The organism is Streptomyces sp. NBC_01723, from assembly GCF_036246005.1.
Classification (GTDB): domain Bacteria; phylum Actinomycetota; class Actinomycetes; order Streptomycetales; family Streptomycetaceae; genus Streptomyces.
This window is the reverse complement of the sequence record NZ_CP109171.1, coordinates 2,202,095-2,663,467: the sequence shown is the minus strand read 5'-3', so window position 1 is coordinate 2,663,467 and position 461,373 is coordinate 2,202,095. Positions and strand designations below refer to the sequence as shown.

General features: G+C 71.9%; 375 protein-coding genes, 6 tRNA genes, 1 other RNA gene, 11 pseudogenes and 1 riboswitch (2 of these 394 only partly in view). Of the genes and pseudogenes, 211 read left to right on the top strand and 182 right to left on the bottom strand.

Translation table 11 applies throughout. The features are described 5' to 3' along the window. The 7 genes from mreC to OIE75_RS12340 form a co-directional block, all read left to right on the top strand. A protein-coding gene (gene mreC / locus OIE75_RS12370; protein WP_329470821.1) for a rod shape-determining protein MreC crosses the window boundary here: on the top strand, positions 1 to 685 show its 3' portion. It extends 368 nt beyond the left edge of the window; the window shows 685 of its 1,053 coding nt (coding positions 369–1,053); its start codon lies beyond the left edge, outside the window; the stop codon is at positions 683 to 685. Positions 686 to 698: 13 nt separating this feature from the next. Next, entirely contained in the window at positions 699 to 1,370 is a 672-nt protein-coding gene (gene mreD / locus OIE75_RS12365; RefSeq protein ID WP_125493040.1) for a rod shape-determining protein MreD, read from the top strand. 112 nt (positions 1,371 to 1,482) lie between these two features. Next, positions 1,483 to 3,774: a penicillin-binding protein 2 gene (mrdA, locus tag OIE75_RS12360; RefSeq protein WP_307012059.1), complete on the top strand. Its 2,292-nt coding sequence runs from the start codon at positions 1,483 to 1,485 to the stop codon at positions 3,772 to 3,774. Beyond that, positions 3,771 to 4,970, top strand: a complete 1,200-nt coding sequence (gene rodA / locus OIE75_RS12355) for a rod shape-determining protein RodA (RefSeq protein WP_307012057.1) — start codon at positions 3,771 to 3,773, stop codon at positions 4,968 to 4,970. Before mrdA ends, rodA begins: the two co-directional genes overlap by 4 nt. 85 nt (positions 4,971 to 5,055) lie before the next feature. Next, the gene (locus OIE75_RS12350) at positions 5,056 to 7,005 is read left to right on the top strand and encodes a TIGR03960 family B12-binding radical SAM protein (protein ID WP_329470818.1); all 1,950 of its coding nucleotides are present in this window, start codon (positions 5,056 to 5,058) and stop codon (positions 7,003 to 7,005) included. A 22-nt stretch (positions 7,006 to 7,027) separates the two neighbouring features. Continuing rightward, positions 7,028 to 7,210: a hypothetical protein gene (locus OIE75_RS12345; protein ID WP_329470817.1), complete on the top strand. Its 183-nt coding sequence runs from the start codon at positions 7,028 to 7,030 to the stop codon at positions 7,208 to 7,210. Between the two features lie 634 nt (positions 7,211 to 7,844). Further along, complete coding sequence (locus tag OIE75_RS12340) at positions 7,845 to 8,633, top strand: class I SAM-dependent methyltransferase (RefSeq protein ID WP_329470816.1); 789 nt, start codon at positions 7,845 to 7,847, stop codon at positions 8,631 to 8,633. A gap of 190 nt (positions 8,634 to 8,823) precedes the next feature. Here the strand turns inward: OIE75_RS12340 and OIE75_RS12335 are convergent, their stop codons facing one another. Continuing rightward, the gene (locus OIE75_RS12335) at positions 8,824 to 10,386 is read right to left on the bottom strand and encodes a recombinase family protein (protein ID WP_329473970.1); all 1,563 of its coding nucleotides are present in this window, start codon (positions 10,384 to 10,386) and stop codon (positions 8,824 to 8,826) included. A gap of 393 nt (positions 10,387 to 10,779) precedes the next feature. Between OIE75_RS12335 and OIE75_RS12330 the strand changes: the two genes are divergently transcribed. From OIE75_RS12330 to OIE75_RS12295, 8 genes are all read left to right on the top strand, one after another. Then, positions 10,780 to 12,678 (top strand): trypsin-like serine protease, encoded by a 1,899-nt coding sequence (locus OIE75_RS12330; protein ID WP_329470814.1) that lies wholly within the window; start codon positions 10,780 to 10,782, stop codon positions 12,676 to 12,678. Between the two features lie 37 nt (positions 12,679 to 12,715). After that, positions 12,716 to 13,717, top strand: coding sequence for a hypothetical protein (locus tag OIE75_RS12325; RefSeq protein WP_329470812.1), 1,002 nt, complete (start codon positions 12,716 to 12,718; stop codon positions 13,715 to 13,717). A gap of 48 nt (positions 13,718 to 13,765) precedes the next feature. Continuing rightward, positions 13,766 to 14,542: a TIGR03936 family radical SAM-associated protein gene (locus OIE75_RS12320; protein WP_122620130.1), complete on the top strand. Its 777-nt coding sequence runs from the start codon at positions 13,766 to 13,768 to the stop codon at positions 14,540 to 14,542. 275 nt (positions 14,543 to 14,817) lie between these two features. Beyond that, positions 14,818 to 18,774, top strand: coding sequence for an Rne/Rng family ribonuclease (locus OIE75_RS12315; RefSeq protein WP_329470811.1), 3,957 nt, complete (start codon positions 14,818 to 14,820; stop codon positions 18,772 to 18,774). A 273-nt stretch (positions 18,775 to 19,047) separates the two neighbouring features. After that, a complete protein-coding gene (gene rplU / locus OIE75_RS12310; protein WP_003976204.1) occupies positions 19,048 to 19,368 on the top strand; it encodes a 50S ribosomal protein L21 in 321 nt (106 codons plus the stop codon). A gap of 14 nt (positions 19,369 to 19,382) precedes the next feature. Continuing rightward, positions 19,383 to 19,637, top strand: coding sequence for a 50S ribosomal protein L27 (gene rpmA / locus OIE75_RS12305; RefSeq protein ID WP_003976205.1), 255 nt, complete (start codon positions 19,383 to 19,385; stop codon positions 19,635 to 19,637). A 110-nt stretch (positions 19,638 to 19,747) separates the two neighbouring features. Further along, positions 19,748 to 21,184, top strand: coding sequence for a GTPase ObgE (obgE, locus tag OIE75_RS12300; RefSeq protein ID WP_307012045.1), 1,437 nt, complete (start codon positions 19,748 to 19,750; stop codon positions 21,182 to 21,184). Positions 21,185 to 21,374: 190 nt separating this feature from the next. Continuing rightward, positions 21,375 to 23,414, top strand: a complete 2,040-nt coding sequence (locus OIE75_RS12295) for a glycosyltransferase family 4 protein (RefSeq protein WP_329470810.1) — start codon at positions 21,375 to 21,377, stop codon at positions 23,412 to 23,414. Positions 23,415 to 23,491: 77 nt separating this feature from the next. On the opposite strand, the gene OIE75_RS12290 is transcribed toward OIE75_RS12295, so the two are convergent. Together OIE75_RS12290 and OIE75_RS12285 are read right to left on the bottom strand one after the other, a co-directional pair. Further along, the gene (locus tag OIE75_RS12290) at positions 23,492 to 27,055 is read right to left on the bottom strand and encodes a bifunctional glycosyltransferase/CDP-glycerol:glycerophosphate glycerophosphotransferase (RefSeq protein WP_329470809.1); all 3,564 of its coding nucleotides are present in this window, start codon (positions 27,053 to 27,055) and stop codon (positions 23,492 to 23,494) included. Between the two features lie 23 nt (positions 27,056 to 27,078). After that, on the bottom strand, positions 27,079 to 29,313 hold the full coding sequence (locus OIE75_RS12285) for a bifunctional glycosyltransferase/CDP-glycerol:glycerophosphate glycerophosphotransferase (protein ID WP_329470808.1): 2,235 nt from the start codon (positions 29,311 to 29,313) through the stop codon (positions 27,079 to 27,081). 343 nt (positions 29,314 to 29,656) lie between these two features. Between OIE75_RS12285 and galE the strand changes: the two genes are divergently transcribed. Then, positions 29,657 to 30,628 carry a UDP-glucose 4-epimerase GalE gene (gene galE, locus OIE75_RS12280; RefSeq protein ID WP_329470806.1) on the top strand — a complete coding sequence of 324 codons (972 nt, stop codon included), beginning with the start codon at positions 29,657 to 29,659 and terminating at the stop codon, positions 30,626 to 30,628. 24 nt (positions 30,629 to 30,652) lie between these two features. Here the strand turns inward: galE and OIE75_RS12275 are convergent, their stop codons facing one another. Then, entirely contained in the window at positions 30,653 to 32,815 is a 2,163-nt protein-coding gene (locus OIE75_RS12275; protein ID WP_307012036.1) for a hypothetical protein, read from the bottom strand. A 207-nt stretch (positions 32,816 to 33,022) separates the two neighbouring features. Here OIE75_RS12275 and proB point away from each other — a divergent pair, with 207 nt between their 5' ends. The 5 genes from proB (at position 33,023) to OIE75_RS12250 (ending at position 37,977) form a co-directional block, all read left to right on the top strand. Beyond that, a complete protein-coding gene (gene proB, locus OIE75_RS12270; RefSeq protein WP_307017894.1) occupies positions 33,023 to 34,129 on the top strand; it encodes a glutamate 5-kinase in 1,107 nt (368 codons plus the stop codon). A gap of 141 nt (positions 34,130 to 34,270) precedes the next feature. Then, complete coding sequence (locus OIE75_RS12265; protein WP_443078445.1) at positions 34,271 to 34,789, top strand: hypothetical protein; 519 nt, start codon at positions 34,271 to 34,273, stop codon at positions 34,787 to 34,789. A 97-nt stretch (positions 34,790 to 34,886) separates the two neighbouring features. Next, a complete protein-coding gene (locus OIE75_RS12260; RefSeq protein WP_122620139.1) occupies positions 34,887 to 36,173 on the top strand; it encodes a glutamate-5-semialdehyde dehydrogenase in 1,287 nt (428 codons plus the stop codon). 79 nt (positions 36,174 to 36,252) lie between these two features. Next, positions 36,253 to 36,822 (top strand): SCO2584 family spore wall biosynthesis protein, encoded by a 570-nt coding sequence (locus tag OIE75_RS12255; protein WP_307012032.1) that lies wholly within the window; start codon positions 36,253 to 36,255, stop codon positions 36,820 to 36,822. An 84-nt stretch (positions 36,823 to 36,906) separates the two neighbouring features. Further along, entirely contained in the window at positions 36,907 to 37,977 is a 1,071-nt protein-coding gene (locus tag OIE75_RS12250) for an SCO2583 family membrane protein (protein ID WP_307012030.1), read from the top strand. 15 nt (positions 37,978 to 37,992) lie between these two features. On the opposite strand, the gene OIE75_RS12245 is transcribed toward OIE75_RS12250, so the two are convergent. Next, a complete protein-coding gene (locus OIE75_RS12245; RefSeq protein ID WP_307012029.1) occupies positions 37,993 to 39,135 on the bottom strand; it encodes a M48 family metallopeptidase in 1,143 nt (380 codons plus the stop codon). Positions 39,136 to 39,276: 141 nt separating this feature from the next. On the opposite strand from OIE75_RS12245, the gene OIE75_RS12240 reads away from it, so the two are divergent. From OIE75_RS12240 to OIE75_RS12200, 9 genes are all read left to right on the top strand, one after another. Then, positions 39,277 to 39,438, top strand: coding sequence for a hypothetical protein (locus tag OIE75_RS12240; protein ID WP_185832559.1), 162 nt, complete (start codon positions 39,277 to 39,279; stop codon positions 39,436 to 39,438). A gap of 127 nt (positions 39,439 to 39,565) precedes the next feature. Then, positions 39,566 to 39,733, top strand: coding sequence for a hypothetical protein (locus tag OIE75_RS12235; protein ID WP_107420146.1), 168 nt, complete (start codon positions 39,566 to 39,568; stop codon positions 39,731 to 39,733). A gap of 59 nt (positions 39,734 to 39,792) precedes the next feature. Further along, entirely contained in the window at positions 39,793 to 40,488 is a 696-nt protein-coding gene (gene nadD / locus OIE75_RS12230; RefSeq protein ID WP_122620144.1) for a nicotinate-nucleotide adenylyltransferase, read from the top strand. Positions 40,489 to 40,504: 16 nt separating this feature from the next. After that, positions 40,505 to 42,235, top strand: a complete 1,731-nt coding sequence (locus tag OIE75_RS12225; protein ID WP_307012025.1) for an LCP family protein — start codon at positions 40,505 to 40,507, stop codon at positions 42,233 to 42,235. 106 nt (positions 42,236 to 42,341) lie between these two features. Next, positions 42,342 to 42,788, top strand: a complete 447-nt coding sequence (rsfS, locus tag OIE75_RS12220; protein ID WP_329470794.1) for a ribosome silencing factor — start codon at positions 42,342 to 42,344, stop codon at positions 42,786 to 42,788. Then, positions 42,785 to 43,456, top strand: a complete 672-nt coding sequence (locus OIE75_RS12215; protein WP_307012021.1) for a histidine phosphatase family protein — start codon at positions 42,785 to 42,787, stop codon at positions 43,454 to 43,456. The genes rsfS and OIE75_RS12215 overlap by 4 nt, the downstream gene beginning before the upstream one ends. A gap of 121 nt (positions 43,457 to 43,577) precedes the next feature. Further along, positions 43,578 to 43,650 (top strand) — tRNA-Ala (locus tag OIE75_RS12210). A gap of 378 nt (positions 43,651 to 44,028) precedes the next feature. Beyond that, the gene (locus tag OIE75_RS12205; RefSeq protein WP_019523121.1) at positions 44,029 to 44,262 is read left to right on the top strand and encodes a hypothetical protein; all 234 of its coding nucleotides are present in this window, start codon (positions 44,029 to 44,031) and stop codon (positions 44,260 to 44,262) included. A 96-nt stretch (positions 44,263 to 44,358) separates the two neighbouring features. Beyond that, positions 44,359 to 44,431, top strand: a tRNA-Ala gene (locus tag OIE75_RS12200). A gap of 58 nt (positions 44,432 to 44,489) precedes the next feature. Here OIE75_RS12200 and OIE75_RS12195 read toward each other — a convergent pair. After that, complete coding sequence (locus OIE75_RS12195; RefSeq protein ID WP_329470792.1) at positions 44,490 to 46,100, bottom strand: NADH-ubiquinone oxidoreductase-F iron-sulfur binding region domain-containing protein; 1,611 nt, start codon at positions 46,098 to 46,100, stop codon at positions 44,490 to 44,492. Continuing rightward, positions 46,097 to 47,329: a ferric reductase-like transmembrane domain-containing protein gene (locus OIE75_RS12190; RefSeq protein ID WP_307012016.1), complete on the bottom strand. Its 1,233-nt coding sequence runs from the start codon at positions 47,327 to 47,329 to the stop codon at positions 46,097 to 46,099. Before OIE75_RS12190 ends, OIE75_RS12195 begins: the two co-directional genes overlap by 4 nt. Positions 47,330 to 47,845: 516 nt before the next feature. On the opposite strand from OIE75_RS12190, the gene leuS reads away from it, so the two are divergent. The 9 genes from leuS (at position 47,846) to holA (ending at position 59,961) form a co-directional block, all read left to right on the top strand. Further along, positions 47,846 to 50,746 (top strand): leucine--tRNA ligase, encoded by a 2,901-nt coding sequence (leuS, locus tag OIE75_RS12185; protein WP_329470791.1) that lies wholly within the window; start codon positions 47,846 to 47,848, stop codon positions 50,744 to 50,746. Between the two features lie 296 nt (positions 50,747 to 51,042). After that, positions 51,043 to 51,777: a hypothetical protein gene (locus tag OIE75_RS12180; protein WP_307012012.1), complete on the top strand. Its 735-nt coding sequence runs from the start codon at positions 51,043 to 51,045 to the stop codon at positions 51,775 to 51,777. A 73-nt stretch (positions 51,778 to 51,850) separates the two neighbouring features. Further along, a complete protein-coding gene (locus OIE75_RS12175) occupies positions 51,851 to 52,696 on the top strand; it encodes a DegV family protein (protein WP_307012010.1) in 846 nt (281 codons plus the stop codon). Positions 52,697 to 52,833: 137 nt separating this feature from the next. After that, positions 52,834 to 53,883 carry a ComEA family DNA-binding protein gene (locus OIE75_RS12170; protein ID WP_329470789.1) on the top strand — a complete coding sequence of 350 codons (1,050 nt, stop codon included), beginning with the start codon at positions 52,834 to 52,836 and terminating at the stop codon, positions 53,881 to 53,883. Between the two features lie 383 nt (positions 53,884 to 54,266). Further along, complete coding sequence (locus OIE75_RS12165; RefSeq protein ID WP_329473969.1) at positions 54,267 to 56,804, top strand: ComEC/Rec2 family competence protein; 2,538 nt, start codon at positions 54,267 to 54,269, stop codon at positions 56,802 to 56,804. Positions 56,805 to 56,808: 4 nt separating this feature from the next. Continuing rightward, a complete protein-coding gene (locus tag OIE75_RS12160) occupies positions 56,809 to 57,645 on the top strand; it encodes an arylamine N-acetyltransferase family protein (RefSeq protein WP_329470788.1) in 837 nt (278 codons plus the stop codon). 86 nt (positions 57,646 to 57,731) lie between these two features. Then, positions 57,732 to 58,613 (top strand): YceI family protein, encoded by an 882-nt coding sequence (locus OIE75_RS12155; protein WP_329470787.1) that lies wholly within the window; start codon positions 57,732 to 57,734, stop codon positions 58,611 to 58,613. 46 nt (positions 58,614 to 58,659) lie between these two features. Continuing rightward, positions 58,660 to 58,905, top strand: coding sequence for a hypothetical protein (locus OIE75_RS12150; RefSeq protein ID WP_234954578.1), 246 nt, complete (start codon positions 58,660 to 58,662; stop codon positions 58,903 to 58,905). A gap of 66 nt (positions 58,906 to 58,971) precedes the next feature. Then, positions 58,972 to 59,961: a DNA polymerase III subunit delta gene (gene holA, locus OIE75_RS12145; RefSeq protein WP_202558298.1), complete on the top strand. Its 990-nt coding sequence runs from the start codon at positions 58,972 to 58,974 to the stop codon at positions 59,959 to 59,961. 223 nt (positions 59,962 to 60,184) lie between these two features. Here holA and rpsT read toward each other — a convergent pair whose 3' ends face one another. Continuing rightward, on the bottom strand, positions 60,185 to 60,451 hold the full coding sequence (gene rpsT, locus OIE75_RS12140) for a 30S ribosomal protein S20 (RefSeq protein ID WP_055416861.1): 267 nt from the start codon (positions 60,449 to 60,451) through the stop codon (positions 60,185 to 60,187). A 286-nt stretch (positions 60,452 to 60,737) separates the two neighbouring features. Between rpsT and lepA the strand changes: the two genes are divergently transcribed. From lepA to hemW, 4 genes are all read left to right on the top strand, one after another. Next, a complete protein-coding gene (lepA, locus tag OIE75_RS12135; RefSeq protein WP_307012000.1) occupies positions 60,738 to 62,606 on the top strand; it encodes a translation elongation factor 4 in 1,869 nt (622 codons plus the stop codon). 313 nt (positions 62,607 to 62,919) lie between these two features. Then, positions 62,920 to 64,797 carry an AMP-dependent synthetase/ligase gene (locus OIE75_RS12130; protein ID WP_307011998.1) on the top strand — a complete coding sequence of 626 codons (1,878 nt, stop codon included), beginning with the start codon at positions 62,920 to 62,922 and terminating at the stop codon, positions 64,795 to 64,797. Between the two features lie 186 nt (positions 64,798 to 64,983). Next, the gene (locus OIE75_RS12125) at positions 64,984 to 66,918 is read left to right on the top strand and encodes a SpoIIE family protein phosphatase (RefSeq protein WP_329470784.1); all 1,935 of its coding nucleotides are present in this window, start codon (positions 64,984 to 64,986) and stop codon (positions 66,916 to 66,918) included. 72 nt (positions 66,919 to 66,990) lie between these two features. After that, positions 66,991 to 68,223, top strand: a complete 1,233-nt coding sequence (gene hemW / locus OIE75_RS12120) for a radical SAM family heme chaperone HemW (protein WP_307011995.1) — start codon at positions 66,991 to 66,993, stop codon at positions 68,221 to 68,223. A gap of 111 nt (positions 68,224 to 68,334) precedes the next feature. On the opposite strand, the gene OIE75_RS12115 is transcribed toward hemW, so the two are convergent. After that, complete coding sequence (locus OIE75_RS12115) at positions 68,335 to 69,135, bottom strand: DUF3097 domain-containing protein (protein WP_064727826.1); 801 nt, start codon at positions 69,133 to 69,135, stop codon at positions 68,335 to 68,337. Positions 69,136 to 69,169: 34 nt separating this feature from the next. Further along, positions 69,170 to 69,904, bottom strand: coding sequence for an MBL fold metallo-hydrolase (locus OIE75_RS12110; protein ID WP_122620554.1), 735 nt, complete (start codon positions 69,902 to 69,904; stop codon positions 69,170 to 69,172). A gap of 172 nt (positions 69,905 to 70,076) precedes the next feature. Here OIE75_RS12110 and hrcA point away from each other — a divergent pair, with 172 nt between their 5' ends. The 11 genes from hrcA (at position 70,077) to OIE75_RS12055 (ending at position 83,069) form a co-directional block, all read left to right on the top strand. Next, entirely contained in the window at positions 70,077 to 71,093 is a 1,017-nt protein-coding gene (gene hrcA, locus OIE75_RS12105) for a heat-inducible transcriptional repressor HrcA (RefSeq protein ID WP_122620162.1), read from the top strand. After that, positions 71,094 to 72,230 (top strand): molecular chaperone DnaJ, encoded by a 1,137-nt coding sequence (gene dnaJ / locus OIE75_RS12100; RefSeq protein WP_114530671.1) that lies wholly within the window; start codon positions 71,094 to 71,096, stop codon positions 72,228 to 72,230. Between the two features lie 99 nt (positions 72,231 to 72,329). After that, entirely contained in the window at positions 72,330 to 73,415 is a 1,086-nt protein-coding gene (locus tag OIE75_RS12095; RefSeq protein WP_122620163.1) for a nitronate monooxygenase, read from the top strand. After that, positions 73,412 to 74,161 carry a 16S rRNA (uracil(1498)-N(3))-methyltransferase gene (locus tag OIE75_RS12090; protein ID WP_329470778.1) on the top strand — a complete coding sequence of 250 codons (750 nt, stop codon included), beginning with the start codon at positions 73,412 to 73,414 and terminating at the stop codon, positions 74,159 to 74,161. Before OIE75_RS12095 ends, OIE75_RS12090 begins: the two co-directional genes overlap by 4 nt. 69 nt (positions 74,162 to 74,230) lie before the next feature. Then, positions 74,231 to 74,746 carry a hypothetical protein gene (locus tag OIE75_RS12085; protein ID WP_329470777.1) on the top strand — a complete coding sequence of 172 codons (516 nt, stop codon included), beginning with the start codon at positions 74,231 to 74,233 and terminating at the stop codon, positions 74,744 to 74,746. A gap of 72 nt (positions 74,747 to 74,818) precedes the next feature. Beyond that, a complete protein-coding gene (locus OIE75_RS12080; protein WP_329470775.1) occupies positions 74,819 to 78,034 on the top strand; it encodes a S41 family peptidase in 3,216 nt (1,071 codons plus the stop codon). A 74-nt stretch (positions 78,035 to 78,108) separates the two neighbouring features. Continuing rightward, the gene (locus tag OIE75_RS12075; RefSeq protein ID WP_329470773.1) at positions 78,109 to 78,462 is read left to right on the top strand and encodes a histidine triad nucleotide-binding protein; all 354 of its coding nucleotides are present in this window, start codon (positions 78,109 to 78,111) and stop codon (positions 78,460 to 78,462) included. Positions 78,463 to 78,468: 6 nt separating this feature from the next. Then, positions 78,469 to 79,374 carry a ribonuclease Z gene (locus tag OIE75_RS12070; protein ID WP_307011983.1) on the top strand — a complete coding sequence of 302 codons (906 nt, stop codon included), beginning with the start codon at positions 78,469 to 78,471 and terminating at the stop codon, positions 79,372 to 79,374. A gap of 20 nt (positions 79,375 to 79,394) precedes the next feature. Next, positions 79,395 to 80,393, top strand: coding sequence for an adenosine deaminase (locus tag OIE75_RS12065; RefSeq protein WP_329470771.1), 999 nt, complete (start codon positions 79,395 to 79,397; stop codon positions 80,391 to 80,393). Positions 80,394 to 80,532: 139 nt separating this feature from the next. Then, complete coding sequence (locus tag OIE75_RS12060) at positions 80,533 to 81,828, top strand: glucarate dehydratase family protein (RefSeq protein WP_329470769.1); 1,296 nt, start codon at positions 80,533 to 80,535, stop codon at positions 81,826 to 81,828. 107 nt (positions 81,829 to 81,935) lie between these two features. After that, a complete protein-coding gene (locus OIE75_RS12055; RefSeq protein WP_307017890.1) occupies positions 81,936 to 83,069 on the top strand; it encodes a carbohydrate kinase family protein in 1,134 nt (377 codons plus the stop codon). Between the two features lie 145 nt (positions 83,070 to 83,214). Here the strand turns inward: OIE75_RS12055 and era are convergent, their stop codons facing one another. The 9 genes from era to OIE75_RS12010 all read right to left on the bottom strand — a co-directional run bounded on the left by era (position 83,215) and on the right by OIE75_RS12010 (position 90,736). Further along, entirely contained in the window at positions 83,215 to 84,168 is a 954-nt protein-coding gene (era, locus tag OIE75_RS12050; RefSeq protein ID WP_161341751.1) for a GTPase Era, read from the bottom strand. A 60-nt stretch (positions 84,169 to 84,228) separates the two neighbouring features. Beyond that, on the bottom strand, positions 84,229 to 84,582 hold the full coding sequence (locus OIE75_RS12045) for a cytidine deaminase (protein WP_307011976.1): 354 nt from the start codon (positions 84,580 to 84,582) through the stop codon (positions 84,229 to 84,231). Positions 84,583 to 84,616: 34 nt separating this feature from the next. Then, entirely contained in the window at positions 84,617 to 84,976 is a 360-nt protein-coding gene (locus tag OIE75_RS12040) for an MmcQ/YjbR family DNA-binding protein (protein ID WP_329470766.1), read from the bottom strand. Further along, on the bottom strand, positions 84,973 to 86,277 hold the full coding sequence (locus OIE75_RS12035; RefSeq protein ID WP_329470763.1) for a hemolysin family protein: 1,305 nt from the start codon (positions 86,275 to 86,277) through the stop codon (positions 84,973 to 84,975). Before OIE75_RS12035 ends, OIE75_RS12040 begins: the two co-directional genes overlap by 4 nt. After that, positions 86,274 to 86,771: an rRNA maturation RNase YbeY gene (gene ybeY / locus OIE75_RS12030; RefSeq protein WP_307011973.1), complete on the bottom strand. Its 498-nt coding sequence runs from the start codon at positions 86,769 to 86,771 to the stop codon at positions 86,274 to 86,276. Before ybeY ends, OIE75_RS12035 begins: the two co-directional genes overlap by 4 nt. A gap of 12 nt (positions 86,772 to 86,783) precedes the next feature. Next, positions 86,784 to 87,863 carry a PhoH family protein gene (locus tag OIE75_RS12025; protein WP_307011971.1) on the bottom strand — a complete coding sequence of 360 codons (1,080 nt, stop codon included), beginning with the start codon at positions 87,861 to 87,863 and terminating at the stop codon, positions 86,784 to 86,786. 106 nt (positions 87,864 to 87,969) lie between these two features. Continuing rightward, entirely contained in the window at positions 87,970 to 89,313 is a 1,344-nt protein-coding gene (locus OIE75_RS12020) for a GH1 family beta-glucosidase (RefSeq protein ID WP_329470760.1), read from the bottom strand. 64 nt (positions 89,314 to 89,377) lie between these two features. Beyond that, positions 89,378 to 89,644 (bottom strand): protealysin inhibitor emfourin, encoded by a 267-nt coding sequence (locus OIE75_RS12015; RefSeq protein ID WP_125491726.1) that lies wholly within the window; start codon positions 89,642 to 89,644, stop codon positions 89,378 to 89,380. Positions 89,645 to 89,665: 21 nt separating this feature from the next. Next, positions 89,666 to 90,736, bottom strand: coding sequence for a M4 family metallopeptidase (locus OIE75_RS12010; protein ID WP_307011968.1), 1,071 nt, complete (start codon positions 90,734 to 90,736; stop codon positions 89,666 to 89,668). Between the two features lie 334 nt (positions 90,737 to 91,070). On the opposite strand from OIE75_RS12010, the gene leuA reads away from it, so the two are divergent. After that, on the top strand, positions 91,071 to 92,792 hold the full coding sequence (gene leuA, locus OIE75_RS12005; protein WP_307011966.1) for a 2-isopropylmalate synthase: 1,722 nt from the start codon (positions 91,071 to 91,073) through the stop codon (positions 92,790 to 92,792). A 183-nt stretch (positions 92,793 to 92,975) separates the two neighbouring features. Then, positions 92,976 to 93,671, top strand: a complete 696-nt coding sequence (locus tag OIE75_RS12000; RefSeq protein WP_307011964.1) for a TerB family tellurite resistance protein — start codon at positions 92,976 to 92,978, stop codon at positions 93,669 to 93,671. Here OIE75_RS12000 and OIE75_RS11995 read toward each other — a convergent pair. After that, positions 93,643 to 94,227 (bottom strand): GNAT family N-acetyltransferase, encoded by a 585-nt coding sequence (locus tag OIE75_RS11995; RefSeq protein WP_307011962.1) that lies wholly within the window; start codon positions 94,225 to 94,227, stop codon positions 93,643 to 93,645. The two genes, OIE75_RS12000 and OIE75_RS11995, sit on opposite strands and share 29 nt — an antisense overlap. 270 nt (positions 94,228 to 94,497) lie before the next feature. On the opposite strand from OIE75_RS11995, the gene OIE75_RS11990 reads away from it, so the two are divergent. The 9 genes from OIE75_RS11990 (at position 94,498) to OIE75_RS11950 (ending at position 105,439) form a co-directional block, all read left to right on the top strand. Next, a complete protein-coding gene (locus OIE75_RS11990; protein WP_307011960.1) occupies positions 94,498 to 95,253 on the top strand; it encodes an SCO2525 family SAM-dependent methyltransferase in 756 nt (251 codons plus the stop codon). Between the two features lie 54 nt (positions 95,254 to 95,307). Beyond that, the gene (locus OIE75_RS11985; RefSeq protein ID WP_307011958.1) at positions 95,308 to 97,152 is read left to right on the top strand and encodes an SCO2524 family protein; all 1,845 of its coding nucleotides are present in this window, start codon (positions 95,308 to 95,310) and stop codon (positions 97,150 to 97,152) included. Between the two features lie 2 nt (positions 97,153 to 97,154). Further along, positions 97,155 to 98,072 (top strand): SCO2523 family variant P-loop protein, encoded by a 918-nt coding sequence (locus tag OIE75_RS11980; protein ID WP_307017888.1) that lies wholly within the window; start codon positions 97,155 to 97,157, stop codon positions 98,070 to 98,072. Then, a complete protein-coding gene (locus OIE75_RS11975; protein WP_329470756.1) occupies positions 98,069 to 99,034 on the top strand; it encodes an SCO2522 family protein in 966 nt (321 codons plus the stop codon). Before OIE75_RS11980 ends, OIE75_RS11975 begins: the two co-directional genes overlap by 4 nt. Before the next feature lies 1 nt (position 99,035). After that, entirely contained in the window at positions 99,036 to 100,016 is a 981-nt protein-coding gene (locus OIE75_RS11970; RefSeq protein ID WP_329470755.1) for an SCO2521 family protein, read from the top strand. 72 nt (positions 100,017 to 100,088) lie between these two features. Next, positions 100,089 to 101,204: a hypothetical protein gene (locus OIE75_RS11965; RefSeq protein WP_307011952.1), complete on the top strand. Its 1,116-nt coding sequence runs from the start codon at positions 100,089 to 100,091 to the stop codon at positions 101,202 to 101,204. Positions 101,205 to 101,356: 152 nt separating this feature from the next. Beyond that, positions 101,357 to 103,435 (top strand): MMPL family transporter, encoded by a 2,079-nt coding sequence (locus OIE75_RS11960; RefSeq protein ID WP_329470753.1) that lies wholly within the window; start codon positions 101,357 to 101,359, stop codon positions 103,433 to 103,435. Between the two features lie 67 nt (positions 103,436 to 103,502). Then, positions 103,503 to 104,774, top strand: coding sequence for a sensor histidine kinase (locus tag OIE75_RS11955; RefSeq protein WP_307011949.1), 1,272 nt, complete (start codon positions 103,503 to 103,505; stop codon positions 104,772 to 104,774). After that, positions 104,771 to 105,439 carry a response regulator transcription factor gene (locus OIE75_RS11950; RefSeq protein WP_329470751.1) on the top strand — a complete coding sequence of 223 codons (669 nt, stop codon included), beginning with the start codon at positions 104,771 to 104,773 and terminating at the stop codon, positions 105,437 to 105,439. Before OIE75_RS11955 ends, OIE75_RS11950 begins: the two co-directional genes overlap by 4 nt. 110 nt (positions 105,440 to 105,549) lie before the next feature. Here the strand turns inward: OIE75_RS11950 and OIE75_RS11945 are convergent, their stop codons facing one another. Further along, a complete protein-coding gene (locus OIE75_RS11945) occupies positions 105,550 to 107,046 on the bottom strand; it encodes an alpha/beta hydrolase (protein WP_307011945.1) in 1,497 nt (498 codons plus the stop codon). 163 nt (positions 107,047 to 107,209) lie between these two features. Between OIE75_RS11945 and recO the strand changes: the two genes are divergently transcribed. Together recO and OIE75_RS11935 are read left to right on the top strand one after the other, a co-directional pair. After that, positions 107,210 to 107,959 carry a DNA repair protein RecO gene (gene recO, locus OIE75_RS11940; protein ID WP_125491737.1) on the top strand — a complete coding sequence of 250 codons (750 nt, stop codon included), beginning with the start codon at positions 107,210 to 107,212 and terminating at the stop codon, positions 107,957 to 107,959. A gap of 42 nt (positions 107,960 to 108,001) precedes the next feature. Beyond that, a complete protein-coding gene (locus OIE75_RS11935) occupies positions 108,002 to 108,838 on the top strand; it encodes an isoprenyl transferase (protein WP_307011943.1) in 837 nt (278 codons plus the stop codon). A 71-nt stretch (positions 108,839 to 108,909) separates the two neighbouring features. Here the strand turns inward: OIE75_RS11935 and OIE75_RS11930 are convergent, their stop codons facing one another. The 4 genes from OIE75_RS11930 to OIE75_RS11915 all read right to left on the bottom strand — a co-directional run bounded on the left by OIE75_RS11930 (position 108,910) and on the right by OIE75_RS11915 (position 112,086). Continuing rightward, a complete protein-coding gene (locus OIE75_RS11930) occupies positions 108,910 to 109,329 on the bottom strand; it encodes a Fur family transcriptional regulator (RefSeq protein ID WP_122620198.1) in 420 nt (139 codons plus the stop codon). A 62-nt stretch (positions 109,330 to 109,391) separates the two neighbouring features. After that, entirely contained in the window at positions 109,392 to 110,294 is a 903-nt protein-coding gene (locus OIE75_RS11925; RefSeq protein ID WP_122620199.1) for a metal ABC transporter permease, read from the bottom strand. Positions 110,295 to 110,314: 20 nt separating this feature from the next. After that, positions 110,315 to 111,088, bottom strand: a complete 774-nt coding sequence (locus OIE75_RS11920; protein WP_329470747.1) for a metal ABC transporter ATP-binding protein — start codon at positions 111,086 to 111,088, stop codon at positions 110,315 to 110,317. Between the two features lie 20 nt (positions 111,089 to 111,108). Then, positions 111,109 to 112,086, bottom strand: coding sequence for a metal ABC transporter substrate-binding protein (locus tag OIE75_RS11915; RefSeq protein WP_307011936.1), 978 nt, complete (start codon positions 112,084 to 112,086; stop codon positions 111,109 to 111,111). 227 nt (positions 112,087 to 112,313) lie between these two features. Between OIE75_RS11915 and OIE75_RS11910 the strand changes: the two genes are divergently transcribed. From OIE75_RS11910 to OIE75_RS11895, 4 genes and pseudogenes are all read left to right on the top strand, one after another. Further along, complete coding sequence (locus OIE75_RS11910) at positions 112,314 to 113,696, top strand: glycine--tRNA ligase (protein ID WP_234954510.1); 1,383 nt, start codon at positions 112,314 to 112,316, stop codon at positions 113,694 to 113,696. Between the two features lie 159 nt (positions 113,697 to 113,855). Next, positions 113,856 to 114,068 (top strand): annotated as a pseudogene (locus OIE75_RS11905) (MmyB family transcriptional regulator); the annotation flags it as partial. Between the two features lie 100 nt (positions 114,069 to 114,168). Next, positions 114,169 to 114,936: a histone H1-like repetitive region-containing protein gene (locus tag OIE75_RS11900; protein WP_329470743.1), complete on the top strand. Its 768-nt coding sequence runs from the start codon at positions 114,169 to 114,171 to the stop codon at positions 114,934 to 114,936. 9 nt (positions 114,937 to 114,945) lie between these two features. Beyond that, entirely contained in the window at positions 114,946 to 119,310 is a 4,365-nt protein-coding gene (locus tag OIE75_RS11895; protein ID WP_329470741.1) for a cation-translocating P-type ATPase, read from the top strand. Positions 119,311 to 119,499: 189 nt separating this feature from the next. Here OIE75_RS11895 and OIE75_RS11890 read toward each other — a convergent pair whose 3' ends face one another. Next, positions 119,500 to 120,945 (bottom strand): MFS transporter, encoded by a 1,446-nt coding sequence (locus OIE75_RS11890; protein ID WP_307011931.1) that lies wholly within the window; start codon positions 120,943 to 120,945, stop codon positions 119,500 to 119,502. 107 nt (positions 120,946 to 121,052) lie between these two features. Between OIE75_RS11890 and dusB the strand changes: the two genes are divergently transcribed. Beyond that, a complete protein-coding gene (gene dusB, locus OIE75_RS11885; protein WP_329470739.1) occupies positions 121,053 to 122,219 on the top strand; it encodes a tRNA dihydrouridine synthase DusB in 1,167 nt (388 codons plus the stop codon). Here the strand turns inward: dusB and OIE75_RS11880 are convergent, their stop codons facing one another. Next, positions 122,220 to 124,124 (bottom strand): CDP-alcohol phosphatidyltransferase, encoded by a 1,905-nt coding sequence (locus OIE75_RS11880; RefSeq protein WP_443078334.1) that lies wholly within the window; start codon positions 124,122 to 124,124, stop codon positions 122,220 to 122,222. Positions 124,125 to 124,628: 504 nt separating this feature from the next. On the opposite strand from OIE75_RS11880, the gene ppdK reads away from it, so the two are divergent. Together ppdK and OIE75_RS11870 are read left to right on the top strand one after the other, a co-directional pair. Continuing rightward, positions 124,629 to 127,358 (top strand): pyruvate, phosphate dikinase, encoded by a 2,730-nt coding sequence (ppdK, locus tag OIE75_RS11875; protein ID WP_329470737.1) that lies wholly within the window; start codon positions 124,629 to 124,631, stop codon positions 127,356 to 127,358. 240 nt (positions 127,359 to 127,598) lie between these two features. Then, positions 127,599 to 128,807 carry an acyltransferase family protein gene (locus tag OIE75_RS11870; protein WP_329470736.1) on the top strand — a complete coding sequence of 403 codons (1,209 nt, stop codon included), beginning with the start codon at positions 127,599 to 127,601 and terminating at the stop codon, positions 128,805 to 128,807. Positions 128,808 to 128,838: 31 nt separating this feature from the next. On the opposite strand, the gene OIE75_RS11865 is transcribed toward OIE75_RS11870, so the two are convergent. Continuing rightward, a complete protein-coding gene (locus OIE75_RS11865) occupies positions 128,839 to 129,306 on the bottom strand; it encodes an excalibur calcium-binding domain-containing protein (RefSeq protein WP_307011925.1) in 468 nt (155 codons plus the stop codon). 198 nt (positions 129,307 to 129,504) lie between these two features. Here OIE75_RS11865 and OIE75_RS11860 point away from each other — a divergent pair, with 198 nt between their 5' ends. Continuing rightward, positions 129,505 to 130,443 (top strand): oxidoreductase, encoded by a 939-nt coding sequence (locus OIE75_RS11860; protein ID WP_329470731.1) that lies wholly within the window; start codon positions 129,505 to 129,507, stop codon positions 130,441 to 130,443. Here OIE75_RS11860 and OIE75_RS11855 read toward each other — a convergent pair. The 6 genes from OIE75_RS11855 to OIE75_RS11830 all read right to left on the bottom strand — a co-directional run bounded on the left by OIE75_RS11855 (position 130,440) and on the right by OIE75_RS11830 (position 137,444). Further along, on the bottom strand, positions 130,440 to 131,594 hold the full coding sequence (locus OIE75_RS11855) for an alkaline phosphatase PhoX (protein ID WP_329470729.1): 1,155 nt from the start codon (positions 131,592 to 131,594) through the stop codon (positions 130,440 to 130,442). The two genes, OIE75_RS11860 and OIE75_RS11855, sit on opposite strands and share 4 nt — an antisense overlap. A gap of 128 nt (positions 131,595 to 131,722) precedes the next feature. Beyond that, entirely contained in the window at positions 131,723 to 132,490 is a 768-nt protein-coding gene (locus OIE75_RS11850; protein WP_329470727.1) for an SDR family NAD(P)-dependent oxidoreductase, read from the bottom strand. 93 nt (positions 132,491 to 132,583) lie between these two features. Continuing rightward, a complete protein-coding gene (locus tag OIE75_RS11845) occupies positions 132,584 to 133,168 on the bottom strand; it encodes a TetR/AcrR family transcriptional regulator (protein ID WP_307011918.1) in 585 nt (194 codons plus the stop codon). A gap of 60 nt (positions 133,169 to 133,228) precedes the next feature. Then, a complete protein-coding gene (nirD, locus tag OIE75_RS11840) occupies positions 133,229 to 133,579 on the bottom strand; it encodes a nitrite reductase small subunit NirD (RefSeq protein ID WP_122620232.1) in 351 nt (116 codons plus the stop codon). After that, positions 133,576 to 136,185, bottom strand: coding sequence for a nitrite reductase large subunit NirB (gene nirB, locus OIE75_RS11835; protein WP_329470724.1), 2,610 nt, complete (start codon positions 136,183 to 136,185; stop codon positions 133,576 to 133,578). Before nirB ends, nirD begins: the two co-directional genes overlap by 4 nt. Beyond that, entirely contained in the window at positions 136,185 to 137,444 is a 1,260-nt protein-coding gene (locus OIE75_RS11830) for an NAD(P)/FAD-dependent oxidoreductase (RefSeq protein ID WP_329470722.1), read from the bottom strand. The genes nirB and OIE75_RS11830 overlap by 1 nt, the downstream gene beginning before the upstream one ends. Positions 137,445 to 137,650: 206 nt before the next feature. Between OIE75_RS11830 and OIE75_RS11825 the strand changes: the two genes are divergently transcribed. Both OIE75_RS11825 and OIE75_RS11820 read left to right on the top strand, forming a co-directional pair. Continuing rightward, on the top strand, positions 137,651 to 138,433 hold the full coding sequence (locus tag OIE75_RS11825; protein ID WP_122620235.1) for a sulfite exporter TauE/SafE family protein: 783 nt from the start codon (positions 137,651 to 137,653) through the stop codon (positions 138,431 to 138,433). 74 nt (positions 138,434 to 138,507) lie between these two features. Beyond that, positions 138,508 to 139,050, top strand: a complete 543-nt coding sequence (locus OIE75_RS11820) for a hypothetical protein (RefSeq protein WP_307011912.1) — start codon at positions 138,508 to 138,510, stop codon at positions 139,048 to 139,050. Positions 139,051 to 139,054: 4 nt separating this feature from the next. Here the strand turns inward: OIE75_RS11820 and OIE75_RS11815 are convergent, their stop codons facing one another. Then, positions 139,055 to 139,954 (bottom strand): NAD(P)-dependent oxidoreductase, encoded by a 900-nt coding sequence (locus OIE75_RS11815; protein ID WP_329470719.1) that lies wholly within the window; start codon positions 139,952 to 139,954, stop codon positions 139,055 to 139,057. A gap of 105 nt (positions 139,955 to 140,059) precedes the next feature. Between OIE75_RS11815 and OIE75_RS11810 the strand changes: the two genes are divergently transcribed. Further along, positions 140,060 to 140,452 (top strand): winged helix-turn-helix transcriptional regulator, encoded by a 393-nt coding sequence (locus OIE75_RS11810; RefSeq protein WP_329470716.1) that lies wholly within the window; start codon positions 140,060 to 140,062, stop codon positions 140,450 to 140,452. Here the strand turns inward: OIE75_RS11810 and OIE75_RS11805 are convergent. Both OIE75_RS11805 and OIE75_RS11800 read right to left on the bottom strand, forming a co-directional pair. Then, positions 140,390 to 141,019: a class F sortase gene (locus OIE75_RS11805; protein ID WP_307017884.1), complete on the bottom strand. Its 630-nt coding sequence runs from the start codon at positions 141,017 to 141,019 to the stop codon at positions 140,390 to 140,392. The genes OIE75_RS11810 and OIE75_RS11805 overlap by 63 nt on opposite strands. A gap of 123 nt (positions 141,020 to 141,142) precedes the next feature. Further along, positions 141,143 to 141,676, bottom strand: coding sequence for a hypothetical protein (locus OIE75_RS11800; RefSeq protein WP_307011907.1), 534 nt, complete (start codon positions 141,674 to 141,676; stop codon positions 141,143 to 141,145). Between the two features lie 293 nt (positions 141,677 to 141,969). Here OIE75_RS11800 and OIE75_RS11795 point away from each other — a divergent pair, with 293 nt between their 5' ends. Beyond that, positions 141,970 to 142,557, top strand: a complete 588-nt coding sequence (locus OIE75_RS11795) for an NADPH-dependent FMN reductase (protein ID WP_329470713.1) — start codon at positions 141,970 to 141,972, stop codon at positions 142,555 to 142,557. 69 nt (positions 142,558 to 142,626) lie between these two features. Here the strand turns inward: OIE75_RS11795 and OIE75_RS11790 are convergent, their stop codons facing one another. Further along, entirely contained in the window at positions 142,627 to 144,270 is a 1,644-nt protein-coding gene (locus tag OIE75_RS11790; protein WP_329470710.1) for a M4 family metallopeptidase, read from the bottom strand. Between the two features lie 169 nt (positions 144,271 to 144,439). On the opposite strand from OIE75_RS11790, the gene OIE75_RS11785 reads away from it, so the two are divergent. Then, positions 144,440 to 144,859: a gamma-glutamylcyclotransferase family protein gene (locus tag OIE75_RS11785; protein WP_329470708.1), complete on the top strand. Its 420-nt coding sequence runs from the start codon at positions 144,440 to 144,442 to the stop codon at positions 144,857 to 144,859. A 9-nt stretch (positions 144,860 to 144,868) separates the two neighbouring features. Here OIE75_RS11785 and OIE75_RS11780 read toward each other — a convergent pair whose 3' ends face one another. Further along, positions 144,869 to 146,956, bottom strand: a complete 2,088-nt coding sequence (locus tag OIE75_RS11780; protein WP_329470706.1) for a molybdopterin oxidoreductase family protein — start codon at positions 146,954 to 146,956, stop codon at positions 144,869 to 144,871. Between the two features lie 133 nt (positions 146,957 to 147,089). Further along, on the bottom strand, positions 147,090 to 147,776 hold the full coding sequence (locus OIE75_RS11775; RefSeq protein ID WP_307011898.1) for a SanA/YdcF family protein: 687 nt from the start codon (positions 147,774 to 147,776) through the stop codon (positions 147,090 to 147,092). 164 nt (positions 147,777 to 147,940) lie between these two features. Here OIE75_RS11775 and OIE75_RS11770 point away from each other — a divergent pair, with 164 nt between their 5' ends. The 5 genes from OIE75_RS11770 (at position 147,941) to OIE75_RS11750 (ending at position 154,934) form a co-directional block, all read left to right on the top strand. Beyond that, positions 147,941 to 148,720: a sirohydrochlorin chelatase gene (locus OIE75_RS11770; RefSeq protein ID WP_307011896.1), complete on the top strand. Its 780-nt coding sequence runs from the start codon at positions 147,941 to 147,943 to the stop codon at positions 148,718 to 148,720. 121 nt (positions 148,721 to 148,841) lie between these two features. Beyond that, positions 148,842 to 150,116, top strand: a complete 1,275-nt coding sequence (locus OIE75_RS11765) for a deoxyguanosinetriphosphate triphosphohydrolase (protein WP_329470704.1) — start codon at positions 148,842 to 148,844, stop codon at positions 150,114 to 150,116. Positions 150,117 to 150,261: 145 nt separating this feature from the next. After that, positions 150,262 to 151,527, top strand: a complete 1,266-nt coding sequence (locus tag OIE75_RS11760; RefSeq protein WP_329470703.1) for an NAD(P)/FAD-dependent oxidoreductase — start codon at positions 150,262 to 150,264, stop codon at positions 151,525 to 151,527. Between the two features lie 163 nt (positions 151,528 to 151,690). After that, positions 151,691 to 153,616, top strand: a complete 1,926-nt coding sequence (gene dnaG, locus OIE75_RS11755; RefSeq protein ID WP_329470702.1) for a DNA primase — start codon at positions 151,691 to 151,693, stop codon at positions 153,614 to 153,616. Between the two features lie 112 nt (positions 153,617 to 153,728). Beyond that, complete coding sequence (locus OIE75_RS11750) at positions 153,729 to 154,934, top strand: RNA polymerase sigma factor (RefSeq protein WP_329470701.1); 1,206 nt, start codon at positions 153,729 to 153,731, stop codon at positions 154,932 to 154,934. 25 nt (positions 154,935 to 154,959) lie between these two features. Here the strand turns inward: OIE75_RS11750 and OIE75_RS11745 are convergent, their stop codons facing one another. The 6 genes from OIE75_RS11745 to OIE75_RS11720 all read right to left on the bottom strand — a co-directional run bounded on the left by OIE75_RS11745 (position 154,960) and on the right by OIE75_RS11720 (position 162,627). Continuing rightward, positions 154,960 to 155,376 carry a universal stress protein gene (locus tag OIE75_RS11745; RefSeq protein WP_122620250.1) on the bottom strand — a complete coding sequence of 139 codons (417 nt, stop codon included), beginning with the start codon at positions 155,374 to 155,376 and terminating at the stop codon, positions 154,960 to 154,962. Position 155,377: 1 nt separating this feature from the next. After that, the gene (locus tag OIE75_RS11740; protein WP_307011890.1) at positions 155,378 to 156,883 is read right to left on the bottom strand and encodes an APC family permease; all 1,506 of its coding nucleotides are present in this window, start codon (positions 156,881 to 156,883) and stop codon (positions 155,378 to 155,380) included. Positions 156,884 to 157,011: 128 nt separating this feature from the next. Beyond that, the gene (locus tag OIE75_RS11735; protein WP_329470700.1) at positions 157,012 to 158,940 is read right to left on the bottom strand and encodes an ABC transporter ATP-binding protein; all 1,929 of its coding nucleotides are present in this window, start codon (positions 158,938 to 158,940) and stop codon (positions 157,012 to 157,014) included. Then, positions 158,940 to 160,673, bottom strand: coding sequence for an ABC transporter ATP-binding protein (locus OIE75_RS11730; RefSeq protein ID WP_329470698.1), 1,734 nt, complete (start codon positions 160,671 to 160,673; stop codon positions 158,940 to 158,942). The genes OIE75_RS11735 and OIE75_RS11730 overlap by 1 nt, the downstream gene beginning before the upstream one ends. A gap of 138 nt (positions 160,674 to 160,811) precedes the next feature. Beyond that, the gene (locus OIE75_RS11725) at positions 160,812 to 162,266 is read right to left on the bottom strand and encodes a xylulokinase (protein ID WP_307011885.1); all 1,455 of its coding nucleotides are present in this window, start codon (positions 162,264 to 162,266) and stop codon (positions 160,812 to 160,814) included. Between the two features lie 55 nt (positions 162,267 to 162,321). Continuing rightward, on the bottom strand, positions 162,322 to 162,627 hold the full coding sequence (locus OIE75_RS11720) for a YtxH domain-containing protein (protein ID WP_307011884.1): 306 nt from the start codon (positions 162,625 to 162,627) through the stop codon (positions 162,322 to 162,324). A 149-nt stretch (positions 162,628 to 162,776) separates the two neighbouring features. Between OIE75_RS11720 and OIE75_RS11715 the strand changes: the two genes are divergently transcribed. The 3 genes from OIE75_RS11715 to OIE75_RS11705 all read left to right on the top strand — a co-directional run bounded on the left by OIE75_RS11715 (position 162,777) and on the right by OIE75_RS11705 (position 163,190). Further along, positions 162,777 to 162,849 (top strand) — tRNA-Asn (locus OIE75_RS11715). Positions 162,850 to 162,854: 5 nt separating this feature from the next. Next, positions 162,855 to 162,927 (top strand) — tRNA-Asn (locus OIE75_RS11710). Between the two features lie 189 nt (positions 162,928 to 163,116). After that, positions 163,117 to 163,190, top strand: a tRNA-Ile gene (locus tag OIE75_RS11705). A gap of 252 nt (positions 163,191 to 163,442) precedes the next feature. On the opposite strand, the gene OIE75_RS11700 is transcribed toward OIE75_RS11705, so the two are convergent. Next, positions 163,443 to 164,339 carry an alpha/beta hydrolase gene (locus OIE75_RS11700; RefSeq protein ID WP_329470695.1) on the bottom strand — a complete coding sequence of 299 codons (897 nt, stop codon included), beginning with the start codon at positions 164,337 to 164,339 and terminating at the stop codon, positions 163,443 to 163,445. Further along, positions 164,336 to 164,893, bottom strand: a complete 558-nt coding sequence (locus tag OIE75_RS11695; protein WP_307011880.1) for a quercetin 2,3-dioxygenase — start codon at positions 164,891 to 164,893, stop codon at positions 164,336 to 164,338. Before OIE75_RS11695 ends, OIE75_RS11700 begins: the two co-directional genes overlap by 4 nt. A gap of 111 nt (positions 164,894 to 165,004) precedes the next feature. Here OIE75_RS11695 and OIE75_RS11690 point away from each other — a divergent pair, with 111 nt between their 5' ends. Continuing rightward, entirely contained in the window at positions 165,005 to 165,475 is a 471-nt protein-coding gene (locus OIE75_RS11690; RefSeq protein ID WP_307011878.1) for a MarR family winged helix-turn-helix transcriptional regulator, read from the top strand. A 43-nt stretch (positions 165,476 to 165,518) separates the two neighbouring features. On the opposite strand, the gene OIE75_RS11685 is transcribed toward OIE75_RS11690, so the two are convergent. From OIE75_RS11685 to OIE75_RS11655, 7 genes are all read right to left on the bottom strand, one after another. Further along, positions 165,519 to 166,151, bottom strand: a complete 633-nt coding sequence (locus OIE75_RS11685) for an ANTAR domain-containing protein (protein WP_329470692.1) — start codon at positions 166,149 to 166,151, stop codon at positions 165,519 to 165,521. A 173-nt stretch (positions 166,152 to 166,324) separates the two neighbouring features. Further along, on the bottom strand, positions 166,325 to 167,761 hold the full coding sequence (locus OIE75_RS11680; RefSeq protein ID WP_329470691.1) for a GAF domain-containing sensor histidine kinase: 1,437 nt from the start codon (positions 167,759 to 167,761) through the stop codon (positions 166,325 to 166,327). Between the two features lie 43 nt (positions 167,762 to 167,804). Further along, positions 167,805 to 168,854: a rod shape-determining protein gene (locus OIE75_RS11675; RefSeq protein WP_307011873.1), complete on the bottom strand. Its 1,050-nt coding sequence runs from the start codon at positions 168,852 to 168,854 to the stop codon at positions 167,805 to 167,807. A gap of 153 nt (positions 168,855 to 169,007) precedes the next feature. Further along, a complete protein-coding gene (locus OIE75_RS11670; protein ID WP_329470688.1) occupies positions 169,008 to 173,981 on the bottom strand; it encodes an SAV_2336 N-terminal domain-related protein in 4,974 nt (1,657 codons plus the stop codon). Next, complete coding sequence (locus tag OIE75_RS11665; RefSeq protein ID WP_307011870.1) at positions 173,981 to 175,006, bottom strand: AAA family ATPase; 1,026 nt, start codon at positions 175,004 to 175,006, stop codon at positions 173,981 to 173,983. The genes OIE75_RS11670 and OIE75_RS11665 overlap by 1 nt, the downstream gene beginning before the upstream one ends. A 198-nt stretch (positions 175,007 to 175,204) precedes the next feature. Next, positions 175,205 to 176,857 carry a VMAP-C domain-containing protein gene (locus tag OIE75_RS11660; protein ID WP_329470686.1) on the bottom strand — a complete coding sequence of 551 codons (1,653 nt, stop codon included), beginning with the start codon at positions 176,855 to 176,857 and terminating at the stop codon, positions 175,205 to 175,207. Continuing rightward, complete coding sequence (locus OIE75_RS11655) at positions 176,854 to 177,213, bottom strand: CU044_2847 family protein (protein ID WP_307017881.1); 360 nt, start codon at positions 177,211 to 177,213, stop codon at positions 176,854 to 176,856. Before OIE75_RS11655 ends, OIE75_RS11660 begins: the two co-directional genes overlap by 4 nt. A 238-nt stretch (positions 177,214 to 177,451) precedes the next feature. Between OIE75_RS11655 and OIE75_RS11650 the strand changes: the two genes are divergently transcribed. Next, a complete protein-coding gene (locus OIE75_RS11650; protein WP_329470684.1) occupies positions 177,452 to 181,093 on the top strand; it encodes a S8 family serine peptidase in 3,642 nt (1,213 codons plus the stop codon). Positions 181,094 to 181,323: 230 nt separating this feature from the next. Here the strand turns inward: OIE75_RS11650 and OIE75_RS11645 are convergent, their stop codons facing one another. From OIE75_RS11645 to OIE75_RS11635, 3 genes are read right to left on the bottom strand one after another with little or no spacing between them, the layout of a single operon-like run. Beyond that, entirely contained in the window at positions 181,324 to 182,694 is a 1,371-nt protein-coding gene (locus OIE75_RS11645) for a carboxyl transferase domain-containing protein (RefSeq protein ID WP_307011864.1), read from the bottom strand. Continuing rightward, the gene (locus OIE75_RS11640) at positions 182,687 to 184,132 is read right to left on the bottom strand and encodes an acyl-CoA synthetase (RefSeq protein WP_329470681.1); all 1,446 of its coding nucleotides are present in this window, start codon (positions 184,130 to 184,132) and stop codon (positions 182,687 to 182,689) included. The genes OIE75_RS11645 and OIE75_RS11640 overlap by 8 nt, the downstream gene beginning before the upstream one ends. Before the next feature lie 49 nt (positions 184,133 to 184,181). Next, complete coding sequence (locus OIE75_RS11635; protein ID WP_329470679.1) at positions 184,182 to 185,555, bottom strand: SLC13 family permease; 1,374 nt, start codon at positions 185,553 to 185,555, stop codon at positions 184,182 to 184,184. A 188-nt stretch (positions 185,556 to 185,743) separates the two neighbouring features. On the opposite strand from OIE75_RS11635, the gene OIE75_RS11630 reads away from it, so the two are divergent. Continuing rightward, a complete protein-coding gene (locus OIE75_RS11630; RefSeq protein ID WP_161326496.1) occupies positions 185,744 to 186,451 on the top strand; it encodes a FadR/GntR family transcriptional regulator in 708 nt (235 codons plus the stop codon). Positions 186,452 to 186,470: 19 nt separating this feature from the next. Here OIE75_RS11630 and OIE75_RS11625 read toward each other — a convergent pair whose 3' ends face one another. Further along, complete coding sequence (locus tag OIE75_RS11625) at positions 186,471 to 187,085, bottom strand: hypothetical protein (protein WP_443078330.1); 615 nt, start codon at positions 187,083 to 187,085, stop codon at positions 186,471 to 186,473. 141 nt (positions 187,086 to 187,226) lie between these two features. On the opposite strand from OIE75_RS11625, the gene OIE75_RS11620 reads away from it, so the two are divergent. After that, positions 187,227 to 188,000 (top strand): IclR family transcriptional regulator, encoded by a 774-nt coding sequence (locus OIE75_RS11620; protein WP_234954419.1) that lies wholly within the window; start codon positions 187,227 to 187,229, stop codon positions 187,998 to 188,000. Continuing rightward, positions 187,997 to 188,860, top strand: coding sequence for an SMP-30/gluconolactonase/LRE family protein (locus OIE75_RS11615; RefSeq protein ID WP_307011858.1), 864 nt, complete (start codon positions 187,997 to 187,999; stop codon positions 188,858 to 188,860). The genes OIE75_RS11620 and OIE75_RS11615 overlap by 4 nt, the downstream gene beginning before the upstream one ends. Positions 188,861 to 188,893: 33 nt before the next feature. On the opposite strand, the gene OIE75_RS11610 is transcribed toward OIE75_RS11615, so the two are convergent. The 6 genes and pseudogenes from OIE75_RS11610 to OIE75_RS11585 all read right to left on the bottom strand — a co-directional run. Beyond that, complete coding sequence (locus tag OIE75_RS11610; protein ID WP_307011856.1) at positions 188,894 to 190,297, bottom strand: NAD(P)/FAD-dependent oxidoreductase; 1,404 nt, start codon at positions 190,295 to 190,297, stop codon at positions 188,894 to 188,896. Beyond that, positions 190,287 to 191,498 (bottom strand): MAB_1171c family putative transporter, encoded by a 1,212-nt coding sequence (locus OIE75_RS11605; RefSeq protein ID WP_307011855.1) that lies wholly within the window; start codon positions 191,496 to 191,498, stop codon positions 190,287 to 190,289. Before OIE75_RS11605 ends, OIE75_RS11610 begins: the two co-directional genes overlap by 11 nt. Positions 191,499 to 191,529: 31 nt before the next feature. Beyond that, positions 191,530 to 192,747 (bottom strand): MAB_1171c family putative transporter, encoded by a 1,218-nt coding sequence (locus OIE75_RS11600; protein WP_329470670.1) that lies wholly within the window; start codon positions 192,745 to 192,747, stop codon positions 191,530 to 191,532. Beyond that, positions 192,744 to 193,271: a toxin gene (locus tag OIE75_RS11595; protein WP_122620272.1), complete on the bottom strand. Its 528-nt coding sequence runs from the start codon at positions 193,269 to 193,271 to the stop codon at positions 192,744 to 192,746. Before OIE75_RS11595 ends, OIE75_RS11600 begins: the two co-directional genes overlap by 4 nt. 91 nt (positions 193,272 to 193,362) lie before the next feature. Continuing rightward, on the bottom strand, positions 193,363 to 194,610 hold the full coding sequence (locus tag OIE75_RS11590; protein ID WP_329470669.1) for an MAB_1171c family putative transporter: 1,248 nt from the start codon (positions 194,608 to 194,610) through the stop codon (positions 193,363 to 193,365). A 325-nt stretch (positions 194,611 to 194,935) separates the two neighbouring features. Next, positions 194,936 to 195,679, bottom strand: a pseudogene (locus OIE75_RS11585) (IS200/IS605 family accessory protein TnpB-related protein); the annotation flags it as partial. A gap of 201 nt (positions 195,680 to 195,880) precedes the next feature. On the opposite strand from OIE75_RS11585, the gene arfA reads away from it, so the two are divergent. Further along, complete coding sequence (gene arfA, locus OIE75_RS11580) at positions 195,881 to 197,386, top strand: arabinosylfuranosidase ArfA (protein WP_329470667.1); 1,506 nt, start codon at positions 195,881 to 195,883, stop codon at positions 197,384 to 197,386. A gap of 12 nt (positions 197,387 to 197,398) precedes the next feature. On the opposite strand, the gene OIE75_RS11575 is transcribed toward arfA, so the two are convergent. Continuing rightward, on the bottom strand, positions 197,399 to 200,152 hold the full coding sequence (locus tag OIE75_RS11575) for a beta-galactosidase (protein ID WP_329470665.1): 2,754 nt from the start codon (positions 200,150 to 200,152) through the stop codon (positions 197,399 to 197,401). Between the two features lie 94 nt (positions 200,153 to 200,246). On the opposite strand from OIE75_RS11575, the gene OIE75_RS11570 reads away from it, so the two are divergent. Then, complete coding sequence (locus OIE75_RS11570) at positions 200,247 to 200,741, top strand: RrF2 family transcriptional regulator (protein WP_307011850.1); 495 nt, start codon at positions 200,247 to 200,249, stop codon at positions 200,739 to 200,741. Positions 200,742 to 200,879: 138 nt separating this feature from the next. Then, positions 200,880 to 201,533: a DUF4360 domain-containing protein gene (locus OIE75_RS11565; protein WP_307011849.1), complete on the top strand. Its 654-nt coding sequence runs from the start codon at positions 200,880 to 200,882 to the stop codon at positions 201,531 to 201,533. Between the two features lie 30 nt (positions 201,534 to 201,563). On the opposite strand, the gene OIE75_RS11560 is transcribed toward OIE75_RS11565, so the two are convergent. The 6 genes from OIE75_RS11560 to OIE75_RS11535 all read right to left on the bottom strand — a co-directional run bounded on the left by OIE75_RS11560 (position 201,564) and on the right by OIE75_RS11535 (position 208,780). Then, complete coding sequence (locus OIE75_RS11560; protein WP_307011848.1) at positions 201,564 to 202,232, bottom strand: histidine phosphatase family protein; 669 nt, start codon at positions 202,230 to 202,232, stop codon at positions 201,564 to 201,566. Between the two features lie 57 nt (positions 202,233 to 202,289). Beyond that, positions 202,290 to 203,846: a substrate-binding domain-containing protein gene (locus OIE75_RS11555; RefSeq protein ID WP_307011847.1), complete on the bottom strand. Its 1,557-nt coding sequence runs from the start codon at positions 203,844 to 203,846 to the stop codon at positions 202,290 to 202,292. Positions 203,847 to 203,985: 139 nt separating this feature from the next. After that, positions 203,986 to 205,197: a helix-turn-helix domain-containing protein gene (locus OIE75_RS11550; protein WP_122620562.1), complete on the bottom strand. Its 1,212-nt coding sequence runs from the start codon at positions 205,195 to 205,197 to the stop codon at positions 203,986 to 203,988. 183 nt (positions 205,198 to 205,380) lie between these two features. Then, on the bottom strand, positions 205,381 to 206,322 hold the full coding sequence (locus OIE75_RS11545) for a hypothetical protein (protein WP_307011845.1): 942 nt from the start codon (positions 206,320 to 206,322) through the stop codon (positions 205,381 to 205,383). Between the two features lie 47 nt (positions 206,323 to 206,369). Beyond that, positions 206,370 to 208,013 (bottom strand): DUF6801 domain-containing protein, encoded by a 1,644-nt coding sequence (locus tag OIE75_RS11540; RefSeq protein WP_329470660.1) that lies wholly within the window; start codon positions 208,011 to 208,013, stop codon positions 206,370 to 206,372. Positions 208,014 to 208,138: 125 nt separating this feature from the next. Continuing rightward, complete coding sequence (locus tag OIE75_RS11535) at positions 208,139 to 208,780, bottom strand: hypothetical protein (protein ID WP_307011841.1); 642 nt, start codon at positions 208,778 to 208,780, stop codon at positions 208,139 to 208,141. 653 nt (positions 208,781 to 209,433) lie between these two features. On the opposite strand from OIE75_RS11535, the gene OIE75_RS11530 reads away from it, so the two are divergent. From OIE75_RS11530 to OIE75_RS11465, 14 genes are read left to right on the top strand one after another with little or no spacing between them, the layout of a single operon-like run. After that, a complete protein-coding gene (locus OIE75_RS11530) occupies positions 209,434 to 210,444 on the top strand; it encodes an ABC transporter ATP-binding protein (protein WP_307011839.1) in 1,011 nt (336 codons plus the stop codon). After that, on the top strand, positions 210,441 to 211,205 hold the full coding sequence (locus OIE75_RS11525) for an MlaE family ABC transporter permease (protein ID WP_064727728.1): 765 nt from the start codon (positions 210,441 to 210,443) through the stop codon (positions 211,203 to 211,205). Before OIE75_RS11530 ends, OIE75_RS11525 begins: the two co-directional genes overlap by 4 nt. A gap of 3 nt (positions 211,206 to 211,208) precedes the next feature. After that, entirely contained in the window at positions 211,209 to 212,015 is an 807-nt protein-coding gene (locus OIE75_RS11520) for an MlaE family ABC transporter permease (RefSeq protein WP_122620285.1), read from the top strand. 1 nt (position 212,016) lies between these two features. Next, on the top strand, positions 212,017 to 213,273 hold the full coding sequence (locus OIE75_RS11515; protein ID WP_122620286.1) for an MCE family protein: 1,257 nt from the start codon (positions 212,017 to 212,019) through the stop codon (positions 213,271 to 213,273). Beyond that, positions 213,270 to 214,334 (top strand): MlaD family protein, encoded by a 1,065-nt coding sequence (locus OIE75_RS11510; RefSeq protein ID WP_329470656.1) that lies wholly within the window; start codon positions 213,270 to 213,272, stop codon positions 214,332 to 214,334. The genes OIE75_RS11515 and OIE75_RS11510 overlap by 4 nt, the downstream gene beginning before the upstream one ends. Further along, positions 214,331 to 215,371, top strand: coding sequence for an MCE family protein (locus tag OIE75_RS11505; protein ID WP_329470654.1), 1,041 nt, complete (start codon positions 214,331 to 214,333; stop codon positions 215,369 to 215,371). The genes OIE75_RS11510 and OIE75_RS11505 overlap by 4 nt, the downstream gene beginning before the upstream one ends. Then, positions 215,371 to 216,393, top strand: a complete 1,023-nt coding sequence (locus tag OIE75_RS11500; protein ID WP_329470652.1) for an MCE family protein — start codon at positions 215,371 to 215,373, stop codon at positions 216,391 to 216,393. Before OIE75_RS11505 ends, OIE75_RS11500 begins: the two co-directional genes overlap by 1 nt. Further along, entirely contained in the window at positions 216,390 to 217,550 is a 1,161-nt protein-coding gene (locus OIE75_RS11495) for an MCE family protein (protein WP_307011831.1), read from the top strand. The genes OIE75_RS11500 and OIE75_RS11495 overlap by 4 nt, the downstream gene beginning before the upstream one ends. After that, positions 217,547 to 218,827 carry an MlaD family protein gene (locus OIE75_RS11490; RefSeq protein ID WP_329470648.1) on the top strand — a complete coding sequence of 427 codons (1,281 nt, stop codon included), beginning with the start codon at positions 217,547 to 217,549 and terminating at the stop codon, positions 218,825 to 218,827. Before OIE75_RS11495 ends, OIE75_RS11490 begins: the two co-directional genes overlap by 4 nt. After that, on the top strand, positions 218,824 to 219,339 hold the full coding sequence (locus tag OIE75_RS11485) for a hypothetical protein (protein WP_329470646.1): 516 nt from the start codon (positions 218,824 to 218,826) through the stop codon (positions 219,337 to 219,339). Before OIE75_RS11490 ends, OIE75_RS11485 begins: the two co-directional genes overlap by 4 nt. Continuing rightward, complete coding sequence (locus tag OIE75_RS11480) at positions 219,336 to 220,016, top strand: hypothetical protein (RefSeq protein WP_329470644.1); 681 nt, start codon at positions 219,336 to 219,338, stop codon at positions 220,014 to 220,016. The genes OIE75_RS11485 and OIE75_RS11480 overlap by 4 nt, the downstream gene beginning before the upstream one ends. A 23-nt stretch (positions 220,017 to 220,039) precedes the next feature. Beyond that, a complete protein-coding gene (locus OIE75_RS11475; RefSeq protein ID WP_307011822.1) occupies positions 220,040 to 220,588 on the top strand; it encodes a nuclear transport factor 2 family protein in 549 nt (182 codons plus the stop codon). Positions 220,589 to 220,636: 48 nt separating this feature from the next. After that, positions 220,637 to 221,383: a hypothetical protein gene (locus OIE75_RS11470; protein WP_329470643.1), complete on the top strand. Its 747-nt coding sequence runs from the start codon at positions 220,637 to 220,639 to the stop codon at positions 221,381 to 221,383. 49 nt (positions 221,384 to 221,432) lie between these two features. Next, positions 221,433 to 222,701 carry a lytic transglycosylase domain-containing protein gene (locus tag OIE75_RS11465; protein WP_329470642.1) on the top strand — a complete coding sequence of 423 codons (1,269 nt, stop codon included), beginning with the start codon at positions 221,433 to 221,435 and terminating at the stop codon, positions 222,699 to 222,701. A 20-nt stretch (positions 222,702 to 222,721) separates the two neighbouring features. Here OIE75_RS11465 and OIE75_RS11460 read toward each other — a convergent pair whose 3' ends face one another. From OIE75_RS11460 to OIE75_RS11425, 8 genes are all read right to left on the bottom strand, one after another. Continuing rightward, positions 222,722 to 224,347, bottom strand: a complete 1,626-nt coding sequence (locus OIE75_RS11460) for a pyridoxal phosphate-dependent aminotransferase (protein ID WP_329470641.1) — start codon at positions 224,345 to 224,347, stop codon at positions 222,722 to 222,724. A 102-nt stretch (positions 224,348 to 224,449) separates the two neighbouring features. Next, on the bottom strand, positions 224,450 to 225,598 hold the full coding sequence (locus OIE75_RS11455) for an aldose epimerase family protein (RefSeq protein WP_329470639.1): 1,149 nt from the start codon (positions 225,596 to 225,598) through the stop codon (positions 224,450 to 224,452). 111 nt (positions 225,599 to 225,709) lie between these two features. Continuing rightward, complete coding sequence (mmsB, locus tag OIE75_RS11450) at positions 225,710 to 226,954, bottom strand: multiple monosaccharide ABC transporter permease (protein WP_307011813.1); 1,245 nt, start codon at positions 226,952 to 226,954, stop codon at positions 225,710 to 225,712. Then, a complete protein-coding gene (gene mmsA, locus OIE75_RS11445) occupies positions 226,951 to 228,510 on the bottom strand; it encodes a multiple monosaccharide ABC transporter ATP-binding protein (protein WP_307011811.1) in 1,560 nt (519 codons plus the stop codon). Before mmsA ends, mmsB begins: the two co-directional genes overlap by 4 nt. Before the next feature lie 32 nt (positions 228,511 to 228,542). After that, positions 228,543 to 229,652: a multiple monosaccharide ABC transporter substrate-binding protein gene (gene chvE, locus OIE75_RS11440; protein ID WP_307011810.1), complete on the bottom strand. Its 1,110-nt coding sequence runs from the start codon at positions 229,650 to 229,652 to the stop codon at positions 228,543 to 228,545. Positions 229,653 to 229,750: 98 nt separating this feature from the next. Further along, positions 229,751 to 230,722 (bottom strand): hypothetical protein, encoded by a 972-nt coding sequence (locus OIE75_RS11435; protein ID WP_329470638.1) that lies wholly within the window; start codon positions 230,720 to 230,722, stop codon positions 229,751 to 229,753. Between the two features lie 146 nt (positions 230,723 to 230,868). Next, positions 230,869 to 231,879 carry a zinc-dependent alcohol dehydrogenase gene (locus OIE75_RS11430; RefSeq protein ID WP_329470636.1) on the bottom strand — a complete coding sequence of 337 codons (1,011 nt, stop codon included), beginning with the start codon at positions 231,877 to 231,879 and terminating at the stop codon, positions 230,869 to 230,871. After that, on the bottom strand, positions 231,876 to 233,042 hold the full coding sequence (locus tag OIE75_RS11425; protein WP_125495250.1) for a mandelate racemase/muconate lactonizing enzyme family protein: 1,167 nt from the start codon (positions 233,040 to 233,042) through the stop codon (positions 231,876 to 231,878). The genes OIE75_RS11430 and OIE75_RS11425 overlap by 4 nt, the downstream gene beginning before the upstream one ends. A 213-nt stretch (positions 233,043 to 233,255) precedes the next feature. Between OIE75_RS11425 and OIE75_RS11420 the strand changes: the two genes are divergently transcribed. Then, positions 233,256 to 233,966: an SCO2400 family protein gene (locus OIE75_RS11420; protein WP_329470634.1), complete on the top strand. Its 711-nt coding sequence runs from the start codon at positions 233,256 to 233,258 to the stop codon at positions 233,964 to 233,966. A gap of 34 nt (positions 233,967 to 234,000) precedes the next feature. On the opposite strand, the gene OIE75_RS11415 is transcribed toward OIE75_RS11420, so the two are convergent. After that, positions 234,001 to 234,441, bottom strand: coding sequence for a MarR family winged helix-turn-helix transcriptional regulator (locus OIE75_RS11415; RefSeq protein ID WP_064731734.1), 441 nt, complete (start codon positions 234,439 to 234,441; stop codon positions 234,001 to 234,003). 98 nt (positions 234,442 to 234,539) lie between these two features. Between OIE75_RS11415 and OIE75_RS11410 the strand changes: the two genes are divergently transcribed. Both OIE75_RS11410 and OIE75_RS11405 read left to right on the top strand, forming a co-directional pair. Then, positions 234,540 to 235,562 carry an NADP-dependent oxidoreductase gene (locus OIE75_RS11410; RefSeq protein ID WP_329470633.1) on the top strand — a complete coding sequence of 341 codons (1,023 nt, stop codon included), beginning with the start codon at positions 234,540 to 234,542 and terminating at the stop codon, positions 235,560 to 235,562. Between the two features lie 92 nt (positions 235,563 to 235,654). After that, positions 235,655 to 236,074 carry an organic hydroperoxide resistance protein gene (locus tag OIE75_RS11405; RefSeq protein WP_122620306.1) on the top strand — a complete coding sequence of 140 codons (420 nt, stop codon included), beginning with the start codon at positions 235,655 to 235,657 and terminating at the stop codon, positions 236,072 to 236,074. 39 nt (positions 236,075 to 236,113) lie between these two features. On the opposite strand, the gene OIE75_RS11400 is transcribed toward OIE75_RS11405, so the two are convergent. Next, on the bottom strand, positions 236,114 to 237,262 hold the full coding sequence (locus OIE75_RS11400; RefSeq protein WP_329470631.1) for a serine hydrolase domain-containing protein: 1,149 nt from the start codon (positions 237,260 to 237,262) through the stop codon (positions 236,114 to 236,116). Between the two features lie 150 nt (positions 237,263 to 237,412). On the opposite strand from OIE75_RS11400, the gene OIE75_RS11395 reads away from it, so the two are divergent. Beyond that, entirely contained in the window at positions 237,413 to 238,237 is an 825-nt protein-coding gene (locus OIE75_RS11395; RefSeq protein WP_329470629.1) for an EI24 domain-containing protein, read from the top strand. Here the strand turns inward: OIE75_RS11395 and OIE75_RS11390 are convergent. Beyond that, positions 238,209 to 239,501, bottom strand: a complete 1,293-nt coding sequence (locus OIE75_RS11390) for a pyroglutamyl peptidase (RefSeq protein WP_329470627.1) — start codon at positions 239,499 to 239,501, stop codon at positions 238,209 to 238,211. The genes OIE75_RS11395 and OIE75_RS11390 overlap by 29 nt on opposite strands. A gap of 220 nt (positions 239,502 to 239,721) precedes the next feature. Between OIE75_RS11390 and OIE75_RS11385 the strand changes: the two genes are divergently transcribed. After that, on the top strand, positions 239,722 to 242,151 hold the full coding sequence (locus OIE75_RS11385) for a beta-glucosidase (protein ID WP_329473967.1): 2,430 nt from the start codon (positions 239,722 to 239,724) through the stop codon (positions 242,149 to 242,151). Between the two features lie 90 nt (positions 242,152 to 242,241). Here the strand turns inward: OIE75_RS11385 and OIE75_RS11380 are convergent, their stop codons facing one another. Next, on the bottom strand, positions 242,242 to 243,222 hold the full coding sequence (locus tag OIE75_RS11380; RefSeq protein WP_329470625.1) for an aldose epimerase family protein: 981 nt from the start codon (positions 243,220 to 243,222) through the stop codon (positions 242,242 to 242,244). A gap of 25 nt (positions 243,223 to 243,247) precedes the next feature. Continuing rightward, complete coding sequence (locus tag OIE75_RS11375; protein WP_307011791.1) at positions 243,248 to 244,171, bottom strand: SGNH/GDSL hydrolase family protein; 924 nt, start codon at positions 244,169 to 244,171, stop codon at positions 243,248 to 243,250. Between the two features lie 256 nt (positions 244,172 to 244,427). Here OIE75_RS11375 and OIE75_RS11370 point away from each other — a divergent pair, with 256 nt between their 5' ends. After that, complete coding sequence (locus OIE75_RS11370) at positions 244,428 to 244,922, top strand: DUF3145 domain-containing protein (RefSeq protein WP_122620312.1); 495 nt, start codon at positions 244,428 to 244,430, stop codon at positions 244,920 to 244,922. A 142-nt stretch (positions 244,923 to 245,064) separates the two neighbouring features. Here the strand turns inward: OIE75_RS11370 and OIE75_RS11365 are convergent, their stop codons facing one another. The 5 genes from OIE75_RS11365 to fasR all read right to left on the bottom strand — a co-directional run bounded on the left by OIE75_RS11365 (position 245,065) and on the right by fasR (position 250,096). Further along, positions 245,065 to 246,357 (bottom strand): beta-ketoacyl-[acyl-carrier-protein] synthase family protein, encoded by a 1,293-nt coding sequence (locus tag OIE75_RS11365; protein WP_307011789.1) that lies wholly within the window; start codon positions 246,355 to 246,357, stop codon positions 245,065 to 245,067. 100 nt (positions 246,358 to 246,457) lie between these two features. Continuing rightward, positions 246,458 to 246,706, bottom strand: coding sequence for an acyl carrier protein (locus OIE75_RS11360; RefSeq protein WP_052842858.1), 249 nt, complete (start codon positions 246,704 to 246,706; stop codon positions 246,458 to 246,460). Between the two features lie 102 nt (positions 246,707 to 246,808). Beyond that, entirely contained in the window at positions 246,809 to 247,840 is a 1,032-nt protein-coding gene (locus OIE75_RS11355; RefSeq protein WP_307011786.1) for a ketoacyl-ACP synthase III, read from the bottom strand. A 16-nt stretch (positions 247,841 to 247,856) separates the two neighbouring features. Next, complete coding sequence (locus OIE75_RS11350; RefSeq protein ID WP_307011784.1) at positions 247,857 to 248,801, bottom strand: ACP S-malonyltransferase; 945 nt, start codon at positions 248,799 to 248,801, stop codon at positions 247,857 to 247,859. A gap of 89 nt (positions 248,802 to 248,890) precedes the next feature. Continuing rightward, positions 248,891 to 250,096, bottom strand: coding sequence for a fatty acid biosynthesis transcriptional regulator FasR (gene fasR / locus OIE75_RS11345; RefSeq protein WP_125493410.1), 1,206 nt, complete (start codon positions 250,094 to 250,096; stop codon positions 248,891 to 248,893). A 58-nt stretch (positions 250,097 to 250,154) separates the two neighbouring features. Between fasR and OIE75_RS11340 the strand changes: the two genes are divergently transcribed. Then, complete coding sequence (locus OIE75_RS11340) at positions 250,155 to 250,808, top strand: pirin family protein (protein WP_329470622.1); 654 nt, start codon at positions 250,155 to 250,157, stop codon at positions 250,806 to 250,808. On the opposite strand, the gene OIE75_RS11335 is transcribed toward OIE75_RS11340, so the two are convergent. Both OIE75_RS11335 and OIE75_RS11330 read right to left on the bottom strand, forming a co-directional pair. Further along, positions 250,805 to 251,620, bottom strand: coding sequence for a serine hydrolase domain-containing protein (locus OIE75_RS11335; protein WP_122620317.1), 816 nt, complete (start codon positions 251,618 to 251,620; stop codon positions 250,805 to 250,807). The genes OIE75_RS11340 and OIE75_RS11335 overlap by 4 nt on opposite strands. 19 nt (positions 251,621 to 251,639) lie before the next feature. Beyond that, positions 251,640 to 252,110, bottom strand: coding sequence for a GNAT family N-acetyltransferase (locus OIE75_RS11330; RefSeq protein WP_307011779.1), 471 nt, complete (start codon positions 252,108 to 252,110; stop codon positions 251,640 to 251,642). A gap of 105 nt (positions 252,111 to 252,215) precedes the next feature. On the opposite strand from OIE75_RS11330, the gene OIE75_RS11325 reads away from it, so the two are divergent. Then, on the top strand, positions 252,216 to 252,701 hold the full coding sequence (locus OIE75_RS11325) for a MerR family transcriptional regulator (protein WP_307011778.1): 486 nt from the start codon (positions 252,216 to 252,218) through the stop codon (positions 252,699 to 252,701). Then, a complete protein-coding gene (locus OIE75_RS11320; RefSeq protein ID WP_329470620.1) occupies positions 252,698 to 253,714 on the top strand; it encodes an aldo/keto reductase in 1,017 nt (338 codons plus the stop codon). Before OIE75_RS11325 ends, OIE75_RS11320 begins: the two co-directional genes overlap by 4 nt. A 30-nt stretch (positions 253,715 to 253,744) precedes the next feature. Here OIE75_RS11320 and OIE75_RS11315 read toward each other — a convergent pair whose 3' ends face one another. From OIE75_RS11315 to OIE75_RS11305, 3 genes are all read right to left on the bottom strand, one after another. Continuing rightward, entirely contained in the window at positions 253,745 to 254,608 is an 864-nt protein-coding gene (locus OIE75_RS11315) for a DUF4429 domain-containing protein (protein WP_307011774.1), read from the bottom strand. 66 nt (positions 254,609 to 254,674) lie between these two features. Next, the gene (locus OIE75_RS11310) at positions 254,675 to 255,892 is read right to left on the bottom strand and encodes an alpha/beta hydrolase family protein (protein ID WP_329470618.1); all 1,218 of its coding nucleotides are present in this window, start codon (positions 255,890 to 255,892) and stop codon (positions 254,675 to 254,677) included. Positions 255,893 to 255,946: 54 nt separating this feature from the next. Further along, positions 255,947 to 256,627 carry a TetR family transcriptional regulator gene (locus OIE75_RS11305; protein ID WP_329470616.1) on the bottom strand — a complete coding sequence of 227 codons (681 nt, stop codon included), beginning with the start codon at positions 256,625 to 256,627 and terminating at the stop codon, positions 255,947 to 255,949. A 126-nt stretch (positions 256,628 to 256,753) separates the two neighbouring features. Between OIE75_RS11305 and OIE75_RS11300 the strand changes: the two genes are divergently transcribed. Both OIE75_RS11300 and OIE75_RS11295 read left to right on the top strand, forming a co-directional pair. After that, complete coding sequence (locus OIE75_RS11300) at positions 256,754 to 258,364, top strand: MFS transporter (RefSeq protein WP_307011769.1); 1,611 nt, start codon at positions 256,754 to 256,756, stop codon at positions 258,362 to 258,364. A 208-nt stretch (positions 258,365 to 258,572) separates the two neighbouring features. Then, positions 258,573 to 258,881, top strand: coding sequence for a small hydrophobic protein (locus tag OIE75_RS11295; protein ID WP_307011767.1), 309 nt, complete (start codon positions 258,573 to 258,575; stop codon positions 258,879 to 258,881). Between the two features lie 90 nt (positions 258,882 to 258,971). Here OIE75_RS11295 and aceE read toward each other — a convergent pair whose 3' ends face one another. Further along, entirely contained in the window at positions 258,972 to 261,719 is a 2,748-nt protein-coding gene (gene aceE, locus OIE75_RS11290; RefSeq protein WP_307011765.1) for a pyruvate dehydrogenase (acetyl-transferring), homodimeric type, read from the bottom strand. A 386-nt stretch (positions 261,720 to 262,105) separates the two neighbouring features. Between aceE and OIE75_RS11285 the strand changes: the two genes are divergently transcribed. From OIE75_RS11285 to OIE75_RS11260, 6 genes are all read left to right on the top strand, one after another. Next, complete coding sequence (locus tag OIE75_RS11285; RefSeq protein ID WP_166661640.1) at positions 262,106 to 262,543, top strand: DUF3052 domain-containing protein; 438 nt, start codon at positions 262,106 to 262,108, stop codon at positions 262,541 to 262,543. Between the two features lie 124 nt (positions 262,544 to 262,667). Next, the gene (locus OIE75_RS11280) at positions 262,668 to 263,126 is read left to right on the top strand and encodes a peroxiredoxin (protein ID WP_125493419.1); all 459 of its coding nucleotides are present in this window, start codon (positions 262,668 to 262,670) and stop codon (positions 263,124 to 263,126) included. A 139-nt stretch (positions 263,127 to 263,265) separates the two neighbouring features. After that, positions 263,266 to 263,841, top strand: coding sequence for a calcium homeostasis/redox stress adaptation protein (locus tag OIE75_RS11275; protein WP_125493420.1), 576 nt, complete (start codon positions 263,266 to 263,268; stop codon positions 263,839 to 263,841). Positions 263,842 to 263,953: 112 nt separating this feature from the next. Then, positions 263,954 to 264,529 carry a TerD family protein gene (locus OIE75_RS11270; RefSeq protein ID WP_122620330.1) on the top strand — a complete coding sequence of 192 codons (576 nt, stop codon included), beginning with the start codon at positions 263,954 to 263,956 and terminating at the stop codon, positions 264,527 to 264,529. 49 nt (positions 264,530 to 264,578) lie between these two features. Further along, entirely contained in the window at positions 264,579 to 265,718 is a 1,140-nt protein-coding gene (locus OIE75_RS11265) for a DUF475 domain-containing protein (RefSeq protein ID WP_307011760.1), read from the top strand. 152 nt (positions 265,719 to 265,870) lie between these two features. Beyond that, positions 265,871 to 266,608, top strand: a complete 738-nt coding sequence (locus OIE75_RS11260) for a TerD family protein (RefSeq protein WP_234954280.1) — start codon at positions 265,871 to 265,873, stop codon at positions 266,606 to 266,608. Between the two features lie 96 nt (positions 266,609 to 266,704). Here OIE75_RS11260 and OIE75_RS11255 read toward each other — a convergent pair whose 3' ends face one another. Continuing rightward, positions 266,705 to 267,619: a TerD family protein gene (locus OIE75_RS11255; protein WP_329470606.1), complete on the bottom strand. Its 915-nt coding sequence runs from the start codon at positions 267,617 to 267,619 to the stop codon at positions 266,705 to 266,707. A gap of 207 nt (positions 267,620 to 267,826) precedes the next feature. Between OIE75_RS11255 and OIE75_RS11250 the strand changes: the two genes are divergently transcribed. The 3 genes from OIE75_RS11250 to OIE75_RS11240 all read left to right on the top strand — a co-directional run bounded on the left by OIE75_RS11250 (position 267,827) and on the right by OIE75_RS11240 (position 272,340). Beyond that, positions 267,827 to 268,993, top strand: coding sequence for an HpcH/HpaI aldolase/citrate lyase family protein (locus tag OIE75_RS11250; RefSeq protein ID WP_329470605.1), 1,167 nt, complete (start codon positions 267,827 to 267,829; stop codon positions 268,991 to 268,993). Positions 268,994 to 269,056: 63 nt separating this feature from the next. Further along, a complete protein-coding gene (locus OIE75_RS11245; protein WP_329470604.1) occupies positions 269,057 to 271,528 on the top strand; it encodes a phosphoribosyltransferase in 2,472 nt (823 codons plus the stop codon). Then, the gene (locus OIE75_RS11240) at positions 271,528 to 272,340 is read left to right on the top strand and encodes an HAD family hydrolase (protein ID WP_329470603.1); all 813 of its coding nucleotides are present in this window, start codon (positions 271,528 to 271,530) and stop codon (positions 272,338 to 272,340) included. Before OIE75_RS11245 ends, OIE75_RS11240 begins: the two co-directional genes overlap by 1 nt. Here OIE75_RS11240 and OIE75_RS11235 read toward each other — a convergent pair. Next, complete coding sequence (locus OIE75_RS11235) at positions 272,258 to 273,052, bottom strand: DedA family protein (protein WP_329470602.1); 795 nt, start codon at positions 273,050 to 273,052, stop codon at positions 272,258 to 272,260. The two genes, OIE75_RS11240 and OIE75_RS11235, sit on opposite strands and share 83 nt — an antisense overlap. Before the next feature lie 132 nt (positions 273,053 to 273,184). On the opposite strand from OIE75_RS11235, the gene OIE75_RS11230 reads away from it, so the two are divergent. Beyond that, positions 273,185 to 274,327: a sensor histidine kinase gene (locus OIE75_RS11230; protein WP_329470600.1), complete on the top strand. Its 1,143-nt coding sequence runs from the start codon at positions 273,185 to 273,187 to the stop codon at positions 274,325 to 274,327. Further along, entirely contained in the window at positions 274,318 to 274,962 is a 645-nt protein-coding gene (locus OIE75_RS11225) for a response regulator transcription factor (RefSeq protein WP_163016306.1), read from the top strand. The genes OIE75_RS11230 and OIE75_RS11225 overlap by 10 nt, the downstream gene beginning before the upstream one ends. A 19-nt stretch (positions 274,963 to 274,981) precedes the next feature. Here the strand turns inward: OIE75_RS11225 and OIE75_RS11220 are convergent, their stop codons facing one another. The 3 genes from OIE75_RS11220 to OIE75_RS11210 all read right to left on the bottom strand — a co-directional run bounded on the left by OIE75_RS11220 (position 274,982) and on the right by OIE75_RS11210 (position 277,524). After that, positions 274,982 to 275,206 (bottom strand): FmdB family zinc ribbon protein, encoded by a 225-nt coding sequence (locus tag OIE75_RS11220; RefSeq protein ID WP_307011748.1) that lies wholly within the window; start codon positions 275,204 to 275,206, stop codon positions 274,982 to 274,984. A 72-nt stretch (positions 275,207 to 275,278) separates the two neighbouring features. Then, entirely contained in the window at positions 275,279 to 276,682 is a 1,404-nt protein-coding gene (locus OIE75_RS11215; RefSeq protein ID WP_329470597.1) for a hypothetical protein, read from the bottom strand. A 71-nt stretch (positions 276,683 to 276,753) separates the two neighbouring features. Continuing rightward, positions 276,754 to 277,524, bottom strand: coding sequence for a DUF4097 family beta strand repeat-containing protein (locus OIE75_RS11210; protein WP_307011744.1), 771 nt, complete (start codon positions 277,522 to 277,524; stop codon positions 276,754 to 276,756). A 182-nt stretch (positions 277,525 to 277,706) separates the two neighbouring features. On the opposite strand from OIE75_RS11210, the gene OIE75_RS11205 reads away from it, so the two are divergent. From OIE75_RS11205 to OIE75_RS11195, 3 genes are all read left to right on the top strand, one after another. Then, a tRNA-Val gene (locus OIE75_RS11205) sits at positions 277,707 to 277,781 on the top strand. Positions 277,782 to 277,875: 94 nt separating this feature from the next. Then, positions 277,876 to 278,283, top strand: coding sequence for a DUF6153 family protein (locus OIE75_RS11200; protein WP_329470594.1), 408 nt, complete (start codon positions 277,876 to 277,878; stop codon positions 278,281 to 278,283). An 84-nt stretch (positions 278,284 to 278,367) separates the two neighbouring features. Further along, positions 278,368 to 279,042 (top strand): DUF305 domain-containing protein, encoded by a 675-nt coding sequence (locus OIE75_RS11195; RefSeq protein ID WP_329470593.1) that lies wholly within the window; start codon positions 278,368 to 278,370, stop codon positions 279,040 to 279,042. Between the two features lie 33 nt (positions 279,043 to 279,075). Here OIE75_RS11195 and OIE75_RS11190 read toward each other — a convergent pair whose 3' ends face one another. After that, positions 279,076 to 279,432 (bottom strand): hypothetical protein, encoded by a 357-nt coding sequence (locus tag OIE75_RS11190; protein ID WP_307011738.1) that lies wholly within the window; start codon positions 279,430 to 279,432, stop codon positions 279,076 to 279,078. A 125-nt stretch (positions 279,433 to 279,557) separates the two neighbouring features. Between OIE75_RS11190 and OIE75_RS11185 the strand changes: the two genes are divergently transcribed. Both OIE75_RS11185 and OIE75_RS11180 read left to right on the top strand, forming a co-directional pair. Beyond that, positions 279,558 to 280,091 carry a GNAT family N-acetyltransferase gene (locus OIE75_RS11185; protein ID WP_307011736.1) on the top strand — a complete coding sequence of 178 codons (534 nt, stop codon included), beginning with the start codon at positions 279,558 to 279,560 and terminating at the stop codon, positions 280,089 to 280,091. A gap of 4 nt (positions 280,092 to 280,095) precedes the next feature. Next, the gene (locus tag OIE75_RS11180) at positions 280,096 to 280,329 is read left to right on the top strand and encodes a DUF2277 domain-containing protein (RefSeq protein ID WP_161327246.1); all 234 of its coding nucleotides are present in this window, start codon (positions 280,096 to 280,098) and stop codon (positions 280,327 to 280,329) included. A 608-nt stretch (positions 280,330 to 280,937) separates the two neighbouring features. Here the strand turns inward: OIE75_RS11180 and OIE75_RS11175 are convergent. From OIE75_RS11175 to OIE75_RS11160, 4 genes are all read right to left on the bottom strand, one after another. Continuing rightward, complete coding sequence (locus OIE75_RS11175) at positions 280,938 to 281,576, bottom strand: DedA family protein (protein ID WP_307011735.1); 639 nt, start codon at positions 281,574 to 281,576, stop codon at positions 280,938 to 280,940. Positions 281,577 to 281,777: 201 nt separating this feature from the next. Then, positions 281,778 to 282,233 (bottom strand): DoxX family protein, encoded by a 456-nt coding sequence (locus OIE75_RS11170; RefSeq protein ID WP_307011734.1) that lies wholly within the window; start codon positions 282,231 to 282,233, stop codon positions 281,778 to 281,780. 250 nt (positions 282,234 to 282,483) lie between these two features. Beyond that, a complete protein-coding gene (locus OIE75_RS11165) occupies positions 282,484 to 284,118 on the bottom strand; it encodes an alkaline phosphatase D family protein (RefSeq protein ID WP_329470591.1) in 1,635 nt (544 codons plus the stop codon). Positions 284,119 to 284,205: 87 nt separating this feature from the next. Next, positions 284,206 to 284,850, bottom strand: a complete 645-nt coding sequence (locus OIE75_RS11160) for an HNH endonuclease family protein (RefSeq protein ID WP_329470589.1) — start codon at positions 284,848 to 284,850, stop codon at positions 284,206 to 284,208. A gap of 421 nt (positions 284,851 to 285,271) precedes the next feature. Here OIE75_RS11160 and OIE75_RS11155 point away from each other — a divergent pair, with 421 nt between their 5' ends. Continuing rightward, positions 285,272 to 285,853 (top strand): TMEM165/GDT1 family protein, encoded by a 582-nt coding sequence (locus tag OIE75_RS11155; RefSeq protein WP_307011728.1) that lies wholly within the window; start codon positions 285,272 to 285,274, stop codon positions 285,851 to 285,853. 189 nt (positions 285,854 to 286,042) lie between these two features. Next, positions 286,043 to 286,708 carry an HAD-IA family hydrolase gene (locus OIE75_RS11150; RefSeq protein WP_307011727.1) on the top strand — a complete coding sequence of 222 codons (666 nt, stop codon included), beginning with the start codon at positions 286,043 to 286,045 and terminating at the stop codon, positions 286,706 to 286,708. 16 nt (positions 286,709 to 286,724) lie between these two features. Here the strand turns inward: OIE75_RS11150 and OIE75_RS11145 are convergent, their stop codons facing one another. Next, on the bottom strand, positions 286,725 to 287,558 hold the full coding sequence (locus tag OIE75_RS11145; RefSeq protein ID WP_329470587.1) for a peptidoglycan-binding domain-containing protein: 834 nt from the start codon (positions 287,556 to 287,558) through the stop codon (positions 286,725 to 286,727). 840 nt (positions 287,559 to 288,398) lie between these two features. Further along, positions 288,399 to 288,899: a GNAT family N-acetyltransferase gene (locus tag OIE75_RS11140; RefSeq protein ID WP_307011724.1), complete on the bottom strand. Its 501-nt coding sequence runs from the start codon at positions 288,897 to 288,899 to the stop codon at positions 288,399 to 288,401. A 173-nt stretch (positions 288,900 to 289,072) separates the two neighbouring features. On the opposite strand from OIE75_RS11140, the gene OIE75_RS11135 reads away from it, so the two are divergent. Both OIE75_RS11135 and OIE75_RS11130 read left to right on the top strand, forming a co-directional pair. Then, positions 289,073 to 289,741: a hypothetical protein gene (locus OIE75_RS11135; protein WP_329470585.1), complete on the top strand. Its 669-nt coding sequence runs from the start codon at positions 289,073 to 289,075 to the stop codon at positions 289,739 to 289,741. 3 nt (positions 289,742 to 289,744) lie between these two features. Then, positions 289,745 to 290,323 (top strand): hypothetical protein, encoded by a 579-nt coding sequence (locus tag OIE75_RS11130; RefSeq protein WP_329470583.1) that lies wholly within the window; start codon positions 289,745 to 289,747, stop codon positions 290,321 to 290,323. 10 nt (positions 290,324 to 290,333) lie between these two features. Here the strand turns inward: OIE75_RS11130 and OIE75_RS11125 are convergent, their stop codons facing one another. Beyond that, positions 290,334 to 290,741: a J-domain-containing protein gene (locus OIE75_RS11125; RefSeq protein WP_329470582.1), complete on the bottom strand. Its 408-nt coding sequence runs from the start codon at positions 290,739 to 290,741 to the stop codon at positions 290,334 to 290,336. Positions 290,742 to 290,836: 95 nt separating this feature from the next. On the opposite strand from OIE75_RS11125, the gene OIE75_RS11120 reads away from it, so the two are divergent. Next, a complete protein-coding gene (locus OIE75_RS11120; protein WP_161332191.1) occupies positions 290,837 to 291,229 on the top strand; it encodes an FHA domain-containing protein in 393 nt (130 codons plus the stop codon). A gap of 16 nt (positions 291,230 to 291,245) precedes the next feature. On the opposite strand, the gene OIE75_RS11115 is transcribed toward OIE75_RS11120, so the two are convergent. After that, positions 291,246 to 291,917: an O-methyltransferase gene (locus OIE75_RS11115; RefSeq protein WP_329470580.1), complete on the bottom strand. Its 672-nt coding sequence runs from the start codon at positions 291,915 to 291,917 to the stop codon at positions 291,246 to 291,248. Positions 291,918 to 292,359: 442 nt separating this feature from the next. Then, a complete protein-coding gene (gene proP / locus OIE75_RS11110; protein ID WP_329470578.1) occupies positions 292,360 to 293,760 on the bottom strand; it encodes a glycine betaine/L-proline transporter ProP in 1,401 nt (466 codons plus the stop codon). A 410-nt stretch (positions 293,761 to 294,170) separates the two neighbouring features. Between proP and OIE75_RS11105 the strand changes: the two genes are divergently transcribed. Continuing rightward, a complete protein-coding gene (locus OIE75_RS11105; RefSeq protein WP_329470575.1) occupies positions 294,171 to 296,270 on the top strand; it encodes a bifunctional glycosyltransferase 87/phosphatase PAP2 family protein in 2,100 nt (699 codons plus the stop codon). Here OIE75_RS11105 and OIE75_RS11100 read toward each other — a convergent pair. From OIE75_RS11100 to OIE75_RS11090, 3 genes and pseudogenes are all read right to left on the bottom strand, one after another. Then, positions 296,224 to 297,879 (bottom strand): hypothetical protein, encoded by a 1,656-nt coding sequence (locus OIE75_RS11100; protein ID WP_307011712.1) that lies wholly within the window; start codon positions 297,877 to 297,879, stop codon positions 296,224 to 296,226. The genes OIE75_RS11105 and OIE75_RS11100 overlap by 47 nt on opposite strands. Before the next feature lie 89 nt (positions 297,880 to 297,968). After that, a pseudogene (locus OIE75_RS11095) lies at positions 297,969 to 298,124 on the bottom strand (hypothetical protein); the annotation flags it as partial. Positions 298,125 to 298,364: 240 nt separating this feature from the next. Beyond that, positions 298,365 to 299,219 (bottom strand): helix-turn-helix transcriptional regulator, encoded by an 855-nt coding sequence (locus OIE75_RS11090; protein WP_329470573.1) that lies wholly within the window; start codon positions 299,217 to 299,219, stop codon positions 298,365 to 298,367. Between the two features lie 103 nt (positions 299,220 to 299,322). Between OIE75_RS11090 and OIE75_RS11085 the strand changes: the two genes are divergently transcribed. Then, positions 299,323 to 300,792, top strand: a complete 1,470-nt coding sequence (locus OIE75_RS11085; protein WP_329470572.1) for an MFS transporter — start codon at positions 299,323 to 299,325, stop codon at positions 300,790 to 300,792. A gap of 12 nt (positions 300,793 to 300,804) precedes the next feature. Here OIE75_RS11085 and OIE75_RS11080 read toward each other — a convergent pair whose 3' ends face one another. Continuing rightward, complete coding sequence (locus OIE75_RS11080; protein ID WP_307011708.1) at positions 300,805 to 301,395, bottom strand: cysteine hydrolase family protein; 591 nt, start codon at positions 301,393 to 301,395, stop codon at positions 300,805 to 300,807. A gap of 137 nt (positions 301,396 to 301,532) precedes the next feature. Here OIE75_RS11080 and OIE75_RS11075 point away from each other — a divergent pair, with 137 nt between their 5' ends. Continuing rightward, positions 301,533 to 302,525: a GlxA family transcriptional regulator gene (locus OIE75_RS11075; protein ID WP_307011707.1), complete on the top strand. Its 993-nt coding sequence runs from the start codon at positions 301,533 to 301,535 to the stop codon at positions 302,523 to 302,525. A 10-nt stretch (positions 302,526 to 302,535) separates the two neighbouring features. On the opposite strand, the gene OIE75_RS11070 is transcribed toward OIE75_RS11075, so the two are convergent. Beyond that, positions 302,536 to 303,192 (bottom strand): M15 family metallopeptidase, encoded by a 657-nt coding sequence (locus tag OIE75_RS11070; protein ID WP_329470570.1) that lies wholly within the window; start codon positions 303,190 to 303,192, stop codon positions 302,536 to 302,538. Positions 303,193 to 303,195: 3 nt separating this feature from the next. On the opposite strand from OIE75_RS11070, the gene OIE75_RS11065 reads away from it, so the two are divergent. After that, entirely contained in the window at positions 303,196 to 303,327 is a 132-nt protein-coding gene (locus tag OIE75_RS11065) for a hypothetical protein (RefSeq protein WP_307011703.1), read from the top strand. 192 nt (positions 303,328 to 303,519) lie between these two features. Here the strand turns inward: OIE75_RS11065 and OIE75_RS11060 are convergent, their stop codons facing one another. The 6 genes from OIE75_RS11060 to OIE75_RS11035 form a co-directional block, all read right to left on the bottom strand. Further along, positions 303,520 to 304,377, bottom strand: a complete 858-nt coding sequence (locus OIE75_RS11060) for an ECF transporter S component (protein ID WP_329470569.1) — start codon at positions 304,375 to 304,377, stop codon at positions 303,520 to 303,522. Continuing rightward, entirely contained in the window at positions 304,374 to 306,071 is a 1,698-nt protein-coding gene (locus tag OIE75_RS11055; RefSeq protein ID WP_329470567.1) for an ABC transporter ATP-binding protein, read from the bottom strand. Before OIE75_RS11055 ends, OIE75_RS11060 begins: the two co-directional genes overlap by 4 nt. After that, positions 306,068 to 307,270: an energy-coupling factor transporter transmembrane component T gene (locus OIE75_RS11050; protein WP_329470565.1), complete on the bottom strand. Its 1,203-nt coding sequence runs from the start codon at positions 307,268 to 307,270 to the stop codon at positions 306,068 to 306,070. Before OIE75_RS11050 ends, OIE75_RS11055 begins: the two co-directional genes overlap by 4 nt. Continuing rightward, positions 307,260 to 307,916 (bottom strand): SCO2322 family protein, encoded by a 657-nt coding sequence (locus tag OIE75_RS11045; protein WP_329470563.1) that lies wholly within the window; start codon positions 307,914 to 307,916, stop codon positions 307,260 to 307,262. The genes OIE75_RS11050 and OIE75_RS11045 overlap by 11 nt, the downstream gene beginning before the upstream one ends. Next, a complete protein-coding gene (locus OIE75_RS11040) occupies positions 307,913 to 309,151 on the bottom strand; it encodes a prenyltransferase/squalene oxidase repeat-containing protein (RefSeq protein ID WP_329470561.1) in 1,239 nt (412 codons plus the stop codon). The genes OIE75_RS11045 and OIE75_RS11040 overlap by 4 nt, the downstream gene beginning before the upstream one ends. 155 nt (positions 309,152 to 309,306) lie before the next feature. Continuing rightward, positions 309,307 to 309,370, bottom strand: a riboswitch (cobalamin riboswitch). A 144-nt stretch (positions 309,371 to 309,514) separates the two neighbouring features. Continuing rightward, on the bottom strand, positions 309,515 to 310,177 hold the full coding sequence (locus tag OIE75_RS11035) for a TetR family transcriptional regulator (protein ID WP_307011693.1): 663 nt from the start codon (positions 310,175 to 310,177) through the stop codon (positions 309,515 to 309,517). Positions 310,178 to 310,371: 194 nt separating this feature from the next. On the opposite strand from OIE75_RS11035, the gene OIE75_RS11030 reads away from it, so the two are divergent. From OIE75_RS11030 to OIE75_RS11020, 3 genes are read left to right on the top strand one after another with little or no spacing between them, the layout of a single operon-like run. Next, positions 310,372 to 311,763 carry a glycosyltransferase family 4 protein gene (locus OIE75_RS11030; RefSeq protein ID WP_329470560.1) on the top strand — a complete coding sequence of 464 codons (1,392 nt, stop codon included), beginning with the start codon at positions 310,372 to 310,374 and terminating at the stop codon, positions 311,761 to 311,763. Beyond that, a complete protein-coding gene (locus tag OIE75_RS11025) occupies positions 311,757 to 312,491 on the top strand; it encodes a class I SAM-dependent methyltransferase (RefSeq protein WP_114532740.1) in 735 nt (244 codons plus the stop codon). Before OIE75_RS11030 ends, OIE75_RS11025 begins: the two co-directional genes overlap by 7 nt. Beyond that, the gene (locus OIE75_RS11020) at positions 312,488 to 313,576 is read left to right on the top strand and encodes a prenyltransferase/squalene oxidase repeat-containing protein (RefSeq protein ID WP_329470557.1); all 1,089 of its coding nucleotides are present in this window, start codon (positions 312,488 to 312,490) and stop codon (positions 313,574 to 313,576) included. The genes OIE75_RS11025 and OIE75_RS11020 overlap by 4 nt, the downstream gene beginning before the upstream one ends. A 48-nt stretch (positions 313,577 to 313,624) precedes the next feature. Here the strand turns inward: OIE75_RS11020 and OIE75_RS11015 are convergent, their stop codons facing one another. From OIE75_RS11015 to OIE75_RS10995, 5 genes are all read right to left on the bottom strand, one after another. Continuing rightward, positions 313,625 to 313,912 (bottom strand): hypothetical protein, encoded by a 288-nt coding sequence (locus OIE75_RS11015; protein WP_122620370.1) that lies wholly within the window; start codon positions 313,910 to 313,912, stop codon positions 313,625 to 313,627. Between the two features lie 106 nt (positions 313,913 to 314,018). Next, a complete protein-coding gene (locus OIE75_RS11010) occupies positions 314,019 to 314,888 on the bottom strand; it encodes a hypothetical protein (protein WP_329470555.1) in 870 nt (289 codons plus the stop codon). Between the two features lie 158 nt (positions 314,889 to 315,046). Then, on the bottom strand, positions 315,047 to 316,021 hold the full coding sequence (locus OIE75_RS11005; RefSeq protein ID WP_329470553.1) for an N-acetylmuramoyl-L-alanine amidase: 975 nt from the start codon (positions 316,019 to 316,021) through the stop codon (positions 315,047 to 315,049). Between the two features lie 22 nt (positions 316,022 to 316,043). Beyond that, a complete protein-coding gene (locus OIE75_RS11000; RefSeq protein ID WP_307017879.1) occupies positions 316,044 to 316,694 on the bottom strand; it encodes a class I SAM-dependent methyltransferase in 651 nt (216 codons plus the stop codon). Positions 316,695 to 317,080: 386 nt separating this feature from the next. Beyond that, on the bottom strand, positions 317,081 to 318,844 hold the full coding sequence (locus tag OIE75_RS10995; protein ID WP_307011685.1) for an MFS transporter: 1,764 nt from the start codon (positions 318,842 to 318,844) through the stop codon (positions 317,081 to 317,083). 229 nt (positions 318,845 to 319,073) lie between these two features. Between OIE75_RS10995 and OIE75_RS10990 the strand changes: the two genes are divergently transcribed. Further along, positions 319,074 to 320,528: an MFS transporter gene (locus tag OIE75_RS10990; RefSeq protein WP_393562601.1), complete on the top strand. Its 1,455-nt coding sequence runs from the start codon at positions 319,074 to 319,076 to the stop codon at positions 320,526 to 320,528. A gap of 168 nt (positions 320,529 to 320,696) precedes the next feature. Here OIE75_RS10990 and OIE75_RS10985 read toward each other — a convergent pair whose 3' ends face one another. From OIE75_RS10985 to OIE75_RS41425, 5 genes and pseudogenes are all read right to left on the bottom strand, one after another. Then, positions 320,697 to 321,329 carry a response regulator transcription factor gene (locus OIE75_RS10985; RefSeq protein ID WP_329473966.1) on the bottom strand — a complete coding sequence of 211 codons (633 nt, stop codon included), beginning with the start codon at positions 321,327 to 321,329 and terminating at the stop codon, positions 320,697 to 320,699. Positions 321,330 to 321,359: 30 nt separating this feature from the next. Further along, the gene (locus tag OIE75_RS10980; RefSeq protein ID WP_329470549.1) at positions 321,360 to 322,586 is read right to left on the bottom strand and encodes a sensor histidine kinase; all 1,227 of its coding nucleotides are present in this window, start codon (positions 322,584 to 322,586) and stop codon (positions 321,360 to 321,362) included. A 34-nt stretch (positions 322,587 to 322,620) separates the two neighbouring features. Continuing rightward, positions 322,621 to 323,340, bottom strand: coding sequence for an ABC transporter permease (locus OIE75_RS10975; protein ID WP_307011679.1), 720 nt, complete (start codon positions 323,338 to 323,340; stop codon positions 322,621 to 322,623). A gap of 263 nt (positions 323,341 to 323,603) precedes the next feature. After that, a pseudogene (locus OIE75_RS41430) lies at positions 323,604 to 323,702 on the bottom strand (ABC transporter ATP-binding protein); the annotation flags it as partial. 15 nt (positions 323,703 to 323,717) lie between these two features. After that, positions 323,718 to 324,281, bottom strand: a pseudogene (locus OIE75_RS41425) (ABC transporter ATP-binding protein); the annotation flags it as partial. Positions 324,282 to 324,433: 152 nt separating this feature from the next. Between OIE75_RS41425 and OIE75_RS10965 the strand changes: the two are divergent. Beyond that, positions 324,434 to 325,309: a MaoC family dehydratase gene (locus OIE75_RS10965; RefSeq protein WP_329470545.1), complete on the top strand. Its 876-nt coding sequence runs from the start codon at positions 324,434 to 324,436 to the stop codon at positions 325,307 to 325,309. A gap of 90 nt (positions 325,310 to 325,399) precedes the next feature. On the opposite strand, the gene OIE75_RS10960 is transcribed toward OIE75_RS10965, so the two are convergent. Both OIE75_RS10960 and OIE75_RS10955 read right to left on the bottom strand, forming a co-directional pair. Beyond that, entirely contained in the window at positions 325,400 to 325,567 is a 168-nt protein-coding gene (locus tag OIE75_RS10960) for a hypothetical protein (RefSeq protein WP_202544860.1), read from the bottom strand. Between the two features lie 97 nt (positions 325,568 to 325,664). Next, positions 325,665 to 326,855 carry a hypothetical protein gene (locus OIE75_RS10955; RefSeq protein WP_329470543.1) on the bottom strand — a complete coding sequence of 397 codons (1,191 nt, stop codon included), beginning with the start codon at positions 326,853 to 326,855 and terminating at the stop codon, positions 325,665 to 325,667. Positions 326,856 to 327,065: 210 nt separating this feature from the next. On the opposite strand from OIE75_RS10955, the gene OIE75_RS10950 reads away from it, so the two are divergent. Genes OIE75_RS10950 through OIE75_RS10940 form a run of 3 tightly spaced genes read left to right on the top strand, consistent with a single transcriptional unit; the run spans position 327,066 to position 330,042 of the window. After that, the gene (locus OIE75_RS10950; RefSeq protein WP_329470540.1) at positions 327,066 to 327,932 is read left to right on the top strand and encodes a Nif3-like dinuclear metal center hexameric protein; all 867 of its coding nucleotides are present in this window, start codon (positions 327,066 to 327,068) and stop codon (positions 327,930 to 327,932) included. Next, positions 327,929 to 328,672, top strand: coding sequence for a zinc ribbon domain-containing protein (locus OIE75_RS10945; RefSeq protein ID WP_307017875.1), 744 nt, complete (start codon positions 327,929 to 327,931; stop codon positions 328,670 to 328,672). The genes OIE75_RS10950 and OIE75_RS10945 overlap by 4 nt, the downstream gene beginning before the upstream one ends. A 47-nt stretch (positions 328,673 to 328,719) precedes the next feature. Beyond that, the gene (locus tag OIE75_RS10940) at positions 328,720 to 330,042 is read left to right on the top strand and encodes a bifunctional RNase H/acid phosphatase (RefSeq protein WP_329473965.1); all 1,323 of its coding nucleotides are present in this window, start codon (positions 328,720 to 328,722) and stop codon (positions 330,040 to 330,042) included. Here the strand turns inward: OIE75_RS10940 and eda are convergent. From eda to OIE75_RS10920, 4 genes are all read right to left on the bottom strand, one after another. Beyond that, positions 330,017 to 330,676 (bottom strand): bifunctional 4-hydroxy-2-oxoglutarate aldolase/2-dehydro-3-deoxy-phosphogluconate aldolase, encoded by a 660-nt coding sequence (eda, locus tag OIE75_RS10935; protein ID WP_329470539.1) that lies wholly within the window; start codon positions 330,674 to 330,676, stop codon positions 330,017 to 330,019. The two genes, OIE75_RS10940 and eda, sit on opposite strands and share 26 nt — an antisense overlap. A gap of 84 nt (positions 330,677 to 330,760) precedes the next feature. Continuing rightward, positions 330,761 to 331,543 (bottom strand): peroxide stress protein YaaA, encoded by a 783-nt coding sequence (yaaA, locus tag OIE75_RS10930; RefSeq protein ID WP_329470538.1) that lies wholly within the window; start codon positions 331,541 to 331,543, stop codon positions 330,761 to 330,763. 27 nt (positions 331,544 to 331,570) lie between these two features. After that, entirely contained in the window at positions 331,571 to 332,185 is a 615-nt protein-coding gene (locus OIE75_RS10925) for a hypothetical protein (protein WP_329470537.1), read from the bottom strand. Further along, positions 332,182 to 332,943, bottom strand: coding sequence for a MerR family transcriptional regulator (locus OIE75_RS10920; RefSeq protein WP_329470535.1), 762 nt, complete (start codon positions 332,941 to 332,943; stop codon positions 332,182 to 332,184). The genes OIE75_RS10925 and OIE75_RS10920 overlap by 4 nt, the downstream gene beginning before the upstream one ends. Here OIE75_RS10920 and OIE75_RS41420 point away from each other — a divergent pair. After that, positions 332,878 to 333,258: pseudogene (locus OIE75_RS41420) on the top strand (EamA family transporter); the annotation flags it as partial. The gene OIE75_RS10920 and the pseudogene OIE75_RS41420 sit on opposite strands and share 66 nt — an antisense overlap. A 79-nt stretch (positions 333,259 to 333,337) precedes the next feature. Then, positions 333,338 to 333,741, top strand: an RNA gene (gene rnpB, locus OIE75_RS10915) — RNase P RNA component class A. A gap of 816 nt (positions 333,742 to 334,557) precedes the next feature. Here rnpB and OIE75_RS10910 read toward each other — a convergent pair. From OIE75_RS10910 to OIE75_RS10885, 6 genes are all read right to left on the bottom strand, one after another. Further along, a complete protein-coding gene (locus tag OIE75_RS10910) occupies positions 334,558 to 334,944 on the bottom strand; it encodes a hypothetical protein (RefSeq protein WP_062647838.1) in 387 nt (128 codons plus the stop codon). Between the two features lie 753 nt (positions 334,945 to 335,697). Beyond that, positions 335,698 to 336,558 (bottom strand): BRCT domain-containing protein, encoded by an 861-nt coding sequence (locus OIE75_RS10905; protein ID WP_329470534.1) that lies wholly within the window; start codon positions 336,556 to 336,558, stop codon positions 335,698 to 335,700. A 133-nt stretch (positions 336,559 to 336,691) separates the two neighbouring features. Further along, on the bottom strand, positions 336,692 to 339,739 hold the full coding sequence (locus OIE75_RS10900) for a pPIWI_RE module domain-containing protein (protein WP_329470533.1): 3,048 nt from the start codon (positions 339,737 to 339,739) through the stop codon (positions 336,692 to 336,694). Between the two features lie 71 nt (positions 339,740 to 339,810). After that, complete coding sequence (locus OIE75_RS10895; protein WP_319093071.1) at positions 339,811 to 343,584, bottom strand: hypothetical protein; 3,774 nt, start codon at positions 343,582 to 343,584, stop codon at positions 339,811 to 339,813. Further along, positions 343,577 to 344,818: a restriction endonuclease-related protein gene (locus OIE75_RS10890; RefSeq protein ID WP_329470529.1), complete on the bottom strand. Its 1,242-nt coding sequence runs from the start codon at positions 344,816 to 344,818 to the stop codon at positions 343,577 to 343,579. The genes OIE75_RS10895 and OIE75_RS10890 overlap by 8 nt, the downstream gene beginning before the upstream one ends. Continuing rightward, positions 344,811 to 346,652, bottom strand: a complete 1,842-nt coding sequence (locus OIE75_RS10885) for a PD-(D/E)XK nuclease family protein (protein ID WP_329470528.1) — start codon at positions 346,650 to 346,652, stop codon at positions 344,811 to 344,813. The genes OIE75_RS10890 and OIE75_RS10885 overlap by 8 nt, the downstream gene beginning before the upstream one ends. Positions 346,653 to 346,834: 182 nt before the next feature. On the opposite strand from OIE75_RS10885, the gene OIE75_RS10880 reads away from it, so the two are divergent. After that, positions 346,835 to 348,316 carry a serine/threonine-protein kinase gene (locus OIE75_RS10880; protein ID WP_329470527.1) on the top strand — a complete coding sequence of 494 codons (1,482 nt, stop codon included), beginning with the start codon at positions 346,835 to 346,837 and terminating at the stop codon, positions 348,314 to 348,316. A 193-nt stretch (positions 348,317 to 348,509) separates the two neighbouring features. Here OIE75_RS10880 and OIE75_RS10875 read toward each other — a convergent pair whose 3' ends face one another. Beyond that, positions 348,510 to 350,543, bottom strand: coding sequence for an N-6 DNA methylase (locus tag OIE75_RS10875; protein WP_062647826.1), 2,034 nt, complete (start codon positions 350,541 to 350,543; stop codon positions 348,510 to 348,512). Positions 350,544 to 351,015: 472 nt separating this feature from the next. Continuing rightward, positions 351,016 to 352,062 (bottom strand): tyrosine-type recombinase/integrase, encoded by a 1,047-nt coding sequence (locus OIE75_RS10870; RefSeq protein WP_078890371.1) that lies wholly within the window; start codon positions 352,060 to 352,062, stop codon positions 351,016 to 351,018. Between the two features lie 482 nt (positions 352,063 to 352,544). On the opposite strand from OIE75_RS10870, the gene OIE75_RS10865 reads away from it, so the two are divergent. Together OIE75_RS10865 and OIE75_RS10860 are read left to right on the top strand one after the other, a co-directional pair. Continuing rightward, positions 352,545 to 352,808 (top strand): helix-turn-helix domain-containing protein, encoded by a 264-nt coding sequence (locus OIE75_RS10865; RefSeq protein ID WP_329470525.1) that lies wholly within the window; start codon positions 352,545 to 352,547, stop codon positions 352,806 to 352,808. A gap of 381 nt (positions 352,809 to 353,189) precedes the next feature. Next, positions 353,190 to 355,775, top strand: coding sequence for a GmrSD restriction endonuclease domain-containing protein (locus OIE75_RS10860; RefSeq protein WP_329470524.1), 2,586 nt, complete (start codon positions 353,190 to 353,192; stop codon positions 355,773 to 355,775). A 63-nt stretch (positions 355,776 to 355,838) separates the two neighbouring features. Here the strand turns inward: OIE75_RS10860 and OIE75_RS10855 are convergent, their stop codons facing one another. Beyond that, positions 355,839 to 357,992 carry a UvrD-helicase domain-containing protein gene (locus OIE75_RS10855; protein WP_062647818.1) on the bottom strand — a complete coding sequence of 718 codons (2,154 nt, stop codon included), beginning with the start codon at positions 357,990 to 357,992 and terminating at the stop codon, positions 355,839 to 355,841. 72 nt (positions 357,993 to 358,064) lie between these two features. Between OIE75_RS10855 and OIE75_RS10850 the strand changes: the two genes are divergently transcribed. From OIE75_RS10850 to OIE75_RS10835, 4 genes are all read left to right on the top strand, one after another. Next, on the top strand, positions 358,065 to 359,009 hold the full coding sequence (locus OIE75_RS10850; RefSeq protein WP_234437011.1) for a serine/threonine-protein kinase: 945 nt from the start codon (positions 358,065 to 358,067) through the stop codon (positions 359,007 to 359,009). 74 nt (positions 359,010 to 359,083) lie between these two features. Then, a complete protein-coding gene (locus OIE75_RS10845; protein ID WP_329470522.1) occupies positions 359,084 to 360,679 on the top strand; it encodes a serine/threonine-protein kinase in 1,596 nt (531 codons plus the stop codon). A gap of 111 nt (positions 360,680 to 360,790) precedes the next feature. Next, entirely contained in the window at positions 360,791 to 364,009 is a 3,219-nt protein-coding gene (gene drmD / locus OIE75_RS10840) for a DISARM system SNF2-like helicase DrmD (RefSeq protein ID WP_062647814.1), read from the top strand. Continuing rightward, positions 364,006 to 368,184, top strand: a complete 4,179-nt coding sequence (locus OIE75_RS10835; protein ID WP_329470520.1) for an Eco57I restriction-modification methylase domain-containing protein — start codon at positions 364,006 to 364,008, stop codon at positions 368,182 to 368,184. Before drmD ends, OIE75_RS10835 begins: the two co-directional genes overlap by 4 nt. A 3-nt stretch (positions 368,185 to 368,187) precedes the next feature. Here OIE75_RS10835 and OIE75_RS10830 read toward each other — a convergent pair whose 3' ends face one another. Continuing rightward, positions 368,188 to 369,060 carry a type IIL restriction-modification enzyme MmeI gene (locus OIE75_RS10830; protein ID WP_308418052.1) on the bottom strand — a complete coding sequence of 291 codons (873 nt, stop codon included), beginning with the start codon at positions 369,058 to 369,060 and terminating at the stop codon, positions 368,188 to 368,190. 158 nt (positions 369,061 to 369,218) lie between these two features. On the opposite strand from OIE75_RS10830, the gene OIE75_RS10825 reads away from it, so the two are divergent. From OIE75_RS10825 to OIE75_RS10810, 4 genes are read left to right on the top strand one after another with little or no spacing between them, the layout of a single operon-like run. Further along, positions 369,219 to 370,064, top strand: a complete 846-nt coding sequence (locus OIE75_RS10825) for a tyrosine-type recombinase/integrase (protein ID WP_078890370.1) — start codon at positions 369,219 to 369,221, stop codon at positions 370,062 to 370,064. Beyond that, positions 370,043 to 370,324, top strand: a complete 282-nt coding sequence (locus OIE75_RS10820; protein WP_063781183.1) for an ATP-binding protein — start codon at positions 370,043 to 370,045, stop codon at positions 370,322 to 370,324. The genes OIE75_RS10825 and OIE75_RS10820 overlap by 22 nt, the downstream gene beginning before the upstream one ends. A gap of 40 nt (positions 370,325 to 370,364) precedes the next feature. Continuing rightward, a complete protein-coding gene (locus OIE75_RS10815) occupies positions 370,365 to 371,990 on the top strand; it encodes a lipase/acyltransferase domain-containing protein (RefSeq protein ID WP_234437010.1) in 1,626 nt (541 codons plus the stop codon). A gap of 12 nt (positions 371,991 to 372,002) precedes the next feature. Then, positions 372,003 to 376,256, top strand: coding sequence for a hypothetical protein (locus tag OIE75_RS10810; RefSeq protein WP_329470518.1), 4,254 nt, complete (start codon positions 372,003 to 372,005; stop codon positions 376,254 to 376,256). Positions 376,257 to 376,365: 109 nt separating this feature from the next. On the opposite strand, the gene OIE75_RS10805 is transcribed toward OIE75_RS10810, so the two are convergent. Both OIE75_RS10805 and OIE75_RS10800 read right to left on the bottom strand, forming a co-directional pair. Next, on the bottom strand, positions 376,366 to 376,938 hold the full coding sequence (locus OIE75_RS10805) for a Fic/DOC family protein (protein WP_280843804.1): 573 nt from the start codon (positions 376,936 to 376,938) through the stop codon (positions 376,366 to 376,368). Next, positions 376,935 to 377,285, bottom strand: a complete 351-nt coding sequence (locus OIE75_RS10800; RefSeq protein WP_062647803.1) for a type II toxin-antitoxin system Phd/YefM family antitoxin — start codon at positions 377,283 to 377,285, stop codon at positions 376,935 to 376,937. Before OIE75_RS10800 ends, OIE75_RS10805 begins: the two co-directional genes overlap by 4 nt. A gap of 223 nt (positions 377,286 to 377,508) precedes the next feature. On the opposite strand from OIE75_RS10800, the gene drmA reads away from it, so the two are divergent. The 3 genes from drmA to drmC are packed head-to-tail and all read left to right on the top strand — an operon-like array spanning position 377,509 to position 384,040. Continuing rightward, positions 377,509 to 381,378 carry a DISARM system helicase DrmA gene (gene drmA, locus OIE75_RS10795; RefSeq protein ID WP_199825089.1) on the top strand — a complete coding sequence of 1,290 codons (3,870 nt, stop codon included), beginning with the start codon at positions 377,509 to 377,511 and terminating at the stop codon, positions 381,376 to 381,378. Then, a complete protein-coding gene (locus tag OIE75_RS10790; RefSeq protein ID WP_319096221.1) occupies positions 381,375 to 383,282 on the top strand; it encodes a DUF1998 domain-containing protein in 1,908 nt (635 codons plus the stop codon). Before drmA ends, OIE75_RS10790 begins: the two co-directional genes overlap by 4 nt. Beyond that, positions 383,279 to 384,040, top strand: a complete 762-nt coding sequence (drmC, locus tag OIE75_RS10785; RefSeq protein WP_078890369.1) for a DISARM system phospholipase D-like protein DrmC — start codon at positions 383,279 to 383,281, stop codon at positions 384,038 to 384,040. Before OIE75_RS10790 ends, drmC begins: the two co-directional genes overlap by 4 nt. 180 nt (positions 384,041 to 384,220) lie before the next feature. Here the strand turns inward: drmC and OIE75_RS10780 are convergent, their stop codons facing one another. The 7 genes from OIE75_RS10780 to OIE75_RS10750 all read right to left on the bottom strand — a co-directional run bounded on the left by OIE75_RS10780 (position 384,221) and on the right by OIE75_RS10750 (position 392,738). Beyond that, entirely contained in the window at positions 384,221 to 385,843 is a 1,623-nt protein-coding gene (locus OIE75_RS10780; RefSeq protein WP_319096222.1) for a hypothetical protein, read from the bottom strand. 320 nt (positions 385,844 to 386,163) lie between these two features. Continuing rightward, complete coding sequence (locus OIE75_RS10775) at positions 386,164 to 386,475, bottom strand: hypothetical protein (protein WP_062647788.1); 312 nt, start codon at positions 386,473 to 386,475, stop codon at positions 386,164 to 386,166. Positions 386,476 to 386,601: 126 nt separating this feature from the next. Continuing rightward, complete coding sequence (locus OIE75_RS10770) at positions 386,602 to 387,441, bottom strand: hypothetical protein (protein ID WP_329470512.1); 840 nt, start codon at positions 387,439 to 387,441, stop codon at positions 386,602 to 386,604. Then, the gene (locus OIE75_RS10765; RefSeq protein WP_062647784.1) at positions 387,438 to 388,154 is read right to left on the bottom strand and encodes a ParA family protein; all 717 of its coding nucleotides are present in this window, start codon (positions 388,152 to 388,154) and stop codon (positions 387,438 to 387,440) included. The genes OIE75_RS10770 and OIE75_RS10765 overlap by 4 nt, the downstream gene beginning before the upstream one ends. Positions 388,155 to 388,335: 181 nt before the next feature. Next, positions 388,336 to 388,905 carry a helix-turn-helix domain-containing protein gene (locus tag OIE75_RS10760; protein WP_319096224.1) on the bottom strand — a complete coding sequence of 190 codons (570 nt, stop codon included), beginning with the start codon at positions 388,903 to 388,905 and terminating at the stop codon, positions 388,336 to 388,338. After that, entirely contained in the window at positions 388,902 to 390,209 is a 1,308-nt protein-coding gene (locus tag OIE75_RS10755) for a transcriptional regulator (protein ID WP_329470511.1), read from the bottom strand. The genes OIE75_RS10760 and OIE75_RS10755 overlap by 4 nt, the downstream gene beginning before the upstream one ends. Before the next feature lie 1,083 nt (positions 390,210 to 391,292). Continuing rightward, positions 391,293 to 392,738 (bottom strand): ATP-binding protein, encoded by a 1,446-nt coding sequence (locus OIE75_RS10750; RefSeq protein ID WP_307011661.1) that lies wholly within the window; start codon positions 392,736 to 392,738, stop codon positions 391,293 to 391,295. A 51-nt stretch (positions 392,739 to 392,789) separates the two neighbouring features. Between OIE75_RS10750 and OIE75_RS41415 the strand changes: the two are divergent. From OIE75_RS41415 to OIE75_RS10715, 8 genes and pseudogenes are all read left to right on the top strand, one after another. Continuing rightward, positions 392,790 to 393,359, top strand: a pseudogene (locus OIE75_RS41415) (N-6 DNA methylase); the annotation flags it as partial. Between the two features lie 52 nt (positions 393,360 to 393,411). Continuing rightward, complete coding sequence (locus OIE75_RS10745; RefSeq protein ID WP_329470509.1) at positions 393,412 to 393,549, top strand: hypothetical protein; 138 nt, start codon at positions 393,412 to 393,414, stop codon at positions 393,547 to 393,549. After that, complete coding sequence (locus tag OIE75_RS10740; RefSeq protein WP_329470508.1) at positions 393,546 to 394,391, top strand: hypothetical protein; 846 nt, start codon at positions 393,546 to 393,548, stop codon at positions 394,389 to 394,391. The genes OIE75_RS10745 and OIE75_RS10740 overlap by 4 nt, the downstream gene beginning before the upstream one ends. A gap of 22 nt (positions 394,392 to 394,413) precedes the next feature. Next, on the top strand, positions 394,414 to 395,352 hold the full coding sequence (locus tag OIE75_RS10735; protein ID WP_329470507.1) for a hypothetical protein: 939 nt from the start codon (positions 394,414 to 394,416) through the stop codon (positions 395,350 to 395,352). Positions 395,353 to 395,736: 384 nt separating this feature from the next. Next, complete coding sequence (locus OIE75_RS10730; RefSeq protein ID WP_329470506.1) at positions 395,737 to 397,344, top strand: serine/threonine-protein kinase; 1,608 nt, start codon at positions 395,737 to 395,739, stop codon at positions 397,342 to 397,344. A gap of 68 nt (positions 397,345 to 397,412) precedes the next feature. After that, on the top strand, positions 397,413 to 397,772 hold the full coding sequence (locus OIE75_RS10725; RefSeq protein ID WP_329470505.1) for a hypothetical protein: 360 nt from the start codon (positions 397,413 to 397,415) through the stop codon (positions 397,770 to 397,772). A 219-nt stretch (positions 397,773 to 397,991) separates the two neighbouring features. Beyond that, positions 397,992 to 398,945, top strand: coding sequence for a glycoside hydrolase family 11 protein (locus OIE75_RS10720; protein ID WP_329470504.1), 954 nt, complete (start codon positions 397,992 to 397,994; stop codon positions 398,943 to 398,945). A 41-nt stretch (positions 398,946 to 398,986) separates the two neighbouring features. Further along, entirely contained in the window at positions 398,987 to 399,976 is a 990-nt protein-coding gene (locus OIE75_RS10715; protein WP_329470503.1) for a polysaccharide deacetylase family protein, read from the top strand. A gap of 111 nt (positions 399,977 to 400,087) precedes the next feature. Here the strand turns inward: OIE75_RS10715 and OIE75_RS10710 are convergent, their stop codons facing one another. Then, positions 400,088 to 400,435: a MazG-like family protein gene (locus tag OIE75_RS10710; protein ID WP_329470502.1), complete on the bottom strand. Its 348-nt coding sequence runs from the start codon at positions 400,433 to 400,435 to the stop codon at positions 400,088 to 400,090. Positions 400,436 to 400,479: 44 nt separating this feature from the next. Then, positions 400,480 to 401,022: a DoxX family protein gene (locus OIE75_RS10705; RefSeq protein ID WP_307011650.1), complete on the bottom strand. Its 543-nt coding sequence runs from the start codon at positions 401,020 to 401,022 to the stop codon at positions 400,480 to 400,482. A gap of 142 nt (positions 401,023 to 401,164) precedes the next feature. Between OIE75_RS10705 and OIE75_RS10700 the strand changes: the two genes are divergently transcribed. After that, positions 401,165 to 401,491, top strand: coding sequence for a nuclear transport factor 2 family protein (locus OIE75_RS10700; protein WP_329470501.1), 327 nt, complete (start codon positions 401,165 to 401,167; stop codon positions 401,489 to 401,491). 274 nt (positions 401,492 to 401,765) lie between these two features. Here the strand turns inward: OIE75_RS10700 and OIE75_RS10695 are convergent, their stop codons facing one another. After that, positions 401,766 to 402,554 (bottom strand): SDR family oxidoreductase, encoded by a 789-nt coding sequence (locus tag OIE75_RS10695; protein WP_307011647.1) that lies wholly within the window; start codon positions 402,552 to 402,554, stop codon positions 401,766 to 401,768. A 132-nt stretch (positions 402,555 to 402,686) separates the two neighbouring features. Between OIE75_RS10695 and OIE75_RS10690 the strand changes: the two genes are divergently transcribed. After that, the gene (locus OIE75_RS10690; protein ID WP_329470500.1) at positions 402,687 to 404,339 is read left to right on the top strand and encodes an alkaline phosphatase D family protein; all 1,653 of its coding nucleotides are present in this window, start codon (positions 402,687 to 402,689) and stop codon (positions 404,337 to 404,339) included. Here the strand turns inward: OIE75_RS10690 and OIE75_RS10685 are convergent. Then, positions 404,326 to 405,342 (bottom strand): Gfo/Idh/MocA family protein, encoded by a 1,017-nt coding sequence (locus OIE75_RS10685; protein ID WP_329470498.1) that lies wholly within the window; start codon positions 405,340 to 405,342, stop codon positions 404,326 to 404,328. The two genes, OIE75_RS10690 and OIE75_RS10685, sit on opposite strands and share 14 nt — an antisense overlap. A gap of 105 nt (positions 405,343 to 405,447) precedes the next feature. On the opposite strand from OIE75_RS10685, the gene OIE75_RS10680 reads away from it, so the two are divergent. The 4 genes from OIE75_RS10680 to OIE75_RS10665 all read left to right on the top strand — a co-directional run bounded on the left by OIE75_RS10680 (position 405,448) and on the right by OIE75_RS10665 (position 409,778). Next, positions 405,448 to 406,782 carry a multidrug effflux MFS transporter gene (locus OIE75_RS10680; RefSeq protein ID WP_307011642.1) on the top strand — a complete coding sequence of 445 codons (1,335 nt, stop codon included), beginning with the start codon at positions 405,448 to 405,450 and terminating at the stop codon, positions 406,780 to 406,782. Positions 406,783 to 406,859: 77 nt separating this feature from the next. Next, on the top strand, positions 406,860 to 407,909 hold the full coding sequence (locus tag OIE75_RS10675; protein WP_329470495.1) for a serine hydrolase domain-containing protein: 1,050 nt from the start codon (positions 406,860 to 406,862) through the stop codon (positions 407,907 to 407,909). A gap of 157 nt (positions 407,910 to 408,066) precedes the next feature. Further along, positions 408,067 to 409,065: a small ribosomal subunit Rsm22 family protein gene (locus OIE75_RS10670; RefSeq protein WP_329470493.1), complete on the top strand. Its 999-nt coding sequence runs from the start codon at positions 408,067 to 408,069 to the stop codon at positions 409,063 to 409,065. A 56-nt stretch (positions 409,066 to 409,121) separates the two neighbouring features. Further along, positions 409,122 to 409,778, top strand: a complete 657-nt coding sequence (locus tag OIE75_RS10665; protein ID WP_329473964.1) for a response regulator transcription factor — start codon at positions 409,122 to 409,124, stop codon at positions 409,776 to 409,778. A 12-nt stretch (positions 409,779 to 409,790) separates the two neighbouring features. Here OIE75_RS10665 and OIE75_RS10660 read toward each other — a convergent pair whose 3' ends face one another. Continuing rightward, positions 409,791 to 409,994 (bottom strand): DUF6243 family protein, encoded by a 204-nt coding sequence (locus OIE75_RS10660; RefSeq protein WP_329470491.1) that lies wholly within the window; start codon positions 409,992 to 409,994, stop codon positions 409,791 to 409,793. Between the two features lie 106 nt (positions 409,995 to 410,100). Here OIE75_RS10660 and OIE75_RS10655 point away from each other — a divergent pair, with 106 nt between their 5' ends. Together OIE75_RS10655 and OIE75_RS10650 are read left to right on the top strand one after the other, a co-directional pair. Then, positions 410,101 to 410,748 carry a TetR/AcrR family transcriptional regulator gene (locus OIE75_RS10655; RefSeq protein WP_307011635.1) on the top strand — a complete coding sequence of 216 codons (648 nt, stop codon included), beginning with the start codon at positions 410,101 to 410,103 and terminating at the stop codon, positions 410,746 to 410,748. A gap of 91 nt (positions 410,749 to 410,839) precedes the next feature. After that, positions 410,840 to 411,571 (top strand): bifunctional DNA primase/polymerase, encoded by a 732-nt coding sequence (locus tag OIE75_RS10650; protein WP_329470488.1) that lies wholly within the window; start codon positions 410,840 to 410,842, stop codon positions 411,569 to 411,571. Between the two features lie 15 nt (positions 411,572 to 411,586). On the opposite strand, the gene OIE75_RS10645 is transcribed toward OIE75_RS10650, so the two are convergent. From OIE75_RS10645 to OIE75_RS10640, 3 genes and pseudogenes are all read right to left on the bottom strand, one after another. Further along, a complete protein-coding gene (locus OIE75_RS10645; RefSeq protein ID WP_307011631.1) occupies positions 411,587 to 412,576 on the bottom strand; it encodes a hypothetical protein in 990 nt (329 codons plus the stop codon). Continuing rightward, positions 412,536 to 412,673: pseudogene (locus tag OIE75_RS41410) on the bottom strand (iron transporter); the annotation flags it as partial. The gene OIE75_RS10645 and the pseudogene OIE75_RS41410, both read right to left, overlap by 41 nt. 3 nt (positions 412,674 to 412,676) lie before the next feature. Then, positions 412,677 to 413,167: pseudogene (locus OIE75_RS10640) on the bottom strand (ATP-binding cassette domain-containing protein); the annotation flags it as partial. Between OIE75_RS10640 and OIE75_RS10635 the strand changes: the two are divergent. Together OIE75_RS10635 and OIE75_RS10630 are read left to right on the top strand one after the other, a co-directional pair. Beyond that, positions 413,151 to 413,472 (top strand): annotated as a pseudogene (locus OIE75_RS10635) (HtaA domain-containing protein); the annotation flags it as partial. The pseudogenes OIE75_RS10640 and OIE75_RS10635 overlap by 17 nt on opposite strands. 150 nt (positions 413,473 to 413,622) lie before the next feature. After that, positions 413,623 to 414,267, top strand: coding sequence for a PhzF family phenazine biosynthesis protein (locus OIE75_RS10630; RefSeq protein ID WP_307017866.1), 645 nt, complete (start codon positions 413,623 to 413,625; stop codon positions 414,265 to 414,267). A 96-nt stretch (positions 414,268 to 414,363) separates the two neighbouring features. Here the strand turns inward: OIE75_RS10630 and OIE75_RS10625 are convergent, their stop codons facing one another. After that, positions 414,364 to 415,011, bottom strand: a complete 648-nt coding sequence (locus tag OIE75_RS10625) for a biliverdin-producing heme oxygenase (RefSeq protein ID WP_329470486.1) — start codon at positions 415,009 to 415,011, stop codon at positions 414,364 to 414,366. A gap of 129 nt (positions 415,012 to 415,140) precedes the next feature. Next, on the bottom strand, positions 415,141 to 415,998 hold the full coding sequence (gene map / locus OIE75_RS10620) for a type I methionyl aminopeptidase (protein ID WP_122620416.1): 858 nt from the start codon (positions 415,996 to 415,998) through the stop codon (positions 415,141 to 415,143). A 58-nt stretch (positions 415,999 to 416,056) separates the two neighbouring features. On the opposite strand from map, the gene OIE75_RS10615 reads away from it, so the two are divergent. Further along, positions 416,057 to 416,287 (top strand): hypothetical protein, encoded by a 231-nt coding sequence (locus tag OIE75_RS10615; protein WP_114532660.1) that lies wholly within the window; start codon positions 416,057 to 416,059, stop codon positions 416,285 to 416,287. A 35-nt stretch (positions 416,288 to 416,322) separates the two neighbouring features. On the opposite strand, the gene OIE75_RS10610 is transcribed toward OIE75_RS10615, so the two are convergent. Together OIE75_RS10610 and OIE75_RS10605 are read right to left on the bottom strand one after the other, a co-directional pair. Further along, complete coding sequence (locus tag OIE75_RS10610) at positions 416,323 to 417,639, bottom strand: MFS transporter (protein ID WP_329470485.1); 1,317 nt, start codon at positions 417,637 to 417,639, stop codon at positions 416,323 to 416,325. 67 nt (positions 417,640 to 417,706) lie between these two features. After that, on the bottom strand, positions 417,707 to 418,321 hold the full coding sequence (locus OIE75_RS10605) for a hypothetical protein (RefSeq protein ID WP_307011625.1): 615 nt from the start codon (positions 418,319 to 418,321) through the stop codon (positions 417,707 to 417,709). Between the two features lie 142 nt (positions 418,322 to 418,463). Between OIE75_RS10605 and npdG the strand changes: the two genes are divergently transcribed. Both npdG and OIE75_RS10595 read left to right on the top strand, forming a co-directional pair. Continuing rightward, positions 418,464 to 419,171: an NADPH-dependent F420 reductase gene (gene npdG / locus OIE75_RS10600; RefSeq protein ID WP_307011624.1), complete on the top strand. Its 708-nt coding sequence runs from the start codon at positions 418,464 to 418,466 to the stop codon at positions 419,169 to 419,171. Positions 419,172 to 419,175: 4 nt separating this feature from the next. Continuing rightward, positions 419,176 to 419,433, top strand: a complete 258-nt coding sequence (locus OIE75_RS10595; protein ID WP_373462948.1) for a hypothetical protein — start codon at positions 419,176 to 419,178, stop codon at positions 419,431 to 419,433. 6 nt (positions 419,434 to 419,439) lie between these two features. Here the strand turns inward: OIE75_RS10595 and OIE75_RS10590 are convergent, their stop codons facing one another. Further along, a complete protein-coding gene (locus OIE75_RS10590) occupies positions 419,440 to 420,237 on the bottom strand; it encodes a site-2 protease family protein (RefSeq protein ID WP_307011622.1) in 798 nt (265 codons plus the stop codon). Between the two features lie 156 nt (positions 420,238 to 420,393). On the opposite strand from OIE75_RS10590, the gene OIE75_RS10585 reads away from it, so the two are divergent. Then, positions 420,394 to 423,744, top strand: coding sequence for an AfsR/SARP family transcriptional regulator (locus OIE75_RS10585; protein ID WP_329470483.1), 3,351 nt, complete (start codon positions 420,394 to 420,396; stop codon positions 423,742 to 423,744). A gap of 12 nt (positions 423,745 to 423,756) precedes the next feature. Here the strand turns inward: OIE75_RS10585 and OIE75_RS10580 are convergent, their stop codons facing one another. The 3 genes from OIE75_RS10580 to panB form a co-directional block, all read right to left on the bottom strand. Further along, positions 423,757 to 424,569 (bottom strand): ABC transporter permease, encoded by an 813-nt coding sequence (locus OIE75_RS10580; protein ID WP_307011619.1) that lies wholly within the window; start codon positions 424,567 to 424,569, stop codon positions 423,757 to 423,759. Continuing rightward, positions 424,566 to 425,591, bottom strand: a complete 1,026-nt coding sequence (locus OIE75_RS10575) for an ATP-binding cassette domain-containing protein (RefSeq protein WP_307011617.1) — start codon at positions 425,589 to 425,591, stop codon at positions 424,566 to 424,568. Before OIE75_RS10575 ends, OIE75_RS10580 begins: the two co-directional genes overlap by 4 nt. Positions 425,592 to 425,765: 174 nt before the next feature. Then, positions 425,766 to 426,641, bottom strand: coding sequence for a 3-methyl-2-oxobutanoate hydroxymethyltransferase (panB, locus tag OIE75_RS10570; protein ID WP_307011615.1), 876 nt, complete (start codon positions 426,639 to 426,641; stop codon positions 425,766 to 425,768). 307 nt (positions 426,642 to 426,948) lie between these two features. Between panB and OIE75_RS10565 the strand changes: the two genes are divergently transcribed. Together OIE75_RS10565 and OIE75_RS10560 are read left to right on the top strand one after the other, a co-directional pair. Continuing rightward, positions 426,949 to 428,001: an endonuclease/exonuclease/phosphatase family protein gene (locus OIE75_RS10565; protein ID WP_329470481.1), complete on the top strand. Its 1,053-nt coding sequence runs from the start codon at positions 426,949 to 426,951 to the stop codon at positions 427,999 to 428,001. Between the two features lie 101 nt (positions 428,002 to 428,102). Further along, entirely contained in the window at positions 428,103 to 429,323 is a 1,221-nt protein-coding gene (locus tag OIE75_RS10560; protein ID WP_329470480.1) for an MFS transporter, read from the top strand. Positions 429,324 to 429,514: 191 nt separating this feature from the next. Here OIE75_RS10560 and OIE75_RS10555 read toward each other — a convergent pair whose 3' ends face one another. Continuing rightward, complete coding sequence (locus OIE75_RS10555; protein WP_307011609.1) at positions 429,515 to 430,351, bottom strand: alpha/beta fold hydrolase; 837 nt, start codon at positions 430,349 to 430,351, stop codon at positions 429,515 to 429,517. Positions 430,352 to 430,582: 231 nt separating this feature from the next. Here OIE75_RS10555 and OIE75_RS10550 point away from each other — a divergent pair, with 231 nt between their 5' ends. Further along, entirely contained in the window at positions 430,583 to 431,437 is an 855-nt protein-coding gene (locus OIE75_RS10550; protein WP_329470479.1) for a helix-turn-helix domain-containing protein, read from the top strand. Beyond that, positions 431,434 to 431,631: a DUF397 domain-containing protein gene (locus OIE75_RS10545; RefSeq protein WP_329470478.1), complete on the top strand. Its 198-nt coding sequence runs from the start codon at positions 431,434 to 431,436 to the stop codon at positions 431,629 to 431,631. Before OIE75_RS10550 ends, OIE75_RS10545 begins: the two co-directional genes overlap by 4 nt. A gap of 31 nt (positions 431,632 to 431,662) precedes the next feature. On the opposite strand, the gene OIE75_RS10540 is transcribed toward OIE75_RS10545, so the two are convergent. The 4 genes from OIE75_RS10540 to OIE75_RS10525 form a co-directional block, all read right to left on the bottom strand. Beyond that, on the bottom strand, positions 431,663 to 431,872 hold the full coding sequence (locus OIE75_RS10540; protein WP_329470476.1) for a hypothetical protein: 210 nt from the start codon (positions 431,870 to 431,872) through the stop codon (positions 431,663 to 431,665). Positions 431,873 to 432,265: 393 nt separating this feature from the next. Further along, complete coding sequence (locus OIE75_RS10535; RefSeq protein ID WP_307011602.1) at positions 432,266 to 432,418, bottom strand: hypothetical protein; 153 nt, start codon at positions 432,416 to 432,418, stop codon at positions 432,266 to 432,268. 227 nt (positions 432,419 to 432,645) lie between these two features. Further along, positions 432,646 to 437,061 (bottom strand): serine protease, encoded by a 4,416-nt coding sequence (locus OIE75_RS10530; protein WP_329470474.1) that lies wholly within the window; start codon positions 437,059 to 437,061, stop codon positions 432,646 to 432,648. 77 nt (positions 437,062 to 437,138) lie between these two features. Next, positions 437,139 to 437,567 carry a CU044_2847 family protein gene (locus tag OIE75_RS10525; RefSeq protein WP_329470472.1) on the bottom strand — a complete coding sequence of 143 codons (429 nt, stop codon included), beginning with the start codon at positions 437,565 to 437,567 and terminating at the stop codon, positions 437,139 to 437,141. Positions 437,568 to 437,741: 174 nt separating this feature from the next. Here OIE75_RS10525 and OIE75_RS10520 point away from each other — a divergent pair. The 5 genes and pseudogenes from OIE75_RS10520 to OIE75_RS10500 form a co-directional block, all read left to right on the top strand. After that, positions 437,742 to 437,907: pseudogene (locus tag OIE75_RS10520) on the top strand (ATP-binding protein); the annotation flags it as partial. A gap of 244 nt (positions 437,908 to 438,151) precedes the next feature. Further along, a complete protein-coding gene (locus OIE75_RS10515; protein ID WP_307011598.1) occupies positions 438,152 to 438,457 on the top strand; it encodes a hypothetical protein in 306 nt (101 codons plus the stop codon). 2 nt (positions 438,458 to 438,459) lie between these two features. Then, a complete protein-coding gene (locus tag OIE75_RS10510) occupies positions 438,460 to 439,776 on the top strand; it encodes a putative T7SS-secreted protein (protein WP_329470470.1) in 1,317 nt (438 codons plus the stop codon). Further along, positions 439,776 to 440,519 carry a hypothetical protein gene (locus OIE75_RS10505; protein WP_329470468.1) on the top strand — a complete coding sequence of 248 codons (744 nt, stop codon included), beginning with the start codon at positions 439,776 to 439,778 and terminating at the stop codon, positions 440,517 to 440,519. The genes OIE75_RS10510 and OIE75_RS10505 overlap by 1 nt, the downstream gene beginning before the upstream one ends. 41 nt (positions 440,520 to 440,560) lie before the next feature. Then, complete coding sequence (locus OIE75_RS10500; RefSeq protein WP_329470466.1) at positions 440,561 to 441,424, top strand: hypothetical protein; 864 nt, start codon at positions 440,561 to 440,563, stop codon at positions 441,422 to 441,424. A 27-nt stretch (positions 441,425 to 441,451) separates the two neighbouring features. On the opposite strand, the gene glnA is transcribed toward OIE75_RS10500, so the two are convergent. Continuing rightward, a complete protein-coding gene (gene glnA / locus OIE75_RS10495) occupies positions 441,452 to 442,813 on the bottom strand; it encodes a type I glutamate--ammonia ligase (RefSeq protein ID WP_125492400.1) in 1,362 nt (453 codons plus the stop codon). Between the two features lie 292 nt (positions 442,814 to 443,105). On the opposite strand from glnA, the gene OIE75_RS10490 reads away from it, so the two are divergent. The 3 genes from OIE75_RS10490 to OIE75_RS10480 all read left to right on the top strand — a co-directional run bounded on the left by OIE75_RS10490 (position 443,106) and on the right by OIE75_RS10480 (position 446,240). Beyond that, entirely contained in the window at positions 443,106 to 443,774 is a 669-nt protein-coding gene (locus tag OIE75_RS10490) for a DUF3105 domain-containing protein (RefSeq protein ID WP_329470464.1), read from the top strand. Continuing rightward, positions 443,771 to 444,397 carry a DUF305 domain-containing protein gene (locus OIE75_RS10485; RefSeq protein ID WP_329470461.1) on the top strand — a complete coding sequence of 209 codons (627 nt, stop codon included), beginning with the start codon at positions 443,771 to 443,773 and terminating at the stop codon, positions 444,395 to 444,397. Before OIE75_RS10490 ends, OIE75_RS10485 begins: the two co-directional genes overlap by 4 nt. An 88-nt stretch (positions 444,398 to 444,485) precedes the next feature. Then, positions 444,486 to 446,240 carry an NAD+ synthase gene (locus OIE75_RS10480; protein ID WP_329470460.1) on the top strand — a complete coding sequence of 585 codons (1,755 nt, stop codon included), beginning with the start codon at positions 444,486 to 444,488 and terminating at the stop codon, positions 446,238 to 446,240. A gap of 19 nt (positions 446,241 to 446,259) precedes the next feature. On the opposite strand, the gene OIE75_RS10475 is transcribed toward OIE75_RS10480, so the two are convergent. Then, on the bottom strand, positions 446,260 to 446,706 hold the full coding sequence (locus tag OIE75_RS10475) for a VOC family protein (protein WP_307011583.1): 447 nt from the start codon (positions 446,704 to 446,706) through the stop codon (positions 446,260 to 446,262). A 188-nt stretch (positions 446,707 to 446,894) separates the two neighbouring features. Here OIE75_RS10475 and OIE75_RS10470 point away from each other — a divergent pair, with 188 nt between their 5' ends. After that, positions 446,895 to 449,888, top strand: coding sequence for a bifunctional [glutamine synthetase] adenylyltransferase/[glutamine synthetase]-adenylyl-L-tyrosine phosphorylase (locus tag OIE75_RS10470; RefSeq protein WP_329470459.1), 2,994 nt, complete (start codon positions 446,895 to 446,897; stop codon positions 449,886 to 449,888). 10 nt (positions 449,889 to 449,898) lie between these two features. On the opposite strand, the gene OIE75_RS10465 is transcribed toward OIE75_RS10470, so the two are convergent. After that, positions 449,899 to 450,753 carry a phosphatase PAP2 family protein gene (locus OIE75_RS10465; protein WP_307011580.1) on the bottom strand — a complete coding sequence of 285 codons (855 nt, stop codon included), beginning with the start codon at positions 450,751 to 450,753 and terminating at the stop codon, positions 449,899 to 449,901. Positions 450,754 to 450,839: 86 nt separating this feature from the next. Continuing rightward, on the bottom strand, positions 450,840 to 451,874 hold the full coding sequence (locus OIE75_RS10460; RefSeq protein ID WP_307011578.1) for a LacI family DNA-binding transcriptional regulator: 1,035 nt from the start codon (positions 451,872 to 451,874) through the stop codon (positions 450,840 to 450,842). 378 nt (positions 451,875 to 452,252) lie between these two features. On the opposite strand from OIE75_RS10460, the gene OIE75_RS10455 reads away from it, so the two are divergent. From OIE75_RS10455 to pulA, 6 genes are all read left to right on the top strand, one after another. Further along, on the top strand, positions 452,253 to 453,524 hold the full coding sequence (locus OIE75_RS10455) for an extracellular solute-binding protein (RefSeq protein WP_307011576.1): 1,272 nt from the start codon (positions 452,253 to 452,255) through the stop codon (positions 453,522 to 453,524). A 106-nt stretch (positions 453,525 to 453,630) separates the two neighbouring features. After that, the gene (locus tag OIE75_RS10450) at positions 453,631 to 454,635 is read left to right on the top strand and encodes a carbohydrate ABC transporter permease (RefSeq protein WP_125492391.1); all 1,005 of its coding nucleotides are present in this window, start codon (positions 453,631 to 453,633) and stop codon (positions 454,633 to 454,635) included. Positions 454,636 to 454,648: 13 nt separating this feature from the next. After that, on the top strand, positions 454,649 to 455,560 hold the full coding sequence (locus OIE75_RS10445) for a sugar ABC transporter permease (protein WP_329470456.1): 912 nt from the start codon (positions 454,649 to 454,651) through the stop codon (positions 455,558 to 455,560). A 119-nt stretch (positions 455,561 to 455,679) separates the two neighbouring features. Next, entirely contained in the window at positions 455,680 to 457,374 is a 1,695-nt protein-coding gene (locus OIE75_RS10440) for a glycoside hydrolase family 13 protein (RefSeq protein WP_329473963.1), read from the top strand. Positions 457,375 to 457,518: 144 nt separating this feature from the next. Beyond that, positions 457,519 to 458,889, top strand: a complete 1,371-nt coding sequence (locus OIE75_RS10435) for an alpha-amylase (protein WP_329470455.1) — start codon at positions 457,519 to 457,521, stop codon at positions 458,887 to 458,889. 133 nt (positions 458,890 to 459,022) lie between these two features. Next, positions 459,023 to 461,373 carry the 5' portion of a pullulanase-type alpha-1,6-glucosidase gene (pulA, locus tag OIE75_RS10430; RefSeq protein WP_329470454.1) on the top strand. It continues 3,067 nt past the right edge of the window, so 2,351 of the gene's 5,418 nt are visible here — the first part of the coding sequence; it begins with the start codon at positions 459,023 to 459,025; the stop codon falls past the right edge of the window.

The window sequence follows — 461,373 nt, the reverse complement described above, 5'->3', positions numbered from 1 at the left end:
CGCCATAGGAGCCGCCCAGGGCTTCTCGTGGACCATCACCATCGACGTCGGTGCCAATGACGGCATCAAGCGCGACATGACCGTCCTCAACGGCGACGGCCTCGTCGGACGCGTCACCACCGTCGGCCCGAACACCGCCACCGTGCTGCTCGCCAACGACCCGGACTTCACCGTCGGCACCCGGATGGAGTCCGGCGACGAGCTCGGCTTCGCCGCCGGACAGGGCGGCCGCCCGCTGCGGGTCGAACTCCTCAACGGGAAGGCCGACGTCAAGAAGGGCGACCGGCTGGTCACCTTCGGCTCCCAGGCCGACAAGCCCTTCGTGCCCGGCGTGCCCGTCGGCACCGTCTCCCGCGTCGACCCCAACGGCGGCGATCTGACCCGCATCCTCGAAGTCACGCCGTTCGTCAGCTTCACCAAGCTCGACATCATCGGCGTCGTCGTCCAGGCGCCGCAGAAGGATCCGCGCGACACGGTGCTGCCGGAGAAGTCGAAGCCGAAGCCCACCCCGACGGTGACGGTCACCGCGACCCCGTCCGCCGGGGCCGACCCCGAGGGCCAGACGCAGAACGGCCAGGACGAGCAGTCACAACAGGACGAGCAGTCGCAGGACGAGCAGTCGCAACAGGACCTGCAGTCACAGCAGAACGACCAGACAGAGCAGAACGAGCAGACCGAGCAGTAGGAGTTCTCACCCCATGCGCGTCAACCGGATCCTGCTGTCCGTCGCCCTGGTCGTCGTCGCCCTGGTGATCCAGGTCAGCGTTCTCGCCCGCCTCCACCTGCCCGGCGCCGTCCCCGACCTGCTGCTGCTCACCGTCCTCGGCCTCGCCCTGGTCTACGGCCACGTCGGCGGCGCCCTCGTCGGCTTCGGCGCCGGACTCCTCGCCGACCTCGCCCCGCCCGCCGACCACGCGGCCGGACGCTACGCCCTGGTGCTCTGTGTCATCGGCTACCTCGCCGGACTCGCCAAACCGGACAACGGCCGGCTCAGGTCGGCCACCGGTCCCATGGTCGTGGTCGTCGCCGCCGCCGTCGGCACCACCCTGCTCTACGCCGGCGTCGGCGCCCTGGTCGGCGACACCGCCGCCCGCCACGTCGGCCTGCCCAGCCTGCTGTTCACGGCGGCCCTGTACGACCTGCTGCTCACGCCCTTCGTCGTCCCCGGCGTCATGGCGCTCGCCCGGCGCGCCGACAACGACCCGCTGGCCGACACCAACGCCGCCGCCCAGAGCCCCGACATCTCCTCCGGCTGGCTCTCCGGCGGCACCGGCCTGCGCATCGGCAGACAGCGCGGCGGGCTGCGGATGAAGACCGCGCGGGCACGCGTGGCCCGGGCCGGACGCATCAAGGGGGTCAAGCGGCTGTGAGCACGACGCGGCAGCAGACAGGGCACCAGCACATCGCGAGGGGGAGGCAGTAATCCAGTGACCAACGCCCACCCGTCGCCCACCACCACCCTCAACCGAATGGGCTGCGCCCATGACTAACATTCCAGAGACCGGCCGCAGCACACGCGTCCAGACCCGGCTCGTCGTCATCCAGATCCTCGTCCTCTCCCTCCTCGCCACCCTCGGCGGCCGGCTCTGGTACCTCCAGATCCGGCAGGGCGACGAGTACGCCGAGGAGGCGTCCGGCAACCACGTCCAGCAGGTCGTCCAGCCCGCCACCCGCGGCTCGATCCTGGACGCCCGCGGCGTGCCACTCGCCGACAACGAGACCCGGCTCGTGGTCTCCGCCTCCCGCACCGACCTGCTGAAGATGAAGGACGACGGCAAGGCGGTCCTCACCAAGCTCGCCGGCGTCCTCGGCATGAAGCCCCAGGACGTCATCGACAAGGTCCGGCTCTGCGACGCCGAGACCCCGCAGCCCTGCTGGAACGGCTCGCCCTACCAGCCGATCCCCGTCACCGACGAGGCCACCGTCAAGCAGGCCCTCCAGATCCGCGAGCGCGCCGAGGACTTCCCCGGCATCACCGCCGAGCCCATGGCCGTACGCCGCTACGCCGCCCCCGGCAAGTCCAACACCGCCCAGGTCCTCGGCTACCTCTCGCCGGTCACCGACGAGGAACTGCAGAAGGCCCAGGACACCGACTCGCCCTTCCTCCGCTCCGACCAGGTCGGCCGCTCCGGCCTGGAACGCCAGTACGACAAGGCGCTGCGCGGCAAGGCCGGCGTCACCCGCTACGAGGTCGACAACCTCGGCCGCGTCATCGGCGAGGCCGAGTCCGACTCGGGCACCCCCGGCTCCAACCTCGTCACCAGCATCGACTCGCGGGTCCAGCGGGTCGCCGAGTACGAGCTGAACGAGGCCATGAAGGCCGCCCGCAAGGAGATGGACCGCAACACCAACCGGCTCTACGAGGCCGACGCCGGCGCGGTCGTGGTGATGGAGGCCAAGACCGGCCGCGTGGTCGCCATGGCCTCCAACCCCGACTACGACCCGAACGCCTGGGTCGGCGGCATCTCCGCCAAGGACTACAAGCGGCTCACCGGCAAGGACTCCAACTACCCGCTGCTCAACCGCGCCACCCAGGGCCAGGCGGCCCCGGGCTCCATCTTCAAGGTGGTCTCCTCGGCCGCCGCCGTGGAGGCCGGCTACGACTTCGACGGCAGGTACGACTGCTCCAGCGCCTACAACCTCGGCGGCCAGGTCTTCAAGAACTTCGAGTCGGCCAGCTACGGCCCGATCAGCCTCGGCCGCGCCCTGGAGCTGTCCTGCGACACCGTCTTCTACCGCCTGGCACACGAGGAGTGGAAGAAGGACGGCGGCGCGAAGCCCAAGGACCCCAACGACTTCTTCTACAAGGCCGCCCACCAGTTCGGCCTCGGCGAGGAGACCGGCATCGACCTCCCCAACGAGGTCACCGGCCGCGTCCCCGACCGGCAGTGGAAGAAGGACTACTGGGAGGCCAACAAGGACGCCTGGTGCAAGACCGGCAAGAAGGACGGCTCGTACGTCGAGAAGCTCGCCTACGAGGGCTGCCTCGAGGGCAACAGGCTGCGCGCCGGTGACTCCATCAACTACTCCATCGGCCAGGGCGACACCCTCGTCACCCCCATCCAGATGGCCACCATCTACGCGGCCATCGCCAACGGCGGCACCCTCTACGACCCGAGCATCGGCAAGGCGGTCGTCAGCCCCGACGGCAAGCAGGTCAGCGCGATCGAACCCGAGTCGCACGGCAAGCTGCCGATAAGCAAGACCACGCTGGCCAAGATGGACGACGCCCTCGCCGGCGTCGCCACCCGCGGTACCGCCGCCTGGCGGTTCGGCGGCTGGCCGCAGGACGAGATCCCGATGCACGCCAAGACCGGCACCGCCGAAGTCCACGGCAAGCAGACCACGTCCTGGTTCGCGACGTACACCAAGGACTACTCGATCGTCATGACGATCTCCCAGGGTGGTACGGGATCCGGCGCCTCCGGTCCCGCCGTCCGCAACATCTACGACGCCCTGTACGGCGTCTCGGACGACGGCGCGATCGACAAGAAGAAGGCGCTGCTGCCCCAGCCGCAGGCGAAGCTCCCGACGATCAAGGCAGACGGGACCATCCCGGCCCCGAAGATGCCCAGGGACGTCGTCAAGGACCTCCAGCCCGACGAGAAGCTCTCCCCCGAGGAGGAGTACGCGCCCGTCGAAGAGCAGCAGCAGGGCGCCACCCCGCCGACCCAGAACACCGAGAACCGCGACACCAGGCGCCGCCGACGGCGCGGCGGCCCGGGCAGGCGCTCCACCGGCGGCGGACACGGAAGCCGGAGGGCACGCACATGACCGGTGCCAACAGCTTCCATGTCTCCGGGTACGGCCCCGAGAAGGCGGGCTGGACCCGGCTCTTCGCCCGGGACTCCATGGCCCGGCGGCTCGACTGGCCGATACTGCTGGCATCCGTCGGGCTGTCGCTGCTGGGCTCGCTGCTGGTCTACTCCGCGACCCGCAACCGCACCGAGCTCAACCAGGGCGACCCGTACTACTTCCTGACCCGCCACCTCCTGAACACCGGCATCGGGCTCGCCCTCATGGTCGGCATCGTCTGGCTCGGCCACCGCGCCCTGCGCACCGCCGTGCCGGTCCTGTACGGCGCCTCCGTCTTCCTGATCCTGCTGGTGCTCACCCCGCTCGGCTCGACCATCAACGGCGCCCACTCCTGGATCAAGCTCCCCGGCGGCTTCTCCCTCCAGCCCTCGGAGTTCGTGAAGCTCACGATCATCCTCGGCATGGCGATGCTGCTGGCCACCCGCGTCGACGCGGGGGACCGGCAGCACCCGGACCACCGGACCGTGCTCCAGGCCCTGGGCCTGGCCACCGTGCCCATGCTGATCGTGATGCTCATGCCCGACCTCGGGTCGGTCATGGTCATGGTCATCATCGTGCTGGGCATCCTGCTCGCCTCCGGGGCCAGCAACCGCTGGGTCTTCGGACTGCTGGGCGCCGGCACGGCGGGGGCGCTCGCCGTGTGGCAGCTCGGCATCCTGGACGACTACCAGATCGCCCGCTTCGCCGCCTTCGCCAACCCGGCCCTCGACCCGGCCGGCGTCGGCTACAACACCAACCAGGCGCGCATCGCGATCGGCTCCGGCGGACTGACCGGCTCCGGCCTCTTCGAGGGCTCCCAGACCACCGGCAGGTTCGTACCGGAACAGCAGACCGACTTCGTCTTCACGGTCGCCGGCGAGGAGCTGGGCTTCCTCGGCGCGGGCCTGATCATCGCCCTGCTCGGTGTGATCCTCTGGCGCGCCTGCAAGATCGCCCGCTCCACCCCCGACCTGTACGGCACGGTCGTCGCCGCCGGGGTCATCGCCTGGTTCGCCTTCCAGACCTTCGAGAACATCGGCATGACGCTCGGCATCATGCCGGTCACCGGTCTGCCCCTGCCCTTCGTCTCCTACGGCGGCTCGTCCATGTTCGCCGTGTGGATGGCGGTCGGGCTGCTCCAGTCGATCACGGTGCAGAGACCCATGTCGGCCTGAGCGGGGGCCGTGGACGGTACGGGGGACCATCTTCGCCGGGTTAGGCTGGATGGTCCCCCTTGTCAGCACACGAAGGTTCCGTGAGATGCCTGCCGAAGCCGCCGAGTCTGTGAAGTCTGTGTTTCCGCAGCTCGAAGCTCTGCTCCCGCACGTGCAGAAGCCGATTCAGTATGTCGGCGGAGAGCTCAACTCCACGGTCAAGGACTGGGAATCCTGCGACGTCCGCTGGGCCCTGATGTACCCCGACGCCTACGAGGTCGGACTGCCCAACCAGGGCGTCATGATCCTCTACGAGGTGCTCAACGAACAGCAGGGCGTCCTCGCCGAGCGCACCTACAGCGTCTGGCCGGACCTGGAGGCCCTGATGCGGGAGCACTCCGTCCCGCAGTTCACCGTCGACAGCCACCGCCCGGTCGGCGCCTTCGACGTCTTCGGCCTCTCCTTCTCCACGGAGCTGGGCTACACCAACATGCTCACGGCCCTGGACCTGGCGGGCATCCCGCTGGAGGCCAAGGACCGCGGCATCGACGACCCGGTCGTCCTGGCCGGCGGGCACGCGGCGTTCAACCCCGAGCCGATCGCCGACTTCATCGACTGCGCAGTCATCGGCGACGGCGAGCAGGCCGTCCTGGAGATCACCGCGATCATCCGCGCCTGGAAGGCCGAGGGCCGCCCCGGCGGCCGCGAGGAGCTCCTCCTGCGCCTGGCGAAGACGGGCGGCGTGTACGTCCCCGGCTTCTACGACGTCGAGTACCTGCCCGACGGCCGCATCTCCCGCGTCGTACCCAACCGCAGCGGCGTCCCGTGGCGGGTCAGCAAGCACACCGTCATGGACCTCGACGAGTGGCCCTACCCCAAGCAGCCCCTCGTCCCGCTCGCCGAGACGGTCCACGAGCGGATGTCCGTGGAGATCTTCCGCGGCTGCACCCGCGGCTGCCGCTTCTGCCAGGCCGGCATGATCACCCGCCCGGTGCGCGAGCGCTCCATCACCGGCATCGGCGAGATGGTCGACAAGGGCCTGAAGGCAACGGGCTTCGAGGAGGTGGGTCTCCTCTCGCTCTCCTCCGCCGACCACACGGAGATCGCCGACGTCGCCAAGGGCCTCGCGGACCGGTACACGGACGACAAGATCGGCCTGTCCCTCCCCTCGACCCGCGTCGACGCCTTCAACATCGACCTGGCCAACGAGCTGACCCGCAACGGCCGCCGCTCCGGCCTGACCTTCGCCCCCGAGGGCGGCTCCGAGCGCATCCGCAAGGTCATCAACAAGATGGTCTCGGAAGAGGACCTGATCCGTACCGTCGCGACGGCCTACGGCAACGGCTGGCGCCAGGTGAAGCTGTACTTCATGTGCGGCCTGCCCACCGAGACCGACGACGACGTCCTGCAGATCGCCGACATGGCGACCCGGGTCATCGCCAAGGGCCGCGAGGTCTCCGGCGCCAACGACATCCGCTGCACGGTCTCCATCGGCGGCTTCGTCCCCAAGCCCCACACCCCCTTCCAGTGGGCCCCGCAGCTCTCCTCCGAGGAGACCGACGCCCGCCTGCAGAAGCTCCGCGACAAGATCCGCGGGGACAAGAAGTACGGCCGCTCCATCGGCTTCCGCTACCACGACGGCAAGCCCGGCATCGTCGAGGGCCTCCTCTCCCGAGGCGACCGCCGCCTCGGCGCCGTCATCCGCGCGGTCTACGAGGACGGCGGCCGCTTCGACGGCTGGCGCGAGCACTTCTCGTACGACCGCTGGATGGCGTGCGCCGACAAGGCCCTGGCCCCCACCGACGTGGACGTCGACTGGTACACCACCCGCGAGCGCGGCTACGAGGAGGTCCTGCCCTGGGACCACCTCGACTCCGGCCTCGACAAGGAGTGGCTCTGGGAGGACTGGCAGGACGCCCTCGACGAGACGGAGGTCGACGACTGCCGCTGGACCCCCTGCTTCGACTGCGGCGTATGCCCCCAGTTCGACACATGGCCACAAACGGGCCCGACGGGCAAGAAGCTGCTGCCGCTGACGGTCAAGAAGTCCGACTGACCAGCGGAAACGGGGCTGTGGGATGAGCGATCCGCTCCACCGCATCGCTGACGCTGTGGCTGACGTCACAGAGTCGAATGTGGTGGCGGTGCTGACCTCGCTCGGCTTGCAAAGGGATCGGCAACCGGCGAAGAAGGCTCTGAGGACGCCGCTGCCGCCGCCCGGTGCCCCCTCGGGCGTTTCGTCGAACGTGGAATGGGTTTGAGAGACGAAGAGCGCTCGCGGCGACCTCAGGGCAGTGGCGTCAGCGGATCGCGTGGACGGGCGGTAGCGGGTGTTCCCAAGCGCCAGTCAACTCAGTCAGGACATGGCGCGCGAGTAGCCGGGCCCGGCTCCACTCGGCGTCGCCGGCCAGTGCATCCCGTGTCCATCGGCTGGCCTGCTCGTAGCCACTCATACCGGTGAGCAGCACGTCGATTTTTCGGAGCTCGGCAGCGATGTTCCCGCTGATCTGGTGCCGCTCCACCAATCTTCGGTCACCCTCTGATCGTCGCGGCATCAAGCTCCTGAACGGGAGCAAGGCGAAAGTCGCCTTGTGATCACCGAACTGGTGAAAGTTCCCGCGGTAAGGGAGACATCGAAGCGCACGCCGGCCACGTCTCCGACGTCGGAACACGACCGACGGACAGTGGCTGTGGAGGCGGTCGCTGGCGGTCTTTCATCCAAGCGCGGCGTTTGGGCAATCAGTTTTCCCACGAAATCCGGTGGAGTCTCAGCGGTCGGAAGTGGTTGGGTCCTGCTCAATGCCTCGCTGATACGGCCCGGCACGGTGCGAGGCACAAGGTCCGAATCGCAGGCGAGGTCTGGCCCGCGTTCGTCGAGTGGCGGAGGCTATCGCAGTGGCCGGTTATAGGGCGCTTTCCGACGTGTACGAGTGGCTGATCGGGGACGACAGGCTGACCCCCGCCAAGGCAGCCGCGGTTTACGGCAGCGATGTCGTGGGCTCACTGCCGCCCAACGCACGCGTCCTCGACTGCGCGTGTGGAACCGGCCAGCTCGCCGTCGGTCTCGCGAGTCTTGGCCTTGACGTGGTCGCCGCAGACGCCAGCGATGGGATGGTTCGCCGAACCGCGAAGGCCGCCGACGAGCAGGGTGTCTCGCTTCGAGCCCTCCGCGCGCGCTGGGACGAACTGCCCGACCACCTGGAGGACTCCACGTTCGATCTGGTGTTCTGCGTCGGCAACTCGCTCGGGCACGCCGAGGGCGCAGCCGGGCGCCTGACCGCACTGCAAGCGATGTCACGGCTGCTGAATCCGGGCGGACGCCTTGTGCTTCACTCACGCAACTGGGAGCTCGTGCGCTCCGCCGGCTCACGGGTAGACGTCCGCGATCGACTCATCCGCCGCCACGGCCGCGATGCGGTCGTCAGCTACTACTGGCAGATCGAGCAGCGCTGGGAGCAGGAACACTTCCTCGAGATCGTGGTTGCCCAGATCGAGCCGGACGGGGCAGTGCGAGCCAGCTCGGAGCGGTTGTCCATCTGGCCCTACCGGTACGAGGACCTCGTGGCGCAGTTGCGGAGCGTCGGGCTCACGGTGCAGTCCACCACCTTCGACCCCGAGACCGATGGATACCTGGTGGTCGCCAGCCGCGACCAGGCGCGAGGCGCGGCTGAGCAGGTGCGCTGATCCGCCTTTCGTCGTTGTTGTTGCCGGCTCGCGACCGCCTGCAGCGGGTTCTTCGCGAAGTGTTCAGCGCTTGAAGCGTTGCTGTGCGTGCGGTCCTCGCCGCGCTGGCCAGGACCTGCATGGTTCGAGCAATCGACGAAGCCGCCTCCCTCAGATGTTCGGAAGGCGGCTTTCTCCTGTGCGGGCCGGATCAGAAGGCTTGCGCGAAGTCGTCCTCTCGGATCACGAGTCGCTCGCGTACGTCCTTCGGGATCAGTAGGCGGAGGTGCACCTTCGGGGCTCGGACCTTCGGTACCTTCGTGCGGGTCACCTCGCAGCGGATCCCGACCCGGTACAGGTCCGCGGACATGGCTTCCATACCGCCTTCCTGCCAGTGCTCACGGAACGTCTTGCCGCCGTGGACGTTGACCCATCGATCCTTCGCCGTCTCGGGGTCGATCGCTTCGAGCTCACTGATGAGCTTGTCCAACGTCGCTTCCGCCTGCTCCTTCGTGAACCGCGTCTTCGTGTACCGACCGCCGGGTTCGAGGTCCTTCATGTACAGCGCGATGGTCTCTTGAAGGCGCTTGATCTCCTTGCGGGCCTCAGCACCCTCGGCGTACTGGCGGACCTGCACGGGGAAGTCTCCGAGGACCTTGAGTACGTCCTGCACCAGGCGCTCGTAGACCCGCTCGGGGTTGGGCGCTCCCAGCCCGCCGCTCTTGCAGTTGCGGCACCGCAGGTACTGGTACGTCCCGTGCGTGTTGTTCGTGATCTGCACGGTCATGTTCGTTTTGCAGTCGGCGCACAGCAGGACGCCGAGGAACTGTGTCGCTCCTCCGACACGACGCGGCGGCTGGTTCTTCTTGCGTTTGTCGAGAGCGGCGCCGAGGGTCTCGAACTCCTCTTCAGTAAAGAGGGGAGGGGCGACTTTTATCGGCCTGCCGTCCTTGCCGAGGAGCGGCTTCGATCGTCGCTGCCCGCCGTTCTTGTCCTCTTCTACCCGATGGCCGAGAAGCGCGGGGTTGCGGAGGCGGCGATGGAGCGTCGCCACGGTGAGCCCTTGGGTCATCAGGCCAGAGCGCTTCAAGCAGCGCACCATGAACCCGGCGGAGCGTCCCCGGAGCGCCATGCGTCGGGCCCAGTGCAGGGCCTTGGCCGCCTCGGGATCGATCACGAGAACGACCCTCCCCGTGTCGTCCTCGTCCGTGACGTAGCCGTACGCCGGCTTCCCGATGATCCAGTCTTCCTGCGACTTCGCGTAGTCCCACAGGCTCGCGACCCGGGTCGAGGTGTTGGCCGCCTCGATCTCGGCGATGCCGCCGATGATCGTGACCATGATCTTTCCGGCGGTCGTCGTGAGGTCGAGGCTGTCGTTCTTCGAGACCAGGTTCTTCCCGCGCTTCAGGCTCCACTCGATCATCGTCGAGAGATCGGAGAGACGCCGTACGAAGCGGTCGAGCTTCCAGAACAAGAGCTCGTCGAACTCGGGGGAGCGGTTGTTCAGCCACTCCCCGAGCTCCTTCCGCTTCCACGGCGGGACCTTCGTCGCCGACACGTTCAGGTCGGAGGCGACGCCGACGACTCGGCTCCCCCGCTCCCTGGCCAGGATGCGGAGATCGAGTTCCTGCCGTACCGGCGACGTCGTGTCGTCCGTCAGTACGGACAAGCGGGTGGATAAGAGCGCACGGGGTGCGTCCTGGGGGAGTAGGGCCTCAGCCCGTTTCAGCTCCTCCAACAGGGCAAGGTCGGCCTCGGTCCACTCGGCTTCCACGCTGTAGGCCGCTCGATCTGCCGCGAGTCGGCGCTGTCCTCGTTTCCTCATGTCAGACAGCGTGGCGCAGTTCGCGGACAGTTTTAAGCGTTTTTCCATATGCCCAGCGATGGACACCGAGATCCAGGCGCCAAAGAAGCTGCTGCCGCTGACGGTCAAGTAGGGCCGGTCGTCCGGCGGGTGACGTAAGTCATGCTCTGGGTGTGACGTACTGTCAGTTTGGGTGATTTGACCCGTGGACGAGATCATGGAGCACGGTCTTGGATGGCCACAGGGGGCGGATATCGGGTGCATTTCGTGAACGCGTAGCGAAGGCACCCGCCGACAAGTGAAGAGCAGTCGGCGCACCGCAACCTTCGAGCCAGTTTTCCAAGACCGACTCCTAGGACTGCAATGAACGCACGCAGCAAGACCGATTCCCGTCCGAACCGGCTCAGACACGCCGCCGCGCTGCTCGGTGCGGCGCCGCTGCTGCTCCTCGGCGTCACGCCGGCGCACTCGGTGGCGGGCGAGCCCTCGACGGACGCCGGTCTCGGCTTTACCGCCCGGCTGTTGGTCGGTGACCACCAGCGGGGCTGCTCGGGCTCGCTGGTCTCGCCCGAGTGGCTGCTCACGACCGCCAGTTGCTTCGCCGAGAACCCGGCCGCCGACCTCTCCGTGCCGGCCGGTCCGCCCCGGCTGAAGACCGTCGCGACCGTCGGCGGCGAGAAGCGGAACGTCGTGGAACTGCGCCCGCACGGCGAGCGCGATCTCGTGCTGGCCCGGCTCGCGCAGCCCGTGCGGGGCGTGGCCCCCGTCGTCCTCGCCACCACGGGACCCGCGGCCGGACAGGACCTCACCGTGGCCGGACACGGCCGTACCGCGACCGAGTGGGCGCCGCTCGACAAGCACACCGGCACCTTCGCCGTCACCTCTGTCGACGGCGCCGACCTGGTCCTGAGCGGCAAGGACGGAGCCTCGGTCTGCCAGGGCGACGCGGGCGGCCCGGTCATGCGTACCGTCGACGGCCGCCCGGCGCTGGTCGCGGTCAGCAGCCGTTCGAACCAGGTGGGCTGCTTCGGCGTCGACTCCACGGCGGGAGCCACGAGCAGCGCGGTCGCCGCCCGCGTCGACGACATCCGCGACTGGGTCACCGCGAACGCCGTGCGGACCCCCGCTGCAGACTTCGACGGTGACGGCCGCAGCGATGTGGGTGTGCTGTACGACAACGGTCAGGGCAGCGACGGCACCAACCGGACGGCGCTGTGGACGCTGACCAGCAACGGCTCCGGGTTCGGCGGGCCGGTGCGCGCGTGGGACAGCGCCACCGGCGGCAGCTGGAACTGGAGCCGTTCCAAGGTGGTCTCCGGTGACTTCGACGGGGACGGTCGCGGTGACGTCGGCGTGCTCTACGACTACGGCCAGCAGAGTGACGGGACCAACCGGACCGCGTTGTGGACGCTGACCAGCAGCGGTTCCGGCTTCGGTAAGCCCGTGAAGGTCTGGGACAGTGCCGACGGCGGCAGCTGGACCTGGAGCCGGTCGAAGGTGGTCTCCGGTGACTTCGACGGGGACGGCCGCGGTGACGTCGGCGTGCTCTACGACTACGGCCGGCAGAGTGACGGGACCAACCGGACCGCGTTGTGGACGCTGACCAGCAGCGGTTCCGGCTTCGGTAAGCCCGTGAAGGTCTGGGACAGCGAGGGCTCGATCAGCTGGGACTGGGGCCGGTCGAAGGTGGTCTCCGGTGACTTCGACGGTGACGGCCGGGGTGATGTGGGTGTGCTGTACGGCAACGGTCAGACGAGCGACGGGGCGAAGCGGACCGCGCTGTGGACGCTGACCAGCAACGGTTCCGGGTTCGGTGGGCCGGTGCGCAAGTGGGACAGTGCGGGGTCGATCAGCTGGGACTGGGAGCGGTCCAAGGTGACGTCGGGCGATTTCGACGGTGACGGCCGCACCGACGTGGGTGTGCTGTACGGCAACGGTCAGACGAGCGACGGGGCGAATCGCACCGCGCTGTGGACGCTGACCAGCAACGGTTCCGGGTTCGGTGCGCCGGTGCGCAAGTGGGACAGCGCCGGGTCGATCAGCTGGGACTGGGAGCGGTCCAAGGTGACGTCGGGCGACTTCGACGGTGACGGCCGCACCGACGTCGGTGTGCTGTACGACAACGGTCAGGGGGCCGACGGGGTCAGCCGGACCGCCCTGTGGACGCTGACCAGCAACGGTTCCGGGTTCGGTGGGCCGGTGCGCAAGTGGGACAGCGCGGGGTCGATCAGCTGGAGCTGGGGACGCAGCGAACTCACCTGACCGCATCCGGGCGGGGCGTTTCGGCGTCTGTGCCGGTATGGAGTTTGAGAAGCGGCCCGACGGCCGTCCGCAGGAGCCGCCGCGGCGATCGGACCCGGAGGGGTGTGTCGCCGCGGTGGTCCGCGTTCCGGTGCGGATCATCGCCCTGGTGCTGGTCGTACCGGTACGGATGGCGTGGGACGTGCTGGTCGTCGCCGGGCGGTTCCTGCGGGACACCGTGTTCCGCCCGGCCGGACGGGCGCTGGCCTGGCTCGGGCGGGTCCTCTTCCTGTGGCCGCTGGCCGGGATCTGGCGGTACGCCGTCGTCCCGGCGGCCAGGGGCGTGGCCCTGCTCGGACACGTGCTGCTCGTGGTGCCCGCGGTGTGGCTGTACCGGAGGGTGCTGACGCCGGCGGGGCGCGGGCTGTACGCGGCCCTCGCCTGGCTGGGGCGGTACCTCCTCGTCGTACCCGCCGCCTGGCTCTACGCCTGGCTGCTCACGCCGGTGGGCCACGCGCTCGCGTGGTGCGGCAGAGGGCTCGCCTGGTGTCTCGGCATGATCGTCACCGGTGTCGGCGCGGTCCTCTACTGGACCGCGCGGGTGCTGGTGGTCCTGCCCGCTCTCGCCCTGTGGCGGTGGGTGCTCACCCCGGTGGGCCGGGTCCTCGCGGTCATCGGCAGGGAGGTCCTGGACGCCCTCGGGCACGCCTGGCGGATCGCGGGACACGTCTCGCGCGCCTTCGGGCGGTTCCTCGGCACCCTGTGGCGGTGGACCGTGGCCGAACCGGCCCGCTGGGCGTACCGGAGCGTGCTCACCCCGGTGGGCCACGCCGTGCGGGACACCGTCCTGCGGCCCCTCGCCGACGCCGGACGCGTCGCCGGGCGGGTGTCCCGGCAGGCTCTCGCCGCTGCCCGGCTGACCGTGCGGCAGACCCGCGCCGACGTACGCCGGGCACTCTTCGGGGAGCCCGCGAAGCCGCGGCCGGTCGACCGGCGGGAACCATCCGTCGCCGAGACACGTACTCTTGGTAGTAGTACGACCGCTCTCACGAAGGACTGAACGACACTGGGCAAGCGACAGCCCGAAGGCCCGCCGCCCGTACCCGCGGTGCAGCGCATCCGACTGCGCTACACCAAGCGCGGCCGCCTCCGGTTCACCAGCCACCGTGACTTCCAGCGTGCCTTCGAGCGCGCGCTGCGCCGCGCCGAGGTGCCCATGGCGTACTCGGCGGGGTTCACGCCCCACCCGAAGGTGTCGTACGCCAATGCCGCACCCACCGGCACGGGCAGTGAGGCGGAGTACCTGGAGATCGCGCTCACCGCGGCGCGTGACCCGGAGCAGCTCAGGGTGCTTCTCGACGCGTCGCTGCCCGCCGGGCTCGACGTCGTCGACGCGGTCGAGGCCCGGACCTCCGGGCTCGCCGACCGGCTGACGGCATCGGTGTGGGAGCTGCGGCTGGACGGGGTGGAGCCCGCGGACGCCGAGCGCGCCGTGGCGGCCTTCAACTCGGCCCCGGCCGTGGAGGTCCAGCGCCGGACCAAGAACGGCGTCCGTACCTTCGACGCCCGCTCCGCCGTCGCGAGTCTGGAGAGCGCCACCACGCACGGTTCACCGGCTGATAGGCCGACCGACCAGCCCTGTGCGATACTGCGGCTGGTTGTTCGGCACGTGACGCCTGCCGTACGACCCGACGACGTCCTGTCCGGTCTTCGCGCCGTGGCCGACCTGGCGCCGCCGGTCCCCGCAGCGGTGACCAGGCTGGCGCAGGGGCTGTTCGATGAAGAGACCGGTGCGGTGACCGACCCGCTCGCGCCCGACCGCGAGGCAGAAGCGCCCGAGCCGCAACCGGCCGCCGCTCCCGCCGCCGCGAAGGCGCCCGCGTAGGGAAGGTTCCGCTCAAGGACGGATGTCGTAGCGCCGCCCTCGAACTCGGGAGCCACCTGGGTCGGGCAGCGCACCGACCACAAGACTTTCGCCAGGCCGTACCCGCCAAGGGGTACGGAACCGGCGAGACAAGACACGGAGAGCTTCCGAGCGGCGCCCGCGCCCCGGACGGCGGCGACGCGCACCGCGCGAGCCGCGGACGTCACCGGCGGTCGATCAGATCGACGCCGGGCCTGGTGCGCGGCGCCCGGGAGCCTGACGGGAGAAAGCCCCGCATGCTCGAACCGACCGAACCCACCGAGTCGTCGACCACCTCGACCGACTCCGAGTCGAACACCCCGAGCGACACCCTGCCGCCGCGCCGTCGGCGCAGGGCCGCTTCCCGCCCTGCGGGTCCGCCGTCCGGCGGCTCCGACGCGCCGGCCGAGACCGTCGCACCCGCCGAGGTGACCGCCGTGACCGACGAGGCGGAGGAGACCGAGGAGACGGAGGCCGCGCAGGCCGCCGCCCCGGCCCCCGAGGCCGCCCCCGCCCGGCCGCGGCGCCGTGCGGTCCGCCGCGCCTCCGCGCCCGCCGGGACCCCGACGTCGACGGAGGCGGCCGAGACCGTCGTCGCGGCGCCCTCCGGTGCCGAGGCGCCCGTCGCCGAGCCGGTCGCCGAGGCCGGTGAGGTCACCGAGGACCCCGCGCCGCGCCGCAGCCGCCGCCGGGCCACGCGCAGCGTCACCGCGCCCGCCGAGCCGGCCTCCGCCGAGCCCGCCGCGGCCACCCCCGCCGAGCCCGCCGCTGCCACGGACGCCGAGCCCGCCGCCGGGACGGAGGCCGAGGACGCCGCGCCCAAGGGCCGCACCCGCCGTCGTGCCACGCGCCGCGTGACGGCCCCGGCCGAGGCGCCCGCCGAGGCCGCCGCCGAGGTGCGCGAGCCCGCCCCCGAGCCCGTCCGTGAGGCCGCCCCCGAGCCCGCCAAGGACGCCGAGACCTCCGAGCCCGCCGAGGACGCCGCTCCGCGCCGGGCGCGCCGCCGGTCCACCCGTAAGGCCGCCGTCGGCTTCGCCGCTCCGGCGCAGACCGCCGCCTCCGACGACGCCGACGCGCCCAAGCGCCCGTCCCGGCCCGCCGTCGCCGTGTTCCAGGCGCCCGTGTTCGCCGAGCCGCAGTTCCAGACGCCCGAGCGGGCCGCCGCCGAAGCCGCCGCCGAGGCGGCCGGTGCCGAGCCGGCGAAGACCGCCGAGGTGGCCGAGGAGCAGTCCGAGGAGCAGTCCGCCGGGTCGCGTCGCCGTCGCCGCCGCAGGGGCGCCGCCGAGGAGGGCACCGAGGACCGGACGCCCGCCGCCGCGCAGGACGAGCGGGAGACCGACACCCGCGCCGACTCCGACACCGAGGCCGAGGCAGACGACTCCGACGAGGCGGGCGAGGACCACGACGACGCCGACGGCTCCGAGGACTCCGGCTCGCGCCGTCGCCGGCGCCGGGGCGGCCGTCGTCGCCGCCGCGGCGACTCCGCCGACGGCGACCTGACCGACGGCGAGAGCGAGCAGACCGCCGCCGACCAGGCCGATCAGGACGGTGCTGACACCGCCGAGCAGGCCGAGGAGGACGCCGAGGAGAGCGCGGAGTCCGCCGGTGACGGAGGCGGCTCCAGCAGCAGCCGTCGCCGTCGCCGCCGTCGCCGCCGGGCCGGGGACGGCTCCGGGGACGGCGACGCGTCCACCGACGACCCCGAGCGCACCGTCGTCAAGGTCCGCGAACCCCGCCCGCCGCGGGAGAAGAGCGAGCCCTCCGACGAGGTGCAGTCCATCAAGGGCTCGACCCGCCTGGAGGCCAAGAAGCAGCGCCGCCGCGAGGGCCGCGAGCAGGGCCGCCGGCGCGTGCCGATCATCACCGAGGCCGAGTTCCTGGCCCGCCGCGAGGCCGTCGAGCGCGTCATGGTCGTGCGCCAGCACGGCGAGCGCACGCAGATCGGCGTCCTGGAGGACGGCGTGCTCGTCGAGCACTACGTCAACAAGGAGCAGGCCACCTCGTACGTCGGCAACGTCTACCTCGGCAAGGTGCAGAACGTGCTGCCGTCGATGGAGGCCGCCTTCATCGACATCGGCAAGGGCCGCAACGCCGTCCTGTACGCCGGTGAGGTCAACTTCGAGGCGCTGGGCATGGCGAACGGCCCGCGGCGCATCGAGTCCGCCCTCAAGTCCGGACAGTCGGTCCTGGTGCAGGTCACCAAGGACCCGATCGGCCACAAGGGCGCCCGCCTGACCAGCCAGGTCTCCCTGCCCGGCCGCTACCTGGTCTACGTGCCCGAGGGCTCGATGACCGGCATCAGCCGCAAGCTGCCCGACACCGAGCGGTCCCGGCTGAAGACCATCCTCAAGAAGATCGTCCCCGAGGACGCGGGCGTCATCGTGCGCACCGCGGCCGAGGGCGCCAGCGAGGACGAGCTGCGCCGCGACGTCGAGCGGCTCCAGGCGCAGTGGGAGGACATCCAGAAGAAGGCCAAGAGCGGCAACGCGCCGACGCTGCTCTACGGCGAGCCGGACATGACCGTCCGGGTCGTGCGCGACATCTTCAACGAGGACTTCTCCCAGGTCGTCGTCAGCGGCGACGACGCCTGGCAGACCATCAACGGCTACGTGTCCCACGTGGCGCCGGACCTCGCCGACCGGCTGTCGAAGTGGACCAGCGAGGTCGACGTCTTCGCGACGTACCGGATCGACGAGCAGCTCGCCAAGGCGCTGGACCGCAAGGTCTGGCTGCCCAGCGGCGGTTCGCTGGTGATCGACCGGACCGAGGCGATGATCGTCGTCGACGTCAACACCGGCAAGTTCACCGGCCAGGGCGGCAACCTGGAGGAGACGGTCACCAGGAACAACCTGGAGGCGGCCGAGGAGATCGTGCGCCAGCTCCGGCTGCGCGACCTCGGCGGCATCATCGTCATCGACTTCATCGACATGGTGCTGGAGTCCAACCGGGACCTGGTGCTGCGGCGCCTGCTCGAGTGCCTGGGCCGGGACCGTACGAAGCACCAGGTCGCCGAGGTGACCTCGCTGGGTCTCGTGCAGATGACCCGCAAGCGGGTCGGCCAGGGCCTGCTCGAGTCGTTCTCGGAGACCTGCGTCCACTGCAACGGCCGCGGTGTCATCGTCCACCTCGACCAGCCGACCGCGGCCGGTGGCGGCGGTGGCGGGAGCAAGCGCCGCAAGCGGGCGCGGGCCGGCGCCGACCAGCCGCACGAGCACGAGGCCGTGGCCGGCGTCGAGACCGGTCCGACGGCGGAGCAGGAGGCGGACACCGAGTCCGAGTCCGAGGTCGCCGCGGAGGTGGCCGAGCCGGTCGCCCTCCCGGCGCCCGACTTCACCCCGGACGAGGAGCTGTACAGCAGCGCCGCCGAGGCCGAGGCGGCCGCCACGCGCGGTCGTGGCCGGCGTCGCGCGAGCCGTAGGGCGTCGGCCCCGGCGGGCGCGCCGAAGGCCGGGAAGGGCGAGGCCGCGCGCGCCGAGGGCCCGACCGCGCAGGACGTCACGGTGCAGGAGGAGGTCGAGCGTCCCGTGCGGCGCGAGTCCGCCACCGAGGTGCTGGCCGAGCCCGCGGCCGTCGAGGACGCGGTCGCCGGCGGCCACGTCACGGCACCCGCCGAGGCACCGGCGCCCGCCGCCGGGGAGGCCGCGCCCAAGGGCCGTACCCGCCGCCGGGCCACCCGGAAGGTGTCCGCGCCGGCCGGTTCGCCCGCGGGTGCGGAGGCCGCCGTGCTGACGGTTCCCGAGACCGCGCCGTCCGCACCGGCCCCGCAGGCCGAGCAGGCGCCTCAGGCGCCCGCCGAGGCCCCCGCGGAGCCCGCCGCCGAGGAAGCGGCCCCGGCGCGTCCGCGCCGCCGGGCGGTGCGCAAGTCCACCGCGCCCACCGCGTCGGAGGAGGCGGCCGTCATGGTCGTCCCGTCGGCCGGGCCGGAGGAGGAGCGGGCCGAGCAGGCCGCGCCGGACACGGAGGCCGCCGAGGAGGCCGCCCCGGCCAAGAAGGCGGCGGCCCGCAAGACGGCGAAGAAGGCGACGGCGAAGAAGGCCGCCACCAAGAAGACCGCGGCCAAGAAGACGACGACCGCGAAGAAGGCCACGGCGAAGAAGGCGGCCAAGACGACGACCGCCAAGAAGACCACGGCCAAGAAGGCGGCGTCGAAGAAGACCGCGGCCGCGGCGCAGCAGGCACCGTCCTCGGTCACGGCCGCCACCGACGAGGGCTGATCCGGCACCCGTCGCAGACCCTGTGGCCCCGTTCGCCCGGTATCCGGGCGGGCGGGGCCTCGGTGCGCGGGCGGACGGGGGCCCGGTTTGACCCCTGTCGTGCGGCCCCGTAATCTTGAGCGTCGGCGTGTCGACTGACGCGTCACATCCCCGTAAACCTCTTTCCTTCCGGATACGGGCCCTTCGCGGGCCCCGGCCGGGAGAGGCTGTCCGTGTGTCACCGGGTGGCTGGACTGCGGGGGTGCCGTTCCCGAGCGAGAGAGTGAGATCCGCGTGTACGCCATCGTGCGCAGCGGTGGTCGCCAGCACAAGGTTGCTGTCGGCGACATCGTTGAGGTTGACAAGATTTCCACCGGCAAGGTCGGCGACACGGTCGAGCTCTCGACCCTGCTCGTCGTCGACGGCGACGCTGTGACCAGCGACCCGTGGGTGCTGGCCGGCATCAAGGTCCAGGCCGAGATCGTGGACCACCACAAGGGCCAGAAGATCGACATTCTGCGCTACAAGAACAAGACCGGCTACCGCCGTCGTCAGGGCCACCGCCAGCAGTACACGGCGATCAAGGTCACTGAGATCCCCGCGGCTGCGAAGTAAGGGACTGAGGAGACATGGCACACAAGAAGGGCGCATCGTCCACCCGGAACGGTCGCGACTCGAATGCCCAGCGGCTCGGCGTGAAGCGCTTCGGCGGTCAGGCCGTCAACGCGGGTGAGATCCTGGTCCGTCAGCGCGGCACCCACTTCCACCCGGGCGCCGGCGTCGGCCGTGGCGGCGACGACACGCTGTTCGCCCTGCAGGCCGGTGCGGTGCAGTTCGGCACCCACCGTGGCCGCAAGGTCGTGAACATCGTCCCGGTCGCCTGACCGGAGACTTTCGCGAGGCGGGCCTCACTTCCCCGAGGGGAAGCGGGTCCGCCTTTCGCGTGTTACCCAAGAGACATCCCCGCAGTAGGCAGTAACTGGAGGCACATCCCATGACCACCTTCGTGGACCGCGTCGAACTGCACGTCGCCGCGGGTAACGGAGGCCACGGCTGTGCCTCCGTCCACCGTGAGAAGTTCAAGCCGCTCGGCGGCCCGGACGGCGGCAACGGCGGCCGGGGCGGCGACGTCATCCTCACCGTGGACCAGTCCGTGACCACGCTCCTCGACTACCACCACTCGCCGCACCGCAAGGCCACCAACGGCAAGCCCGGCGAGGGCGGCAACCGCTCCGGCAAGGACGGCCAGGACCTGGTCCTGCCCGTGCCCGACGGCACCGTGGTCCTCGACAAGGCGGGCAACGTCCTCGCCGACCTGGTCGGCCACGGCACCTCGTACGTCGCCGCGCAGGGCGGCCGGGGCGGCCTCGGCAACGCGGCGCTGGCCTCGGCGCGGCGCAAGGCGCCCGGCTTCGCGCTGCTCGGCGAGCCCGGCGACCTCCAGGACATCCACCTGGAGCTGAAGACCGTCGCCGACGTGGCGCTGGTGGGCTACCCGAGCGCCGGCAAGTCCTCGCTGATCTCCGTACTGAGCGCGGCCAAGCCGAAGATCGCCGACTACCCCTTCACGACGCTCGTCCCGAACCTGGGCGTGGTGACGGCCGGCGAGACCGTCTACACCATCGCGGACGTCCCCGGCCTCATCCCCGGCGCCAGCCAGGGCAAGGGCCTCGGCCTGGAGTTCCTGCGGCACGTGGAGCGGTGCAGCGTGCTGGTGCACGTCCTGGACACGGCGACGCTGGAGTCCGAGCGCGACCCGCTCTCCGACCTGGACGTCATCGAGGCCGAGCTGCGCGAGTACGGCGGCCTGGACAACCGGCCCCGGATCGTCGTCCTCAACAAGATCGACGTACCCGACGGCAAGGACCTCGCCGAGATGGTCCGCCCGGACCTGGAGGAGCGCGGCTACCGCGTCTTCGAGGCGTCCGCGGTGGCCCACATGGGCCTCAAGGAGCTGTCCTTCGCGCTGGCCGAGCTGGTGGCCGGGGCGCGTGCCGCCCGGCCCAAGGAGGAGGCCACGCGGATCGTCATCCGGCCCAAGGCCGTGGACGACGCCGGCTTCACCGTCACCCGCGAGGAGGACGGCCTGTTCCGGGTGCGCGGCGAGAAGCCCGAACGCTGGGTGCGCCAGACCGACTTCAACAACGACGAGGCCGTCGGCTACCTCTCCGACCGGCTCAACCGTCTCGGTGTCGAGGACCGGCTGATGAAGGCCGGCGCCCGCAACGGCGACGGTGTGGCGATCGGCCCCGAGGACAACGCGGTCGTCTTCGACTGGGAGCCGTCGGTGACGGCCGGCGCCGAGATGCTCGGCCGCCGCGGCGAGGACCACCGCTTCGAGGCCCCCCGGCCGGCCGCCCAGCGCCGCCGCGACCGGGATGCCGAACGGGACGACGTGGAGCGGGAGTTCGACGGCTTCGAGCCGTTCTGAGCCCGCCCTCTGGAACCGAAGCCCTGCGGACGGCATCTTGCTGTCCGCAGGGTTACACAGGTGTGGCAGGGCCGTGATCCGCTGTCGAGCAGCCGTGTGTACTTTGTGAGGAGGGTGTGGCCACTGTGCGTGGCCCGGGGCGGGGAAACGGACGGACCATCCGTTCCCGGAAGCAGAGAGAAGCAGCAAAGTGAAGATCGCATTTCTCGTTCGGGACCTCTGCCACATGGGGGGCGTGGTCAGCGCGACGCAGAACCTCGCCGGGGCTCTCGCCGAACGGCACGACGTAGAGATCGTCGCGCTGCGCAAGGTGCGCGACGAGTCCTACTTCCCGTTGGACCCGCGGGTCTCCGTCCGGGTGCTCAGCGACATGCGTCCGGACTCCCCGGTCTCCGACGTGGACAACCCGCTGTCCGACAAGTTCCCGCTGATCTACCCGCTCAACGCCGGTGCCAAGACGCCGGTGGTGAGCCGGCTCGCGGAACTGCGGCTCCTCGAGTACTTCGACACCACCGACGCCGACGTGATCGTCAGCTCCAGCCCGCGCAACACGATCATGCTGGCGCAGGCCCGCGGTGACTACCTGAAGGTCACCCAGGAGCACTCGATGCCCGCCATCTACGCCACGGACATCAAGGAACGCCTCTTCCCGGCCTACCGGCACCTGCACGCCCTGACGGCGCTCACCCCGGAGGAGGTCGCGGCCATCGCCCGGCAGGTGCCCGCGGTGCGCAACCGCCTGGCGGTGATGCCCAACTGCGTGCCCGCCTCTACCATCCGGTCCACCGGCACCAACAAGGTCGTGGTCTCGGCCGGTCACCTGACGGACAACAAGAACCACGCCCTGCTGATCGAGGCGTTCGCCCGGGTCCACGCCGACGCGCCGGACTGGACGCTGCGCATCTACGGCCACGGCGCCGAGAAGAAGAAGCTCCGGGCCCGCATCGAGGAACTCGGGCTGTCCAACAGCATCCTGCTGATGGGCCAGACCTCGCCCGTCACCCCGGAGTTCGGCAAGGGCTCGATCTTCGTCCTGCCCTCCAAGCGCGAGGCGTTCGGCAACGTCGTCGTGGAGGCGATGGCCGCCGGGCTCCCCGTCGTCGCCACCGACGCCGACCACGGGCCGCGCAACATCCTCACCGACGGCGAGGACGGCCTGATCGTCCCGCGCGGTGACGTCGACGCGATGGCCGAGGCGATCCGCAGCCTGGTCCAGGACGACGAACTGCGGCTGAAGATGTCCGCCGCGGGCATCCGCAACGCCGAGCGCTTCCACGAGCGGGCGAGCCGCGAGCGCTTCGAGGCCATCCTCCGGGAGGCCTTCGCCCGCAAGGAACTGCCCCGCCACGCCACGGCCCGCGTGGACCGGCAGGGCTCGGTGCACGTCGCCGTGGGCACGCTGCCGCCGAGCGCCGGACAGGCCGACCTCGTCCTGCGCAAGGGCGGGGCAGGCACCGAGGAGCACCGCTTCCCGTTCTCCGCCGCCGGCGACGCCGTCGTGCCCTGGGACGCCGGGGTGCCGCACGGCACCTGGGAGCTGACCCTGGCCACCCGCGAGGGCGGCCGCGAGGTGGCGCTGGGCACCGACGGCTACGGCTGCGACACCCGCGACCTGCTCGCCGTAGAGCTGCCGCGCCCGCAGGGGCCGTCCCTGGCGCTGCTGCTGCCGCACATGCACGAGGACGGCGGGCTGCGGCTGCGCAGTGCCCTGCGCGACGCCCACGCCGAGGTCGGCCCGGTCAGGGTCGACGAGCGGGCCATCGCCGTTCAGGCGGAGCTGTGGGGCGCCGAGGCCACCGCGGGTGCCGTCGTGGAGGCCGTGCACCGCAGGGACAAGGAGCGGGTGCTGACCTTCCCGCTGCGCGCCGAGGGCGACGGCCGGGTCGCGGTCGACATCGACTGCGCGGCGCTGGTGCGGGCGCACACCGAGGCCGACGAGCCCGAGGTGATCTGGGACTTCTCCCTGCGCACGGCGGCCGACGCGCCCCGCGTGCAGCTGGCCAAGCTGGCCACCGACGTGCTGGCCCCGATCAACGTGTTCACCTTCCCGCGTCCGGTGCTCAGCGAGCCGGCGGCGGGGCCGCCGACCGTGCTGACCCGGGCGGTGCGCAAGTCCCGCCGGGCCCTCGGCCAGACCCCCGCGCCGCTGCCGCCCACCCGGCGTCGCACGGAGCTGCGGCCCTACTTCACCGCCGCCTGCCAGTTCGCGGTGAAGACCGTACGGCTCTGACCCGCGCACGGCGCCGAAAGGGCGGGGCCCGGAGGAGACGATCCTCCCGGCCCCGCCCTTTCGCGTGATCCGCGCGGTCAGCTCTCCCGCGCCTGCTCCAGCATCCGGTCGACGACCCGCGCGGACGCGTTGCCGTCGTCCAGGTCGCAGAAGAGGTGGTGGAAGCGGTCGAACCGCTCCTGGTACTCCGCCTGGACCTGGTCGATGTCCCGGATCGCGTCGACCAGTTCCTTGGAGTTGCCGATCAGCGGACCGGGGGAGTCCTGCTCGAAGTCGAAGTAGAACCCGCGCAGCGTGTCCCGGTAGTGCTCCAGGTCGTACGTGAAGAACAGCATCGGCCGCTTCAGGTGCGCGTAGTCGAACATCACCGACGAGTAGTCCGTGATCATGATGTCCGCCGCGAGGTACAGGTCCGCGATGTCCGGGTACTCCGAGGCGTCCCACACGAACCCGTTGCCCGCGCCCGGCACCGCGTCCACCACGTTGGAGTGGCGGCGGATCAGCAGCACGTGGTCGTCGCCGAGGCGGCGCTGGGCGTCCTCCAGGTCGATGCGCAGGTCGAACAGGTACTGCCCGGCGCTGTGCGACTGGTCGTCCCGCCAGGTCGGCGCGTACAGGACGACCTTCTTGCCCGCGGGCAGTCCGAGCGCCTTTTTGACGCGGTCCGCGACCGCGTCCCGGTCGGGCGAGTACAGGTAGTCGTTGCGGGGGTAGCCCGCCTCCTGGATCTCACCGTCGTAGGAGAACGCCCGCTTCAGGATCGGTGTGCTGAAGCGGTTGGAGGACACCAGCAGGCTCCACTGCTTCGCCTCCAGCGCCAGCTTCTCCTGGTAGCGCCGGTCGAAGTGCAGCGTGTCGATGTCGTGCCCGATCTTCTTCAGCATCGTGCCGTGCCAGGTCTGCACGATCGACTGGCCCGGGCGGCGCACGATCCAGTCGGGAAGGTGGCCGTTGGTGACGATGTAGCGGCTGGAGGCCAGCGCCTCGTACCACTCCTTGCCCCACATGCGGACCTTCTCGACCCCGTCGGGCAGGTTGACCTGGCCGTCACGGACCGCCCACAGGTGCTTGACGTCCAGGCCGCGGCGCACCAGTTCCTCGTACATCGCGCGCGGGCTGTCGGAGAACTGCTTGCCGTTGTAGCTCAGGTAGAAGACCTGGTCCTTGAGCGGCTGCTGGAACAGCGGCTCGTACACCTTGCTGCGCAGCTCCCGCTGGCGGTACGGGCCGCGCTCCAGGTCGCTCAGCTCGGAGCGGGCGTTGAGCTGCGGGAAGTCGCCCCAGCGGTTCTCCAGCCAGTAGCGGCGGCCGCCCAGTTCGGCCTGGACCGGGAACGAGTCCGCGGCCAGCCGGTCGACCACGAAGGGCACGTCGGGCGTGCCCTCCTCCTCGGGCCGCAGGAAGAGGTTCCAGCGGCCGGCGCGCAGCGGGACGCTGCCGTCGCCGCCGAGGCTGGAGGGGTCGAAGGAGACCTCGAAGCGGCCGTCGTCGAGCCAGTGGGTCTCGACGAAGCGCTCCTCGTAGCGGTTGCGCGGCTTGAGCAGGAAGCGGGAGCCGGACAGCCGCGGGTCGGCGTGGCCGGTGAGGGCGATCCGGCCGTCGCGCACGGTCGCCGTGTCGATCAGGGCGCGGCGGGTGCGGCCGGAGAACTTCAGGAAGCCGGTGTGACCCGCGACCACGGCCAGCTCCACCAGGCGCGACTGCTCGCCGAGGGAGGCGGGCAGCGGGAACTCGACGTCGGACAGCCCCTCCTGCATCACGGTGCCGAAGCGGCGCTCCTTGCCCTGCGGGTCGGTCGCGACCAGCACCGTGGACCAGGTCCGCTTCTCGGGCTGCGCCATCTCGTCGACGCCCTCGTGGAAGACCAGCGCCACGTCGGCCACCGGCACCTGGACCGAGAACGTCTGCTTGCCGCCCTCGCGGGCCACCGTGACGGGGTACTCGAGGGTCTCGGCCCCCTTCTGGTTCTTGACCCGCAGGACGACCTGCTCGTCCGCCGTGAGGGGCTCGCGGATCTCACCGGTGACCTTGATCCGGTCGTCCTCCAGGGTGCGCCCGGTGATCAGGGCGCGGACCTTCTCGATGCGCAGCTTCAGCGCGCCGCGCTCGACGGACGGCAGCAGCCGGAAGTCGGGGCTCAGCCAGTGGTACGGCGGGAAGTTGCAGGCCGCGCCGCCGCTGGAGTGGACGGCGTTGCGGCGTACCAGGCCGGAGGCGAAGATGCCCAGGCCCACGTGCCACACGGCCTCCTGCCACTCGCCGCCCTTGCGGAGCCTGGTGGGGTCGATGGTGACTTCCCAGCCGGCCCAGTCGTAGTTGTAGCGGTCCTGGCCGGAGTCGGTGGTGACCTCCGGGCGCGGCACGTTGCGGGCCGGCAGCAGGATGCGGCGGCGGGAGCGGTCCTTGCGCAGCTGGAGCACCTTGACCGAGGCCTTGCGCGAGGGCAGGTCGATCTTGTCGATCCAGGCGTTGCCCGAGAGCACGAGCTTGTCGCCGGACCAGCTCACCTCCTGGAGCGGGGCGCGCATGGTCAGGTGCTGGTCGATGCGGAGCGCCTCCTTGGGCAGGTGCAGGTCGGCACCTTCCAGGGAGGGGAACGAGGCGTACTTGCGCAGCAGGCCGCTGACCTCGGGCGTCTCCTTGCGGCGCTGGCCGGCCAGCAGGGCGATCAGCTCCTCCATCTGGTGCTTGCGCACCAGCAGCCACTGCACGCGCAGTTCGGCCGGGAGGTCCATGACGACCTTGGGGTCGATGCTGTCGAGGAAGCGGTTGGCCGAGCGCAGGAACTCGGTGCGGTACTCCTCGTCGCCGTCCGGCACCACGTTGAGGAACAGCCGCAGGTCGTCCCGGAGGACGCGGGTGTCGTACTCGCGCTTGAGACGGGCGAAGGTCTCGCCGGGCTGGTCGGCGAGGAAGGCGCTGATCTCCATGACGGAGGTGGTCCGGTCGCGCACGCCCGCCGGGTCGGTGCGGCGCTGGGTGATCGACGGGGCGGACTCGCCCTCGCGCAGCCGCCAGTAGTAGCAGGGCTCCGAGATGACGTCGACGCTCTCGGCCAGGTAGTGGGCCCGCATGGTGACCGGGGTGTCCTCGTACAGCCGGCCCTCGGGGAAGGCGAAGCCGTTCTTCTCCCAGAAGGTGCGGCGGAAGACCTTGTTGCAGGCGATGCGGTCGGCGACCAGCTTGGCGTACCGGGATATGTGGGTGCGCACGCGGGCCTCGCCGGCCAGCATCCGCATCAGCGGCACCTGCCAGGACTTCTCGCCCTTGAGGTGGAAGACGTTGCCCGTGGCGAAGTCCGAGCCGCTCTCGTCGAGGCTGCCGACCATGAGCCGGTAGGCGTCCGGCGGGATCAGGTCGTCGCTGTCGACGAAGGTCAGGAACTCCGACTCCGGCGCGAGGTGCGCCATGCCGGTGTTGCGGGCGGCGCCGAGGCCGCCGTTCTCCTTGCGTATGAGCTTGAAGCGCGAGTCGCGGGAGGCGTACTCCTCGGCGATGGCGGCGGAGCCGTCGGGTGAACCGTCGTCCACCATCAGGACCTCGAAGTCGCGGAAGGTCTGCGCGGCGAGCGAGTCCAGACAGGCGGGGAGGTAACGCTCCACGTCGTAGATGGGGACGATGACACTGAGCCGAGGGGCCATGGCTTGGTGATCTCCTTTCGGGGTCAGGCCCGCTCGACCAGTTCGAGCGCCTGGGCGGGGGTCGGGGCGTGGTGGCGTTCGTCGAACGGAACGATGGGCAGCAGGTTCTCTTCACCGAGGAAGACGCGCCGTACGACGCGTTCGGCTGCGTGTCCGTCGTCGAATTCGCAGAAACGCCGGCGGAAGACGTCCCGCCGCTCGGTCGTCTCCGGGCTGTCGTACTCGCCGGAGGCGAGCAGCCGCAGCAGTTCCGTCTGTGTGGTGGCCACCGCGCCGGGCGGTTCCTGGAGCAGGTCGAAGTAGGTGCCGCGCACCGCGGAGTAGACGTCCCAGTCGGGGACGTAGCTGATGATCGGGCGGTCGAGGACCGCGTAGTCGAACATCGCCGAGGAGTAGTCCGTGATCAGCGCGTCGGCGGCGAGGTACAGGTCCTCCACCCGGCCGTGCCCGGACACGTCGACGATCCGGCCGGTGCGGCGCAGTTCGGCGATGTGCGGGGAGGAGCTGCCGTAGAAGTAGTGGCCGCGCACCAGGACGGTCACGTCCGGTCCCAGCTCGCCGGCGAACCGGGCCAGGTCCAGCGGCGGGGTGAAGCCCGGCTGGTACTCGCGGTGCGTCGGCATGTACAGGAACGCCTTGGCGCCGTCGGCCAGGCCCAGCGCCGCACGGGCCGCGCGCACGTCCTCGGACGTGGCGTTCACGAGGGCGTCGTTGCGCGGGTAGCCGGTCTCCAGCGTGGTGTACGAGCAGGGGTAGACCCGCTCCCAGACCACGGTGGAGAACTGGTTGGAGCTGATGCTGTAGTCCCAGCGGTCGCACCGCTCCAGGAGCTTCTCGAAGTCCATGTCGGTGGAGGCCGGGTACTTGCGCTGGTCCAGGCCCATGGTCTTCAGCGGCGTGCCGTGATGGGTCTGCACGTGGATCTGGCCCTCGCGCTTGACCACGGAGTCGGCGAAGTTCACGTTGTTCACGAGGTACTTGGCGCGGGCCAGGGCCGCCCAGTAGTCGCGGGAGCCCACCCGGACGACCTTCACGCCCTTGGGCGCCAGGTGCGCGTTCTCCGCGCGCACCGCCCACACGCGGCGCATCCCGGGGGCCAGCCGGGCCAGTTCGGCGTCGATGGCGGCGGGGTTGCAGGAGACGCTGCGGCTCCAGTAGGCGGAGAACAGCACCAGGTTGTCGTCCAGCGGCAGCCTGAGCTGCGACTGGTAGAAGGCGCCCATCGCGCTCCGCTTGGAGCGGTTGAGCGCGGAGCGGGTGCGGGTCTTGACCCGCTGGCGGAACTTCACCGCCGCCAGCGCGCTCACCATGGTCGTGTACGCGTCGCGCTCCAGCATCCCGTACTTGTGGCCGCGGCCGCCGGCCGGGCGGGTCCAGCCCTTGGGCACGCGGGCCCGGTAGTCGGCCGAGGCGCGGTGGAAGAACTCGGCCCGCGCGTCCTGCGGCAGGCGGCCCGGCCGCTCCAGGATGGTCAGGTAGTGGTCGACCATCTTGCGGAACAACGGGCCGCGCCACTCGGTGAGTTCCTCGTGCGCGTCCAGGTAGTCGAAGACCCGCTGGTACTGGTCGAAGACGTCGAAGTGCTTGCGGCTGACCGTCTTGAGGATGTTGCCGCCCTCGCGCCGCTGCCGGTAGTGCACGCAGACACGGTCCAGTACGGCGATCCGCTCGGCGCTGATCATGGAGCAGAACGTCCAGGGGGCGTCCTCGTAGTACCCGGGCGGGAAGGTGAGCCCGGCCCGGGTGACGAAGTCGCGGCGGTACGCCTTGTTCCACACGATCTGGAGCAGGTCGAGCAGGCGGGGCCGCTCGGAGAGGGGGAAGGTGTCCGGGCCCTCCTCCTTGAGCAGGTCGGCCCGCAGGTTCGGGCGGATCCGGCCGTCCCAGTAGGTACGCGCGTAGTCGAAGACCAGGATCTCGGGATTGCCGGTGGCCTCCAGCCGGTCGGCAATGGCCGACAACGCGCCGTCGGACAGTGTGTCGTCACTGTCCAGGAACAACACGTAATCGCCACTTGCCTTTTCCAGACCGGCGTTGCGCGCACGCCCCAGGCCCACGTTTTCCGTGAGGTGAATCACATGAATCCGGGAGTCCCGTTTCGCGTACTCGTCGAGAATGGCACCGGACCCGTCCGGCGAACAGTCGTCGACCGCGATGATCTCGAAGTCCGTGCAGTCCTGCCCGAGTACGGAGTCAAGGCACTCGGGCAGATAGCCCTGCACCTTGTACACGGGGACAACGAGAGAGAGCTTGGGCATCCTTACAACCTGTTCCGAGATCTGACCAGGGGACCGCGGGCTGGAACCGGAACGCGCTCCGGGCGCCGTTGGGCCCGGAGCGCGCCGCCGCATCAGCGTAAAGGATTCACGCGGAGTTTCCGTGGGCACGGTAGCCGGACACTCTGTGCCTTGCCACAGCCGGAAATGGCCGCGATCGGCCGCTCGAATCGGCCGCCGGGAAGCGGCCGGAGAACTTCCTCACATTCGGCCCCCCTGTCCTCTTTGCCGACTTCCATCGCATTCCGCCCCATGTGCCCGACTCGATTTTCCGGGGCCCACGGACGAGTCTGCACCCAGTGACGAAGACCTGGGAGGCATGAGGATGAGCTGGCTGGTCACGGGCGGAGCCGGGTACATCGGCGCGCATGTGGTGCGCGCCCTCGTCGACGGCGGGGAACACGTCGTCGTCTACGACGACCTGTCCACCGGCAGCACCGACCGCGTCCCCGACGGGGTCCCGCTGGTGGTCGGCAGCGTGCTCGACGGAGCCCTCCTGGAGGGCGCGATTCGTGACCATGCTGTGACAGGCGTGGTGCACATCGCGGGCAAGAAGCAGGTCGCGGAGTCGGTGGAGCGGCCGCTCCACTACTACCGGGAGAACGTCACGGGCCTCGCCACCCTCCTGGAGGCCATGACGGCCACCGGTGTCGGCCGCCTCGTCTTCTCCTCCTCCGCCGCCGTCTACGGCATGCCCGATGTGGACCTCGTCACGGAGGACACCCCGTGCCTGCCGCTGAGCCCCTACGGCGAGACCAAGCTGGCCGGCGAGTGGCTGATCAACGCCGCCGCCCGGGCCCACGGCATCCGGGCCGCCTCGCTGCGCTACTTCAACGTCGCGGGTGCGGCCGCCCCCGAGCTGTCCGACTCCGGCGTCTTCAACCTCATCCCGATGGTCTTCGAACGCCTGGAGGCGGGGGACGCCCCGCGCGTCTTCGGCGACGACTACGCCACCCCCGACGGCACCTGCGTACGGGACTACATCCACGTCGAGGACATCGCCTCCGCCCACCTCGCCGCCGCGCGACGGCTGGCGGACGCCCCGGAGGGGACCGCGCTCACCCTCAACGTGGGGCGCGGTGAGGGCAGTTCGGTGCGCGAGATGGTGGACCGCATCCTCAAGGTCACCGGACGGCAGGACGCCGCGCCGCGGGTGAGCCCCCGCCGCCCCGGCGACGCGGCCCGCGTCGTCGCCTCCGCCGACCGGGCCCGCGAGGAACTGGGCTGGACGGCCCGCCACGACCTGGACGCCATGATCGAGACCGCCTGGCAGGGCTGGCGCCACCGGCACGGCTGACGTCCGGCCTCCCGGCTGCGGCGCTCAGGTGCGGCCCCGCGGCTCCGTCTGCCCGGCGTGCGGGGTGCCGGCCGACGCCGTGGGCCGCTGGGCGGGCCCGCGCCGGGGCCCGGGCAGGGGCAGCTCCGTGGCGAGCCGCTCGGCCATGCGCGCCCGGTGCTCCCCGGCCGCCGTACACAGCGACCGCACGGCCGCCGCGAAGCGCTCCTGCGGCGGCGGCCCGGCCGGGCCCAGCAGCCGCAGGGCCAACGCGGCGCGCTCCCCGGCCAGTTCGTCCAGCTCCGGATGGCGGACCGCGTCCAGCAGGTCCGGCACCCCGGCCGCGTCCGGCGTCAGCACGGTCGCCGCCACCACCGTCGGGAACGTCTTGCGGAACACGTCCTCGGCCAGCCCGCTGGTGTTGGCCACCGCGTACGGCTTGCCGCTCGCCAGGAAGTCGCTGATCACGCTGGAGACATCACTGATCAGCAGGTCCGCCCGGTTGAAGCAGGTGTAGAGGGGCGGCCGGACGTCCGTGACCACCTGGTGCTCCCACCCGGGCAGCGACGCCCAGTACGCCTCCTCCCAGGCGGCCGTCGCCCGCGCCACCGCCTCCGCCCGCCCGGACGCCGGCGCCGGACCGCGCAGCATCCGCTCCGCCTGGTCGGCGGCCGACCGGAAACCGGGCGCGGTGAGCCGGTCCAGCTCCGCGGTCCGCCGGGCCAGCTCGGCCGCTGCCGACGGCGCCGGCCGGGGCCCGCCCCGCTCCCGGTTCGCCGCCCGCACCAGCTCCCGCACGCGCAGATCGGCCGCCCGGGCCCGCGGATCCACCGACCCCGTCAGCGGATGCGGCTTGTACAGCAGCCGTACCGCCGGGTCCGCGAGCAGCGCCCGGACCAGGTGCTCGCCCGCCTCGACCACCGACGTGTTGCCCGGATTGCCGTCCCAGCCCTCCCAGGTCGGCGCGTACAGCACGGTCGTGAAGGCTCCCGGCGCGGGCGGTCCCGCGTGCGGCCGTACGGCGCCGAGCTGCGGACGGCCGATCTCCACCACGTCCTTGTCCTCGACGCCGACCTCCGCCAGCGCGTACCGCTCGCGCGCCGCGGGACCGGCCACCCACACCTCGTCGTACGCCTTCGCGTACGGGTTGCAGGAGGACGGCTTGTCGCTCTCCCCGTGGTTGACGAAGGCGTGCTTGATGGTGGGGATGCGCAGCACCTGCGAGGTCTTCCCGGAATTCGAGGGGTGCAGCAGGACCCGGAGGGTGGAGTGCTCCAGGCGCATCAGCGTGGACACCTTCGGCAGGCACACCACGGGGATGTCCGTCGCCGCGATCCGCTGCACCATGAACCGCTCGCGCAGCACGATCACCGGCCGCCCCTCCAGCCGCGCCAGCGGCTCCAGCCACATGTTCGCCTGGTACGCCGAGGACGCCCCGCCCGAGAAGTACAGGCCGACCGTCGGCCGGTACTCCGCCAGCCACGCCTCGAACCAGTCGAGCACCTCTTGCTCACCGGCGGGCCTGCGCCCCGGCAGCAGCCGCGTCAGCAGCGCGCACAGGCCGGCCAGCGCCAGCGTGAGGGAGAGCCCCAGGCCCGCCGCGCCCCACACCGGCGCGTCGGTGGCCGCCGTGGCCAGCAGCCCGGCCGACGCCGGCAGCCCGAAGACCGCCAGGCGGGGGCCGGGGCGGCGCAGCAGCAGCGGGGGCGCCGGGGTCAGCCGCAGCGCCGAGGCGTCGATGTTCCGGGTCACCACGGGCAGCGTCCGGGTGCGGCGGACCAGGACGGACACCGCCTGGACCGCCCAGTGCAGCGCGTAGAAGACGAGCAGCGCGGCGACCAGCGGGGCGTACACCCCCTCCCGGTGCTGCTCGCCGAGCCGCAGCAGCCCGATCACGAGCAGCAGGTCCCGCAGCACGTGCCGGACCGTGACGTCGGCGTGCGACTTGGCGAACAGCGACACCATGCCCCGCTGCCACCGGTACAGCACCCCCTCGGCGGCCAGCGAACCGGCGGTCGCCGCGAGCAGCAGCGGCACGTGCGGCAGCAGCGCGCCCACGGCCTGGGCGGCGAAGGCGGCCGCCAGGACGCCCAGGACGAGCAGCTTCACCACGGTCCGCCGGCCGGGCAGGCACGGGCGGGAGGGGCGGGGGAGGCGGGGGCGGGGCAGAGAGAGGGGCACTGCGGTCGCTCCAGGCTTGTCGCGCATCGGACATCCGGGTTAACGCCGGGCGGCCTCCCGACGACACGCGCGTGTTGACGCCAACCCCCGTGCGGAGGTGCCCCGCGCCCTGTCCGCAGCCTGGACCGCGGCGCGGGGCGGGTCCCCCTTCGCGTAGATTGCCTGGCGAGCGCGGGGTTCGCGCGCGTCGAACGGGAGAGGCGGACGGCAACCGTGGCAGGGGCAAGGCAGGCCGTGGGCGAGGCCCGCAGGATCGTCGTCAAGGTCGGCTCCTCCTCGCTGACCACCGCGTCGGGCGGCCTGGACGCGGACCGGGTGGACGCCCTGGTGGACGTCCTCTCCAAGGTCCGCTCCGGCGGGGAGCGGGAGATCGTCCTCGTCTCCTCCGGCGCCATCGCCGCGGGGCTGGCCCCGCTGGGCCTGCGCCGCCGCCCCCGGGACCTGGCCCGCCAGCAGGCCGCCGCCAGCGTCGGCCAGGGCCTGCTGGTCGCCCGCTACACCGCCTCCTTCGCCCGCTACGGCGTCCGCGTCGGCCAGGTGCTGCTGACCAGCGACGACATGAGCCGCCGCGCGCACCACCGCAACGCCTCCCGCACCCTCGACAAACTGCTGGCGATGGGCGCCTTCCCGATCGTCAACGAGAACGACACCGTCGCCACCGACGAGATCCGCTTCGGCGACAACGACCGGCTCGCCGCCCTCGTCGCCCACCTGGTCCGGGCCGACCTGCTGGTCCTGCTCTCCGACGTGGACGGCGTCTACGACGGCGACCCGAGCAGGCCCGGCACCTCGCGGATCGCCGAGGTGCACGCCCCCGCCGACCTGGCGGAGATCGAGATCGGCAGCACCGGCAAGGCGGGGGTCGGCACCGGCGGCATGGTCACCAAGGTCGAGGCGGCCCGGATCGCCGCCGCGGCCGGCATCCCGGTGGTCCTGACCAGCGCGGTCCACGCCGCCGACGCCCTGGCCGGCGGCGACACCGGCACCTACTTCCACGCCACCGGCAGGCGCTTCGCCGACCGGCTGCTCTGGCTCCAGCACGCCTCCACCCCGCGCGGGGCGCTCATCCTCGACGAAGGGGCGGTGCGCGCGGTCGTCGAGGGCCGCAAGTCGCTGCTCCCGGCCGGGATCGCCGGCGCCGAGGGCGGGTTCGCCGCGGGCGACCCCGTCGAGCTGCGGGACGGCACCGGACGGGCGGTGGCGCGGGGCCTGGTCAACTTCGACGCCAAGGAGATCCCGCGGCTGATCGGCCGCTCCACCCGGGAGCTGGCCCGCGAGCTGGGACCCGCGTACGAACGTGAGGTCGTACACAGGGACGATCTGGTGATCCTGCATCCGTAATAGGTCGAAACGTCCCCGAATCGGCGGTGGACGTTCCGCAAAACCGCCCCGCGATCCCGCGCGGCCTGCTCAACTTTTCTCAGGGACGAACCCGGCCGACCGCCGGGCCAGCCGTGTGTGAAGGAGGCCGTCGTGAGCGGAGTGCGCCCTGGGCCGGCGGCGTCCCGCGGTGGTACCGCCTCCCGCGGCGGCTCGGGCTCCCGCGGCACGGGCGCCCGTCCCGGCGGCCCCCGCAACGGCGCCCGCGCCCCCGGCGAGGAACGCGCCCTGACCAGCGTCGCGGCCGGCGACCGGTTCCGGGGCGAGGATCCCGGGCACACCCCGCGCCTGTGGCACGTCACCCTCAGCGTCTCCGGCGCCCGCGCGCCCCTCACCGAGGTGCGGCGCGCCCTCGAACAGCTCGCGCACGACCATCCCTTCCTGCTGACCAGCAGGTACGCCGACGATCACGCGGAGATCCGGTACTGGGAGGAGGCCCGCGACCTGCACGACGCCGCCGCGGTCGCCCTGCGCCTGTGGGGCGAGCACCGGCAGACCGCGGGACTGCCGCCGTGGGAGATCGTCGGCCTGGAGGTCATCGACCGCGCCACCTACCACCAGCGCATCGCCGCGGGGTACGGCCCCGCGCCGGCGACGCCGGTCGGGGTGCACCCCTTTTAGCGGGTTCCGTTTTGATGGGGTTCCGTACCGTCCGTTGCATGTCTCGGGGTTTGGGACAACCGGTGGACGGCCTGGCCCGGCCCACTACGCTGCCCCCATGACCACGCTCTCGCCGTACGACTCGATGTCCCCGGTCACCCGGGCCGCCTACCGGGCCAAGGCAGCCGCGGCCGACCTCGCGCCGTTGCCGCGGGCCGTCAAGGACGACGCGCTGCTCGCCGTCGCGGACGCCCTGGAGGTCCGGACCAGCGAGATCGTCGAGGCCAACGCGCAGGACGTCGCCAAGGCCCGCGCCGCCGGGACCAGCGAGGCCATCATCGACCGGCTCACCCTGACCCCGGAGCGGGTCCGCGCCATCGCCTCCGACGTGCGCGACGTCGCGGCGCTGCCCGACCCGGTCGGCGAGGTCGTGCGCGGCTCCACCCTTCCCAACGGCATCGACCTGCGCCAGGTCCGGGTGCCGCTCGGCGTGGTCGGCATCATCTACGAGGGCCGGCCCAACGTGACCGTCGACGCCGCCGCCCTGTGCCTGAAGTCCGGCAACGCGGTCCTCCTGCGGGGCTCCTCCTCGGCCTACCAGTCCAACACCGCCCTGGTCAGGGTGGTGCGCGACGCCGTGGGCGGGGCCGGGCTGCCCGCCGACGCGGTCCAGCTGGTGCCCGGCGAGAGCCGTGAGAGCGTGCGCGAGCTGATGCGGGCCCGCGGACTGGTAGACGTCCTCATCCCGCGCGGCGGCGCCTCGCTGATCAACACCGTCGTCCAGGAGTCCACCGTCCCCGTCATCGAGACCGGCACCGGCAACTGCCACGTCTACGTCGACGCGCGGGCCGACCTCGACACGGCCGTCGACATCCTGGTCAACTCCAAGGCGCAGCGGGTCGGCGTCTGCAACGCCGCCGAGACCCTCCTGGTCCACCAGGACATCGCCGCCGACTTCCTGCCCCGCGCCCTGGACGCCCTCGCGGAGGCCGGGGTCACCGTGCACGCCGACGAGCGCGTGATGGCGTACGCCCAGGACTCCAAGGTGACGGCCGTCGAGGCCACCCCGGAGGACTGGGAGACGGAGTACCTGTCGTACGACATCGCCGCGGCGGTCGTCGACTCCCTCGACAAGGCCGTCGAGCACATCCGGCTGTGGACCTCCGGCCACACCGAGGCCATCGTGACCACCTCGCAGCAGGCCGCCCGCCGTTTCACCCAGCTGGTCGACTCCACCACGGTCGCGGTGAACGCCTCCACCCGCTTCACCGACGGCGGCCAGTTCGGCTTCGGCGCCGAGATCGGCATCTCCACCCAGAAGCTGCACGCCAGGGGCCCGATGGGGCTGCCCGAGCTGACCAGCACCAAGTACATCGTCACCGGCGACGGGCACGTACGGCGCTGACACGATCGCGGCATCCCACCCAACGGACGAATTTCCCGGCCGTCTGCCCAAAACGACCCCCCAGGTCTACTCTGGAGCCGTGCCGGAGGACGTGGGGGGTACGCCGTTTCCCGACGGCTGGGAGCCCGACGACGAACACGACCGCGGGGTGTCGGACGAAGAGTTCGCCTCCGTGGTCTTCGACGAGGCCTTCGTACGGGCGGCCGCGGTGCACGAGCCGACCGCCGTCGAGCGCCTCCTGGCCGCCGCGCAGGCCCGCGCCGAGGCCACCGAGGCGGAGGCGGCCCGCCGCGGCCGCACCAGAGCCGAGCGCCACGACGACGGGTACGGCGATTTCGGCCATGATCCCGACCTCGACGACCCGGACGACGACCGCGACCTCCTGGACCGCCCCTACGGCGCCCCTCCCGCGTCCGGCAAGCAGGTCCGCTGGCACCGCCCCGTCGCCTGGATACTCGCCCTCCTGATGGGCGTGGGCATGGTCGCACTGGCCTTCGTGGCCGTCTACCGGGGAGCGTCCTCGGGCAGCGGCACACAGCAGGTGCCGCCACCCGCGTCGACCGGCCCCGAGCAGGGCGGCTCCGTGACCCCCTCGGCCTCCGCCGACTACTCGCAGCCCGCCGTCCCGGTGCTTCCGAGCAGCCCCTGACCTGCCGTCCCGCGGCCCGAAGCTGTCCCAACTTGACCTGCACCGGCGCGTTTACGCGACCTTCCGCCGACCTACCCTGAAGGTATGGCAGGGCTTGGCGATCCGCCCGGAGGGACGCCCGAGGGCGCCCCCGGCGGCGGAGAGGACGAATACCGATCCGTCGTCTTCGACGAGTCGTTCGTCCGCGCTGCCCGGCTCCAGGAGTTCTCCGCCCAGGAACGCATCACCGACCACGCCCCCGCCGTCCGCCGCCGCCCGCCGCTGCGCCGGGCCGGCCTCTCCCGGCAGGCGCTCGTCCTCGTCGTCCTGATCGCCGTGGCCTTCGGCACCGCCATCTACATGGGCGTACGGCACCCGTACCAGAACCCGTCCGCGCAGCGGGCCGCCGAGCCGGTGCGGATGACGGTCGTCCCGCTCGCACCCCAGGGCAGGGTGCCCGGCGCCGACGACGCCGGCTTCCTCTACGAGCACAGTCCCGCCGCGCGGTTCCGCACCGCCGCCGAGGGCGTCCCGCTGCCGGGGGTCCGGCGCACGGCGCACTTCTCCGAGGACCAGGTACTAAACGCGCTGACCACCGCCAAGAACTACATCGTCCGCTCGGCACTGGACCCGGACGTGCTCGGCGGCCGGGAGGTGCGTTCGGTGCGTGTCCTGCTCGACCCCGACCAGCTCCACCAGTTCGACGAGAGCTTCGAGCGGCCCACCGCCGACGGACGGCACGCGCCCACCGGATGGCTGGTGCGCTTCGACCCCGTCCGGGCCGAGCTGGCCGACCCCGAGATCCGGGTGAACGGCAGCCTGCGGGCCCTGGAGACCGACGCGTCCACGCTGGAGGTCACCGCCGACCACACCATGGTCTACGCGCTGCGGCCGGCCGGTGACCAGCGCGCCGGGACGTCGCTGTTCACCGTCCGGCGCGAGCTGACCTTCCGCTACGACCGGGAGGACCTGCGCCTGCACCAGACGCAGCTGGTCGCCTCCTACGTCCAGGCCGGGCCGCTCTCCTGCGCCGAGGACTCGGCGAACCACCTGCGGCCGCTGCTCGCCGGCCAGACGGCCAGGACCGGCGCCCCCGCCGGCACCGACCCGTACACCTCGGACAACGCCACCGCCCTGTGCGGGACCCTCGCGGCGAGCGCCCAGCCCAAGGTGTGAGGTCCCCGCGCCGGGTCAGGCGCCGTCGCGCGGCGGGCGGTCGTCCGGGTCCTTGGGGCCGTCGGTACCGGCTGGGCCCTCGGAGGACCCGTTCGCGTCACCGGGCGGTCGCGGCTGGGAGGACGTGAAGCCGCCGAAGCCCCGCCGCATCCGGTCACCGAGGTCACCGGCGCCGCCCGCGATGTCGTTGACCAGCTTCATCAGCGGGTCCTTGGAGCCGCGCACATGCGTCGCGTAGTGGGAGGCCGACTCCCGGAAGGAGTCCCGGACCGAGGTGTCCTTGTCCTCGTCGCGCCGCGGGTAGTGGCCGTCCATGATCCGCTGGAAGTCGCGGGAGGCCGCCCACTTCTTCAGCTCGGCCGCCCGAACCGTGGTGAAGGGATGGGTGCGCGGCAGCACGTTGAGGATCTTCAGCACGGAGTCGCGCAGGTCGCCCCCGGCCTCGTACTCGTCGGCCTGCTCCAGGAACGCGTCCACGTTCATCTCGTGCAGGTGGTTGCCGCCCGCGATCTTCATCAGGCCGCGCATGGACGCCTGGATGTCCTGGCCCACCAGCAGCCCCGCCCGGTCGGCGGACAGCTCCGACTTGCGGAACCACTCCCGCAGCGCGGTCACGATCGCCATGATCGCCACGTTGCCCAGAGGGATCCAGGCGACCCGGACGGCCAGGGAGGTCAGGAAGAGCAGGATGGTCCGGTAGACCGAGTGCCCGGACAGCGCGTGCCCCACCTCGTGCCCGACCACCGCCCGCATCTCCTCCTCGTCGAGCAGCTCGACCAGGCCCGTGGTCACGACGATGATCGGCTCGTCCAGACCGATGCACATCGCGTTCGGCACCGGGTCCTGGTTGACGTACATCGGCGGGACCTTCTCCAGGTCCAGGATGTAGCAGGCGTCGCGCAGCATGACGTTCAGATGGGCGAACTGCCGGTCCGAGACGCGCACCGAGTCGGACAGGAACAGCAGCCGCAGACTCCGCTCGGGCAGCAGGCCGCTCAGCGCCTTGAAGACCGTGTCGAAACCGCTCAGCTTGCGCAGCGCCACCAGTGCGCTGCGGTCGGCCGGATGCTCGTACGCACGTGAGGAGATCCCCGGGAAGCGCCTGCGCTGCCGGCTCGGCACGTGCTCGTGCCCGTTGTCCTGATGGCCGTCGGACATGTCTTCCCCCATGTGCGTGTGTGTGGCCTGTGCGGGTGTCTGGCCTGTGCGAACCCTTGTGCGGCCCTTTGCACCCCCGGAGCCGGGCCCAGCCTAGGCGGAGATACCGTGGACGGGCAGTACGTCGAAGGAGTCCACGCCATGCAGCACATCCCCCACCCCGACTGGCTCGCCGGGGCCGCGACCGCCGCCGAGCAGCAGGGGCCGGGGAATCTGCTCCGGATCGTCCTGATCGTCATGGTCCTGGGGTGCGTGCTGACCGCGTGGTTCCTGCTGCGGGGGTACAAGCGGAAGGACGACTGAGCCGATCCGAAGGTTCCCCGGACCCCCTCCGCGCGGCCCCGTCGGCGGAGTCGGCGTGATCGCCCGTGAGCGGCCCGCATACGATGAGCGGACGTCTTGTCCCGCCCACACCGGATAGGTCCTGCCGATGAGCCTTCCCCTCAGCGCCGCCCAGTTCGCCACCCTCGCCGCCGAGGGCGGCGAGGAGCACAGCGGCAACCACGAGAGCCTCAGCCCCTACGTCACCGGCATCGGCGCGTTCCTCGCCCTGATGCTCCTGCTGTGGATCACCACCCGGTTCAACCGCGACCGCTGAGCACCCGTGGCCGTGGGGGCGGCCGGGGTGCCCGGGGTGGGCCGGTAGGGTCTGCACGCATGGGAGAGCAGGACACGCCTACCGGCCCGGCGTACACGCCGGGGCGCGGCACGCAGAACGCGGTGCCCGCCCGCGCCACCGGTCCGGGCAACGGCCCGTCGTCGCCGGGCAAGCGCCGTCTGGGCGTCATGGGCGGCACCTTCGACCCGATCCACCACGGGCACCTCGTGGCGGCCAGCGAGGTCGCCGCGCAGTTCCAGCTCGACGAGGTGGTGTTCGTCCCCACCGGACAGCCGTGGCAGAAGAGCCACCGCACGGTGTCCGCGGCCGAGGACCGCTACCTGATGACCGTCGTCGCGACCGTCGAGAACCCGCAGTTCTCCGTGAGCCGCATCGACATCGACCGCGGCGGCCCCACCTACACCGTGGACACCCTGCGCGACCTGCGCGCCCTCAACCCGGACGCGGACCTGTTCTTCATCACCGGCGCCGACGCCCTCGCCCAGATCCTCACCTGGCGCGACAGCGAGGAGCTGTTCTCCCTGGCGCACTTCATCGGCGTCACCCGGCCCGGTCACACCCTCACGGACGCCGGACTCCCCAAGGGCGGCGTCTCGCTCGTCGAGGTCCCGGCCCTCGCCATCTCCTCCACGGACTGCCGTGCGAGAGTCGCCAAGGGCGATCCCGTCTGGTATTTGGTGCCGGACGGCGTCGTGCGCTACATCGACAAACGCCAGCTGTACCGCGGCGAGTGAACCGAGAGGGGCACCGGTGAACGACGGATACGCCGCGGGATACGGCGGCGACGACCAGTACGAACTCGTCGGCTACGACGAGTACGGCCGGCCGGTCTACCGCCAGGCCCAGGCCGCTCCCGGCGGGCAGCAGCAGTACGACCCGTACCAGCAGCAGGGTCAGCAGTACGGGCAGCAGGGCTACGGCTACGACCAGTACACCCCGGCGGACGGCGGGCAGGCCGCCCAGCGGCCCTACGACCCGTACGACCCCTACGGCTCCGGTACCGGCTACGACACCGGACAGCAGCCCGTGACGCCAGGCCAGGGCTCCTACGGCCATCCGCCCGCCGCGCAGCAGCCGTACGACCCCTACGGCCAGGCCGCGACCAGCGGCCCGCAGCCCCGGGTCGCCGAGCAGACCGCGCACATCCCGCAGCAGGCGGGCCCGCGGGAGGAACCGCAGCCGGCCGCCCCCGCCGCCGACGACCGGGACTACCGGACCGAGCAGTTCGCCTTCGTCGAGGAGCCGGCCGACGACTCCGAGGACGTCATCGACTGGATGAAGTTCACGGAGAACCGCACCGAGCGCCGCGAGGAGGCCCGACGGCGCGCACGCACGCGTGTCGTCGCCCTGGTCGTCGTCCTGGCGCTGGTCGCGGTCGGCGGCGTCGGCTACCTCTGGTACGCCGGAAAGCTCCCCGGCGTGGGCTCCTCCGACGACAAGACCGGCGGTACGACGGCGGCGGGCGCCCAGAAGCGCGACGTGATCGCCGTCCACCTGCACGACACCAAGGGCGGCAGCACCTCCACCGCGCTGCTCGTCGACAACACCACCACCAAGAAGGGCACCGCCGTACTGGTGCCCAACGACCTCGCCCTGACCGGCGACGACGGCAGCACCACCACGCTCGCCAAGTCCGTCGACGACGAGGGCCCCGACGCCACCCGCACGGCCCTGGACTCCTCCCTCGGCACCGACATCGAGGGCACCTGGCGTCTGGACACCCCCTACCTCCAGATCCTCGTCGACCTGGTCGGCAACATCGAGGTCGACACCAACGCCGACGTCGCCGACCCGGAGGCCAAGGACAAGGGCGCCACGCCGCTGGTGCGCAAGGGCCAGGGCCAGACCCTCAGCGGCAAGATGGCCGTCGCCTACGCCACCCACCGCGGCTCGGGCGAGCAGGCCGACGCCCAGCTGCAGCGGTTCGGGCAGGTCATGCAGGGGGTGCTGCGCAAGCTGTCGTCCGACCCGCAGGCCGCGACGACCACCATCCAGACCCTCGGGCTGATCCTCGACCCGCCGCTGACCGAGAAGGACCTCGGCTCCTTCCTCGCCGGGCTCTCCGACCTGGCCAAGGGCGGCGACTTCAGGACCGAGCTGCTGCCCGTCGAGGAGGGCGGCTCGCTCAGCGCCGAGGCGAGCGACAGCGTCGTCAAGGACATCCTCGGCGGCACCGCCAAGAGCCCCGACAAGGACGCGGCAGTCAGCGTCTCCGTCCGCAACGCCACCGGCGTCGAGGACCGCACCGGCAAGGCCCGCGTCGTCCTGCTCAACGGCGGCTTCACCTTCCTGTCCGGCGGCACCGCCTCCGGCACCGAGGCGAAGTCGGAGGTCGTCTACGCCGAGGCCGCCGACAAGGAGAACGCCGTCCAGGTGGCCAAGACCCTGGGCCTGCCCACCGACGCCGTCGCGCAGGGGAAGACCTCCGCGAACGCGCGGGTCTCGGTGGTGCTCGGCCAGGACTACGAACCGGCGTCGTAGCGGCCGCGGGCCCCTTCGCGGGGCGGCGGCGCCGTCGACGCGTGGGCGGCCGTCGGCGGTCGTGAGACCCTTGAGGTCAACCGACCGCCGACCCGAAAGCCAGGCAGTGACCGCGACCGACCGCTCCATCGAACTCATCAGCACCGCCGCCCAGGCGGCGGCCGACAAGCTCGCGCACGACATCATCGCCTACGACGTCAGCGACGTGCTGTCGATCACGGACGCCTTCCTGCTGGCCTCCGCGCCCAACGACCGCCAGGTCAAGTCGATCGTCGACGAGATCGAGGAGCGGCTGAACAAGGAACTGGGCGCCAAGCCGGTGCGCCGCGAAGGCGACCGCGAGGCCCGCTGGGTCCTGCTCGACTACGTCGACATCGTCGTCCACGTCCAGCACAGCGAGGAGCGCGTCTTCTACGCCCTGGAGCGGCTGTGGAAGGACTGCCCCGAGCTGGAGCTGCCCGCCGACGCCAAGGAGACCCGCGGCAAGGCCGAGGAGCACGCCAGGCTCCAGGCCGCCGAGGAGGCGACGCAGACAGACGAGGACTGGCGATGAGCGCCACCGGCGAGGTGGCGGCGGGCCGGCCGGGCCGCGGCCGGCGCGTCATCCTCTGGCGGCACGGCCAGACCGCGTGGAACGTGGAGCGCCGCTTCCAGGGCAGCACGGACGTCGAGCTGACCGAGACCGGCGTCGCCCAGGCCCGCCGCGCGGCCGAGCTGCTGATCCACCTGAGGCCCGACGCGATCATCGCCTCCGACCTGGTGCGGGCCGCGGACACGGCCGCCGAGCTGTCCGTCCTCACCGGCCTCGAAGTGACCCTGGAGGAGGGCCTGCGGGAGACCTACGCGGGCGTCTGGCAGGGGCTGACCCACGACGAGATCATCGCCCGGCACGGCGAGGAGTACACGGCGTGGAAGCGCGGCGAGCCCGTGCGCCGCGGCGGCGGCGAGCTGGAGACCGAGGTGGCCGACCGCGCCGCTCCCGTGGTCCTGCGGCACGCCGAGAAGCTTCCCGAGGACGGCACCCTCGTCGTGGTCAGCCACGGCGGCACCATCCGCACCACCATCGGCCGCCTGCTCGGCCTCGACCCGCGCAGCTGGGAGAGCCTCGGCGGCCTGACCAACTGCTGTTGGTCGGTCCTCGGCGAGGGCGCGCGCGGCTGGCGGCTGCTGGAGCACAACGCCGGCACGCTGCCGGAACCGGTGCTCGGCGACGACGACTGAGCCGTCGGCGGCGGGCCCGATCCCCGGATTTCACTTTCCGGCAGGCCACAGGCTAAAGTTCTTCTTGTTCGCCCCGCCGAGCGGAGCGAACAGGAACACGCGCCCCAGTCGCGTGGCACCAGGGGCTATAGCTCAGTTGGTAGAGCGCCTGCATGGCATGCAGGAGGTCAGGAGTTCAATTCTCCTTAGCTCCACAGCCCACGGACGAATCCCGTCCCCCTCGGGGGGCGGGATTTTTCGCATCCGCCCGCTTGAGCAACTGGGCTCCCAGGGGCGTATACCCCTGTGGAACTCCGTGTCCCGACTGGTACTGAGGCGTCGCTGACCGTATTGGCCCGGTCGTGGCAGAATCAAACGGCCGGAAGGGGACCGCGACCCGACGGGAGGGAGTGGCGATGCCTGCGAGCATCCTCGAGGAGGTCGGTCACCTCCTCGGCGGAGCGGTGGCACGGAACACGGTCACTCGCCTCCACTGCCCTTCCTGCGGTTCCGGGCACGTGGCCCAAGTCCTGGGTGACAACGGCGGAATCTCGTACGTGTGCACGGCCTGCGGCCACAGCTGGAGCTGATCGATGGGTGCACACAGGCGGAAGTGCGACTGGTGCGGCAGCGGTACGCCGATCGTGCGCGACATGGAGCCGCTCAACCCGGACTACCAGTACTGGTGCGAGGAATGCGCGCGGGCGCTGATCATAAAAGGCGACCCGATCGAGACGTACCGCGAGCTGGAGGGCGAACCGATCTACGGCCGGCTCCTGGAGGAGCACTGCACCCTCAAGCGGTTCTACTCGTTCGTGACGGCTTAGGGCAAACCGGACGGAACGGAAACGATTTGGTGTTCGCCCCGGTGGACCGTGTAATGTTGGCGTCGCCGCCGGGGAGACCGGGCGGATGAAGGGCAAGGGGCTATAGCTCAGTTGGTAGAGCGCCTGCATGGCATGCAGGAGGTCAGGAGTTCAATTCTCCTTAGCTCCACAGCTTCGGAAAGAACCCCCCGGATCATGATCCGGGGGGTTTCTTCGTGTGTCCGCGGTCAGCGGCCGAGCGCCCGGCGTCCCCGGCCCTGGGAGAGGACCGGCAGGTTGGTGCGCGAGGCCGGAGCCGGTCCGCGCAGATCCTCCTCGATCCTCAGCGCCAGCGCGGGGCAGCGGCGCACCGCGCGCACCGCCTTGGCCTCCGCGAACCGCGGCACCTCGGCCTGCGCGACCGTCGGGAAACCGTCGGCGCCCAGCTGGAAGACCTCCGGGAGGATGTCCGCGCACAGCCCGTGGCCCCGGCACAGGGTCCAGTCGACGTAGATCTTCTGGCGGCTGGGGCCGTTCGCCTCGTCGCCGCCGGGGATGCCCGTGGGTGCCATGCCCCCCTCGAAGAGCGGCAGGACGCCCTCCACGGGCCGTCCGCAGCCGTTGCCGAGGACGTGGGCGGCGAGGTCGTCGGTGAACGCGGCGACGGTCGACTCCAGGAACATCGCCGAGCCGTCCGGGTGCGAGCAGGCGCCGCGCCGCTTCACGTTCCGGGCGACCTGCTTGACGGCCTCCAGGGCGGCCGGGCCGCCACCGTTCAGGATGTCCTCCAGGCCGCGCGCGGCGGCGGGCAGACCGAGGTAGCAGGGGCCGCACTGGCCCGCGCTCTCCTGCGCCAGCCACTGGGCCACCCGGAGGGACTCGCCCAGCGGGCAGGTGTCCTGACCGATCGGCAGGATCGCGCCCGCGCCGAGCGAGCCGCCCACCTGCTGAAGGGAGTTGCGGGAGACGACCGCCTCGTCGACGCTCGCCGCGTCGAGCCACTTGCCGTGGTAGCCGCCGGTCAGCACGCCCTGCGGCACCGGCGGGGCGCCGGCCAGCTGGAGGACGTAGCGCAGCGGCACACCCGTCGGCACCTCGATCACCATGGGCCGGGCGACCGCGCCGGAGACGGTGAGCATCACGGTGCCGGGCTCGTCGTACAGTCCGGTGTTGCCGTAGCGCTCCGGGCCGATGCGGGCGGCGATCGCGAGCTGGGCGAAGGTCTCGGCGTTGGACAGCAGGGTCGGGGCGCCGCCGACGCCGTTCTTCGAGGCGCTGACCTTGCGGCCGGGCGGGATCGCCGGGCCGCCGTCGATGGAGCGGATCAGTGATGCGGCGGCGCCGGTCACCATGCGGACCGGGTTGCGCTGCACGCGTGCCCGCAGGGCGGAGCGGCGGCCGTTGCTGAGGCCCCGTTCGGCGAGGGCGGCCTCCATGGAGCGCTGGGTGGACTCGCGGGTGACCCCGATGACGAGGGTCCGGGCGCCCATCGCCTCCGCGCACAGCAGCGCGCCGTCGAGGATCAGGTGCGGGGCGCGGTTGATGAGCACCGTGTCCTTGCGGCAGGCCGGTTCGTCCTCACTGCCGTTGACGACCACGACCGGCCGGACGCCGCGCTTGATCGCCGCCTCGGCGACCGAGCGCAGCTTCTTGTGGAAGGGGAAGCCCGCGCCGCCGCGGCCCTTCAGGTTGATGCGTTCCGAGAGCTGCGCGAGCTGCTCGCCGCCCATCGGTTCGAGCGGACCGTGCACCTTGAGGTGCATCGGCAGATCCAGGCGCTCGACAAGGTCGAAGCCCGACGTGAGCTGGGGAAGACCGACCACGCGGACTTCTGGGACGTCGGGCAGGGCCTCGTTCACTTATGGCCTCCGGAAGGCGTGTTCCAAGGTTCGCCCGAACCCGGTGCGTCGAAGTCGTAGGCCGACGACGGCGTACCGGGGGTTGGTTCATTGGCGGGACCGCTGTTGTACGTGTCGTTCGGGTAGTACGTGTCGTAGACCGCGTTCGTCTCAGCGGTGTCGTACACGTCACTCGACCCGTAGCCGGAGGCGTCCGGATTGCCGTAGACCGGGATGGTGTGTCCCGTGTCGTTGAGCGGGTCGTACGCCGACGGAGGTGCCTCGCCGACCGGCGGCGGCGACGGTATGGGCCAGCTGCCCGAGGTGCCGGCGGCGCTGTCCACGTAGGGCATCGTCTCGGTGGGGCGCATGTCGGGCGGCAGCGTGTGGGACCCCGTGCCGTCGCCCGCCAGCGGTGGCCGGCCGGCGCCGGAAGGGCCGGACACGGCGCGGTAGGCCGCCGCGAAGCCGCTCGCGCGCTCCGGCGGGGTCAGGCGCTCCGCGGTCTCGTGCAGCGGTGCGGACCTGCCGCGCCGCCGCGTCGCCCCGGCCCGCTCGTAGCCGGGCAGCGCCGCGGGGTCCTTCCACTGGGCCCGCTCCCGCGACCGCTCCTCGCGGACCGGCCGCTCCCCGGTGCCGAAGAGGGCCGCGATCCGGTCGGCGGCCCTGCGCTTGACCGGTTGGGGGGCCGCCCGCAGCGCCAGGGCCGCCATGACGCCCAGTACGGACAGGCCGTACAGGATCGTGAAGACCGGCTTCGCCGCTCGACCCGCGTAGAGCCCGTGCAGCAGGGCCAGGCACCACGCCGGGTAGGCCAGCATGTGCATGGCCCGCCAGCGGGAGGCCACGGGGGACGCGGACGCGAAGCGGGTGCGCAGGGCGCCGGTCACGCTCACGAAGATCATGAGCATGCTGGCGAGGGTGCCGAAGCCGATCAGGACGGCGCGGCCGCCGAACTCCTCGTCGTCCGTGGCGAGCAGTCCGAACGGGAGGACGGCGGCGACCCAGGTGGTGTGGTCCAGGGCCAGCTTGACCCCGATGTGCACCAGGAGGAAGACGACCGAGGCGACCGCGGTGGTCCGGTGCACGGCCTGGGCCAGGATCCGCTGGCGGGTGTCGAGGACGATCCGGTCCTGGGCGAGGAGTCCCCAGATCACCGAGCAGCTGAGGAAGACCAGGGAGAGGACGCCGGCGCCGAAGTTGAGGAACTCGGCGAAGGTGTCGTCGACCGTGCTGTCGTTGGTCACCACGGCAGACCTCCCCACGTCACGGACGCATCAAGAGGCGTCGAGCTGGTGTCGCGAGGGTGGAGCGGAGGACGGATCGGGGGAGGGTTCATGGGGGCAACTCCGGAGCGGTTCGGGAAAGCGGTCCCGCTGCCGCACTCTAAGTGGCGCCATACCCGCGGGTACGAGGTTTGAGTTATTGCGTTGTTATCAAATGACAGTGCGCTCGTAGTGTTGCCCCCTTACTGGTTGTTACGCGAAGTAACCTTTGACCTTGGTTCAGGATTGCCGGTCGCGCGGTCGGCCGGAACGCGCGTCGCGGCCCGATCGGCGACTGCGGTACCCTGACGCCATGCGTGCCGTACGCCTTCTGCTTAGCGAGCCGCGCTGATCAGTCCCGACCCCGGTCGAAACCCGGTGGCCGGAATCGGCGCGGCGTCCCCTCCTGTGCGAGGGGATTTTTCATTTCCCGGCATCCGCAGCCGCTGGTCTTGAAGGTCGCAGCCGCTGGCAGAGACGATCGATGGAGCTTTGAGGATCATGAGCGAGACGAACCCCGCGGCGACCGCCCCTGTGTCGGCGGACGCCGCGCCGCACCGCTACACGGCCGCCATGGCCGCCGAGATCGAGGCACGCTGGCAGGACTTCTGGGACGCCGAGGAGACGTACGCGGCGCCGAACCCCAAGGGTGACCTGGCGGGCGACCCGGAGGTCGTCGCCCGGCCCAAGAAGTTCATCATGGACATGTTCCCGTACCCCTCCGGCGCGGGCCTGCACGTCGGCCACCCCCTGGGGTACATCGCCACCGACGTCTTCGCCCGCTTCCAGCGGATGACCGGCCACAACGTCCTGCACACCCTGGGCTTCGACGCCTTCGGACTGCCCGCCGAGCAGTACGCGGTGCAGACCGGCACGCACCCGCGCGTGTCCACCGAGGCCAACATGAAGAACATGGTGAGCCAGCTGCGCCGGCTGGGTCTGGGCCACGACAAGCGCCGGTCGTTCGCCACGATCGACCCCGACTACTACAAGTGGACCCAGTGGATCTTCCTGCGGATCTTCAACTCCTGGTACGACGAGGAGGCGAGGAAGGCCCGCCCGATCGAGGAGCTGGTCGCCCAGTTCGCCTCCGGTGAGCGGGAGGTCCCGGGCCACGCCGGACGCGCCTGGAGCACGCTGAGCGAGGCCGAGCGCGCCGACGTCCTGGGCGAGTTCCGTCTGGCCTACGCCTCCGACGCGCCCGTCAACTGGTGCCCCGGGCTGGGCACCGTGCTGGCCAACGAGGAGGTCACCGCCGACGGCCGCTCCGAGCGCGGCAACTTCCCCGTCTTCAAGTCGAAGCTGCGCCAGTGGAACATGCGCATCACCGCCTACGCGGACCGGCTGCTGGACGACCTGGACGAGCTGGACTGGCCCGAGGCCATCAAGCTGCAGCAGCGCAACTGGATCGGCCGCTCCGAGGGCGCCCGCGTCGACTTCCCCGTCGACGGGGAGCGCATCACCGTCTTCACCACCCGCCAGGACACCCTGTTCGGCGCCACCTACATGGTGCTGGCGCCCGAGCACCCCCTGGTCGAGAAGTTCACCCCGGCCGCCTGGCCCGAGGGCACCCACCAGGTGTGGACCGGCGGCCACGCCACCCCGACCGAGGCGGTGGCCGCGTACCGCGCGCAGGCCGCCTCCAAGTCCGACGTCGAGCGCCAGGCCGAGGCCAAGGACAAGACCGGCGTCTTCATCGGCGCCTACGCCACCAACCCGGTCAACGGCGAGCAGGTCCCGGTCTTCATCGCGGACTACGTGCTGATGGGCTACGGCACCGGCGCGATCATGGCCGTCCCGGCCGGTGACCAGCGCGACTTCGAGTTCGCGCGCGCCTTCGAGCTGCCGATCCGCTGCGTGGTCGAGCCGACCGACGGCCGCGGCACCGACCCGGCGACGTGGGAGGACGCCTTCGGCTCCTACGACGCGAAGATCATGAACTCGTCCAACGGCGAGATCAGCCTGGACGGCCTGGGCGTCGCCGACGCCAAGGAGCGCATCACCGAGTGGCTGGAGCGCACCGGCACCGGCGAGGGCACCGTCAACTTCCGCCTGCGTGACTGGCTGTTCAGCCGCCAGCGCTACTGGGGCGAGCCCTTCCCGATCGTCTACGACGAGGACGGCATCGCGCACTCGCTGCCCGAGTCGATGCTGCCCCTGGAGCTGCCCGAGGTCGAGGACTACTCGCCGCGCACCTTCGACCCGGACGACGCCGACACCCGCCCCGAGACGCCGCTGTCGCGCAACGAGGACTGGGTGAACGTCACCCTGGACCTGGGCGACGGGCGCGGCCCCCGCCGGTTCCGCCGCGAGACCAACACCATGCCCAACTGGGCCGGCTCCTGCTGGTACGAGCTGCGCTACCTGGACCCGCACAACAGCGAGCGGCTGGTCGACCCGGAGATCGAGCAGTACTGGATGGGCCCCCGCGAGGGCCTGCCGCACGGCGGCGTCGACCTGTACGTCGGCGGCGCCGAGCACGCCGTGCTGCACCTGCTGTACGCGCGCTTCTGGTCCAAGGTGCTGTTCGACCTGGGGTACGTGTCCTCGGCCGAGCCGTTCCACAAGCTGTTCAACCAGGGCATGATCCAGGCCTACGTCTACCGGGACAGCCGCGGCATCGCGGTGCCGGCCGTCGAGGTGGAGGAGCGCGACGGCGCCTACTACCACCAGGGCGAGAAGGTCTCCCGGCTGCTGGGCAAGATGGGCAAGTCCCTGAAGAACGCGGTCACCCCCGACGAGATCTGTGCCGAGTACGGCGCCGACACCCTGCGCCTGTACGAGATGGCGATGGGCCCGCTGGACGTCTCCCGGCCCTGGGACACCCGCGCGGTGGTGGGCCAGTTCCGGCTGCTGCAGCGGCTGTGGCGCAACGTCGTCGACGAGGACACCGGCGAGGTGACCGTCACGGACGTCGCGGACTCCGACGTCGACGCGGACACGCTGCGCGCCCTGCACAAGGCCATCGACGGCGTCCGGCAGGACCTGGAGGGCATGCGGTTCAACACCGCCATCGCCAAGGTCACCGAGCTGAACAACCACCTGACCAAGGTGGGCGGCCCGGTCCCGCGCCCGGTCGCCGAGCGCCTGGTGCTGCTGGTCGCGCCGCTGGCCCCACACGTCGCCGAGGAGCTGTGGCGCAAGCTGGGCCACACGGACTCCGTCGTGCACCACGACTTCCCGGTGGCCGACCCGGCCTACGTCGTCGACGAGACCGTGACCTGCGTCGTGCAGATCAAGGGCAAGGTCAAGGCGCGGCTGGAGGTCGACCCGGCCATCTCCGAGGGCGACCTGGAGAAGGCGGCGCTGGCCGAGGAGAAGGTCGTGGCCGCGCTGGGCGGGGCCGGGATCCGGAAGGTGATCGTGCGGGCGCCGAAGCTGGTGAACATCGTCCCCGCGTGAGGCCTGAGGCCTGAGGCCAGAGGTCTGAGGCCTGAGGAGGTCTGAGGTCATCGCGTCTGACGCCTGACGCCTGACGCCATGACGCCTCAGGCCCAGAGGCCCGCTCGGGCGGGCCGAGCGCTGGATTTCGTCGGTCTCGGGGTGACCCCTTACGGGGAGGCCCGGGGCCGGGTACGGGCAGGTTCGGGGTTCCGCCGGAACCCTGGGCCTGCCCGTTGCGTTTACCGTGGAAGAGCGGCGCGAAGAGTGCCGCGGACGCCGGCGCGCGCGGGCCGGACGCTCGGAGGAGGAGCTTCGTGGAAGCAGTGATCACCGTCTTCGCCCTGCTCTTCGTGCTCGCCGTGGTGCTGGGCGTCTACGCCACGGTGAAGGCGGTCGGCGCGGCCAAGCGCAGCGTGGACCGCGGTATCACCCAGGCCCGGCGCACGGTCGAGGACCACACCCTGCGCGCGAAGTCCCTCGTCCAGGCCGGCCCGGTCGGCGAGCTGGCGCAGCTGCGGCTGAGCCTGCGCACGTCCATGCGGGCCACGCAGGACGCGCTGCACGCGCGCGTGGCCGAGGACGCGTCCCTCAAGGAGTCGCTGGCCCTCTTCGAGCGGCTCAGCGCTCACGGATTCGAACTCGACGGCGAGCTGCGGCGGCTGGAGTCCGAGCCGGACCGCGTGACGCTCGCCGAGCTGCTGCCGTCGTTGCGCGAGCGCACCGAGCGCATCACGCGGTCGGCCGAGTCCCTGCGCTGGGCGGCCCGTGACCGGGCCCGCCGCTTCGCGGACGACGACCTCGATTCGCTGAGCGCGCAGATCGACGTCGAGGCCGGTGCCCTGCGGCACTGGACGGAGACGGAGCCCGCCGCCGCGCCGCCGCCCTGGCCCGAGGCCCCGGCCGCCGACACCCCCGCCGCCCGGCAGAGTTGGCCGGAGCCCCCGGTCCAGGAGCCGGCGGAGGAGGCGGCGCGCCCCGCCCTCGACCCGCCCGGACCCCACCCCGTGTACCCCTGGCAGAAGAAGGCCCGCCCGGAGAGCACGACCTGACGACACCCGTGTGAACACCCGGTCACCGGGGCCGGGCTGCCGGACGGACAGTACGCCAGGTAACCTCCAGCTCATGTCCCGCCATGTCGCGATCGTCACCGATTCAACGGCCTACCTCCCGGCCCGGACGATGGAGCGGCACGGCATCACCGCGGTACCCCTGACCGTCGTCCTGGGCGACCGGGCGCTGGAGGAGGGCACCGAGATCTCGACCCGCTCCCTGGCCCAGGCCCTGCAGAAACGGCGCCCGGTCACCACCTCCCGCCCCAGCCCCGCCCTGTTCGCCGAGACCTACCGGAAGATCGCCGAGTCCGGCGTCGACGGCATCGTCTCGCTGCACCTCTCCGCCGAGCTGTCCGGCACCCACGACGCGGCCGTCGTCGCGGCCCGTGAGGCGTCGGTCCCGGTGCGCGTCGTGGACACGGGGATGATCGCGATGGCCCTCGGATTCTGCGCGCTCGCAGCCGCGGACGCGGTGGAGGCGGGCGGCACGGTGGACGAGGCCGTCGCGGCCGCCGAGAAGCGGGCCGCGGGCACCTCCGCCTACTTCTACGTCGACACCCTCGACTATCTGCGCCGCGGCGGCCGGATCGGGGCGGCCCAGGCGCTGTTCGGCTCCGCGCTCGCCGTGAAACCGCTGCTGCAACTGGACGGTGGCCGCATCGAGCCCTTGGAGAAGGTCCGGACGGCGTCCAAGGCCATCGCCCGGCTGGAGGAGATCGCCGCCGACCGGGCGGGCGGCGCACCCGTCGACATCGCCGTCCACCATCTCGCCGCCCCGGACCGGGCGTCGGCCCTGGCGGACCGTCTGCGGGAGCGGGTGCCAGGACTGGCCGACCTGCATGTGAGCGAGGTCGGGGCGGTGATCGGGGCGCATACGGGGCCCGGGTTGCTGGGGGTTGTGGTCTCGTCGCGGTGAGGGGGCGTTGCGCGGTGGGGTGATCGCGCCGTGGCACGTCACCCGTTCGAGGGGCGGAGTTTTCCACAACCCGTGGGTGGTCCACGGGAATCGACCATGATCGTCGCGGGTGGGGCGAGGTGTCGGATCCTCGGCGCATGGCACTTCGATCACGCTCACGCTCACAGTCCCGCTCTCGCCCACAGTCCCCCGCACGCTCACAGCCACGCACGGCGGCCGGATCCAGCGGCCCGGGTCGCGCACCGGCCTCCGACGGCCGGCTCCGCCACCGCCACCCGCCCCGTTCCCACGCCCGGCACGGACGCCGGCCCGCACCCGCGGAGGAATTGCGGCGACGGGCGGAGGCGCTGTTCGCCGGGCGGGCCGGGCGGGCCGGGCACGATGGATCGCGCGGGGAGTCGGGGAAGGGGCCGCCCTTGTACGGCGGAGGCGGAGACGCGCCGCTTCCCGTCGCGGCGGATGGCGTCGTCCGGGCGGCCTGGAAGGAGCGGGCCGGGCAGGCGCTGCGGGAGCGCATGCCGGTGTGGCTGCAGGCGCGGTGCGGGCTGGAGCGGCGCAGCGTGGCCGCGCTCACGGTGCTGCTCGTCGTCGCGGGGCTCTTCGCCGCGCAGCACTTCTGGACCGGTCGCACCCAGTCCGTGGCGGCGCCCGAGGTGGTGCGGGAGGCGGCGGCGGTCGGGGCGCGGGACGAGGACGGGCGGAAGGGTGAGGGCAAGGCGGTCGACGGGGCGGCGTCCACGGCCGGTGCCGAGATCGTCGTGGACGTCGGCGGAAAGGTCCGCAAGCCCGGCGTCCACCGTCTGCCGGCCGGTTCACGGGTCGCGGACGCCCTGCGGGCCGCCGGAGGCGTGCGGGACGGCGCAAAGACCGACGGGCTGAACCAGGCGCGGTTCCTGGTGGACGGCGAGCAGGTCGTCGTGGGCGCTCCCGCGCCCGTCGCGGGGGTCGCGCCCGGCGGTGCGGCCACCGCCGGGAGCGGGGCGGCGGCGCCCGCGGCACCGGTCTCCCTCAACACCGCGACCCCGGACCAGCTCGACACCCTGCCCGGCGTGGGCCCCGTGCTCGCCCAGCACATCATCGACTACCGCACCCAGCACGGCGGTTTCCGGTCGGTGGACGAGTTGCGCGAGGTCAACGGCATCGGCGAGCGCCGCTTCGCCGACCTGCGCGATCTCGTGCGGCCATGAGTACGAATCGGCCGACGGGCCCGTCCCCGCATCGGTCCCCGAATCGGCCCATGTCCCCGGATCTGTCCCCGGGTCTGTCCTCGGATCGGCCCGTGGGTCTGTCCCCGGGTCTGTCCTCGGATCGGCCCGTGGGTCTGTCCCCGGGTCTGTCCTCGGATCGGCCCGTGGGTCTGTCCCCGGGTCTGTCCTCGGATCGGCCCGTGGGTCTGTCCCCGGGTCTGTCCTCGGATCGGCCCGTGGGTCTGTCCCCGGGTCTGTCCTCGGATCGGCCCGCGGGTCTGTCCCCGGGTCTGTCCTCGGATCGGCCCGTGGATCTGTCCCCGGATCTGCCGACGGACCCTGCCAGGCAGTACCACGCCCGCACGGCACCCCCACGCGCGGCCGTGCACGCCGCCTCCGGCCACCGGCTCGGCGCGGCCCACCCCCGCCAGGAGGGGCCAACGGACCTGCGGCTGGTGCCGCCCGCGCTCGCGGCCTGGGCGACGGCGGCGCTCGTGCCGGCCGCGCCGGCCGGTTGGGCCGTGGGCATGGTGACCGGTGCCTTGGTCCTGGCGGGTGTACTGCTCCGGAGGGAGCGGAGGCAGCCCCAGAGGGATCAAAGGCAGCGCGCGACACGCGTTCGGCCCTCGGTCGCCCTCGCCGCCCTGCTCCTCTGTGTCGCCGCGGCCGCCGCCTCGGCCGCGCTGCACGGCGCGGACCTGCGGCGCGGACCCGTGCCGGGGTCGGCCCGGCAGTACGCCACGGTCACCGCCGAGGTGGAGGTCACCGCCGACCCCCGCCTCACCGGGCCGCGCGTCCGGGGCAACCGTGCTGCCCCGCCCACGGTGGTGGTCGAGGCCGACGTGCGACGGGTCATGAAGGAGGGCGGCTCGGTGGTCGCGACGCGGACGCCGGTGCTCGTGCTCGTCGACGTGGGGGAGGAGGACCCGGGTGAGGACGCCCCGCCGTCCCGTGCCGATCCCGCGGCCGCGCGCTGGCTGGGGCTCCTGCCGACCACCCGGCTCCGCGTCACCGCCCGCTCGGCGCCCCCGAGGACGAGCGGGGACCGGATCGCCGCCGTGCTGCGGGTACGGGGCGGTCGGGCCGCGCCCGAGGTGGTGACCGGTCCCTCGGCGGCGCAGCGGCTGGCGGGGCGGTTGCGGGCCGGGCTGCGCGAGGCGACGGACGGTCTGCCGGGGGACGCGCGGGCGCTGCTGCCCGGCCTGGTGGTGGGGGACACCTCGCGCGTCACTCCGGAGCTGGAGGAGGCGTTCAAGGAAACGGACCTGGCGCACACGCTGGCCGTCTCGGGGGCCAACTTCACGATCGTGCTCGCCCTGCTGCTCGGCCCGCCCGGGCTGGCTCAGCGCAGTGAGCGCCGGGGAGTCGCGCCCCGTCTCGGGCTCTCCCTGCGGACGACGGCGCTGCTCGGCGGGGCGCTCGCACTCGGCTTCGTGGTGGTGTGCCGGCCCGACCCGAGCGTCCTGCGGGCCGCCGCCTGCGGGTCCGTCGCCCTGCTCGCCCTGGCCACCGGACGCCGCAGATCGCTGCTTCCGGCGCTGGCGACGGCCGTACTGCTGCTCGTGCTGTACGACCCGGGGCTGGCCAGGAGTTACGGGTTCCTGCTCTCCGTGCTGGCCACCGGCGCGCTGCTCACGCTCGCGCCTCGGTGGAGCGCTGCGTTGCGGCGGCGCGGGGTGCCGCCGCGGCTGGCGGAGGCGCTGGCCGCCGCGGGGGCCGCGCAGGCCGTGTGCGCGCCGGTCGTCGCCGTGCTGTCGGCGCGGGTGAGCCTGGTGGGGGTGCCGTGCAACCTGCTCGCGGAGTTCGCGGTGGCCCCGGCCACGGTGCTGGGGTTCGCGGCGCTGGCGACCGCCCCGGTGGCGATGCCCGTGGCCGAGGCGCTGGCCTGGTGCGGTGGCTGGCCGGCCGGGTGGATCGCGGGGATCGCCCGCACCGGGGCCGCGCTGCCCGGCGCGGGAGTGGACTGGCCGGGAAGCTGGGCGGGGGCGGCGCTGCTCGCGCTCCTCACGGCGGGCGGGCTGCTCGTCGGCCGGCGGCTGCTGCGGCATCCCTGGTGGTGCGGGGTCTGCGCGCTGCTGCTGGTGCTGGCGGTGGTGCAACCGCCGCCGCTGGCCCGGGTGATCAAGGGATGGCCGCCGCCGGGCTGGCGGATGGTGATGTGCGACGTGGGGCAGGGCGACGCCATGGTGCTCGCGGCGGGGGAGGGTACGGGCGTGGTCGTGGACGCCGGGCCCGATCCGGCGCTGGTGGACGGCTGTCTGCGCTCGCTCGGCGTCACCCGCGTCCCGCTCGTGGTGCTGACCCATTTCCACGCCGACCACGTCGCCGGGCTGCCCGGGGTGTTGCGGGGGCGTGCGGTGGGGGCCATCGAGACGACCGCCCTCGAACAGCCCGCGGATCAGGCCGACGCCGTCCGCAGACAGGCGGCGGCGCGACGGATCCCCCTGCGGCACGCGGCCGCCGGTGAGCGGCGACGGGCCGGCCCGCTCTCCTGGCAGGTGGTGTGGCCGCCGTCCGGCACGGGCCCGGGGACGATGCCGCCCACGAGCACCGAGGGACCCAACGACGCCAGCGTCACCCTCCTGGTGCGGACGGCGGGCCTGCGTCTCCTGCTGCTCGGGGACCTGGAGCCGTCGGCCCAGCGGGAGTTGGCGCGCTCCCCGGCGGCAGCGGCGCTGGCAGGGGTCGACGTGCTCAAGGTCGCCCATCACGGGTCGGCTCATCAGGATCCGGACCTCGTACGGAGGGTGGCTCCGCGTCTGGCCCTCATCAGCTGCGGCGCGGACAACACCTACGGGCACCCGGCCCCGGACACGGTCGCGGCCCTGCGCGGGCAGGGGGCGACGGTGCTGCGCACGGACCGGGACGGCGCGCTGGCCGTCACGGGCTCGGGCGGGGCGCTGCGGGTCTTGGGAGACTGAGGGCATGGATTCCGCACAGGTCGATGCCTATCTCCGCCGTCTGGGAGCCGAGTACCCGGAGCGGCCCACCCTCGACGCGCTGCGCACACTGCACCTGCTTCATCTGCGGACGGTGCCGTTCGAGAACCTCTCCGTCCACCTGGGCGAGGAGATCGTGCTGGAGGAGGGACGGCTGCTGGACAAGGTGGTGGGCGGGCGCAGGGGCGGATTCTGCTACGAACTCAACGGTCTCTTCGGCTTGTTGCTCGCGGCGCTCGGTTACGGGGTCACGACGCTCGCCGCGCGGGTGTACGGGGACGGGGGCCGGCTCGGGATCCCGTACGACCACATGGTGCTGCTGGTGCGGACGGTGGACGGGGGCGACTGGCTGGCGGACGTCGGGTTCGGGGCGCACAGTCACGGTCCGCTGGCGTTCGGGGAGCGGGCGGAGCAGAACGACCCCGGGGGTACGTTCCGGGTCGTGGAGGCGGGGCCGGACGCGGCCGGGGTGCGCGGGGCGGAGGCCACGGCGCGGGCGGCCGACCTGGACGTGCTGCGCGGGGGGCGGCCGGTGTACCGGGTGGACGTCCGCCCGAGGGTGCTGGACGACTTCGTGTCCGGCGCGTGGTGGCACAGCACCTCTCCCCGGTCGCACTTCCTCCAGTCGACGGTCTGCTCCCGGATCACCGAGGACGGGGGACGGATCACGCTCAGCGGACGCCGGCTCACGGCGACGGCCCCCGAGGGCGGCCGGGAGGAGCGCGAGTTGGGCACGGACGAGGAGGTGCTCTCCGCGTACCGCGAACACTTCGGCATCCGGCTCGACCGGGTCCCGGTCCGGCGGTGTGCCGATACCGGGTGAGTGGTCCCGTGTTGCCTCGAAAGCCCCATCGGTGATCGAATGTTGCTTCGTCAACTAATTCTGATGTGGGGCAGAGGGTGTCGCAGATGATCGGCCGCTTGCTGGGAAGCCGTACGAAGCGGATGCACCGGACGGGTCCCCTGGCTGCCGTGAGCACCCCGCCGGACGCCGGGGTGCTCAGCTGCCGGGTCCTCGACCCGGTCCACGAGCCGGTGCCGAACGCGGAGTTCGTGGTCAGCGACAGCATGGGACGCAAGGTGGTCGGCGGCGGCACGGATCCCTTCGGGTCGTTCCTGACGGCGGTGCCGGCCGGGGAGTACCGGCTCGCCGTCTCCGCCGAGGGCTATACGCCGTACCGGGCGTCCGTGACGGTCGCCGAGGACGCGCTGGCCTCGCTCGGCGACGTGACCCTCCAGGTGGCCCAGCCGCCGGAGCTGCCCACGCCGGGTGACTGGGAGATCGAACCGGCGCACTCTTCGATCGCGTTCACCGCGCGGCACATCGGACTGGCCCGGATCCACGGCCGGTTCAACTCCTTCGCGGGCGCGGTGCGGATCGCGGACGAGATGGAGCGGTCGGCGATGCACGTGGTCATCGACGCGGCGTCCATCGACACCAACGTGAAGATGCGCGACGACCACCTGCGCTCGGCCGACTTCCTCGACGTGCAGCGGTTTCCGACGCTGGAGTTCTACAGCGACCGGTTCACGCACCGCGGCGGCAACCGGTGGGCCGTCACGGGAGCGCTGACCCTGCACGGCGTGACGCGCACGGTCACGCTGGACACCGAGTACCTCGGGCTCGGCAACGGCATGGAGGGCGAGACGCGGGCGGCCTGCCGCGCCACCACCGAACTGCACCGCGACGACTTCACGGTGAGCTGGCAGACGATGCTGGCCCGCGGCATCGCCGTGGTCGGGCCCAGCATCCGCATCGACCTCGACGTGCAGACCGTGCCCAAGGGCTGACCGCCCCCGCGCTGCGCCCGCCGCTCGGTGTCCGACAATGACACCCGTGAGCGATGTGAGACATGTACTGGTGCTGCCCGACCGCGACGCTGCGGAGGAGGCGGCCCAGGCACTCGGGGAGCGGTTCGGGCTCGACGAGGAACCCCGGCTCCTGAGGGACGCCCTGGCCGGCGAGGACGACGCCGAGGACGCCCAGTGGCTCGTCCTCCTGTGCGACGAGCGGGAGCTGCTGGACCCCGGTGAGCTGGACGAGTTCGCGGGGGAGTGGGAGGGCTGGCGCGAGGAGCCGTAGTCCCGCACCGGACCCGGCGCCGGCGGCGGGCGTCCGTTGTCAGTGGTGCGTGCGATGCTTGTCGCGATGGCCAGGAAGACTGCGAATGACGACCCTCTCGCCCCGGTGACCCTTGCCGTGGGCCAGGAGGACCTCCTGCTCGACCGTGCCGTGCAGGAGGTGGTGGCCGCCGCGAAGGCCGCCGACGCCGACACGGACGTACGCGACCTGACCCCCGACCAGCTGCAGCCCGGCACGCTCGCCGAGCTCACCAGCCCCTCGCTCTTCGCCGAGCGCAAGGTCGTGGTCGTACGCAACGCGCAGGACCTGTCCGCCGACACGGTCAAGGACGTCAAGGCCTACCTCGGTTCTCCCGCCGAGGAGATCACCCTCGTCCTGCTGCACGCGGGCGGCGCCAAGGGCAAGGGCGTCCTGGACGCCGGCCGCAAGGCGGGCGCGCGCGAGGTGGCGTGCCCGAAGATGACCAAGCCCGCGGACCGGCTGGCCTTCGTGCGCTCCGAGTTCCGTACCGCCGGGCGGTCGGCGACCCCCGAGGCGTGCCAGGCCCTCGTCGACGCGATCGGCAGCGACCTCAGGGAGCTGGCCTCGGCGGTGTCGCAGCTGACCGCCGACATCGAGGGGACGATCGACGAGGCGGTGGTCGGGCAGTACTACACGGGACGGGCGGAGGCCTCCAGCTTCACCGTCGCCGACCGGGCCGTGGAGGGACGTGCGGCCGAGGCCCTGGAGGCGCTGCGCTGGTCGCTGTCGACCGGGGTCGCGCCGGTGCTGATCACCAGCGCGCTGGCGCAGGGCGTGCGGGCCATCGGCAAGCTCTCCTCCGCCCGCGGTGGGCGCCCCGCCGACCTCGCCCGCGAGCTGGGGATGCCGCCCTGGAAGATCGACCGCGTCCGGCAGCAGATGCGCGGCTGGACACCGGACGGCGTCTCGGTGGCCCTGCGTGCGGTGGCCGAGGCGGACGCGGGGGTGAAGGGCGCCAGTGACGATCCCGAGTACGCGCTGGAGAAGGCCGTCGTGACGATCGCGCGCGCGGCACGCTCACGCGGACGTTCGTAGCCCGCCCCCACCCGCACTGCCCGGCCCGAGGCCCCGGCGCACGGCAGACCGAAGGCCCCGGCGTCCGTCCGGGGAAGGACGGCCACCGGGGCCTTCGGATCAAGCTCGCGGATCCATGCCCGCGTGGCGAACGCAGGCCGCGCATGGATCCTGGGTGCCGGACGGGAGCGGATGAGAGAGGGCCCGCTCTGGGTCCACCCGGCGATCAGACCAGATGAGGGGTTCAGCCCTTGAGGGCGCCGACCTTGGTCGCAAGCGCCGACTTCTTGTTGGCGGCCTGGTTCTTGTGGATGACACCCTTCGAGACGGCCTTGTCGAGCTGACGCGAAGCGACGCGCTGGTACTCGGTGGCCTTCTCGACGTCACCCGCGGCAGCGGCCTCACGGGCCTTGCGGATCGCGGTCTTCAGAGAGGACTTGACGGCCTTGTTGCGCAGCCGGGCCTTCTCGTTGGTCTTGTTCCGCTTGATCTGGGACTTGATGTTCGCCACGAATTGAGCCTTTGCAGGTTCAGGCACGAGGCCGCGAGGGTCCCGTACCGATGATTTCTTGAAGGAGTGCCTCGCGCTGAGAGGGCAAGAGACACAGCCCCCCACAGTACCAGCGGCCCGCGGCGCCCCCAAAACCAGGCCGCAACCAGCCCGCGACCCGGCCACAACCCGGCCTCGGGCCGTCCCCAACCCATCCCAGCTCCCCACCCGTGGGACGATGGAGGCTACGTATCGATCCGACCCGAGACCGCAGACACTGCGGACGCCTCAAGAATCAGGACCCTGCGTGCCCGCGATCCCCAGCCATGTGCCCGAGCCGAGCCGTACCGACCCGGCGCTGATCCGCAACTTCTGCATCATCGCGCACATCGACCACGGCAAGTCCACGCTCGCCGACCGGATGCTCCAGCTGACCGGTGTGGTCGAGCAGCGGCAGATGCGCGCCCAGTACCTCGACCGCATGGACATCGAGCGCGAGCGCGGCATCACGATCAAGTCCCAGGCGGTGCGATTGCCGTGGGCCCCCACCCACGACAAGAGCAGCACGCACATCCTCAACATGATCGACACCCCGGGTCACGTCGACTTCACCTACGAGGTCTCGCGGTCGCTCGCCGCCTGCGAGGGCACGATCCTCCTCGTGGACGCCGCCCAGGGAATCGAGGCCCAGACCCTCGCCAACCTCTACCTGGCGATGGAGAACGACCTCACGATCGTCCCGGTGCTGAACAAGATCGACCTGCCGGCCGCGCAGCCCGAGAAGTTCGCCGAGGAACTCGCCAACCTGATCGGCTGCGACCCCGACGACGTGCTCAAGGTCTCCGCCAAGACGGGCCTCGGGGTCGAGGCGCTGCTGGACAAGGTCGTCGCCGACGTCCCGCCCCCGGTGGGCGTCAAGGACGCCCCCGCGCGGGCGATGATCTTCGACTCCGTCTACGACTCCTACCGGGGTGTCGTGACGTACGTCCGTGTCATCGACGGCCAGCTCAACAAGCGCGAGCGGATCCGGATGATGTCCACCGGCGCCACGCACGAGCTGCTGGAGATCGGCACCAACTCACCGGAGATGCTCGCCGCCGACGGCCTCGGCGTCGGCGAGGTGGGCTACCTGATCACCGGCGTGAAGGACGTCCGCCAGTCCAAGGTCGGTGACACCGTCACCAGCATGCACAAGGGCGCCGAGGAGGCGCTCGGCGGCTACAAGGACCCCAGGCCCATGGTCTTCTCCGGTCTGTATCCGCTGGACGGCTCGGACTACCCCCTGCTGCGCGAGGCCCTGGACAAGCTCCTGCTCAACGACGCCGCCCTCGTCTACGAGCCTGAGACCTCCGCGGCCCTCGGTTTCGGCTTCCGCGTCGGCTTCCTGGGCCTGCTGCACCTCGACGTGATCCGCGAGCGGCTGGAGCGCGAGTTCGGCCTCGACCTGATCGCCACCGCGCCCAACGTGGTCTACCGCGTGATCATGGAGGACGGCACCGAGGTCGACGTCACCAACCCGAGCGAGTTCCCCGAGGGCAAGATCAACGAGGTCTACGAGCCGGTCGTGCGCGCCACGATCCTCGCACCGACCGAGTTCATCGGCGCGATCATGGAGCTGTGCCAGACGCGGCGCGGCACCCTCCTCGGCATGGACTACCTCTCCGAGGACCGGGTCGAGATCCGCTACACCCTTCCGCTCGCGGAGATCGTCTTCGACTTCTTCGACCAGCTGAAGTCGAAGACGCGCGGTTACGCGTCGCTGGACTACGAGCCCACCGGCGAGCAGACCTCCAGCCTGGTCAAGGTCGACATCCTGCTGCACGGCGACAAGGTGGACGCCTTCTCGGCGATCACCCACAAGGACGCGGCGTACGCGTACGGCGTGCGGCTCGTCGCCAAGCTGCGTGAGCTGATCCCGCGCCAGGCCTTCGAGGTGCCCATCCAGGCCGCCATCGGCTCCCGGGTGATCGCCCGCGAGACCATCCGCGCCATCCGCAAGGACGTCCTCGCCAAGTGCTACGGCGGTGACATCTCCCGCAAGCGGAAGCTGCTGGAGAAGCAGAAGGAAGGCAAGAAGCGGATGAAGATGGTGGGTTCCGTGGAGGTTCCGCAGGAGGCCTTCATCGCGGTCCTCTCCAGCGACGACAGCGCGGGGTCGGGCAAGGGCAAGAAGTAACCGCCGCACCGCACGCCAAGTCCGGGCAAAACGGACTCCGAGGGGCCCGTCGTACGAAAGTGCGGCGGGTCCCTTCGCATGTCACGGGCGGGCGTCTGTAGGAAGTGACAGGGCGTGGACTCTTACGCGGGGGCCGGTCGCCCTTTACTCTGATGCCTGCCCCGTAGTTACTCGTGAGTTAAACAAGTGATCGGGCAACTGTCCGAGCCACGCCCGAACACCGCCCGAGAGTGAATCAGCCGCACCTGAACCAGCCGCACCTGGGCCGGCCAGCACGAGCCGGCCGCGCCGTCGCGGGCCCACGGAGGATGTCGTGAGCGACACACAGACAACGATCGAGAACCGTCCGCCCTCCGTGGCGGGACTCTTCCTGGAGCGGGTGGCCGCCACGCCGGACGCCGAGGCGTACCGCTACCCGGTGCCGTCGGCCTCGGGTGAGGGCCCCGACGCGTGGAAGTCGCTGACCTGGTCCCAGGCCGCCGAACGGGTCTACGCGATCGCGGCCGGCCTGATCGAGCTGGGCGTGCAGCCGCAGCAGCGCGTCGCGCTGGCCTCCTCCACCCGGCTGGACTGGATCCTCGCCGACCTCGGCATCATGTGCGCGGGCGCGGCGACGACCACCGTCTACCCGCAGACCAACGCCGACGAGTCGGCGTACATCCTCTCCGACTCCGAGAGCCGCGTGCTGATCGCGGAGGACGCCGCGCAGCTGGCCAAGGCCAGGGAGAAGCGGGCGGAGCTGCCGGAACTCACCCACGTCGTGGTGATCGACGCGACCGGCGCGGACACCACCGAGGACTGGATCCTCACCCTCGACGAGCTGGAGCGCAGCGGCGCGGCCCGCCTGGAGACGGACCCCGAGCTGGTCGTCAAGCGGGTCGGCGCGCTCACCAAGGACCAGCTCGCCACCCTCATCTACACCTCGGGCACCACGGGCAAGCCCAAGGGCGTACGGCTCCCGCACGACTGCTGGTCGTACATGGCGAAGGCCATCGCCGCGACCGGCCTGGTCAGCGGAGACGACGTGCAGTACCTGTGGCTGCCGCTCGCGCACGTCTTCGGCAAGGTGCTGACCTCGGGCCAGATCGAGGTGGGCCACGTCACCGCGGTCGACGGCCGCGTCGACAAGATCATCGAGAACCTGCCGGTGGTCCAGCCGACCTACATGGCGGCCGTGCCGCGCATCTTCGAGAAGGTCTACAACGGCGTCGCCGCCAAGGCCCGGGCGGGCGGCGGGGCCAAGTACAAGATCTTCCAGTGGGCCGCCGGCGTGGCCCGCGAGTACGCCAAGGTCACCCAGGACAACTTCAAGCGCACCGGCACCGCGAGCGCGCCCGCCGGCCTGCGCACCAAGCACGCCGTCGCCGACAAGCTCGTCTACGCCAAGATCCGCGAGGCGTTCGGCGGCCGCCTGCGGGCCTGCGTCTCCGGCTCGGCCGCCCTCGCCCCCGAGATCGGCTACTTCTTCGCCGGCGCCGGCATCCACATCCTCGAGGGCTACGGCCTCACCGAGTCCTCCGCCGCGTCCTTCGTCAACCCCGGCGAGGCCTACCGCACCGGCACGGTCGGCAAGCCGCTGCCCGGCACCGAGGTGCGCATCGCGGACGACGGCGAGATCCTGCTGCGCGGCCCCGGCATCATGGAGGGCTACCACAAGCTGCCCGAGAAGACGGCGGAGGTGCTGGAGGCCGACGGCTGGTTCCACACCGGCGACATCGGCGAACTCTCCGCCGACGGCTACCTGCGGATCACGGACCGCAAGAAGGACCTCATCAAGACGTCCGGCGGCAAGTACATCGCGCCCGCCGAGGTCGAGGGCCAGTTCAAGGCGGTCTGCCCCTACGTCTCCAACATCCTGGTGCACGGCGCCGACCGGAACTTCTGCACCGCGCTCATCTCCCTCGACGAGATCGCCATCACCGAGTGGGCCAAGGAGAACGGCCTGGAGGGGAAGCCGTACGCGGAGATCGTGGCGGCGCCCGTGACGGTGGAGATGGTCGACGGCTACGTCAAGCAGCTCAACGAGGGCCTCCAGCGCTGGCAGACCATCAAGAAGTTCCGCCTGCTCCCCCGCGACCTGGACGTCGAGCACGGCGAGATCACCCCGAGCCTCAAGCTCAAGCGGCCGGTCGTGGAGCGGGAGTACAAGCACCTGATCGAGGAGATGTACGAGGGCTCGCGCGAGGCGTGAGCGCCCCTGGCTCCGTGGCGGATGCTCGGAACCGTCCGTTTCCCGGCGGTGTCCGAGCGTTCGCGTAGCACGGATCTCACCCATGACGGCCGACTTCGGTAACTCCGTGCTTATGAACGGGGCCGGTCTGTCACTCTGTCGGCATCGACTGCGAGCACCTCGCACGAACTGCCCGGGGAGACGTCCATGGGGGCCATTCCGACGCAGCGGGAGACCGCCTTCCGCACCAGCGGTGCGCCCGCGTACACCGCTGAGGCAGCCGCCCAGGAGTGCGCGCGGGCGCACGTGGTGTTGCGCGGCAGCTCCCTGGCGCCGGGCGCCGCCCGCGCGATGGTGCGGGCGGCGCTCGCCGACTGGTCCGCGCGCGGCCTGCCCGGCACGGAACAGCTGACCGAGCACCGCGCCACCGACGTCCTGGTGGCCGTCAGCGAGCTGGTCACCAACGCCGTCGTGCACGCCGGTACGGACGTCGAGGTCACCTGCCGGATGGAGGAGACGGGCACCCTCGTCGTCGAGGCCACGGACCACCACCCCTCCCGCGCGCCGAGGGGCGGCGACCACGGGACACCGCAGGACCCCTCCGAGTACGGGCGCGGTCTGCGGCTGGTCGCCGCGCTCTCGGAGGCCTGGGGCATCACGTACCGGCCGGGCACCAAGACGGTGTGGGCCCGGCTCCCGGCCGCGGGCACGGAGGCGGCGGCGGACGCCGGGAGCGACACCGTGACCGCCGGGCAGATCGAGGTGTACGCCCCGGACGAGGTCCGGGAGAGCCCGGACGCCGCCCCGGGCACCGGCCTGCGCGGTCTGCGCGACCGGGAGTGGCTCGGGCGCGGCGCGCTCTCCTTCCTCGCCGAGGCCTCCGACCTCCTGGCCGGGCAGCTCGACGAGGACCTGGTCGCCTCGCTCACCGGGCAGCTCGTCGTGCCGCGGCTCGCCGACTGGTGCGGGGTGTGGCTGGAGGACGAGTCCCTGGGCCGGGGCGCCTGGAGCGACGACCCCGGCACGGCCGTGGGCGCCCGGCTGGCCCGCGTCTGGCACGCCGGTGAGGGCCACATCGACGAACTGCGCCTCGCCCTGGAGAAGGACCCGCCCCGCGCCCGCGACCCCTGGCGCTCCGGCCCCGTCGGCCACCCCTGGCCCGCCGAGGCGCTCGGCCCGCACGGCGCCGCGCTCGCCTACCGCCTGGTCGCCGGGGGCAGGCCGTTGGGCACCCTGATCATCGGACGGGCCGGCACCGCGGGCTTCCCCGACGAGATCACCGGCCTGGTCGAGGACCTCAGCCGCCGCGTGGCGCTCGCCATCGGCGCCGCCCGCCAGTACGCGCGCCAGGCCACCATCAGCGCCGTCCTCCAGCGTGGCCTGCTGCCCGGCGCCGTCGCCGAGATCCCCGGCGTGCGCAGCGCCCTCGTCTACGAGCCCTGCGACAAGGGCGGCCCCAGCGGCGACTTCTACGACCTCTTCCCGGCCGGCGACGGCCGCTGGTGCTTCGCCGTCGGCGACGTCCAGGGCAAGGGCCCCGAGGCCGCCGTCGTCATCGGCCTCGCCCGGCCGTGGCTGCGGCTGCTCGCCCGCGAGCAGTACGGCGTTCCCGACGTCCTCGACCGCCTCAACCAGCTCCTCCTCGACGACGCCACCGAGGCCGCGGACGCCGCCGCCCGCGCCCTGGTTGCCGTCGGCGGACCACCGGTTGCCCCGGGCGACGGACCGCAGACCCGCTTCCTGTCCCTGCTCTACGGCGAACTGGAACCCTTCGAGGACGGCGTCCGCTGCACCCTCGCCTCCGCCGGGCATCCGCTGCCGCTGCTCCTCGGGCCCGACGGCGCGGTGCGCGCGGTCGCCGCGCCGCAGACCCTGCTCGGCGTCGTCGAGGACGCCACGTACGCCAGCGAGACCTTCGAGCTGCGGTCCGGCGACACCCTGCTCTGCGTCACGGACGGGGTGACCGAGCGGCGCAGCGGCTCCCGCCAGTTCGACGACGGGGACGGGCTGGCCGCGGCGCTCGCCGGGTGCGCGGGTCTTGACGCCGAACTGGTCGCCGAGCGCATCCGGCGTCTGGTGCACGAGTTCGGGCCCCGGCCCCCGGAGGACGACCTGGCGCTGCTGGTGCTCCAGGCCGAGTAGCGGCGGGCCGGGTCGCCGCGGGCCGAGCGGCCGCAGGACGGGCAACCGTTCCCGTACGGGACAATGGAACGCATGCCCTCCGCACTCCCCGACGGCGAACCCGTCCCCGCCGACGGTGCCCTGCCCGCGTCCGCGCTCGCCGGGGCCGCCGACCGCCCCCTCGGCTTCTACCTGCACGTGCCGTACTGCGCGACCCGCTGCGGCTACTGCGACTTCAACACCTACACCGCGACCGAGCTGCGCGGCACCGGCGGCGTCCTCGCCTCCCGCGACAACTACGCCGGGACACTCGTCGACGAGGTCCGCCTGGCCCGCAAGGTGCTCGGCGACGACCCGCGCGAGGTCCGCACGGTCTTCGTCGGCGGCGGCACCCCCACCCTGCTGCCCGCCGGGGACCTGGTGCGGATGCTGGGCGCGATCCGCGACGAGTTCGGCCTCGCGCCGGACGCGGAGGTGACGACGGAGGCCAACCCCGAGTCGGTCGACCCCGCCTATCTGGCCACCCTCCGCGAGGGCGGCTTCGACCGGATCTCCTTCGGCATGCAGAGCGCGCGGCAGCACGTCCTGAAGGTCCTGGACCGCACGCACACCCCCGGCCGCCCCGAGGCCTGCGTCGCCGAGGCCCGCGCCGCCGGATTCGACCACGTCAACCTCGACCTGATCTACGGCACCCCCGGTGAGTCCGACGACGACTGGCGGGCCTCCCTCGACGCCGCGCTCGGCGCCGGACCCGACCACGTCTCGGCGTACGCCCTGATCGTCGAGGAGGGCACCCGGCTCGCCCGGCGCATCCGGCGCGGCGAGGTCCCGATGACCGACGACGACGTGCACGCCGACCGGTACCTGATCGCCGAGGAGACCCTCTCGGCGGCGGGCTTCGACTGGTACGAGGTGTCGAACTGGGCCACCTCCGACGCCGGCCGCTGCCGCCACAACGAGCTGTACTGGCGGGGTGCCGACTGGTGGGGCGCGGGGCCGGGAGCCCACTCCCACGTGGGCGGCGTGCGCTGGTGGAACGTGAAGCACCCCGGGGCGTACGCCGGTGCGCTGGCGGCGGGGAAGTCGCCGGGCGCCGGACGGGAGATCCTCACGGACGAGGACCGGCGTGTGGAGCGCGTCCTGCTGGAGCTGCGGCTGCGGGAGGGGGTGCCTCTCGGGCTGCTGCGGGAGGAGGGGCTCGCGGCGTCCCGGCGGGCGCTGTCCGACGGGCTCCTCCAGGAGGGCCCCTACGCGGCGGGGAGCGCGGTTCTCACGCTGCGCGGGCGGCTGCTGGCGGACGCGGTGGTGCGGGACCTGGTGGACTGACCAGTCTGTTGCGCCCCCGCCCCGCCCCGCCCCGACCCGGGGGCTCCGCCCCCGGGCCCCCGCTCCTCGGACGCCGGAGGGCCTGACGTGCGGCCGGACACGGCCTGAGAGCTACGCGGTCACGAAGTCGATCAGTTCCTCCACCCGGCCCAGCAGCTCCGGCTCCAGGTCCTTGTACGAGCCGACCCGGGCCAGGATCGCCTGCCACACCGCCCCGGTGTTGTCGGCGGGCCAGCCCAGGGCCCGGCACACGCCCGTCTTCCAGTCCTGCCCGCGCGGCACCCGCGGCCAGGCGTCGATCCCCACGGACGACGGCTTCACCGCCTCCCAGATGTCGATGTAGGGATGGCCGACGACCAGGGCGTGCTCGCCCGTCACCGCCTCCGCGATGCGGGACTCCTTCGAACCCGGCACCAGGTGGTCGACCAGGACGCCGAGCCGCGCGTCCGGCCCCGGGGCGAAGTCCGCGACGATCGACGGCAGGTCGTCCACGCCCCCCAGGTACTCCACGACGACGCCCTCGACGCGCAGGTCGTCGCCCCAGACCTTCTCGACCAGCTCGGCGTCGTGCCGCCCCTCGACGTAGATGCGCCCGGCGCGCGCCACCCGGGCGCGTGCGCCGGGGACGGCGACCGAACCGGACGCCGTCCTGGAGGGGCGTACCGGGCCGGACGCGGGCCGTACCAGCGTCACCACGCGCCCCTCCAGCAGGAAGCCGCGTGGCTCCATCGGGAACACCCGGTGCTTGCCGAAGCGGTCCTCCAGCGTCACCGTGCCCGCCTCGCAGCCGATCACCGCGCCGCAGAACCCGGTGCCGGGCTCCTCGACCACCAGGCCGGGGTCGGCGGGTACCTCGGGTACGGGCTGCGACTTCTTCCACGGAGGGGTCAGGTCGGCGGAGTACTGGCGCATTTTGCCGACGATACGAGGAATCCGCCGTTCGTGATCAGTGCGACACGCCGAAACGTGCGGCCAGCGCATCCCGTTGGGCCCGGACGAACGCCGCGTCCACCACCGCTCCGTGACCGGGGACGTACCGCGCGTCCGCGCCGCCCAGGTCGAGCAGCCGGTCCAGGGCCGCGGGCCAGTGCGACGGTACGGCGTCGGGGCCGGCCTGCGGTTCGCCGGACTCCTCGACCAGGTCCCCGCAGAACACCACCTCCGGGTCGCCCGGCACCAGCACCGCGAGGTCGTGGCCGGTGTGCCCGGGGCCCACGTTGGCGAGCAGGACCTGCCGCCCGCCGCCCAGGTCGAGCGTCCGCTCGCCGCAGACCTCGTGCGGGACGCGGACCAGCGCGTCGACCGCCTCCTCCGCCCGCCGCTCGTCCAGCCCCTCCGCCACCGCGTCCGCGCGCAGCGCCTCCCGCCCGTGTCCGCCCGGCGCGAACACCGCGTCGGTGCCCACCGCGCCGTAGACCTCCGCGCCCGCGAACGCCGCGGCGCCGAGGACGTGGTCGAAGTGCGGGTGGGTCAGCGCGAGATGCGTCACACGGTGCCCGGCCAGCCGTTGCGCCCCCGCGCGCAACCGGGCGCCCTCGCCCAGGCTCGATCCCGCGTCGATCACCAGCACCGCGTCCGTGCCGAGGACCAGCCCTGCCGTGCAGTCCCAGCCCGGCAGCCGGCACCGGCCCACCCCGGCCGCCACCCGCTCCCATCCCAGGTCTTCCCAAGTCACCGTCACGGCCACGACGCTATCGCCACACGGTCCCGCCGCACGTCGGCGTGGCCCCGGCCTTGCCGGGGGCGTACCCCACGGCCGTACACTGGGCCGGGGAAGTCTGGCACTCGCGCGCCGTGAGTGCCAGGACGGACCGGCAGGGCAGCGGGCGGACGACTTCTGGAGGTGTGCGCGGATGCTCAGTGAACGCAGGCTCCAGGTACTGCGCGCCATCGTCCAGGACTACGTCGGCACCGAGGAGCCGGTCGGGTCCAAGGCCCTCACCGAGCGGCACAACCTCGGAGTCTCCCCGGCCACCGTGCGCAATGACATGGCGGCCCTGGAGGACGAGGGGTTCATCGCCCAGCCGCACACCAGCGCCGGGCGCATCCCGACCGACAAGGGCTACCGCCTGTTCGTCGACAAGCTGGCCGGCGTCAAGCCCATGACCGCGCCCGAGCGGCGCGCCATCCAGAACTTCCTGGAGGGCGCCGTCGACCTCGACGACGTGGTGGCCCGCACGGTGCGGCTGCTCGCGCAGCTGACCCGGCAGGTCGCCGTCGTGCAGTACCCCTCGCTGACCCGCTCGACCGTGCGGCACGTGGAGTTGCTGGCCCTCGCGCCCGCGCGCCTGATGCTGGTGCTGATCACGGACACCGGCCGGGTCGAGCAGCGGATGGTCGACTGTCCGGCGCCGTTCGGCGAGGCGTCCCTCGCGGATCTGCGCGCGCGGCTCAACAGCCGGGTCGCGGGCCGTCGTTTCACCGACGTGCCGGGTCTGGTCGAGGAACTGCCGGATGCCTTCGAGGCCGAGGATCGCGGTACGGTCTCCACCGTGCTCTCCACTCTCCTGGAGACGCTGGTGGAGGAGAACGAGGAGCGGTTGATGATCGGCGGCACCGCCAATCTGACCCGCTTCGGGCACGACTTCCCCTTGGTGATCCGGCCGGTGCTGGAGGCGCTCGAGGAGCAGGTCGTGCTCCTCAAGCTGCTCGGCGAGGCGAAGGATCCGGGCGTGACCGTGCGAATCGGTCATGAGAACGCCCATGAGGGACTCAACTCCACGTCCGTCGTGTCGGTGGGCTACGGTTCGGGCGGCGAGGCGGTTGCCAAGCTCGGCGTGGTCGGACCGACCCGCATGGACTACCCGGGAACGATGGGAGCGGTACGCGCAGTGGCACGGTACGTCGGACAGATCCTGGCGGAGTCGTAGGTGGCCACGGACTACTACGCCGTACTCGGCGTGCGCCGCGACGCGTCCCAGGACGAGATCAAGAAGGCGTTCCGGAGGCTCGCTCGCGAGCTGCACCCGGACGTCAACCCCGATCCGAAGACCCAGGAGCGGTTCAAGGAGATCAACGCCGCCTACGAGGTGTTGTCGGACCCGCAGAAGAAGCAGGTCTACGACCTCGGCGGCGACCCGCTCTCGCAGGCCGCCGGCGGCGGCGCCGGCGGCTTCGGCGCGGGTGGCTTCGGGAACTTCTCGGACATCATGGACGCGTTCTTCGGTACGGCGTCGCAGCGCGGGCCGCGCTCGCGCACCCGCCGCGGCCAGGACGCGATGATCCGCATCGAGGTCGAGCTGGACGAGGCGGCCTTCGGCACGACCAAGGACATCCAGGTCGACACCGCCGTGGTCTGCAACACCTGCAACGGCGAGGGCGCGGCGCCCGGCACGTCGGCCCAGACGTGCGACATGTGCCGCGGCCGCGGTGAGGTCTCGCAGGTCACCCGGTCCTTCCTGGGCCAGGTCATGACCTCGCGGCCCTGCCCGCAGTGCCAGGGCTTCGGCACCGTGGTCCCGACCCCGTGCCCCGAGTGCGCGGGCGACGGGCGCATCCGCTCCCGGCGCACCCTCACCGTGAAGATCCCGGCCGGTGTGGACAACGGCACCCGGATCCAGCTCGCGGGCGAGGGCGAGGTCGGCCCCGGCGGCGGCCCGGCCGGCGACCTGTACGTCGAGATCCACGAGCTGCCGCACTCCACCTTCCAGCGCCGCGGCGACGACCTGCACTGCACGGTCACCATCCCGATGACGGCCGCGGCCCTCGGCACGAAGGTGCCGCTGGAGACGCTCGACGGCATGGAGGAGATCGATATCCGCCCGGGCACCCAGTCCGGCCAGTCGGTCCCCCTGCACGGCCGGGGCGTCACCCACCTGCGCGGCGGCGGCCGGGGCGACCTCATCGTGCACGTCGAGGTCACCACCCCGACCAAGCTCGACCCCGAGCAGGAGCGCGTCCTGCGCGAGCTGGCCGCCCTGCGCGGCGAGGAACGGCCGCAGGGCCAGTTCCAGCCGGGGCAGCAGGGGCTGTTCTCCCGGTTGAAGGACGCGTTCAACGGCCGCTGAGGCGGGCGGCCGTCGGCCGGTCGGGATGCGGATGCTCCTGGCGTATGCCGACGGAAGCCCGGATTCGGACTCGTTCGGAGGACGTGACAACATGCGGTCATGTCCTCCGCACTGACCGATCTCTTCCCCTACCCGATCGTGCAGGCGCCGATGGCGGGCGGCGTCTCCGTGCCGCGGCTCGCCGCCGCGGTCTGCGAGGCGGGCGGGCTGGGATTCCTGGCCGCCGGGTACAAGACCGCGGACGGGATGTACCAGGAGATCAAGGAGCTGCGGGGGCTGACCGCACGCCCCTTCGGCGTCAACCTCTTCATGCCGCACCCGGAGACCCCCGACCCGGCAGCCGTCGGCGTGTACGCCCACCAGCTGGCCGGGGAGGCCGCCTGGTACGAGACGGAACTCGGCGACCCCGACAGCGGCCGGGACGACGGCTACGACACCAAGCTCGCGGTGCTGCTGGACAACCCCGTTCCGGTGGTCTCCTTCCACTTCGGCGTCCCGAGCACCGAGGTCGTCGACTCCCTGCACCGCGTCGGCACCTTCGCCCTGGTCGCGGCGACCACCGCGGACGAGGCCCGCGCCGTGGAGCGGTCCGGCGCCGACGCGGTGATCGCGCAGGGCGCCGAGGCGGGCGGTCACCAGGGCACCCACCGGGACAACCCGGAGACCGGCGGCGCCGGCACCGGACTGCTGTCGCTGGTCGCCCAGGTCCGGGAGGCGGTGAGCCTGCCCATCGTCGCCGCCGGCGGCATCATGCGCGGCGGTCAGATCGCCTCGGTCCTCGCGGCCGGCGCGAGCGCGGCCCAGCTGGGCACCGCCTTCCTCGCCACCCCCGAGTCCGGCGCGCACGACCTGCACAAGCAGGCGCTGACCAACCCCCTGTTCGTGCGCACCGAACTGACCCGCGCCTTCTCCGGCCGCCCCGCCCGCGGCCTGGTCAACCGCTTCCTGCGCGAGCACGGCCCCTACGCCCCCGCCGCCTACCCGGACGTGCACCACCTCACCGCCCCGCTGCGCAAGGCCGCGGCCAAGGCGGGCGACGCGCAGGGCATGGCGCTCTGGGCCGGGCAGGGCCACCGGATGGCCCGCGAGCTGCCCGCCGGACAGCTGGTGGAGGTCCTGGTGGCCGAACTCGCCGCCGCCGGGACAGCGTTGTCGCACTACGCGACGGGAGGCGCGGGCCGATGACGGCACCGGTGTTCGTGGTCGACTCGCTCGGCCCGGAGGACCTGACGGCGGGGGAGTACGTCCTCGACGGCCCCGAGGGACGGCACGCCGTCTCCGTGAAGCGGCTGCGGTCCGGCGAGGAGGTCGTCCTCACCGACGGAAGCGGACACTGGGCCGAGGGCGTCGTGAAGGCCGCCGAGGGCAAGGACCGTCTGGTCGTCACGGACCTGGAGACGGTCCACGAGGAACCGCCTCAGCAGCCCCGGATCACCGTCGTCCAGGCCCTGCCCAAGGGCGACCGGGGCGAGCTGGCCGTGGAGACGATGACCGAGGTCGGCGTCGACGCGATCGTGCCCTGGGCGGCGTCCCGCTGCATCACGCAGTGGAAGGGCGAGCGCGGCCAGAAGGCGCTCGGCAAGTGGCGGGCGACGGCCCGCGAGGCCGGCAAGCAGTCCCGCCGGGTCCGCTTCCCCGACGTCGCGGACGCGGCGACCAGCAAGCAGGTTGCCTCACTTCTGGCCACCGCCGACTTCGCGGCCGTACTCCACGAGAGCGGCGACGAACCCCTGGCCGCCGCCGAACTCCCCGCCTCCGGCGACATCGTGCTGGTGGTCGGCCCCGAAGGCGGTGTCTCGCCCGAGGAGTTGGCCCTCTTCGCCGAAGCCGGTGCCCGGCCCTACCGCCTGGGACGCAGCGTCCTGCGCACCTCCACCGCGGGCACCGCGGCGACCGCCGCCCTGCTGACCCGCACCGGCCGCTGGTCCTGACGGCGCCCGCCGCCACCGTGGCCGTATGCCCCCTACCGCCCGCCCCGGACCGGTGGGAGGCTGCCCTCCATGGGGGCATTGAGGCGGATTCGGCGTGTGGCTCCGGTGGCCGTCGGCGCGGTCGTCGCCGTCGGAGGTGTCGTCGCGTGCGAACCGGGCGGGCTCAGTTCCGCGACCGTGGCGTACACGACCGACCGGACCATGACGCGCGAACTGGAGCGGCAGAAGGCCGACGTGCGGTGGCTCACCTGCACCGCGAACACCGAGGGTGACGGCTCCACCGCGTCGCCGGGCGAGGACACCGTCGCCTCCGTCGACTGCGACGGGGAGACCGACGACGGCAAGGAGATCACCGTCGACGGCAAGGTGACCCGCGTCGTCAACGGCGCCTGTGTGCGCGGCGACCTCAAGGCCGCGGTGGACGGCAAGGAGTGGTTCCGGGTCAAGGGGCTGGGCAACTGCGACGCCACCAGCGCCCCGCCCGCGAACCGCCCCTCCCAGCAGCAGCCCGGGCCCACCGTGACCGTCACCCGGACCATCTGGTGCCCGGACGACCCGCACTGCCGCCCGGTCGAGGGCAAGTAGTCCGCCGGGCCGGCGAACGGCAAGTGATCCAAACCTCTGTCGGCGGACCGCGCCGCTGCATAGGGTGAGGGGGTGACACAGCCCGCAGCGCCTGCCTACCTCCGCTTTCCGCACCCGCACGGCGAGTTGGTCGCCTTCACCGCCGAGGACGACGTGTGGCTCGCCCCGCTCGACGGCGGCCGGGCCTGGCGGGTCAGCGCCGACAACGTGCCGGTGAACCACCCGCGCATCTCGCCCGACGGCACCACGGTCGCCTGGACCTCCACCCGGGACGGCGCCCCCGAGGTGCACGTCGCGCCCGTCGACGGCGGTCGCGCCGAGCGCCTCACCCACTGGGGCAGCATCAGGACCCAGGTGCGTGGCTGGACCCCGGGCGGCGAGGTCCTCGCCCTCAGCACCTACGGACAGGCCAGCCTGCGCCGTAGCTGGGCCCGCGCCGTCCCGCTCGACGGCGGACCGGCCGCCACCCTGCCGTACGGCCCCGTCGGCGACGTCGCGGACGGGCCGCACACCGTGCTGCTGTCCGCGCCGATGGGCCGCGAGGCCGCCTGGTGGAAGCGTTACCGGGGCGGCACCGCGGGCAAGTTGTGGATCGACCGCGAGGACGACGGCGAGTTCGTACGCCTCCACGGCGACCTCGACGGCAACATCGAGTACCCCTTCTGGGTCGGCGACCGGATCGCCTTCCTCTCCGACCACGAAGGCACCGGCGCCGTCTACTCCTCCCTTGCCGACGGCTCCGACCTGCGCCGCCACACCCCCCTCGACGGCTTCTACGCCCGGCACGCGGCGACCGACGGCACCCGCGTCGTCTACTCCAGCGCCGGTGAGCTGTGGACCCTCGACGACCTCGACGGTGCCGAGCCCCGCCGGCTGGACATCCGGCTCGGCGGCGCCCGCGTCGACCTCCAGTCCTACCCGCTCAACGCCGCCCGCTGGTTCGGCTCGGCCTCCCCCGACCACACGGCACGCGGCAGCGCCGTCGCCGTACGCGGCGGCGTCCACTGGGTCACCCACCGCGCCGGACCGGCCCGCGCGCTCGCGGCGACGCCCGGTGTCCGCACCCGGCTGCCCCGCACCTTCCGCGTCGACGGCGAGGAATGGGTGGTGTGGGTGACGGACGCCGAGGGCGACGACGCCCTGGAGTTCGCGCCCGCCACCGGGCTCGCGCCCGGCACCACCGCGCGGCGCCTGGCCGCCGGACAGCTCGGCCGGGTGCTGCACCTCGCCATGGCCCCCGACGGCAGCCGGGCCGCCGTCGCCTCGCACGACGGGCGGGTCCTGCTCGTCGAGCGCGAGAGCGGCGAGGTCCGCGAGGTCGACCGCAGCGAGGACGGCGACGCGTCCGGGCTGGTCTTCTCGCCCGACTCCGCCTGGCTCGCCTGGTCCCACCCCGGCCCCGACCCGCTGCGCCAGCTCAAGCTCGCCAACACCACCGACCTGTCGGTGAGCGAGGCGACGCCGCTGCGCTTCAAGGACTACGCGCCGGCCTTCACCCTGGACGGCAAGCACCTCGCCTTCCTCTCCACCCGCTCCTTCGACCCCGTCTACGACGAGCACGTCTTCGACCTGGCCTTCGTCGAGGGCGCCCGGCCGTACCTGATCACGCTCGCCGCGACCACCCCCTCGCCCTTCGGCCCGCAGCGCCACGGCCGCCCCTTCGAGACCCCGGACCGGGAGGAGACCCCCGACAGCGAGGGCACCCCGACCACCCGGATCGACATCGAGGGCCTCGCCGACCGCATCGTGCCCTTCCCGGTCGAGGCCGCCCGCTACTCCGGGCTGCGCGCCGCCAAGGACGGCGTCCTGTGGCTCCGCCACCCGCTCACCGGCGTCCTCGGCGCCTCCCGCGCCACCCCGGACGCCGCCGACCCGAACACCGAGCTGGAGCGGTACGACCTCGCCCAGCAGCGCGTCGAGCATCTCGCGGGCGACGCCGACCACTTCGAGGTCAGCGGCGACGGCAAGCGGGTGCTGCTGTGGACCGACGGGCGGCTCAAGGTCGTGCCCAGCGACCGGCGGGCCTCCGGCGACGAGGACAGCGACACCAACATCAGTGTCGACCTGGGCCGGGTGCGGCAGACCGTCGATCCGGCCGCCGAGTGGCGCCAGATGTTCGACGAGACCGGCCGCATCATGCGGGACCACTTCTGGCGGGCCGACATGAACGGCGTCGACTGGGACGGCGTCCTCGACCGCTACCGGCCCGTCCTGGACCGCCTCGCCACCCACGACGACCTGGTCGACCTCCTCTGGGAGGTGCAGGGCGAACTCGGCACCTCGCACGCCTACGTCACCCCGCGCGGCGGCCACGGCTCCGGTGCCCGGCAGGGCCTGCTGGGCGCCGACCTCTCCCGGCACGAGGACGGCACCTGGCGCATCGACCGCGTCCTGCCCTCGGAGACCTCCGACCCCGACGCCCGCTCCCCGCTCGCCGCGCCCGGCGTCGCCGTGCGCGCGGGAGACGCGATCGTCGCGGTCGCCGGACAGCCCGTGGACCGGGTCACCGGACCCAACCCGCTGCTGGTCGGCACGGCGGGCAAGGCCGTCGAGCTGACCATCTCCCCGTCCGGCGGCGGCGAACTGCGGCACGCCGTCGTCGTCCCCCTCGCCGACGAGGAGCCGCTGCGCTACCACGCGTGGGTCGCCGACCGCCGCGCCCACGTCCACGAGAAGTCCGGCGGCCGGCTCGGCTACCTGCACGTCCCCGACATGCAGGCGCCCGGCTGGGCCCAGATCCACCGCGACCTGCGGGTCGAGGTGGCCCGCGAGGGCCTGGTCGTCGACGTCCGCGAGAACCGCGGCGGGCACACCTCCCAGCTGGTCGTGGAGAAGCTGGCCCGGCGCATCGTCGGCTGGGACCTGCCCCGCGGGATGCGCCCCTCCAGCTACCCGCTGGACGCGCCCCGCGGCCCGGTCGTCGCCGTCGCCAACGAGTTCTCCGGCTCCGACGGCGACATCGTCAACGCCGCCATCAGGGCACTCGGCATCGGCCCGGTCGTCGGCACCCGCACCTGGGGCGGCGTCATCGGCATCGACAGCCGCTACCGCCTGGTCGACGGCACCCTGATCACCCAGCCCAAGTACGCCTTCTGGCTGGAGGGTTACGGCTGGGGCGTGGAGAACCACGGCGTCGACCCGGACGTGGAGGTCTGGCAGCGCCCCCAGGACCACGCGGCGGGCCGCGACCCGCAACTGGACGAGGCGATCGGGCTGGCGCTGGCCGCCCTGGAGGAGACCCCGGCGAAGACCCCGCCGGTGCTGCCCGAGCCACCGGAGACCGACTGACGCACCCGGTCGATACGATGCCCGCAGAAGATCACCGGTGACCCGGTGCTCCCTTTCCGGCGTGAGGAGGCCCCATGGCGGGCGAGCCCCAGGACGACTGCCTGTTCTGCAAGATCGTCGCAGGCCAGATCCCGGCGACGATCGTCCGCGAGACGGACACCATTGTCGCCTTCCGCGACATAAACCCCCAGGCCCCCACCCACGTCCTGGTGATCCCCAAGGCGCACTACCGCGACGCCGCCGCGCTCGCCGCCGGTGCCCCGGACCTCGCCGCGGACGTCCTGCGCGAGACGCGGGAGGTCGCCGACCAGGAGAAGCTGGACAGCTACCGGACCATCTTCAACACCGGCACCGGCGCCGGCCAGACCGTCTGGCACGCGCACGCCCACGTCCTCGGCGGCCGCGGCCTCGAATGGCCCCCCGGATAGCCCGCGATGTCCGTACGTGAACTGGTCGTCCTCGGCACCGCCAGCCAGGTCCCGACCCGGCACCGCAACCACAACGGGTACCTGCTGCGCTGGGACGGCGAGGGCATCCTGTTCGACCCCGGCGAGGGCACGCAGCGCCAGATGCTCCGCGCCGGGGTCGCCGCCCACGACCTGAACCGGATCTGCGTCACCCACTTCCACGGCGACCACAGCCTGGGCCTGGCCGGTGTCATCCAGCGCGTCAACCTCGACCAGGTCCCGCACGAGATCACCGCCCACTACCCGCGCTCCGGACGCCGCTTCTTCGAACGCCTGCGGTACGCCACCGCGTACCGCGAGACGGTCGCGCTCACCGAGTCGCCGGTGGACACGGACGGGCCGCTGGCGGTCACCCCCGCCTACACCCTGGACGCCCACAAGCTGTCCCACCCCGTCGAGTCCTACGGCTACCGCCTCACCGAGCCGGACGGCCGCCGCATGCTCCCCGACCGCCTGGCCGCGCACGGCATCAGGGGCCCCGACGTCGGCCGCCTCCAGCGGGAGGGCTCGCTGGGCGGCGTCCCGCTCGACGAGGTCAGCGAGGTCCGCCGGGGCCAGCGGTTCGCGTTCGTCATGGACACCCGGCTCTGCCCGGGGGTGCACACGCTCGCCGAGGGCTGCGACCTGCTGGTCATCGAGTCCACCTTCCTCGACGAGGACGAGGCGCTCGCCACCGACCACGGCCACCTGACCGCCGGCCAGGCCGCACGGGTCGCCCGGGACGCGGGCGTACGGCACCTGGTGCTGACCCACTTCAGCCAGCGCTACTCCGAGCCCGAGGAGTTCGAGCGGCAGGCGAGGGCCGCCGGGTTCGCGGGCGAGCTGACCGTGGCCCGTGACCTCACCCGGATCCCGGTTCCGAAACGTCGGTGAAACCGCCGTACGATGCTCTGATGTCCCTGCCCAAAGCTGAACTGCACCTCCACATCGAAGGCACCCTGGAGCCGGAGCTGGCCTTCGAGCTGGCCGCCCGCAACAGCGTGCCCCTGCCGTACGCCGACGAGGACGCGCTGCGCGAGGCGTACCGGTTCGAGGACCTCCAGTCCTTCCTCAACCTGTACTACGAACTGATGACCGTCCTGCGCACCGAGCGGGACTTCGAGGACCTCGCGGGCGCCTACCTCGCCCGCGCCGCCGCGCAGGGCGTCCGGCACGCGGAGATCTTCTTCGACCCGCAGGCCCACCTCGCCCGGGGCGTGGAGATGGGCACGGTCGTGGAGGGGCTGTGGCGGGCGCTGGGCCGCAGCCGGGAGAACCACGGCGTCTCCACCCGGCTGATCATGTGCTTCCTGCGCGACGAGTCCGCCGAGTCGGCGATGCGGACCCTGGACGCCGCGAGGCCGTACCTCGACCGCATCACCGGCGTCGGTCTGGACTCCGCCGAGGTCGGCCACCCGCCGGCCAAGTTCCGCGAGGTGTACGAGGCAGCCGCCGCGCTGGGGCTGCGCCGGGTCGCGCACGCGGGCGAGGAAGGGCCGCCGGAGTACGTCACCGAGGCCCTGGACGTGCTGGGCGTCGAGCGCGTCGACCACGGCCTGCGCTCGCTGGAGGACCCGGAGCTGGTGGCGCGGCTGGTGCGCGACCGCGTCCCGCTGACCCTCTGCCCGCTGTCCAACGTCCGGCTGCGCACGGTCGACACCCTCGCCGACCACCCCCTGCCGGCGATGCTCGACGCGGGCCTCATGTGCACCGTCAACTCCGACGACCCGGCCTACTTCGGCGGCTACGCGGGCGACAACTTCGACGCCGTGCGCCTGGCCCTCGGCCTCACCGAGGAGCGGCTGCGGGAACTGGCCCGCAACTCGTTCCTCGCCTCCTTCCTGGAGGACGACGAGGAACTGCGGGCGCGCTGTCTGGCCGAGGTGGCGGCGTACAGCTTCCCCACCGGGTGACGCGGCGGCACCGCCCCGGTCGGCCGCACCATTGACGCCTCGGGGTCGGCTATCTAATCTCGATCTCCATATGTGGATTGCGTCTACATATGGAGACGACCCCGTTCGCCGCCGGACTCGACCTCCCAGGAGCCGCCCCGTGACCGCCGACCTCACCATCACGGCCGTCCACCTCACGCCGATCCTCGTGGCGGACCCTCCGCTGCTCAACACGCAGGGCGTGCACCAGCCGTACACGCCCCGCCTGATCATCGAGGTCGAGACCGCCGACGGGGTCACCGGCATCGGCGAGACCTACGGCGACGCCAAGTACCTGGAGCTGGCCCAGCCCTTCGCCGAGAAGCTGGTCGGCCGTCAGGTCAGCGATCTGAACGGGCTCTTCAACGCGGCCGACGAGGTGGCCGTCGACGGCTCCCGGGTCTCCGCCCGGGTCGACGTCGGCGGGCTGCGCGGCGTCCAGACCGCCGACAAGCTGCGCCTGTCCGTCGTCTCCGGCTTCGAGGTCGCCTGCCTGGACGCACTCGGCAAGGCGCTCGGCCTGCCCGTGCACGCGCTGCTGGGCGGCAAGGTCCGCGACTCCGTCGAGTACAGCGCCTACCTCTTCTACAAGTGGGCCGCCCACCCCGAGGGCGTCGCCGCCGAACGGGACGACTGGGGCGCCGCCGTCGACCCGGCCGGCGTGGTCGCACAGGCCCGCGCCTTCACCGAGCGGTACGGCTTCACCTCCTTCAAGCTCAAGGGCGGTGTCTTCCCGCCCGACGAGGAGATCGCCGCGATCAGGGCGCTCGCCGGCGCCTTCCCCGGACACCCGCTGCGCCTGGACCCCAACGGCGCCTGGTCCGTGGAGACCTCGCTCAGGGTCGCCGAGGAACTCGGGGACGTCCTGGAGTACCTGGAGGACCCCGCGCTCGGCACGCCGGCCATGGCCGAGGTCGCCGCGAAGACCGGGGTGCCGCTCGCCACCAACATGTGCGTGACGACGTTCGCCGAGATCCAGGAGGCGTTCACCAAGGGCGCCGTCCAGGTCGTGCTCTGCGACCACCACTACTGGGGCGGACTGCGCAACACCCAGCAGCTCGCCGCCGTCTGCCGCACCTTCGGCGTCGGCGTGTCCATGCACTCCAACACCCACCTCGGGATCAGCCTCGCCGCGATGACCCACGTCGCGGCCACCGTGCCCAACCTGCACCACGCCTGCGACTCCCACTACCCCTGGCAGTCCGAGGACGTGCTCACCGAACGGCTCGTCTTCGACGGCGGCCGTGTCACCGTCTCCGACGCCCCCGGCCTCGGTGTCGAACTCGACCGTGACCGCCTCGCGTTCCTGCACCGGCGCTGGCTCGACGACGACGGGACCCTGCGCGACCGCGACGACGCCGCCGCGATGCGGGTGGCGGACCCGGACTGGGTCACCCCGTCCGTGCCGCGCTGGTAGGACGCGGGGATTGTCGGCGGCGTGGTGCACACTGGCGGGATCCGCACCATGCCAGGGAGCGCACCGTGACAGCGTCCACCGTGTCCACCGCGTCCGACGTGCCTGCCATGCCGGCCGACGCGAGAAGCCATCGCCACGCCCAGGACGAGGAATCGCACCGCCGGTCCAGGGTTGATCCTCTCGCCGCGCTGCGCGGCCCGCAGGACCCGCCCTGGGACGTGTATCTGACCGGCACCGTCTTCCTCGACGTCGTCTTCACCGGGCTCGACTCCGCACCAGTGCGCGGGACCGAGTCCTGGGCCCGCGGGATGGGGTCGAGCCCCGGCGGCATCGCCAACATGGCGACCGCCCTGGCCCGCCTCGGCCTGCGCACCTCGCTCGCCGCGGCCTTCGGCGACGACCACTACGGCGACTACTGCTGGGACGCCCTGGCCCAGGGCGAGGGCATCGACCTCGGCTCCTCGCGCACCGTTCCGGGCTGGCACTCGCCGGTGACGGTCTCGATGGCGTACGAGGGGGAGCGCACGATGGTCTCCCACGGCCACGAGCCGCCGCCGGAGGAGCCGTCCCCCGACTGCCCGCCGCGTGCGCGTGCCGCCGTCGCCTCCCTCACGCCCGGCGTGAGCGCCCCCTGGATCGCCCAGGCCGCCGCCCGCGGCACCCGCGTCTTCGCCGACGTCGGCTGGGACGACACCGGCGCCTGGGACCTGGCCGGGCTCTCCGACCTCGCGCACTGCGAGGCCTTCCTGCCCAACGCGGAGGAGGCCATGCGCTACACCGGCGCCACCTGCCCGCGCGCCGCGGCGCACGCCCTGACCGAGCACGTGCCGCTCGCCGTGGTCACCCTCGGCGCGGAGGGCGCGTACGCGGTGGACCGGAGGACGGGGGAGAGCGCCGAGGTCCCGGCGATCGAGGTGGAGGCCCTGGACCCGACCGGTGCGGGGGACGTCTTCGTAGCCGGGTTCGTCACCGGCACCCTGGCCGGCTGGCCCCTGGCCGACCGGCTCGCCTTCGCCGGTCTGACCGCCGCCCTCTCGGTCCAGGAGTTCGGCGGCTCCCTGTCGGCGCCCGGCTGGGGCGAGATCGCCACCTGGTGGCGCAAGGTCCAGTCGGTCCGGGGCCAGGACCCCGCGGCCCTGCGCCGCTACGCGTTCCTCGCCGCCCTGCTCCCCGACGACCCGCCCGCCGCCTGGCCCCTGCGCCGGGCCGTCCCGACGATCGGCTTCCGCCCCCCGTCCTGACCGCCCGGAGCCGTCGGCTCAGAACCCCAGTCGTCGCAGCTGCTTGGGGTCGCGCTGCCAGTCCTTGGCGACCTTCACGTGCAGGTCCAGGCTGTGTCGATCTGCGGCTGCCGCCGCGTGGCCGGTGTGCGGGGCAGGGGGCGCGTCAGAACCCCAGTCGTCGCAGCTGCTTGGGGTCGCGCTGCCAGTCCTTGGCGACCTTCACGTGCAGGTCCAGGAAGACGGGTGTGCCGAGGAGGGCCTCGATCTGCTTGCGGGACTTGATGCCGACGTCCTTCAGGCGCTTGCCCTTGGGGCCGATGATGATGCCCTTCTGGCTGGGGCGTTCGATGAAAACGTTGGCGTGGATGTCCAGGAGCGGCTTGTCGGCGGGGCGGTCCTCGCGCGGGAGCATCTCCTCGACGACCACCGCGATGGAGTGCGGCAGCTCGTCCCGGACGCCCTCCAGCGCGGCCTCCCGGATCAGCTCGGCGACCATGACCTGCTCGGGCTCGTCGGTCAGGTCGCCCTCGGGGTAGAGCGCGGGGCCCTCGGGCAGCAGCGGGGTCAGCAGGTCCGCGAGCAGGTCGACCTGCTTGTTCCCGGTGGCCGACACCGGGACGATCTCCGCCCAGGTGATGCCCAGTTCCTCGCCGAGCCGGTCGATCGCGATCAGCTGCTCGGCCAGGGTCTTGCCGTCGACCAGGTCGGTCTTCGTGACGATCGCGACCTTCGGCGTCTTCCGGATCCCCGCCAGCTCCTTGGCGATGAAGCGGTCACCGGGGCCCAGCTTCTCGTTGGCCGGCAGACAGAAACCGATGACGTCCACCTCGGCCCACGTCGTGCGCACCACGTCGTTCAGCCGCTCGCCCAGCAGCGTGCGCGGCTTGTGCAGCCCGGGGGTGTCCACCAGGATCAGCTGGGCCTCCTCGCGGTGCACGATGCCCCGCACGGTGTGCCGCGTGGTCTGCGGACGGTTCGAGGTGATCGCCACCTTCTGCCCGACCAGAGCGTTCGTGAGGGTGGACTTGCCCGCGTTGGGGCGGCCCACGAAGCAGGCGAAGCCGGCCCGGTGAACAGTCTCGGCCGGTTCTTCGGATGACTGGGTACGAACGCTCATGGCGCCCATTGTCCCTGATCCTTGGAGCCCCGCCGTACCAAGGTCGACGGCAGGGCGCCCTCAGCCCGCGCTCACCGTGGAGCGGACCGTTCCGTCCGGCGAGGCGACCAGCACCGGAGTCCCGGGACCGCCCAGGTCCCGCACCGCCGCCCGGTCCTCCGCCGACGCCGACTCCGCCTCGGTCACCACGGCCGCCGCCTCCAGGGACTTCGCGCCGGACGCCACCGCCATCGCCACCGCGGTACGCAGCGCGCTCAGCTTCAGCGAGTCCAGGGCCACGGTCCCGGCGACGTAGGTGCGTCCGGTCTCGTCGCGCACGGCCGCCCCCTCGGGCACACCGTTGCGGGCCCGCGCGGAACGGGCCAGGGTGACGATCTTGCGGTCCTCGGGATCGAGGGCGGGAGTCTCGGTCATGGACCGAGCATACGTTCAGTGATCAGGGGCGGGCTCAGGGACGGTCGAGGCGGAGGCGGTCGGCGCGCGGCAGACCGGCGACCACCAGGTCGTACGAGTCCTCGACCAGCTCCCGGACCACACGGTCCGGGAGTCCGCCGCCGGCGGTCACCGTGTTCCAGTGCCGTTTGTTCATGTGGTAGCCGGGGACGATCAGCCCCGGATGCTCGGCCCGCAGCCGCACCGCGTCGTCCGGGTCGCACTTGAGGTTGACCGTGAGCGGGCGCCCGTCCAGCGAGGACAGCGCGAACATCTTCCCCAGCACCTTGAAGACCGTGGTCTTTGGGTTGAAGGGGAAGTCCTCCACCGAGGCGTTGAAGGACAGGCAGAAGTCGCGCAGCTCCTCGGGACTCACTCCTCCGCCGCCTCCTTCGGCGCCTCCGTGGCGCCCACCGGCTCCGCCAGCACCGTCACGATCTTGTTCCGGCGGCCCGCCGCGGCCTCCGCGGTCAGCCGCAGTTCCCGCCCGTCGGGCAGCTCCACGATCGAGGAGGCACCGGCGATCGGCACCCTGCCCAGCGCCTTCGCCAGCAGACCGCCCACCGTCTCCACGTCCTCGTCGTCGAACGCCTCCAGGCCGTACAGCTCGCCCAGGTCGCCGATGTCGAGGCGCGCGGTGACCCGGAAGCGGTCCCCGCCCAGCTCCTCGACCGGCGGCAGCTCCCGGTCGTACTCGTCGGTGATCTCGCCGACGATCTCCTCCAGGATGTCCTCGATGGTCACGATGCCGGCCGTGCCGCCGTACTCGTCGATGACGACGGCGACGTGGCTGCGCTCCTTCTGCATCTCGCGCAGCAGGTCACCGGCGTTCTTGGTGTCGGGCACGAAGGTCGCGGGGCGCATCGCGGTGGAGACCAGGTCGCTCTCCGCCTCCCGGCTGATGTGCGTCCTGCGGACCAGGTCCTTCAGGTACACGATGCCGACGATGTCGTCCTCGCTGTCCCCGGTGACCGGGATCCGGGAGAAGCCCGAGCGCAGGGCGAGGGCGAGCGCCTGCCGGATGGTCTTGTAGCGCTCGATGACCACGAGGTCGGTGCGCGGGACCATGACCTCGCGGACGAGGGTGTCGCCCAGCTCGAACACCGAGTGCACCATGCGGCGCTCCTCGGCCTCGATCAGGGACTCCTTCTCGGCGTAGTCGACCAGCGCGCGCAGCTCCGCCTCGGAGGCGAAGGGACCGCGGCGGAAGCCCTTGCCGGGGGTGAGCGCGTTGCCGATGAGGATGAGCAGCGACGGGATCGGGCCCATGACGCGGGCCAGCGGCACCAGCACGTACGCCGCGACCGTCGCCGTGTTCAGCGGGTGCTGGCGGCCGATGGTGCGCGGGGAGACCCCGACGGCGACGTACGAGACGAGCACCATGACCGCGATGGCGATCAGCAGGGCCTCGGTGGTGTTGGCGAACTCCTGCAGGCAGGCGTACGCGACCAGCGCGGCGGCTGCCATCTCGCAGGCGACGCGGACCAGCAGCGCCACGTTGAGATAGCGCGTCGGGTCGGCGGCGACCTTGGCGAGCTTCTCCCCACCGCGCCGCCCGGACCGCACCGCCTCCTCGGCCCGGAAGCTGGAGACCCGGGCCAGGCCCGCCTCCGCGCAGGCGGCGAGCCAGGCGACCACGATCAGGGCCACGGCGCCCGCGACCAGGGGGAGGCTCATGAGACGGTCGGGGCCGGAGACGGGCCGGTCAGGCCCCGCTCCGCACGCCAGCCGTCCACGATGGCGGCCTGGAGACCGAACATCTCGGCCTTCTCGTCCGGCTCCTCGTGGTCGTAGCCGAGCAGGTGCAGCACCCCGTGGACGGTCAGGAGCTGGAGCTCCTCGTCCATGGAGTGCTGCGTCGGCGCCTCGGTGCCCTGCTTGGCGGCGACCTCCGGGCAGAGCACGATGTCGCCGAGCAGCCCCTGCGGCGGCTCGTCCTCGTCCTTGGCGGGCGGGCGCAGCTCGTCCATCGGGAAGGACATCACGTCCGTCGGACCGGGCAGGTCCATCCACTGGATGTGCAGCTGCTCCATGGCGCCGTCGTCCACGACGATCACCGAGAGCTCGGAGAGCGGGTGGATGCGCATCCGCGCGAGCGCGTAGCGGGCGATGTCGAGGATCGCCTGCTCGTCGACCTCGGTTCCGGACTCGTTGTTGACGTCGATCGACATGGTCGTGCTGGTCTACTTCCCCTTGGCCTTGGCACCGTTTCGCGGAGCGTGGCCGCCCTTGTGGGAGCCGTTCTCGGTGCCGTTCCGGCTGTCGTACAACTCGTAGGCGTCGACGATACGGCCCACCAGCTTGTGCCGGACCACGTCGTGCGACGTGAGCCGGGAGAAGTGGACGTCCTCGACGCCGTCCAGGATCTCCTGGACCTGCCGCAGACCCGACTTGGTGCCGCCGGGCAGGTCGACCTGCGTGACGTCACCCGTGATCACGATCTTCGACTCGAAGCCGAGGCGGGTGAGGAACATCTTCATCTGCTCGGGGCTGGTGTTCTGGGCCTCGTCCAGGATGATGAAGGCGTCGTTCAGCGTGCGGCCGCGCATGTACGCCAGCGGCGCGACCTCGATCGTCCCGGCCGCCATCAGGCGCGGGATCGAGTCGGGGTCGAGCATGTCGTGCAGCGCGTCGTACAGCGGGCGCAGATACGGGTCGATCTTCTCGTAGAGCGTGCCCGGCAGGAAGCCGAGCCGCTCGCCGGCCTCGACCGCCGGGCGGGTCAGGATGATCCGGTTGACCTGCTTGGACTGGAGGGCCTGCACGGCCTTCGCCATCGCCAGGTAGGTCTTGCCGGTGCCCGCCGGGCCGATGCCGAAGACGATGGTGTGCTTGTCGATCGCGTCGACGTACCGCTTCTGGTTCAGCGTCTTGGGGCGGATCGTGCGACCGCGCGAGGACAGGATGTTCTGCGTGAGCACCTCGGCCGGGGTCTCCTGGCCGTCGCTCTCCCCGTTCTCGCTCGCCTTGAGCATGGCGATCGAGCGTTCCACTGCGTCCTCCGTCATCGGCTGCCCCGTGCGGAGCACCAGCATCATCTCGTCGAAAACGCGCTGAATGAGGGCGACCTCCTGGGTGTCGCCGACGGCGCTGATCTCATTGCCCCGGACATGGATGTCGGCCGCCGGGAAGGCCTTCTCGATCACGCGCAGGAGGGAGTCTCCGGAGCCCAGGACGGTCACCATGGGGTGCTGGGCGGGGACGCTGATCTGTGCTCTCGCCTGCCCCTGCGCGGGGGTGTGGGCTGAGGGTGTCTGAGTCATGGGCCGGCGCTCTAGGCCTGCTCGTCCTCCTCTGCGGCGCGTGCCGCGTGACGGGTGTGGTCTGCTGCCTCCAGCGTACGACTCCCCGCCGACAGTGCCGAGGTTTTTATATGCGCGGCGGTCCGGCGGCACCCGGCCGCCCGCCCCGCCGCCCCTCGCGGACCAGGTCCCGGAACCACCCGTACGACGCCTTGGGCGTGCGCTCCAGCGTCGTGAAGTCCACGTGGACCAGTCCGAACCGGCGGGCGTACCCCTCGGCCCACTCGAAGTTGTCCAGCAGCGACCACACGAAGTAGCCGCGGACGTCCACCCCCGCCTCGACGGCCCGGTGCAGGGCGCGGACGTGCCCGTCGAGGTAGGTGATGCGGTCCTGGTCGTCCAGGCCCTCGTAGGAGCAGCCGTTCTCGGTGATGACGACGGGCGGGAGCCGGTCGCCGTAGCGGTCGCGCAGGCCGGTGAGCAGCTCGGTCAGCCCCTCGGGGACGACCGGCCAGCCGAAGTCCGTCAGCGGCCGGCCCTCGATGGCGCGCAGCGAGAAGGGCAGTTCGGCCGGGAGGGTCACCCCGCCGGACTCCGTCCCGGTGCCCAGCGGGGCGCCCACCCGGGCCGGCGCGTAGTAGTTCACGCCGTAGAAGTCCAGCGGCTCCGCGACGACCTCCAGGTCGGCCGTCACGTCCCCGGGCATCAGCTCGCCGATCCCCTCCGGGTACCGCCCGGTCAGCAGCGGGTCGCTGAACATCCGGTTCAGCAGGACGTCGTACAGGTCCGCCGCCTCCCGGTCGGCCGGGTCGTCCGAGGCGGGCCAGGTGGGCCCGTGCGAATTGGCGATGCCGATGTCCGTGGCGCCCGCCGCGCGCAGCGCCCGTACCGCCAGACCGTGCGCGAGGAGCTGGTGGTGGGCGACCGGCAGGGCGTCGAAGAGCAGCGTGCGGCCGGGGGCGTGGGTGCCGAGGGCGTGGCCGAGCAGGGTGTGCTCGGCGGGCTCGTTGAGGGTGATCCACTTGCCGACCCGGTCGCCCAGCCGATCGGCGACGACCGACACGTACGCGGCGAACCGGGCGGCGGTGTCCCGCTCAAGCCAGTCCAGACTGGCCGGCAGGTCCCAGTGGAAGAGCGTCGGCACCGGCCGGACGCCCGCCGCGCACAGGTCGTCCACCAGACGGTCGTAGAAGTCGAGACCGCCCGGCGCGTTCACCCGGGGCCAGGAGACCGAGAAGCGGTACGCGTCGACGCCGAGGTCCGCCAGCAGCGCCACGTCCTCACGGTGGCGGTGGTAGTGGTCGCAGGCCACCGCCGCCGTCGAGCCGTCCTTCACCCGGCCCGGCCGGTCCGTGAAGTCGTCCCACACGGAGCGCTCGCGCAGGCCGGCCGCGCCCTCGATCTGGTGTGCCGAGGTGGACACGCCCCACAGGAAGCCGTCCGGGAACCGGGGTACCGGGTTCGTCGCCATGCGCGGATCATCCGCATCCCCCGCGCGCGAAGTCAACGCCCCCGCACGTCAACGGCGTTCCGCGTTACGCACCCTCCTTCAGCACCCGGGAGATCAGCCTGCGCTGCTCGTCCGTCAGCCGGGGGTCGGCGGCGTACACCGTCTTCCCGTCCACGGTGATCTGGTAGCTGAACCCGTCCGGGACCCCGACCGGGGGCGTGGCCCGGCCGTCGGCGCACGCCCGCTCGGCCAGCGCGTGCCACTCGGCAGCGTCGGGGCGCTCCGCCGTATCGACCTCCGCGTGGCGCTCGATGCCCGCGAAGCCTCCTGTGCGCCTCACCAAAATCCGCATGCAACCGTGTCTAGTACGGAACTACAGCGTGCGCACCCCGACCTGCTCCCAGGCCTTGCCCACCGCTTCCAGTTCCTCGCCGTCGCCGTAGCGCTCCCGGGCGGCCTTCAGGGTGAGCGTCGCGAAGTCCGCGAACAGCGCGTCCTGCGCCAGCTCGCCGCCGGTCAGCACGTCGTACCAGATCTGCCCGGCCCGCTCCCAGGCGTGCCCGCCGAGCGCGGTGGCGAGCAGGTGGAAGGCGTGGTTGGGGATGCCGGAGTTGATGTGCACGCCGCCGTTGTCGCGGCCGGTGCGGACGAAGTCGTCCATCGTCGCGGGCTGCGGGTCCTTGCCGAGCACGTCGTCGTCGTACGCCGTGCCCGGCGCCTTCATGGAGCGCAGCGCCACGCCCGTCACGCGCGGGGCGAGGAGTCCGGCGCCGATCAGCCAGTCGGCCTCGGCGGCGGTCTGGCCGAGCGAGTACTGCTTGATGAGGGCCCCGAAGACGTCCGAGACCGACTCGTTCAGGGCGCCCGGCTGGCCGTAGTAGGTCAGGTTGGCGGTGTGCTGGGTGACGCCGTGGGTCAGCTCGTGGCCGATCACGTCCAGGGCGACGGTGAAGTCGAGGAAGATCTCCCCGTCCCCGTCGCCGAAGACCATCTGCTCGCCGTTCCAGAAGGCGTTGTTGTACTCGCGGTCGTAGTGCACGGTCGCGTCCAGCGGCAGTCCGGCGCCGTCGATGGAGTCGCGCCGGTAGACCTTGAGGAAGTGCTCGAAAGTGGCGCCCAGGCCCGCGTAGGCGCGGTTCACTGTGGCGTCCCGGCCGGGCTCCTCACCCTCGGTGCGCACCTTCTTGCCGGGCAGGTCGGTGCCGTGCCGGGCGTCGAAGACCGTGCGGTGCGGCTTCCCGGCCTCGGCACCGGCGCGCGGGGCGATCGTGGCGGCGCCGATGACCGTGGTCAGCTGGCGGTGGGTGCGCTCGAAGGCGTCGCGCTGGAGGGTGCGGCGGGCCGGTCCGGAGAGCACCGGGTCGGCGTGCTGGGCCAGCCGGTCGAGGACGTGGGGCGGCACGATGGTGCAGAAGACGGGCTCGAAGCCCCCGTATGTCGTCATGTCCGGCACCTTCGCACTGCGTGACGAAGGTGTCACCACCCGCAACCACGATTGGTGAAAAACGGCACCAAGGCGGCTCCGTGGACGCCGACAAGTGGTATACGGCACTTTTTGTCCCGGTTCTCTCCATGGTCCCGCATACTGATACGGACCCGCGTGACCGGCGTGACTCGGCTATGGTGCTGGGCATCATGCGTTTCGGGCTGCTTCTCCTTAGCTGCCGCGGCGAGGGCCTGTAAGAGGCCGACTCCCTCCCCGCGGAGCTTGGTGGTGCCGTCGGCCGTCCTTCCGGACCACGCGGACACCGCGGAACTCACGAGGAGCCCACGCCATCATGGCCAACCGCCAGCAGCCCAGCCCCATGCCGACAGCCAAGTACCGCGGGTACGAGCAGGTCGACATCGCCGACCGCACCTGGCCGGACCGGCGCGTCACCACCGCCCCCCGCTGGCTCTCCACCGATCTGCGCGACGGCAACCAGGCCCTGATCGACCCCATGTCGCCCGCCCGCAAGCGCGCGATGTTCGATCTGCTGGTCAAGATGGGCTACAAGGAGATCGAGGTCGGCTTCCCGGCCTCCGGCCAGACCGACTTCGACTTCGTACGCTCCATCGTCGAGGACCCGGACGCCATCCCGGACGACGTCACCATCTCCGTACTGACCCAGGCCCGCGAGGACCTGATCGAGCGCACGGTGGAGTCCCTGAAGGGCGCCAAGCGGGCCACGGTCCACCTGTACAACGCGACCGCCCCCGTCTTCCGCCGGGTCGTCTTCCGCGGCTCCCGGGACGACATCAAGCAGATCGCCGTCGACGGCACCCGGCTGGTCATGGAGTACGCCGAGAAACTGCTGGGCCCGGAGACGGAGTTCGGCTACCAGTACAGCCCCGAGATCTTCACCGACACCGAGCTGGACTTCGCCCTGGAGGTCTGCGAGGCGGTGATGGACACCTACCAGCCCGGTCCCGGCCGCGAGATCATCCTCAACCTGCCCGCCACCGTGGAGCGTTCCACGCCGTCCACGCACGCGGACCGCTTCGAGTGGATGGGCCGCAACCTGTCCCGCCGCGAGCACGTGGTGCTGTCCGTCCACCCGCACAACGACCGCGGTACGGCGGTGGCGGCGGCCGAACTGGCGCTGATGGCCGGCGCCGACCGCATCGAGGGCTGCCTGTTCGGACAGGGCGAGCGCACCGGCAACGTCGACCTGGTCACCCTGGGCATGAACCTGTTCTCCCAGGGCGTCGACCCGCAGATCGACTTCTCCGACATCGACGAGATCCGTCGCACGTGGGAGTACTGCAACCAGATGGAGGTCCACCCGCGCCACCCCTACGCGGGCGACCTGGTCTACACGTCCTTCTCCGGCTCCCACCAGGACGCCATCAAGAAGGGCTTCGACGCCATGGAGGCCGACGCGGCCGCGAAGGGCGTCACCGTCGACGACATCGAGTGGGCCGTCCCGTACCTGCCCATCGACCCGAAGGACGTCGGCCGCTCCTACGAGGCGGTCATCCGCGTCAACTCGCAGTCCGGCAAGGGCGGCATCGCCTACGTGCTGAAGAACGACCACAGCCTGGACCTGCCCCGCCGGATGCAGATCGAGTTCTCGAAGATCATCCAGGCCAAGACGGACGCCGAGGGCGGCGAGATCACGCCCACGGCGATCTGGGACGTCTTCCAGGACGAGTACCTGCCCAACCCGGACAACCCCTGGGGCCGCATCCAGGTGGCCAACGGCCAGACCACGACCGACCGCGACGGCGTGGACACCCTCACCGTCGAGGCCGCGGTCGACGGCGTGGAGACCACCCTGGTCGGCACCGGCAACGGCCCGATCTCGGCGTTCTTCCACGCGCTGCAGGGCGTCGGCATCGACGTACGGCTGCTGGACTACCAGGAGCACACGATGAGCGAGGGCGCCTCCGCGCAGGCCGCCTCCTACATCGAGTGCGCCATCGGCGACAAGGTGCTGTGGGGCATCGGAATCGACGCGAACACCACGCGCGCCTCGCTGAAGGCCGTCGTCTCCGCCGTCAACCGCGCAACTCGCTGACCAGCCGAATCGGTGGTTTGGTGCCCCGCTCGCCGCAGAACGGCGGGCGGGCCCCGTCATATACCGGCCATATATCTGTGCAGGTCACGGAAAGGTCTCGTCCTGGGTACTGACTCCACGTCGGTGATGTGGCTAACATCACGCCAGCGCGACGATGCTGTCGCGCCGTTACGGAGGTGCGACGTGCTGCCTGGACGGGGACGAAACGGCCGAGCTGCCCGGCTGCCACGCATCCTGGGCACCCGCACCGCGTGGACGCCGGTCGGCGACGGTGAGTTCTTCTGCCCCGGCTGCGGTGGCGACCGCAACTACCAGCGGCTCGCCGGACGGCGCCGCTTCACCCTGCTCGGCGTGCCCCTGCTGCCCCGCGGCGAGTCCGCGCCGACCGTCGAGTGCGCGGCCTGCCGCCGCCACTACGGCACCGAGGTCCTCGACCACCCCACCACCACCCGCTTCTCGGCGATGCTCCGCGACGCCGTCCACACCGTCGCCCTCGCGGTCCTCGCCGCCGGCGGTGCCTGCTCCCGCACCGCGCTGGAGACGGCGGCCGTCGCGGTGCGCGCGGCCGGCTTCGAGGACTGCACCGAGGAGCAGTTGAACGCGCTCGTCGAGGCGCTGGAGGCGGACACCGGCCGGGTCCACGGCGAACCCTGCGTGCCGGGCCTCGCCATAGAGCTGCACGAGGCGCTGGACCCGCTGGCCCCGCACCTCGCCACCGCCGGACGCGAGTCGATCCTGCTCCAGGGCGCCCGCATCGCCCTCGCCGACGGCCCCTACACCCCCGCCGAACGCGACACCCTGGCGACGGTCGGGGCGGCCCTGACCCTCTGCTCCGACGACATCACCCGCCTCATGGAATCGGCGGGCACGCCGTCCTGACCCCCGCCGGCCCCTGGGCCGGCAGGTCCAGGCGCATGATCTGGCGGTGCATGCCCGGTCCGAAGTAGTCCTGGCGCAGGCCGCCGTCGGGCTCCTCCGGGCGGAAGCCCAGGGAGCGGTAGAGGAAGATCGCCGCGAGGTTGGCGGGCTCCACGGTCAGCCGCACGACGTCGATGCCGTCCCGGCGCAGCCGGGTCAGCACCTCCGTCATCAGCTCCGTACCCAAACCGTGCCGCCGCCGGTCCGGGGTCACGCCCAGGCCGAGTATCCAGCTGTCCGAGCCGAGCGCCCGGGTGGCGGCCAGCACGTAGCCGCGCAGCCGGCCCGCGCCGTCGTCGAGCACCAGGAAGTGTTCCTCGTACATGTCGAAGAGCTGGCGCAGCAGGAAGCCGGGATAGGCGAACTCCTGGAACACCTCCTCGTCGAGCCGCCGCAGTTCGGGCAGGTCGGACTCCCGCGCGGTGCGCAGGGCCAGGGGTGGGCCGTCCGGGTCGGGGGTGACCCCCGAGAGCAGGTCGTGGCGGTCGAGGGAACGTTCCAGCGGTTCGGCGGTCATGCAGCCCCCAGTCAGCACGTGCGGACGTCAACTCCTCGCCACCGGAGGCCCACTCGAAGGAATGGCGCTTCGTGTGGCGGCCGGTGACTCCTTCTGGCTAGAGTGAGCTTCCAACTTCGGCCGTGCAAGGGCGAGTTCAGGTGTGCGACGATGCGCCCGACGTGCGCCCGGCGGATGCGGAGTGGCGAGTTCCCTGCTGTCTCGCTGTGTTCCGGTGCCCTACCGTGCACAACACTGGGGTTTGTCCGGAATCGAATGGAACGCGGCAGGATGACTATGGATCGCAACGCCGACGCACCGTGGTCGAAGTTCGATCCGGAGGCGTACGTCGACGACAACTACCGGACGCCGCTGGAGGTCGACCTCCTCATCGTCCGGTTGATGCGCGACCACTTCACCCGCTGCTTCGCCGACACTCCGCACCCGGTGCGCGGCATCGACGTCGGAGCCGGTGCCAACCTCTACCCCGCGCTCTCCATGCTGCCCTGGTGCGACAAGGTGCTCCTGCTGGAGTACGCGCACCCGAACGTCGAGTACCTGGAGAAGCAGGTCTCCCCGGGCGGGTACGACACCGCCTGGGACGCGTTCTGGAAGGTGCTGGGCGAGGAGCCCGCCTACCGCGCCGTCGAACCCCGGGAGCTGGCCGGCGAGATCGTCCGGGTGGAGCGCGGCAACCTGTTCGACCTGGAGCACGGACACCGCCGCTGGGGCCTCGGGACCATGTTCTTCGTCGCCGACTCGATGTCCGAGTGCCCCGAGGAGTTCCAGCGGGGCGTGCGCTGCTTCATGAACGCGCTCGGTGACGGAGCCCCGTTCGCCGCCGCCTTCATGAAGGAGTCCGTCGGCTACCGGGTCGGCGCCCACGACTACCCGGCCTACCGGGTGAACGAGGAGCGGGTCAGGGAGAGCCTCGCGCCCTTCACCGGAGAGCTGGAGATCCACGATCTGCACCACATGGTGCGGCCGGGACACGAGGGAATGCTCCTCGCCCTGGGACGGCGCAATTCGGAGATTGCCACCCCGTAGGAACGGGGACCATGCTGAACACAGGGCAACGGGATCTGTACGAGGGGTGCGGGGATGCAGATCAAGCCACGGCAGCACCTGCTGGAAATCTGGCAGGCCATGGCTCGTCACTCGTTCGAGGACGGGAAGCTCGTCCGGGGGGACACCGACGGGCTGAGCAGCGTCGCCGACGCCGAACGCCTGCTCTGCATCCTGTATCCGGCCACCGAGGTCCCCGCCTTCCGCCTGGACCAGCCCGACACCACCGAACGTGACGTCCTGCGCGCCCTCGACCGCGTCGGCAGCCGGCTGGAGATCCCGCCCAACCTGATCACCGCGCTGACCCAGTTCATGCGCACCCACACCGGCACGGACGACAGCCCCACCTTCTCCGGCGGCCACTACTTCCGTCCCGCCGAACCCGGTGGCGAGATCACCCACGAGCAGTACCAGCTCGGCGTGGTCGACTCCTACTCCATGTCCGTCACGCTCTGCCTCGCCACCCTCGGCTTCCTCAAGATCTACGAGGGCACCACCACCCGCCCCGAGGTGCGCAGGGCCATCGCCGAGCTGCGGGACGCCACCAACGCCCGGCTGACCGCCGCCATGATCAGCCTGCTGCGCTCCTTCACCGTCAACGTCTTCGACGCCGAGTCCGAACAGGGCAGCCGGCTGATCCAGGTCATCGGCCAGGGCAAGCAGTCCGACCGCGTCGTCCTCCAGCAGTTCTCCCGCCGGTTACGCCCGCTGCGCGCCACCATCATCGAGAGCCTCACCCGCGGCATCCAGGTCGACGAGGGCATCCGCGACGAGAGCCAGCTCTTCGAGTGCGGCTGGGCCTGGGGCATCGTGAAGGACGCGCCCGAGATCAGCGACCTGAGCGTCCCCGTCCCCGGGCAGCCCGACGGCATAGCCGACCGGCTGCCCTACGTGTACTTCACCGTCACCGCCCTCGACGGCATCCAGGACCTCTTCTCCGACCGCACCCTCACCCTCGGTCTGCTCGACGCCGACCAGCAGAAACTCGCCGAGGCGCTGCGCCTGCGCTGGGAGCTGAGCCAGCAGTACTGGTCGGCGGTGGCCCGCTTCGGCAGCGAGCGCTGGCCCCTGGAGGACCTGCCCTGGCAGACCACCGGACTGCGCCTGGAGTCCGAGTACTTCTCCCTGACCGTCGCCGCCATCCTCGTGCACGACCTGGTCCGCCGGAAGGCGACCGACGACGACCTCACCCGCACCGTCGCCATCATGGAACGCCTCGCCGACCGCGGCAGAGTCACCAGCCGCATGACCAGGAACGACCCCACCATCCTGCTGCACACGCCCGGCGTCACCATGCCGCTCGCCGGGTCCGAGCGCTCCGGCGGACAACTCCTGTGGCGGATGACCGACTTCTCGGCGCAGCTCCTCAAGCGGATCATCCAGCTCGCCGAACTCTCCCGGAACATCGGCGCGCAGGACCGGCTGCTGCGCCTCGCCGAGCAGGCCTTCGAGCACCTGTGGACCCGCCGCATCGACGACGAGGACGGCGCCGGCCTCTGGGACAACGTCCAGGCCGTCTACCCCGAGGCCCACGAGGCGGGGCTGCGGATGTCCTGGAGCATCACCGAGCGCGTCACCGAATGCCTCGTCGCCGCCCGCATCCTCTACGAGCAGCAGCCCATCCGGAGCCCCGAACTCGCCGAACTCGCCCGCGAACTGCTCAGCGAGGCAACCCACCTGTTCGGCAAGGAGCAACTGGAGGCGTCCGCCGCCGCCGACGGAAGCAGGGCCCGCGCCATGCGGAGCATCGAGAGCCGCCTCGACCACGCCCGCAGCCTGGTCGACGACCGGCCCGCCACCGCGTTCGCCCTGGCCCTGCCCGTGCTCCAGGAACTCGACACCCTGGCCCAGGCCCGGGGCGCCGCCGCCCAGGAGGTGTGAGCGTGCTCGTCTTCGCCGCCTCCGACAAGGGAGGCACGGGTCGCTCCGTGACCAGCGCCAACCTGGCCTACCAGCGCGCCCTCACCGGCGACCACGTGGCCTATGTCGACTTCGACTTCGGATCGCCCACCGCCGCCGCCGTCTTCGACGTGCCCGGCGCCATGCGCGGCACCCGGGAGCACGGCCTCCACTCCTACCTGGAGGGCGAGACGGCGGAACCGGTCCGCATCGACGTCTGGCGGCAGACCGAGCACCCCCTGCTGCGCGCCCGCCCCAACCAGTCCGGCCGCCTGGTGCTGTTCCCCGGCGACGCCGGCGGCGGCGAGTTCGCCACCGGCGAGGAGGCCCTGGAGCGCTGCATCGACCTGCTGCTGAAACTCAACGGCGAGTTCGACGTCACCGTCGTCGACCTCAGCGCCGGCCGCAGCTACGCCGTCGACATGGTCCTCGCGGCCACCGCCCACCCGCGCATGCGCAACGTCCCCTTCCGCTGGCTGGTCTTCCACCGCTGGACCCGCCAGCACGTGATCGCCGCCTCCGGACTGGTCCACGCCGAGCACGGCATCATCGGCGGCGGCGTCGAACGCGGGCACGACGAGGACGCCCTGCGCGCCGCCATCCGCTTCGTACGGGCCGCCGTACCCGACCCCGAGTCGCCGCTGTGGTCCCAGGGTTCGCCCGCCCAGGCCGCCTGGATGCAGGCCTGCGACGAGGCACTCCGCCGGCTCGCCGCCGAGCACCGCATCGGCGACAGCGTCGTCCTCGGCGTCGTACCGCTGGAGCCCATACTCCAGTGGCGCGAACAGCTGATCACCGAGGAGGACGTCCTCTCCACCCAGATAGCGAACAAGGAGACGCTGGAGGCCCTGGAGGAAATCGCCCGCCGCCTGACGGACGACGTGCATTGGGGGCGGCCGTGAGTGACGCCGTGTTCCGGGAGACCGCTGCCGAGGCGCGTACGCAGTCGGTGCCGTTGGCTCATCTCTCACTGGAGCTGGGGCATCTCTACATGGAGGACTTCGAGGCCGGGCCCGAGCGGCTGCGCCGGCACTTCACCGAGGTGCTGCCCTGGGTGGAGGCGGCGCGGGCCGCGGCCGGCGCGCGGGCCGGCGGCAAGCGGGCCCGGATCAGCACCTGCTTCCTGATCGACGACTACTTCAGCCGGTTCTCCACCCCGGCCGAGGTCATCCCCATGCTCCTCGCGGAGGCCGAACGGGCCGGGCTCGTCGTCGACTACCTGGCCCGCGAGTCCGGCTGCGCCGTCACCGGCAAGACGCCCGTCGCGGAGGCGGTGGCCGGCCGCATCGTGGAGTCGCCCGCCCCCGGCAGCTACGGCATGCGCCCGCCCACCGCGCGGACCGGCTGGCTCGCCAACGGCGAACGCGCCCCCGTCGCCCGTGCCCCGCAGGCGATGAAGCGTGCCCTCCCCTGGCAGCCGCCCCGGGAGACCGCCGCCCGCCGCCACTCCGTCTTCCTCGACGCCGAACTGTGGAACGACGACGCCGACGGGCGCCGCACCTGGTCCTGCCCCTTCCTCGCCGCCGTCTGGCAGCTCGCCCGCCTCGGCCTGCTGCGCGACGCCGGCGAGGCCGTCCTCGTACCGCAGCCGCACACCGGCACCGGCTTCCCCGAGGACTGGGACGAACTGCCCTCCCTGATCCGGCTCAACCCCCGCGCCGACCCCTTCTCCGCCTACCGGACCTGCTCGGTCCTGCCCAACCGTTTCCTCCCCGTCGAACACGCCGTCCGCGTGATCCTCGACCAGATCGAGGTCGACCCGGGAGCCCTGGCGCAGGTCGCCGACCGCTCCGAGAAGGAGCGCGCGGCCGTCCCCGACTCGGTCGCCGACCGCGTCTCCTACGTCTTCTACGCGGGGCCCTGAGATGGCGCCGCGGCAGAGCACCCCGCCCGCCGTCCTCGCCTGCGGCGAGATCCGCACCTGCCTGCTGCCCGCCCGGCAGGCCCTCGACATCCGCTCCGCCGCCCAACTCCTCGGCCTGCGCGCCGACGAACGCGTCCTGCTCTCCGAGCGCCCGGGCCTCTACGCGCGTTCGCCCGACACCCTGACCGGCGTCGACTGCCCGCTGCCCAGCGCCAACGGCGCCCGGATCCGCGCGGTGGGCACCGTCACCGCGCACGCCGCGCTCACCGAGGGGCGGGTCCTGCAGACCTCCGCGCACTGCCGGCTCCCCGCCGCCGGTCCCGACCAACGGCGGCCCTGGGGCGAGTACCTGGTGCGGCCCGGAGTGGTCGAACCGCTCGGCAGGCTCCCGCACGAGGCGGTCGCGCAGGGCGTGCTCGGCGGCGGACGCCACGGCGACCTCGACGTCGGCCTGATCGCCGACGGGCTGCTCACCCGGCTGCTGCGCCACCCCCTGCTCGACCAGCGCCCGCCCTTCCGCTCCCGCCCGACCCGGCTGCGCTGGGTGGCCCTCCCCGCGGACCCGGGGGACGCACCCTCCCTCGAACGGTTCACCCTCGCCGAGGACGAACTGCGCACCGTACGCCTGCGGGTGCCCGAGGACACCGACGGCGCCGACCTCGCCGCGCTCTGCGACGACCTCGCCCTGCACGACTGGCTCCTCACCACCGTCGTCCGCATGCTCGACGGCATCCGGCTCGGCGCCACACCCACGCAGGACGCCGGCGCCGTCGTACGGGCGCTGCGTCCGGCCGTGGACCACCTGCTGCACCTGTGGATGCCACGGGCCCGGGTGACCCGGGACCTGGCTCCGCTGTGGGACCCGCTGGAGGAACGGCCCGGCTTCACCCGGCAGTGGCAGGCGCTGGTGCAGCGCATCCGCGACCAGCTCACCCTGCACGCCATCCCCGCACCTCACCGGGAGGTGGAGCCGGCTCCCTGACCGGACCCAGCGCCTCCCACGCACATCCCCGCACCTCGATCCGACGCGCATCCCAACGGGGGGAGAAGCGAGATGAGCACGGCACAGTCACCCCGACCCGACGACACGGCCCGCACCCCGGGCCCGGCCGACCCGAGGGGCGAGTCCCCATGGGCGCGCATGCTGCTGGTCGCCCTCGTGGTCGGCGCCCTCTTCTGGAGCGTCACGGCACTGCTCAGCCCCGACGACGGCACCCTGCGGCAGTTCGTGGCCGCCGTCCTCTGCGCCGGCGCGGCGGTACTCGTCCAGTACGTGCTCGGCCTGGCACCACGCCCGGCCCACGAGCGGCTGGAGGAGCACACCCGCCGGGTGGAGAGCGCCCTCGCCGAGAACACCGCCGCCGTACGGGACGGGCTCAACCAGTACGACGACGAGCTGAAGTCCGGTCTGACCCGGTACACCGAGGACGTCAAGCAGCTCGTCGAGACGCACGTCACCCACGGGGACCACGGGTCCGGCGAGTCCGGGACGCCGCTGGACCCGGTCCGCATCGACAGCGTGCCCGACCTGGCCAAGGGCTTCGCCGACGTCCTGCTGCCCAGCCCCTCGATCCTGCACACCTTCGTCCACCTGGAGATGGAGCGGGTGGTCGGCCACATGGCGGACCTCACCAACCTGAGCGCCGAGTGCCCCGGCGAGAACCACGACTGGATGCTCACCCTCACCCGGGCCGCCGAGCAGTCCATCCTCGCCACCAGCACCTCCGTGGACCGGCAGTTCTGGAACAGCGAGCCCGCCGGACGCTACCTCGACGCCCAGCAGGCGGCCATCGACGAACAGGGCGTCGCGGTACGCCGCCTGTTCCTGCTGGAGAGCGCCCGCGAACTCGACGACCGGCTGCTGCGGCTGTGCGAGGAGCAGGAACTGCGCCGCATCGACGTCCGGGTCGCGGTCCTGCCCGAACTGCCCCCGCACCTCCAGCGCGGCACCACCAACGACTTCATCCTCTACGACGAGGAGGTGTCGTTCGAGATCGAACAGGACCTGCGCGACGTCAACGTGCGGACCCGCCTCACCGCACGCCAGGACTACGTACGGGACCGGCTCAAGCGCTTCCGGGAACTCTGGGACGCGGGCATGGGCCTGCGCGAACTGGAGGTGCGCGTCGACGACGAGGAGGACGGCAACTGGATGGTCGACCAGGCCTGACCGCTCCCTCGGTACTCCCGGGGGAGTAACGGCGTCCGCACGTCACCCGGGGCAGTACCGGGCAACTCGCCCTCGGGTCCGACGTGCCGGCCGCCCGCCGCCGGAAGTCTGGAGACGGCTGACCAGACATCCAGCGGAGGGAGGCCCGTGACATGGGGGCCGTAAGGACAAGCGGGGGGCGACGGCGGGCCGTGCCCTGGCTGGTGCTCGGACTGTGGATCGCGGTCCTGGCGATCGCCTCGCCGTTCGCGTCGAAACTCGCGGACGTGCAGCGCGACCGCGCCGTCGACTACCTGCCGGCCGGCGCCGACTCGACGCAGGTCGCCAAGATCCAGGACCGGCTGCCGGGCGGCGAGGCCACCGAGATGGTCCTCGTCTACCACCGGGACGCCGGACTGACCGCCGCCGACCGGGCCACCGCCGCCGACCAGGTCGCCGAGATCGCGGGCGCGCACGAACTCACCGGCCGGCCCGCCGGCATCCCGTCCGAGGACGGCACCACCCTCATGTACCCGGTCGCCGGCACCGAGCCCGGCCAGGACGAGGAGGCCCGCGACGCCCTCGTCAACGCGGTACGGGACATCGCCCGGGGCGGCGACGGGCTGAGCGTCGAGGTCGGCGGCGCCGGAGCGTTCGCCACCGACGCCTCCGAGGTCTACAACTCCCTCGACGGCCCCCTGCTCTACACCACCGCGGCCGTCGTCGCGCTGCTGCTGATCCTCATCTACCGCAGCCCGTTCCTGTGGCTGGTCCCGCTCGCCGTCGCCGGCATCGCCGACTACCTCTCCATGGGCGTCGCCTACGGCCTCAACCAGTGGTTCGGCACCGCGGTCTCCGGCCAGAGCTCCGGCATCATGACCATCCTCGTCTTCGGCGTCGGCACCGACTACGCGCTGCTGCTGGTCTCCCGCTACCGCGAGGAACTGCGGCGCGTCGAGCGGCCGTACGACGCCATGGCCGCCGCCCTGCGCGGCTGCGGCCCCGCCGTGCTCGCCTCCTCCGGCACCGTCGCCGCCGGGCTGCTGTGCCTGCTCGCCGCCGACCTCAACTCCAGCCGGGGCATGGGCCCGCTCGGCACCGTCGGCGTGCTGTGCGCGCTGGCCGCCATGCTGACCCTGCTGCCCGCGCTCCTGGTCCTGCTGGGCCGACGCGTCTTCTGGCCGCTCGTGCCTCGCTACGGCAGCACGCCCAAGGCCCGCAGGTCGCTGTTCACGGCGATGGGCGGCTCCGCCGAACGCCGTCCCCGCACCGTCCTCGTGGGCGGCGCGGTGCTGCTCGGCGCGCTCGCGCTCGGGGCGTTCGCCCTGCCCGGCTCCCTCAAGCAGGAGGACTCCTTCACCACCCGGCCCGACGCCATCGCCGCGATGGAGACCCTCGCCGCCGCCTACCCGGAGCGCGGCACCCAGCCCATCACCGTCATCGCCCCCACCGACCGGGCGGAGGCCGCCCTCGCCGAGGCCCGCGACACCCGCGGCGTCAAGAGCGCCGAGGCCGGCCGCAGCGGCGGAGGCTGGACCGAACTGACCGTACTCGCCTCCGCCCCGCCCCAGTCGGCGGCCGAGACCGCCACCATCGAGTCCCTGCGCGACTCGCTCGACGGCTCCTACGTCGGCGGCCCCAGCGCCCAGCAGATCGACCTGGAGGACACCAACGCCCGCGACACCGCCATCGTCGTTCCGATCGTGCTGCTGTCGGTGCTGCTGATCCTGACGGTGCTGCTGCGGTCGCTGGTCGCGCCGCTGATCCTGGTCGCCGCCGTGGTCGCCGTGTGGGGCGCGGCGCTCGGCATCGGGGGACTGGTCTTCGGGCCGCTCTTCGGCTTCGAGGGCACCGACCCCGGACTCGGCCTGCTGTCCTTCGTGTTCCTGGTCGCCCTCGGCGTCGACTACGGCATCTTCCTGATGCACCGCATGCGCGAGGAGTCCCTGCGCGGCGCCGAACCCACCGAGGCCGCGCTCTCCGCACTGCGCACCACCGGCGGGGTCATCGCCTCCGCCGGGCTGGTCCTCGCCGCCACCTTCGCGGTGCTCACCAGCATGCCGATGGTGCAACTGGTCGAGCTGGGCTTCGTCATCGCGGTCGGTGTCCTGCTCGACACCTTCCTCGTCCGCACCTACCTCGTCACCAGCGCGAGCGTCGCCCTGCGGCGCCGGGTGTGGTGGCCGGGCCGGCTGTCCCGGGCGCCCGGGGAGCCCGCGGCGGCCGGTGAGCGGGAGCCCGTAGGTGTCTGAGGTGCCGATCGACCGGAGTGCGCCCCTCCCCTCCCGGAGGGGCGCGTCCGTCGCGGAGGATGGGCGCGTGCAGGCAACCACCACGGCGGTGCCCCGGCCGCGTGCCGGCGAGCGGATCATGGCCGCCATCAACCGCGACCCGCGCGCCGCCCCGCACGGCACCCGCAACGACGCCGTGCTCGCCGCGGTCCTCCTCACCGGCGCCGTCTGCCTCGCCCTGTCCACCGACGAGGGCCGCCGCCCGGACGCGGTCGGCTGGGCGCTGCTGGTCGCCGCGCACGTCCCGATCGTGTGGCGGCGGCGCCACCCGCTGCTGGTGCTCGTGGCGCTGGTGGTCCTCGTCGGGCCGTACCACGCGATGGACAACAACCACGCGGCGGCCGGTCCGGCCTCCTACGTGGCGCTCTACACGCTCGCCGTCACCGGCCGCCCGCTGCGCACGATCCTGACCGGCATCGGTGTCCTCACCGTCTCCGTCGGCATCATGCTCACCGTCAACACCCACCAGGCCGTCGAGCTGATCCGCATCTCCGGCTGGGTGATCGCCATCCTCTTCGCCGGCGTCGACGTCCGCTACTACCGCCAGTACGTCGCCTCCATCGTCGAACGAGCCGAACGCGCCGAACGCACCCGCGAGGAGGAGGCCCGCCGCCGCGTCGCCGAGGAACGCCTGCGCGTCGCCCGGGACCTGCACGACCTGCTCGCGCACAGCATCACCGTCATCGGCGTGCAGACCTCGGTCGCCGCCCACGTCCTGACCGCCGACCCCGGCCGCCTGGACCGGGCCGCCGTCGCCAAGGCCCTCGACGACATCGCCGAGACCTGCCGGAGCGCGCGCGGCGAACTGCGCACCACGCTGGAGGTGCTGCGGGAGCAGGACGCCACCGACGCCCGCGGCCCGCTGCCCGGACTGCACGGGCTGCCCGACCTCGCGGAGACGGCCCGGGGCGCGGGCGCGCGGGTGGAGCTGTCGGTGCGGGCCGACGCCGTCCCGCCCGCGGTCGGCGCCGCCGTCTACCGCATCGTGCAGGAGGCGCTGACCAACTCCGTGCGCCACGCGGGCCCGAAGCCGTCCGTCCACGTCGAGGTGCGCGCCGAGCGGGGCGCCCTGCGCCTGTCCGTCACCGACGACGGCACCGGACCCGACCCCGCCGGCGCCCCCGGCTTCGGCCTCGTCGGCATGCGGGAGCGGGCCCGCAGCGTGGGTGGCACACTCGACGCCGGGCCGCGGGAGGGCGGCGGGGGCGGCTTCGAGGTGACGGCCGTGCTGCCGACGCCCGCCGTACCGACGGGGCCCGCCCCGGCCCCGACGCACCTGATCCCGGAGAGCGACCGATGACGATACGCGTGCTGCTCGCGGACGACCAGAACCTCGTCCGCGCCGCGTTCGCCCTGCTCGTGGCCTCGGCGCCGGACATGGAGGTGGTCGGCGAGGCGGGCACCGGCCGCGAGGCCGTGGAGCTGGCCCGCGCCGAACGCGCCGACCTCGTCGTCATGGACGTCCGCATGCCCGACCTGGACGGCATCGAGGCGACCCGGCTGATCGCCGCCGACGAGGACCTCGCGGGCGTGCGCGTGCTGGTCCTCACCACGTACGACACCGACGAGAACATCGTGGAGGCGCTCCGCGCGGGCGCCTCCGGGTTCCTGGTCAAGGACACCCGGCCCGCCGAACTCCTCGACGCCATCCGCACGGTGACGGCGGGCGACGCGCTCCTGTCGCCCGGACCGACCGCCCGCCTGATCGAAAGGTTCCTGCGCAGCCCCGCGACGCCCGCCGCGGGCACCGCGGGACCCGACTGCCTGTCCGAACGGGAACGCCAGGTGCTCGCCCTGGTCGCACGCGGCCTCAACAACACGGAGATCGCCGACTCCCTGGGCCTGAGCCCCCTGACCGCCAAGACCCACGTCAGCCGCATCATGGGCAAGCTGGGGGCGCGGGACCGCGCGCAACTGGTCATCGTGGCCTACGAGTCGGGGCTGGTGACCCCCGGCGTCGGGTGACCTCCGGCGCCGGCCGGCCTTCGGCGCGGCACCGCCGAGCGTGGGCGGCCCACGGGAGCCGCCACTCTTGGACGGCGTCCTCCCGCCGGGCCGGGACGGCGCGGACTGACCTAGCCCTCGCAGTAGAGGTCGGCGGACGGCCGCTGACCGGTCGCGAGGAAGCGGGAGACGGTCCGGTCGCCGCAGGCGTTGCCGTTGGCGAGGTAGGCGTCGTGGCCGGTGGAGTCCACGGTGACCATGACCGCGCGCCGGCCGAGCGCCTCCCGCATCTTCCGGGCGCCGCTGAGCGGGGTGGCCACGTCCCGTTCGTTCTGGACGAGCAGGACGTTGGACGGTCCCCGGTCGGTGATCCGCACCGGCGCCTCGCGCGGCGGGTGGGGCCAGGCGGCGCACACCATCGCGTTGCGGGGCATGCCCGCGGTGAGCGGGTACTTGGCGCGGCTCTCGGCGACGCCCTTGCGGTACACGGCGGGCGACTTCGGCCAGGCGACGTCGTTGCAGAGCGTCCCCACTCCCACGGCGGTGACGTTCTGCAGCACGGACTCGGGCGGCGCCTGCGGAGCGGGCGGCACGGTGCCCTGCGCCGCGGCCCGCATCAGCCTGGCGAGCGTGGGATACGCGCTGGGGCGGTACAGGCTGTCCAGCATCGTCTGACGCAGCACGTTGCCGTTCAGCTCCTCCGGGTTGGCTCCCGGCCAGGGGATCGGCGTACGGTCCAACTCGGCGGCGAGCCGCAGGAACCGCGGCCGTACGTCGGCGGCCCGGAGTGCCACGCGGTCCGGGTTGCCCGGCTGAGAGGCCCACGCGGCGAAGTCCGGGAAGGTGTCCTCCACGCCCTGCTCGTGCCCGGCGAGCCAGGCACGGGCGACACGGGCCGGGTCGGGGTCGTCGTTGCTGTCCAGCACGACGCGGTCGGTGCGGTGCGGGAAGAGCTGCGCGTACACCGCGCCGACGTACGTCCCGTACGACACCCCCCACGCGGAGATCTTCCGCTCGCCGAGAGCGGCCCGGAGACGGTCGAGGTCGCGGGCCTCGTTCGCCGTGCCGAGGTGCCGCATCAGCTCGCCGCCGTCGCGTACGCAGGCGTCGGTGACGCGGCGCGCGGTGTCGAGGTTCCCGTCGATCGAGCCGTCGGGGGCGGGCCAGGGGCGGAGCCTGGAGGTGGCGAGGTCGGCGGTCTCCAGCCCGCAGTCGACGGCGGTGGACGGGGCGAGCCCGCGCGGCGCGAACCCGACCAGGTCGTAGGCGTCCCGGACTTCGCGCGGCAGCTTCTGCCCCTTCCCCGACGGGTCGCCCAGACTGGACCCGCCCGGCCCGCCGGGGATGAGCAGCAGTGTCCCGCGCCGGGCGTCCGGATCCTCGCTCCGGATGCGCGAGACGGCGATGTCGATACGGGGGCTGCCGGGATCGGCGTAGTCCATGGGCACCTGGAGCGTGGCGCACTGCTGACGGGGGTCGACGGCGCCCCCGCCGCAGTCCGTCCAGGTGAGGGTCCCGGCCGGGTCCGCGGTCGTGGCGGAGGCGGTGAACGGCGCGGTGATCCCGAGGAGTGCGGTGGAGACGCCGACGAGGGCGGCGTCGCGGATGATTCGCTTGCGCTGCGTCATACGACGAGCCTCACGGATCTCCGGTGCCGCCCACATCCGGGCAACAACCCTCTTCGTACGGGGGTATACCCGAGGGGGCTGTCCCAGCCGCGGCCCCCTTCACGGGTACCACCTCCCCGCACTGTCGCACGGCCACCCCGGGGCATGCGCGAGAATGGGCGGCATGAGTCTGTTCCGCGACGACGGCATCGTGCTGCGCACCCAGAAGCTGGGTGAGGCGGACCGGATCATCACCTTGCTCACGCGCGGTCACGGACGCGTACGCGCCGTGGCGCGCGGGGTGCGGCGGACGAAGTCGAAGTTCGGGGCCCGCCTGGAACCGTTCTCGCACGTCGACGTGCAGTTCTTCGCCAGGAACAGCGAGCTGGTCGGGCGCGGGCTGCCGCTGTGCACGCAGAGCGAGACCATCGCGCCGTACGGTGGCGGGATCGTCACGGACTACGCCCGCTACACCGCGGGGACGGCCATGCTGGAGACGGCCGAGCGGTTCACCGACCACGAGGGCGAGCCGGCGGTGCAGCAGTACCTGCTGCTCGTCGGCGCGCTGCGCACCCTCGCCCGGGGCGAGCACGCTCCGAACCTCGTGCTCGACGCGTTCCTCCTGCGCTCGCTGGCCGTGAACGGGTACGCGCCGACCTTCGGGGACTGCGCGAAGTGCGGCCTGCCCGGTCCGAACCGGTTCTTCTCGGTCGGGTCGGGCGGTTCCGTCTGCGCCGACTGCCGGGTGCCCGGCAGCGTCGTACCCTCGCCGCAGGCCCTGGAACTGCTCGGGGCGCTGCTCACGGGCGACTGGGGGACCGCGGACGCGTGCGAGCCGCGGTACGTGCGGGAGGGCAGCGGGCTGGTGTCCGCCTATCTGCACTGGCACCTGGAGCGGGGCCTGCGTTCCCTGAGGTACGTCGAGAAGTCCTAGGCAGAAACACGCAGAATCACAGTACGAGGAGACGAGAGACACATGGCGGTACGCGGGATCCTTGGGCGGCAGCGCCGGGAGTACAGGACGCCGGAGCCGCACCCGTCCGGCGCGCGGCCCCCGGGCCTCGGTGAGCTGGTCCCCGAGCATGTGGCGATCGTCATGGACGGCAACGGGCGCTGGGCCAAGGACCGCGGGCTGCCGCGGACCGAGGGGCACAAGGTCGGGGCCGAGCGGGTGCTCGACGTGCTCCAGGGCGCGATCGAGATGGGCGTGAAGAACATCTCGCTGTACGCCTTCTCCACCGAGAACTGGAAGCGGTCGCCGGACGAGGTGCGCTTCCTGATGAACTTCAACCGGGACTTCATCCGCAGGACCCGCGACCAGCTCGACGAGCTGGGGATCCGCGTGCGCTGGGTGGGCCGGATGCCCAAGCTGTGGAAGTCCGTCGCCAAGGAACTCCAGGTCGCCCAGGAGCAGACGAAGGACAACGACCGGCTGACGCTGTACTTCTGCATGAACTACGGCGGCCGCGCCGAGATCGCCGACGCCGCGCAGGCCCTCGCCGAGGACGTGCGGGCCGGGAAGCTCGACCCGTCGAAGGTCAACGAGAAGACCCTCGCGAAGTACCTGTACTACCCGGACATGCCGGACGTGGACCTGTTCCTGCGGCCCAGCGGCGAGCAGCGCACGTCCAACTACCTGCTCTGGCAGAGCGCCTACGCCGAGATGGTCTTCCAGGACGTGCTGTGGCCCGACTTCGACCGGCGCGACCTGTGGCGGGCGTGCCTGGAGTTCGCCTCCCGCGACCGGCGGTTCGGCGGGGCCATCCCGAACGAGGAGCTCCTGGCCATGGAGGGCCGGAGCGGAGGAAAGTGAGCCCGTCCGGCCTTTGAGGACGAGGCCGTCAGGCCGGAAGGGGTCCGGGGCGCAGCCCCGGACCCGGCGGCTCAGCCGCCGGAGGCAGTCGCGCAGTCGGCGCAGGTGCCGAAGATCTCCACGGTGTGGGCGACGTTGACGTAGCCGTGTTCGGCGGCGATGGCCTCGGCCCACTTCTCCACCGCGGGGCCCTCGACCTCGACGGCCTTGCCACAGGAGCGGCAGACCAGGTGGTGGTGATGGTCGCCGGTGGAGCAGCGGCGGTAGACGGACTCGCCGTCGGCGGTGCGCAGGACGTCGACCTCGCCGGCGTCGGCGAGGGACTGAAGCGTGCGGTAGACCGTGGTGAGCCCGACCGAGTCGCCCTTGTGCTTGAGCATGTCGTGGAGCTCCTGTGCGCTGCGGAACTCCTCGACCTCCTGGAGAGCCGCCGACACGGCGGCCCGCTGCCGGGTGGCGCGGCCCTTCACGGGCGGTCCAGCGGTCGTCACCGGGTTCCTCCTCACGTCTTGGCGGCTTGCCGGGCCATTGTGCCAGCCCGGTTCGCCCGCGGTCAGACGCCGACCTCGTCGGTGGCCCCCCGGGTGGCCGGAATCTTGCACTCCGCCGGATCCGACGCGGGCCCCGCGGCGGTGGCCGCTCGCGCGCGTCGCCGGGCGAGCGGTGCCGCCAGCGCGGTCAGCAGGACGAACGCGCCGATGGTGAGCAGCACGATCGTCGCGCCGGGCGGCACGTCCTGGTAGTACGAGGTGACCGTGCCGCCGATCGTCACGGTCACGCCGAGCGCGACGGCGATCGCGAAGGTGGCGGCGAAACTGCGGGTGAGCTGCTGCGCGGCGGCCACCGGGACCACCATCAGCGCCGACACCAGCAGCAGCCCGACGACGCGCATCGCGACCGTCACCGTCACCGCGGCCGTGACCGCCGTCAGCAGGTTCAGCGCGCGTACCGGCAGGCCGGTGACCCGGGCGAACTCCTCGTCCTGGCTGACCGCGAACAGCTGCCGGCGCAGGCCCAGGGTGACCAGGACCACGAAGGCGGCCAGCACGCAGATCGCCGTGACGTCGGACTCGCTCACCGTGGACAGGGAGCCGAAGAGGTACGAGGTGAGGTTGGCGCTGGATCCGGTCGGCGCGAGGTTGATGAACATCACACCGCCGGCCATGCCGCCATAGAAGAGCATCGCGAGGGCGATGTCGCCGCGAGTCTTGCCGTACCAGCGGATCAGCTCCATGAGGACCGCGCCGAGCACGGAGACCAGGGTTGCCATCCACACCGGGGACCAGGAGAGCAGGAAGCCGAGGCCGACGCCGGTCATCGCCACGTGGCCGATGCCGTCGCCCATGAGGGCCTGGCGGCGCTGGACCAGGTAGATGCCGACGGCGGGCGCGGTGATGCCGACCAGGACGGCCGCCAGCAGGGCCCGCTGCATGAAGGCGTAGTTCAGGATTTCCATAGTCGTCAGTCGTCGCCTTCTCAGCTCAGCAGGCCGGTGCGGATCGGTTCGGCGTCCGTGGGCGCGTGCGGGTGCACGTGGTCGTGGCCGGGCAGCGCGTGCTGGCCGACCGCCTTCGGGGGCGGGCCGTCGTGCAGCACGCAGCCGTCGCGGAGCACCACGGCGCGGTCGATCAGCGGCTCCAGGGGGCCCAGCTCGTGCAGGACGAGGAGGACCGTCGTACCGGCCGCGACCTGCTTCCTGAGCGTCTCGGCCAGCACCTCCTGGCTGGCCAGGTCGACGCCCGCCATCGGCTCGTCCATGATCAGCAGTTCGGGTTCGGCGGCGAGCGCGCGGGCGATCAGCACGCGCTGGTGCTGGCCGCCGGAGAGGGCGTTCACCGAGTCCTTGGCCCGGTCGGTCATGCCGACCAGGGCGAGGGCGCGGCGCACGGCCTCGTGGTCGGCCTTGCGCAGGATGCCGAAGCGGGCCCGGGAGAGCCGCCCGGAGGAGACCACCTCGGTCACCGTCGCGGGGACGCCGCCCGCGGCCGTGGTGCGCTGCGGGACGTAGCCCACGCGCGCCCAGTCGCGGAACCGGCGCCGGTCCGTGCCGAACAGCTCGATCTCCCCGGCGGTGACCGGTACCTGGCCGATGACGGTGCGCACGGCCGTGGACTTGCCCGAGCCGTTGGCGCCGAGCAGGGCGACGACCTCGCCGCGGCGCACGGTGAGGTCGATGCCGCGCAGGACGGGGCGTGAGCCGAGTTCGGCGCGCACGCCGCGCAGCGAGATGACGTTGACGGGCTCGCTCATGCCGCCCTCCGGTGAGTTGATCACTTGGCTCCCAGGGCCGTCCGCAGGGCCTTGAGGTTGGCTTCCATGACCTGGAAGTAGTCGTCGCCGCGGGACTTCTCGGTGATGCCCTCGACCGGGTCGAGGACGTCCGTCTTGAGGTTCGCGTCCTTGGCGACCGTCTTCGCGGTCTTGTCGCTGACGAGCGTCTCGTAGAAGACCGTGGAGACGCCGTCGGCCTTCGCCATCTTCTCAAGCTCCTTGACCCGGGCGGCGCTGGGCTCGGACTCGGGGCTGAGGCCGCTGATGGCCTCCTCGGTCAGGCCGTAGCGCTCGGCGAGGTAGCCGAAGGCGGCGTGCGTGGTGATGAAGACCTTGGTGTCGGTGTCCTTCAGCCCGGTCTCGAACTCCGTGTTCAGGGCGCCGAGCTTCTTGACCAGGGCGTCGGTGTTCTTCTTGTAGTCGGCGGCGTGGTCGGGGTCGGCCTTCTCGAAGGCCTTGCCGACGCCCTCGGCGACCTCGGCGTACTTGACCGGGTCGAGCCAGATGTGGGGGTCCTCGCCGCCCTCCTCGCCGTGCTCGTGGCCGTGCTCTTCCTCGGCGTGGTCGTGCTCGGCGGCGTGTCCGCCGACCTCGGAGCCGTGCTCCTCCAGGGCGGTCAGCGTGGTCGCGTCGATCTTCGTCTTGGCGCCGGACTGGGCGATGGCCTCGTCGGCGGAGGGCTGGAGGCCCTTGAGGAAGAGCGCGGCGTCCGTCTCCTCCAGCTGGGCGCGCTGCTTGGCGCTGATCTCCAGGTCGTGCGGTTCCTGGCCGGGCTCGGTCAGACTGGTGACGTTGACGTGGTCGCCGCCGATCTGCTCGGCGAGATAGGCCATGGGGTAGAACGACGCGACGACGTCGAACTTGTCCGTGTTGCCCGCCGCCGCGCTGTCGCCGGAGCAGGCCGAGAGGGTCCCGAGGCCGAGTGCGGCGGCCGCGGTGACTGCTATGCCGGATATGTGACGTCGTCGTACGTTCATGGGATTCATTTTCAACAAATATGGAAACGGTTGTCAACAAACGGTCGTACCGGGGGCCCGCGGATCCGGCGGGGCCCCGATTTGGTTGAGGGGCAGTCCACGCCGGTAACCTGAAGCATTCTCTGGAAGCATCTCGCTTCGCCCGCCCGTCACCCGACCACCACCCCCTCATCGAGGCGCTTCGCGCCGCACCAGTCAGTCACCGTCGTCGTAATGAAGAGAGCACCGTGGCCGCCGACAAGATCGACACCATCGTCAGCCTGAGCAAGCGCCGTGGCTTCGTATTCCCCTGCAGTGAGATCTACGGCGGTCAGCGCGCCGCCTGGGACTACGGTCCGCTCGGTGTCGAGCTCAAGGAGAACCTCAAGCGCCAGTGGTGGCGCTACATGGTCACGTCGCGCGAGGACGTCGTCGGTCTCGACTCCTCCGTGATCCTGGCCCCCGAGGTCTGGGTGGCCTCCGGTCACGTCGCCACCTTCACGGACCCGCTGACCGAGTGCACCTCCTGCCACAAGCGGTTCCGCGCGGACCACCTGGAGGAGGCCTACGAGGAGAAGAAGGGCAAGGCTCCCGAGAACGGCCTCGCCGACCTCAACTGCCCCAACTGCGGCAACAAGGGCACCTTCACCGAGCCCAAGCAGTTCTCCGGTCTGCTCTCCACCCACCTCGGCCCGACCCAGGACAGCGGCTCCGTCGCCTACCTGCGGCCCGAGACCGCCCAGGGCATCTTCACCAACTTCGCCCAGGTGCAGACCACTTCGCGCCGCAAGCCGCCGTTCGGCATCGCCCAGATGGGCAAGTCCTTCCGCAACGAGATCACGCCCGGCAACTTCATCTTCCGGACCCGCGAGTTCGAGCAGATGGAGATGGAGTTCTTCGTCAAGCCGGGCGAGGACGAGAAGTGGCAGGAGTACTGGATGGAGCAGCGCTGGAACTGGTACACGGGCCTGGGTCTCCGCGAGGAGAACATGCGCTGGTACGAGCACCCGGCCGAGAAGCTCTCCCACTACTCCAAGCGCACCGCCGACATCGAGTACCGGTTCTCCTTCGGCGGCAGCGAGTGGGGCGAGCTGGAGGGTGTCGCCAACCGCACCGACTACGACCTCTCCTCGCACGCCAAGGCCTCCGGCCAGGACCTCTCCTACTTCGACCAGGAGGCCGGCGAGCGCTGGACGCCGTACGTCATCGAGCCGGCGGCCGGTGTCGGCCGGGCGATGCTCGCCTTCCTGCTCGACGCGTACATCGAGGACGAGGCGCCGAACGCCAAGGGCAAGCTGGAGAAGCGCACGGTGCTGCGGCTCGACCCGCGGCTGTCCCCGGTGAAGGTCGCCGTGCTGCCGCTGTCCCGCAACCCCGAGCTGTCGCCCAAGGCGAAGGGGCTCGCGCAGGCGCTGCGGCAGAACTGGAACATCGAGTTCGACGACGCCGGGGCGATCGGGCGCCGGTACCGGCGTCAGGACGAGATCGGTACGCCGTTCTGCGTCACCGTCGACTTCGACACGCTGGACGACAACGCGGTGACGGTCCGCGAGCGGGACACGATGAAGCAGGAGCGCGTGTCGCTGGACCAGATCGAGGGGTACCTGGCCTCGCGTCTGGTCGGGTGCTGATCGTTCGTTCCGGTTGAGGTGCCAGGGGGCTCCGCCCCCTGGACTCCCGGGCCTGTGCCCACCCCTCGCCCGTCTCAGTCGGGTGAAGGGTGGGCGTTCGGCGTTTTCGGGGCCCCTGAGGGGGCGCCGTCGTAGTGGTTCCAGGCCTGAATGACCAGGGAGCGGCACGAGGTCCTCGCGCACCGCGGCAAGCGCAAGGAGTTCCTCAACCGGTACGTCGGCCGGCTCCGCCTCGACCACACGGACCTGTGGCTGGGGCCGGAGGCCGGACCCCGGATGGTGACGTACGCGCCCGCCGACGAGGACTCCCGGGAGCGGCTGGAGCGGCTGCGCGCGATCGCCCTGGAGCGTGAGGCGGCCCCGGCGGGGTGACGCCGTCGGGGTGAGCCCGAGGTGCGGGAACGCGCAGTTGTGCGGAAGGTGATGTTCCCAGGGGTTTCCCACCGCACGGACAGGGCGAGGACGAACAGTCATGGCTGAGCAGAAGTCGGCGCAGACACTCCCGCGGCCGTTGCACGCGGCCGCTTCCGCGGTACAGAAGGTGCCGGGCGCCACGACGGTCGGTAAGGCCGCCGAGGGCGCGCTGGAACGGATCGGCGCGGTGTCGCCGCGCGGGCGGCGCGTGATCGTGTACACGGGCGCGGGGGTGCTGGGCGTCGCCGGCCTGGTGGAGTGGCCGGTGGCGCTCACCGGGGCGGCGGTGGCCTGGCTGACGCAGTCACGGCGGCGGAACGGGAACGGGGTCGCCGGGCGGGGCACTGGTGGTACCGGTGCCGCCGAGGCCGCCAGGAAGCGCGCCGCCGTCAGGAAGAGCACCGCCAAGACCGCGGCGGCGAAGTCGGCCGCCTCGACGTCGCCCGCGGCGAAGTCGGCCGCGGCGAAGAAGGCGGCGGCGAAGAAGACCACCGCGACGAAGACGACTGCGAAGAAGGCCACGGCCCAGTCGGCCGCCGCGAAGTCCGCCGCGGCGAAGAAGGCGACCGCGGCGACGAAGGCGACCGCCAATAAGGCGACGGCGAAGAAGGCCACGGCGAAGAAGACGACCGCCAAGAAGACCGCCGCGACGAAGACCGCCGCCAGGAAGACCGCCGCCAGGAAAGCCCCCGCGAAGAAGACCGCGTCACCCGCACGGAGCAGGAGCCGCTCGGGAAAGAAGGCGTCGTCCAGCCGTCCCCCCGCCTCGGGCTCGGCCGGCGGCCGTAAGACCGCCTCCGCCTCGCGCACCCGCAGGACGGGCTGAGCCACGGCCATGGTCGGCGCACTTCTGACGCGGTCCCAGGACGCCGTCACCGGATTCGTACTGGCCGGCCCCCGGCTGCTCGCCCGCTCCACCGCACCCGCCGTCGGCGCCGCCGCCGGCGCGGTCGCGGGCACCGCGCGGGCCGGTGTGCGAGGCGCCGACTTCGCCGCCCGCGCGGCCCGGGTCGCCCGGTCCGCGCTGCCCGGCGGCACCCGGGACTGGCGGGCCGGACCCCGGGCCCACGTCGCCCTCGCCCCTGCCGAGTCCGACGAGGTGCGCCTGGCGGGCGGCACGGAACGCGTCGCGCGAAGGGTGGCCGCGGAGGTGGCCGAACACCCGGACGTGCTGGTCGCCTACTGGGACACCGGCCTCGCCAGGCTGGTGGTGACCGCGACCGAGGAGGAGCTGACCGACTCCGTCGTGGACCACGTCACCGAACTCGCCGGGCGGCACGGACTCACCCGGACGGACCGACGGGACCGGCAGGACGTCGGCGACCAGGTGGACGAACTGGCCCACCCCGGCGATCCGGCCTCGGTGCGCGTCGCCGCGACCGCCCTCGGCGCCGACCTCCTCGGCATCGCCGCCGCCGTGACCGGCGCGCGCCTGCGGCTGCCGCCCTCGCCGCGCCTGATCACCGCCGTGGCGACACTGCTGCGCGAGAACCCGGCCTTCCGCGCCTGGCTGCGCGAGCGGATGGGCGACCACCGCATGGACGTGGCGCTGGCCGCCGCCAACGCCGCCGTGCACGGCGCCGGGCAGAGCCCCACCTCGCTGGTCCTCGACGGAGCGCTGCGCGCCTGCCAGTTGACGGAGGCGGTGGCCCGGACGGCGGCCTTCGAGGTGGTGCACGACCAGCTCTGCGCCCCCGGCCGAGGCAGCCTGCCCGCCGACCTCACCCTGCGCCCGGCGCCGCGCACCTCCCCGGCCCAGGACTACGCCGCCCACGCCTCGGCCGGCAGCGTCGCGGGCGCCGCGGCGACGCTGCTGGTCAAGCACGACGTGACCGAGGCGGCCGAGGCCGTGCTGGCCGGCTCGCCCAAGGCCGCGCGGTACGGTCCCGCCGCCTTCCACGCCGTACTGAGCGCGGCCCTGTCCCGTACCGGTGTGCTGGTGCGCGACCCCGGACGGCTGCGGCAGCTGGAGATGGCCCGCACGGTCGTGCTGCACCCGAGCGCGCTGCGGCTGCCGGACGACGGCGCCGACCCGTGGACCGAGGACGTGCTGGACGCGGCCCGGCGGGCCGGCCTGCGCGTGGTGATGGTCCAGGACCCGGCGCTGGCCGACTTCACCGGCCTCGCGGACCAGGTCGTCGACGCGCGGCGCCCGCTCGCGGACGTCGTGGCCGAACTGCGCCCCGAGGGCGGCGTCGTCACGGTCGTACGCCCGCGGCCCAGGGACGACGAATCGGTGCTGGCCGGGCTGCTCGGCGGGGACGTGGCGGTCGCCCTGGCCGACGCGGACTCCCCGGTGGCGTGGGGCGCCGACGTGATCGCTCCGCAGGGGCTCGCCGACGTGTGGCGGCTGCTGCGGGCGGTGCCCGCGGCCCGTGCCATCGGGCGGCGCTCGCAGACGCTGGCCCGGTCCGGCGCCGCGCTGTCCGGGCTGCTGGTGGCGGTCGGCGAGGCGCGCGGCCGGCGGCGGGGCAGGCCGAGCTTCATCGCCCTGTCCGGGCTGCGGCACGCGCCGGTCGACGCGAGCGCGGCGGCGGCCCTGCTGTCCGGGACGCGTGCCGCGGTCGGCGTGGCGATGGCCCGCGCCCCGCATCCCCGGGCGCGAGTGGCGTGGCACGCGCTGGCCCCGGACGCCGTACGGGACCGCCTGGAGCGGGAGAGCGAGCCCGATCCGACCGTCGTCGAGCAGGCCGCGGCCCGGCTGCGCGCGGTCGCCGACCGGGCGGGCCGGGTGCCGGTGCTGGCCCCGGCGTTCTGGTCGTGGGAGCTGGCCCGGGCGGTCCGCGGGGAGCTGGACGATCCGCTCACCCCGGTGCTCGCGGTCGGCTCGGCGGCCTCCGCGATCCTCGGGTCGGTCGTGGACGCCCTGCTGGTGGTCGGGGCGCTCGACCTGAACGCGCTGGTCGGCGGGTTCCAGCGGCTGCGCGCCGAGCGGGCGCTGTCCGGGCTGCTGGCCGAGCAGACGCAGAAGGCCCGGGTCACCGAGGAGCCCGAACGCGAGGGCGGGCCGCCGCGCATCATGGACGCGTCCCGGCTGCACCCGGGGTATGTGATCGAACTGAAGACGGACGACGTCGTCCCGGCCGACGCCCGGCTGCTGTGGGAGGACGGCCTGGAGGTGGACGAGTCCGCGCTGACCGGTGAGTCGCTGCCGGTGGGCAAGAGCGTGGACCCGGCGCCCAAGGCCCCGGTGGCCGAGCGGTACTGCATGGTCTTCGAGGGCACGACCGTGGTGGCCGGCCGCGCCCGGGCCGTCGTCGTGGACATCGGTGACCACACCGAGGCGGCGCGGGCGGTGGCGCTCGCCGCCCGGACGCCCGCCGCGGCCGGGGTGCAGGCCAGGCTCCAGGAACTGACCCGCAAGGCGCTGCCGCTCACCCTGGCGGGCGGGGCCGCGGTCACCGGTCTGTCGCTGCTGCGCGGGGCGCCGGTCCGGCAGGCCGTCGCCGGCGGGGTGTCGGTCGCGGTGGCCGCCGTGCCCGAGGGGCTGCCCCTGGTGGCGACGGTGGCGCAGCTCGCGGCGGCCCGGCGGCTGAGCCGTCGCGGGGTCCTCGTGCGCACCCCGCGCACGCTGGAGGCGCTGGGCCGGATGGACACCATCTGCTTCGACAAGACCGGCACGCTCACCGAGAACAGGCTGCGGCTGACGCGCGTCGCGGGCGCCGACGGCACGGTCCGCAGGGTGGGCGACCCGGAGGCCGCCGACGCCGTACGGACCGCCGCGCGCGCCGTGCCCCGGCTGAACGGCGACGGGGCCCGGCCCACCCACGCCACCGACGAGGCGGTCCTGGACGCGGCGGGCGACGACCCGGGGTGGACGCAGGTGGAGGGCCTGCCCTTCGAGACCTCGCGCGGTTACGCCGCAGCCGTCGGACGGGACCCGGCCGGCGGTCCCGAGACGCTGGTGGTCAAGGGCGCCCCGGAGACCGTGCTGCCGGCCTGCGCCGACCTGCCGTCGCACACCCTGGAGGTGGCGCAGGCCCTGGCCCGCGACGGACTGCGCATCATCGCGGTGGCCTCCCGCCCCCTGCGCCGGGGCGAGAAGGCGGCCGACGTCCTCGAACAGCAGCCGGCGAAGCTGGAGTTCACGGGGCTGCTGGCGCTGTCCGACGTACCCCGTGAGACGTCCCCGGCGCTGGTGCGTGGGCTGCGCGAGGCGGGCGTACGGCCCGTGGTGCTGACCGGCGACCATCCGCAGACCGCCCACGCCATCGCCGTCGACCTGGGCTGGCCCGAGGACGCGGTCGTGGTCACCGGCGACGAACTCGCCGCCGCCGACCGTACGGCGCGCTCCCGGATGCTGCGCGACGCGGACGTCGTGGCCCGGGTGGCGCCGGAGCAGAAGCTCCAGGTCGTCGAGTCGCTGCGGGACGCCGGGCGGGTCGTCGGCATGGTCGGCGACGGCGCCAACGACGCGGCCGCCATCCGCGCCGCGGACATCGGCGTCGGCATCAGCGCCCGCGGCTCGGCCGCCGCCCGCAACGCCGCCGACCTGGTGGTGACCGGCGACGACCTGCTGGTGCTGGTGGAGGCGGTCCGGGAGGGCCGGGCGCTGTGGCACAGCGTCGCCGACGCCATCGCGATCCTGATCGGCGGCAACGCGGGCGAGGTCGGCTTCGGCATCCTCGGCACGGTGCTGAGCGGCTCCTCGCCGCTGTCGACCCGCCAGATGCTGCTGGTGAACCTCTTCACCGACCTGTTCCCGGCGATGGCGGTCGCGGTGACGCGCACGGGGGATCCCGAGCAGGAGGCCGCCGACGCGGTCGCGCCGCTGGGCGCGGCGGTGCTGGGCGAGCCCCTGCTGCGGCAGATCCGGCACCGGGCCCTGACCACGGCGCTCGGGGCGACCGCGGCCTGGCTCTTCGGCCGCTTCACGCCGGGCACGGACCGCCGCTCGACGACGATGGCCCTGTGTGCCGTGGTCGGCACCCAGCTCGCCCAGACCCTCGCCGACCGCCGCGACAGCCGCCTGGTCCAGGTCACGTCCCTGGGCTCGGCCGCCGCCCTGGTCGCCCTCGTCCAGACCCCGGGCGTCAGCCGCCTCTTCGGCTGCACCCCGCTGGGCCCGGTGGCGTGGACGGGCGTGGCGGCGGCCATCGTCCTGGCCCTGGCGGGCCAGCGGGCGCTGCCGGAGGTGGAGGAGGCGGTCCTGAAGTACTGGCCGATGGTGGCGGAGCGGCTGCCGAATCCGCTGCGCTGAGGCCCGGGGGAGGGAGGGGCGGAGGGGTACGTCGCCGTCTGCGGGTGGGTGGGGGCCGGTCGCGCGGTTCCCCGCGCCCCTTCGGGGCGTGCGGTGGGCCGGGGAGGAGGGGCGCCGTGTCGCTCGGGTACGTCGTCTGCGGGGGCGTGCGGGCTGGTCGCGCGGTTCCCCGCGCCCGTGTGGGGCGCGTCAGGCTCCTGACCGCGCCGCCTCCCGTGCCTCCGGCGACCTGAGCCGGTCGGCGGTTCGTTCCGCCGTGCGGTGGGCCCAGGGGCCGTTGGTGACGGCGCCCAGGACGAGGACCGCGAGGCCGCAGGCGGCCAGGATCCACCAGCCGGGGCGGGAGGCCGAGACGAAGGTGTCCCGGTACGAGGAGGCGCCGACGCCCGCCGCCAGTACCGCGCCGACCACCGCCACGCCCAGCGTCTGGCCCAGCTGGCGGCTGGTGGAGGCGACGGCGGCGGCCACGCCGGCCTGGGCGCGGGGCATGCCGGAGACGGCCGTGTTGGTGATGGGCGCGTTGACGAAGCCGAAGCCGATGCCGAACAGGACGTAGCCGACGAAGAGGGTGACGTCGGAGGTCTCGGCCTCGAAGGCGGCGAACAGCGCCCCGCTCACGGTCAGCGCGCCGCCCGCGATCAGCAGCGGCAGCCGCGGCCCCCGGCTGCCGACCAGCCGCCCGGACAGCGGGGCGCACAGGAAGGTCGGGACGGCCATCGGCAGCATCCACAACCCGGCCTCCAGCGCGCTCAGTCCCCGCACGTTCTGGAGGTACAGCGTGGACAGGAACAGGAAGCCGCCGAGCGCCGCGAACGCGCTGACCGCTATGACGGTGGCACCGCTGAAGGGAGCCGACCGGAAGAAGCGCAGCTCGATCAGCGGCTCGGCGCGGCGCGGCTCGTGCAGGAGCAGGCCGGCCAGCGCGACGAGGGCGAGTACCGCGAACGGCAGCACCGCCGTGAACCCGGCGTTCGGCGCCTCGATGATCGCGTACGTCAGCGAGCCGAACAGCACGATCACCAGCAGCTGGCCCAGCGGGTCGGGCCGGCGGGCCTTCGGCGCCCGGGACTCGGGGACGAAACGCAGGGTGAGCAGCAGCGCCGCCAGGCCCACCGGGAGGTTGACCCAGAAGATCGAGCGCCAGCCGACCGACTCCACCAGCACCCCGCCCACCAGCGGCCCGGCGGCCATGGAGATGCCCACCACCGCGCCCCACACCCCGATCGCGCGGGCGCGCTCGCGGGGGTCGGTGAAGGTGTTGGTGATGATCGACATGGCGACCGGATTGAGCATCGAACCGCCCACCGCCTGGATCATCCGGAAGACGACCAGCGAGGACAGGTCGGGCGCCAGGGAGCACAGCAGCGAACCGATGGTGAAGACCACCAGCCCCGTCATGAAGACCCGCTTGCGCCCGATCCGGTCGGCGGTGGACCCGGCCAGCATCAGCAACGCGGCCAGCACCAGCGTGTACGCGTCGACCGCCCACTGGAGCCCCGACGTGCTCGCGCCGAAATCGCGCTGCATGGAGGGCAGGGCCACGTTGAGGATGGTGTTGTCGATGCTCACGATCAGCAGGCTCATGCAGCAGATGGCGAGCACGAGCAGGCGTCGGCGGTGGGTGAGCTCCGGCATGACCACCATCGTACGCCGTTTCGATAGTGCGGTTAACTAATGACCCATACATGATCTTCGGTCCCAAGGCCCGCCGAGCACTGCCCCGCGTACGTGACAATGGAGGAATGTCCACGCTCACCACGCCCGCCCCCGGCACCACTGCCGCACCCCTGCAGATCGGCCCGCACACCGTCGCACCGCCGGTGGTGCTCGCACCGATGGCCGGGATCACGAACGCCCCGTTCCGCACTCTGTGCAGGGAGTTCAGCGGCGGCAAGGGCCTGTTCGTGAGCGAGATGATCACGACCCGGGCGCTGGTCGAGCGCAACGAGAAGACCATGCAGCTGATCCACTTCGACGCGACCGAGACGCCGCGCTCGATCCAGCTGTACGGCGTGGACCCGGTGACCGTCGGCAAGGCCGTCCACATGATCGCGGAGGAGGACCTCGCCGACCACATCGACCTGAACTTCGGCTGCCCCGTGCCCAAGGTGACCCGCAAGGGCGGCGGCTCGGCCCTCCCGTACAAGCGGAACCTGCTGCGCGCCATCGTCCGCGAGGCCGTCACCGGCGCCGGTGACCTGCCCGTCACCATGAAGATGCGCAAGGGCATCGACGACGACCACCTCACCTTCCTCGACGCCGGCCGCATCGCCGTCGAGGAGGGCGTGACCGCCATCGCCCTGCACGGCCGCACCACCGCCCAGCACTACGGCGGCACCGCCGACTGGGACGCCATCGCCCGCCTCAAGGAGCACGTCCCGGAGATCCCCGTGCTCGGCAACGGCGACATCTGGTGCGCCGAGGACGCGCTGCGGATGGTGCGCGAGACCGGCTGCGACGGCGTGGTCGTCGGGCGCGGCTGCCTCGGGCGCCCGTGGCTCTTCGCCGACCTGGTCGCCGCCTTCGAGGGCCGCACCGGCTCCTTCGCCCGGCCCGCCCTGCGCGAGGTCGCCGACGTCATGGTCCGGCACGCCACCTTGCTGGGGGAGTGGATCGGCGACGAGGCGCGCGGCGTCATCGACTTCCGCAAGCACGTCGCCTGGTACCTCAAGGGCTTCGCGGTCGGCTCCGAGATGCGCAAGCGCCTCGCGATCACCTCCTCCCTGGAGGCGCTGCGCGCGGGCCTCGACGAACTCGACCTGGACCAGCCCTGGCCCACCGGCGCCGACGGCCCGCGCGGCCGCACCTCCGGCAACAACCGGGTGGTCCTGCCGGACGGCTGGCTGAAGGACCCGTACGACTGCGCAGGCGTCGGCGAGGACGCGGAGCTGGACACCTCCGGCGGCTGATCAGCCCGTGGTCGGGTGCGGGGTGGAGCCGTACGCCGTCAGGAAGCGGTCGCGGAAGGAACTCATCCGCCACACCGGCGCGTCCTCGGCGGGCTTCAGCCCCTCCGTCCAGTTCCAGTCGTCGATGGCGTCGAGCACCTTCGGGTCCTTGGCGACGACCGAGACCGGCACGTCCCGGCTCGCCCCGTCCCCGCTGACCCGGGCGAGCGGCTGGTGGTCGCCGAGGAAGACGAGGACCGTGTCGTCGGTGCCGTACCGCTCCAGCCACTGGGTGAGGCTGGTCACCGAGTACTCGATCGACTTGCCGTACTCCTCCTTGGAGCGGGTGGAGTCGGCGATGATGTCCGACGCCTTCACCCCCGACGCCTCGATGCCGTCGTACACCGACCCGTCGCCGACCTCGTCCCAGCCGACCATCCGCGGGATCGGCGCCCACGGCTGGTGGCTGGAGGTCAGGATGATCTCCGCCATCAGCGGTTTGTCCCGCTCCCTGCCGTGCTCCAGGCGCTGGAACGCCTCCAGCGCGTACTGGTCCGGCATGGTGGACCAGCTGAACTTCGGCCCCCGGTACCCCACGTCGAACGCGTCGTAGACCTTGTCGAGGCCGTACCACTCCGACTCCGGCCACGCCTTCTGCACGCCCGGCATCACACCGACCGTGTCCCAGTCGCCGGTCTTCTGGAAGGCCTTGGTGAGGGTGAGGTGGTCGCCCGCGGTGACGGTGCGGTACCGCTGCTGGTTGTCCACCCACAGCCCCGACAGGAACGTGGAGTGACCGAGCCAGCTGCTGCCGCCGTACGTCGCCGACGTCAGCCAGCCGCTCTTCGCCCGGAAGCCCGCCTCGGCGAGCGCCTTCGTGCTCGCGTCCAGGGTCCGGTCGACGCCGGGCGCCATCACCGGGTCCTCGATGGCGCTGCGGCCGTAGCTCTCGATGAACGTGAAGATCATGTCCTTGCCGCGCAGGCCCGGCACCAGCTGCGCGCCGGGCGTGGCCCCGAACCGGTCCGCCTTCGCCTCCTTCGCGAACGCCGCCTCGTCGCGCAGCGTGTCCACCACCCGGTGGGCCTGCGCCTCCAGTGCCCCGGAGGCGCTCCGGGTGGCGACCGGCACGCCGAAGGTCTGCACGCCCAGCGCCACGCAGGTCATCCACACGGTGGCCGCCATCAGCGCGCCCCGGGCCGCCCGCTCCCGGTGCGCGGCGAGCAGTTCCCCCAGCCGGACCGCCGCCAGGGCCATCACCACCAGCAGCAGCACGACGAGCAGCACCGCGCCCACGGCCGCCCAGGCCGCCGCCGCGCCGCCCATCGAGTCCGCCACGTACGACTGGGCGTCGTCCAGCAGCCCCCAGTCGAGGACCACGTTGAAGCCCCGCCCCAGGTACTCGGTGAAGCCCATGTCGAGCAGGTTCAGCACGGTCAGCACGCCCAGGCCGACACCGAAGAGCGCCGCCGCCACCAGCCGTGCGGCGCGTGGCAGGCAGAGCAGCAGCACAGCCGCGATCACCGCCTCCGCCGGAATCCGCGCGAACCGGCTGGGCTCCAGCGCGGCGAAGGTGTTCGGCAGCAGCAGGGCCCCGAGCACCAGCACGGCGGCGAGGACGGTCGTCGTGCGGCGCAGGACGAGGGCGGCACGCGGGTGACGGGTGCGCCAGGCCCGCCAGTGGGCGAGACGGGACGTGCGGGCGGCCGGCCCGGGCTCGGCGGCGGACTGCGCGCCGTGGGCGGGTTCGGTGCCGGTGGCGGATTCGGTGTCTGCGATGGCTTCGGTGTCGGCGGTGGCTTCGATGGCCTCCCCGGGGTCGTCGGGCTCGACCACGTCGGGCTCGCGCGGTTCGTCCGGCTCGTCTTCTCCGTACGGCTCCCCGCCCGCGGTCGGTGGCTGGCGAAAGCGCGTGAAGACAGGCACCCGGAGGTCCTTCCGTACGAATCCCGGTGGACGGCGGGCCCGGCGAGGGGGCCGGACCCGCCGCAGTGACGTACGTCCGTGGCGGGCGGTCCGTTCACCCGTGCGCCCATGCGTCCGTTCACCCGTCCGCATGGTGAAAAACCGCGGCCTGTGGCAGCGTGATTCTCGCCACCTCTGATAGCGGTGGCGCTCAGATGAGCGGATCTTGACCGACTCCACTTCTCCAAGGTGTGGCACTGAGTGCCACGTCTTGATCGTTCATCGATCGAACTCAGACGTGGAGATTGCCGCTCATGTGAGCGAAATGCTAGATCCTGGAAGGTTCATCCGTTCAAGAAGTGAAAACATAAGCGGTCGGTCGCTTGCCAAGCCTTGACTTTCGATCCGCTGGCGGACGGGTGGTTACAGGCGTATGACGCACAAGTGGACGTACCCAGGGGCCTTTGATCTGGGTAGATTCCTCGCCGTCAGGGCAGCCACCGCGTCCTCGAGGAGTCGAGACCCGTGTCGGAAAACAAAGAACCTCAGGTAACGAACGCGACGAAGTTCGTTTACGACTTCACCGAGGGCAACAAGGACCTCAAGGACCTCCTCGGTGGCAAGGGCGCGAACCTCGCCGAGATGACCAACCTGGGCCTTCCGGTCCCTCCCGGCTTCACGATCACCACCGAGGCCTGCAAGACCTACCTCGACAGCGGCGAGGAGCCGGCGGCACTGCGTGACGAGGTGAGTGCGCACCTCGACGCCCTCGAAAAGAAGATGGGCAAGAAGCTCGGCCAGGCGGACGACCCGCTCCTCGTGTCGGTCCGCTCCGGAGCCAAGTTCTCCATGCCCGGCATGATGGACACGGTCCTCAACATCGGCCTCTCCGACAAGTCGGTGCAGGGCCTGGCCAAGCAGGCCGGGGACGACCGCTTCGCCTGGGACTCCTACCGCCGCCTGATCCAGATGTTCGGCAAGACCGTCCTCGGCGTCGACGGCGACCTCTTCGAGGAGGCGCTGGAGGCGGCCAAGGCGGCCAAGAAGGTCGCGGTCGACACCGAGCTGGAGGCCGCCGACCTCAAGAAGCTCGTCACCAAGTTCAAGAAGATCGTCAAGACCGAGGCGGGCCGGGACTTCCCGCAGGACCCGCGCGAGCAGATGGACCTCGCCATCAAGGCCGTCTTCGACTCCTGGAACGGCGAGCGCGCCAAGCTCTACCGCCGCCAGGAGCGCATCCCGCACGACCTGGGCACCGCGGTCAACGTCTGCTCCATGGTCTTCGGCAACCTCGGCCCCGACTCCGGCACCGGCGTCGCCTTCACCCGCGACCCCGCCTCCGGCCACCAGGGCGTCTACGGCGACTACCTCCAGAACGCGCAGGGCGAGGACGTCGTCGCGGGCATCCGCAACACCGTCGCCCTCGCCGAGCTCGAGTCGATCGACAAGAAGTCGTACGACGAGCTGATGCGGATCATGGAGACGCTGGAGAACCACTACCTGGACCTCTGCGACATCGAGTTCACCATCGAGCGCGGCCAGCTGTGGATGCTCCAGACCCGCGTCGGCAAGCGCACGGCGGGCGCGGCCTTCCGCATCGCCACCCAGCTCGTCGACCAGGGCCTGATCGACGAGGCCGAGGCCCTCCAGCGCGTCAACGGCGCCCAGCTCGCGCAGCTGATGTTCCCGCGCTTCGACGAGGACGCCAAGGTCGAGAAGGTCGGCCGGGGCATCGCTGCCTCGCCGGGCGCGGCGGTCGGCAAGGCGGTCTTCGACTCGTACACCGCCGTCAAGTGGTCCCGCTCCGGCGAGAAGGTCATCCTGGTGCGCCGCGAGACCAACCCCGACGACCTGGACGGCATGATCGCCGCCGAGGGCATCCTGACCTCGCGCGGCGGCAAGACCTCCCACGCGGCCGTGGTCGCGCGCGGCATGGGCAAGACCTGTGTCTGCGGCGCCGAGGAGCTGGAGGTCGACACCAAGCGCCGCCGGATGACCGTGCCCGGCGGGCACGTCGTCGAGGAGGGCGACGTCATCTCCATCGACGGCTCCTCCGGCAAGGTCTACCTGGGCGAGGTCCCGGTCGTACCGTCCCCGGTCGTGGAGTACTTCGAAGGCCGCATGCACGCGGGCGCCGAGGACGCCGACGAGCTGGTCGAGGCCGTGCACCGGATCATGGCCTTCGCCGACCGCAAGCGCCGGCTGCGGGTGCGCGCCAACGCCGACAACGCCGAGGACGCGCTGCGCGCCCGCCGCTTCGGCGCCCAGGGCATCGGCCTGTGCCGCACCGAGCACATGTTCCTCGGCGACCGTCGCGAGCTGGTGGAGCGGCTGATCCTGGCCGACACCGAGGCCGTGCGCGAGGAGTCCCTGAAGGAGCTGCTGCCGCTCCAGAAGCAGGACTTCGTCCAGCTCTTCGAGTCGATGGACGGACTCCCGGTCACCGTCCGCCTCCTGGACCCGCCGCTGCACGAGTTCCTGCCCGACATCACCGAGCTGTCGGTCCGCGTGGCGCTCGCCGAGTCCCGGCAGGAGCCGCACGAGAACGAACTGCGCCTCCTCCAGGCCGTGCACCGCCTGCACGAGCAGAACCCGATGCTGGGTCTGCGCGGCGTCCGCCTCGGCCTGGTCATCCCCGGCCTGTTCACGATGCAGGTCCGGGCGATCGCCGAGGCCGCGGCCGAGCGCAAGGCGGCCAAGGGCGACCCGCGCGCCGAGATCATGATCCCGCTGGTCGGCACGGTGCAGGAGCTGGAGATCGTCCGCGACGAGGCCGACCAGGTCATCGCCGAGGTCGAGGCCGCCACCGGCACGAAGCTGAAGCTGTCCATCGGCACGATGATCGAGCTGCCGCGCGCCGCGCTGACCGCCGGTCAGATCGCCGAGGCCGCCCAGTTCTTCTCCTTCGGCACCAACGACCTGACCCAGACCGTGTGGGGCTTCAGCCGCGACGACGTCGAGGCCAGCTTCTTCACGGCCTACCTGGAGAAGGGCATCTTCGGCGTCTCCCCGTTCGAGACCATCGACAAGGACGGCGTCGGCTCCCTGGTCGCCGCCGCCGCGAAGGCCGGCCGCGCCACCCGCCCCGACCTGAAGCTCGGCGTCTGCGGCGAGCACGGCGGTGACCCGGAGTCGGTCCACTTCTTCCACGAGGTGGGTCTGGACTACGTCTCCTGCTCCCCGTTCCGGATCCCGGTGGCCCGCCTGGAGGCCGGCCGCGCGGCCTCGCGCTCGAAGGGCAGCGACCACCGGTAGCCGACCCGGACGAAGACCCCGGAGCCGCCGTCTGTCACCCGACCACCCTCACCGATCGGCGGCGGCTCCGGCCCACGGGAGAAGGCGGCACCCTGTGCGGGGGTGCCGCCTCTCCGCGTTCACCCGGTGTTTGTGACGCGTTCCATGGTGTGAATCCCTGTGAGTTGAGCAGCAGCAAGCTGTCAGCGAAGTTTGAGATCCCCGGCAGCGGACAGCGGCCCACACCGGAACGGTGGTTGGATGACCTCGACGGATCACAGGGAACCGGCCGGCACGACCGCCACGTACGGCGGTGGGGGCGAGACCGCCTCCGGCGTACCGGGACCCCGGACCGCCGCCGAGGCGAGAGTGCCCGAGGCCGGTCCCCCCGTCCGCAGGGACCGGCTCGCCGCGCTGGACGGACTGCGGTTCCTGGCCGCCCTGGCCGTGGTCTTCTTCCACTTCGTCGGCCAGGCGCCGTCCACGATGCAGACCATCTGGGACCGCCCCGTCGAGGACGTGTTCCCGGTGGCGCACGGCTACTTCGCCTTCGGCCGGCTCGGTGTCGAGCTGTTCTTCCTGATCAGCGGTTTCGTCATCTGCATGAGCGCGTGGGGCCGCACTCCGCGTGACTTCTTCATCTCCCGCGTCACCCGGCTGTACCCGATGTACTGGGCGGCCGTCGCGATCACCGCGTGCGTGATCTTCTTCGCCGACAACCCGTTCGGGCACCCGTCACCGCGCGTGCTCTTCGCCAACCTGACGATGCTCCAGACCCCGCTCGGGGTGGAGCACCTCGACTCGGTCTACTGGACGCTCTGGCCGGAGATGTGCTTCTACCTCACGTTCGCGGTCGTGGTGTGGAAGGGCCTGACCTACCAGCGCGTGGTGATCTACTGCGGGCTCTGGACGGTCGCCGCCGTGCTGGCACCCAGTGCCGACATCCGCTTGCTGACGCTGCTGGTCAACCCGCCCTCCGCGCCGTACTTCATCGCGGGCATGGCCTTCTACCTCATGTACCGCTACCGGCCGACGCCGCTGCTCTGGGGCATCGTCGCCATGTCGTGGCTGGTGGCGCTGCACTACCTGCTGACACCCGACGGGGGCCGCCTGAACTGGGACTCCTGGTCGCCGTGGCGCGGCTGGCTGGTCCTGGTCATCACGGTCTTCTTCCTGCTGATCGCCGCGGTCGCGCTCGGCTGGACCCGGTGGATCCGCTGGCGCGGGCTGACCGTCGCGGGCACGCTGACCTTCCCGCTCTACCTGCTGCACGACGCCATCGGCGTGAACATCCTGCACCGCTTCGGCGACCGGGCCCACCCGTGGGCCGTGGTCGGGATCACCGTCGTCGCCCTGGTCGCGCTGTCGTACGTCGTGCAGCGGTTCGTGGAGCGCCCGGTCGCCCGGGCCGCGCGGCGCTGGCTGAGCAGCGCCGCCTTCAGTCTGAAGACGCCGGAGCCCCGCCGCTGAACGGGCGGGGGCTCCGGCTCCGGTACGCGGGTCAGGCGGCGCCGTTGCCGCGCCGCTTGCCGACGGCCAGCAGCAGTCCGCCGCCGGCCAGCACGACGATCGCGCCGCCCGCCGCGATGTAGGGCGTGCTGTCGTCGCCGCCGGTCTCGGCCAGGTCGGTGCCCTGCTGCCCGGCGGCCTGGTCGCCGCCGGAGCCCTTGCCGCTGCCGGTGCCCGCGTTGTCGTCGGTCGCCTTCTCTCCGGAGTCGCCGGAGTCACCCGAGTCGTCGGCGGGCTCGAAGCCGGCGGGCGGCTTGTCGCAGCCGACGCCGTCCTGGTCGCGGTCGAGGTGCGCGCCGTAGTGCGGGTCGCCCTCCTTGATGTTGGAGTACCCGTTGTCGTACGCCTCGGTGCAGTTCTTGAACGGGTGGGTGCCGTCGTGCGCCTGGGCGGCGGCCGGCAGGGCGGCCAGGGCCAGCGCGGCGACGGCCACGGCGGCGGGCTTGCGGAGCAGGTTCATCGGGAGTCCCAGGGTGGTGTGGATGAGGAATGGTGTGGATGAGCGGATATGAGGTGACGAAGCTATTGAGGTACCGGAGATGTGGTGGCGATATGAAGGACTCGTGACGCGAACGTGACGTGACCGGACGGTAGCTCTCCGTTCGGGGCCGTGGGGCGCGTACGGTGAGACGGGTCCGGAGCAGGGAAGGAGCCGCTGATGACCGGCTGGAACACGGGCGACATCCCCGGCCTGGACGGGCGGGTCGCCGTCGTCACCGGAGCCAACAGCGGCCTCGGCTACGTGGTCGCCCGGGAACTGGCGCGCAAGGGGGCGCGCGTGGTGCTCGCCTGCCGCAGCGAGGAGCGGGGGAGCGCGGCCGTGGAGCGCCTGCTCGCGGAGGTGCCGGAGGTCGCGGTGGAGCCGGGGCGGCTGGACCTCGGGGACCTGGCGGGCATCCGCGAGTTCGCGTACGGGCTGCCGTACGAGCGGCTCGACCTGCTCGTCAACAACGCCGGGGTGATGGCGCTGCCGCACGGGACGACGACGGACGGCTTCGAGACCCAGTTCGGCGTCAACCACCTGGGCCACTTCGCCCTCACCGGGCTGCTGCTGCCCACCCTGCTCGCCACCCCGGGCGCGCGGGTCGTGACCGTCTCCAGCTTCCTGCACGCGCTGGGCAAAGTCGATCCGCGCGACCTGAACAGCGTGCGTCGGTACGGGCGTTGGACCGCCTACGGCCGCTCGAAATCGGCCAACCTGCTCTTCACCCACGAACTGGCCCGCCGCCTCGCGGCCCGCGACGACGCCTGGGACGTGCGCGCGGTCGCCGCCCACCCGGGATACGCGCGCACCAACCTCATGACCGCGGGACCGCGCGCCGAGGGGCGCCGGCTGGCGACCCGGCTGATGGGGCTGGCCGCCCGGGTCGTCGCCCAGCCCGCGGAGGCGGGCGCGCTGCCCGTCCTGTACGCGGCGACCGCCCCCGGCGTCCCGTCCGACTCCTTCACCGGCCCGTCCTTCGCGATGTGGCGCGGGGCGCCCGCGCCGTCCCGGCGGGCGCCCTGGACCCTCGACGACGCGATGGGGGAGCGGCTGTGGGCCGCCTCCGAACGGCTGACGGGGGTCACGTACGAGGCCCTGCGGGGCCTGGACTAGCTCCGGAACGGCCCGCGCACCTCGTAGGTGATCCCGCCGGACGAACTCCCGCTCGTGCCCCGCTGGCTGGAGAAGTACAGCCGGGTGCCGTCGGGTGAGAACGCCGGCCCGGTGATCTCCGAGCCGGACTGCCCGTCGATACGCAGGAAGGGGGCGACGACGTCGTTCGGAGTGATCACGCAGATCTCCATGTTGCCGCCGTCCTCCGCGACGAACAGGTCGCCGGAGGAGCTGCCGGTGACATTGTCGACGCCGGTCAGCGGGGCCCCGCCGGACGTCACCAGGGAGTCGTCGTAGGCCAGTTCGACGGTCTGCCCGGCCGCGTCGTACTGCCAGACGCGGTTGTCGCCCTTGGTGGTGAACCAGCAGGTGTCGTCCGCGTAGTAGCAGCCCTCGCCGCCGTTGAAGCGCTTGGCGCCGGAGACCTGGTTGCGGGTCGCGGTGGCACCGGAGGGGTCGGGGACCCGCGCCCAGGTCACCGGTCCGCTGGTGGCCGAGCCCGCCACCAGCACCTCCAGCGTGCCGGAGGACAGGTCGCCCCAGGTGGTCGGGCGGAAGCGGTAGAAGCAGCCGTCGGTGACGTCCTCCGTCAGGTACACCACCTCGCGGACCGGGTCGGCCGCCGCCGCCTCGTGCTTGAAGCGGCCCATGGCGTCCCGCCGCACCGCGGCCTTCACGCCCCACGGGTCGGTCTCGTACACGTAGCCGCGGTCCACCTCCTCGCAGGACAGCCAGGTGTTCCACGGCGTCCGGCCGCCCGCGCAGTTCTGGCGGGTGCCGGAGAGCACGCGGTACGCCGAGGTGACGGCGCCCGTGGCGGAGAACCGCACCGCGCTCGCCCCGCCGGAGGGGTTGACCTCCGAGTTGGAGACGTAGATCCAGCCGGAGCCGTCCGGGTAGCAGGCGCCGCCGTCCGGTGCGCCGTGCCAGGTGTACGAGGTGCCCGGCACCTTCTGGCCGGAACGGGCGATCACCCTGCTCGTGAAGCCGGCGGGCAGGCGGAGGCCGTTGGCGTCGGGTGAGCCGAGCGCCCCGTACGGTCCGCTGCCGGGCTGGGCGGGGGCGGCGTACGCGGCACCGCGCCACAGGGTTCCGCCGAGAACGGCCGAGCCGCCGACGACGGCCGTGCGCAGGAGGGTACGACGATCCACTGCTGCCTCCGGGTGTCATGGCCTCTCCCGCCGCCGGACGGCGACGGGAGCGTGCGGTCACGGACCCTAGGGCGGCCTGATTGACGGGCCATGGACAACTTATGACGTGCGGGCGGCACGCGGGCGGCTCAGGCCGTCTGGCCGCCGTCCACCACCAGGTCCGTGCCCACCACCGACGCCGCGTCGTCCGACGCCAGGTACAGCACCGCCGCCGCGACCTCCGCCACCGACGAGACCCGGCCGAGCGGTGTCTCGCCCCGCATGCGCTCGGCCCGGCCCTCCTCCGTCTCCCCGGGGCGCAGGGACATCGAGGTCGCCGTGGCGCCGGGGCTGACGGCGTTGATGCGGACGCCGTCGGCGATGTGGTCGATGGCGGCGCCCCGGGTCAGTGCCGAGACGGCCGCCTTCGTGGCGGCGTAGGCCGCGGCGCCCGGGCTGCGCTTGTGCGCGCCGAAGGTGGAGGCGATGTTCACGATGGCCCCGCCGCGCGGCTGGGCGCGCATCTGCCGCACCTCGGCCGCGAGGGCGAGGAAGACGCCGGTGACGTTGATGTCGAGCTGCGCGTGCCAGTCCGCCTCGGGCAGGTCGGCCAGGGGGACTCCGCCGCGGAAGACGCCGGCGTTGTTGACTGCCACGTCCAGGGAGCCGAAGTGGTCGACGGCGGCGTCCACGACGGCGCGTACGTCGTCGGGGCGGGAGACGTCGGCGGTGACGGCCAGCGCCTTGCCGCCCGCCGCCTCGATCAGGGCCACCGTCTCGTCGAGCGGTTCCCGCCCGCGTCCGGCGACGACGACGTTCGCGCCCTCGGCGGCGAGGGCGAGGGCGACGGCCCGGCCGATGCCGGAGCCCGCGCCGGTGACGAGGGCGGTCCTGTCGGTGAAGCGCTGGGTGGTCATGAATCTCCTCTTTTTCTTGACCGTTCGGTTCAGTATGGAGGTGTGAGAGCGCGCGGAAGGTCCCCGTCGCGGGGAAGGTGCTGTCGCGGGTTCTCAGTCGAGCAGCGCGAGTGCCTGTTCCGCCGCGTCCCGCAGCCTGGCCGGGTCCGCCGACGCCTTCCCCACCACCCGCATGCCCTGCAGCAGCACCAGCAGCATGCGGGCGAGGGTGAGCGGGTCGCGGCCGGCGGGCAGTTCGCCCTGGGCCGCGGCCCGGGTCAGCGTCGAGTGCAGCACGGTCTCCAGCTGGTCCCAGTTGCGCTCGACCCGCCGCGCGGCGACCGGGTCGTGCGGGGCCAGCTCGGCGGCGGTGTTGGTGACGAAACAGCCGCGCAGGCGCAGTTCGCCGGCGGTCGCCTCGGCGGCGTAGCGCCGCACCAGGGACCGGACGCCCGGCAGGGCGGCGCCCGGCCGGGACAGGTCCGCCAGCAGATCCGGCAGCAGCCCCTCCTCGTACCGCGCCAGCGCCTTCAGGTACAGCTCGCGCTTGTTGCCGAAGGTCGCGTAGATGCTGGCGCGTCCGACGCCGAGACGCTCCACGAGGTCGGACATCGACGTCCCCTCGTAGCCGCGCTCCCAGAACAGCTCCAGGGCTGCCCGCAGCGCGGCGTCCGGATCGAACTCCTTGGTCCTGGCCACGTGTCGCAGCCTAGATCCATCTGGAACGAACGGTCAAGAACGTTGCGGACGCAGGCCGACTCAGGCCGCCTTCACCTCGTACACCGCCACCCGTACCGCCTCGTCGTCCAGGCACTCCCCGGTGCTGAGGTCGAAGCGCTGCTTGAGCAGCGGGGAGGCGACGAACGGGCGGCCCTGGTGGGTGCCGGTCAGGCCGCGGGAGAGGACCGCGGCGCCGGTGAACGGGTCCCGGTTGTCGATGGCGTACAGCCCGCCCTCCCGGTCCCGGAAGAGGGCCACCTGGCCGCCGTCCGGGAGCAGGGCCGCCACGCCCCGGCCGGGGAGCAGGGCGCCGAGGTCGCACGCCGTGAACCAGTCGTCGGTCAGCCGCAGCAGGACCTTGAGGTCGGTCGTCTCGGGTGCCAGGGTCATCGCCGGGTGCTTCCTTCCAGGAGGTCTTCCTCGGTGCGCCGCATGCCGATGTTCAGCAGCGGCAGGTCGGGCTTCATCTGGTCGCGCTCGGGCACGAAGCCCACGACCGGGTCGGGGGTGTCGGGCGCGTTCACGAAGGACACGAACCGGGCCAGCTTCTCGGGGTCGTTGATGGTCTCGGCCCACTCGTCGCGGTAGTGCGAGACGTGGGCGCGCATCAGGGACTCCAGCTCGTCGCAGATGCCGAGCGAGTCGTGCACGACGACGTCCCGTACGTGGTCCAGGCCGCCGGGGATGCGCTCCAGCCAGGTGGAGGTGCGCTCCAGCTTGTCGGCGGTGCGGATGTAGAACATCAGGAACCGGTCGATGAGCCGGACCAGTTCGGCGTCCGAGAGGTCCTGCGCCAGCAGGTCCGCGTGGCGCGGGGTGGCGCCGCCGTTGCCGCCGACGTAGAGGTTCCAGCCGTTGGAGGTGGCGATCACGCCGAAGTCCTTGGACTGGGCCTCGGCGCACTCGCGGGCGCACCCGGAGACCGCCGACTTCAGCTTGTGCGGCGACCTGAGTCCCCGGTAGCGCAGCTCCAGGTCGATCGCCATCCGCACCGAGTCCTGGACGCCGTACCGGCACCAGGTCTGCCCCACGCAGGACTTCACGGTGCGCAGCGACTTCCCGTACGCGTGCCCGGACTCGAACCCGGCGTCCACCAGCCGCGCCCAGATCACCGGCAGCTGCTCGACGCGGGCACCGAACATGTCGATGCGCTGGCCGCCGGTGATCTTCGTGTAGAGCCCGAAGTCCCGGGCGATCTCGCCGATGACGATCAGCTTCTCCGGGGCGATCTCGCCGCCGGGGATGCGCGGGACGACGGAGTACGAGCCGTTCTTCTGGAGGTTGGCCAGGAAGTGGTCGTTGGTGTCCTGGAGCGCGGCCTGCTCGCCCTCCAGGACGTAGCCGCTCGCGCCGATCGCGGGGGCCAGGGAGGCGATGATCGAGCCGACCGCCGGCTTGCAGACCTCGCAGCCGTCGCCGCCCCGCGCGCCCTCACGGCCGTGCCGGTCGAGCAGTTCCCGGTAGGAGGTGACCCGCAGGGCGCGGACGATCTCGTACAGCTCCTCGCGGGTCTGCGCGAAGCAGCCGCACAGGCCCTTGTCGACCTCGACGCCGCTCGCCTCCAGCTCGGCGGTGACCAATTGGCCGAGCACCTTGACGCAGGAGCCGCAGCCCGTACCGGCCTTGGTGCACTTCTTCACCTCGGGCACGGTCGTGCACTGGTGGTCGGTGACCGCGCCGCGGATGCTGCCTTTGGTGACGTTGTGGCAGGAGCAGATCACCGCGTCGTCCGGGAGCGCGGACGGGCCCAGCTGGACCGGGGCCCCGGCACCGGCGGGCAGGACGAGCGACTCGGGGGAGACCGGCGGGACCGAGCCGGTGAAGGCGCGCAGCGTCCCGTAGGCCTCCGCGTCGCCGACCAGGATGCCGCCGAGCAGCGTGCCGTCGCGGCCGACGACCAGCTTCTTGTACAGCCCCGCGCGGGAGTCGGAGTAGACGACGTCCAGGCAGTCCTCGGCGGTGCCGTGCGCGTCGCCGAAGGAGGCCACGTCCACGCCGAGCAGCTTCAGCTTGGTGGACAGGTCGGCGCCGGTGAAGGACGCCTCCTGGGCCGCGATGGTCGCGGCGACGGTCTCGGCCTGCTCGTAACCGGGCGCCACCAGCCCGTACACCCGCCCGTCGGACGCCAGCGCGCACTCGCCGATCGCGAACACGTGCTCGTCGGTGACCGTACGGCACCGCTCGTCGACGCTGATGCCGCCGCGCTCGCCGACCGCGAGACCGCAGTCCCGGGCCAGTTGGTCGCGGGGGCGGACGCCGGCGCTGAACACCACCAGGTCGGTGGCGAGTTCGGAGCCGTCGGACAGCTTCATGCCGGTGACGGCGCCGTCCGCGCCCGTCAGGATCTCCTGCGTGCCGACGCCGGTGTGGACGGACAGGCCCATGCCCTCGATGGTGCGCAGCAGCGCCGCGCCGCCGCCCTCGTCGACCTGGACCGGCATCAGGCGGGGCGCGAACTCCACGATGTGCGAGGTGAGTCCGAGCCCCTTCAGCGCGCCCGCTGCCTCCAGGCCGAGCAGCCCGCCGCCGACCACCGCGCCGGTCGTGGCGGTCCTCGCGTACTCCTCGATGGCGAGCAGGTCCTCGATCGTCCGGTAGACGAAGCAGCCCTCGGCGTCCTTGCCGGGGACCGGCGGGACGAACGGGTAGGAGCCGGTGGCCAGGACGAGGACGTCGTAGCCGACGACGAGCCCGGAGCGGGCGGTCACCGTGCGGGCGTCCCGGTCGACGGTCTCCGCCGGGTCACCGACGTGCAGCTCGATGCCGTGCTCCTCGATGAAGGCGAGGTCGGTCATCGACAGGTCCTCGGGGGTCTTGCCCGAGAAGTACGACGTGAGCTGGACGCGGTCGTAGGCGGGGCGCGGCTCCTCGCACAGCACGACCACGCGGTGCGTGGCGGTCAGGCCGCGCTCGGCGAGCGCTTCGAGGAAGCGCTGGCCGACCATGCCGTGGCCGACGAGCACGATCGTCGGGGTGTGCGCCGGGGTGGCGGTCATCAGGAGCCTCCGTCATGGGTGAGCAGGTGGAGCAGGGGGCCGCCGTCGGAGGGGAGCGGCTCTGCTCCCTCCCAGGCGCGCGCGAGCGCGCCGACGGTGCCGAGTTCGCCGACCAGGACCCCGCCGACCAGCCGGTCGTCGCGGACGACGACCTTGCGGTATGTGCCCCGGGTGGCGTCGGCGAGCTGCACGACGTCGTCGCCGGGGAGGGGGTCGGTCTCGCCGAACGCGGCGAGGTCGAAGGAGCCGTCCGGCCCGCCGAGCGGACTGTCCGGCCCGCCGAAGGGGCTCTGGGGCCCGGTGAGGGTGAGGCGGGTCAGGGAGCGGGTGCCGGTGTAGCGGGCGGTGCCGTTCCCGGCGAGCAGTTCGGCCAGCGCGCCGGCCTGTTCGAGGGCGGGCGCGGCCAGCCCGTACACGCGCCCGTCGTGCTGGGCGCAGTCGCCGACGGCGCGGATGTGCGGGTCCGAGGTGCGCAGCTCGTCGTCGACGAGGACGCCCTTGCCGACGTCGAGGCCCGCCTCCTGCGCGAGGCCGACCCGGGGCCGGACCCCGCAGGCGAGCACCACGAGATCGGCGCCGAGGGCGTACCCGTCGGCCATCTCCACCGACCGCACCGCCCCGCCGACGCTGCGCACGTCGCGCACCCGGCACTCGGTGTGCACCTCGACGCCGAGGTCCTCCAGATGGCGCCGCACGAGAGCGGAGGCGCCGGGGTCCAGCTGGCGTTCCATGAGCCGTTCCGCCTGCTGGGCGAGGACGACCTGGGCGCCGCGCACGGCCAGCGCCCGGGCGGCGGAGACCCCGAGCAGCCCGCCCCCGACGACGACCGCCCGCACCCCCGCCCGAACCGCCTTCGACAGCCCCAGGCAGTCGTCCAGCGTCCGGAACGCGTGCACGCCCTCGGGCAGCGCGCGGTCCGGGGTGAACAGACCGCGCAGCGGCGGCAGCACGGCGTTGGAGCCGGTGGCCAGGACCAGCGTGTCGTACGCGATCACCGACCCGTCGGCGCACCGCACGGTCCGCCCCTCCCGGTCGATGCCGGTGACCCGGCCGCGCAGCAGCCCGGCGGGCGCCGGCAGGCTGATCACGTCGGGGCCGTACCGTCCGGCCAGCACGTCGGCGAGCAGCACCCGGTTGTACGGGCGGTGCTCCTCGTCGCCGACCAGCAGCGCGGGCGTGCCCAGCTCACCGAGGAGCCGGGCGAGCGTCACGCCCGCGAGTCCGGCGCCGATCACCACCACACGCTCATTCGAGGTCATGGCATTGAGCGTGCGGCGCCGGTGTTACCCGGTCGCATCGCGTCTGTTTCCCGGGGGGAACGCTGCCCTCAGCAGGTGCGGGGGGTGGGTGTGAGGGCGCGGACGACCGATCCGGATGGCCCGGGGCCGTCCGGGACCGATCGGTAACCTCAGAAGACGCTCATCTTGATGGACGGCACATCGATCCCGTCCATAGGGTCGCGATCATGCCCGACATATCGCTGACCACGCTCGTCCTGCTCTGCCTCGCCGCTCTCGCGGCCGGCTGGATCGACGCGGTGGTCGGCGGCGGCGGCCTCCTGCTCCTGCCGGCCATGCTGCTCGGCCTGCCCTCCGGCACCCCCGCCGCGCACGCGCTGGGCACCAACAAGGCGGTCGCCATCGTCGGCACCACGGGCGCGGCGGTGACGTACGCCCGCAAGGCCCCGGTGGACGTCCGCACGGCCGTCCGCATCGGGCTGGCGGCGCTGGCGGGCTCGTCCGGCGGGGCCTTCTTCGCGGCCGGGATGAGCACGGAGGTGCTGAAGCCGGTCATCATGGTGGTGCTGCTCGCCGTCGCCGCCTTCGTGATCTTCCGCCCGGCCTTCGGCACCGCGCCCGCGACCGGCCCGGCCACCCGCCGCCAGATCCTCGCCGCGATCGGCCTCGCGGGCGTCGGCATCGGCTTCTACGACGGCCTGGTCGGCCCCGGCACCGGCACGTTCCTGGTCCTGGCCCTCACCGCCCTGCTCCACCTGGACCTGGTCACCGCCTCGGCCACCGCCAAGATCGTCAACTGCTGCACCAACGCGGGCGCCCTCGCGACCTTCGCCTGGCAGGGCGCGGTCCTGTGGCAACTGGCCGCGCTCATGGCGGTCTTCAACCTGGCGGGCGGCATGTTCGGCGCGCACACGGCGCTGAAGAAGGGGAGCGGCTTTGTGCGGGTGGTGCTGCTGACGGTGGTGTTCGCGTTGGTGGCGAACTTGGCGTATGAGCAGTGGGTGGCCTGAGGATGCCCCGGGGAGCGCTCCTTGGCGAGGCGCTTGCGGGGCCGGATCGGGCTGGGGGCCGGGGTGGTTGACGAGTGAACCGACCACTGCTGTTCCTCGACGTGGACGGGCCGCTCAATCCTTGTGCGGCCAAGCCGGAGAGGCGTCCCGACGGCTACACCACCCTCAGAGTGCCCAGGGGCGGCGCCTACGTCGAGGACAGGTACCTCACGTCCCGGCGGCGCCCCCTGCGGGTCTGGCTCAACCCGGAGCACGGACGCTTCCTGCTCCGGCTCGGTTTCGAACTGTGCTGGGCCACCACATGGATGGACGACGCCAACCGGTGGATCGCACCGGTGCTCGGCCTTCCGGAACTTCCCTTCGTCGACTTCGGCGACGTCCTGCTCCAAGAACGCCCCGATGGAGTCCACTGGAAGACCGGCCCCCTGGTGAACTACGCCAACGGCCGCGCTTTCGCCTGGGTGGACGACGAACAGAGCGAGCTGGATCAGGCGTACGTGACCGCCCACCATCGAGGGCACGGGCTTCTGCACCACGTCAGCCCTCGAGTCGGCCTACGGGAGAGCGACTTTCGCACGCTCGCCGACTTCGCCCGGTCCCTGGACGAGGAGGCCTGAGCGGTCATCGTGGGTCCCGCCCCACCTCCAGCAGCTCCACCACCCCCGTCCCGTCCTCCTCCCCGTGCCCCTCCGCCAGCCACCGCTCCATCAACCCCATGTACGGCGTCAGCAGCTCCGGGCTCACCCCCTGCTCCTGCGCCGTGCGCAGCAGTGTCGCGTTGCCCGCCACCTGCATCGCGAGGTTGGAGACGACGCCGTGGGAGTAGTCGCCGCGCTCCAGTTGCTCGGCGGTCAGGTGGACGGCCGGGGCCATCGCGGTGAGCCAGGACGCCAGCAGCGGTGCGAAGTCGCCGGGCGCGATGTCCTCGCGTCGGATCAGGGCGAAGGCGTGGGAGACGCCCGCGAACATGCCCGTCATCGCGCTCAGCAGCGCCACGTCGTGCAGGGCCGCGAAGCCCGGGTCCTCGCCGACGTAGCGGGTGCCGGCGGGGACGGCGAGGGTGTCGCGGTGCTCGGCGAAGAGGGTGGAGGATCCGCTGTAGAAGACGTAGCCGCCCGAGTCCGCGTCGCCGATCATCGGCGGAACGGCCATGATGCCGCCGTCCAGGAAGCGTGCTCCGCGCGCCGTCGCCCACGCGGCGCGGGTGCGGCCGTCGGCGGGTGTGCCGGTGGTCAGGTCGACCAGGTCGCGGCCGGTCAGGTCGACGCCGGTCAGGGCCGCGCCGACCGAGGCGTCGTCCAGGAGGCAGGCGATCACCAGGCGGTTGGCCGAGACCGCCTCGGCGGCGGTGCGGGCGACGGTGGCGCCCTCTGCGGCCAGGGCCTCGGCGCGGGCGGGGGTGCGGTTCCAGACGGTCACGGGGTGCCCGGCGGCCAGCCAGGCGCGGACGAGGGCCGTGCCCATGGCGCCGGCGCCGAGGACGGTGAGGGGAATAGGGGGAGTGGTCGGGTTGTCGGTCATGGGGACAAGCCTCTTCCGGGGGACGGGGCCGCTCAAGTACGTACTTGAGAGTGGGTGGTTACCCCGGGGGAAGTACGCGGGCGGTGGACGAACGGGGTGACGGGGATGGGTACGGCACGGCGGCCGGGGGCGTACGTGTGCGGCGTCGACGCGGCGATGGACGTGATCGGCGGGAAGTGGAAGGTGCTGATCCTCTGGGCGCTCGGCGAGCGTGTCCGCCGCTTCGGGGCCCTGCGCCGGGAGCTGCCGGGTGTCACGGAGAAGGTCCTCGCCGCACAGCTGCGGGAGCTGGAGGCCGACGGCATCGTGCATCGCGAGGAGTACCCCGAGGTGCCGCCGCGCGTCGAGTACTCGCTCACCGCGCGGGGCGTCGCCCTCAACGAGGCGCTGGCGCCGCTCGGCCTGTGGGGGAAGGCGCACGTCCTGGGCGGCGGCTCACCGGCTGCCGGTGAGGTGCGCGAAGACGACCACGTTCCCCTGGTAGCCGGTACTGCGTGAGTAGTCGCCGCCGCAGGTGATGACCCGCAGCTCGGGCCGGAGCGCCGCGCCGTACACCTTGGCGTCGGGGAAGTCGTCGGCGGCGTAGACCTCCACCGCGTCCACCGTGAAGACCGCGACGCCGCCGTCCCGCCGGTCGACCTCGATCCTCGCGCCCTTCTCCAGCGCGCCGAGCCGGTAGAAGACGGCGGGGCCCTCGGCGTTGTCGACGTGCCCGGCGACGATCGCGGTGCCCCTCTCGCCGGGGGTGGTACCGGCCTCGTACCAGCCGGCGAGGTTCTTCTTCTCGGCGGGCGGCACGTCCAGGCTGCCCGAGGGCGTCAGCCCGAGCCCCGTCATGGGCGCGTCCACCTTGATCGCGGGGATCCGGACGCGGTCCGGCGGGGAGGGCGGCAGCGCCGGTGCGGCGGGCGGCGCCTCGGCGCTCCGCCCGGTGCCGGAGGCGGCCTGCGCGGCCGACGGCTGCGGCGGGGCCTCGTTCTCCGCGCCGCCGACGAGCAGCCACGCCCCGGAGCAGAGGGCGACCGCGGTGACCGCGGCTATCGCGGTGTTGCCGACCCTGCGCATGTACATATCCCCTCTCCAGTCGGGCCCTGTGGTCTCCCCTGCCCCCTCCGGGCCGCGAGGGGCGTCGGACCCGGAGGGGGTGGGGAAGTGCGGTACCGGCGGACGGGCAGCGGAGGGTGCCCGTCAGATCCCGTCGCCTCTCGCCCGGCGATGCAGGAGCCAGGTACCGCCCGCGGCGGCGACGGCGAGAGCCGCCACACCGGCCGCGGTCTGCACGGGGTCGGGACCAAGAGCGCCGCCGACCCCCGTCTTCACGCTTCCTCTGGGATACACCGGCGCCTCGGCCGCGGTCAGCGTCACCACCAGGTCGCCCGTCACCACCTGTTCGTCGTCCCCGCAGGTCGCGACGATCTCGTACGTCCCCGGCTGCGCGCTCGGCGGCACCTCGAAGTGGCCGGCCGTCTCCCCGTCGCCCGTCCCCGGCGCCAGCGGGAACGTGCCGGCGCCGACCGCGCTGGCGTCACCGGCCGCCGAACCGCCCTCCCCGCACCACGCCGTGGTCACCATGGCCCGCTCGCCCGGCACGACCGAGGAGGGGTACACCTCCAGACCACCGGTCGGCGCGGCGTCCCCGGCGTACACGGTCGCCGGGGAGGCGAGACCGACGGCCGCGACGGCGAGCGCGGTACCGGTCAGCAGGCGGGCGGTACGTCGCATCGGTGCTCCTCTGAGCTCTTCGGTGTCCCCTGCCCTTCCGAGGAAAGTGGCAGCGGACCCGGCCCGCTCCCCGAGCGCGCGGCGCGGATTGGGATGAACGGGTGTCGCCGGTGCGTCGGACGGGAGGCGATGTGACTCCGTTTCAGCAGGTCACGGGGGCGTGCCGGGTGAGGGCGGGAAAAGATCCCGAAGGCTGCGGGACGCGGGTGTGAACGGGTGACCGGCACCGCCGAACGGGCCCGCCGTCGCCACGGCTTGACCTCAAGTTTGGTCGAGGTATCAGGCTGTTTCGCATGGACACCACGACCGCCCCACTGCGGGTGACCCTCCTTGTCGGCAGCAACCGCCACGGCCGCTTCGGCCCCGTCGTCGCCGACTGGCTCCTGGACCACCTCCGGGCCCACGACGACCTGGTCCCGGAGGTGGTCGACGTGGCCGAGGCCGACCTCCCCACGACGCTGGCCGCGACCCCGGAGGCGACCGCCGCGCTGGCCGGGGTCACCCCCAAGCTCGCCGGTGCCGACGCGTTCGTCGTGCTCACGCCCGAGTACAACCACTCGTTCCCGGCGGGCCTGAAGAACGTCATCGACTGGCACTTCACCGAGTGGCGGGCCAAGCCCGTCGGCCTCGTCTCGTACGGCGGCCTGGCCGGCGGCCTGCGCGCAGCGGAGCACCTGCGCCAGGTCTTCGCCGAACTGCACGCCGTCACCGTCCGCGACACCGTCTCCTTCCACAACGCGGGCGCGTCCTTCGACGACGAGGGCGCGCCCAGGGACCCGTCGGGGCCTGACGCGGCGGCGAAGACGATGCTCGACCAGCTGGTGTGGTGGGGGCGCGCCCTGCGCGAGGCGAAGGAGAAGCGGCCCTACGACGACATCTGAGAACGCGCGGGGCCGCCCCGGGTTCCCTTGCGGAACCCGGGGCGGCCCCACGTCGCGTGCGCGGCGGGCTCAGCCCACGCTCACCGCGCTCCACGCCGCGCCGACCGCGGCGTACTCGGCGCTGTCGGTGCCGTACAGGTCACCGGCCGCGCTCAGGGTGGCGGTGCGGGCGCCCGCGTAGTCCGTGGACGAGGTCATGTACACCGTCAGCGCCCGGTACCAGACGTCCCCGAGCTTGTCCCGGCCGATCCCGGAGACCGAGGAGCCGTCGCAGGTGGGGGAGGAGTAGCGCACCCCGCCCACGGTCCGCGCGCCGCTGCCCTCGGCCAGCAGGTAGGCGAAGTGGTTGGCGATCCCGGAGGAGTAGTGGACGTCCAGGTCGCCCACCGCGGTGTTCCAGCAGTCGGCCGAACTGCCGTCCCTGCTGGGCTTGTCCATGTAGCGCAGCGCGTCCCGGCCGAACCCGTCCCGGACGACCTTCTCGCCGATCAGGTAGTCCCCGGCGTCGGCGGAGTTGCCCGCGTGCCACTCCACCAGGGTGCCGAAGATGTCCGAGGTCGCCTCGTTGAGACCGCCGGACTCGCCCGAGTACGTCAGCGCGGCCGTCGACGAGGTCACCCCGTGCGTCATCTCGTGCCCGGCGACGTCCAGCGAGACCAGCGGCCCGAAGGTGCTCCCGTCGCCGTCGCCGTACGTCATGCAGAAGCAACTGTCGTCCCAGAAGGCGTTGTTGTACTTGTTGCCGTAGTGCACCCGGTTGTACGACCCCTTGCCGTCGCCCGCGATGCCGCTGCGCCCGTGCACGTCCTTGTAGTAGTCCCACGTGACGTCGGTGCCGTACTGCGCGTCCACGGCGGCCGAGGCGCGGTCGCCGGCGCTCCCCGTGCCCCAGTGGTTGTCCGCGTCCGTGAACAGCGTCGAGGGGGCCCGGACCAGGCAGATGCCGAGGAAGCACAGGTCGGTCTGGTTCTCCGCGTCACCGGTGTAGGTGGAGCCCCGCGTCGGGTCCTTGAGCTGGTACGACGACCCCGAGGACGTCGTTTCCAGCGGCACCTTGCCGCCGTACAGCGACTCGCCGTCGCCCGCGGCCGTCTCGATGGTGTCCCAGGCGTCGATGCGGGCGCCGGTCCCGGCGTCGGTCAGCACGGTGCGCGCGACCGGGTTGCCGACGGGGTCCATCGCCGCCGCGTTCGTCCGCCAGGCCAGCTTCGGGCTCCCGTGCAGGGCGTCGACCACCAACTGCGGTTTGGCGGTGAGCTTCTTCAGCAGCTCGCCCGGGTTGGCGGCGCGCAGCGCGTTCGCGGCCAGGTCGGCGGCCTTGGGGGCCGACAGCTTCGGGGTGACGGTCGGCAGGGAGACCCGGTCCTCCGTCGCGCGGTCCGCGCCGCGGAAGTCGCCGTCGGGGGCGAGGTGGAGGACGAAGTCGCCTCCCAGGACGGGGAGTTCGCGGTAGGTGCGGTCGTAGCGGACGTGCTGGGTGCCGTCGTCGTCGACGATGACGTCGCGGACCTCGGTGTCCTGCGCCGCGGTCAGGCCGAGGGCGTCGGCCCGGTCGGCGAGGACGGCGGCCGCGTGGCCGAGGGCGTCGGCGGAGGTGGGTCCGTCGGCGGCGTGGGAGGTGGGGGCGAGGACGGTGCCGAGCAGCGCGGCGGTGGTGGCGGCGATGCCGGCCGTGGCGGGGCGGGAACCTCGGACGTGCCGTATTCGGCTCATCGGACTCCTTGGGGAGGAGCGCTACGGGGCGCGTGGGGGTGCGGGGGCGTGGGGAGATGGGGGTGCGGAGGCGGGGGTGTTGACTCAGATTTAAAGGACCCCCGGCATGTCATGTCCATAGCCCGCCGGTGAAGATCATGAGGGGCATGAGGCGAGAGAATGACCTGTCGTGGACACCACGCGACTGCCGTTCTTCGTCTACGGCACCCTGCGCCCCGGCGGCGTGCATCACTACGCCTTCCTGCGCGGGCGCACCCGCGCCGAGGAACCCGCCCGCCTGCACGGAGCGTTGCTCTACCCGGGCCCCGGCTACCCCTACGCCGTGGAGGCGCCCGAGGGGAGCGTGCGCGGGGAGGTCGTCACCGCGCTGCCCGGGGAGTACGAGGCGCTGCTCGCCGAACTGGACCGGCTGGAGGAGTACGTGCCGGGCGACCCGCGCAACCTCTACGACCGGGTGACCAGAACCGTCGTACGGGACGCCGACGGGACGACCCTGCGGGCCTGGGTGTACGTCGCCGCCCCGGCGGTCGCGGCCCGGCTGCGGGCGACGGTCGCTCCGGTCGCGGACGGGAACTGGCCGGTGCGGTGACGGCAGGGCCTACCGCGCCACCTCCACCCGCACCGCGCACACCTTGAACTCCGGCATCCGCGACGTCGGGTCGAGGGCCGGGTTGGTCAGTGTGTTGGCGCGGCCCTCGCCCGGCCAGTGGAAGGGCATGAACACGGTGTCCGGCCGGATGCCGGTGGTGATCCGGGCCGGGGCCACCGCCCGCCCCCGCCGGGACACCACCGCCAGCGGGTCCCCCTCCGCCGCCCCGAGCCGCGCCGCCAGCCGCGGGTGCAGCTCCACGAACGGGCCGGGCGCGGCGGCGTTCAGCTCGGCCACCCGCCGGGTCTGCGCCCCGGACTGGTACTGCGCCACGACCCGCCCCGTGGTCAGCAGCACCGGATACGCCTCGTCCGGCTCCTCGGCGCTCGGCCGGTGCGCGACGGGCACGAACCTGGCCCGGCCGTCGTCGGTGGCGAAGCGGTCCAGGAAGAGACGCGGGGTCCCCGGGTGCGGGGGAGTGTCCTCCGCCGGCGCCGGGCACGGCCAGAACACGCCGTTCTCCTGAGCGAGCCGCCGGTAGTCGATCCCCGAGTAGTCCGCCGGGCCGCCGGCGCTGGCCCGGCGCAGTTCCTCGAAGACCTCCTCGGGTTCGGTCGGGAACCCCTTCTCCACACCCAGCCGCCCGGCCAGGCCGTGCAGCACCTCCAGGTCGCTGCGGACCCCGTCCGGCGGCGTGATCGCACGCCGCCGCAGCAGCACCCGCCCCTCCAGACTCGTCGTCGTCCCCGTCTCCTCCGCCCACTGCGTCACCGGCAGCACCACGTCCGCCAGCGCCGCAGTCTCGGAGAGCACCACGTCGCACACCGTCAGGAAGTCCAGCGACCGCAGCCGCCCCTCGACGTGCGCGGCCCGGGGCGCCGACACCACCGGGTTGGACCCCATCACCAGCAGCGACCCGATGTCCGTCCCCAGCGCGTCCAGCAACTCGTACGCACTGCGCCCCGGCCCCGGCAGCGAGTCCGGGTCCACGCCCCACACCTCGGCCACGTGCCGCCGGGCCGCCGGGTCCGTCAGCTTGCGGTAGCCCGGCAACTGGTCGGCCTTCTGCCCGTGTTCGCGCCCGCCCTGCCCGTTGCCCTGCCCGGTCAGACAGCCGTACCCGGACAGCGGCCGCCCGGCCCGCCCGGTCGCCAGGCACAGGTTGATCCACGCGCCCACCGTGTCCGTGCCCTTGGCCTGCTGCTCGGGCCCGCGCGCGGTGAGCACCATGGCCGCCTCCGGCGCGCAGAACAGCCGCACCGCCTCCCGCAGCTCCGGAACGGACACCCCCGTGATCCGCTCCACGTACTCCGGCCAGTGCGCCATCGCCGCCGCCCGCGCCTCCTCCCAGCCGGCCGTGCGGTCCTCGACGTACCGTTCGTCCACCCGCCCCTCGGCCACCACCAGGTGCAGCATGCCCAGCGCGAGCGCCAGGTCGGTGCCGGGCCTCGGTGCCAGGTGCAGGTCGGCCTGTTCGGCGGTCTTCGTGCGGCGCGGGTCGACGACGATCAGGGTGCCGCCGTTCTCCCGCAGCTCGGTGAAGTACCGCAGGGACGGCGGCATCGTCTCCGCCGGGTTCGACCCCACGAGGATCACGCACCCGGTCTTCGGGATGTCCTCGAGCGGGAACGGCAGTCCCCGGTCGAGCCCGAACGCCTTCGTCCCGGCCGCGGCCGCCGACGACATGCAGAAGCGGCCGTTGTAGTCGATCTGCGAGGTGCCCAGCACCACGCGGGCGAACTTGCCGAGCGTGTACGCCTTCTCGTTGGTCAGCCCGCCCCCGCCGAACACCCCCACCGCGTCCGCGCCGCGCTCCGCCCGCGTGCGGGCCAGGTTCCCGGCGATCCGGTCCAGCGCCTCGTCCCAGCCGGCCGGCACCAGCTCACCGCCGTCGGAACGCACCAGCGGGGAGGTCAGCCGCGCCCCCGACGCGAGCACCTCCGGCGCCGTACGCCCCTTGCCGCACAGCGCGCCCCGGTTCACCGGGAAGTCCGCGCGCTCGCTCACCTCGACGGTCCCGTCGGAGGCGGGCGTCAGATTCATCCCGCACTGCAGGGCGCAGTACGGGCAGTGCGTGGGCGTGGCGGTGTTCTGCATGCCGCCCAGCCTGCGGCTTCCGTGTTACGCGGCCGGGCGGCGCTCTGTTACACCGCCGGGACGGCGACCTCCCCGCCGCCCTCGGGCCACGGTGAGGGGCTGCTCATCCGGCCCCGGCTCATCCGGCCCCGGCTCATCCGGCGTCGGCCAGGGCCCGCGCCACCCCCGGCTCCTTCGGCCCGAGGAAGCGCGGGTCCGGCTCGACCGCCGCGTCCAGCGCCGCCTTGCCCGCCGCGAGGACCTCCCGGGCGCCCCCGTAGTACCAGGTCACGTCGTGAGGCTCGTCCACCCCGACGCCGTACGACGCCACCCCCGCCTGCCGGCAGAGCGCGACCGCCCGCCGGATGTGGAAGCCCTGGCTGATCAGTACGGCCCGGTCCACCCCGAAGATCTTCTTCGCGCGGACGCAGGAGTCCCAGGTGTCGAAGCCCGCGTAGTCGCTGACGATCCGCCCGTCGGGCACGCCGTGCCGCACGAGGTAGGCGCGCATGGCGTCCGGCTCGTCGTACTCCTCCCGGCTGTTGTCCCCGGTGACGAGCACCACCTCGATCCGCCCCGCGCGGTACAGCCCGGCCGCCGCGTCCAGCCGGTGCGCCAGGTACGGCGACGGCTCGCCCTCCCACAGCCCGGCGCCGAAGACGACGGCGACCTCGGTGCGCGGCACGTCGGCCGTGGTGCGCAGCCGGTCGCCGGTGACCAGGTGCATCCACGTCGCGGGCAGCAGCGCCAGCACGCACGCCGCCACCACCGCCTGGATCAGCCGCCGCTGCCCCGTGCGGGTGCGCGGCAGGCGCGGTCTGCGAAGTGTCGGGCGGCGCATCGGACGGTTCCCTCCCCGGTCGGTTCCTGCCCTCAGGGACGTACCGGAGTGCCGTCCGGTTCGCCGGACGCTCACACGCGGTGGGCGGCGGCGTGTGAACCGGCGGAAAATTGTCGTGACGCCCACGCAACGGGAAGGCAACGTCACCCGGCCACGATCGGTGCATGACGGTGATGACAGTGACGGGCAGCACGAGTACGCGGGCCACCGGCGGAGCACCCGCCCTGGTGGCCGTCGCCCACGGCAGCCGCGACCCGCGCGCCCTGAGCACCGTGAGCGCCCTCCTCGACCGGGTCCGCGCCCTGCGCCCCGGCCTGCCGGTGCACCTCGGCCACATCGAGCTGAACGAACCCCTGCTCCCCGACACGCTGGCCGCCCTCGGCGACGGGTCCGCGGTCCTCGTCCCGCTCCTGCTCAGCCGCGGCCACCACGTCAAACGCGACATCCCCGACATGGCCGCGGCCTCCCCGGCCCGCACCCGCGTCGCCGCCCCGCTCGGCCCGCACCCCCTGCTCGTGGACGCCCTCCACGCCCGCCTGCTGGAGGCCGGCTGGCCCACCCGGGCCCCCCGGGACGCCGCCGTCGTCCTCGCTTCCGCGGGCTCCCGCGACCCGGACTCCAGGACCGACACGACCCGCACCGCCTCCCTCCTCGCCGCCCGCCTCGGCGTCCCGGTCCTCCCCGCCTACGCCTCGGCGTCGTCCCCCACGGTCCCGGACGCCATCCACACCCTGACGTCCCGGGGCCACCGCCGAGTGGCCATCGCCTCCTACTTCACGGCCCCGGGCCGCTTCGCGACGGAGTCCACGGCGGCGGCCCATTGGATAGCCGCGTCCCCCCTGGGCACCCACCCGGCGATGGCCCACTTGCTGCTCCACCGCTACGACGAGGCGGCGGCGACACCGGCGATGACGCCGGGCGCGAATTGGCCGGCGCGCACCTGACCGACTCAGGGGCGCGGGGAACTGCGCGACCAGCCACGAAGGGACCGCAGTCGCCCGACAACCGCACCCGGCACACGGGTAGGCGCCCCGACGCTCACCCCTTCCGCTTAATGTTCATCACATGGAAGGCACAGACACCCCGTCCCCCTACGACCCGACGTCAGTCGCCCGCTGGGCCCCCGAGCCGGACAAACGCCCCGGCCGCACCGCCTTCCAACGCGACCGCGCCCGCATCCTCCACTCCGCCGCCCTGCGCCGCCTGGCCGGCAAGACCCAGGTCGTCACCCCGGGCGAGGGCAGCCCCATGTGGGACGCCAGCCCCCGCACCCGCCTCACCCACTCCCTGGAGTGCGCCCAGGTCGGCCGCGAACTCGGCGCCGCCCTCGGCTGCGACCCCGACCTCGTGGAGGCCGCCTGCCTCTCCCACGACCTGGGCCACCCGCCCTTCGGGCACAACGGCGAACTGGCGCTCAACACCTTCGCCGAGGACTGCGGCGGATTCGAGGGCAACGCGCAGTCCCTGCGGCTGCTATCCCGCATCGAGCCCAAGCGGTTCACCGAGGACGGCTCCGTCGGCCTCAACCTCACCCGCGCCACCCTCGACGCCGCCACCAAGTACCCCTGGCCCCGCGGCGCCCACCCCACCGACCCGGCCTCGCGCAAGTTCGGCGTCTACGACGACGACCGGCCCGTCTTCGAGTGGCTCCGCAAGGACGCCCCCGGCGCCCGCACCTGCTTCGAAGCCCAGGTCATGGACTGGGCGGACGACGTGGCGTACTCCGTGCACGACGTCGAGGACGGCCTGCACGCCGGCCACATCGACCCGAACTGCCTGCTCGCCGACCCCGAGCGCGAGGCCGTCTTCGAGGCCGCCGTCGGCCGCTACGTCCCCGAGGGCACCGACCACGCCGAACTCGCCGACGCCCTCGACCGCCTCCTCGCCCAGGACTGGTGGCCGCACGGCTATGACGGCTCGGCCGTCGCCCAGGCCCGCCTGAAGGACGCCACCAGCCAGCTCATCGGCCGGTTCTGCCTGGCCGCCGAGACCGCCACCCGGGCCGCGTACGGCGGCGGCCGGCTCACCCGGTACACCGCCGAACTGGTCGTCCCGAGGGAGACCCAGCTGGAGTGCGCCGTCCTCAAGGCGGTCGCCGTCCGGTACGTCATGCAGCGCACCGAACAGGAGGCGCTCCGCGCCGACCAGCGGATCGTCGTCGCCGAACTGGCCGAGGCGCTCACCGCCCGCGCCCCCGACGGCCTCGACCCGCAGTTCCGCGCCCTGTTCGACGCGGCCGCCGACGACCGGGCCCGCAAACGGGTGATCGTCGACCAGATCGCCTCCCTCACCGACGCCTCGGCCCGCTCGCTTCACGCCCGCCTGACGGGGCATCCATGAGACTGGTGGGACAGGTGTGACCCGACGGACCGCGAAGCTCCGGAAACCGGAAGCTCCGTGGCCTGATCGGGTCACCCCCTCTTCCCGCACCACGCCACGTGCGGGACGCTCGCATGTGGCGGCACCCTGACGAGGAGGCAAACAAGTGGTCGACGCGGATCAGACATTCGTCATCGTCGGAGGCGGCCTGGCGGGCGCGAAGGCGGCCGAGACACTCCGCACGGAGGGCTTCACCGGCCGGGTGATCCTCATCTGCGACGAACGCGACCACCCCTACGAGCGCCCCCCGCTGTCCAAGGGCTACCTCCTCGGCAAGGAGGAGCGCGACAGCGTCTTCGTGCACGAACCCGCCTGGTACGCGCAGCACGACATCGAGCTGCACCTCGGCCAGACCGTCGTCGCGATCGACCGCGCCGCCAAGACCGTCCACTACGGCGACGACGGCACCCACGTCAGCTACGACAAGCTGCTCCTCGCGACCGGCGCCGAGCCCCGCCGCCTCGACGTCCCCGGCACCGACCTCGCGGGCGTCCACCACCTGCGCCGCCTCGCCCACGCCGAGCGCCTCAAGGGCGTCCTCGCCTCCCTCGGCCGGGACAACGGCCACCTCGTCATCGCCGGCGCCGGCTGGATCGGCCTGGAGGTCGCGGCGGCGGCCCGCGAGTACGGGGCGGAGGTCACCGTCGTCGAGCCGGGCCCGACCCCGCTGCACGGCGTCCTCGGCCCCGAGCTGGGCGCCGTCTTCGCCGAGCTGCACGAGTCGCACGGGGTGCGCTTCCGCTTCGGCGTGGAGCTGACCGAGATCGTCGGCCAGGACGGCATGGTGCTGGCCGCGCGTACCGACGACGGCGAGGAGCACCCGGCGCACGACGTGCTCGCCGCGATCGGCGCCGCCCCGCGCGCCGCGCTCGCGCAGGCGGCCGGGCTGGAGATCGCCGACCGGGCGCACGGCGGCGGCGTCGTCGTCGACGAGCACCTGCGCACCTCCGACCCCGACATCTACGCGGCCGGCGACGTGGCCTCCTTCCACCACGCCCTCTTCGACACCAGCCTGCGCGTCGAGCACTGGGCCAACGCGCTGAACGGCGGCCCGGCGGCGGCCCGCGCGATGCTCGGCAAGGGCACGGCACACGACCGCGTCCCCTACTTCTTCACCGACCAGTACGACCTGGGCATGGAGTACTCCGGCTGGGCGCCCGCGGGGTCGTACGACGAGGTGGTGATCCGCGGGGACGCGGCGAAGCGCGAGTTCATCGCCTTCTGGGTGAAGGAGGGCCGCGTGCTGGCCGGGATGAACGTCAACGTGTGGGACGTCACGGAGCCGATCCAGCAGCTGATCCGGTCGAAGGCCCGGGTGGACACGGAGGCGCTGGCGAACCCGCACGCATCCCTGGAAAGCCTCATCGCATAGCTGTCGTACCGTCCCCGGCCGCGATTCCCGGGGGGCGACCCCCGGACCCCCGGCCGGGACCCGCCGCCCTCGCGTCCGGCAGCCGCTTCGCGGCGGGCTGTGGCCTCAGCCGGAGCCGGTCACCGTGCCGGAGCATGTCGGTGCCGCCCCGTAGACTTCACGCGTGGCAGGACGGATCAACGACGAGGACGTGAAGGCGGTACGGGACGCGGTCCCGATCGACGCCGTCGTCTCGGAGTACCTCCAGCTGCGCAACGCGGGCGGCGGCAATCTGAAGGGGCTGTGCCCCTTCCACGACGAGAAGTCCCCGTCCTTCCAGGTCAGTCCGAGCAAGGGGTTCTTCCACTGCTTCGGCTGCCAGGAGGGCGGCGACACCATCACGTTCGTGATGAAGATCGACCACCTCACCTTCTCCGAGGCGGTCGAGCGCCTGGCCGGCCAGGCCGGCATCACCCTGCGCTACGAGGAGGGCGGGTACAACCCCACCCACCAGCGCGGCGAACGCATCCGCCTGGTCGAGGCCCACAAGATCGCCGCGCAGTGGTACGCGGAGCAGCTGGCGACCAGCCCCGAGGCGGACACCGGCCGCGCCTTCCTCGCCGACCGCGGCTTCGACCAGGCGGCCGCCCAGCACTTCGGCGTCGGCTACAGCCCCCAGGGCTGGGACCACCTCACCCGGTACCTGCGGGGCAAGGGCTTCAGCGACAAGGAGCTGGTCCTCTCCGGCATCGCCCAGGAGGGCCGCCGCGGCCCCATCGACCGGTTCCGCGGCCGGCTGATGTGGCCCATCCGCGACATCGGCGGCGACGTCGTCGGCTTCGGCGCCCGCAAGCTCTACGAGGCGGACAACGGCCCGAAGTACCTGAACACCCCCGACACCGCGATCTACAAGAAGTCCCAGGTCCTCTACGGCATCGACCTGGCGAAGAAGGACATCGCGAAGGCGTCCCGGGCGGTCGTCGTCGAGGGCTACACGGACGTCATGGCCTGCCACCTCGCCGGCGTCACCACCGCCATCGCGACCTGCGGCACGGCCTTCGGCGGCGACCACATCAAGATCCTCCGCCGCCTCCTCATGGACAACGGCTCGGCCCGCGTGATCTTCACCTTCGACGGCGACGCGGCCGGACAGAAGGCCGCCCTGCGTGCCTTCGAGGACGACCAGAAGTTCGCCGCAGAGACCTACATCGCCATCGCCCCCGACGGCATGGACCCCTGCGACCTGCGCCTCGCCAAGGGCGACGACGCCGTCGCCGACCTCGTCGAGCCGCGCACCCCGCTCTTCGAGTTCGCCCTCCGCCAGATCGTCGGCCGCTACGACCTGGACACCCCGGCCGGCCGCGCGTCCGCGCTGGACGAGGCCGCCCCGGTCGTCGCCCGCATCAAGAACAGCGGCGCCCAGCACGAGGTCGCGGTCCAGCTCGCCGGCATGCTCGGCATCCTGGACACCCAGTTCGTCGTCAAGCGCATCGCCCAGCTGGCCCGCTGGTCCCGCGACCGGGGCGGCAGGGGCGCCCCCGGCCCCGACCGGCAGCAGCACGGCGGCGCCCAGCACCAGGCCGCCCCCACCCGCCCCGGCCCCCGCGGCCCGGCCCTCAACCTCCGCAACCCCGTCTTCGCCACCGAACGCGAACTGCTCAAGCTCGCCCTCCAGCGCCCGGAGCTGGTCTCCCCGGCCTTCGACGCGTACGGCGTCGACGAGTTCACCGCCCCGCCCTACGCCGCCGTGCGCGAGGCGATCCTGGAGGCGGGCGGCGCCGAGTTCGGCGTCCAGGACCCGCAGGACTACCTGGTCCGGGTGCGCGAGGCGGCCCCCGACGACACCGTCCGCGCCATGGTCACCGAACTCGCGGTCGAGGCGATCATGCTGCACCGCGGCGTCAAGGACGTCGACGAGGTCTACGCCGGCGCCCAACTGGTCACGGTCCGCCGCCGCGCCGTCGAACGCCGCATCCGCGACATCACCGGCCGCCTCACCCGCCTCTCCACCCACGGCGACCCCGCCGAACAGGCAGCCGTGCAGAACGAACTCTGGATCCTCCAGCAGTACGACCAGAACCTCCGCGTCCAGGGCGCCGCCGCGCTCTGAACCGGCCCCGGGTATTCACGCGGTCACGGCCCGGACGCAAAAAGTCACCGCACGCATCTCGTGGCGGTGATGTGTCGTACCCCACACTGGGGGCGGTGCCTGAGTCCTCGGAGTGTGGGCGACCCGTTCCGGCGGGTCCCCGGTTCCCGCGGTTCCGTTTCACGGCGTACGGGACGGACGGCGGCGAGCGAGCCGCCTCCGCCGCCCGAAGTACCGCCGCCGGCCCCCGCCGGCCGCGTCCATCCTGGAGGTCGCCCCCGTGCAGACCCAGACCCTCACCCAGACCGACGCCAGTACCGATGGCGCGGAGCCGGACGCCGAGCGCGGGGTCCTCGTCGCCATGCCCCCGGAGAACGAGCCCGCCGAGCCCGCCGAACCGCCGCCGCCCACCCGCACCGAGTCCGGTGGGCCCTCCTCCGACCTGTTCCGGCAGTACCTCCGCGAGATCGGGCGGATCCCGCTGCTCAGCGCGGCCGAGGAGGTCGACCTGGCGCGGCGCGTGGAGGCCGGGCTGTTCGCGGAGGAGAAGCTGCGCCTCACCCCCGACCTGGACAGCAGCCTCGCCCTCGACCTGGACCGGATCGTCGTCCTGGGCCGGGTCGCCAAGCGCCGCCTGATCGAGGCGAACCTGCGGCTCGTGGTGTCGGTGGCGAAGCGGTACATCGGGCGCGGGCTGACCATGCTCGACCTGGTTCAGGAGGGGAACCTCGGGCTGATCCGGGCGGTGGAGAAGTTCGACTACGCCCGCGGCTACAAGTTCTCCACCTACGCCACCTGGTGGATCCGGCAGGCCATGTCCCGCGCCCTGGCCGACCAGGCCCGCACCATCCGCGTCCCCGTCCACGTCGTGGAGCTGATCAACCGGGTCGTCCGCGTCCAGCGCCGCATGCTCCAGGAACGCGGCTACGAGCCGACGCCGCAGGAGGTCGCCGACCACCTGGACCTCGCCCCCGAGCGGGTCGGCGAGGTGCTGCGCCTCGCCCAGGAGCCGGTCTCCCTGCACGCCCCGGTCGGCGAGGAGGACGACGTCGCCCTCGGTGACCTGATCGAGGACGGCGACGCCGCCAGCCCCGTCGAGTCGGCCGCGTTCCTGCTGCTGCGCGAGCACCTGGAGGCGGTCCTCTCCACCCTCGGCGAACGCGAGCGCAAGGTCGTCCAGCTCCGCTACGGCCTGGCCGACGGACGGCCCCGCACGCTGGAGGAGATAGGCCGCATCTTCGGCGTGACCCGGGAGCGGATACGGCAGATCGAGTCCAAGACCCTCAACAAACTCCGCGACCACGCGTACGCGGACCAGCTCCGCGGCTACCTGGACTGAGCAGCCGGACCGCCGCGGCAGCCCCTCACTCCTCCGTCGGCACGCACAGCACCGGGACCGTCGACAGGTGCAGCAGCTTGTGCGGGGTGGAGCCCAGCAGGGCCCCGCGCATCGGGCTCTCGCCCCAGCTGCCCACCACGATCACCCGCGCCCCGTGCCGGGCGGCCGCCGTGAGCAGGGCCTGGGCGGGCTTCTCGTCGATGATCTCGACCGTGCTCGGCACCCCCGCCTCGTCCGCCGCCTCCACGGCATGGCGGAGCGCCGTCCGCCCCGCCTCCACCAGCGCCTCGTGGTGGGAGCCGTACTCCTCGCCCATGGACCCGGGGGCCGCGGCACCGTAGACGAGCACCAGTGGCTCGCCGAACGCGGCCGACACCTCCACCGCGACCCGCAGCGCGCGCACGGCGCCGGCCGACTCGTCGTACCCGAGGACGACCGACATCTCAGCTCTCCTTGTCCGTCACGGGATCCGGGCCCGCCACACCGGGCCGCTCCGACCAGAACGCCGGTGACACGAACCGCCACACGAGCATCACGACCACCCCGACCAGGGTGATGCCGATGCCGATGACCAGCGGGGGACCGAGCCCCAGCCAGGACACCCCGCTGTAGGAGTTGGCGGGGTCGGCCATGTCGATCACGGACTCCACCAGCAGCCAGATCAGCAGCCCCGCCCCGACCAGCGGCCCCAGCCCGATCAGCAGCAGGTTGCGCAGGCTCTCGGTGAGCCGGCGCCGGTAGTACACCGCGCAGGCGATGCCCGTCAGGGCGTAGTAGAACGCGATCAGCAGCGACAGCGCGGTGAGCGAGTCGAAGAGGGCGTTCTCGCTGATCTGCCGGACCACCAGGTACCAGACGATGGCGATCCCGGCCACCCACCAGGTGCTCACGTCGGGTGTCCGGTAGCGCGGGTGGATGCGGCCGAAGCGGGCGGGCAGCGCCTGGCGGCGGGCCATGGACAGCGCCGTGCGCGAGGCGGGGATGATCGTCGTCTGGGTCGAGGCCAGCGCGGACGTGGACACCGCGAGCAGCACCACCCAGTCCCAGCCGCCCATGGCCTCCCCGGCCAGCAGGGCGAAGATGAACTCCTCTTCCCCGGCGTTCTCGGAGAGGAACAGCGGCCCGGCGTACGCCACCACCGCGAAACCGACCGCCACGTACGTCACCAGCAGCACGATCGTCGACCACACGGCGGCCCGGCCGGGCGCGGACGCGGAGTCCCTGATCTCCTCGGTGAGGTTGACCGCCGACTCCCAGCCCCAGTAGATGAACACCCCCAGCAGCAGGGCCGCCGTCAGTGGCGCGCCGCCGGACCCGAAGGGGTTGAGCCACTCGGCCGACGGCCTGACCGAGTCGAGGGTGCCCGTGTCGGCGTAGACCCGGTACAGCGCCACCACCGCGAAGGCGAGCAGACAGGCGACCTGCGCGAGGATCAGCACGTTCTGCACCCGGGCCGACAGCTCGGTGCCGATCACGCACACCCCGGTCATCACCAGGATGAGCAGCACCGTCAGCACCTGCCGCACGACCTCGTTCTCGGCCCAGCTGTCCAGCCCCACGGTCAGCAGCCCGAAGGTGACGGCGACGTCCGCGAGCGAGCCGACGACCAGCACGCCGGTCATGGCGATGGCCCAGCCGCCGAGCCACCCGGACCACGGACCCATGGCCCGGGTGACCCACGAGAAGGTCGTCCCGCAGTCCTGGTCGACCTTGTTGAGGTAGTAGAACGCGGAGGCGATCAGCAGCATCGGCACGAAGGACGCGAACATCACGCCCGGCGCGTAGATCCCGACCAGCGCGACGACCGGTCCGATGACCGCCGCCAGCGAATACGCCGGTGAGGTCGCGTTGAGCCCGATGACCAGCGCGTCGACGAAGCCGATCGCGTTGGGCTTCAGGCCGGCCGGACGGCCGGCGTCTCCCTCGGTTCCCTCGGTGGTGGTGGCCATGGCCCCCTCGCTCCGGTGTGCGGGCGTCGGCCGGACAAGGGGATTGTCCCGCTCCCTACCAATATGAGGGGATTGGGGGCAGATCTCATCCGGACGACACCCACGGAGCCCCGACGGGGCCGGACGGGCTACTCCACCTCGGCCACCGCCTGCGCGAACTGCGCCCGGTACAGCCGTGCGTACGCCCCCTCCGCCGCGAGCAGCGCCGTGTGCGTGCCCTGCTCGACGATCGACCCGTTCTCCATCACCAGGATCGTGTCCGCGTCCCGGATCGTCGACAGCCGGTGCGCGATCACGAACGAGGTCCGCCCGTGCGCCAGCTTGGCCATCCCCTTCTGGATCAGCACCTCGGTACGGGTGTCCACGGACGACGTCGCCTCGTCGAGGACGAGGATCACCGGGTCGGACAGGAACGCCCGCGCGATGGTGATGAGCTGCTTCTCGCCGGCGCTCACCCCCGAACCCTCGTCGTCGATCACCGTGTCGTAGCCGTCGGGCAGCGTCCGCACGAACCGGTCGGCGTGCGCGGCCCGCGCCGCCTCCTCGATCTCCCCACGCGTGACCTCCCGCGACGCCCCGTACGCGATGTTCTCCGCGATGGTGCCGCCGAACAGCCAGGTGTCCTGGAGCACCATGCCGATGCCGGCCCGCAGCTCGTCCCGGGACATCTTCGCGATGTCCACGCCGTCCAGCGTGATCCGGCCGCCGGACACCTCGTAGAAGCGCATCAGCAGGTTGACCAGGGTCGTCTTGCCGGCCCCCGTCGGTCCGACGATGGCGACGGTGTGACCCGGCTCCACCTTCAGCGACAGGTCCTCGATCAGCGGCCTCTCCGGGTCGTACCGGAAGGAGACCTGCTCGAGCGCCACCCGCCCGCGCAGGTCCTCGGGCCGGGTGCCCGGGATCGGGTCCGCCGACTGCTCCTCGGCGTCCAGCAGCTCGAAGACCCGCTCCGCCGAGGCCACACCCGACTGCACGAGGTTCGCCATCGACGCCACCTGCGTCAGCGGCATGGAGAACTGCCGGGAGTACTGGATGAAGGCCTGCACGTCACCGATGGACAGCGAACCCGAGGCCACCCGCAGGCCGCCGACCACCGCGACCAGCACGTAGTTCAGGTTGGACACGAACATCATCAGCGGCTGCATGATGCCGCTGTTGAACTGCGCCCTGAACCCGGCCTCGTACAGCTCGTCGTTCTGCTCGGCGAACTGCTTCGCCGACTCCTCCTGCCGTCCGAACACCTTCACCAGCGCGTGCCCGGTGTACATCTCCTCGATGTGCGCGTTCAGCTGACCCGTCGTACGCCACTGCCGCACGAACTGCGGCTGCGACCGCTTGCCCACCCGGGTGGCCACCACGAACGACAGCGGCACGGTCACCAGCGCGACCAGGGCGAGGATCCAGGAGACGTAGAACATCATCGCCAGCACGCCGATGATCGTGAGCAGCGAGTTGATCAGCTGGCCCATCGACTGCTGGAGCGTCTGCCCGATGTTGTCGATGTCGTTGGTCGCGCGGCTCAGCACCTCGCCGCGCTGCCGCTTGTCGAAGTACGACAGCGGCAGCCGCGACAGTTTCGTCTGCACGTCCTCGCGCAGCCGGAACATGGTGCGGTTGACCGCCCGGTTCACCAGCCGGGTGGCCACCGCCATCAGCAGCCCGGCCACCGCGAACACGGCCAGCGCCAGCAGCAGCACCCGGCCCACGGCATCGAAGTCGATGCCCTGGCCCGGGGTGAAGTCGGTGCTGCGGAGCATGTCGGCGATCCGACCGTCCCCGCGCTCCCGCATGGACTCCAGGACCTGCTCCTTCGTGGCCCCGGACGGCATGTCCCGCCCGACGATGCCCGCGAAGACCAGGTCGGTGGCGCGGCCGAGGATCTTCGGCCCGACCACGCTCAGGCCGACGCTGAGGACGACGCAGCCCACCAGGGTGAACAGGGTCGCCCGCTCCGGCCGGAACCGGGCGACGAGCCGCTTGCCCGACCCCTTGAAGTCCATCGAACGCTGGTCGGGGCCGCCCCCGGCCATCATGCGACCCGCTGGCCCGGCCATCAGGCGGCCTCCGCTTCCGTCAGCTGGGAGAGCACGATCTCCCGGTAGGTCTCGTTGTCCGCCATCAGCTCGTGGTGCCGGCCCACGCCGACCACCCGGCCCTCGTCCAGCACCACGATGCGGTCCGCGTCCCGGATGGTCGCCACCCGCTGCGCGACGATCACCACGGTCGCCTCGGCCGTCTCCCGGCCCAGCTCGGCCCGCAGCGCCGCGTCGGTGGCGTAGTCGAGCGCGGAGAAAGAGTCGTCGAAGAGGTAGATCTCCGGACGCTGGACCAGCGTCCGGGCGATGGCGAGCCGCTGCCGCTGGCCGCCCGACACGTTGGTGCCGCCCTGCGCGACCGGCGCGTCGAGACCGCCCTCCAGCTCGGAGACGAACTCCTTGGCCTGCGCCACATCCAGGGCGTGCCACAGCTCCTCGTCCGTGGCGTCCGGATTCCCGTAGCGCAGGTTGGTCGCCACGGTGCCCGCGAAGAGGTACGGCTTCTGCGGCACCAGACCCACGACCTTGGCCAGCACCTTCGGATCGACGGTCCGTACGTCCACCCCGTCGACCAGCACCTCCCCGTCGGTGGCGTCGAAGAGCCGGGGGACCAGCCCGAGCAGGGTCGACTTGCCGCTGCCGGTCGAGCCGATGACGGCGGTCGTCTCGCCCGGCCTGGCGACCAGCTCGATGTTCCTGAGCACCGGCTCCTCGGCCCCCGGGTAGCGGAAGCCCGCCCCGCGGATCTCCAGATGCCCGTGCCGGCGCAGCTCGGTGACCGGCGCCACCGGCGGCACCACGCTGCTCTCGGTGTCCAGGACCTCCTGGATGCGCTCGGCGCACACCTCCGCGCGCGGCACCATCATGAACATGAAGGTGGCCATCATCACGGACATGACGATCTGCATCAGATAGGCGAGGAACGCGGTCAGGTCGCCGATCTGCATCCCGCCGCTGTCGATCCGGTGGGCGCCGAACCACACCACGGCGATCGACGACAGGTTCACCACCGTCATCACCACCGGGAACATCAGCGCGAGCAGGTTGCCGGTGCCCAGCGCCACCTCGGTGAGGTCGGTGTTGGCCTTCCGGAAGCGCTGCTGCTCGTACTCGTCCCGCACGAAGGCGCGGATCACGCGGTTGCCGGTGATCTGCTCGCGCAGCACCCGGTTGACGGTGTCCAGCCGCACCTGCATCGCCCGGAACAGCGGGCGCAGCCGCCGCACGATCAGCGTGACGCAGACCGCCAGCACCGGCACGACCGCGACCAGCACCCCGGACAGCGGCACGTCCAGACCGAGCGCCATCACGATGCCGCCGACGCACATGATGGGCGCCGACACCATCAGCGTGAACGTCATCAGGGCGAGCATCTGGACCTGCTGCACGTCGTTGGTCGTCCGGGTGATCAGCGAGGGCGCGCCGAAGCCGCCCAGCTCGCGCGCCGAGAAGGACTGCACCCGGCCGAAGACCGCACCCCGCACGTCCCGGCCGAGGGCGGCGGCCGTGCGCGCGCCGTAGTAGACGGCGCCGATGTTGCACACCACCTGGGCCAGGGAGATGCCGATCATCAGGGCGCCGTAGCTCAGGATGTAGCCCGAGTCCCCCTTCACGACACCGTTGTCGATGATGTCCGCGTTCAGGGTCGGCAGGTACAGCGACGCGCAGGTCTGCAGGAACTGCAGCGCCACCAGCAGGGCGATGGGTTTCTTGTAGGGCCTGAGATGGGTCCGCAAAAGTCGTATGAGCACGCTGGGTCTCTCGGGGTCGGCGACGGAGGCAGGTGGTTGCCCCTGGCCCCTATCGTCGGACACTCGACCCGCGTTACCTCAACCGATTAACCCAAGAGCGCGGCAAATTCCGGCCTACGAGCGCCACCGCGCCCCGCGTCAGGTACGCAGCGCCCCCGGGTGGGTCTGTTCGCGCACCGAGACGAACTGCTGCCGCACGGCCTGGCCCACCGCCAGCTCCTCGCCCGGCTCCAGCACCTGGGCCACCGCGCCCTGCCAGACGGGCGGGGTGCGCGGGTCCAGCGTGCCCTGGGACGCGCCCAGTGCCCAGGCCGCCTGGCGGGCCGAGCCGATCGCCGCGTAGTCCGCGGGCTGCGGCACGACGACCTGCGTCCCGAACAGCGCGGGCGCCGCCGCCTGCACGGCCGGCAGCTCGGCCGCCGCGCCCAGCAGGAAGACCCGGCGTACGTCCACGCCCCGGCCGCGCAGCACGTCGAGGGCGTCGCCGAGACCGCACAGCATGCCCTCGAACGCGGCCCGCGCCAGGTGCTCCGGCCGCATCGACTCGCGCCTGAGGCCGGCGAGGGTGCCGGCGGTGTGCGGCAGGTTCGGCGTCCGCTCGCCCTCCAGGTAGGGGAGCAGCACCAGCCCGTGCGCGCCGGGCGTCGACTTCATCGCCAGCTCGGACAGGCTCTCCAGGTCCGGCACGCCGAGCAGCTCGGCGGCGCCGCGCAGGGTCCGTACCGCGTTCAGGGTGGTGACGACCGGCAGGTGCATGCCGGTGGCGTCGGCGAGGGCGGTGATCATCCCGGACTGGTCGACGAGCGGCTCGGTGTGCACGGCCATCACGGACCCGGACGCGCCCAGCGACACCACCGCGTCGCCCAGCCCGATCCCGAGCCCGAAGGCGGCGGCCTGGGTCTCGCCGGTACCGGCGGAGATCAGCAGCCCCTCCGGTGTCGTACCGGCGGCCTCGGCCGGGCCGATCACCTCCGGCAGCATCACCTGGTGGCCGAGCGCCAGCTCGACCAGGTCGGGCCGGTAACCGCCGGTCGCCGCCGACCAGTAGCCGGTTCCGGAGGCCCCGCCCCGGTCGGTGGTCCGCCGGACCGGCCGTCCGAGCAGCTGCCACACCAGCCAGTCGTGGGCCTGGAGCAGGACGGCGGTGCGCGCGGCGGCGTCCGGCTCGTTCCGCGCCAGCCAGCGCAGCTTCGTCACCGGCTGCGCGGCCTGCGGCACCGAGCCCACGGCCTGCGCCCACGCCTCACGGCCGCCGAGCCCGTCGATCAGATCGGCCGCGGCCACCTGTGCGCGCTTGTCCCCGCCCACCATGGCCGGGCGCACGGTGTTGCCCTGCGCGTCCAGCGGCACCACGGAGTTGGCCTGCGCCGACACGCCGATGGCCTGCACGCCCTCCAGCAGTCCGCCGCCGGCCGCCTCCCCGAGGGACAGCAGCCAGGCCTGCGGATCGACGTCTGCGGGCCGGCCCCCGCCCTCGGGGCTCTCCAGCGGGTGCGGCGCGTAGCCCTGGCGCAGCACGGCGCCCGTGTCCGAATCGCAGACGACGATACGAGTGAAATCGGGCGAACTGTCCAACCCGGCGACTATCCCCATGCCCGAAATTCTGCCGCACCGGGAGGCGTGACCGTACCCGGTGGGGGCTTGCGTCTCAGGTGTTGCTGGTGCCCCAGTCGTCCGGGCCGGTGCCGTTCGTGCTGCGTTCCCGCAGGGAGCGGACCCGCTGGGCCACCGAGTCGGGCATCCGGTCACCCACCTTGTCGCTCACCACGTGGTACGCCTTGTCCGCGAAGTGCCTGCCCTGCTGGGCCGCCGACTCGGCGGTGTTGCGCACCGCCGGGTTCTGCGCGACCTGCCGCGCGGACTTCCGCAACTGCTCGTAACGCTCCCGCCCGGCCTTCGTGCCGAGCACGTATCCCGCCGCCAGTCCGACGACGAACGTGAGCCGGTAACGCATGGCTGCCACCCTTCTCTTCGCTGGCTCCGTGGTGCCGGAGAGTACCGATTGGCGGAGCACCCCCCTGCTTGCGCTAATGTATGTGTCGCAGCGAGCGCGCGCCCCCTGGCGAATACCCAGGCCGACGCGTTCGATGCGATACGAGACTTTCCTCGGTAGCTCAATTGGCAGAGCAGCCGGCTGTTAACCGGCAGGTTACTGGTTCGAGTCCAGTCCGGGGAGCTCGTTCCTCCGTAGCTCAATTGGCAGAGCAGCCGGCTGTTAACCGGCAGGTTACTGGTTCGAGTCCAGTCGGGGGAGCACGGTGAACGAGGACCCCTCAGGGGTCCTTTTTCATGTCTCCTTCCATGTCCCGGGAACCACGCGGCACGCCGCGGAGTCCTCAAGGTCATGAAGGCGTCGCGGCAGCCGACCATCCGAGGCAGGAGATCGTATGAGCGGCTATGCTGCGGCAGACGGCGCGCACACCTGTACGCGACACGCCGCTATGGGGCGGTAGCTCAGCCGGTTAGAGCAGCGGACTCATAATCCGTCGGCCGTGGGTTCGAGTCCCACCCGCCCCACTCCTGCCCTCTCGGGCAAAATCGTTCTGTCCTGCGTCGGAGTGTCCAGCGTCGGACTCCGCCACCGGGCCCGCGGTCGATTCTTCCCGCTCGGTGGCCGCAGACCGGTCGTGCCGCGCCGGAAGATCGCCCGGACGGAGTCTCCCGCCCCACCTGCCGCCCCACCATCGGCGTGGCTCCGGCGAGGCCGGTGTCGTCCCGAGCCCCGTCCACCCCCGAGCGACTCGCTGTGTGCTCCTTCCTGTGGCTCAGTCACGACACCAGGCGAAGCGCGAACGCGAGGGAGTCGGTGAAGATCTGCTCCACCTGGGCGTCGGACACGCCGTGCCAGCCGTGATCGGCGTTCGGGATCGTCCACAGTTCGACCGGTGACGAACCGGCCGCCTCCAGTGCCGCGGCGAGATCTTGGCTGTGTGAGCAGGCGACCATGGAGTCCTGCTCGCCGTGAACGAGCAGGAACGGGGGCGTGCCGGCGCGGACTTGGGTGAGGGGGCTGGCCGCACGGGCGCGTTCCGGGGCGGTCGTCGGTGGTGCGCCGAGCATCAGGGCTTCGGGAGACGCGGGGTCCTCCGGGGTGAAGGGGCCTCGCGCGGTGGTCAGGTCGCTCGGTCCGTACCAGATCACCGCCCCGGCCGGTGAGGGGTCGGTGTGGGTGAGGGTGAGGAGCGAGGCGAGGTGGCCGCCGGCGGACTCTCCCCACGCCACCGTGCGCCCGGTGTCGATGCCCAGCTCCGCGGAGCGCAGGGTGAGCCAGCGCAGTGCGGCGCGCAGGTCGTCGAGCGGGGCGGGGAAGGGGGCCTCGCCGCTGAGCCGGTAGTCGGCGCAGGCGACGGCGAAGCCCTCGGCCGCGATGCGTGCGAAGGGGCCCGGTGTCCAGTGGCGGGTGCGCGGGCCCAAGTCGTCGCGCCGCCCCCGTCGCCACGCGCCGCCGTGCACGAACAGCACCAGTGGAAGCCGCCCGGACCCGGAGCGCTCCGGCAGCCACAGGTCGAGTTCCAGGGGGCGGCTTCCCTCCACGGGGAGGTACGGCACGCCGCGCACTTCGCGTACGCCGTGCTCGTTCAGGGGCGCGCGCGGCAGCGGCGCGTGGTCGGGGTGGGGTGCGGAGATCAGTTCGCGCAGCGAGGGGCCGGACTCCGGCTCCGTCATGGCGTCCGCCACTGGTGGTCGGGCAGGAAGCGCACGTCGAACCGCTCGGGAACGGTCGCGAACTTGCCGGGTTCCGGGACGACGGGCGGGTGGGGCAGTCCCATGTGCTCGGCCGGTACGCCGAGGTTCTCGAAGAACCGCTCGAAGGTCCCTCCGGGGCCGGCCGCGACGCCGACGACCTGGCTGTGGTGGCGCTCCATGCGGTAGGCGTGCCGGCAGTTCTTCGGTACGAAGCCGAAGTCGCCGGGCGTGAGGAGCTTCTCCTGCTGCTCGCCCTCGGTGTCCTCGACGAACAGTCGCACCGCGCCCTGCGTGATGTAGAAGACCTCGTGGGTGTCGGTGTGCACATGGGCGGGGATGAGGTCGCCCCTGGGGCCCTCGACGGTGAAGAAGTTGAAGGTGTTCTCGGTCTGCTCGCCGCCCGCGTAGATGGTGATCAGGTCGCCGAACAGGTGGGCCCGGTCGCCCTCGCCCTTCTCGATGAAGTAGGGCTTGCCCGGTTCCGCGGGGATGCGTGACGCCCGCCGGTAGCGGGTGGCGTACTCGATGGTCATGCCGTCTCCCTGGATCGGATCGGTCTCCGTAGCGAATGTCAGGTAGCCTGACATGAGAGACTGTCGGTAATCAAGCACTGGTTGCGAGCCCGGCCCACGCGTGAGGAAACGATGCAGTCCACCCGCCGCTACCTTCCGCAGTTGCTCGGCGAGGCCCGGCGGTGGTTCGAGGAGGGGCTGCTCGCCGCCCTGGAGGCGGCCGGTGCCGTGCCGGTGTCGCCGACGCAAGCGCAGCTCTTCGCCGTGCTGGACGACAAGGGCGCCACGGTCTCGGAGCTGGCCCGGCGCATGGGCGTCACCCGGCAGACGGCGCATCAGGCCGTGCACGGCCTGATCACCGCGGGACTCCTGGACCAGGTCGCCGACCCCGACTCCCTCCGGCAGCGGCTGATCCGGCGCACCGAGGAGGGGGAACGCGTGCACCGGCAGGCCGGTCTCGTCCTCGAGCGGCTGGAGGAGCAGCTCGCCGAGCGGATCGGTGGGGAGGCGGTCGACGCCCTGCGGACGGCGCTGGAAGCGCCCTGGGGCCGGCCGCCCGGCCCGGATGCGGGCGGAATGTCCGCACACCCCCGATCGGGCTGAACGCCTCTCGGCGCGGTGACGGAGTTGGTGGCAGTGGCCGGTGTCAGCGGCGGAGCCTGGCCAGGGCCGTGCGCAGGGCCGCGCGTACCTCCGGGGGTGGCGGCGGGCCCTCGTTCTCGGTGCCCGCCGTGACCGCGGCGGCGACGTCGCGCAGCTTGGTGTTGGAGAGCTGGGAGGCCTCCCGGAGGATGCCCCATGCCTCGTCCGAGGTGCAGGCGTGCAGGGCCATCAGGACGCCCCGCGCCTGGTCGATGACCGGACGGGAGGCGATCGCCCGGCGCAGCTGGTCGACCTCCTCCTCCAGGACGTGCAGCCGCTCGGCGGCGGTGGTGGTGCGCAGGGGGTCGGTGGTGTCCAGACCGGCCAGCTCCAGGACGCGCAGCGGCTGGCCCCGCCAGTTCGCCGTCGTCGCCGGCACCGCCTCCCGGTGGCTGTAGCCGCCCAGCAGGTCGAGGAAGCGCAGCCCGCCCGGGTCCATGAACTCCACGTCGCTCATGTCCAGGTCGAGCCGGGAGACGCCGGCCGGCAGCGCGGCCAGGGCCTCGGCCAGGATGTCCGTGCACCCGTGGACCAGTCGGCCGCGCGCGACGAGCAGCGCCCGCCCGGCGGCCACCCTGCCGTCGATGACCAGAAAGGCCGGCCGCCCCGCCAGACGCGGCGGTGCCGTTGAGGTCATGTCACCGCCTTCGTCCATGTCGGTCCCCGACAGTCCCGGCGGACGCTCGCGACGTCGCTCCGTCCCCTTCGTCGTGGCGCCTGCCCGCCGTACGGCCGACTACACCCAACGCCGGGGAATGAGCGGCCGAAGAGAGGGTAAAGGCAGTGCCGGCGCGTCCCGGGGTCACGCGGTCACAGCGGCGACCACCAGGTCACCGTCGTGCCGTCCGCCGGGGGCCCGGCGCCCTCCTCGCGCTCGCCGTCGTCGAAGACCGTCAGCCGTACGCCGTCCCGGCCCCCGTCCGCCGCCGCGGCGGTCGCGTCCACGGTGACCTCGACCCGGGAGACGGCCGCGCGGGACGTCGCTTCGGTCAGGGCGCGGCGCAGGGCGGTGAGCAGGTGTCCGGCCACCCGCTCGGGTACGCGGGTGTCGACGGCGCCGCGGAAGTGGGTGGACGGGGCGAAGCCGAGCCGGGCGGCGGCGGACGCGGTCTCGCGCAGGACCCGGCCGCGCAGCCCCGTCGGCGGCTCGGCCGGCGGCTGCTGGAGCGCGAAGATCGCCGTACGGACCTCCTGAACCGTGGACCGCAGCTCGTCCGCCGCCCGCGCGAGGATGTCCCGCACGTCCTCCGCGCCGCCCCGGCGCTGCGTCGACTCCAGCATCATCCCGGTGGCGAACAGCCGCTGCACCACCAGGTCGTGCAGGTCCCGCGCGATGCGGTCGCGGTCCTCGAAGACCGCCAGCCGCTCCCGCCCGCGCCGTGCGTCGGCCAGCACCAGGGCGAGCGCGGCCTGCGAGGCGAACTGGGTGGCGAGCCGCCGCTCCAGGTCCGTGTACTGGCGTTCGCCGCGCCGGCGGGGCAGGGCGAGGGTGCCGATCAGCCGGCCGTTCGCCTGCAGCGGCAGCATCATGCTCGGCCCGAACCGGTGCCGTACGCGCGTCGTCATCCGCGGATCGCTCGCCGAGTCCGTGAGGAAGACCGGCTCGCCGCCGAGCAGTTGCTCCAGGACGGGGCTGCCGGGCGCGATGGTGGCGCCGACGATGCCGCCCGGGTCGTCGGGCGTCGACGCGGTCACGATCTCCATGCCGCCCTCGGCGGTCGGGTGGAGGATGACGCCCGCGGAGGCGTCGGCGAGCAGCCGGGCCCGCTCGGCGACCGTCGTCAGCGCGTCGTCGGCGCCCTCCTCGGTGAGCAGCGCCGTGGTGACGGCCGCGGCGCCCTCGATCCAGCGCTCGCGCTGCCGTGCCGTCTCGTACAGCCGGGCGTTGCCGATCGAGATGCCGGCCTGGGTCGCCAGCACCCGCACCAGTTGCTCGTCCTCGACGGTGAAGGGTCCGGCACCCGGCCTGCCCACCAGCCGCAGCTCGCCGAACTCCTCGTCGCGCACGTGGACCGGCACCCGCAGCCGGGGCGCGGTCGTCGCCACGGGCTCCGGGCCCGGGGTGCGGATCTCGGCCAGACCGTCCCGGCCGGGGTCGGGCATCACCAGGGCCGCGCGGTCGGCACCGGTCAGTTCGGCGGCGCCGTCCACGAGGTGCTGGAGGGTACTGCGCAGGTCGAGGTCGGTGCCGACCGCCAGGACGGCTTCGAGGAGGCGGGTCAGTCGGGGCGCGTGCTGCGCGGTCATACCGTCCGGATCCCTCGGCGTGCTCGGCCCCCTCGGCGGCGGGTCAGTCGGACGCGGCCGGCTGGAGCGAGATCGGCTCCACCCGGCCCTCCAGCATGCTGCCGAGCCCCTGGACCGCGCACACGTCGGGCCGCTCCGCGATGTGCACCGGCATGCCCGTGGCCTGACGCAGCATCTGGTCGAAGCCGGGCAGCAGCGCGCTGCCGCCGACCATCATGATCCCCCGGTCGGCGAGGTCCGCGACCAGGTCCGGCGGGCAGTCCCGCAGCACCCGTCCGATCCCGTCGAGCACGGCCGTCAGCGGTGTCTGGATGGCGTTGCGCACCGACGCGGTGTCGACCTGCACCGAGCGCGCGAGGCCGGTCGCCACGTCCCGGCCGTGGATCTCGGTGGACGCCGGTCCCTGCGGGGTCAGCCCGTTGCCGGACAGGGTCAGTTGCAGCGGACGGACGGACTGGCTGGGCAGCACCAGCTCGTGCTGGTGGCGCAGGAGCTGCACGATCGCGTGGTCCACGGCCTCGCCGCCGACCGGGATGCGGGCGGCGGTCACGATCGAGCCGAGGGAGAGCACCGCGACCTGGGTGGCGTGCGCCCCGCACACCATGATCATGGTCGCCTCGGGCTGCTCCACGGGCAGTCCGCACCCGACGGCCGCGGCGATCAGCGTGTCGACCAGCTCCACGCGGCGCGCGCCGAGTCCGACCAGCGTCTCGATCGCCGCCCGCCGCGCCAGCGGATCCGCGTCGTGCGGGGTGCAGGCGGCCGCGCGCAGCCGGGGCTTGCGGCGCAGGGTGCGGCGGATCTTGTCGCCGAGCAGGTGCCGCAGCATGCGCTGGGCCATCTCGATGTCGACGACCGTGCCGCCGGACACGGGCCGCACGACCCGGATGTAGCCGGGGGTGCGGCCGGTCATCTTCTCCGCGAGCTCCCCGACCGCGATGAGCGCGCCGGTGCGGGTGTTGACCGCGGCGGCGGAGGGCTGGTCGACGACGAGCCCGGCACCCTTCACGTACACGCGGGTCCGTGCCGCGCCCAGGTCGACGGCGAAGTGGCAGCGGCGCAGCTGCTCCAGACTGGCGGTACTGGCGGTCATGGCGGATCCTCCCGAGAGCGCGACCGTGCGGCCGCCCGGTGGGCGGCCTTGCTGGCATCGTGCGCGGGAGCGGGGGCGGGCGCCCGTTGGAGGGGGCCGGGCGGGGGGCCGCCGAACGGGCGGTGTCCGGCGGGAGCCGAGCGCCGCCGCCGGTCAGCCGTTCTCGGCCGCCGTCAGCAGCGGACGCAGGTCCGGGACGAGCAGCGCGTCGTCGTCCGCCGCGTTCATCTCCCACCGGACCCGTTCGCCGCCGCAGTGCCCGATGAACGGCAGACCGAGCGCGCGGGCGGCGGACTGCTCGGCGACGGACGAACCGACCATCACGCACGTGTCGACGGTGGCGTCCAGCCGCTCCAGGGCCCGCAGGAGGACGTCCGGGTCGGGCATCAGACGGGTGAGGTCGGTGCCCCTGCCGTGCACGTCACCGGCGAGGGCGTCCAGCAGGCCGCGCCGTCGCAGGTAGGCGGTGACCGGGGCGGGGTCCCGGTCGGTGACCACGGCGGTGCGCACCCGCCGGGCGTCCAGCGCCTCGACCAGCCGGTCGGCCAGGGGCACCGGCCGTGCGGTGCGTGCCGCCCGCGCCTCGTGCCGGTCGAGGCGGAGCCGTACGTCGGGGGCGAGCCGGTGCCCGGCCAGCGCCCGGACGAAGTCGAGCGTGCCGGCGTATCCGTCCGACGAGACCCGGGGGAGCGGTACGCCGGACAGCGCGTCCTCGGGGTCGCGCTCCTCGACGAAGAGCCGGGCGATGTCCAGGAGCACCTCCCGCTCGGCGGCCGGCCGGTACAGCCGGGCCAGTACGTCGTCGAAGCCGAGGAGCACGCAGCTCGCCCCGGCGATCAGGTCCTCGGGGGAGCGCGGCGTCCGGCCGCGCGGGGTGGTGGTGCGGCCGGCCGGCCGGAAGGTCCAGACGAGCCGGTAGCCGGGCGCCTCGGCACCCGTGAGGTCGAACTCGCTGCCCTCCCGGAGCGCGGTGAGGAACTGCCCGACCAGTTCGGCGACCACCTCGCGCAGGTCGGTCGCCCGGTTGCGGACCGCCTCGACCGGGTCTTCGACCTGCCACTTCGCCTCGACGGTGGCCACGCCCGTGCCGACGGGGCGTTGCGTCAGCTCGACCTCGAAGTACTGCCCGGCCGCCCGGAGGGCCGACGGCGCCGACCGGTACTCGTCGGAGTCCGGGAGGGCGAGTGTGCCGTCGGGCAGCCGCAGGACGAAGGCCACGGAACCGTCGCGCGGGGGGACGGGGAGCCTGCCGCCGGGCGGCATGGGGTACGGTCCGCTCACGGCCCGGCCGTCCGACGCCTCCACCCTCGGGCCCCCGGCACCCTCGACCGGGCGGTACCACCCCGTGTCGTCGTCCAGCGGCCTGAACAGGTCCGGATCGAAGGAGGGTCCGTCCTCCCCCGGCTCGTGGACCTCGTCGTGGTAGAGGGAGTCGGAGAGGACGACGAGCGCCTGCGCTTCGGACGCGTCCAGGACCGCGCCGACCGACCCGGCGTCGGCGCGGAAGGACTGCTCCTCGGTCCCGTCCAGCCGGAACTCCACCTGCCAGAACTCGACCAGCAGCCGCTCCGCGCCGATGTGCGCCAGCTGTTCGGGCAGGCCGTCCACGGCCGTCCGGAGGAGCGGGGCGGCCTCCGTCCGCGGCTGGAGCAGGACGAGCAGGCCCTCCCCGTCGTCCACGAGTTCGTACGCGGTGCCGTCGAGTCCGCTGTCCGCCAGCAGGTTCGTGACCACGGTGCGCAGTCCCGCCTGGGCCTCCTCGCCCGAAGGGCCGTCGGCGAACGAGAAGCGGGCGCAGTCGCGGAAGTCGGTGTCGAAGTCGTCCTGCACATGTTCGTCCGCCTCGTCCGCCTCGTCCGGCCGGCCGGGCTCCGCGGGCTCCTCCGGTGCCTCCGGCTCCTCGGGGTCCTCCGGTTCCTCCGTGGACTCCGCCGCTGCCTCGCGCCGCGGCGACCAGGAGTCGTCCTCCGTGGGAAACGGGCCCTCCGGCAGTTCGTCCGGTGCGGACAGCGCCCGGTGCGGCCCGTCGTCCCGCTCCGACCGGGTGCCCTCGTACTCCGACCACGGGGCGTCGTCCACCGGCTCGGCGTGCTCCTCGCGCAGTTCGCGGCCCAGCGCCGCCAGGGCCGGACTCCGCCCGCCGGACAGTTCGTACTCCTCGTACGCCTCCAGGGCCTCCGCGCCCCGGCCCTGGCGGCGCAGCGCGATCAGGTAGAGGCGGCGGAAGTCCTCCCGGTGCGGGTGGGCGCGGAGCAGACGGGACAGTTCCGCCGAGGTGCGGTCGTAGTCGCCCAGGGCCAGGTCGAGTTCGGCGCGCTTGGTGTGCAGGGCGAGGCGGAGCCGCAGGAGCCGGGCCCGGGCGGTACGGGCGGCGGGACCGGGCACGTGCGCGAGGGACTCGTCGCCGTGCCAGAGCGACAACGCCTCGGTGACCAGGGCGCGGGCCTCGGTGGGCGCCCCCTCCACCCGGGCCGCGTCGGCCTGGCGCACCAACTCGTCGCAGTGCACCAGGTCCACGTAGTCGGCGCTGGTGTGCAGGGCGAGGCCGTGGGCGGACGTCACCAGGGCACCCGGGCCGAGGGCCTCCGCCAGTCGCGTCGCCAGCCCGTTCACGTCGCCCCGCGGGTTGCGCGGTTCCTCGCCCGGGTCCCACAGCCCCCACCGCAGCTCCTCGTGCGTCACCGTGCGGCCGCGCTTGAGCAGCAGCATGGCGAGCAGCGCGCGCACCCCCGGTCCGAGGGCCGGGGACCCGTCCGGCAAGGTGACCCGCAGTGCGCCCAGGGCGTGGTAGCGGCGCGGCTCGTACGCCTCGCGGGCCCGGGCGAGTGACCGGGGGTCTGTGAGCAGGTCCAGGCCCTGGGCCTGCGTCGCCGACGAGGCCGACATCAACTGGTCGAAGGCGTGCGCGTAATGGATGCGCAGGGCGGCGGGCAGCCGGTCCAGGTGGCGGGAGTCGATCGGGACGGTCAGCCGTGAGGTGCCCGAAGTGAGCAGCAACAGGATGTCGCACAGGGCCCGGAGGTCCTCGGAGCGTCCGGACGGCCCCGAGGCGCTGCCCGGTTCGAAGAGGCTGAGCCGGACCGTGCCGTCCGGCAGTACGACCACCCGGGACGCCTCCAGGCCGCCGTGCGTGACGCCCGCCCGGTGCAGGGCCGTGAGGCCACGGGCCAGCTGCGCCCCGACCGACACCACCAGCGGCGCCGGCAGCCGCCGGCCGTTCGACCGGGCCAGCGTGTGCAGGGCGACCCCGTCCAGGTGCTCCATGACGACGTACGGGACGTCGTCCTCGATACCGGCGTCGAGGACGGTCACCACGTTCGGGTGGGTGATCTCCGTCAGGAGGCGCGCGTCCCGCAGGAAGGCGCGGCGGGATGCGGGGTCGCGGTCCGGGTCGTGCAGCCGGACCGCCACCGTCCGGTTCGTCTCGGTGTCCTCGGCCAGCCACATCCTCCCGGTGGGCGCGAGCCGCCGGGCCGGCCGGTAGCGGACCCCCAGCGCGGGCGGGAAGGGCGAGGGGCCCTCGGACCGCGCCGGTGCGGCCAGCTGTCTGGCGCTCTCCTGGGTGATCGCCGCGAACGTCTCGCCGCCGTCGGCCCGTTCGGTGCCGTCCCGGGAGGGGAGCAGCGCGCGGAACTCGCCCGGCGACCGCCCCGCCCGCTCGTCGATCAGGCCGCCGGTGCGCAGCAGCAGTTCGTGGGTGCGGTTGCGGGCGGTGCGTGGCAGCCCGCGCAGCAGGAGGTCGCGCACGCCGGGGCGGAAGGCGTACGAGCCGGGCGGCCCGGCGACCGTGGTGAGCATGCCGCTGAGGATGATCTCCGCCAGGTGCTGGGGCCGGGGTTCCGGCTCGACCGCGGCCTGCACCAGCCGCATCACCGGCAGGTCCGGGCGCCCGAGCGCGAGGTGCCCGGCCAGCCGGAAGGCCTGGGGAGACGCGCTCGCGCGAAAGCGCAGCACCAGTTCCTCGGCGGACAGCCGCGAGACGTCGGCGCGGCCGTCGGCGTCGGCGGGCAGCGGGCGGTGCAGCACGGCGGCCGCGCCCGGGTGGCGGGTGCCGCCCGCACTCGCGACCAGGGAGGCCCAGTTCGCCAGCCACTGGGGCCCCGGTTCCAGCACGGGGAGGTGCACGGTGCCGCCGGGCGCCGGGGGCACGGTGTCGTCGTACGGGGTGAAGGCGAGCGACGCGCTGGGCGCGGCCCGGTGCGGTGCCGACAGCCGGCCCGGGACCGGCGGCAGGGCGGTGTCCCGCCACAACTGCTCGGGGAGCGGCTGGAGAACGGCCAGCGGTGTGCGGTGCGCCCAGCGCCGCAGTGTGTCGAACCAGCGGGTGCCGGCCGGGCCCTCCCGCCACTGCGGTCCCATGCAGTCGCTGATCAGCAGGGTGACCGTACGGCCGTCGGGGGGTGCCTCGGCTCCCTCGCCGCGGACGGTGCCGTCGGCCTCCGCGCGGTGCAGGACGACCGTGCGGAAGACGCCCGACTGGGCGAGTGCGGCGTGCAGTTCGCGTACCAGCGGCTGCCAGACGGGCATCGTCGGGCCCGCGTCGTGCACCAGGTTCAGCCGCAGCCAGCGCTCCCGCACCGGGCGCAGCACCGGCAGCCACCCGTCGGGCCCGCCGCCCAGCCGGGCGATGCGGTCGGCGGTCGCGGCCTCGTCCACCTCGTGGCCCACGGGCGCGTCGGTACGGCGCTTCAGCGGGCGCAGGGAACGCTGCAGCGCCAGCGTGTGGCGCAGCATCGGCGGGGCGGGCGCGAGCAGGGAGCTGTGCGGTTCGGCCGTCGACGTTCCCGGCGCGGGTGCGGGGGAGGGCAGGCGCAGCGGGGTGCGGGAGGCGTCGGAGCCGTCGGGGCGAGCCTCGGGCGGATCACCGACGGGCTCCCGTCCCGGCCGGCCCCGCGGGCTGCGCACCGTCTCCGGCCTCGGCGCGGGAACGGGCGGTGCGGGCTCCCGGGCCGCCGGGCCGGTCGCTCCGTCGTCCTTCGGCCCGGAGGGCTCGGGCTCCATGTGCCCGGCCAGCCAGAGCAGTTCGGCCAGCTCCAGCGGGGTCGGGCGGACACCCGAGGAGACCCGGCCGAGGAGGTCGGCCAGGCGGGGCAGGGGATCCGGCGAGCCGGGGCGGTCGGCCGGCATCAGAAGGCGTCGGCCTGCGGGGACCTGCCCAGGTAGGGCATCAGCTGCTCGGCCAGCTCGTCCAGGGAGTCGGCGCCGAGGCCGGAGGAACGGGCCAGGTAGATGGCGTTGAGCAGCTGGTCCGTGGCCAGTTCGCCGCCGCCCACCCGGGACAGGAACCGGTGGATGAGCTGCTGCGCGTACCCGTCGGGCTCGCCCAGGTGGGCGCGGACGATCTCGGCGAGGTGGTCGTCGTCCGGCTGCCGCAGGCGCAGCGAGACGCAGCGGCGCAGGAACGCGGGCGGGAACTCGCGCTCGCCGTTGCTGGTGAGGACGACGAAGGGGAACGCCTTGCAGCGGACCCGGCCGCGCTCCACCGGCACCCGCCGGTCGGTGCCGTCGATCAGCACCTCGGCCCGTCCGCCCGGGGTGTCCCGCGAGGCCCGCACCAGTTCGGGGATCTCGTACTGGCCCTCCTCCAGGACGTGCAGCAGGTCGTTGGGCAGGTCGAGGTCGCTCTTGTCGATCTCGTCGATCAGCAGGGCGCGGGGGCGGGCGTAGGGGAGCAGGGCGGTGCCGAGCGGGCCGAGGCGCAGGTGGTCCTCGATACCCGTGGCCGCCGCCGGGGCGTCGGGGCCCGGCGTGGCGTGGCGCGCCGCGTACAGCCGGGAGAGCGGGTCGTACGTGTAGAGGCCGTCGTGCAGCGTGCTGCGGCTGGTGATGTTCCACCGCAGCACCGGGCCGAGCCGCAGTTCGCGGGCGACCGCGTAGGCGAGGGACGACTTGCCGGTGCCGGGCGGTCCGGTGACCAGCAGCGGGCGCCGCAGGTACAGCGCCGCGTTGACCAGTTGCACCGTCTGCTCCGTGGCCTGGTACGTCACGGCACGGTGCGCGCGGTCCGGCGAGGTGGCCGGGTCGTCGCCGTCCTCGACGGGCGCGTCGAGCACCGGCCCGCCGGCGAAGGCCCGCCAGGGCGGCGGCGGGGGCAGCTCGGCGATGCCGTCGTGGGGGGCCGGGGCGCCGGTGTAGACGGGCCACAGGGGCATGGGTTCTTCTCTCCGGGCGATCGGGGTGGCGGATGGTCGTGGGCCGGCGGCCCGTTCTTGTGCGTGGGGGGCGCCCCGGTCGCCGGGTACGGCGGGTGGGCGGCGGTCGTCGGGGTGGGCGGGCGTTGACACGTCGGGCGGGCGCAGGCGCGTCGGGCGGTCGTCCGGTCGGGGGCGGTTCATCGTGGCGTCGATCCGTCAGCCGACGGGTGAGTGCAGCAGGGCCGCGGGCTCGCTGAAGCAGCGGGGGTCGTCCCACAGGAGCTGGACGTCGCGCGCCCAGTGACCGTCGGGGTCGTCGGCGGCCTCCGCCGTCTCGCGCAGCTCCATGACCAGGCGGGGGAGTTGGGACGGCGGCACGTGAGCCACCGACTCCGCCAGCTCGTCGAGGAACGCCGTCCCCGGACAGGGATCGTCGTGTCCGTCGCCCGAGCACCCCCGGCGCGGCCACAGCAGTACGGGCACGGGGACGGTGAGACCCACCTCGAAGTGCTCCCGCGCCGTCGTCGGCGGGGTGCCGAAACCGGCCAGTTCCGCCTCGTCCCGCAGCCGCTTGCGCAGGCCGGCCGGCCGCTCCGGGGTGCCGCAGTCGACGCGCCGCAGCGGTACGCCCTGACTGGCCCCGAGCTTGCCCCACTTCTTGCGCAGCTGGTGGCGGAGCCGTCCGCTGCGGTGGCGGTGGCGGTCGGTGACGACCAGCGGGTAGGCGCAGCCGAGGGGCGTGGAGTCGTCCTCGCCGCACTCCCAGTGCGCCACCGGTTCGTTGAGCCACTCGCGCGGCAGCACGAAGGTGAGCAGCTCGTCGGCGCCCGGATCGAGCTGGGTGCACGCCTCGTCGATGTGCTCCTGCACGAAGGCGCGCACCGCGCTCCGGGCCAGCCGGCGCGAGCCCACCGGGCGGCGCTGCCCGTCCCGGTAGGCGGACACCTCGACGGTGACCTGGTCGGCGCCGGCGCCGCTGTGGTCGATCTCCACGACGATCGGCGACCAGGTCGTGGGCCGGGACGGCGGTGCGTGCAGCAGCTCCTCCAGCCGGTCGGCGAAGCGGGTCACCACGTCCGGCTCCGGCACCTCCCACTGGACGTAGGCGGCCGCGTCCCGCAGGGAGGCGAAGCCCCCGTCCGGGGGCGGCGGGTCGAAGGCGTCCGTGGCGGAGACGTACAGCCGTTTCGGGTCGCAGCTCAGCCCGGTCTCCTCGGCGCGGCGCAGCAGCGCGTACAGCCGTCTGCGCGCGTCCGGACGGTGCCCCGGGGTGGGCACCAGCTCGCCCAGGTCGGGCCAGTGGCGCGCCATGACCTCGACGGGCAGCATCCGGCCGACGCGTACGTCCTTGGCGCCGGCGACCGCGGTGACCATGCCGACGACGGCGCCGTCGGCCAGGGTCAGCGCCGCCCCGCTGAACCCGGCCGCCAGCGGCTGCCCGTGCGCCGTGACCGCCTCCAACTGGACCCACTCGCCCGAGATGAGCGGTCCGGGCAGGGCCCGGTAGGAGGCGAGCATGCCCTCGTCGTAGCCCTTGGGGAAGCCGTAGGCGATCAGCTCGGGGGCGGGCGTGGTCCGTTCGGCGCGGGGCGGGGCGAAGGCGGCCGGGGTGAGCGGCACGTCGCGGTCCAGTTCCAGTACGGCCAGGTCGCCGGGGTCGGCGGCGCCGCCCTGCCAGCCGCCGTGCACGGCGACCGCGGCCGACAGCCCGCCGAGGTCCCGGCGGCCCGGGAAGCTCACCGTGACCGGTGCTCGGCCGGCCCACCTGACGACATGGGCACAGGTGAGCAACCGGCGGGCGGAGACCAGGAATCCGGCGCCGACCTCGGGACCGCACTCGACGCGGGCGTGCCACGCGGCACCGCTCATGACCGTGCGGCGGCGTCCGGGCCCTCGGGGCGCGCGGGTCCGGGCTCCGGAGCCCAGCTCAGCTTCACCACCAGATGGCCTTCCGCCGTGCCCTTCGCGATGACCGCGCCGGCCTCCGCGCTCAGCTTGACCCCGAACTCCAGCTCCACCGCGTCGGGTCTGAGCGTGCCGTCCCTGAAGACCCGCAGCGCGGACGCGGCCGCCGCCCGGACGCCCTCCAGGGAGTCCTCGAAGGTGCGGGCCGCCCGGGCGGGTCCGTCGCCGCGCGAGACCAGTCGCGCGCCGTCCTCGTCCTCGACGCCCTCGACGACCACCCGCACGCCGTCCCCGGTCTTGAACTCGACCAACCCGTCCATGCCGCCGCTCGCTCCCCGTGTGCCGTACGTGTCCGTGCGCAGCACCGTGCGCGGCCCCATTGTGACGGACGGTACTCGGCCGTGTCGCGGCTCAGAGGGCCGGTCCGTCGGACCACTGGCGGAAACCCGCCAGGGCGCCAATCCGCCACCCTCCGTCAACTGCCGTGCGCCAAAAGCCCCCTGAGACTGCTCACAGCACTCTTCACAGCACCATACGACGACGCGAAGTGAGGCGTGGATGAGCAGAGGACCAGTCGGACGCGGGGCGACCCTCCTGTCGGCGGGGCTCGTGATCGCGTTGCTGCCGACCGGGACGGCGGCGGCACAGGATCCGCCCCCGGAGCCGGCGCACCCCCCGGCCGCCGTGGCCCGGGACACCGCGGCCCGCACCGTCACCCTCGTCACCGGCGACCGGGTGACCGTCACGGAACTCGGCGGCGGACGGAAGACCGTCACGGTCGAGCGGCCCGAGGGCGCCGACGGCGCCGTGCACACCCGCAGTTCAGGCGGCCGGACCACCGTCGTACCCGACGAGGCCCTGCCGTACCTGCGCGACGGCAGCCTCGACGAACGGCTCTTCGACGTCGGTGAGTTGCTGGATCAGGGCCTCGCCGACACCGAGACCGGCACGCTGCCGCTGATCGTGACCTACGAGAAGGGCGCCCGGTCCGCCACCCCGAAGGGCACCGAGCGGACGCGGGCGCTGCCCAGCGTGCGCGGGGCCGCGGTGGAGGCCGGCAAGGGGCGCGTTTTCTGGCGGGAATTCACCCGTGGCGCCGGTGTCGACGGGGTGTGGCTCGACGGCAGGGTCACCGCGGCCATGGCCGAGTCCAACGCGCAGATCGGCACCCCGGAGGCCTGGCAGGCCGGGCTGACCGGCAAGGGCGTCACCGTCGCCGTGCTGGACAGCGGCGTGGACGCGGGCCACCCCGACCTGGCCGGACGGGTCACGGAGAGCCGGAGCTTCATCGCGGGGGAGGAGGTCGCCGACCGCAACGGGCACGGCACGCACGTCGCCTCCACCGTCGGCGGCAGCGGCGCGGCCTCCGACGGCAAGGAGAAGGGCGTCGCGCCCGACGCCGCGCTCGCGGTCGGCAAGGTGCTGAACGACTCCGGTTCGGGCAGCGAGTCGGAGATCATCGCCGGCATGGAGTGGGCCGCCCGGGACGTGGACGCCGACATCGTCTCCATGAGCCTCGGCTCGACCGAGCCCAGCGACGGCACCGACCCGATGGCCGAGGCCGTCAACAGCCTGTCCCGCGAGACCGGCGCCCTGTTCGTCATCGCGGCCGGCAACACCGGCGCCCCGTCCTCCATCGGCTCGCCCGGCGCGGCCGACGCCGCGCTGACCGTCGGGGCCGTGGACTTGGCGGACGAGGCGGCCTGGTTCACCAGCGCCGGACCCCGCCACGGCGACCAGGCGCTCAAGCCCGACCTGTCCGCACCGGGCGTCGGCATCCTCGCGGCCCGGTCCCGGCTCGCCGAGGGCAGTGGCGACTACATCGCCATGGACGGTACGTCGATGGCGACGCCGCACGTCTCGGGCGTGGCCGCCCTGCTCGCCGAGCAGCACCCCGACTGGACCGGCGCGCGGCTCAAGGACGCGCTGATGTCCACGTCGAAGGGGCTCGACGCCTCCGCGTACCAGGTGGGCGCGGGCCGGGTGAGCGTGCCGGACGCCATCGCGGCCGACGTCACCGCCACGGGCAGCGCCGACCTCGGCTTCCACGCCTGGCCCCACGACGACGACGAGCCCGTCGCGCGCACCGTCACCTACACCAACTCCTCCGACAACGCTGTCGAGTTGCAGCTCTCCGCGCAGGGCGCCCCCGAGGGCGTCGTCACTCTCGCCGACACCGCCCTCACGGTGCCCGCGCACGGCACCGCCACCACCACCGTCACCGGCGCCGCGTCCAAGGCCCCGGCCGGGACGACGAGCGGCCGGATCGTGGCGTCCGGCGCGGACGGAAAGCCCGTCGCGCACACGGCGTTCGGGCTGGTCAAGGAGGACGAGCGGTACACGCTGACGGTGCGCGTCAAGGACCGTTCCGGTGCCGCCTCCCCGGCCGACCTGGTCGTCCAGCACCTCGCCGAGGGCGTCGACCCCGTCCCCGCGCACGTCGGCGACTCCGGCACCCTGGAGCTGCGTCTCGCGCCGGGGACGTACAGCCTGACCTCGTTCCTCGACGTGCGCGGCAGCCATGGCGCCGACTCGCTCGGACTCGGGTTCCTCGCCGCGCCGGAGGTCGTCCTCGACCGGGACCGCGAGATCACCCTGGACGGCACGGAGCTGCGGGAGATCAGCGCGGACGTGCCGAAGCGCACCGAGACCCGGCAGCTGCTCATGGAGTACGACCGCAGCGCCGGCGGCGCCGACCTGTTCGGCGCGGTCCAGGTGCCGCTGAAGTACGACAGCATCTTCGCCGCACCGACGAAGGAGGTCACCGAGGGCCGCTTCGAGTACCGGACCGTGTGGCGGCTCGGCAAGCCGCAGTTGGAGGTCAAGGGGCTCGGCGAGGCCGTCGTCCAGCCGGGCGGCACCCTGACCGAGGGCCGCGGCCGGCTGCCGCTGGTGGACGTCGGGGGCGGCCCCTTCCCGGCGGGGGTCCGGGGCAAGGCGGTCCTCGCGCGGCTCACCGAGGGCACCGAACCGGCCGCCCTCGCGCAGGCCGCCCAGGACGCGGGCGTGAAGGCACTGTTCGTCACGGACGACGCGCCCGGCCGTCTGATGGCCTGGTGGGGCACGGACGACAACGCCGACCGGCCGCTCCAGATCGCCACGGTCGACGCGGACGACGCCAAGCGGCTGCGGAAGGCCGGGCGGGTCGACATGACCGGCACCCGCGACACGCCCTACGTGTACGACCTGTCCGAGGGGCACCCCGGTGCCGTGCCCGACCGGGACCTCACCTACGAGCCCGGGCGGCGCGGCCTCGCCGAGGTGCGGACCCGGTACCACGGGGCCGAGCCCGCGAGCGGCGGCGAGTTCCGGTACTCGATCACCGACACGTTCCCGATCGGCCTCGGTTTCAAGGAGCGGATCGCCTACCCGGCCGAGCGCACCGAGTACGTGTCCACCGGTCCGGGCCAGCTGTGGCACGAGTCCGTGACGAGCGCCGGGGAGGCGCTGGAGGAGCGGAGCGGACTGGTCCGGTACCGGGGCGGTGACCGCACGGAGCTGAACTGGTTCAAGCCGGTCTGGCACCCGTACCTCGGCACGGGGCTCGGCTGGGGGCAGCAGCGCGCGGGCAGCCGGCTCCAGTTCAACGCCCCCGGGTGGGGCGACTCCGGTCCCGACCACACCGGCTTCGGCGACGTGTGGAGCGAGGAGAGCGGGATGACGCAGACCACGTCGGTGTACCTGGACGGCGCACTGGTCGACGAGGGGCCGAGTTCCGCCGCCTACGTGGACGAGGCGCCGGCCGACGAGCACACGTACCGGCTCGTCACCGACACCGCGCTCGACGCGGCACGCTGGCCGCTCGCCACCGAGGGGCACGCGGAGTGGACCTTCCGCTCGGCCGAGACCCCGGACGACCGGTGGACCTTCCTGCCCCTGATCAACCTCTCCTTCGACGTCGACACCGACCTCGCGGGCGAGGTGCGCGGCGGCAAGAGGCTGCGGGTCGGGCTCGGCGCCGAGTACGTGGCGGGCGCCGCCGGCACCGGCCGGATCGGCGACGGCCGTCTCGAGGTGTCGTACGACGACGGGAAGTCCTGGCGGAAGGTGCCGCTGCGCGACGGTGACGGGACGGCGTCCTGGCGCGGGACGCTGGACGTGCCGCGCGACGCCGAGCGCGTCTCGCTGCGGGCCTCGGCGCGCGACGACCGGGGCGGCTCGGTCACGCAGGAGATCGTGCGGGCCGTGGCCGTGCGGTGACACGCGGACGGCGCCGCCTCCCTGGGACGGGGAGGCGGCGCCGTCGGTTTCTCGGACCGTCAGACCAGCCAGCCGACGAAGTGGACGATGCCGGCGAGGATGTCGGTGAGAAGGTTCATGATCGTGCAGCTCCTTGCGCTGTGCATGTGTGGGACCTACTGGGGACATGTGCGTCGACTACGGTCTGCAGCCCGTTGCCTGCACACCGTCAGTATCGTTGGTCCCTGCAGTCACATACGCTCCCCAGAGCGACGATCACCTGTTCCAGGGAACAACTGATCGCCTGTTCGGATCACGCCCAGCTCGGCCAAGTCCTGTGGACGCACCAGCAGTTGGTCCGCCGTCGCCTCCACCTCCTCGGGCCCTCGCTTCAGGATCGCCGCCGCGAGCTCCGGCGCGATGACGGAGAAGTAGCTGTCCGGGGTGGCCCAGGTGCGTCCGGGCGCCGCGAGCGCCAGCGCCCCGCCCGAGCCGCCCTCGCCGATCACCAGCGTGGTCACCGGTGTGCGCACCGAGGCCATCACCCCGAACAGCTCGGCGATCGCCGCGCCCACGCCCTGCCGTTCCGCCGCCGCGTCGTTGGCCGCGCCCGGCGTGTCCACCAGGGTCAGCACGGGGATGCCGAGCCGCTCCGCGAGACGGATCAGCCGGGTGGCGGTGCGGTACCCGGCGGGCCCGGTCGCCGTCCCCGTCTGGGCGGCGTACGCGACCGTCCGCCCCGCGTGCTCGCCGAAGCCGCACAGCATGCCGTCCGGGTCGGTGCCGCCGCAGCGGTCCCCGACGAGGGCGACGCGGTGGGTGAAGTAGGCGTCCAGGTAGGCCCCGGCGCGCGGACGGCCGGGTCTCCGGGCCCGGCGGACCGCGTCCCAGCCGGTGGCCGGGAGGTCCCGCGCCCCCAGCGGTCCCGGCACCGGCGCCGGATCGCCGGACGGCGCCGTCAGCAGCCGCAGCCACCGGCCCAGCGTGCCGCGCAGCTCGTCGGCCGGTACGACCGCGTCCGCGCTGCCCGCCGCCACCTGGGCCTCGGCCGTGTACGCCGCCGGATCGGCGTCCGGCGGCCGGACCCGGGAACCGGCGAAGCCGACCTGGGCGCCGGGCAGCGCGAGGACCACGTCGGCGCCCGCGCCCAGGGTCGCCCAGCCGCCGCCGGTGGCCGGGTCCCGCACCACCGCGATCTGCGCCAGCCCCGCCTCCCGGGTGAGCGCCGACTCCCGCGCCACCCGCTGGAGCTGGGTCAGCGCGAGCATCCCCTCCTGCATCCGGCTGCCGCCGGTGGCGACCAGCGGCACGACCGGCAGCCGGTGCGCGCGGGCGTACGTGTACGCGGCCTCCAGCCGGTCGCCGGTGCGCCGGCCCAGCGAACCGCCGAGGAACCCGAACTCGAACGCGACGAGCACGGCCCGCACACCCGCCACGTGCCCGGTGCCGCAGACCACCGACTCCTCCTCGCCGGTGCGCTCGGCGGCGCGGGCGCGGGCGGCGTCGTAGCCGGGCCAGCCCAGCGGCCCGTCGGGCGCCGACCGGCCCTCGGGGTGGGGGAGTTCGGTGAAGTCGTCGGTGACGAGGGCGAGGAACTCCCGCGCGGACCGGCGGTCAGTCACGGTTCAGCGCCCGCTTCATGATCTTCCCCATGTCGTTGCGGGGCAGCGCGTCGAGGTAGCGGACCACGCGGGGGCGCTTGTGCGGGGCGAGCCGGGCGGCCACGTGGTCGGCCAGCGTCTCCAGGGCCGGCGGCGCCCCGGGGTCGGCGGGCACGATCCACGCCACGATCCGCTCCCCGAGGTCCGGGTCGGGCTCACCGGTGACGGCCGCCTCCCGCACCCCCGCGTGTTCGAGGAGCGCGTTCTCGATCTCGCCGGCCCCGATCTTGTACCCGCCGCTCTTGATCAGGTCGGTGGCCTTGCGGCCGACGATGCGCACGTAGCCGTCGGGGTCGCGCACCGCCATGTCGCCGGTGCGGAAGAAACCGTCGCCGGTGAAGGCGGCCGCGGTGGCGTCGGGGCGGTTGAGGTACTCGGTGAACAGGTTCGGGCCGCGCACCTGGATCTCGCCGACGCTCTCCCCGTCCGGCTCCGCGATCGGCGTGCCGTCCTCCTCCACCAGTCGCAGCTCCACCCCGGGCAGCGGCACGCCCACGGTGCCGGCGCGCGGCTCGCCGTCCGCCCGCACGCTCGTGTTCATCAGCGTCTCCGTCATGCCGTACCGCTCGATCACCCGCCGGCCGGTCGCGGCGGCGATCCGCTCGTGGTCGTGCACGGGCAGTGCGGCCGACCCCGAGACCAGCAGCCGGGCCCCGGACAGGGCCTTCGCCAGCTCCGGGTCGCCGGGCAGCGACTCGGCGATCCGGTGGTACATCGTCGGCACCCCGAACAGCATGGTCGCGCCGTCGTTCAGCTCCCGCGCCGCACCCTCGGCGGAGAACCTGCCCAGGTGCCGTACGCTGCCGCCACGCCGCAGCGGCCCGAGGATGCCCAGCACGAGCCCGTGCACGTGGAACAGGGGCAGCCCGTGCACCAGCACGTCGTCGCCGGTCCACTGCCACGCGTCGGCGAGCGCGTCCAGGGTCGTCGAGAGCGCGCGCCGGGGGATGACGGCGCCCTTGGGCGGACCGGTGGTGCCGGAGGTGTAGACGACGAGCGCGGGGTCCCCGTCGTCGGAGCGGTCCTCGGGCACCGGCCCGGTGGCGTGCGCGTCGACGTCGACGCGCTCCAGGGCGCCCAGGGCCGGCGGGAGTTCGGCGTCCGGAGCGGCCAGGACCAGCGACGGCTCGCTGTCGGAGAGGATGTGCGCCAGTTCCTTGTCGCCGGACTTCGGGTTGAGCGGTACCGCGGGGACCCCGGCCAGCAGCGCCGCCACCACGGCGACCGCGGTCTCCATCGCCGGTGTCGCCCAGACGGCCACCCGGCCGGCGTCCCCCATCCGCCCGGCCGTGGCGCCCGCGGCGGCGGCGAGTTCCGCGTACGTCAGTGAGCGCTCGCCGAACCGCAGGGCGGGCCCGTCGGCCGGGGTCGGGAAGAGGGCCGGGAAGAGAGAGGACACGCGTCGTACTCCTTAGCTGTTGCTCACGGTTGCCGGTCTTCCGAGGGGCCTACCCGAAGCCGGGCACGACCAGTACGAGCCACGCCAGCGCGGGCACGGCCGCCACCACGATCCCGCCGTACACCATCAACTGCCGGAAGAAGCGTTCCCGGTCGACGTCCGGCGCCGCGGCCAGCACCAGCGCGCCGTTGGTCGAGAAGGGGCTGACGTCCACGACCGTCGCCGACACCGCGAGCGCCGCCACCATGCCGACCGCGCCGATCTCGCCCTGCGCGAGGAACGGCACCGCCAGCGGGATCAGCGCGCCCATGATGCCCACGGAGGAGGCGAAGGCCGACACGATCGCGCCGATGTAGCAGAGCAGCACCGCGGCCAGCAGCGGGACGCCGATGCCGCCGACGCCCTCACCGGCCCAGGTGATGGTGCCCATTTCCTCCAGCACGCCGACGTAGGTGAGGACACCGCAGATCAGCAGGACGGTGGACCAGGCGATCTCACCGACCGCGCGGCGGCTGTCGTCCGGCCAGGCGGTGCTCAGCACCACGGCGAGGCTGACCGCGGTCAGACCGGCGTCCAGATCGAACCCGAGGACGGCCACGACCAGGGCGACCAGGGCGACCAGGGTGGCGATCCGGGCGGGGGTGAGGCGGGTGGCGCCGCCGGTGCCGTCGGTGTCCTGGCCGTGGCGCACGGCGACGGCGGTGGGGGCGGTTCCCGCGGTGCCGGTGCCCTCGCCGGGGCCCTTCTCGGCGCCCCCGCCGGCACCCGTCCCGGTCGCCTCGGTCGGGCCGTCGCCGTCCACCGGCACCGACCCCCGCGCCCACAGCTTCCGCCCGCCGAGCACCGCGAACAGCACGGACGCGATGAGGAGGTTGGCGATCAGGGAGGCGAGGAAGAGGCCGACCTCGCTGCCCGGCAGGCCCTCGCGCTCGACGATGCCGTTGACGATCGAGCCGTAGATGCTGATCGGCGAGAACCCGCCGGCCTGCGCGCCGTGCACCACCATCGTGCCCATGAGCAGCGGGCTGATTGCGTACCGGGTGGCGAAGCTCAGCGCGATCGGCGCGACGATGGCCACCGCGGCCGGACTGACCGCGCCGATCGCCGTGAGCGCCCCGGTGAGCGCGAACATCACCCAGGGGATCAGCGCGACCCGCCCCCTGACCAGCCGGACGGCCGCGTGCACCAGCCAGTCCGTGGTGCCGTTGGCGCGGGCGATCGCGAACAGGTAGGTGACGCCGACGAGGACGACGAAGAGGTCGCCGGGGAAACCGGCGAAGATGCCGTCCGCGTCGAGGTCGGCGACGAGCGTGCCCACCCCGAAGGCGGCGGCGAAGGCGAGGGCGCCCATGTTGACGGAGCGGGTGGTGGCGATGACGAACACCACGACCAGGACGAGGATCGAGACGAGTTCGGGGGACATGCGGGGGCTCCCGGGTGCTGTCCTGATGGAAAACCTGACTGGCTGAGTGGCTGAGCCACTTGGGAGGTGCGGTTGGCAGGTCAGCGTGGGCCCCGACCGGAGCGCCGTCAAGGGGTCGCGCAGGAATTGGCTCAGCCACTCGGCCACCGGGAGCCCGGTGCTAGGCTCCCGAAGAGAGGGGGATCTCCGTGACCGACGCCCTGCGCCCGATGACCAAGCAGCGCCTCTACGAGCAGGTGCTGGAGCGGCTGCGCCAGTACGTCACCGACGGCGGCCTGCGGGCCGGCGACCGGCTTCCGCCCGAACGGGACCTCGCCCAGCGGCTCGGCGTCAGCCGGGCCTCCGTGAAGCAGGCCATCGTGGTACTCGAGGTCCAGGGCCTGGTGGAGGCGCGGCACGGCGGCGGGACGTACCTCGTCCGGGACAGCCTCGACGTGGAACCCGTCGAGAAGATGGTCGAGCGCCGACGACGCCTGCCGGATGTCCTGGAGGCCCGCGAGGCGCTGGAGACGAAACTCGCCGAACTCGCCGCGGAGCGCCGCACGGAGGACGACGTGGCCGCGATGCGGGCCGCGCTGACCGTGATGGCCGAGGAGATCGAGCGGGGCGAGGACGGGGTCGAGGGGGACCGCCTGTTCCACGCGGCGGTGACGGCCGCGGCGCACAGCAGTCTGCTCGCCGAGTTCATGCGCTCCATCGCCCACCAGATCGCCGAGAGCCGCACCGAGTCGCTGCGCCAGCCCGGCCGGCCCGGCCGCTCGCTGGCCCAGCACCAGGCCATCCTCGACGCGATCGCCGCCGGGGAGCCCCGGCACGCGGCCACCGCGATGCGCCGTCACGTCCGCACCGTCGCCAAGGTCCGCCTGCTGGACTGGGACCCGGAGGACGAGCGCTGACCGCGGCCCCGGACAGCCGCTAGCCGAGGGGCGTCCGGCCGGTGACCGCCGTGCGCTGGAGCAGCCCCCACGTGAACTCCGCGACCACCTCGTGGCGTACTCCGTCCCGGTCCGGGGCGGTGAAGGCGAGGCCCCAGCGGGTGGGCGCCGAGCCCTGGAGCGGGCGGGCGGGGGCGAAGGCGCGGGCCGCCTCGTCGACCGTGCAGGACCACGGGGTCAGGTCGTCCAGGGTGCGCAGCTCCGGTGGGTCGGCGCCGGGCGCGCGCACCAGCCACTCGTTCCAGACCACGCCCCCGTCCGCCACGAGTGCCTCGAAGCGCAGGTCGGGCCAGAGGGGCAGCGCCCACTGCCGGGCCTCGCACTCCAGGTCGCCGATCCGGCGGGGAGCCGTCGACTCGGGTTCGCCCAGGACCGAGCGGTAGCGGGCGGCGGCCGAGCGGGAGCGCGGCGAGCGGAGCATCGCCTGCCAGCGTTTGTTGGCCTCCCGCATCTCGGCGAGCGAGGCACCCAGCTCGCGCCGGGCGTCCTCCACCGGGCCGGGGTTGTGGTCGGCCATGCGGCGCAGCAGCACCAGCTGGAAGTCGCGCGGGGTGAAGGGGCCGGCGGGCTGCTTTCCGGTGGGCATGGGGACCATCGTGGACCATGAGCGGAGCCCATCGTGGACCATGCGCGGCGACGCAGGGCCATTGCCCCGGCAAACACGATATGAGTAGCCTGTGTTCGCGATTACGACCGCTTGTTGAAATCTCGAACATACCTAGGGAGGGGGCCGGACATGGGACGTCTCGTACCCGCCGTGACCCGGGCTCTCGACATACTGGAGCTCTTCCTCGACGGGGACGGCACGCTGTCCGCCCCCGACATCGTGCGCCGGCTCCAGCTGCCCCGGACCACCGTGCACGAGCTGGTCACCACGCTCGCCGCCCGCAAGTACATCGTCCCGGTCGCCGGGCAGCCCGGACGGTACCGGCTGGGCGTGCGCCCGTACCAGCTCGGCGCCCGCTACGCCGAGCACCTCGACCTCGCCGCCGAGGGCCAGCAGGTCGCCCGGAGCGTCGCCGAGACCTGCGACGAGACCGTGCACGTGGCGATCCTGGAGGACACCGACGTCATCTACATCGCCAAGGTGGACTCCACGCACGCGGTGCGCATGGTGTCCGCGGCCGGACGCCGGCTGCCCGCCCACTGCACGTCCGTCGGCAAGATGCTGCTGGCCTCGCTGCCCGAGCCGGAGGTCGCCGCGCGCTTTCCCGACGGCACCGAGCTGACCGCGATGACCCCGAACAGCATCACCGACCCGGCCGCCCTGCGCGAGGCCCTGGCCGGCGTCCGCGAGCGCGGCACGGCGGTGGAGAGCCGCGAGTCCAACCCGGACGTCTCCTGCGTGGCCGCCCCGGTGCGCGACCGCACGGGCCGGGTCGTGGCCGCGCTGTCGATCTCCGTGCCCATGATCCGCTGGAGCGAGGAGCGCCTCGGCGAGCTGGAGGAGCTGGCCGTCAAGGGCGCCGCCGAGCTGTCCGAGCGGCTCGGACACCGGGGGGCGGCGTGACGGCGGGCGGTACGGCGTACGAGGTGGCCGTCCGGGCGGAGGCGGCCCTCGGCGAGGGGCCCACCTGGGACCCGGCGACCGGCGGGCTCCTGTGGATCGACATCCTGAACTCCCGCGTCCACACCTACGACCCGGCCACCGGGCGCCGCACGGTGCGCCGCACGGACCAGCACGTGGGCGCCGTGAAGCCGCGCGCGGGCGGTGGGCTCGTCCTCAACCTGCGCGACGGGATCGGGCTGCTCGATCCCGACGGCGCCTTCCGCTGGCTGCACCGCGAGGCCGTTCCCGGCCGCCGCGCCAACGACGCCGCCGTCGCCCCCGACGGCAGCCTCTGGGCGGGCACCATGCGCTACGACGAGGCGGCGGGCGGCGGCACGCTGACCCGGTTCACCGGGGACGGCACGGCCGAGGCCGTGCTCGACGACGTGACGGTGAGCAACGGCACCGGCTGGAGCCCCGACGGCCGGCTGATGTACTACGTCGACACCCCGACCCGGCGCATCGACGTCTTCGACACCGACCCCGCCGACGGCCGGATCACGGGCCGCCGTCCGCTGGCCGTGATCGAGGACGGCGCGGGCTTCCCCGACGGCCTGTGCGTCGACGCCGACGGCGCCGTCTGGGTCGCCCTGTGGGACGGCGGCGCGGTACGCCGCTACACGCCGTCCGGCGCCCTCGACCGCGTGCTCCCGCTGCCCGTCCCGCGCGTCACCGCCTGCGCCTTCGGCGGCCCCGGCCTGACCGACCTGTACATCACGACGGCCCGCGTGGGCCTGCCGGCGCCGCCCCCGCTCGCGGGTTCCCTCCTGGTGGTCCCGGACGCGGGCCGGGGTCTGCCGCAGCCGGCGTTCGCGGGCTGAACCGGGCTCTCGGCGGAGTCGGCTGGGGGGCCGTCAGGCGCCCGTGCGGTCCAGCGCGCCCAGCACCGCGCGTTCCTCCGGGGTCAGGGGCGGGCCGGACAGCGGGGGCAGGGGCGAGCCCGTCAGGGCGGCCAGGGCGGCGTCGGGGCGGAACATGCGGGTCGGAGGGGTGCGCATGCTCGTGACGTCCCAGATCGCCGAGGCCGCCGCGAAGGAGCCGGTGGCCGCCCTCGTCATGCGCCGGGTGTACGCCGTCACCACCCGGTCGGTGGCGCCGGGCCGCCCGCCGCGCACCCCGGGATAGAGGACGTCCTGGCCGACGGCCATCGACCACGCGGCGTCCACCGAGCGGGCCGCGCCCCGCAGCACCCGCCGGGCTAGACCGGGCGCGTCGACGCCGCCGGTCCGGTCCAGTTCGCGACCGAGGACGCGTGCGCCGAACGCGGCCACCGACATGCCCTGCCCGTAGGCCGGGTTGAAGGTGCCGAGCGCGTCACCGAGGACCACGAAGCCCTCCGGCCAGACCGGTGCCTTCTCCAGGTAGCGGCGCACATTGCTGGTGGAACGGCTCAGATGGACGTCCGTGAGCGGTTCCGCGCCGGAGATCAGCCGCCCCACGACGGGGTCCGGCAGATCGAGCGTGTACCGCAGGAACCCCTCCGGGTCGGCCGGCGGCTCACCGCCGCGCGAGCCGCCGCAGCTCACCAGCCAGCGGTCGCCCTCCACCGGCATGACCATCGCGCTCCGGGCCGGCCGGCCCACGTACGGGTTGGCCTGCACGATGGTCAGCGGGAACCGCTCCGCCCCGGCCGGTACCCGGTACACGCGCGAGGCGTTGACCAGCCCCGAGTCCACGGTCCGCGTCCGGACGCCGGACAGCCCGAGGCCCTCCAGCCAGCCGAGCACCCGGGTGCCGCGTCCGCTCGCGTCGACGACCAGGTCGGCGTCGAGGTCCGTGTCCCCGCCGGGCGCCGCGATCCGCACCCCGCGCACCCGCTCCGCGGACCCGGTCAGCCCGACCACCGCGGCCCTGCGGACCTCGACCCGCGCCTGCTCCAGCACCGCGGCCCGCACCGTCCAGTCCACCAGCGCCCGGGTGCAGGTGAGCATGACCGGCCCCTCGCGCCGCCACCGGCGCAGCCAGCCCTCCGGGGTGAGGGCCAGCATGCCCGAGCTGAGGGATATCTCGTGGGCCCCGGCGGCCAGCAGCCGCTTGCCCAGGCTCACCCCCGGCACGATCTCCTCCATGGCCGCGAGCCCGCCGGTCATCAGCAGGTGCGCGTGCCGCCCCTGCGGCAGCCCCCGGCGCTGGTGCGGCCCCTCGGGCAGCTCGTCGCGGTCCAGCACGATCACCTCGTCCACGCCGGCGGCGGACAGCACGGCCGCGGCCAGCATGCCGGCCAGGCCGGCACCGACGACGACAGCTCTACGCGACATGGGGCTCCTCGGGTTCGGTCAGGGTTCCGGTCATGGCGGACGGTGCCGCGCCGTCGGGCGCGGTGGCCCGCCCGGGCGGGTGAGGCAGTGCCTGCGCCAGCTCCACCAGCCCGCTCGGGCCGGGCACTTCGGTGGCGTGCAGCCGGTAGGTGGCGGCGCTCTGCGGCGGTTCCTCGCGCGCGGCGGCCCGGCGCGCCGCGTCGGTGAGCATGGCGGCCTCCGCCGCCAGCCGGGCCTGGTGGGGCGAGCGGCCCGCGCGCAGGGCGGTGTCCCGCACCCGCTCGCGGACCCGGTGGTCGAAGTACGGCGCCAGCGTGAGCAGGGCGTCGTGGATGGACACCTCGCGCCACTGGAGCCGGGCCTGCGGGAGCTGCCACCAGCTCGCCGGAGGCTTGGGTGCGGTGGACACCGAACGCACCAGCGACCACAGCGGATCCAGCCGCCGGTAGTCGTCCAGTCCCCGCCAGTGGGCGACCACGGGCGGCAGCAGCCTGGGCAGCACGAACCCGGCCGAGCACAGCAGCGCGGCCAGCGAGGCCATCGGCGGGGCCACCGAGGTGGAGAGGAAGTCGAGGTCGTGACCCGTCCAGCGGGCCGCCACCGCCGTGTACTTGGTCAGCTGGAACCCCACCACGTCCAGCGCCGCGCCCAGCAGGATCAGCCGCAGCCCGGCCCGCAGCAGGCCGCCCACCTCGCGGCCCCACTTGACGCAGACCGCGCACATCACCAGCATCGCCGCGCTGTGCCCCAGCAGGTACAGCAGGATCATCTCCCGCATGAAAGGCGTACCCGCGTAGTACGTGTCGAGGTCGGTCAGCCGCTCGGTGTCCGCGTCGGCGAGCAGGAACAGCACGACGATGGCGACCACCAGCAGCCCGTAGGCGGCCATGGTGCGCAGCACCATGCGCCGCACCCGCGCCCGGGGCCCGCCCCGCCAGTTGATCAGCAGCACCAGCACGGCGCAGCTGTACGCGGAGAGCATCCCGTAGGTCAGCGGGGCCCCGAAGTTGGGGACGCCGGTGAGTTCGTTGACGGTGGCGAGGGTGGCCGGCGCGGCGCACACGAAGACCAGGGCGCCGAGGACGATCGCCACACAGGTGGACAGCGTCAGCGGGTTGCGCATGGCCGTGCGCGGCCGCCGGAACAGCAGCACGGAGGTCATGCCGAACACCAGCGCCGCCAGGTACACGACGAGACTCATGCCGGACGACTCCTCTCGTGCGGGGTTTCGGTCACGCGGTTCCCGCCGCGGTCGTACCGCTCGGGACGGCGGCGAGGGCCGGCTCCGGCGGGGCGACGGCCAGCACGTCGGCGATCCGGCCGAGGGCGGCCGGGCCCGGCGCCGGGCCGAGGGGTGGGCCGACGGGGGAGCCGGGGGACGCGGGGGGAGCGCCGCCGCCCGCGGCCGCCGCGACGGTCCGCGCCGGATCCGCCTCGCGCCGTACCGCCTCGGTGATCACCGCGGCCCAGGCGGCGGCCTCGGCCCGTTCCGGGTCGTCCGTCGCCGCCAGCACCCCGGCGCGGGTCCGGTCGTACAGGTCCCGGTCGAGATAGGCGTCCAGATGGCCGAGCGCGTTGTGGATGCTGGTCTGGCGCCACATCAGGCGGGTGGCGGGCGAGGCGAACCGGGGCCGGGGCAGCCGCAGCGCCCGCCGGGTGAGCAGGTCGTCCAGCACCCGCTCCAGCGGCCCGAGCCGGGCGTACGTCCGCCCCGCCCGCCGCCACTCGGTCACCCGGGGCACCACCAGCGGGACGAGCACGCCGACGACCGTCAGCAGGGCGCCGAGCCCGGCGGCGGCCGGGGAGACGGTGGTGCCCAGCGCCGACCAGTCCCGCCCGGACCAGCGCGCGCCCACGGCGACGAGCTTGGCCGTGCTGTACCCCGCGCCGCACAGCGCACCGGCGCCGAGGAGCGCCAGGCCCGCGCGCAGTCCGCCCCGCACCTGCCGCGCCCAGCGCAGCGCCGAGAAGGTCGTGACGGTGACCGCGCCGAGGTGCGCGACCAGGTACAGCACGATCATCTGGGCGATGAACGGGGTCGTCGCGTAGTAGGTGTCCAGGTCGGTACGGCGCTCCACGGGCGCGTCGCCCAGCGCGAACAGCACCCCGATGCCGAGGACCACGGCGGCGTAGGCGAGCGTCCACCGGCGCACCGTCCTGTCCACCCGGGGCCCGCCCCGCCAGCGCACGATGAGGACCTGGGAGGCGGCGCAGTACCCGGTGATGGCCGCGTAGGTGAGCGGTGCCGCGAGGTTGGGCACCCCGCTGAGCCGGTTGACGGCGCCGACCGTCGGCGGCGCGCCGAGCAGGAAGCAGAGCCCGGCGAGCCCCAGGACCGCGCAGATGGCGCCCAGATACGGATCGCGCCGGTGCCGCAGCAGGTCGGGTGCCTTGACCACCAGGCAGAGCCACAGCACTCCGCAGCTGACGTAGTTGATCAGCCCGTTCATCTGGTCGTCCCGCGGTAGTTGAGCGCGGCGCCGATGCGTCCGGCGAGGTCGGGCGGGTCCTCCGGTCCGTCGCCCTCCGCCGCGAACACCGAGTCGGTGGAGGCCTCCAGCCAGGTGCGCAGCCGGCCGCCCATCAGCATGCCGAAACGGTCCGCCTCCTGCTCCTCGGCCAGGGAGAAGTCGGTGCGCGCGGCGACCGGCCGGGGCAGGCCGTCCGGGGCGCCGTCCGCCTCCGTCCGCCGCCGGCTCATGTGCCACACCTCGTGGCAGAGGATGACGATCTGGTGCCACACCGCGGCGCGTTCGTCCACCACGATGTCGTCGTGGTGCTCCCGTTCCAGCCAGAGCCCGCTCGCGGTGTGCGGCGGGAACGCCGCCCGGTGCACGACCACCTCGCGGCCCCGCCACGCGCTCACGGACGCGACGAGCGCCTCGAACAGCACCTCGGGATCCGCCGGCACGGGAACCCGGATGGGGTCGATGAGGGCGTCAGCGAGGCGACGCATCTCCTTCCTGGTACGCACCGCTGTCTCCCCGTTTCCCCGGCTGCTGCTCGGTCACCAGTGCAATATGCCAAGACGGGGGCCGTCCGGGCCAGTTCCAGGTCTGTCTCGGTCACTCGGTGACCGCCATGGTGTCCCCGGGTGCCATCGCGCGCGCCCGGACCTCACGGAGCACCTCGGGGTGGCCGAGGGCGCGGGAGACGGCCCCGATCCCGCTCAGGAGGTCCGTGGTGTCGGGCTCGCCACCGCTGTCCTCGCCGCCTCCACCGCCGTCCGTGCCGGGACGGGCGTCGACCGCGTCGAGGACCACCACGGCCGCGGCGAGCCCCTTCGCCCGCTCCGGGGCGAACCCGAGACCGAGGGCGGCGCGGTACGAGCGCGCGCCCAGTTGTTCGTCGGTGCGGCGGGCCAGCGGGAGCAGGACGTCGCGGATGAAGGTCTCGCGGCGGGTCAGGCGCAGTTCGGGGCTGGCCCGCAGGACGAACGGCACCCCGGAGCCGTGCACGGAGCGCATCAGCCGGTACAGCGGCCGCAGTTCGCGGTGGGCCAGCCGGATCCGCCGCCGCTCGCGCAGGTACTGGCCGGCGTGCGGCAGGATGAAGCCGACCGCGATCGACACCGCGGACAGACAGGCCAGGGCCGGGGCCACGTCCAGACTGAGCCAGTCCAGGTCGTTGCCGGTCCAGCGGGCCACGACGGCGGTGAGCTTGGCGGCGTCGAAGGCCAGGTTGAGCGCGTAGCCGACGCCCAGGAACCGCAGCCCCCGGCGCAGCCAGGCGTCGAATCCGCCGGTGCGGATCCAGTTCCAGATCAGCCGTGAGGTGATGAGGACGGCGGTGGTGTGCGCGAGGAGGTAGAGCAGGATCTCCTCGCGCATGAAGGGCGTGTTGGCGTAGTAGGTGTCCAGGTCCCGGGTGCGCTCCACGGGCACGTCGGCGAGGGCGAACAGCACCCAGAGCGCGACGATCACCCCGCCGTAGACGGAGACGACCCAGCGGGTGGCCCGGCGGGTCGGGGCCGAGCTTTCGGAGAGTCCGTCGCGCCAGGCGATGATCAGCACCAGGCAGGCGCCGCAGAACGCGGTGAGCAGCGAGTACACCCAGGGCGCCGAGATGTTCGGCACGCCGGTGACGCGGTTGACCCAGACGATGGTCGAGGGGGCGACGAACACGAACACCGCGCAGGCCAGCAGCAGCAGGCCGCCGACCGCGCGCAGCAGCGGGTCCCTCCAGAGCCGGATGATCGTCGGCAGTTTGATCGCCAGGGCGGTGGCCAGGACCGCGGCGGGGATCCACCAGTAGGACGTGTAGAAGGCGCTGAGGAACGAGGCCGGACCCGTGGCCGCGCCCGCGGACTCCATCGCGTCCCTCCGCTCTCGCTCGCAGCCGCATCCAAGGCCGTACGAGCCTACGCGGCCGGACGTGTCCGCGTCAGGCGAGTTCCGTTGTCCGGAGTGCCAGATTCCGGAGGGTCGGATTCCGGAGGGCCGGCCCGAGTTCCTGCTCGAACCATTGACGCGCAAGCGCTGCACACCTACGGTCCCGTTCGAAGTTACGAGCGTCATTCGAAATCTCGAACAATCAATGTCGGGCAGATGTCGAACAGATAGGGCAGGGCATGGGACGACCTGGCCTGGATCGCAGGCACTTCCTCGCCGCGGCGGGCGGCCTCACGGTCGCGGGCAGCGCCAGCCCCGCGTTCAGGGGGATCGTGCGGGTGACGGGCTTTTGCCAGGACGCGGTCACGTACCAGCGGCCACGGGCCGGGTCGTGGTGGATGCGGTAGGCGACGGCCCGGTTCGCCGCTGCGCGGTCGGCCCACTCCTGCCCGCGGTGCGCGAACGTCACCCTGCCGGTCAGGACGTACCGGCCGTGCGGCGCATCGGCCAACTCCTGGAGTGGGGCGGGGAGCCTGATGCTGACCTCGCCGTCCGGGGTGATGCGGATGGTCTCGTTCCCGAATCGTTTCCCGGACTCCCCGTCCGCCTGCACAAACCAGCGTGCGGCTTCCCACCGTTCACGCCACCCGGCCTCGCTGAGCCCGGCGGCGGGCAAGCGGTGCCGCGCGCGGGCCAGGCGCTCGCCGCCCCGCACGACGTGCACGGTCCCGGCCGCCCAGTCGGCGCGCTCCCGTGCCGGCCGGTCCTCCAGGACGTGCGGTCGGCGGGCCCCGGCATGCCACTCCCGCCGACTGCGATACCCACCCGGAGCGTGCTTCGCGCCCTTCTGGCCGACGGGCGGCGACAACCGGTGACGCAGGGTCCGTGCCCCCGCCTCCAGCGACTGGATGTACGCGTGGGCACAGATCGCGCCCACCCGCCGCAGCACCTCCACGTCGGCAGCGCCGAGCTGCCTGAGCCGGGTACGGACCGCCACCCCCGACGGCCCGGGCACCACGAACGGCGCCGAAGGCTTCCGCAGACCACCCACCCACACACACCGATCAGCCGTGAAGACCCGCACGCCCCATCCAACGACGACCACTCACCAGAGGTCACACATTCGACGGACAGACTCCCGTTCGCACCCGGACGCCGAGCCCTCCGACCCGCCGCCGTACTCACTCATTCACGCCAGAGCACCTGCATACGCGGTCATGGACCGGCAGTTCACAACCCCCGAAGGGAAAAGATGCGCACCGCCCGCTTCACCCTGGACCCGGCCTTCACCATCGGAGACGTAGACCCCCGCCTCTTCGGCTCCTTCGTCGAGCACCTCGGCCGCTGCGTGTACACCGGCATCTTCGAACCCGGACACCCCGCCGCGGACGACGACGGGCTGCGCCGGGACGTACTGGACCTCGTCCGGGAACTCGGCGTCACCGCCGTCCGCTACCCCGGCGGCAACTTCGTCTCCGGCTACAAGTGGGAGGACTCGGTCGGTCCGGCCGAGGACCGCCCCCGCCGCCTCGACCTGGCCTGGCGCTCCACGGAGACCAACCGCTTCGGCCTGTCCGAGTACATCGCCTTCCTCAGGAAGGTCGGCCCGCAGGCCGAGCCCATGATGGCGGTCAACCTCGGCACCCGGGGCGTGGCCGAGGCGCTGGAACTCCAGGAGTACGCCAACCACCCCGCCGGCACCACGCTGTCGGACCTGCGGGCCGAGCACGGAGACAAGGACCCCTTCGGCATCAGGCTCTGGTGCCTCGGCAACGAGATGGACGGCCCCTGGCAGACCGGCCACAAGACCGCGGAGGAGTACGGGCGGCTCGCCGCCGAGACCGCGCGGGCCATGCGCCAGATCGACCCGGACGTCGAACTCGTCGCCTGCGGTTCGTCCGGCCAGTCCATGGAGACCTTCGCCGCGTGGGAGGCGACGGTCCTCGAGGAGACGTACGACCTCGTCGACCACATCTCCCTGCACGCCTACTACGAGCCGCTCGACGGTGACGTCGACTCCTTCCTCGCCTCCGCCGTGGACATGGAGTCGTTCATCGAGAACGTCGTCGCCACCTGCGACCACGTCGGCGCCCGGCTCAAGTCGAAGAAGCGGATCAACCTCTCCTTCGACGAGTGGAACGTCTGGTACATGTCGAAGTCGCAGGCCGAGGTGAGCGCCCTCGACTGGCCCGAGGCGCCCCGCCTGCTGGAGGACAACTACAGCGTCATGGACGCGGTCGTCTTCGGCTCGCTCCTCATCGCCCTGCTCCGGCACGCCGACCGCGTCGCCGTCGCCTGCCTCGCCCAGCTCGTCAACGTCATCGCCCCGATCATGACCGAGCCGGGCGGCCCGGCCTGGCGCCAGACCACGTTCTTCCCGTTCGCGCAGGCCTCGCGGTACGGCCGCGGCGAGGTCCTCGACGTGCGGGTGGACTCACCGACGTACGGGACGGCGAAGTACGGCGAGGCCGACCTGCTGCACGCGACGGCCGTGCGCGCCGAGGACGGCTCGGTCACCGTCTTCGCCGTCAACCGCTCCCGCACCGAGCCGCTGCCGCTGGACGTCGCCCTCGGCGCCCTGGAGCTGACGGACGTCGTCGAGCACAGCGCCCTCGCGGACGCCGACCCGGACGCCCACAACACGCTCGCCGACCCCGAACGGGTCGTCCCGCACCGGGTGGACGGCACCGCGCTGCGCGACGGCACCCTGACCGCCGTACTGGAGCCGCTGTCCTGGAACGTGATCCGGCTGCGCTGAGCCCCGGCCCGGTCAGTCGCGGCGCCGGCCGGGGGAGGCGACCGGCTTCACCGGTACCCCTCCGGCCGCGCTGCCCAGCAGCTCCAGCCGTACCGTCCCGGGCCCCGGTGCCGACTCGCCGTCGGCCAGCACCGCCAGGGCCAGGGTGTTGGCGGCGGCCCGGGTGCGCAGGATGCCGTTCGGCAGGACGAAGGTGTGTGCCGCGCCGGTGCGGCCGGCCGCGTACTCGCCCATGTTCCAGCCGTTCAGGAAGACCTGGACGCGGTGGTCGCCGTCCGGGGCGTCGTCGAGGACGAGGCCGACCGAGGCGTCCACCTCCGGCGGCACGTCCAGCCGGAACGTGGTCCGGTACCAGGTCACGCCCTGGCGCCGGTCCTCGCGCGGGAGGTCCGCCGGGGACGCCTTCTCCCAGTCGCCGTCGTCGTACCCCGGCAGATGCCAGCCGTGCCGTTCCCCGTACAGCCCGCCGTGGTTGAGCGGCCCGCGCACGGGGTCGGGCGTGACCGCCCCCCGGATCCGCCAGCGCACCTCCGGCGAGGCCCCCTCGAAGGCGGCCGACGTCAGTCCGCGGGCCGCCCGCGGGTCGTCCTGGCCGTGCTGGGTGCGCCGGACCAGGACGGACAGGACGGCCGAGTCGCCGCCGTCGGCGCGCTCCCGCCGGGTCCCGCGCAGACCCGCCGGCACGCCCAGTTCCGCCGTGCCGGTCCAGGTGTCCGGCCCGTCCTCCCCGTCGTCCGGACGGTGGACGCCCAGCGGTTCGCCGTCCAGCCACGCCATCAGCAGGCCGCGCGCGCCGGTGGCGTAGGACAGGGACACCGACTCCAGACCGGCGGCCCCGGTGAGACGGGCGCGGTACCAGACGTCGCCGTAGTGGTAGCCGTAGTCGTCGGCGAAGAGCACGGGCTGTCCGCCGGGCACCGGGGTGGTGCTGTGCGAGGTCCGCCGGTCGGCGACCGTCCACCCCGAGTCGCCGTACTCCGGCGCGGACTCGGGGTTCTCGGTCCGCCGCCGCCAGCCGTCGAGTTCGGGCAGCGCCACCTCGGGCACGCCGGGCAGCGGCCACACCGTCATCAGGCTCTGGGCGCGGCCGAAGGACGCCTGCACCGCCGTGCCGTTCCAGGTGAGCCGGCCGATGCCGCGCGGCGCCCACACCTCCAGCTCGCGCTCGCCGACGGTGTCACCGGTCAGCCGGATCGTGTCCCCGTCCAGCACGGCCTCGCGCAGCAGCTCCGGGCCGCGGACCAGGACCCGGCCCGACGGCGTCTCGTACGGCCACAGCCGCAGTGAGGCGGCGTCGTCGGCGAGGAGCAGCAGCAGGGTGCGGTCGGAATCGGCGCCGCGTACCCGCACCCGGGTCAGCCGGTCCTCCTTGAGAGGTACGGTCACGTGCAGTTTCCCGTGGTCGAACGCCCAGGCGGCCTCCTCGTCCAGGCGGGTCGGCCAGGGCTCCTGCGGGCAGTCGAGGACCAGGTGCGCCATCTCCCCGGCCCGCCCCACGAACGCGGCGATGTCCACCCGCCCCACGCTCAGGGACAGCATGGGCTGCACGGTGGCGTACGCCAGTTTCCGTCCCGCGCCCAGGTGGAGGCCGGTGGCGAGCAGCTTGGCGTCGCGGGCGGGGACGGTGACCTCGACGTCGGTCCCGTCCATCGGGACGGTGGAGGTGACGGCGGCGGCGGAGTTGTTGCGCAGCACGTAGGCGTGGGCGCCGGTGTCCGGGTTGGCCAGGTGCCGCACCTGGACGCGGGCGTCCGCGGCCCGGACCTCCGCCGCCTCGTCGAGCCGGGTGAAGTCGGGGACGTGGCGCAGCAGGTGCCCGAGCTGGTGGAGCGGGGCGAGTTCGGCGGTGGGCCGGCGTGCCTCGTCGATGGCGGCGGCCGGGTCGTAGGTGGGGGCGGGCGCCGACGGCGCGGGCAGCCAGCCCCACGAGGTGCCGCCGTACGCCATGTGGACGTTGTGCAGCGTGGTCCCGCGCGCCAGGCCGTCGAGGTGCACCCGCCGCGCCTCGGCGGCGTCCCGGGTCCGCTCCGCCTCGTCCCAGGCGAGGGTGGTGCCTGCGTGCAGCAGGGGTACGTCGATGCCGTCGGCGCGGATCCGCTCGTGCAGGTGGGTCAGGTCGGCGCGGTCGGGGGCGTCGGCCCGGTAGAGCAGGACGGTGCCGGTGCCCCGGGTGAACTGGTGCCGGGCGACGACCGCGTTGACCCGGCTCAGCCACTCGTCGGCGTGGCGCAGGTACGCGGGGTCCGTGCTCCTGGGCACGGCCCCGGTGGCCGCCAGCCAGCCGGGCAGGCCGCCCGCGTCCACGTCGGCGCCGATGTACGGGCCGGGGTGGACCACGACGTACAGACTGCTCTCCGCGGCCGTCCGCAGGAACAGGTCGAGGTCGCGGACGCCGGTGAAGTCGTACGCGCCCGGGGCGGGGGAGTGCTGGTTCCAGGCGAGGCGGACGCTGACCGCGTTGTGGCCGTACGCCCGCATCTTCTGGAGCACGTCCCGCCACAGGGACGGGCTGGGCAGCCGGAAGGGGTGCAGCTCACCGGACCACAGCGCCAGCCGTCTGCCGTCCACCAGCAGGGAGTACCGGTCCAGGGCGACCCGGTGGCGCAGCCCGTCGGCGCCGGGCGGCCCGGGCGGCGGACCGGTGGGCACGGGGCCGGGGGGACCGGCCGGCGCCGCGCCGCTCACGCTGCCGCCGAGCGCGAGCCCGAGGACGGTGGTGCCCGCGAGGGCGCTGAACGCTCGTCTGCTGAGACTGCTGAGCTCCAAGGGAGCCTCTCCTGTTGCCGTGCTTCCGGTGCTGCCGCGTGAGCGGGACCGTCCGTGCCCGGCCATTCTTCCAGCGGACCGCACAATGGTCGGTATGAGGATCTCGGCGCGTGCGGACTACGCGGTGCGGGCGGTACTGGAACTGGCCGTCCAGCAGGACGACCGGCCGGTCAAGGCGGAGGACGTGGCCACCGTCCAGGACATTCCGCACAAATTTCTGGAGGGGATCCTCGGCGATCTCCGGCGTGGCGGCATCGTCGAGAGCCGGCGCGGCGGGGGCGGCGGGTACCGGCTGGCGCGCGAGGCGTCGGCCATCACGGTGGCGGACGTGATCCGGGCGGTGGACGGCCCGATCGTCTCCGTGCGCGGGGAGCGGCCGACGGGGCTGGTGTACACGGGCACGGCGGGACCCCTGCTGCCGCTGTGGGTGGCGCTGCGCGCCAATGTGCGCCGGATCCTGGAGGGCGTGACCGTCGCCGACCTCGCGGCGGACGCGCTGCCGGACCCGGTCCGGGCGCTGGCGGCGGAACCGGCCGCCTGGGAGAACCCCTGGGTCACAGGCGCACGGGGTGGGAACCGGCCGGTGTGAATGGCCGGGGAGGCATCTGTCCGCACCCGGCGGGCGTCCCTACGATGCGGACGTTGCGTGAATGTCATGTGCAGAACACGTGTAGATGGCGGACGCATTCAACGACATCCACCCCCCACTGACCGGGATGGGAGACCCATGGCCACGGGCCTGCTCCTGAGCGGCACCATCGCCGCACTGCTCACCTCCGCGCTGCCCGCGCAGCACCAGCCCTCCGGCGGGTTCGAGGACCCGCCGCCGGACAAGATCGTCATCAAGGTCGCCACGGTGAACGGCTCCGGCTGTCCGCAGGGCACGGCGGCCGTCGCCGTCTCCGAGGACAACACCGCGTTCACCGTCACCTACAGCGACTACCTCGCCAGGGCGGGCGGCGACTCCGCACCCACCGACTTCCGCAAGAACTGCCAGCTCAACCTGCTCGTCCACGTCCCGCAGGGCTTCACCTACGCCGTCGCCAGCGCGGACTACCGCGGCTTCGCCGCCCTCCAGCCCGGCGCCAAGGGCACCCAGCGGGCCTCGTACTACTTCCAGGGCTCCCCGAACACGGAGTTCCGCACCCACCCCTTCGGCGGCCCGCTCAACGACAACTGGCAGGCCACCGACACCACCGACTGGGCCCAGCTGGTCTGGGCGCCCTGCGGGGTGCAGCGCAACTTCAACATCAACACGGAGCTGCGGGTGAGCACGGGCACGTCCGACCCCGCCAAGGTGAGCTTCATGACGATGGACTCGACGGACGGCGACATCAGCACCGTGTACCACCTGGCGTGGAAGGAGTGCCCGGAGTCCTGACCGGCGGCCGGCCCGCGGGGGCCCCGGCGGTCAGCCGGCGGCGTCCTCGACGCTCTCCCCGGCGGGACCGCCCTCGCGCGGGCCGCCGTCCTCGGGGCCGACGGGCCGGCCCTCCCAGTGCAGCACGCGCCACCCCGCGCCCGGGGCGCCGGACAGGACGACGACACCGGTGTTCCCCAGCCCGTGGGCGGCGGCGAAGCCGGCGTCGATGTTCTCCGCCCGGGCCGCCGCCCACGTACGGATCACGGCGCCGTGACTGACCATGGCCACGGTCCCGGCCCCGGTGGCCGCGGCCTCCTCGACCACGGCGTCGAAACGCGCCAGCGCCTCCACGCCGTCCTCCCCGCCCGGCACGCGCCGCGCGGTGTCCCCCGCCGACCAGGCGAGCGCGGTGGTCAGGTACGTCTCGACGGCCTCCCGGTCGCCCCGCATCTCCAGATCGCCGGCGGACAGCTCCCGGATGCCGTCCCGCACCAGGATCTCCAGCCCCGTCCGGGCCGCCAGCGGCGCCGCGGTGAGCCGGGTGCGCAGCAGCGTCGACGCGTAGAGGGCGTCGATCCGCTCCGCCGCCAGCGCCTCCGGGAGCGCGTCCGCCTGCTCCTGCCCCAGCGGGGTCAGCGCGGGACCGGGTGCGGCCGTGTCCAGCAGGTGCTTGAGGTTGGACGGGGTCTGGCCGTGCCGTATGAGCAGCAGTCGCATCGACGGATCAGTCTCCCTTGAGCCGGGACGGGGACTCTCCACTGTGCCATCCCCGCCTCACCCCCCGGCCGGGCGGCAGAGCAGGGGCTTGTCCAGTTCGGAGCAGGGGCGGTGGCCCTTGGAGCGGATGACGTCCTTGCCGACCTCGTCGGCGAGGTAGCGCAGGAAGCCCGCGGCGATCGAGTCGGCCGGCGGTTCGCCGTAGGTGTAGGCGATCTCCGTCTGCCAGTACGGGTACGCCCCCTCGTCGGCGCCCTCCAGGGTGGCCGGGTAGCCGTCGATGCGGACCTGCCGGACGTCGTCGCGCGCCGAGGCGGCGCCGACCTCGCTGTGGCCGAGGGCGCCCGGCGTGGAGGCCACCGTGTCGAGCAGGGTCGCGGTGCCGCCCACCTCGCAGCGGCCCGGCCGGTCCGGGGCCAGCCCCGCGCAGTCGGCCGTGGTGACCGCCGGGAGGGCCCGGCCGCCGAGGACCTGCTGTTCGAGCGTGGTCCGGGTGCCCGAGCCGGGGTTCCGGCTGACCAGGCGGACGGGTACGTCGTCGCCCCCGACCTGGCTCCAGTCGGTGACGCGCCCGGCGTAGATGTCCCGGACCTGCTTCAGGGAGAGGTCCCGGACCCCGGCGTCCTCGTGCACGACCAGCGTGAACAGCGACAGGGCGACGGGTCGGGGGAGCAACTGCGGACGGCCGTCGGACTTCGGCCCGTCGCTGAACGACAGCCTGTTCCCCAGGCCCCGGCCGTCGGTGAGTCCGGCGTCGGCGCCCGCGGCGGCGAGGGTGTCGAGACCGTCCACACTGCCCTTGAAGGAGTTGGCGGTCAGCGGGATACGGGCGTCCGGGCAGGTCCGCTCGTACTGCTCCGCGGCCTCCCGCAGCACCGGTGCGAAGGCCGTGGAACCCGACAGGTGCAGCGTCCCCGCGGCGCAGTCCAGCGGCGCGGCCGTGTCGTCGTCCCCGGCGAAGGTGAGCGCGGACTGGGTGGCGCTCACCAGGATGAGCGAGGCGAGCAGCCAGCGGACCTGCCGGGAGGCGAACGGGTAGTACGCGGTCTTCTTGATGTTCCCGCCGCGCACCCCGCCGACGACCCCCGCGGTGACCTCCGGTTCGGGGAACTCGGGCTCGGTGAAGCCGTCTTCACGGTCCAGAACCGCCAGGACCTTGTAGTGCGCCCTGCGGTTCAGTATCACCTTGGGCAGCTTGATGACCCTGCCCGTGGTCTCGAACCCCTCGGCCCCCGGGACGAAGAAGGTGGGCGGCACCTGGGGACTGCGCTCCGTCACCGTCATGCCGACCACCCGGCGGCCGGGGAAGGCGATGCTGATGCCCACGGGGTCGCTGGCGGGCGCGACGTAGTCACCGGCGACCACGGGGCTCCAGCCGGCGTTCTCGATCCGCAGCAGGACGACCGAGGGGTCGCGCAGGTTCGTCCCGTCCCACTGCATGCGCTGGAGCACCGTCGTCTCCGGCCCCGAGGCGGCCGAGTCCCGGATGGTGGTGTCCAACTGGACGCGGTAGCCGAGCCTTTTGCGGCCCGCCAGCACGAACTCCCACAGGGCGGCCACGACGGGCACCGTCAGACCCAGGACGGCGGCCACGGACTCCCACGACAGACTCACGTCCGCCTCCCCCTCAGGACGGTGACATGGGAGGCCATGGTGGCGGCGGAGAGGGGAAGGGGCCCGCGGATTGGGTGAGTCCGCCGTTCGAATTCACCCGCAGGTCATCTGCGACACCCGGTGTTCGCCTGACGCGTGATCAGTCCGTGCCGTCGTGACCGCGCAGGTGCAGCGAGCGGAGGGCGACCTCGATGGCGAACCGGTGGTCGGGGTCGGCGAGCCGGTCGCCGAGGTAGGCGTCCAGTGTCCGCAGGCGGTAGCGGACGGTCTGGGCGTGCACGCCCAGCACCTCGCCGACCTGCTCGGCCGGCGCCCGGGTGGAGACGTGGACGCGGAGGGTCTCGACGAGCCGGTCGCGCCGTCTGGCGGGCAGCTCGTCGAGCGGGGCCAGTTCACGCGCCGCGATCCGGTCGACGAGGGCGGCGTCGGACAGCAGCCACAGCGTGGTCAGGTGATCCTCGCAGCGGATCAGCGGAACGTCGGGGATGACATCGTCGTCGACGAGTTGCAGCACACGGCGGGCCCAGCGGACGGAGTCGGCGGCCTGCGCGACCGGTACGGTCAGGCCGAGCGCGGCGCGGGTGCCGGCCAGCGCCGTACGGAGCATGTCGAGGCGGGCGGGGGTGAGGTCCCCGGGAACGAGCAGGTGCGGCTGCGGAATGTCCAGGTCGGTGAGGACGTCCCGGTCGAGTGCCGTCTGGAGGTGTTCCGGCGCCGGATGGTGCAGGGCGACGAGGAAGCACGACCGGGGCAGCTCCCAGGCGGCGGCCTTGCACAGCTCCGAGATGGTCGTCCGGGGCAGCGGCGAGGCGGTCAGCAGGAAGTGGAGTAATTGTCTTCGTAACGCGGACTCCTCCGAGGCCGCCCGCTCCCGCACCTCCGCGTACCCCTCGCGGGTGATCGCCTCCAACTCCTCGACGTAGGCGAAGAGGGCGTCGGCGAAGGCCAGGATCAGCGCGGGGGAGAGGCTGTACTGCCGTCCCAGGGTCTTGGCCCGGCGCAGTGCGATGCGGGCGCCGAGCCGGTAGGCGCCCTGCAGGACCTCCAGGTCGCGGCCCTCGTAGGCCTCCACCCTGCCGAACCTGCGCAGCAGTTCGTTCCGCACCTCCGAGCTGCTGCCGGGGTTGTCGATCCGGTCCACGAAGGCGGTCAGCGCCTGCTCGACCCCCTGCCGGATCGCGTCCCCGTCCGGGCCGTTGAGCAGCCTGCCGTACACCGGGTAGCTGCGGGTGACCTCGATGCGTATCTCGTTCAGCAGCCCCGGGAGCAGCGGCCGCATGAAGGCCGCGAACTTCTTGGGCAGGGGGTCGAGCGGTTCACCGAGCACCGAAGGACGCGCGATGGAGGGCATGAGTATTCCCTTGCTCTGCGACATGTCCGGTGGGATGGCCGGCCGGGCTCCGTTTCGCGTGGGGTGGAACCTGGCCGGTCCACCAGGCGTTCACCGGCTTGGCTAGCCGACGGTAAATCAACTTCGATGTGATGTACATCTCTTGGGGAGTAATCGTGCCACTGTTGTGTGGGCCCGTGGCCGTTACTTGACGGCGGAGTGCCAGTTCTCGGCCAGTACCCGGCCGGCGTCGGGGACGACGGTTCCGGGCGCGTTGAGACCGGTGAGGTGGGTCTGGGTGTTGGCGAGGGTCAGGCTGTTGTTCCCGGCGGCGGAGGGCAGTCCGGTCTTCGCGTTGACCGCCGCGTTGATCAGGCCGACGTTCAGGCCGCAGCCGGTGGCGCCGGGCACCGCGAAGGTGCTGTCGTTCTGGGTGGCGCCGGTGAGGTTGATCCGGCTCATCTCGCCGGCCTCGTCCGGAGTGCCGTCACCCTGGAAGAAGGACATCCCGAAGTCCGGGAAGTTGCGGTTCTCCGGCCGCAGGACGATCGGTTTGGCGGCGGACCCGATGTAGCACTTGTCGCCGAGCAGCGGGTTCTCCAGGTGGATGCGGACCGGCAGGGCGACGATCGGCATGTCGGTGAGGACACCCGCGGTCTGGTCGAACGCGTAGGGCGAGCCGACGGACTCCATGGTCGCGGTGATCTTGTTGAGGCTGGAGTTCTCCAGGGACTGGCAGATGCCCGTGATCACGAATATGTCGCTCGGGCACATCAGGCCGAGCAGTCCGCCGGGCACGGAGGCGGGCTCGGCGACGAGCGCGCCGGAGGCCGGGGCGACGACCGCGCTGGTGCCGTCCGCGTTCTGCACGACGCCGATCTGCAGGTTGGTCCGGCCCGTGACCACCGTGGTGTTGCCCAGTTTGATGGAGCCGCTGGCGGAGGTGGACACCACACACTGCGGGGTCTTCTCGACGCCGTCGGCGGCCAGCATCGCCGGGGCGTCGACGGGGCAGCGGGTGAAGGGGGCCCACTCGCCGTTCAGCGAGGGGTCGGCGGCCGTCGCCGTGCCCAGGGAGGCGAAGGCGCCGAAGGCGGTCAGCGCGGAGACGGTGGCGAGTCGGGTGCGGGCGGAGGTCGGACGCATGGTGGTGGCCTTCCTTGGAAGTGGGGAGGTGGCAGGGACGGGAGGGCTCAGCGCTCGGCGACGGGGATCTCGTAGGGCTGGAGGTCTTCCGTGCACTGGCCAGGGGTCTCGGGGGTCGGGAAGACGGGGGCGGCGATCGCGCACGTCTGGCCCTGGACCTGCTTGATGTGGTTGCCGGGGCCGGAGACGGAGGCGGTGAGCAGACGGTCGAGATCCTCGCCGTCCGCCGTGCCGCAGCCGGTGAAGGCCGGGATGCTCGTCTCGCCGGACAGCGTGCCGCCGCTCAGCAGCAGGTAGCCGGTGGCCTCCTGGCCGAGGATCTGCTCGCCGCGGCCGTAGAGCACCAGGTGGTCACCGGGATGATTGGCCGGATCCGGGTCGGCGGAGGTGAGGGACGTCTCGGTCCGGCAGTCGGGGCCGACGTCCAGGGGCGTCCCGTTGACCTCCAGATCGGTCACGTGCACGACCAGCGGCGCCCGGACGTAGGTGTCCGTGACCGTGGTGAAGTCGGACAGGCGCAATTTGATCCGCGAGTCGATCCGGATGGGCCCGGTCTGCTCCAGCACCATCGTGGCCCTGACCGGCGCGAAGTCGAAGGACAGGAAGGTGCTCGGGAACGGCGGTGTCTCCTTGCGCCCCTGGTAGTGGAAGTTCGCCCACGACACCGTGTCGAAGATGATGTGTTCCGGGTCGGGCGGGCCGTCCACGGGGATCCCCTGCTCGATCAGCAGGCAGGACGGCGGGAGGTAGGCGGCGCCCTTCATCTTGTTCACGTTGGCGTAGCCGGTGACGTAGGCGTTGAGCGACACGTCCGTGGGCGGGTGCTGCTCGTCGTAGCGGCACGGCGGCACGTCGTCGCGGTCCGGGGCGGCGCCGGGCGGCGTCTCCAGCACCTCGGGCGACCGGTCTCCCTGCCGCTCCTCCTGTCCGTGCCCCTGCGCCTCCCGGTCCGGGGTGCGGGAGGCCCCGTCCGGACCGGACGGTGAACCGCTCGGGCTCGGAGAACCGTCCGCACCGACCCGCACGGTGGCCAGCAGCCCCTGGTCGGGCGCGTCCTCGGCGAGGGTGCAGCCGACGGTGAGCGAGTCGGAGCCGGAGTCGGAGCCGGCGTCGGGGCCGGTGGCAGCGTGCCGTGGGTCGGCCGGGTCCGTGGCGGCCGGGTCCGCCGCGTCGAGGGCCAGGTCGACGGCGAGGGTGCCCGCCGTGAACGTCAGGTCTCCGTCGCCCCGGCCGGCCACCGAGGGGACGTCGCCCTTCGAGACCAGCGTCAACGGCCCCGACCCGGGCAGCGCGACGGGCTCGGCGCCGCCTCGCCAGGTCGCCTTCGCCGTCGCCTCGTTCTGGGCGACGCCCACCGCCAGCCGGGTCGCCGCCCGCACCTGGGCCGCGCCGCGCCCGGTGAGGTCCGCGACGGCCTCCGCCGGGAGTTCGACGGTGGTGGTGACGCCGGACGGCGAGAAGGTCTCGCCCGCGTCGGCCCGTTCCGGGAACTCCGCCGATATCCGTACCGTCGTGGGCAGTTGCCCCGACGGGAGGGTGCAGACGTAGGGGAGTTCGACCTCGATCTCCTGGGTGCCCGAGGCGGAGGCCGTGGTCGGGATCAGGGCGGCGAGCACGACGAACGCGGCGATCGACGTGGTCCGGGCACGGACCCGGGGCGGCCGGGGTACGGCTGCTCGTTGGGCTTTCATGCGACTCCGCTCGGATGGCTCGGGCAGCGTGGGCGGTCGGGCATGGTCGCGCAGGGGCGGATGGCTCGGGCCCGCGAACGCCCGGCCGGGGTGCCGGCCGGGCGGACGTGAGGGGCGGCGGTGGCCTACGGGTTGGAGCCGACGATCGTCGGGATGGCGTTGGTGCTCTTGACCTTGACGGCGTAGTTGCCCTTGAAGGTCGGCTTGGTGGCCGTGGTGACCACGGAGCCGCAGTTGACCGGCGCCGGGCTGCTGCTGACCGACAGGTCGCCCACGACGCTGTTGACCGCGAGCACACCGGTGGAGTTGGTGTAGGTGGCCGAGGCCTTGCCCACCACCGTGAACTTGCAGGCGCCGGCGGTGACCTGCGCCTTGACGTTGCCGACGTGGCCCTTGGTGACGCCCGTCGAGGCGTTGTAGTCCACCGCGACGACGTCCCAGGGGGTGACCGAGGTGGTGGTGACGTTGCCCAGGACACTGGTGCACGGTGAACCGGACGAGCCGAAGGTCATGGTGGTGATGTCGGCGACGTCCCCGGGGTTGCCGGTGGTGCTGTTCATCGTGCCCTCCGCTCCCGAGACCGTGCAGGTCATCGGGATCGTGGCGGTCAGCACGATGTTGCCGACGTTCGTGGCCTTGAACGCGGCCGGCGAGGGGGTGACGGTCCACACCGTGGAGGGCACCGCCGAGGACGGGCCGACGGCGAGGCCCAGCGCCGACGCGGCCGCGCAGACCACGATGGCCGACCTTCTCGTGTTCTTCTTCATGGCTCGGGACTCTCCTTGAGGGTTGACCGGCGAAGACGGGCCTGACGTTACTCGCGGGAAACTTAGCCGAACAATGCGGTAGTCCATGATTCTTTTAAAAGTGGGACCACCTGTTTCCGGGGTGAGTGATCCGCGCTTCTCCTTGCTCACGTGGCGCCAAGTCCGGGAAATGTGAACGGCGTACGGGCTGTTCACGGCGGTGTCGCTCCCATCGGGTCCTGATGCTCACCGGCCGACAAGTTTCCGAGCGGTTTTTGTGTCCTGCCTGACAGGTTCCGGATGGCCGAAGTCGGCATCCCGGAAAACTCCGATTCCGGTGTTGCCCGCCGAGGTTACTCGGCCGTAACGTGCCGGTGTGGTGCTCGGTTCCAGGTCGGTGGCCCCCGTCGGCCGGAGCCATGACGGACACTTTTCGGCCCTCCCTCCATCGGGTCCGGGTGCCCGTCGGCAGGGTCCCGCGGGGCCACACCCCCCGGAACCGCGCGACCCTGCCCTGTCTCCCCGGAGACAAGTGCGGGGCCGCCGTGTTGTCTGCGCGGTGACAAGTTCGCCAGGGCGGCCGGAGATCCGGTGCCGACCCGTTGTCAGTGCGCTCCGCGCCGAATTAACGTGCGCCCGCAGCGCGTATCCGATTGACGTCCGCTGGAGGTGATATGGGAATCGAAGTAGTGGTCGAGGGTCTGACCAAGTCCTTCGGTAAGCAGAGCATCTGGCGGGACGTATCACTCACTCTTCCGGCCGGCGAGGTCAGTGTGATGCTGGGCCCGTCCGGAACTGGTAAGACCGTTTTCCTGAAGTCGCTCATAGGACTGCTCAAACCCGAGAAGGGCCGTGTCCTCATCAACGGAGTGGACATGGTGAACAGTCCGGAAAGAGACGTCTACGAGACCCGGAAACTCTTCGGTCTCATGTTCCAGGACGGTGCCCTCTTCGGGTCCATGTCCCTTTTCGACAACATCGCCTTCCCGCTGCGCGAACACACCCGCAAGAAGGAGTCCGAGATCCGTCGCATCGTCATGGAGCGGATCGAGGTCGTCGGGCTGCTGGGCGCGGAGGGAAAGCTTCCCGGGGAGATCAGCGGAGGCATGCGCAAGCGCGCCGGACTGGCCCGCGCGCTCGTCCTCGACCCGCAGATCATCCTGTGCGACGAACCGGACTCCGGGCTCGACCCGGTCCGCACCGCCTACGTCTCCCAACTGCTGATCGACCTGAACGCGCAGCTCGACGCGACGATGCTGATCGTCACCCACAACCTCGACATCGCCGCCACCGTCCCCGACAACATGGGGATGCTCTTCCTGCGCGAGCTGGTCACCTTCGGCCCGCGCGAGGTGCTGCTCACCAGCGACGAGCCGGTCGTGTCCCAGTTCCTCGGCGGCCGGCGCGAGGGCCCCATCGGGATGTCCGAGGAGAAGGACGCGGCCACGCTCGCCGCCGAGGCGGGTGCCGCCTCCGGCGTCCCCGCCGCGCCCCGGGTGATCGTCCCGCAGCTCGAACCGTCGCCCGGCCTGCCGCCGCGCAAGGCCGTCGCCCGACGACGTCAGCGTGTCATGGGCATGATCGACACGCTGCCGCCCGCCGCGCGGTCCGCCATCCGGGAGACCTACGCGAAGGACTCCGAGGCGGCCACCCTGCCGATGCCCGCCGCCGGGAGCGGCGCGTGATCACCGGCGCGCTGCGGCAGACCGGCCGGCTCTTCGCGCTCGCCGCCGAGGTCGTCCGGGCCGTCTTCCGACGGCCCTTCCAGTTCCGCGAGTTCGTCGAGCAGTTCTGGTTCGTCGCGAGTGTGACCATCCTGCCCGCCGCCCTCGTGTCGATCCCCTTCGGCGCCGTCATCGCCCTCCAGGTCGGCTCGCTCACCGAGCAGCTGGGAGCCCAGTCGTTCACCGGGGGCGCCAGCGTCCTCGCCGTCGTCCAGCAGGCGAGCCCGCTCATCGTGGCCCTGCTGATCGCCGGCGCCGGCGGCTCGGCCATCTGCGCCGACCTCGGCTCCCGCAAGATCCGCGAGGAACTCGACGCCATGGAGGTCATGGGCGTCTCGCCGGTGCAGCGACTCGTGGTGCCCCGGGTCCTGGCCGCCATGGGCGTGGCGGTCCTGCTCAACGGCCTGGTCTCCGTCGTCGGCATCCTCGGCGGCTACTTCTTCAACGTCGTCATGCAGGGCGGCACCCCCGGCGCCTACCTCTCCAGCTTCTCCGCCCTCGCCCAGCTGCCCGACCTGTACGTCAGCGAACTCAAGGCGCTGGTCTTCGGGTTCATCGCGGGCATCGTCGCCGCCTACCGCGGCCTCAACCCGCGCGGCGGCCCCAAGGGCGTCGGCGACGCCGTCAACCAGTCCGTCGTCATCACCTTCCTCCTGCTCTTCTTCGTCAACATGGTGATGACGGCCGTCTACCTCCAGATCGTCCCGCCGAAGGGAGGCTGACCGATGGCCTCCCCGCTCGTCTGGCTCGACCGGTCCGGCGACCAACTGCTGTTCTACGTACGGGCCCTGCTGTGGATACCGCGGACCCTGCGCCGCTACCTCAAGGAGGTGCAGCGCCTCCTCGCCGAGGTGGCCTTCGGCTCCGGCGGCCTCGGCGTCATCGGCGGCACCATCGGCGTGATGATCGCGATGACGCTCTTCACCGGGACCGTCGTCGGACTCCAGGGCTACGCGGCCCTCGACCAGATCGGCACCGCCGCGTTCACCGGATTCGTCTCCGCCTACTTCAACACCCGCGAGATCGCGCCCCTCGTCGCCGGACTCGCCCTCTCCGCGACCGTCGGGGCGGGCTTCACCGCCCAGCTCGGCGCCATGCGCATCAACGAGGAGGTCGACGCCCTGGAGGGCATGGGCATCCGCTCCATGCCCTACCTGGTCACCACCCGCATCATCGCCGGCGTGGTCGCCATCGTCCCGCTCTACGCGATCGGGCTGCTCTCCTCCTACCTCGCCTCCCGCTACGTGACCGTCCTGTTCAACGGGCAGTCGCGCGGGACGTACGACCACTACTTCAACCTCTTCCTCTCCCCGACGGACGTGCTGCTCTCCGTACTGAAGGTGCTGATCTTCAGCGTGATGGTGATCGTCGCCCACTGCTACTACGGCTACCGCGCCTCGGGCGGTCCCGCCGGCGTCGGCGTCGCCGTCGGCCGGTCCGTGCGCAACGCCATCGTGCTGATCAGCGTCACCGACTTCTTCCTGTCGCTGGCCCTGTGGGGCGCGACCACGACCGTGAAGGTGGCGGGGTGAGATGAGCGGACCGCGGGGAAAGACGCTGGGCCACCGGTTCGCCGGGGTGGTGTTCCTGCTGGTGCCCGCCCTGCTGATCTGGCTGGCCGTCGCCGTCTACGACAAGGAGTTCACCGAGTCCGATCCGGTGGTCGTGGAGACCGGCAGCGCCGGCAACCAGATGCACCCGGGCGCCGAGGTGAAACTGCGCGGCGTCGTCGTCGGCGAGGTCCGCGACATCGACGCCGACGGTGCCGGGGCCCGGCTCACCCTCGCCATGAAACCCGGCTCCCTGGACCACGTACCGGCCGACGTGCGCGCGCAGATGCTGCCGACCACCCTGTTCGGCGAGCGGTTCGTGGCCCTCGTACCGCCCGCGAACCCCTCGGCCGAGCCGCTGGCCGCCGGAGCCGTCGTCCCCCAGGACCGCTCCGCCAACGCCATCGAACTCCAGCAGGTGCTCGACGACGTCCTGCCGATGCTCACCGCCGTCCAGCCGCAGAAGCTCGCCGCCACCCTGTCGGCCGTCTCCCAGGCACTGGAAGGGCGCGGCGAGCGGCTCGGCGAGACGCTGAGCCTGCTGGACGAGCACCTGGAGGAGTTCAACCCCAACCTGCCCGCCCTCAACCGCGACCTCAAGGAACTCGTGAAGGTCAGCCACGTCTACGCGGACGCCGCGCCCGACATCATCACGGCGCTCACCGACTTCACCACCACCAGCGGCACCCTCGCCGAGCAGGAGGCCGAACTCGCCGCCACCCTCGGCGCCACCACCCGGACCTCCGAGGACGTGACCGCCTTCCTGCGCAAGAACCAGGACAACATCATCCGGCTGAGCGCCACGAGCAGGCCGACCCTGGAACTGCTCGCCGAGTACTCCTCGGCGTTCCCCTGCACCCTGCGCACCCTCGCCGAGTTCGTCCCGGCCATGGACAAGGCGCTCGGCAAGGGCACCGACCGGCCCGGCATCCACGTCGACGTCACCACCGTCCCCTCGCGCGGCGCCTACCGCCCCGGCCGCGACACCCCGGTGTACGACTCCGGCGGCGGCCCCCGCTGCCCCTCCGTGCCGTACGCCGGCGCACTGCCCCGGCCCACCGCGCGGACCGCGTCCACCGCGGCGGACCAGGACCTCGGGCCCGCCAACTCCCCGTCCGAGAACGACCTCGTCAACGAACTCCTCGCCCCCGCCGCCGGCGAGAGCCCCGAAGACCTGCCCGACTGGAGCAGCCTGCTCGTCGGCCCCGTCTACCGCGGTACGGAGGTGACGCTCCGATGACCGGTGCCGACAGCGCGCACACCCGGCGCCGCCCGCTGACCGGGCCGCTGCTCAAGTCCCTCGTCTTCGTGGTGGTCACCGCCCTCGCCACGACCGTGCTCGGCCTCGGCGTCGCCGGCGGCGGTGCCGGCTCCGACTCCGGCGCCCGGACCTACAAGGCCCTGTTCACCGACGTCACCGGGCTCATGGACGGCGACAGCGTGCGCATCTCCGGCGTGCCGGTCGGCGAGGTGACCGACGTACGCGTCGTGCACCGGCGCACCGCGCAGGTCACCTTCACCGTCAGCGAGGACCGCACGCTGCCCCGGTCGACCACCGCCGCCGTGAAGTACCTCAACATGGTCGGCCAGCGCTACGTCGCCCTCGGCCGCGGCAGCGGCGACCTCACCGGCACCCTCCCGGAGGGCGGCACGGTCCCGCTCGACCGCACCACGCCCGCGCTCGACCTGACCCTGCTCTTCAACGGCTTCAAGCCGCTCTTCGAGGGGCTCTCCCCGAAGGACGTCAACGAACTCGCCGGGTCGATCGTGCAGGTGCTCCAGGGCGAGGGAGCCACCGTCGACAGCCTGATCCGCCACATCGGCTCCCTCGGGACGACCGTCGCCGCCAAGGACAAGGTGATCGGCCAGGTCGTCCAGAACCTCACCACCGTCCTGGACACCCTCAACGACCGCGAGGACAGCTTCGACGACCTCGTCGTCACCCTCCAGCAACTCGTCACCGGCTTCAACGAGGACCGCAAACCCCTGGGCAAGGCCGTCACGGCCATGGGCGAACTCACCACGGTCACCGCCGGCCTCTTCGAGGACGGCCGGGAGCCCCTCAAGAAGGACATCCGCGAACTGGGCCGGCTCTCGGCCAACCTCGGCGAGCACACCCCGCAGATCGAGGACTTCCTCGAACGGACCCCCGCCAAGATGACCGCCCTGACGCGCCTGTCCTCCTACGGATCGTGGTTCAACCTCTACCTCTGCGAGGCCCGCGTGAGCGGAGTGACCACCTCCGACGGCTCCGAACCGCCTACCGGTATCGCGATCACCGAATCGAGGTGCCGCGGATGAGGCGCCCGCACCTCAAGCCCGTCAAGGAACGCGACCCCGTCGGCGTCGGCCTCGTCGGACTGCTCGTCCTCGCCGTGATCGCCATCCTCGTCTACAACGTGGACCGGCTGCCGCTCGGCGGCTCCACCTCCTACAGCGCCGACTTCTCCGAGGCCGCGGGCCTGGACGAGGGCGACGAGGTGCGCATCGCCGGCGTCAAGGTCGGCAAGGTCACCGGCGTCGCCCTCGACGGGCCCAAGGTGAAGGTCACCTTCGAGGTCGAGGACGCCTGGCTCGGCGACCGGACCACGGCCGCCATCGCCATCAAGACCGTCCTCGGCGACAAGTACCTGGCGCTCGACCCGCTCGGCGCCGCCCGCCAGGACCCCGGCAGGCGCATCCCGCTGACCCGCACCACCTCCCCGTACGACGTCACCCAGGCGTTCCAGGACCTCAGCGGCACCGTCGACGACATCGACACCCAGAAGCTCGCGGAGAGCTTCGAGACTATCTCCGCCACCTTCGCCGACTCCCCGCCCCACGTCCGCAAGGCCGCCACCGGCCTGTCCGACCTGTCCCGCTCCGTCTCCAAGCGCGACTCGGAACTGTCCGAACTCCTCAAGGGCAGCGCCAAGTTCACCAACACCCTGGAGAACAAGAAGTCCAGCTTCGAGACCCTCATCGAGGACGGCGGCTCACTCCTCGGCGAACTGCGGGACCGCCGCGCCGCCATCAGCGCCCTGCTCAAGGGCAGCCAGGACCTCGGCATCGAACTCGGCGGCCTCGTCAAGGACAACGAGAAGCAGCTCGGCCCGACCCTCAAGGCGCTCGGCCGCGTCACCGGTGTCCTGGAGAAGAACAACACCCAGCTCGGCAAGACCCTCGCACTGGTCGGCCCGTACTACCGCCTGGTCGGCAACACCCTCGGCAACGGCCGCTGGTTCGACAGCTACCTGTGCGGCGTCGTGCCCCGCGCCTACCTGCCCGAGACCTCCCAGCCCGAGACCGGATGCCTGCCGCCGAAACAGCCGGCCGCGGCCCAGGGGAGCGGTGAGTGATGAACCGACGCCGGAAGATCGTCACCGGTCTGCTCGCCCTCGTGGTGCTCGCGGCCGCCGGACTGGTCACCGCCCGCGCCCTCGAAGCGGACGGCACCCGCCTCACCGCCTACTTCGACCGCGCCATCGGCGTCTACGCCGGATCCGACCTGCGCGTCCTCGGCGTCCGGGTCGGCGAGGTGGAGTCGGTGCGGCCGCAGGGCACCACGGTCCGCGTCGGCCTCCGCCTGGACGAGGGGGTGCGGGTCCCCGAGGGCGCGCGGGCCGTCGTCGTCGCACCGAGCGTCGTCTCCGACCGCTACGTCCAGCTCACCCCCGCCTACGCCAGGGGCCCCGCCCTCGCCGACGGCGCCGTCCTGCCCGCCTCCCGCAACCACGTCCCCGTCGAGATCGACCAGATCTACGACTCCATCACCGAACTCGGCGACGCCCTCGGCCCGGACGGCGCCAACTCCGAGGGCGCCCTGTCCGAACTGCTGCGCACCGGCGCCGCCAACCTCGACGGCAACGGCGAGGCCATCGGCACCGGCGTCGAGGAGTTCGGCAAGGCGGCCAAGACCCTCGACGGCAGCAGCGGCGACCTGTTCAAGACGCTCAGCAGCCTCCAGACCTTCACCACCATGCTGAAGGACAAGGACACCGACGTGCGCACCGCCCAGGAACGCCTGGACGAGGTCGTCGGCTTCTTCGCCGACAACAAGGACGACCTCACCGGCGCGCTGGAGGAACTCGGCAAGGCCCTCGGCCAGGTCAAGACCTTCATCGAGGACAACCGGGGCGAGCTGAAGAAGAACGTCGACCGGCTCGTCCCCATCACCCGGACCCTGGTCGAGCAACGGGCCTCGCTGGCCGAGGCGCTGGACGTGGCACCACTGGCTGCGGGCAACGTCGTGAACGCCTACAACCCCGACACCCGCACCCTCGACGGCCGCGCCAACCTCAACGAGATCAGCATCGGCGGCCCCCTGCTGCCGCTTCCCGTGACGGGCGCCACCGACGGGACGAAGGGAGACGGCCGATGAAGCGCGGCACCCTCACCGCCGGCCGGGCCGCCGGACTGACCGCGGGCGGACTGATCGCCCTCGGTCTCGGCTTCGTCCTGGCCGTCGGCGGGATCACCGTCGTGCCCCGCGGCTTCGGCGGCCTCGACGACCTGCCGCTGCCCGGCGGCGCCGACCTCGGCGACCACCCCCGCACCGTCACCGCGGAACTCCAGGACGTGCTCAGCCTGGTCCCGCACTCCGCGGTGCGCGTCAACGACGTGGCCGTCGGCCGGGTCACCGGCATCGAACTCGGCGAGGACGACTGGTCGGCCCGCGTCACCATGGAGATCAACGGCGAGGTGCGGCTGCCCGCCGACACCACCGCGCGGCTCGAACAGTCCAGCCTGCTGGGAGAGAAGTACGTCCAGCTCGTCGCACCCGCCGAGGACACCGGCGCCGGCCCCCTCGAGGACGGAAGCGTCATCCCGCTGGCCCGCACCGGGCGCAACACCGAGGTCGAAGAGGTGTTCGGCGCGCTGTCCCTGCTGCTCAACGGCGGCGGCGTCAGCCAGCTCAAGACCATCACCCGGGAACTGGGAGCGGCGCTCGGCGGCCGCGAACCCGAGGTCCGCTCCATGCTCAAGCGGGTCAACACCCTGGTCGGCGACCTCGACGACCACCGGGGCGACATCACCGACGCCCTCGACGCCGTCAACCGGCTCTCCTCCACCCTCGCCACCCGCAAGGAGGACGTCGGCACCGTCCTCACCGGCCTCTCGCCCGGCCTGAAGACGCTGGAGAAACAGCGCGGCTCCCTGCTGACCATGCTGCGCTCCCTCGACACGCTCTCCGGCGTCGCCGTCTCCACGATCAACGCGAGCAAGGACGACATGATCGCCGACCTCAAGGCCGTCGCGCCGACACTGAAGGCGCTCGCCGACGCGGGCACGGACCTGCCCGACTCGCTCCAGGTGCTGCTGACCTACCCGTTCACCGACGAGGTGCTGCGCGGTGTGAAGGGCGACTACCTCAACACGTACCTGAGCATGGTCGCCGTGCCCGGCACCGAGGTGATCCCGCCGATCGTGCCCGAGGGCACACCGGCGAAGAAGCGGTCCTCCGCACCGGCGGAGCAGCGGTCCGCCGCACCCCTGCCGCTGCCCTCCGTGACCGAGCCCGGAGGTGAGCGCGGGTGATCACCCTCGCCGTACGGCTGAAGAACCTCGCCTTCCTGCTCGTCGCCGTCCTCGCCCTCTCCTACCTCGGCATCCGCTACGCCGACCTCGGCCGGTACGTGGGCGTCGCCGACTACTACACCGTCGACGTACAACTACCGCGCACCGGCGGGCTGTTCACCCACTCCGACGTCACCTACCGGGGCGTCTCGGTGGGCCGCGTCGGCCCGATCGACCTCACCGCCGAGGGCGTCGTCGCCGAACTGCGCATCAAGAAGTCCGCGCCCCGCATCCCCGCCGACACCAAGGCCGTGGTCGCCGGGCTCTCCGCCGTGGGCGAGCAGTACATCGACCTGCGGCCCGAGAGCGACGGCTCCCCCTACCTGGCCGACGGCGCCCGCGTCGAACAGGCCGACACCCAGGTGCCCGCACCCGTCACCGACGTCCTCACCAGCGTCGACGACCTCGTGGGCTCCGTCCCGCTGGAGGATCTGCGCACGGTCGTCGACGAGTTCGGCAAGGCATTCGAGGGGCACGGCGACGACCTCCAGGTGCTGCTCGACAGCGGCAGCGACTTCGTGGAGGCCGCCGACCGGGCCCTGCCGTCCACCACGCTGCTCATCAACGACGGCGAGACCGTCCTGCGCACCCAGGCCGAGGAGTCCGAGGCCATCCGCGGCTTCGCCGTCGGAGCCGAGGAACTGGCCGCCGCCCTCAAGGGCTCGGACGCCGACCTGCGCCGCCTCCTCGCGGTCACCCCCGAAGCCGCCACCCAGGTCAGCGGCCTACTGCGGGACCTCGACCCGAGCCTGGGCGTCGTCCTCGCCAACCTCCTCACCACCTCCGAGGTCGCCGTCACCCGGCAGCGCGGCATCGAGGAACTCCTCGTGAAGTACCCGGCGGCCGTCTCCGCCGGTGCCACCGCCGTCGACGGAGGGAAGCTGAACCTCGGCATGGCCGTCACCTTCTTCACCCCCCTGCCCTGCACCGACGGATACGGCGGCACGCGCTACCGCAACGGCCTCGACCTCGGCACCGCGCCCGCCCTCAACACCGACGCGGCCTGCACCGCCCCGGCCTCCGGCGGGTCCAACGTGCGCGGCTCGGGGAACGCCCCGAAGGGCGGCGCGGTACCCGAACCCGCCCGGCCCGGCTCCCTGCCCTCGGGCGGCGCCGGCACCAAGGGCAGCGGCGGCGGCGAGGCACTCCCCGGCGCCCTCGCGCTCCCCGGACAGAGCGGCGAGGCACCGTCCGACCTGTCCGCGCTCCTCACCCCGGCCACCGGCGGTGCGCGGTGAGGCGGGCGCGGATCCTCACCGGAGCGGCGCTCGCCCTGGCCCTCGGCGTCTGCGCCACCGGTGCCTGGACGTACGCCCAGGCGCGCACCGACGACTCGCTCGCGTACGGCAGGGAGCGGGACGAGGCGCTCGCCGACGGCCGCGAGGGCATCGCCGTACTCACCACGCTCGACGCCTCCACCCGGCAGCGGGCGGAGCGCAGCATCCGGGACTGGCGCGCCGTCTCCACCGGGCCGCTGCGCGAGGAACTCGGCGACACCGAGCCCGCCGCGGGCTCCTCGGCGCGCGCCACGGTCACCGAGGCCGCCGTCACCGCGCTCGACACCCGGTCCGGCACGGCCAAGCTCATCGCCACGGTCCGCGTCGAGGTCACGCCCGCCACGACGAAGAGGCCGGCCACCGACCGCAAGCGCCTGGAGGCGGTCCTGGCCCGCACCGGCGAGGGGGAGTGGAAGGTGCGAGCGCTGAGCGCCGTACCGGTCGAGGGGGAGAAGGAGGGCGAGGAGCGATGACGCCGACGTGGCTGCTGGGCAGGGGCGGTGCACCGGAGCCCGGCACGGACACCGGCCCGGCCCCGGAGGCGGAACGCGCCACCGGCACCGACCCCGCGGACGCGCGCGGCGACGTCCCCGCCGGGCGGCCGCCGGGCGGGCGCCTGCGGCGGGCCGTGCCGACCGCGGCAGCCGCCGTCCTCGTCCTCGGCGGCTGCGGCTTCTTCTACGCGGCCCACCAGGTGAGGTCGGCCGCGCCCGCCCGCAACCACGCGCTCACCGACACCGAGGCCACCTCCCGCGTCGCCGGCGACGTGGGCAACGCCCTCGCCCGGATCTTCTCCTACACACCGGACGGCACCGCGGCCGCCGAGCGCTCCGCACGCACCGTGCTCGACGGCCGCGCCGCCCGCCAGTACGAAACCCTCTTCGCCCGGGTCCGCGACGACCTCACCGAACAGCGCGTCACCCTGAGCACCCGGGCCGTCCGCACCGGAGTGATCGAACTCGACGGCGACGAGGCCCGCCTGCTGGTCTTCCTCGACCAGACCTCCCGACGCGGAAGCGCCAAGGACGACACCAAAAACAACGCCGAGGACGAGGCCAAGGACGCGACCACCACCGCCGCGGCCCAACTCACGGTCACGGCACGGCTCCAGGACGACCGCTGGCGGATCGTCGACCTCAAGGCCCGCTGAACATGCGGCAGACGGGAGTACCCATGAAACGCGCGGCCCGCGTCCGCACCGCACTCCGCCTCCGGCCGCTGCCGGCCCTGGCCCTCGCGCTCACCCTCGTCGCGGGCGGCTTCGCGGCGTGGGCGGGCCAGGACTGGTACGGGGCGGCCCACGACGAGCAGGCCGCCTACGCCGAGCAGCGGGACGCGGCGCTCAGCGCCGGGGAGCAGGCCGTGCAGAACCTCAACACGCTCGACCACCGCGAGCTGCAGCGGGGCCTGGACCTCTGGGAGTCGTCGACCACCGGCGAGCTGCACGAACAACTGGCCTCCGGCCGGGCGGAGTTCGCCGACCAGGTGAAGGAGGCGAAGACGGTCAGCACGGCCAGGGTGCTCTCGGGCGCCGTCACCGAACTCGACGACCGCGCCGGCCGTGCGCGTGTGCTGGTCGCCCTGCGCGTCACCGTCAAGGCGTCCGACGGATCGAAGTCCGACAAGGACAGCCGCATGCTCGGCGAACTCACCCGGACCGACGGCCGGTGGAAGCTGAGCGCCCTGGGCCAGGCACCCGTGGGCGGCGCGCCGGCCGGCTGACCGGTCCCGTACCCGCAGAAGCCGGCCGCAGCGAGGAGGACACCGCACATGTCGACGACCCGTCACCACATCAACCGCCAGCGGCGCCGCCAGGCCCGCGAGACCCGGCCCACCTCCGGTGGCACGGCCGTCCTGACGTCCCCGGAGGCCGCCGAAGCGCCGCCGCCCTCCGCGCGGAAGCCGAAGCCGAGGCCGGCCGCCGCCGAGGCCGAGCGGGCGAAGCCCACCCCGGCCGGACGGCGCCGGCCACTGGGCCTGGTGCTGCTCTGCGCGCTGACGGTGCTCCTCGGCGTCTTCGCGGGCTGGGCGCACGCGGAGGCCGGGGCGCTCCGGGACGAGCCCGCGCGCGGCAACACCGCGCTGACCGACCTCGCCCGCACCAGCGAGATCAAGGGACAGACGACCAAGGCCGTCGACCGGCTCTTCTCCTACGACCACGCCGACCCCGGCGCCCTCGACAAGGCGGCCCGGGACCTTCTGACGGGCAAGGCCCTCGCCCAGCACCGGGAGCTGCTCGCCGACGTCCGCGAACGGGCCGACCGGCAGAAGGCGGTGATCACCACGACGGTCACCGAGAGCGCGGTCGAACGGATCGACGGCGACCGGGCCCGGGTCCTCGTCTACGCCGACCAGAGCAGTGTCGCCACCACCGGCACCAAGGCGGGCGAGAAGGCCGGCCAGGGGAAGGACGCCGCCGAGGACCAGGGCGTGTACGCGGCGGCCATGCTCGCCGTCGACGTCGTGCACCGCGACGGACGCTGGCTGGTCTCCGCCCTCGACACCTTCGGCCGCTGAGGCCCGCCCTCCCACAACGTCTCCGACGGATCCGACAGGAGTGACGACCATGTCCGTACGCCGTGCCCGGCACCGGTACGCCGGCCGGAGCCGCAGGAGACTGCGCACCACCGCCCTCGCCGTGGCGGCCATGGCGGCCCTCACCGCCTCCCAGGCCCCAGGACTCACCGGGGATGCGAAGGACACCCACGCCGGACCGGCCGCCGACGACCTGAGCCTCTCGCCGCCGGGCGGCCCGTTCGCCGCCCTCGCGCCACCCGGCGACGGCTCCTACCACACCGAACTCCCGCCCCTGACGACGCGTCACGGCACCCCGCTCCCACCGGTGCTCGGGCGGGCGATCCGCGCCCAGTCCGGCATCCCCGCCACCGTGCTGCGCGCCTACCGCGCCGCCGGGTCCTCCGTCGGCAGGACGGACCCCGGCTGCCGGCTGCCCTGGGAACTGCTCGCGGCGATCGGCAAGGTCGAGTCCGGCCAGGCGCGCGGCGGCGCGGTCGACCGGAAGGGCACGACGCTGAGCCGCATCACCGGGCCGCCGCTGAACGGCCGGGGCTTCGCCCTGATCCGGGACACGGACGGGGGCGCCCACGACGGCGACACGGTCTACGACCGGGCGGTGGGCCCGATGCAGTTCCTGCCCTCCACCTGGGCCCGTTGGGGTGCGGACGGCAACGATGACGGCCGCGCCGACCCGAACAACGTCTTCGACGCGGCCCTGGCGGCCGGACACTACCTGTGTGCGGGCGACCGGGACCTGGGCCGGGCGGCGGACCTGGACCGGGCGGTCCTCAGCTACAACAACTCCCGCTCCTACCTTCAACTGGTCAGGTACTGGCTGGAGTTCTACAGCCGGGGCGTCCACACCGTGCCCGACGGCGAGGGCGTCGTCCCCAGGAGTCCCGGTGCGGGCGGCGACACCCCGGCGACCGCCCCCCTGGACGGCGGGGACGGCGGGGACGGCGAGGGCGGCGGCGAGGACGACGGCATCGTCGTCGGCCCGGACCCGACCACGACCCCGGGCGGCGCCGAGCCCTCCCCCTCCCGGCCCGCACCGTCGGGCCGCCCCTCCACCCCGACGAGGCCCCCGACGAGCCAGGGGCCCTCCACGCCGCCCACGGGGACACCCACCGAGAGCCCCACCGGGAACCCGTCACCGTCGCCGGACCCGACCGACCCGAGCCCTTCGCCGACCGCGACGGACGACTGCTCACCGGAACCGGGTAGTCCGTCGCCCGACCCCACGGCCACCCCGACCGGCTCACCCTGCCCGGCCCCGTCCACCGCCTCGCCCACCTCGGCCACTTCGACGGAGGGGTAGCGGCCGACGCTGCCCGGCGCTCAGCCCGCCCGGCCCATCCCGGCGGCGTTCGGCCAGCCCGTCGCCGGGACCGACTCCAGTCCGTTGGTGCCCCTGACCTGGGCGGCCGTGAGGCCACCGTGGGCGGGGACGCCGGGCGGGGTGGGACCCACGGGCGGGTAGGGTGCCGCGGCCGCGGCCGCCGCCGGGGCGGGCGCGGGCATCGGCATGGGCGCGGGCGCCGGGGCCGGTGCGGGCATGGGCTGGGGGACCGGTGCCGGCTGGGGGACCGGCACCGGCCCGGGGTACGGCGCCGGCTGGGGGACCGGCGCCGGGGGCGGCACCTGAGGGGCCACCGCGGCGGGGAGCGGCATGCCGGTGCCGGCGGCCGGAGCGGCGGCGATCCCCGGGACACCGGCACCGGCGGCCTGGGCGGCGATCGCCCGCATGCCGGCCCCGTTGGTCTGGGTCATCAGGCGGTCCACCGCCGCCGTGCCCGAGCTGTAGCCGGTCCCTGTGGCCGGCTCGGGCACGGCGGCTCCCCTCCTGGACCCGTAGAGCACCTGTTCCAGGCCGGACACCAGGCGACGTACGTCCACCTGGGGGCGCACCACGAGCCGCAGGAAGCGGCTGGACGAACCGATCTTGTTGCCGCACTCACGGACCAGGACCCGGTGCTCGGTGAGCATGCGGTCCCGGACGACGGTGCCCTCCGCGCCCACCGGGAGGCGCACGAAGAGGAAGTTGCCCTGGGAGGGGTAGACGGTCAGTCCGGGCAGCGCGGACAGCTGGCCGGCCATCTCCAGCCGGTCGCGGCGGACCTGGTGCAGGCTCTGCGCGTACTCGGCGCCGTGGTCGCGGAGCATGAACACCACGTGCTCCGCGAAGGAGTTGAGGTTCCACTTGGGGAGCATGGCGCGCACCCGGCCCGCGAGCGCCGGGTTGGCGACCAGGTAGCCGAAGCGGATGCCGTGCAGGCCGAAGTTCTTGCCGAGGCTGCGCAGCACGACGACGTTGGGGCGCAGCATCGCCTCCTGGACCACACTGGGTTCCGCCTCCGCGTCGGCGAACTCCAGGAACGACTCGTCGACGACGACCAGGTCCCGGTCCGCCATCGCGTCCATGAACTGCACCAGCGCCTGCTTGTGCAGATAGCCGCCGTCGGGGTTGTTGGGGTTGCAGACGACGGCGACCCGGGTGCCGCGGGCCCGGATGAACTCGGCGTACCGGGCGAGGTCGAGGGCGAAGCCGCCGGCCTCCTGGAGCGGGAACATGTCGACCCGCTTGCCGGTCTCCATGGGCTGGTCGGTCCAGCGGCCGAAGGTGGGGACGGGGACGGCGAGGGACTCCCGCACCAGCAGGTGGTCGATCCAGGTGATCAGCTCCGTGGAGCCGTTGCCCATCGCCACGCACTGCGGCGGAAGCTGGAGCAGGCTGCACAGTTCGGCGGTGATGGTGTCGGCGCTGCTCGGGTAGTACGTGATGATGTCCCGCAGCCGGACGGCCATCTCGTCGAACATCGCCGGGGTGGGGAAGTACGGATTGCACGGTATGCAGAAGTCCACCGGGCCGGCGCCCGCCTCGTCCCCGCCCTCCCGCGTCAGCGCAGCCATCGACGGGCTGTGCGCCGCGGTGCTGCGGAACAGCGAGGTGACGTTGCCGGACAAGGGGACCTCCGTAAGTGGGCGGCCCGCGCGGGGAGATGCGGGCCGCCCTTACATACGGAGGCGGGAGGGGCGTCGTTCAACGCGTGTGAAGAAAGTGTGCCCTCACGCGCCGAACGAGTGCACCGTCGAGGTCCGGTACGTCTGTCCGGGCCGCAGCACCGTCGACGGGAACGACGGCTGGTTCGGCGAGTCCGGGAAGTGCTGCGTCTCCAGGCACAGGGCGTCGCCCTGGCGGTAGAGCGCGCCGCCCGTCCCGGTCAGGGTGCCGTCCAGGAAGTTGCCCGAGTAGAACTGGAGGCCGGGCTGGTCGGTGGCGATGCGCAGGGTGCGGCCCGAGGCGGGGTCGCGCAGGGTGGCGACGTGCTCGGGGCGGTCGGTGACGCCCTTGTCCAGCACCCAGTTGTGGTCGAAGCCCTTGGCGGTGACCAGCTGCGGATGGTTGTCCCGGATGTCCCGGCCCACGGGCTTGCCCCGGCGGAAGTCGAAGGGCGTCCCGGACACCCGCGCCAGTTCACCGGTCGGGATCAGGCCCGCGTCGGTGGGCGTGTAGCGGGAGGCGGCGATCGACAGCTCGTGGTCCTCGACCGTGCCGCTGCCCTCACCGGCCAGGTTCCAGTAGACGTGGCTGGTGAGGTTGACGACGGTGGCCCGGTCGGTGGTGGCCGCGTAGTCGACGCGCCAGTCCCCGCGCCGGGTGAGCGTGTACGTCACCCGTGCCCGGAGCGTGCCCGGGTAGCCCATCTCGCCGTCGACGCCGGTGTAGTGCAGCACCAGGCCGACGTCGGGGCCCTCGGTGAACGGCTCGACGTCCCACACCCGCTTGTCGAAGCCTCGCGCGCCGCCGTGCAGGCTGTGCTCGCCGTCGTTGACGGAGAGTTGGTACTCCTCGCCGTCCAGGGTGAAGCGGCCCTTGCCGATGCGGTTGCCGTAACGGCCGATCAGGGCGCCGAAGTAGGGGCTGGAAGCCACGTAGTCGTCGAGGTTGTCGAAGCCCAGGGAGACGTTCGCGTGGCGGCCCCGGCGGTCGGGGATCTCCAGCGACTGGACGGCCCCGCCGTAGGAGAGCACCTTCATCCGGGTGCCGCCGTTCTCCAGCGACCAGCGGTACACCTTCGTCCCGTCGGCGAGCCTGCCGAAGAGTTCCTTCACCGGCTTCGAGCCTCCCGTGGCGTGTGCGGTGCCGCCGAGGGTGGCGGCGGTGAGACCGGCTGCGGCCGCGCCGGCGATGACCGTGCGCCTGTTCAGTTCCATATGGCAACTCCTCGAGTGGGTTGATGGAAGCGCTCCTTCAGGGGCGCGGCGAACTGCGCGACCGGTCACCACCGGACCGCGGTCTCCGTACGGTCCGAATGGACCGCCTCTCTAAGAACCGACCCGCCGCTTGTTCCACACGTCGAACCCGACCGCGGCCAGCAGCACCGCGCCCTTGATGACCTGCTGCCAGTCGGTGCCGATCCCGACGAGGTTCATGCCGTTGTTCAGCACGCCCAGGACGAGACCGCCGATGATCGCGCCGAGGACCGTGCCGACGCCGCCGCTCATCGACGCACCGCCGATGAACGAGGCGGCGATGGCCTCCAGTTCGAAGTTGAGGCCGGCCTTGGGGGAGGCCGCGTTGAAACGGGCGGCGAAGACCAGACCGGCCAGCGCCGCGAGCATGCCCATGTTCAGGAAGACCAGGAAGGTGACCTTCTTGTCCTTCACGCCGGAGAGCTTGGCGGCGGGCAGGTTGCCGCCGATGGCGTAGATGTGGCGGCCGAGGATCGCGTTGCGCATCAGGTAGCCGAAGCCGACGACCAGCACGCCCAGGATGAGGAGCACCACCGGCGCGCCCTTGTAGCTGGCGAGCAGCAGCGTGACGACGAGGACGGCGGCGACCAGCGCGACCACCTTGAGCAGGAACAGCTTGGCCGGCGGCACGTCGAGGGAGAACTCCTGCTGCCGCCGGCGGTCGCGGACCTCCTGGTAGATGACGAAGGCGATCAGGGTGAAGCCCAGGAGCAGCGTCAGGTTGTGGTAGTTGGTGTTCGGACCGACCTCGGGCAGGAACCCGTTGGCGATCTTCTGGAGGTCCTTCGGGAACGGGCCGAGCGTCTGGCCCTTCAGGAAGATCTCCGTCAGACCGCGGAAGAGCAGCATGCCCGCGAGGGTCACGATGAAGGACGGTATGCCGAGATAGGCGATGAAGAACCCTTGCGTCGCCCCCGCCGCCGCGCCGATGGCGAGACAGAGCACCACCGCGAGCGGCCACGGCAGATCGTTGTCGACCATGAGCACGGCGGCCATCGCGCCGATGAACGCCGTCAGCGAGCCGACCGACAGGTCGATGTGGCCCGCGATGATGACGAGCATCATGCCGATCGCGAGGATCAGGATGTAGCTGTTCTGCAGCACCAGGTTGGACACGTTGCGCGGCAGCAGCAGGTCGCCGTCGGACCACACGGCGAACAGCGCCACGATCAGGCCGAGCGCCATCAGCATGCCGTACTGCCGCATGTTGCGGCGCATGCCGTCGAGCATCAGCCGCAACAGGCCGTCGCCGGCGGCTGATCCGCCCTTGCCGGGCGGCGCGGGGGCCGGGGTCTTGGCGGTCACGTCCGTGCTCATCGCGTTACCTCTTTGTCCGTCTTGTCCTTCGTCATCCGACGCATCAGCGCTTCCTGCGAGGCCTCGGCCCGCGAGAACTCACCCGTCAGCCGTCCCGCGGCCATCGTGTAGATGCGGTCGCACATGCCGAGCAGCTCCGGCAGCTCGGAGGAGATGAAGACGACCGCCTTGCCCTGGGCGGCCAGTCGGTCGATGACCGTGTAGATCTCGTACTTGGCGCCCACGTCGATGCCGCGGGTGGGCTCGTCCAGGATCAGCACCTCGGGACCCGCGAAGATCCACTTGCTGAGGACGACCTTCTGCTGGTTGCCGCCGGACAGCTTGCCCACCGGCTCGAAGACGGTCGGCGCCTTGATGTTCATGGACTTGCGGTAGCCCTCGGCGACCTGCCGCTCGCCGTGCTCGTCGACGACACCCCGCTTGGAGACCTTGCCGAGAGCGGTCAGCGAGATGTTCCGGTTGATGGTGTCGATGAGGTTGAGGCCGTAGTGCTTGCGGTCCTCGGTGACGTACGCGATGCCGTGCTTCACCGCCTCGGGGACGGTCTTCGTACGTATCTCGGTGCCGTCCCTGAGGACGGTGCCGGCCGCGTGCCGGCCGTAGGTGCGGCCGAAGACGCTCATCGCCAGCTCGGTGCGGCCGGCGCCCATGAGCCCGGCGATGCCGACGATCTCGCCGCGCCGGACCTGGATGGAGACGTCGTCGACCACCTTGCGCTGCTGGTCGATGGGGTGGTGCACGGTCCAGTTGCGGATCTCCAGGGCGGGCGCGGCCCCCTCTTCGGGATGGTGCGGCGTCCGGTCCGGGAAGCGGTTCTCCAGGTCGCGGCCGACCATCCCGCTGATGATCCGGTCCTCGGTCGTCTCGGCCGCCTTCACGTCGAGCGTCTCGATGGAGCGCCCGTCGCGCAGGATCGTGACCGAGTCGGCCACCCGGCGGATCTCGTTCAGCTTGTGCGAGATGATGATCGCGGTGATGCCCTGTTCCTTCAACTGGAGGATCAGGTCGAGGAGTTTGCCGCTGTCCTCGTCGTTGAGCGCTGCCGTCGGCTCGTCGAGGATGAGCAGCTTCACCTTCTTGGACAGCGCCTTGGCGATCTCCACGAGCTGCTGCTTGCCCACCCCGATGTCGGCGACCCGGGTCTCCGGGTGCTCGTCCAGACCGACCCGGCGCAGCAGCTCGGCGGCGTGCCTGAGGGTGTCGTTCCAGTTGATCAGGCCGCGCTTGGCGTGCTCGTTGCCGAGGAAGATGTTCTCCGCGATGGACAGATACGGCACCAGCGCCAGCTCCTGGTGGATGATCACGATGCCGTGCTGTTCACTCGCCCGGATGTCCTTGAACCGGCAGGTGTCGCCCTCGAAGAGGACGTCCCCTTCGTAACTGCCGTGCGGATGGACGCCGGAGAGCACCTTCATCAGGGTCGACTTGCCGGCGCCGTTCTCCCCGCAGATGGCGTGGACCTCGCCCTGGCGAACGGTGAGCGTGACGTCCGACAGCGCTTTGACACCGGGAAAGGTCTTGACGATCGAGCGCATTTCCAGGACGGGTCCCGCCATGGTCGTGCCTTCCAATCCTTGAGGGAGCCCGGTTACTTGAGGTCGTCCGCGCTGTAGTAGCCGCCGTCGACGAGGACCTTCTCGTAGTTGGTCTTGTCGACGCTGACCGGCTCGAGCAGGTAGGCGGGGACGACCTTGGATCCGTTGTCGTAGGACTTGGTGTCGTTGACCTCGGGCTTCTTGTCGTTCAGTACCGCTTCGACCATGTTCGAGGCGACCTTGGCCAGCTCGCGCAGGTCCTTGAAGACGGTCTGGGTCTGCTGGCCCGACTTGATCGACTTCACCGAGGCGATCTCGGCGTCCTGGCCGGTGACGACGGGCATGGGCTTGCTGCCGGAGCCGTAGCCGTCCGACTTCAGGGCGGACAGGATGCCGATGGAGATGCCGTCGTACGGCGAGAGCACCGCGTCGACCCGGGCGCTGCGGTAGCTGGAGGTGAGCAGGTCGTCCATGCGCTTCTGCGCGGTGCCGCCGTCCCAGCGCAGGGTGGTGACCTGGTTGAGGTCGGTCTGCTTGGACCGTACGACCAACTGGCCCTTCTCCATGTAGGGCTTCAGGGCGTTCATCGCGCCCTGGAAGAAGTACCTGGTGTTGTTGTCGTCGTTGGAGCCGGCGAACAGCTCGATGTTGAAGGGGCCCTTCTTGCCCTCCTTCAGACCGAGCTTGTCGACGATGTAACCGCCCTGCAGTTCGCCGACCTTCTCGTTGTCGAACGAGGCGTAGTAGTCGACGTTCTCCGTGCCGAGGATCAGCCGGTCGTAGGAGATGACGGGGATGTCGGCGTCCTTGGCCTGCTGCATGACGTTGCCCAGGGACTTGTTGTCGATCGCGGCCACGATCAGCGCGTCCACGCCCTGCGTGATCATGTTCTCGAGCTGCGAGACCTGCTGGTCCGGGTCGTCCTCGCCGAAGACGAGCTTGGTCTCGAACCCCTTGGCCTTCAGTTCCTTCTCGACGTTGGCGCCGTCGGTGATCCAGCGCTCGGAGGACTTGGTCGGCATCGCGATGCCTACGGTGGCGCCGTCGGCGCCGCCCTTGTCCTCCTCGCTGCCACCCTCGCTGTTCTGGCCGCAGGCGGTCAGTGTCAGGGCGAGGGAGGCGGCGGAGGCTATGGCGGCGAGTGCGGCTCTGCGGTTGCGCATGGTCATCATCCTCGATGTGGGTCAGGGCTCGGTCCGAGAGCAGGTGTGTGGGATTGTGCGCGGCTGTGTCTTCTTTTGAGAAGGGAGTTTCCGGAACGTTATGACGAGATCTCGAACCGGTTGAGCGGGCCGGGCAGCCGCGAGCCGAGCGGCGCCATCGCCCCGTCCGCCCCGTGCCGGGCGAGCAGGTCGAGGGCGAGGCGCCCGCGCCGCACCCGCTCCTTGGCGGTGGCCAGCGTCAGTTCGCGCAGGTGGTGGCCGTACGGGTAGATTCCGGGCGCCTTGGCGAGGCCGAACTTCAGATACAGCGGGGCGCCGCGCCGGATCAGCTCGGCGATCTCGTACATGCGCACATAGCCGCCCAGGTCGTCGGGGGCCTCGATGTACAGGTCCATCGGCGCGGCCGAAACCCGCCGTATTTCGGACAGATGATCCGGCGTCAGATCGCTGGGCACGTTGATGGAGTCGGCGCCGAGCCGCTCGTAGACCGCGTACGAGGCCGGGTTGACCGGGCCGACGAGCGCGGAGAGCTTGAGCGTGGTGTCGGCGGGCACGAGACCGGCCGCCCGCGCCCGGTGCAGCGTCCACAGCACGCCCTCGTCGGCGACCAGCAGGCACTTCACGCCCAGGTCCGTGGCCCGGACGGCGTCCTCGACGCAGCCGGCGACCGCGTCGTGGCCGCGCGCCCTGAGTCCCGCCCCGCCCGAGTCGGTGCGGGTGGAGCCGCCGATGTCCCAGGTGCCGCGCGGGCCGGTGAACAGGCAGAGCTCGATGTCGCGTTCGGCGGTGGCCTCGACCATCTCCGTGATCTCGGCGTCGGTCAGCATCCACACACCGCTGCCCTGGCTGATCCGGTGGATCGGCACGTCCAGCCGCGAGGACTCCTTCAGCACCACCGCCAGCGCCTCCGGCCCCTCGCAGGAAGGGATCTCGGTGCGCCAGCGGCCACCGTCCGGGAAGGAGTGCGGCGAGGCGTCGGCGGGATCGGAGGCGGGCGCGGCCAGCCCGAGAGCGGTGAGCGCCGGCTCACCTGGCCTGCGTACGGAGGCCGGGGCGGAAGCGTCGGTCACAAGCTGTCCTTAGTGTTCGATATGTCGGACGAAGTTCGCGGCTCAGGGCGCGAGCGGGGCGGTCCGGTGGGTGTACGCCGGTACGGAGGCCGTCAGGTCGCCCCCGCACCGGCGTACGGCTCAGGAGCCGGAGCCGGGGGACGCGGTCATGGCCTCAGCAGCACCTTGCCGACCTTCGGATCACCGGACCCCACCAGCTCGATGGCCTCCGGGAACCCGTCGAGCGGCAGTTCGTGTGTCACCAGCGGCAGCGGATCGAGCAGGCCGGCCGCGAAGACCCGCACCGTGTGCGCCCAGGCGTCCGGCGGCGCGCCGAAGACCGTCTGCACCTCCAGTTGCCGCACCACCAGGTCGGTCGGGTCGAGGCCGTCGGCGCCCGGCGCCGGGATGCCGGTCAGCACCAGCCGCCCGCCCCTGCGCAGCAGCGCGGCGGCCGTGCGGGCGGCGTCCGCCGACCCGGCGGTCTCGATCACGAGGTCGAAGTCGTCCGGGAGCGGGCGGTCCCTGGTGCGGAAGTCGCTCGCGCCGAACCGCCGTGACAGTGCCTCCCGGTCGCCGCGCGTGCCGACGACCAGCAGCTCGGCGGGGGAGGCGGCGCGCAGGAACTGCACGGCGAACATGCCGAGCGTGCCGGTGCCGACGACGGCGACCCGCTCGCCGGGCCGGGCGCCGGCCTTCAGCGCGGCGGCGGCGACGCAGGCCGCGGGCTCCAGCAGCGCGGCGGCGGTGAGGTCGGCGTCGTCGGGCAGTACGTGCAGCAGCCGCGCGGGCAGGGTCAGCGTGGGCGCCATCGCGCCCGGCCGGGTGAACCCCGTCTCCTCGTACCCCGCCGTGCACAGCGTCGTCTCGCCCGCGTGACAGCGGTCGCACACCTGGCAGTTGCGGAACCCCTCGCCCACCACCTTCCGGCCGGCCAGCGACGCGGGCACCCCGGCGCCGGTCCGCTCCACGGTCCCGGACCACTCGTGGCCGGGGATGAGCGGGTAACGCACGTACCCCTCGGGCCGGTTGCCCTGGTAGACCTCGCGGTCGCTGCCGCAGATCCCGACGGCGTGCACTCGCACCAGCGCCTCGCCGGGGCCGGGTTCGGCGGGCTCGTGCGGCACCAGCCGGTGCGCTCCCGGCGCCTCGACGACGACCGCCACCGCGCCGCTCATCCCTGCGTCCCCTTGGGCTTGCGCTGCTCCCAGCCCTCGGCCCACAGGTCGAACCGGGCCTGCTGCTGGGGGAACTCGGCCGCCGCGTCGGTGTCCAGCTCGACGCCGAGGCCGGGCGCGTCGGACAGGTGGAAGCACCCGTCCTCCGGGTCCACCTGCGGGGCGCCCTTCACCACCTTCTTGATCTCCGCGTCCGCGAAGTCGTTGAAGTGCTCCAGGATCTTGAAGTTCGGTGAGGTGAAGCCGACCTGGAGGGAGGCGGCGGTGAGGACGGAGCCGCCGACGTTGTGCGGGGCGACGAGCGTGTAGTGCGTCTCGGCGGTGGCGGCCAGCTTCCGGGTCTCCCAGATGCCGCCGATGTGGCCGACGTCGGGCTGGATGACGTCCACCGACTGGTCCTCGAACAGCTCGCGGAACTCGATCCGGTCGTGGATGCGCTCACCGGTGGCGACGGGGATGTCCACCTTCTCGGCGACCTTCCGCAGCGCCTTGAGGTTCTCCGGCGGGACCGGCTCCTCCAGCCAGGCCGGCTTGAACGGCGCGAGTTCGCGGGCGAGCCGGACGGCGGTGGAGGGCGAGAACCGGCCGTGCATCTCCAGCATCAGCTCGGCGTCGGGTCCGATGGCGTCCCGCACGGCCTCGATCAGCGACACGGCGTAGTTCGTCTGCTGCTGGTCCAGTTCGAAGTGCCCGGTGCCGAACGGGTCGATCTTCAGCGCCCGGTACCCGCGCTCCATGACCCCCTGCGCGGCCTTGTGGTACGCCTCCGGCGTCCGCTCGGTCGTGTACCACCCGTTGGCGTACGCCTTGACCTTGTCGGTCACCTTGCCGCCCAGCAACTGCCAGACGGGGACCCCGAGAGCCTTGCCCTTGATGTCCCAGCAGGCCATCTCGACGACGGCGATGCCGGACATCACGATCTCGCCGGCGCGACCGTAGTCGCCGTACTTCATGCGGCGCACCAAGTCCTCGACGGCGAACGGGTCGGAGCCGAGGATGTGGTTGGCCTCGGCCTCCCGCAGGTAGCCGACGAGTGCGTCGGTGTGCCCCAGCATCCGGGTCTCGCCGACGCCGGTGACGCCTTCGTCGGTGTGCACCTGGACGTAGGTCAGGTTCCGCCACGGCGTCCCGACCACGTGTGTGCTGATTCCGGTGATGCGCACGGCGGCTGCCCCTCGCTCTGTTCGATATTTCGTCACTCGTTCGAAATGCTGGCGTGACAGTAAGGACGGGGGGGTCGGAGTGTCAATGGGTCGCACACATAACGGTTTCGGCAGTTTCGACAGGTCCGGCGGCGAGGTCCGGACCATTCCCCACACAACCTTCACAGCCGCCTCTAGGAACACGGCCGCCCCGGAACTTAACCTTCCCGCGTCATGGACTACTGCCACCCGTGCCGACGGCACCTCAACGGCGCCCTCGCCTGCCCCGGGTGCGGTACGCCCGTCGAACAACTCCGCGCCGCCGAGCCGCCCCTGACGGCGACCGGGGCGCTCCCCTCGCCGCCCCGGCCCACCGATGACGCGGACGCGGCCGACGAGGCCCCGGACGACGCCTCGCCCGGCGCCCGCTCCAGCCGCCGCGACCGCAAGGCCGCCGCGCACCGCCGGCGTCGCCGCCGGACCCTGTTCGTCACCGCGGGCTTCGTCCTGGCGGCCGGCGGACTGAGCCTCGCCGAACTCGGCACGGACGCCCCGCACTCACCACCCCGCCCGGCCGCCGCCGGGGGAGAGTCACCGGACGGCGAGGCGACCAAGGAGGCGGGGGAGGGCTCGGCACTCCCGGCCGACGCGATCTCGGACCGGGCCACCGCCTCGGGCACCCCGTCCCCCGACGCCTCCACCTCGGCATCGGCGTCCCCGTCGAAGTCCCCCGACGCGGACGCCTCCGGCACACCCCCGGAATCCGGCACCCCCACCGCGTCCCGCCCCCCGGCCCAGGCCGGCACCCCGACCCGCGACCAGGACCCGGCCCCGTCGTCCCCCCAGCCCGACGACCCATCCGCGACCACCACCCCCACACCACCGGACGAGCCGACCCCGACCCCCACGGAGACGTGCGACCGCTTCCTGTGGTGGTGCACGTAGGCCCCCTCCCGAGCGGGCATGCGGCGGCGCCGGTTCAGTCCTGGAGCATCCTCCGCAACGCGTCCCGCAGTGCCACCCGCTCCCCCTCCGACAGCCCCGCCAGCGGCTCCCGCGCGAACCGCAGGGAGTCCCGCAGCCCCCGTGCCACCCGTCGGCCCTCCTCCGTCGCCGCCGCGACCTTCACGCGCCGGTCGGCGGGGTCGGGGCGCCGCTCGACCAGGCCCCGCGCCTCCAGCCGGTCCACGATCCCGGTGACGTTCGACGGCTCGCACTTCAGTTTCTGCGCCAGCTTCCGCATCGGCAGCGGCTCCAGTGACAGCAGGCTGAGCAGCTTGGCCTGCGCCCCGGTCAGCGCACGCTCGGCGGCCGCCTCCTCGTAGTCGGCGTGGAAGCGGGCCACGACCTCTCCGATCAGCTCGACGACTTCGAGGGTGAGTGCGTCGGGTCGGCGCGTGGTGTCGCGTGGTGTGGCCATGCGATCCAGGGTACCCATTTGTTTGACAAGGTGAAATGTTCAGCCGCATGGTTGTTTCATAGCCTGAAGCATTTCGGCCAACGACGAAAGGCGCCCCCATGACCGACTCCCCCTCCCTCCCCGCCGTCAACCGCGAATGGCACCTGGTCACCCGCCCGGTCGGCTGGCCCAAGCCCGAGGACTTCGCGCTGGTGGAGACCGACGTCCCCACCCCGGGTGAGGGCCAGGTCCTGGTGCGCAACCTGTACGTCTCCGTCGACCCCTACATGCGCGGCCGGATGAGCGCCGCCAAGTCCTACGCGGCCCCCTACGAGCTGGGCAAGGCCATGCAGGGCGGCGCGGTCGGCGAGGTCGTCGCCTCCAACGCCGAGGGCTTCGCCGTCGGCGACCACGTCCTGCACTTCCTCGGCTGGCGGGAGTACGCCGCCGTGAACGCGAAGAGCGCCGTCAAGGTCGACCCGGACGCCGCGCCCCTGTCGACGTACCTCGGCGTACTCGGCATGACCGGCCTCACCGCCTACGCCGGCCTGCTGCGCACCGCCGCCTTCAAGGAGGGCGACACGGTCTTCGTCTCCGGCGCGGCCGGTGCCGTCGGCAGCCAGGTGGGGCAGCTCGCGAAGCTCAAGGGCGCCGCCCGGGTCATCGGCTCGGCCGGCTCGGACGAGAAGGTCCGGCTGCTCGTCGACGAGTACGGCTTCGACGCGGCGTTCAACTACAAGGACGCCCCGGTCGGCGAGCAGCTGCGCGCCGCCGCCCCCGACGGCATCGACGTCTACTTCGACAACGTCGGCGGCGACCACCTGGAGGCGGCCATCGGCTCCCTCAACCTGAACGGCCGCATCGCCATCTGCGGCGCGATCTCCGTCTACAACAACACCGAGCCCGCCCCCGGCCCGAAGAACCTCGCCCGCCTGATCCAGACCCGCGGCCGCATCGAGGGCTTCCTGGTCGGCGACCACTACGACCTCCAGCCGAAGTTCGTCGAGGAGGTCGGCCCCTGGGTGGCCTCCGGCGCCCTGAAGTACCGCGAGACGGTCGTCGAGGGCATCGAGAACAACCTGGAGGCGTTCCTCGGCGTCCTGCGCGGCGACAACACCGGGAAGATGATCGTCAAGCTCTGACTTCACGACTCTTCCGGCATGCGGTAGCGTCATTCCGAAATCCGTCGTGGTCGTGGGCGCGAGTCACGGCGGACCGAGGAGGAAGACACCGCATGCCCATCCAGCAGTCCGAGGTCCTCTACACCGCCGTCGCCACCGCCGAGAACGGCCGCGACGGACGGGTGGCCACCGATGACGGCAAGCTCGACCTGGTCGTGAACCCGCCCAAGGAGATGGGTGGCAACGGCGCCGGCACCAACCCCGAGCAGCTGTTCGCCGCCGGGTACAGCGCCTGCTTCCAGGGCGCGCTCGGCGTCGTCGCCCGCCAGGAGGGCGCCGACATCTCCGGTTCGACCGTCACCGCCAAGGTCGGCATCGGCAAGAACGACGACGGGTTCGGCATCATCGTCGAGATCTCCGCCGAGATCCCGGCGGTGGACGCCGCCACCGCGCGGTCCCTGGTGGAGAAGGCCCACCAGGTGTGCCCCTACTCGAAGGCGACGCGCGGCAACATCACCGTGACGCTCGTCTGACCGGGGACGGCCCCGGGTACGCGGCGGCGGGAGCGGCGCTCAGCAGGCCGACGCCGCCGCGTGCACCGCCGCCACCAGCCGCTGGTTCTCCGGCGCCGCCCCGCCCGGACAGGCGGAACGGCGCCGGGTGTACCCGTAGGCCAGGCCGCCCGACGGGTCCGCGAAGCCCTGGCTGCCGCCCGCACCGCCGTGCCCGATCGTCCCGGCGCCCAGGAACGGGTGCCAGAGGTCCGCCGTCGCCTCGAAGCCGATGCCGTACGACCCGTGCGTCCGGGTCACCAGGTCGTAGCCCACCGAGTGGAACTGGCCGAACTCCGCCAGCGTGTCCGGCTTCAGCAGCGGCGCCCTCCCCTCCACCTCCCCGATCGCCGCCGCGTACAGCCCCGCGAGACCGCGCGCCGAGGCCACCCCGCCCACGGACGCGGGGCCCCCGGCACGGACCGCGGGCTCGTTGGGCAGGGTCTCCAGGCAGGTGCGGTGCGCCGCGTTCCGGTTGAACGCGATCGCCGCGAGGGAACGCGGACCGTCCGGGCACGCGGCCCCGGCCCGCTGCACCGGCGTGAGGACCATCGGCCGCGCGGCGCGGAAGCGGTGGTCGAGCCCCGCCGGCAGACCCAGGTGGAAGTCCAGGTGGTGCGGGGCGCGGACCCGGTCCTCGTAGACCTCCTGCAGCGTGTGGCCCGTGGCCCGGCGCACCACCTCGCCCGCGAGCGCCCCGAGCACCAGCGCGTGGGATCCGAAGGCCGTGCCGGGCCGCCAGTACGGACGCTGGTCCGCGAGGCGCTCCGCGATCACCCGGTCGTCGGCCAGTTCGGCGGTGCTGAACCCGGTGTCCGTGCCGATCACCCCCGCCCGGTGCGCCAGCAGGTCCCGCAGGGTCAGTGAACCCTTGCCCTCGGCCGCGAACTCCGGCCAGTAGTAGGTCACCCTGCGGTCCAGCTCCAGCGTGCCCTCCTGGACCAGCAGGGCGGCCACCAGGTGCGCGGCGCCCAGGGTGGCGGTGTGCACCCCGTACAGCGAACCCGCCCCCGCTCCGTCGCCGGTCCACAGGTCGACGACCCGGCGCCCGTGCACGTACACGCACAACTGGCTCTCGTGGTCCGCCGGTTCTCCGGTCACGACGGCCGTGAACTCCTCACGCACCCGTTCGAAGCCGTCGGCGACGGTGCCGTGGATCTCCTGCGTCATCCGCTTCTCCTCACCCACTCGCCGGGCCCGCCCGCGGCCCGCCACCGGTCGGTACGTCCACCGGACTTCCACCGATCGGTACGGCGGGACGAGCGGGTTCGACTCAATCGGGGCGCGGCGGTGGCGGCGCCGACCGGTAGAGTTCCGCCCATGCGCGATCTTGGGGCGGGATTCGGCCATCTCCTGAAGGGCCAGCGCTGGGTGGCCCGGCACGGCAAGAGCTACGGCTTCGGGCTCGTCCCGGGCCTGATCACACTGGTCCTGTACGCGGCCGCGCTGGTCGCGCTCGCGCTGTGGGGCACGGACTTCGTCGCCTGGACGACCCCCTTCGCCGACGACTGGTCGAGCCCCTGGCTCGGGCTCTTCCGCGGCTTCCTGACCGTCGTCCTGTTCGCCCTCGCCCTGCTGCTGGCCGTCCTCACCTTCACCGCGGTCACCCTGTTGATCGGGCAGCCCTTCTACGAGGCCCTGTCCGAGCGCGTCGACCGCGACGTCTCCCCGGACGGCACCGCCCCCGAGTCCGACCTGCCGCTCTGGCGCGAGGTGTGGCTCTCCGGCCGCGACAGCCTGCGGATCCTCGTCCGCGCCGCCCTCTGGGGCGTGCTGCTCTTCGCCCTCGGCTTCATCCCGTTCGTCGGGCAGACGGTGGTCCCGGTGGTCGGCCTCTTCGTGACCGGCTTCTTCCTCACCGAGGAGCTGACCTCCGTCGCCCTCCAGCGTCGCGGGATCGAGCTGCGCGAACGCCTCGCCCTGCTGCGCTCGCGCAAGACGCTGGTCTGGGGCTTCGGCACCCCGCTGGCCGTGTCCTTCCTGGTGCCCTTCGTCGCCGTGTTCCTGATGCCGGGCGCGGTCGCCGGCGCCACGCTCCTCGCCCGCGAACTGCTGGGCGAGGAGATCCGCGACGGCCGCGACGACCGCTCCGGCGGCGGCCCGGCCGACCCGGCGGTCAGCCCCGGTCCGGCTCCGGCGCACTGACCGCCACGGCCACGATCGCCCGTACCTGCGCCACGATGTCCAGCCGGTTGCGTACGAACTCGGGATCGGTGACCGTCCCCGTCGCCGGATCGGTGTTACCGGCCCCGAACTGGAGCACCGGCGTATGGACGTGCCCGCCCGGCAGCGTGCCGCGCAGCCCGAGCCGGTCCCGCAGCAGCGTCGCCCGGTAGGCGATCTCGTTGGACAGGTAGTTCCCGCCGCCGCCCTCCCGGGCCGTGGAACCCGGCGTGGGACCGTCCGGCCGTACGACGGCCTGGGTGGAGCCCGCCGGGATCTCGGTCACGCTCGTGTTGTCGTACACCGGGAAGCGGCCGGTCTCCGCCGCCGTGATCGCCGCGTACGGCAGCGTGGTCGTCGTCCACTGCGGCTGCGAGGCCGGGTCGGCGACGGGCACCGTCTCCGTGCGGGACACGTTCTCGTTGTCGGGGAAGCCGCCCCGCCAGGCCCCGTTGGTCCGCTCCACGTCGAACTTCCCGACCCGGCCCTGGCTCACCGTGGTGAACAGGTCCACCCCCGGCAGATACGGCCGCAGCGTCCGTTCCACGGTCCCCTCCGCGAAGTCCCGCCAGCGCACCGGGAACACGGCCGTCTCCACTCGCGCGGGCCCGTCCGGGGTGTCGATCACCGTGCCGTCCAGGGCGAGCGCGGCGGCGCCGGACGGGTTGGAGATGCGGATGTCGCGGTCCAGGGTGAAGGGGTCGAAGCCGGTGAGCAGGACGCGCTTCGCGCCCTTGCCCCGGTCGCCGTCGTGCCGCTGCGGCAGGCGGATGTCGGACTGCCCGCGCGAGGTGCGCTCCAACGCGTCGAGCAGCGCGTCCCGCTGCCGCTCACCGAGCCCGAACCGGGGCTCCCAGGTACGCAGTTCACGGGTCATCGAGAGCCGCGCCCAGTACAGCGGCCGGTCGTCGTCGCGGCTGATGGCCCCGTGCGACGGGCCGCGCCCCTGCGCCCGGTCCACGGCCCGCCGCCACAGCGCGGAGCCCTCCCGCTCGACCAGGCGCCGGGCCTCGCGGTAGGAGTCCGCCCGCCCGAGCCCGCGCGCGAACGCCGGTGCCACGGCGTCGAATCCGGAGCCGCGCAGGATCTCCCGGGGCACGTCCCCGTCGAGCCGCCGCTCCTCGACCGTGGGAGCGGGGGAGGCGGCGGTGACCCCCGGAGGTGCCGCCATGGCCGCCCCCGGGGCCGCGAGCCCCGCCACCAGGGCCAGTCCGAGTACGCCGATCCGAACACGTAGGGCAGTCAAGGGAGTCCAGGTCCTTCCGTCGCCGTGGGGTGCGCTGCGGACGGCCGAAGTATCGCGTGACGGGAGGGACTCGCGCTACGGCACGGTGGCCGTCGGCGTGCGGTCCCGGTTCGAACGCGGCCCGGCGAGGAAGGATCCGGACGTTCACGGAGTCGACGAGGAGGTCTCCGCGGTGGCGGACGCACAGGACGATCGGGACGTACGGCGCACAGAGGGAGCCATGGACACGGCCCGCGAGGGCGTGGTCGAGGCGGCGCTCGCCGCACTCGGCCTGGACGCGAAGACCCGGCTCCTGTCCGGGCAGGACATGTGGAGCCTGCCCGCACTGCCCGAGATCGGCCTGAGATCCCTCGTGATGTCCGACGGCCCGGTCGGCGTGCGCGGCGTCCGCTGGACCGCCGACGACCCGTCCGTCGCCCTGCCCTCGCCGACCGCGCTCGCCGCCTCCTGGGACCCCGGCCTCGCCCACCGGGCCGGCGTGCTCCTCGCCCAGGAGGCCCGCCGCAAGGGCGTCCACGTGCTGCTCGCCCCCACCGTCAACCTGCACCGCTCACCGCTCGGCGGCCGGCACTTCGAGGCGTACAGCGAGGACCCGTACCTGACCGGGCGGATCGGCACCGGCTACGTCACCGGCGTGCAGTCCGGCGGCGTCGGCACCACCGTCAAGCACTTCGTCGCCAACGACGCCGAGACCGACCGCTTCACCGTGAACAACCTGGTCTCCGAACGCGCCCTGCACGAGCTGTACCTGGCCCCCTTCGAGGCCATCGTCGCGGACGCCCGCCCCTGGGGCGTCATGACCGCCTACAACTCGGTCAACGGCCTGACGATGACCGAGCACCACCACCTGGTCCAGGAGGTGCTGCGCGGCGCGTGGGGCTTCGACGGCTTCAACGTCTCCGACTGGCAGGCCGCCCGCTCCACCACCGGCGCCCTGAGGGGCGGCCTCGACGTGGCCATGCCGGGCCCGAGGACCGTCTACGGGCCGGCGCTCGCGCGGGCGGTGCGCGACGGCGAGGTGACGGAGGCCGAGGTCGACGCGGCGGTGCGCAACGTGCTGCGGCTCGCCGCCCGCGTCGGGGCCCTCGACGGCGCCGAACCGGCCGTCACCGACCCGCCCGCCGCCGTCGACGGCAGGGCCCTCGCCCGCGAGATCGCCCGCCGCTCGTTCGTCCTGGTCCGCAACGAGCCCGTCGGCGGCACGGGCCCCGCACTGCCCCTGCGGCCCGGCACCGTCGCCCTGTCCGGAGCCGCCGCCCGCGACGCCCGCGTCCTCGGCGGCGGCTCCGCGACCGTCTTCCCCGCCCACGTCGTCTCCCCGCTCGACGGCCTCACCGCGGCCCTCCCCGACGGGGGCCTGAGCTACTCCGTCGGCGCCGACCCGAACACCGAACTCGCCCCCGCGGGCCGGGGCTTCGCGCTGCGCGCCGTCTGCCGGGACGCAGACGGCGAGGTCACCGGCACCGGATCGGCCCCGAGCGGGCACATTCAGTGGATGGGGTCCGACCTCCCCGAGGGCGTCACCCACGACCGGCTGCACACCGTCGAGCTGACCGGCACCTTCACCCCGGACGAGACCGGCCCGCACACCTTCGGCATCAAGGGCCTGGGCCACTTCACCCTCACCGTCGACGGCACCACGTACTACGACGACGTCCAGCGCCCCGCCAAGGACGACCCGTTCCTGTCCTTCTTCGGCGCCCCCGAACCCCGCGCCGAGGTCCGGCTCACCGCGGGCACACCCGTCGAGGTGTCCCTCCGGTACGTCGTCGACCTCCCCGACGGCGACCGGATGAAAGTCGTCACCTTCGCCCTCGCGCACGCCGGGCCCCGCCGGGACCCGGACGAGCTGATCGCCGAGGCGGCCCGCGCCGCGGCCACCGCCGAGACCGCCGTGGTCGTCGTCGCCACCACCGAGCGGGTCGAGTCCGAGGGCTTCGACCGCACCGACCTGCGGCTCCCCGGCCGCCAGGACGACCTGGTCCGCGCGGTCGCCGCCGCCAACCCGCACACGGTCGTCGTCGTCAACTCCGGCTCCCCGGTGGAACTGCCCTGGCGCGAGGACGTCGCCGCCGTGCTGCTCGGCTGGTTCCCCGGCCAGGAGGGCGGCGCGGCCCTCGCGGACGTCCTGACCGGCGCCCACGAGCCCGGCGGCCGGCTGCCCACCACCTGGGGCGACCTCGCCGACGCCCCGGTCACCCGGGTCACCCCGGCCGACGGCGAACTCCCCTACGAGGAGGACCTGTTCATCGGCTACCGCGCCTGGGACCGGGCCGCCCGCACCCCGGCGTACCCCTTCGGCCACGGCCTCGGCTACACCGAGTGGACCTACGAGTCGGCCCACGTCGACGGCACCACCGTCACGGTCCGCCTGCGCAACACCGGCGACCGCCCCGGCCGCGAGGTCGTCCAGGTCTACCTCGCCCCCGTCGAACCCGACCCCGCCCGCCCCGCACGCGTCCTCGCCGGATTCGCCCGGGCGGAGGCCGGGCCCGGCGAGCCGGCCGAGGTCAGCGTCGACCTGCCGCGCCGCGCCTTCGAGGTCTGGGACGAGGCGACCGGCTCGTGGGCGTTTGTGAAGGGTTCGTACGAACTCGGCATCGGACGCTCGATCGCCGACCGCCGGATCACATCGGCGATTACCGTCTGAACCGGGACGCCCGCGAGGGCCTTCCCCCGCGAACAGCCCCGGCCCGGGACCTGACGGCCGGGCCGGGGCTCGCCGGACCCACTCGGCCCGCTACCGCGCCGAGAACCCGTACACCGTCCGCGAGCGGAACACCTTGCCCGGCCGCAGCACCGTGCCCGGGAAGTCCGGCCGGTTCGGGGAGTCCGGGAAGTGCTGCGTCTCCAGGGCGATGCCGTCACCGGGCGCGTGCGGCTCGCCCAGCTGGTCGGCGGTGTACACCTGGAGACCCGGCTCGGTCGTCGCCACCGTCAGCACCCGCCCCGACGCCGGGTCGTACAGCTCCGCGACCTCCTCGGCGGCCTCCGTCACACCCTTGTCCAGGCAGAAGTTGTGGTCGTAGCCCGAACCGACCTTGCGCGCCCGCCGGAAGTCGAACCGCGTGCCCGTCACGTCCGCCGGTTCGCCCACCGGGATCAGACCCGCGTCGACCGGCGTCATCCGGGAGGCCGCCAGCCACAGCTCGTGGCCGCCCGCGTGCCCGGAGCCGCCGAGGTTGAAGTAGCTGTGGTTGGTCGGATTCAGCACCGTCGGCGCGTCGGTGACCGCCTCGTAGTCGATCCGCAGCGCCCCCGGCTCGTCCAGCGTGTACGTCACCGAGATCGCCACCCGGCCCGGGTAGCCCTCCTCGCCGTCCGGGCTGACCAGGCTCAGCCGGATGCCGTGCCCGTCGTCCCCGGCCGGCTCCACGTCCCACACCCGCTTGTCGAAGCCCCGCTCACCGCCGTGCAGCGAGTTCGGCCCGTTGTTCCGCGCCAGTGTGTAAGACCGCCCGTCCAGCGGGAAACGGCCGCCCGCGATCCGGTTGGCGTACCGGCCGACGAGCGCGCCGAAGTACGGCTCCGGATGGCGCACATAGCCGTCCAGGTCCGCGAACCCCAGCACCACGCCCGCGGTGTTCCCGTCCCGGTCCGGGACCTCCACCGACTGGACGATCCCGCCGTACGACAGCACCCGGACCCGTACGCCGGCCCGCTCCAGGGTCCAGCGGTGTACCGGCGTGCCGTCGGAAAGTGTGCCGAAGAGTTCGTTCATGTGCGAACTCTAGGACACGCCCAGGTCAGGGCCGCTCAGCGGTGACCGCCCGGTACGCGATCTCGGCCAGCCTGGCCTGGCCGTCCACGCTGGGGTGGAACCAGTCCCAGTGGCTCAGCTGGTCCGTGCCGAAGTGGTACGCGTGCACCGCGCCGCTGTCGGTGCGGCAGCGCCGGTCCTTCGCGCAGACCTCCCGCAGCACCTCGTTGTAGTCCGTCACCCGGTCCCGCACGGTGTTCCGCCGCAGGGTCGCCGCCGAGTCGAGGGAGTCCGCGTCGGCCAGCATCGACGGGCACAGGCCCAGCTTCCACACCTGCTTGCCCAGCGGGTTGGTGCGCCCCTGGGACCACAGCCGCTTCAGGTCCGGGATGCTCGCCACGTACACCTGCGCCTTCGGCAGCTCGCGGCGCAGGGTGCCCATGGCCTCCTCGAACTGGTCCCGGAAGTCGGCCACCGGGGTCATCGCCGAGGTCGTCGCCCGGCAGGCGTCGTTGGCCCCCACCATCACCGCGACCAGCTCGGGCTTGCGCGCCGCCGCCCGGGTCACCTGCCCGGTCAGGTCGGCCATCCGGGACCCGGTGACCGCGTAGTTCCAGCTCCGCCCGGCCGCCTCCGCCTTCCCCAGCAGCCGTACGGCCAGACTGTCGACCTCGGCGCTGGAGCCGGTCGCCCAGGACACGTCGGGGCAGTCCGACAGCACCGAGCAGGCGTCGAAGCCGCGCGTGATGGAGTCGCCCACCGCGGCGACCGAGTCCGGGCTGCGGTCCCAGACCGGGGTGGGCTTCGGACGCTTCGACGCGCTGCCGGACGGGGCGGGGGAGTCACCGCCCACGGCGTCGCAGCCCGCCACGCCCAGCACGGCGGCGGTCAGGACGGCGAGCGCGGCACGCGTCCGGCGCCGGCCGCGGCGCGCCGGCCGTACCTCCACCTGGTCCGTCCCCTGGCCCATACGCGTCCCACCCCTCGCCTCGTGCCTCCAGTGTCCTCAACCCATGACACCCCGCCGGGGGTTCCCGGGGCGGTGATGCGACGCCTCACACCCGTACAAGCGTCCTGCCGGGTGAATGGCGCGGCTTCGTCGGCACCGGGACCGACGGTACGTCACACTCCATGCCCCGTCGCACGGTAGCCTCGCCCTGAACGTGACCCGCCCGGTCACGGCCGTCCGCCCGTTCCGAGATGTCCCGCTCAGCCCGGAGGTTCCGGTGACGACACGTGGAGTCCTGTACGTGCACTCCGCGCCGCGCGCGCTCTGCCCGCACGTCGAGTGGGCCGTCGCCGGGGTGCTCGGCACGCGCGTCGGCCTGGACTGGATCCGGCAGCCCGCGGCGCCCGGCACCTGGCGCTCCGAGTTCTCCTGGCAGGGCCAGGCGGGCACCGCCTCCAAGCTCGCCTCCGCGCTGCGCGGCTGGCAGCTGCTGCGCTTCGAGGTCACCGCGGAACCGTCCGCGGGCGCCGAGGGCGAGCGCTACAGCTGCACCCCCGACCTCGGCATCTTCCACGCCGTCACCGGCATCCACGGCGACATCCTGATCCCCGAGGACCGGCTGCGCGCCGCGCTGGTCCGCTCCCAGCGCGGCGAGACCGACCTGGAGTCCGACATCGCGAGACTCCTCGGCAAGCCCTGGGACGACGAACTGGAGACCTTCCGCCACGCGGGCGAAGGCGCCCCGGTCCGCTGGCTGCACCAGGTCGTGTAGAGAGACGCGCCCCGCAAGGGGCGCGAGGAACTGCGCGACCAGCCACGACGCACCGCCGCACTGGGCAAACCACCGCACCACGAACGGCGATGGCCCGAACCCCCACCGGGGCTCGGGCCATCAGATCGCTCAGCGACGCCGATCAGACCGAACGGAACGCCAGGACGACGTTGTGCCCGCCGAACCCGAACGAGTCGTTCAGCGCGGCGATCCGGCCCTCGACGGGCAGCTTGCGGGCCTCGCCGCGCACGATGTCCGCGTTGGCCTCGGCCTCGGGGTCGAGGTTCTCGACGTTGATGGTCGGCGGCGCGACCCGGTGGTACAGGGCGAGCACCGTCGCGACGGACTCCACGCCGCCCGCGCCACCGAGGAGGTGACCGGTCATCGACTTGGTGCCGGAGACCGCCATGTGGTCCACGTCGTCGCCGAGGACCTTGCGCAGCGCCTTCAGCTCGGCGATGTCACCGGCCGGCGTCGAGGTGGCGTGCGCGTTGACGTGCACGATCTCCGCCGGGTTCAGGTCGGTGCGGTCCAGCAGGTTCTGGAGGGCGTTGGAGATGCCCCGGCCCTCGGGCTCCGGCTGCACGATGTCGTGGGCGTCGGCGGAGATGCCCTGCCCGACGGCCTCCGCGTAGACGCGGGCACCGCGCGCGGCGGCGTGCTCGGCGGACTCCAGGACGAGGACGCCGGCGCCCTCACCGAGGACGAAGCCGTCGCGGCCCGTGTCGAAGGGGCGCGAGGCGCCCTGCGGGTCGTCGTTGTTCTTGGACATCGCCATCATGTTGCCGAACGCGGCGATGGGCAGCGGGTGGATCGCCGCCTCCGTGCCGCCCGCGACGACGACGTCCGCCCGGCCGGTGCGGATCATCTCGATGGCGTAGCCGATGGCCTCGGCGCCCGACGCGCAGGCGGAGACCGGCGTGTGCACGCCCGCGCGGGCGCCCACGGCCAGACCCACGTTGGCCGACGGGCCGTTCGGCATCAGCATGGGGACGGTGTGCGGGGAGACGCGGCGGACGCCCTTCTCCTTGAGCACGTCGTACTGGTCGAGCAGGGTCGTCACGCCGCCGATGCCGGAGGCGATGACCGCACCGAGCCGGTCGGGGTCGACATGGGCCCCGCTCTCGGCGTCCGGCGCGCTCTCGCCGGCCTTGCCGGTGTAGCCGGCGTCCTTCCAGGCCTCCTGGGCCGCGATCAGCGCGAACTGCGCCGAACGGTCCAGACGGCGGGCCTGCGGCCGCGGGATGACCTCGGAGGGTTCCACGGCGACCGGCGCGGCGATACGGACCGCCTGGTCGGCGGCCCACTCCTGCTCCAGGGGCTTGACGCCGGACCTGCCGGCGACCAGACCCTCCCAGGTCGAGGCTGCGTCGCCACCCAGCGGTGTGGTTGCGCCGATACCGGTGACGACCACGGTGCGATTGGTCGAGCTCACGGGAATTCTTTCTCCAACGGGATACGGATTCGTACGGCGCCACCGCCGGGTGGCGGGGCAGTCTGCCCGGATACTCGGGACATGCCCGAGTATCGGCGGGTCAGGCCTGGTGGTCGAGGATGTACTTGGTCGCGTCGCCGACCGTCTTGAGGTTCTTGACGTCCTCGTCCGGGATCTTGACGTCGAAGCGCTCTTCGGCGGCGACGACGACCTCGACCATGGACAGCGAGTCGACGTCCAGGTCGTCGGTGAAGGACTTGTCCAGCTGGACGTCCTCAACCGGGATGCCGGCGATCTCGTTCACGATCTCCGCGAGACCGGCGACGATCTCTTCCTGAGTGGCGGCCATGGTGGCGCTCCTTCTTTGGTTTCCAGAGGGTGTGGCGGCCCGCCGCGTCGCGGCGAGTGTTGCTGCTCTCCGTTCCGGACCGCGTGATCCGGCACGGAGTGCCTAGGGGAGGGTAACGACCGTGGCGGCGTACACGAGACCCGCCCCGAAGCCGATGACGAGCGCGGTGTCGCCGCTCTTGGCCTCGCCGGTCGCCAGGAGCCGCTCCATCGCGAGCGGGATCGAGGCGGCCGAGGTGTTGCCGGTGGTGCGGATGTCACGGGCGACCGTGACGTGCTCCGGCAGCTTCAGTGTCTTCACCATCGAGTCGATGATCCGCACGTTGGCCTGGTGCGGGATGAAGACGTCGAGGTCGTCCGGGCTGATCCCGGCCGCGTCCAGCGCCTGCTGCGCGACCTTCGCCATCTCGAACACGGCCCAGCGGAACACCGCCTGGCCCTCCTGCGTGATCGCAGGAAACTTGACGTTGCCCTCGGAGTCGAGGGGCAGCTCGGAGACGTCGCCGATCCGGAAGCGGTCCCACGGGATCGTCTGCTTGATGGTCTCGGACTTGTCGCCCTCCGAGCCCCAGACCGTCGGGCCGATCTCCGGCTCCTGCGACGGGCCGACCACGACCGCGCCGGCCCCGTCGCCGAACAGGAAGGCCGTGGCCCGGTCCTCCAGGTCGGTCAGGTCGGAGAGCCGCTCCACGCCGATGACCAGGACGTACTCCGCCGAACCCTCGACGACCATGCCCTTGGCGAGGGTCAGTCCGTAGCCGAAGCCCGCGCAGCCCGCCGAGATGTCGAAGGCGGCGGCCTTGTCCGTGCCGAGCCGGTCGGCGATCTCGGTGGCGACGGCCGGGGTCTGGCTGAAGTGCGAGACGGTCGAGACGACCACGGCGCCGATCTGGTCGGCGGAGATCCCGGCGGCCGCGATGGCCTTGCCGGACGCCTCGATCGACATCGCCGCGACGGTCTCCTCGGGGGAGGCCCAGTGCCGCGTCTCGATGCCGGAGCGCGAGCGGATCCACTCGTCGGACGAGTCGATCGTCTCGAGGATCACCTCGTTCGGCACCACCCGGGTCGGACGGTAGCCGCCGACCCCGAGGATGCGCGCGTACGGGGCGCCCTTGCTGGGCTTGATCTTCGACATGCTGTCGCGCTCCTTGTCAGGCCTGCTGGGCGTGCTCGGCGACGAGCTCGCGGGCCGCGTCGAGGTCGGCGGGGGTCTTCAGGGCCAGCGTCTTCACGCCCGGCAGCGCGCGCTTGGCGAGACCGGTCAGCGTGCCGCCCGGGCACACCTCGACGATCGCGGTGACGCCCAGCTTGCCGAACGTCTCCATGCACAGGTCCCAGCGGACCGGGTTGGCGACCTGCCCGACCAGGCGGTCCAGCACCTCGGCGCCGGTGGCGACGGCCTGCCCGTCCTTGTTGGACACGTAGGTCACCTTCGGGTCGGCCGGCGTGAGCGCCGACGCGGCCTCGGCGAGCTTGTCCACCGCGGGCGCCATGTGGCGCGTGTGGAAGGCGCCGGCCACCTTCAGCGGGACGACCTTGCGCACACCCTCGGGCTTGTCCTCGTTCAGCGCGGCCAGCTGCTCCATGGTGCCGGCCGCCACGATCTGACCGGCGCCGTTCACGTTCGCCGGGGTCAGGCCGAGCTTCTCCAGGTGCGCGACGCTCACCTCCGGGTCGCCGCCGAGCAGCGCCGACATGCCGGTCTCGGTGACCGCGGCGGCCTCGGCCATGGCCAGGCCCCGGCGGCGTACGAGGGTCAGCGCGGCGGTGTCGTCGAGCACACCCGCGAAGGCGGCGGCGGTGATCTCGCCGACACTGTGGCCCGCGACGGCGCCGGGGGCGCCCGCCGCGTCAGCGGCAGATGTATACGTACCGAGTGCCGCGGCGGACAGCAGGCCGGCGGCGACCAGCAGCGGCTGGGCGACGGCCGTGTCCCGGATCTCGTCCGCGTCGGCCTTGGTGCCGTAGTGGGCGAGATCGAGTCCAATGGCGTCGGACCACGCGGCGACGCGGTCGGCGGCGCCGGGGAGGGCGAGCCAGTCAGTCAGGAAGCCGGGCGTCTGGGCGCCCTGGCCGGGAGCGACGAGTACGAGCACTCTCACACTCTCTCTTGAGGACGGCCGGGACCGCCCGTGGGGACAAGGACGAAGAACAGCGGGGGGTTTTGTGGACCCCTCACAAAAGCTTAGAGTTGCGGATCTCCATCGGCCAGACGCCCCAGGATGAGCGCGATCCGCAGTGTGAACGCAGACCGTACATCAGAGGGTGACCATCCGGTGACGTCAGTCACACGTCGGAGCCGGTAGCGCACGGTGTTCGGGTGAACGAAGAGCATCCGGGCAGCGCCCTCCAGGCTGCTCGCCTGCTCCAGATAGACGCTGAGCGTCTCCAGCAGCGCGGCCCCGGCCTCCTCCAGCGGTCTGTAGATCTCCTCCACCAACTGCTCACGGGCCGCAGGGTCGGAGGCGATCGCGCGCTCCGGCAGCAGATCGTCCGCCAGCACCGGGCGCGGGGCGTCCTGCCAGGCGGTGCAGGCCTTGAGCCCGGCGGCGGCGGCCTGCGCGGACCGCGTCGCGGCCAGCAGGTCCGGCACCACGGGACCGGCCACGACCGCCCCCTGGGCGAACGGCCCGATCAGCGACTTGGCCACCGCCAGCGGGTCGTCGCGGCCCCCGGCGATCACCACCAGCCGGTCCCCGAGCACCCCGGTCAGCACCTGGAGCTTGGCGTGCCGGGCCGCGCGCCGGATGGCCTCGACGGTCAGCTCGGAGTCGCCGTCCGGCGCGGTGCCGAGCACGACACAGACGTGGTCGGGCGAGTTCCAGCCGAGGGCGGCGGCCCGGGACACCGCCCCCTCGTCGGCCTCCCCGCTGAGCACGGCGTTGACCACCAGCGACTCGAGACGCGCGTCCCAGGCACCGCGTGCCTCGGCGGCCTGCGCGTACACCTGGGCGGTCGCGAAGGCGATCTCCCGGGCGTAGACCAGCAGCGCCTCGCGCAGCACCGACTCGTCGCCGGGCGCGGCGACCTCGTCGATGGCGGACTCCATCACCTCGATGGTCGTCCGCACCATCTCCACGGTCTGCCGCAGTGTGATCGCGCGGGTCAGCTCGCGCGGCGCGGTGCCGAACACGTCGGTGGAGATGGCCTGGGGCGCGTCCGGCCGTCGGAACCACTCGGTGAAGGCGGCGATGCCGGCCTGGGCGACCAGCCCGATCCAGGAACGGTTCTCCGGTGGCATCGCCCGGTACCACGGCAGTGTCTCGTCCATGCGCGCGATGGCCTGCGCGGCGAGTGATCCGGCGGACTGCTCCAGCCGCTTCAGCGTCGCGGTGTGCGAATGGACGGCGTGCGCCGCGGGCTCGGGCTTGCTGGTTTCGGGTTCGGGCACGGGACAAGACTGCCTTATCAGGACGGGAGCACGCGCCGCCGGGTCTACCGTGGACGTCGTGACGGACGTACGGCGCGCCGACGAGCGCTATCCCGGGGGTGACGAGGCGGCGGGCATCGCCTCCCGCCACGCCTTCTCCTTCGGCCCCCACTACGACCCCGGCAACCTCCGCTTCGGCGCGCTGATCGCCTGCAACGAGGAGCGCCTGGCGCCCGGCGCCGGCTTCGACGAGCACCCGCACAGTCACACGGAGATCGTCACGTGGGTGGTCGAGGGCGAGCTGACCCACCGGGACTCCGCGGGCCACGAGACGGTCGTCCGCGCCGGGGACGTGCAGCGCCTCAGCTCCGCGGGCGGCGTCCGCCACGTCGAACGCAACGACGCCGCGGTCCCCCTGACCTTCGTCCAGATGTGGCTGGCCCCCCGCGACCCCGGCGGCGACCCCGCCTACGAGATCGTCCGCGGCATCGCCGACTCCACCCCGTACGCGGTCCCCGAGGCCGCCGCCATGCTCCATGTACGCCGCCTGGGGGCGGGGGAGCGGACGGCGGTGCCGGACGGGGCGTACGTGTACGTCCACGTGGTGCGGGGCGAGGTGACGCTGGGCGGGCAGGAGCTGGGGCCGGGGGACGCGGCGCGGATCACGGACGCCGAGGGGGTGGACGCGGTGGCGGTGACGGCGGCCGAGCTGCTCCTGTGGGAGATGGCTTAGACCTCGGCGAGCACCGCGTCCGTGAAGGGCGGCCACGCCTCGGCCGCCCAGGGGCCGAAGGCGCGGTCGGCCAGGGCGACGCAGGCGAGGCCGGCGTCCGGGTCGATCCACAGGAAGGTGCCCGACTGGCCGAAGTGGCCGAAGGTGCGTGGGGAGGACGAGGCGCCCGTCCAGTGGGGGGACTTCCCGTCCCGGATCTCGAAGCCGAGGCCCCAGTCGTTGGGGTTCTGGTGGCCGTAGCCCGGCAGCACGCCCTTCGTGCCCGGGTACTGCACCGTCATCGCCTCGGCGACCGTGCGCGGGTCGAGGAGCCGCGGTGCCTGCACCTCGGCGGCGAAGCGCAGCAGGTCCTCGACGGTGGAGACGCCGTCCTTCGCCGGGGAGCCGTCCAGGGCCGTGGACGTCATGCCCAGCGGCTCAAGGACCGCCTGCCGCGCGTACTCGGCGAACGGCATGTCCGCCGCCTTCGCGATGTGGTCGCCGAGCTGCTCGAAGCCGGCGTTGGAGTAGAGCCGGCGCTCGCCGGGCGGGGCGGTCACCCGGTGCTCGTCGAAGGCCAGCCCCGAGGTGTGGGCGAGCAGGTGCCGGACGGTCGACCCGGCCGGGCCCGCGGCCTCGTCCAGCTCGATCGCGCCCTCCTCGTACGCCACCAGCGCCGCGTAGGCCGCGAGCGGCTTGGTGACCGAGGCGAGGGGGAAGCGGTGCGCGACCGGGCCGTGGGTGCCCAGGGTCGTGCCGTCGGCCCGGACGACGCCCGCCGCGGCGGTGGGGACCGGCCAGTTCTCGATCAACGCGAGGCTCTTCAAGGACATGCCACCGAGCCTAAGCGGCTCAGAGGTACAGCCTCATCGAGGGGGTGGTGTCCCGGGTGAAGCCCATCGACGCGTACAGCGGCTCGGCGTCCTCGGACGCGGTGAGCATGACGTGGCCCGCGCCCCGCGCGCGGAACCACTCCAGCAGCTCGTCCATGCACGCGCGCGCGTAGCCGCGGCGCCGGGCGTCCGGGTCGGTCGCGACGCTGAACACGTAACCGATCAGTCCGCCGGGCGGCCGGTCCGGCCCGCCGATCCGGTACTCCAGGGTCCCCACCACCAGCGCCGCCAGCGCGCCGGGCCGGTCCGGGTGGTCGACGACGAACGCCGCGAACTCCCCGTCCGGGTCCGCCAGCCGGGACCGCAGGGCGGGCAGGGAACCGGCCTGCCAGTCGGTGGGCGACGCGGAGTGCATCGAGTCGATCATCACTTGGCGCAGACGGAGCACTTCCTCCGCGTCCTCGGCGGCGGCACGGCGTACGGGACTCATGCCCGCACGCTAGTGATCCGCCCGCCGCGTGTCCCGCGGTTTTCCTCCCCCCTTCCGAAAGCGCCGCTTGCCTGGAGTGCACTCCAAGGTCATAGCGTGGCGTGCATGACGGTGATGCAGAACACGGCCGGGACACTCGCGCCGAACGCCACCAGAACAGACATCTGCTCCGCTCCGCCCCCGCGCCACCCGCGCCCCGACGGAGAGGACCGCTACACCATCAGCGAGGTCGTCGCCTTCACCGGGCTGACGGCGCACACCCTGCGCTGGTACGAGCGGATCGGTCTGATGTCCCACATCGACCGCTCGCACACCGGCCAGCGCCGCTACAGCAACCGCGACCTGGACTGGCTCGACTTCGTCGGCAAGCTGCGCATGACCGGCATGCCGGTCGCCGACATGGTCAGGTACGCGGAGCTGGTGCGCGAGGGCGAGAGCACCTACCTGGACCGGCGGGAACTCCTCGAGTCGACGCGCCGCGACGTACTGACGCGGATCACCGAACTCCAGGACACCCTCGCCGTGCTCGACCGGAAGATCAGCTTCTACGGGGACGCCGGACGTTCCCGTGAAGGGGAGAGGACCCGATGACGGACAGCAGGATCCCCACGACGCGGCTCGGCGACGACGGCCCGGAGGTGGGCGTCCAGGGCCTCGGCTGCATGGGCATGAGCTTCGGATACGGCCCGTCGGACGCCGACGCGTCGCGGGCCACCCTGGAGCGGGCGCTGGAGCTGGGCGTCACGCTGTACGACACGGCCGACGCGTACGGTGCCGGCGACAACGAGCGTTTCCTGGCGCCGTTCTTCGCGGCGCACCGCGACGAGGTCGTGATCGCGACCAAGTTCGCCCTGTCGATCCCGCCGGACGACCCGACGAAGCGGATCATCCGCAACGACCCGCCGTACGTCCGCCGGTCGGTCGAGGCGAGCCTGGACCGTCTGGGCGTCGACGTGATCGACCTCTACTACATGCACCGGCGCGACGTGAACGTGCCGATCGAGGAGACCGTCGCCGTCATGGCCGACCTGGTCCGCGAGGGCAAGGTCAAGCACCTGGGCCTCAGCGAGGTGACGGGCGACGAGCTGCGGGCCGCACAGGCGGTGCATCCGATCGCCGCCGTGCAGTCGGAGTGGTCGCTGTTCAGCCGCGACATCGAGGCGGGCGTGGTCCCGGCCGCCCGCGAACTGGGCGTGGCCCTCGTCCCGTACTCGCCGCTCGGCCGGGGCTTCCTCACGGGCTCCTTCGCCAACGCCGACCATGACCTCACCGCCGACGACTTCCGCCGCCGGCAGCCCCGCTTCACCGGCGACAACGCGGAGGCCAACGCGGCCCTCCTCGACCCGGTCCGCACCATCGCCGAGGCCCACGACGCCACCCTCGGCCAGATCGCCCTGGCCTGGGCCCAGCAGCGGGCCCAGGTGCACGGCCTGCCGGTGATCCCGATCCCGGGCACCCGGAAGCCGACGCGGGTGGAGGAGAACGCGGCGGCGACGAGGGTCGTCCTGACCCAGGACGAGCTGTCGTCCCTGGAGCCGATCGCGGAGAAGGTGTCGGGCGACCGCTACGCGGACATGACGTTCACGTCGGCGGGTCGCGAGTAGGGCGTCCACGGCCCCCACCCGGCGACGAACCTAAAGCTCCGCCAGCAACTCCGCCTTCTTCGAGGAGAACTCCTCGTCCGTCACCAGCCCCTGCTGATGCAACTCCCCGAGGTGCCGGATCCGCTCGGCGATGTCCGCGGGATCCCGCCGAGGCGCCGGCACCGGAACCGGAACAGGGGCGCCGGCGCCCCTCTCCCGCACCGCCGCCAACACCGCCGCGGCGAACGGCAGCGACTCGTGCACGGGCCCGTACCCGAGCCCGAACACGACGGACGCCGGGTCCTGGTCGGCCTGCGGAGCGGCCCCCGCGGCGTCGCGCGGCAGCAGCCGCAGATACCCCTCGAACACCTCGGGGGACCGCCATTCCACCCCGCCCAGGTCGGCGACCGGGAAGCTCTGGTCGCCGGCCTTCCACTTCGCCGAGGACGCGCCGGTCCAGGACCACCGGAAGGACACCGCCTTCCCGTCGAAGGACGCCTTCCCGTCGTACGCCTTGAAGTGCAGCGGCGCGTCGGGCGCGGCCACCAGGTACCGGTCCGCCGGTTCGGACGCTCCGGAGCCGGTCAGCAGTCCGCGCAGCTCGTCGGCGTAGTACTCCGCCAGCGTCTCCCGCTCGGCGGGCAGCACTAGCCGGTACGGGTCGCCGCTCTCCTTCAGCTGTCCGGCCGCCGCCTCGATCAGCGGATCGGCGCCCTCGCGCGGTTCGACGCGCAGCACCACGCTGCCGCGCCGGCCCGGCGTGAGCGTCACCCCGGCGATGGCCTCCAAGGGCACCCGGCGTTCCCCCAGGGCCTGAAAGAGCTTGGGTGTTCGAATCCCCCGTTCGTAACGGATGAGCACGGAGTCGGACTCGAACTCCCAGGCGGCATGAAATCCGGCCAGTACGTCACCCATGCGGCTCATCGTATGCGGCACGAGCCTCTCCGTCCCCTCCCCGTGCAAACCGGAGTTTCTGCGCCTCTACGCGCGTCCGGCCGCCGTCGCCACGGACAAACCCGCCCGGCATGTGTCACCTTCTCCCGCACAGGCGACCGTGCGGTATGCGCCAACACCGATCTCCGCGAAGTTGCGCAGGCTCTCCGTGCCCGGCACGAAGTAACCGCTGTGCCCCTGGGCGCCGCGCGCCGACAGCACCCGCGCCCCGAAGGCGGCGGACACCGGGTCGGCGCCGTGCCCGAGCCCGCCGACCTCCAGGTAGGGCACGTCCCGGATCCAGTCGTCGGTGTCCCGCATCGCCCATACGCGGGCGGAGGTGTGCAGGTGGGAGGCGTTCTCGGCACGCATGCCGGGGCTGCCGGCCACCGCTATGTCGGTCACCCGGAGGGGCAGCGTGTCGGCGGCGAGGCCGCACACCACCGAGCCGTAGCTGTGGCAGAACAGCGAGACCGGGGCCCGGCCGGGCAGCGCCCGCAGCAGCCCGTTCAGCCGGGCGGCGCCCTGCTCGGCGCGGGTCGCCGTGGCCGCCTCCATGCCGAGGCCGCTGGGGGAGGTGTAGTCGGCCCACGCGATCACGGCCGTCCGCGTGTCGGGGCTCGCGGTGCGCTCCGCTTCGTACAGCGACTCGGCCATGCCGACGGGTGCCGAGTACTTGCGTGCGGTGCGCTCGAAGGTGACCAGTTCGGTGTCGACACCGGGCACCACCACGGACACGCGTTCAGCGCGGTCGAGGTTCCCGAACACCTCGGCGACCTTGCCCGCGCCCGCCGGGTCGAAGGCGAGGATGTGCCGGCCCGGTGCGAGCAGCGAGTCGTAGTGGTTCATGCGCTTCGCGGCCTCGCGCTGGCCGGACAGGGACAGGCGTTTGTCGTGCATGCGCGCGCGCTCCACCGACCGCGCCTTCTCGAGCGCCGTCCGGTTGGCGAGGTAGCGCAGCTGGACGGGGGCGCCGTTCATGTTGCCGACGGCCAGCGGATAGCGGCGGGCCAGGCTCTCGCGCTGCCATTCGCCGAGTGAGGCGAAGAAGCGGGCCAGCCGCGTGGGTGTCGTGTGCACGTCGGGCAGCGAGCGTCCGCCGATCCGGCCGTGCTCCCAGGCCGAGACCGACGCCTCGAGTGCCGTGGGGCCCCGCTGGTTGCGCAGAGCGGTCCAGCCGGTGGTCGCCAGCATCACGAACACCACGGCCAGGGCGAGCAGTGCGCGCCAGACGTTCAGCTGCGGGGAGGTGTCGAAGGAAGTCACTGGGAGGACACACTAGGAGAACGGGACGGTCTCGCGTGAATCCAGTGACACGGATCACGTTTCGCTGCTGCGCTGCGGGGTTGGTCCGGCACGCTCGGCGAGCGGACGGCCGCCGGGGTCCCGCCAGTCGCCGGTGAGCGCCGGTGCCACGTGGTCCAGATAGGAGGCCGTCAGGTCGCGCAGCGCCGCCAGACCGGCGTCGTCCCGGGCCGACCAGATCCGTTCGGTCACCCGCATCACCGCCCCGAAGACGGCCACGACCACCCGCGGGCGCGGATCCTCCTCCACGTCCAGGCCCTCGCGGTCGGCGATGAGGCGCGCGATCTCCTCCTCCAGCTCCGTCGCGCGCCGCAGATGCGCGGCGAGCAGCGCGGGCGTCGACTCGATCACCCGGTAGAAGCGCAGGTGCAGCTCCATCGGGATCAGCCGCTCGACGGCCTCGCCGATGGTGCTCCAGCTCTCCACCAGGGCGAGGCGCAGCGCGTCCAGCGGCGCCTCCCCGGGCGGGCGCGCGCGCACGGCCTCGACGAAGTGCGACTCCGCGAGCCGCGACACGAAGAACGCCGCGTCCTCCTTGGAGGCGAAGTAGCGGAAGAAGGTGCGCTGCGAGACGTCGGCGGCGTCGGCGATGTCGTCGACGGTCGTCTCCTCGTACCCGCGCTCGGTGAACAGCTCGAGGGCGGAGCGCAGCAGGAGGTCCCGGGTGCGCTGCTTCTTGAGTTCGCGCAGGCCCAAAAGTTCGCTCCTCCACCAGGGTGCCGCAGTGTGTTTCCGCAGTTCAGGCTATACGCAGATGACATGTCAGTTACTGACACGTGAATTGGTTTGTCAACTGTCAGTGGCTGTCATTAGCCTCACCGTATGACTAGTCAGACCACCATCGACAAGACCGGACCGGGGGACGGCGTCCCGTCGGGTTCCGCGCCCGCCAAGGGGTTGCGCGGCCATCCGTGGGTCACCCTCGTCACCGTCGCGGTCGGGGTCATGATGGTGGCCCTGGACGGCACCATCGTGGCGATCGCCAACCCGGCCATCCAGGACGACCTGGACGCCAGCCTCGCCGACGTCCAGTGGATCACCAACGCCTACTTCCTCGCCCTCGCGGTCGCCCTGATCACCGCGGGCAAGCTCGGTGACCGATTCGGGCACCGGCAGACCTTCCTCATAGGCGTGGCGGGCTTCGCCGCCTCCTCCGGAGCGATCGGACTGTCCGGCAGCATCGCCGCGGTCATCGTCTTCCGTGTCTTCCAGGGCCTGTTCGGCGCCCTGCTGATGCCGGCCGCGCTCGGCCTGCTCCGGGCCACCTTCCCGGCCGAGAAGCTCAACATGGCCATCGGCATCTGGGGCATGGTGATCGGCGCCTCCACCGCGGGCGGCCCGATCCTCGGCGGCGTGCTGGTCGAGCACGTCAACTGGCAGTCCGTGTTCTTCATCAACGTGCCGGTGGGCATCCTCGCCGTCGTCCTCGGCGTCATGATCCTGCTGGACCACCGGGCCGAGAACGCGCCGCGCTCCTTCGACCTCCTCGGCATCGCGCTGCTGTCGGCCTCGATGTTCGCCCTCGTCTGGGCACTCATCAAGGCTCCCGAGTGGGGATGGGGTTCCGGGCAGACCTGGCTGTACATCGGCGGCTCGGTGGTGGGCTTCGTCCTGTTCTCCCTGTGGGAGACCAAGGTGAAGGAGCCGCTGATCCCGCTGGCGATGTTCCGCTCGGTGCCGCTGTCGGCCGGTGTGGTCCTGATGGTCCTGATGGCCATCGCCTTCATGGGCGGCCTGTTCTTCGTCACCTTCTACCTGCAGAACGTGCATGGCATGAGCCCGGTCGACGCCGGTCTCCACCTGCTGCCGCTCACCGCCATGATGATCGTCGCCTCACCGCTGGCCGGCGTGATGATCACCAAGGTCGGCCCGCGCATCCCGCTGGCCGGCGGCATGGCCTGCACCGCGATCGCCATGTACGGCATCTCCACGCTGGAGACGGACACCGGCAGCGCCGTCATGTCGGTCTGGTTCGCCCTGCTGGGCCTCGGCCTCGCGCCCGTCATGGTCGGCGCCACCGAGGTGATCGTCGGCAACGCGCCGATGGAGCTGTCCGGTGTGGCCGGCGGTCTCCAGCAGGCGGCGATGCAGATCGGCGGCAGCCTCGGCACCGCGGTCCTCGGCGCGGTCATGGCCTCCAAGGTCGACAGCGACCTGGCGGGCAACTGGGCGGACGCGGGGCTTCCCGAACTGACGCCGGAACAGGCCCACCAGGCCTCCGAGGCGGTCCAGGTCGGCGTCCCGCCGGTGGCCCCGGGCACCCCGGAGCAGATCGCCGCGAAGATCGCCGACGTCGCCCACAACACCTTCATCGACGGCATGAGCCTGGCCTCGCTGGTGGCCGCCGGTGTCGCGGTCGTGGCGGTGGGGGTCGCCTTCCTCACCAAGCGCGGGGTGAACGCGGACGGCGGCGCCGGCATGGGGCACATCTGACGGACCGCCGGCCCCCGTTCGCCCATCAGGGTGACAGGACCGGCGAACCCTCCCCTCCGGCGGGCCGCGCAGGTCACAGTGGGTCAAGTCCTCCGCAGGACATGGAGGACGGCACGCTGCGGCGCGCTGCTGGAGGGGGGCAGCGCGCGCGGCGGGCATAAGACGCCGGGTGCGGGTACCCGAACTCCACGAGGAATCGAGGGAGTTGATGATGGCGAGCTTCGGACAGGGATCGCACGGGTACCCCCGCTCACGTGGCCGGACAGGCGCACGGACCGGGCCGGACCGTGCGACGCTCGGGATCATCGGAGTCGTGTGCGCGGTGGCGGGCTTCTTCCAGCTGGGCATCGTCCTGGGTCCCGCCGCGATGGCCTGCGGATGGCTCGCCATGGGACGCAGCTGGGCGGGCTCCCGGCCGGTGCCCGCGGTGGTCGCCTTCGTGCTGGGCGCGATCGACACGCTGCTGGCGATCGTCTGGCTCGCCGGTTCGGCGGGCATGAACAACGGCATGCTCTGACGGGCCGCGCACCCACGACGCAAGAGTGATGAGGGGCGCCCCGGCCGTCCGGCCGGGGCGCCCCTCATCGTGTGCTCGTCCGCGTGCGCGTCACGCGTCCCCGCCGGCCACGCCCGGGTCGGCCGCGGCGACGTCGAGCAGCCGGTACCGGTCGATCGCCTGCTTCAGCACCGACCGGTCGACCTTCCCCTCCCGCGCCAGCTCGCTCAGTACGGCCACCACGATCGACTCCGCGTCGATGTGGAAGAACCGCCGTGCGGCCCCGCGCGTGTCGGCGAAGCCCCACCCGTCCGCGCCCAGCGACTGGTACGTACCCGGCACCCACCGGGCGATCTGGTCGGGCACCGACCGCATCCAGTCGGACACGGCCACGAACGGCCCCTGCGCACCCGCCAGCTTCCGGGTCACGTAGGGCACCTGCTGTTCCTCCTCGGGGTGCAGCAGATTGTGCTCCTCGCACGCCACCGCCTCGCGCCGCAGCTCGTTCCAGGAGGTCGCCGACCAGACGTCGGCGCGTACGTTCCACTCCTCGGCGAGGATCCGCTGGGCCTGGACGGCCCACGGCACCGCGACCCCGGAGGCCATGATCTGCGCCGGGATCGAGCCCTCCGTGCCCTCGCTGAAGCGGTACACGCCCTTGAGGATGCCCTCGACGTCCACGCCCTCCGGTTCGGCCGGGTGGCGGATCGGCTCGTTGTAGACCGTGAGGTAGTAGAAGACGTCCTCGCCGTGCGGGTGGTGTTCGTCCCCGCCGTACATCCGGCGCAGGCCGTCCTTGACGATGTGCGCGATCTCGAAGCCGAACGCCGGGTCGTACGCCACGCATGCCGGGTTGGTCGAGGCCAGCAGCTGCGAGTGGCCGTCCGCGTGCTGGAGGCCCTCACCGGTCAGTGTCGTACGTCCCGCGGTCGCGCCCAGCACGAAACCGCGCGACAACTGGTCGCCCATCTGCCAGAACTGGTCGCCGGTGCGCTGGAAACCGAACATCGAGTAGAAGACGTAGACCGGGATGAGCGGCTCGCCGTGCGTCGCGTACGCCGAACCCGCCGCGATCAGCGAGGCCGTGCAGCCCGCCTCCGAGATGCCGTCGTGCAGCATCTGCCCGGTCGGCGCCTCCTTGTAGGCGAGCAGCAGATCCCGGTCCACGGACTCGTACTGCTGCCCGAGCGGGTTGTAGATCTTCGCACTCGGGAAGAACGAGTCCATGCCGAAGGTGCGGTACTCGTCCGGCGCGATCAGCACGAACCGTTTGCCGATCTCCTTGTCCCGCATGAGATCTTTCAGTAGTCGCACAAAGGCCATCGTCGTCGCGATGGACTGCTGGCCCGACCCCTTCTTCACGGTCGCGTACGTCTTGTCGTCCGGCAGGGCGAGCGGCTTCGACCGCACGACGCGCGTCGGGACGTACCCGCCCAGACCGAGCCGGCGGTCGTGCATGTACTGCATCTCCTCCGTGTCCCGGCCGGGGTGGTAGTACGGCGGCGGGCCGGACTCCAGCTCCTTGTCGGAGATCGGCAGGTGCAGCCGGTCGCGGAAACGCTTCAGGTCGTCGACCGTCAGCTTCTTCATCTGGTGGGTGGCGTTGCGGCCCTCGAAGTTCGGTCCGAGCGTCCAGCCCTTGATCGTCTTGGCCAGGATGACCGTCGGCTGGCCCTTGTGCTCCAGCGCCGCCTTGTAGGCCGCGTAGATCTTCCGGTGGTCGTGCCCGCCGCGCCCCAGGTGCAGGATCTGGTCGTCGGTCATGTTCTCGACCATCGCGCGCAGCCGGTGGTCGTCGCCGAAGAAGTGGTCGCGGATGTACGCGCCGGACTCGGTGGCGTACGTCTGGAACTGCCCGTCCGGCGTGGTGTTCATCCGGTTGACCAGCACGCCGTCGCGGTCCTGGGCGAGCAGCGGGTCCCAGGTGCGGTCCCACACCAGCTTGATCACGTTCCAGCCGGCGCCGCGGAAGACCGACTCCAGCTCCTGGATGATCTTGCCGTTGCCGCGCACCGGGCCGTCCAGGCGCTGGAGGTTGCAGTTGACCACGAAGGTCAGGTTGTCCAGGCCCTCGCGGGCGGCGATGGAGAGCTGGCCCAGCGACTCCGGCTCGTCCATCTCGCCGTCGCCGAGGTAGGCCCACACGTGCGAACGCGAGGTGTCCGCGATCCCGCGCGCGTGCATGTAGCGGTTCATCCGCGCCTGGTAGATCGCGCCGATCGGGCCGAGGCCCATCGAGACCGTCGGGAACTCCCAGAAGTCCGGCATCGACCGCGGGTGCGGGTACGACGACAGGGCGTGCGGCGCGGCTGACTTCTCCTGCCGGAACCCGTCCAGGTGCTGCTCGCTGAGCCGGTCCAGCAGGAACGCGCGGGCGTAGATGCCCGGCGAGGCGTGGCCCTGGAAGAAGACCTGGTCACCGCCGTCGCCGTCCTCCTTGCCGCGGAAGAAGTGGTTGAAGCCCACGTCGTACAGGGAGGCCGAGGAGGCGAACGTCGCGATGTGGCCGCCGACGCCGATACCGGGCCGCTGCGCGCGCGAGACCATCACCGCGGCGTTCCAACGGGTGGCGTTGAGGATCTTGCGCTCGATCTCCTCGTTGCCGGGGAAGAACGGCTCGCTCTTGGTCGGGATGGTGTTGACGTAGTCCGTGCTGCGCATCTCGGGCACGGCCACGCGCTTCTCGCGGGCGCGCTCGATCAGCCGCAGCATCAGGAAGCGGGCCCGCTCCCGGCCGCGCTCGTCGACGGCGGCGTCGAGGGAGTCGAGCCACTCCTGGGTTTCCTCGGGGTCGAAGTCAGGAACCTGACTCGGAAGGCCGCCAATGATGATCGGATTGCGATCGGATGCGGAAGCCACGCTGTTCCTTCGCTCTCAGAGGGCTACTTGGCCGGGTGTCTGCGCCGATTACCCGCCGGTTCCCCATCGTGTACCTCACGGGGGCAATCGTCATCTGTACCGTGGGGTAACCGGTTCCTTCGAGGGGATCGGGGGCACGTTCATTCGAGTCTCGTACCCACGCATGGTTCCCAAATACGCAAACGGGGCAGATAGGTGTGGTGTACGTCACCTTCGGTCTGGACGGCATGGCTGGAGTTGCGGCGACACGGCCGGGATCGTCACCGTTTCGGCGGTCCCAGACGCCGGGTACTTGCGCGATCGGTCCCGCCCGTGTGGACTACGGCCAAGCTTCGCGCACGCGCGAGGCTGAAGACATCTACCGAAACATGATCAGGAGGCAACCCGTGAGCGCGACCGCGGACCACGCGGAGGAGCGGACGAACCCTGCCGCCAGGCTGGGGTTCCAGCCCGGGCAGGTGGTCCAGGAGATCGGCTACGACGACGACGTCGACCAGGAGCTCCGCGAGGCCATTGAGGGTGCCGTCGAGGGCGAGCTGGTGGACGAGGACTACGAGGACGTGGCCGACGCCGTCGTGCTGTGGTTCCGTGACGACGACGGCGACCTGACGGATGCGCTGGTGGATGCCACCACGTACATCGAAGAGGGCGGGTCGATCCTCCTTCTCACGCCGAAGACCGGCCGTGATGGATACGTCGAGGCCAGCGACATCTCGGAAGCCGCGACGACCGCCGGACTGACGGCGTCCAAGAGCGTCAGCGTAGGCAAGGACTGGAGCGGCAGCCGGCTGGCGACGCCCAAGGCCGCCAAGTCCAAGCGGTAGCCGCACGGCCTCCGCACCACCCCGGACTCCGGACGGGCCGGCCTCGGTCGGCCCGTCCGCGGGTTCGCGATGATCCCTGCGTAGGGTGTTTCCAGCGAACACCTCCGGAAGGGACGAACAGGACATGGCGATCCAGGTCGGCGACAAGGCCCCCGACTTCGAGCTGAAGGACAACCACGGCGCGACCGTCCGGCTGTCCGACTTCCGCGGCCAGAAGAACGTGGTGCTGCTCTTCTACCCGTTCGCCTTCACCGGCGTGTGCACCGGCGAGCTGTGCGAGGTGCGCGACAACCTGCCGCAGTTCTCCGACCGCGACACCCAGGTGCTCGCCGTCTCCAACGACTCCATCCACACCCTGCGCGTCTTCGGCGAGCAGGAGGGCCTGGAGTACCCGCTGCTGTCCGACTTCTGGCCGCACGGCAACGTCTCGCGCTCCTACGGCGTCTTCGACGAGGACAAGGGCTGCGCCGTCCGCGGCACCTTCATCATCGACCGGGAGGGCGTCGTGCGCTGGACCGTCGTCAACGGTCTGCCGGACGCCCGCGACCTGAACGAGTACGTGAAGGCGCTCGACACCCTGTGACCCGGCACCCGTGACCCGACACCGCGATTTGTCGGCCGCAGGGCCTGCGGGGGGCGGGAACCCGTCACTAGGATCGAATCGTTGATCCGATATCCACGCACTACGGGGCACCCCGCCCCTGGACACCAATGGAGGACTCGTGGGAGTCAGCCTCAGCAAGGGCGGCAACGTATCGCTGACCAAGGAGGCCCCCGGCCTGACCGCGGTCATCGTCGGTCTGGGGTGGGACATCCGCACCACGACCGGTACGGACTTCGACCTCGACGCCAGCGCGCTGCTGCTGAACAGCGGCGGCAAGGTCGCCAGTGACGCGCACTTCATCTTCTTCAACAACCTGAAGAGCCCGGACGGGTCCGTCGAGCACACGGGTGACAACCTCACCGGTGAGGGCGAGGGCGACGACGAGCAGATCAAGATCGACCTGGCCAACGTCCCCGCCGACATCGAGAAGATCACCTTCCCGGTCTCCATCTACGACGCCGAGAACCGCCAGCAGTCCTTCGGCCAGGTGCGCAACGCGTTCATCCGCGTCGTCAACCAGGCCGGCGGAGCCGAGATCGCCCGCTACGACCTGTCGGAGGACGCCTCCACGGAGACCGCGATGGTCTTCGGCGAGCTGTACCGGCACGGCGCCGAGTGGAAGTTCCGCGCCATCGGCCAGGGCTACGCCTCGGGCCTGCGCGGCATCGCCCAGGACTTCGGCGTGAACGTCTGAGCGACCAGAACCACCGGGGCACCCGCCCCGATCGTCCGGCGCCGCACGGTTTACGTGCGGCGCCGGACGCGCAGGAACTCCAGGAATCATCACCCGGGGAGGGACCATCACCATGGGCGTCACGCTTGCCAAGGGCGGCAACGTCTCCCTGTCCAAGGCCGCACCGAACCTCACTCAGGTTCTGGTCGGACTCGGCTGGGACGCGCGTTCCACCACCGGAGCACCCTTCGACCTCGACGCCAGCGCCCTCGTGTGCGGCAACGGCCGGGTGCTCGGCGACGAGTGGTTCGTGTTCTACAACCAGCTCAAGAGCCCGGACGGCTCGATCGAGCACACCGGCGACAACCTCACCGGCGAGGGGGACGGCGACGACGAGTCGATCCTGGTCGACCTCTCCGCGGTGCCGGCCCACTGCGACAAGATCGTCTTCCCGGTCTCGATCCACCTGGCCGACGAGCGCGGCCAGGCCTTCGGCCAGGTCAGCAACGCCTTCATCCGGGTCGTCAACCAGGCCGACGGCCAGGAACTCGCCCGCTACGACCTCAGCGAGGACGCCTCCACCGAGACCGCGATGATCTTCGGTGAGCTCTATCGCTACCAGGGGGAATGGAAGTTCCGCGCGGTGGGGCAGGGGTACGCGTCGGGGCTCCGGGGCATCGCTCTAGACTTCGGAGTCAACGTTTCGTAAAGCCGCGTACGGCGCGGGGGAGCCCCGTACACACACGATTGGGTAGCCAGTGGTTCTGAAAACCTTCGGGTGGTCGTTCGCGGTCACCGCGCTCGGCCTGGTGGCCGCGGTCTTCTACGGGGGGTGGACCGCCTTCGGCATCGTGGCGATCCTGTCCGTCCTGGAAATCTCGCTGTCCTTCGACAACGCGGTGGTCAACGCCGGGATCCTGAAGAAGATGAATGCCTTCTGGCAGAAGATCTTCCTCACCATCGGCATCCTGATCGCCGTCTTCGGCATGCGCCTGATCTTCCCGGTCGTCATCGTCGCGGTGAGCGCGTCCCTCGGCCCCATCGAGGCCGTCGACCTCGCCCTGACCGACAAGGACCGCTACCAGGAGCTGGTGACGGACGCCCATCCGTCGATCGCCGCCTTCGGTGGCATGTTCCTCCTGATGATCTTCCTCGACTTCATCTTCGAGGACCGGGACATCAAGTGGCTCGGCTGGCTCGAGCGCCCGCTGGCCAAGCTCGGCAAGGTCGACATGCTGTCGGTCTGCATCGCCCTGGTCGTGCTGCTGGTCTCCGCGATCACCTTCGGTGCCCACGCCCACCAGCACGGCGGCACCCACGCCGACAAGGCGGAGACGGTCCTGCTCTCCGGCATCGCGGGTCTGATCACCTACCTCGTCGTGGGCGGCCTCTCCAGCTTCTTCGAGGAGAAGCTCGAAGAGGAGGAGGAGCGCGAGCACGAGGCCGAGGAGAAGGCCGAACGCGAGGGCAAGCCCAAGTCGGCCGTCAAGCTGGCCGGCAAGGCCGCGTTCTTCATGTTCCTCTACCTGGAGGTCCTGGACGCGTCGTTCTCCTTCGACGGTGTCATCGGCGCCTTCGCCATCACCAACGACATCGTGCTGATGGCCCTCGGACTCGGCATCGGCGCCATGTACGTCCGGTCGCTGACCGTCTACCTGGTCCGCCAGGGCACCCTCGACGACTACGTCTACCTGGAGCACGGCGCCCACTACGCCATCGGCGCCCTGGCCGTCATCCTGCTGGTGACCATCCAGTACGAGATCAACGAGATCATCACCGGCCTGATCGGCGTGGTCCTGATCGGCGCCTCCTTCTGGTCCTCGGTGCGCCGCAACCGGGCCATCGCGGCGGCCGGCGGCGGCGATCAGGAGAAGACGGAGGTCTCCTCCGGGGTGTGAAACCACTCCGTCCCCGGGCCGGGTTCGACCCCGGTGCGCCCGCACCACTGGTGTGAACCCGGCCCGGACGAGGAACGCTCTGAGCGGGGCGGCCGACGAGGACGACTCCTCGGGGCCGCCCCGTCGGCGGTCGGAACAAGGTGGGGGCGGTAATGGGCTTCTTGGACGGGCTGTGGCGCGGCCGTGAGTCCGAGTTCGACTCGGGCAGCGCGGCGACCAACTCCATCCAGCTGACCAAACGGCACAGCCAGGTGTCCCTGACCAAGCAGGGCGCGGCCACCGGCCACCTGCGCGTCAACCTGGCCTGGCGCATGCGCACGTCGGACATCATGGGCGCCCAGCGCGAGAGCCTGCTGCGGCACCCCTTCAAGGCACTCAAGCCGCCCGAGGTCGTCGGCCACAGCCAGAGCATGGTCAACGTCGACCTCGACCTCGGCTGCCTCTACGAACTCATGGACGGCACCCGCGGCGTCGTCCAGCCGCTCGGCGGCTTCCTGGGCGACGTCAACGCCCCGCCGTACGTCAAGCTCAGCGGCGACGACCGGTTCGGCTCGGCCTCCGGCGAGACGATATACGTCAACCTCGACCACAAGGACGCCATCAAGCGCCTCCTGCTGTTCGCGTACATCTACGACCAGACTCCGGCCTTCGACCGGACGCACGCCATCGTCACGCTCTACCCGAGCAACGGCCCCCGCATCGAGATAGGCCTCGACGAACGCCATCCCCAGGCCCGGTCCTGCGCCGTGGTGATGATCGAGAACGTCAAGGGCGAGATCTTCGTCCGCCGCGAGGTGAAGTTCGTGTACGGCTTCCAGGGCGAACTGGACCGGCTCTACGGCTGGGGCCTGCAGTGGGGCCGCGGCCACAAGAGCAAGGCGGACCGCTAGGGCCCGCCTTCACTGCCGAGCCGCCGAGCCGCCGAGCCGCCGAGCCGCCGAGCCGCCGAGCCGCCGAGCCGCCGAGCCGTCGGGCCGCCGGGTCGGCTAGCGCCCGACGAACTGTGGTCCCTGCGGCGGCATCCGGAAATCGGGGTCGGGAGCCGCGGTGACCGGCTGCGGATAGCCGTAGCCGGACTGCACGCCGGCGGCCGCGGCCGGGGCCTGCGGATATCCGTACCCCGGTGCTCCGGCCGGCTGCGGAAAGCCGTACGCGGGCTGTGCCGGGACGCCCGCGGGCTGCTCCGGCGGCAGCGGTCGCGAGGCCCCAGGGAGGGGCTGGACGGTCGTCGGCTGCTCGGGATCGACCACCGGCTGGGCGGGCGCGGGCTGGGTGGCCGGGGTCTGCGCGGGGCCGGGCTGGGCGGGCGGGAACGTCGGCTCGGAGCGAGGGGCCGACAGGGGGTCCTCAGCCCCCTCCGACTCGTCCACCGAGATGCCGAAGTCGGTCGCCAGGCCCTTGAGCCCGTTGGAGTACCCCTCGCCCAGCGCACGGAACTTCCAGGCCTCCCCGCGCCGGTAGAGCTCGCCGCAGATCAGCGCCGTCTCCTGGCCCGTCTCCGGCTTCACGTCGAAGTACGCCAGCGGTTCCGCGTCGGCCGAGGCGGCGTCGTGCACCAGGATGCGCAGGGACCGCACACGGTCGAAGGTGACCCCGTCCGCGGACGCCACCAGCAGGATCCGCCCGACCGAGGGCTCGACCCGGGAGAGGTCTGTCTGGATCGTGTCGGTCAGGCCCTCGGCGCCCCGCTTCTTGCCGAGCCGCCAGACCTGGCCGGAGGGGTGCCGGGGCTGGTTGTAGAAGACGAAGTCCTCGTCGGAACGCACGCGGCCGTCCGGACCCAGCAGCAACGCGGAGGCGTCGATGTCAGGGACTCCGGACCCGGGTGTCCAGCGCAGCACGGCGCGTACCGTGGTGGCTTGCAGCGGGATGTTCGATCCCTTCAGCATCGCGTGCGTCATGCGGTCATCCTGCCCTCTCGGTCCTGGTCACGACAACGCGGGGGCGGGTACTCGACCCGTGTCCGCCTTCCCGGGTGGCCATCGACGACATGGCCGGGTTACCTGGAATTCATGCCCGGTGGGAACCTCCGACATGGATACGTACGTACTATTACCGGCCACCTTTCGACGATTCACAGGTTGCCCAGACACCACGGGGGAGTTTAAATGCGTCATTTCGGACAGATTGCCCCTGAAGTGCGGAAGCGTCTGTTCCACCAGGAGCCCTGCGCCTTCTCGGCCGACTCTCCGGCCCGGCTGCTCTCCGCGGCCCTGGGTGCCACGCTCTACAGTCCCGCCACCCGGCCGAATCTCGCCGACGACGTCCTCAAGCAGGGTGCGCGCGGTGTGGTGTCGATGGTGCTGTGCCTGGAGGACTCGATCGACGACGCCGACGTACCGGAGGGTGAGGCCAACCTCGTCCGTCACCTCAATGATCTGGCGAAACGTTCCGACGCCGACGTCCCCCTCCTGTTCGTCCGGGTCCGCACCCCCGAGCAGATACCCGACCTCGTGCGCCGCCTCGGCCCCGCCGTGCGGCTGCTGTCCGGATTCGTGCTGCCGAAGTTCACCGAGGAACGCGGCGTGCCCTTCCTGGAGGCGCTCTCCGCCGGGGAGGCCGCCAGTGGCCGCAGGCTCTTCGCCATGCCGGTCCTGGAGTCCCCGGACCTGCTGTACCGGGAGTCCCGGGTGCAGACGCTGGAGGGGATCTTCCGCGCGGTGGACAAGTACCGCGACCGCGTACTCGCCCTGCGGCTCGGCGTGACCGACTTCTGCTCCTCCTACGGGCTGCGCCGGGGCCCCGACATGACGGCGTACGACGTCCAGATCGTCGCCTCCGTGATCGCCGACGTGGTGAACATGCTCGCCCGCGCCGACGGCACCGGATTCACCGTGACCGGGCCCGTGTGGGAGTACTTCCGCGTCCCGGAGAGGATGTTCAAACCGCAGCTGCGGCAGAGCCCCTTCCTGGAGGGCCAGGCCGTCGGACTGCGCCAGAAACTGATCGAGCACTCGATGGACGGCCTGCTGCGGGAGATCTCCCTGGACCGCGCCAACGGCCTGCTGGGCAAGACCTGCATCCACCCCTCGCACGTGCTCCCCGTCCACGCGCTGTCCGTCGTCAGCCACGAGGAGTTCAGCGACGCCCAGGACATCCTGCGGCCGGAACGCTGCGGCGGGGGTGTGATGAGGTCCGCCTACACGAACAAGATGAACGAGGTGAAGCCGCACCGCGCCTGGGCCGAACGGACCCTGCTGCGCGCCGAGATCTTCGGGGTGGCGAACGAGGACATCGGTTTCGTGGAACTGCTCGCCGCCGGACTGTCCGACTGACCGCAACGATCCACGACCGACGCAAGGGCCCAGGCCGAGATGGACAACGGGAGGCACGAGTACATGACCGAGAGGGCGCGCGCCGAGGGGCGCGCCGGAGTCTGGTCCGGCAGCTGGGTCGCGGAGCGGCTCGGCGTCGAACTCGCCGGTGACGACAGTCTGACCGGCCTGCTGGGCCTCGCCCTGCGCCGCAACCCCAAACGGGCGCACCTGCTCGTCTCCAACGTGCTCGGCAAACACGTCCCCCAGTCGCCCTCCGTCGTCCACGGCCACGGTGTCGCCCTCGGCCGCCGCGTCCGCGACCTGCTCGGCGCCGAGACGGCCGGACACGCGGTCGTCCTCGGCTACGCGGAGACCGCCACCGGACTCGGCCACTCCGTCGCCGACGGCCTGGGCGCCGCCCCCTACCTGCACTCCACCCGCCGCCCGGTCGCCGGGGTGAGCCGGGCGGGCGGCTTCGAGGAGTCCCACTCGCACGCGACCTCCCACCTCCTGCTGCCCGAGGACCCGGCGCTGCTGGCCGGCGACGGGCCGCTCGTCCTCGTCGACGACGAGTTCTCCACCGGCAACACGGTGCTCAACACCGTCCGCGCCCTGCACGAGCGCTATCCCCGCAAGCGGTACGTCGTGGTCGCCCTGGTCGACATGCGCTCGCCCGCCGACGCCGGCCGGCTGGAGGACTTCGCCCGGGAGATCGGCGCCCGCGTGGACCTGGTGACCGCCGCCTCGGGCACGGTGCGGCTGCCGCCGGGGGTTCTGGAGAAGGGGCAGGAACTGGTCGCGCGGTACGAGGCCGGGAGTGCGGGTGCGGGATCCGGCGCCGGGGGAGCCGCCGGCCGGGTGTCCCGCGTCGACCTCCACTGGCCCGACGGGGTTCCCGACGGCGGCCGGCACGGGTTCACGGCCGCGCACCGTGAGCGGCTGGAGAACGCGCTGCCCGGCATGGCGGCCCGGATCGCCGACGCACTGCCCGCCGACACCCGACGCGTGCTCGTCCTCGGCTTCGAGGAACTGATGTACGCGCCCCTCCGCCTGGCCGACGCACTCGAGCGGACCACCGACGCCGATGTGCGCTACTCCACCACGACCCGCTCTCCCGTCCTCGCGGTCGACGACCCCGGCTACGCCATACGCACCCGCCTGGTCTTCCCCGCACACGACGACCCGGCCGACGGCCCCGGCGAGCGCTATGCCTACAACGTCGCGGGCGCCGGCTTCGACGCCGTCGTCGCCGTCGTCGACTCCGCCGCCGACACCCCCGCACTGCACGAGCCCGACGGACTGCTGGGCCGGCTCGCCGCCCATGTCCCGCACGTCCTGCTCGCGGTCGTCCCGTCGTACGTCCCGTACGCCCCGCACGCTCCCGAAAGGCCCTCCATGCTGCCCGAGCCCCTGCGCGGCCCCGACTTCTCCTCGTACGCGTCCGACGAGGTCGGCTGGCTGCTCCAGGACTTCTCGGACGTGACGCTGGAGGCGCCTACCGAGGAGCGCGAGGAGGCCATCCAGAGCGGCGGCGCGCACTACGCGGAGTCGCTGCCCGTGGAGTACCAGCCCAGCGAGCAGTACCAAGAGCTGTTCCACGCGGCCCTGGACGCGTCCGCCGCCCGGCTGGCGCGCGCCGTCGGTGCCGTCACCGAGATCGTGCTCGCGGAGCGGTCGCCCCGCCCCGTTCTGGTCTCCCTCGCCCGCGCGGGCACTCCCGTGGGCATCCTGATGCGACGCTGGGCGCAGTACCGCCATGGTCTCGACCTCCCTCACTACGCCGTGTCGATCGTCCGGGGCCGGGGCATCGATGCCAACGCACTGCGCTGGCTGGCCGCCCACCACGACCCCGCCGACGTCGTCTTCGTCGACGGCTGGACCGGCAAGGGCGCCATCACCCGCGAACTTGCCGCCGCCCTGCGCGACTTCGAGGTATCGGACGGCGTCACCGGCTTCAACCCGGAGATCGCCGTGCTGGCCGACCCCGGCTCCTGCGTACGCACCTACGGCACGCGCGACGACTTCCTCATCCCTTCCGCCTGTCTCAACTCCACCGTCTCCGGCCTGATATCCCGCACCGTGCTCCGCGCCGACCTGGTCGGCCCGCACGACTTCCACGGCGCGAAGTTCTACCGCGAGCTCGCCGGCTCCGATCTGTCACCCGCCTTCCTCGACGCCGTCTCCGCGCACTACCCGGACGTCACCGACGCGGTCCACGCCCAGGCCAAGGAACTGCTGGCCGCCGACCGCACCCCCACCTGGGAGGGCTGGGCCGCCGTCGAGCGGATCAGCGAGGAGTACGGCATCGACGATGTGAACCTCGTCAAGCCCGGTGTCGGCGAGACCACGCGCGTGATGCTGCGCCGCGTGCCCTGGAAGGTCCTCGCCCGGGCCGGCGCCGGCCCGGACCTGGACCACGTACGCCTGCTGGCCGAGCAGCGGGGCGTGCCCGTCGAGGAGGTCGACGACCTGCCCTACACCTGCGTCGGGTTGATCCACCCCAAGTACACGCGGGGCGCTACCGGCGCCGACGGCAAGGCGGTGGCGCTCTGATGTCCGTCCTCGTCGCCAGCGACCTCGACCGCACACTCATCTACTCCGCGGCCGCGCTCGGACTGACCATGCCCGACCTGCGGGCCCCCCGGCTGCTGTGCGTGGAGGTCTACGAGAGCAAACCCCTCTCCTACATGACCGAGACCGCCGCCCAACTGCTGACCGACCTCGGCGACAAGGCCGTCTTCGTGCCGACCACCACCCGCACCCGCAAGCAGTACCAGCGCATCAACCTCCCCGGCCCCGTGCCGAAGTACGCGATCTGCGCCAACGGGGGTCACGTGCTGGTGGACGGCGTCTCGGACCCCGACTGGCACGCACGCGTGACCGCCCGGCTCGCCGACGAGTGCGCCTCGCTGGCCGAGGTCCGCGACCACCTGATGAACACCGCCGACCCGCTGTGGGTGCGCAAGCACCGGGTCGCCGAGGACCTCTTCGCCTACCTCGTCGTCGAGCGCGAACTGCTGCCGGAGGAGTGGGTGAAGGAACTCGCCGTGTGGGCCGAGAACCGCGGCTGGACCGTGTCCCTCCAGGGCCGCAAGATCTACGCCGTCCCCAAGCCGCTGACCAAGAGCGCCGCCGTCCACGAGATCGCCCGCCGCACGGGCGCCGAACTCACCCTCGCCGCCGGGGACTCGCTGCTCGATGCCGACCTGCTGCTCGCCGCCGACCGCGGCTGGCGCCCCGGCCACGGCGAGCTGGCGGACTCCGACTGGACGGCTCCGGCGATCAGCGCCTTGCCCGAGCGCGGTGTCCTGGCCGGTGAGCGGATCCTTCGGGAGTTCCTGCGCGCGGTGAGTCCGGCTCGCTGACTTCGCGGTCCGTGTCACCGGCACCGTCCTCGGTGCCGGTGCCGGTTCCGGAGCGGCGGCCACGCCTGCGGTTGCCGGCTCCGGGCCGCAGCAGACGCATGCCTATGAAGACCAGCAGCGCCAGAGCGGCGATCGCGAGGATCACCTTCGAGTACGTGGAGGCGATGCCCGAGACCTCGGACCAGTTGTCGCCCAGCGCGTAGCCCGCGAGGACGAAGACCGTGTTCCATATCGCGCTGCCCAGCGTGGTCAGGGCGAGGAAGACGGGCAACCGCATCCGCTCGACGCCCGCCGGTACCGAGATCAGGCTGCGGAAGATCGGGATCATCCGGCCGAAGAACACCGCCTTGGTCCCGTGCTTGAGGAACCAGGCCTCCGTCTTCTCGATGTCGGAGACCTTCACCAGCGGCAGCTTCCCCGCTATCGCCACCGTGCGATCCCGGCCGAGCAGCGCGCCGATCCCGTACAGCGCGAGAGCGCCGATCACCGAACCCGCTGTCGTCCACAGCAGGACGGCTATCAGGTTCATCCGGCCGGAACTCGCCGCGAACCCGGCGAGCGGCAGGATCACCTCGCTCGGCAGTGGAGGAAAGAGGTTCTCCAGAGCGATGGCGAGCCCGGCGCCCGGTGCGCCGAGCGCGTCCATGAGGTCGTTGATCCACTGCGGTGCCGCGCCGCTGTCGGCGGCCGGCTGCGCTGCGATGGCTGTCATGACGACCACGCTAGAAAATGGCGGCTGAAGAGACCCTGAGGAAGACCGCAAGATCGACTGCGGTGTACCGCAGGCGGGAATTGCGGTTTTCCGCAGTGTGCGCCGCTGCCGCGCCCGGCTAGCCTCCCGATCATGCGAGTCATGGCGCGACGTGTGGTGCGGTGCGGGGTGGGCCTGATCATGGGGACCGCCACGGCCGCCGTCGAGCTGCTCTTCGCCCTGCTGGCCGGGGCGGCCCTGCTGCCCGTCGCGGCCTGGCCGGCCGCCCGCCGCGCAGTCCTGCGCCCGGCCCTCGCGGGCGCGCGGATACTGGCGGAGCTGGAGCGGGCCCGGCTGCGGATGTGGCTGGACCTCCGGATCACCCCCGCGTACGAGGACGCGCGCGCTCTGCGGTACGTGGCCTGCCACTGGGCGCTGGGCGTCCTGGGCGGGGTGGTGATGCTGACGGCCGCCATCGGCCTGGGGTACGGCACCTTCGGGCTGTACGGCTGGTTCCTGCTGGACGGCATACGCAACCCCGGTTCGTTCGTCCTCGGCAGTCTGGGCGGCCTCTTCCTCGTGTTCCTCGCCGTGCAGGGAATATTCGGGGTGGCCGGCCTGGAGGGGCAGCTCGCACGTCACTTCCTCGGTCCGCGGCACCAGGAGGAGCTGGAGCGGCGGATCGCCGAGCTGGCCGCCAGCCGCGCCGCCGTGGTGGACGCGGTGCACGACGAACGGCGCCGCATCGAGCGGGACCTGCACGACGGCGTGCAACAGCGTCTCGTCGCCCTCGGCATGCTGCTCGGCCGGGCCCGCCGCAGCCAGGAGGCCGGCCGCCGTGACCGACTGCTGGGCCAGGCCCACGACGAGAGCCGCCGCGCCCTGGACGAGCTGCGCGAGGTGGCCTGGCGGATCTATCCGACGACGCTGGACGAGGCGGGGCTGCGAGCGGCGCTGGAGACGGTCGCCGAGCGGGCGTCCGTGCCGGTGGGGGTGGAGTACGACCTCGCCGACGAACCCGAGCGGGCGGTGGCGACCGTCGCCTACTTCGTCGTCTGCGAGGCGGTCACGAACGCGGTCAAGCACGCGGCGCCGACCCGGATAAGCGTCGCCGTCAGAGCGGAGGAGGAACGGATGTACGTGAGCGTCCAGGACGACGGCTGCGGTGGGGCCGACGCCGCCGGCAGCGGACTGTTCGGGCTCGCCCGCCGCGTCGCCGCCCTCGACGGCAGCCTCAGCGTGGTGAGCCCGCCGGGCGGGCCCACCCTGGTCTCCGCGGAGCTGCCATGCGGCTGATCCTCGCCGAGGACTCGACCCTGCTGCGGGAGGGGCTGGTGCGGCTGCTGACGGAGGAGGGGCACGAGGTGCTCGCGGCCGTGGGCAACGCGGAGCTGCTGCTGAAGGCCGTCGCCGAGGACCCTCCGGACGTGGTCGTCGCCGATGTCCGGATGCCGCCGACGCACACCGACGAGGGCCTGCGCGCGGCCCTGGAGATACGCGAGCGGTGGCCACAGGTCGGGGTGCTGGTGCTCTCGCAGTACGTCGAGAAGCGGTATGCGACGGAGCTGCTGACCGGGGAGACGGAAGGAGTCGGATACCTGCTCAAGGACCGGGTGGTCCAGATCGACGAGTTCCTGGACGCGCTGGAGCGGGTGGCCGCCCGGCGGGCGGCCTTCGACCCCGAGGTCGTCCGCCAGCTCCTCGGCCGTACGACGCACAGCGATCTGCTCGCCCGGCTCACCGGACGGGAGCGGGACGTGCTGGGCGAGATGGCGCAGGGGCACACCAACGCGGCGATCGCGCGGCGTCTGCACATCTCGCAGAGCGCCGTGGAGAAACACACCAACGCGATCTTCGACAAGCTGGAGCTGACGGGAGGTGAGGGCTATTCACGCAGAGTACTGGCGGTGCTGCGCTATCTGGGCAGCTGAGGGGGGCCGCCCCGCGGGCTCAGCCGCAGCAGCCCCCACCGCAGCAGCCGCCACCGCCACCGCCGCCCGGCGACGGCGCGGGGGCGGACGAGCCCGCCGAGCCGCCGACCGCGACCGTCGACAGCAGCTTCACCGTGTCGTCGTGGCCCGCCGGGCAGGCGGCGGGGGCGGAGGACTCAGCCATGGGACGGCTCAGTTCGAAGGTGTCGCCGCAGCTCCGGCAGCGGTACTCGTAGCGAGGCATGCGCACAGGTTAGCCGGACCGGCCCGCGACCGGACCCGGTGGCGGAGAAGTGGCCGCCGTGCCGCCCCGCGGTCAGTGGCCGGCCCCGCGCTCCTCACGGATGTGGGAGACCACCTGGCTCGTCGACTGCCGGACCGCTTCCGTCTCCGTCAGGAAGTGCCAGTAGTCGGGGTGGCGGCCCTCCAGCGTGGTGATCGCCCGTTCCAGCCGGGCCACGGCCTCGTCCAGGGGGCGCGCGTGACGCGGGTCGGGAGTGTTGCGGCCCGCCATGGCCAGGCGCTGTGCGTCGCGGATGGCGAAGCGGGTGCGCTCGATCTCCTGCTGCGGGTCCTTCTGCACGGCGTTGAGCTGCCGCAGCCGGTCACCGGCCGCCGAGACCGCCTCGTCGGTCGTGTTCAGCAGCGCCCGGACCGTCGAGAGCAGGGCGGTGGCGTCGGGCCAGCGCTGTTCGTCGCGGGCGGTCTGTGCCTCGGTGAGCTTCCGCTCGGCCTGCCGGACCGATTCGGTGGCCTGGTCCGGCACCTGCTGGAGGTCCTGCCAGCAGGCGGCGGTGAACCGGCGGCGCAGTTCGCTCAGCACCGGCTCGACCTGCTCGGTGCGGGTGGTCAGGGCCTGGGCGCGGGTGCGCAGGGAGACCAGTCGGTGGCTGATCTCGTCGGCGCGCTCGGGCAGCCGCTCCGCTTCGGCGCGGACCGCCTCGGCCTCGCGGGTGACCCGCTCGGCCCGCTCCAGGGTCTGGGGCACGCCGTGCTGTCCCGCGCCCTGGTTGAGCCGGGTCAGCTCCGGGCCGAGGGTGGCGAGACGGGTGGCGAGGTCGTCCGCCTTGAGCCCGGAGCCGCGAGCGGAGTCCAGGGCGTTGGAGGCGGCGAGCAGGGCCTGCCGGGCGCGTTCGACGGCGGGTGCCAGCCGGGCCAGCTGGGTCTCGGCCTTGCCGAGCAGGGGACCGAGGCCGTCGGCGAAGCGGTCCAGTTCCTGCTTGACCCGGCCCAGCTCGTTCTTGGCCGCGGTCAGTTCGCCGCGGGCGCGGGAGGCGGCCGAGGCCTCCAGGTCGTCCCGGTCCAGGTCGTGGGCGTCGACGGCACCGATGTACTGATGGCTGACCTCGTCGATGCGCCGGCCGAGCGCGTCGAAGTCGGTGACCGCGCGCCGGGCGGCGGGGGAGGAGTCGACGGCCGCGATGGTCTCTATCGAGATCCGCAGGTCCCGCTGGGCGCTGTCCAGCTCGTAGAAGGCGGCCGCCGCGTCGTCCTTCGCGGCCTGGGCCTCCGCCCGCTGGCTCTCGGCCCGCCCGCCGAACCAGCGCCGGGTGCCGCCTCCGGTGAACGCGGCGGGCAGCGCGAGTACGGCGAGGACCGGCAGGCCCATCAGGGCGAGCGTGTCACGGACCGCGCTCGGGGGGCGGCGACGCGAGCGCTGCGGCGGGTGCGACGCGCGCGCCACCATCGGCGAGTACGGCTGCGATGGTGTCGCCGTCACATCCCTCTCCCGTGTCGTCCGTCCTGCCCGGGTCCATTCTCCCACCCGATAGGGACGAACACACGGGCCGGTCAGTTCGCGGTTCGGACCGTGACTTTGCCGTCTTCGGTCCGGGCGTTCACCACGTGGGTGCTGGTCTCGTCCCGCGGCACGGAGACGTCGACCCCGCCGTCACCGGACTTCGTCGACACCTTGTACGTGTCCCGGGGCAGGGTGATCGACACGGAGCCGTCGCCGCTGCGGGACTCCACCAGGTCCGGGACGGTGCCGAGTTCGAGGCGGACCGAGCCGTCCCCGGTGTGCGCGCTCACCCGGCGGGAGGAGACCTCCGCGCGGACGGAACCGTCGCCGGTGCGCAGTTCCAGCGGTCCCGAGGTGTCGGTGACGTGCACGGATCCGTCGCCGGTACGGATGTTCAAGGCATCCCGGAATCCTCGTGCCCGGACGCTGCCGTCCCCGTCCTCGACCTTGACGGCGATGCCCCGCGGCACCTCGATGCGGTGCTTGGCCTCGCAGTCGGCGATCACGCCGGAGCAGTGCATCCGCAGTTCCAGCCGGTCGCCGTCCATCTTCCAGGTCACCTCGGGCTCCGAGCCGACGGCGACCGACCCGGAGAACCAGCGGGTGACCTCGACCTTTCCGGACTCGTGGTCGTCCGAGGCGATGATCTCCAGGGCGGAGTCGTCGGAGTCGACGGTGAGGGTGCTGCCCCGCAGACCGAAGGACCGGTGTTCGGGTTCCTTGTCGTCCGAGGCGGAGGCGCAGGCGCTGAGACCCGCGACGAGAACGGCGACGGCTCCGGCGGCGGCGAAGGCGCGAGCGTGAACGGTACGGGCGGGCATGACGGTCTCCCCCTGGGACGGACGGTGAAGTGCCGCGCCGGGGCCTTCCGGAGTGGAGGCGGCCCTGCCGACGAGGCCCTTCGACCGTACGGAGCACGGGCCCGCAGGGGGATCCGGGTCACTACCGGATCCGGGGTGGGGATAACCCCCGGCCCGGGCCATGTAGGCTGTCGACTCGTCCTGGGTGCGTAGCTCAGGGGTAGAGCGCCTGCCTTACAAGCAGGATGTCGGCGGTTCGAAACCGTCCGCGCCCACCAGGACCGGCGCCGCTGTCGTCGGTGACGAGGCCCCCGGAGATCCTCCGGGGGCCTCTCGCGTGCGGTCGCCGGTCATCTCTCTAGGATGAGGCCCGTGAGGAGCCCCGAGCAGCACGTCCCGCGACCGCCCGTGCGGTGGTTGCAGACCGTGTGTGTGCTCGGACTGCTGGCCGGGCTGTTCGGTATGCACGGGCTGGCGCCCGGCGGAGGTCTCCCGGAGCACTCCGCCCGGCACTCCCTCCCGGGTTCCGCGCCGCAGGCCGGGGCGGCCCACGCCGGGTGCGCCGAGGACGACGGTTCCTGCGGCGGCGGACATCTGGGGCACGCCGATTCGGTGTGCGCGTCCGGCGCGGTGACACACGGGCCGGCGCTGCCCGGCCTCGTTCCCGCCCCGGTGCCCGTGGCCCCCTGCGCCGGGGTCGTGCACGCGTACGCGGCCGACGCGCCGGACGGTGCGCGGGCGCCGCCCTCCCTGGCCGAACTCCAACTCCTGCGGATATAGGCACCGCCTCCCCGGACCGCGCCACCTGTGCGCGGTGCGGAGCGCAGGCATGTCCATCCCCCTTCACACAGCAGGAGTTCACGCATGACCAGCATCAGCCGCAGCACCCGTACGACCCGTACGCGCCGTATCGCACCCGTCTTGGCGACGGTCGCCGCCGCGTTCGTCCTCGCCGCCTGCGGGGGCGACGGCGGTGGTGGGCACGAGGGTTCGCACGGGGCCGCCTCGGCGTCCGCCACCGACCCCGCGGGCCCTGCCGGGACCGAGGCCGGCGAGCAGGCGCACAACGCCCAGGACGTCGCTTTCGCGCAGGGCATGATCCCGCACCACAGGCAGGCACTGGAGATGGCCCGGCTGGCGGACGACCGGTCCGCGACGCCCGAGGTCGCGGACCTCGCCGCCCGCATCGAGAAGGCTCAGGACCCCGAGATCACGACCATGACCGGCTGGTTGAAGACCTGGGGCGAGGAAGTGCCGGAGTCGACGGGGTCGAGGTCCGGCATGGACCACTCGGCGCATTCGGGCATGCCCGGGATGATGGACGGACAGGACATGGCGGCGCTGGAGAAGGCCTCGGGGCGGACCTTCGACACCAAGTTCCTGACCATGATGGTCGAGCACCACGGGGGCGCCGTCGAGATGGCCGGGACCGAGAAGGCCAAGGGCCGCTACGCCCCCGCCAGGGCCCTCGCCGACGACATCGTCACGGCACAGCAGGCCGAGATCACCGAGATGAACAGGCTCCTCGGCAAGGACTGAACGCCCGCACGGGTCCTGCTCGGGTGACGTCGCTCAGGCGTCCCCGGGCGGGGTCTCGGGGAGCGGGGTGTCGTGGGCGCGTTTGAGCTCCGACCGGGCGTTCACCTGGTCGGGGCCGGTTATCTCCGACCAGTAGCGATGCGTGCTGACGAAGACGGCCAGCTCGCGCTCGCGCTGCCGGAGCTTCTCGACCTCGGCCTGTTCGTCCGCCGACCAGCCGGGCGAGGCCGGGCGCTCGACCTTGCGCCAGCCGTTGTCGTCGCTGAATCCGTCCAGGGGCTCCACGGACCAGGGGAGCCTCTTCAACAGGGCCGTCAGCTCGGCCCGGACCTGATGCAGTTCCTCCTGACCGGCGAGGAGGTCACTGGGGAAATCATAGGTCGTTGCCACAGCCCCAATGATACGCCTGTTCGATTTTGAGGCGCGCGTTCCCTTCAGTGGTTCACGCGAAAGAGTGGCCCGGGTGCACGTCGGCTCCGGGCCGACTGTCAGACCCCTGCCCTACCGTGAAACACATGGATGGCGTGGACGAGCGGGCGGGACGGAGTGGAGAGCGGGTGCGCCTGGTCCCCTGGGCGGAGGGGGATCTGTGGGTGCTGCGCAGGACCAACAGCGCCGAGATGACCGCGCACCTCGGCGGCCCGGAGACCGAGGAGCAGCTCGCGGCCCGGCACCGGCGGTACACCGGCTTGCGGCCGGGGCGGATGTACCGGGTGACGTCGGCGGACGGCGCCGAGACCTTCGGCTCGATCGGGTTCTGGCGGCGGACCTGGCAGGACGCGGAGGTCTGGGAGACCGGGTGGGCGGTGCTGCCGGAGTTCCAGGGGCGGGGGCTGGCGGTGCGGGCGGCCAGGGCGGTCCGTGAGGAGGCCCGTGCCGACGGGTCGCTCCGGTATCTGCACGCGTTCCCCAGTGTCGATCACGCCGCTTCCAACGCGGTCTGCCGTGGAGCCGGGTTCACCCTGCTCGGGCAGGCCGACTTCGAGTACCCGAAGGGCCACTGGATCAGGTCGAACGACTGGCGGGTGGACCTGGAGAGAGGAGACTGAGGCCATGTGCCGCAGCATCAAGACCCTGCGTCCGCCCGCGATGCCCGAGGAGGCCACGGAGGACGAGATGAGGGCCGCTGCCCTCCAGTACGTGCGCAAGGTGTCCGGTTTCCGCGCGCCGGCCGCGCACAACCAGGAGGTCTTCGACCGGGCGGTGGAGGCCGTCACCCGAGCCACGGCCGACCTGCTTGCCGGCCTGGAGATACGGGGCGCCTCCGGCGCCCGACGCGCTTCCTGACAACGCCGGACACCGCCGGGGCCGCCCGCCCGCTGCCACGCGGGCGGCTCGGCTCGGCGGACGCGGTCGCCGACGAAGCCGCCGATACCGGCGACGTCTCCGCGGCACGGCGGTCGTGGTGCAGGGGCTCCTGAGTACGAGACCTGCCGCCTGGGGGCATCCCTGAGCTGCGAGGCGCGACTCAGGACACCTCCACGCGGCACGCCGCGCCTCCGGCGCCCCCCGGACGCGAGGGTCCGGCCTTTCAACGGATGACGCCCTCCCCGGGCGACACAGGACGGCCGACGACTTTCCGGCAGGCGACACCCGCCTACGGCGCCCCGGCAGACGACACCCGCCTACGGCGCCGTGCGGCTCTCGGCGCTCCCGGGGGCGCCCAGGCTCACGGCGCCCCCGGGACGCGAAGGCTCCGGCCTGCGCACGGCCGACGCCGTCCTCGGACAGCACACTCTCGGCCTGCGGCACGTCGTGCGGCACGTACGGGGCGCGTACCCGGCCTGCGGTACCCCGCCCGAGGACCGGCTGACGACAGCCCGGCCTGCGGCCCCCCGCCCGAGGACATCCGGCTGACGGCACCCCGCCCGCGCCACCACCGGCGACGACACCCCCTACGACGCCTCCGAAGCCCGAGGCTGGCGCCGCATCAGGTACGCCGCTCCCGCCCCCGCGCCGAACAGCGCCACCACGGACACCGCCGCCGCCAGCCAGGTCGCGCCGAGCCACTGGCCGCCGAAGTAACCGAGCGCGACGCTGTAGGCGGCCCAGGCCAGCCCGGCGAGGGCGGACCACGGGAGGAACTCGCGGATCCGGCGGTGCGCGGTGCCGGCGACGAGCGAGACGACCGAGCGGCCCGCCGGGGCGAACCGGGCCAGGACGACCAGGGCGCCGCCGCCTCGGGCGAGGGCGCCGCCGAGACGTTCCTGCGCCGTGGTCAGCCGACGGGAACGGGCGATGGCGCGGTTCAGGCGCGGCCCCCCGCGCCAGGCGAGGCGGTAGACCGCCAGGTCACCGAGGACGGAGGCGGTCGCCGCGCACAGGGTCAGGACGAGGATGTCGGGAACGTCCTCCGGTCCCCGCCCGGCAGCCGCCGCGCCGGAACCCGCGGCCGCCGCCGTCGCCGCCGTGATCACCAGGACACCGCTCGGCAGCACGGGGAGGAAGATGTCGAGGAGCACCGAGACGGCCACCAGCGCGTAGATCCATGGGCTGCTGACCAGCGACCCGATACTTCCCAGACTCTCGACCACCACAACTCCCCGTTACTCCCCCGTGGACCGGACCGTGCCGCGAGACGCGGGGGCTTCGGAGCGGCCCATCACAGCCATACAGCGTACGCCGGGGGTGTGACAGAGGGTTCACAGGGGGCTCGTGTGTTCGGCACGGGACGTTCACCTCGGAGGGGACGTTCACGCCCTCCGGGCCACGGCGGGCCGCCCAAGAGAGCCGGGTCAGGCCGCGACCGGCGTCTGCCGCTCCGGGGCGGTCTCCTTCCGCTCCGCACCGCGTCGCGCGAAGAGCCGGTCCAGCCCGAACGCGCCCGAGCCGGTGAAGGCGAGCAGGAGGAGGGCCCAGCAGAACATGGCGGCGGCCTCACCGCCGTTCTCCATCGGCCACAGGGCGTCGGGCTGGTGCACCTTGAAGTACGCGTAGGCCATCGAGCCCGAGGACACGATCGCGGCGGCGCGGGTGCCGAGGCCGAGCAGGACGAGGCCGCCGCCGACCAGCTGGATCACGGCCGCGTACCAGCCGGGCCAGGTGCCCGAGTCGATCGTGCCGCCGGTACCTCCCGCGCCGCCGAGGACGCCGAAGAGGGAGGCGGCTCCGTGGCAGGCGAAGAGGAGGCCGACGACCATGCGGAACAGGCCGAGGGCGTAGGGCTGGGCGCTGTCGAGGCGTCCGGACATATGGGGGGTGCTCCTTCGGTCGAGCCGGTCCGGGAGGGACCGGTGGGGGACGGAACCGAGTGGGCTGCCCACGTTAGGTCGGCCTAACTAGTGCTTGCAAGTTCAACATTTGGCCATGGGTTGACGTGGGATCACGCCGGCGCCCCGGTCGCCTCCGCAGGTGGGAGCGCTCCCACACTCGGGCCGAGGCCCGCCGACGTGACTCAATTCATACCCGTCGGGCCCCGCCCGTAAATGCCGGCCGCGCCCCCTACGCCAGATCCCGCTCCATGGCCGTCCGCAGGGTGATGCCGCCGCCCCGGTCCGTCCGGGCCTGCTCCAGCCGCAGCCGTGCCGAACGCCCCCGCAGGGTCAGCGTCATGAGCTGGTTGCCGAACCAGGGTCCGCCGGTCTTGCGCCAGCTGACCGCGGCCGGCGCACACCGTCCGTGCCGGGCGATGCGCCGCCCGAGGGCGCGGGCCAGGGCGCTCCAGCCGAAGCGGAAGCCGAGGCGGATCGACGGCGGCACGGAGTTGTGGACGGGGGAGCAGGTCAGCTGGGCCACCCGGGCGTCGGGCGCGCGGTCCTCCCAGGACGGTTCGGCCACGTAGGCGTGGTGCACGTCGCCCGAGAGCACGCTGATCGTCGCGGGGGCTCCCGGCCCCGTACCGGCCTCGGCGATCAGGTCGGCGAGGGCGTCGAAGGACGACGGGAAGGCGGACCAGTGCTCCAGGTCGGCCCCGCGCCGGATCCGCTCGCCGCGCTGTGCCCAGCGGGCGCCCCGTTCGCCGCCGCACATCGCGGCGTTCCAGGTCTCCACGTCGTGCACCAGGTGGGGCAGCAGCCAGGGCAGGGAGGTGCCGATCAGCAGATGGTCGTAGGAGTCCCGCTCGTCCAGGACCTGTTCGCGCAGCCAGGCCGCCTCGCCCGGGTCGAGCATCGCGCGGCGGTCCTCCTCCAGGACGCGGCCCGCGCGGGAGTCGACCATGACCAGCCGGGTGCGGCCGAAGTCGCGCCGGTAGCTCCAGCGGACGGACGCCGGCTCGGCGTCGGCGCGGGCGGCGAAGTCGCGCAGGGCGTCGGTGCCGTCGGGGGTCTCGCGGACGGCCGCGTAGAGGGGGTCGGCGGCCAGCTCGTCGGGGGAGAGGTTGCCCAGCTGCTGGTACACCCAGTAGGACATCAGCCCGCTCATCAGGCGCTCGCGCCACCAGTCGGTGGCCCGCATGTCGGCGAGCCAGGCGGCCGAGGTGTTCCAGTCGTCGATGACGTCGTGGTCGTCGAAGATCATGCAGCTGGGGACGGTGGAGAGCAGCCAGCGCACCTCGGGGTCGCGCCAGGACTCGTAGTAGAGGTGGGTGTACTCCTCGTAGTCGGCGACCTGCTCGCCCGGGGGCTCGTTCAGGTCGCGGCGGCCGGAGATCCACTGCCGCGTGGCGTCGGAGACCTCGTCGGCGTACACCTGATCGCCGAGCAGGAGGAGTACGTCGGGACGTTCGCCCGTGGGGGCGGCCGCGATGCGGGCGGAGAGGGTGTCCAGCGCGTCCGGGCCCACCGGGTCCTTCCCGCCGGCGGGCGGCGCGGCCCAGCGGCAGGAGCCGAAGGCGACGCGCAGGCCGTCCTCCTCGGTGGGCGTGCTGATCACGGACGGCGGGAACGGCGAGTCCGGCGGCGGCCAGGCGCGGGTGCCGTCGAGGAGCACCTCGTACTCCGTCGACGTACCGGGCGTCAGGCCGCTCACCGCGACCAGGGCGTAGTGGTGCCCCGCGACCTGGAAGGTGCGGGCGGTGCCGCGGGCGCCGTCGGCGCAGCGCACCTCGGCGGTGCAGGGCCGGTTCGTCTCGACCCAGACGGTCGCGCACGAGCCGTCGGTGTACCTCAGCAGTGGCCCCAGGCGCAGACCGGCCATGGTGATCCCCTCTCCGTCGCCCCGTACGGTACGGAACGACGGAGGCCGGTGGGGAGGATCCGCGCCGAACAGTTGGTGGATGGTGCGTCAGCAGTTCGCGAGCCGGCTCTGCAGGGCCGACTTCTCGGCGGAGTCGACCGAGAGGCCGTAGTAGTACTTCACCTGGACCCAGGCGCGGACGTAGGTGCAGTGGTAGGCGGAGCGCGAGGGCATCCAGGTGGCCGGGTCCTGGTCGCCCTTGGCCTGATTGACGTTGTCGGTGACCGCGAGGAGCTGGGGGCGGGTCAGGTCGTTGGCGAAGGACTGGCGCCGCGAGGTGGTCCAGGAGCCGGCGCCGGAGTCCCAGGCCTCGGCGAGCGGGACCAGGTGGTCGATGTCGACGTCGCCGGAGGCGGACCAGGTGGCGCCGTCGTAGGGGGAGTACCAGCTGCCGCTGGTGGCGGCGCAGGAGGAGTCGGTGACGACGCCCGAGCCGTCGCGCTTGAGGACGGTCTCGCGGGTGTTGCAGGCACCCGACTGGGTGATCCAGTGCGGGAAGAGGTCGCGGTCGTAGCCGGTGCGGTTCTCGGTGGCCACGGTGAGGGAGGCGAGGTAGGAGCGGGCGGTGGCGGCGCTGACCGGGGTGGGGAGGGCGGCGGAGGCGGCCGGGCCGTTGAGCAGCCCGGCCGAGGCTATGAGGCCGGTGAACGCGGCGAGGAAACCGAGGCGTCGACGCGCGTAGAACTTCGGCATGCGAACTCCCTTGGGGTGTGGGGGTGTTGGGACGCGGGCAGGGGAATGCTCGCGACGCCGCATGGCGCACAGATGTGCGGTCGGTTAGAAGTTAGTGACGTGTGCATGGCACGTCTATAAGCGCGACGGGACTTTCGGCCCTCGGAGGCGCACCGGGGTTCGCGTACTATGGACGGCGCAGAAGGGGAGTAGCTCTTCGCCGGACCGTCGACATACTGCTCAGCTCGTCTGAGCCGGCGCCCGGAGGCAGACCTCGTTCGCGAGGCCGGCCAGCGAGACCTTCGGCAAGCAGTGCACGCCCGTGCCGTACGGCGGGGGCGGACCAGTGCGCTGCCGTGCCGAGGTGTCGCGCGACGCGGACAAGACGAAGTCCGTGGGAACCAGCACTCTCGGTGGGGCGGCCCCGACCGATTGAGGAATCTTGATCAGCCTGACCGTGACGGCGCTCGTCTTCGGCGTCGTCTTCCTCGCCGAACTGCCCGACAAGACCGCACTCGCCGGCCTCGTCCTCGGCACCCGCTACCGCGCCTCCTACGTCTTCGCGGGCGTGGCCGCCGCCTTCGCGCTGCACGTCGTGCTCGCGGTCGCGGCCGGCAGTGTGCTCACCCTGCTGCCGCAGCAGCTCGTGCACGCGCTGACCGGTGTGCTGTTCCTGGGCGGCGCCGCCGTGCTGCTGATGAAGAGGGACGAGGAGGACGAGGAGATCCGCAAGCCGGAGGACCAGTCCTTCTGGAAGGTCTCCGGGGCGGGCTTCATGCTCATCCTGGTCGCCGAGTTCGGCGACCTCACGCAGATCATGACCGCCAACCTGGCGGCCCGCTACGACGACCCGCTCTCCGTCGGCCTCGGCGCGGTGCTGGCCCTGTGGGCGGTGGCCGGGCTCGGCATCGTCGGGGGGAAGGCCCTGATGAAGCGGGTTCCGCTGCGGCTGATCACGAAGGTCGCGGCGCTGCTCATGCTGGGCCTCGGTGTGTGGAGCCTGTGGGAAGCGATCGCCGGCTGAGCCCGGCGTCGGGTCCGCCCGGGGGGCGTGCGAACTGAACGCCGCGTGAACCTTCGGGCCGTCTCGGCGGCCCGGTGGCGCGACCCCCCGTCTGTTTTGTACCGTGGATGAACAAAGTGGCTCCCGCCCGTTCTCCCTGACCGGCGGGCGGGGCCGCCTTGTTTCCTCCCCGCACCCTGGAGACTGCCGATGACGGCCACCGCCACCACCGTTCTGCCCGCCCGCGCCCTGCTGCTCGACATGGACGGCACCCTCGTCAACTCGGACGCCGCCGTCGAGCGCGTCTGGCGGCGCTGGGCCGACCGGAACGGGCTGGACGGCGACGAGGTCCTGAAGGTCGTCCACGGACGGCAGGGCTACGCCTCGATGGCGCTGCTGCTGCCGGAGCGGCCCATGGAGCAGAACCACGCCGACAACGCGCGCATGCTCGCCGAGGAGACCGCCGACACCGAGGGCGTCGTCGCGATCCCCGGCGCGCCGGACTTCCTCGCCTCGCTGCGCGGCCTCCCGCACGCCCTGGTGACCTCCGCCGACGTGGCGCTGTCCACCGCGCGGATGGCCGCCGCCGGGCTCGCGCAGCCGGACGTCCGGGTCACCGCCGAGTCGGTCGGCGCCAGCAAGCCCGACCCCGAGGGCTTCCTCAAGGGCGCCGCCGAACTGGGCATCGCCCCCGCGGACTGCGTGGCCTTCGAGGACTCCGGCGCCGGCATCGCGGCCGCCCGGGCCGCCGGGATGCGGGTCGTGGGCGTGGGCCCGCGGGCCGGCTTCCACGGTCCGGACGTGGTCGTGGAGGACCTGACGTCGGTACGGGTGGAGGCCGGCGCCGACGGCGGTCTGCGGCTGCACATCGGCTGACCTCCCTGCCGGGGCCTCAGGGCTCGCGCGTCTCCGACTCCAGTTGGCGCCGGGTGTCCGGTCCGTAGACGCCGAGGTCGTCGGAGCGGATGCCGCGGGCCCACTGGTACGTGCGGACCGAGTCCTCGACGCGGTGGTTGTAGTTGCCGTCGATGTCGCCGGTGTACAGGTACAACTGGGCCAGCCGCTGCTGGAGTTCCACGACCTCGGGGCCCCGGTCGCCGCGCCGCAGCGGGTTGCCGTAGAAGTCGCGGTCGTCGTCCTGCGACTCCTGCGGGGCCTTCTCGGTCGCCGTGGACGTCGCGCTCGGCGTCGGTTCGGCCGACCGGGACGGCGACGGCGACGCGCTCGACGCCGACGGGGACGGCGAGGCCGACGGGCTCGCGGAGGCGGACGCGGAGGCCGACGGGGACGGCGACGCGGAGCCGGCCTGCGGGACGGGGGTGGCGCTCGTTCCCGTGGTCGGGGTGCCCTCACTGGGCGACGGGTCCGGCACGCCGGCCCGGACCTCGGCCGGCAGCGCTCCGTCCCGTGACGGTGCCTCGTAGGAGAACAGCCCGCTCGCGTACCCGGCGGCACCCACCACGACCACGACCGCTCCGGCGGCGCTCAGCAGCATGCCCTTACGCCGCCTGCGCGACCGGCGCGCGCCGGAGCCGTCCGAGGGTCCTGCGCCGGAGCCGTCCGCGGGCCCCGCGCCGGACGGTACGGGCGTGGTGGCCGCGGTCTCGAACAGGCGCAGGTCGTGTGCGCGGGGTGGGGCGGCCGAGGGTGCCAGCGGGGTGGGCAGCGCGGAGGTCGCCCCGGCGGCGACGGCGGGCCGCCCGGCCTCGACGGCGCGCAGCGTCATGGTGGCGTCCGGATCCGTGCCGTGCGAAGCCGCGTCCCCGGCGGGCGTGGCCCCCGGCGACGTGGCCCCGGACGAGGTGGCCTCCGAGGACGCGCCCTCCGCTGCCGAAGCCCCTGAGGATCCGCTCCCCGGAGCCGAAGCCCCCGAGGATCCGCTCCCCGGAGCCGAAGGCCTCGACGACGCGGCCCCCGAGGACGTGTCCTCCGCCGACGAGCCCTCCGAGGCCCTGCCCTCCGGAGGGTTCACCCCTGGAGCCGTGGCCCCCGTGGGCGCGGCCCCCGGGGTCGTAGCCCCTGTGGCCGGAGTCCCTGGAGTCGAAGGCCCCGGGGCCGTAGCACCCGTGCCCGCAACCCCGGGAGGTGAAGCCCCCGGGACCGCAGCCCCCGTCGCCCCAACCGCGGGACGTGAAGCCCCCGGGACCGCAGCCCCCGGGACCCCAACCGCGGGACGTGAAGCCCCCGGGACCCCAGCCCCCGTGGCCGCACCCCCCGGGCCCGCGTCCCCGGAAGGGCTCCCGCCCCCCGAAGCAGCCCCGCCGTCCAGTTCGACATACGGCCGGATCCGCAGCGGGTTGAAGTCCTCGGCCGCTGCCGCCTGTGCGGTGCGCGCGTCGCGCAGGGCGTCGGACGCCCGTGATCCGCAGCCGCAGGAAGGCGTGTTGTCCGCCTCTCTGGGTGTGCCGCACTCCGGGCACGAGGCCCCCGTGGGCCGCTCCTGTTCCACGCGTCCGTCCCTCCCCTCGCGACTCCCCTCGCGAACTCCAGAGATTATGCAGATATTCTCCACACTTCCGCGCACGAGTCCCCGGAATGTCGGCTTCCTCAGGGAGAAACAGGCCGCTCAGGCCGCGGCCTGGAGCCCCTTCGCGAACCAGTGCTGGGCGTACGGGCTCTCGTTGTGGGCCGCGGTCTCGGTGTAGCCGAGGCGTGCGTAGAGGGTGCGGGCCTCGACGAGGTCGGTGCGCGTGTCGAGGATCATCCGGGCCGCCCCGAGCGCCCGTGCCGCGTCCTCGGCGGCCCGCACGAGCAGCGCCGCACCGCCCCGGCCCCGCATCCCCTCGTACACGAAGACCCGGGTCAGTTCGGCCGTGGTGGCGTCCAGCAGCCGTACGCCCGAGGTGCCGGCCGGTTCACCGCCGTACCGCGCTACCAGCAACCGCCCCCGGGGCGGGACGAGTTCGGCGCCGGACTCCGCCGCGATCTCGCGTTCCAGCTCGCCGGGGTCGGTGCGCCGCCCCTCGTGCAGCAGGTACCAGCGGTCGCTGACCTCCGTGTAGTACGCACGCCAGAGGGCGGCGGCGACGGGGGAGTCGTACGGTTCCGGGGAGATGGTCCAGGTCATGGGCACATTGTCGGGAGGGGACCGGCGCGCCGGGCAAGCGTATTTTCCCACCGGTCCCCGGCGGTGTACGGGCGGCGCGCCCCGACGGCCGTTTGAGCGCGCGGTCCGGGGCAACACGAACGGCGAACCGGCCCGTTCGGAGAGCCGGTAGGGCCGAAACTCGGAAGGCACTCATGTCCACAGGCGTGATCATCGCTTTGATCGTGATCGTGGCGGCCGTGCTCGTCGTCGCTGCCGTCGTTGCGCAGCGAGCACGGGGTCCCCAGCACGGCGGAAGCCTGAAGCGTCGCTTCGGGCCGGAGTACGACCGGGCGGTTGCCCGGCATGACGGCGACACCAAGGCCGCCGAGCGTGAACTCGGCGAACGGGTCGAGCGGCACGGGTCGTTGCACACGCGGCCGCTGGAGTCCGCCGAGCGCGAGCGCTTCGAGGCGCGCTGGACCGCCGCCCAGGAGCGCTTCGTCGACTCCCCGCGCGAGGCGGTCGGCGAGGCCGACCGGCTGCTCGCGGAACTGGCCGGGGTCCGGGGCTTCCCGGGCGGCGACCAGTACGAGGAGCAGCTCGCGGCGCTGTCCGTGCACCACGCCCACCAGGTCGACGGCTACCGGCGCGTGCACCGCGTGACGCACACGCGCGTGGACGGCGCCCAGGAGAGCGGCGCGGACACGGAGGAGCTGCGCGAGTCCATGGTCGCGGCCCGCGCGCTGTTCGACGAGCTGGTCCGCCCGGGCCGGCACGAGACCGCCCGTCCCCGCACCGCCAAGGACACCGGCGAACCCGCCCCCGCGGCCCGTGCCCCGCACACGTGGTCGCTCGGCAAGCGCCGGCCGAAGGAGAGCTGAGGAATGCCCGACGTGACTCGAAACCCCGGCGACACCCCCGACCCCAAGGCCACCCCGCTCCCCAAGGCCACCCCGGTCTCCGAGGGCACCCCAGGCACCCCTGCCCCCGAGGCCACGCCCGCCCCGAAGGCCGGAACCCCGCTCAAGGAAGCCCCGGTCACAGCGGTCACCCCCGTAACTCCCGCCAACCCGGCCACCCCTGCTCACCCTGACGCCTCCGCGACACCCGAGGCCCGCACTACGAGCACCACCAGCACCACGCCTGCTGCCTCTGCCGCCCCCGCTCACGACGCCGCCGGTCAGCTCCTCCCGCACGACGAGGGTGACCAGCTCGGCCGGCGGCTGCACCACGCGGTGGCCGGGTTCGTGGACGCGCCGCGCGCCTCCGTCGAGGAGGCGGACCGGGTCCTGGAGGAGCTCGCCGCGCGCCTGGCGGACGCGGTGACGCACCGCCGCCACACCCTGCGCACGTCCTGGCAGGACAACGGCGCGGACGGCCGCGCACCGAGCACCGACACCGAACAACTCCGCCTGGTTCTGCGGGACTACCGCGAGCTGGCGGACCGCATGATGCGCCTGTGACGCGCAGGCGTCACCGCTCCGCCCGGCGCTCCCGCCACTGCCGTACGACCTCGTCGACGTCGTAGGGCTTCCTACCCAGCGGGGGGCCGGGCGGCGGCTTGAGCAGGATGTCGCGGATCTTGACGTTGACCGCCTCGATGATCCGGCGGACCACCCGCTCCGACGGCGCCTTCAGGGCCGCCTCCAGGGCGTCCTCCGCCTCCTTGCGCAGGGCGAGGGCGGGCGGCAGCACGGAGAAGCCCTCGCGGGCCATCTTCCTCTTCACCCACCACAGTTCGTCGTAGGGGCTGTCCATCTCGCTCGCGAGGGGCTTGCCCGCGCCGGGCAGTCGTTCGAACTCGCCGCGCGCTTCCGCTTCGCGAATCTGTCTGTCGACCCAGGACTCGAAGTCGACGCCAGGTGGCTTTCGCTCGGTCATGACCCCATTGTGCCGGACACCGTGCCACCGGCCGATTTATCATTCGGCGGCGACAATCCCAGGACGGACGTCCCGAGGTCTTCGAAGGAGCGCACGTGCTCGAACTGACCATGGCCACGGTCACCGCGGCGGACGCGGGCGCCACGGCCGGCATGCAGATGGCCGAGGCGCCCAGCGAGCCGGACGCGGTACTGCGGGTGGGCCGGGACAAGTCCGTGTGCCGGCTGTCGACGCCGGAGGACTGGCTGTTCGTCTCCCGGGTCCACCTGGAGTTCCGGTGCGGTCCCGACGGCACGTGGCGGCTGACCTGGCTGCGTGGCTCCCAGCCGGATCCGTCCTCCGAGGTCCGGCTGACCGTGGGTCCGCACGTGCAGCCGGTGGCGTACGGCGGCACCGTGCCGCTGCCGAGGGGCGGCAGCGGCGAGATCGTGGTCCAGGACCGGTCGGAGCCACGCAGCGTCAACGTCGGTTTCTACCACGAGGTGTAGGACCGGAAGCGGTCGTTCAGGCCAGCACGCGTGCCAGTGCGAAGCCGTCGTAGCCCTTGCCGCCGACGGTCTGGATCGCGGTGCCGCTGAGCCTGGGGTGGGCGCCGATCAGTTCGATGGCGGCGCGGGTGCCACGTACGTCGTCGGCGGTGTCGTCGGGGTCGGCGACCCGCCCTTCGCGGACCACGTTGTCGATGACGATGAGGCTGCCGGTGCTGGTGAGCTTGAGGGCCCACTCCAGGTAGTGCGGGTTGTTGCCCTTGTCGGCGTCGATGAAGACCAGGTCGAAGGGGGCGGGATTCTCGTCGGCGAGCTTCGGCAGCGACTCCAGCGCGGGGCCCACGCGTACGTCGACGAGGGCGTCGAGACCGGCCCGGGCGAGGTTGCGGGTGGCGACCTCGGCGTGCCGGGCGCTGTACTCCAGCGTGACGAGGCGGCCGTCGGCGGGCAGGGCGCGGGCCATCCAGATGGTGCTGTAGCCGCCGAGGGTGCCGATCTCCAGGATGGTGCGGGCGCCCTGGAGCTGGGCGAGGAGCTGGAGGAGTTTGCCCTGGGTGGCGGTGACGTTCACCGGCGGCAGCCGGGCGGCCTCGCTCTCCCGCAGGGCGGCCTCCAGCGCGGGGTCGTCGGGGGTGAGATGGCTGATGAAGTAGGCGTCGACGTCTTCCCAGAGCTGCGACTCGCTCATGACGGGCCTCTCGTGTGCGTCGTTAGTCTTCCTAAGTAGATGCGCTGACGAAGATATGCCGTGGGGCGGTGGTGTGCCGGGCGTTTTCGTGGGCGTGTTCCCCGCGCCGGGGCAGGATGAGCCGGGTGAGCGGGGACACGTACGGCGGGGACGGGATCGACTTCAGCCACGGTGCGTTCCGGGGCGAGGTGGGTCGGGAAGAAGGTGGAGCATCACCACCATTACGGACCCATGCCTCACGTAGAGGACGCGCTTCCGCCGACGGCGGCGGCGTTCACGGGGCGCGAGAACGAACTGGCGGCACTGCTCGCGGAACGGACATTCCCCAGGTACGCGATTCCTGAAGCCACGCGCGACGGCGGGAAAGCCGCCCACGGCCCCGGCCCGCCACTGAACCCGAAGCGCCACGTGTACCGCCGAATCCGCACGGGGGCCGCAGGCGTCAGCGGCCGTCAGCCGCCGGTGCGACCGCCGGTGCCGATCCCGGCAACGGCCGCCCCGCCGACTCCGACATGAACCACACCGCGACGCCACCGATCACGGCCGCCGCCATCATGTAGTACGCGGGCATCATCATGTCGCCCGTGGCCCCGATCAGCGCCGTCACCACCAGTGGCGTGGTCCCGCCGAAGAGGGACACGGAGATGTTGAAGCCGATCGACAGCGACCCGTACCGCACCCGCGTCGGGAACAGCGCCGGCAGCGCGGACGGCATCGAAGCCGTGAAGCACACCAGCAGCAGCCCCAGCGCGGCCATCCCCAGCGCCACGGCCAGCAGGCTGCCCTCGCGGATCAGCAGCAGCGCCGGGACGGACAGGAGCAGGAACCCGGCGCAGCCCGCGGCGATCACCGGCCGCCGTCCGACCCGGTCGGTCAGCGCGCCCGCGAACGGCTGGACGACCATCATCAGCGCCATCACGGCCAGCACCACGAGCAGTCCGTGCGTCTCGTCGTACTTCAGCTCGCTCGTCAGATAGCTCGGCATGTACGACAGCAGCATGTAGTCGGTGACGTTGAAGACCAGCACCAGGCCGACGCAGAGCAGCAGCGCCCGCCACTGCCCGGTGACCATCTCGCGCAGCGGCACCTTCGGCCGCTTCCTCTCCGCCTTCGCCACCTCGGCCGCGAACGCCGGCGTCTCCTCCAGCCGCATCCGCAGATACAGCCCGACGATGCCCATCGGCCCGGCGATCAGGAACGGGATCCGCCACCCCCAGGACGTGAGGTCGCCGTCCGACAGCAGCGCCGTCATGAGGGTCACCAGACCCGCACCGCCGATGTATCCGGCCAGCGTGCCGAACTCCAGCCAGCTCCCGAGGAACCCGCGCCGCTTGTCCGGGGCGTACTCCGCGATGAAGGTGGACGCGCCCGCGTACTCACCCCCGGTCGAGAACCCCTGCACCAGCCGCGCGGCCAGCAACAGCACCGGCGCCCACACGCCGATCGTCGCGTACGACGGGATCAGCCCGATCGCGAACGTACCCGCCGCCATGAGGATCATCGTCAGGGCGAGCACCTTCTGCCGCCCCACCCGGTCCCCGAGCGGCCCGAAGACCATGCCGCCGAGCGGCCGGACCAGGAAGGCGGCCGCGAAGGCACCGAAGGTGGACAGGAGCTGTGCCGTCGGGTTGCCCGAGGGGAAGAACACCTTGCCGAGCGTCACGGCGATGTAGCTGTAGACACCGAAGTCGAACCACTCCATCGCGTTGCCCAGCGCCGCCGCCTTGACGGCACGCCTGACCAGCGCGGGATCGGTGACAGTGGGCTCGGTGCCGGAAGGCGACGCAGACGCGGACGAGGAGACCGAGGGGGACGACGCGGTGGCGACGTGGGCGGCCGACAAGACTTCGCTCGCCTACCTTTCGACGGGGACAGGGACGCCACGACCCGCACGGCGGCGCTGTCGCCGGGCCGGAAAGGGCCCGCGGCACTCGGCCACGGGCGGAAAAGCGACCATAGGCGCTGATCCGCCGCTTACGCCCGGTATGCTTTTCGTTGCACTGTGCACCAAAACGGCGTACATGCAGGGACGTCCGCGCGCCGCGGACCACCGTGCACGCCGTGACCTGTGATCCTTCTCGCGAAAAACGTCCCGGAAAACGCGGAACGAAACGCGGACGGCGGTCAGGTTGAGCGGGGGCTGCCTGCGTCTTCTCCCGGGGGTGGTGCGAGCCTCATAGGGTTCGCAGGAAAGACACACTGCGTACACGAGCGCGGTACGGGCGGTTCTACGGGGCGGGAGGCCGACGAGGCGTGGCGAATGCGGAGCACAGTGGGCGACCGGCGGAGTCCTTCGGAGCGTCGGCCGCCGACGCGACCAGAGCAAGGCTGCGCGCCGCGCGCCTGGGCCTGTGGCTGATCGCCGCCGTCCTCGCCGCACGACAGCTGGCCGCGGTGCTCGGCACCCCGCGCGGCGAACGCCTGACGGACCTGGAGACCTGGGTGGGTGAGCACGGCGTCCTGCATGTGAAGGGGTCGCTGTACGAATCCACGCAGTTCACCGGCACCCCTTTCGTGGGCCTCGTCCTCAAGCCCTTCACCCGCGCCGCCGAACAGGCCCTCGGCTGGGGCTGGACCTTCGGCTCGCTTCTGCTGGTCGTGGCCCTCGGCCTGGTCGCCGCCCGCGCCCTGCCGCAGCCGGTCGGCCGCCGTACGGCGCTGCTGGCGGCGCCGGTGGCCGTCAGCCTGCTGATGCTGTCCCTGCCGGTGCGCAACGCGCTGTGGCTCGGCCAGACCAGCATCATCCCGGTGCTGCTCGTCCTGGTCGGCTGCTTCGCGGTACGCGGCGCGCACGGTGACCGGATCGGCGGCGTCCTCATCGGCGTCGCCGCGGCCTTCCAGCCGACCGTTCTGCTCTTCGTCCCCCTGCTGTGGTTCACCGACCGCAGACGCGCCGCCCTGTCCACGGGGCTCACGTTCGTCGCCTGCACCGCCGTCGCCTGGGCGGCCATGGCGCAGGACTCGTACACCTACTGGGTGCACCACATGGCCGGCGTGGGTCTGGGCGGCGAGGCCGACGACCTCGCCAACCAGTCACTCCACGGCGCCCTGCTGCGGCTCGGGCTCTCCGGCCCGCTGGAGATCGTCCTCTTCCTCGTCCTCGGCGCGGCCGTCGCCGGTCTCGCCCTGCGCCGCGCCGTGCGCTACGCCCGCGACGGCCAGCTGCTGCTCGCGGTCGCCGTGACCGGCTGCGCGGCCGTCGTGGTCTCCCCGGCCACCTGGCAGCACCAGCTGCTGTGGGTGCTGCCCGCCCTGGTCGGCCGGGTCGGCAGGCGCGCCTCCGACCGGTACGTGTGGCCGGTCGCCGTCGTCCTGGTCATGACGCTGCCCGCGAAGATGATGCTGCCGAACATGGCGGCGCTCTACCCGCTGCGCGACAACGTCGTCCTGCTCGCGGCGCTGGCCGCCGCCGTCGCCGTGCCCTTCCTGCCCCGCACGTCGCCGTACTTCGACACGCCGGTCCCGACGAGCCACGCCCCGGCCGTCCCGACCCGCTTCAAGCACGTCCCCCTGCTTCCGTTCCTGCGCCGGGTCCTCACCCGCCCGAACCTGCTCCTGGAGCTTCTCCTCATCCGGGTCACGTACGCCGCCTACTCCCAGGTCCGCCTCGCGGCGACCGGCGGCAGCAACTCGGCGGGCCGGGCCCGCGCCGAGGAACACGGGTGGCAGATCCTCGACATCGAGCGCTTCCTGCACATCGACATCGAGCACGCCGTCAACCACGCGGTGGTGAAGGTCGGCTGGCTGCGGGACTTCTTCGACTTCTACTACACGTCGTTCCACTTCGTCGTGCCGCTGGCGGTCCTGGGCGTCCTGTACTGGCGCCGTCCGGTCGACTACCGCTGGGCCCGCGCCTCCCTGGGCTTCGCCACCCTGCTGGCCCTGGTCGGCTTCTGGCTGTACCCGCTGGCCCCGCCGCGGCTGATGCCGGGGCTCGGCATCATCGACACGGTGCACGGCGTGCAGGACTTCACGAAGCCGGACTACGGCACCCTGACGCACCTCACCAACCAGTACGCGGCGATGCCGTCGCTGCACTTCGGCTGGTCGCTCTGGTGCGGCGTGGTGATCGCGATCATCGCGCCGAGGATGTGGATGAAGGCGCTGGGCCTGCTCCACCCCCTCTTCACCGCCTCGGCCATCGTGGCGACCGGCAACCACTGGCTCCTGGACGCGGTGGGCGGCGCGGCCGTGGTCGCCGCGGGCTTCGGCCTGACGTACCTGTTCCAGGGCCCGCGGGCCAGGACCCTCACGGCGGCGGCGGTCACCGCGAACACGCCCGAGTCCCGGGCCACTTCGGAAGGCGTCAGCAGCGATCCGCCGAGCCCGGCGAAGGACCGTACCGGGAGCTGAGCCGGTACTCACCCGGCGCCTCGACGGTCAGCCGGGTGAAGTCGCCGTCCCGCGCGAGGCAGCCGCCGTCGGACCGCAGCCACGGCGACCAGGCGACCCGCACGGTCACCGCGCCGGGCCGGTCCACGCGCAGTACGAGGTCGACGCCGGTGCTGGTCACGACGGTGCCGGGGGTGGAGACGAGCGGTACGGCGTCCCGCACCCGGTAGACCCTCCAGTGGGGGTCCTGCCAGACCGGCTCCAGCCAGTCGGGCCGCAGGTCCGGGTCGCGCACCAGTGCCGCCTCGGCCCTGGCCGGGCCGTCCGGCTTGCCGAGGGGGAGGACGACGAAACCGACCGCCCAGTGGTCCAGCCAGGACCGGTAGGTGGCCGCGGAGAAGCTGCCGTCGTAGAAGAGGCGGGCGCGCTCCACGTCGAGCTGCCGGTTCCAGCCCCGGGCCAGATTGACGTGCGGGGCGAGCCGGGCGGCCTCGCGGTGGTCGCGGGCGGGCACCACCTCCACCCGCGTACGGTCGGCGCCCAGCCCTTCCAGCGCCCGCACGACCCCGTCCGTCTCGGCCGCCCAGGCGGGCACCACGGTGTACTCCCGCAGGTCGTCGGCGGTCTTCTTGCCCACCCAGCCGACCGAGAAGACGAGCGCGACGGCGAGCAGCCCGCGCGCGAAGCGCCGCAGCCGGGCGGTCACGGGCGGCGGCGGGACGTGGAGCAGGGCCGCGCACAGCACGGCGGGAGCGAACAGTTCCGCGAACCGTTCGACGTTCGTCCCGACGGGCGAGGCGACGAGGTACGTCAGTACGGTGCCGATCGCGTAGACGGCCCCGCCCCACCGGGCGACCCGCCAGGTACGCGGCGCCAGCAGGGTGACGGCGAGGCCGAGCACGACCGGCGGCCATATGCGTCCCGCCGGCATCGGCTGCTCCCCGCTGAAGGGGAACAGCAGCGTCGTCAGCCCGACGACGGCGGCCGGGGGTATGAGGAGCGCGAGAGCGCGCCCCCAGTCCCGCACCATCAGGTACCCGGCTCCCACCACGGCGAGGAACAGCCCGGCCACCGGCGAGGCCAGGGTGGCCAGCGCCGCGTACCCGGCGGCGAGGTACGGCCTCCGCTCCCGGACCAGCGGCACGCAGGCGGCCACGGCGAAGGCGACGCCGAGCGCGAAGGTGGTCCGGCCGGAGGCGACGTTGCACCACAGCGCGAGCGACGCGAGCAGCGCGGGCCCGAGCGGCCGGCGCACCCCGCCCCGCACGATCAGCACGGCCGTCAGCCAGGAGGCGGCCAGGCCGGCGACCAGGGTGACCGTGCGCACCCCGAGCAGGGCCATCAAGTACGGCGAGATGACGCTGTAGTTGGCGGAGTGCATCCCGCCGTACCAGAACAGCCCGTACGCCGAACCCCCGTGCCGCGACGCGAAGTCCGCCCATGCCTGCTGGGCGGCGAGGTCGCCCCCGCCCGTGGCGAGAAACACCCACCACACCGCGTACAGCGGGATGGTGGGCAGTGTGGCGAGCAGCGGCACGCGATGCCGGTGCCCGAAGGCACGCAGGGCATCGCTCGCGCGTCTCTCCTGACGCCGATCGGGCCTGGGGACGGTGAGTTCGGCAGGGACCACGGTCGAGATTTCCGTTCGGCGTCATCGGGGTGCACGGCTGGTGCACGTGTGAAGACGGTAATTCGAACAGAAACGTTGACCGGGACCGGTCAGATCATGCGGAAGTGGCGGAGGCCCAGCCGACGAAGGTGGCGAACGTGGCGGGGGCGAGGGTGAGGAGATCGGGCCCGCGGGGGTCTTGGAATCGCGGACGGCGACGGTGGAAGGGCGGTCTCCGCTGCTTCGACACAGTTGCCACCCTGGTCGCTGCTGTAGCTGGACCTACGCCACTGGAGGCCCCGTCAGAGTCGAGTGTCGGGACGTCCACCGTGTCGAGCCGGTCGAGCAACGCCGGATCGCTTGGGCCGGATCGGCGTAACCGCGCTCCGGGTGGTGCCAGGCGGCACTCGCGGACGGCCGGCGGTTGACGGGCGGTGTCCTGCGGGACCTCTTCGCACCGCTCGACGAGGCGCAACGGGCGCAACTGCTTCAAGCGCTCCGGGATCTCACCGCGGCCGGGTAGGTGACAGGTCTGCCATCCGGGTCAGGCGCCGGGCGGTGTCCTCGTCGGCCGGCGTCATCACCGTCATCCGGTGTCCGGTGTCCGGGACATGGGTGGAGACGAAGTTCAGCTGGAGCTGCCCGACGAGAGGGGTGTCGAGGCGCTTCGTCTCGTACTGCTGGGGCAGCACGTCGTGCCGGGCCCACAGCCGGGCGAACTCCTCCGATCGCTCCCGGAGGTCGTCGACGACGCCGGCGGCGGCAGCGGCCCCGAGTTCGGTGCCGATCTCGGCGCGCATCCTCGCCACCATCCGGGCGGCGACCAGGTCGCCGTCGACATAGCGGCTGCGCCAGTCCGGGTCGGTGAAGAACTGCACCGCGCAGTTGCGCTCAGCGGGCGGGATGAGGTCCATGTCGGTGAAGAGGAACCGGTAGGCGCGGTTGTACGCCACCACGTCGAACAGCGGCGTCTGCAGGCACGCGGGGAACGGGTCGAGCTTGTCCAGGACGGGTTGGAACGCCGCGGTGAGCCCCGGATCGCCTTCGGCGGGCCCGTCCTTCGGCAGGCTCGATCCGGCGAGCCGGTACAGGTGCCGTTGCTCGGTGTCGTCGAGCTGCAGGACGCGGGCGACCGCCCGGAGGACCTGGGTGCTGACGTTGATCGGCCGGCCCTGTTCGAGCCAGGTGTACCAGGTGACGCCGACCCCGGCGAGGACGGCGACCTCCTCACGCCGCAGACCGGGCGTCCGCCGTCGCCCGGTGGACGGGAGGCCCGCCTGCTGCGGGGTCACGCGCTCGCGACGGCTGCGGAGGAAGTCACCCAGCTCGCGCCGGATCGCGGCGGGCCTGGACGCTGTCATGTCATCAGCCTGCCCTACGGAGAACCTGGCATCCAGGTGCTGGTCAGTACCCCCATAAACAGGCTCCTGGTGCCAGGATGAGCAGCCCTTCAGGGTCGAGGTCATGACGACATCCTCCGCACCGAAGAACGACCGCGCCGCGCCACCGCCTGCCCAGGCGCCATCGGGCCCGCCGCCTCCCGGGCTGGGGACGGGCCGGCTCCTGACCACGCTGTCGGCGCTGCTGCTGTCGGTGGTCAGCTTCTCCGCCGCGGGCATCGCCGTACCCGACATCGGCGCGTCCCTGGGGGCCACTGCCGCCGAGCAGTCTCTGGTGGTGTCGGTGTACGCGCTGGGGTTCGCCGTCCCGATGGTCCTGGGCGGCAGGCTCGGAGATCTGTACGGGCGACGCCTGCTCTTCCTGGCCGGCATGGCCGGCTTCACCCTGTTCTCCCTGGGTGCGGCGCTGGCCCCGAACATCACCGTGCTGATCGTCGCGCGGGCCCTCACCGGGATCTCCGCGGCGGCCATGGTCCCGCAGGTGCTGGCGACGATCACGGCGTCGACCCAGGGGTCCGAGCGCGCCCGTGCCGTGGCGCTGTTCGGTGCGACCGCGGGCGGTGCCACGGCGATCGGTCAGGTCCTCGGCGGCGTGCTGCTGTCCGCCCCGCTGCCCGGCGCTCCCTGGCGCATGGTCTTCGTGATGAGCGTGGTCATGGGCGTGCCGGCGTTCGGCGCGGCGCTGCGGTGGCTGCCCGACACCCGGGCGCCCGGTCACCGATCGCTCGACCTGACCGGGACCGCCCTGCTCGGGCTCGCCCTGCTGGCGCTCATGCTGCCGGTCTCCCAGGGCGACGCCCTGGGCTGGCCGGTCTGGTGCTGGGCACTGCTGGGGGCGACGCCGGTGCTCTTCGCGGCGTTCTGGCGGTGGCAGCTGCGGCTGCACCGCGGCGACCGCGTGCCGCTCGTGCCGCCGCCGCTGTTCCGGCTCAGGCCGTACCGGATCGGGCTGGTGATGGCGCTGCTGCTCCAGTCGGCGTTCGGTGCGTTCACGTTCCTCTACGCGATCTCCACACAGACCGGGCTCGGCTGGTCGCCCATGCACGCGGCCCTCGTGCTGCTGCCGTTCTCCCTGTGCTTCCTCACCGTGTCGGTCTGGTCGGGGAAGCTCGCGCCCCGCTTCGGGTTCCGCAGGCTCCTGGTCATCGGCGGAATCATTCAGGCCGCGCTGCTGAGCGGCACGGCCGGGTCCGTGTTCGTCCAGGGCTCGGGCCTGGACTCGTGGACGTTCGGCGCTCTGCTCGTCGGGGTCGGGGTCGGGCAGGCCTTCATGTTCGGGCCGCTCGTCGGAGCGATGATCGCGGAGGTCCCGCCGACGATGGCGGGAGCGGCGTCGGGCACGCTGCAGACCACCCAGCAAGCCGCCATGGGCCTCGGCGTCGCCGTCGCCGGCGGCCTGCTCGGTGCGGCCCTGTCCGGCTCGACCGCCCCGGCAGGTCAGGACTACACGACCGCGCTGGCGATCTGCATGCTCGTCCAGGCGGCCTGCGCCATCGCGTTCGCCCTGTGCGCGCTTGTCCTGCCCCGGCGCTAGGACAGGTCCTGGCTAGGTCAGGGACTCCTGCGACGGTACGACGACCCCGTACATGTCGGTGATGGTGGCGAGGGCGCTGTGGTGCACCTGACGGGCGTCGAGTTCGGTGTCCGCGACTGGCAGGGCGCGGGTGGCGCAGGCGTCGGCGACCACCGTGGGACGGTGGCCGCGCAGGAAGGCGCCCTGGGCGGTGAAGGCCACGCACATGTGCGTCATGAAGCCGATGACGACGAGGTCGTTGTGGCCGGCCGCGTCGACGTGCTCGCCGAGGTCCGTGCCGAAGAAGGAGTCCGGCGCCTTCTTGGTGACGACGGGTTCGCCGTCGGCCGGCGCGACGCTCGGGTGGATCTGCCCGATCTCGGCCCGGATGTCGTACGGGGTGCCCTCGCCGCCGTCGTGGACGACGTGGATGACCTTGGCGCCTTCCCGCCGGGCGCGGGCCAGCAGCCGGGCGCCGGCGTCGAGCGCGTCCTGCCAGCCGTCGAGTTCCATCACGCCGGTCGTGTAGGTGTTCTGGTAGTCGACGAGGACCAGCGTGGAGTCGGCGAGCCTGGCGGGGGTGTCGTCGAGCCCGCTGAGTCGGCGCAGCGTGGTTCTGGGCATGGGAACTCCCTGGGGTCGGTGGTCGGGACGGGGTGCCTGGTCGACCTGTGCCTGTGACGCTATGGCCGGTCACGTCATGTCGGCAATGTCGTCTAACCTGCAGATACCGACATGGCGTGTGATCCGCGGGAGGCACCGTGAACTCCGTAGGACGACTGATCGTCGTCGTCCTCTTCGAGGGCGTCGACCTGCTGGACGTCACCGGACCGCCGGAGGTGTTCTCCCTCGCGCGGCGCGAGACGGAGGACGCGGCGGGGTACGAGGTGGTCCTCGCCGCCGGGACCACGGACCCGGTCACCACCGCCGCAGGGGTCCGCGTCCTGCCCGACGCCACTTTCGAGGCGATGTCCACGCGGCGTATCGACACCCTGATCGTGCCCGGCGCGGTCGAGATCGACGACCGACGCAGGGTCCGGGCGCTCACCGACCCGGCGGTGGTCGAGTGGGTGAGGAGGCTCGCGGAACGGACCCGGCGGGTCACGTCGGTCTGCGTCGGAGCCCACATCCTCGCGGCCGCCGGACTCCTCGACGGCAAGCGGGCCACGACGCACTGGTCGACCGCGCGGCAACTCGCGGACGACCACCCGGCGGTCGAGGTCGACGCCGACCCGATCTTCGTCCGCGAGGGCGACGTGTGGACCGGCGCGGGCATCAGCTCCTGCCTCGACCTGTCCCTCGCCCTGGTCGCCGACGACCTCGGCGAGGCGGTGGCGCTGCGCGTGGCCCGGCAGTTGGTGATGTACCTGAAGCGGCCGAGCGGGCAGAGCCAGTTCAGCGTCCCGCTGGAGCAGGTCTCCACGACCCGGCGCGTCGAGGAGCTGCGCCACCACATCATGCGCAACCTCGCCGAACCGCTCACCGTCGCCGACCTCGCCGCCCGCCTCCACGTCAGCGACCGCCAGCTCACCCGCATCTTCAAGACCGAACTCGGCACGACCCCGCACGCCTACATCGAGTCCGCCCGCGTCGAGGCGGCCCGCCACCAGCTCGAATCCACCGACGCCACCCTGGACCGCCTCGCCACCACCTGCGGCTTCGGCACCGTCGACACCCTGATCAGAGCCTTCCGCCGCCGACTCGACACGACCCCGACGGAGTACCGGCGCAGGTTCCGGACGGGGCTCGGCTGAGTGACGCCGATCAGCAGAGTTCCCTGGGCCCGTAGTGCGCGTGTTCCGCTCCTGCCGCCAAGGCCCAGTAGCGGTCCCCGTACGACCAGTGCCACCACTCCGTCGGATAGTTGACCAGGCCGGCGGTGGTGAGTGCGGTGCCGAGAAGGGTGCGGTGGGAGCGGGCCTCGGCGCTGATGTTGCCGGCGTGCGTGTAACAGGCGCCCGCGCTCTCCTCCGGGGTCGCGTTCATCCGCGTACCCAGGTCCAGTTCGCGGCCCTCGGCGTCCGCGAGCGTCAGGTCGACGGCCGCGCCCGCGCTGTGGGGTGCTGTCTCGGGCGGGGAGACGTAGCGGCTGGCCGCCGAGCGGAGCTGGTCAGGGGACCACTGCGGGTGTTCGGTGCGGAGCCGGGACGCGTACTCGTCGAAGTAGCGACGTTGGAGGGCGGGCGGACGGTACCCCTCGACGAAGAGCAGTTGCAGTCCCGGCGGGAGCTGTGCCTGGGCTTCGAGGAGCCGGGTGAGCACCCCCTCCCGCAGGTGGAAGCAGACGCCCGCGGAGTCCTGCCACTCGCGCCGGTCGACCAGCAGAGCGCCACCCCGCCGCACATCCACGAGCGGTTCGCCGCACTCCTGTACCGACACGGCGGCTATCCTCGGGTCGGACATCAGAACGATCTCGGTCATGGCGTGATCGTCTCGCAACTCGGTTGCCTGTCGGTCAGCTCGACCGCGGACGCAGAGGTGGGGGACGAGGAGAGCGCGGTCATGGGGCGCAGGCTCCGGGAGGCGTTCGCCCGGCAGCAGGATGACGCCGCGTGATCCTTCACCACCTGGTCCTCGACACGCCCACGCTGGTGGCGCTGTCGGGTAATCGGCAGGTGTCCGCGCTGATCCACCGGGCCTACTACGAGACGGAGACCCGCTTGTGGGTGCCGGCCCCGTGCGTCCTGGATGCGGAGCGGGAGCTTCTCGGGAACTGGATCTCAACCGCTGAGGTCCAGGCGTCACCCTTTACGTGGGGCCGTTCGCCTTCTCGGGGTCTTCGAAGGTGATCGGGGCCTCGAAGGCCGCTCTGCGGGTGGCGCGGCGCAGGGCTCTGAGGATCGGGGCGCCCAGGGTGAGGGTCAGGACGACCGTCATCGCCGCGCGGCCGCCGTCCCAGCCCAGCGACGTGGCCAGGCAGTAGGCGAGGAAGCGGGCCAGGTTGGAGGCGACCGACGCGTCCGGGTCGAAGGCGATGTTCGAGGCGAGGGTGTTCATGAAGGTCCAGCCCGCCAGGTTCATCACCGTGCCGTAGGCGAAGGCGGCCAGGAAGCCGTAGGCGGCCAGCATGAGCAGCTCCGCCCGGCCGCGCAGGCGGTCGGGGCCGGGCAGCAGGCCCGCGCCCATCGTGAACCAGCCCATCGCCAGCATCTGGAACGGCATCCACGGCCCCACCCCGCCGGTGAGCAGCGCGGACGCGAACATCGTGACCGAGCCGAGGACGAAGCCGAAGCCGGGGCCGAGGACCCGGCCGCTGAGGACCATGAGGAAGAACATCGGTTCCAGGCCCGCCGTCCCCGCGCCGATGGGGCGCAGGGCCGCGCCCGCCGCCGCCAGGACGCCGAGCATCGCCACGGCCTTCGGGCCCAGGCCCGACTCCGAGATCGTCGCCGCCACCACGGCCACCAGCAGCACCAGCAGGCCCGCGAACAGCCACGGCGCGTCCTGGGCGTGCGCGTTGAGGGAGGCGTCCGGCGGGGCCAGGAAGGGCCAGCCGAATCCGGCCACGCCCACCGCGCTGACCAGGATCAGTGCGGTGACCGAGCGCGGGCCCAGGCGGACGGCGCGGGCCTGGCGGTCGGGAGGAGTGACAGGGGGCCCGGTCATGCCAGGGCCTCCCGTACCTGCGCGACCGTGAGCCACTTGCGCGGCGCCAGCACCTTCGCCACCTGCGGCGCGAAGGACGGGGAGGCCACCACCACGTCCGCCGCCGGGCCGTCGGCGATCACCTCGCCCTCGGCGAGCAGCACCACCCGGTGGGCCAGCTCGGCGGCCAGCTCCACGTCGTGCGTGGCCAGCACGATCGCGTGCCCCTCGGCCGCCAGGCCGCGCAGGATGCCGGCCAGCCGGGCCTTCGCCGCGTAGTCCAGGCCGCGCGTCGGCTCGTCCAGCAGGAGGAGGGGAGGGCGGGCCGTCAGGACCACGGACAGCGCGAGGGTGAGGCGCTGTCCCTCCGAGAGGTCGCGGGGGTGGGCGTCGTCCGTGACGCCGGGGAGCAGTTCGGTCAGCAGGGCGCGGCAGGTGCCGGGCGCCGCGTCCGCGTCCCGGTCGGCGGCCGCGCACTCGCCGGCGACCGTGTCGGCGTACAGCAGGTCCCGCGGCTCCTGGGGGACCAGGCCGACGCGGCGTACGAGGTCGCGGGGGGCCGTGCGGTGCGGCACGGCGTCGCCCGCCCGGACCGTGCCGGAGGACGGTGCGACGAGGCCGACGAGCGCCGAGAGGAGCGTCGACTTGCCCGCGCCGTTGCGGCCCATCAGGGCGACGGTCTCGCCGGGGGAGACGGTCAGGTCGACGTGGCGCAGGGCCTGGACGCGGTCGCGGCGCACGGCGAGGGAGCGGACCTCGGCGGCGTACGGGGCCGCGGGCGGGGCGGCGGTCGGCTGCGGGGCCTTGGCGCCGAGGAGTCGCCGGCGACGGGGGGCGGCGCCGAGGGCGGGCGGTGCGGGCAGGACGGCCGCCGGCGGAGTGTGCTCCGGGATCCGGCGGTCGGCGAGCCGTTCCCGCAGCGGGGCCGCGCGGCGGCGGGCGTCGCGGATCGTCAGCGGCAGCGGGGACCAGCCGGCCAGCCTGCCGAGACCCACCACCGGCGGATACACCGGGGACACGGCCATCACGTCCGCGGGGGCGCCGAGCACCGGCGCGGCACCCGGGGCGGGGAGCAGCACGACCTGGTCGGCGTACTGGATGACCCGCTCCAGGCGGTGCTCGGCCATCAGGACCGTCGTACCGAGGTCGTGCACGAGGCGCTGGAGGACGGCCAGGACCTCCTCGGCGGCGGCGGGGTCCAGAGCGGACGTCGGCTCGTCCAGGACCAGCACGTCGGGATGCGGGGTGAGTACCGAGCCGATGGCGACCCGCTGCTGCTGGCCGCCGGAGAGCGTGGCGATGGGCCGGGCGCGGAGGTCGGAGAGGCCCAGGAGGTCGAGGGTCTCCTCGACCCGGCGGCGCATCACGTCGGGGGCCAGGCCCAGCGACTCCATGCCGTAGGCCAGCTCGTCCTCGACGGTGTCCGTCACGAAGTGGGAGAGCGGGTCCTGGCCCACCGTGCCGACCACGTCGGCCAGTTCACGCGGCTTGTGGGTGCGGGTGTCGCGGCCGGCCACGGTGACCCGTCCGCGCAGCGTGCCGCCGGTGAAGTGCGGGACGAGGCCGCCGACCGCGCCGAGGACGGTGGACTTGCCGACGCCGGACGGGCCCGCGAGGAGGACCAGTTCGCCCTCCGGGACCTCGAAGTCCACTCCCTGGACGGCTGGTCGGTTCGTTCCGTCGTACGTGACCGACACGTTCTCGAAGCGGATCACGACGGCTCCTTCGCGGCGGTCTCGGGTGCGGGGGTGATGAACGCCGGGAGCAGGCCGACGAGGATCGCGGCGGCCGGCCACAGCGGGAGCGACGGCGCGACCAGCGGGACCACGCCCGGGTGCAGCGCCGCCGGGTCGCGGGCGGCGGCGAGGAACAGCGCCGCCGCGACCGCCACGCCGGAGCCGGTCACCAGCCAGGCGCGGGCGTCCCAGCGGTCCGGGCGGTAGCGGGTGCGGACCGTGCGGCGTCCGCCGAGCCACAGGCCCGCGAGCGCGGCGGCGAGGCCGACGACGAGGACGGGGATGCCGTACGTGCCGCCCGCGGCGGTCAGCAGCCCGTACGTTCCCGCGCAGACGCCGAGCAGGCCGCCCAGGGTGAGGGCGGCGGTGGTACGGCGGACGGCGGTGGGGACCCGGGCGGTACGGCCGTAGCCGCGGGCGTCCATCGCGGCGGCGAGGGCGACGGAGCGCTCCAGGGCGCCCTCCAGTACCGGGAGTCCGACCTGGAGCAGGCCGCGTACCCCGTTGTCGGGGCGGCCCCGGAGGCGGCGGGCGGCGCGCAGGCGCTGGACGTCGGCGATGAGGTTCGGCGCGAAGGTGAGGGCGACGACGACGGCGACGCCCATCTCGTACAGGGCGCCGGGGAGGGACTTGAGGAGGCGGGAGGGGTTGGCGAGGGCGTTCGCGGCACCGACGCAGATGAGGAGCGTGGCGAGCTTCATCGCGTCGTACAGGGCGAAGGCGAGGCCCTCGGCGGTGACCCGGCCGCCCAGGCGGATGCCCTGCGCCCAGTCGGGGAGGGGGACTTCGGGGAGCGTGACGAGGGTGTGGGTGCCGGGGATGGGGGAGCCGAGGACCGTGGTGAAGAGGAGGCGGATGACGAGGACGGCCAGGGCGAGCTTGACGAAGGCGCCGTAGGAACGGGACCAGGGGGCGTGGGGGCGGCGGGAGATCACGACGTAGGCGGAGACGGCGATGAGGAGGGCGAGGAGGAGGGGGTTGGTGGTGCGGGTGGCGGCCGTACCGAGGGCCAACGCCCAGAGCCACCAGGCGCCGGGGTGGAGGGGGGCGGTGCGCTGGTGGCGGGGGGTGGGTGCGCTGGACCGCGCTTGCGGGGTGCCGCCTCTCTGCGGGACGGTCGCCGCCCCAGCGGCACGACTGCCCGCGGACGGCTCGGCGGGTTGCCCGTTACGGGGCATTCCTGCGCCGCCTCGCCTGCCAGGCTGTTGCTCCGGCCAGGACCGCCACCACCGCGATGCCCGCGATCAGGCCGACGGACGGGCCGTCGGTGTCGTCGTCCTGGGCGGTCCGCTGGTCCGGCGGCTCGGTGGCCGTCGGGTCGGCCTCCTGCGAGACCTGCTCGCCGCAGCCCGCCTTCGGGTAGCCGCCGATCGCGCACAGCAGCGCGCTGGTGTTGTAGCGGAGCGGGCCCGCGACGTCGGCCAGGGCGTCGGCCGTCGTGGCGTCCGGAGCGACCTGCGCGCAGGCCGTGCGCCGGGCCGGCGGGGTATCGCCGGACGGCGCGTCGGCCGCCGTACCGAAGTCGAGGACGAGGGCGACCCGCTTGCTGCCGTCCTCGGCCGGGGTCTTCGCGCAGATCGACGCGAACTCCGCGGCGCCGCGCGGCTTGGCCGCGTCGTCCGAGTTCGCGCTCACCGCGAAGCGGAAGCCCTGGACGTCGCCGTCCGAGGGACGGGTGAGGGACGGGCCCTGGGTGGCGTAGACCCACTGGTCGCCGTCGCGGTCCCAGAAGGACCAGTAGCGGTACCCGGCGGCCTGCGCCTGGCCCGCGCTCCCGATCAGCAGGAACGCGGCCAGGAAGAGGAGGACGACGCGGCGGGTCACGGCTGCCGCTTCTTGTTGCGGCCGCTGAGCAGGAAGCCGATGCCGATGCCGAAGACCAGGCAGACGCCGACGAACCACCAGACGCCGAAGCCGGAGTCGTCGTTGTTCTCGTTCTCGTCCGCGGCCTGGTCGCTCGCCGTGGCGGAGTCGCCGGCCTTCGCTCCCTGGGGGGCCGGCCCCGTCGCGTTGAGCCCCTCCACCAGGTCCGTGCCGCCGAAGTCGCGCGGATCGGTGCCCGTGGCGTGGGCGGCGAAGATCAGCTGGGCGTAGGCGGACGGGCCGCTCTCCTCCGCCCACTTCGCGGCGTTCTTCTCCAGCCAGGCCAGCGGCTCGGCCGCCTTGTCCGCGCCGTCCTGCGCGGCGAGCGCGACGACCGCGTCGGCGGTGTTGCCGTAGTCGGGCTGGTCGGGGGAGCCGCCGAGGGCGGACTTGAGGTGGCCGTCCTCGGCGACGGCGCCGGCGAGGTACGCCGCGCCGTTCGCGGCGGCCTGCGCACGGTCGGGCTCGTCGGCGCAGGTGGCGGCGGCCGCCTTCTTACCGGGCCCGGTGACCAGGCCCTTGCCGAGCGAGCCGAGGACGCCCGCGGCAGTGGCGTCGGCGTTGGGGAGCAGCTTGCCGTCCTTGTCGGGCTGGAAGGCGAAGGCGCCGTCGTCCTTGGCGCAGGGGAGGGCGAACGTCAGCAGGGCGTCGTACGGGGACTTGCCGCCCTTGGTGACCTTCGTGGGGTCGGTGTCCGTGGCGGTCAGGGCGCCGATGACGAGGGAGGTGGAGTTCGCGTCGCTGGGTCCGCCGGGGGAGTAGCCCCAGCCGCCGTCCTTGTTCTGCACGGACTTCAGCCAGTCGAGGGCGTCCTCGACGACGTCACCGTGTCCGCCGACGGCCCACAGTGCCTGGACCGCGGCGGCGGTCTGGTTGGTGTCGACCATGGTCTTGGCGTCGCACGCCTTGGCGGGGTCGGCGCGGTACGGGGCGAAGGAGCCGTTCGCGCACTGCTGGCCGGTGAGCCACTCCACGGCCTTCGGCGACGGGATCACGCCCGCGGTGTCCTGCGCGAGCAGCGCGAAGGACTGGCGCCAGACGCCGTCGAACTGGGGGTCGCCGGTGCCGAACAGGGCCGCCGGCTTGGACGCGGAGGCGGACGGTGAGGGGTCGGCGGCGACCGCGGGCGCGGCGGCGGCGCCGATCACTGCTGCGGCGGCCAGGACCGCGGCGCTGCCTCGACGGCGGACGTTCATGATCGGCGGGTGCCTTTCCCTGTGCGGGACCGGGCAGCACGGGGCACCCCCGGCGGCTCGGCCCCGTATGCCTCGACGGTGCCCGTGCTCCGGCGGGCGCCGGGCACGTGAGCCGGTCACGTCCGCGCGGGGCATTCCGGCTGACCGTCCGCGGAGGTCCCTGGGCGGGCGCGGGCGGTTCACGGTTGCGGGTCAGCGCCGGAATTGCACCGGCTTCCCCCCGTACGGGTGATGACGACGCCGCCACTTTACCCGCCCGGGGCGCGCGGGCCGAGGGGCGGCCGGGGGAGCGGGGGCGGGTGCGCGGGGTCGGGGTGTTCGGCCCCCGCCGCGCCGGCCGGTGGTGCGCAGGTCGAGCCGGCGTCACACGTGCGCCGCCGCCCGCCCCGGTCCGGTCTCCGTCAGGTCGAGCAGGCGGCAGACCGTTTCGATGTCCACGCGGACCTGGGTGAGCGAGGCGCGGCCGGCGAGCCAGGTGATCAGGGTGGAGAGCCAGGTGTGTTCGATGACGCGGACCGCGGAGAGCTGGGCGGGCGTCGCGTTCTCCATGCCGCCGATCGCGTCCAGGATGATCGCGGTGGTCTGCCGGGAGACCTGGTCGACCTCCGGGGAGACGCTGCGGTCGGCGAAGGTCAGGGCGCGGGCCATCGCCTCGGCCAGCCGGGGTTCGCGTTGCAGCGCGCCGAAGGCCCGCATCAGGGTCTGGGCCACCCGGTCGCCGGCCGTGTCGCCGGCCGGCGGGCTCTTGCGCAGAGTGCCGTGCAGCCGCTCCAACTGGTCGTGCATGGTGGCGACCAGCAGATGCACCTTGGACGGGAAGTACCGGTACAGCGTGCCGAGGGCCACCTGCGACGACTCCGCGACCTCGCGCATCTGCACGGCCTCGAAGCCGCCCCGGCAGGCCAGCTGGGCGGTCGCGCGCAGGATGCGGCGGCGGCGCTCCCGCTGTCGCTCGGTGAGCGGCGGGGAGGGGGAGAGGTGCTGCGGAGCAATTGATTCCGCTTCCGGGTTGTCCACCTTGGTCACCTTCTCCCCGTCGTCCGTCCGGCACGGTGGCCCGGCGGAGCGCCGTGCCGTGGCGTGAATCACCTGATCCACTCGTCCCAGCTCCGCTACCTGCCGGTAGATTCGGAGCCTCTGACGATCAAGTCTGAAACTTGTTCTAGATTAACGTCCCGGCGTAGTGTCGCGGGACAGTGCAGTGAGAAGGGGGCCCGGGAGTGACCGCTGAGGCCAGTGGGACGGGTCCCCGTCCGGAGCCCGCCGCCGACGGCTTGCGACCGCTCCGCATCGCCCTCCTCACCTACAAGGGGAACCCGTTCTGCGGCGGCCAGGGCGTCTACGTCCGCCACCTCTCGCGCGAACTGGCCCGCCTCGGCCACCGGGTCGAGGTCGTCGGCGCCCAGCCCTATCCGGTCCTGGACGAGGACCCCGCGGCCGGCGACCGGCTCTCCCTCACCGAGCTGCCCAGTCTCGACCTGTACCGCCAGCCCGACCCCTTCCGCACCCCGGGCCGCGGCGAGTACCGCGACTGGATCGACGCGGTCGAGGTCGGCACGATGTGGACCGGCGGATTCCCGGAGCCGCTGACGTTCTCGCTGCGCGCCCGCCGCCATCTGCGCGCCCGCCGCGGCGACTTCGACGTCGTGCACGACAACCAGACGCTGGGGTACGGACTGCTCGGCGACGTCGGCGCGCCCCTCGTCACCACCATCCACCACCCCATCACCGTCGACCGGCAACTGGAACTCGACGCCGCCGACGGCTGGAAGCGCCGGTACTCCGTGCGCCGCTGGTACGCCTTCACCCGCATGCAGAAGCGCGTCGCGCGCCGCCTGCCCTCCGTGCTCACCGTATCCGGCACCTCCCGCCAGGAGATCGTCGACCACCTCGGCGTACGGGACGACCGGATCCACGTCGTCCACATCGGCGCCGACACCGACCTGTTCTCGCCCGACCCGTCGGTGCCCCGGGTGCCGGGCCGGATCGTGACCACGTCCAGCGCGGACGTGCCGCTCAAGGGCCTGGTCTTCCTCGTCGAGGCGCTCGCGAAGGTCCGCACCGAACACCCGCGGGCGCACCTCGTCGTCGTCGGCAAGCGACCCGCGGAGGGACCCGTCGCCCAGGCGATCGAGCGGTACGGCCTCGAAGGCGCCGTCGAGTTCGTCAAGGGCATCTCCGACGCCGAACTCGTCGACCTGGTGCGGTCGGCGGAGGTGGCGTGCGTGCCGTCGCTGTACGAGGGCTTCTCGCTGCCGGCCGCCGAGGCGATGGCGACGGGCACGGCGCTGCTGGCCACCACCGGCGGGGCCGTCCCGGAGGTCGCGGGACCCGACGGGGAGACCTGCCTCGCGGTGCCGCCGGGCGACGCGGACGCGCTGGCCGCCGGCCTGAACCGGCTGCTCGGCGACCGGGAACTGCGGGTGCGCCTCGGCGCGGCCGGACGCGAGCGCGTGCTGCGGCACTTCACCTGGGCCCGCGCCGCCGAGGGCACGGTCGCCCGCTACCGCGAGGCCGTCGGCCCCGACCGGGCCACCCCGGCGCCCGCCCCCGCGACCCCGACCACCACCAGTGACACCGGCGTCTACCCCGAAAGCAGGGCCACGTGCTGACCGTCGACTTCTCCCGGTTCCCGCTCGCCCCCGGCGACCGCGTACTGGACCTCGGCTGCGGCGCCGGCCGGCACGCGTTCGAGTGCTATCGGCGCGGGGCCCGGGTCGTCGCGCTGGACCGGAACGCCGAGGAAATCCGCGAGGTCGCCAAGTGGTTCGCGGCGATGGAGGAGGCCGGCGAGGCCCCGGCCGGCGCCACCGCCACCGCGATGGAGGGCGACGCGCTGGCCCTGCCCTTCCCCGACGAGTCGTTCGACGTGGTCATCATCTCCGAGGTGATGGAGCACATCCACGACGACAAGGGTGTCCTCGCCGAGATGGTCCGGGTGCTCAGGCCCGGCGGCCGCATCGCCGTCACCGTCCCGCGCTACGGCCCCGAGAAGGTCTGCTGGACGCTGTCCGACGCCTACCACGAGGTCGAGGGCGGCCACATCCGCATCTACAAGGCCGACCAGCTGCTCGCCCGCATCCGCGAGGCGGGGCTGCGGCCGTACGGCAGCCATCACGCGCACGCGCTGCACTCGCCGTACTGGTGGCTGAAGTGCGCGTTCGGCGTCGACAACGACAAGGCGCTGCCGGTGCGGGCGTACCACAAGCTGCTGGTCTGGGACATCATGAAGAAGCCGCTGGCGACGCGGGTCGCCGAGCAGGCGCTGAACCCGCTGATCGGCAAGAGCTTCGTGGCGTACGCGACCAAGCCGCACCTGCCGCCGGTGGACGCCGCGTGACATCGCCCCGCGGTCCTCGCACGCCCCGCACCGAGCACCTCGTCCTGCCCGGCGTCCTCACCGACGCCGAGGCCGCCGGGACCGTCCGCGGCATCCTCGCCGTGCAGCGCGAGGACGGGGCGATCCCGTGGTTCCGCGGGCACCACCTCGACCCCTGGGACCACGTCGAGGCGGCGATGGCCCTGGACGCGGCCGACGAGCACGAGGCCGCCGAGCGGGCGTACGCGTGGCTGGCCCGGCACCAGAACGCGGACGGCTCCTGGTACGCCGCCTACGCCGACGGGGACTTCGCCGACGTCACCGACCGGGGCCGGGAGACCAACTTCGTCGCCTACGTCGCCGTCGGCGTCTGGCACCACTACCTCGCCACCGGCGACGACACGTTCCTGGAGCGGATGTGGCCCGTCGTCCACGCGGCGGTCGAGTTCGTGCTGCGGCTCCAGCAGCCCGGCGGGCAGATCGGCTGGCGGCGCGACGAGGACGGCACGGCCACCAAGGACGCGCTGCTGACCGGCAGCTCCTCCGTCCACCACGCGCTGCGCTGCGCGCTCGCGATCGCCGAGCAGCGTGAGGAGCCTCAGCCCGACTGGGAGTTGGCGGCGGGCGCGCTGCGGCACGCCATCCGGCGGCACCCGGAGCGGTTCCTGGACAAGGGCCGGTACTCGATGGACTGGTACTACCCGGTGCTGGGCGGCGCGCTGACCGGCACGGAGGCCAGGTCCCGCATCAAGGAGAGCTGGGACCGCTTCGTCGTCCCCGGCCTCGGCGTGCGCTGCGTCGTCCCCAACCCGTGGGTCACGGGCGGCGAGTCGGCCGAACTCGCCCTCGCCCTGTGGGCGGTGGGCGAGTCCGACCACGCCCTGGAGATCCTCCAGTCCATCCAGCACCTGCGCGACCCCGAGAGCGGCCTCTACTGGACGGGCTACGTCTTCGAGGACCAGGCCGTCTGGCCCCGCGAACTCACCACCTGGACGGCCGGCTCCCTGCTCCTGGCCGTCGCAGCCCTCGGCGGCCACGAGGCCACCTGCCAGGTCTTCTCCGGCGACCACCTGCCGAGGGGGCTGGACCCGGACTGCTGCGTCTGAGCACGGTGCGGCACCACACCCGGTCGGGTTCTCGTCGAAGACGAACGCTCAGCGGCGGCCGACGCGGTTGGCGATGGCGTGGCCGATGAAGAGGTAGACCACGGCGGCCAGGCCGTAGCCGGCGACCACGCGGGCCCAGTCCTCGTCGAAGGTGAAGAGGTCACGCGACCAGCCGGCCAGCCAGTTGGCAGCGTCATGGACGAACTGGACCAGGTCGTTGGCCCGGTTGGCGTCCAACAGGTACATCAGAATCCACAGGCCGAGGATGAAGGCCATGATGTCGGCGACGACGGCTATGGCCCTGCCCGCGGAACTGGAACCGTGAGATCTAGACATGCCTTGCGTATGGCCCCGGAAGCCCGGCGGAAACCTACGACGACGGCCCTCCGTCCGGAAGCGGGTCCGGAGGGAGGGCCGTTGAGGTGCGGGTGATGCGGGCGGGTCAGCCGCGCTGGATGCCCGACGTGTCCTGGAGGACGCCGCGGCGGCCGTCCTGCGTCTGCGCGACCAGGTTGGCACCGCGCTGCTCGACGGCCAGGTACCAGGTGCCCGGCGCCAGCTCGGCGATCGGCGTGGGCGAGCCGTCCTCCGCGAACAGCGGACGCGGCACCGGCACGGCGAACCAGAACGGGGAGAAGTCCCCGGCCGGCTGCGCCTGCGCCTGGGCCTGCTGCGGGGCCTGGGGCTGCGGCTGGGCCTGACCCGGCTGCGGCTGACCGCCGAAGGGCTGACCCGGCTGACCCGGCTGACCGGGCTGGCCCGGCTGGCCGCCGTACGGCTGCTGCTGCGCGCCGGGGTAGCCGTAACCACCCTGCGGCTGGCCGCCGTAGGGCTGCGGTGCCGCCGGACGCGCGGCCGGGATCAGGGCGCCCTTGAGGGCGGGGAGCAGCGGCGTGGCCACCGCAGCGGCGGCCATGACCAGCGTGGCGATGAGGGCGAGGATCAGGCCCAGGCCCGCCCCGAACTCGTCGACGATGCCACCCTCGCCGTCGAAGGCGCCCGCCGGGTCGAAGATGTTGCCGAGCGCGCTCCAGGCCGCGAAGACCGTGAAGGCGATGCCGAACTGGCCGAGGTCGAGGCCGGCCACCTTCTTGGGCTGCGGCATCGCGCGGGCCACCACGATGAGCGCGGCGCCGATGACCCCCGCCAGGACGACACCGAGCACGACCGGCCCACTGCCCCACAGGCTGGGGATGTCGGCGCTGTCCGGGGCACCGTCGAACGAGTAGATGTCGAGGAACGACGCGATCAACAGCAGAACCGCTGCTCCGATCACCACGCCGTCGCCTCGAGTGAGGGAGCGGATATTCACTTCAGGTCCTTCGTAGGTCGTCTCGTCGTCAATAGAGGCGTCGCTGTCACGATGTCGCCGAAAGGTTCCGGTGTGAAGCGCGGGGGTGGCCCCTCATCGTACGGACGACACTATCGTCCGCACATCGGGGCTGTCCGCAGGGATCGGGACGCTGATCACTACCCGCGCAGGAAACTCACGATTCCCTCAGACATCCCTTGCGCCGCCTTCTGGCGCCAAGTGCCGCTGGTCAGCAGCGCCACGTCCTTGTCGTCTCGCATGTTGCCGCACTCGATGAACACCTTGGGAACCGTTGACAGATTGAGACCGCCCAGGTCCGTGCGCGTGACCAGGCCGGTGCCGTCGCCGAGGTAGTTGGACGGCGCGCTGCCCGTGGCACGCAGGAAGTTGCCCGCGACGCGCTCGCCGAGGTCGGCGGAGGGCGCGACGATGGGGCGGGTGTCGGCGTCGCCGTCGTGCACGGCTCCCGGCAGGATCACGTGGAAGCCGCGGTTGCCGGCCCCCGACCCGTCGGCGTGGATCGAGATCGCGGCATCCGCGTCCGCCTCGTTGCCGATCCGGGCCCGCTCGTCCACGCAGGGGCCGTACGAACGGTCGCCGTCCTGCGTCAGTTTCACCGTGGCGCCCTGCTCCTCCAGCAGCGTGCGCAGCCGGTGGGCGACGTCGAGGGTGAACTTCGCCTCCGGATATCCCGCGTTGGTGGCGGTGCCCGTCGTGTCGCACTCCTTCCAGTGCGTGCCGACGTTCACCTTCCGGTTGATCTCGGACGTGTGCTGGAAGTTGCCCGGATTGTGCCCCGGGTCGATGACGACGACCTTCCCCTTGAGCGGCCCGGAGGCCCCGGCGGGCGCGGACTTGGAGGAGGACGCGGTCGGCTTCCCGCTCGCGGAGGGCGAGGATTCCGCGGGCTTCCTGGCGTCGTCGCTCGCGGAGGCCGCGCCTTCGGAGGGTGCCGCCGAGGACGTCCGCGCACCGGACGCGTCCCCACCGTCGTCGGAGCCGCCGACCGCCGCGTACACCCCCCACCCGAGCAACGCCCCGGGCACCAGCGCGGCGACCGCCACGGTCAGCGGGCGGCGCAGGGGGGAGCGACGGGGCCGGGGAGGTTCGAAATCGGGGCCTGTGTACGACACGTCAGCGACTCTAACCGTGCCCTCAGATCCCCGTACCCGTTCGCCGCAGGACGCGCAGCGAGTCGGTCACGGAGACCTCCGTGAAGGCGCCGGACGCGAGGGCCCTGAGGTAGACGCGGTACGGGGCCTGGCCGGTGAACTCGTCGGCCGGGTGGGGGAAGACGTCGTGGATGACGAGGAGGCCGCCGTCGGCCACGTGCGGTGCCCAGCCCTCGTAGTCCGCGTTCGCGTGCTCGTCGGTGTGTCCGCCGTCGACGAAGACCAGGCCGAGGGGGGAGTTCCAGAGGGCCGCGACCTGGGGCGAGCGGCCGACGAGGGCGACCACGTGCTCCTCCAGACCGGCCCGGTGCAGGGTGCGGCGGAAGGTGGGGAGGGTGTCCATCACGCCCAGCTCGGGATCGACCGTCTCCGGGTCGTGGTAGTCCCAGCCCGGCTGCTGCTCCTCGCTGCCCCGGTGGTGGTCGACGGTGAGCGCGGTGACCCCGGCCCGGCGGGCCGCGTCGGCGAGCAGGACGGTGGAGCGCCCGCAGTACGTGCCGACCTCCAGCAGCGGCAGCCCGAGCCCGCCCGCCTCCACGGCGGCGGCGTACAGCGCGCGGCCCTCGTGCACGGGCATGAACCCCTTGGCGGCCTCGAAGGCGGCCAGGGCGTCGGGGGCGGGCGGCGCGGACATGCGGGTCCTCTCGGTGACACGGGGCGCCGGGCGGCGGCGCGGTTCGGCGCCCATGCTGCCGTACTCCGTACCGGGGGTCGGGCGGGGGGTGCGGTGAGGGGGCGGGGGTGTGGGTCGGGCCGGGAGAACTCCGCCGAGCAGGTGGGGAGGGAGGGTGCGCGTGCGCCTGTGCGCCTGGAGAGGGGTGTCCCGGCGGGCCGGTGCGGGGGTGTCCGTGCCGGGTGCACCGTCTGCCGGGGGTGGGTGGGGAAGGGTGCGCGTGCGCCTGTGGGCCGGCCCGGAGAGGGGAGTCCCGGCGGGCCGGTGCGGGTGCGGTCCTCCCCGTCGCACCGCACCCCCTGCCGGACGTGCGGCAGGGGGTGCGGTGAGTGGTGACGGCGTGCGGGTCAGGCGTGGACCGTCTCGCCCGGCAGGGACAGGTCCAGGTCGACCTGGTGGTCGCCGCCGTGGGTCGCCGCGTGGGCGAGCGGGCCGTGTCCGGCGGCGCGGGCGGCCAGTACGTACGGGCCTCGCGCGGGCACGGCCAGGGCGTAGCCGCCGTCCCCGGCGGAGAGGGTCGCGCCCGCCTGCCGGCCGTGCCGGTCGATCAGCGTGACCTTGGCGCGGGCGACGGGGGCGCCGTCGGCGTCCAGCACCCGGCCCCGGAAGCCGCGCGGCGACTCACCGGCGACGGCCTCCCCGGCGAGCGCCTGCTCGGCGCGGGCCAGGTTCGCGTCCTCCTCGCTGCTCGCGCGCAGCTGCGTGGCCGTGGACGGGCGGCGGGGGAGGAAGAAGGCCAGTGCCAGGCCGACGGCGACCGCGGCGGTCGCGATCAGGAAGGAGACCCGGAAGCCGTGCATGGTGGGGACGGCGACGCCGCCCACGTCGTTCGAGGTGTTGGCGAGCACCATGCCGATCACGGCGCTCGACACCGACGTACCGATGGACCGCATCAGGGTGTTGAGGCCGTTGGCCGCGCCTGTCTCCGAGGCCGGGACCGCGCCGATGATCAGCGCCGGCAGCGAGGAGTAGGCGAGGCCGATGCCCGCGCCGATCAGCACCGAGGTGATGACGGTCTGCCAGGCGGCGTTCATCAGACCGAGGCCGCCGGCGTAGCCGATCCCGATGATCATCAGGCCGATGATCAGGGTGGTCCGGGGGCCGTAGCGGGCGGACAGCCGGGCGTAGACCGGCGCCGTGAACATCATCGTCAGGCCCAGCGGCGCCACGCACAGGCCCGCGACGACCATCGACTGCCCGAGGCCGTAGCCCGTCTCGGCGGGCAGCTGGAGGAGCTGCGGCAGGACCAGGGAGATGACGAAGAAGGAGACGCCGACCATGATCGAGGCGAGGTTGGTGAGCAGGACCTCGCGGCGGGCCGTGGTGCGCAGGTCGACCAGCGGGGCGGCGACGCGCAGCTCCATCAGGCCCCAGAGCAGCAGGACCACGACGGCGGCGGCGAACAGGCCGAGCGTGGAGGGCGACGACCAGCCCCAGTCGCTGCCCTTGGTGATCGGCAGGAGGAAGAGGATCAGACCGGCGGTCAGACCGGCCGCGCCCGGCAGGTCGAAGGAGCCCTTGGCGCGCAGCGGGGACTCCGGTACGACCAGCAGGGTCAGGGCGATGGAGAGCACGCCGAGGCCGGCGGCGCCGTAGAACAGGGTGTGCCAGTCGGTGTGCTGGGCGACCAGGGCCGCGGCGGGCAGCGCGAGGCCGCCGCCGACGCCGATCGAGGAGCTCATCAGCGCCATCGCCGAGCCGAGCCGCTCGCGGGGCAGGATGTCGCGCATCAGGCCGATGCCGAGGGGTATCGCGCCCATCGCGACGCCCTGGAGCGTGCGGCCGACGATCATCGGGAGCAGTGCGTCGGTGAACGCGCTGATCAGCGCGCCCACCACCATCACCGAGAGGCTGACGATCAGCATCCGGCGCTTGCCGAACAGGTCGCCGAGCCGGCCCATGATCGGCGTGGCCACGGCTCCGGACAGGAGCGTCGACGTCAGGACCCAGGTGGCGTTGCTGGGGCTGGTGTCCAGGAGCGCGGGCAGGTCCTTGATGACGGGGACGAGCAGGGTCTGCATCACCGCGACGACGATGCCCGCGAAGGCGAGCACCGGGACGGTGGCCCCGCTCGCACTCCGGGTGGGTTCGTCGGTCGTCGTGTGGGACATGGGGTGGGGCCTCCAGGCCGGGGGGCGTCGAAGTGCAGTGCGGTACCGCGGTGCGGGATGACTGCAGGATGAACCTCGTCAGCCAGGGCAACTATTCCGTTGCTTCGGGTCCCTAATGAATTCTTGACCTTCTCTTGGTCCTCGTCCAGGTCCGCGACGGCCTGGGTCCGTGGACCCAGGCCGGTCCGGGACCAAATTCCGATGTACGGGCCGGGCTGCCGTTGAGACCATGACACCCATGCCCGAAGCAACCAGTTCCCCCGTCTCCGCCACCGCCCGCACATCCACCCGCCGCACGCCCCCGACCTGGCTGGTCGTCGCCCTGGCCTGTGCCGGACAGTTCCTGGTCGTGCTCGACGTGTCCGTCGTCAACGTCGCCCTGCCGTCCATGCGCACCGACCTCGGGCTGAGCGCGCAGGGGCTCCAGTGGGTGGTCAACGCCTACGCCATCGCCTTCGCCGGGTTCATGCTGCTCGGTGGGCGGGCCGGTGACCTGTACGGGCGCAAGCGGATGTTCCTGGTCGGGCTCGGGCTGTTCACCCTGGCCTCACTGGGCGGCGGCCTGGCCCAGGAGGGCTGGCAGTTGCTGGCCGCGCGGGCCGTGCAGGGCCTGGGCGCGGCGGTGCTCGCGCCCTCGACGCTGACGATCCTGACGGCGGCGGTGCCGGAGGGGGCCGCGCGGGCCCGGGCGATCGCGACCTGGACTGCCGTGGGCGCCGGGGGCGGCGCCGCGGGCGGACTGGTGGGCGGCGCCCTGGTGGACGGGCTGTCCTGGCGCTGGGTGCTGCTGATCAACGTGCCGGTGGGCGCGGTCGTGCTGGCCGGCGCCGTGCTGTGGCTGACCGAGAGCCGGGGCGCGGCGCGGCGGCGCCTCGACCTGCCGGGCGCGCTGCTGGTCACCGTCGGACTGGCCACGCTCGCCTACGGCATCTCGCAGACCGAGTCCGAGGGCTGGACGGCGACGGCGACGCTGGTGCCGCTGCTCGCCGGCCTCGCGCTGCTCGGGCTGTTCCTCCTCGTCGAGGCGCGGACGGCGGCGCCGCTGATGCCGCTCGGGCTGCTGCGGCGGCGGTCGGTGGCGTCGGCGAACGTGGCGATGCTGGTGTCCGGCTCGTCGATGTTCTCGATGTGGTTCTTCATGACGCTGTACGCGCAGAACGTGCTGGGCTACACCCCGCTGGAGGCCGGTCTCGCGCTGGTGCCCAGCTCGCTGGCGGTGATCCTCGGGTCCAAGGCGGCGCCGCGCTTCATGCCGGTGCTCGGGGCGCGGAACGTGGCCGTGCTGGGCACGCTCGTGGCGGCGGCCGGCTTCGGCTGGCAGTCGACGATGACCGCGGACGGGGGCTTCCTGACGGCGATCATGATCCCCGGCGTGCTGATGATGCTGGGCGCGGGCATGGCGGCGACGCCCTTGGCCTCCCTGGCCATCTCCGGTGCGGCACCCGGCGACGCGGGGCTGGTCTCCGGCCTGGTCAACACGTCCCGCACGATGGGCGGTTCACTGGGCCTCGCGGTGATGTCCACGATCGCGGCGGCGAGGTCCGGGGGAGAGCACGCCGGCCCGGTGGCGCTCACGGACGGCTACGCCCTGGTCTTCCGCACGGGAACAGCGGTCCTGACCGCCGCCGCCCTCCTCATGTGGGCGTGGCTACCGGCCGGAAAGCCAAAGCCCGCCACGGCATGAGCGCCTCGGAGCGAGCGCCCCGAAGGGGCGCGGGGAACTGCGCGAGCAACCACCCACCGGCCCGCACTCGACGAACCACCCCGCCCCTGGGGCAGCCCTCACTCACACACCCCCCGGCCCTGGGACAGCCCTCACTCACACACCCCCCGGCCCTGGAGCAGCCCCCACTCACACCCACCCCTGCCGCCGAGCCTCGCGCAGCGCCTCCGTCCGGTTGCGCGTAGCCGTCTTGCCGATCGCCGCCGAGAGATAGTTGCGCACCGTGGACTCGGAGAGATGCAGGACCGCGGCGACGTCCGCGACGGTCGCCCCGTCCGCCGAGGCCCGCAGCACGTCGCACTCCCGGGCCGTGAGCGGGCTGGGCCCCGCACTGAGCGCGGCGGCGGCCAGTACGGGGTCCACGACCGTCTCACCGCCCAGCACCCGGCGGACGGCACCGGCCAGTTCCTCCACCGGACCGTCCTTCACCAGGAAACCGGCGGCGCCCGCCTCCATGGCCCGCCGCAGGTACCCGGGACGGCCGAACGTGGTCAGGATCAGCACCCGGCAGCCGGGCACCCGCTCCCTCAGCTCGGCGGCGGCGTCCAGGCCGCTGCGGCCCGGCAGTTCGATGTCGAGCAGGGCGACGTCCGGACGGTGCGCGAGCGCGGCGGCGACGATCTCGTCCCCGGCCGACACCTGCGCGACCACCTCGATGTCCTCCTCCATCCCGAGCAGCAGCGCGAGCGCGCCGCGCATCATGCCCTGGTCCTCGGCGAGGAGGACGCGGATGGGCCGGGGGCGGGGAGGCGTGTCGGTCACGGGGGAAGACTCGTCGGTCACGGGGCCAGGTTAGGGCGCCGACGCCCCCACCGGCCTCTCCTCCTGCGGAACCGGCAGTTCCGCCGTCACCGCGAAGCCGCCCCGGGGCTCCACGCCCGCGGTCAGCGAGCCGCCGGCCGTGAGGAGGCGTTCCGTCAGACCGGTCAGGCCGGTGCCCGGACCCCGGGTGGGGCCGGCGGCGCCCGTGCCGTTGTCCGTGACGGTGAGCCGGACCCGGTCCGCGCCGCCCGACACGGCGATCTCGCACCGGCTCGCCCCGCTGTGCCGTACGACGTTGGTGACCGCCTCCCGCACCACCCACCCCAGCAGCGCCTCGGCCTGCGGAGGCAGCGGCGGTCCCGAGCGGACGACCACCGGCTCCACGTCCGCCGCGGCCAGCGCCGAACGGGCCCGGTCCAGCTCGGTCCCCAGGCTGCCCTCCCGGTATCCGGTGACCGCCTCCCGGACCTCCGTCAGCGCCTGACGCCCGACCGCCTCGATGTCGCCGATCTGGGTCAGCGCGGCGTCCAGGTCGCGGTGCGCCAGCCGCCGGGCCGCCTCCGACTTGACCACGATCACGGACAGGGTGTGCCCGAGCAGATCGTGCAGGTCCCGGGAGAACCGCAGCCGCTCCTCCGCCACCGCCCGCGTCGCCAGTTCCTCCCGGGCCGCGCGCAGTTGCCGTACGGCGTCGGACAGGCTCAGGATCGCGGCCGTCACCATCGTGGACAGGAAGGTCCCGTAGGCGATGTTGAGGCCGGTCCAGCCGTCCTTGACGCCGGCCACGATCCCGGCCGCGGCGGCCAGCGTCCAGCCCCACCGGCCCAGCCACCGCCCGCGCAGCGCCGCGCCCGCCGCGAGGCCGAGCAGCGGGAAGAACAGCAGCCAGCTGCCGCCGTAGGCCAGGGACAGGGCGCAGGTCACCAGCGCCATGCCGGCCAGGGCCAGCCGGGTCGACGGCGCCTCGCGCCGCTCCTTGTCGAAGGAGCGGAAGGCCACGTAGATGTAGAGGGAGTTGAAGACCAGGAGACCCAGGCCGCCGATCCAGGGGTTCGACGTCCGTCCCTGGAAGATGTTGGCCAGGCTGCCCAGGCCCATCAGCAGCCAGGGCAGGAGCGCGAAACCGGTGGGCGGCGGACCGACCCGCTCCGGCAGCTCGCCCGCCTTCGCCGCCGCCACCGGCTCGGACTGCCGCGCCAGCTGCCACGCGTCCAGGCGGCACGAGACCCTGCGCAGCCACCCTCCGGTCCCGCTCATCGCCCTCGGCCCCTCTCCTCGGTCGTTCACGTGCTCAGCCGCGTTCCGTGCCGCGGCGGTAGGACAGGACGGCGTACGCCCCGAACGCCGGCAGCCATGCCGCCAGTACGAGAATCGCACCCGCCGGGGGCGCCTGCCCCGTGGCGACCGAGGTGCCCAGCTCGGCGAAGCGGTTGGTCGGGGTGTACGCCGACACCGCGCGCAGCCACTCCGGGAACAGCGCCAACGGGAACCACAGCCCGCCGAGGACCGCGAGCCCCAGGTTGGCCACCATGTTCGCCACCCCGGTGGTCTGCCCGGTCAGCCGGTAGCCGTTGCCGAGGCCCAGCAGCGTGAACGGGACCGACCCCAGCCACAGCAGCAGCGCCAGCGCCGCCCACTGCCACGCCTCCAGCCGTACGCCGTTGACCAGGCCGCCCGCGGCGAGGACGGCCATGATCGCGGGCAGCACCGTGACCGAGGCGGTCAGCGCGCGCCCCACCACCACCTGGTGCGGCGGCATCGGCGTCACCCGCAGCTGCCGCAGCCAGCCGATCGCCCGGTCCTCGGCGACCCCGCCGCCGGTGTTCAGGGCCGAGCCGACCGCGCCGTACGCCGCCATGCCGACCATCGCCCCGGTCTTCCAGTCGCCCGCGTCGCCGCCTCCGAGGTTGGTGAAGAGGAGGTACATGAGGACCGGCATGGCGATGCCGCCGATCACGAAGCCGGGGTCGCGCAGCGTGCGGCGCGTCTCCAGCCGCAGGTAGTCCCTCATCGCACCGGCTCCGTCTCCGTGGCGGTCTGCGCGGTGGTCTCCGCGGCCGTCGTCGTCAGGGCCAGGAAGGCGTCGTCCAGGGATGCCGGGGCGACCTCCAGGCCGCGGATCGCGCCCCGCTCGGCGAGGGCGATCACGGTCGCGTCGGAGTCGTCGGTGCGCAGCAGCGCCCGGTGCCCGCGGATCTCCAGCGCGCACACGCCGGGCAGCAGCGCCAGGTCGCCGGTGGCTCGGCCCGCCAGGTCGAAGGAGACGCGGCTGCCGCCCGCCGCCCGGCGCAGTTCGTCACCGGTGCCGTCCGCGACGATCCGCCCCCGGTCGAGGACCAGGATGCGGTCGGCGTGCGCCTCGGCCTCCTCCAGGTAGTGGGTGGAGAAGAGGACGGTGCTGCCACGCCGCGCGTAGGCCCGCATCGACTCCCAGAAGGTGTGCCGGGCCTCCACGTCCAGGGCCGCCGTGGGTTCGTCGAGGACCAGCAGGTCGGGGTTGCCTGCCAGCGCGACGGCGAACCGCACCCGCTGGGTCTGCCCGCCGGACAGCCGGTCCACGCGACGCCCGGCCAGCCGCTCGATCCCGGCCAGCTCCAGGGCCTGCCCGACCGGCATCGGCGCCGGGTAGCGGCCGGCCACGAAGGCGACCAGCTCGCCCACGGTGACCCGGGGCACCGCCCGCGCCTCCTGGAGCATGGCCCCCACCCGGCCCGCGCGCACCGCCCGCTCCGGCTCCCCGCCGAACAGCGCCACCGTGCCCGCGTCGGGCGGGCACAGGCCCAGCAGCAGCGCGATCGCCGTGGACTTGCCGGCGCCGTTGCGGCCGAGCAGCGCGACCGTCTCACCGCGCGCGATCTCCAGGTCCACGCCGTCCACGGCGCGCACATCGCCGTACGCCTTGGCCGCTCGCGTGAAGCAGACGGCGGACGCGGTGGCTTCTGTCGCTCTCATGCCGGTGACGCTACGGAGCCGGCGGGGGTGGGCGGCAGATGCGGTTGTCCGGAGTCCGGGAGGACAAATGTCCCGGCCGCCGGCGTCCCGTACGGTCGTGGCTGCCGGTCACCGTCCACATGCCTGGGAGGACCTGGGAGAAGGGGACAGCCATGCCCGTCGACGCGGCCACGGCACTCGCCGCACCGCCCCACGTCCGCGAACTCGCCTGGGACCACAAGGACGTCCAGCTCTACCACCTCGGGATCGGCGCGGGACTGCCCGCCACCGACCCCCGCGAGCTGCGCTACACCCTGGAGTCCCGGCTGCACGTGCTGCCGAGCTTCGCGACGGTGGCGGGGGGCGGACCCCCGGGGGTGATCGGCGCGCTGTCCAGGCCCGGCGTCGACGTCGACCTCGCCCGCGTCCTGCACGGCGGGCAGCGCCTGCTGACGCACCGGCCCGTCCCGGTGCGCGGCCGGGCGAGCGCGGCCTCGCGCGTCGTCGCCGTGTACGACAAGGGCACGGCGGCCGTCCTCGTGCTGCGCACCGACGTCACCGGCGCGGACGGGCCGCTGTGGACCGACGAGGCCGAGATCTTCGTCCGCGGGGAGGGCGGCTGGGGCGGCGAGCGGGGGCCGTCCGGGCGCCCCGGACCGCCGCCGGACACGGAGCCCGATCAGGTCGCCGACCTTCCGGTACGCGAGGACCTGGCCCTGCTCTACCGCCTCAGCGGTGACTGGAACCCGCTGCACGCCGACCCGGAGTTCGCCGCGCGCGCCGGCTTCGAGCGGCCCGTCCTGCACGGGCTGTGCACCTACGGCTCCACGCTCAAGTCGGTGGTCGACACGCTGCTGGACGGTGACGTGACCCGGGTGCGCGAGTACCGCACGCGGTTCGCCGGGGTGGTGTACCCGGGGGAGACGCTGCGGGTGCGGATGTGGCGGCCGGTGGTGCCGGACGGCGGCCGCTCGGTGCGCGTGGCGGTGAGCGCCGTCGAGCGGGACGACGCCCCGGTCCTCGCCGACACCGTCGTCCGGTACGAGTGACGACGACGGCCCCGTCCGTCGGAGTGACGCACGGGGCCGTAGCCGCTTGCCTGCTTCTCTACCGCGTGTGTGTCGTGCCTCGGCGTGCCGTCAGGCCGCCGTCCCGGACTCCTCGGACGGCTTGCGGTGACGGCCCCGCGGGGTCGCCGCGGCCTCCTGGCTGGAGACCGGTCCGCGGTGCTTGCCGTGGCCGGTGTCGGTCTCGGAAACGTCGGCACCGGCGGCCTGCATCGGCTGGGTCGTGCTGGCGTCGTTCATCGGAAGGAATTCACCCCGTCAACATGATCTTTCGTACAGCCGGGCGAGTGTAACCGGCACCCCTCGACCCGAATCCAGGCGGCCGCGCCAACCGGCACTACTTCGTTACAAGCCGTGCCAGCGGGGCCTGTTGAAGGGGTACGGGGCGGGGTGGAGGGGGTGTCTGTTCATCCTTTTCGTCCGGCTTTCCGTCCGGCTCGGCGGGCCGGTCCGGAGCCGCGTCCCCCGTATCGCCGGCGCCTCCCGCGTCGCCGGTGCCCCCCGCTTCCCCCGGGGCCAGCCGCGCCACCCCGCACGGCAGTTCCGGGGTGGAGCACGGAAGCCGCAGCTCCCCGTCCGCCGTCCACAGCCCCGCCCCCGTCAACCACCCCTCGGGCGCCGGAAGGTGGCGCACCCGACGCTCGGCCGGCCGCCACACCCCGACCCAGCTGCCGAACGGGCCGTCCACGCGCAGCGCCACCGCGCACCGCTCCGGCGTCAGTGTCTGCCCAGGCTGGATCGCGACCGGCGTCACCACGCAGTCCGGCAGCCGCAGGCACTCCGGAAAGCGCACCGGCAGCGTGCTGCCCAGCACTCCCCAGCCGAGCCGGTCCCGCCCCGGCGAGGGCGCGTCCGAACGGATCAGCACCAGTCCGCTGTCGGGGTCGGCCAGCAGTATGCGGTCGTCGCTCTCGGGGGCGATCTGCAGCAGCGGCGACACCTCTCCGTCCCGCTCCAGGTCCACCGCGACCGCCTTCACGCGCCCGCCGGTCTCCCGGTCCAGGGCGAGTATCCGGCCCGCGCGGTCCAGCCAGACACCGCCCGAGCAGCGGCCGGGGATCTCGGCCAGCCGCTCCGGCCCGAAGGCGCCGCCCACGACCTGCCACAGCACCGTCGCCCGCGGACCGACGGCGAGCGCGTACGCCCGCTCGCCGCCCGGCACCGGCGGGAGCAGCCGCAGCCCGGTGGTGTCCGGCGGGCACTCCACCGCGCCGAGGGGCAGCTCACCGGTGCCCGGGCCGGTCGGGTACAGCAGCGAGAAGTGGTGCCGTCCGGCAGCGACGCGGTGCACCAGGACCCGCCCGTCGGCCATCGGCTGCACCTCCGTGCCGGGCTCCTCGGGCTGGTTGCCGGGCAGCGGCACCGCGTACGGCTCGGGGCCGTCCAGGGTCCAGCGCTCCGGGTACCAGGACTCCCCGCGCCGGGCGAGACGCGCGGCGTAGGCGCCTTCCGCGGTGATGCTGCAGCCCGCCCGCGGGGCCCCGCTGTTCCCGGACTCCGCCGAAGGCTCGATCGCACAGGCCGTCATCGTTCGGTCACCTCCGGCGACGAAGCTAGTTTTCGCACGCGCGGGCGGGGGACCGGCTGCCGTCCCCATCACACGTACGTGTGTCACAGGAACGATTCACCTGAGGGGAGGGAGGGGTGTGTGCTGTGCCGGACCGGGTCGGCGGCGAGGGCCGCGGCGGGTACCGGCGACGGGTACAAGGGCACAGAACCTCCAGGTAGCCTTGGCTTCGTGCCCCGTCTGTCAGAAGTCATCGCCGCGCTGGAGAACCTGTGGCCCGCCGAGCGGGCCGAGTCCTGGGACGCGGTCGGTACTGTCGTGGGCGAGCCCGACCAGGAGGTCTCCCGGGTCCTGTTCGCCGTCGACCCCGTCCAGGAGATCGTCGACGAGGCCGTGAAGCTCGGCGTCGACCTGCTCGTCACCCACCACCCGCTCTATCTGCGGGGGACGACGACGGTCGCCGCCTCCACCTTCAAGGGCCGCGTGGTGCACACGCTCATCAAGAACGACATCGCCCTGCACGTCGCCCACACCAACGCCGACACCGCCGACCCGGGCGTCTCCGACGCGCTGGCCGGCGCGCTCGACCTGCGCGTCGTACGGCCCCTGGTGCCGGACCCGACCGACCCCGAGGGCCGCCGCGGCCTGGGCAGGGTGTGCGAACTGGAGCATCCGCTGACCGTTCGCGAGTTCGCCGCCCGCGCCGCCGAGCGGCTGCCCGCCACCGCGCAGGGCCTGCGCGTCGCCGGCGACCCGGAGGCGACCGTCCGCGCGGTCGCCGTCAGCGGCGGCTCCGGCGACAGCCTCTTCGACCACGTGCGGGCGGCCGGCGTCGACGCCTTCCTCACCGCGGACCTCCGCCACCACCCCGCCGCAGAGTTCATGGCGGATCGCGCCCAAAGTCCCCTCGCGCTGCTCGACGCGGCGCACTGGGCCACCGAGTGGCCCTGGTGCGAGCTGGCCGCGGCCCAGCTCGACGAGATCTCCGACCGCAACGGCTGGGACCTCAGGGTCCACGTCTCGAAGACGGTCACCGACCCCTGGACCGCCCACGCGGCGTCCGCCCCGACCTCCAACACAATGGGAGCCCCCAACTGAAAGCCGAGCCCGCCGACCAGATCCGCCTCCTCGACGTGCAGGGCCTCGACGTCCGGCTCCAGCAGCTCGCGCACAAGCGCCGGTCGCTGCCCGAGCACGCCGAGATCGAGTCGCTGACCAAGGACCTCACCCAGCTGCGCGACCTGCTCGTGGCCGCGCAGACCGAGGAGAGCGACTGCGCCCGCGAGCAGACCAAGGCCGAGCAGGACGTGGACCAGGTGCGTCAGCGCGCCACCCGCGACCAGCAGCGCCTGGACTCCGGCGCCGTCACCTCCCCGAAGGACCTGGAGAACCTCCAGCGTGAGATCGCCTCGCTCGCCAAGCGGCAGGGCGACCTGGAGGACGTCGTCCTGGAGGTGATGGAGCGCCGCGAGTCCGCGCAGGAGCGGGTCGCCGAGCTGACCGAGCGGGTCGGCGCGGTCCAGGGGAAGATCGACGACGCCACCGCGCGCCGGGACGCGGCCGTCGAGGAACTGGACGGCGAGGCGGCCTCGGTGACCAAGGAGCGCGAGGTCATCGTCGGCTCGGTCCCCGACGACCTGCTGAAGCTCTACGACAAGCTGCGCGAGCAGCAGGGCGGCGTCGGCGCGGCCAAGCTGTACCAGCGCAGCTGCCAGGGGTGCCGCCAGGAGCTGGCGATCACCGAGCTGAGCGAGATCCGCTCGACGGCGCCCGACACCGTCGTACGCTGCGAGAACTGCCGTCGCATCCTGGTGCGCACGGCCGACTCCGGGCTGTAGGGGCCGGTTCGGTGGCGGCTTCGGTGGAAGCTTCGGCGGCCGGTCGGGTGCGGGAGTTCGTCGTCGAGGCCGACGGCGGGTCGCGGGGCAACCCGGGGCCCGCGGGCTACGGCGCGGTGGTGCGGGACGCGGCGACCGGGGAGACTCTCGTCGAGGTCGCCGAGCACCTCGGGGTCGTCACGAACAACGTGGCCGAGTACCGGGGGCTGCTGGCCGGACTGCGTGCGGCGAGGGAGCTGGACCCCGACGCGCGCGTGCACGTACGGATGGACTCCAAGCTCGTCGTGGAGCAGATGTCGGGCCGCTGGAAGATCAAGCACCCCGACATGAAGCCGCTGGCGGCCGAGGCGGCGCGGGTCTTCCCGCCGGGCCGCGTGACGTACGAGTGGATCCCCCGCGCGGACAACAAGCACGCCGACCGCCTGGCCAACGAGGCGATGGACGCGAGCGCGCGCGGTGAGCAGTGGTCACCGGCCGAGTCGACGGCGGAACTGGACGCGGGGGGCGCCGCCGGACGCCGGGCGGTGACCGCCCGCACGGCCGGTGCCGCCATCGGTGAGCGGGTCGCCCAGGCGGCTCGCACCGGTGCCGAGGTCGACGCCGACACCGACGCCGGCGCGGACGTCGATACCGGCGCGGACGCCGACACCGGCGCGGACGCCGACACCGACGCCGATACCGGCGAAGACGCCGACATGCGCGCCGCCAAGACCGTCGCGTCCCCCGGCTGGGGACCCCCCGACATGGGCGCCCCCGCCACCTTCGTACTGCTGCGGCACGGTGAGACGCCCCTGACCCCGCAGAAGCGGTTCTCCGGCAGCGGTGGCAGCGACCCGTCGCTGTCGTCCGTCGGCCGGGAGCAGGCCGAGAGGGTGGCCGCGAGCCTGGCCCGGCGCGGCACGGTCCAGGCGGTCGTCGCCTCACCCCTGGCCCGCACCCGTGAGACCGCCGGCATCGTGGCCGCCCGCCTCGGCCTGGAGGTGACCATCGAGGAGGGCCTGCGGGAGACCGACTTCGGCGCCTGGGAAGGACTCACCTTCGGCGAGGTGCGCGAGCGGTACCCCGCCGACCTGGACGCCTGGCTGTCCTCCCCGGACGCCCGGCCGACCGGCGGCGGCGAGAGCTTCGCGGCGACCGGCGAGCGCGTCGCCGCCACCCGCGACAGGCTGGTCCCGGCCTACGCGGGCCGCACCGTGCTGCTGGTCTCGCACGTGACGCCGATCAAGACGTTCCTGCGGCTCGCCCTGGGCGCCCCGCCGGAGTCGCTGTTCCGGATGGAGCTGTCCGCGGCCTCGCTGTCGGCGGTCGCGTACTACGCCGACGGCGGCGCGAGCGTCCGCCTGTTCAACGAGACGTCCCACCTGCGCTGAGCGCCGCCGCCGCACGGGCCAGCGCCTCCACGCGGCCCCAGTCACGGTCGGCCACGGCGTCCTTCGGCAGCATCCAACTGCCCCCGACGCAGCCGACGTTGGGCAGCGCCAGGTACTCCGGTGCGGAGCCGGGACCGATGCCGCCGGTCGGGCAGAAACGGGCCTGCGGCAGGGGCGCGGCGAGCGCCTTCAGGTAGGCGGTGCCGCCCGCCGCCTCGGCCGGGAAGAACTTCATCTCCCGCACCCCGCGCTCCAGCAGCGCCACCACCTCCGAGGTGGTCGACACCCCCGGCAGGAAGGGCACCCCGGACGCCCGCATCGCGTCCAGCAGGACGTCCGTCCACCCGGGACTGACCAGGAACCGCGCCCCCGCCGCGACGACCTCGCCGACCTGGTCCGGCGTGATGACGGTGCCCGCGCCGACCACGGCGCCCGGCACCTCGTCGGCGATGGCGCGGATCGCGTCCACCGCCACCGGCGTCCGCAGCGTCACCTCGATCGCGGGCAGCCCGCCGGCGACGAGCGCCCGGGCGAGCGGTACGGCGTCGGCGAGGTCGTCGACGACCACGACGGGCACGACGGGGGCGAGGTCCAGCACCGAGGTGGCGGGGGAGGAGGGCAGCGGAGAACTCATGACCTCATCGTGCCGCCGCAACGCACGACGCGCAACGCGCTTTGCGGTATGCGCAACGACAGCGGGGACCGCCCTGCCGGAACGTCAGTGGATCTCGTCCACCAGCACGTCCAGCGACCACGGCCGCCCCGCCTTCGCGGGTGCCTCGGCCTCCACCTCGTAGCCCAGGTCCCGCAGCGCCTCCACCAGCTCCGCCGGACCGCCCGGCGCGGTCCCGGAGGTCAGCAGGCTCCGCACGATCCGCCCCTTGGTCGCCTTGTTGAAGTGGCTGACCACCTTCCGGGTCGGCGCGTGCAGCACCCGTACGGTCGCCGTCCGCCCGGCGACCTCGCCCTTCGGCTTCCAGGCCGCCGCGTACGCCGACGAGCGCAGGTCCAGGACCAGCCGCTCCCCGGCCGCCTCGGGCAGCACCTCGGCCATCGGCGCCCGCCAGTACGCGCCCAGCGCGCCGAGCCCCGGCAGCCTGACGCCCATCGAGCACCGGTAGGAGGGGATCCGGTCGGTCACCCGCACGGCACCCCACAACCCGGAGAACACCAGCAGCGAACGGGCCGCCCGCCGCTTGGCCGCCGCGTCGAGCGAGGCCAGGTCCAGCGCGTCGTACAGCACACCGGTGTAGATCTCCCCGGCCGGCCGGGCCCCCGCCGTCAGCAGCTCCACGTTCTTGGCGACCTCGCCGCGCAGCCCCTCACTCAGCCCCAGCACCTCGCGCGCCTTCTCCTCGTCCCCGGCGCACAGGTCGACGAGTTCGCCGAGGACGGCCTCGCGGGCCGGGGTCAGCCCCGGCAGCGACAACGCGTCGGTCTTCAGCGGGGCACCCCGGCCGGAGGCGGCCTTCCCCTCGGACGGCGGCAGCAGGACAAGCACAGGCACTCCTTCGATCCAAGCTCCCGGTCAGGGTACGGCGTGCCCCTCCCGCGCCTGGTTGACGGCCCGTACGAGGCCGCCGGCGTCGTCGGCGTGGCAGCGCACCACGCGGACCTCGTGCCGCCGCCCGAGGAAGGTGACGTGGGTGACGGGCTCGGCGAGTTCGACGGTCACCGACGTCTGCGCGCCCACGGCGAGGTTCAGCTCGCCGTCCCTCGGCTCGTGCGTCGCGCGCAGTTCGCGGCGGACCGCGGCGATCCGCTCCAGCGGTATCCGTACGTCGACGTGCACGGCCCGGCGGATCCGCAGCGTGCCCGCGCCCGGGTCGAGGACGTGCGGGCGGACCACGGACGCGGCGTGCAGCCCGATGACGAAGACGACGGTGTACACGTCCAGGACGAGCACCACGTGGTGCACCGTGGGCCAGTCGCGCAGCAGCACGGACATCCCCACGGACTCGACCACGCAGACGAACGCGAAACCGAACATCATCGCGCCCTGCCCCCGCGCGTACCCGAAGGCGGCCGAGCCGTCCGCCGTCCCGTGGGTCCGCCGGGTCATCCACAGCCACAGGCTCGCCAGCAGCCGCAGCTCGTGCCGGACCAGCAGGTACGGGACCGAGGTGAGGGAGGAGCCCGTCATGACCGCCGCCCCCTCGACACGATCTCCATGGCCTGCCGGATCGCCTCCGCCTGCCCCGGCGCGAAGTCCGCGTACAGGGCACGCAGGATGCTGTGGTCGAAGTCGAGGTCGACGCCCTCCTCGGGCACCAGGTCCGCCGGCATGGCCTCGGCGAGCACCCCGGCAGCCTCCGCCACCCTCGGATCGTCGGCGCCGACGTCCACCAGCTCGTCGAGCAGCGCGTAAGCCCTGTGGGCCCGCGCCACCGCCTCCGGCGACCCCAGCGCGCCGCGCAGCGAGGCCACCAGCCCGGCCCGCTCCTCCGGGGGCACCGTGCTCTCCAGCGTCGCCAGCATCTCGCGGTCCCGTACGGCCATGGGGGAACCGGAGACGTCCCCCATCCCCGCGAACAGCTCGGCCAGCTCCGGCGAGACCGGCCCCTCGGGCGGCAGCCCGCCCTCCGACGCCAGCAGGGCCCGCAGCCGCGTCCGGCGCTCCCGGATCGCCGCCTCCTGCCGCGCCAGGTCCGCGTCCAGTTCCTCCAGCACCTCGGCCAGCTCCTTCCCGGCCTCGTCCGCGAGCACGTCCCGCACCTCGGCGAGCCCGAGCCCCAGCTCGGCCAGCCGCCGGATCCGGGCCAGCACGACGACGTGCCGCAGCGTGTACGACCGGTACCCGTTGGCCAGCCGTTCCGGCTCGGGCAGCAGCCCCTGGTGGTGGTAGTGCCGCACGGTCCGCGTGGTGACGCCGACGGTGTCGGCGAGTTCTCCGATCCGCATGACCCCAGTAGAAACGTTGACGTTGCGACAGGGTCAAGCGAGCGGCGCGGCCGGCTCGCACCGGACACCGGTGGACCGCCTCTGGTCCGTACGACCCGGAGTGGGGACGGACTGGCCGCCCTCGCCGGCCCCGGCGTGGTCTGCACGGCGATCGCCTTCGTCGCCTTCCTTGAGCTGATCAAGGAGGCCGGTCCGACCCGCGCGACGGTCATCACGTACGTCGACCCGGCGGTCGCGGTGACGGCGGGCGCCGTCTTCCTGGAGGAGCGCCTGGCGCCGACCGTCCTCGCCGCGTTCGTCCTGATCCTGACGGGCCCGGTCCTGGCGACGGCGGCCACGACGGCCACTGGAGCGAGCCGCCGCACCCGCCCGGTACCATGGTCGACACGGCAGACGAGCCGGGCGGGCGGCCGCGTGGAGTCCCTCACGGGACTTCCCGAGGAACGTCCGGGCTCCACAGGGCAGGGTGATGGCTAACGGCCACCCGGGGTGACCCGCGGGACAGTGCCACAGAAAGCAGACCGCCGGGGACTTCGGCCCCCGGTAAGGGTGAAACGGTGGTGTAAGAGACCACCAGTGCCCAGGGTGACCTGGGCAGCTAGGTAAACCCCACCCGGAGCAAGGTCAAGAGGAGCGCCGTAACACGCGCTCTGCGCGGACGATCGAGGGCTGCCCGCCCGAGTCCGCGGGTAGACCGCTGGAGGCCGGTGGCAACACCGGCCCTAGATGGATGGCCGTCGCCGGAGGGCCCGCGAGGACCCTCCGGAACAGAACCCGGCGTATAGCCCTGCTCGTCTGCCGCTCTTTATTTCTGCAGGTCAGAGGCCATGTTTTTTGGCTAAACAAACTCTCGGGGTCGAATCCGGGTCGAATCTGGGCCGTGCGGGTGAGTGACATCGTGGATGTGTACGCCGAGTATCGTCGCTCCGGTCCGACTCGTATGGGGCAAGTGGGGCAATATCGGCGTCATGTCGCGTGCAGAACGCAGTCGGAGGCTGGTGGGTAGTGGGTCTGGACGCTTCCGAGGCAGCGGAAAGTATGGTCCGGTGTGTCTTCCTGTGTGGCGCGCACTGGCATGGCGGGGCAGGCGGGATTGAGCTGTCCCTAGTTTCGTGGGTCAACGAAGTTGAGCGGTTCAAGGTGTCCTCGGGCTCGGCGGGTGGTAACGCAGCGTGTGCGTAGCCGCTGGTTAGCAGGGTTCCGGAAGCCGTGCGCATGATTACTCAGGACCACGAGCGCCTCATAACGGGGCCGACAGACCCGTCACCGACCGTGATAGCACGTCAGCGACAAGAGCCAGGCGCACCGCTCAAGAGCGAAGAGCCAGCAACGACACGGCTGTGGCCTCCCGCCGGGCATCCTGGGCGGGACGCTCAACGGCGGCTCGGCCGTCCTGGCGACGCACGAACTGGACAGCGCACAGTTCTGCGCCGTTGACCGCGCCCGCACGTCGGCGGCCGAGTTCGGGATCGACTCGAATGACGGACTCGAGACCGAGCGACCTGGATCGACATCAGCGTAGAAGCCCCGTAAGCGCCGCACTCACGGGGCTTCTACGATGCGCGAGTCAGCCCCTGACTCGAGTGCCTACACCCGCAGTCGAGCTACTCGGCATTAATCTTCTCCGCCGTGGGGGAAGCCCGACACCGACGCCAGGAACTGTGCTGACGTGAAGTAGGGATTGTTCGTGCCACCGAGCACCTCGATAAGGATCGCTTCCTCGTCGCACTCCATGACTCGGTACTGGTCACCTGCCCGGAGCGCGAGGCCCTTGCCGTCCTCGCCGTCGGACACGACGTCGAAGACCTGGCCCTTCGTCGAGCACGGGGCGTTCCGCTTCTTGGCCGCAGCCTTGGCGGCCCTGAATACGTTCTTCCCGCCAGCTTCAGCACCCCGGCCGATGGCCCACCCGCCCACGGCAGTGACGACGGCCAGCGCCCCGGGGCCGCCCACCTTCTTCGCCAGCGTCGTCATCATCTGGTATCCCCCCAGATTGCCCACCCATACCTCCTCGTTGGCCGCGCATCAGGGGCAATCTTATGGAAGGTGGCCATCGACATGTCCATTATTGGCCGGGTACGGCGTGCAGTTCACGAAGATGCGGAACGCCGTGATGGACGCCGGCCAGATCGGCATGGCGCTGCTGACTGCGTGCATCGCGCAGGAGCGGCTGCGGGACCTGCTCGCCCTCGCCCGCACCGGGCCGACCGCGAGCGCGTCGGCCACCTGTGTTGGAAGGTCCTCACCTGGTACGCGGACTCCGAGGTCCGCCAGCTCGCGGTCACTCTCGACTGCTCGTGGCCCAAGATCTCGGCGTTTCATCGCGACCGGCCACTGCTACGCCACCAGCGAGGGCGTCAACCGGATGATCAAGCTATGCGCGCGGAATACGAACGGCTTCCGGAACCCGGCCAACCAGCGGCTACGCACACGCTGCGTCACCACCCGCCGAGCCCGAGGGCACCTCGCACCGCTCAACTTCGTTGACCCAGTTTCGTAGAGTCCGCGGACTGGGTCAGCTCAACGGTCGAGCGCACGAGAATAATCATCGACACCCCGTCAACGACGGTGCGTTGAGTGTCAGCTGGCCCGGATTGACTGTAGAGGCAAGGTGCATTACTGGCCGGGTACGGCGTGCTCGTTGGGTGCTCTCCGTAAATGATCTTAAAGGCTTGGGGTGCAGTCCGCGCTGCCGTGCGACGGATTGCGGATCGGAGGACCAGCGCAGCTATCGACTGTGGCGCGGACGGATGCTCAGCAGCCCGCAAAAAGCGGAGCCCACGTCAGTAGAATTCCGCTGGCCTCCGCGAGCGACCTCCATCTGGGGTCGTCCGGCTGCTTCTCCAGGACCAGCACAGGGCGTATCTGCCCAAAGGTCCTAACACGTTGGAGCTGGTGGGCGTAGTCGAGGACCTGGCCAATTCCCAGCCGAATCTGCTGATCCTCGCTCGCGCCGGTCAGGCTCTTGACCTCAGCGATGAACACGTCGTCGCCGCGCGACCAGCCCGCGTCGAACCTCGGAGCGTGGCGAGCATGCCCGCGAAGCTCGATCTGCTGTCGAGCAAGGTGCTCGACCAGTGCTGTGACAGTTGCTTCGTGTGCTCTCGTGCCCTTGTCGAGCTGATCAAGGTCGAGCGCAAGTGCACCAGCTTCGTGCTGACCGACGCTCCGTCGCCGGAGTGGGCCGCCGAGGATGCCATCCCCAGTCTGAGGCAGTACGAGGACTCGGTCACTGCCGCTCTCAGCTTGTCGCAGCTCTCGACAACGTGCGGGAAATCGTCCGAGGAGGTCCGCGAAGCCGTCCGCGTCCACGACACACACGTGGTAGCCCCGGTCGCGCTCCCACGCTGCACGCACGAGCTTCTGGCTGTACTCCCGGCGTGCGTCGGTCACAACCTGGCTTGCGAGATCACCATGAACCACGACAGTGATCTTGCGTGAGAAGTCTGGTTTCCACCCCGCCCCGAGCCTCAGGGCAATCTCGATGCAGTGTTTTCGGATGGTCCACTCGCCGTCGATGAGCACTTTGCCGGTGAAGCAGAGTGTCTGTCCTCTGAGCGAGCGAACCCAGCCATCGCAGAGCCTGCCGTCCATGATCCCCCTCTTCTGCCTCATGATTCTGACGTGTCTCCGGTGCCGTCTGGCGTCGGTCGTGGAACCCGTGCTGCCCTGACCTACTGGTCAACTTCGGGGTCCTGTGCTTTGGCCTGCATGCACGGATCCCGGAGTCTTCGGTCAACGGCCCGGCTCATGAGGCGCTGAGTGTCTCCGCCACATAGTCATCGTCGATGTCGGGTTCTGTGGACAGTCCGGCTGCATCGGTCAGGTCTGGGTCGAGGTGCTCTGTGCTCCCTTCCACGGCGGCCTCCGTGGTTTCCTCGCCTGGGCTCTCGTCGCGATCAGCTAGAACAGGGAGGACGTACGCCTGGGCCAGTCCCGCCAAATGAAGTGGCAATGGGAGAGACAGTGCTGAGACGTAGTCCGGTGCCTGGCGCAGCTGGTGCATGGCGAGGGCGAGTGCCTCGGCGTCGTCGGCCTGGCCCGGTACTGGGGCACCCGGGTCGGTGTCCTCGTGGCAACCCAGTACCGCGATCTCCATCAGAGTTGGGTTCCAGGCGCTGGTGCCTGCCTGCGAGGTGAGGTTGCCTGCCGCGTTGACCCTGGTGGCGAGCCGGTCGAGGGAGGGTGAGACCGGGTGGCTTGCGGGGCGTTCTGTGGTGCTGTAGAAGATTCGCTCGCTCACGGGTTCTCCATGGTCCTGGCTGGGAGTCTGCTTCCAGAAACCGGCCGGTTGACCATGGGGATTGCCAGGGTCAGCCAGTCCCCACCACTGGGCGCTCTCGCGTCCGCCGCACCCGCGTACACGGACGAGCCGGAGCTCGTCGTCGAGACGGCCGGCGGGGGCGTGACCGGTCCTGATCAGGTCACGTTCGATGCGTCCGTCCTGGAGCCACGGCCAGTGAAGCCTGCTGTTCTGCGCATGGGTGATCAGGACGGTGGGCTGCCCGCGCAGGGAGTGCAGGACGCGCTGGAGGAAGGCCGCGGTCTCCTTGCGCTGCTGGGTGAGGTTGGTACGCCACTGCTTGCCGGTGACTCGGGGCGCGCTGATGTGCGGGCCATCGGTCGAAGGCTCGGGCTCCGCGAATCCTTCGGGGTCTATCTCGGCCTGCTTCACCAGACCTAGGAGGAAACGTGGGTAGGAGACCCACTCCCCCGTACTGTCGTCCCAGCCGCGTACGGACGCGATGCCTTCCCCATCCGGCAGCGGGGTGACCAGGACGGCCACGGGCAGGTGCTTTGGCAGCCGGGTCGGGCCATCCTTGCGGCGCTTCACCATCCACACAGCCGCGTATTGCAGTGCGTCGGGGAGGTCGTCGCCGAGGGTGTGCTGGGGCAGGACACGGACGCCGAGCTGGCGCAGTCCGTCAAGCCAGGAACTGTGCGTGCGGTGATCGATATCTTCCGCGTTGTCGATCTGACGGTCGGTGGACGGGGTCACGACGAACTGGGTCAGCAGCCCGGCGTCGGCGCACCCGAGACGGACAGCGAACTTTGGGTCCGTCGATGTGGGACGGAAAGTGCTTCGGTGCGCGATCTCCACCAGGGCAAGGCCCGGCCGGGAGGGGACAACACCGTCCGCGTGAAGCCAGGCATGCAAGGCGCGGCGACGTTCGGCGACGGCCGATGCGAGGGCTGCACCCCTTGCCTTGACGACGGGATCGGGTACAAGCCGGTCACCAAGCCCATCGGCGAGGGGCAAGCAGCGCAGGCGGAGGGTAAGTTCAGCCGTCCGCCATTCGAGGACGATCGGTGACCCAGGCCTGGCCTCGTCGAAGTCCTGATCCGTGACGTGTGCGACGGAGACACCGCCGTCGCCATCGAGTCCCAGGACCTCGGCAAACTGTGCCACCGCCTCCTTGCGTACCTCAGGCGACTGCCACAGCAGCCGGGCTTCCACCACGGGCGGGGCATCCTGGTGCGGACCGTGGCCGTCGATCCGGGCCTGCGTGGCGAGTGCCACGCGCCGGGCCTGGCCCTCGGCTTTCTTGATTTCGTCGGTCCTCTTCTTAGGCCGCCGGTTCTCCGGTGCGGCGATGCCCTTGCCGCGTCCCCGTGTCAGATCGGGCACCCGGACCAACGTCTCGGGAAGGGCCTGTTCGGCCCATTCGGTCAGCTGGGCCCGCTGGTTGGGCATGAAGCCGACGCCGATCTCGTGCTTGCCCATTCGGGTGCTGTGGACAACGGCGCCGCGGACTCCGCCCTCGCCGATCCAGGAGACCGGCTCGGTAAGGAGTTGTTCGGGGTCGGGGAAATTGCCGGCGAGGCTGAGTCCGCGCAGGATGCCGGCGGTGTCGTTCTCTGACCAGACGAAGGTATCGGCGGCCCGGTCGCGACGCAGCCGGGCGACGGCGTAGCGTTCGGTGGCTGGTGCTCCGGGGAGCCAAGGGATGGTGGGACGGAGGTAGGCCGTAGTGGCCTCACGGTAGGACAGGTTAAGGCGCTTGGTCGTGGCCCGCGGGTGGGTGGCCCAGCGTCGTACGCCCCAGTGCAGGTGGAGGCGCGGCCTGGGGTCGAACGGTGTGGTGTGCAATGAGATGTTCAGGACGACGGAGAACCACCATTCCTTCCGTTTGACGGTCCGGCACAGGGGTTGCGACATGAGCTCAGCGCCCTGGTCCCGCGGCCCCCGGGGCAGAGCACGGAAGCGCAGCTGTCCGCCCTCGAACGGGTAGGCGCCGAGGGCCAGGATGCGGCGTGCCAGTGCGTCGGTGGCGAGCTGGAACTGCCTTGGTTCGGGGGCCGCGGTGCCGCCCGCGGTGGTCGGGGTGGTGAGCAGTTCGACGCCGGCGACGGGTTGCCACGTGGGCAGGTTCCGCTTCAGGTCGGCGCTGCTGGCGAGTAGAAGCGAGCGAAATCCGGGGTCCTGTGCGGCGCCCTTGGGACCCAGTGTGCGCAGCCAGGCATCAAGGAGCTGTTGCAGCGAACGGCCCGGCAGCGGATCAGGGACCGAGGCGGGTACGTACATCCAGAAGTCCTCGGCTACCTGCGGACCCGGCTCGACGGGCGTCCGGGGCCGGGGGCGGACGATCACGTCAGGGGCGAGGGTCTGGAGGACACCATCGAACCGGCGGGTGGGTAGAGTCAGCAGCTGCTTCTCCTCGTCCCGCCCGTGGTTGTGCAGATCGAGGAGTCCGGCGTGCCAGTGTTCGGGGAAGGCTAGCGCGCGGAAGTCCTCAGTCCAGGGAGCGCTGTCTTCGGCGAGGTGGTACGCGGATCGGCGGGTATTTTTGTACATGTCGGTTCTCCCTGCGAAGTCGTACGTGATCGATGGCAGGCCAGATCATCGACGGCGTCGGTCGATGCCTGTCAGCCCGCGTCGAGAGGGTCGGGCGGAGGCGCTCCCATGACGCACAGCGCCTCGTATAGCGGGCGGTAGAGCAGTTTGACGAGCTCGGCGTCAGCGGGGTCGGGGAGCGCGCCCCCAAAGGCGCCCCCGACCCCGCTCTCCCCGAAGTACGGGGCGAGGACGTCCCGCAGCCGCACGAGCAATCCCGGGTCACTGGTACGGCGGGGTTGCCGTCCCTGTTCGGTGAAAGGCGCCTGGGCCGCTGCGAGCTGTGGCGCGAAGGCCGCGTCGACGAAGACGACGCGGGCGGGCACGCCGCCGCGCACGAGGCGTCCGATGACCTGCCAGATGGTGACGAGCTGGTCCCAGACGAAGGATTTCTTCTCGTCTTCAGGGAGCGAGGAGTAGATATAGGGCCGGGACAGCAGGTGCCGCCAGACGCCGCGGGCGGTGGTTCGGAAGGCGCCGCCAGCCGCGTCCAGGCTGCCCGCCTCGGCAACCAGCTCGTCGAATGTTCTTTCCTGCCACGTCAGTTGACCGCGTACGAACCGGGTCGCCCAGTCGTTGACGGCGAAGACGGCCAGGGTCAGGTCGTCGGGGCGCGGGTGCGGTCGGACCAGAAAGAACACCGTCCCGAACGCCGCCACTCTCTCCTCGCCCGGACGCTGGGGGACGGTGAGGATGTTGTGCCCTCGCTCGACGGCCAGGAGGGGAGCGACGAGGAGTTCGGCGTCCGAGTCGTCGGCGAAGGAGGCGAGGTCTCCGCGCCGGACCGCTCCGGCCCTTGATCCCGTACGCGATCCGGTGTCCGATGTCCGGCTGCCCGACGGGGGCGCACCCTCGACTGCGGTCTCCAACTCGGCGTCGTCAGCTGCCAGAACACGCACCCGGCCGCGCCAGCGCGGGATCTCGTCCAGGGCAGCGGCGGCCACCTTGGCCTCGGCGTAGCTGCCCACCAGGAGCAGGGCGCGCTTGCGGCGCTGGTCGGGGATGCGGGCCAGTTCACTCTGCAGCGGAGAGGAGTTTCCGTCGCCCCGGGACCGGGCGAGCCGGTCGATCATCAGACGCAGGACGTCCTCGCGATGGTCAGGGTCCTGCCCGGAGAGCCGGATCGGCTGCCCGGCGGCGTCGTAGAGGAACTCGGTACGGAACACGGTCTTCCGGATGGCATCCAGCGCCTTTCTCTGCGGTTTAAGAACCGCGCGCACGGGAGCCAGGACGTGTGCCCTGGTGGAGGTGCCGGCCCAGCTGGTGCCCGACATCAACAAGACATGCGGGCCCGCCTGACCGCGGCCGGGGTCGGCGCCGAGCTGGGGAAGGTTGAGAAGCAGCTCGCGGCCCACGCCTGCGCAGCGGAAGAAGCGCAGAGTACCGGTGCGGTGACCGTCCTTGTTACGGGCCGCGGCACGTTCGTCTACCAGGTACTGGAAGCCGAGCACATTTCCCATGGGCGCCTCGGGTAGGAGGGGCGCGTAGTCGAGGGGCGGGCGGCGGGTCAGTTCGTGGCTGGCTGCGTCGAGCCGCAGTGCCGCCTCCACCTGGGGCCACAGGAACGTAACCCGGTCCAGGCGTTGGTGCAGGGCAGCGAGAACGAGGGTGAATTCCAGTCGGCGTGCGTTGAGTTCGCGCCATGCCTCGGTGAGGGGCACGTCCTCGGAGGCCGGTTCCTTACCCCGCTTGGTGACGGGCGCGCGGCGCTGCTCTGGCCCCGGCGCTCCGATGAGGAGCGAGTCGAGGAGGCTGCGGACGCGGCGCCGTGTCCGCTTCTCGTCAAGGGTGTGCAGAACGTCGTGGGCGAGGGCGGTCAGCTCGTCCGCGGGCGTCCCGTAGGGGCCGCGCCCGCCGAGCGGATCGTCGCGGAACGTGTCGAAGAACCGGGTGATCTCGATACGGCGCTGCTCCCAAGGAGCCTCCGGAGCAGTGATGTCGCTGTCGTCTCCGAGACCGTCTTCGTCTTCGTACAGCGCGCTCTCGTCTTCAATGCCTCCTTCGTCTGTGCGGCTATTCGGCTGCCCCTCGGCCCGGCTCGACACCGGCGGGTACCAGGCGTGCAGCAGCTTCTCCTGGAGGGTCCACGCGCTGAAATAGTCTATCTGCGCCCAGTTCCGCAGCCCTTCGTCGTCGATGAGCATGGCGTACAGCCGGTCCGCGGCGGATCCGACAACATCCAGTGCGGCGGACCACCGTTCCACGTCCTGGTCGGAGAGCTGGAGTCGTCCCTGCCGGGCGAGTTCGGCGATCTCATGGGTCTGTAGCCGGTCGAGCCAGGATTCGGAGACACCGGTGGTGACGAGGGTGGCCGACGGCGCGAACATCTGATCGAGCTGCATCTGTACGCGGTCGGCCTCGTCGACGATCAAGATGTCGCTGCGTAGGCAGGCCAGTTCCAAGTAACGCAGGCGTTCGGCGTTGAGTTGGCGCGGTACGGCAGTCTGGACAAGGCTGGCGGGATTGGCCACCCAGATCAGCGCGTCCACGAGGTCGCGGGCGGAGGAGTGCCGGGGGCAGGCGCTCCACAGCGGACAGGCGTGCGGGGTGCCCAAGTCCTCGTTGTCTGCATCGTCCGCGGCGGTCTCCCTTCCGGCGATTCCCCGGGCGTGTTCGAGTTCGCGTACGGCGCGCTCGCCCACCGGTTCTTCGACGGCTTCCTTGCTGGGTGCGGGGTGGAGGGCACCGCACGGTGCGTCGGCGTAGCGCAGCGGCTCGGACGTGTCGAGGGCCCGGAGAGCGTCCAGCGGGCAGGCGGTGCTCAGGTGGGTGAAGCTGGGGAGGGTGTGGGCCAGCAACGAGTGCTCCCCGCGTGCGGCGAGCCTGCGGTGCAGCCGCTGGGTGTGCTGGGGCCGCGTGGTGCCGCCCTGCACGAGGGCGGCGCTCAGACCGAGCGCGCGGAACAGTTCGGTCAGGGTGAGCTGTTCGGCCACGTCGCCGACTACAAGGGTGATGCGCAGACCATTCTGGTGCGCCCAGACGGCGAGCAAGGTCATCAGGGTGGACTTGCCAGCGCCGACCATGCCGACGAGGTGGGTGAGCCGGTCGAGTCGCAGCGCATCCGCTTCCTCGAATGCCGTCCCGTCCGGGGTGCGGGTGTCGAGTTCGAGGTGGTCGAGGCGCTCCTCCCAGTTTCCCGCCTTCAGCCCACGGCGCCGCTCCTCACCATCCATCCACCGCGCCACGTCGGCGAGTTCGCCGAGCGGTACATCAAGGGGGCCCGCGGTGGCCGGGCGGTCGGCGGTGAGGGGGTGGCCGGGGAAGGGGACGCGTACGAGGTCGGCGGGGATCGAGACGGAGGTACGCCGGTGGCGGCGATCGATGAAGCGGTGTTCTCCCGCCTCCGCTTGGGGGAGTGGCTTCGTAGTGAAGCCGGGGAGGTCCGCGAGGGCGTCGTCGTAGGTGGTGAAGCGATCGGCGGCCACTTTGAGAGAAAGCCGGAGAGCAGGCTCCCCGGCCGCCGGTACGTAGTACGCGCGCAGCCGTTCGGGCAGCTCCAGGTAGGCATCCAGGCTCTGCCGCCACATCCGGCCGCGGCGCATCGGCCAGAGCAGGTGTCGGGCTGCGGTCAGCGCGGTCTGCTCGGCGGTTCCGATGGGGAGTTTCGCGGCCTGCACGAACCGGAGACCATGACCGCCGAGAAGTGTCCACGCTCCGTTGGCCGCGTGGCCGGGTGCCACGGTCTCCAGTAACCGCAGGGCGAGCTCGACCTGGCAGAGTAGGGTCGGCCGGGTCCGGGCATGCTCTTCGGGCCAGGGACCCAGGGCGGCGACGACTGGCTGGTACCAGCTGCTGCGGTCACGCATGATCCGCTCCGTTCTTCCGGGCGCCATCGGCCGGCGCCGTGTGGTTTCCGGCCGGGGGCGACTGGGTGCGCACTGTGCGGGTGGGCGCGATGGACGCGTCCGGTCCGCGTTCGCCGGACAGCCGCAGCCGTGCGGCCCGTATCAGTTGCTTGTCAGTCAGAAGCCGCAGGCCGTCCGCCCCCGCACCACGCTCCCGGGTGTAGACGTCGAGGTAGTCGCGGCGGGCGCGCACCCGGAAGCTCGGCACCACCCAGCAGGCCTCGTCGTACGGCGGCTCGGCGCGGACCGTGGCGGCGGCGCGTCCGAGGAAGGCGGGGTGTGCCCAGTCCTTGACGTCGACGGCCCACACGTGGCCGTCGGGGAAGGTGACGCGCAGGTCGTACGCGTCGAAGCCGGGCCACATCTCGACGGTGAGCCCGAGGGCACGCAGTTCGCTCTCCAGCGATACCTCGGAGCGTCCGGGACCGGTGACGAACTGCCGCAGGGGTTTGCGCAGTTGGCGCAGCTCACCCACTTCCGCCGCGACGAGTTCCCTCCCGTGCGGTGCGGGGCCCCGGTGCCGACACTGGTCACGCTCGCACCACCACTCGTTGTTGGACACCGGGTGGAGCAGGGTCAGGCAGCGGTGGCAGCACAGGTAAGCCCCGTTCCGGCGGAACCCGAGGGGGACGGGGGCGTAGATCTCCTCGATGAGGAAGCGGACCGGGTCGAGGAAGAGGTCCGTACTGACCTCGGTCCAGTCCGCCTCCGTGAGCACAGGCTGGGTGACCAGAAGGCGGCGGAAGGCCGTGTACGACTCGGGCGATGACATGGCGCGGCAGGCACGGAGGGCCTCGTGGATTACCAGACGGTCGTACTGTCGTCCGGTGCTGTCGCCGTGTCCCTGCACGGCGAGTTCGTGGCAGAGCTGCGCGGGCTCTCCCGAATCTGCGTCGATGAGTCGGTCGGCGGCGTCGAACAGATCGGCGGGCAGCCTGTCGAGGGGCCAGCTGCCCAGGGGACGGGCTCGGGCCCAGCGCATCATCTCGGGCACCCCTGCTGGAGGCTTGGCCCTGTTGCGCAGGCACTGGAGCACGAGGGCGTCCAAGGCGCGCTGCGCGGCGGGCGGGTAGGGCAGGGTGAAGGAGTCGAGGCGGTCGACGGCCGCCAGGTGTAGGACGGCGGTGGCGACGTCCCGGAGGAGGACGACATCGGGGTGGGACAGCCAGTCCGGTACGAGTTGCTGGTCAGTCATGAGCGGAGGCCTCTCCTCTCGGTGTGGGCCTCGCATCCGGGGAGGACGCTGCCCCTGGGGCGGACAGGCGGTCGGGCGCGAGCTGCTCGTCAGGTACGTGCCGGGGTGTCTCCTCGTAGGGGGTGTCCACGGCGGGGCTTCCCGGGCGTGGATGGTCGGTGACGTAGGCGGTGCCGGGCCGGCACCAGGTCCGGGCTTGGCAGCCGTGGCAGTGGCGCCCGGTCCTCGGTTCGTACGTGGTGTCGTCCAGGAGTGGCTGGGCGAGTTCGGCGATGACGGCCCGGGCTTCGTCGACGTTCTCAGCGCGGCCGGGGTCGATGGGTTCGAGCCGGCTCTCCCCATGACCTTCGCGTAGGTGCTCCAGTTCGACCCAGGACCGGCGCGGCTCGGCGCCGACCGCACCTGCATGGAACAGCAGTACCCCGAGGGCGAGTTGAGGGTAGGTACGGAGCAGTGACTCGCGTTCCCACAGCGGGCGGGCCGACGTCTTGGTCTCGCGCCAGATCCATCGTCCGCGATGGGTGTACACCAGGTCGGGTACGGCGAGGACGACGACGTCGAGCTCGGGCACGTACGTCGTTACCCGATGCTGTACAAGCACCTCCTCGTCGGCGCCGAGCCCGTTGAGCGGACACAGCAGCCGGTGCTCGGCGAGCATGGCGGCGGCTTCGCGTGCGGACGCGTCGTCGAGTACGGTACGGGCGCGAATGTCGACCGGCCCCGGGGGCTGACGGTCCCGGCAGCCCCGCGTTGGGCGTTCGGCGTGCTGCGCGTCGAGCCAAGCATCGACGGCCCGGCCGCGCTGTGCGCCCTGGTTCTCTCTGGACAGATCGTTGAGGTGCAGCCGCCGTACCAGGTGGTACTGGGCAGGACACTCGGCGTGCAGGCGCAGATCCCAGACAGATATGGAGCGGCGTTTGCGAACGGGGACCGGGGGCCGCCCGTTCCACAGCCGCGGGGTGCGTTTGAGATCCGTACAGCTGGCGAGGGCCTTGCAGTCGACGCAGCTCTCCCCGGGCCGCACACCGGTTCCGGTCGCGGCGGAGAGGAAGGCAGGCACGGCGTCTTCCGTGAATCGCCGGCTCGCCTCGGCCGGGTCTGTGGAGAGCAGCCCCTGTACGGAGCCGTCGGCGCATCCGACATCGAAGACGCGGAGCAGTCCGGGCGGCCGGACGACATCGGTCGCAGTGGGCGGAGGTTCGCTGCGCGCCTTACGCCGCGGCGTGGGCGCGCCGTACACCATCACCTTGGCCACGGCCGCGAGTTCGGCATCGGGGCGGCCGGTCTTGGCGCGGCCCAGGGAGGGGAGCCACAGGTCGCGCACCATTCCGTCCTGAGAGGCGTACATTCGCCCCCAGAGGGTGTGCTCGTACTGCCGGACACCACGCGGATCGGGGGTGTCCGTGCGGAGGGTGCGCCACGTCCATGGCTTCAACACCGGCTCGGTCGGGGGCAGTCCGGCCTCGACGGCAGCAGCCTGCTCCTGGTGGCGGGCGGCTATGTAGCGCTCCAGGGCGTGGGCGGTCCAGGCCAGGTGAGCGGGGTGGACCGGGGCGCCCCACCCTCGAAAGGGGCCGCGGGTGTTGCGGAGTTCCTCACGCACCCGCTCGATGGGCCAGCCACTGTGCTCCACAAGGTCGAGGGCCGTGAAGAGAGGGGCGAACGGGAACTCCTCGCGCGGGTCGGGCCGGAACGGTACGGGCGGTTCGGCGACGAGGAGGGGGCGCATCGCCGTGCGCCGGTGGGTAGGACAGGCCGCGTCGTCGGGCCGGGCCATCCGGGGGCTCGCCTTGATCAGCCAGTCGTGGCCGACGACACCCGATGGATTCTGCATGCTGACCCCCGTGGATGGCGGCATGGGCAGGAGGTGCCCAGGACTGATGGGACTCTATTGAGGCCCGATGCCAGTCGAGCATGACATACGTTTGTGAACTCAGTCCATGGACTACTCGCGTGATGCTCCCTTCACGCTACTCTGGTGTGCCTGATAAAGCAGGAGCGCAAAGGGGCACGGCGGTGGACGCGGATACGTACAGGCCCAGTGCGGGCGATCTCATCGACGGGCGTTACGAGTTGAGAGACTCGCTCGGCAAGGGCGGGATGGCCCAGGTCTGGCGGGCCCGCGAGGTGTCCGGGGGCCGGGAGGTGGCGGTGAAGTTCCTGCGCCACGACTCCGAGGCCCTCTATTGCCTCGAACCGTACGAGCGGGAGGCCGAACTCGCAGCCAGGAACGCCCGGTTCCGGCGTGAGGCCAGCCTCCTGGGTACGCTCGACCACCCGGGTATCACGGAGCTGTACGGCAGCGGATCGCACCAGGGCGTGCCGTATATCGCCATGCGACTGGTGAACGGGGTGAGCCTGCGGACCTTCCTCGACGAGCACAATCCCCTGCCCCTTGCCACGGCGGTCGCCGTCGCCGCGCAGATGGCCGGGGCACTGGCCTGTGCGCATACGCTCCCCGTTGTTCACCGGGACCTCAAGCCCGCGAACATCATGATTGACGACGAGGGCGCGGTGGTCCTCATCGACTTCGGGATCGCCAAGCCACTGCGCGCCGATGCCACGCGGTACACGGCGCACGGTTCGACGCTGGGCACCCGTGGCTATCTGGCGCCGGAACAGCTCCTGGAGCTGGAGCCGACCGCTCGTACGGACGTCTACTGCTTCGGCTGCATCTTCTACGAACTCCTCACCGGACGGCCCCCGTTCCCGCTCGGTGCGGACTCCGGCCTGACCGACAAGCACCTCCACGAGGAGCCGCTGCCGCCGAGCGTGTACGCCGCGGGCATCCCGGAGCCGATCGAAGATCTGGTGGTACGGATGCTTGCCAAGAAGCCCGAGCAGCGTCCCGCCGTCGGCGAGGTGCTGGCGATGCTGGCCCCGTTCGCGCCTCGGCCTGGTGCCCCAGGGCCCAGTCCGCGTACGCACCCCGACCCCACCGCCCCGTTGCGTCGGCCGCAGGAGCGGGCCCCGCGCCGCCCCGCCCCCGCTCCCTCGCCCGCCGAATCCGCGTCGACCGAGGAGGAGTGGTTGGATCAGGGTGCAGTCGACCAGCTGTGCACGCAGGCCGAGTCGGAGATCGCCTCCGGCGAGCCGGGCGACGCGGCCGCCGTGCTGGTTGGCCTGACGGAACGGGTCCGCAGCGAGTGGGGAGAGCGTCGTCCCCTGGTACGCCGTGTGTGGCAGGCAGCGGCGGACGGACTCCGCTTGGTCGGCGATTTCGGCTCCGCGACCCGTCTTTATCGAGCCATCGGTGACGACCTCATCCACGGGGACGGCCCGGCCGAGCGGGCCGAACGGGCGGTCATCCGGCTGCGCCTCGCCGAGTGCCGCCTCGCCTTCGGTGAGCTGGAGTCCGCCATCAGGGCGGTCGAGGCGGCGGGCCGCACCGCCGCCGGGTTGACACTGGATCTCGCGGCCCGCGTCGAGGCCGTACGCGTCGCGGTCGACACCCAGCTCTCGGCCCGCCTGGCGGACCCGGGGGATGTGGGGGCGTGACCGCTCGCTGAGCAGCTGGGCGATGTCGTCGACGCACGGCCGCATCCTGCGGACGACCGGAGACTACCCGCCGGTCCCACGGACACGAGTACGTAAGCACGGTCCGCGCAGGCCGGGCCGCATGACGCTCACAGTTGGCGGCAGAGCGTTGCGTGAGCCAGACGGACCCGGCCACCGTGTCACGCTCGCCGTCCTACGCCCCGCCCGCCAGGCGTCCGGCCGCGACTTCGTCGCCGAGGTCGCGGACGAGGTCCGCGCCGAGGTCGGTGGCGCGGCGCAACACCCGCTCGAAGGAGTCCAGTTCACGGAAAACCTCGCCGTAGCGGCGCTGTTCGCTGAGCGGGACCTGGCGGACTTGGAGGCGGCGGACGTCGATGCGGGAGGAACTCGTCGTGTGGGTGCCGGCCTGCCGGGCGTTGGCCGGGGCGCGGAGCGAACCGGCGAGGAACCAGGCGTCGAGCTGCTCGGGCTGCACCCGCACGGCATGCAGCTGCGGACCGAGGGCGGTCGGCGGCCCCTCGTGGACCCAGGCGGAGAATTTCCGCGCCACGCCCACGACCACGATGTCCCCGGGTTGGACGATCACGGCCTCGCGGGCCGAATCGCCGTCGGAGGCGAGCCAGCCCCCGGGTTCCCCCGTCCCCAATAGGTCGGGAACGGTGAGGAAGGGGATGTCGCCGTCGGACGAGGGGCTGGTGCTGATCGACTTCTCCGGTGGCTGTTGGCCGCCGCGCAGGGTGAGTGCACCGGCCCGGGCGAGTTCGGCGACGGTGGTCGCTGTCGGTGTGTCCGCCGTGGCTGCGACGAGGTCGAGCGCGGCGAGCAGCTGCGCCGACTTGTCCACGCTTGCGGTGAGTGCGGTGAACTCCCCCCAGGACGCGGCCAGTCGGGGCGCGGTGTCCGCTGGGGACGGGCTGATGTGGCGTCCCGGGGTGAGGTCGACCTCGTCGTCGAGGAGTTCGATGACGGGCACCTGCGCGACGTAGGCGGGGAGCTGCGGGGAGTCGGCCTGCTCGACGGCCTCGCGGACGAAGGCGCCGATCGATGCCCAGTCGGGGGCGGGGGCGCTCTCCCGCGTGGAATCCCGGGGGAAGCGTGACGCGGCGTCGGCGACCAGGAGTCGCCCGCCCGCCTGCTTCTCCTTCCCGGGCACGGGCGTTTGCAGCAGCCACAGGTGCAGGGAGACGCTGTGTGGTGCCGCGCATCCCGGCGGCAGTGCGACGACGGCCCGGAGGTGGCCGGTGCGCAGCAGCGAACCGCGGATTCGTCGTCCGGCCTTCCTGGCCGCGACGGCGGGCGGCAGCAACAGCACAGCGGCGCCGCCGGGATGCAGCCGGGCCAAGCAGTGCTGGACCCACGCGAGTTCGGGCTCGGTGCGCGGGGGCAGCCCGTAGCTCCAGCGGGAGTCGGTGGCGAGCTCCTCATATCCCCAGTCCCGTTCGCTGAAGGGCGGATTGCACAGGACGATGTCGGCGGGGTCATCGGCGAAGGGGTCGTCGCGCAGCGAGTCGCCAGCTCGCACATCGATGACGGCCCGCCCGCCCTCCCTCTCAGCGAGTCTCAGGCGGGCGTCCGCAAGTGCGGCGAGGACAGGGTCGCGGTCACCGCCGAGCAGGGTGGGCTCCCCGCCTCCGGCTGCCTTCACCGCTTCGGCCCCGGCTACGAGCAGGTGCCCGGTGCCACAGGCCGGATCCATCACTGTGACGCTGTTCGAGCCGCTCCCAGCGCTGGTGGCCGCGCTGAGAGCGAGGCTCGCCATGAGTGCTGCCAGGGGTTCCGGCGTCGTGGCGATCTGGCGTACGTGGACATCGAGCCACCGGCGCAGCAGGAACGCGAATGTTTCGGCTTCCCCCTCGCGCCGCCCCAGCGCCACGGTCCGGTCGATCAATTCCGCAGCCTCAGGGGGGAGTTGGCCACAATCCTCGTCCTCCTGGCTGGCGAGGAGCCGTCCCGTCCGTGCGATGGTATCCCCGGTCTCGTCGCGTCCGCCGAGCACCTCGAAGCGGGGCCAGAGCCATTCCCGCTCGACGGACTTCTTGAGTTTCTTGTTCTCGCGCAGCCAGTTCTCGATGTCGGTCATGGAAAATTGGGGGTTGACGTCGGTGCCCGCGATGCGCTGGGGGAAGGTCGGATGCCGCCGCCGCCAGTTGCTGACGGCAGCCCGCCCGACGCCGGCGAGGCGGGCGATTTCGGCCAGAGTCACCGGTACGGCGCGAGGCGTGGTCATCTGCACTCCCAGGGCGTTTCTTGGGCGAACGAGGATTTGCCCCCGACGGTGGGTGCGTGATCGAGCCACCCTTCTCCTCTTACGTCCGTCAGGCTACTACGGCCATTGACTTTGTTCACAGGTCAGGCATGGTCGTTCAGACGCTCCATGCACCTGATCGAGGAACGGGAATGCGGAGACGGACATCCCGGCCACGACCACGCAGTAGAACTCAAGCCCCTTGACGCTGTACAGGCTCGACACCTAAACGCCGACCGTGTCGGCGGGCTCCCTCTCCTCGACCGCACCACCGGAAGCCTCGCCTTGGCGAGCTCGCTGATCTACGCAGCGTGCATCTCGAACCGCGCAGACCGCGATCTTCGGGGAAGTGACCCCGGCAGCCTGCCAGTCGCGCACCTGCCATCCACGGAGTCGGCCAGCTCCGGACCCATGCCCCGGGCGCAGAGGCCGCTCGCCGAGCAGCAGGGAGCCGTCAAGGTTGCTCGTGGCACGAACTGTGTTGCGCGATGTGTGCGAAGGCGGAGCTGAACGCAGTGACCGTGACATGCTCCACGGCGAGTGGAGGATGGGCGTAAGTGTCCCAGGTTTCGGAGAACTCGGCATGCCGGGAGAGCGCTTGCACGGTCTTCGGATCGTGATTACCGGAGGAGCCGAGCGTGGTGGTGTAAAAGTGCTTGAGATCGTGGAAACGTGTCGTTCCGGGAAGCCCGGCCAGCCTCACGGCCCTTTTCCACTTGTCATGAAAATCGCTGCGCAGGACAGGCCTGCCGAAGCGGTTGGTGACGATGAGGTCCTCGCCCGGTGGCTCCGCGTAGCCGCGCGCCCTGCGGCGCTGCTCGGTGTATGGCGAAACGAGCTCCGGTTCAACGAACTGTGAACTGTGCTGGGTCAGCTGCTCGATCAGGAAGTGGTCCACTGGCAGCGTGGCGTAACTGGCTTTGGTCTTGAGCCCTACGGCCTTGCCGCGCTGCCGTTGCTCCTTGATGCAGAGCCGGTCCTGGCTCTGCATGACTTGGCTTTGCCTCAACCCAAAGGCCTCACCTTGACGGAGCCCGGCGCACGCGGCGAGCCAGATCAGGATCTCGTAGCGGGGCGCCACCTTGCGCATGGCTGCTGCGATGGCTGCGACCTGTCCGGGTGACAGCGCGACCGCTACGCGCTGTGTGACGTCCGGAAGGTCGATGCGCGCCACGACGTTGGACGGTAGTGGAACGTCCTCGTCCAGCATGTAGTGCACAAGAATCCGCCAAGTTTTGAAGATCTGGACGACCGTGCACGTGGAACTGAGGCTGGGTTTGACGAGGAGCCAGTCGACTAGCGCCGTGGAGTCCCGGCGGCGTAGCGCGCTCGCGGGCCGGCGTCCGGCGAACGGCAGGATGTGATTCCGAAGATGGCTCTCGTAGGTATTTGTCGTGTTGGCGTTTTTGTTTCTCTTGCGCCTCCTCTCGATCAACTGTTTCGCGTAGAACTCGACAGGCAGGCTGACTGCACCCGGGTTACCCGATGTACCCAACTGCATGGCTGCATGAAGATTATCCAGATGGTCGCGGCACTCCTGCCAGGCGGCAAAGGAGCGACGGTACTGTTTACCGTTGGAGTCCGCGTATCGGGCTTGCCATTGGAGTCCTCGCCCGTGATCCGATGAGGGATACAGCGGGCGACGTGTCGTTCCACAGCGGCATGGGATCTCCCCGCGGTCCGGTTTTGGATACGTCTTGTGCCAGCGGTCAAAAGGTTCGTTTGGCCTGCCCATGAAATCCCGCCTGCCTGTCTACTGTTTACCCCTCGGCCTTGTTGACCTCGCGTTGGCTTCGGAGCCCGAGTGCTCCGTTGATGGCTGCGAACAGGACCTGCCCACAGCCATCAACGCCAGCACGCGAGTGCTGACGACGGCCGACGGTGTGCTGCTCTATCCGTTCCCCGCGCAGACTTTCCACTACGGGAAGTAGTTATGCACAGCTGTTCATGGTGTACCTGATGGGTTGACGGTCGAGTCACCATGTGTCTGAAAGCTCATCGCCGCCCGATCCGCGACTCCTGGCCATCGGTCTGCAAATTCGACGCCTCAGAGAAGAGCGCGGTTACAGCTTGGAGCAGCTTGCTGAACGCAGCGGATTGAGCTTTCGAGGCCTCATCTATATCGAGCACGGGAGGCGCAATCTCAGCGTGCTGACACTCCTCGGCATCGCAGCGGGGCTTGGTGTGGAACCAGGGCGGCTCGTCAACCATATTGGGCGAGAACCCGAAAAATCCATCTCGCACTGATGTGGGATAAGCACTTTGTTGGTGGTCATTTTTCTGAGGAGCTCAATCGCCACCGCCCCCTCGCCGACTGGCCATGAACTCGGCGGTGCCCGAACGGCATGACGTTTTGGCGTGTCCGGGCGGCTGATTGCTGTACTGCTGCTATCCCCTGTGGGCAGCCCACGCGGAGTTCCGCGGCTGTTGTCGGGCCCGATCCGTGTCGTTGTCGGGTGAGTGCCTCCGGAACCGCGAGTTCCCCACGACCTCCCCGATGACGGGGGAACGAGGTGTGCGCCTGAGGCTCGGCCGATAGTGTCACCGCTGGTGATCGAGTCGGGGCAGAGGCCATCCCAACCCGATGGGGGAGTATGAGCTGGCCCGGCAGACAGCGGGGAGGGGTGCGTGCACGCTCAGGAGACCACGTTCAAGGAGCTCGTCCAAGGCGAGAAGCAGTTCCAGGTGCCGCTTTACCAGCGCACATACAGCTGGCAGCAGGACGAGCTGCAGCAGCTCTGGGACGACGTGCTGGAGCTGGTCGAGGAGCACCTGGAGGGCAGGACGCCCGCGACCCACTTCCTCGGCTCCGTGGTGCTCGCCCCGGGAAGGATCACCGCGGGAGGTATGCAGCGCTGGCTCGTCGTCGACGGGCAGCAGCGGCTCACCACCCTCATGCTGGCCCTCACCGCGCTGCGTGACCGCTACCGGGAGCGCGGCGCCGAGCGGGACGCCGACCGCATTCACGACCTCGTGCTCGTCAACAGGTACCGCAACGGCGACGACCACTACCGTCTCCTGCCGACACAGGCGGACCGCGAGGCCTTCACCGCGTGCGTCGAGAACACCCCCAAGGCCGGTGGCCCCGGCAATGTGGGCGCCGCCTACCGCTTCTTCGTGGCCGTCCTCACGGAGGGCGAGGAGAACGGCGGCGAAGCGTGGACGGGCGCGGTGGAAACCGTCCTGAGCAGTCTGGTGTCCATCGTCGAGATCACCGCGGCCGAAGGCGACAACGTCTACCGCATCTTCGAGTCCATCAACAACACCGGTGTCGGTCTCCGCCAGAGCGACCTGCTGCGCAACTACCTCTTCATGTGCTTGCAGACCCGTGGCGAGTCGGTCTACCGCAACCACTGGCTGCCTATGCAGGAGCTCCTCGGTCCCGACAACCTCGAACTGCTCGTCTGGCTTGATCTGGTTGTGGCTGGCAACAGCCGGGCCAAGCAGAGCGAGATCTACCGCGACCAGAAGAAGCGCCTGGAGCCACTGAGCACCGACGAGGCGGCACTGGTGGCCGAGATCGCCTCCCTCGCCCGGCGGGCCGAACGGTTGATGCGCATCCTGGAGCCTCGGCGGGAGCCGGACCCGGAACTGCGAGAGGTCCTGGAGAGGCTGTTCCGTTGGGGCGGTCAGACCCACTACCCGCTGGCGCTCCAGCTGCTCGACCGTGTCGACGACGGCCGGGCCACGCCCCAGCAGGCCGCCCGAGCGCTGGCCTACGCCGAGAGTTACATGGTGCGCCGCCTCTTGGCGGGCCTGTCCACCACGGGCAGCAACCGGGTCTTCATGGAGATGCCCAAGGAACTGGAGAAGGACGACGACCCGGCGGACGCCGTACGCCGTTTCCTGTCCCGGAACAGGACGGGGGCACGAGTCTGGCCCGGCGACGAAGCGCTGCGCGAGGCTGTCCGCACCCGCCCCTTCTACAAGGCGGGCCGCAGCAACCAGCGGTTCCAGGTGCTGCGCCGACTGGAGGAGAGCTATGACGGTAGTGAGCCCGTGGACTACGCCAAGGCATCCCTCACCGTCGAGCACGTGCTGCCGCAGAGCCCGGCCCAGCAATGGTACGACCTTCTCGCCGAGGACGCCGAGGACGGCCAGAGCCCGGACGAACTCCACGCCCTGCTCGTCCACACCCTGGGCAACCTCACCCTCTCCGCGGACAACGCGCGCCTGTCGAACCACCCCTTCCGCCGCAAGCAGGAAATCCTCGACGCCAGCGCCTTGCGCATGAACCAGCGGATCGCCGCCGAGGAACGGTGGGCGAGGAAGGAGATTCTCGCCCGCGCCGACGAACTGGCGGACAAAGCCGTGAGGTTGTGGCCCGGCCCCGCCGAGGGAGTCGTCCAAGCAGAGGACGAGTGGGCTGGCTGGAAGGAACTCCGGGCTGCGCTCCTTGCCATGCCGGCCGGCACGTGGACGACGTACGGCGATGTGGCGGCACTGATCGGCACCCATGCCGTCCCAGTGGGCCAGCACCTGGCGACCAGGGTTGGTCTGCACGGCGCGTACCGCGTGCTGACGGCGGACGGCCGCGTCTCGGCGGGCTTCCGGTGGCCGGACGGCAAGGAGTCCGGCGACGCGCGAACCCGCCTGGAAGCGGAGGGAGTTCGCTTCGACGACGCGGGACGGGCCCGCCGGTCCCACCGGCTGACCACCGCCGACCTGGCTACCCTGCTCGGCAGGGACACCGCGGATGAGTCCGTGCCATCCGCGCAGGCCGAAGTCGAGCAGCAGACAAAGGCCGACCGGTTCGAAGCCCAACTCCGCGACAACCAGACCGAGGAGACCGTGCAGGGCGTCCTCGGCGCACTGCGTTATTGGGAGCAGCAGGGCGGCCACCTTGCCTACGGCCGAGCCGACGAGACCAGTTGCTTCCCAATGGTGCGGTTCGGCGACACGCGCGACACCGCCCGTGCGCTCTGGCCGCTGGGGATCTACCCAGTCGCGGGCACTGTCGAAGTGGTCTTCCAATACTTGAAGCGGCGGCCTCCGTTCGATGACGAGCCAATGCGCCGGGAGCTGATGATCCGGCTGAACGGCATCGAGGGCATCGACCTGGCGGAGGCCAAACTGGACCTGCGTCCATCCTTCGCCCTGGAGGTCTTCTCCGGGCACAGCGAGGAGATCTGCGTGGTGCTGGAATGGTTCGCGCAGACCGCCGCTCTGGCTGAGGCCCGCCGCATGATGGACGACGGTCCGGACACGCTCTGACGTTGTCATCACGGGTGTGAGGCCCGAGAACGCATGGGCCCCACACCCGTCGAACCCAAAGTGCTACGGACGCGGACCGCTGATGACTGGTGCCAGGAACGGACTCGGCGTCCCGTGCCAGGACACACGCAGTGCCTCCCGCGCCCGCGTGCACGCCACGAACAGCACGCTCAGCTCGCTATTCACATCCTCCTGGTGCTGCTGCGCGTCGACGTCCACCGGAGTCACGGCGGACTTCATCGGAACCGTGCCGTCCATCACCCCGGCCACGGCGACGCAGCGGAACTCCAGCCCCTTCATCCGGTGCATGGTCCCTATCCGCACCCCCGCACCACTGCGCCCGGCCCCCAGGACGAAAGAAGGGATCCCGGCGCGTTCCAGGGCCTTGGCGATGTCCCGCCCGAACTGGATGAACCGCACCGCGATGCCGATGTGTTCCGTATCCACGCCCGAGGCGGCCCACTTCTCCACCTGGGCCACCAGCGCCGCCATCTCCTCGGGCTTCGAGGCGTGTCCCGCGGTCTCGGGCCGTTCGCCGTGCATCGTGGAGCGATAGCCAGCCAGGGTCTCCTTCCCCTCGTCCATGTCGTCGGGCTTCTCTCCGGTCAGCAGCGCGGTGGACCAGGCGAGGATCTCCTGCGTGGTGCGGTAGTTGACCCGCAGCCGGTACGAGCGTCCGACGACCTCGACGCCGAGCGAGCGAAGCGAGACCCGGTTGCCGTAGATACGCTGGTGGGTGTCCCCGGCGAGGAACAGGTCGTCGGCGCCGGAGCCGACGAGGGCCCGCAGGAACCGCCACTGGGCGGGGTGCAGGTCCTGTGCCTCGTCGACGACGACATGCCGGAAGGGCCGCTTGCCGCTCCCGTCCAGGACACGTGCGGCCTCGGCGCACACCTGCAGGAACGTCCATTCCCCGGCCTGGCGCAGCTGCTCCTCGAAAGCGGAGACCGCACGCCACACCTGAAGGCGTTTCAGCGGCCCGAGCCCGCTCCCACGGCCTGTCCGCAACACTTTGAGGTATTCCTCGGGAGTGGCGACGGCATGCGCGACGACGACGTGCCGCCACTCCTGGTCGAGGAAGACGTCCGTGAAGTCGAGGTTCAAGCGTCGCGCGATCCGCGCCCACCGAGCGGTGATCTCCTTCTGGTCGAAGACCAGTTTCAGCGGTGCGCCGCCGCGGTCCGCCCGTACGATCTCGTTGGCCAGGGCGTCGACGTTCACCACCCGGATCTTCGCGCGGACAGCGTCCTCCGTGATCAGCAGCTCCATGCAGCGCTGCAGTTCGGCGGCCAGGTCCTTCGTGTAGGTCGTCAGCAGTACACAGCCGTCGGGCGCGTCGGCGGGCAGGCCCCGCGCGAGGTGGTACGCCCGGTGCAGCGCCACGACGGTCTTGCCCGTACCCGGCCCGCCGGTGACCCGCGCCGAGCCGGCGTAACTCTCCTGGTAGGCCACCCGGTACTGGCTCGGATGCAGAAAGACCCGCCAGGCGTCGAAGGGGCGCTGAAGGATCTCCAGCAGTTCATTGGCTCCGGAGACGAGGGCGATACGGCCGCGTGAGCGGCCCATCGCGGTGCCCAGCTCGTCGCCCTCGGAGGCCCGGGCGCTCCGCACGGCTGTCCGGGCGTACGCCTGCACGAGCTCGCGGTCGATCTCCTCGGGCTTCATACCGGTCGCGAGCCCGAGCAGCACGTCGTACTGCTGCTCGGGAAGCACCTTGTGCAGTGCCTCCAGGTGGGCCTCGTCGGGGACCAGCCGGATGATCGGCAGGATCTCCTCGTCGACCCCGAGGCTGCGCAGCACCTTGTCCGGATACTCCGCGGCGGGGAACAGACGGGACGGCTCGTCGGCGGCCAACGCACGCAGCCCAGCCGTGGCCCGCTCCAGGGCCACATCGTTGCGTATCTCGATGCCCTGGGTGGCCTCGTTCACCGACGCCCGGTGCTTCGCCGCCCAGTCGTTGGCCTTGTCGTGCGGGAGCACCCTCAACAGCAGATAGCTGTCGCCGGACTCCGCCTTGAGGACGACGCCGCGCCAGAAGTCGGTGATCCGGATGGTCCGCAGCCGCGGATCCTTCTGGTGCGTGAGCTTCTCCAGGTGCAGTCCCGCGTGCTTGGCTGCCGCGAACTTCTCGAACACCTCGAAGACGCGTTTCTGGACGGATTTCTCCAGCGTGGCGAACTCCATCAGAAAGTCCCGGTGCATGCCCAGCGTCGCCATCCCCGCCCCCTCCGGCCAGCCTTCCAGGAACTACGATCACTTTACTGATCGCCCCGCCAGGAGGGGGAGTTCGTGCACACCATCGGCCAGGGCACCGTGCTCGGCGACCGCTACGCACTTGACCGTCCTCTTGGACGCGGCAGCATGGGGCAGGTCTGGCAGGGACGCGACCTGCACTTGGGGCGTCCTGTCGCCGTCAAGACAGTCGCCGCGGAACTCCTCGCCGAGGCGGAGGACCGCGAGCGGGCGCGGCGCCGCTTCGTACGGGAGGCGAAGGCCGCGGCGGCGCTCGACAGCGACAACATCGCCACCGTCCACGACGCGGCCGTCACCGGTGACACCCACTGGCTCGTGATGCAGCTCGTCGATGGGGCGACGCTCGGTACAGTCATCGACGAGGCCGAGGAGGAACGGCTCGACGTGGCGTCCGCAGCGGCCGTCGCCGCCCAGATCTGCTCCGGCCTCGCCGCCGCGCACGCCGCAGGTCTCGTCCACCGGGACCTGAAGCCCGAGAACGTCATGATCCGTCGCGACGGCGTGGTGAAGATCCTGGACTTCGGCCTGGTGAAACTGATGGCGGACGAGGGCCCGAGACTGACCGCCACCGGTGAGCAGCCCGGCAACCTCCGCTACGCGTCGCCCGAACTGCTGTCGGGCGACGCGGCGCTCGACGGGCGCAGCGACCTGTACAGCGTCGGCTGCCTGCTGCACCACATGCTCGCCGGAACCCCGCCCTTCCCCGCGGAGCGGCCGTTGGCCGTCCTGCGCGGGCATCTGCACGACGCGCCGCCCAGCCTCGCCACGGCGGGCGTCCCCGTACCGGACGCGCTCCAGGAACTGGCCCTCGCCCTGATGGCTAAGGGCCGCGAAAATCGGCCCTCCTCGGCCGCCGAGGTGTACGGCGCGCTCGGACCGTGGCTGCCCGCCGCCCGCCCCGGCCCCGGCACCCTGCGCGGCTTCGGTACCGAGGACCCGCGCCGACCGTTCGTGCTCCCGCAGGGCCCGTACCCGGTGTGACCACCCGATCACCAGGAGCGTGAGAATATGCCGTACGGGCGACCGCACGAACTGGGCAGGGGGCCGAGTACGGCGTGACACGACGGATCAGAGGACACTACGAGCTGATCGACCGCCTGGGCCGCGGTGGCATGGGCGACGTGTGGTCGGCCCGGGACCTGCGGCTTGACCGGCCCGTCGCAGTCAAGTTCCTGTCGGCGGGCGGCCGCGGTGTCGACCTCGACCGCATGGAACAGCGCTTCCTGCGCGAGGCCCGCCTCACCGCCCGGATCCGCCACGCGAGCGTGCCGGTCGTGTACGACTCGGGTCGGCTCGACGGAGACGACGGCGACGGACTGTACCTCGTCATGGAACTCGTGCAGGGCGATACCCTCTCCCGGCTCCTCAAGCGCAACGGCCCTTTCCCGATCCACCTCGCCGCCGAGGTTGCCGCACAAGCGGCCGACGCCCTGGCCCACGCCCACCGCATCGGCGTCGTCCACCGTGACCTGAAGCCGTCCAACCTGATGCTCACGCCGAACGGCACGGTGAAGGTGCTCGACTTCGGCATCGCGGCGGCCCTGGAGCCGGACGTCGGCGAACCCCGGCTCACCCGCACCCAGGAAGTGCTGGGCACACCCGGGTTCATCGCACCGGAACAGGCGGACGGCGGGCGGGCGACGGAGCGGAGCGACCTGTACGCCCTGGGCTGTGTGTTGTACGAGATCCTGGCGGGCCGACCGCCCTTCACCGCGGGGACGGCCGTAACACTCCTCTACCGGCACGCGTACGAGGAACCGCCCCGGCTCGGCGATCTGCGCGGTGACATACCCGCGGGCTTCGCCTCCCTCATCATGGAACTGCTGGCAAAGTCCCCCGACGACCGCCCCTCGACGGAAGAGGTCCGCAGCGCGGCACGCCCATGGCTCACCCGGTGGCCCGGCCGGGCTGTCACCGGGAGAACGTCCGCCACCTCCGGGAGCACGTCTGCCAAGCCGGGCAGCGCGGCAGCCACCGGCTCCGGTGCCCTGCGGTCCGCTTCCGTGTCCGTATCACCCCCGGCCGGCCACTCCCTTTCCGGGCCGATCCCTGCCCCGCGCCCCGCGCCTACCGCAGACCCCGCCCCGGCCGCCGCCATACCTCAAGAGATCCTCGACCAGGCCGCCCGGGGCGACCACGCGGCGGCTGCCGCCTCGCTGGAGCGGATGCTGCACGAGACGGGCCGCCCGCTCGGCGACAGCGAGACCGTGGCGGCGCGGCTCACACTGTGCGACCTGCTGGTGAAGTCGGAAGAGTTCACCCGCGCCCACGGCGGCTACTCCGCACTCGGCGACGCGCTCCGCCGCAGCCGCCCGGCCACCGACCCGGATGTACTGGCCTGCCGGGCCGGCTCGGCCACATGTCTGGCCGAGCTGGGGCACACGACCGAGGCGCTGCACGAGTTCGAGAGTCTCCTGCCCGTGCAGCGGACCGTCTTCGGCGCCGCCGATTGGCGCGTGTTCGACACCAGGTTCCGGATCGGCTCGCTCGTTGCCCGGATGGGACGGCTGCGCGAGGCGCGTGACCAGCTCACCGCTCTGCGGCAGGAGCAGCAGCGGTTTTTCCCGGCTGACGACGAACGCCGCGCGCGGACAGATAGCCTGATCGCCCGATTGGAGTGGATGCTGACGGATTCCGAAAGAGGTTCGTGAACTTAGTTCACAATAATCCGTCGGTGCTAGCTTACTGCAGGAGGCGGGGCGAAGGCCCTGTATTGCGTAGTGTTCTGGCCGTATGCCAGGCCAAGGGGAGGCGGAACACCGATGACGCAGACGGCTCACCGGGAGCGAGGTGCGGCGGCTCCTCAGGAGCGACTACCCGGGGACGGTGAGCTCGTCGAAGTACGGGGTCAGAGCTGGGTCGTCAGCAGGGTGGAACCCGCCCCGCCCTCCGACGGCCGCGCCGCCACCCTCGTCCACCTCCAGTCCGTCGCCGACGGCCGCTTCGGGGACACCCTCTCCGTTATCTGGGAAGTCGAGCCCGGCCGCCGTGTCCTCGACCGCGGCTCCCTGCCCGACGCGTCGACCGGACAGTACGACCCGCCGTCCCGTCTCGCCGCGTTCCTCGACGCCGTCCGCTGGTCGGCCGTCGCCTCCGCCGACGTCAAGACCCTCCAGGCGCCGTTCCGCTCCGGCGTCGCCGTCGAGCCCTACCAGCTCGAACCCGTCTCCCGCGCGGTCGGCGCCCCCCGTGTCAACCTGCTCCTCGCCGATGACGTCGGCCTCGGCAAGACCATCGAGGCTGGCCTCGTCGTCCAGGAGCTGCTGCTGCGAGGGCGTGCCCACCGCGTCATGGTGATCTGTCCGGCGGGCCTCACCCTGAAGTGGCGCGACGAACTCGCAGAGAAGTTCGGCCTGGACTTCACGATCGTCGACGCCGAGCGCTGCGCCCGGCTGCGCCGCACCCACGGCACCGCCGCCAACCCGTTCCGCGTCCACCCGCTCACCATCGTGTCCCTGCCCTGGCTGCGCGGCACCAAGGCGCAGCGCCTCCTCGACGAGGTCGTCCCGACCCGCCAGGAGACGAGGGAGGACGGAACCGACCGCCGCTTCTTCGACCTGCTAGTCCTCGACGAGGCCCACCACGTGGCACCCGCCGCGCCCAAGCAGGTGTACGCCGTCGACTCCCAGCAGACCAAGCTGATCCGGCGGCTCGTCCCGCACTTCGAGCACCGCCTCTTCCTCTCCGCCACCCCGCACAACGGCTACCCCGAGTCGTACACCGCGCTGCTGGAGCTCATCGACAATCAGAAGTTCGCCCGTGGTGTCGACCCCGACGAGCAGGCCCGCAAGGAGACCGTCGTCCGACGCCTGAAGTCCACCATCACCAACCCCGACGGCTCCCCCCGTTTCCGCACCCGCCGCACCCGCGAACTCCCCGTCGAGTACACCGACACCGAACGCGAGATCCACGGCGTGCTCAGCAGCTTCTCCGACCTTCGCCGCAAGCGGATGACCCCAAAGGCCCGCGGCGGCCGCCGCGCCGCCGACCTGGTCACTCTCCTGCTGAAGAAGCGGCTGTTCTCCTCCCCGGCCGCCTTCCTGCACACCGTCCAGGTCTACCTCTCCCACCTCGACGACACCCGGACCCGTTCCCGCTCGGCCGCTGCCGAAGTCCCCGATTGGCTGGAGGACTTTTCCGACCTCGTCGCCGAACTCGACGACCTGGGCCTGGCGGAGGCAGAGGACGACGCCCTCACGCGCTCAACCAGCCTCACCCCGCAGGAGGACGGCGAGGAACTCGCCCTTCTCCAGCAGATGGAGCGCTGGGCACTGACCCACGAGGCCGCCGCCGACTCCAAGGCCGACGCGCTCATCCGCGAGCTGAAGGCCATCTGCCGCCCCGATGGCCAGTTCTGGACCAACGAACGCGTCGTGATCTTCACCGAGTACCGCGACACCCAGAAATGGCTGCTCAACCTGCTCCAGCAGCAGGAACTCACCGACGGCGGCCGCGTCGCCGTCCTCCACGGCGGACTCAGCACAGACGACCGTGAGGACATCCGCCTCGGCTTCCAGGCTCATCCCGCCACCGACGAGGGCAAGGTCCGCATCCTGCTGGCCACCGACGCCGCCAGCGAGGGCATCGACCTCCAGAACCACTGCCACCGCCTGTTCAACTACGACATCCCCTTCAACCCCAACAAGCTCGAACAGCGCATCGGCCGCATCGACCGCTGGGGCCAGAAGACCGACCCGGAGATCACTCACTTCATCGGCGCCGGCTGGGAGAACGCCGCCGCCGGATCCTACGAGGCCGACCTGGAGTTCCTCTCCCGCATCGCCCGCAAGATCGCCCGCACTGAAGCCGACCTGGGCTCCGTCAACGCCGTCATCGCCGACGCCGTACAGCGCCGTATGACCGGCGACACCACCCCCGTCGACATCGACAACGCCAAGCCCAAGCAGATCGCCGGTCGCCGCACTGGCGGCACCGTCGCCGCCGAGCAGAACGTCACTGCGCAGGCCAAGCGCCTCGCCGAGCAGTACCAGGAGACCGTGGACGCCCTTGGCCTCACCCCAGCCAACATCAAACGGGTCGTCGACACCGCCCTCACCCTGGACCACCAGCAGCCCCTGACTCCGCACTACAACGAGGACATGAAAGGCCTCTGGACCGTCCCGCCGCTCTCCGGCACCTGGGAACGGGCCACCCGCGGCCTCGCCCACAAACTTCGCCCAGCCGAGCAGCGCCCCGTCACATTCACCCCGCAGGTCGCTGCCCTCGGCCGCGACGACGTGGTGCTCGCCCACCTCAAGCACCCGCTGGTCGCCCTCTCCACCCGCCTGCTCACGGCCGCCGTGTGGAACGCCGACACCGTCGGTCTGCACCGCGTGACCGCCGTCGTTACCGACGACCCCGCCGTCGAGACGGCCCTCGTCTCCGCCTACGCCCGTTACGTCCTCGTCGGCAACGATGGCACCCGCCTTCACGAGGAGATCCTTTACGCGGGCGGCTGGTTCGGCGACACCGGCCGCTTCCGCCGCTGGGAGTCCGTACGCACCCAGGGCGCAGTCCTCGCCCGCGCGCTCGCCGACGGCGCCGAGGCCGCCCCCGACCTGCGGCACGCCTTCACCGACGCCTGGTCCCGGCTGGAGAAGCCCCTCCACGACTCCCTCACCGCCCGCGCCCGTGAACGCGGCACCTCCCTCGAATCGGCGCTGGCCGCCCGCCGCACCGAGGAGGAGAACCGCATCCGGGCCACCCTGGACCGCTTCGAGGCCACCCTGCGCGCCAAGCTCAAGGAGGAGGGCGACGACGACAACGAGCAGATCGCTCTCTTCGGCACCCGCGAGGTCACCACCGCCGAACAGCGCCAGTACCGCGAGGACCGGGACCGCTGGCAGGCTCGCATCGAAGGCCTCACCGCCGAACGCGAGCGCGAACTCGCCGCCATCGCGGCCCGCTACTACGAGCCGCGCTCCCACCTCTTCCCCGTCGCCGTCGTCGTCGTGATCCCCGCAAAGGAAGCCAGCCGATGAGCCGCTCCGCCGCCTCTTCCTTCCGTGGCTCCTCCCGCGGAGTCGCCGCCGCCAGGGCCAAGGCCATGGACGGCCGGGGCCAGCACCAGGAATGGCTGGACCTCACCGAGGTCTCCGGCCCTTTCCTCACCATGCCCGTCCTGCTCCAGGCCTGGCCCCAGCTCGACGCCCTCGACAAGGACCAGCGCACCCGGCTGCGCGCCCGCCACGCCGACTGGCAGGCCGACACCAACGCCGGCCGCGACGAGTGGACCGGCTACATCCTGCGCTCGCTGCTGGAGTGGGGCGATGCGCTTGTTCTGCGCGAGGGCCAGGACGACGACCTCGCCCTGGACCGCCTCACTCTCGACGTCCACGAGCACAACGCCCGTGTCCGCGCCGACTTCGCGCTAACCGAGCCTGGTACGGAACTCGCCGCCGAACCGGACACGGGGTCTGCTGCCAAGCGCGTACGAATGCTGGGCATGACCATCCCCAGCGGCACCGCCCCAACGGCCCGCCCGAGCTGGGGCGACGACTGGGCGGCCGGCCCCGCCGACCGCCTCGCCCGACTCCTGCGCCACCACGACGTACCCCTCGGCCTGGTCACCGACGGCCGCTGGTGGTGCCTGGTCTGGGCCCCGGTCGGCGGCGTCACGACCACGGCCGTCTTCGACGCCATCGGCTGGAACGAGGCCGCCGAACGCACGGTCGTCCGCGCCTTCGTCTCCCTGCTGCGCCGCCGTCGCTTCTTCGAGTACGACGAGTCCGAGACTCTGGTCGGTCTGCTGAGGAAGAGCCTCGACGCGGGCGACGAGGTCACCGAGGCCCTCGGCATCCAGGTCCGCCAGGCCGTCGAGCAACTGGTGGACGCCATCGGCCGCGCCGACGCCAGCGCCATGGAACGCGGTACCCCCGGCCTGCGCGCGAGCGGCGTCGAGGCGAGCGAGGTCTACCGGGGCGCGGTCGCGGTCATGATGCGCGTCGTCTTCCTCCTCTTCGCCGAGGAACGCGGACTGCTGCCCGCCGACAACGAGGTCTACGCCCGCTCCTACTCCGCCCGCTTCCTGCGCGCCGAGCTGAAGTCCCGCGCCGACGCCGAGGGCGAGGCCTCCCTGGAGTACACGACCGCCGCCTGGCACCGCCTGATCGCGCTGTTCCACGCCGTGCACGGCGGAGTGCTGCACCCTGAGCTCGAACTCCCGGCGTACGACGGCTCCATCTTCGATCCGGACAAGTACCCCTGGCTGGAGAACAGCTTCCCCCTTCTCCCCATCGACGACCGCACGGTGCTGCACATGCTCCAGTCCGTGCAGGAGGTCCGTGTCGGCACGGGCAGGCAGAGGGAGACCCGCACGCTCAGCTTCCGCGCGCTGGGCGTGGAGGAGATCGGCTACGTGTACGAGGGCCTGCTCTCGTACGACGCCCGGCGCGCCGTCGAGACGATGGTCGGCCTCATCGGCCCGGACGGCGTGGAACACGAGGTACCGCTGAGGGAGTTGGAGTCCCTGGCGGCCACGTCGAGGGACGTGAAGACCCTCGCGAAGAAGATCTACGAGACGTGGAAGGACCCCAAGCCGCCGGCGAGCGCGGTGCGTCTGGAGAAGCTGCTGGCCCCGGCGAAGGCGGAGGCCGCGACGGAGGCGAGGCGTCTGCTGCTCGCAGCCTGCCGCGACGCGGCCCTGACGGAACGTCTGCTGCCCTTCTTCGGTGTGATTCGGAGGGACCTGCGGGACCTGCCGGTGGTCATCCCGGCGGGCGCGCTGTTCGTGACGGAGTCCTCGCTGCGGAAGAACACGGGTACGCACTACACCCCGCGCCGGTTGGCGGAGGAGGTCGTGCTGCACGCGCTGGAGCCGCTGGTGTACGAGCCGGGTCCGCTCCAGACGGCGGACAGGGATGCCTGGGTGCCGAAGACAGCTGAGCGGATCCGTGAGCTGAAGGTCGCGGACATCGCGATGGGCTCGGCGGCGTTCCTGGTGGCCGCCTGCCGGTACTTGGGGGATCGGCTGATCGAGGCGTGGGAGCGGGAGGGCCGCGAGGAGGCGGTCAAGTACCGGGCGGGGCGCGCTGTTGACGCGGTCACTGCAGCAGACGCGGAGTCCGACCCGGTAGTGATCGAGGCCCGGCGCCAGGTGATCGAGCACTGCCTGTACGGGGTGGACATCAACCCCATGGCCGTGGAGATGGCCAAGCTCTCGCTGTGGTTGGTCTCCATGGACCCGACGCGTCCGTTCACTTTCCTGGACGACCGGTTGGTGGCGGGGGACTCGCTGCTGGGTGTGCACAACATGGAGCAGATCAGAGCGGAACACCTGGAACCGACCGAGAAGCGCAGCCTGCTCACCAAGCACGCCGACGAGCGCGCGGAAGCACTGAAGAAGAAGGCCAAGGAACTCAAGGACCTTCGCTTGGCGATCACTTCGGTCAGGGGTGTGGACCTGGTCGCGCTGCAGCGTAAACGGGAGAAGCTCTCCGAGGTGAACCGCCACTCCGCACGGCTACGGCTTGTCGGCGACCTTCTCGCCGGTGCGGCACTGGCTACCTGTGCCTCGGGACGCGTCGAGTGGTACGTGGAGGACGGCGGCAAGCGCATCAAGGATCTCTTCCCGCAGGCTGAGCTCATCGTGGAACGGATCATCGACGAGGAGGTTTCGGAAGACTCGGATGAAGTGCGGGAAGCCCATGCCACCGCTGAAGAGTGGCTTTCCTCCGAAGCCCCGAGCGGAGGGCTGGCCCGACGACCTCTGCACTGGCCCCTGACCTTCCCTGAAGTCTTCACGGAACATGGCGGCTTCGACGCGATCATCGGCAACCCGCCGTTCCTCGGCGGCCAGAAACTCACGGGCGCCCTGGGCGAGGCGTACCGCGAGTACATGGTCGACTACCTCGCCGACAAGAAGCGTGGTAGCGCCGACTTGGTGGCCTACTTTGAACTCCGCGCTCACCAGCTCCTCAACAAGCATGGCCAGACGGGGCTCATCGCTACCAACACTCTGGCTCAAGGTGACACCCGTGAGGTCGGCCTGGACCAGTTGGAGGAGAAGAGGAAGGTCAGCATCCGGCGGGCGGTGAAGAGCGCACCCTGGCCTTCAAAGTCGGCGGTCTTGGAGTACTGCGCCGTCTGGACTTCGGTGCCGCCGCTCGCGAACGAGGCGGACAGAGTGCTGGACGGCGAGAAGGTTCGGGGCATCACGACGTCGCTGGATCCACAGTCACGGGTGAAGGGGCGGCCGTATCGACTGGTATCTGGGGACGCCTCGGGGCGACCAGGCGCCTATATCGGCTCCTACGTCCTAGGCAAGGGCTTCATCCTGTCGCCCCAGCAGGCCGAGGAGCTCATCCAGCGCGACCCGCGCAACCGCGACGTCCTCTTCCCCTACCTCAACGGCGAGGACCTCAACTCCCGTCCGGACTGCTCGGCGAGCCGCTGGGTGATCAACTTCCACGACTGGCCCGAGGAGCGGGCCCGTGAATACCCTGAAGTATTCGCCATCGTGGAACGCGACGTGAAGCCCGAGCGACTCAAGAACAACAACCGACAGCGTCGTGAGATCTGGTGGCGCTTCACCCGGCCCGCCATGGACTTGTACCGAGCCATCTCCGGCCGCGAACGTGTCTTGGTGGTAGCACTCGTGTCCCGAACCGTGATGCCGGCCCGAGTCCCAAGCCGACAGGTCCTTTCGCACAAGTTGGCCGTTTTTGCGTCCGCTTCCGACGGGGATCTCGCGTTCCTCAGTAGTTCGTTCCATACATGTTGGGCATGGCGTAACTCGTCCACAATGAAGGCTGACCTCAACTACTCACCGTCAGACGTGTTCGAGACGCTTCCACGTCCTACCTACTCATCAGGCATGGCAGATGCGGGTGCCCGCCTTGATCAGCTGCGAGCTGAGATCATGGCGGAGCGCAGCCTTGGTCTGACCAAGCTCTACAACCTCGTCCATGATCCTTCTGTCGGAGATGCCGAGATTGCAGCTGTACGAGATTGCCATCGAGCTGTGGACGAGGCTGTGTCGGCAGCCTACGGGTGGAGCGACCTGAACTTGGAACATGGGTTCCATGAAACTCGTCAAGGCGTGCGCTACACGTTCCCGATGCGTACTCTTACCGAGATCTTGGACCGACTCCTGGAGCTTAATCACCAGCGACATTTTCAGTCGCCCTCAGCAGTACGCGAGGGGCTGCTCTTCTGATCTTCAAAAGAGCAGGAAGTCGGCTTTTCCCCCGTGCTGGGCGTGGTTCAGTTCGAGCAATCGGTCGATCACTTCAGTCTGGACCGGCTGGGGTAGGCTGAAGCGCGTGCTCTTTCGAGTCGTTGTGAAGTCGTGCCGGAAGTGCAGGTCTTGCCAGTCGTAGGCCTGCATCACGGCATGGTCGACCTCCACATGTGCTGCACGCAGAGCATGGATATCTGCGTCGATGATGCTCGGGTCGTGAACGAGGTTGTAGAGCTTGGTCAGACCAAGGCCGCGTTGGAGCATGACAGATCGCCGGATTTGATCAAGCTCGGCACCTGCAACGGCCATGGTCGTGCTGCCGGTAGGCAACGGCATTGTCTCGTAAACATCTGACGGCGTATAGCGAAGGTCTCCCTTGAGGCTGGACGCCCGTGCGATTGCCCACGCGTAGTGGATACCGCTGTCCAGCAACGCCAAGTGGGCAGAATCCGAAGCTGCGAACACCCCAAGCATGTGTGAGAAGACCTGTCCTGTCGGTACCGAAACTGGCATCACGGTTCGGGACACGAGTGCCACCGCCAAGACACTGTCCAGTCCCTTGATCGCCTTAAGCATGGCCGGACGCTTCTCTGCATACTGCCACCAGTAATCGCGATAGACCTTGCGGTTGTTCTTGAGTCGCTCGGGCTTCACGTCGCGTTCCACGATGGCGAATACTTCAGGGTATTCACGGGCCCGCTCCTCGGGCCAGTCATGGAAGTTGATCACCCAGCGGCTCGCCGAGCAGTCCGGACGGGAGTTGAGGTCCTCGCCGTTGAGGTAGGGGAAGAGGACGTCGCGGTTGCGCGGGTCGCGCTGGATGAGCTCCTCGGCCTGCTGGGGCGACAGGATGAAGCCCTTCCCCAGAACGTTGGCCCCCTGAAAGGACTTCCCGCGGTTGGCTACCAGTCGGATGCCGAAATCTCATACTTTAAGACATTATTGAATGCTTAATGGCCATGTGATGGTGAGTCTGGTTTGCCAACCCCGTTGGTGCACACGTTCCCCTCATGGTCCTCGATGCCTTCATTGCTGCACAGCATGTGGACGGATACTCGATCAACACCATCCGTGCCAGAGCCCGCTGTATTCGCGCCATCGCCAAGGCGGCCCTCGTTCGGGTTGAGGACTTAACAGTCGATCATGTGATGGCCTACTTCGCGGTGCGCTCGCTCAAGCCGTGGTCCCGGCGGACCTACCTCAACCACTTACAGGCTTTTGGTAGATGGAGAGGCGTAGATCTTGTCACAGGCATTCGAAAGCCGCCGGCACCGCGTTCAACGCCGAACCCTCTGCCGGAGGGGGACCTGGCCCGCATTACTTCAGTCGCACGGGGCCATCATCGCGCGTGGGTGCTCTTGGGGGCCTTCTGTGGTCTGCGAGCGCATGAGACAGCCAAGCTCAGACGTGAGGACATATCGGTTCTCCAGGACGGCGAGGTCGTCCTGCGGGTGCAAGGCAAGGGTGGACGTACCGATATCGTCCCGGTCCCTCCCGTTGTCACTCAGAAGCTAGACCTCACGGCCGAGGGGCGCCTATGGGGCGGAGTCACCCCTGAGCGAGTTTCGCGCACGGTCGCTGCCATCGCGGCCAAGGAGGGCATCCGTATGCGCTACCACCAGCTGAGGCACCGCTTCGGGACAGCCGTCTATCGCGCCTCGGGGCGTGATCTCCTGCTCACCCAGCGCCTGATGCGGCACGCTTCACCGGCGACGACCGCAGGGTATGCGGCAGTGGCCGACGATCAAATCCACAAGGTGATCGGGTTGTTGCCGGGCGCAGACCCCAACCGCAAGAGGCACGATGGTGAGCGAGGGGTGACAGGCTGTCAACAGTGTCGCGCCCGCATCGCCTGATCGGCTGCGCGTCGGGACGGGACTTCGCGCTGTGCCTGACGCTGACGCCGGAGTCGGTGCGTGTCGAGGTCACCGACACCCGGCCGGGCGGGCTTCCCGCCTACACCCAGAGACTGCCCGAACTGCCAGCGACGGAGGCCGAGTCGGGGTGCGGGCTGCTACTTGTGGAAGCCCTCGCCGACCGCTGGTGCACGGGACCGCAGGGCCCCTGCACCAAGACGCTGTGGGCCGAGGTGGATCGGGCGCCCAGTCACTGCTGACGCCTCGGTGGAGCCTTTCGAACAAGGGCAACTACCTTCAATGAGCGCGACATTGGGCAACGCGCTACAGTGTCGCCACGCCTACGGTCCTCGGCTTTCCCGCCTCCGCGTGAGGCATGCCGGATATCGTTCCCGCATGACGTATGGGGGGACCGAGCGAGCCGGTATGTCCTTTGGCGCGGGCGTGGCGCCCTGGACGCCGACACCACCCGTGATCCGGGATGCCACGCATGATGCGGTGATCGTGGTGCCGGGGATCATGGGCAGCGCCTTGCGCGACACCACGACCGGGCGGTTGGTGTGGGGACTGCGTGATCCTCGGTGGGTGGTCGAGGCATGGCGGCACGAGGACGGGATGCGCCCGCTGCACCTGGACGACGACGAACGATCCGGCCGGTACGGTCGGATCGAAGCCACCGAGTTGCTGCGCGTCCCGACGGTGGCGCCGTTCCTGAAGGGCTTCGAGCCGTACGGCGATCTTCTTGACGCCGTCCGTGCTGTCGCCCGCCCCAAGGCCGTACTTGAGTTCGCGTACGACTGGCGGCTCCCCGTCGCCGTCAATGGAGCGCGGCTGGCGGAAGCCGCTCACGATCACCTGGCGCGGTGGCGCGCCAGCGAGGAGCATGCTCGGGCACGTTGCTCGCATCCGGACGAGCGCGAGGCGCGTTTGGTGTTCGTCGCCCATTCCATGGGCGGACTGGTCACCCGGGCCGCCTTCGCCCACGCCGCCTCCCAGGGCAGCGACCTGACCCCTGAAACCAGGGCCGTGGTCACCCTCGGTACCCCGTTCCTGGGTTCGGTCATGGCGGCCGTCATCCTCAATGGTGACCACTCCGGCCGGCTGCCCGCCCGGCTGCGGCGCCGAATGCAGGCCCTGTGCGCGACACTGCCCGGTGTACACGACCTGCTGCCAGATTACCGCTGCGTCGACGCGGGTCTCGATGTCCACCGGCTCACCCCGGCCGACGTGGCAGTCCTGGGAGGAGATGCCGAACTCGCCCGCGAGGCGCAGGAGTTCCAGCAGCACCTGCGGGAGAAGGGACCTGCGCTGCCGGGGCACCGCGCTGTCGTCGGCGTCGCGCAGCCGACCGTGCAGAGTCTGCGTCTCGACAGTGGTGTGGTGCACGAGCAGTACCTCTCGTTCGAGCGCAACGGTGACGGGGGCCTGGCCCGTGACCGCAACGGCATCCCGCTTCGCAGGGACCGGGCCGGGGATGGCACGGTCTACCGGGACGCCGCTTCCTTCGGCCCGACCATGGGCGTGACCCCACTCCCGCTGCAGCACGGTGCCCTGGCAAAGGACAGCGTCGCCATCGCCTATATCCGCGCGGTGCTCACCGAGCACGATCAGGACCTCGGCCCCGCGTTGGGTGAGGGGGACATCGGTCTGGACGTCCCGGACTGCGTCGAGGCGGGCCGGCCCTGGTTGCTGCGCCTGAGGCCCGGACCGGGTTCCGTCTTGGACACGTATGCCGGGATCACCTGCACTGTGCAGGACGCCGAGACCGGCCTGCGTGTTGCCACCGGTCGGCTCGGCTGGCACGACGGTGAGATCGGTGCCTCGATCACCCTTCCCGGGCCGGGCCTCTACCGGGTCAGGGCCGATACCGGCGGCAACGCCCCCGTCACCCAACTTGTCCTGGCGCTCGACTCCGACGACGACTGAGCGCAGTGCGTCATGACCATCTCCGACAGCACTGACGGAAGACCTCTGCAGTTCTTCCCCATCGGCATCGGTGTCTATCTCCACCTCCCCGGGCTGGAGACGGATCCCGAGATCGAAGGCATCGAGGCGTTGCTGAAGCCGTTCGGTTCCCAGACCGAACCCTGGCCGGTTTCCCCGGAGGACCGCGGGGTTGAAGCCGTCACCACGCGCCTGACGACGTGGTCCGCTCCCCGAGACATCGGCGACACCGTCCTCTACTGGGTCGGTCACGGCTTCAGTGACGGAGGGCCCACCTCGTTGCTGGCACACGCCCACAGTCCCAAGCTTGTCGCCCCAGACGGCATCGACCCACCCACTCTGCTGCGGCACCTCAAGGCCAGGCAGGGCAGGAACGGCGCCGGCTGGGCCATCGTCATCATCGACGCCTGCACCTCCGGGCGCTTCGTCGAACTGCTGACCGGGGACGCCTACCGGGATGGGGACGTCCACAACTTTCTGCTCGTGGCGACGTCCAAGGACGGGAGTACCACGCTCGGTGCGTTCCGCAGAGCGCTGACCACCGTCCTCACGGTGACCTTCCGCGCACAGCAGACCATCGACCTGCACGACCTCGCCACGGAACTGAACCGCAACCTCCAAGGTTGCCCTGTCACGCCGAAGACGGATACGGGGCGTGCCGTGCTGCGGCGCACGCGGTCGACCATCGCGGCGCATACTCAGGCACCGCTGGATGTGGTCGCCGAAATCGATGCCGTCATCGCGTCCCTGACCGACGACGAACGGCGTCACTTCGTCCCCAAGGCCAGTGGTGCCGAACTCGGTGAGCAGACCTGGTACTTCCAGGGGCGCGTCGAGGAACGTCATGAGATCCTCTGCTGGCTCGCCCGTGCCGCACCGGGCATGCTCGTTGTCACCGGAGCGGCAGGATCGGGAAAGTCCGCCTTGCTCGGGCATGTCCTGGTGCACTCCCGGCGTGAGCTCTCCGACATCCTCATCCGCCACCGGCAGCTCGACCCCCTTCCCCTCGGCAGCCCCCGCCCCTATGAAGCCTTCGATCTGGTCCTCCACCTGACTGGGGCGACACCCAGGGAGGTTGTGCTGCGGATCGCCGCGGCAGCCGGGTTCCCCACCCCTCCCGAGGGGCCGATCGCCGAACAGTGCTCGTGGCTGATCCAGCAGTTCCGCAGGACGGACGACCCCGTTGCGGAACAGGTTCCTGAGGCCGACGATCCCGCTTTCACCGTCCTGGCGGACGCACTCGACGAGGCCCGCCTGCCTCTGACGATCGCCGAGCGGATCCTGAGCCCTCTGGCGGATCTCCCCGGTGTTCGGGTCGTCGTCGGCACGCGCGGCTCCACACTCGAAGGCCCCGACCTGCCGGAGCCGGCGGACCGGGACCTCACTGACGCTCTGGGCGTCGGCCGGGAGCGGAACCGGAAGGTCGTTCACGTTGACCGTGACGAGGAGGCCATGACCAGCTACATCCAGCGACGCCTGGAGGTAGCGCGCAGCAGGGGTGAACTCCAGGTGGAGCCCGCACAGATCGACCACCTGGCGAAAGCACTCGGGTGCCTTGAGCGGGAGTTCCTTTACGCACGCCTGGCGGTGCACGAGATCATCGCCACTCCGGGACTCGCCGACGACCCCGGGCCGCTGCTTGAGGACGACCACCGTCGGCTCTTCGCCCGCGCCGTCGACCGGCTGGCCGAGAAGGCTCCTGTCAACCAGGCCCTGCTGGAGGCGCTGGCCCTGGCACAGGGGCACGGCCTGCCCCTGACCGGGGGTGTGTGGGCCGACGTCGCTACAGCACTCGCCGACAGCCCTGACATGAAGGTCACCGACGCGGATATCGAAGAATTGACATGGACGGCGGCCCCCTACCTCCTGCTTGACACGGAATCCGGGCAGAGCGTGTACCGACTGGCCCACCGGACCTTCTCCGAGCACTTCACCCGGACGGTTCCGTCCTCCGCGCACGACGACCGGCACCGCCGTATCACCGAGCACCTGGCGACGCCCCCGACCGGGCCGGAGCAGCGCCCCAACCCCTATGTCGTGCAACACCTGCCCACCCATGCCGGTCTCGCCGGGCCCGACGGATGGCAAGCCCTGGCGGACCGTCCCCAACTGCTCGACCGGCTGAACCCCTCGGCGGTCGTCTCCAGTGTCATGCTCAGAGCCCTTGGCCGATTCCAGCTGCCTCCGGCGGTGGCGGGAGTCCTGTTCGCCCGAGAGCAGCTCACCAAAGCGAACCCCCGGGATCGGCGAGGACTGCGCGAGCTGGCGAGCCTTCGCTGCACGCCGGAGACCGTCGTACAGCGCTTCGGCAGGAGATCTTCCGACCCTGATGCGGCCTGGTCCGTGGCCTGGGGCCAACTGAAGCGCCATGCACCCCACTTGCGTCTCACCGGTCACACCGGCTCGGTACAGACCCTCGTGGCGTTCACGGACGCCTCACAGCGGGTGCTCCTGGCTTCGGGTAGTGACGACGGGGCGGTGCTGATCTGGGATCCGGTGAGGGGGGAGACCGTGGGGGACCCGGTGACGCCGCACGACGGCGCCGTCCAGTCGATCGCGGAGTTCGCGGGCCCGAGGGGGCGGACTCTGCTGGCCACCGGGGGCGCGGACGGCACGGTACGCATCTGGGACCCTGTCAAGGGAGAGACAGTGGGGGAGCCACTGACCGGCCACGACGACTGGGTTCACTGCGTGGCGGCGTTCGAAGACGCCGACGGGCAAACGCTGCTGGCCACGGGAGGCGGAGACGGGACGCTACGCGTCTGGGAGCCGCTGACCGGCAAGGAACTGGCGGTGGGAGGCCTGGATGAGTATGCGATGGACCTGGACCTGCACACCGACCAGGAGACCGAACGGCTCGTGGAGACCGGCCACGACGGCGACGTCTACTCGGTGGCGGCGTTTGTTGGCCTAGACGGCCAAGATAGGCATGTTCGCCTGGCCACCGCAGGCAACGACGGCACGATACGGATCTGGGACCCGGCCACCGGGAAGGAGACCACCGATCCCCTCACCGGTCACGAGGGAGCCGTCTTCTCCGTCGCGGTGTTCAAGGGGCGGGAAGGGCAGGTGCTGCTGTCATCGGGCGGTGAGGACGGGACGATACGGATCTGGAACCCGGACATCGGCAGACAGACCAGGGCACCTCTCACCGGCCACGGCAAGCCGGTCCGCGCGGTGGGAACGCTGGTCGAGAAGACCGAGGCCGGTGAACGGACCTTGCTCGTCAGCGCCGGCGAAGACAACAGCGTACGACTGTGGGATCCGGTCGGCGGCGAGCCGGTGACAGCGCCTCTGACAGGCCACGAGAACTGGGTGAGGACTGTGTCGCCGGTGCCGCCTCTGTCTGGCACACACCCACTGCTGGCCACCGGCGGTGACGACCACACGCTACGGATCTGGGCACCGCACGACGGCCGAACGGCAGGCGTGCCGTTCGACGACGCCGTGACGACCACGCGGACGCTGACATCCTTCAGCGGCGAGGACGAACAGACCCTGATCGCCGCCGTGGACGGCGAATCGAAGCTGCGCGTGTTCGACCCGGCCGAGGGCGAGCAGGTCGACGGGCTGGAGACCGAACATGACGGTGATGTCCTCACGGTGACCACGGTCCGAGTCGTCCAGGACGATGACGAAAGGCTCGTCTTCGCCATGGGCGGTGAGGACGGGGTCGTGCGGTTGTGGGATCCGGGCACCGGCGAGATGACCGGTGAGGTGGTGACGGATCACGCCCGTGGGGTGCGTGCTCTATCGGCGTTCGCCGGGTTCGGTGGGCGGTCATTCCTGGCCACGGGTGGTGAGGACGGCGTGGTGCGGTTGTGGGATCCGGGCAATGGTGAGAAGGCCGGTGAGGTGGTGACGGATCACGCCGGTGGCGTGCGGGTCCTGTCCGCGTTCGTCGGCCTTGGCGGCCAGTCTCTCCTGGCCACGGGTGGTGAGGACGGGGTCGTGCGGCTGTGGAACCTCATGACCGGCCAGGCCGTAGGGGAGCCGTTAGCCCATCCAGGCGTGACCGCCGTGGAGTCGTACCCGATCCCGGGCCGCGAAACCATGCTGGTCACGGGTGACGGCGACGGAACCGTCCGCTTCTGGAACTGCGAGACGGGAACCGAGACGCTGAGGATCCCCCTGGGCCTTTGCGTGAACGACGTCGCCTGCGTTGACGGAGACCTGGCCCTGGCCACAGCGGAAGGCCTGGTGCAGGTGAGCCTCGAAGCGGCATCGAACCTCACGGGCGGGTCCTGAACCCCGCTTCCGGCCCAGGTGCCCGGCCTTCCGCCCGGCACCGGCGCACTCCGTGTCGGCCTGACGTGCCGGACGCCAGACGCCGTGCCGCCTGTCGGTGGCGACGGTGTCAGCCCGTGGTGGTGATGAGTTCGTCGAGCAGTTGCTCCAACAGGCTGTTGTCGCCGAGGAAGCTCTTCACCGAGGCGTCCTCATTGCGCTGGGCGTCCATGCCCGACCAGTTCACGTCGTATCCCGCGTCAGCGCTGAGCTGGGCCAGGAACGCTCGCTGGGCGCGGCCGTTGCCCTCGCGGAACGGGTGGAGGACGTTCATGTCGCCGTACAGCTCGGCCAGTTGGATTGCGAACTCCTGGCGGGGGAGATCCCGCAGATGGCCGGAGGAGGCGAGACGACCGAAGACCTCTCCGGCGTAGGGCACCAGGTTTCTCGCCGGACAGAACGGCGTGCGCTTGGCGATGTTCACGGTGCGTAACTCGCCTGCCCACGCATAGATGTCCCCGAAGACCGCGGCATGGAACGCCTGGAGATGACCGAGGTCGTACGCACCGGGCAGGGGGCGTTCGGCGAGCAGGACGAGGCGCGCCCGGGTGATGTCCGCCTCTGCTGCCGCGAGCGGTTGATGGTCGGTGATGCCGAGCTTGTTGCGCAGCACGCCGTTGGGCATGGCGTACGGATCGTTCACCCTGCCCGCCGCTCCGAGGTCTGACGGTGGCGGGTGATCGCGCGGGCGACAAGGGCGTCCGCGTCGAGGTCGCCCTTCACGTACGCCTCGGTGTCGCGGTCGGAGGCCTCGGAGGCGTGGAGCCCTTCGGCCTCGATGGAGCCCGTGGCCGAGGCGACGGCCGCACGTCGTGCCGCTCGGCTGCTCAGCGCCTCGAAGGCCTCGACGGACAGGAGGACGCCCTGGGGTTTGCGGTGGGCGCCGATCAGGACCGGGTCGGCATCCGCGCCGGACTCCGACAGGTCGGTCAGGATCCGCGACAGTCTCGCGCGCGCGTCGCTGACAGTCACGACTTCGGGGATCTCCATGCTGTCACCGTACCCATATAGAGTCTTGATTCTGTACAGATACTAGTACGGATTCCGGTGGGACGCGTGGGTGTGGCGGAGAGCGCAGCTCATTACGTCCACTGATCTCGCAAAACTGGTGTGAACTAAGTCAATCGACATCATGCTGAAGCCGCTCGCACTGTCACACCCCCGCGATAGCCTCACCCCATTGGCTCACCACCTGGCAGAAAGGGCCCGCCCCATGCCGTCGTCCCTGCCCGCCGCCCCCGGCGTGCCGCCGCATCCGTTGAATGAGGTGCCGCAGACCTTCCGCCCCGGGGACTCGTACGACGTACGTGACGGGCTGGTGACGTACATCCGGCGGGACCTCCTCGGCCCATGGGACGGGGAGACGGAGGAACTGCCGCACCGGTCGGCGGGGCCGCGCGACCGGTACCTCGTGGGCATGCTCGGGCCCCGCCCGGACGGTGGCGACGACGCCCGCCGGATGGCTCGCAGTGCCGCCCAGACCGGCGACGACGAGCTCGGCAGCGACGACGGGCAGGCCGCCGAGGGCGGCGAGCTGCCCGAACGCCTCACCCCGCAGGCCGCCGGCCGTATCTGGGCCTCCTCCATGGGGCTGTCCTTCGTGGTCCCGGCGTCCATCGGCACCCTCAGCGTCACCGCCCGCTGGGGGCGGTACTCGCTGACCGACAGGATCGTCGACACCAGCCCCAACCCTGTGCGGGTGTGGGGGCGCGAGCCCGTGATGCACCACCCCATCGACGTCCAGGTCACCCGTGCCGGCGACCAGCGGCGCGTCCTGGAGGGGGACGACACTCACGGCATCCACCTCGACGTACAGGTCCGTGAACGCCCGGCGGGAGCGGCCGGCGAGGACCTGCGCGTCGTGGAGGTCGCTCTCGTCAACCGGCTCCCCGAGAGCACCTCCGACCGCAGGGACACCCAGTGGCTGTTCCAGACCGGTCTGGAGATGACCGCGTTCCCCGACGACCGGGCGGCCGTCTTCCTGCCCATCGACGACCCGCTCGACCCCCGGTCCGCCGGGGCCTCCGAGGAACCGGAGGAGCGGCGGCTGCGCCTGCTCTACCGCGACAGCCTCCGCTACGCCGTCGGCCGCAACGTCGCCGTCACGGCCGGCGTCCGCCACGGCGAGCGGCGGGCCCACCGGCTGGCCACCACCTGGCTGCCGGAGTACGACGTGCGCGCCACCACCGCCCCCAAAATCGATGAACAGCCGCTGCTGGCCGGGCTGGAACTCGGCATGGACGAACTCGCGGCCCTCGCCCTGCCCGGACGCCGCGCGGAACTGAGCGCAGCCCTGGCCCCGCTTGCCGACGGCTACAGCACCTGGCTCCAGACCCAGCGGGAGAAGACGCGGACCCTCCCCGCCGACCTGCGTACAGCCGCAGAGGCGGCCATCGACCAGGCCGAGGACGTGTGTCACCGCATCGCCTTCGGTATCGACGTCCTGTCCACGGACGACGACGCGCTCGAAGCGTTCCGGTTCGCCAACCGGGCGATGGCCCTCCAGCGGCGCAACACCGCCATCGCCGGCCGACGCGCCGGACACGAGGACGACCCCGCCTCCTACCGACGCGCCCATGAGGAGGTGCACGCACAGGGCAAGGAGGCGGCCGAATGGCGGCCCTTCCAGCTCGCCTTCGTCCTGCTCAACCTCGCCTCACTGAGCGCACCCGGCCACCCGCACCGCGGCACTGGCCGCGAGGCCCTCGTCGACCTGCTGTTCTTCCCCACCGGCGGCGGCAAGACCGAGGCCTACCTGGGCCTCGCCGCGTACACCTTCGCCCTGCGCAGGCTCCAAGGCATCGTGGGCAGCGGCACCGAGGCCCACGACGGCAGTGCGGGCGTCGCCGTCCTCATGCGCTACACCCTGCGGCTGCTGACGGCCCAGCAGTTCCAGCGGGCCGCTGCCCTCATGAGCGCCTGTGAGGTGCTGCGGCGCGAGGAGTACGCGCGTGACCGACGCTGGGGCGGCACCCCGTTCCGTATCGGACTGTGGGTGGGGACCTCCGTGTCTCCCAACTGGTTCGGCGAGGCACAGGAGCAGATCGCGGGTGCCCGGGAGAGTGCCAGCGACAAGCACGCACGCGTCATCCAGGTCCTCAGCTGCCCCTGGTGCGGACAGGGCCTGACCGCCCACTCCAACATGGACTACGACGCCGACCGGCGCCGCGTGCTGCTGTACTGCCCGCGAGGCGAAGGCGCGGACCGCTGTCCCTTCTCCCGGCTCGGTTCACCCGACGAGGGCATCCCCGTGCTCACCGTCGACGAGGAGATCTACCGCCTCGCCCCCGCCATGGTCATCGCTACTGTCGACAAGTTCGCCCAGCTGCCCTGGAACGGCTACGCCGGGCTGCTGTTCGGCCGAGTCACCGAATGGTGCCCGCGCCACGGCTACCGCCACGACGACCTCGACGAGCGAACCGGCTGCCGTAGCCGTCACACCCGAAAGGGGACGCTGGAAGCGGTGGCTGCCCAGCCCGTCACCCGGCTGCGGCCCCCGGACCTGATCATCCAGGACGAGCTGCACCTGATCTCCGGCGCCCTCGGCACCACCGTCGGACTCTTCGAGGCCGCCATCGACCAACTGTGCAGCTGGACGTACTCCGATCGCGACGGCGTACGTCACGACGTCGGTCCGAAGATCGTCGCGTCCACCGCCACCACCAAGCGCGCCGCCGAGCAGGTGCGCGGCGTCTTCGCCCGCCAGGTCGCCGTCTTCCCGCCACAGGTCCTCGACGTCGGCGACACCTTCTTCTCCCGGCAGGTGGAACTCGCCCGGGACAACCCAGGCCGCCGCTACCTCGGCGTGTGCGCCCACGGCACCCGGCTCAAGGCCGCCGAGATCCGGGTCGCCGAGATCCTGCTGCTCGCCGCGCAGGAGCAGTTCGACACCTACGGAGACGCAGCAGACCCGTACATGACGCTCGTCGGCTACTTCAACGCCACCCGTGAACTCGCCGGCATGCGGCGCTACCTCGACGACGACATCGCCACCCGTGTCCGTAGCAACGGCGGCCGCAAGGGGCACGACACGATCGCGAACCGCATCCCTACCAAATCCGGGATGCTCACCATCCAGGAACTGACCTCCCGCATCTCCTCGGCGGACATCAGTGCCACCCTCAAACGGCTGGAGTCCCCCTTCGACCCGGAACGGGACACCACGGAGCGTCGCAAGGCCTTCGCCGCCGAATACGTGGCGGCACGGCGGGACAAGCGCGAACCGCGGGCCCGCATGACGCCCGTGCAGGAACGCGCGGTGGACGTCGTCCTGGCCACCTCCATGCTCCAGGTCGGCGTCGACGTCTCCCGCTTCGGCCTGATGCTCGTCGTCGGCCAGCCCAAGAACACCGCCGAGTACATCCAGGCGTCCTCCCGCGTCGGCCGTGACGCGCGGCGTCCCGGCCTGGTCGTCACCCTCTACAACTGGTCCCGGCCGCGCGACCTGGCGCACTTCGAGGACTTCGCGCACTACCACGCGACCTTCTACCGCCAGGTCGAAGCCCTGTCGGTCACCCCGTTCACCCGCCGCGCACTCGACCGCGGCACCGCACCGACGTACATCGCGGCGTTGCGCCAGGCTGCCTACGAGAACTCCCGCAACACCGACGCCCAGCACGTGGATCTTCACGGCGACCTCGCCCGGCAGGTCGAACAGCGGCTGCTGGAACGGGCGGACCGAGTCGGCGGTCAACGCGCGCAGGACTATCTCACCGAACGCATCGACGCCCTCAAGGACCGCTGGGAGGAACGGCGCGAGGGCGGCGGCATCCTGGGCTACCGCAAGGAGAAGAAGAAGGACACCCTGGTTACCGGACTTCTCCACCGTGCCGACGGCTCGCGATGGGACGAACTCACCGTACCCATGTCCATGCGGGAGACGGAGAACGAACTCAACCTGCTGCTGCCCGGCGGCGGTAACTTCGTGGACCAGCCCACCAACGGCGGCCCCGCCTGGTACTTCGGGGCTGCGGGCAGCAAGGACACGTCCGCCGATGAGGATACCGGCGGTGACGGTGGCACACCGGTCGACGCCGATGAGTACGGAGACGCCGCAACCGCGGCAGGAAAGGGACGGCGATGAGCGGCAACTACTATCGGCGCGTGGGTGCCGCACGCCCCAGCCACCTCATGTACACGGCCGGCGTCGGCGCGCTCGTCGACCTGCCTAACTTCTCCGTCCTGGTCAAAGGACTCGAATCCTGGAGCCACACCGGGCTCCTCCCCGACGACTACCTCATCGAGGAACCCCGGCTGCGCACCGCCGTTAACCGGGCCCTCCAGCTCTACGGCCGGGCACAGATCAGTGAACTGCGCTCCGCTCCCTGGATGGAAGGTGCCGACGGCGCCCCCAAGGACTGGGCCGCCCAAGGCATCGGCGTGCCTGTCACGCCCTTCCCGCAGTGGCTGCGCTGTACCGCGTGCAACCTGCTCGCACCCATCGACTCAGAGGCTTTCACCTTCCTCAACAACAACCCGCGCACCCCGCACGAAGCGAAGTTCGCTCACAGCGACTGCAAGTTCGGCAGGCCCCTCGCCGTGACCGCCCGCTTCACGCTGGTCTGCACGAATGGGCACCTCGACGAGTTCCCGTACGCGATGTTCGTCCACCACGGCAACCCGTGTGCGAAGAGTCCCCGGCCGCTGATGCGCATGAAGGACCACGGCGGCAACCAGGCGGCCAACGTCACCCTCGAATGCGTCGCCTGTGGGGAGAAGCGCAACATCCGTGACGCGATGGGGGAGCGGGGCCGCGCCGAGCTGCCCGCCTGCCGCGGCCGCCATCCGCACCTGTCCGCCTTCGAGAGTGACGGGTGCGACCGCGAGGCCACTCTGATGGTGGCGGGCGCCTCCAACCAGTGGTTCCCGATGACGCTCAGTGCCCTCGCCCTGCCACCGAGCAGAAACCAGGACCTGACCGAACTCGTCGAGGAACGCTGGGTGGAGCTCCAGAACGTCACCTCGCGCCCGGTCTACGACGCACTGGCCGCCATGCCTCAGTTCACCTACCTCAAGGAGTACGGCCCGGACGCGCTGATCGCTGCCGTCGAGGCCCGCAGGCAGGGCAACGCCGGACAGCAGATCCAGCCCGCGGCGGAGGTGGCGGCCGACCTGCTCAGCCCCGAATGGGACGTCCTCGCCGCACCGCACGTACCCGACCCGACCGATGACTTCGCGATGGAGAGCGTCACCGTGCCCCCGGCACTCGGCGAACTCTTTGCGGACGTCCGCCAGGTGCAGCGGCTACGAGAGGCCCGAGCGCTGGTCGGCTTCACCCGGCTCGACGCCCCCGACCCTGAATCGGACGAGATCGCCACTCTCGTGCGCCTCTCTCGCACCTCGCAGAACTGGGTACCGGCCAGCGAAGTCCGAGGCGAGGGCATCTTCCTGCGGGTACGCGAGAACCTGATGGCGGACTGGGAGGACCGAATGCAGAAATCACTGCAGATGGCCGCCCACCGGGACGCCTTCGGCCGATTCCGCAGCAACCGGAAGTCGGACCGGATCACCGGGCCCTTCGACCCCATGCGAGGCTGGCCCGGCGAACGCTACATAGTCCTCCACACTCTCTCCCATCTGCTGATCCGCACCATCGCCCTCGAATGCGGCTACAGTTCGGCAAGCCTCGGCGAACGCATCTACGCCGGAGACGAGGAGACCACTCGTACCGGCATCCTCATCTACACCGCCGTTCCCGACTCCGAGGGCACTCTCGGCGGCCTCGTCTCGCTGACGGAGGACGCTCACTTCGAAAGAATCGTGCGCAGGGCCCTGGAGGACGCGGCCCGTTGCTCATCCGACCCGCTGTGCGCCGAACGGCTGCCGAAGGACCCTGCGGACTACCTGCACGGCGCGGCCTGCCACGTCTGCCTCTTCGTCTCCGAGACCACCTGCGAACGCGGCAACCGTTTCCTGGACCGGCGTTTCCTTGTCCCGCTCGGTGACGACACCGACCAGGTACTCACTCCCGCGAGTCTGAGGCCGTGAGCCGCCAAGGATTCGAGGCGGCAGCCGAGCAGGCGGTCATCCTGCTGGGGCCGTCCCGGACCAAGGACTTAGCGGGTGTGTTCGCCCGAGGCCGGGGCTTGGAGCACGCCCTGCTCCTGGTCCAGGTCCCGGCTGCAGGCGACGCCATCCGGGCGCTGTACGAGGCAGCCCACAGCGATTGCATACCGTCGGCCGAGGCTGCTGCCTACCTTCGCGGCTTCGTGGCGGGGTGGTCCCGGCGCGGAGACGAAGTAGAGGTACGGACGGTGTGGAGCGGGCCAGCGACACCGGGCGTCCCGGTCCGCGCGACTGCACGCGTACTCACCGAGGTCGTCAGCCGGGCCCGCTCTGAACTGCTGGCCATGACGTACGCGGCCCGCCGCCACCCACCGCTCATATCGGCCCTGCGCGAAGCCGTCGCACGAGGTGTGGAGGTCCATGTCGTCGTCGAAACCCGGCAGGGTGCGGCCGGACTGCTCGACGGACCCGAACCGGCTGCTGCGTTCGCCTCGGTGTCTGGCCTGAGACTCTGGCACTGGGCTCCCTCTGCACGTGAGCACGAGCGTGCACGGCAGCACGCCAAGCTGGCTGTGGCCGACCGCCGCGTCCTTCTGGTGGGCAGCGCAAACCTCACCGAATCCGGAGTACGCAGGAACCTGGAAGCTGGCGTGCTTGTCAGCGGCGGCGCCGCTCCGCAGAGGGCCGCGGAGCATATTCGGGAACTGCAGCGTCGGGGAATTCTGAGGCTCCTGCCATAAGCCAATTACTATCCGCTACACCATGGCTTCTACTGATCGAGCCAATGGTGTACTCCTCGCGGACCATGCTCCGGTGGCACCGTCGAGCATCGGATGAGCCCCGAGTTCGGATAGTCGAGAAGGCTCGCGCCTGGTCGCAAGGGCAGATTGCGTGCTCAGGCACGCACGTTTTGCAAGTGTTTAGGAGCGGGTGAGGCGACGGGTGAGGCTGGTGATGACGGTGGTGCCGAGCAGCCACCCTGAGAGGGAGCTGAGCCAGACGATCCAGGCAGTGCTGTCGACGGGGGTGAACGCCTTTTCCTGACCCAGGTCGAGGACAGGCAGGATCAGGTCGAGGGAGAAGACGATCGGTTGGAAGGACGGTCCGTGGGATTGGGCGGGCTGTGGTGGTGCTGCTGAGAAGGCGATGGCAGCGGTAGCGACAAGGGCCAGCAGCCATATGAGCGCGCGCCCCGGTCTGTAGCCGTATCCGACGGTGGCGTCTTCAATGTAGCTCCAGATTCGGGCAGGCCTTGGCAGGCTACGCCGCCGTTGTCGAAGCCGGGCCAAGAGTACTGTCCGCGCGTCGTCGTCATGGCCGAGTTGACGATAGTAGGCGGCCAACTGTTCGTAGGGCTGCGGGTGGTAGTCAGTGTCGCGCTGCAGCCAGGGCAGACGGTGAGCGGCCGGCATCACCGGATGGAGAGCTTGATAGGTGAGTGCGGTGAGCGCAATCTGTGCGGGCCAGGAGTCGGCGGCATCGGTGATGGCCACGATGGTGGCAGCGCTCAGGTCGACGGTGGCGGGTGGCGCAGTGAGGGCCTCTAGATGGAGCGCTCCGAGGACGGCGCGGTGCAGGTCGACGGTTGCTTCCTGCGCGAATGTTGTCCCGATGACGGAAAAGATGCCCTTGACCTCAGCGCGGGTCAGGTCCATGGTTCCTGCGACGCGTGTCGCATTGTCCAGTGTGATGTTTGCTTCCACTCGGGCTCCGGGAGCTCGAAGCGCCTGCTGGTGGTAAGGAAGGAGCGTGCTGGCGGTGAGTTCTATCGATTCGCCGACGACTGCAGCGAACAGATTGACGCCCCCTTCAACCGTTAGGCCGTCAGCGTAGATACCACCACCGACGGTGAGAGTAGGTGCGTTGACGGCCCACCCAGTGGTACTGCGTATGTCGGCACGGGCAAGCCAGCATTGGCCGCCAATCGTTGCGCCGAACAGGCGGATGCCGCCGCCGTCGACCAACAGGTCGGTACAGCGGAGGTCTTGAACGAGGTGGAGGCCGTCGCCACGGAACGCCGGACGTTCCCCCTCCCCAGATAGGCGGGCCTGGGTGAGCTCAAGGGTGAAGGCCTGGGCGCCCCACAGGTTCAGTCCGCCCGTCACGTGAGCGGAGTGTGCGTACAAGCCGCCTTCGACGCGGAGCTGAGGCCCGTTCACGGCAAAGCCGTATCCGTTGCCGGTGATGCGGGCGGAAGTGAGCCACAGATCACCCCTGATCTGCGCGCCGAACAGGTCAACTCCGCCACTGACCAGCTGGTCGAGCGTCAGATCGCCGTCGACGCGCAGTCGGTCCGCGCTCAGCCGGGGTACGCGGCAGCCGGTGAAGTCCGCCGCGCGTAGGGAGGCGTCGGCGAGTTCCACCCGCTCGTCGAACCGACAATCGAGGAGGGAGAAGGCGATCTCGACCGCGGCGTAGTGCAGCTGAAGGCGTCCGGTGATGTGTGCGCCGATCAGCTGAAGCCGCGACACCACGCCCGGCTCCGGCGCAGGGGGCTGCAGTAGGAGAGCGGCAATAACCTCGGCAGGGACTTCCTGGCTCATGGAATGCGGGTCTTGCGTTGTGCCGTCGGGTGAAGCAGCGGTGAGATCGAGGGGACTGCCGTTGCGTACTGCTTGCCACAGGCGTTGTGAGATCGGATCCCAGTGGGCGGGTGGTGTAGTCACCTTGACGATGGTGCCCGCCCCCGGCTGCCAAGTGTGAACTGTTGGACGCGTCTTGGACGCCGCGGAGCCGTCAGCGTGCGTGCCGCCTTCGGCGTGTGTAGGTTCGAATCGCTCGCCAGTTGCCCCGGCATCTCGGCAGGCTGCCACCCACACCGTAAAGCCCGGCGCCCCAGCGTCTTTCGTTGTGAGACGTCTGGTTAAGGGAATTCTGTGCCCAGTGGCTTCAGGTCTGGCGGGTAGCCCTTCGCACGGAGCCAGGCGTCAAGGGCGAGAGCGACGATGTCACCGCGAGGGATGTCGGTGTCGGCGTTGCATCGGCGGATCCGGCGCTGGAACTGAAGAACTTCAGGGACGGCATGGTTCAGCTGCCCTCGTTTGGTGTGCCGGTCCTTGATGACGTTGAGAGTGTCGGGGTGCGGCGTCAGAGCGTCTGCGGCTGGCTGGAACTCGGCGTCGAGCGCGGCGGCGATTTCACGCAGTCGGCGCGCGTAGGGGGAGTCATCGGGCACGAGAGTTGCTCCGGTTGGTCCGGCTAGGCGGATAGCTATCCGCCTACTGGGCTATTGGAATAGTCGGCACGTGGGGCGGCCGCACCCTGGAGTGGGGCGGCCGCTCCTCGTGCACTGCCGTTGGGCTCAGAACCCGCGGGCAGTGAGCCACTCGTCCAGCGCGACCGAGACGATGTCGCCGATAGGCAGGTGGTCGAGTTCGTTGTCCAGCGCGAAGCGCTTGATCCGCTTCTTCAACTTCAGGGCAGCGGGGACCGATGAGTCGAGGCTCTCGCGCGTGATGATGCGCTGGTTGAGAACGACGGCGGTTTCGGGAATGTCCTTGGGACGGCCGGCCCCCTGAGCCCACGGTGTCCCTTCGTGGGGCGCTGCCTGAGATTGCACGTCCTGTTCCTGGTGAGCCCGTGGAACATCGGTCCTCGCGGGGAACCCGTTGCCGCCTGTCGTCGGAGGAGCTGCGGGGCGAAGCGCCACCTCGGCGCCCGAGGCTGCGCCAGGAGCCGTGGACGGGCTGTGCTGCGCAACGGGTTCGGTCGGCTGCGTCGGCTGGAGCGCAGGTGCTGCAGGATCGGCAGCCGGGGCCACAGGCGCCACCTGCCGTTCCACCGGCATTCCAGCGGACTCTGTCCCCGCCTCGGGAGCGACGACAGCCGGGCGAAACGGCTGACTGGTGGCTGGCTTCGGCACGGAGCCGCTCGGTGTGACCTCAACGGTTGGCTGGGCGGAGGACTGCGCCACTTCGGGCACCGCATCGGTCCGGCCCCGCGCCGATGCCTCGACGGGAACGGCGGAAGGAGCGGACTGCACCTGCGGCTCGCTGGCAGCGGGACGGCCTTCGCCCTGGGCGGCGGCGTACTGCTCGGGGGTGAGCTCGGCGGCCGGGGGAGGGGGCGGGGCTGTCTTCTTGGCTCCGCCCAAGGTACGGCCGCCGGTGCGGCGGGCCGGGGGCTTCATGCGTTCGGTCATGCTGCGGTCAGCTCCTTCATCAGGTTGGCGTACTCGCTCAGTTCGGTGGGGATCTCGCCGAAGGCCTCCATGTAGTGGACCCAGGAGTGGATGGTGGTCTCGGCGAGCGGGAACGGCTCGTCGCGGTCGGGGCCGATGCCCTCGCCCTCGGCGGGCTCCAGCAGCTGGTCCTTGGCCCGGCTGGGCAGGCTGGTGCGGTCGTCGGCCTTGACCATGACCACGTGGGCGGTGACGCCCTGCTCGTTGCGGGTGGCGGCGCGTTCGGCCTCGTCGAAGGTGGCCACGAGTTTGCGGCGCTCGATTTTGGTGGGGGCGACCGGCACGAGCAGCAGGTTCGCCTCGGTAACAGCCTCGTGGAAGATCCGGGCGCTGCCGCCGCCGGCGTCGACCACGATCGCGCCGAACTCGGCGCGCTTGGTGCGGATGTACTCGGCGATGTCGTCGAACGGGTACCGCTCGACCATCAGGTGCTCGGGAATTTCGAAGCCGGCGGCCTGGGCGACCTTGAACCAGTCGTAGGCGGACTGGCTGGTCGCGTCGGCGTCCAGCAGAAGCGTCGGCAGGTCGAGGACGACGGCGTAGTAGAGGGCGATGAACCAGGCGGAGGTGGTCTTGCCGGTGCCGCCCTTGAGCATGCCGACAACGATCACGAAGGCGTCCCAGGCGCTGGCCGTGGCCGCGGCCAGGGTCTTGGTACGAGTGTTCTCACTCACGGTGCTTGATCTCCTGAATCGGGAAAGGTGTGTTGACGTGCGTGCATCGACCAGAAGGCCGACGCACGGAGGCAGCTGAGTGCGGACAGAGGAGGGGCTCGTGCGGCAGCGCTGGATCCGGGATGGCACGCCATCGGTCCTGCGATCTGCCAGGCCCGGCCGGGGACACCTGCCGGGGCTCTCATGACCCCTTCCTCGGGGCACGGGCCGGGCCGTGGTTGTGCTTGGGCCGCATGCGGGTGCCCGCCTGGCGCAGGAGCCGATAGACGGTGCCGACGGAGTAGCTGCACTCCGCGGCCAGGTCCGGCACCGTGGCGCCGGCCTCGTACCGCGCCCGCAGGGACAACGCGAGGTTCGTTCGCCGTGCGGCATCGGCCGCGGAGCGGATGCGCAGCGTCTGCTGGGTGGTCCGGGGCGTGCCACCAGCCTCGATCAGCAGCCGCCGAGCCACACGTCGCGTTACCGACCCCGCCGCAGCCAACTCCGCGAGGGTGGCGCCCTGTTGCTCGTAGAGGCGACGCAGGCGGGCTGCGAGGTTGCGGCGGGCTTGCCCGTCGCGCAGCCTGCGCGTCTGCCATGAGGTGCGCATCTCGGTCCCGGCCTCGTGCAGCCGGTTGAGGACCGTGCCGTAGGACAGGCCACTGCTCGCCACGAGTTGGTCCACGGTGGAACCGGACTCGTACTGCTCCCGCAGTGCTTGCCCGGTGATCTGATCGCTGTGACCGGCTGTGGGCCGAGGGGGTGGGTTCACGCTGCGGACTCCCATTTGCTGAGGGCTTCGGCATGGGCGGCGGCCAGCTCGTCGTAACTGCGCTGGTCGGCAGGGGTGATGAGGATCAGCCGCCCGTCGGTGGCAATCCGCCAGCCGGGAGCGGCACGGCCACTGGCTGGATCGAGGACGCAGCCGCCCGGGGCGTGCCACGCGGCGGGAACTTCGTCGGGGCGTGGCGCGGGAACCAGCACCTGGCGCCCGTCGCGGAGGATCACCACGGCCTTGCTGCGGTGCTCCGACAGCCGCTCCAGTGCTTTCTGGTACGCCGCGCGCTCGGCGGCGTGCACCGCCTTGCGCCGGGCCGCGACGCCCGTGATTCCGTGCCGCGTCGCGACTGCGTCCCAGCCGCGGGCTGGCTCGGCGATCTCTTCGGCCGCAGCCTCTGGAGGGTGGTCACCGAAGCCTTCCAGGGCGCGAGGTGCCAGGGTCCAGGTCTCACCGCCGTGGTGGACGAGGCCGTGGTCGGCAAGGCGCCGCAAGGTGCGGTAGAGGGTGGCGCGGGAGACGGAGGACGAGCCGACAAGCTCGGCGACCGTCTGTGCCGGCCGGGCGTGCAGTGCACCGATGATCACCAGTGCGGCGCTGCCGAGACCGCGGTGGGCGAAGGCGTCGTGGCCCATCAGTCGGCCGATGACGGTGGAGTCGAGGTCGGCCGTCGTGTCCGTCTCAGGGGTGAACCACTCCTCAAGTGCCGGGTCGGGGGGGTACTGAGTGGTTCGGAAACGAGATTGCGCTACGGGGATGCTGTGGCGGTCGGGGCTGCCCTCGGCGAGGTACCAGGTCGAGCCCTCGCGGCCGTGGCCGACTCGAAGGCGTCGCAGCCAGCCCCGCGGTTTGAGGACGGTCTCGTAGACGACCCGGAGGGTCGTGCGGGATATCCCCGCTTCCTCCGCGGTCTGCCGCTCGCTGGCGTGGTGCAGGGGACCGCCCGCGATCTCGGCGAAGTTCAGATGCGCCCGCAGGACCCGTAGCGCGGTCCGCCCACGTTCCCCACGCCAGGGCGTCGTCTCGATGCGGTCGCGCAGCGCGGCGAGAACCTCGTACGCGTGGTGCCGCGATTCCAGCATCGTTGTGCTGCTGACCGCGGCCGAGGCGCTGACCCATACGCGACCGATGTACGCCAGGGCACGCGACTGCCCGGACCGCAGCGCAATGCTCCGGGCGTGCCACCCGCCCTCGTGCTCGGGATGCAGCAACAGCTGCGCCAGCTCGTCGACGGTGCCGCCGACGCGAGCGACATGGCAGGCGATGGCCGCCGTGACCCGGTGCCCGTGTTCGGCCACGCCCTGACGGGTATCGCGTAGGGACACGGTCCGGCCGTCGGAGGCGAGCCTGCTGTAACTGCCCGCCGCGTAGCGGCCAGTGAGGTCTCCGAGCAGAATGAGATCGGCTGCAGCCGTAGGCAGATGGTGAAGACCCAGTCGCTCGCCTGGGTGAAATGGCCGTCGGAGAGAAGCTGTCTGGTGGGTGCTGTGTGGCACTGTGGAGCCGTCCCGCAAGGACAGAGACGCCACCCAGGCCCGCTAAAACCACGGGTGGTGTCCGGTACCGACCTCCAACCGGTGCCAGCGATGCCTGGCTCCGATGCCGGAGGCAGACGTCCCCATCGCGGCTCGACCGAGGTCGATTCCGAGTGCTGTCAGCGGGTTCACAGCCCGATCAACGCCGTCTGACCTGGGCAGACTCGGACTAAGACAGAGGGCGGTTGCCTCTGATTGGCTCCGAGCAGCTCGGTTCGAATCGGGGTCGAATCAGAGCGGTTTCCTCTGACTGCCTCCGGTCGCCTCTGCGACCCGACCTAGCAGGTCACAGCCGATACTGCCCACGAAAGCGCAGGTCAGAAAGGTGCGTCAGGAATACCCGGCGTACAGCCCGACTCGTCTGCCGCCAATTGCGGTTGCCTCGCTGCAGCGCCTTCCGACGTGTTCGCCGTGCTCGGGAGGCTGGGTGAGGAGCCTGTTGAGCCGGCCCACGACGTTGCGTTGGGCGGGGTGCAGAGGTCGTTGATCGCTTCCACACGGAGGTCGGCTCCAACTCCATGGCGAACACGGCCGTGGCCAGCTCGTCCGTCGGCCCCTCGGCCGGCCCGACGCCGTCGGCGACGTTGGCGTGCACCCGATCCTGCAGGGCGTGCACATGTCCGGGTGGGTCACGGTCACCCGGTTCGTAGGTACGAGGGCCAGCGTCTCGTGCGGTACGTCCACGTCCGCGCTCACGCCCACCGGGAAGCGCGGCGCGTCCCCCGTCAACCGGGACCACGAGCGCTAACCGGCACCGCACGCTGTCTGCGAGCACTGTCCGTCCCTGCTCACCCGTGGGTACGGCCTTCGATCGTATCGGGCGGTTTCCGACACGGGGGAGGGCGCTCACACCGGGGAAGCCCAGGCCTCCATCAGCTGCTCGGGTCCGTACGTCGCCGCCAGGCCATCCACCGTGAACCCTGAGCGGGACACCGCGACCAGGGGAGTGTCCTCGTCGGCCCCTGGGACGGCAAGGGCGTCCCGGGCCAGCGAGGCCAGGGCCCGGCGGTCGAAGGAGCCTCGCTCGTGCCACTTGACCGAGCCGACGAATCCGATCTCGCGTGCTGGATACCGGTCCGCGCCCACGAGATCGACCTCGGGATTGTTCGTACGAGGCCACCAGCCGCCCACCACTCTCACCTGCGACCACGTGGCGTCGGGCAGCAGCCGGGCCAGGGACTCCCGTACGACCGGTTCGATCGCCCGCCCGCGCCACGAGGTCCAACCGCGCTCGACCGCCTCGGCCACGATCCGGCCGCGCCCACGCTCGATCTCCGGGATCCCCTGCTCCAGGAAGGCGAGCCAGAAACGCAGGTAGGGGTCGGCGGCGCGGTAGCGGCGGTCGCGGTCACCAGGGCGGGCAGAGAGCGGAGTGTCGACGGCGATCAGCCGCTTGTCCGTGAGGGTGTGCAGGGCGGGGGTGAGGGAGCCGGGCGGGAGGGGCCGCTCGGCTGCCCCGGCCTTCGCGGCGATCGTCCCGAAAGTCCGCTCTCCACTGCCGATCACGGAGAGCACGTGCCTGGCCTGAAGCGCGGTCGGGAACTCGGCGGCCAGCGCCCGCTCGGCGGAGACGAGGAGAGGGGAGGTGGGGTCGTCGAGGGCGCGGGACAGGAACTCGGTGCGGCTCTCGCCCTCCCGCCACTCCTGGCAGACGAGAGGCAGACCGCCGGTGATCAGGTGCGCGTCGAAGGCGTCGGCAGCGGGGAGCCCGGTCATGGCCATGACCTCGGCTGGGGAGAGGGGCGCGAGGACCATCTCCACCCCTCGCTGGTGGAAGGGGCGGCCGTAGGCGGACAGATGCTCCATCATGGCGAGGTCGCTGCCGATGAGGATGAGCAGGACAGGCTTCCGGCTCAGCACCCGGTCCCACACGGTCTGCAGGGTGCCTTCCAGAACCGGGTCGCCTTCGAGCATCCACGGCAGCTCGTCGAGGACGACGACGCTGGGGGAGTCGTCCGGGAGTACGGCTGCGAGCTGGCGCAGGGCCGTGTCCCACTCGGCGACGGTTGTGACACCGGTGAGGAGGGCGGTGTCGGGCAGCGAGGAGTGGCGGACCTCTTTGAGGAAACGGGCCCGTTCCCGGTGGGCGTCCTCGCCTCGGGTGGCCTGGTGGACGACGTAGGGCACCTGGGCGCGCTCGCAGAAGAGGTCCACGAGTCTTGACTTCCCGACCCGACGCCGGCCGCGGAGGAGCAGGGCTCGGCCACGCTGGTCGCCCCGGCCCTCGCGCACCCGGTCGAGGTGGCGATTGAGGGTGGCCAGCTCGGATGTGCGGCCTACGAATCCTGGCATGGGTCACCTTTCAAGGTTGCTCCTATCGAACATACTCAAGTGAACCATAGTATGGGGGAAGAGAGTAAATTAATGATCACTCTGAGTTATATGTGTGAGCGTGCCAGGCCCTTCAACCAATCGGGGTGGGACGAACACGGGTTCCTCCGCGAGGGCCCGTACTGGCCGTACGGGCTCCCGCCCGCAGGAAATGCCAACTTCGCCTGGGCCCAGCACGTGGTGCGGAAGATGTCGCCAACCGGACGTGGCGCGCTCCTCCTGCCCACAGGAGCCGCCTCCACAACCAAGGGCGCGGAGAGCCGGATCCGCGCCGCTCTCGTCGACGCCGACGTCCTCAGCGGCGTCGTGGAGCTGCCCGCCGGCCTGATCCCCCATGTGCGCAATCCCGTGAGTCTTTGGCTTTTCAGCAAGATCAAGAAGCCACATCGCAAGTGGGGGCACAACGACCGGTCGGGGCAGGTCCTCGTGATCGACGCGCGTGACAGCGCCACGAACGTGAAGCGCGGACGGCGAGCCGTCCCCGAAGAAGCGCGGGAGCGCATCGCCGCCACCTTCGCCGCCTGGCGCGGAGCACCCGGCCACGCGCCGTACGAGGACGTACCGGGCTGGTGCAGATCGCTGTCCCGCGACGAGCTCGCGGAAACGGAGTACGACGTCCTGCCCTCGCACCACGTTGCGGCCCCCCCTCGTCCCGTCCGTCCTCCCCGACGCGCCCGAGCGTGCCGCCGACCTGACCGACGAACTGCTCGGCCTGTTCGAGGTGTCACGCCGGCTCGAGGACGAGCTGCGTGACCTGCTGGGGGAGCTGTGACGGGGGAAGACCTGGAAGGCCGACTGCAGCGCCTGCCCGATGGCTGGGACGTGGGACGGCTGGGTGATCTGCCGACCGCACAGGTCATCGGGTACGGCGTCACCCGACCCGGGGCACACACCGAGGACGGTGTGCCGATGATCCGCGCTGCCGACATCCAGGGAGGACGTCTGCGCGGCGACGAACCCAGGCGGATCGACTTCCGGGTCCATGAAGCGAACAGGCGCAGCCGGCTGGAGATCGGCGACGTCGTCGTGGTCCTGGTGGGCCGTGTGGGCGAAGCGGCGGTCGTGCAAGCGGAGTTCCAACACTGGAACGCGTCGCGGACCGTCGCAGTCATCCGCACGAGGGAACCCGACGAGGCGGCCTGGCTGAATCTGTGGTTCGGATCGCCGGCGGTGCGAGCGTGGTGCGAGCGTCAGGCCACCGGCTCGACCCTGCAACGCACGCTCAGCGTGACGGCGCTGCGAAGGCTCCCCGTACCGATCCCGCCGGCCGGACTCAGGGCGCATCTGCTGCGAGCGATGCGGCTCCTGGAGGAGAAGGCAGCGACGAACGCAGGTATCACCGAGTGCGCCATGAAGCTGAGCGAAGCACACTTCGCGCGCGAGGCGAGCGACAGCACGCCCTGGCCCGAACGGCCCCTTACAAGCCTCGTCCACCTCATCGCCGGAAAGCCACGACCGAAGCCGGACGGCGAAGGCGCGCTGTCTGGGCCTGGTACGGCCTTCGTCGCACCCGCGGACATCCTGCAGAGCAAGTCACCCCACCCTGTACGTCACGGAGCGACGACTGCCCTCAGGAAAAGAGGGCCGCGTATGCGCTCCGGGCTCCCTCCTTAGGGTTGGCCACCACCACGTCGAATTGGAGATCGGTGAACCGGTCGTCGGCCAGTGTGGAGACAGGCCCGGCCAGCACCAGGTGCACGCGCACAGCACGTGGGTACCGCTGAGCCGGCTCGTCTTCGCCGTACCTGGCATGTTCGCCTGCGCCGCACTCGCGCTCGTCGTCGTCCCCTCGGACTGGCGCACCTCGCCGCTGTGGGCAATCGGCGTCTACCTCGGCTTCATCCTGGTCTCGGCCTTGTTGACCTGCATCGACATCCTGGCCGTGCGCAACGCAGACCCCGCGGGCACGGTTACCGCGGTGGCCGTGGGTGTCCTGGAGAGCTTCACCACCCGTTCCGACAAGGCTCCGGCAAAGTTGACGCCGGTCATCTGGCAGAGCCGGATGGTCGAGCAGCTGTGCACGGACCTTACTCGCAGGGCCCATCGGGAGTCCGCCGGCGCCGTACCCGGAAGCCGCCTTGCCATGGTATCGAGCACCGCCTCCGTCATCCGTGCCCTGCGTCACCACACCGCGCTCGTCCACGGCAACGCCGCGTGCGAGGAGCGGACAACCCACGAGCGCGAACTGGTACTGCTCATCTGCAGTATTCTCGCGTACAGCAGCCGCACGCGCGCCCTCGTCGCGGACTTCCGCGTGTGCGACGCGGACCGGCTCGCCAATGTGCCGGAGGCCGTCCCGGACGCGACGGCGATGCCCTCCCCGAAGGCCCGCGTAGTCGTCCCGTCGCTCTTCCTGTGCACCCTCGTGGCCGTGGCCGTCGGACTGGGACTCACGGGAGCCGCCGGCGAGTTCACGGCGCCAATCGTTGTCACGCTGGCCATGGCGGCCGCGCCCATCGCGAGCCGGTTCGGCGTGACGGTGCTCGACTCTTTCGCCGAACCCCTGACTCCCGTACCGGCCGCCGGGCAGGGCGCCACCCAACCGGCGCCGGACGCCGTCCGTAGGGCTGCCTGACGAGGGGGGGTCCTAGAGCGGGCAACGGCTCGGCGGGCAAGTTCCACCGTGGATGTGCTGACGACGGCCGGGTGATGGACAACAGAAGGGCGCGGCACGTTGGGTGCCTGGTGGGTGCCGCTCAGGAGCACGGCCGAGCCCGGCTGGTGGGTCTCGACCCCGGTGCGCATGCCCAGCGACATCGTCCCGGGAAGGTCCTCGCCGTCGGTGGTGGAGCAGCGCTGGTCGGGACCGACCGTGTCACCGGGCGGGGCCCCCGGATCGTGGGCGAGCGTACCGGTCACCGCCGGTCAACACCGCATATGGCAGCGGTGGTTGGGAACGGGCGACCGTCGGGTGTCGGTATGGTTGCCCTCGTTCTCAGCGAGAGGGATGTGAGGACCGGTGCTGACCGGCGTTCCTGATCAGCAGGTGGGCGGAGGGCCCGGGCGGCTGGTCGCCGGCCGCTATCTGCTGCACGAAGTCCTGGGCAGGGGCGGCATGGGCGTCGTCTGGCGCGCTCACGACCAGCTGCTCGACCGGCCGGTCGCCGCAAAGGAACTGCACATCGCCGCTGGCGGCGACGAGGGCCGCCGGGCCCGGATGCGCCGTGCCGTCCGTGAGGCGCGGGCCGTCGCGCGGGTACCGCACCCCCACGTGGTCGGGGTGCACGACCTGGTCGAATTCGAGGACCGTCTCTGGATCGTGATGGAGCTGGTGCGCGGTCCGTCGCTCGCGGCCCACCTGAGCCGGTCCGGGCCGCTCACTCCGGAGCACACCGCCCGCCTCGGGCTCCAGCTGCTCGACGCCCTCCGGGCGGTCCATCTGGCGGGAGCCCTGCACCGCGACGTGAAGCCCGCCAACGTGCTGCTGCGCCCCGACGGGAGCGCGGTGCTGACCGACTTCGGCATCGCCGCTCTCGAAGAGGACGGCGAGCCGGTCACGTCGGCCGGTCAACTCATCGGCTCCGTCGAGTACATGGCGCCGGAACGGGCCACGGCGCAGGAGGCGGGCCCCGCGTCCGACCTGTGGTCGCTCGGGGCGACGCTGGTCACCGTCTGCGGCGGGGAGTCCCCCTTCCGCAGACCCGCGCACGCCGCGACCCTGCACGCCGTCGTGTACGGGAAGCCGCGGCTGCCGGACAGGCTCGGCCCGCTCCGTCCGGTCGTCGAGGCCCTGCTGCACAGGGACCCGCGCGAGCGTCCCACCGCCGACGAACTGACGGTGGCGCTGCGGAGCGTCGCGGCGGGGGAGGCGGCGGACGGCCCTGTCGCGTCCGAGGCCGTCACCGTGGCCGTCAGCCCCGTCCCCGCCCTGTCGGCACGGGCGGGGGACACCCTGACGGCGCCCCCGTTCCCTCTCGGTGGTACGGCGGCACGTACCGCCGAAACCACCTCCGCACCGCTCCCGGCACGCAAGGGCGGCGCCGGCCGCTGGCTGGCGGGGACACTCGCCGGAGCTGCCACGCTCGTCGCGGTCGTGAGCGGCGGGCTGCTCCTCGCGGGCGTGGCGCCCTTCCAGGGCGACGGGCAGGGCGCGGACCGGAGCGCGGCCGAAGCGCCCGCTCCGGCGCCGACCTCCCGGGCCTCGCCGGTCGGGGCGCCCCAGGTGACCTCGTACGAAGTGGTCGTGAGCGCCGACGGGGGCTGGCAGACGGTCGTCGACGCGGTGGTCCGCGCGGGCGACACCGTCACGGTCAGGTCCGGGCGGGGTGAGTGGACGGTCGACCGCGAGCGCATGCCGATGACCGGGCCAGCCGGATACGCCCCGGACAGCGACCGGGACCTGGCCTTCGCCGTCGACTGCAAGGTCGTACCCGACGCCGCCTTCGGCACGCTGGTGACCCGCCTCTCGGACGCCGACGACGCGCCGGTTCTCGCCATCGGTGAGGCGAAGGCCTTCCGGGCGGGCGGTGGCGGCGTGGTCCAGCTCCGGATCAACGACGGCGAGGGGTGCGTGGACGACAACGCGGGGGAGGTCGGTGTGGTCGTGGAGGTGAGCCACGAGCCCTGACCGTGGCGGTCCGCGATCGCGGACACGCGCACACTGACGGTTCCCGTTCGACCCGAAGGAACTGCGCCGTGACCGACCGACCCGAGATCGTCTGCCTCTGCGGCTCTGCCCGGTTCGTGGACGAGATGAGCGCGGCGATCCGGGAGCTGACCTTCGCAGGTGCCATCGTCGTCGCGCCAGGCGTCTTCCCGGGCGCCGAGGGTCACGGAGCGGACGAGTTGATCACCGAGGAGCAGAAGGCCGCACTGGGCGCCCTCCATCTGCGGAAGATCGACCTCACAGACCGGGTTCTGGTCGTCAACCCGGGCGGGTATGTCGGCGAGTCCACGAGCAGGGAGATCGCTTATGCGCGGGCCGGTCTCGTTCACCGACCCCCGCTGATCGGTAGAGGCTCTGTGCGTGCCGTTGGTTCGAAAGTTTCGAAATGAAAGCTGACGCGGCCGGTGCTCGAGTAATCGAGCGCTGCCCAATGCGAGCGTCTGGTCGTGGATGAGCTGCTCGCATGTCCCTAAGTTCCAGTCAATCCGCTCTCGAAGCTTTCGAAATAATTACCGAAACTATTGACGCTTGACGAGTGCAGGCCAACACTGGCGCCGTCGTGGAAACCTCCCAGGGACTACAGGACCTCCAGGAGAGGAAGCACAGGCATGCGGAGAAGAGTGTGGGTCGTCGCGCTGGCCGCGCTGGTCGCGGTGTTGCTGCCGGGTACCGCCCGGGCCGACACGGTCGTCACGACCAACCAGGAGGGCACCAACAACGGCTACTACTACTCGTTCTGGACCGACAGCCAGGGCACCGTCTCCATGAACATGGGGTCGGGCGGTCAGTACAGCACCTCGTGGCGCAACACCGGCAACTTCGTCGCGGGCAAGGGGTGGAGCAACGGCGGGCGAAGGACCGTGCAGTACTCGGGCAGTTTCAACCCGTCCGGCAACGCGTACCTGACCCTGTACGGGTGGACCTCGAACCCGCTCGTCGAGTACTACATCGTCGACAACTGGGGCACCTACCGGCCCACGGGGGAGTACAAGGGCACCGTCACCACCGACGGCGGCACCTACGACATCTACAAGACGACCCGCTACAACGCCCCCTCCGTCGAGGGCACCCGCACCTTCGACCAGTACTGGAGCGTGCGGCAGCAGAAGCGGACCGGTGGCACCATCACCACCGGCAACCACTTCGACGCGTGGTCGCGGGCCGGAATGCCGCTCGGCAACTTCAGCTACTACATGATCATGGCCACCGAGGGCTACCAGAGCAGCGGCAGTTCCAACATCACCGTCGGCGGTACGAGCGGTGGAGGTGGCGGTGGCGGCGGTGGTGGTGGCGGCGGGGCCTGTACCGCCACGGTGTCCGCCGGGGAGAAGTGGGGGGACCGCTACAACCTCAACGTCTCCGTCAGTGGCGCCGCCGACTGGACGGTGACGATGAACGTGCCTTCTCCGGCGAAGGTGCTGTCCACCTGGAACGTCAACGCGAGTTATCCCAGGGCGCAGACGCTGACCGCCAAGTCGAACGGGAGTGGCAGCAACTGGGGTGCCACCATCCAGGCCAACGGCAACTGGACCTGGCCCTCAGTCTCCTGCGCGGCCGGCTGACCCGGTCGAACCCAGCACGAGCAACGAGGAGGACCACTCGTATGCGCACCAGACCACGTCCGTCATCGCGTCCCCTGCGCTCCCTGGTCAGCGGCGTGACCGTCGCCGCGTTGGCCGCCGCGGGCACCGTCGCCGCCGGCGCCGCCCCCGCCCAGGCCGCCGCCTGCAACGGCTACGTCGGGCTCACCTTCGACGACGGGCCCTCCGGCAGCACCCAGGCCCTGCTCAACGCGCTCAAGCAGAACGGGCTGCGGGCCACCATGTTCAACCAGGGTCAGTACGCCGCCCAGAACCCGTCCCTGGTCCGGGCTCAGGTCGACGCCGGCATGTGGGTCGCCAACCACAGCTACACCCACCCGCACATGACCCAGCTCAGCCAGGCCCAGATGGACTCGGAGATCTCCCGGACCCAGCAGGCGATCGCGGACGCCGGCGGCGGGACGCCCAAGCTCTTCCGGCCGCCGTACGGCGAGACCAACTCCACACTGCGGTCGGTCGAGGCCAAGTACGGGCTGACCGAGGTCATCTGGGACGTCGACTCGCAGGACTGGAACAACGCCAGTACCGACGCGATCGTGCAGGCCGTCTCCCGGCTCGGCAACGGGCAGGTGATCCTCATGCACGACTGGCCCGCCAACACCCTCGCGGCCGTACCGCGCATCGCGCAGACGCTGGCGGGCAAGGGCCTGTGCTCCGGCATGATCTCCCCGCAGACCGGCCGCGCGGTGGCTCCCGACGGCAGCGGCGGGGGAGGGGGTGGCGGTGGAGCCTGTACCGCCACGCTCTCCGCCGGACAGCGGTGGGGGGACCGCTACAACCTCAACGTCTCCGTCAGTGGCGCCGCCGACTGGACGGTGACGCTGAACGTGCCCTCTCCGGCGAAGGTGCTGTCCACCTGGAACGTCAACGCGAGTTATCCCAGTGCGCAGACGCTGACCGCCAAGTCGAACGGGAGTGGCAGCAACTGGGGTGCCACCATCCAGGCCAACGGCAACTGGACCTGGCCGGGCGTCTCCTGCAGTACGGGCTGACGTCGGCGTCGTGGGTGCCCGGGTGCGGCTTCGCCCGGGCCCGGCACCTCGCGCCCGGCGGCAGCGGCTCGCAGGCCCGGCGGCAGCGACCCTCACGTCCGGGCGGCACCGTCACGACCTGGGCGGCAGCGACCTCCCCGCCACCCGCGCCAGATGCCGCCCGAACACCTCCCGCGCCCCGGGCGTCAGCGACCGCAGCGCCACCATCGCCGTGATCACCACGTCGCACAGCTCCGCCTCCACGTCCTCCCAGGTGTGGGTGGTGCCCTTGCGCGGGTTCTGACCGGTCGCGCCGATCACCGCCTCGGCGACCTCCCCGACCTCCTCCGACAGCTTCAGCATGCGCAGCAGCAGGCCCTCCCGGCCGCCGACGGGCTGGTCCGCCTCCAGCCACTCGCACAGGTCGTCGATGGTGTCCCAGGGGTCGGCGGCAGGGGTGCCGGCGGGGTCTTCGCTCATACCGAGCAGCGTGCCATGCCGGAGCCGGCCTGCCGGGTGCGGTCTCAGTCGAACAGTGGCTCCTGCTCGCCCTCGGCCGCCTTCCGTACCCGCTTGTTGCGGGCACCGACGACGACCGCCGTGGCCGCCGCCGTCGCCGCGAAGGCGGCCGGGACCATCCAGTTGCGGTTGACCGCGTGGCCGAGCGCGTGGTCGAGGGAGAGGCGGCCGGGGCCGGTGACCGCGAGCCCGGTGGCGGTCAGGGCGAGGGACGCGGCGTACTCGTAGCCGCCGGCCTGGGCGAAGAAGCCGTTCGGGGCGTGCACCGCCGCCGCGCCCACCATCGCGCCGGCCGCCGCGGCACCCGCGGCCGGGGTGGCCAGGCCCAGCGCCAGCAGGGTCCCGCCGCCCGCCTCCGCCAGGCCGGCCATGACCGCGCTGGTCCGGCCGGGCTCGTAGCCCATGGCCTCCATGGCCTGGCCGGTCCCCTCGATGCCGCCACCGCCGAACCAGCCGAGCAGCTTCTGCGCCCCGTGTGCGGCCAGTACGCCGCCGGTACCCAGTCGGAGCAGCAGCAGGCCCAGATCACGCCGGTCGTAACAGTTCACGTCGACTCCCTCGCATCCCTCGCAGACGGCGGCGGCTCACCCCCATCACCGTCTCCCGGGTCTCCCGCGCGGGCCCGTCGCGGGCGCCGTTCGGGTGGCGGACCGGTGGCGGGGGTGCCGGGCCGGTGTGACGCTGGCCGGCATGACCATTCAGACCACGCGACTCAGCGACCCGGCCGTCCGCGGCTTCGTCACCGCCGTCAACGCCCACGACCGCGACGCCTTCCTCGCGCTGCTCGCGCCGGACGCCACCATGGCCGACGACGGGGCCGACCGGGACCTCGCCGACTGGATCGACCAGGAGATCTTCTCCTCCAACGGCCACATGGAGGTCGACAACGAGTCGAACGGCGGTCGCGCCCTCATCGCCCGCTACCGCAACGACACCTGGGGCGAGATGCGTACCCGGTGGGACTTCACCGTGAACGACGACGGCCGGATCACGCGGTTCGAGACCGGTCAGGCGTAGCGCGGGCGACGGGCCCGCGGCGGATGTGTGCGGCAGCCGTCCGCCCACCGGTGCGTATCCCGCGGTCCCACGCGGGATCCACCCCCAGCCCGGTGCTGCGGACGGCTGTCGCCTCCCCCCTCGGTATGGCCTGCGGATCGCCGTGAGCGTCACGGAAGACGGAAGACCGAAGGCTAACGCTCCAAGTGTGAAGCTCTGGTGAAGGAGAGTTGAGCATAAGTCCGCCACGGGCCGCAATGCTGCGGACTTTGATATTCCGATTGTGTGAATCGACTCAGCCGCGCCCCACGTACGGCATCGCCGTCGCCATGACCGTCGCGAACTGCACGTTCGCCTCCAGCGGCAGCTGCGCCATGTGCCGCACCGTGCGCGCCACGTCGGCCACGTCCATCACCGGCTCGGCCGCCGTCTCCCCGTTGGCCTGGAGCGCGCCGGTCTGCATCCCCGCCGTCATGTCGGTCGCCGCGTTGCCGATGTCGATCTGGCCGACCGCGATGCCGTAGGGACGGCCGTCCAGCGACAGCGACTTGGTCAGGCCCGTCAGCGCGTGCTTGGTCGCGGTGTACGCCACCGAGTGCGGGCGCGGCGTGTGCGCCGAGATCGAGCCGTTGTTGATGATCCGCCCGCCCCGCGGGTCCTGCTCCTTCATCTGCCGGTACGCCGCCTGCGCGCACAGGAACGCGCCGTTCAGGTTGGTGTCCACCACGTGCCGCCACGCCTCGTAGGGCAGTTCCTCGACCGGCACGCCGCCCGGGCCGAACGTCCCGGCGTTGTTGAACAGCAGGTCCAGGCGTCCGAAGCGGTCGCGCACGGCCGCGAACAGGGCCGCCACGTCGTCCGGGCGTGACACGTCGGCGCGCACCGGCAGCGCCGCGGCGCCCGCCGGGGCCAGGGCGGCCGTCTCCTCCAGGGTCTCGGGGCGCCGGCCTGCCAGCGCCACCGCCCAGCCCGCGGTGAGCAGTTCCACGGCGACCGCCCGGCCGATGCCGGAACCGGCACCCGTCACGACGGCGATCTGCTGCGCGCCGACGGTTTCCTCGTCGGTGGTTTTCACGGAGTTCATGAGTCGGCAGCGTACGGGTCGCGGATCGTGCCGAACTCACCCTCCCGACATGGGATCGCCATGTCCGCGCCAAGCGAGTGTCGTTCCCGGACCGTCGAATGCCCCTTGCAGCCACCGTAAGGGGAGAAACGGATGACACCCGCGAACCAGCCCGCCCAGTCCCAGCCCTCGCACGCGCCCGAACTCCGCGCCGCCGCCCGCCACCTGGGCCGCCGCCGCTTCCTGACCGTCACCGGCGCCGCCGCCGCGCTCGCCTTCTCCGTGAACCTGCCGGCCGCCGGCACCGCGAGCGCCGCCGAACTGGACGCCGCGCGGCTCACCGACGACCCCTTCACCCTCGGCGTCGCCTCCGGCGACCCGCAGTCCGACTCCGTCCTGCTGTGGACCCGCCTGGCCCCCGTGCCCTACCAGGCCGACAGCGGACTGCCCGCGAAACGCGTCGAGGTGGGCTGGGAGGTGGCCCTGGACGAACGGTTCCGCCGCGTCGTCAGGAGGGGCACCGCCACCGCCCACCCCGAGTTCCACCACACCGTGCACGTCGAGGTGGACCACCTCGCACCCGGCCAGGTCTACTTCTACCGCTTCCGCGCCGGCAGCTGGATCAGCCCCGTGGGCCGCACCCGCACCGCGCCCTCCCCCTCCAGCCGGGTCTCCGACCTCACCTTCGGCGTCGTCTCCTGCCAGAAGTACGACGAGGGGTACTACACCGCGTACAAGCACCTGGCCCAGGAGGACGTGGACGTCGTCTTCCACCTCGGCGACTACCTCTACGAGTACGCCGTGAACGCCACCGGCGGCTCCCGCGCCTACCCGGCCGGCACCCTGCCCGGCCTCTTCAACCACGAGACCGTCACCCTGGAGGACTACCGGCTGCGGTACGCCCTCTACAAGTCGGACCCCGACCTGCGGGCCGCGCACGCCGCCCACCCCTTCGTCGTCACCTGGGACGACCACGAGACGGAGAACAACTACGCGGACGAGACGCCGGAGAACAGCGTCCCGCCGGAGGAGTTCCTCATCCGCCGCGCCGCCGCCTACCGGGCGTACTGGGAGAACATGCCGCTGCGCCGGCCCCAGCTCCCCGACGGCCCGGACCTGAAGCTCTACCGCCGCCTGCACTGGGGCCGGCTGGCCCAGTTCGACGTGCTCGACACCCGGCAGTACCGCTCCAACCAGGCCTACGGCGACGGCTGGCAGTACTCAGGACCCGAGTCCGAGGACCCCTCGCGCACCCTGACCGGCGACGCCCAGGAGCGCTGGCTGATCAACGGCTGGCACCGGTCGAACGCCCTGTGGAACGTGGTGCCCCAGCAGGTCACCTTCGCCCGCCGGTACAACTCCACCACGCTCCCCTCCCGGGTCTCCATGGACTCCTGGGACGGCTACCCGGCCTCCCGCGACCGGGTGCTGGCCGGCGCGCAGGCCGCCGGGATCGAGAACCTGATGGTGCTCACCGGCGACGTGCACGTCTCCTACGGCTTCGACATCAAGCGCGACTTCGACGACCCCGGCTCCCGCACCCTGGGCACCGAGATCGTCACCACCTCCGTCACCAGCGGCCGCGACGGCTCCGAGAAGCCCTCCAACTGGGACACCCTCATGGCCGCCAACCCGCACCTGAAGTTCTTCAACGGGCGGCGCGGCTACGCCAAGGTGTCCCTCGGCCGGGGCCTGGCGCGCGCCGACTTCAAGACGGTCTCGCACGTCACCACGCAGGGCGCGCCGCTGACGACCGCCGGGTCGTTCGTGACGGAGGTGGGGGAGCAGGGGCTCAAGCCGGCGTGACCGCGCGCTCCTCGCCGGGATAGCGGACGCCGACGCGCTCACGGATCGCGTCGAGCGTCCGCATCACCGCCAGCGTGCCGTCGAGCGGCACCAGCGGCGACTCCGTCTCCCCGGCCCGCAGCGCCCGCATCACCTCGCGGGCCTCGTGCTGGAGGCTGGCCCGGGGGCCGTCGGCCGGATCGGCCCGGAACTCCTCCGGGTCCCTGCCGTCGCGGTGCAGGACGAAGTGGTCCGGGAAGAAGAAGCCGTGCGGGACGTCGACGCGTCCCTTGGAGCCGGTGACCGAGGCGGAGTTGGGGGTGCCGCCGATGATGGAGCAGTGCACCGACGCGAGCGCGCCGCTCGCGTAGGAGAGCAGGGCGCCCGTCTGGAGGTCGACGCCCTCGTCCGAGAGGACCGACCGCGCGACGACGTCCGACGGCTCACCGAGCAGCAACTGCGCGAACGACACCGGGTACACGCCCAGGTCCAGCAGCGCGCCGCCGCCCTGCGCGGGGTCGCGCAGACGGTGGGTGGGCGGGAAGGGGCCCGCCAGTCCGAAGTCCGCGTGGACGCTGCGGATCTCGCCGATCGCGCCGTCGGCGAGGAGTGCCTTCAGACGGCGTACCAGCGGGTTGCAGTACATCCACATCGCTTCCATGAGGAAGACGCCGCGCCGCCGGGCGAGCCCGGCCAGTTCCTCCGCCTCGCGCGCGTTCAGCGTGAACGGCTTCTCGCAGAGCACGTTCCGGCCCGCCTCCAGGCACAGGCCGGCGGCCCTCCGGTGCGCCGAGTGCGGGGTGGCGACGTACACCACGTCGACGTCCTCGTCGCGCGCCAGCGTCTCCCAGTCGCCGTACGCCCGCGGTATCCCGAACCGCTCCGCGAACGCCTTCGCCGACGCGTCGGTCCGCGAGGCCACCGCCACGACCTCCGCGTCCGGCAGATCCACCAGATCCGCCGTGAACGTCGCCGCCATCCCGCCGGTCGCCAGAATCCCCCAGCGCACCTTCTGCCCGGTCACCGCTGACACGCTGCCCCACCCTCGCTCAGGTTCGTTCGAGTCTGTTCGTTCAAGTGCGTACGAGCTGAGAGCATAGGTGGCGGATCTGTAGAAGAGGGAGGGCACATGCCCGAGCGCGGGCCGTCCATATCGTACGAATCGACCGACATCACGAGCCCCGGAACGGGGCCGGCCGTCCACTCGCTGCGCGCCGCCCGCCGCACCGGGCTGCTCGTCACACTCATCCTCGGCAGCCTCACCGCGACGCCGCCGCTGGCGATGGACATGTACCTCCCCTCGCTCCCGGAGGTCACCCGGTCCCTGCACGCGCCCGCCGCGACCGTCCAGCTCACGCTCACCGCCTGCCTGGCCGGCATGGCCCTCGGCCAGCTCCTCGTCGGACCGATGAGCGACAAGTGGGGACGCCGGCGTCCGCTGCTCGCCGGGCTCGCGGTCTACGTCGTCGCCACCGCCCTGTGCGCGGTCGCGCCCACCGTCGAACTCCTCGTAGCCTTCCGGCTGATCCAGGGGCTCGCGGGCGCCGCCGGGATCGTCATCGCCCGGGCCGTGGTCCGCGACCTGTACGACGGTGTGGCCATGGCCCGCTTCTTCTCCACCCTCATGCTGATCTCCGGCGTCGCGCCGATCGTGGCGCCGCTCATCGGCGGGCAGATCCTGCGGGTGACGGACTGGCGGGGCGTGTTCGTCGTCCTCGTCGTGGTCGGGGTGGTGCTCGGCGTCGTGGTCTGGGCCAAGCTGCCCGAGACGCTGCCCGAGACCGAGCGGCACGCGGGCGGGGCCCGGGACACCCTCCGCGCGATGCGCGGGCTGCTCGCCGACCGCGCCTTCACCGGCTACATGCTCGCGGGCAGCTTCGCCTTCGCGTCCCTGTTCGCCTACGTCGCCGCGTCCCCGTTCGTCATCCAGGAGATCTACGGCGCCTCCGCGCAGACCTTCAGCCTGCTGTTCGGGCTCAACTCGATCGGCCTGGTCGTCGTCGGACAGATCAACGGCAAGATCCTCGTCGGCCGGGTCCGGCTGGACCGGGTGCTGTGCGTCGGCCTCGTGATCGTCATCGCCGCCTCGACCGCGCTGCTGCTGATGTCCCTGGGCGTCTTCGGCGAGGTCGGGCTCGTGCCGGTGGCCGCCGCGCTGTTCGTGCTGATGTCCGCGATGGGGATCAGCCTGCCGAACACCCAGGCGCTGGCCCTGATGCGGGTGAAGAAGTCGGCCGGCTCCGCGTCCGCGCTGCTCGGCACGTCCTCCTTCCTCGTCGGCGCCGTCGCCTCCCCGCTGGTGGGGATCGGCGGCGAGGACACCGCCCTGCCGATGGCCGTCGTCCAGCTGACGGCGGCGGTGGTGGCGCTCGGCTTCCTCGTGTTCCTCGTGGGCATGGGGCGTCCCTCGGCGGGGCGTGCGAGCGTGCGGGGAGCCGCGAGCGGGCAGGGAGCGGAGAACTGAGCGCTCCGAGACTGCGCAGTGGCAGCCCTGAGCGGGCCGGGCTCGATCCCCGGCAGCTCCGCCGCGTCGTCGCCGACGTGCACGCCCTCACCGCCGGACAGCGGCCCTGGGCGGCCGGTGCCGTCGTGGCCGTCGGGCGCGGGCCCGTGCTCGCCGTCGAGGAGGCGGCCGGGTGGGCCGTGCGGTACGCCGCGTACGACCCGCGCACCGACCGCGGGGTGGAGCTGCCGGAGGGGGAGCGGGTGCCGATGAGCGTGGGGACGCCGTTCGACCTGGCGTCCCTGACGAAGCTCTTCACCTCGGTCGCCGCGGTGCAGCAGATCGAGCGGGGCACGCTCGGCATCGACGCGGAGGTGGGCGCGTACCTGCCGGACTTCCGGGGCGCCGCCGAGCACCGGGTCACCGTGCGGCAGCTGCTCACCCACACCTCCGGACTGCGGCCCGAACTCCCGCTGTACGACTGCGCGGACGACGCGGAGCGGCTGGCGCTGCTGCGGGCGGAGCGGCCGGTGGAGGTGCCGGGAACGTACTGCTACTCGGACCTGAACATGCTGCTCCTCCAGCAGGTGCTGGAGCACATCACCGGGCGCGGCCTCGACACCCTCGTCCGGGACGGGATCACCCGGCCGCTGGGCATGGCGGCGACGGGCTTCGGGCCCTGCCCGAGGGCGGCGGCGACGGAGGACCAGCGGCGGCCGTGGGGGAAGGCCGACCGGGGGATGCTGCGCGGGGTCGTCCACGACGAGAACGCGTGGGCGCTCGGCGGGGTGGCCGGGCACGCGGGGCTGTTCTCGACCGGGCGTGACCTCGCGGTCTTCTGCCGGGCGCTGCTCGGGGGCGGGGCGTACGGGCCGGCCCGCATCCTCGGTCCCGACTTCGTGGAACTGCTGCTCACGGAGCCGGGGCTGGGGTTCGCCCTGGACCAGCCGTGGTTCATGGGGGAACTGGCGGGACGCGGGGCGGCGGGGCACACCGGGTTCACCGGCACGATGCTGGTCCTCGACCGCGTGACGGACACCTTCGCGATCCTCCTCGCGAACACGGTCCACCCGCGCCGGAGGGCTGCTGCCAACGGGCCCCGGGCGGGCGTGTGTACGCGGGTGGCCCGAGCGGTACGGGATGCCTGACGGCGGCCCGGGGGGTGTGGGCCACGGGGTGGGCGCGGCGGCACCCGGCCGGCGCCGGCCCGCGTCACCCCCCCCGGCCCACACCCGCGCCGGGGCGCCATGTGACCGTCGGCCCCCGTCCCCCCGCCCCCCGCGCAGCCCCTCGTAGAATCGTCGCGTGAACGACCCCGCCGACATCCTGCGTGCCGCCCTCGCCGACCTCGTCGACGGGCTGCCGCCGCGGCAGGCCGCGCAGGCCGTGGAGCGGCTGATCGGGAAGTACCGGGGGGACACCCCGACCGACGCCCCCATCCTCCGCGACCGCGCCGACGTCGTTGCCTACGCCGCCTACCGCATGCCCGCCACCTTCGCCGCCGTACGCTCCGCGCTGGCCGCGTTCGCGGACGCCGTGCCGGGATGGGTGCCGGGCAGCCACGTGGACGTGGGCGGCGGGACCGGTGCCGCGACCTGGGCCGTCAGCGACACCTGGGACGGCCGCCGCCCGGTGACCGTGCTGGACTGGGCGGAGCCCGCCCTCGCCCTGGGCCGGGAGATCGCCGCCTCCCACCCCGCCCTGCGCGACGTCCGCTGGCAGCGCTCCCGGATCGGAGCGGCCCTCACCGTCGAGAGCGCCGACCTCGTCACCGTCTCCTACGTGCTCAACGAGCTGACCCCCGCGGACCGCGCCGCTCTCGTCGACGCCGCCGCCGGCGCCGCCCGGGCCGTCGTGATCGTGGAGGCCGGCACCCCCGCCGGGTACGCCCGCGTCATCGAGGCCCGCGACCGGCTCGTCGCCGCCGGGTTCCACGTCGCCGCGCCCTGCCCGCACAGCGCCGCCTGCCCCATCGTGCCCGGCACGGACTGGTGCCACTTCGCGGCGCGGGTCAGCCGTTCCTCCCTGCACCGGCAGGTCAAGAGCGGGTCCCTCGCCTACGAGGACGAGAAGTTCAGCTACGTCGCCGCCACCCGCCTCCCGGTCTCCCCGGCCCCCTCCCGCGTGGTCCGGCGGCCGCAGATCCGCAAGGGCCAGGTGCTGCTCGACCTCTGCGAGCCGGACGAGCGGCTGGAGCGGCGGACCGTCACCAAACGGCACGGCGACCTGTACAAGGCGGCGCGGGACGCGGCCTGGGGGGATGCCTGGCCGGAGGCGGCGGGCGGCAACCCCGGGAACGAGTAGGGTCGTTGGACCGACGATCCGGAAGTGGGCCCGTGGAAGATCAAGAGCACCGCGCCCTGCGGGTCGTCATCGCCGAGGACGACCCCCTGTTGCGCGAAGGACTCGCCCTGCTGCTGCGCGCCGAGGGGCTGGACGTGGTCGCCACCGCCGGCACCGGTGAGGGGGCCCTCCTCGCGATCGACGAGCACCGGCCCGACGTCGCCGTCCTGGACGTACGGATGCCGCCCACCCACACCGACGAAGGCGTGCGCGCGGCCGTCGAGGCGCGACGGCTCCGTCCTGAGCTGGCGGTGCTGGTGCTGTCCGCCTACGTCGAGCAGTCCTTCGCCACCGATCTGCTGACCGGCGGCGTGGGTGGCCTCGGCTATCTGCTCAAGGAACGGGTCGGACGGGTCGAGGAGTTCATGGCGGCGCTGCGGCGGGTCGCGGGCGGCGGCACCGCCATCGATCCGGAGGTCGTCGCCCAGCTGTTCACCCGCGGCCGGCAGGACACCCGGCTCGAACGGCTCAGTCCCCGGGAGCGCGAGGTGCTCGGCCTGATGGCCGAGGGCCTGGGCAACAGCGCCATCGCCGGGCGGCTCGTCGTCACCGACGGAGCCGTCCACAAGCACATCCGCAGCATCTTCGCCAAGCTCGACCTCTCCCCGGCCGACCAGGTGGACCGGCGTGTGGCCGCCGTCCTCCACTACCTGGAGAACGCGCAGCCACACTGACCGGGCCCGGTCTCACGACGCCTCGCCGGCGCCCTCCCCTTCCTGACGGGGCTGCCGTCGCTCCTGCAGTTTGCGCAGCAGCTCCCGTTTCTGCTCCTGCGGGCTCGGCGCGCCGCCGGCCCTGCCGGAGCGGTCGCCGCCGCGCAGGGCGTCCCGGCCGAGCTTCCGGCGGGTGCCGCCGACGCCCAGTATGTTTCCTGCTCCACCTCGGGACATCGTGTCCTCCTCGTCCTCGCCAGTGACACGAGACGGTTCGTCTCGGGCCTCGTGCCCTCACTGTCCGGCGAGACGGGGCGTCTTGTCAACCTGATAGATTCGAGACATGGCCGCTCAGAAACCCGCTCACACCCCCGACAAGCCGATCCCCGACGCCACCCGGCGCAGCCAGCGCTCCCGCCAGGCCATCTACGACGCCGCCCTCGCCCTCGTGGGGGAGGTCGGCTACCCCAAGACCACCATCGAGGGCATCGCCGCCCGTGCCGGCGTCGGCAAGCAGACGATCTACCGCTGGTGGTCCTCCAAGGCGGACGTCCTGCTGGAGGCATTCCTCGACCTGGGCGACCGCGCCGCGCGGGCCGCGGGTGCCGAGGGGCAGGCGACGTACGCCATCCCGGACACTGGCGACCTCGCCGCCGACCTCAAGGCCGTACTGCGCGGCACCGTCGACGAACTGCGGGACCCGAAGTTCGAGGGCCCCTCCCGTGCCCTGGCAGCGGAGGGCCTCGTCGACGAGCAGCTCGGCCGGCGGTTCGTCGCCAAGCTCCTGGAGCCCTCGCTCCAGCTCTACGTCGACCGGCTGCGGTCCGCCCAGGCGGCCGGCCAGGTGCGGCCGGACATCGACCCGCGCATCGGACTGGAACTCTTCGTCTCCCCGCTCGCCCAGCGCTGGCTCCAGCACACCGCGCCGATCTCCTACGAGTACACCGACACGCTCGTCGACTACGCGCTCCACGGGCTCGCCCCTCGGTGACCAGGGAAGTTTGTCCCTTCGCGACCCCGAAGAGCGGAATGGTGCGACCATAGGGCATGCTGGTGCGCACGACGGCGAGGCAAGGGGTGTGATGAGCGCGGAGTTCGGCGGTCGGAGCGGTCTGCAGGGCAAACTCTCCTCGTGGCTGCGCGGACGCCGCCCCAAGGAGGCCGCCGGTGACGGTGGCCGGGAGGACCTGCTGCTCGCCGCCGCCGGTGCGGGACTGCCGCTGGCGCCCGCCGCGCACCCCGCCGGATACCGTTGCTCCTGCGACCGCGTGGGCTGTCCCACCCCGGCGCGACACCCGGTCTCCTTCGCCTGGCAGACCCAGTCCACCACCGACCGGTCGCAGATCGAGCGCTGGGCCCGGCATCAGCCCGAGGCCAACTTCATCACCGCGACCGGCATGGTCCACGACGTCCTCGACGTGCCCCTGGAGGCCGGTCGCGAGGCGGTCCGGCGGCTGCTGGACGCCGGCATCGACGTCGGCCCGGTCGCCGAGAGCGACGACGGCCGCATGCTGCTGTTCACTCTCACCCGCGGCACCCCCGAGGACGAGGACGAGTGGTGGCCCTGCGAGCTGGACTGCCACCCCGAGACCATGGACGAGCACCCCGGGCTGCGCTGGCACTGCCGCGGGTCCTACGTACTCGTACCTCCCGCCCGGCTGCCCGGCGAGGACCGCACGGTGCACTGGGTGCGCGGACCCGAGCACCCGCTGCCGGACCCGCTGACCCTGCTGGAGACCCTCACCGACGCCTGCGCCCGGCACACCGGCGAGGAGAGCGACCAGGCGGGCACGGCCTGGCCACTGCGCCGCTGAGGCCCGGCGGCGGGGCTACTCGCCCTTCGCCGACGTCAGACCCTGCACCCGGCCCAGGACCGACACCTTCCCGTCCGCCGGGTCGAGCGCCACCTCGTTGGACACGAACTCCATCGTCAGCGACTGCTTGATCTCGCCGTCCGTCAGGGCCAGCACGTCCTTGTTCGGCGTCGGCACCGCCGCGCCCCGCGCCGAGGTCTGCTTCTCGTAGTGCCGCGTGGTGAAGAACACCAGCGCACCGCCGTCCTTCGTACGCAGCGCCAGCGGCGCGTAGTCGCCGTTCGTCAGCGGCTCGTCGATGAACTGGGTGACCAGGCCGGGGCGGCTCGACCGCTTCTCCCGCACCTTCCGCCAGGAACTGGTGTGCACGCCGTCCGCGAAGGACGCGCCGCCGTCCTGCAGATACGTCGTGTAGTCCTTGCTCAGGTCTCCCGGCGGGGCGGCCAGATCCGTCGAGTTGGCGGGGACCGCCTCGGCCCAGCCGTCCGCGTCGGTCTTGAACTCGGGCATCCGGTCCGGGGCGACCAGCGTCAGGTACGTCGCCTGCCAGGTCTCGTCCAGGCCGTCACGGGTGAACACCAGCAGCCAGCGCGACGTTCCGCCCTTGTTGGCCTTGGTGTCCGCGACGAACCAGCGGGGCCAGCCCGCCTTCTTCGGAATCGTGTACTTCGCGTCGGTCAGCTCCAGCGGCGCGTGCGCCGGGTTGCCGTCCGGGTGGTTGGTCCGGCCCGCCTTCAGCCGCGCCGAGTCGATGGCGGCGAGGGCGCCGGCGGTGTGCTCGGCGTCCAGGGACGCGTCGTACGCCTTGTCGGCGGCGTTGTACGCGGAGGTGAACTGTTCGAGCGCCTTGGCGGCTTCGGCCCGGGTGGCCGAGGGGAGCACCTCGCGCTCGCCGTGCACCACCACGCATCCGCTCGCCGTCAACGACAAAGCGGTCACCGAGGCCGCCGTGAGTATCTTCCGGTCAAGCCGGTGGGGCCGTCGAGGGCCGCGATCCCTGCTCATCAGGTTCCTTCACCTTCCCCTTCCCGGAGGCGAACCCTACCGGGGCGGGGCGGCGTCCGAACGCCGGGACCGGGGACAGCCGCCACACCGTGACCTCCGTTCACACCTCGCGGCGCGGGACGACCAGCAGCGCGCCCGTGCGCGGGTGCGGCAGCACCTCCACCGGCTGGTCGTAGACCTCTGAGAGAAGGGGCTCGGCGAACACACCTCCGCCGGGGGGCCCTCGGCCGTGATCCGGCCCGCCCGCAGGATCGCCACCCGGTCCGCGTACGCCGCCGCCAGCGCGAGGCCGTGCAGGACGACGGCCACCGCGTCCCCGGCCCGCACCCGCTCCCGGCACAGGCGGAGGACGAGTTCCTGGTGCCGCAGGTCCAGGGTCGCGGTCGGTTCGTCGAGCAGGAGCAGCGGCGCGCGCTGCGCGAGGACCCGGGCGAGCGCCACCCGGGCCCGCTCGCCGCCGCCTCCGCGCGCACGTCGCCGGGCGCGGCCGGGGGCGGCGGCAGTGGACGGGACGGTACGAGCCGCAGCAGGGCCCGCGTGTTGGACACCTTCGTGGCTCTCATGCCCAACCCCCTTGCCTGCGCCGGGTGCGGCGCAGCAGCCAGAAGAAGCCGAGAGTCGGACCGTGCAGGGCGGACGGCTCGACCGGGGCATCAAGTCGTTCCAGAGCTACGTCACCGGGCCCATCGCCAAGGGGAGTTACTCGCTGACCGGGGGAGCGGCCACCGTCGGCGGCAGCGCCTTCCGCTTCCACTCCGCGACCGGCGCCCACGACGGCGATCAGGGCACCTTCCGGGCCGTACTCCGGCGGCGTGCGCTTCCTCGGTCACCGCACGAGCGGCGGCGGCCATCAGCTCGACCTCACCCTCGCCACCACCGGCTCCGACATCCCGGGCCCGGCCCTGGCCGGGGCGGCGGGCGTCGCGGTCGCGATCGGAGCGGGCGCGCTACGCGACGCGCAGGCGCCGGACCCAGCAGTAGTCCGTCGCGGGCCGGGGCGGACTCCCGTGCCGCTCCGGCCCTCCGGACGATGCTTGAATGCTTCGGTGACTGACTACGACGTACTGCGCGTCTTCTGCGCGCCGAACGGCGGATACGGCAACGAGCTGGGCGTCGTCCGGGAGGGCTCCGTGGTGCCCGAGCCGGGGCGGCGGCAGGAGCTGGCCGCGAAACTCGGCTTCAGCGAGACGGTGTTCGTCGACGACCCGGAGCGCGGCGTCGTCGACATCTACACGCCCACCCTGCGCCTGCCCTTCGCCGGGCACCCCTGCGTCGGCACGGCCTGGCTGCTCGACGTGCCCGAACTCGTCACCCCGGCCGGGGTGGTGGGCGCCCGGCTGGACGGGGAGTTCAGCTGGATCGAGGCCCGCCCCGAGTGGGCCCCGCCGCGCACCCTGCGCCAGTACGCCACCGCCGCCGAGGTGGACGACCTGCCGGTGCCGCCGCCGGGGGACTGGGTTTATGCCTGGGCGTGGGAGGACGAGGCGGCGGGGCGGGTGCGGGCCCGTGCCTTCCCGGGCCGGGACGACGGCATCGACGAGGACGAGGCGACCGGTGCGGCGGCGCTGCTGCTGACCGAGCGGCTGGGCCGCGCGCTCAACATCACGCAGGGCGCCGGATCGCAGATTCTCACCGCTCCGCAGCCGGAGGGCTGGGTCGAGATCGGCGGGCGGGTGCGTCTGGAGCGGTGAAAGCGCACGGCGCCGCACCTCCGTACGGGTGGAACAGGGTGTGCGCGCGACGCCCCTGGGGGGCCAGTGGGCCACGCGCCGGGGTCCGGGGCCGGTTCACGCGGAGAGCGGGAACTCCTCGCCCAGTGCCCGGAAGACCGCCGTGTTCAGGGCGAAGGCGCGCTTGCACTCGGCCACCACCCGCTGCTTCTCCAGGTCGTCCGCGCGGATGCCGTCGAGCAGTTCGCGGTACTCCCGCTTGAAGGCGGCCGGGTTGCCGATCTCCTCGAAGACGTAGAAACGGACTCCGTCGCCCTTGCGGGCGAAGCCCCACGTCCGCTCCGCCTTGTCGCGGATGATCTGGCCGCCGGACAGGTCGCCGAGGTAGCGCGTGTAGTGGTGGGCGACGTACCCCGCGGGCCACTCCTCGGCGCACTCGCGCACCCGGGCGGCGTACGCCCCCGTCGCGGGCAGGGCGGTCAGCCCCGCACGCCAGTCGGGGCCGCGCAGATGGGCCAGGTCCCGCTCCAGCGAGGCCAGCCGCAGCAGCTGCGGCTGGATGAAGGGACCCGCCACCGGGTCCGCCGCGAGGCGGTCGGCGGCGCTCTCCAGGGCTTCGTAGACGAACCACAGCTGCTCGGTGTAGCGCGCGTACGCGTCGACGCCGAGCCGGCCGCCGAGCAGGTCGCTCATGAACGTGGAGGTCTCGGCCTCCACGTGCTGCTCGTGCGACGCCGTGCGGATGAGGGTCGAGAAGGAGTCCATGGGCCGATTTTCTATAGTTAGGCTTACCTAAGTCAAGGGTCTTTCCGACGGTCTGTCGGCAAAAGCCTACCCAGACAGGTGAAGGCCCGCACATCGAAGAGTGCGGGCCTTCACCGGGCGCGGCGGGGACTACGGGAGGGTGAGGATCTCCGCCCCCGAGTCGGTCACCACCAGCGTGTGCTCGAACTGGGCCGTCCGCCGGCGGTCCTTCGTCACGACCGTCCAGCCGTCGTCCCACATGTCGTACTCGTGCGTCCCGAGCGTCAGCATCGGCTCGATGGTGAAGGTCATCCCGGGCTGGATGACGGTCGTCGCGTGCGGGCTGTCGTAGTGCGGGACGATGAGCCCCGAGTGGAACGACGTGTTGATGCCGTGCCCGGTGAAGTCCCGCACCACCCCGTACCCGAACCGCTTGGCGTACGACTCGATGACCCGGCCGATGATGTTGATCTGCCGGCCCGGCCGGACCGCCTTGATCGCGCGGGCCAGCGCCTCCCGGGTCCGCTCGACCAGCAGCCGGCTCTCCTCGTCCACCTCGCCGACCAGGTACGTCGCGTTGTTGTCGCCGTGCACACCGCCGATGTACGCCGTCACGTCGAGGTTCACGATGTCGCCGTCGCGCAGCACCGTGGAGTCCGGGATGCCGTGGCAGATGACCTCGTTGACCGAGCTGCACAGCGACTTGGGGAAACCCCGGTAACCGAGCGTCGACGGGTAGGCGCCGTGGTCGCACATGTAGGCGTGCGCCACCCGGTCCAGCTCGTCCGTCGTCACACCGGGCGCGATGAGCTTCGCGGCCTCCTCCATCGCCCGCGCCGCGATCCGCCCGGCCACGCGCATCGCCTCGACGGTCTCGGGCGTCTGCACCTCCGGACCGGTGTACGGCGTGGGCGCGGGCTTTCCGACGTACTCGGGCCGCCGGATGTTTCCGGGCACGGAACGGGTGGGAGACAGCTCCCCTGGTACGAGCAGCGACTGGCCAGACATGCGAAGGAGTCTAACCAGCGGGCATGGGGGAACATGTCGGTGGCGAGAGGAGCTGGTCATGGCCCTGTTCAAGAAGCGCACGGTCGGCAAGCCGGGCGAGTGGTACTACTGCCTGGAGCACAAGAAGGTCGAGGAGGGCCCGGAGTGCCCGGCGAAGAACCGCTTCGGGCCGTACGCCTCCCGCGCCGAGGCCGAGCACGCGATGCAGACCGCCCGCGAGCGCAACCTCGAATGGGAGAACGACCCCAAGTGGCACGACGCCCCCGCGGGCCGTCCCGACGACGAGTGACCGGACGCCTGACCGGGCCTCGCCACGCGACCTGATCAGGCGTCCGGCGTGCGGGCGGCCGCGCGTTTCTCGCGCAGCCGCACCGCGTGCTCGTTGGTCCGCACGTCGTACGTCATCATCGTCGGCAGGCACAGCGCCAGCAGCCCCACCGCGCCCGCGCACAGCAGCCCGCCCGACCACACCGACGCCCGCACCCCCGTGAGCGCGGCCGTGCCGCCCGCCCGGACCTGGCCCAGCTGCGGGCCCACCGAGTAGGACAGCAACTCGATGCCCGCGAGCCGCCCGCGCAGCTCGTCCGGGATGGTCTGGTTCCACATCGCGCTGCGGAAGACGCCACTGACCATGTCGCAGGCGCCGGCCAGGACGAAGCACAGCAGCACCAGCCACACATTCCCGGCGACCCCCGCGGCGGCGATCGCCACACCCCACCCGGCCGCCGCCAGCACCACCATCCGCCCGTGCCGGTGCACCCGCGACGTCCACCCGCTGCTCACGCTCACCAGCAGCGACCCCGCCGGGATCGCCGCGTACATCAGGCCCAGCGACCACTCGGCGCCCAGCTCGTCCGCCAGGAACGGCAGCACCGCGAGAGGCATCGCCAGGAACATCGCCGCCAGGTCGACCGCGTACGTGCCCAGCAGCTCCTTGCGGCTCCACGCGTACCGGGCCCCCTCGGCGATCGCCGCCCACGACGGCTTCGCCGCCTCGTGCGAGGCGGGCGCGGAGGCGAGGCCCACCACCAGGGCCACGGAGGCGAGGAAGGTGATCAGGTCCACCGCATACGCCCAGCCGAGACCCGCGTACGCCACCACCACACCGGCCAGCGCCGGCCCGGCGATCCCGCCGGCCTGCCAGCGCAGCGCGTTCAACGAGGCGGCGGCCGGCAGGTGCTCATGGGCGACGATCCGCGGGATCAGCGCGTCCAGGGCGGGGCGCTGCACCGCGCCGAGCGCCGAGGTGAGCGCGGCGATCACGTACAGCGGCCACACGGCGGGGCTCGGCATCAGCGAGTTGACCAGCAGCGCGGCGCACAGCACGCCCTGACCGGCCTCCGTCCACACGATCAGCTTCCGCTTGTCCCAGGCGTCGGCCAGCGCGCCGCCGTACAGCCCGAACACCATCAGCGGCACCAGCTCCACGGCGCCGATCGCGCCCACCGCCGCCGCGGACCCGGTCAGCTCCTTGATCTGCACCGGCAGCGCGACGAAGGTCAGGAAGCTCCCGAAAGTCGTGATCAGCCCGGCGACCCAGAGCCGCCGGAAGTCCCGGGAGGCCCGCCAGGGAGAGAGGTCGGGCAGCAGGGCACGCAGGCCGACGGGCGCGTCGGCGGACACGGGGGAGGCTTCGGTCACGAGGAGCCATCGTCGGGCCGGGCGGAGAACCGCGGCAACCGGTTTTCCCCAGACCCCGGACCGGCCGTCACCAGCCGGACGGAGGCGGGGCCGTCAGGTGGTCGGCCAGGCGGGACATGCGGTCGCGGAAGCGGCGGCGGCCCCGGGGCGGCGGCACCGCGTTCTCACCGGCCGCCGCGCTGACCAGGTGCTGCACCGTGTCCAGGTCCAGCTCGGCGCCGTCCGGCACGGTCAGCGCCTCGTGCGCCATCGCCGTCAGCTCCCGCTCGCCCGGGTCGCGGTCGGTGCCCAGCGACAGCACCGTCGCACCGGCCCGGCGGGCGTCGTGCACCCGTTCCAGCAGCGGAGCGCCCGGATCGGAGGGCGTCACCACGAGCAGCGTCTCCCCGCGCCGGGCCGCCGCCAGCCGCCCGAGGCCCACCGCCAGATGCGCCGGGTCCGTGGGACGCGCGTCGTGCCGCACCAGCGTGGGCGCCAGTTCCGGCGTCCCCGACCAGGCGGCCTCGTCCACCAGGTGCGCCGCGAGATGCCAGGGCTCGTGCTCGGCGGTGCCCACGAGCAGCAGCCCGCCCCCGTGCGGGACCACCGACCCCCGCAGCGCCCCCGCGAACCTCCGGGTGGCCCCCAGCCACTCGGTCCCGGCGAGCACTTCCCGCAGCAGCGCGACCCGTACGGCGTCCATGCGGCCGCATCCTGCCGCAACCCCGCCCGCCCGGTCCGGCGTTCGCCCCGGATTCGCCCGACCCGGGGATACGGGGGAGGGCCCGCCGCCGGCGCCGAGACCCGTACGACCGTCGTGACCGGGGCGGACGTAGGGTCGGCGCATGACCTCTACCGACAGTGCCGCACAGAAGGCCCCCGCCAAGGACCCCTGGGACCTGCCCGACGTCTCCGGGCTGGTCGTGGGCGTGCTCGGCGGCACCGGCCCGCAGGGCAAGGGCCTCGCGTACCGCCTCGCCAGGGCCGGCCAGAAGGTGATCATCGGCTCGCGCGCCGCCGAACGCGCGGAGGCCGCCGCCGCGGAACTCGGGCACGGCGTCGAGGGCGCCGACAACGCCGAGACCGCCCGCCGCAGCGACGTCGTGATCGTCGCCGTGCCCTGGGAGGGCCACGGCAAGACCCTCGAATCCCTGCGCGCGGAGCTGGCCGGCAAGCTCGTCGTCGACTGCGTCAACCCGCTCGGCTTCGACAAGAAGGGCGCCTACGCGCTCAAGCCCGAGGAGGGCAGCGCCGCCGAGCAGGCCGCCGCCCTGCTGCCGGACAGCAGGGTCACCGCCGCCTTCCACCACCTCTCGGCGGTCCTCCTCCAGGACCCGGAGATCGACGAGATCGACACCGACGTGATGGTGCTCGGCGAGGACCGCGCCGACGTGGAGAGGGTGCAGGCCCTCGCCGGACGCATCCCCGGCATGCGCGGCATCTTCGCCGGACGGCTGCGCAACGCCCACCAGGTCGAGTCGCTGGTCGCCAACCTGATCTCCGTCAACCGCCGCTACAAGGCACACGCCGGGCTCCGCGTCACGGACGTGTGAACCGATGGGGGACACTGGTGGGTGCCGCAGTACCCGCGTCACCCGCACGTGTCCCCCGACAGGAGCCAGCCCCATGCCCCGCCTCGCCCTCTACGCCCTGGTCGTCTGCGTCCTCGCGGTGACCGCCGCCGTCGTCTCCTTCGTGCAGGGCAGCGTGCTGATCGGCGTCGTGTGGGTGCTGCTGTCGGGGCTGTCGTCCAACATGTGCTGGTACTACGTCAAGCGCGGCCGGGACACCCGCCGCGAGTCCGTCACGGGCTGAGCGCCGTCACCCGGCGACCGTGCACAGCTCGTCGGTCTGCCAGAACCGGTACAGCTCGAAGCCGCAGTACGTGTCGGTCTCGCCGATCCCCAGCCCGCGCAGGATCGCGTCGATCGCGTCGAAGAACACCCCGTTGACGGCCGGGATCCACAGCAGCGCGAACACGATCAGCAGCCCGAACGGCGCGAGCGGCTCCACCTGCCGCCGCACGTTGTACGACAGCCAGGGCTCGATCACCCCGTAGCCGTCCAGACCCGGCACCGGCAGGAAGTTCAGGATCGCCGCCGTCACCTGGAGCAGCGCGAGGAAGGCCAGCGCCAGCCGGAAGTCGCGCGGTACGCCGTCCAGCGCGTCCAGCCAGAACGGCGCCGTGCACACCACGGCGAACAGGACGTTCGTCAGCGGACCCGCGGCCGAGATCAGACTGTGCCGCCACCGCCCCCGGATCCGCCCGCGCTCGATGAAGACGGCCCCGCCGGGCAGCCCGATCCCGCCCATGATCACGAACAGCACCGGGAGCACGATGCTGAGCAGCGCATGCGTGTACTTGACCGGGTTCAGCGTGAGATAGCCCTTCGCGCCGACCGAGATGTCACCGCTGTGCAGCGCGGTGCGGGCGTGCGCGTACTCGTGCAGGCACAGCGAGACGACCCACGCCGCCGTCACGAACAGGAAGAGGGCCGGCCCCGGCTGCTCTGCGAACCCACTCCAGGTGGCCCACCCCGTGACCGCGGCGACGGCGACGATCCCGAGGAAGACGGGACTGACCCGCCGGTCACTGGGGCGGGCGGTGGCGGTGGTCATGGAACTCCCTGGTACTCGAACACACGTAAGACCTGCGGGACTGCCCGACCGTACCGGGCCCACCGGCAAAACGTCCCGCGGGTGCCGGGCGGTTCCGGGAGGGCGCCCCGCCGCGCCGCCAAAACCCCGTGACCGGCTCCGACCGCACCAGGGACAATGGGGCCCGTGCGCTATCGCATCCTCGGCACCACACAGGTACTCCGTCCCGACGGCACGGCCGTCCCGCTCGGCGGGGCACGGTTGCGTGCGCTGCTGACCGTGCTCGCGCTCAGGTCCGGCCGCGCCGTGCCCGTGGGGCTGCTGGTGGAGGAGGTGTGGGACGGGGATCCGCCCGCCGACGCGCCGGGAGCCCTCCAAGCCCTGGTCGGGCGGCTGCGCCGGGCGCTCGGCGCGGACGCGGTCGCCTCGGCCGACGGCGGGTACCGGCTCACCGCAGCCCCGGACGACGTCGACCTGCACCGCTTCGACCGGCTGGTCGGGGAGGGCAGCCGCGCCCTCGCCGACGGCGACCCCGCGAAGGCGGCCGCCGTGCTCGACGACGCCCTCGCCCTGTGGTGCGGCCCCGCCCTCGCCGACCTGCCCGACCGCACCGCCGAGGCGGCCCGCTGGGAGACCAGGCACCTGGACGCCCTGCGCGCCCGGCACACCGCCGCCCTCGACCTCGGGGCGGCCGAGCGCTCCCTGCCCGAGCTGACCGCGCTGTGCGACGGCCACCCCCTGGACGAATCCCTCCAGGCGCTGCGGCTGCGCGCCCTGCGCGACACCGGCCGCACCGCCGAGGCACTGGCCGCCTACGAGGCCGTACGGCACCTGCTCGCCGACCGGCTCGGCACCGACCCCGGGCCCGAGCTGCGGGCCCTGCACGCGGAGCTGCTCGCGCCCGGGGAACGGGTGACGCCCACGGCACCCGGCGACCGGCCCGCACCCGGCGACCGGCCCGCGCCCGCCGAGCCACCCCGCGAGGCGACCCCCCGCCCCCGGGGCAACCTCCGTGCCCGGCTCACCTCCTTCGTCGGCCGGGACGCCGACCTGAAGTGCCTGCGCGCCGACCTGGCGACCACGCGTCTCGTCACCCTCCTCGGGCCCGGCGGCGCCGGAAAGACCCGCCTGTCGCAGGAGGCCGCCGAGGGCGCCGGGGACACCGCACAGGACGGCGTGTGGCTCGCCGAACTGGCCCCCGTCGACGACCCCGACGCCGTACCCGAGGCCGTGCTGACCGCCCTCGGCGCCCGCGAGACCGTGCTGTACGGCGCGGGTGCCGAGGAGATGCGGGCGGTCGGCGCCGACCGGCGGACCACCGCCGTCGAGCGCCTCGTCGAACACTGCGGCCGGCGCCGCATGCTGATCGTCCTCGACAACTGCGAGCACGTCGTGGAGGCCGCCGCCCGCCTCACCGAGGAACTGCTCGCCCGCTGCCCCCACCTGACCGTCCTCGCCACCAGCCGCGAACCCCTCGGCGTACCGGGGGAGTCCCTGCGCCCGGTGGAGCCGCTGCCCGAACCCGCCGCGCTGCGGCTGCTCGCCGACCGCGGCGCCGCCGCCCGCCCCGGCTTCCGCCCCGACGCCGACGAGGACACCGCCGCCGCCTGCGCCGAGATCTGCCGCCGCCTCGACGGCCTGCCGCTTGCCATCGAACTGGCCGCCGCCCGGCTGCGCATGCTCACCCCGCGCCAGATCGCCGACCGCCTGGACGACCGCTTCCGCCTGCTCACCTCCGGCAGCCGCACCGTCCTGCCCCGCCAGCAGACCCTGCGCGCGGTCGTCGACTGGTCCTGGGACCTCCTGGACGGCGACGAGCGGGAGGTGCTGGGCCGACTCTCCGTCTTCGCCGGCGGCTGCGACCTCGCCGCCGCCGAGGCCGTGTGCGGGCCCGCCGCCCTGGACGCCCTCGGCTCCCTCGTGGACAAGTCCCTCGTCGTCGCCACGCCCGTGACCGACCGGCAGACCGGCGACGGCATGCGCTACCGGCTCCTGGAGACCGTCGCCGAGTACGCCGGCGAACGCCTCGACGAGACCGGCGGCCGCGCCGCCGCCGAACGCGCCCACCTGACGTACTACCGCGAATTCGCCCGCACCACGGACCCGTTGCTGCGCGGCCCGCAGCAGCTCGCCGCCATCGAGCGGCTGGAGCGCGAGTACGAGAACGTGCGCACCGCCCTGCGCCACGCCATCGTGGAGCGCGACGAGCAGGAGGCGCTGTCCCTCTCCCTGTCCCTGGTCTGGTACTGGCAGATGCGCGACCTGCGGGTGGAGGCCCGGAACTGGTTCGTCGAGATCATGGCCCTCGGTCCCGACCCGTTCGCCGAACCGGTCCGCCCCGCCCTGCCGGTGTGGGAGCGCTGTACCGCCGCCCCGCCCCCGATGACCGGCGAGGTCCTCGCCGAGGCCCGGCGTGGGGTGCACCTGGCCCACCTGGCCTGCATGGACACGGAACTGGACGCCTGGCAGCGGCCCGCGGCCCAGAGCAAGCTGCGGGTCATCGCGGCGACGTACGAGCCGGGCATGCCGCAGACCTGCCGCAGCCCCGGGGTGCTCTGGTTCTTCGCCGTGCTGCTCGCCGGTGACATCGAGCGGTTGCGCGAGATCCAGGACGCCACCGTGCGGACCTGCCGCGACACCCCGGGCTACGAGTGGGAGCTGGCCGGCGCTCTCCAGATGCGCGCCAACATGCTGGCCAACCGCACCGACTGGGCGGGCGACGCCACCCGCGACGCCGACGAGTCGCTGGAGATCTACGGCCGCCTCGGCGACGCCTGGGGCATGGCCGAAGCCCTCTCCGGACGCGCCGAGGCCCGCGAACGCACCGGCGAGTACGCACTCGCCGCCGCCGACTACCGGGCCGCCGCGGAACACGCCGAGCGGCTCGGCGCGCACGCCCAGGTGGACGTCCTCGACGCCCGCCTCGGCAGCGTGCTGCTGGAGGCGGGCGACGAGGAGCAGGGCGAGCGCATCCTGCGCGACGTGATCGAGCGGAACCGCGGCACCGGTCACAACGGCGCGATGCCCGCCGCCCGGCTCTTCCTCGCCGGCCGGCTCGGCATGACCGGCCGTACCGCCGAAGCGCGCGAGCAACTGCGTCTGCTGCGCGAGGAGTTCAGCATCGCCCACTTCGTGGTCTTCGACGCCTTCATCCTCGCCGCGGAGGCATGGCTCGCCACGCTGGAGGACCGGCACGAGGAGTGCCTGGCCAAGGTCCGCAAGTCCCTGGAACGGGCGGAGGCCCCACTCTCCGCGGCCATCGCCCCGCACATGCGGTCCGCCTACCTGACCATCGCCGCGATGGCGCTGGCCCGCGTGGACGGCGGGCGCCGGGCCGCGGACGGCGCACGGTGCATGGGTGCCGCCGAGGCGATGCTGCCGCCCGGCCACGTGTCGTCCGGCATGGAGCGGGACGCGCGCGTCCGGGCCGTCGAGCGGGTGCGCTCGGCGCTCGGCGCCGAGGCGTACGACGCCGCGTACGCCGAGGGCGGCCGCCTCTCCCCCGGGGAGGCCGTCGCCCTCGTATGACGCGTACGTGACTCAGCTCTTCGTGCGGAACTTGTGGATGGCGACCGGCGCCATCACCGCCGTGATCGCCACCGACCAGCCGAGCGTGATCCACAGGTCGTGCGCGACCGGACCGCCCACCATCAGGCCGCGCGCCGCGTCGGCGAGCGTGGACAGCGGGTTGTAGTCGGTGAAGGCCTGGAGCCAGCCCGGCATCGACTGCGGCGGAGCGAAGATCGAGGAGCCGAACTGCAGCGGGAACAGCACCAGGAAGCCCATCGCCTGCACGGACTGCGCGTTCTTCAGGATCACCCCGAGGGTGAGGAACACCCACATGATCGACGAGGCGAACACCGCGGACAGCCCCACGGCCGCGAACAGCCCGACCCAGTGGTTGATGTCGAAGCCGACCAGCACGGCGACGATCATCAGCACGGCGGTGGCGAAGAGCATCCGCACCATCTCCACCGCGATCTTCGCGAAGAGCACCGAGCCGCGCCCGATCGGCAGCGACCGGAAGCGGTCCATGACACCGGAGTTGAAGTCCTGGCTGAACCCGGTGCCCACGCCCTGGGACAGCGTCATGCTCATCATCGCGATCATGCCGGGGATCACGTACTGCACATAGCCGTCCTGCCCGCCGCCCAGGGCCTGGCCGATCGACCCGCCGAAGACGTACACGAACAGCAGGGTGAAGACGACCGGCATCAGCAGCGCGTCGAACATCGACTCCGGGTCCTGCCGGATCCAGAGCAGGTTGCGGCGGACCAGGGCGCTGGTGTGACGGGCGTGGCCGCGCAGCGAGATGCGGGCGTCGTCTGTGGGAGTGGCAGTGGCGGCGCTCATACGGCGACCTCCTCGCGGGCGTCGGTGGGCGCGGGGTCCTGCGGGGCACTGGCGCGGTGGCCGGTGAGGGACAGGAAGACCTCGTCCAGGCTGGGCAGTTCGGTGGTGATGGAGCCGATGGTGATGCCGCGCGCGGTGACCGCGCCGACCACGGCGGTCAGCTGCTCGTCGCTCAGGATCGGCACCAGGACGTCGCCGCGCTGCGTGTCGACCGTGCTGCCGGCCAGCCCGGTGATGCCCAGCTCGTCCAGGAAGGCGGCGAGCGGGCGCAGTTGCAGCGGGTCGGCCGGGCGGACGCGCAGGGTGCGGCCGCCGACCTTGGCCTTCAGCTCCTCGATGCCGCCGTTCGCGATGACCTGGCCGCGGTCGACGACGGTCAGCTCCGAGGCGAGCTGCTCGGCCTCCTCCATGTACTGGGTGGTGAGCAGCACGGTGACGCCGTCGCCGACCATGCGCTTGACCTCGTCCCACACCTCGTTGCGGGTGCGGGGGTCCAGGCCGGTGGTGGGCTCGTCGAGGAAGAGGACCTTCGGGCGCCCGATCATGGACGCCGCCAGGTCGAGGCGGCGCCGCATGCCGCCGGAGTAGGTGGCCGCGGGCCGCTTGCCGGCGTCGGTGAGCGAGAACCGCTCCAGCAGTTCGTCGGCCCGGGCACGCGACTCCTTGCGGGGCAGGTCCAGGAGCCGGCCGATCATGTACAGGTTCTCCCAGCCGGGGAGCTTCTCGTCCACGGACGCGTACTGCCCGGTGAGACCTATGACCCGCCGCAGCTGCCGGGGCTGCCGTACGACGTCGTAGCCGGCGACGTGCGCCTGGCCGGAGTCGGGTGCGAGGAGGGTGGACAGGATGCGGACGAGGGTGGTCTTGCCGGCGCCGTTCGGTCCGAGCACACCCATCACGGTGCCCTCGCGCACGTCCAGGTCGACACCGTCCAGCGCCTTGGTCTCGCCGTAGTGCTTGACCAGCCCCCGTACGGTGACCGCGCGGTCCGCGGCCGAGGGGTTGTCGTCGATTCGCTTCATGCCGACGACGTTGTCAGCCCCCACCGACAAACCACCGACAGAGCGCCGACAGCCACCGACAGCCGTCCGACAGCCGTCCGACACCCCCCGGCGTCCCGCCGACGGTGCCGCGAAACCACCGGCCCCGCCGACGGGGGAAGATCGGCGGGGCCGGTGTCGTACCGCGGTGGCTTGTCAGTGGACGGAGTGCTCGTCCTGCGGGAAGGTGCCGCCGACGACGTCCTCGGCGTACGCCTTCGCCGCGTCGCCGATGACCTGGCGCAGGTCGGCGTACTGCTTGACGAACTTCGGCATCCGGCCGCCGGTCAGCCCGAGCATGTCGGTCCACACCAGTACCTGGGCGTCGGTCTCGACGCCCGCGCCGATGCCGACGGTCGGGATGTGCAGCGTCCGGGTCACCTCGGCGGCCAGCTCGGCCGGCACCAGCTCCAGGACGACGGCGAAGGCGCCCGCGTCCTGCACGGCCTTGGCGTCGCGCAGCAGCTGCTGGGCCGCCTCCTCGCCGCGTCCCTGCACCCGGTAGCCCATGGCGTTCACGGACTGCGGGGTGAGGCCGATGTGCGCCATCACGGGGATGCCGGACTCCACCAGCAGTTCGATCTGCCGGTGCGAGCGCTCGCCGCCCTCCAGCTTGACCGCGCCCACCCCCGCCTCCTTGACCAGGCGGGTCGCCGAGCGCAGCGCCTGCACCGGGCCCTCCTGGTAGGAGCCGAAGGGCAGGTCGCCGACGATCAGGGCGCGGCTGGTGCCCCGTACGACGGCGGCCGAGAGCATCGTCATCTCGTCCAGGGTGACGGGCACGGTCGACTCGTACCCGAGGTGGCAGTTGCCCGCGGAGTCGCCGACGAGCATCACCGGGATGCCGGACTCGTCGAAGACGGACGCGGTCATCGCGTCGTACGCGGTGAGCATGGGCCACTTCTCGCCGCGCTCCTTGGCGGCGGTGATGTCCCGGACGGTGATGCGACGGTTGATCTTGCCCCCGTACAGCGCCCTGCTCCCGTCCCCGGGGGTGCGCTGCGGCGTCGGGGCAGCCGAAAGCTGCGTCATGGCAACGGCTCCTTCATGTCATCTCGAGGCGCCCTGACGGCGTCCCCGGATCCCCTCCATGGTGGCACTTCCGCCGTCTCCCCGGCTAGGGGACCCTCGTCACGTGCCACCGAACGGCTCACGGGGTGAAATGTGCCCGTTCTGTCACAGAGCGACCCGACCCGGAGCGATGTGGAACTCCGCGCGGCGACTCGTTCGTCCCAGTGCCCGTACGGCCGTCGAAGGACGGCAGGATCGGAACCGATCATCCCCTATGGTGCTGAGTCACGGGGGCGACGGTGAGCACGGCGGGCAGTGAGGCGACGGTATGGCGCAGCAGGCGTACATGACGGAGACGGACAACGGCGGCTCGGATCCCGAGCACCGGGGGAACCGGCTTCGGCGCCTGGTCGGCCGGGTGGTCACCGGCTGGCGGGGCGACCGGCGGATCTGGACCCGGGGCCTGGTCACGGCCGCGGTCGCGCTCCTCCTCTCCGCGGTCATGGCGGCCCACTCGCACATCCCGAACGCCATCGGCAACCTCGGCAGCCTCACCGAAACCTTCCTGCCGTGGCTCGGCCTCCTGATCCCGGTCCTGCTGGTGATCGCCGTGGTCCGCAAGTCGGCGACGGCGCTGATCGCGCTGGTGCTGCCGGTGAGCGTGTGGCTGAACCTCTTCGGCGGCCTGCTCTTCGACAAGACCGGCAGCGGCGGCGACCTCACGGTGGCCACGCACAACGTCAACGCCGACAACGCCGATCCGGCCGGCACCGCCCGCGCCGTGTCCGCGTCGGGCGCGGACGTGCTGGCCCTGGAGGAGCTGAAGGCGTCCGCCGTACCGACGTACGAGAAGGCGCTGGAGTCGAAGTACCCCCATCACGCCGTCGTCGGCACCGTGGGGCTGTGGAGCAAGTACCCGGTCGCCGACGTGCGGGCGGTGGACATCCAGCTGGGCTGGAAGCGCGCGATGCGCGCCACCGTCACCACCCCGTCCGGGCCGCTCGCGGTGTACGTCGCCCACCTGCCCTCCGTCCGGGTGAAGCTGGAGGCGGGGTTCACCGCCCGGCAGCGGGACAAGAGCGCCGACGCCCTCGGTGAGGCCATCGCCGACGAGAAGCTGCCCCGCAAGATCCTCCTCGGCGACCTCAACGGCACCATGAACGACCGCTCGCTCACCGCGATCACCTCGCAGATGCGCTCCCCGCAGGGCGCCGTCGGCAACGGCTTCGGCTTCAGCTGGCCGGCGTCCTTCCCGATGGCCCGCATCGACCAGATCCTGGTCGACGGGGTCGAGCCGATGACGAGCTGGACCCTTCCGTCGACGGGCAGCGACCACCTGCCGATCGCCGCGCGTGTGAAGGTCGACACAACGGCCTCCTGAAGTTCGCCCGTGGAATACCTGCCCTGAGAGCCTTTGTTCCGTAGGGGAACATACAGTCGTCCCTCCCTTACGCACTCCGCTCTCGAAAGGCACGCCCCCTTATGCCCCTGGCCCTGCTCGCCCTTGCCGTGGGCGCCTTCGGCATCGGTACCACCGAGTTCGTGATGATGGGCCTGCTGCCCGACGTCGCGGACGACCTGAACATCTCCATCCCCACCGCGGGCCACCTCGTGTCGGCCTACGCGCTGGGCGTCGTCATCGGCGCCCCGCTGCTGGCGGCGGCGACCACGCGGATGTCCCGCCGCTCCGTCCTCATCGCCCTGATGGCGCTCTTCGTGCTGGGCAACGCCCTGTCGGCCGTGGCGCCCGGCGAGATCTCCCTGCTCGCCGCCCGCTTCGTCAGCGGCCTGCCGCACGGTGCCTTCTTCGGCGTCGGCGCGGTCGTCGCCACCGGCATGGTGGCCCCGGAACGCAAGGCCCGCTCCGTCTCCCTGATGTTCCTGGGCCTCACCGTCGCCAACATCGTCGGCGTGCCGGCGGCCACCGCCATGGGTCAGGCGCTCGGCTGGCGGGCCACCTTCGTCGGCGTGAGCGCGATCGGCGTGGCGGCGATAGCGGCCCTGGTCGTCCTGATCCCGCGCGAGAACGCCCCCGCCCCCACCACGGGCCTGCGCGGCGAACTGGCCGCCCTGCGCTCCCTGCCGGTCTGGCTGGCGCTCGGCACCACGGTCGCGGGCTTCGGCGCGCTCTTCGCGGCGTACAGCTACATCACGCCGATGCTGACGGACGCCGCCGGTTTCGCGGACGCGAGCGTGACGCTGCTGCTGGCACTCTTCGGCGTCGGCGCCACCGCGGGCAACCTGCTCGGCGGCCGCCTGGCCGACCACTCCCTGCGCGGCACCCTCTTCGGCGGCCTCGCCTCGCTGGTCGTGGTCCTCGCCCTCTTCCCCGTCCTGATGCGCACGCCGGTCACGGCGGCCGTGTCGGTGGCCCTGCTGGGCATGGCAGCCTTCATCACCGGCTCCCCCCTCCAGCTGATGGTGATGGAGAAGGCCACCGCGGCCCCGTCCCTCGCCTCCTCGGCCAACCAGGCCGCCTTCAACCTCGCGAACGCCGGCGGCGCCTGGATCGGCGGCCTCGCCCTGGCGGCCGGCTTCGGCGTCACGTCCCCGGCCCTGGCGGGGGCGGGGCTGGCGGTGCTCGGGCTGGGGGTCGCGGGGGCGGCTTGGGCGGTGGACCGGCGGACGGCCGTCACGGCCACGGCCCGCAAGCGCGTGGTGGCGGCACACGTGGTGGAGGGGGTGGAGAGGGTACGGGGGTGAGGGGCGTCCCTCGCGGCGGCAGCGAAGCCCGGCGCCGGCAGGTGCGAGCGCCCGTACGCTGACCGTGTACGACCCGTGGAGCTCGCACCGAGCCTGGTCGTTCGGGGTTCGGCGGTCAGTCGGACTTGGGTCGCTCCGCCCCGAGTGCAAGGAGCGGTACCAAGCGCCGCCGAACCGCTCGAACGACAAGCTCATCCCTTGATGAACTCGATGATCTCCGGGGCGATTTTCTTCGGGGCCATGACGACGGCGCCATGGTTGAGTCCGGGCAGGGTGCGGTGGTCGGCCTGCGGCAGGATCTCGGTGAGGGCGAGGGCTGCGCGCTGGAACGCGGCCGAACTCTTGCCACCGGTCAACACCCGGGTGCGTACGGCCACCCCTTTCCACTCCTCGGCATCGAGCGGCTTGCCCTGCTGGGTATCGCCCATGACCGCGATGTCATAGGGCAGAGTGCCGGCCAGCTTGGTGAGGTTTGCCCACATCTTCGGCATGAGCTTCATGAAGAACACGGCGATGCCGGGCATGCCCTGCACTCTCGTCATGAAGTACTTGACCGCGTCACTGTGCCGACCTTCCGCAAGCATCACGGTGATCTGCTGTGCGAGATCCTTGGGCGGCCCGTCGTCGCCTTCGGCGACCACGAACGGCGGCTCATACAGAGCCAGACGGTCGACGTTCACTCCGGCAGCGGCCGCGCGCAGGGCGAGGACCGCTCCGGAGGACGAGCCGAACAGCGACGCCGAACCGCCGACGTGTTCGACCAACGCGGCGATGTCCTCGATCTCGCGGTCGGGGGCGTAAGCATGGGCGTCACCGCTGGCACCCCGTCCGCGCCGGTCGTAGTTGACCACAGTGAAGTGCTGGGCCAGGAGAGCCGCGAGCTTGGTCGTGTCCGAGCGGTCTGCCAGCGCCGAGGCAACCAGGACGACGGCCGGGCCGCGGCCCGACTGCTCGAATGCGATCTCGGTGCCGTCTGCGGAGACGACACGGGCCTCGGCTCCGGCCGACTGCTCTCGCGCTGTTGCCATGTTTGTCTCTCCGGTTCATGTAGGGGCCGTACTGCTGTGGTGTGCGTTACTGCCAACAGGAGACCCCTGCAGCGCACAAAACTCATCGGTGCGCCAGGCGCTCGACGCCGAAGCCCTCACATCTCGGATCACCCGTTGGCGTGGATGGAGTCCCGTTCCGGCACCAGGGCCTGGCTGCCTTCCCTACCGTGTCGCCCGTCGCGATACAACGCGTACGGCGGAGGGATGCGGATGTCGGTGAACGGCGAGGCGGACGAGCCGGGTTGGGAGGTCGACCCGGACGACGAGTGGGGTGTGGCGGTCCTGGCCACGGTCGGGCGGCAGCTGAAACTGCGACGCGAGGCGGCGGGGATGCGGGCCGGTGACTTCGGCATCGCCGTCGGCTACGGGGAGGACCTCGTCTACAAGGTCGAGGGCGGGAAGCGGATTCCTCGCCGGGAGTACCTGGAGAAGGCGGACCAGGTGCTGGAGGCGGGTGGGCTTCTCGCGGCGACGTGGGAGGACGTGAAGAGGGTCCGGTATCCCAAGCAGGTGCGGGATTTGGCGAAGTTGGAGTCCTGCGCGGTCGAGTCGCTTTCGTACGGCATCCACAACGTTCACGGCCTCCTGCAAACCGAGGAGTACGCCCGTGCCCTGCTCGGTACGCGGCGGCCGGTGCTGTCGGAGGAAGAACTGGGGAGGGCGCTCGCCGCACGGATGGCTCGCAGGACGATCTTCGATCGGGAGCCCGCTCCCGAACTCAGCTTTGTCGTGGAAGAGGTGACGCTGAGGCGCCCGGTAGGGGGCAAGATGGTGCTGTGTCGTCAGCTCGAACACCTGCTTGAGATGGCGCGGTTGCCGTACGTCGAGATCCAGGTGATGCCGACATCTCGAGGTGATCATCCGGGAACGGGAGGACGGATCCACGTGCTCAAGTTCGGCGACGGCACGGCAGTAGGCCGGGCTGACGACGAGTTCGGCAACCGTCCCGTCACAGATCCCCGGCACATCCGCATCCTCGAACTGCGTTACGGCATCATCCGGTCCGAGGCGCTGACCGCCCGGGAATCAACGGCTTTCATCGAAAAACTGCTTGGGGAGACATGAGCCGCGAAAACGCGTCCGACCTGACCTGGTTCACCAGCAGCTACAGCGACAGCAGCAACCCCAGCGACTGCGTCGAGGTCGCGATAACCCCCGTCGCCATCCACATCCGTGACTCCAAGCGCCCCGACGGCCCCCGCCTCGCCGTCGCCCGGGAGGTCTGGACCGCGTTCGTGAGGCGGCCCCGGACACGATGATCCGGGGCCCGCGCGCGTAAATCGGGGTGACTCAGGCCACCGTCGTGTGCGCGTCGCCGTGGATGGCGGAGGCGCCGACGCCGGTGGTGAGGCCGATGCAGCCGGACTCCGCGTGGAGGCCGGCGCCGAACTGGCCGTCGGCCGCTATCAGGGCCGCGCCGATGGCGATGTTGCCGCCGGACACCTGGTCCAGGCTCGCGTCGGAGATCTCAGCCGTTTCGACTTGGGGGACGAGGTTCATGGCAGGTCTTACCTTTCGTGCCGACGAAAATGGGGGAGCGGTGAGGCACGCCCGCCCGTATTCCGAGGGGGGCCGGAACCGGCCACCAGCGTGCCGTGCACCGATCAAAGCACGGTGGGGAACGGCCCACCATCCGCGTGTTGTTGACAGCGAGACGATGGGCGCTCCGCATTCATGAGTGTGCGCACACGGTCGCTGAAAAAACCCGCGTCTTCACGCTTCTCAGCCGGTGACAGCGCTCCCAGGAGCCGGGACGGCCACAGGGGGCGCGGTGAGCGTCCGCCACAGCGTCCCCTGCGACCGTGCGATGAACGGTGTGCAGGTCCGAGGGAGGTTTGGCGCAGGTCGGCGTCATCCCGAAGGGGCGGGCGCAACCCGTGCCACTCCCGACGGTCAGCCGTCACCGCGACCGGCCTTCCGCCGGATGATTGCGGCTGCCCACTGGCTGCCGATCGCGGACATCGTCACCGTCAGCGCGAAGGACAGCGAGTCGTCCCAGGACTTGCCCCTCACCCAGTGCCAGAACGCGGCTGCGAGACCCGCCACGGCAAGCACGTAGGCCAACACTGCCGGCCAGTACACCCGCCGGCGTCGGTGCCATGAAGGCGTGGCCGCATCTCCTGACCGCCGGCGCTCCGTCATGGCGACCGGCTACCCCGTGGGGGAGAGGAACCACGCCTTCCTTCTCTCCGACCCGCACTCAGGCCCTCCCAGCACCGGCAGTGACTTTCTCAACTCGAAGGCGGTCACCTGCGACCGGTACGGCTCCGGCCTCAGTCCTGCTCGGGATCGGGGCACGATCTCTCCGGCAGCTCACCGGAAAGGGCCGTGCGTTCGTCTGCCGTGAGCTCCCGGCCGACGACACCGCAGAGGTGTTCCTTCCAGAGCGCGGGGTCGAGGTGGAAGAGTGTCAACAGGCCTCCCGTGCTGGACGGGTCGTCCAGATCACCCCGCACCGGCATGCTCAGCAGGGTCCTGCCGTCCTTGGTGGCGTCCAGAAATCGCTGGATCTTCGAGAACACGAAGGTGTCCCGGTGTTCCGGATCGTCGGCCCGGAGACGGACCATGGTGCTCTCGTAGGCGAGGAAGAATCCGGATCCGCCGGAGGACCCCATCGTCCAGCGATGCGGTTCGAGCGGTCCGAACGGCCCCAGCACCTTTTCCGGCGGCGCCCCCTTCTCCACGGACCAGATCTCGACGATCCTGCCGGTGGTGAGCACTGCCATGTAGCGCGTGTCCGGCAGATACTCCGCGGTGAGCAGGTCCTCGGCGAGGTCAATGCGCTGCTTCCTGTCCTCTCTTCCCGTCCGCAGGTCGATCGTGTGCACATCGGGCTCTCCCTGCACAGTCACCGTTACATACGCCGGGTCCGGATGGGCCCCCATGAAGAAGGACGGGGCTTCGGCACTACTGAGCCCTAGGCTCGGAAGTTTGACGGCGGACGAGAGCCGGCGCCCTCGCCGTGCGTCCCAGTACTCGAGAACCGAACCTGACAAGGTGACCACCCTGTCGTCGCTCTGGAACATGATGTCGATCGTGCCCGGTTCTCCGGTCGCATCGTCGAGGGGCGGCGCGGACACGGTGAATTGGCTGAGCCGGCGCAGGGAGGGCAGGGTGCGGACCGTGACCCTTTTGTGGTCCGAGACGTCCGCCACCAGGGTTTCCTCCTTGTCGGTGACAAGAGGCTGTTCCTCGGTGGGCGGTGTTCCGGGAGTCTCGGCCCGGGCGAGGGTGCGTGCCCCGGGCCTCGTCTCCATAATGCGGAGCGCCTTGCCGCCGTCGCTGCGGACCAGCATCCGGTCACCGTCACCGAGCAGCACCGGATAACCGTGTGCCGGATTGGAGGGGCCGCCGGACATGCTGACGCCCGTGACCGTGCGGCCCTCGGCGAACGGCATCACGCTTTCCGACCCGGACGTCAGGAGGGGCAGGCGTTCGACGCCGATCGAAGTGGAGAGTCGCTGACGGGGCGCCAGCCGTTCGGGCGCCGCGTCACCGTGGATCGCCATACGGGACCATTCACCCGAGCCGGGCCCTTCGACGACGAAATTGCGGCCTGCCGTGTCGAACTCCGGTTTCCGGCAGGACGACAGTTTGAGCCCTTGGCTGCGGAGGATTCTGCCGTCCGACACCCGGATGGCCTGGTAACGGCGGACGTCCTCCCCCTGCTTGTGGCAGACAACAGCCGTTTTCCCGTCCCAGGACACCTCGGGAATGGAGTAGAAATCATGGGCCAATTCACGGACGGACCCGGTGGCGACATCAATAGCCAGCAGAGAGGAGCGCTCTCCCCCTCCCAATTCGAATTTGAGACCCTTCCACGCGACCAGGGTTCCGCTGTCCGCACCGAACCAGATCCAGCGCACGTCGGTGATGCCCCCCGGCACTTCGTGAGGACGACCGCTGGAGAGATCCCAGACCAGGAGGGGCAGTCCTTCGGTCACCTGGGAGGCTTCCACCAGGAACCGCGAGTCGGGAGAGAACCGGGAACTTTTGACCGCGAGGATGGAGCCGTCCTTGTCCCGTGCCTGTGCGTGCCGGAGCAGGTGAGCCGTGCCTACCAGGCGCTTCCCGGAGGTGGTCACCTCGTGCCAGGCGAGGAGCACGTCGGCTTCGCGCAAGTAGGCGATTCTCCGGCCGTCGCCGCTCACCTGAGGGTTGCGGACCTTTTGGCCCAGCCGCAGGTTCTCCTGTCGCACCCGTCCGTCGTCGGAGCGGAGGAACAAGGTCGCGCGACCGCCCACGGTGGTCACCAGGGTCACCTTGCCGTCCGCGCTCATACTCGCCTGTTCGATGTCGGAATCCAGTCCGGACAGGACCCAACTTGCCTTCATCATCTCCGAGTACCGTCGCATCAACGCGTTGCGGGCCTCCTGCGTCGGGGAGGTGTCATATCCCGCTATCGCGGTCAGAGCGGCCTGGGCAGGATTCGTCTTGGCCAGCTCGTCCGCCTGGACGGCCAGCGTCCTGGACCGGCCTTCCGCCGCCCGCTCCTTGCTCACCCGGGACGCCTGGACGAAGAACACGCTCAAGGCGGCGATGAGCACCATAGCGAGGCTGCCGGCCACCCATGCCCATCGGAGGCGCCTCTGCCGGGCACGGTGCAGTTGTTCCAACACGCGGCGTTGCCGGTCCGCGACGCCGAGAAAGTCGGTCTCAGCCGCCGTCAGTTCGTCGGTGCGTCCCGCAAGACGGCTCTCGAGAGAGGCGAGATGGGCACCTCGTGGCAGGAGCTCGTCGGTACAGCCTTCTCTCTCCCAGCGTTCCCGGTCGTGCTGCAACTCCGTCCGCGCGGCAAGAAAGTCACGGTCCTCGCGCACCACTTCGGACAGAGTCGGCCAGGCCGTGATGAGGGCCTCATGGGCGAGTTCCACACTCTCCGGCACTCCGGCCCCGCCGTGGAGCACCAGCAGACGTTCGTCCTTCCCGGCGAACAACACGGCCAGGTGCCAGCGCTGCTCGCCGGCCTCCGCACGGGTCAGCACCCGCCGCAGTGCGGGTGCGCCGCTTCCCGGCACCACTCGCACCAGTCCGGCGAGGAGCCGTCGCGCGTGCCTGGTGGTTTCCGTGGGGTCAGGGGCCTCCGGGGAGTCTGCGGCGTCTGGGGAGCCGGTCCCGGACACGGACGGTACGTATTTCCGCCAAGCCTCCTCCGCGTGCCTGCGCAGTGCGCCGGATACGCCGCCGGCCCTCTCGTACGCCTCGACCCTCAGTCGGCCGCCCGACTGTTCCTCCCACAGGTGCCGCAGGACGAAGGAGAGCAGGGGGAGGGCGCCGGGCTCACTGCCGGCGTCCTCGAGGATGCGGCGGGCCAGCCCCGGTTCGTAGGAGACACCGGGGACGCGGTCCACGGGGCGGGTGATGACTGCCTGGAGCTGCTCCCGGGTCATCGGGGTCAGCGGCAGGACGGCTCCCCGTTTCAGCACCGGTCCGAGGTGCTCGTGGCTGAGGGCGGCGTCAATGAAGTCGGCGCGCAAGGTGAGCAGCACCCGCATTCCGGCGGTGCGCCGGGCGGGGAACAGCACCGACAAGAGGGCCGTGAGGGCCTCCTCGGGCAGGTCGAGCAGAGCTTCGGCCTGGTCCAGTACGACGAGGAGGTCTGTGGTGGCAGTGCCGGTGAGCCGGTGGACGGTGTCCGCGAGGCCTGCCCCGGTCAGCCAGGTGACGACCCGCTCGAGGCCGGTGGCGCGCGGCGGCCCGAACCGTTTCTGGCGTCCCAGTTCGAGGAGTTCGACCGCCAGGGCATCCATCGGACGGGAGGTGCGGCCGCAGTGGATGATCACCACCTCGTGGCCGGCGCGGCGCATCACGGGCGCCACCCCCGCGAGGGCGAGGGAGGACTTGCCGCACCCCGAGGGGCCGCACAACGTCACCGCTGCACGGTCACCGCGCAGGGCGGTGACCACGGTCTCCGTGTCCTCCTCGCGGCCGAAGAAGACGTCGGCGTCCTCCTCGCGGAAGGGCTCCAGGCCACGGAAGGGCGTCGGGGCCAAGAGCGCGTCGGCGAGAGCGGGGATCTCGTCGGCGAGCGCCCCGAGATGCAACATGTACGCCTGCTGGTCGTCGCGTGCCGGCTCCGCGGCCACGATCATGCCGACGACGGCGCCGAGAGCGTTGTCCCAGACCGGGCTGCCGCTGAAACCGCCGGTGACACGGACCGTCTGACCGTCGGCCCGGGACAGCTGTACCCAGCCCTTCCCAGCAGGGCCGAGGAGACTGCCCCGCTGCCACACGGGCCGGTCGGAGGCCCCGGTGAAGCCGACGATGCGGGACCCGTGTTCCCACAGGCGCCGGGACGGGCTGGTGGGCAGCGGCCTCGCCTCCGGTGCCGGTGAGAGTACTCGAAGCACGGCCACATCACCGCCCCGGTCCTCCCGGATCGGTATCCAGTGCGCCACCTCCGCTTCGATGCCCTGCCCCGGGACTCCCGCCCCTGCGAGGAGCGGCAGATCAAACGTGACACGGGCGCCCGCAAGCACCTCGGTGTCGCGGGGCTTCCCGAGCGCGTCGCACACCACATGGGCGCAGGTGAGGACCAGCCCGTCGCCGACAAGGAATCCGGTCCCGGCAGAGTCGCCGTGCAGGTCACGGAGGCGGACCGTCCCGGCGGCGAGGATGGTGTCGGCGTCCTCGTGTTCACCGTGCCCGGCCCCAAACGCGGTTCGGCCGGATTCGTCCTGGTCGTACACCGGGCCTCCTCGGAGCGGTAGAGAGAGCAGGAGGGTGCTGGCAGTGCGCAGGCCGATCCCGGCCTGACCCGCGCGACTCAGCCGCTGGAGGCGGGGTGGCCCTCCGGGACTCGGCTCGCGGCATCCGGGCCGGGCTCGGTTTCCGGCACGGCGTCCGGACCGGCGGGGCTGCTGTGCCAGGTGAGGCTGACGGAGAAGTTGGCCTCCGCAGAGGAGCCCGCGATGAGGACCTTCGCGTCGGCCGAGAGCGACATGCCGAATTCCAGGGTCGCCTCGTCAGGCGACCGGAGCATGCCACGGCAGCGGCCGACGAATGCGTCCGCGACCGGCCGTACGACATCCAGCATCTGTTCCAGGGACTGCTCGGCCCGGGTGATGGCACGGCTGCCACGTCCGACGCGCACGACGTCCTCTCCGCGGTCGTTCACCTGCACTCGTACGACCTCGCCGTCGCTCCCCAGCGGCACTTCGACTGCGTACAGGGCCTGGCCTTCAGACAGCGGCATGACGCTCCTCGATCGGGAACTGAGCCTCCGAATAACTGAGTTGGGTGGCTCGTGAGGTGAGGCAGAGACTATCGGGCTCTGCATCGGGAGTCACAGGGGCGACCGGCGTGGTGTGTTGGTGTCCCGTTACCCATGCCCATGACCCAGCAAGGCTGTCCTGGCCTGGTTCGCCGACCCCAAGGGTGGCCTACCACCGGCAGGGTGCTCTCAGGCCGCCCGGAGCGCCTTCAACCGACGGGGCGTCCTCATTGACCGGAGACGCACCAGGGCATCCCGCTCTATCGGGATCGCGCGGTCGGCCACCGTGGCGCCCTCGTCGGAGCTGAAAGCGGCCTTCTGACCGCGTGGCGCGAAGACCGCTCGGAACGCTCAGGCATTTCTACGCCTCGGTCCTCCTGGACGCCGGCGACTCCCGCCCCGCTCGCTGAGCGTTCCCACTCCGACGGGAAGCCGGGCCGCTGTCCCGACTGGCCCCGGCATGGTGTCACGTGAACCCCTTGGATACCGTCGAAGGGCTTGATCCATCCGTCCCCGCGAGGAGGTCGGGGCTGGGGGGACACCAACCGAACGGGAACGGGGGCACGGTGAGCGATCTGTCGGCGGACTACGAAGTGCTGATGCGGGTGCGACACAATATGGACCACATAGCGCTCCTGATGAAGAAGCCGGGCCGTGAGATGGAGCAGGTTACCGGTGATGCCATGGGGGTGCCGGAACTCGCAAGGCGCATGGACGACTTCGGTGATGAGTGGTCGTACGGGATCAAGCAACTGACCAAGTTCTCCGAAAAGGCGTCCAAGGCGCTGCTCACGGTGAAGGAATCCTTCGAGGCGTTGGACCACGAGCTCGCCGAGGCGCACAAGAGCCAGGGCAAGAAGGGCGGCAAGTAATCGTGGCCGCGGCGACACCAGAGGACTTTCCGGCACTCGGATTCGTGCCCTGCCCCGGCGACCACACGGTCGCCGATGACGTGGCCAAGACAGTGCGCAGGACGGCGAAGGCACTCGTAGAGATATCCGATGTGCTGCACGGAACCGGCGTGGGCGACTGGAAGGGGAAGGCGGCGGAAACGTTCCGGGAGAAGTTCGACGACGAATTCCGTCCCCGCATGGACGACGCCCGTGACTCGTTCAGCGCCGCCGCGACCGCCTTGGAGGACTGGGCGGCGTACATGGAAGACAAGCAGGGGGACGCGGTAGGGCTGGAGGCGCAGGCGGCCGAGGTAGACGAGCAGCTCGGCAAGGCGCACACGAAGGCCGATAAGCTCAAGAACGCCGACGACGAGAAGAAGGACACCCAGGACCACGAGGACAAGGTCCAGGACGCCGACCGCGCAGTGAACGCCAAGAAGCTCGAGCTGGAGGAACTCCGCCGCAAAGGCCGCCGGATGGCCGCAAACTACCGTGAATACGGCAAGGACATAGCTGACCGGCTCAAGAACGCCATGGACATCGCCCCCGACGAGCCCGGCATGTGGGACAAGCTCGGGGACGCCATCGCGGATCTTGGCAGAGCCATCGCCGACCTGCCCGGTCAAGTGGGCGAACTACTGACCGACATCGGCGAGTGGGTGAAAAGCCACGCCGACTGGATCACGGTCGCCGCCTCGGTCATTGGCGTGGTGGCCATCTTCTGCCCCGTCCTCGCGCCGCTGGCGATCGGGCTCAGCGCCGTGGCGTTGTTCGCGCACGCGGCGTCCTACGGCGCGGACGGACTTTTCCCGCCCACCGGCCCGAACATCGGGAACTGGCTCACCCTGGGCGGCGACGCGCTCGGCATGATTCCCGGTGTTGGCGCGGCCAAGGCGGGTGTCATGGCCGGATTGAAGGCGGGGCGCGGAGCAGGTGGCCTCGTCAACGGGGCCAAGGTCGGCATCAAGACAGGAAGCTCCGTGGCGAAGAACGCCATGAAGGCGGCCGATCCGGTTGCCGCCGTGATCGACAAGCCCGTGATGGCGGCGGCTGCCAAGCTGGGTGTGTCGCGTGGCACCGCTCTCACCGCGACGGAGGGCATTCAGGCAGCCGCACAGCTCGCGTGGACGGCACCTACCGCGATCAATGCCTACCAGACGAGCACTGGCCGTTACGACGCCGCCACTTGGGGCACCGGAGTTGCCAACATCGCCACGGGTGCCGGCGGCGGCAAGTTCGGCGGCCTCGTCGCCGTCGGCAGCGCCGTAGGGCTGGGCGCTTGGGAGCTGACGGACTGATGGCTTCCTCTCCCGACCCCATACCCGCCTCGGCACCGGAGGCGGCCGCGACGCCCTTTGCATCCCTCGACGAGACTCCCGACTTCTGGTTCGTGCGGCCACCGGGCTTCGTGGAGTTCGACCTCCAGGAGGATCCGGAGGCGCGCGTCGTGCGCATGGCGGAGGCGGCCGACGTACTGTTCCCCTCGGTGCCGCCGGAGCAGAAATTCAGCCTCGTCGTCTCGAGCGAGTACATCTTCCAGATGATGATCGAGGCGGGCGCCGCTCACGTATCCAGTTGTCTGTTGCGCATGTCTGACGACCAGCTTTCGCAGGGCACCCTCTGCGTGATGGTCGAGCGGCCGGAGACGGGCCCCGACTTCCAGGACCGACGCGGCTCGGCGAAGCGCACGGCTGTTCAATGGCGTGAGCTGCATCCGGACGCCGAGGTGGGAATGGTGATGCTCCCGTACGGCATGGCCGCCCTGTGCATCCGGGACCTGGACCTGGAAATCCCCGGTGCACTTTTCGGGCAGGAGGATTCCGTACCCGCCACAATGCGGCAGGTGCAGCTCAGCGTTCCGCTGAAGGCCGGGCCCGGGTCGGTCCTGTTCGTCTTCATGACCGAGGACCGTGAGCACTGGACCGAATACCTCGAAGTGCTCGGCGGCATCATGAAGTCGATCTCGGACGAGGAACCGGGTGTGGAGAATGCCGTGAAGGCCGAAGTCCAGGACGCCGGAGGAACGGAGCAACGAGCATGATCAGCGTCGGGCAGGCAAGGGACGAGGCCCGCGGGAGGCGCATGAAGTATCCCGTCCTGCTCGCGATCGGTATCGGTTGTTACACGATCGCCGTGATCGCGGCGATGTTCCTCCTCGTCGACGGAACCGGGCCCTTCGTTGAGATCGCTCTGTGGGTCGTGCACGGGCTGCTGCTCGTCGCACTGATCCGGAGACTCGGTGCTCGGGAGTCGGGCACATACGCGGCGCTGTTCGTCGTGCTCACCTCCGTGGTGTCGGTGTACGTCTTCGACCTGGGGCGCGACGACCTCACGCTGCAACAACGTGGCGAGGAGGTCACGGCCACGGTGGTGAAGGAGCGGCTCGACCCGGCTCAGGGTCGCAAGGCCCGCCACTCCCACTATGAGCTGCGGCGCGAGGACGGCTCCCGCGTGCCCGGGCCGGAGCTGGAGACGACGACCGACCTCTACGACGTCGGCCAGGAACTGACCGTGCTCGCGGATCCGGAAGGAGCACTCCGCCCCCGGACGCCAGGGCAGGCGGACGCCACCGGTGAGCTGCTCGGCGCGGGGGCGGCCGGCCTGGCTGCGCTCGGCGCAGTCGGGTGGATGACATGGCGCGGATCGGACGCCGCGAGCCGGAGGGAGGAGCGGAAGCGCCCGGTCGGCACGGGCAAGGCGTACAAGCGCGTCACCGGCGACTCCACCACGCCGGACGAGCAGGAGCAGAAACTGCGCGAAGTGCTGCGCACCCAACCCGTCGACCGGCGCGGCTACATCAAGGTCCAGCCCGAGGAGTACCCCGATGTCCCGCAGCAGCGGGCGGCCCGGATCGCCTGGGAGATGGGGCTGCGCGCAGAGGCGCTGGGAAATCGGGGCTCGTGGCGGTTCGCAGAGACGGTGATCGAGGAAGTCCCCCACGACTGAACCGGGGGGCCGTCCGGCCCCCGGCCCCTACAGCACCGGCAAAGACTTCCGCAGCTCGAACGCCGTCACCTGCGACCGGTACTCCTCCCACTCCTGCCGCTTGTTGCGCAGGAAGAAGTCGAAGACGTGTTCGCCGAGCGTCTCGGCGACCAGGTCGCTGCGTTCCATCAGGGCGAGGGCCTCGCCGAGGTTCTGGGGGAGGGGCTCGATGCCCAGGGCCCGGCGTTCCGAGTCGGAGAGGGCCCAGACGTCGTCCTCCGCGCCCGGCGGGAGTTCGTAGCCCTCCTCGATGCCCTTGAGGCCGGCGGCCAGCAGGACGGCGTAGGTGAGGTACGGGTTGGCGCCGGAGTCGATGGAGCGGACCTCGACGCGGGCCGAGCCGGTCTTGCCGGGCTTGTACATGGGGACGCGGACCAGCGCGGAGCGGTTGTTGTGGCCCCAGCAGATGTAGGACGGGGCCTCGCCGCCCGCGCCGGCCGTGCGCTCGGAGCCGCCCCAGATGCGCTTGTACGAGTTCACCCACTGGTTGGTGACCGCCGAGATCTCGGCCGCGTGCCGCAGCAGGCCCGCGATGAACGAGCGGCCGACCTTGGAGAGCTGGTACTCCGCGCCGGACTCGTAGAACGCGTTGCGGTCGCCTTCGAACAACGAAAGGTGCGAGTGCATGCCCGAGCCCGGGTACTCCGAGAACGGCTTCGGCATGAAGGTGGCCTGGAGGCCCTGCTCCAGCGCGACCTGCTTCATGACCAGGCGGAACGTCATGATGTTGTCCGCCGTCGAGAGCGCGTCCGCGTAGCGCAGGTCGATCTCCTGCTGGCCCGGCGCGCCCTCGTGGTGCGAGAACTCCACCGAGATGCCCATCGACTCCAGCATCGTGATCGCCTGGCGCCGGAAGTCCATGCCGATGTTCTGCGGGGTGTGGTCGAAGTAGCCGGAGTTGTCGGCGGGGGTGGGGATCGAGCCGTCGACCGGCTTGTCCTTCAGCAGGAAGAACTCGATCTCCGGGTGGGTGTAGAAGGTGAAGCCCAGATCGGAGGTGCGGGCCAGGGCGCGCTTGAGGACGTAGCGCGGGTCCGCGAAGGACGGGGAGCCGTCCGGCATGAGGATGTCGCAGAACATGCGGGCCGTGCCGGGGGCCTCCGCGCGCCAGGGCAGGACCTGGAAGGTCGACGGGTCGGGCTTGGCGATCATGTCGGACTCGTACACGCGGGCGAAGCCCTCGATGGCCGAGCCGTCGAAGCCGATGCCCTCGTCGAAGGCCTGCTCCAGCTCCGCGGGGGCCACGGCGACGGACTTGAGGAAGCCCAGCACGTCCGTGAACCAAAGGCGTACGAACCGGATGTCGCGCTCCTCCAGCGTCCGGATCACGAACTCCTGCTGCTTGTCCATCTTCCGCTTCCCCATCCTCGCTGGTCAGGCCGCCTGTCTCGCGTACGGCGGGAGGCGGTCGGGCACCTGTGCATCACACCACAGCGCCGTTTCGAATGCGTTGCGGGCCCCGCTTGGCCGGCCCACCCCATGACCGCAGCGTAGAGGCCACCTGTTCGATCGGGCCATTCCGGGGATCCGCCCGGGACGGATCCTGTGATCTAGCTACGAAGGAGCGGCCTTCCACGCTTACGATCAGCGGACCCGGCCACCCCGCTCGATGGCAGAAGACTTCCCAGAAGGGCTGCACCCCATGGGTTCCGCGAAGAAGAACAGCAACACGGCGCGACAGGCCCGCATAGCCGAGATGCGGCGTGCCGAGGAGGCGCGTGAGCGCCGGAACCGGATCCTCACGATCGCGGTCAGCACCGTGGTGGTCGCCGGTCTCGTCGTCGGCGGCGTCTTCCTGGTCCGGGGACAGTCCGACGACTCCTCCGACGACACCGCGTCCGACGGCAAGAACTCCGGCAAGTTCGTCACCGGCAAGGACGGGGTGAAGACCTGGGACGGGGACCTGGCCCGCAACCACGTCACCAAGAAGGTCAGCTACCCCGTGAACCCCCCGGTCGGCGGCGACCACAACCAGGCCTGGATGAACTGCAACGGCGACGTCTACACCAAGCCGCTGAACAACGAGAACGCCGTGCACTCGCTGGAGCACGGAGCGGTGTGGGTGACGTACACCGACGCGGCCCCGAAGGCAGACGTCGAGAAGCTGGCCGCCAAGGTCAAGAAGACGCCGTACTCGCTGATGAGCCCGGACGAGAAGCAGCAGGACCCGATCATGCTCACCGCCTGGGGCCACCAGCGCACGGTGACGGGCGCCGAAGACCCGAACGTGGACAAGTTCTTCGAGAAGTTCGTCCAGGGCGAGCAGACCCCCGAGCCGGGGGCCGCGTGCACCAACGGGCTCTCCCAGTGACACCGAAACGGGCCGGCTGGACCGCGGGGGCCGCCGCCGCGGTCCTCGTCGCGGCCGGCGGGATCACCTACGCCGTCGCGGGCGACGACGGGGCGAGCCGGGTGCCGTCCGCCGATTCCGCGGACGCCGGGTTCGCGCGCGACATGTCGGTCCACCACCAGCAGGCCGTGGAGATGTCGTACATCGTGCGCGACCGCACCGACGACGAGGAGGTCCGGCGGCTCGCGTACGACATCGCGCAGACCCAGGCCAACCAGCGCGGCATGATGATCGGCTGGCTCGACCTGTGGGGGCTGCCGAAGGTGTCGTCCGACCCGCCGATGAGCTGGATGGGCATGGGTGGGGCGCCGTCGGCCGGTGAGGGCTCCCTGATGCCGGGGATGGCCACCGACGCCGAGATGGAGAAGCTCGGCACGCTGAACGGGAAGCGGGCCGAGGTCTACTACCTCCAGCTGATGACCGAGCACCACCAGGGCGGCGTCCACATGGCCCGGGGCTGCGTCGAGAAGTGCACGGTCGGCGTGGAGAAGCGCCTGGCCGGCGGGATGGTGGAGTCGCAGGAGTCGGAGATCCGGCTGATGGCGGACCTGCTGGCGGAGCGGGGCGCGAAACCCCGGACATGAGGAGGCCCCCGACATGAGGAGGCCCCCGACATGAGGCGGACACCGGCACGTCACCCCATTGTGTCGTTCTGACGATTACACTGGGCGGGTGCCTCGACTACGACTCGCCCTGAACCAGATCGACTCAACCGTCGGCGACCTCGACGCGAACGCGGCGGCGGTCCTGCGCCGGACCCGGCACTCGGCCGACCGGGGAGCCCACCTGGTGGCGTTCCCCGAGATGATGCTCACCGGGTATCCCGTGGAGGACCTGGCCCTCAGGTCGTCGTTCGTGGAGGCGTCCCGCAGCGCCCTGCGCGCCCTCGCGGCGCGCCTCGCCGAGGAGGGCCTCGGCGGCCTTCCGGTGGTCGTCGGCTACCTGGACCGCTCGGCGACCGCCCAGCCGAAGTACGGCCAGCCGGCCGGCGCCCCGCAGAACGCGGCGGCGGTGCTGTACGGCGGCGAGGTGGCGCTCACCTTCGCCAAGCACCACCTGCCCAACTACGGCGTCTTCGACGAGTTCCGCTACTTCGTCCCCGGCGACACCCTGCCCGTGGTCCGGGTGCGCGGCGTCGACGTCGCGCTCGCCATCTGCGAGGACCTGTGGCAGGACGGCGGCCGGGTGCCCGCCGCCCGCTCGGCACGGGCCGGACTGCTGCTCTCCGTCAACGCCTCCCCGTACGAGCGCGACAAGGACGACACCCGGCTGGAGCTGGTGCGCAAGCGCGCCCAGGAGGCCGGGTGCACCACCGCCTACCTCGCCATGACCGGCGGGCAGGACGAGCTGGTCTTCGACGGCGACTCGATCGTCGTCGACCGGGACGGGGCGGTCGTGGCCCGCGCCCCGCAGTTCACCGAGGAGTGCGTGGTCCTGGACCTCGACCTGCCGGCCGCCGAGCCGGAGGCGCCCACCGGCGTGGTGGACGACGGTCTGCGCATCGAGCGGGTCGTGCTGTCCGAGGACCCGGTACCGGCCGACGGGACCGCGCTGTCCGGCGGCCGCGCCGAGCCGCTGGACGACGACGAGGAGGTCTACTCGGCGCTGGTCGCCGGACTGCGCGCGTACGTCACCAAGAACGGCTTCCGCTCCGTGCTGATCGGCCTGTCCGGCGGCATCGACTCCGCGCTGGTCGCGGCGATCGCCTGCGACGCGCTGGGCGCGGAGCACGTGTACGGCGTGTCGATGCCGTCCAGGTACTCCTCCGAGCACTCCAAGGACGACGCGGCCGAGCTGGCGCGGCGCACCGGCCTGCACTACCGGACCGTGGCGATCGCGCCCATGTTCGACGCCTACATGGGCGCGCTGGGCCTGACCGGCCTGGCCGAGGAGAACCTCCAGTCCCGGCTGCGCGGCACGCTGCTCATGGCGCTCTCCAACCAGGAGGGCCACCTGGTGCTGGCGCCCGGCAACAAGTCGGAACTGGCGGTGGGCTACTCGACGCTGTACGGCGACTCGGTGGGCGCGTACGGGCCCATCAAGGACGTGTACAAGACGTCGGTCTTCCGCCTCGCCGAATGGCGCAACCGCGCGGCCGAAGCCCGCGGGCAGACCCCGCCGATCCCGGAGAACTCGATCACCAAGCCGCCCAGCGCGGAGCTGCGCCCCGGCCAGGTCGACACGGACTCACTGCCGGACTACCCCGTGCTGGACGCCATCCTCGACCTGTACGTCGACCGGGACCGGGGCGCGGACGAGATCGTCGCCGCCGGGTTCGACCGGGACCTGGTGACGCGGACGCTGCGCATGGTGGACACCGCCGAGTACAAGCGCCGCCAGTACCCGCCGGGGACCAAGATCTCGGCCAAGGGCTTCGGCAAGGACCGCCGCCTGCCGGTCACCAACCGCTGGCGGGAGACCGGCTGAGACGGCGGCACGGCACCGGTCAGCCCTGGGGCCGCTGCTCCGCGAGCACCTTGTGCAGCGGCTCCGCCACCCGGCGCCGGTACTCCTGGACCGCCCAGCCGTTACCGTCCGGGTCCTTGAAGTACATGAAGGTCGCGCCGTCGTCCGGCGCGTACTGCACCGGCTCGGAGACCTCCAGGCCGCGCCCGGACAGCTCCGCGTGGGCCGCCTTGATGTCGGCGACGCACAGCTGGAGGCCCTGGTACGAACCGGGCTCCGGCCGGGTCTGCCCCTGCGCCATGTCCCAGATGGCGTCACCGAGGGCGATCGAGCAGCCGGAGCCCGGAGGCGTCAGCTGGACGATGCGCATCCCCGGCATGACCTCCTGGTCGATGTCGACGTGGAAGCCGACCTTGTCCCGGTAGAAGTCCCGGGCCCGGTCGATGTCACTCACGGGCAGCGGAACGACCTCGAGGGTGAAGTCCATGGCATGACTCCTTCGGCTTCCTACGGCATCCGTGCCGGTCTCGGCGCCGGCCGCGGTGTCCAACAAGCTAGCGGCTTCCCGCCCGGTACGCCGCCCGTTCGGTGCCCCGCGGCCGAACCCCGGTTACGCTCGGGCCGTACGACCTTGATCCCACAGGTCCATCCCACAGGGTCCGACAGGAGGCCGAGATGACGGCGCCGGGGCGCAGGAGCAGTACCTTCACACGGCTGCTGCGGCACGGTTTCACCGACCCCTCGGCCGCCGAGAGGCTGCTGGACGCCGCGGAACTGGCCGAGGTCCGCTCCGATCCCGTGCTCCTCGAGGCGCTCGGCGCCACCGCCGACCCGGACCAGGCCCTGCACGGCCTGGTCCGGCTCCTGGAGGCGCAGCCCGACCCCACCGCCCGCCAGGAGCTGCTGGACACCCTGGTGGCGGCCAAGCCGCTGCGCGACCGGCTCCTCGGCGTGCTCGGCGCCTCCGAGGCCCTCGCCGACCACCTGGCCCGGCACGCCGGCGACTGGCAGGCCCTGGTCACCTACGAGCCCCGCGACCTGCACCCCGGCGTGGAGGAGTTCGAACGCGGCCTGGCCGAGGCCACCGACCCCGTCGCGCTGCGCGTCGCCTACCGGCGCTGCCTGCTCTCCATCGCCGCCCGCGACGTGTGCGGCACCATCGACCTCGCCGAGACCGCCGCCGAGCTGGCCGACCTCGCCACCGCCACCCTGCGCGCCGCCCTGGCCATCGCCGAGGAGGCCGCGCCCGGGGACGCCGCGCTGTGCCGGCTGGCCGTGATCGCGATGGGCAAGTGCGGCGGCCACGAGCTGAACTACGTCTCCGACGTGGACGTCATCTTCGTGGGCGAGGCGGTCGGCGACGCCGACGAGACCAAGGCGCTGCGGGCCGCGACCTCGCTGGCCTCGCACATGATGCGGATCTGCTCCGAGACGACCGTCGAGGGCTCCATCTGGCCCGTCGACGCCAACCTGCGCCCCGAGGGCCGCAACGGGCCGCTGGTGCGCACCCTCAGCAGTCATGTCGCCTACTACCAGCGGTGGGCCAAGACCTGGGAGTTCCAGGCGCTGCTCAAGGCCCGCCCGGTGGCCGGCGACCCCGGCCTCGGCGCCGAGTACGTGGCCGCCCTCCAGCCCCTGGTGTGGCAGGCCGCCGACCGCGAGAACTTCGTCGCCGACGTGCAGAAGATGCGCCGCCGGGTGGTGGAGAACATCCCCGCCGCCGAGGTGGACCGCCAGCTCAAGCTCGGCCCCGGCGGCCTGCGGGACGTCGAGTTCGCCGTGCAGCTGCTCCAGCTGGTGCACGGGCGGTCCGACACCTCCCTGCACAGCGGTACGACGCTGGACGCCCTGGAGGCGCTCGCCGCGGGCGGGTACGTGGGCCGGGCGGACGCCGCCCAGCTCGACGAGGCGTACCGCTTCCTGCGCTCCATGGAGCATCGCATCCAGCTGCACCGCCTGCGGCGCACCCACCTGGTGCCCGAGGACCCGGCCGACCTGCGCCGCCTCGGCCGCTCCCTGGGCCTGCGCACCGACCCGGTGGTCGGGTTGCAGCGCGCCTGGAAGCGGCACGCCTCCGTGGTGCGGCGGCTGCACGAGAAGCTGTTCTACCGGCCGCTGCTCGACGCCGTCGCCCAGCTCGCGCCCGGCGAGGCCCGGCTCAGCCCCGAGGCGGCCCGCGAACGCATGGTCGCCCTCGGGTACGCCGACCCGGCCTCCGCGCTGCGGCACCTGGAGGCGCTGGCGTCCGGCGTCACCCGGAAGGCGGCCATCCAGCGCACGCTGCTGCCGGTGATGCTGGGCTGGTTCGCGGACTCCGCCGACCCGGACGCGGGCCTGCTCAACTTCCGCAAGGTCTCCGACGCGCTCGGCAAGACCCCCTGGTATCTCAGGCTGCTGCGGGACGAGGGCGCGGCGGCCGAGAACCTCGCCCGTGTGCTCTCCGCCGGCCGGCTCGCCCCCGACCTGCTGATGCGGGCCCCCGAGGCGGTCGCGCTGCTCGGCGACGGCGCGGCCGGGGGACTCACGCCGCGCGGGCGCCCTCAGCTGGAGCAGGAGATCATGGCCGCGGTCCGGCGCGCCGACGGCGGCGAACAGGCGGTCACCGCGGCCCGTGGGGTGCGGCGCAGGGAGCTGTTCCGCACGGCCGCCGCGGACATCGTCGGCTCCTACGGCACCGAGGCGCAGCCCGTCGAGGCCGACCAGGGCGCCCTGGTGGACCTGGTGGGCGACGCGGTCTCCGACCTGACGGCGGCGACGCTGGCGGGGACGCTGCGGGCGGTCGTGCGGGAGGGGTGGGGCGACACGCTGCCGACCCGGTTCGCGATCATCGGCATGGGCCGGTTCGGCGGCCACGAGCTGGGCTACGGCTCGGACGCGGACGTGCTGTTCGTGCACGAGCCCCGCGAGGGCGTCGACGAGCGGGAGGCCGGGGACGCGGCCAACAAGGTCGTCGCCGAGCTGCGCCGCCTGCTCCAGGTGCCGAGCGCCGACCCGCCGCTGCTGATCGACGCCGACCTGCGGCCCGAGGGCAAGTCCGGGCCGCTGGTGCGGACCCTGAAGTCGTACGAGGCGTACTACCGCCGCTGGTCGCTGGCGTGGGAGCGGCACGCGCTGCTGCGGGCCGAGATAGTGGCCGGGGACGCGGACCTGGGGCGGCGGTTCACCGAGCTGATCGATCCGCTCAGGTACCCGGCGGACGGGCTCGGCGACGACGACGTACGGGAGATCCGGCGGCTCAAGGCCCGGATGGAGTCCGAACGGCTGCCGCGCGGCGCGGACCCCAAGCTGCACGCCAAACTGGGCCCCGGCGGGCTGACCGACGTGGAGTGGACCGTGCAGCTGATCCAGTTGCGGCACGGGCACACCGAGGCCGGGCTGCGCACCACCCGGACGCGTGCCGCGCTGGCCGCCGCGTCCGGCGCCGGGCTCATCCCGGCGGAGCAGGCCGGGATCCTCGACGAGGCGTGGGTGCTGGCGACGCGGGTGCGCAACGCGGTGATGCTGGTCCGCGGCCGGGCCGGCGACACGTTCCCCACCGACCCGCGCGAGCTGGCCGCGGTCGGCCGCTACCTGGGCCACGGCCCGGGTCACGCGGGCGACATGCTGGACGAGTACCGGCGCACGGCGCGCAGGGCACGCGCGGTGGTGGAGGAGCTGTTCTACGCGTGATGCCCCGCGGCTACGCCCGCGTGGGCGACCACGCCCCCTTCCGCGCCGCCGCCACCCGCGGCAGCTGGTAGGGCAGGCTGCCGTACCAGACCGCCGCCACCATGTAGCCGAACGCCAGGCACAGCACGCCCCCCACCGCGTCCAGCCAGAAGTGGTTGGCGGTCGCCACGATCACCACCAGCGTCAGCGCCGGGTACAGCAGCCCCAGCACCTTCACCCACGGCACGGACGCCAGCGCGAAGATCGTCAGCCCGCACCAGACGGACCACCCGATGTGCATCGAGGGCATCGCCGCGTACTGGTTGGACATGTTCTTCAGGTCGCCGGACGCCATCGACCCCCACGTCTGGTGGACCATGACGGTGTCGATGAACCGACCGCCGTTCATCAGACGGGGCGGGGCGAGGGGATACAGGTAGTAACCGACCAGCGCGACGCCCGTGGTCGCGAAGAGGACGAGACGGGTCGCGGCGTAGCGGCCGGGATGGCTGCGGTAGAGCCACACCAGGACACCGAGGGTCACCACGAAGTGCAACGTGGCGTAGTAGTAGTTCATCCCGACGATGAGCCAAGTCACCGAGTTCACGGCGTGGTTCACCGACTCCTCGACGGCGACGCCCAGTTGCTGCTCGACCCGCCAGATCCAGTCGGCGTTGCGCAACGCCTGCGACCGCTGTTCCGGCACCGCGTTGCGGATCAGCGAGTACGTCCAGTAACTCACCGCGATCAGCAGGATCTCGAACCACAGACGGGGCCGGCGCGGCGCACGGAGCCGACGCAGGAGCCCCCGCCCCGTCCCCTCAGTGACGGGGTGCGGAACGGCCTCTGCACGGCGTTCCGGAGTCCTCACGGTCGCGTCACCCATAGGCATGGAGTCTGCCAGAAAAGACATCTTCCACCGATCATCCCCCCGTGCGCTGTGGCCCGCATCCGCCGCGCGGAGGGCGGACGTCAGGAGCGGTTGCGCTCGCCCGGTGCGGAAGCCGTGGAGCCGCGGACGACCAGCTCCGGCATGAACACGAACTCGCTGTGCGGCGCGGGCGTCCCGGCGATCTCCTCCAGCAGCGTGCGCACGGCCGCCTGCCCCATCGCGGGGACCGGCTTGCGGACGGTCGTCAGCGGCGGGTCGGTGAAGGCGATCAGCGGCGAGTCGTCGAAGCCGACGACCGAGATGTCCTTGGGCACGTCGAGCCCCTGCTGCCGGGCCGCCCGTATCGCGCCGAGCGCCATCATGTCGCTCGCGCAGACCACCGCCGTGCAGTCGCGGGCGATGAGCGCGGTGGCCGCCGCCTGGCCGCCCTCCAGGGTGTACAGCGAGTGCTGGACGAGTTCCTTCTCCACGACGTCCGCGCTGAGGTCCAGCTGGTCCTGGACGGTGCGGACGAAGCCCTCGATCTTGCGCTGCACGGGCACGAACCGCTTCGGCCCCAGGGCCAGCCCGATCCGGGTGTGGCCGAGCGAGACGAGGTGCGTGACCGCGAGGCTCATCGCGGCCCGGTCGTCCGGGGAGATGAACGGCGCCTGCACCTTCGACGAGAAGCCGTCGACGAGGACGAAGGGCACGCCCTGGGCGCGCAGCCGTTCGTAGCGCTGCATGTCGGCGGTGGTGTCGGCGTGCAGTCCGGAGACGTAGATGATGCCGGCCACCCCGCGGTCGACCAGCATCTCGGTCAGCTCGTCCTCCGTGGAGCCGCCCGGGGTCTGGGTGGCGAGGACCGGCGTGTATCCCTGGCGGGTCAGCGCCTGGCCGATGACCTGGGCCAGCGCCGGGAATATCGGGTTCTCCAGCTCCGGGGTGATCAGGCCCACCAGGCCCTCGCTGCGCTGGCGCAGCCGCACGGGGCGTTCGTAGCCCAGGACGTCCAGGGCGGCGAGTACGGACTGGCGGGTGGTGGCGGCGACGCCCGGCTTCCCGTTGAGGACCCGGCTGACCGTCGCTTCGCTCACCCCCGCCTGGGCGGCGATGTCGGCAAGCCGTGTGGTCACAGGGGTGGACTGTACCTGTCGGCCGCCGCCTTGCACACCGATCGGGCGCCGCGGACGGCCTGTTGGACGGCCCGGCGCGGGCTGCTGCGTCATCGCGCTCCCTCGAGAAAGTGGCGGCAAGAGCTTGCAGAGTCTTGCACAACCGGCCGGATACCGCTCGACCCCTGTAAACAAGCGTCTCATGGTGGTCGCCAGGAGGTCACGCCCGGATAACTTCGGAGATGTCTTGCACTTTTTTGCTGCAAGACCTTTCGCGGCGCTTACAACGCTGTTACGTTCACGTCGCCCGACGGCAGCAACGACGCGGTCGGCAGCGGCAGGAGCGGCGGACGGGCCCGCACCCTGCACCACACGGGCTTTCACCCTCAAGGAGAACTCATGCGGCGTGGCATAGCGGCCACCGCGCTGGTGGCGTCCCTCGCCCTGGCGGCGACGGCGTGCGGCGGGGACGGCGACAGCGACAGCGAGTCCGGCGGACCGGTGACCATCACCTACTGGGACACCTCGAACGCGACCAACGAGGCGCCGACCTACAAGGCCCTGGTCAAGGAGTTCGAGGCCGCCAACAAGGACGTCAAGGTCAACTTCGTCAACGTCCCCTTCGACCAGGCGCAGAACAAGTTCGACACGGCCGCCGGTTCCAAGGGTGCCCCCGACGTGCTGCGCTCCGAGGTGGGCTGGACCCCCGCCTTCGCCAAGAAGGGCTTCTTCCTGCCGCTGGACGGCACCGAGGCCCTCGCCGAGCAGGACAAGTTCCAGCCGAACCTGATCGAGCAGGCCAAGTACGAGGGCAAGACGTACGGCGTGCCGCTGGTCACCGACACCCTCGCCTTCGTCTACAACAAGGAACTGTTCGAGAAGGCCGGCGTCGAGGCCCCCAAGACCTGGGACGACCTGAAGAAGGCCGCCGCCACCATCAAGGACAAGACCGGCGCCGACGGCTACTGGGGTTCCACGGCCGGCTACTACGGCCAGCCCTTCCTCTTCGGCGAGGGCACCGACACGGTCGACGCCGAGGGCAAGAAGGTCACCGTCAACTCGCCCGCGGCGAAGAAGGCGTACGGCACCTGGCTCGACCTGTTCGACGGCAAGGGCCTGCACAAGGCCGACACCACCGCCGACGCCTACGCCCACATCCAGGAGGCGTTCGTCAGCGGCAAGGTCGCCTCGATCGTCCAGGGCCCGTGGGAGATCACCAACTTCTACAAGGGCTCCGCGTTCAAGGACAAGAACAACCTCGGCATCGCCACCGTCCCGGCCGGCTCCACCGGCAAGGCGGGCGCCCCGACCGGCGGCCACAACCTGTCGGTCTACGCCGGTTCGGACAAGGCGCACCAGGAGGCGTCGCTGAAGCTCGTGAAGTTCATGACCTCGGCGAAGTCCCAGGAGACCATCGCCCTGAAGAACTCCACGCTGCCGACCCGCGACGACGCCTACACCGACAAGGTCAAGGCCGACCCGGGCATCGCCGGCTACCAGACGGTCCTGCCCGCCGCCCAGCCGCGCCCGGCGCTGCCGGAGTACGGCTCCCTGTGGGCGCCGCTGGACGAGCAGCTCCCGCAGATCGCCGGCGGCAAGAAGTCCCTGGACGAGGGGCTGGGCGACGCGGAGGCCGCGATCGCCAAGCTGGTGCCGGACTTCTCCAAGTGAGTCCGCGGCCGCCGGGTCCCCCGCGTGGGGGGAGGGGACCCGGCGGCCTGTGCGCCGTACCCCTCGATCGTCCCGACCAGCCCGATGCTCCCGAAGGTGCCGAACCATGACAGTCACCATCGACCGCGCGACCGGCAAGCGCCGCGGTGACCGCACACCGCGGCCCGGCCTCGGCCGCCGGCTGAGAGACGGTTACCAGAAGTACTGGTACGCCTACGCCATGATCGCGCCGGTGGCCGTCGTGATCGGCGTCCTCGTGCTGTACCCGCTCGGGTACGGCCTGTACCTCACCCTCACCGACGCCAACAGCCTCAACACGGCGCGCACGATCGGCGTCAACGAGATCGAGGCCACCTACAAGTTCATCGGCCTGGACAACTACGCCGACATCCTGTGGGGCCCGACGGCGTACGACCGCTTCTGGTCGCACTTCATCTGGACCATCGTCTGGACGGCGGTCTGCGTCGGCCTGCACTTCTTCATAGGGCTCGGTCTGGCGCTGCTGCTCAACCAGAACCTGCGCGGCCGCACCTTCTACCGGCTGCTGCTGGTCCTGCCCTGGGCCGTGCCCACCTTCGTCACCGTCTTCGGCTGGCGCTTCATGCTCGCCGACGCCGGGATCATCAACTCGGCCCTCGACTGGCTGCACCTGCCGACGCCCGCGTGGCTGGAGGACACCTTCTGGCAGCGGTTCTCCGCGATCATGGTGAACACCTGGTGCGGTGTGCCGTTCATGATGGTCTCGCTCCTCGGCGGCCTCCAGTCCATCGACAACAGCCTCTACGAGGCGGCCGAGATGGACGGCGCGAGCGCCTGGCAGCGCTTCCGGTACGTCACCCTGCCCGGGCTCAGGTCGGTCAGCTCCACCGTCGTCCTGCTGGGCATCATCTGGACCTTCAACCAGTTCGCCGTGATCTTCCTGCTCTTCGGCAACTCCGCCCCCGACGCGCAGATCCTGGTCACCTGGGCCTACCACCTCGGCTTCGGGCAGCAGCCGCGCGACTTCGCACAGTCCGCGGCGTACGGGATCCTGCTGCTGGCCATCCTGATCGTCTTCACCTCCTTCTACCGCCGCTGGCTGAACCGCAATGAGCAGCAGCTCGCGATCTGAGGCAGGAGCCACCATGAGCACGACCGCAGTGCCGACCACCGCGCCCGCCGAGCAGGTCACCGAGTCCGCGGCGAAGCCGCCCCGGGCCCGGGGGCGCGGCGAACGAAGCCGTACCGCGAGCGCCGCCTCCCACGGCATCCTGACCGTCGCGAGCCTGATCGCGCTCTTCCCGGTCGCCTGGCTGGTCTACCTGTCCCTCGGTCCGGACAAGGACGACTACCTGCACCCCGGGCGCATCTGGTCGAAGATGACCTTCGACAACTACGCGTTCGTGCTCCAGCACACGAACTTCTTCGAGTGGCTGAAGAGCTCGCTGATCGTCTCGCTGGGCACCACGGTCATCGGCGTCATGGTCGCCGCCACCACCGGCTACGCCGTCTCGCGGATGCGCTTCCCCGGCTACCGCAAGCTGATGTGGGTGCTGCTGGTCACCCAGATGTTCCCCATCGCCGTCCTGATCGTGCCGATGTACCAGATCCTGTCCGACCTCCAGCTCGTCGACAGCTACCTCGGTCTGGTCCTCGTCTACTGCTCGACCGCGGTGCCGTACTGCGCGTGGCTGCTCAAGGGATACTTCGACACCATCCCGTTCGAGATCGACGAGGCCGGACGGGTGGACGGTCTGAGCCCGTTCGGGACCTTCTTCCGGCTGATCCTGCCGCTCGCCCGGCCGGGCCTGGCGGTCGCCGGCTTCTACAGCTTCATCACCGCCTTCGGCGAGGTGGCCTTCGCCTCGACGTTCATGCTCAGCGACACGAAGTACACCTTCGCGGTCGGCCTGCAGAGCTTCATCAGCGAACACGACGCGCAGCGCCACCTGATGGCGGCCACCGCCGTGCTCGTGGCGATACCCGTCTCCGCCTTCTTCTACCTCGTGCAGAAGAACCTGGTGGCCGGCCTCACCGCCGGCGGCACGAAGGGCTGACGCCCGACCGGGAGAACGTCCGGCCGCGGTGCCCATCCGACCCCGCAGCACCGCGGCCGGCCGCCTCGTCCCCCACCCATGCCTCCATGACCAGAACCCTGTTACACACCAAGGACGCCATGAGCCAGCAGCACTCCGCCGCACCGGCCCCCACCTCCGTCACCTCCTCCGCCACGGCCACCGTCGCGGGGCGCCGCGACTGGTGGCGGGACGCGGTCATCTACCAGGTGTATCCGCGCAGCTTCGCCGACAGCAACGGTGACGGCATGGGCGACCTGGAGGGTGTCCGCACCCGTCTGCCGTACCTGCGCGACCTCGGCGTGGACGCCGTGTGGCTCAGCCCCTTCTACGCCTCGCCGCAGGCCGACGCCGGGTACGACGTCGCCGACTACCGGGCCGTCGACCCCATGTTCGGCTCCCTCCTCGACGCCGACGCGCTGATCCGCGACGCCCACGGGCTGGGCCTGCGCATCATCGTGGACCTGGTCCCCAACCACTCCTCGGACCAGTACGAGTGGTTCAGGCGCGCCCTCGCCGAGGGCCCCGGCTCCCCCTCCCGGGACCGGTACCACTTCCGCCCGGGCAAGGGGAAGAACGGCGAACTGCCGCCCAACGACTGGGAGTCCATCTTCGGCGGGCCCGCCTGGACCCGGGTCACCGAGCCCGACGGCACGCCGGGGGAGTGGTACCTGCACCTCTTCGCGCCCGAGCAGCCCGACTTCAACTGGGAGCACCCGGCGGTCGGCGACGAGTTCCGCTCCATCCTGCGCTTCTGGCTGGACATGGGCGTGGACGGCTTCCGCATCGACGTGGCGCACGGCATGGTGAAGGCGCAGGGCCTGCCGGACCTGGGATCCCATGAGCAGTTGAAGCTGCTGGGCAACGATGTCATGCCGTTCTTCGACCAGGACGGCGTCCACGACATCTACCGCCAGTGGCGGCTGATCCTCGACGAGTACAGCGGCGAGAGGATCTTCGTCGCCGAGGCGTGGACCCCGACCGTCGAGCGCACCGCGAACTACGTCCGCCCCGACGAGCTGCACCAGGCCTTCAACTTCCAGTACCTGGGCACCCACTGGGACGCCGAGGAGCTGCGCACGGTCATCGACCGCACCCTGGACGCGATGCGCCCCGTCGGCGCCCCCGCCACCTGGGTCCTCTCCAACCACGACGTCACCCGCCACGCCACCCGCTTCGCCAACCCGGCGGGCCTCGGCACCCAGATCCGCCTGGCCGGCGACCGCGCGCTCGGCCTGCGCCGCGCCCGCGCCGCCACCCTCCTCATGCTGGCCCTGCCCGGCTCGGCCTACGTCTACCAGGGCGAGGAGCTGGGCCTGCCGGACGTCGTCGACCTTCCCGACGAGGTACGTCAGGACCCGGCCTACTTCCGGGGCGCCGGCCAGGACGGCTTCCGCGACGGCTGCCGGGTGCCGATCCCCTGGACGCGCACGGGTTCGTCGTACGGCTTCGGCGCGGGAGGCAGCTGGCTCCCGCAGCCGGCGGGCTGGGCCGAGCTGAGCGTCGAGGCCCAGACCGGCGAGCCCGGCTCGACCCTGGAGCTGTACCGCGCCGCACTGGCGACCCGCCGTGACCAGCCCGACCTGGGCGCGGGCGACGCGGTGGAGTGGCTCCGCGCCCCCGAGGGCGTCCTCGCCTTCCGTCGCGGCGGCTTCGTGTGCGTCGCCAACACCACCGGCGAGTCGGTGACGGTCCCCGCCTTCGGCCGCCTGCTGCTGTCCAGCGGCGAGGTCACCGAGGCGGACGGCGAGGCGAAGGTGCCGGGGGACACGACCGTGTGGTGGACGACGGCCTGACGGGCCGCCGCTCGGCGAACGGCTTTTTTCTTTGAAGTTGGTACGGCCCGCTGCCCTTTCGGGCGGCGGGCCTCTACCATCTGCGTCACCCGCAATCTTGCTGAAGCTTGCAGCAAGAGCCTTCAAAGAAGAAGGAACCCCCACATGGCACGCAGATTCCTCACGGCGGCCGTCGCTCTCGCGGCTGCCGTTGTCATGACCCCGACTGGAGCGCAGGCCTCCCCGCCCGGCGCCAAGGACGTCACCGCGGTCCTCTTCGAGTGGAACTTCGCCTCCGTCGCCAAGGAGTGCACCAGCACCCTCGGCCCCGCCGGCTACGGCTACGTGCAGGTCTCGCCGCCCGCCGAGCACATACAGGGCGGGCAGTGGTGGACCTCGTACCAGCCCGTCAGTTACCGGATCGCCGGGCGGCTCGGGGACCGGGCCGCGTTCAAGAGCATGGTGGACACCTGCCACGCGGCCGGTGTGAAGGTCGTCGCCGACGCCGTGGTCAACCACATGTCGGCGGGCGGCGGCACCGGCACCGGCGGCTCCACGTACGCGAAGTACGACTACCCGGGGCTCTACTCGTCGCCCGACTTCGACGACTGCCGCTCCCAGATCACCAACTACCAGGACCGCTACAACGTCCAGCACTGCGAACTGGTCGGCCTCGCGGACCTCGACACCGGCGAGGAGTACGTCCGCAAGACCGTCGCCGGGTACCTGAACGACCTGCTCTCGCTCGGCGTCGACGGCTTCCGGATCGACGCGGCCAAGCACATCCCGGCGGCCGACCTCGCCAACATCAAGTCGCGGCTGAGCAATCCGGGCGTGTACTGGAAGCAGGAGGCCATCTTCGGCGCCGGGGAGGCCGTCCAGCCGAGCGAGTACACCGGCACCGGGGACGTCCAGGAGTTCCGGTACGCCTACGACCTCAAGCGCGTCTTCAACAACGAGAACCTCGCCTACCTGAAGAACTACGGCGAGGGCTGGGGGTACATGAGCAGCGGCGTCTCCGGCGTCTTCGTCGACAACCACGACACCGAGCGCAACGGCTCCACGCTCACCTACAAGGACAACGCCACCTACACCCTGGCCAACGTCTTCATGCTCGCCTGGCCCTACGGCGCCCCCGACGTCAACTCCGGCTACGAGTGGTCGAACGCCGACGCCGGACCGCCCAACGGCGGACGGGTGGACGCCTGCTGGCAGAACGGCTGGAAGTGCCAGCACGCCTGGCCCGAGATCAAGTCGATGGTCGCCTTCCGTAACGCCACCCGGGGGCAGGCGGTCACGAACTGGTGGGACAACGGCAACGACGCCATCGCCTTCGGGCGCGGCAGCAAGGGCTTCGTCGCCGTCAACCACGAGTCCGGCGCGCTGAACCGGACCTACCAGACGTCGCTGCCCGCCGGCACGTACTGCGACGTACAGAGCGGCAAGCCCGTGAGCGTCAACGGCTCGGGGCAGTTCACGGCGACGCTGGGCGCCCACACCGCGCTCGCCCTGTACGCGGGCAGGTCCGGCTGCTGAACCCGCCTCATGGGCAAGGGTCGTGAAAATTCTTACCGGTACTTTCACGACCCTTGCCGCAAGACTTGCGGCAGCGCTACGGTCACGCCGGGGTCGGACCCGATCGAGCCGTCAGCACAAGGAGTTCACGCCCGTGATACCCAGATGGCCGGTGCCTGTCGCGCGCCGCACCGCACGAGTGAGACGGGTCGCGGCGGTCACCGTGACCGCGCTCGCCGCAGCCCTCCTCCCGCCCCTGGCCGCGCGGGCCGACACCCCGCCCGCGCCCCCGTCCGACGCGAGGCTCGCGAAGGCGGACGCCCGGCACGACCTCACCCGGGAGCAGTTCTACTTCGTCCTGCCGGACCGTTTCGCCAACGGCGACACCCGCAACGACAAGGGCGGCCTGACCGGCTCCCGTCTCGCGACCGGCTACGACCCCACCGACAAGGGCTTCTACCAGGGCGGCGACCTCAAGGGCCTGACCGACCGGCTCGACTACATCAAGGGCATGGGCACCACCGCCATCTGGATGGCGCCCCTCTTCAAGAACCAGCCCGTGCAGGGCACGGGGGAGAACGCCTCGGCCGGCTACCACGGCTACTGGATCACCGACTTCACCCAGGTCGACCCGCACTTCGGCACCAACCAGGACCTCAAGAACCTCGTCTCCAAGGCGCACGCCAAGGGCATGAAGGTCTTCTTCGACGTCATCACCAACCACACCGCCGACGTCGTGGACTACGAGGAGAAGTCGTACGACTACCTCTCCAAGGGCGCCTTCCCCTACCTGACGGAGGACGGGAAGCCCTTCGACGACGCCGACTACGCGGACGGCGACCGCGGGTTCCCCCGCGTGGACACCGGCTCCTTCCCGCGCACACCGACCGTGCCCGCCACGAAGAAGAACCTCAAGGTTCCGCAGTGGCTCAACGACCCGGCGATGTACCACAACCGGGGCGACTCCACCTGGGCCGGCGAGTCCACCACGTACGGCGACTTCTCCGGCCTCGACGACCTGTGGACCGAGCGGCCCGAGGTCGTCAGCGGCATGGAGAAGATCTACCAGCGGTGGGTCAAGGACTTCGCCATCGACGGCTTCCGCATCGACACGGTCAAGCACGTCAACATGGAGTTCTGGACCCAGTGGGCGACCGCGCTGGACGCGTACGCCGCGAAGAAGGGCCGCGACGACTTCTTCATGTTCGGCGAGGTCTACTCCGCCGACACCTCCGTCACCTCCCCGTACGTCACCGAGGGCCGCCTGGACTCCACGCTGGACTTCCCCTTCCAGGACGCGGCCCGCGCGTACGCCTCCCAGGGCGGCAGCGCACAGAAGCTCGCCTCGGTCTTCGGCGACGACTACAAGTACACGACCGACAAGGCCAACGCGTACGAGCAGGTCACCTTCCTCGGCAACCACGACATGGGCCGCATCGGCACCTTCCTCGGGCAGGACGACCCGAAGGCCACCGACGCCGAACTGCTGAGGAAGGACCGGCTCGCCAACGAGCTGATGTTCCTCAGCCGCGGCAACCCGGTGGTCTACTACGGCGACGAGCAGGGCTTCACCGGCGCGGGCGGCGACAAGGACGCCCGCCAGCCGATGTTCGCCTCCCGCACCGCCGACTACCTGGACGACGACCAGCTCGGCACCGACCGCACCCACGCCGAATCGGCCTACGACCCGAACGCGCCGCTGTACCGGCAGATCAGCACCCTCGCCAAGCTGCGCAAGGCCCACCCCGCCCTCGCCGACGGCGTCCAGACCGAGCGCTACGCGGCCGACGGCGCCGGCGTCTACGCCTTCTCGCGCACCGACGCCGCACGCGGCACCGAGTACGTCGTCGCCTTCAACAACGCCGACGAGGCGAGGACGGCCACCTTCGCCACCGGCTCGGCGGACATGACCTTCCGCGCCCTCTACGGCACCGACGACGACGCCAGGTCCGGCGCCGACAAGAAGGTCACGGTCACCGTGCCCGCCGGGTCGGCCGTCGTCCTCAAGGCCGCGGCCCGGCTCGCCGAGCCCGCCACCAAGCCCACGGTCACCCTCACCGCCCCCGGCCCCGGCGCCACCGGCACCGTCGAACTGACCGCCGACGTCGCGGGCGGACAGCTCAACCGCGTCGTCTTCGCCGCCCAGACCGGCGACGGCGAGTGGCGCACCCTCGGCTCCGCCGACCACGCCCCCTACAAGGTCACCCACACCGTCGGCGAGGACACCCCGGCCGGGACCGCCCTGCGCTACAAGGCGGTCGCCGTCGACTCGGCGGGCCGCACCGCGAGCGCCATGGCCGCCTCGACGACCGGCACCCCGCCGGTCGAGGAGCCGCCCACCGCCGCCTCCCGCGACCACGCGATCGTCCACTACAAGCGGGCGGACGGGAACTACGAGGACTGGGGCCTGTACGCCTGGGGCGACCTCGCCGACGGTGAGGCCACCGAATGGCCGGACAGCCACCCCTTCATCGGCCGGGACGCCTACGGCGCCTTCGCCTACGT

What these genes read in the sequence shown, in the direction of transcription:
- OIE75_RS11115 (WP_329470580.1), bottom strand. Translation starts at nt 291,917, where the DNA reads ATGAGCGAGTCGCAGCTCTGGGAAGACGTCGACGCCTACTTCATCAGC.
- OIE75_RS11725 (WP_307011885.1), bottom strand. Translation starts at nt 162,266, where the DNA reads ATGGGGATAGTCGCCGGGTTGGACAGTTCGCCCGATTTCACTCGTATC.
- OIE75_RS11230 (WP_329470600.1), top strand. Translation starts at nt 273,185, where the DNA reads ATGCGAGTCATGGCGCGACGTGTGGTGCGGTGCGGGGTGGGCCTGATC.
- OIE75_RS11535 (WP_307011841.1), bottom strand. Translation starts at nt 208,780, where the DNA reads ATGAAGAAGAACACGAGAAGGTCGGCCATCGTGGTCTGCGCGGCCGCG.
- OIE75_RS11395 (WP_329470629.1), top strand. Translation starts at nt 237,413, where the DNA reads ATGCGCGATCTTGGGGCGGGATTCGGCCATCTCCTGAAGGGCCAGCGC.
- mmsA (WP_307011811.1), bottom strand. Translation starts at nt 228,510, where the DNA reads ATGGCGGGACCCGTCCTGGAAATGCGCTCGATCGTCAAGACCTTTCCC.
- OIE75_RS11380 (WP_329470625.1), bottom strand. Translation starts at nt 243,222, where the DNA reads ATGAACGAACTCTTCGGCACACTTTCCGACGGCACGCCGGTACACCGC.
- OIE75_RS11655 (WP_307017881.1), bottom strand. Translation starts at nt 177,213, where the DNA reads ATGGACGGGTTGGTCGAGTTCAAGACCGGGGACGGCGTGCGGGTGGTC.
- rodA (WP_307012057.1), top strand. Translation starts at nt 3,771, where the DNA reads ATGACCGGTGCCAACAGCTTCCATGTCTCCGGGTACGGCCCCGAGAAG.
- OIE75_RS12160 (WP_329470788.1), top strand. Translation starts at nt 56,809, where the DNA reads ATGGATTCCGCACAGGTCGATGCCTATCTCCGCCGTCTGGGAGCCGAG.
- OIE75_RS11510 (WP_329470656.1), top strand. Translation starts at nt 213,270, where the DNA reads ATGACCGGTGCCGACAGCGCGCACACCCGGCGCCGCCCGCTGACCGGG.
- OIE75_RS10575 (WP_307011617.1), bottom strand. Translation starts at nt 425,591, where the DNA reads ATGAAGCGAATCGACGACAACCCCTCGGCCGCGGACCGCGCGGTCACC.
- OIE75_RS11925 (WP_122620199.1), bottom strand. Translation starts at nt 110,294, where the DNA reads ATGGAAATCCTGAACTACGCCTTCATGCAGCGGGCCCTGCTGGCGGCC.
- OIE75_RS10505 (WP_329470468.1), top strand. Translation starts at nt 439,776, where the DNA reads ATGGCTTCCTCTCCCGACCCCATACCCGCCTCGGCACCGGAGGCGGCC.
- OIE75_RS10835 (WP_329470520.1), top strand. Translation starts at nt 364,006, where the DNA reads ATGAGCCGCTCCGCCGCCTCTTCCTTCCGTGGCTCCTCCCGCGGAGTC.
- map (WP_122620416.1), bottom strand. Translation starts at nt 415,998, where the DNA reads ATGTCTGGCCAGTCGCTGCTCGTACCAGGGGAGCTGTCTCCCACCCGT.
- OIE75_RS11050 (WP_329470565.1), bottom strand. Translation starts at nt 307,270, where the DNA reads ATGCCCCGTAACGGGCAACCCGCCGAGCCGTCCGCGGGCAGTCGTGCC.
- OIE75_RS11945 (WP_307011945.1), bottom strand. Translation starts at nt 107,046, where the DNA reads ATGACGCAGCGCAAGCGAATCATCCGCGACGCCGCCCTCGTCGGCGTC.
- OIE75_RS12035 (WP_329470763.1), bottom strand. Translation starts at nt 86,277, where the DNA reads ATGAGCCTCCCCCTGGTCGCGGGCGCCGTGGCCCTGATCGTGGTCGCC.
- OIE75_RS11960 (WP_329470753.1), top strand. Translation starts at nt 101,357, where the DNA reads ATGGGGGCCGTAAGGACAAGCGGGGGGCGACGGCGGGCCGTGCCCTGG.
- OIE75_RS10700 (WP_329470501.1), top strand. Translation starts at nt 401,165, where the DNA reads ATGACCATTCAGACCACGCGACTCAGCGACCCGGCCGTCCGCGGCTTC.
- OIE75_RS10450 (WP_125492391.1), top strand. Translation starts at nt 453,631, where the DNA reads ATGACAGTCACCATCGACCGCGCGACCGGCAAGCGCCGCGGTGACCGC.
- OIE75_RS10815 (WP_234437010.1), top strand. Translation starts at nt 370,365, where the DNA reads ATGAGCGCGACATTGGGCAACGCGCTACAGTGTCGCCACGCCTACGGT.
- OIE75_RS12010 (WP_307011968.1), bottom strand. Translation starts at nt 90,736, where the DNA reads ATGACGACATACGGGGGCTTCGAGCCCGTCTTCTGCACCATCGTGCCG.
- OIE75_RS10445 (WP_329470456.1), top strand. Translation starts at nt 454,649, where the DNA reads ATGAGCACGACCGCAGTGCCGACCACCGCGCCCGCCGAGCAGGTCACC.
- OIE75_RS10790 (WP_319096221.1), top strand. Translation starts at nt 381,375, where the DNA reads ATGAGCGGCAACTACTATCGGCGCGTGGGTGCCGCACGCCCCAGCCAC.
- OIE75_RS11280 (WP_125493419.1), top strand. Translation starts at nt 262,668, where the DNA reads ATGGCGATCCAGGTCGGCGACAAGGCCCCCGACTTCGAGCTGAAGGAC.
- OIE75_RS10555 (WP_307011609.1), bottom strand. Translation starts at nt 430,351, where the DNA reads ATGGCAACAGCGCGAGAGCAGTCGGCCGGAGCCGAGGCCCGTGTCGTC.
- OIE75_RS11810 (WP_329470716.1), top strand. Translation starts at nt 140,060, where the DNA reads ATGGGTACGGCACGGCGGCCGGGGGCGTACGTGTGCGGCGTCGACGCG.
- hemW (WP_307011995.1), top strand. Translation starts at nt 66,991, where the DNA reads ATGCCCTCCGCACTCCCCGACGGCGAACCCGTCCCCGCCGACGGTGCC.
- OIE75_RS11480 (WP_329470644.1), top strand. Translation starts at nt 219,336, where the DNA reads ATGACGCCGACGTGGCTGCTGGGCAGGGGCGGTGCACCGGAGCCCGGC.
- OIE75_RS10995 (WP_307011685.1), bottom strand. Translation starts at nt 318,844, where the DNA reads ATGTCCCACACGACGACCGACGAACCCACCCGGAGTGCGAGCGGGGCC.
- OIE75_RS11270 (WP_122620330.1), top strand. Translation starts at nt 263,954, where the DNA reads ATGGGCGTCACGCTTGCCAAGGGCGGCAACGTCTCCCTGTCCAAGGCC.
- OIE75_RS11240 (WP_329470603.1), top strand. Translation starts at nt 271,528, where the DNA reads ATGTCCGTCCTCGTCGCCAGCGACCTCGACCGCACACTCATCTACTCC.
- OIE75_RS11660 (WP_329470686.1), bottom strand. Translation starts at nt 176,857, where the DNA reads ATGAGCGGTGCCGCGTGGCACGCCCGCGTCGAGTGCGGTCCCGAGGTC.
- OIE75_RS11225 (WP_163016306.1), top strand. Translation starts at nt 274,318, where the DNA reads ATGCGGCTGATCCTCGCCGAGGACTCGACCCTGCTGCGGGAGGGGCTG.
- OIE75_RS11210 (WP_307011744.1), bottom strand. Translation starts at nt 277,524, where the DNA reads ATGCCCGCCCGTACCGTTCACGCTCGCGCCTTCGCCGCCGCCGGAGCC.
- OIE75_RS11170 (WP_307011734.1), bottom strand. Translation starts at nt 282,233, where the DNA reads ATGTCCGGACGCCTCGACAGCGCCCAGCCCTACGCCCTCGGCCTGTTC.
- mmsB (WP_307011813.1), bottom strand. Translation starts at nt 226,954, where the DNA reads ATGAGCACGGACGTGACCGCCAAGACCCCGGCCCCCGCGCCGCCCGGC.
- OIE75_RS10990 (WP_393562601.1), top strand. Translation starts at nt 319,074, where the DNA reads ATGACACCCATGCCCGAAGCAACCAGTTCCCCCGTCTCCGCCACCGCC.
- OIE75_RS12315 (WP_329470811.1), top strand. Translation starts at nt 14,818, where the DNA reads ATGCTCGAACCGACCGAACCCACCGAGTCGTCGACCACCTCGACCGAC.
- OIE75_RS12065 (WP_329470771.1), top strand. Translation starts at nt 79,395, where the DNA reads ATGTCCCTGCCCAAAGCTGAACTGCACCTCCACATCGAAGGCACCCTG.
- OIE75_RS10660 (WP_329470491.1), bottom strand. Translation starts at nt 409,994, where the DNA reads ATGTCCCGAGGTGGAGCAGGAAACATACTGGGCGTCGGCGGCACCCGC.
- OIE75_RS12025 (WP_307011971.1), bottom strand. Translation starts at nt 87,863, where the DNA reads ATGACTCAGACACCCTCAGCCCACACCCCCGCGCAGGGGCAGGCGAGA.
- OIE75_RS11495 (WP_307011831.1), top strand. Translation starts at nt 216,390, where the DNA reads ATGAAGCGCGGCACCCTCACCGCCGGCCGGGCCGCCGGACTGACCGCG.
- OIE75_RS10780 (WP_319096222.1), bottom strand. Translation starts at nt 385,843, where the DNA reads ATGAGCCAGGAAGTCCCTGCCGAGGTTATTGCCGCTCTCCTACTGCAG.
- OIE75_RS11220 (WP_307011748.1), bottom strand. Translation starts at nt 275,206, where the DNA reads ATGCCTCGCTACGAGTACCGCTGCCGGAGCTGCGGCGACACCTTCGAA.
- OIE75_RS11130 (WP_329470583.1), top strand. Translation starts at nt 289,745, where the DNA reads ATGCCCGACGTGACTCGAAACCCCGGCGACACCCCCGACCCCAAGGCC.
- OIE75_RS11410 (WP_329470633.1), top strand. Translation starts at nt 234,540, where the DNA reads ATGACCGACTCCCCCTCCCTCCCCGCCGTCAACCGCGAATGGCACCTG.
- OIE75_RS11990 (WP_307011960.1), top strand. Translation starts at nt 94,498, where the DNA reads ATGACTATGGATCGCAACGCCGACGCACCGTGGTCGAAGTTCGATCCG.
- OIE75_RS12215 (WP_307012021.1), top strand. Translation starts at nt 42,785, where the DNA reads ATGAGCGCCACCGGCGAGGTGGCGGCGGGCCGGCCGGGCCGCGGCCGG.
- OIE75_RS10890 (WP_329470529.1), bottom strand. Translation starts at nt 344,818, where the DNA reads ATGACTGACCAGCAACTCGTACCGGACTGGCTGTCCCACCCCGATGTC.
- holA (WP_202558298.1), top strand. Translation starts at nt 58,972, where the DNA reads ATGGCCAGGAAGACTGCGAATGACGACCCTCTCGCCCCGGTGACCCTT.
- OIE75_RS12045 (WP_307011976.1), bottom strand. Translation starts at nt 84,582, where the DNA reads ATGACCGAGACTCCCGCCCTCGATCCCGAGGACCGCAAGATCGTCACC.
- OIE75_RS11255 (WP_329470606.1), bottom strand. Translation starts at nt 267,619, where the DNA reads ATGACGCACGCGATGCTGAAGGGATCGAACATCCCGCTGCAAGCCACC.
- OIE75_RS11720 (WP_307011884.1), bottom strand. Translation starts at nt 162,627, where the DNA reads ATGCGTTACCGGCTCACGTTCGTCGTCGGACTGGCGGCGGGATACGTG.
- OIE75_RS11560 (WP_307011848.1), bottom strand. Translation starts at nt 202,232, where the DNA reads ATGCGACTGCTGCTCATACGGCACGGCCAGACCCCGTCCAACCTCAAG.
- OIE75_RS11145 (WP_329470587.1), bottom strand. Translation starts at nt 287,558, where the DNA reads ATGACGCTGCGCGCCGTCGAGGCCGGGCGGCCCGCCGTCGCCGCCGGG.
- nirB (WP_329470724.1), bottom strand. Translation starts at nt 136,185, where the DNA reads ATGACCGCCACCCCGGCGCACACCCCGACGATCGTGCTCGTCGGCCAC.
- OIE75_RS11330 (WP_307011779.1), bottom strand. Translation starts at nt 252,110, where the DNA reads ATGAGTCCCGTACGCCGTGCCGCCGCCGAGGACGCGGAGGAAGTGCTC.
- OIE75_RS11685 (WP_329470692.1), bottom strand. Translation starts at nt 166,151, where the DNA reads ATGACCTCAACGGCACCGCCGCGTCTGGCGGGGCGGCCGGCCTTTCTG.
- OIE75_RS10625 (WP_329470486.1), bottom strand. Translation starts at nt 415,011, where the DNA reads ATGGACTCCTTCTCGACCCTCATCCGCACGGCGTCGCACGAGCAGCAC.
- OIE75_RS10590 (WP_307011622.1), bottom strand. Translation starts at nt 420,237, where the DNA reads ATGACCACCGCCACCGCCCGCCCCAGTGACCGGCGGGTCAGTCCCGTC.
- OIE75_RS11070 (WP_329470570.1), bottom strand. Translation starts at nt 303,192, where the DNA reads ATGACCGAGATCGTTCTGATGTCCGACCCGAGGATAGCCGCCGTGTCG.
- OIE75_RS11570 (WP_307011850.1), top strand. Translation starts at nt 200,247, where the DNA reads ATGAGGATCTCGGCGCGTGCGGACTACGCGGTGCGGGCGGTACTGGAA.
- OIE75_RS10455 (WP_307011576.1), top strand. Translation starts at nt 452,253, where the DNA reads ATGCGGCGTGGCATAGCGGCCACCGCGCTGGTGGCGTCCCTCGCCCTG.
- OIE75_RS12350 (WP_329470818.1), top strand. Translation starts at nt 5,056, where the DNA reads ATGCCTGCCGAAGCCGCCGAGTCTGTGAAGTCTGTGTTTCCGCAGCTC.
- OIE75_RS11590 (WP_329470669.1), bottom strand. Translation starts at nt 194,610, where the DNA reads ATGGAGTCCGCGGGCGCGGCCACGGGTCCGGCCTCGTTCCTCAGCGCC.
- OIE75_RS12250 (WP_307012030.1), top strand. Translation starts at nt 36,907, where the DNA reads ATGGCAGGGCTTGGCGATCCGCCCGGAGGGACGCCCGAGGGCGCCCCC.
- OIE75_RS11475 (WP_307011822.1), top strand. Translation starts at nt 220,040, where the DNA reads ATGAAACGCGCGGCCCGCGTCCGCACCGCACTCCGCCTCCGGCCGCTG.
- OIE75_RS11735 (WP_329470700.1), bottom strand. Translation starts at nt 158,940, where the DNA reads ATGGCCGGGCCAGCGGGTCGCATGATGGCCGGGGGCGGCCCCGACCAG.
- OIE75_RS10965 (WP_329470545.1), top strand. Translation starts at nt 324,434, where the DNA reads ATGCCCGTCGACGCGGCCACGGCACTCGCCGCACCGCCCCACGTCCGC.
- OIE75_RS10525 (WP_329470472.1), bottom strand. Translation starts at nt 437,567, where the DNA reads ATGCCGCTGTCTGAAGGCCAGGCCCTGTACGCAGTCGAAGTGCCGCTG.
- OIE75_RS11405 (WP_122620306.1), top strand. Translation starts at nt 235,655, where the DNA reads ATGCCCATCCAGCAGTCCGAGGTCCTCTACACCGCCGTCGCCACCGCC.
- OIE75_RS10800 (WP_062647803.1), bottom strand. Translation starts at nt 377,285, where the DNA reads ATGGAGATCCCCGAAGTCGTGACTGTCAGCGACGCGCGCGCGAGACTG.
- OIE75_RS11185 (WP_307011736.1), top strand. Translation starts at nt 279,558, where the DNA reads ATGGATGGCGTGGACGAGCGGGCGGGACGGAGTGGAGAGCGGGTGCGC.
- OIE75_RS10825 (WP_078890370.1), top strand. Translation starts at nt 369,219, where the DNA reads ATGGTCCTCGATGCCTTCATTGCTGCACAGCATGTGGACGGATACTCG.
- dusB (WP_329470739.1), top strand. Translation starts at nt 121,053, where the DNA reads ATGTCCACGCTCACCACGCCCGCCCCCGGCACCACTGCCGCACCCCTG.
- OIE75_RS11235 (WP_329470602.1), bottom strand. Translation starts at nt 273,052, where the DNA reads ATGACAGCCATCGCAGCGCAGCCGGCCGCCGACAGCGGCGCGGCACCG.
- OIE75_RS11985 (WP_307011958.1), top strand. Translation starts at nt 95,308, where the DNA reads ATGCAGATCAAGCCACGGCAGCACCTGCTGGAAATCTGGCAGGCCATG.
- OIE75_RS12170 (WP_329470789.1), top strand. Translation starts at nt 52,834, where the DNA reads ATGGCACTTCGATCACGCTCACGCTCACAGTCCCGCTCTCGCCCACAG.
- OIE75_RS11165 (WP_329470591.1), bottom strand. Translation starts at nt 284,118, where the DNA reads ATGGCCGGTCTGCGCCTGGGGCCACTGCTGAGGTACACCGACGGCTCG.
- OIE75_RS11125 (WP_329470582.1), bottom strand. Translation starts at nt 290,741, where the DNA reads ATGACCGAGCGAAAGCCACCTGGCGTCGACTTCGAGTCCTGGGTCGAC.
- OIE75_RS11500 (WP_329470652.1), top strand. Translation starts at nt 215,371, where the DNA reads ATGAACCGACGCCGGAAGATCGTCACCGGTCTGCTCGCCCTCGTGGTG.
- OIE75_RS11320 (WP_329470620.1), top strand. Translation starts at nt 252,698, where the DNA reads ATGACGGACAGCAGGATCCCCACGACGCGGCTCGGCGACGACGGCCCG.
- OIE75_RS11825 (WP_122620235.1), top strand. Translation starts at nt 137,651, where the DNA reads ATGCCCGACATATCGCTGACCACGCTCGTCCTGCTCTGCCTCGCCGCT.
- OIE75_RS11860 (WP_329470731.1), top strand. Translation starts at nt 129,505, where the DNA reads ATGACCGGCTGGAACACGGGCGACATCCCCGGCCTGGACGGGCGGGTC.
- OIE75_RS11530 (WP_307011839.1), top strand. Translation starts at nt 209,434, where the DNA reads ATGGGAATCGAAGTAGTGGTCGAGGGTCTGACCAAGTCCTTCGGTAAG.
- OIE75_RS11600 (WP_329470670.1), bottom strand. Translation starts at nt 192,747, where the DNA reads ATGAACGGGCTGATCAACTACGTCAGCTGCGGAGTGCTGTGGCTCTGC.
- panB (WP_307011615.1), bottom strand. Translation starts at nt 426,641, where the DNA reads ATGACGCAGCTTTCGGCTGCCCCGACGCCGCAGCGCACCCCCGGGGAC.
- OIE75_RS11375 (WP_307011791.1), bottom strand. Translation starts at nt 244,171, where the DNA reads ATGGGCCAGGGGACGGACCAGGTGGAGGTACGGCCGGCGCGCCGCGGC.
- OIE75_RS12090 (WP_329470778.1), top strand. Translation starts at nt 73,412, where the DNA reads ATGACGGCACCGGTGTTCGTGGTCGACTCGCTCGGCCCGGAGGACCTG.
- nirD (WP_122620232.1), bottom strand. Translation starts at nt 133,579, where the DNA reads ATGACCCTGGCACCCGAGACGACCGACCTCAAGGTCCTGCTGCGGCTG.
- OIE75_RS12070 (WP_307011983.1), top strand. Translation starts at nt 78,469, where the DNA reads ATGTCCGTACGTGAACTGGTCGTCCTCGGCACCGCCAGCCAGGTCCCG.
- OIE75_RS11160 (WP_329470589.1), bottom strand. Translation starts at nt 284,850, where the DNA reads ATGCCGAAGTTCTACGCGCGTCGACGCCTCGGTTTCCTCGCCGCGTTC.
- OIE75_RS11815 (WP_329470719.1), bottom strand. Translation starts at nt 139,954, where the DNA reads ATGACCGACAACCCGACCACTCCCCCTATTCCCCTCACCGTCCTCGGC.
- OIE75_RS11335 (WP_122620317.1), bottom strand. Translation starts at nt 251,620, where the DNA reads ATGTCCTTGAAGAGCCTCGCGTTGATCGAGAACTGGCCGGTCCCCACC.
- OIE75_RS11670 (WP_329470688.1), bottom strand. Translation starts at nt 173,981, where the DNA reads ATGCCGGCCGACCGCCCCGGCTCGCCGGATCCCCTGCCCCGCCTGGCC.
- OIE75_RS11965 (WP_307011952.1), top strand. Translation starts at nt 100,089, where the DNA reads ATGAGCACGGCACAGTCACCCCGACCCGACGACACGGCCCGCACCCCG.
- OIE75_RS11700 (WP_329470695.1), bottom strand. Translation starts at nt 164,339, where the DNA reads ATGACGGAGCCGGAGTCCGGCCCCTCGCTGCGCGAACTGATCTCCGCA.
- OIE75_RS10870 (WP_078890371.1), bottom strand. Translation starts at nt 352,062, where the DNA reads ATGCAGTTGGGTACATCGGGTAACCCGGGTGCAGTCAGCCTGCCTGTC.
- OIE75_RS11970 (WP_329470755.1), top strand. Translation starts at nt 99,036, where the DNA reads ATGGCGCCGCGGCAGAGCACCCCGCCCGCCGTCCTCGCCTGCGGCGAG.
- OIE75_RS12260 (WP_122620139.1), top strand. Translation starts at nt 34,887, where the DNA reads ATGACCACGCTCTCGCCGTACGACTCGATGTCCCCGGTCACCCGGGCC.
- OIE75_RS10920 (WP_329470535.1), bottom strand. Translation starts at nt 332,943, where the DNA reads ATGCGGATCGGAGAACTCGCCGACACCGTCGGCGTCACCACGCGGACC.
- OIE75_RS10615 (WP_114532660.1), top strand. Translation starts at nt 416,057, where the DNA reads ATGGCCCTGTTCAAGAAGCGCACGGTCGGCAAGCCGGGCGAGTGGTAC.
- OIE75_RS10715 (WP_329470503.1), top strand. Translation starts at nt 398,987, where the DNA reads ATGCGCACCAGACCACGTCCGTCATCGCGTCCCCTGCGCTCCCTGGTC.
- OIE75_RS10500 (WP_329470466.1), top strand. Translation starts at nt 440,561, where the DNA reads ATGAAGTATCCCGTCCTGCTCGCGATCGGTATCGGTTGTTACACGATC.
- OIE75_RS11770 (WP_307011896.1), top strand. Translation starts at nt 147,941, where the DNA reads ATGACGGTGATGACAGTGACGGGCAGCACGAGTACGCGGGCCACCGGC.
- OIE75_RS11890 (WP_307011931.1), bottom strand. Translation starts at nt 120,945, where the DNA reads ATGCCGGAGCTCACCCACCGCCGACGCCTGCTCGTGCTCGCCATCTGC.
- OIE75_RS12055 (WP_307017890.1), top strand. Translation starts at nt 81,936, where the DNA reads ATGCCGGCCGACGCGAGAAGCCATCGCCACGCCCAGGACGAGGAATCG.
- rpmA (WP_003976205.1), top strand. Translation starts at nt 19,383, where the DNA reads ATGGCACACAAGAAGGGCGCATCGTCCACCCGGAACGGTCGCGACTCG.
- OIE75_RS12115 (WP_064727826.1), bottom strand. Translation starts at nt 69,135, where the DNA reads ATGCGCCAGTACTCCGCCGACCTGACCCCTCCGTGGAAGAAGTCGCAG.
- obgE (WP_307012045.1), top strand. Translation starts at nt 19,748, where the DNA reads ATGACCACCTTCGTGGACCGCGTCGAACTGCACGTCGCCGCGGGTAAC.
- OIE75_RS11545 (WP_307011845.1), bottom strand. Translation starts at nt 206,322, where the DNA reads ATGCGTCCGACCTCCGCCCGCACCCGACTCGCCACCGTCTCCGCGCTG.
- OIE75_RS11745 (WP_122620250.1), bottom strand. Translation starts at nt 155,376, where the DNA reads ATGTCGGTCGTCCTCGGGTACGACGAGTCGGCCGGCGCCGTGCGCGCG.
- OIE75_RS12075 (WP_329470773.1), top strand. Translation starts at nt 78,109, where the DNA reads ATGGCGGGCGAGCCCCAGGACGACTGCCTGTTCTGCAAGATCGTCGCA.
- OIE75_RS10695 (WP_307011647.1), bottom strand. Translation starts at nt 402,554, where the DNA reads ATGAACTCCGTGAAAACCACCGACGAGGAAACCGTCGGCGCGCAGCAG.
- OIE75_RS11850 (WP_329470727.1), bottom strand. Translation starts at nt 132,490, where the DNA reads ATGACCACCCAGCGCTTCACCGACAGGACCGCCCTCGTCACCGGCGCG.
- OIE75_RS10750 (WP_307011661.1), bottom strand. Translation starts at nt 392,738, where the DNA reads ATGCCAGGATTCGTAGGCCGCACATCCGAGCTGGCCACCCTCAATCGC.
- OIE75_RS10875 (WP_062647826.1), bottom strand. Translation starts at nt 350,543, where the DNA reads ATGACCACGCCTCGCGCCGTACCGGTGACTCTGGCCGAAATCGCCCGC.
- OIE75_RS10475 (WP_307011583.1), bottom strand. Translation starts at nt 446,706, where the DNA reads ATGGACTTCACCCTCGAGGTCGTTCCGCTGCCCGTGAGTGACATCGAC.
- OIE75_RS11470 (WP_329470643.1), top strand. Translation starts at nt 220,637, where the DNA reads ATGTCGACGACCCGTCACCACATCAACCGCCAGCGGCGCCGCCAGGCC.
- drmD (WP_062647814.1), top strand. Translation starts at nt 360,791, where the DNA reads ATGACGCAGACGGCTCACCGGGAGCGAGGTGCGGCGGCTCCTCAGGAG.
- OIE75_RS11870 (WP_329470736.1), top strand. Translation starts at nt 127,599, where the DNA reads ATGACCTCGACGGATCACAGGGAACCGGCCGGCACGACCGCCACGTAC.
- OIE75_RS10810 (WP_329470518.1), top strand. Translation starts at nt 372,003, where the DNA reads ATGACCATCTCCGACAGCACTGACGGAAGACCTCTGCAGTTCTTCCCC.
- OIE75_RS10565 (WP_329470481.1), top strand. Translation starts at nt 426,949, where the DNA reads ATGGCGCAGCAGGCGTACATGACGGAGACGGACAACGGCGGCTCGGAT.
- leuS (WP_329470791.1), top strand. Translation starts at nt 47,846, where the DNA reads ATGAGCGAGACGAACCCCGCGGCGACCGCCCCTGTGTCGGCGGACGCC.
- OIE75_RS12155 (WP_329470787.1), top strand. Translation starts at nt 57,732, where the DNA reads ATGATCGGCCGCTTGCTGGGAAGCCGTACGAAGCGGATGCACCGGACG.
- OIE75_RS11950 (WP_329470751.1), top strand. Translation starts at nt 104,771, where the DNA reads ATGACGATACGCGTGCTGCTCGCGGACGACCAGAACCTCGTCCGCGCC.
- OIE75_RS10980 (WP_329470549.1), bottom strand. Translation starts at nt 322,586, where the DNA reads ATGAGCGGGACCGGAGGGTGGCTGCGCAGGGTCTCGTGCCGCCTGGAC.
- mrdA (WP_307012059.1), top strand. Translation starts at nt 1,483, where the DNA reads ATGACTAACATTCCAGAGACCGGCCGCAGCACACGCGTCCAGACCCGG.
- OIE75_RS11540 (WP_329470660.1), bottom strand. Translation starts at nt 208,013, where the DNA reads ATGAAAGCCCAACGAGCAGCCGTACCCCGGCCGCCCCGGGTCCGTGCC.
- era (WP_161341751.1), bottom strand. Translation starts at nt 84,168, where the DNA reads ATGAGCGTTCGTACCCAGTCATCCGAAGAACCGGCCGAGACTGTTCAC.
- OIE75_RS11780 (WP_329470706.1), bottom strand. Translation starts at nt 146,956, where the DNA reads ATGCAGAACACCGCCACGCCCACGCACTGCCCGTACTGCGCCCTGCAG.
- OIE75_RS11935 (WP_307011943.1), top strand. Translation starts at nt 108,002, where the DNA reads ATGGCGGTACGCGGGATCCTTGGGCGGCAGCGCCGGGAGTACAGGACG.
- OIE75_RS11400 (WP_329470631.1), bottom strand. Translation starts at nt 237,262, where the DNA reads ATGACGCAGGAGATCCACGGCACCGTCGCCGACGGCTTCGAACGGGTG.
- OIE75_RS11000 (WP_307017879.1), bottom strand. Translation starts at nt 316,694, where the DNA reads ATGTCCGCGCCGCCCGCCCCCGACGCCCTGGCCGCCTTCGAGGCCGCC.
- OIE75_RS11995 (WP_307011962.1), bottom strand. Translation starts at nt 94,227, where the DNA reads ATGACCGCCGAACCGCTGGAACGTTCCCTCGACCGCCACGACCTGCTC.
- OIE75_RS11090 (WP_329470573.1), bottom strand. Translation starts at nt 299,219, where the DNA reads ATGACAGCGTCCAGGCCCGCCGCGATCCGGCGCGAGCTGGGTGACTTC.
- OIE75_RS11140 (WP_307011724.1), bottom strand. Translation starts at nt 288,899, where the DNA reads ATGACCTGGACCATCTCCCCGGAACCGTACGACTCCCCCGTCGCCGCC.
- glnA (WP_125492400.1), bottom strand. Translation starts at nt 442,813, where the DNA reads ATGGACAAGCAGCAGGAGTTCGTGATCCGGACGCTGGAGGAGCGCGAC.
- OIE75_RS11805 (WP_307017884.1), bottom strand. Translation starts at nt 141,019, where the DNA reads ATGCGCAGGGTCGGCAACACCGCGATAGCCGCGGTCACCGCGGTCGCC.
- OIE75_RS11325 (WP_307011778.1), top strand. Translation starts at nt 252,216, where the DNA reads ATGACGGTGATGCAGAACACGGCCGGGACACTCGCGCCGAACGCCACC.
- OIE75_RS11895 (WP_329470741.1), top strand. Translation starts at nt 114,946, where the DNA reads ATGGTCGGCGCACTTCTGACGCGGTCCCAGGACGCCGTCACCGGATTC.
- OIE75_RS11180 (WP_161327246.1), top strand. Translation starts at nt 280,096, where the DNA reads ATGTGCCGCAGCATCAAGACCCTGCGTCCGCCCGCGATGCCCGAGGAG.
- OIE75_RS11920 (WP_329470747.1), bottom strand. Translation starts at nt 111,088, where the DNA reads ATGAGCGAGCCCGTCAACGTCATCTCGCTGCGCGGCGTGCGCGCCGAA.
- OIE75_RS12330 (WP_329470814.1), top strand. Translation starts at nt 10,780, where the DNA reads ATGAACGCACGCAGCAAGACCGATTCCCGTCCGAACCGGCTCAGACAC.
- OIE75_RS11800 (WP_307011907.1), bottom strand. Translation starts at nt 141,676, where the DNA reads ATGCGACGTACCGCCCGCCTGCTGACCGGTACCGCGCTCGCCGTCGCG.
- OIE75_RS11515 (WP_122620286.1), top strand. Translation starts at nt 212,017, where the DNA reads ATGAGCGGACCGCGGGGAAAGACGCTGGGCCACCGGTTCGCCGGGGTG.
- OIE75_RS11680 (WP_329470691.1), bottom strand. Translation starts at nt 167,761, where the DNA reads ATGACCGCGCAGCACGCGCCCCGACTGACCCGCCTCCTCGAAGCCGTC.
- mreD (WP_125493040.1), top strand. Translation starts at nt 699, where the DNA reads ATGCGCGTCAACCGGATCCTGCTGTCCGTCGCCCTGGTCGTCGTCGCC.
- OIE75_RS11465 (WP_329470642.1), top strand. Translation starts at nt 221,433, where the DNA reads ATGTCCGTACGCCGTGCCCGGCACCGGTACGCCGGCCGGAGCCGCAGG.
- OIE75_RS12290 (WP_329470809.1), bottom strand. Translation starts at nt 27,055, where the DNA reads ATGGCCCCTCGGCTCAGTGTCATCGTCCCCATCTACGACGTGGAGCGT.
- hrcA (WP_122620162.1), top strand. Translation starts at nt 70,077, where the DNA reads ATGCTCAGTGAACGCAGGCTCCAGGTACTGCGCGCCATCGTCCAGGAC.
- OIE75_RS12125 (WP_329470784.1), top strand. Translation starts at nt 64,984, where the DNA reads ATGGGGGCCATTCCGACGCAGCGGGAGACCGCCTTCCGCACCAGCGGT.
- OIE75_RS11315 (WP_307011774.1), bottom strand. Translation starts at nt 254,608, where the DNA reads ATGGGTGACGTACTGGCCGGATTTCATGCCGCCTGGGAGTTCGAGTCC.
- OIE75_RS11865 (WP_307011925.1), bottom strand. Translation starts at nt 129,306, where the DNA reads ATGAACCTGCTCCGCAAGCCCGCCGCCGTGGCCGTCGCCGCGCTGGCC.
- OIE75_RS10540 (WP_329470476.1), bottom strand. Translation starts at nt 431,872, where the DNA reads ATGAACCTCGTCCCCCAAGTCGAAACGGCTGAGATCTCCGACGCGAGC.
- OIE75_RS11605 (WP_307011855.1), bottom strand. Translation starts at nt 191,498, where the DNA reads ATGAGTCTCGTCGTGTACCTGGCGGCGCTGGTGTTCGGCATGACCTCC.
- OIE75_RS10770 (WP_329470512.1), bottom strand. Translation starts at nt 387,441, where the DNA reads ATGACCGAACGCATGAAGCCCCCGGCCCGCCGCACCGGCGGCCGTACC.
- OIE75_RS10440 (WP_329473963.1), top strand. Translation starts at nt 455,680, where the DNA reads ATGAGCCAGCAGCACTCCGCCGCACCGGCCCCCACCTCCGTCACCTCC.
- OIE75_RS10650 (WP_329470488.1), top strand. Translation starts at nt 410,840, where the DNA reads ATGAGCGCGGAGTTCGGCGGTCGGAGCGGTCTGCAGGGCAAACTCTCC.
- OIE75_RS10900 (WP_329470533.1), bottom strand. Translation starts at nt 339,739, where the DNA reads ATGTACAAAAATACCCGCCGATCCGCGTACCACCTCGCCGAAGACAGC.
- leuA (WP_307011966.1), top strand. Translation starts at nt 91,071, where the DNA reads ATGGCCAACCGCCAGCAGCCCAGCCCCATGCCGACAGCCAAGTACCGC.
- OIE75_RS11040 (WP_329470561.1), bottom strand. Translation starts at nt 309,151, where the DNA reads ATGAACGTCCGCCGTCGAGGCAGCGCCGCGGTCCTGGCCGCCGCAGCA.
- OIE75_RS11665 (WP_307011870.1), bottom strand. Translation starts at nt 175,006, where the DNA reads ATGCCCCTGTGGCCCGTCTACACCGGCGCCCCGGCCCCCCACGACGGC.
- OIE75_RS11135 (WP_329470585.1), top strand. Translation starts at nt 289,073, where the DNA reads ATGTCCACAGGCGTGATCATCGCTTTGATCGTGATCGTGGCGGCCGTG.
- OIE75_RS12245 (WP_307012029.1), bottom strand. Translation starts at nt 39,135, where the DNA reads ATGTCCGACGGCCATCAGGACAACGGGCACGAGCACGTGCCGAGCCGG.
- OIE75_RS11900 (WP_329470743.1), top strand. Translation starts at nt 114,169, where the DNA reads ATGGCTGAGCAGAAGTCGGCGCAGACACTCCCGCGGCCGTTGCACGCG.
- OIE75_RS10960 (WP_202544860.1), bottom strand. Translation starts at nt 325,567, where the DNA reads ATGAACGACGCCAGCACGACCCAGCCGATGCAGGCCGCCGGTGCCGAC.
- OIE75_RS10895 (WP_319093071.1), bottom strand. Translation starts at nt 343,584, where the DNA reads ATGCGTGACCGCAGCAGCTGGTACCAGCCAGTCGTCGCCGCCCTGGGT.
- OIE75_RS12325 (WP_329470812.1), top strand. Translation starts at nt 12,716, where the DNA reads ATGGAGTTTGAGAAGCGGCCCGACGGCCGTCCGCAGGAGCCGCCGCGG.
- OIE75_RS10690 (WP_329470500.1), top strand. Translation starts at nt 402,687, where the DNA reads ATGACACCCGCGAACCAGCCCGCCCAGTCCCAGCCCTCGCACGCGCCC.
- OIE75_RS11625 (WP_443078330.1), bottom strand. Translation starts at nt 187,085, where the DNA reads ATGGTCCCCATGCCCACCGGAAAGCAGCCCGCCGGCCCCTTCACCCCG.
- OIE75_RS11620 (WP_234954419.1), top strand. Translation starts at nt 187,227, where the DNA reads ATGGGACGTCTCGTACCCGCCGTGACCCGGGCTCTCGACATACTGGAG.
- OIE75_RS11455 (WP_329470639.1), bottom strand. Translation starts at nt 225,598, where the DNA reads ATGGAACTGAACAGGCGCACGGTCATCGCCGGCGCGGCCGCAGCCGGT.
- OIE75_RS11650 (WP_329470684.1), top strand. Translation starts at nt 177,452, where the DNA reads ATGAGCAGAGGACCAGTCGGACGCGGGGCGACCCTCCTGTCGGCGGGG.
- OIE75_RS11015 (WP_122620370.1), bottom strand. Translation starts at nt 313,912, where the DNA reads ATGTCTAGATCTCACGGTTCCAGTTCCGCGGGCAGGGCCATAGCCGTC.
- drmA (WP_199825089.1), top strand. Translation starts at nt 377,509, where the DNA reads ATGCCGTCGTCCCTGCCCGCCGCCCCCGGCGTGCCGCCGCATCCGTTG.
- OIE75_RS12175 (WP_307012010.1), top strand. Translation starts at nt 51,851, where the DNA reads ATGTCCCGCCATGTCGCGATCGTCACCGATTCAACGGCCTACCTCCCG.
- OIE75_RS10580 (WP_307011619.1), bottom strand. Translation starts at nt 424,569, where the DNA reads ATGAGCGCCGCCACTGCCACTCCCACAGACGACGCCCGCATCTCGCTG.
- OIE75_RS10545 (WP_329470478.1), top strand. Translation starts at nt 431,434, where the DNA reads ATGAGCCGCGAAAACGCGTCCGACCTGACCTGGTTCACCAGCAGCTAC.
- OIE75_RS11520 (WP_122620285.1), top strand. Translation starts at nt 211,209, where the DNA reads ATGGCCTCCCCGCTCGTCTGGCTCGACCGGTCCGGCGACCAACTGCTG.
- OIE75_RS11295 (WP_307011767.1), top strand. Translation starts at nt 258,573, where the DNA reads ATGATGGCGAGCTTCGGACAGGGATCGCACGGGTACCCCCGCTCACGT.
- recO (WP_125491737.1), top strand. Translation starts at nt 107,210, where the DNA reads ATGAGTCTGTTCCGCGACGACGGCATCGTGCTGCGCACCCAGAAGCTG.
- galE (WP_329470806.1), top strand. Translation starts at nt 29,657, where the DNA reads ATGAGCTGGCTGGTCACGGGCGGAGCCGGGTACATCGGCGCGCATGTG.
- OIE75_RS12020 (WP_329470760.1), bottom strand. Translation starts at nt 89,313, where the DNA reads ATGGCGACGAACCCGGTACCCCGGTTCCCGGACGGCTTCCTGTGGGGC.
- OIE75_RS12240 (WP_185832559.1), top strand. Translation starts at nt 39,277, where the DNA reads ATGCAGCACATCCCCCACCCCGACTGGCTCGCCGGGGCCGCGACCGCC.
- OIE75_RS10470 (WP_329470459.1), top strand. Translation starts at nt 446,895, where the DNA reads ATGACGGCGCCGGGGCGCAGGAGCAGTACCTTCACACGGCTGCTGCGG.
- OIE75_RS10605 (WP_307011625.1), bottom strand. Translation starts at nt 418,321, where the DNA reads ATGGACGCCGTACGGGTCGCGCTGCTGCGGGAAGTGCTCGCCGGGACC.
- OIE75_RS10680 (WP_307011642.1), top strand. Translation starts at nt 405,448, where the DNA reads ATGCCCGAGCGCGGGCCGTCCATATCGTACGAATCGACCGACATCACG.
- OIE75_RS11635 (WP_329470679.1), bottom strand. Translation starts at nt 185,555, where the DNA reads ATGTCCCCCGAACTCGTCTCGATCCTCGTCCTGGTCGTGGTGTTCGTC.
- OIE75_RS10925 (WP_329470537.1), bottom strand. Translation starts at nt 332,185, where the DNA reads ATGACGGGCTCCTCCCTCACCTCGGTCCCGTACCTGCTGGTCCGGCAC.
- OIE75_RS10560 (WP_329470480.1), top strand. Translation starts at nt 428,103, where the DNA reads ATGCCCCTGGCCCTGCTCGCCCTTGCCGTGGGCGCCTTCGGCATCGGT.
- OIE75_RS10855 (WP_062647818.1), bottom strand. Translation starts at nt 357,992, where the DNA reads ATGGCGACGCTGGGCATGCACCGGGACTTTCTGATGGAGTTCGCCACG.
- nadD (WP_122620144.1), top strand. Translation starts at nt 39,793, where the DNA reads ATGGGAGAGCAGGACACGCCTACCGGCCCGGCGTACACGCCGGGGCGC.
- OIE75_RS12205 (WP_019523121.1), top strand. Translation starts at nt 44,029, where the DNA reads ATGGGTGCACACAGGCGGAAGTGCGACTGGTGCGGCAGCGGTACGCCG.
- OIE75_RS11060 (WP_329470569.1), bottom strand. Translation starts at nt 304,377, where the DNA reads ATGACCGGGCCCCCTGTCACTCCTCCCGACCGCCAGGCCCGCGCCGTC.
- OIE75_RS11505 (WP_329470654.1), top strand. Translation starts at nt 214,331, where the DNA reads ATGAGGCGCCCGCACCTCAAGCCCGTCAAGGAACGCGACCCCGTCGGC.
- OIE75_RS11300 (WP_307011769.1), top strand. Translation starts at nt 256,754, where the DNA reads ATGACTAGTCAGACCACCATCGACAAGACCGGACCGGGGGACGGCGTC.
- OIE75_RS12345 (WP_329470817.1), top strand. Translation starts at nt 7,028, where the DNA reads ATGAGCGATCCGCTCCACCGCATCGCTGACGCTGTGGCTGACGTCACA.
- OIE75_RS11915 (WP_307011936.1), bottom strand. Translation starts at nt 112,086, where the DNA reads ATGAACGTACGACGACGTCACATATCCGGCATAGCAGTCACCGCGGCC.
- OIE75_RS10885 (WP_329470528.1), bottom strand. Translation starts at nt 346,652, where the DNA reads ATGCAGAATCCATCGGGTGTCGTCGGCCACGACTGGCTGATCAAGGCG.
- OIE75_RS10465 (WP_307011580.1), bottom strand. Translation starts at nt 450,753, where the DNA reads ATGGGTGACGCGACCGTGAGGACTCCGGAACGCCGTGCAGAGGCCGTT.
- OIE75_RS11610 (WP_307011856.1), bottom strand. Translation starts at nt 190,297, where the DNA reads ATGTCGCGTAGAGCTGTCGTCGTCGGTGCCGGCCTGGCCGGCATGCTG.
- OIE75_RS10905 (WP_329470534.1), bottom strand. Translation starts at nt 336,558, where the DNA reads ATGAGGCAGAAGAGGGGGATCATGGACGGCAGGCTCTGCGATGGCTGG.
- OIE75_RS12275 (WP_307012036.1), bottom strand. Translation starts at nt 32,815, where the DNA reads ATGCGCGACAAGCCTGGAGCGACCGCAGTGCCCCTCTCTCTGCCCCGC.
- OIE75_RS11550 (WP_122620562.1), bottom strand. Translation starts at nt 205,197, where the DNA reads ATGCCCTCCATCGCGCGTCCTTCGGTGCTCGGTGAACCGCTCGACCCC.
- OIE75_RS11195 (WP_329470593.1), top strand. Translation starts at nt 278,368, where the DNA reads ATGACCAGCATCAGCCGCAGCACCCGTACGACCCGTACGCGCCGTATC.
- OIE75_RS11250 (WP_329470605.1), top strand. Translation starts at nt 267,827, where the DNA reads ATGCGTCATTTCGGACAGATTGCCCCTGAAGTGCGGAAGCGTCTGTTC.
- OIE75_RS10955 (WP_329470543.1), bottom strand. Translation starts at nt 326,855, where the DNA reads ATGACGGCCTGTGCGATCGAGCCTTCGGCGGAGTCCGGGAACAGCGGG.
- OIE75_RS12285 (WP_329470808.1), bottom strand. Translation starts at nt 29,313, where the DNA reads ATGCCCAAGCTCTCTCTCGTTGTCCCCGTGTACAAGGTGCAGGGCTAT.
- OIE75_RS11355 (WP_307011786.1), bottom strand. Translation starts at nt 247,840, where the DNA reads ATGTCGAAGATCAAGCCCAGCAAGGGCGCCCCGTACGCGCGCATCCTC.
- OIE75_RS11260 (WP_234954280.1), top strand. Translation starts at nt 265,871, where the DNA reads ATGGGCTTCTTGGACGGGCTGTGGCGCGGCCGTGAGTCCGAGTTCGAC.
- OIE75_RS10710 (WP_329470502.1), bottom strand. Translation starts at nt 400,435, where the DNA reads ATGAGCGAAGACCCCGCCGGCACCCCTGCCGCCGACCCCTGGGACACC.
- OIE75_RS11415 (WP_064731734.1), bottom strand. Translation starts at nt 234,441, where the DNA reads ATGGCCACACCACGCGACACCACGCGCCGACCCGACGCACTCACCCTC.
- OIE75_RS11775 (WP_307011898.1), bottom strand. Translation starts at nt 147,776, where the DNA reads ATGCGCCGCCCGACACTTCGCAGACCGCGCCTGCCGCGCACCCGCACG.
- OIE75_RS10595 (WP_373462948.1), top strand. Translation starts at nt 419,176, where the DNA reads ATGGGGGACACTGGTGGGTGCCGCAGTACCCGCGTCACCCGCACGTGT.
- OIE75_RS10490 (WP_329470464.1), top strand. Translation starts at nt 443,106, where the DNA reads ATGGGTTCCGCGAAGAAGAACAGCAACACGGCGCGACAGGCCCGCATA.
- OIE75_RS11150 (WP_307011727.1), top strand. Translation starts at nt 286,043, where the DNA reads ATGACGGCCACCGCCACCACCGTTCTGCCCGCCCGCGCCCTGCTGCTC.
- OIE75_RS10975 (WP_307011679.1), bottom strand. Translation starts at nt 323,340, where the DNA reads ATGAGGGACTACCTGCGGCTGGAGACGCGCCGCACGCTGCGCGACCCC.
- OIE75_RS11675 (WP_307011873.1), bottom strand. Translation starts at nt 168,854, where the DNA reads ATGACCGCCAGTACCGCCAGTCTGGAGCAGCTGCGCCGCTGCCACTTC.
- OIE75_RS11740 (WP_307011890.1), bottom strand. Translation starts at nt 156,883, where the DNA reads ATGGCCACCACCACCGAGGGAACCGAGGGAGACGCCGGCCGTCCGGCC.
- OIE75_RS11360 (WP_052842858.1), bottom strand. Translation starts at nt 246,706, where the DNA reads ATGGCCGCCACTCAGGAAGAGATCGTCGCCGGTCTCGCGGAGATCGTG.
- chvE (WP_307011810.1), bottom strand. Translation starts at nt 229,652, where the DNA reads ATGCGCAACCGCAGAGCCGCACTCGCCGCCATAGCCTCCGCCGCCTCC.
- OIE75_RS12235 (WP_107420146.1), top strand. Translation starts at nt 39,566, where the DNA reads ATGAGCCTTCCCCTCAGCGCCGCCCAGTTCGCCACCCTCGCCGCCGAG.
- OIE75_RS11690 (WP_307011878.1), top strand. Translation starts at nt 165,005, where the DNA reads ATGCAGTCCACCCGCCGCTACCTTCCGCAGTTGCTCGGCGAGGCCCGG.
- OIE75_RS11385 (WP_329473967.1), top strand. Translation starts at nt 239,722, where the DNA reads ATGGACACGGCCCGCGAGGGCGTGGTCGAGGCGGCGCTCGCCGCACTC.
- OIE75_RS11085 (WP_329470572.1), top strand. Translation starts at nt 299,323, where the DNA reads ATGACGACATCCTCCGCACCGAAGAACGACCGCGCCGCGCCACCGCCT.
- OIE75_RS10435 (WP_329470455.1), top strand. Translation starts at nt 457,519, where the DNA reads ATGGCACGCAGATTCCTCACGGCGGCCGTCGCTCTCGCGGCTGCCGTT.
- OIE75_RS11790 (WP_329470710.1), bottom strand. Translation starts at nt 144,270, where the DNA reads ATGAGCCGAATACGGCACGTCCGAGGTTCCCGCCCCGCCACGGCCGGC.
- OIE75_RS11830 (WP_329470722.1), bottom strand. Translation starts at nt 137,444, where the DNA reads ATGACCTCGAATGAGCGTGTGGTGGTGATCGGCGCCGGACTCGCGGGC.
- OIE75_RS10645 (WP_307011631.1), bottom strand. Translation starts at nt 412,576, where the DNA reads ATGAGCAGGGATCGCGGCCCTCGACGGCCCCACCGGCTTGACCGGAAG.
- arfA (WP_329470667.1), top strand. Translation starts at nt 195,881, where the DNA reads ATGCGCACCGCCCGCTTCACCCTGGACCCGGCCTTCACCATCGGAGAC.
- OIE75_RS10550 (WP_329470479.1), top strand. Translation starts at nt 430,583, where the DNA reads ATGTCGGTGAACGGCGAGGCGGACGAGCCGGGTTGGGAGGTCGACCCG.
- ybeY (WP_307011973.1), bottom strand. Translation starts at nt 86,771, where the DNA reads ATGTCGATCGACGTCAACAACGAGTCCGGAACCGAGGTCGACGAGCAG.
- OIE75_RS12085 (WP_329470777.1), top strand. Translation starts at nt 74,231, where the DNA reads ATGGGGGCATTGAGGCGGATTCGGCGTGTGGCTCCGGTGGCCGTCGGC.
- OIE75_RS10720 (WP_329470504.1), top strand. Translation starts at nt 397,992, where the DNA reads ATGCGGAGAAGAGTGTGGGTCGTCGCGCTGGCCGCGCTGGTCGCGGTG.
- OIE75_RS11765 (WP_329470704.1), top strand. Translation starts at nt 148,842, where the DNA reads ATGGAAGGCACAGACACCCCGTCCCCCTACGACCCGACGTCAGTCGCC.
- OIE75_RS11795 (WP_329470713.1), top strand. Translation starts at nt 141,970, where the DNA reads ATGGACACCACGACCGCCCCACTGCGGGTGACCCTCCTTGTCGGCAGC.
- npdG (WP_307011624.1), top strand. Translation starts at nt 418,464, where the DNA reads ATGACCTCTACCGACAGTGCCGCACAGAAGGCCCCCGCCAAGGACCCC.
- OIE75_RS11080 (WP_307011708.1), bottom strand. Translation starts at nt 301,395, where the DNA reads ATGCCCAGAACCACGCTGCGCCGACTCAGCGGGCTCGACGACACCCCC.
- eda (WP_329470539.1), bottom strand. Translation starts at nt 330,676, where the DNA reads ATGAGTTCTCCGCTGCCCTCCTCCCCCGCCACCTCGGTGCTGGACCTC.
- OIE75_RS10585 (WP_329470483.1), top strand. Translation starts at nt 420,394, where the DNA reads ATGGGGCCCGTGCGCTATCGCATCCTCGGCACCACACAGGTACTCCGT.
- OIE75_RS11245 (WP_329470604.1), top strand. Translation starts at nt 269,057, where the DNA reads ATGACCGAGAGGGCGCGCGCCGAGGGGCGCGCCGGAGTCTGGTCCGGC.
- OIE75_RS11430 (WP_329470636.1), bottom strand. Translation starts at nt 231,879, where the DNA reads ATGAGCGGCGCGGTGGCGGTCGTCGTCGAGGCGCCGGGAGCGCACCGG.
- OIE75_RS12015 (WP_125491726.1), bottom strand. Translation starts at nt 89,644, where the DNA reads ATGCGGATTTTGGTGAGGCGCACAGGAGGCTTCGCGGGCATCGAGCGC.
- OIE75_RS11695 (WP_307011880.1), bottom strand. Translation starts at nt 164,893, where the DNA reads ATGACCATCGAGTACGCCACCCGCTACCGGCGGGCGTCACGCATCCCC.
- OIE75_RS11420 (WP_329470634.1), top strand. Translation starts at nt 233,256, where the DNA reads ATGGACTACTGCCACCCGTGCCGACGGCACCTCAACGGCGCCCTCGCC.
- OIE75_RS10655 (WP_307011635.1), top strand. Translation starts at nt 410,101, where the DNA reads ATGGCCGCTCAGAAACCCGCTCACACCCCCGACAAGCCGATCCCCGAC.
- OIE75_RS11565 (WP_307011849.1), top strand. Translation starts at nt 200,880, where the DNA reads ATGGCCACGGGCCTGCTCCTGAGCGGCACCATCGCCGCACTGCTCACC.
- OIE75_RS12095 (WP_122620163.1), top strand. Translation starts at nt 72,330, where the DNA reads ATGTCCTCCGCACTGACCGATCTCTTCCCCTACCCGATCGTGCAGGCG.